Below are 451,080 nucleotides of genomic sequence, written 5' to 3' on the forward strand. Positions count from 1 at the left end.
CCGGCCTCGTCCTGGAAGACGGGGGCATCGACGTCGCGCACGTGGGTGTCGCCGAGGATCAGGGTGCCGTCGTCCTGGGGTGTCGTCATGAGGTTGAGGTCCCACCGCGCGCCCTCCGGGTCGGTCGCGGCGAGCTCGGCCGCGACGTCCGGCGCGGAGGGGCAGGCCGCGAGCGCCGCGTACCGGACCATCGACCACCCGGTGAGCAGCGGCGTCGCGAGGCGCAGCGGACGGTCCGGGCGGACGCGAAGCATGTGCAGGCGGCACCGGCGCAGGCCGGCGTCGGCGGCGACGTCGGGCAGGAGCCGGTCGAGGTCGTGGTGCGCGGCGACGACGACCGCGTCGGCGCCGAGCAGGCCGCGCGTCGTCTCGACCCGCCCGCTGCGCACGGCGCGGGCCGCGGTCCGCCAGGCGAACGTGACGCCCTGCGCCTCGAGCCAGCCCGCGAGCGCGGGCGCGGCGGCGCGGGGGTCGACCTGGAGGTCGAGCGGCAGGTGCGCGCCGCCGACGACCGGCCCGGGCCGGACTCCGGTCGCCTCCCGCGTCTCGTCCGCGGAGAGCAGCCGGACCTCGCCCGCGCCGCGCTCGGCGGCGAGCTCGGCGAGCAGCTGCAGCTCGGCGGCGGTCCGGGCGACGACGTGGGCTCCCGTCGTCGCGACCCGGAACCCCGCGGCGGCACCGAGGGCGAGCCAGCGCTCCCGGGCCGCGAGTGCGTAGGCGCGGGCGGTCCCGGCCTGGGCCGTGGCGCAGACGTGCCCGAAGTTCTGGACCGACGACCCCACGACCGACGCGGCCTGCTCGACGACGGTCACGCGGTAGCCGCGGCGGTGCGCCTCGGCGGCGGTACCGAGGCCGACGACGCCCGCGCCGACGACGACGACGTGTGGGCGTGAGGAGGTGCTCATGACGTTCCTTCCGTGTCCCGGGCGTCGTTCACCCGGGGGTCATGTGCGGGCTGTACGGTCCGCGGGTGAACAGGTCGACCGAGATCGTGGAGGTGCTCGCCGAGGAGCTGTCGCAGCTCGCGCCCGGGACGAGGGTCGCGTCGGAGGCGGACGTCGGGCGCCGGTTCGGCGTGGGGCGCGCCGCGGCACGCGCGGCGCTCGAGGAACTCGAGCGCCGCATGCTCGTGAGCCGCATCCAGGGCCTCGGCACGTTCACGCGACGCCGCGTCGACTACCTCGTGGCGCCCGGCAAGCCACCCTCGTGGAGCCGCACCCTTCGCGCGGCGGGCGCGACGACGCGTGCCGTCGTGCTCGCGTGCGACGAGGTCCCCCTGCCGCCCGAGGTCGCCGGTCCGCTCGAGGTGGACGTCGGTGAGCCTGGCTTCCGCCTCGTGCGCCGGTCGTTCATCGACGACATGCCCGCGGCATGGGGCGTCGAGTGGCTGACGACGGCGCTCGTGCCGGAGCTGGTGACGGCGCTGCGGCACGAGGAGTCCCTCGACGCGATCCTGCGCGCGACGGCCGGCGTCGTCCCGGAGCGGGCGTGGACGCGCGCCAGCATGGAGTCCGCCCCCGACGACGCGAGCTCCGGCCTCGGGTGCCGGACCGGGGACCCGGCCTGGCTCGTCGTCAGCCTCGCGCGCGCCGAGCAGGACGGGCGGCCGCTGCTCTTCACGGAGCGATGGATCCGCGCCGACGCGGTGCGGGTCGTCGTGGAGCTCGGCACGGCCTGAGCGGCGCGCGGCGCGGGTCGACACGGGCCGTCGCATCACGGGACGACCGCCGCTCGGGGCGCCGGGCCCGCCGGGCCGACGAGCACCCCGGGGAGGTCGTCGAGCGTGACCGGCGGGGTGACGAGCTCGTGCCAGGGCGCGACGTCGTGCGTGCGGGCGAGCAGGTCGAGCGCGGCGCGCAGGTGCCGCGGCTCGTAGTTGTGCACGCCTGTGACCGTGAGCCAGCCGCGCACGACGCGCTCGGCGTCGAGCGGGACCGGAGGTGCCGGGGCGACGGAGCCCGCGAGGACGAGGCGACCGCCGACGTCGAGCCTGTCGAGGCACCGGGACACCGCCGCACCGGCACCGGAGAGCTCGATCGCGACGTCCACGAGGCCGACCGGCTCGTCGGTCCCGCGCGCGGAGGTCGCGCCGAAGCGCAGCGCGAGCCCGCGCCGTCCGGCGTCGGGGTCCGTGACGACGACCTCGGCCGCGCCCGCGTCGCGCGCCGCCGCGACCGCCGTGATGCCGAGCATCCCGGCGCCGCTCACGAGGACGCGGCGGCCGGCGAGCGGTCCGGCGGCCTCGATCGTGGCCATCACGGTCGCGGTCGCGCACCCGGCGGGTGCGGCGACGACGTCGGGCAGCCCCGCGGGCACCCGTACGAGGGTCGCGCCGTCGGGCAGCACGACGTGGCGCGCGTACGTGCCGCTGAGTGGCCAGTCGGAGTCGAACGCCTCGTGCCCGACCTTGCGGACCGACCGGCACTTGGCGCTGCGGCCGGCGAGGCAGCGGTCGCACACGCCGCACGCGACGGTCACGCCCCAGACGACCCGGTCGCCCACGGCGACGGGCGCGCCGTCGTCGGCGAGCGGGGCGTCCGGACCGAGGCGGACGACCTCGCCCACGGCCTCGTGGCCGAGCACCGAGGGCGCGGGCGCTGAGCGCCTGCCCGACACGGTGTGCCGGTCGCTGCCGCACACGGTGGCGAGGCGGACGCGGACGAGCACCTGGCGGGGCTTGAGGTCGGGCAGCGGGACGTCGGTCAGGCGGACCACGTCGCCGCCCTCCCACAGTGCGACGGTGGTCAGGTCAGCTGTGCGCGGATCCACCCGGAGAGCCTCTCGATGAGCAGGACGACGACGAACACGAGGAGGACGATGCCGCCGGCCACCTCGAAGTGCAGGGTGCGGATCGCCTCGAAGAGCAGGAAGCCGACCCCGCCCGCGCCGACGATCCCGAGGATCGTCGACGTGCGGATGTTGACGTCCAGGAGGTAGAGCGACGACCCGACGATGGACGGCATGCCCTGGGGGAGGACCGCGGAGAACAGGACCTTCCACCACCCGCCGCCCACGGAGCGCACGGCCTCGGCGGCGTCGGTCGGGATCTCCTCCACGGCGTCGGCGACGAGCTTGCCGAGGAACCCGATCGAGCCGATGCCGAGCGCCATCGCGCCCGCGACCGGCCCCAGGCCGACCGCGGCGACGAACACGACCGCGAGGATGAGCTCGGGGATCGACCGGACGACGAGGATCGTCGTGCGGGCGGCGGCGTGGACCACGGGGTGCGGTGCCACGGTCCGGGCCGCGAGCAGCCCGAGGGGCAGCGAGAGCGCGATGCCGATCGCCGTGGCGACGAGGCCGATGGCGAGCGTCTGGAGCATCGCCTCCCAGAGTGCCGGTCCGAGCGTGGTGAGGTCGGGAGGGAACATCCGTCCGGCGACCTCGAGGAGGTCGGGCACGGACGTCACGAGCTCGCGCGGGTCGATGTCGAGCCGCACGAACGCGAGCACCGTGATGCCGATCGCCGCGGCGCCCGAGAGGAACCGCACGGCACGGTCGCGCCGGAAGCGCGGCCGGCGCGGGGCGAGCAGCGAGCGCCGGATCCCCATGGACACCAGCTCCATCGCGGCCACGAGCACGAGGATCACGGCGACGATCCCGAGCGCCTTGGGGTAGACGAGGCCGCGCAGCGCGTCCTGGAGCGCGAACCCGATGCCGCCCGCCCCGACGAAGCCCAGCACGACCGACGTACGCAGGTTGATGTCGACGCGGTAGACGAACGCGGAGATCCACGACGGCACCACCTGGGGCACGACGCCGTTGAGCAGCTCGCGCAGCCGACCGACGCCGACGCTGCGCACCGCCTCGCGCGGGCCCGGGTCGGCGTCCTCGATCGCGTCGGCGAAGAGCTTGCCGAGCATGCCGACCGAGTGCAGCGCGAGCGCGAGGACGCCCGGCAGGATGCCGAGCCCGAGCGCTCGCACGAAGAGCACGGCGAACACGAGGTCCGGCACGGCGCGGCAGAACGTGATGACACCCCGGGCGACGGTCGCGACGAGCGGGTGCGGCGTCGTCGTACGGGCGGCCAGGAACGCGAGCGGCACCGAGAGGATCGTGGCGAGCACGGTCCCGAGGAACGCCATGAGCACGGTGTCGAGCGCGAGCGTGGCGACGCGCGCGGGGTCGTCGAGGCGGGGCGGCAGCATCCGCTCGACGAGGTTCACGACGTCCTCGCCGCCCATGACGAGCGTCGGCAGGTCGAGGCCGATGGACGACGCGGCGACGAGGCTGAGCACCACGAAGCCGCCCGCGAGCCAGCGCAGCGTCCGCTGGCGGCGCGTCAGGCGCGGCCGGAGGGGGTACCGGCCGCCACCATCGCCGACCGTGTCCTGCGGCGGTCGTGATCCGGGCCGCGTCCGCTCCGGCGCCTGGCTCGGGGCGCTCACGCGAGCGCCCCGGCGGTCACGGGCTCGCTCGCCGTCCCCGGTGCGACGCGCCGGTAGATCGCCATGGCCTCGTCCTTGGTCAGGCCGGCCGCGGGGCGGTCGAGGACCTTCTCGCCGTTCCGCAGCCCGACGAGGCGGTCCGCCCAGCCGAGAGCCAGGTCGACCTGGTGCAGCGTGCACACCACGGTCAGGCCCTCTTCGGCGCACACCCGGACGAACAGGTCCATCACCGCGCCCGCGTTCTCGGGGTCGAGCGAGGCGACGGGCTCGTCCGCGAGGACGAGCTGCGGACGCTGCATGAGCGTGCGTGCGATGGCGACACGCTGCTGCTGGCCGCCCGACAGGGTGTCGGCGCGCTGGTACGCCTGGCCGGCGAGCCCGACGCGCTCGATGTGGGCGAGCGCCTCCTCACGCATGCGGCGCGAGTACGTGGAGATGCCGTACCGCGGCCCGCGGACCCGGCCCAGCCCGCCGACGAGGACGTTCTCGAGGCACGTGAGCCGGCCGACGAGGTTGAACTGCTGGAACACGAAGCCCACCTCGGTGCGCAGCCGGCGCAGCTCGCGCGACGACGCGCGGTCCACGCGTGTGCCGGCGACGGTCACCTCGCCCTCGCTCGGCCGGTGCAGCCCGTTGAGGCAGCGCAGCAGGGTGGACTTGCCCGAGCCGGACAGGCCGAGCAGGACGAGCAGCTCGCCGCGCGCGACGTCGAGGTCGACCCCCGCGAGGGCCGTGGTCCCGTCGAACTCCTTGACGAGACCACGGACCCGCACGAGAGGCTCGCCCGCCGTCGGACGTGCGGGAGAACCGGTGAGCTCGGGCACGGTCAGCCCTCGCACTTGTCCGACTTGGTGAGGGTGCAGACCTCGCGCGTGCCGTCGTAGTCCGAGTCCTGCGCAGGCGCGAAGCCCCACGCGTCCTCGTCCGTGAGCAGGCACTCGCCGTCGCAGAAGCCCTGCTCGAGGAGGTAGTCCGAGTTTGCCTTCTCCGTGATGAGCGCGGTCAGCGTGGCGATGTTCTCCTCGCCGAGCGCGTCGTTGCCGACGAACAGCGAGCCGGAGATCTTCGGGGACTTCCAGACCTCCTTGAGGTCGCCCTCGGCGAGGTCGCCCGCGGCGGGCAGCGTCTCCTCGACCATCGACTGCATGGCGAAGCCCGCCTCGCAGTCGCCGGCCGCGACGGCGAGCGCCGACGCGTCGTGGCCGCCCGCGAAGATGGGCTGCACGCCGGCCGCGAGGTCCTTCTCCGTGCCGGACTCGATGACGCCGGCGTCGATGAGCCCCGAGCTCGGGTAGAGGAAGCCCGACGTCGAGCCGGGGTCGACGAAGCACACGCTGCGACCCTCGAAGTCCTCGAGCCCGTCGATCTCGGCGTTGTCGCCCCGGGTGATGCCGAGGGAGTAGTAGCCCGGCTCGGCGCCCTCCTCCTCGATCACGGCGCCCAGCGGCGTGATCGCCGCGTCGTTGTGCGTCGCGATGACGTACGCGAAGGAGCCGAGGAACGCGATGTCGACCTTGTCGGCGATGAGGCCCTCGATCACACCGGCATAGTCGGAGGCCTGGCTCACCTCGACGGTCGCGCCCGTCTCCTCCTCGAGCATCGCGATGATCGGCTCGTAGCCCGCGGCGAGGTCGGTCGAGTTCTCCGCGGGGATCGCGCCCAGGCGGATGACCTCCGGAAAGCCGGACGCTGCCGCGGCGGCGGTGTCGCCCGCGCCGTCGGCAGCCTCGCTCGTCCCGCCGCACGCGGACAGCGTGAGGGCCGCGACGCCGGCGAGCGCCACGGCGGCGAAGGTGGTGGTGGTGGTCTTCATGTCGTCGTCTCCGGTGTGACGTCGTGGGAGGCGCCCAGGGGCGGGCGCCGTCGAGGAGTCTGGGAGGGTCGGGAGAACCGACGGTCCGAGAACGGTGAACGGGCGATGAACTGTCGTTCACCGTCTCGCCAGGTCGTCCGGACAACATGCGGTCATGCGCGTGACGACCACTTCTTCCACCGCTGCTGTGCCTGCGGGCGCGTCCGGACGGACCCGGGCCCCGGTGGCGCGCGACCCTCGGGACGTGACCCGCGCGCCCCGGGACTACACGCTGGGCGGCGTCGTCGCGGTGCTGCCCGGCAGCGTCGTCGAGGACGCGCGGGTCGTGGTCCGCGACGGACACGTGGTCGAGGTCGGCGAGCGTCCGCCGGGCAGCCGTGCCGACCTCGACGGCGGGGGAGCGCTGTGCCTGCCCGGCCTCGTCGACGTGCACACCGACGTGCTGGGCCACGAGGCACGCCCGCGCCCCGGTGCCACGCTCCCGCTCGGTCTCGCCGTGCGCACCGCGACCGACCGGCTCGCGACGGTCGGCGTCCTCACGGCGTTCCACGGGGTGGCCTACGGGGAGCGCACGCCCGTGGGCCTGCCCGCGGGGGAGCCCGAGCCCGGCGAGCTGCTCGAGGCGCTCGGGGACCCGGCCGCGCACGACGACGGCGCGCGCGTGCTGCACCGCCTGGACATCCGGTGCCCCGCGGCGGTCGAGACGCTGCGTGCGGTGCTCGACGCGCTGCCCGCCGACCAGGCGCCGGCGCTGGTGTCCCACGAGGACCACACGCCGGGCATCGGGCAGTACGCCCGCCCGGAGACGATGGAGCGCTGGCTCGTCGAGCGGGCGGGGATGTCCGCCGACGGCGCGCGCGGGCACGTGGCGCGCTGGCGGTCCGAGCGCGAGGAGCGTGCCGACGTGGCGTCGTCGACGCTCGAGTGGCTGGGTGGCCTGGCCCGGGCCGGGCGCGTGCGCCTCGCCGGGCACGACCCGGAGACGGTCGCCGACGTCGAGGCGCTCGTGGCCCGCGGGGGCGCGGTCGCGGAGTTCCCGACGACGCTCGTGGCGGCGCGTGCCGCGCGGGACCGCGGCGTGCTCGTCGTGGCCGGCGCGCCCAACGTGGTGCGCGGCGGCTCGCACGCGGCGAACGTCTCGGCGCGCGAGCTCGTCGCGCACGGGCTCGTCGACGCGCTCGCGTCCGACTACGTGCCGGCGACGATGCTCGCCGCGGTGGACGTGCTCGTGCGCGAGGGGCTGGCGTCGTTGCCGCGCGCCGTCGCGCTCGTGACGTCAGGCCCGGCCCGAGCCGCCGGGTCCACCGACCGCGGCGCTCTCGTCCCCGGCGCGCGGGCGGACCTCGTGCTGGTCCGCCCGCGCGGGGGGTGGCTGTCGGTCGCGGCGACGCTGCGCTCGCGGGTCTGACGCCCGGGTCGCGCATGTCTCAGCATGTGAACGGTCTCCCACCGGGCCGAGCGGGTGAAAATCGGGCCATCCCCGGGTGCAACCCCGCGCATAAAGGACATCCGTGGCGATCCACCTCGTCCTGGACATGCGTCCAGCCTGCAGGCGCGGGAGGAGGCGTGCACGCTGCCTGGAGGCACCAGGGGGCGACCGGACGGTCGGCGGCCGCCCGGTGGGGCCTCGCGCGGTCTCGCGCCGAGCGCGTCGGCCTTCCTCCCCGAGCAGGGGGCCGGGAGGAAGGCCGGCCTCAGCGCCGTAGTGCGGCGACGAGCCGGCCCGACTCGGTCCGGATGCGCCTGAGCACCCGCTCGTAGACCTCCTCGTCGCGGCCGTAGGGGTCCACGACGTCCAGGTCGGCCTGCGGGCCGTCGAGGTTCGCCCGCGCGCGCCCGGTGCCTGCCAGGACCGCCCGGAGTCGCGCCCCGTCGTCCTCGGCAGCCGGTGCCTGAGCGACCTGCTCGGCGATCGGGGCGACCTCGGAGAAGAGCAACGTCCGGCGGAGCGCGGCCGGGACGAGCGCGAGCACGTCGGCGCGGTGGGCGCGCGTCATCGCCAGGACGAGGTCCGCCGAGGAGACCATCTGAGCCGTGAGCGCGCGCGCCGCGAAGCCGGATGCATCGACGCGGTGGCGGGCGAGCAGGCGGGACATCGGGGCGGCGACCGGGGCACCGACGACCGCCGCGGTGCCGGCGCTCGTCACCTCGACGGAGTGGTCGAGAACCGAGGAGAGCACGAGCTGGGCAGCCGGCGAGCGACAGATGTTGCCGGTGCAGACGACGAGGACGGAGAGCACGCTCATCCTTCGTGGTGGCGGGTGATCTGGGTAATCTAGCGCGAGCGGCGGGCGTCCGGGAGGGCGCGTCGCCGGCCGGGGGAAACGGTCGCAGGGGGCGACATGGTGCACGACGGTTGGGGTACCCAGTGGTCGGCGACGACCATCAGCGCTCCGAGGCGGACGCAGGCTCGGGGTCTACCCGTCTCCGACCCTCGGCGACGTCGGGCCCCCACACCTCGTCGTCGCCGCGGAGCGTTGCTCGCGATCTCGCTCGGGCTGGTGCTCGTCGTGTGGACCGTCTGGATCACCGTGGACGTGCTGCGCGCGCGCGAGGCGCTGGCCGACGCCGCCGCGAGGCTCCCAGGTCTCCAGGAGCAGGTCCGCGACGGCCAGGACGCCGCCGCCGCCCTCGGCGACATCAGGCGCTCGGCGGACGTCGCCGCGTCGTCGACGCACGGGCCGCACTGGGCGCTGGCACGCGCCCTCCCGGTGATCGGTGACGACGCGAGGGCGCTGGGGGAGGTCTCCACCGCGGTCCAGGAGCTCGCGGACGACGCTCTGCCACGGCTCGCCGACGCCGCCGCGGTCGCCTCGCCGGCCCTCCTGGCCCCGCGCGAGGGTGCCGTCGACCTCGGCCCGGTCCAGGACGCCCGGGACGACGTGACGGGTGCCGACCGGTCGGTCGGCCATGCCCTCGCGACGGTCTCCGCCATCGACACGTCAGCCCTCGTCCCGCCCCTCGCGACCGCGGTCACCGAGCTGCGCACGCAGCTCGAGCAGGTCTCCGCGGAGACCGCGACGGCCGCGCGTGCCGTCGACCTCCTCCCGTCGATGCTCGGTGCCGCCGGCCCGCGCGACTACCTGGTCCTGGTGCAGAACAACGCCGAGCCGCGCGCCGTTGGGGGCATCGCCGGTTCGGTGCTCCACGTCCGCGCCGAGGAGGGTGCGGTCACGCTCCTCGAGGTCCGGCCGGGCAGCGAGCTGGGAGCGTCAGGGACGAGCGTGATCGGCCTCGACCGCGCGGAGGACGCCCTGTTCGGCGACGACCTCGGGCGCTTCATGCTGAACGCGACGTCCACGCCCGACTTCCCGCGGACGGCGGAGGTGGCGCGCGCCACGTGGAAGGACCGGACGGGGCAGGACGTCGACGGTGTCCTGGCCGTCGACCCCGTTGCACTCGGCCGCGTGCTCGCGGCGACAGGGCCCGTGACCGTCACACCCCCTGTCGGCGGTGAGGTGCGGCTGACCGGCGACGTCGCTCCCGAGTTCCTGCTCAACGGCGTCTACCGGCGCTACCAGGATCCTTCGGTCCAGGACGCCGTGCTCGCGTCCGTCGCAGAGGGTGTGTTCGCCGGGCTCGTGCGCGGGGGCGGCGACCCGGCGGCCGTCGTCGGAGCCCTCGCGGAGTCCGCTCGTGAGGGTCGGCTCCTCGTCTGGTCCGCGGACGGCGAGGAGCAGGACCGGATCTCGGGCACGGTGCTCTCGGGCGAGCTGCGGGGGCAGCGTCGGTCGGCCACGGGCGCGACGACGTCCCCGGTCGTCGGTGTGTACCTCAACGCGACGTCGGCCGCGAAGGTCGGGTACTACCTGGACACGACCGTGACGGTCGACGACGTCCGGTGCCGTCCGGACGGGTCCCAGTCCTTCACGATGACGGTCTCCCTCGTGTCGACGCTCTCGCCCGACGAGGCGGCGTCTCTCCCGTCGTACGTGACCGGCGTGGGTGACGACGGGACCGTCCGGACGAACCTGCTCGTCTACGCGCCGTCGTACGGCGGGATCATGGGCACGTCCGGTCCGGACGACGATCTCGGTCTGTACTCCCAGGTGCACGACGGCCTCGTCGTGGGAGCGCGCTCGGTCGTCGTCCCTCCGGGCGGGACGGCCACCTACACGTACGACGTCGTGAGCGGCAAGGACCAGACCGGCGACGTCGTCGTCCGGAAGACTCCCGGGGCCAGATCCCCCCGGGACACCGTCCCCGCTTCCGTGTGCGAGCAAGGTGTGTTCTTCTAGAGGAGCACGGCGGGGGCACGTGCACGCGTCGTTTGGACGCACCCTCGAGGCTCCCGCTCCGTCGAACACGAGGCAGGGGGCCTTCGACATGAACCTTCGACGTGCAGCGACCACGCTGCTCCTGGCCGCGGCGCTCGCCGCGGGACCGGCCGTCGCGCACGCCTACGAGGCGGACGACTACGAGGTCGGCATCTCCACCACCACGCCGGTCGCGGGCGAGTCGTTCACGGTCACCGTGGCCGGGCCGGCCGCGAACCCGACCGTCACCCTGACCATCTCCTCTCCGGACGTCCCGGACGGCGCTATCTCGATCGCCGGGACGAAGGCGTTGACGAAGGGTACGACCGACGGGTTCGCCTCGTTCGCGGTGACGCTGTCACAACCGGGCACGTACTCCCTCGTCGCGACCGACGCGGACGGGACCGTGCTCTCGAGCCAGGAGATCGTCGTGGTCTCCGCCTCGTCCGGGGAGGGGACCGACGGAGCGGACGGGGACGGGCAAGAGGCGACCGGAGCCTCGGGTCCCGGTCTTGCGGAGACCGGTGCGGACCAGGTGTTTCTCGTCGGTGGCGCCCTCCTCCTCGTGGCCGGCGGTGCGACGGCGGTCGCCGTCGCGCGGAATCGGCGGAGGACGAAGCCGCAGGCCTGAACCGGTGCGGGTCCGCCGGTGGGCGGCGGCCACCGCACTGCCGACCGCACGACGTCGCAGGGGGCACCATGACGTTGGAGAAGGACCACGAGATCGACCGGCTGGACGCCGCTGCGCTCTCGGACGACGAGGGGCGTCGGCGGTCTGCGCCGTCGTTCGACGCCGGGCAGCTCGCCCGGATCACGCTGGGCGCCGACCGGCGCCCGGGCTGGAAGGCTCGGCTGGTGCGGCGGACCGCGTTCGTCGACGCGATCGCGGTGGCGATCGCCGTCGGCACCGCGTACCTCGTACGCTTCGACGGGATCGGCGGGGCCACCCTTGACCTGGACTACCTCGCCATCTCCGTCGGGCTGCTCGTCGCCTGGACGACCGCGGTCAGGGTCGCCTTCTCGCGCGAGGGCCGCATGATCGGGACGGGCGCGCCCGAGTACGCACGCGTCGTCAACGCGACGTTCGCCCTGTTCGGGGTGATCGCGATCGTCGCCTACCTCGTGAGGTTCGACCTCGCGCGGGGATACGTCGCGATCGCGCTCCCGGTGGGCCTCGTTCTGCTCGTTCTCGGGCGGTACGCCGTACGCCGACGGCTGGTCGACCTCCGCTCTCGCGGCCGGTGCCGTTCGCGGACCGTGGTCGTCGGCGGTCGGGACGGCGCGGCGCACCTCGTCCACGAGCTGCGCCAGGCGAGCCACACGGGTTATGAGGTAGTCGGGGTGTGCGTGCCCGGAGGCTGCGTCGAACCCGACGAGCAGGTCGCGGGGATCCCGGTCGTCGGCGAGGTCGGTGACGCGGCGGCGCTCGTCGAGCCGCTGGGCGCCGACACCGTCATGGTCACGGGCTCCGACCTCGTCACACCTCGAACGGTCAAGCGCCTCGCGTGGGACCTCGAGCCCTGGGGGGCGGACCTCGTCCTCGCCCCGGCGCTCACCGACGTCGCCGGCCCCCGCATCAGGACCCGGCCCGTCGCGGGACTGCCGCTGCTGCACGTCGAAGCCCCGGGATACTCGGGGCCGGAGCACGTCCTCAAGCGGACGTTCGACGTCGTCGGCGCGCTCGTCCTGATCGCCGTGCTCACCGTGCCACTGGTCGCCACCGCGATCGCGATCCGGACGACGAGCCGGGGCCCGGTGCTGTTCAGGCAGGAACGTGTCGGGCTGTGCGGCGAGCCGTTCACCGTCCTGAAGTTCCGGTCGATGGTCGTGGGTGCAGAGTCGCGGCTCGAGGAGGTGCTCGGCGAGGGCAACGTCGGGGTCTTCTACAAGGCTAGGTCCGATCCGCGCGTCACGAAGGTCGGGGCGTTCCTCCGCCGGTACTCGATCGACGAGCTCCCGCAGCTCTTCAACGTTCTCGGAGGATCGATGAGCCTGGTGGGGCCGCGGCCGCAGGTCGCTCTCGAGGTGGACCAGTACGACGCCGAGATCGGCAGGCGGCTGCTCGTGAAGCCGGGTCTCACCGGGCTCTGGCAGGTGTCGGGCCGGAACGACCTCACGCTCGAGGAGAGCGTACGGCTCGACCTCTTCTACGTCGAGAACTGGACGATGGCGGGTGACCTGCTCATCCTCCTGCGCACGCTGCGAGCGGTGGTGGGGCGTGCCGGTGCCTACTAGACCTCGGGTGGCCATTACCCAGCCCTACGTGCCGGCGTACCGAGCGCGGTTGCTCGGGCTGGTGGTCGAGTCGCTCGGTGACCTCGGGATCGACGCGCACGTCTTCTTCGGAGGCGGCGCCGAGCAGATGCGTCGTCGACGTCGTCGGGGCGACATGGTCGACGTGCCGTGGGCGAGCGAGGTCGTCGCACGCGTCGTGCCCCTCGGGCGCGCCGGTCGGCACCTGCTCCGTCGCGAGCTCCCCGACGGATGGCGGGACGCTCTGCTGGTCACGGAGATGCAGGCGGGCAACCTCGACGCCGTCCTCGCGGGCCTTCGGCGCCGGCCCTACGTCACCTGGGGCCACGGCGCGTCGTACACCGCCGACGAGGTGCGGGTGGCGGCTCGTCTGGAGACATGGGTCAACCGGCATGCGTCGCACGTGCTGACGTACACGGAGGCCGGACGGCGGTCCGTGCTGGGGGCGACGGGGCTGCCGGCCGACCGGGTGACGTCGTTCCACAACTCCACGGACACCACGGCGCTGCGGAAGGAGCTGGACTCCCTGGACACCGCGACGCTGGACCGGTATCGCACGTCGATCGGCCTACCGGACGACGCGACAGCGGCGCTCGTGCTCGGTGCGCTCGACGAGCACAAGCTGCCCCTGCTCGTCCGGGACGCCGCGCTCCTGGCCCTCGACCGGGACCCGGATGCCTGGCTGCTCGTCGCGGGCGACGGCCCAGCCGCCCCGGTCTTCCGGGAGCTCGCCGACCGGACCGGCCGGGTGATCCTCCTCGGGCAGCTCGACGGCCCGGACGTCGCGCGTGCCGGGGCGGTGTCCCGGCTCCTGCTGAACCCGGGACGGGTCGGGCTGGTCGCGGTCGACGCGCTGGCGCTCGGACTTCCGGTCCTCACGACCGACGCGGGCCGGCACGCCCCGGAGATCGAGTACCTGAGCGAGGGGACCGACCTCCTCACGGTGCCCGGCACCGCCGAGCAGCTAGCCGGTGCGTGGCTCGCCCTGGCCTCGAGAAGGCGAGGGAGCCGGGCCACGATCCCCGAGGTGCCCTCGGTCGAGTCCGCGGCCGACCGCATCGTGCGGACCCTGCACCGCGTCGTCAAGGACGCCGTATGAGGGTGGTCCACTACTACGCGCGCTACCTGGAGCATCCGTCGGGGGTGACGGATTCGATCGAGAACTGGGTGCGGCAGGCGCGGCGCGCGGGTCACGACGCTGCGGTGCTCTGCGCCCCGGTTCCCGCCCCTCGTGAGGTCGCGTCGGACCTGAGCGACGTCGTGCGAACCGTCCCGCACGCCGGTCACGGACGCACGTCGTGGGTCCCGAGGGGCCTCACGCGGTACGTCTCCCGGGATGACGTCCTCTACCTGCACGAGGGCTGGGTGGTGAGCAACGTCGTCGCCGCGCGACGCGGCCGGCGCGCCGGGGCGGTCGTCGTCCTCATGCCCCACGGCGTCTACGAGACGGGCGTCACCTCACGCCTGCGCGACGTGGCCGGGATCCGGCGCACCGCTGAGGGCTTCGTGCTGCGGCGGGCAGACTGGGTCCACGTCTTCTACCCGTCGGAGGCAGGACTCGTCGACGCCGTATCCCGGCGCACCGGACGGAGTGGCCGGGCCGCACGGACCCTGGCCCTGCCGAACGGAGCACCCGCCGCGGGAGCGGCACCGCGGTGGGTCGGCGGGGGCGGCTACTTCCTGTGGATGGGTCGTTACGACCCCGAGCACAAGGGGATCGACAACCTGCTGCACCGGTGGGCCGAGCTCCCGGGCCCCCGGCCGCGGCTCGTCCTCGCCGGTCCCGACTTCCGCGGCGGGCGTGGACGGACCCTCGACCTCGTCGCCGATCTCGGTCTCGGGAGCGACGTCGACGTCCGGAGCAGTGCGCGCGGCATCGACAAGGAACGGCTGGTCCGCGGGTGCCGCGCGTACCTGCATCCCTCACGGTGGGAGTCCTGCAGCATCCTCCTGCTCGAGATGCTCGCCGCGGGCGTCCCGACGCTCCTCTCCTCGACGGTGCACGCGGCGGAGCCCTTCGCCGCCCACGGCGTCGCCCGCGCACACGACTTCGGCGTCCCGGGAGGCTTCGCCGCCGCCCTGGGCGCTGTCGACGAGGACCGTGAGCTGGGCGAGACCGCTCGCAGGTGGGTCGCCGAGACGGCGACCTGGGACCGCGTCGGGGACGCCTACGGCGACTGGCTCGCACGGCTCGACGAAAGGAACGCACGATGATCGTGGTCGCAGACCCCGGCGCCGCCTCGACGAACGTCGGCGACCGCATCATCTCCGAGTCGGTCGCCTCGGAGTTCGTGGAACCCCTGCGCGCAGCGGGCCGGACGGTCGAGCTCGTGCCCATGCACGGGTCGCTGTCCGAGGCGCACCGGGAGGCGCTCCGTCGCGCCGAGCAGGTGGTCGTGTGCGGCACCAACCTGCTCTCCGACCACATGCGCTTCCGACGCGCGTGGCACTGGCCGGTGGAGGACATCGACCTCTGCCGCGGCCGCCTGACGTTCCTTGGCGTGGGGTGGTGGCAGTACCAGCGCGCCGGGATCGACGTGGTTTCGGCGCGCTGGCTCCGGGCTCTCGCAGGAGACGCGCCGTGGGCGGTGCGGGACGAGTACACGCTCGCCAAGCTGCGCAGGGCACGGGTCGCAGCCGTCCACACCAGCTGTCCGACGCTCTGGGGCATCGAGAAGCAGGTGCTCCCGTCGGGTCAGCGGCGCGTCGTGGTGACCTTCACGGACTACAGCCAGGACCCGCTCGCCGACGGACGCCTCGTACGAGAGCTGGCCGAGCGTTTCGACGAGGTGCTCTTCTGGCCCCAGGGCCCGGGGGACCCGGACTACGTCGAGCACGTCCGTCGGGGCGTGGGCTCCCTCCTGGGTCCGACCCTGGAGGACTTCGACGCCGTCCTGGCGGAACCCTCGACGGCCTACGTCGGGCTGCGGCTGCACGGCGGGATCCGGGCGATGCAGCGGGGTGTGCCGTCGCTGGTCCTCTCGATCGACAACCGCGCCCGGGAGATCGCCAGGTCGGTGGGGCTGCGCGCCCCGTCGCGGTACGCGACGAGGGTCTACCGCGACGACCTGGGGTCGGGGGAGACGATCGGCATCGCGGTGCCGAGGACCGCCGTCGACCGGTGGCGTGCCGGCTGGGGAATCCACGGATGAGGGCCGAAAGGGACGGGGCGACGGCCGTGCTTCCGGCGACCGTCACGAGCGACGTGGTCCGACTCTCCCGGGCCGACTATGTCCTCGTCACGCGCGAGGCCGACTGGTGCGCCGTCGCGGGTGCGGGCCTCGACCCGGTGACTGCGCACCTGCGCTTCAGCGTGACCGACGCGCGGTCCGAGGCGGCGGCGCGGCTCGGGCCCGTCGTCATGCCGTGGCGGTGGCGGCGCACGATCCTCAACACGGGTATCCGAGAGGTGCACCGCGAACCTGGCGCACCTCTCGCGCCGGTCCTCGGCGCCCTCCTCGCCGGCGCCCGGGTGAGGCGGGCTCGTGTCCGTTGAGCAGACGGCCTACCGCCGCGCCGTGGCGACCCTGCGGCGCACCGGTGTCGTGGACGGGATCTGGACCGCCGCGGCATCCGCAGGCTCCAAGGCGCAGACGCTCACCGTGCTTGCGGTCGCCGGCGCGGCGCAGGGCGTCGACGGCGTGGGGCGCGTCGTGCTCGCGACCTCGACGGCGGTCCTCGCGACCGCCGTCGTCGACCTCGGGTTCTCCACCCAGATCATGCGGGTCTACGCGGCGGGCGGGCTCGTGTCCCGGCGGACGGTGCTCGCGCCGCTCGCGTGGCGTGCCGGCGTCCTCGTGCCGTTCGCGCTCGTCGCGGCCGCCGTCGTCGTCGCTCCCGCCGTCGTCGAGGGGCGGGCATGGAGCGTCTCGGTCGCCGTCTACGCGCTCGGCTACCTGGCGTCGAGCGTCGTCACGAGGCTCGCGTACGGCGTCGGCCGGTTCCGCGGCGGTGCGACGCTCAACGGCGCGGTGCGTGCGGCCACGGTCCCCGCCCTCCTGCTCGCACAGCACGTCGGTGCCCCGCTGTGGACCGCGCTCGTCGTCCTTGCTCTCGGGGAGCTCGTCATCGCCGCAGTCCAGTACGGGCTCGTGCCCGTCGCCCTGGGGGAGGACCGGGAGACGGGCGTGCTCCGCGTCCGGCACACCTGGCGGTTCGGTCTGGCACCCCTCGTCAACACGGTGATGAACCGGAGCGACGCCGTCCTGGTCTCGTTCTTCGCCGCGACCGCCGCGGTCGGGGTGTACGGGCTGGCGAGCCAGGTGGAGGGGGCGCTCACCACCGTGGCGCTCGTCCCCGCCGGAGCGGCGGTGGCCTACGCCGCGCGATCCCGGTCGCACGCCGACGTGGCGAGCCAGCGCAGGGTGGTCGCCGGAGTGGTCGCCGCGGCCTACGTCGTGCTGGCGGTGCCGGTGCTCCTGGCTCCTGAGGCGATCGTCGAGCTCGTCTTCTCGGTGACGCTCCAGGACGCCGACGCCCTGCGCATCTGCGTCGTCGCCGGCATCTTCTCGTGCCTCGGCGGCGTAGCGACCCAGCAGATCACCGGGCTCGGACGGCAGCACGCCCTCGTCGCCGTGTGGCTGTCGACCCTCGTCGTCGGCGTCCTCGGGCTCGCTCTCGGTGCCGCGACGGCGGGCGCGGTCGGTGCTGCGTGGGGTGCGCTGGCCCGGGACGTGGTCTTCTTCCTGCTCTCCTGGTCGCTCCTCGTGTCGCCCGGTGCCAGGTCGCGCAGGAGGGAGGCCGCATGACGACTCTCGTCCTTCCACGGCTCGGACGGGCGGGCCTCGGGAACGAGCTCTTTCCCGCGCTGCGCGCCGCCGAGTTGGCCGCCGACATGTCCGCGACGCTCCTCTCGCCCCGATGGTTCCAGCTTCGTGTCGGACCGACCCTGCGCGGTGAGCGCGACAAGCGGCAGTACTGGCGCCTGTTCCGCCCTCCGACGCTCGAGCAGCGGCTGCTGCGCCGTGCGGCGGAGAGGGCCGTTCGCCCGCCGCACGACCCTGACGGGTCGGAGGTCGTGGTCGTGGCCGGGATGCAGGACTACTACGAGCCGCTGACGAGACCGGGCGAGTGGCACCGCGCGACCCTCCTCGGCTGGGCACGCGACGGGGTGGTGGGTCCTCCTCGCCATGAGGCGTACGTCAGCGTCCACGTCCGGCTGGGAGACTTCCGTCGCCCCGAGGAGGGCGCTCCCTCCGTGGACGCGAACAACACGAGCACGCCCGTGCGGTGGTACGTGGACGCGGTCCGGGCTCTGCGCGCAGGTGGGATCGACCACCCGGTCGTCGTCTCGTCGGACGGCGAGGACCGTGAGCTCGCCGACCTGCTCCGGCTGCCGGGCGTCGCACGGTCGGACGCCCGCAACGCCCTCGACGAGATCGTCCTGCTGTCGCGCTCGGCGGGGATCCTGGGCAGTCGCTCGACGTTCACCTCGTGGGGTGCGTTCCTCGGCTCGGTGCCACTCCTCGTGGCTCCGGGTGCGAACGCGTACCGGCCCCACCGGTACGTCTGGGAGAGCATCGGCGAGGACGTTCCCGCCGCGTGGCTCGACCGGCTGTCGAGGTCGTCGACATGATCACGCCGGTCCGGAGGGACCCCGAGCGCGATGCCATGGTCCGTGGCGCCCGGTCGCTCTTCCTCGTCGCCGCGTTCTTCGTCCCCCTGACAGCGGTCCGTTCCGTGGCCGGCTTCACCGTCGGCGACGGGGCGCTGGTCGCGGCCACGGCACTGTGCCTGCTCAGCCTCGCGAGACCCCCCGGCCGGGTCCCCGCCGGGGTCGCCACCGCCTCGGGTCTCGCCGTGCTGGCGGCCCTCGCGCTCGCGATCCCGTCGTCCGCCCCCGTCGCCGAGCTCGCGGTGGGCGCACGGCTGTGCGTCGTCTGGCTCGTCTGGGTCTGGGTCGCCTCGGTCGTGCTCCGACGACGGGAGCACGTCATTGCCGCGGCGACGGCCTTCGTGCTCGGGGCCTGCCTGTCGTCCGCGGTCGCCGTCGGACAGCTCGCAGGGGTCGACCTGCGACCCGCCTTCTTCGCCGCACCGGACGAAGGTGTCACGGCGCGGTTCATCGGCCTGGGCGGCCACGCCAACGGACAGGGCGGTTGCCTGGCGGTCGCGTTGGTCCTGTCTCTCGCGGCGGCGCTCGCGGGCCACCGGCGTGGACGGGCGCTGGCCGCGAGCTCGTTGCTCGCAGTCGGGCTGCTGCTCACCGCGAGCATCACCGGGCTGCTCACCGTGGTCGTCGGGCTGGTCGTTCTGCTGTGGCGGGCACGAAGCGTGCGGGTGGCACTCCTGGGAATTGTCGGGGTCGTGGCGGCGGCCCTCGCTCTCGGCATTCTCCGGCGCGCATTCCCGGCGGTCGTCACGCCTTTCGACCGTTTCGAGTCGGCGACCGGCGTGGGCGGGATCAGCACCGTCGGGCAGCGGCTGGCGACGATTCACTTCGCGGGGGAGCGGATTCGTGAGGAACCGCTCCTCGGAATAGGCTTTGCGGACGGCGGAGGGACATACAACGGCGTGACGCAGGCGCACAACATGGTGGTGCTCTCCTGGTACCAGGGCGGGATTCTTCTGCTCCTTGCGGTTCTCGTCATGTCGGCGACCGCCCTCCTCGCAGGGCGTCGCGCGAGGGACGCGCTCGGCACCGCATTCTTCGCCGCGACCGTGGCTGCACTTTTCTTTGCGCAGACAGGGCCGTCGCTTTACGACAGGTTCGTCTGGTTCCCGGCGGTCCTGCTCCTGGCGGTGTCCGTCCTGTCCCGATGCGACGAGCCGGTGCCGCTGCCTTCGGTGGTGGTCACCCCGGACCGTCGCTCGAGGTCGACCTCGCGCCCCGCCGTGACGATGCGGGCATAGTGCTCCTCGAGGAGCGCGGCGACCGAGCCGACCGAGAAGGTCTGCTCGACGAGCGCTCGTCCGTTCTGCCCGAGTGCGGCGCGCAGCGGTGCGTCCTCCAGGAGTCGTCCCAGAGCCACCGGGAGGTCGTTCCCGTCCTCCTCCACGACCACGCCCGCGCGAGCAGCGGCCACGGCCGGCGCGAGCCCGCAGGTGCGCGTCACGACCACCGGAGTACCGGCCGACATCGCCTCGAGGACGCTCATGGGGAACGGTTCGTCCACCGAGGGGAGCACGTAGACGTCGGCCGCACCGAGACGCGCCAGCGTCTCCTCGGGGGGCAGCGCCCCCTCCCACGCGACGCGGCACCGGATCTCCGGCGGGAGCCGCGACACGGCGTCGGCGACCCCGCGCCCCTCGCCCTCGTCAGGGCCGACGAGGGTGAACCTCACCCCGGGGAAGCGCGGCGCGAGGACGGCGGCCGCGCGGACGAACGCGAGGGGCCGCTTGCGTGCGTGGAGTCGGGCAAGGAAGAGGACCTCCGGGAGGCTGTCGCCCTGCTCGTCCGTCCGGACGGCTGGCGTCGACGGGACCCCGTTGACGAGGCGCTCGAGCGACACGGTCCCGGGGAACTGCGCGCGGAGTCCCGCCTCCTCGGCGGCCGTCAGGGCGAAGCTCGCGGACGCGTCGGCGACCAACCGGCGCGTGAGCAGGCGGTCCACGAGCGGGGCGAGGGGGTTCCTGCTCGGCATGAGCATGCCGTGGGTCTGCGTCACGAACGGCTTGCGCGCAGAGCACCACGCACGCGCAGCAAGGAGGGTCACGAGGTCGCGCGCCAGGTGCACGTGCGCGAGGTCGAAGCGGCCCGCGCTCGCACGGACCCACCGGAGCATCGCCGGGGAGGCGATCCCGGCAAACCCGGTCCCGGGCACCACGCGCACTGCGGGGAAGGTCCTGACCGGCACTCCGTCGTACTCCGTCGGGAGGCGCTCGAAACCCGAGGCGGCGGCGACCAGCACCGCGTCGTGGCCACGTTCGCGCAACGCGCGGACCTGGTTCGTCGCCACGCGCACGGGACCTCCGTAGGAACCCTCGGGAGTGATGAGCGTGACGACGTGCAGGACTCTCAGGCGTCGGCTCGTCATCTCAGAACCTCGTCCTGGCGGAGATCGCACGGCCGTCCCAGACTGCCCCGTCCGGGACCGTCCCGCGCACGACGGAGCCGGGGGTGACGAGAGACGACCGCCCGAGACGGGTGCCGCCGAGCACCACGCACCGGCTGGTGATCCATGCGCCGGGACCGACGTGGACCGGCGAGGTGACGAGCCCCATGTCGGAGCGGTGCCGGTGGCTCCCGGTCGTGACGAGGGTCTCTTGGGATATCACGACGTCATGGGCGATCCAGACGTGATCCTGGTTGTGGATCCAGACACCCTCGCCGATCCAGCAGTTGGCACCGACATGGAGTTTCCATGGAAATCGCACTCGCGTCCGAGGCCGGAAGACGACGCCCTCGCCGATCTCCGCCCCGAACGCCCGGAGTACCGCCACCCGCATTTTGGAGCTGATCTGCCACGGGTTCGAGACCAGGAGGAGCTCGGCGATTCCCCAGAGGTAGACGACGACCGCCGGCCGGTCCCACGTCGCGCGTTCGCCAGGCGCCTGCGCGAGCGGGACGACAGGAATTCTCGCGTGCGTCGGATCGGAATTCATGTGCCCCCCAGCATGGTCGTCCTCGCGCGGCTATGGTACTCAGGTGAATGGTCGAGGTCTTCGGGTGCTCGTGCTCGGCGCGAACTACTCTCCGGAACCTACCGGAAATGCGCCCTATACGTCGGCGCTGAGCCGTGCGCTCGTCGATCGCGGTGCCGAGGTCCGTGTCATCACGACCTTTCCGCACTATCCGGGCTGGCGCGTGCACGACGGGTACCGCGGCTGGAGACGACGCGAGACGGTCGACGGGGTCGACGTCCTGCGGCTGCGCCACTACGTGCCCGCCACGCCGTCACCCGTCCGCCGGCTGGTCGCCGAGCTGAGCTTCGGTCTGCGCTCAGTCGGTGTGCGCTGGCCCGAGGTCGACGTCGTGCTGCTCGTCTCACCGTCCTTGTTCTCGGCCGCCGTCGCGTCGGCGCGACTCGCGGCACGTCGCCGCCTCCGCGGGGCGTCGTCGCCTGCCGTCGTGCTGTGGACGCAGGACCTCTACTCCCTGGGCGTCGCGGAGACCGGTACCGCGAAGGGCTGCCGGGCGCGCGCGGTCGAGCGGGTGGAGAGCTGGGTGGTCCGCGGCGCGGACGGCGTCGTGGTGATCCACGACCGGTTCGCGCGTCACCTCTGCGAGGTCCTGGGCGCCGACCCCGACGCCTTGCGGACGGTGCGCAACTGGACCCACCTCCGACCGAGGGGTGCGGTCGACCCGTCGACCGTCCGGTCGCAGCTGGGCTGGGGCGACGAGCTCGTCGTGCTGCACGCGGGGAATCAGGGGGCGAAGCAAGGTCTGCAGAACGTCGTCGAAGCGGCGCGGCTCGCCGACAACCGGGACGCGGGTGTCCGGTTCGTGCTGCTCGGCGACGGGAGCCAGCGCCGGCGCCTGGAGGCCTCGGCCGCCGGGATCGGATCGATCCAGTTCGTCGACCCTCTGCCCGACGACCGCTTCTCCGCCGCTCTGGCCGCGGCAGACGTCCTGCTCGTCAACGAGGTCGCCGGTCTCACGGAGATGTCGGTGCCGAGCAAGCTCACGTCCTACTTCGACGCCGGGCGCCCGATCCTCGCGGCGACGTCGGAGAGGTCCACGACCGCCCACGAGATCCGGGTCTCCGGAGCGGGCGCACGAGTGGACGCCGAGGACCCGAGGGCACTCCTCGAGGCTGCCCTCGACCTCGCGTCCGACCCGTCGCGCCGGCACGCGCTGGGCGAGGCCGGACGACGGTACCGGCGTGACGTCCTCTCCGAGCCGGCGGCGGTCGACAGATTCGAGGAGTGGTTGACCCGATGCGCCGTCCGACGGCGTCCGGACCGCGGCCGGTACGGCGCCGCCCGCGCAGCGATGGAGGGGGCGCGCACGGAGTTCTGATCACGATCGCGCAGCACGGCTGCCGACCACAGGGGGCACACATGAAGAAGGCACTGATCTCTGGCATCACCGGACAGGACGGCTCGTACCTCGCCGAGCTCCTGCTCCGCAAGGGCTACGAGGTGCACGGGCTGATCCGCCGTGCGTCGACGTTCAACACGGCGCGCATCGAGCACCTCTACCAGGACCCGCACGAGGCGGACACCCGCCTCTTCCTGCACTACGCGGACCTCTCCGACGGGGCCCGCCTCGTCACGCTGCTGTCGCAGATCGGCCCGGACGAGGTATACAACCTCGCGGCTCAGTCGCACGTCCGCGTGTCGTTCGACGAGCCCGAGCACACGGCGGACACGACCGGTACGGGCGCGATCCGGCTCCTCGAGGCCGTGCGCCTCGCCGGCATCGAGACGCGGTACTACCAGGCGTCGTCGTCCGAGCTCTACGGGTCAACACCGCCGCCACAGGACGAGACGACGCCGTTCCACCCACGTTCGCCGTATGCGGCGGCGAAGCTCTACGCCTACTGGATCACGAAGAACTACCGGGAGGCGTACGACCTGTTCGCCGTCAACGGGATCCTCTTCAACCACGAGTCACCGCGTCGGGGCGAGACGTTCGTGACCCGCAAGATCACGCGCGCCGCAGCCGCGATCCAGGCCGGCAGGCAGGAGCACCTCTACCTGGGGAACCTCGACGCGGTCCGCGACTGGGGCTACGCCGCCGAGTACGTCGAGGGCATGTGGCGCATGCTGCAGGCCGACACGCCGGACGACTACGTCCTCGCGACCGGCACCGGCATGACGGTGCGGGACTTTCTCGCGGAGGCCTTCTCCCACGTCGGGCTCGACTGGGAGGACCATGTGCGCTTCGACGAGCGCTACCTGCGCCCCACCGAGGTCGACGCCCTCGTCGGCGACCCGAGCAAGGCGCACGCCGAGCTCGGCTGGAAGCCGAGCGTCGACGGGCGGGAGCTGGCAAGGATCATGGTCGAGGCCGACGTCGAGGCTCTGCGGCACGCGGGATCGCCGTGGATCGACAGGGTCGCGCTGGCGACATGGGCGGCTGAGTGAGCACGGAGGACGCGCGCGACCGGGTCGGCTACTCGCCGGCGCCGCTCGACCGCGATGCCACGTTCTACGTCGCCGGCCACCGCGGGCTCGTCGGCTCGGCCATCTGGCGACGGCTACGGTCGGCGGGCTTCCGCCGGCTCGTCGGCCGATCGTCGACGGAGCTGGACCTGACCGACCGCGAGGCCGTCTTCGAGCACTTCCGGGTCCACCGACCGCGGTACGTGGCGCTCGCGGCAGCCAAGGTGGGCGGGATCCTCGCGAACGACACGACGCCGGTGGACTTCCTCAGCGTGAACCTGCGCATCCAGGTGAACGTGCTCGACGCGGCCCGTGCGTACGAGGTCGAGCGTCTGCTGTTCCTCGGATCCTCGTGCATCTACCCACGGCTCGCGGCGCAGCCGATCGCCGAGGAGGCCCTGCTCACGGGACATCTCGAGCCGACCAACGACGCGTACGCGATCGCGAAGATCGCGGGCATCCTGCAGGTGCAGGCGGTGCGCAGGCAGGACGGACTCCCGTGGATCTCGGCCATGCCGACCAACCTCTACGGGCCGGGGGACAACTTCTCGACCTCGGGTTCGCACGTCCTCCCGGCCCTGGTCCGCCGCTATGACGAGGCGACGCGGTCAGGTGCCCAGAGCGTCACGAACTGGGGCACGGGATCGCCCCGACGGGAGTTCTTGCACAGCGACGACATGGCGGACGCCTGCCTCCACCTCCTCGAGCACTACGACGGGCCGACGCACGTCAACGTGGGGACCGGGACTGATGCGACGATCGAGGAGGTCGCCCGGCTGGTCGCTGACGTCGTCGGGTACGACGGCAGGACGGAGTGGGACCGGAGCAAGCCCGACGGGACGCCGCAGAAGCTGCTGGACGTGTCCCGGCTCGCCGCCACGGGATGGCGCCCCAGGATCGGTCTCCGGGACGGCCTGGAGCAGGTCGTCGAGTGGTATCGCCGCCACGCCGAGGACGTCCGACGGTGACCGGAGCGGGGCTCGCGTGCTCCAGCGGGGTGTGCGACATTGAGGCGATCGTGGGGCGGCGCTCAGGGGGAGCGGCACACGTCAGGGGGCGACGATGGAGCTGAGGGAGTACATCACGCTGCTGCGCAAGCGGTGGGTGACCGTGGCCGTGCTCGCGGTCGCGGGCCTGGCGGTCGCGGGCGCTCTCTCGCTCGCGGCGACGCCCACCTACTCGGCCCGGTCGCAGGTGTACGTGTCCGTGCAGGGGTCCGACACGACGACCGACCTGCTGCAGGGGTCGAACTTCACCGTGCGCCAGGTGAAGTCCTACATCGAGCTCGTCTCGACCCCGCGAGTGCTCGAACCGGTCATCGAGAAGCTCGGGCTCGCCGACGGGCCCGGGTCTCTGGCGGGAAAGGTCAGCGCCGAGTCGCCGCTCGACACCTCGCTCATCGAGGTCACCGCGACGGACGAGTCTCCGCAGGTCGCCGCGGAGATCGCGAACGCGGTCGCCGGATCGCTGGCCGACGTCGTCTCCGAGCTCGAGACCCCGGCGGCAGGCGGGGAGTCGCCTGTGCAGATCAGCACGGTCCGAACCGCGACGGTCCCCACCAGCCCCTCGTCACCGAACGTCAGGCTCAATCTCGTGCTCGGCCTCGTCGTCGGGCTGGCAGCGGGTGTCGCGCTCGCCGTGGCACGCGAGCTGCTCGACACCCGGGTCCGGACGGCGTCGGACGTGGAGGCGGTCAGCGACGCGGCCGTGCTGGGTGTCATCGGGTACGAGGAGGACGCCCCGGAGCACCCGCTCATCGTCCAGGAGTCGCCGCAGGCGTTGCGGGCCGAGGCCTTCCGGCGACTCCGGACCAACCTGCAGTTCCTCGAGCTCGACGGAGGCTCGCGCACCTTCGTCATGACGTCGGCACTGTCCGGTGAGGGCAAGACGACGACGTGCATCAACCTTGCCATCACCCTCGCCGACGCCGGGCAGAAGGTCGTCCTCGTCGACGCCGACCTCCGAAGGCCGTCCGTCGCGACCTACATGGGTCTCGAGGGGTCCGTGGGACTCACGACCGTGCTCATCGGCAGGGTGACGGTGGAGGACGCCCTGCAGCCGTGGGGCAACGGCAACCTCGACGTCGTCGCTGCCGGCCAGGTGCCGCCGAACCCCAGCGAGCTCCTCGGCACCGACGCGATGGCGGCGCTCGTCGAGCAGCTCGGCGCGCAGTACGACGTCGTCGTGATCGACACGCCGCCCCTGCTCCCGGTCACGGACGCGGCGATCCTGGCCAAGGTCGTGGGCGGAGCGATCGTCGTCGTCGGTGCCGGTGAGGTCCACAGGCACCAGCTCGAGGGCGCGCTCTCGTCGCTCGGCACGGTCGGCGCCCGACTGCTCGGCCTCGTCCTCAACAGAGTCCCGGTCAAGGGGCCGGGGGCAGGGATCTACGGGTACGGCTACTACGAGTACACGAGCGAGGAGCCGGCGTCGTCCGGCTCCGGGCGCGGCGAGGGTCGCACGGTCTCGCTCCGGCCGCGGAGGCACGAACGCAGCGGCGACGTCGGAACGCCTCGGGAGGGCCCGGCGAGCGTCCGGCGGCGGACGGCCGAGTCGGCGGCCAGCCCGCCGGGCGGGCGGCGCGGTCGCCGCCACGAGGTGCCCGACGGCGTCGCAGCCGGGACGTCGCCGTTCTCGCGGGTCGAGGCGTTCGACGACGTCGTGGCCCGTCGCGACCCGCCGTGACCGCCGCGCTCGCCAGCGACATGGGACGACCGGCACGAGGCGCGCGGGTCGTGGGCTCGCGACCGGACGGCAGGGGGAGAGCATGAGGATCTCGGTCATCGGGTGCGGATATCTGGGGGCGGTCCACGCCGCGTGCCTGGCGACGCTCGGCCACGAGGTCGTCGGCGTGGACACCGACGCCAGGAAGGTGTCCGAGCTCGCCTCCGGGAGGGCGCCGTTCCACGAACCGGGGCTCCCCGGGCTGCTCGCCGCGGCGGTCGTCGACGGTCGCCTCACGTTCACGACGGAGCCGGAAGCCGTCGCGCGAGCGGACGTGCACTTCCTCTGCGTCGGCACGCCCCAGCGCGCCGACTCCTACGCGGCCGACCTCACGTTCGTCGACGCCGCCTTTCGCTCGCTCCTGCCGCACCTGCGGAGCGGCGCCGTCGTGGTGGGGAAGTCGACGGTCCCGGTGGGGACGGCGGCCCGGCTGGCGGGCGAGCTCGACGCCGCGGAGCCGGCCGCCACGCTCGTGTGGAACCCGGAGTTCCTGCGCGAGGGTCACGCGGTGCGGGACACCTTGCACCCCGACCGGCTCGTCTACGGTGTCGTCGACGGGGCTGCGGGCGACCGAGCCGTGAACGTCCTCGACGACGTGTACTCCCGGTTGATCGCGGAGGGGACGCCGCGGCTGGTCACCGACCTCCCCACGGCGGAGCTCGTCAAGGTGGCCGCGAACTCGTTCCTCGCGACGAAGATCTCGTTCATCAACGCGATGGCCGAGCTGTGCGAGGTCGCCGGCGGCGACGTGACGCGGTTGGCCGATGCGATCGGGATGGACGAGCGCATCGGACGGAGGTTCCTCGACGCCGGGCTGGGGTTCGGCGGCGGGTGCCTGCCCAAGGACATCCGTGCGTTCATGGCGCGGGCGGAGGAGCTGCACGCCGACCCGGCCGTGAGCTTCCTGCGCGAGGTCGACTCGATCAACACCCGACGTCGCGAACGCATGGTCGACCTCACCGTCGGGGTGCTCGAGGGGAGACCGCTCGCCGGGGCGCGTGTCGCGGTGCTCGGTGCCGCGTTCAAGCCGGACAGCGACGACGTGCGCGACTCGCCCGCGCTCGACGTCGCGGCACGCCTGCACGCTCGCAGTGCCCGCGTCGTCGTGACGGATCCCCAGGCACTGCGCAACGCGCGGGCGAAGGCGCCGCAGCTGCGGTACGCGGCGACGGTCGAGGAGGCGGTCGACGGGGCCGACGCGGTCCTCGTCCTCACCGAGTGGCCCGAGTACCGCGAGCTCGATCCGGGCAAGCTGTCGGGCCTGGTCGCGGCCCCGCGGATCGTCGACGGGCGCAACGCGCTCGACGCCGACACGTGGCGGGGCGCGGGGTGGACGTACCGGGCCCTCGGGCGTCCGTGACGGTGTCTCGCGTGTCGACGAGGGCGCTCGCCTCGACTGCTGCGCTGGCGGTGCTCGTCGTCGGTGCCTGCTCGCCAGGAGAGCCGGCCCCCGACGGCGCGGTGGCCCACGACGCCCACCGCTCCGCCGGCTCGCCACCGGGTCTCGATCCACGTGGCTACGCCGACGCGTTGGTCACCGCGACGAACGCCGTCCGTGACGAGCACGGTCAACCGGCGCTCGAGGCGAGTCCGTGCGCGACGGACGAGGCGCTGCGCCGGGCCGAGGCGCTCGTCGGCGCCTCCCTCGAGCACGCCCCGCTGGATGCGGTGATCGAGGCGTGCGCGCCCGCAGGGGGCACGGCTGCGGAGAACCTGAGTCGCGCCGCCGCGCAGCCCACCGAGGTCGTCGGCGCCTGGATGGACTCGCACGGGCACCGGGCCAACCTCCTGGACCCGGCTCTGACCGCCGTCGGTGCCGGATGCGTCGCCGACCCGTCGCAGGGCGAGGGCGTCCTCGTCTGCGCCGAGGTGTTCCTCGGTTGAGCCGCCGCGGCGCCGTGGCGGTGCGCGACCCGCGCGACTAGCGTTCTCGGCGGGGACGCAGCCGTCCGTCCCCCGGCACGGGCACGTGCCGAACGTCGAACGAGGAGTCGTCATGAGCGAGCAGGCACCGAAGAACGAGGGTGGTCTCGGAGACCTCGTGGGCAAGGCGAAGGAGTTCCTCACGGACGAGAACATCGACCAGGTCGCGGGTGCGATCAAGGGCGTGGCGCCGGACTCCGTGGACAAGCACGTCGACACGCTCGCGGAGAAGGCCAAGCAGGCCAACGACCAGTAGTCCGGGACACGCGGCGGGCGGTCGGAGGTGTCCGGTCCGTCCCGCGTGCTCGGGTCGGTACGATCGAGGGGCGCCGTCGTCGACGGCGCCCCTTCGAGCGCCCGGGACCGCCCGGACGTTCGACGACCGCTCATCGAGGACGCCGCCGGCGTCCTCCCACCTGCAAGGAGCAGCACGTGTCGGACGTCGTCCAGCCACCAGTCACCACCGCCCCCGAGCACGGGACCGTCACGGTGGAGACGGCGACGACGGGCACGGAGCTCTTCGCCGCCCGCCGCGACGTCGTCGTCGTCCGCGTGAACGGCGTGCTCAAGGACCTCGACACCGCGCTCGCCCCCGGCGACGAGGTCGAGGGCGTGACGATCGACTCCCCCGAGGGGCTGTCCGTGCTGCGCCACTCCGCGGCCCACGTGCTCGCCCAGGCGGTCCAGCAGGTCAACCCGGACGCGAAGCTCGGCATCGGCCCGCCCATCACGGACGGCTTCTACTACGACTTCGACGTCGAGACCCCGTTCACGCCCGAGGACCTCAAGGCGCTCGACAAGGCCATGGCACGCATCGTGCGCGAGGGCCAGACGTTCCGCCGCCGGGTCGTGACCGAGGACGAGGCACGGGCCGAGCTCGCGGCCGAGCCGTACAAGCTCGAGCTCATCGGGCTCAAGGGCGGCGCGGCGGACGACACCGAGGGCGCGAGCGTCGAGGTCGGCGGCGGCGAGCTGACGATCTACGACAACGTGCGCGGCGCCGGGCGCGAGAGCGAGACCGTGGTCTGGAAGGACCTGTGCCGCGGCCCGCACCTGCCCTCGACGAAGCTCGTCGGCAACGGGTTCCAGCTCATGCGCTCGGCCGCGGCCTACTGGCGCGGCAGCGAGAAGAACCCGCAGCTCCAGCGGATCTACGGCACCGCATGGCCGACGAAGGACGAGCTCAAGGCGTACCTCGACCGTCTCGCCGAGGCCGAGCGCCGCGACCACCGCCGCCTCGGTAACGAGCTCGACCTGTTCTCCTTCCCGGAGGAGATCGGCTCCGGCCTGCCCGTGTTCCACCCGAACGGCGCGACGGTCCGCATGGAGATGGAGGAGTACTCGCGCAAGCGGCACGTGGAGGCCGGCTACTCGTTCGTCAGCACGCCCCACATCACCAAGGCGAACCTGTTCCACACGTCGCGCCACCTCGACTGGTACGCGGACGGGATGTACCCGCCCATGCACCTCGACGAGGAGCTCGACGACGACGGCAACGTCCGGCGCGCGGGGCAGGACTACTACCTCAAGCCGATGAACTGCCCCATGCACAACCTCGTGTTCAACTCGAGGGGCCGCTCGTACCGCGAGCTGCCGCTGCGGCTCTTCGAGTTCGGGACGGTGTACCGGTACGAGAAGTCGGGCGTCGTGCACGGCCTGACGCGCGCCCGCGGGTTCACGCAGGACGACGCGCACATCTACTGCACGCGCGAGCAGATGAAGGACGAGCTGTCCTCGACGCTGACCTTCGTGCTCGACCTCCTGCGCGACTACGGCCTCGAGGACTTCTACCTCGAGCTGTCCACGCGCGACCCCGAGAAGTCGGTCGGCGACGACGCGACGTGGGAGGAGGCGACCGAGATCCTGCGGCAGGTCGCGACGGAGTCGGGCCTGGAGCTCGTGGCCGACCCGGGTGGCGCCGCGTTCTACGGCCCGAAGATCTCGGTCCAGGCGAAGGACGCGATCGGGCGCACGTGGCAGCTCTCCACCATCCAGCTCGACTTCTTCGAGCCTGAGCTCTTCGAGCTCGAGTACACCGCCTCGGACGGCACGCGCCAGCGCCCGGTCATGATCCACCGCGCGCTGTTCGGCTCGATCGAGCGCTTCTTCGGCATCCTCGTCGAGCACTACGCGGGCGCGTTCCCCGCGTGGCTCGCGCCCGTCCAGGTGGTCGCCGTGCCGGTCGCCGAGCCGTTCAACGACTACGTGGCCGAGGTCGTCGCGCAGCTCAAGGCGCAGGGGATCCGCGCGGAGGTCGACTACTCCGACGACCGCTTCGGCAAGAAGATCCGCAACGCGAGCACCCGGAAGGTGCCGTTCGTCCTCATCGCGGGCGGGGAGGACGCAGAGGCCGGTGCCGTGTCCTTCCGCTACCGCGACGGCCGTCAGGACAACGGCGTGCCCGTCGCCGAGGCGGTCGAGCGCATCGTCACCGCCGTCCGCGACCGCGTGCAGGTGTGACGCCGCGGTGAGCGACGAGCGCACGAACGACACGGTCGAGCCCCCGGACGGACACCCGCGGTTCGACGACGGGCTCGAGCGCCTGTGGACCCCGCACCGCATGGTGTACATCGGGGGGAAGGACAAGCCCGCCGACGACTCGCGGGGCGAGTGCCCGTTCTGCCGCGTCCCGGAGCGCTCCGACGAGGACGGTCTGGTCGTCGCCCGCGGCGAGGAGGCGTACGTCGTGCTCAACCTCTACCCGTACAACCCGGGCCACCTCATGGTCGTGCCGTACCGCCACGTCTCCGACTACACGGAGCTCACGGAGGCGGAGACGGTCGAGGTCGCCCACCTGACGCAGACCGCGATGCGCGTCGTCCGCGACGTGTCCGGCCCGGACGGGTTCAACCTCGGCATGAACCAGGGTGCGGTCGCGGGTGCGGGCATCGCCGCGCACCTGCACCAGCACGTCGTGCCACGGTGGACGGGTGACGCGAACTTCCTGCCGGTCGTCGCGCACACCAAGGCCGTGCCCGAGCTGCTCGCCGACACGCGCGCGAAGCTCGCCGCGGCCTGGCCCGGGGCCGGTCGGAGCCCGTCCGCCGGCACGCGCACGGGAGGGGACGCCTGATGTTCGGTCGCCTGCGCGCGCTCACCACGCGCCTCTTCACGCCCCTCGCCGCCCTCCTGCTGCGCCTCGGCGTGAGCCCCGACGCGGTGACGGTCGTCGGGACACTCGGCGTCGTCGCGGGCGCTCTGTGGCTCTTCCCGACCGGCCACCTGTTCGCCGGCGTCATGGTCGTGATGGTCTTCGCGTTCTCCGACGTGCTCGACGGCGTCATGGCCCGCCGAGCGGGCCGGTCCGGGCCCTGGGGCGCGTTCCTCGACTCGACGCTCGACCGGCTCGCGGACGCCGCGGTGTTCGTCGGCCTGGTCCTGTGGTTCGTGCGCGCCGACGACCCGCGGCTCACGCCCGACCTCGCGGCCTGGGGGACCGTCGTCGGGCTCGCGTGCCTCGCGCTGGGCGCCGTCGTGCCGTACGCGCGGGCCCGGGCCGAGAGCGTCGGCATGACGGCGCAGGTCGGCATCGCCGAGCGGGCCGACCGGCTGGTCGCCGCGCTCGTCGCCGCGGGGATCGTCGGCCTCGGGGTCCCCCCGGTCGTCCTCGTCGTCGTGCTGGGGCTGCTCGCCCTCGCGAGCGCGGTGACGATCGTGCAGCGCGTCGCGACGGTCCGGCAGCAGTCGCTCGCGCTCGCGGGCGCGGCAACCACTACCACGCCCCCTACGGACGAGACGGAGGACGGTCGCTGATGGCACTCGACGCCGGAAGGGCGTTCACGTTCGCCTGGCGCAACGCGCGCAAGGTCCCCGAGCCGGTCCTGCGCGGCCTGTTCACCGCCGTCGCGGACGTGACGTGGCTCCTGCGGGGCGAGGGCGTGCGCCAGCTCGAACGCAACCTCGCGCGCGTGCGGCCAGGGCTCGCGCCGCGCGCGCTGCGCCGCCTGTCACGCGCGGGGATGCGCTCGTACATGCGCTACTACCGCGAGGCGTTCACCGTGCCCGCGTGGACGCCGGAGCAGGTGAAGGCCCGTGTCCGCCTCGTCGGGTACGAGAACCTCACCGTGCACCTCGACGGCGACCGCAGCCCCGTCATGGCACTGTCGCACCAGGGCAACTGGGACCTGGCGGGCGCGTACGCGACCCAGCACATCGCGCCGGTCCTCACGGTCGCGGAGCGCCTCGAGCCGGACGAGCTGTTCCAGGAGTTCCTCGCCTTCCGCAACTCGATCGGGCTCGAGATCCTCGCGCTCGGCGACGGAGACGTCTTCCGCGAGCTGGTGCGCGGCGCCGGCCGCCCGGGCAAGATCATCCCCCTCCTCGCCGACCGCGACCTCACCGCGCGCGGGATCGAGGTCGACCTCTTCGGCCACCGCGCGCGCGTCGCCGCCGGGCCGGCGGCGCTCGCCGTGAGCACCGGGACGCCCCTGATCCCCACCAGCATCTACTACGAGCGCCTGCGCGGCGCGCGACGACGTGCAGCCGGTTCCCCCTGGGGGATCGTCATCCACTTCTTCCCGCGCGTCGAGATCCCGCAGGACGTCCCGCGCGCTCAGCGCGTGGCCGCTGCGACGCAGGGCTGGGTCGACGCGCTGAGCGGCGCTCTCCGCGAGCACCCCGAGGACTGGCACATGCTCCAGAAGGTGTTCGTCGACGACCTCGACCCGGAGCGCTACGCGCGGACCCGGTCCGCGGGCGGGGGCGACGCGCGCCCGCCCGCCGGGGCCGAGCCCGACGGCGTCGACCCGGCGGGGCGTGCCGCATGAGCCTGCGTGTCGGGATCGTCTGCCCGTACTCGTTCGACGCGCCCGGGGGCGTCCAGTTCCACGTGCGCGACCTCGCCGAGGCGCTCATCGCCCAGGGGCACGAGGTCTCGGTCCTCGCGCCCGCGGACGACGACACCCCCGTCCCGGACTACCTCACCCGGGTCGGCGGAGCGATCCCCGTCCGCTACAACGGCTCGGTCGCGCGCGTGACCTTCGGGCCCCGGACGGCCGGCCGCGTGCGCCGGTGGCTCGAGGCAGGGCGGTTCGACGTGCTGCACATCCACGAGCCCGTGAACCCCTCGCTGAGCATGGTTGCGCTCTGGATCGCGCAGGGACCGATCGTCGCGACGTTCCACACGTCGCTCGTGCGGTCCCGTGCGCTCCAGATCGCCTACCCCCTCGTGCGCCAGGGCCTCGAGAAGATCGACGCGCGCATCGCGGTCTCCGAGGACGCCCGGCGCACGCTCGTGGACCACCTGGGAGGCGACGCCGTCGTGATCCCCAACGGCGTCTACGTGGACACGTTCGCGTCCGCCGCGCCGACCAGCCGCTGGCAGGGGACGGCCGACGCCCCGACGATCGCGTTCCTCGGCCGCCTCGACGAGCCGCGCAAGGGTCTCCCGGTCCTCACCGCGGCGATCCCGCGGATCCTCGCGGAGGTGCCCGGGGCCCGCTTCCTCGTCGCCGGGCGCGGCGACGACGGTCGCGACGCCGCGACCGAGGCCCTCGGGCCGCACGCGGCGTCGGTCGAGTTCCTCGGGGGCGTGAGCGACGAGGACAAGGCGAGCCTGCTCGCGTCCGTGGACCTGTACATCGCGCCCCAGACGGGCGGCGAGAGCTTCGGCATCGTGCTCGTCGAGGCCATGAGCGCAGGAGCGTGCGTCGTCGCGAGCAACATCGGGGCGTTCCGCCGCGTGCTCGACGACGGTGCGGCGGGCGCGCTGTTCGCGGTCGGGGACGGCGAGGCGCTCGCGACGACCGTGATCGACGTGCTCGGGGATCCCGCCCGCCGCGACGTCTACCGCGCTCGCGCGCGCGAGTTCGTCCGCCGGTTCGACTGGTCCGCCGTGACCGACCAGGTGCACGCGGTGTACGACATGGTGCTGGCGGCGTCGGAGGCCGTGATCCCGGTCCACGAGGATCCGCGGTCGCGCCGTGGAGGTCGCCTGATCGGGCGCTCGCGCGTCGAGCCGGAGGAGGCGGGCCGACCATGAGCTGGTCCGAGGTCACCGTCCTCGTCCTCGTCCTCGCCGTGCTCGTCGGCTGGCTCCTCTGGGTCGCCGCGTCACGGCTCGACCGCCTGCACCGCAAGGTCATGGCGTCGCGCCTCGCGCTCGATGCGCAGCTCGTGCGCCGTGCGTCGGCCGCGGTCGACCTCGCCGCCTCGGGCGAGCTCGACCCCGCCTCGGCGCTCCTCGTGGTGGAGGCGGCGCACGCGGTGCTCGACGACGACGCCGACGCGCGCCGGCTCGCCGCGACCGTGCCCGGCCTGGTCAGCGAGGGCGGGTCCCGGCCGCGTCGCCTGCTCGGCGGGATGGCCGAGTCGCGCGCGCTGGCCGAGAGCGACCTGTCCGCCACGCTGCGCTCCGCGCTCGAGGACCCCGACGAGCCCGGCGCTGCCGAGGGTGCCGCGCAGGGGCGGGCCGAGCCGTCCGGCGACGAGCTGCTCGGGTCGCTCTCCGCCGCCTGGTACCGGGCGCAGCTCGCGCGCCGGTTCCACAACGAGGCCGTCGCCCAGGCGCAACGCGTCCGGAGCAAGTGGTGGGTCCGGCTCTTCCACCTCGCCGGCCACGCGCCCATGCCCGCCACGGTCGAGCTCGACGACGCGTGGCCCGCGACGCTCTCGCGCCCCGCCGAGCAGGCCGGACGAGCCTGACGAGGCCGCGGGGCGGTGGACGGCGCGGCGATAGGATGAGAGCGGCGTGCGAGCATGTGCCGTCGAGCCTGTTCGACGGCGCCCGCGCGGTGAGCGCGGCGCACCCCTGACCCTGAAGGTGTGAGGTACCGGTGACCAACGTGTCCGACCAGAACGTCCCTGTCGAGAGCGCCCCGGGCGCCGCGGAGGGGGCCGCTGCCGTGGCCTCCGTCGGCACCGCGAAGGTCAAGCGCGGCATGGCCGAGATGCTCAAGGGCGGCGTCATCATGGACGTCGTCACGCCCGACCAGGCGAAGATCGCCGAGGACGCGGGCGCCGTCGCCGTCATGGCGCTCGAGCGCGTGCCCGCGGACATCCGCGCGCAGGGCGGCGTCTCGCGCATGTCCGACCCCGACATGATCGACGGCATCATCGCGGCCGTCTCGATCCCCGTCATGGCCAAGGCGCGCATCGGCCACTTCGTCGAGGCGCAGGTGCTCCAGTCGCTCGGCGTCGACTACGTCGACGAGTCCGAGGTGCTCACGCCAGCGGACTACGCCAACCACATCGACAAGTGGCAGTTCACCGTGCCGTTCGTCTGCGGGGCGACCAACCTCGGCGAGGCGCTGCGCCGCATCACCGAGGGCGCGGCCATGATCCGCTCCAAGGGCGAGGCCGGCACGGGCGACGTGTCGAACGCGACGACGCACATGCGCACGATCCGCGGCGAGATCCGCCGGCTCACCTCGCTGCCCGAGGACGAGCTGTTCGTCGCGGCCAAGGAGCTGCAGGCGCCGTACGAGCTCGTCAAGGAGGTCGCCGCGACCGGCAAGCTGCCCGTCGTGACGTTCACTGCGGGCGGCATCGCGACGCCCGCCGATGCGGCGATGATGATGCAGCTCGGCGCCGAGGGCGTGTTCGTCGGTTCCGGCATCTTCAAGTCCGGCAACCCGGCCCAGCGCGCCGCCGCGATCGTGAAGGCGACGACGTTCTACGACGACCCCGACGTGATCGCCAAGGTCTCGCGCGGGCTCGGCGAGGCCATGGTCGGCATCAACGTCGACGACATCCCGGTCCCGCACCGCCTCGCCGAGCGCGGCTGGTGACTCTCCGCGTCGTGCGCCGGCGAGCACGGGGATGACCGAGGCCGCCGACGCGCCGTCGTCCCTGGGCACCGACTGGGTGCTCGGGGACGACGGGCTGTACTTCCGGCGCGGGGCACGCGTCCTGCTGCTCGACGCCGCCGACCGCATCCTGCTGGCGCGCGGCCACGACGTCGACCAGCCCGAGCGCTCGTGGTGGTTCACGATCGGCGGGGGAGTCGACCTCGGCGAGAGCGACCGCGACGCGGCGCTGCGCGAGGTGCGCGAGGAGACGGGCATCGCGCTCGACCCGGCGACACTCGTCGGGCCCGTGTACACGCGCAGCGCGATCTTCGACTTCTACCGGCAGCACTGCCGTCAGGACGAGGTCCTGTTCCTCGCCCGCGTCACAGGGACCGACGGGCTCGTGGACGGTCTCAGCCGTGACGGCTGGACCGACGTCGAGCTCGACGTCGTGGACGAGATGCGCTGGTGGGCGCTCGACGACCTGCGCGACGTCGAGATCGAGGTCTTCCCCGAGGGGCTGCCCGACCTCGTCGCGCCGCTGCTGCGTGGCTGGGACGGCGTGACGCGGCACCTGGGCATCGCCCGCGAGACGTGAGAGCCGTGCCGGCTACGGACGCCGTGCCAGCGCGCGCCAGACGATGCCGCCGATCAGCAGACCGGCGCCGACCAGCCCGCCCCCGATCGCGACGAACCACAGCAGGATCGTGCCGCCGACGGTCGCGAAGAACTCGCCGAACCGCCAGCCGTCGGTGACGACGAACGTCGTGCCGGTGGTCGCCGAGCCCTGCGCGACGGTGACCGTGCAGGCCTGCGTCGACGGGACGGTCGCCTCCGCCACCGTGGTCGCCACGTGGGACCCCGTGCCGGAGCTGCCCGAGACCGACGGGAACCGCACGGTCGCCTCGCCGTCCGCGCACGCGACCGTGACCTCGTCGACGTCGAACCCCTCGCCACCGGCCGGCACGACCGCCCACACGCTGTACGGCTCGCCCCCGACGAGCTCGAGCTCGGCCGTGCCGGGGACGTCGCCCGAGGCGAGGGCCGCCGAGCCGGGCCCACCTGAGCCGTCGACCACGCCGGTGGGGAGGGCGCGCAGGAAGGTCGTCACGCCGAAGACCCCCGCGGTGAGGGCCAGCGCGAGCAGGACCGCGCCGACCACGATCAGGACGGTCGCCCCGCGCGTGCTGCGCGGTGGCCGCGGCGGCCGTGGTCCGGGGTACGCGGCCGGTCCCGGGTACGGCACGGACGGTCCGGGGGCAGGCGCGTAGGTCACGGCGGCGAGGGTAGCAAGGCGCGCCGACGTATCATCACCCCTCGTGACGATCACGATCGGTGTCCTCGCCCTCCAGGGCGACGTTCGCGAGCACCGCGCCGCGCTCGAGCACGCGGGCGCCCGCACCGTCGGGGTACGGCGACCCGAGGAGCTCGCCGCGGTCGACGGGCTCGTGCTCCCGGGCGGTGAGTCGACCACCATCGACAAGCTCCTGCGCATCTTCGAGCTCGACGAGCCGCTGCGCGCGCGCATCGCCGAGGGCCTGCCCATCTACGGGTCGTGCGCGGGCATGATCCTGCTCGCCGACCGGATCCTCGGCGGCACCGCCGACCAGCGCACGATCGGCGGGCTCGACGTCACCGTGCGACGCAACGCGTTCGGGCGACAGGTCGACTCGTTCGAGACCGACCTCGCGTTCGACGGCGTCCCGGCGGCACCGGTGCACGCCGTCTTCATCCGTGCCCCGTGGGTCGAGGAGGTCGGACCAGGCGTCGACGTGCTCGCCCGCATCCCGCAGCGCGAGGCGCCCGGCATCCCCGCAGCCGCCGCCGGTAGGATCGTCGCAGTCCAGCAGGGATCGCTGCTCGCCACCTCGTTCCACCCGGAGATCTCCGGGGACGCGCGCGTGCACGAGCTGTTCGTCAGAATCGCGAAGGGGTAGGAACGCATGTCAGGGCACTCCAAGTGGGCCACGACCAAGCACAAGAAGGCGGCCATCGACGCCAAGCGCGGCAAGCTCTTCGCGAAGCTCATCAAGAACATCGAGGTCGCCGCGCGCACCGGCGGAGGTGACCTCGCGGGCAACCCGACGCTGTTCGACGCCGTCCAGAAGGCCAAGAAGTCATCGGTCCCCAACGACAACATCGACCGTGCCGTCAAGCGCGGGTCGGGCGAGGGCGCCGACGCCGTCGACTACCAGACGATCATGTACGAGGGCTACGGAACCAACGGGATCGCCGTCCTCGTCGAGTGCCTCACGGACAACAAGAACCGTGCGGCCTCCGAGGTACGACTCGCGTTCAGCCGCAACGGCGGCAACCTCGCCGACCCCGGCTCCGTCTCGTACCTGTTCTCCCGCAAGGGACTCGTCGTCGTGCCCAAGGCCGGTGGCGTGACCGAGGACGACGTCATGCTCGCCGCGCTGGACGCCGGCGCCGAGGAGGTCAGCGACGAGGGCGATGTCATCGAGGTGCTGTGCGAGGCCACCGACCTCGTCGCCGTGCGCACCGCGATCCAGGAGGCGGGCATCGAGTACGACTCCGCCGACTCGATCTGGCACCCGTCGATGGAGGTCGAGGTCGACGCCGACGGCGCGCGCAAGATCCTGCGCCTCATCGACGCGCTCGAGGACAGCGACGACGTGCAGAACGTCTACGCGAACTTCTCCGCGTCGGACGAGGTCATGGCGGAGCTCGAGAACGACGACTGATCCTCGTTGGTCCGGGCTGACCTGCAGGGGTGCGGACGCGGGTCGGCCGGGAGGTCGGTGCGCGGTCCACCATCCGCGCCGCTCGTTCCTCGCGGCGCTCCCGCCGGGCCCGTCCACGACCGCGCACCGACCTCCCGGCCGTCCCGCTGGCGAGTCCGTCGCCGGTCCGCGTGGCGCGACGGGTCGCTGTCGTTCACGTGAAAGGGTCGGGGCGTGCGCGTTCTCGGAGTGGATCCTGGGCTGACCCGGTGCGGGGTCGGGGTGGTGGACTCCCGGCCCGGGCGCCGGGCCGAGATGGTCGCCGTCGGCGTGCTGCGCTCGGACCCCGAGCTCAGCGTCGACCTGCGGCTGCTGCGGATCGCGGACCGGCTGGACGCGTGGCTCGACGAGCACGTGCCCGACGTCGTGGCCGTGGAGCGCGTGTTCGCGCAGCACAACGTCGGGACGGTCATGGGCACCGCGCAGGTGGCGGGGCTCGCGATGCTCGCCGCCGCGCGACGCGGTGTCCCCGTGGCGCTGCACACGCCGTCCGAGGTGAAGGCCGCGGTGACCGGCAGCGGTCGCGCGGGCAAGGAGCAGGTGCAGCGCATGGTGGCCGGGATCCTCGGGCTCGCCGAGCTGCCCAGGCCGGCCGACGCCGCGGACGCCCTCGCGCTCGCGATCTGCCACCTCTGGCGGCCCGCCGGGGCGCTGCAGGGCGGGGAGCGTCACGAGCTCACCCCTGCCCAGCGGGCGTGGGCCGCAGCCGAGCGGGCGTCCCGGACGAAGCCTCGCGCCGCGCGGTGAGGCGACGTGAGAGGTCGGCCGTGTCGGGTCGTCGCGGCGTCGGTCGCGCTTGCTAGAGTGGCGCCGGTCGTACGGGTGTTCGACGCCCCGTCCCGCGCCAGAATCCTGACCTGAACCCGGCTCGTCGAGCCGGACCGAGAGGAGCCCCGGTGATCGCGTCCCTCGCGGGAGTCGTGGCGAGCGTCCGGCTCGACCGCGCCGTGCTCGAGGTCGGGGGAGTGGGATACCTCGTCCACGCGACACCGGCCACGCTCTCCGCGCTGCGGGTCGGCGAGGCCGCGCGCCTCGCGACGAGCCTCGTCGTCCGGGAGGACTCCTTCACGCTCTTCGGGTTCGCCGACGACGACGAACGGTCGGTCTTCGAGACCGTCCAGACCGTCAGCGGCGTGGGTCCGCGGCTCGCGCTCGCGATGCTCGCGGTGCACACTCCCGACGCGCTGCGGCGCGCCGTGGCCGGCGGGGACATCGCGGCCCTCGTCCGGGTCCCGGGCATCGGCACCAAGGGGGCGCACCGCATCGCCCTCGAGCTCGGCGACAAGCTCGGACCCCCCACGGACGGCGACGCGCCGGGCGCCACGTCCGGAACGGTCGCCGCGCGCGCGGTCGACGACCGCCGCGACCAGGTGGTCGAGGCGCTCGTCGGGCTGGGCTGGAACCTCAAGGCCGCGGACGACGCGGTGTCGACCGTGCTCGCCGAGGCGGGAGTCGACGTCGTCGAGGCCACCGACGTGGCGGGGGCGCTGCGCGCGGCCCTGCGCGTCCTCGGCGGACCGCGGGGCTGACCATGGCGAACTTCGACAGGGTAGGAGTCGGCGCCGCCGACTTCGACGGGGACGGCGGGTCGTTCTCCTCCGAGCGCATCGTCGCCGCGGGCGCCGACGACCTCGAGCGCGCCGCCGAGGCCGCGCTGCGCCCGCGACGGCTCGAGGAGTTCGTGGGGCAGGCCGTCGTACGCGACCAGCTCTCGCTCGTCCTGCAGGCGGCGCTCGCCCGGGGCAGCTCGCCCGACCACGTCCTGCTCTCGGGCCCGCCCGGACTGGGCAAGACCACGCTCGCGATGATCATCGCCGCGGAGCTCGGTGCGTCGCTGCGCGTCACGTCCGGTCCGGCGATCCAGCACGCCGGTGACCTCGCGGCCGTGCTCTCCTCGCTCGAGGAGGGCGAGGTGCTCTTCATCGACGAGATCCACCGGCTGGCACGGCCGGCCGAGGAGCTCCTCTACATGGCGATGGAGGACTTCCGCGTCGACGTCGTCGTCGGCAAGGGTGCGGGCGCGAGCGCGATCCCGCTGAGCCTGCCGCCCTTCACGGCGGTCGGTGCGACCACGCGCGCCGGGCTGCTGCCCGCGCCGCTGCGCGACCGCTTCGGGTTCACCGGCCACCTCGACTTCTACTCCAGCGAGGAGCTCGAGCGGGTCCTCGCACGGTCCGCCGGGCTCCTCGGCGTCTCGCTCGACGCCGACGCCGCGCAGGAGATCGCCGGGCGGTCGCGCGGCACACCGCGCATCGCGAACCGGCTCCTGCGCCGGGTGCGCGACTGGGCGCAGGTCCGCGGGGACGGGGCGATGGACCTGCGCGCCGCCCGCGCCGCCCTCGAGGTCTACGAGGTGGACCCGATCGGCCTCGACCGGTTGGACCGCGCCGTCCTCACGGCGCTGTGCACCCGGTTCAACGGCGGACCCGTCGGGCTCGCCACGCTCGCCGTCACGGTCGGCGAGGAGGCCGAGACGGTGGAGACCGTCGCGGAGCCGTACCTGGTGCGCGAGGGGCTCATCGGCCGGACGCCCCGGGGGCGGGTCGCCACCCCTGCGGCCTGGGCGCACCTCGGTCTCACCCCGCCGCGCGACGGCGGGACCCTGTTCGACACCTGACCGCGGTCCGCGCGGCCCCGGGCCCTCGACGGCCCCGGAGGCCCCGGTCCTCGTGACGCCGGTCACAGGGGTCCGGCCCGAGGCACTAGGATGGTCGGGATCCGACCGGGCGGAACTCCGCGACGAGACGGCTCGTTGGTGATCAGTGCGCGCACACCTAGACTGCGCGCAGATCCCGCACAGAACAGGACACGTGAGACCCCGTCATGGATATCAGCTTCATCCTCATCCTCGCCCTCGCGGCGGGTGCGATGTTCCTCATGACCAGCCGCACCCGCAAGCAGCAGCGCGAGGCCCAGAACTTCCGGGCGAACCTGGCCCCCGGGCAGGAGGTGATGACGGGCTCCGGCATGTTCGGCACCATCGTCGAGGTCGACGAGGAGGCGGACGTGATCGTCATCGAGTCCACGCCGGGCAACCAGTCGCGCTGGCTGCGCGCCGCGATCGCCAAGCTCGTCGAGCCGCCGGTCGAGGCCGAGGAGGAGCTGGCCGACGTCGAGACGTCGGACTCCGTCTACGGCAGCGCCGCGAGCGACACCACGGGTCCGGCGAAGGACGGCGACGACCTCGTCGTCCCCGACGACCTGTCCGGCCTCACCGACGAGCGACCGGAGCGCGACCGCCGCGACGACGGCTCCGAGAGCAAGTGACCGTGCGCCGGTCGCGTCGAGCGACCGGCGCCTGACCTGGTCGGCCGCTCGGCCGACCGCACGAGAAAGACAGACAGTTGGCCAACTCCAGCACGCGCCGTTCCAGGCCCGTCCGGACGATCGTCCTGTTCCTGATCCTGTTCATCGTCGTCCCGTTCGGTGCGCTCGTGGCAGGAACCCAGCTCGACGGCAAGTCCACGGACAACCCCGGCGGCGCCTCGTTCGCCCCCGCGCTCGCGCTCGACCTCGAGGGCGGGACGCAGATCGTCCTCAAGCCCGTGACGGAGGACGACTCCGAGGTCACGCCCGAGACGATCAGCCAGGCGATCAACGTCATCCGCCAGCGCATCGACTCCTCCGGCGTCTCCGAGGCCGAGATCACGAGCCAGGGACGCAGCAACATCGTCGTCGGCATCCCGGGCCAGCCCTCGCAGGAGACGATCGACCTCGTCAGCACGTCCGCGCAGATGCGGTTCCGGCCGGTGCTCTCCGTGGGAGCCCCGACGGCCACCGTCACCGAGGACGAGGCGGCGACCGAGGACGGCGCTGCTCAGGAGCCGTCGGCCGAGGACGCTCCCGAGGCGACGGAGTCGGCGGAGGCCCCCACGGACACGGCGACGGAGCCGGCCGGCGAGGGCGCGGACACCGCGACCGAGGCCCCGGCCGACGACGCGACGACGGGCACCGAGGACGAGGCGGCCACCCGCCCGGAGAACCCGAGCGACCTGACGCAGATCACGCCTGAGCTGCAGGCGCAGTTCGACGCGCTCGACTGCACGCTGCCGGAGAACCAGGTCGGCGGCGACAGCGGGCCCACGGACTCGGCCTTCGTCTCGTGCGCCGACGACGGCTCGGCCAAGTACATCCTCGGCCCGGTCGAGATCGAGGGGACCGACATCGCGAACGCGAACTCGGGCCTGCGTGTCGGCCCGAGCGGTGCGGTCACGAACGTCTGGGTCGTCAACATCGAGTTCGACTCCGAGGGCACGACCGAGTTCCGCGAGGTCACGACGCGTCTCACGTCGCTGCCGGCACCGCAGAACCAGTTCGCGATGGTGCTCGACGGGCTCGTCATCTCGGCGCCCGTGTCGCAGGTCGTCATCCCCGACGGCAAGGCCGAGATCTCGGGCAGCTTCGACCGCGAGAGCGCGGCGACGCTCGCCAACCAGCTCAACTTCGGTGCGCTGCCCCTGACGTTCGAGGTGCAGAGCCAGGAGCAGATCTCCGCGACCCTCGGCAGCGAGCAGCTCCAGAAGGGGCTCATCGCCGGCGTCATCGGCCTGCTGCTCGTGTTCGTCTACTCGCTCTTCCAGTACCGGACGCTCGGCTTCCTCACGATCGCCTCGCTCCTGGTCGCCGGCGTCATCACGTACGTCGCGATCGTGCTGCTCTCGTGGGGCATCGGCTACCGGCTGTCCCTCGCGGGCGTCGCCGGTCTGATCGTGGCCATCGGTTTCACCGCCGACTCGTTCATCGTGTACTTCGAACGCATCAGGGACGAGCTCCGCGACGGCCGCACGCTCCAGCAGGCGGTCGCCAAGGGCTGGCTGCGCGCGCGGCGCACGATCCTCGCGGCCAAGGCCGTGAACCTGCTCTCCGCGATCGTCCTGTACTTCCTGGCGGTCGGCGGCGTGCAGGGCTTCGCCGTGACGCTCGGTCTGACGACGATCATCGACGTCGCCGTCGTCTTCTGGTTCACGCACCCGGTGATGGAGCTCCTCGCGCGCGTGCCGTTCTTCCGCGACGGCCACAAGTGGTCCGGCCTGTCGCCCGACCGGCTCCAGACCCGCGGACCGCGCTACGTCGGTGCCGGACGCGTGGTCACGGGGACGTCCGGTGCGTCGCGCGACGCACAGGACGCGCCCGTGGACGAGCCGGTCCCGGCGACGTCCCCGGAGTCCGAGGACGAGCTCGTCCTCGCCGGATCCCGCTCGAGACCGCCGGCGACGACGGACGACGGCCGTCGACTGACGATCGCCGAGCGACGCGCCGCCGAGCGGCGTGCCGCCGACCAGCCGACCGGCTCCGACGCGTCGCAGGAGCCCGAGCCGGCCGAGGGACGCTCCGCGACCCCCGGTGAGAACGAGGAGAACCGCTGATGGCCGGCCCGAGCTTTGCCCAGTGGGGCAACGACCTCTACACGGGACGCAGGTCGTACCCGATCGTCCAGCGGCGCAAGCGCTGGTTCACAGTGGCGGGGATCCTCAGCCTGCTGTCCGTCCTCGTGCTCGTGATCCAGGGCCTCAATCTCGGCATCGACTTCCGCGGCGGCTCGGAGTTCACCGTCTCCGGTGTGACGACGAAGCAGCAGGACCTCGCGGTCGACGCGGTCCACTCGATCGCGCCCGAGAGCGAGCCGCGCGTCTCGAGCGTCGGCGAGAGCGCCTTGCGGGTGCAGACCGCCGAGCTCGAGGACGAGAACCAGGTCGACCAGGTGGCGGCCGCGCTCGCCGACGCGTACGGCGTCGACGTCGCCGACGTCACCAGCAACTTCGTCGGGCCCACGTGGGGCAGCGACGTCTCGTCGCGCGCCCTGTGGGGTGTCGTCGTGTTCATCGGCCTCGTCGCCGTGTTCATGGCGATCTACTTCCGCGCGTGGCGCATGTCGCTCGCCGCGATCATCGCGCTGCTGGCCGACCTGCTCATCTCGGCGGGGGTCTACGCCGCGGTCGGCTGGGAGGTCACGCCGTCGACGATCATCGGCTTCCTCACGATCCTCGGGTACTCGCTGTACGACAAGGTCGTGGTGTTCGACAAGGTGCGTGAGAACACCGCGGGGGTGCTCGACCAGACCCGCAGCACGTACGCGGAGCGCGCGAACCTCGGTGTCAACCAGACGTTCGTCCGCTCGATCAACACCGGCGTCGTCGCGCTCCTCCCGGTGGCCGGCATCCTCTTCATCGGCGCGTTCGCGCTCGGTGCGGGGACGCTGCGGGACATCTCCCTGTCGCTGTTCGTGGGTATCGCGGTCGGCACGGCGTCCTCGATCTACCTCGCCACGCCGCTCGAGGTGTGGCTGCGCGAGAAGGAGCCGGCGATCGCCGAGCACACGCGCAAGGTCGAGGCGCTGCGTGCCGAGCGTCTCGCCGCGGCCTCGACCGGCGACGGTGACGACGCGGCGGACGACGCCCAGCTCGCCGCGGCGGGTGTCGCAGCGGGCCACCGTCAGCTGCAGCCCGGCGCGCACCAGGGCAACAAGGCGCAGCCGCGCCGTCGTCGTCCGTGAGCGACTCTCACCACGGCTCGGGCGGCGAGGTCGACGGCCTGCGGGCGGTCGGCCTCGCCGCTCTCGGCCCGCAGCGCGCGGCCCGGGTGCTCGAGCTCGTGCGCGCAGTGCCCGACTATCCCGGTCCCGGCATCACGTTCCGCGACATCACGGGCCTCCTTGCCGACGGCGACGCCTTCGGCCACGTCGTCGAGGCGCTCGGGGCGGTCGCGCATGCCGCGGGCGGCGTCGACCTCGTCGCGGGCATGGAGGCGCGGGGGTTCCTCCTCGGTGCCCCGCTCGCGACGCACCTCGGCGTCGGGTTCGTGCCCCTGCGCAAGGCGGGCAAGCTCCCGCCCCCGACCGACGCGGTCACCTACGACCTGGAGTACGGCACGGCGACCATCGAGCTGCGCACGGGAACACTTCCCCCGGGTGCGCGTGTTCTCGTGGTGGACGACGTGCTCGCCACCGGCGGAACGGCGGCGGCCGGAGCCGAGCTCGTGGAGCGCGGCGGCGGTGTCGTGGTGGGGCTCGCGTTCCTCATGGAGCTCGACGGCCTCGGCGGCCGCGGACGGCTCGCGGGTCGCGACGTGACCACCCTGGTGCACGTCGGGTCGTAGGATTGCCTCTCCGGTCGCTCGTCGTCCGGTGGTCGACGACGGTCGGCGGCACGTGGAAGGAGGCGCGCATGAGCGAGAACACGCGGACGTCGCGCGCGCCGGGGAACCAGGTGCCGGGCGGGCAGCCCGCCTCAGGGCAGGGTGGCTCCGGGAGCCGGGGAGTGCGGTCACGCCTGGTCAGGTTCGGCGCGCGGCCCAACGCCGGGAGCCCGGCGCTCGAGCCCGTGCTCCAGGCGGTGCGGACGAACCACCCGCGGACCGACCTCTCCGCCCTCGAGCGGGCGTACGAGACGGCCGAGCGTGCCCATCGCGGCCAGCTCCGCAAGAGCGGCGACCCCTACATCACGCACCCCGTCGCGGTCGCGACGATCCTCGCGGAGCTCGGGTTCGACGGGGCGACCCTCGCGGCGGCACTCCTGCACGACACGGTCGAGGACACGGAGTACTCGCTCGACCAGCTGCGCGAGGAGTACGGCGACGAGATCGCGATGCTCGTCGACGGCGTGACGAAGCTCGACAAGGTGACCTACGGCGACGCGGCGCAGGCCGAGACCGTGCGCAAGATGGTCGTGGCCATGGCGCGGGACATCCGCGTGCTCGTCATCAAGCTCGCCGACCGGCTGCACAACGCCCGCACCTGGAAGTACGTGTCGTCGTCGTCGGCCGGGCGCAAGGCGCGCGAGACGCTCGAGATCTACGCCCCGCTCGCGCACCGGCTGGGCATGAACACCATCAAGTGGGAGCTCGAGGACCTGTCGTTCCAGGCCCTGTACCCCAAGGTGTACGACGAGATCGTGCACCTGGTGGCCGAGCGGGCGCCCGCGCGCGAGGAGTACCTCGCCGTCGTGCGCGAGCAGGTGACGGCGGACCTGCGCAGCGCGAAGATCAAGGCGACGGTGACGGGCCGCCCCAAGCACTACTACTCGATCTACCAGAAGATGATCGTCCGCGGCCACGACTTCGCGGAGATCTACGACCTGGTCGGCACGCGTGTCCTCGTGGACACCGTCCGGGACTGCTACGCGGCGCTCGGCGCGCTGCACGCGCGGTGGAACCCCGTCCCGGGGCGGTTCAAGGACTACATCGCGATGCCGAAGTTCAACATGTACCAGTCGCTGCACACGACGGTCATCGGCCCGGGCGGCAAGCCCGTCGAGATCCAGATCCGCACGCACGAGATGCACCGGCGCGCGGAGTACGGCGTCGCGGCGCACTGGAAGTACAAGGAGACCGCGAAGTCCGCCGCGAAGTCGGACAAGAGCGACACCACGAGCAACGACATGACGTGGCTGCGCCAGCTCGTCGACTGGCAGCGCGAGACGGCAGACCCGGCGGAGTTCCTCGACTCGCTCCGCTTCGAGATCGGCGGCGCCGAGGTCTACGTCTTCACGCCCAAGGGTGACGTCATGGCGCTGCCCGCCGGGTCGACGCCGGTCGACTTCGCCTACGCGGTGCACACCGAGGTCGGGCACCGCACGATGGGCGCGCGCGTGAACGGCCGCCTCGTGCCGCTGGACTCGACGCTCGAGAACGGCGACGCCGTCGACGTCCTCACCTCGAAGTCCGAGAACGCGGGGCCGAGCCGCGACTGGCTCGCGTTCGTCAAGAGCCCGCGTGCGCGGAACAAGATCCGCCAGTGGTTCTCCAAGGAGCGCCGCGAGGAGGCCGTCGAGCACGGCAAGGACGCGATCGCCAAGGCGATGCGCAAGCAGAACCTGCCCATCCAGCGCCTGCTGTCCCACGAGTCGCTCGTCGCGCTCGCGAACGAGCTGCGCTTCGCGGACGTCACCGCGCTGTACGCCGCGATCGGCGAGGGCCAGGTCTCGGCGGCGAACGTCGTCTCGAAGCTCGTGCAGGCGATGGGGGGCGAGGAGGGCACGGTCGAGGACGTCGCGGAGACGGCACGGCCGGGTCACACCGCGCGCCGCGTGCGCACGGGCGACCCGGGCGTCATGGTCAAGGGTGTCGACGACATCTGGGTCAAGCTCGCCAAGTGCTGCACGCCCGTACCCGGCGACGAGATCATCGGCTTCATCACGCGTGGCCAGGGCGTGAGCGTGCACCGGGCCGACTGCGGCAACGTCGTCGGGCTGCGCAACCAGCCCGAGCGGATCGTCGACGTGTCGTGGACGACGGGCAGCAACGCGATGTTCCTCGTGCAGATCCAGGTCGAGGCGCTCGACCGTTCGCGGCTGCTCTCCGACGTCACCCGTGTCCTGTCGGACAACCACGTGAACATCCTCTCGGCGACCGTCTCGACGTCGAACGACCGCGTCGCGATGTCGCGGTTCGTGTTCGAGATGGCCGAGCCGGGCCACCTCGCGCAGGTGCTCAGCGCCGTGCGCAAGGTCGACGGCGTGTTCGACGTCTACCGCATCACCGGGTCGAAGGCCGCCGAGGCGCCGCAGCTCCCGGTCTGACGGCAGGTCGGCGCGCAGCGGGGCTGCGCCGGTGGCAGCATCGGCACATGGACCTGCCCGTCTCGCCGCCCGTCCTGCCCATGCTCGCGAAGTCGGTCCCCGACGTCCCGGAGCCCGACGCGACGCCCGGCGGGTACGTGTACGAGCCGAAGTGGGACGGCTTCCGCACCATCGTCTACCGCGACGGCGACGAGGTGCGTCTCGACTCGCGCAACGCGCGACCGATGGAGCGCTACTTCCCCGAGGTCGTCGAGGCCGTGCGGGCGGCGCTCCCGCCGCGCTGCGTGGTCGACGGCGAGATCGTCGTCGCGCAGGGCGGCCGGCTCGAGTTCGAGGTGCTGCAGCAGCGCATCCACCCGGCCGCGTCGCGCGTGCGGCTCCTCGCGGAGCAGACTCCCGCGAGCCTCGTCGTGTTCGACGTCCTGGCGCTCGGCGACGAGGACCTCACGGGACAGCCCCTCGAGCGCCGTCAGGAGGCCCTCGACTCGCTCGGGCTCGACGGGCCGAGCGTGCACGCGACCCCCCGTACCCGTGACGTCGCCGTCGCGCGGGACTGGTTCGAGACGTTCGAGGGGGCCGGTCTCGACGGGGTCGTCGCGAAGCCGCTCGACGGGACCTACCAGCCGAACAAGCGCGCGATGCTGAAGATCAAGCACGGGCGCGAGGCCGACGTCGTGCTCGCGGGCTACCGGCTGCACAAGACGTCGACGCCCGCGAAGCCGCTCCTCGGCTCGCTCCTCCTCGGACTGTACGACGACGCGGCGCAGCTCCAGTTCGTGGGCGTCGCCGCGTCGTTCCCCGCCGCACGGCGTGCCGCTCTCGTGACCGAGCTCGCCCCCCTCGTCGTGGAGCCCGGCACACCCGCCGCGGACGAGCACCCGTGGTCGGGGTGGGAGAACCCGGCCGGCGAACGGATGCCCGGCGCGGTCTCCCGCTGGAGCACCGGGAAGGACCTGTCGTTCACGCCGCTGCGGCCCGAGCGGGTGCTCGAGGTCGCGTACGACCACATGGAGGGCACGCGTTTCCGGCACACCGCGCAGTTCCGGCGCTGGCGCGAGGACCGCGACCCGGGGTCGTGCACGTACGAGCAGCTGGAAGAGCCGGTGCGGTACGACCTCACGGGCATCCTCCCCGGTGCGCCCGGGGTGGGCTGAGTCCAGGCGGGCACTCCTGGCGAGCGCGGCTCCTCGCGGGCTAGTCGCGCGAGCGGTCCTTGTCCTTGCTGGGCTGCACGCGTTTCGGTTCGCCCGGCATCTTCGGGTACTCCGGCGGGTAGGGCAGGTCGCCCAGGCCGTGCTCGGCCTCGTCCCGCCTCGACAGCTCGAGGGCGGGTTCCAGCGAGGCCCCGGGGTCGGCACGGTCCGCGCGCAGCGGCGCGAAGAGGTCGCCGACCTCGGCGAACCGTCCCGGCATGGACAGGACGTCGAAGTCGTCGGGGTGGACGTCGCCGAGCTCGTCCCAGCGCAGCGGAGCGGAGACGGTGGCCCGCTGGTTGGAGCGGATCGAGTACGCGGACGCGATGGTGCGGTCGCGCGCCATCTGGTTGTAGTCCACGAAGATCTTCGCGCCGCGCTCCTCCTTCCACCACTTCGTCGTGACCTGCTCGGGCAGGCGGCGCTCGAGCTCGCGGCCGATCGCGATCGTGGCACGGCGGGCGGCCACGAAGTCCCACTCGGGGGAGATCGGCACGAAGACGTGGATCCCGCGCCCGCCCGACGTCTTCGGGTACCCCGGCAGCCCGAGCTCGTCGAGCACCTCGCGCAGCTGTGGTGCGACCCGGACGGCGTCGTCGAAGTCGGTGCCCGGCTGGGGGTCGAGGTCGATGCGCAGCTGGTCCACTGCCTCGACGTCCTCCCCGCGCACCGGCCACGGGTGGAACGTCAGCGTCCCGAGGTTCGCGGCCCACGCGACGACGGCCAGCTCGCTGGGGCACACCTCGTCGGCGGTGCGGCCGCTGGGGAACGCGATGCGCGCGGTGCGCACGTAGTCGGGCGCGCCCTTGGGGATGCGCTTCTGGTAGAAGGCGTCGCCGCTGTTGTCGGTGCGCGTGCTCATGCGCGCACCCTCGAAGACGCCCTTGGGCCACCGCTCGAGCGTGGTCGGCCGGTCGACGAGCGCACCGAGGATCCCGTCCCCGACGCTCAGGAAGTACTGCACGACGTCGAGCTTCGTCAGCCCTCGTGCGGGAAAGACGACACGGTCCGGGCTGGTGACCCGGACGGTGCGGCCCTCCACCTCGAGCTCCACCGGCGGTGTCGTCGCTGCGGCCATGCGGTCCAACCTAGACCGGCTCGCGGTCCGCGGCGAGCAGGAGCCCGAAGGTCTGCCGGGCGGCGTCGCGACCCGGCCAGCGGTACCGCAGCTCCAGGGACCGGGCGGCGGCCGCCACGTCGAGCGCGCCCACGTCCCGGAGCCGGCGCAGGGTCTCGAGCGCCTCCGCGCGTGGGCGGCGGGTCGCGACGTCGAGCGCGGTCCGCGTCACGCTCGTGACGAGCACCCCGGCGACGAGCTGGGTCTCGTCCCGCAGCACGTGCGCCTGGCGCGGTGCGCGGCCGACGAGCGGGGCCGGACGGTGCCGCCCTGGCGCGAAGACGATGTCGAGGAGGCGAGGGCGAGCCGAGCCGCACAGGATCCAGGCGGCCGCCGCCCCGGCGACGACGGTCTGCACCGGCACCAGGTCGCGTACCGCCAGCGCACGGAGCGTCGGGGTGACCGGCACGCGGGCGGGCGCCCCGACGTCGTCCCAGAGCCGGACCAGCGCGCCACGACGCACGAGGTCCTGGAACGCCGCCGGCCCGCCGACCTCGGCGGGTCGGACGAGGAGACCAGGTTCCGGGTCGAGAGGCGGCACCAGGTACCCCGGCGTCGACCGCGCGTCGAGGTGGTGCGCAGGAGCGGGCAGGGAGCGGAGGGCGGGGCACATCCCGACACCGTGCCGTACGACGCGCCCACGCGAAAGGGGCCGACGCCCGTCTGTGGACGAGCGTCGGCCCCTTCGCTGCTCCGGTGGCTGTCAGCCGCGCGAGTCCTCCGCGGCGCGCACGACCTGCTCGAGCCACGCCCGGCGGGCCGCGAGGGAGCTCTCGAGGTCCGCGACGGCTCGCTTGTCGCCCTTCGCCTGGGCCGCGGCGAGCTCCGCCTCGAGCGCCTCGATCGCCGACTCGAGCTGGGCCGCGGCACCCTCGGCGCGTGCCCGCGTCTCGGGGTTGGTGCGCGTCCACTGCGCCTGGTCCGCGTCGCGGATCGCGTTCTCGACGGCCCGCAGACGCCCCTCGACCCGCTGCAGGTCGCCGCGCGGCACGCGCCCGGCCTCCTCCCAGCGTTCCTGGAGGTCACGCAGCGCGGCCTTGGCCGCCCCGAGGTCCTTGACCGGAAGCAGCGCCTCGGCCTCGGTGAGCAGCGCCTCCTTGACCTCGAGGTTCGCCGCGTACTCCGCGTCGGTCGCCGAGCTCGCCGCGTCGCGCGCCTGGAAGAACGTGTCCTGCGCGGCGCGGAACCGAGCCCACAGCGCATCGTCGTCCTTGCGGCTCGCACGGCCGGCCGCCTTCCACCGGGCCATGAGATCGCGGTAGGCCCCCGCGGTCGGGCCCCAGTCGGTGCTGGAGGAGAGCGCCTCGGCCTCGGCGACGAGCTTCTGCTTCGCTTCCTTCGCGGCGCTGTTGCGCTGCTCGAGCTCCGCGAAGTAGTGCCGGCGCTCACGGTCGAACGCGGTGCGCGCGTGGCTGAAGCGCTTCCACAGCGCCTCCTCGCTCGTGCGGTCGATGCGCGGACCCGAGCGCTGCGCCTCCTTCCAGCGGTCGAGGAGGCTGCGCAGCTCCTCGCCGGCGGGGCGCCACTGCATGCGGCTCGGGTCGGTCGCCGCGATCCGCTCGGCCGCCTCGATGATCTCGGTCCGCGCGGCGAGCGCGCTCGCCTTGGCTGCGGCGCGCTCCGCCTCGAGCTGGGACCGTCGCTCCGCGGCGACCGTCCGCAGCGCCTCGACCTGGGCACGCAGGGTGTCGAGGTCGCCGACGGCGGACGGCTCGGCCGTCTCCTCGGCGAGGCGCGCCAGCGTCTGGTCGATCTCCTTGACGGACAGGTCCGTCCCGGAGAGCCGCGCCTCGAAGAGCGCGACCTTCGCCTGGAGGTCGAGGTAGCGGCGGACGTAGAGCGTGAGCGCCTCGTCGGTCTCGACGCCGGGGAACTGCCCCACCGCGCGCTCTCCGGCGCTCTCGCGGACGTAGACCGTGCCGTCCTCGTCGACGCGCCCGAACTCGGCCGCGGCCTTGGCCGCCGCGGAGTCGTCGGCGAGCGCGGGGACGGCCGGGACGACCGGTGCCTCGGCGGCAGCCGGCGCAGCGGTCGGCGTGACCGCTGCGGGCTTGCGGGGCGGGTGCGGGATCGCCGACGGCTTCGGGCGCGGGCCGGGTCGCGGTGCCGGGCCCGGTGAGGGAGCCGCCTCGGCCTCCGGTGCGGTCGGCGGGGCCTCCGGTGCGGTCGGCTCGGCCTCGGGCTCGGCCTCCGGTGCGGTCGGCTCGGGCTCTGCCTCGGCGGTCGCGTCTGCCTCTGCCTCCGGAGCGGCCTCGCTGGTCGGCTTGAGCTCCGCCGCCGCGTCTGCCGCCGGTGGCGTCTCGGTGACGGCCTCGACCTCGCGGGCGGTGTCGCCCTCGTCCTTCGTCGCGGCAGGTGCGTCGTCGGGCGCGGCGGTGGCCGGCTCGGGTGCGCTCTCGTCGGAGGACGGAGCGTCGGTCGTCGCCGGCTCCACCTCGGTCGCCTCGACCCGTTCGGTCTCGCCCGCTCCCACGGGCTCCGCTGCCGGCGTGCTCGCCTGGTTCTCGGCGGATTCGCTCACTGGGTCTCAACTCCTTCGATGGTGACCGGGGTGGCGGGGGATCCGTCGCCGGACCCGTCCGCGGTTCCCGCGTCAGCGACTGCCTGGACGACGTCCAGGCCGGACGTGATGGTGCCGAACACCGTGTAACCACCCGCCACGTCGGACGGGATGGTCGAGTCCTCGTACACGAGGAAGAACTGGGAGCCCATCGACTCGGCGTTCCCGCCCTGGCGCGCCATGGCGACGGTTCCCGCCGGGTAGACGTCGTCGGCCGGGGCGTTCTCGATCGGGCCGAAGCTGTACCCGGGGCCGCCGGTCCCGGTCCCCGTCGGGTCGCCGCACTGGAGCACGTGGATGCCCTCGGTCGTGAGGCGGTGGCAGTCGGTGTCGTCGAAGTACCCGGACTCGGCGAGGGAGAGGAAGCTGGCGACCGCCTGCGGTGCGGCGGCCCCGTCGAGGGTGAGCGTGACGTCGCCGGCGCTCGTGCTGAGCGTCGTGGTCCAGTCCCGGCCCTCCGCGGCGGACGCGGGCGGAAGCGTGTGCTCGCCCGGCTCCGCGCTCGAGCCGGGGTCGCCACCCGGGTCGGTGCCCGGGTCCTGCGCGGCGGACAGTGCCCACCACACGGCGACGCCGATGACGACGAGGGCCAGGACGACGCCGACGATCGACCACCTGCGCTGGCGCTTCGCGCGGAGCTGGGCCACGTGACGCTCCCACTTCTCCTCGCGGCGGCGCGCCTTCGCCCGCTCCTGACTCTTCGTCGACACCCCAGCTCCTTCGTCGAGCGCCGCGACGGCGCGCACGGTCGACCCCGGTGCGGCCGCGGTCGGTACGGCACAGTCTAGGCATCGAGAGCCCAGGCGACGGGTGGTTTCTCGCCGGGCAGGTCACGGTCCGGTATCGGTGCCGTGGGTCGCGGGGCGGGGCACCGGCCCGTCGGCCGGGCCCGCGGAGCTAGGCTCGGGCCCGTGGACGGACTCACCGGCGCGGGACCGGCAGCACCCGACGAGCGCGACGCAGCCCGACCCGACGTGGCGGTGCACGTGGTCGTCGCCCCGGTCTTCGGGACCAACTGCACGGTCGTGAGCGCCCCGGGCGGCGACTGCGTCGTCGTCGACGCGGGCGCCGGCGTGGCGGCCGACGTCGTCACCCACGTCGAGCGGAACGGGCTCCTGCCGCGCGCGGTGCTCGCCACGCACGGGCACGTCGATCACACGTGGGACGCCGCGGAGCTCGCGGAGCGGTTCGGCGTCGAGGTCGTGCTGCACGCCGCGGACGCCTACCGCCTCGCCGACCCGTTCGGCACGATCGAGCACGGGTCCCGCCCCGCGGGCGACGACGCACACCGGGCCCTCGTCTCGGGACCGCTCGGCGCTGCGCTGCGCGACGCCGGTGCCCACCCCGAGCACTACCGCGAGCCCGCGTCCGTGCGCACGTTCCATGGCGACGCCGGGCAGACGACGACGCTCGCGTTCGGCGCGCTCCGGCTGCGCGCGCTGCCGGCGCCCGGGCACACGGAGGGGTCGACCCTCTACCTCGTCGGTGCGCCGGGGTCCGGGCTGGTGCTCAGCGGTGACGTGCTGTTCGCGGGATCGATCGGCCGCACCGACCTGCCCGGGGGCGACGGGGCGACGATGGCCCGGACCCTGCGCGACGTCGTCGGGCACCTGGACCCGGACTGGGACGTGCTGCCCGGGCACGGGCCCGCGACGACCGTGGCCCGCGAGCTCGCGACCAACCCGTTCCTCGCCCGCACCTGACGATTCGGACCCGCGCCGCCCGTCTGGAAGGATCGTGAGCCATGGCCAGGCCCACACCCCTCTCAGGTTTCCCCGAATGGCTCCCCGACGGCCGGATCGTCGAGCAGCACGTCCTCGACACCCTGCGCCGGGTGTTCGAGCTGCACGGGTTCGGCGGGATCGAGACGCGCGCGGTCGAGCCGCTCGACCAGCTCCTGCGCAAGGGGGAGACCTCCAAGGAGGTGTACGTCCTTCGCCGTCTGCAGGAGGACGCCGAGGAGGCGGAGCCGCGCGCGGGCCGGGGCGACAAGCAGCTCGGCCTGCACTTCGACCTCACGGTCCCGTTCGCGCGGTACGTCCTCGAGAACGCGGGGCACCTCGCGTTCCCGTTCAAGCGCTACCAGATCCAGAAGGTGTGGCGCGGCGAGCGCCCCCAGGACGGCCGGTTCCGCGAGTTCGCCCAGGCGGACATCGACGTCGTCGGTGCCGGCGAGCTGCCGTACCACTACGAGGTCGAGCTCCCGCTCGTCATGGCCGAGGCGCTCGGCGCGCTGCGCGACATCGGTGTGCCCGAGGTGCGCGTGCTCGTCAACAACCGCCGCGTCGCCGAGGGCTTCTACCGCGGGCTCGGGATCGACGCCGTGGACGAGGTCCTGCGCCAGATCGACAAGCTCGACAAGATCGGGCCCGAGAAGGTCGCCGCGCTGCTCGTCGCCGAGGCCGGCGTGACGCCCGAGCAGGCGCAGGCGTGCCTCGCCCTCGCCGCGATCAGCGGGAGCGACAACGCGGTGATCGACCGCGTGCGGGCGCTCGCGGCCGAGCACGGTGTGGTGCACGACCTGCTCGAGACGGGGCTCGGCGAGCTCGGCGCCCTGATCGAGGCCGCGGGCACGCGTGCGCCCGGAGTCGTCGTGGCCGACCTGAAGATCGCGCGGGGCCTCGACTACTACACCGGCTCGGTCTACGAGACCGTGCTCGTCGGGCACGAGCAGCTCGGCTCCATCTGCTCGGGTGGCCGCTACGACACGCTCGCGTCCGACGGCGCGAACACCTACCCGGGCGTCGGCCTGTCGATCGGCGTGTCGCGGCTGGTGTCGCGCCTGCTCTCCGCCGGGCTCGTGCGCGCCACGCGGTCGGTGCCGAGCGCCGTCGTCGTCGCGGTGACGAGCGAGGAGTCGCGTCCGGCGTCCGACGCGGTCGCCACCGCGCTGCGCGCCCGGGGCATCCCCGTCGAGGTCGCGCCCGCGGCGGCGAAGTTCGGCAAGCAGATCCGCTACGCCGACCGTCGCGGCATCCCCTTCGTGTGGTTCCCCGGGGCGGTCGTGGACGGGGAGGCGCGACCGGACCAGGTCAAGGACATCCGCTCGGGGGAGCAGGTGGACGCCGACGCCGCGTCGTGGGCTCCGCCCGCCGAGGACCTGTGGCCCCGGGTGGTCCCGGCGTCCGAGTGACGCGCACCTGACACGCACCTGACACCCATCTGACACGCACCTGACAGGCGCTGCCGTCGGCGGCGCACGATCGAGGAGGGGCATGGTCGACGCCGTCGAGCTGGCACTGCCCTTCACGGGCACGTGGCGGGTCGAGAACAGCCCGGCCCGCCGCGTGCCGAGCCACGGCACGCACCTGTTCGCCACGACGTACGCCATCGACTTCGTCGCGGTCGGCGGGCGCCGCACCGCGCGTGTCCGGGACTGGCGGACGGCGTTCGGCACGGAGCCGCCCGAACGGTTCCACGCGTTCGGGCTGCCGGTCCTCGCGCCCGCGTCCGGCACCGTCGTCGCGGTGCACGACGGCGAGCCCGACCACGAGGCCCGGCGCTCGCCGCTGACGCTCCTCGGGTACGCGCTCACGCAGGCGTCGCGGGCGCGAGGCGGCGCGGCGGCGCTTGCGGGCAACCACGTGGTGCTCGCGCTCGACGTCCCCGGCGCGTTCGTCGTCCTCGCGCACCTGCGGGCCCGTTCGGTCGTGGTGCGTCCCGGACAGCGCGTCGTGACGGGATCCGAGCTGGGCCGGTGCGGGAACTCGGGCAACTCGACGCAGCCGCACGTGCACGTCCAGGTCATGGACGGGCCCGACGGTACGGCGGCGCGCGGTGTGCCCCTGCTCTTCCGGGGGTACCGGGAGCATGCGCGCGGCGAGCGCGCGGCCGACGTCGCGCTCGGCGTCCCCGCGGAGGGCGCGGTGGTCGAGCCCGTCCGGTGACGCTCACGCGGTGAGGGTCCCGAGGCCGGTCACCCACCCGCCGAGCACGCCGGCCGCGACCACCGCCGCTGCGACGGCGAGAACCGCCCCGGCGGCGACCACGTCGACCGGCCCGAGCGGCACCGGTCGCGACGTCGTGCGCGGCCCCGAGCCGAGCCCGCGGGACTCGAGCGCGACCGTGATGCGCTCCGACCGCCGCACCGCTCCGACGAGGAGCGCGAACGCCGCCGCGCCGAGCGCTCGCGGCGAGCGGGGCAGGCGACCGGGCGTGCGTCGCGGGTCGCGCACCGCCTGCGCGCACCGGACCGTGTGCCATACGCCCGGCAGCTCGACGAGGAGCCGGTGCGCCGCGAGGACGGCGAACGTCCACGTCGCCGGCAGCCGTGCGTGCTGGTGGAGGCTCGTCATGAGCCGCACCGGGTCGGTCGCCAGGACGAGCGTCAGGGACAGGGCTCCGACGAACAGCGTGCGCAGCGCGAGCGCCGCGCCGATCATCAGGCCGTCGGAGCCCACGACGAGGGGACCGAGGCTCACGGGGTCGCCGCCGGGGCGCGTCACCACGTTCACGACGAGCAGGCTCACGCCGAACATGACGAACGGGACGTGCGCGAGCGCGAGGGTGCGGACCGGCACCCGGCCGAGCGCGCGCAGCGCGACGAGCGTGAGCACCCAGCCGACCGCAGGCGTGACCGGGTCGGTCACGAGCAGCGCCGCCGTGGACAGGAGGAGGACGGTCGCGAGCTTCACGGTCGGGTTCCACCGCTCGAGGACCGTCGGCGGCGCGCTCACGACGCCGCTTCGACGACAGCGCGGGTCTCCGCGGCGCCGAGCGCCCGCACGAGGTCGCCCGGGTCCACGTCGAGGTGCCGCCCCGTCGTCGCCCACCACTCGAGCAGGGGCGGACGGCGGAGCCGGGCGCGTGCGCACAGCGCGTCGTCACCGAGCACGGCGGTCGGCGTACCGGTCGCGGCGATCGTCCCGTCGACGACGACGGCCACGCGGTCGGCGATCTCGGCGACCAGGGACAGGTCGTGCGTGACGAGGACGACCGCGCCGCCCGCGTCGGCCCGCACGCGCAGCACGCGCGCCGTCGCGTCGGCCTGGGCGCGGTCGAGGCCGAACGTGGGCTCGTCCGCGAGGAGCACGGCCGGGTCGAGGACGACGGCCGTCGCGAGGGAGAGCCGACGCTGCTCGCCGCCGGAGAGCCGGTAGGGGTTCGCGTCGGCGAGCGCGGTCAGGCCGAGCGTGTCGAGCACGCGCGCGACGCGCCCGTCGAGGTCGTCGAGGCGCGCGAGCCGTGCCGACCACGCGACCTCCTCGCGCACGGTGCGCGCGAGGAACTGGTGCTCCGGGTCCTGGAACACCATCGCGGTCGGGGCTCCGGGGGCCGTCGTGAGGTCGCCGCCCGTCGCTTCGAGCCCGGCGAGCCCGCGCAGCAGCGTCGACTTGCCGCCGCCGTTGGGGCCGACGACGGCGAGCACCTCGCCGGCGCGGACGTCGAGGTCGACGCCGCGCACCACCGGGGTCCCGCGGCGACGCCCGCGCCGGAGGGCGCCGCCGCGGTGGACCTCGAGGCCACGGGCCCGGAGCGCGACCGGTCTGACCCGGCCGTCCGCGGCGGGGCGCCCGCTCGCGGCGTCGGCGCGACGGGAGCGCGCGAGGTCCGCCAGCCAGGCGTCGGTCTCGGGGGTACCCAGCGGGACGGGGGCTCCGGCCGCCGCGAGCCGGACGGCGAGCGGGAGCCAGCAGCCGAGCGCCGCGAGCTCGGCCGCGTGCTCGTGCAGGACGCGGTTTGTCGGGCCGTGCGCGACGGCACGGCCGTCCGGCCCGAGCACGAGCGTCGTCTCGGGGAGCGTCCCGAGCTCGTCGAGTCGGTGCTCGACGAGCACGACGGCGCGTGCCCGGGCGAGTGCGTCGTGGCCCGCCCCCGTGCGGTCGGCCGGCCCCGCGCCGTCGGGCACCGGGCGCGAGCGGGTGAGCCCGGAGACGAGGGCCCCGACGTCGTGCGCCGCGGCGGGGTCGAGGAGCGCGGTGGGCTCGTCGAGCACGACGAGACCGGGGTCGGCGACGAGAGTCGCGGCGAGCGCGACACGCTGCGCCTCGCCGCCGGAGAGCGTGTGGGTCGCCCGGTCGTGCAGGTGGGCCGCGCCGACGGCCGCGAGCGCCGAGGCGCCCCGGGCGTCCATGGTCCCAGGGTCGGCGCCGCGGTTCTCGAGCGCGAACCGCAGCTCCTCGTCGACGCGCGCGAGGCAGAGCTGGTCGCCGGGGCGTTGCTGGACGAGCCCGACGCGTGCCGCGAGCACGGCGGGCGTCACGTCGCGCGGGTCGTGCCCCGCGACGTGCAGGACCCCGGTCACGGTGCCGGGCAGCGTGTGCGGGACGATGCCGACCAGCGCGCGCAGGAGAGTCGACTTGCCGCAGCCCGACGGGCCGAGGACGAGCAGCGCGGCCCCCGCGGGGAGGGCGAGGTGCACGTCGTCGAGCACGGGGACGGCGTCGTGCCCCAGGGCGACGGACAGGCCCTGCGCTCGGACGACGTCGGGCGTCGTGGACGCTCGGGGCTCAGCCATGCCGCGCCGACCCGATCGCGAAGGCGTCCAGAGCGCCGGTGCGGGTGAGGGCGTCGCCGAGGAGGCGGGCCGCGATCCCGCACAGCACGACGCACGAGACGACCTGGATCCCGAGGCGGAGCGTCGCGTAGTCCTGCCCGAGCCAGCCGAAGCGCACGGCGTTGAACGCGAAGGTCACGAGCGCGGCGCTCACGCCCGAGGCGACGAACACCCACCAGCCGAAGCGCCGGTAGCGCGTGAGCGCGAACGGCAGCTCGGCGCCGACGCCCTGGACGAGCCCGACGAGGAGCAGCAGCGGCCCGGCCGGGGAGGCAAGGAAGACGACCTCGACGAGCGCGGCGAGCGTCTCGGCGAGGATCCCGACGCCCGGCTTGCGCACGATGTACGTCGCGAGCGGCCCGACGACGATCCACGCTCCCGCGAGCACGTTCGCCGCAAGGTCTGCGAGGGGACCCATCGCGAGCTGCAGCGGCGCCCAGAGCTGCACGAACGCCCAGTAGACGAACCCGAAGACGACGCCCAGGACCGCGACGAGGACCGTCTCGTGCAGGCTGAGGCCCCGTCGCCGTGGCCGGGTCGCGGGTGCACTGGGGGACGCCGTCTCGTGGCCGGCCCGCGCCTCGGCGGCCTGCTGCGCGGTGGTGTGCTCGGTCATGCTGTTCCCTCCGTCGGGCCCCGGGCGAGGGGTGCACGACGGCGAGCCGCCGGTCTCCCGCGCGGCCGGCCAGGCGCACGGGGCGCACGGGCGCGAGCGCGCAGGGGACCGTGACGTCGGCCCTGCTCCCTTCGCTGGTACGAACCAGATCAGGTTCCACGGGTCTGCAGGGGGGACGGGTGCCCGGCCTGCACTCTCAGCGCTCGTGCGCTCCCCGGGGGCGTTCGGCCCGACCCTAGGCCTTCGTCGGTCTGCGGACAATCACGGCGTCTCACCATCCGAGAAGTGCGGTCACGCGCGTGAGAGTGTGACGCCATGACGACGGACGACGACGCCGCGGTGGTCGCGGAGCTGGACCGCCTCGACGAGGTGGTCAGAGCAGCCCCGGCGGGAGACACGACGGCGCAGGTCGCGCTGTGGCGGCAGGCGACCCGGCTGCGGACCTGGTTCTTCATCGCACGCGGCGAGCCCGACCAGCCCCGCCCGTACGCCGTGGGTGCCGCGCAGGGTCCGATGATCTGCCTCTACAGCAGCGCGGGCCGGGCGGCCGAGGCTGCGCGTGCGCTGGGGCTCGTCGCCGCGGCGGACGACGCGGTGCCGCTGTTCGGCGTGCCCATGCCGACGGCGATCGACTACGTCGCCTCGTTCGCCCGGGCCGGCGTCGTCGGTGTGACGCTGGACCACCCGCGGATCGGTCACCACATCCCCCTGGCGAACCTCGGTCTGCTCAAGGGATGGGTCGACGGGGCGGCGCAGTGACCGGCGCGGACCCGGTGGAGCAGAGCCTGGACCTGGCGTGGGAGCTCTTCGCGGCGCGGCCCACGCATCCCCGGGTCGCCGAGCTGGCGCTGCAGGTGCTCGCGGCCCAGCCGGAGCGGAGCAGCGCGTCGCTGCTCCTCGGCAACCACCGGGAGATCTGCGGCGAGCACGCCGAGGCGCGGCGCCTGTACCTCCAGGTGGCCGCTCGCCGCGACGGCCAGTTCGTCAACGCGGCCCGTGCGCTCCGGCACCTGGCGTTCGCCGACCACGACCACGCCGAGGCGCTGCAGTGGGCGCGCACCGTCCTGCGCGAGGAACACGAGGGGTGGGACGACTGGATGGAGCTGGGGTCCGCCCAGGCGCTCGGCGGGGACCACGAGACGGGCTGGGCCCAGCTCGACGACGCGGTCGCGCGCTGCGCCCGGACCGCACCGGACGAGCTCCCGCAGGCGTTCGGGAAGCGCGCGGCGTACCTGCTGGGGACCTTCGCGCCGCTCGACCGGTTCGTCCCGGCGGCCGAGGAGGCCATGCGGGCCGACGCGGCGAGCCCCTGGGTCGCGTCGATGCTCGGGTGGGCCTACCTGCTGCAGTACCGCCTGGACGACGCCGAGCGGCTCGCGCTCCGCCTCCTGCGCGAGGACCCGACGGAGGGCGTGTTCCAGAACCTGGTGTCAACGGCCCGGACGCTGCAGGGGGTCGTCGAGAACGCCGAGTCCCTGGGCTACACCCTCGAGGACATCCGTCGCACCGGCGTCCTCGAGCTGTCGTGGCAGCAGCTGCGCGACCAGGAGCTCGGCATCGACCTGCGTTCCGCGCTCGCCGCGCTCGAGGGCGTGCTGCCGCAGGCCCTGCGCGCCACGCTGCGGCCCGGGGCGTCGTTCGCCGACGAGGCGGAGCTCGAGCACATCGGGGCCATGGTGGGGGAGGACCTGCTGACCTGGCACGACGGCCAGGAGCCCGGCACCGGGTCGCTGTGGGGTCAGGACGAGCCGTTCCGCCTGATGTCGGCGGCCGAGGTCCGCGCCATGGGTGCCGAGATCGAGGCGGACCCGGCGGCGCACCCCGACTGGCCCGACGGCGAGGCGGCGGAGCCGGTCATGACCGACGACGCCGGCGCCTTCCTGGTCGTCGTCGCGTTCGGGGCGCTCGTCAGGCGACGCCTCGGGCGGCCCGACGAGCCCGTCGCCGCGTCGATGGCCGACTGGGTCTGGGACCGGGTGGTCGAGCTCGGCGGTCGGGACCCGCGGCCGGCGCCACGGACGACCGCGGATCCCCGGAGCGCCGTCCCGGCCGCCCCGACGTCCGGGGGCTCGCCGACCGCCTGAGCGACCTTGACACACCTTCGAACACCTGTTCGAATGGCGCCGTGCGATGGGACGGACAGGCGCTCGGCGCGGACGACGGCGCGCTCCCGGGGCTGGAGCGCGCGGGCCTCGTGCGCAGCGTCCGCACGCCCGAGTTCGCGGGGATCACGTTCCACGAGGTGACGGCGAAGAGCGCGCTGTCGAAGGTGCCCGCGATGTCCCGCATGCCGTTCCGGTGGACGATCAACCCGTACCGCGGCTGCAGCCACGCGTGCTCCTACTGCCTGGACCCCGCGACGCCGGTGCTGCTCGCGGACGGCACGCAGCGCCCGATCGGGGAGCTGCGCGTCGGCGACGAGATCGTCGGGACCGCGCCGCACGGGGCGTACCGCCGGTACGTGCGCACGCGCGTCCTCGACCGCTGGACCACGCGCAAGCGCGCGTACCGCGTGACGCTCGCCGACGGGACCCGGCTCGTGGCGAGCGGCGACCACCGGTTCCTCACCCAGCGCGGCTGGCGGCACGTCGTCGGCGGCGCGGGCCACCGGGCGCACCTGGCCCTCGGGGACGTCCTCGTCGGCCCCGGCGCCGCGGCGCTCGCGGACAGCGGCGTCGCGCTCGACGGGCGCGACGTGACCGGGGACGACGCGCTCCGCGTGGAGTCGCTGGAGGCGCTCGGCAGCCCGGGGGAGGAGGCCGAGCTCGTCGACATCACCACCGGGACGCGGGACTTCGTCGCCGCGGGCGTCGTCAGCCACAACTGCTTCGCGCGGCCCACGCACCAGTACCTCGACCTCGACGCGGGCGACGACTTCGACCGCGAGGTGGTCGTCAAGGTCAACGTCGACGAGGTGCTGCGTGCCGAGCTCGCCCGCGCGTCGTGGGCGCGCGAGGCCGTCGCGCTGGGCACGAACACGGACCCGTACCAGCGCGCCGAGGGCCGTTACCGCCTCATGCCCGGCATCATCGACGCGCTCGCCGGCTCCGGCACGCCGCTGTCGGTCCTCACCAAGGGCACGCTCCTGCGCCGGGACCTCCCGCTCCTCGCGGACGCCGCGTCACGGGTCGAGGTCGGGATCGGGGTCTCGCTCGCGCTGCTCGACCCGGCGCTGCAGGCGAGCGTCGAGCCGGGCACGCCCTCGCCGCGGGCACGCCTCGACCTCATCCGAGCGATCCGCGACGCCGGGCTGCCGTGCGGCGTCATGGTCGCCCCGGTGCTGCCCTGGCTCACCGACTCCACGCGCGCGCTGACCGACCTGCTCGACGCCGTCAAGGACGCCGGCGCGACGGGCGTCACGGTGCTGCCCCTGCACCTCAAGCCCGGCACGCGCGAGTGGTACATGGGGTGGCTCGCACGCGAGCACCCGAACCTCGTCCCGGGCTATGAGCGCGTCTACGCACGGGGCACGTACGCGTCGAAGCAGTACCGAGCGTGGCTGTGGGACCGAGTGCGGCCCATGCTCGAGGTACGCGGGTTCGCCGTCTCCGGCCACCGCGGGCCCGCCGGCGTCGAGGGTCGGTACCGTCGGGGCGAGGTCGGGGGCCTCGGCGACGGGACCCGTGACCCCGGCCCGCCGGTCGACGGCGCGTACCCGGCCGGGAGTCTGGCGCGGGGCGCTCACGAGCCGGAGGCGCACCGGGGGCACGACGGGGCGCTCGCGGGCATGCCGGTCGACGGCGGCGGTCTGGACGTCGTCGGCGGGGGAGTCGAGCAGGTCCTGTTCTGACCCGTGCACCCGGCGACCGCCCTCACGGCACGCCGCACGGGCGTCGTCAGGCGTGCCCGGCGGGGTCTGGCACCGGGCCGACGCGGACGACGTCCGTCCGTGCCACGGCCTGGTCACGGACGTCGGCGAGCGTCACCCGCGCCGGGTCGTCCATGTACGCACCGAGCGCGTCGTCGTCGGGCATCTCGATGATCTGCACCTCGGTCGGCAGGGTCACGTCCTGACCGGGCAGCGCGCGCACCCTCGACAGCACGCGGCCGCCGTGAGCGGGCACCAGGGCGAGGACGTCGTCCTCGTACCGGTGCAGCAGGTCGACGTTGCCCTCGGTGGGCCACAGCAGGACGCACAGCGTGATCGGCATGGGCGCACGCTACGCCGTTCGTCCCCTGGCCGGGCGAACTGGCCGAAGCCTGCTCAGACGTCGGCGAGGCGCGCGGGGAAACCGCCCGTCGCCACCGGACCCCAGCGCGTGATCGTCAGGCGCACGAGCGACTTGCCCTGCGCCACCATGGCCGCGCGGTACTCGTCCCAGTCCGGGTGCTCGCCGCTGATGGAACGGTAGTAGTCGACCAGCGGCTCGACGGCGTCGGGCAGGTCGATCACCTCCGCCTCGCCGTCTACCTGCACCCACGGGTCGGAGAACCGCTCGCCCAGGGACAACAGCGAAGCCCGCGGGTCCCGACGCAGGTTGGCCGCCTTCGCGCGCTCCGGGTACGTCGACACGACGACCCGGCCCGTGCCGTCGACGCCGTAGGTCACCGGGCTGAGCTGGGGCCGGCCGTCCGCGCGGGTCGTGACGAGCACGCCGTCGTGCCGGTAACGCAGGAACGCCTCGAGCTCGTCGCGCTCGACGCGCCGGTTCGTCGCGATGGTGCGTGCCACGGGTCATCCTTCCTCGTCCGGGCGGCGGGCCGGTCGGCGAGCCGCTGCCGACGGCAGGCACGCGACGCGATGGTCCGCGACTGGTCGGCGGCATCGCCACGGTATCCGGTCGAGCCGCGACGCCCGTCCGCACTAGACTCGTCCGGACGTGCTCCCGCCCCCGGGAGCGCAACCCCCACCGCCCCCTCCTGGAAGGAACCCTCCGTGCTGCGCACCCGAACGGCCGGCTCACTGCGGGCCGAGCACTCCGGTCAGACCGTCACCCTCACGGGCTGGGTCGACCGTCGGCGCGATCACGGCGGTGTCGCCTTCATCGACCTGCGCGACGCGTCGGGCATCGCCCAGGTCGTCATCCGCGACGAGGCCGTCGCGCACCCGCTCCGCAACGAGTTCGTCCTCCAGGTCACGGGCGAGGTCTCGCGTCGCCCCGAGGGCAACGAGAACCTGTCCCTGCCGACCGGCGAGATCGAGGTCGTGGCGAGCGACGTCGTCGTGCTCAACACGTCGGACCCGCTGCCGTTCCAGGTCTCGACGGCGCTCGCCGACACCGAGACGATCGGCGAGGAGGCGCGCCTCAAGCACCGCTACCTCGACCTGCGTCGCCCCGCGCCGGCGCACGCGCTGCGCCTGCGCGCCAAGGTCAACCAGGCCGCGCGCCGCGTGCTCGACGCCGAGGACTTCGTCGAGATCGAGACCCCGACCCTCACGCGCTCCACCCCCGAGGGTGCGCGCGACTTCGTCGTGCCCGCACGCCTCGCGCCCGGCTCCTGGTACGCGCTGCCGCAGTCGCCGCAGCTGTTCAAGCAGCTGCTCATGGTCGCGGGCATGGAGCGCTACTACCAGATCGCGCGCTGCTACCGCGACGAGGACTTCCGCGCCGACCGCCAGCCCGAGTTCACGCAGCTCGACGTCGAGATGAGCTTCGTCGAGCAGGACGACGTCATCGCGCTCGCGGAGAAGATCCTCGTCTCGCTCTGGGAGCTGATCGGGTACACCGTCCCGACGCCGATCCCGCGCATGACGTTCCACGACGCCATGCGCCTGTACGGCTCGGACAAGCCCGACCTGCGCTTCGGCAACCCGCTCGTCGAGCTCACGGACTACTTCAAGGACACGCCGTTCCGCGTGTTCCAGGCGGAGTACGTGGGCGCGGTCGTCATGGCCGGCGGGGCCTCCCAGCCGCGCCGCCAGTTCGACGCGTGGCAGGAGTGGGCCAAGCAGCGCGGCGCTCGCGGGCTCGCCTACGTCACGTTCCAGGAGGACGGGACGCTCGCCGGTCCGGTCGCGAAGAACCTGTCCGACGCCGAGCGCGAGGGTCTGCGCGAGGCGACCGGCGCGCAGCCGGGCGACGCGGTGTTCTTCGCCGCGGGCAAGACGTCGGACTCACGTGCTCTGCTCGGCGCCGCGCGCCAGGAGATCGCGAAGCGCACCGGACAGATCGACGAGGACGCCTGGGCGTTCGTCTGGATCGTCGACGCGCCCCTGTTCAAGCCGACCGGCGAGGACGGGGACGTCGACCTGGGTCACTCGGCCTGGACCGCCGTGCACCACGCGTTCACGTCGCCGACGCCGGACTGGATCGACACGTTCGAGCAGAACCCGGGCGAGGCGCTCGCGTACGCGTACGACATCGTGTGCAACGGCAACGAGATCGGCGGTGGCTCGATCCGTATCCACCGCCGCGACGTCCAGGAGCGCGTGTTCGACGTCATGGGCATCGGGCCCGAGGAGGCGCAGGAGAAGTTCGGGTTCCTCCTCGACGCGTTCGCGTTCGGCGCGCCGCCGCACGGCGGCATCGCGTTCGGCTGGGACCGCATCGTGGCGCTGCTGACGAAGTCGGAGTCGATCCGCGACGTCATCGCCTTCCCGAAGTCCGGTGGCGGCTACGACCCGCTGACGCAGGCCCCCGCGCCGATCACCGCCGAGCAGCGCAAGGAGGCGGGGGTCGACGCGAAGCCCGCCGCGCCGAAGGGCGACCCGGCCGAGCCGGAGGCTCCGGCCGAAGCCTGACCGCGGCAGAGCGCGGCCGGAACGGACGCCAGGGCGCGCCACCCGTCACGGGTGGCGCGTCCTGTCGCGTGTCACGACGCGGACGGGCCGGAGCGAGGGGCCGGCGACTCAGTGGGCGATCGCGAGCCTGCGGTGCACCCACCGCAGCGGCTTCGGCGCCCACCAGTTGAAGCGTCCGAGCAGCGTCATCGTCGCGGGGACGAGCAGCAGGCGCACGATCGTCGCGTCGATGAGCACCGCGACGGCGAGGGCGAACCCGACCTCCTTGATGACGAGGAGGTCGCCGAAGACGAACCCGGCGAACACGACGATGATGATCGCCGCGGCCGAGGTGATGATGCGCCCGGAGCGCTGCAGCCCCAGCCGCACGGCCTCGTCGTTGGAGTGCCCTGCGTCGTAGAGCTCCTTGACGCGCGCGAGCAGGAACACCTCGTAGTCCATCGCGAGCCCGAACGCGAAGGCCATGACGAGCGCGACGACGTACGTCTCGATCCCGCCCACCGACGTGAAGTCGAGCAGACCCTCGAGGTGGCCCTCCTGGAAGACCCACACGAGGACGCCGAGGGACGCCGCGAGGGACAGGGCGTTGGTGAGGAGCGCCTTGACCGGCACGACGACGGAGCCCGTCATGAGGAAGAGCAGGACGAGCGTCGCGCCCGCGACGATCCCGACGGCCCACCACACGCGCTCCCCGAGCGCCTCGAGGAAGTCGACCTGCCCGGCCGCCTGGCCGGTGACCCACACGTCGAATCCCGGGTCGGTCGCGCGCACCTCGCGCACGACGGAGACCGCCTCGGGGCCGCCCGCGTCGTCGGTGTCGACGTGGACGCCCACGAGCGCGTACGAGGTGCCGAGCAGCGCGGCGGGGTCGACGCTGTCCACGCCGTCGAGCCCCGCGAGCTCGTCCGCCCAGGCCTGTGCGTCGTCGACGCTCGCGTCGACGACCGCGACGACCTGCGCGCTGCGGCTCGACGGGTACTGCGCCGCCAGCTCGTCGACGAACTCGCGCTGCGGGGAGCTGACCGGGAGGAGCTCGATCCCGGAGTTGCGCATCTGCAGGCCCAGGACCGGCAGCGCGAGGACGACGAGCACCACCACGGTCGTGAGCAGGACCCACACGGGATGACGCTGCACGCGCGCCGCGAGACGCGAGAACACGCCCTCGTCGGACTGCACGTCCGCCGTGCGGGCGAGGACGCGGCGCAGGCCGGGGACCCGGCCGAGCAGGCCGGGCTTCGCGAGCCGCCGCCCCGAGAAGGCGAGCAGCGCGGGGACGAGGGTGAGCGCCGTCGCGACCGCGACGAGCACGACCCCGAGGCCACCCGCGCCGACCGAGCGCAGGATGTCCGGCCGGAACACCATGAGCCCGGCGATCGAGATCGCGACGACGAGCGCCGAGAACGCGACCGTGCGGCCCGCCGTCTCCATCGTGCGCACGAGCGCGGCGTGCACCACCCCGTCGCCGCGCCGCCGTCGCAGCGCCGGGTCGTCGCCCGCGTCGATGAGACGGTGCAGCTCCTCCCGGAACCGCGACACGATCAGCAGCCCGTAGTCGATGGACAGGCCCAGCCCGAGCAGGGTGACGACGTTGACCACGGACGCGTCGACGTCGAGCAGGTACGTCAGGCCCAGCAGGACCCCGAGCCCCGTCCCGACGGAGGCGATCGCTCCGGCCATCGGCATCGCCGCGGCGAGGAACCCGCCGAACACGAGCACCATGATGAGCAGCGCGACCGGCAGGGCGAACTTCTCGCCCGTCGTCAGGTCCTCCTCGACCTGGCCGGTGATCGCCTCGACGATGAGCTCGTTCGACCCGACGAGGCCCGTCGCGTCCGAAGCGGCCTCGGGGGCGGCGTCCGCGAGCACCCCCGGTACGGCGTCGAGCTGCTCGACGACGCGTGCGGCCACCGCCTCCGAGCGCTCCGCGGTGAGGTCCGTGCGCAGCGTGACGACCGTGAGGAACCCGTCGCCGTCGGCAGCGACGAGCGACTGCGCCGCCGGGTCCTCGACACCGCCCGGGACCACGTACGGGTCGATCACCGTGTCGACGCCCTCGATCGCGACCAGGTCCGCGTTGACCCCGGCCATCGCCTCGACGACCTGCGGGTCGGCGGGGTCGACGGAGCTCACCAGCAGCGTGATCTCGGGCCCGCCCTCGTCGTTCTCGGCGAGGATCTCGTTCGCGCGCTCGCTGTCGGAGCCGGGGATCGCGGGCGCGCCCGTCGTCACCCGGTCGAACACGCTCTCGCCGTGCAGCCCGAACAGGGCGAGCGCGAAGCCCAGCCCGGTGATGACGACCCACGCGACGACCGTGAGGCGCGGATGACGGGCGACGCGACGACCGAGGCTCGAGAACACGAGCGACAGCATCCCATCCGGCCTCGCCGCGTGTCAGATCGTCCACGCGGCTGTGGACGGCGCACCCCTCGAACGGTGCGGCACCGTCGCGTGGGCGGCGGTGCGTAGGCTCGGGCCCATGTCCACCGGTGATCTCTTCGGCGGCGACCTCTTCGGCGCCGCCACGTCCGGCGCGCAGGGCACGCCGCGTCCCGGGCCGGGGGCTCCGCTCGCCGTCCGCATGCGCCCCGCCTCCCTCGACGAGGTCGCGGGCCAGGCCCACCTGCTCGTCCCGGGCTCGCCCCTGCGGCGCCTCATCGAGCCCGACGCGTCCGGCGGACGCGCCGCGCCCGGGTCCGTGATCCTCTGGGGCCCACCCGGCACGGGCAAGACGACGCTCGCCTACCTCATCGCCACCGCCTCGGGACGCCGCTTCGTCGAGCTGTCCGCCGTCACCGCGGGCGTCAAGGACGTGCGCACCGTCGTCGAGGACGCGCGCCGGCGCCTCGCGACCGGTGGCGAGGAGACCGTCCTGTTCATCGACGAGGTGCACCGCTTCTCCAAGTCCCAGCAGGACGCGCTCCTGCCCAGCGTCGAGAACCGCTGGGTCACGCTCGTCGCGGCGACCACGGAGAACCCCAGCTTCTCCGTCAACTCCCCGCTGCTCTCCCGCTCGCTCCTCCTCACCCTGCAACCCCTCGGGGACGACGACGTCCGCGCGCTCGTGCGCCGCGCCGTCCTCGACGACCGCGGCCTGGGAGGCGTCGTCGCGCTCACCGACGAGGCCGAGGGTCACCTCGTGCGCCTCGCCGGCGGCGACGCGCGCAAGGCGCTCACCGTCCTCGAGGCCGCGGCAGGCGCCGCGCTGTCCGACGCCGCGCCGACCGACCCGAGGCCCGTCCCCGTCGACCTCGACACCGTCGAGCGCGCCGTCGACGTCGCCGCGGTGCGCTACGACCGCGACGGCGACCAGCACTACGACGTCGTCTCCGCGTTCATCAAGTCCATGCGCGGCTCCGACGTCGACGCCGCCCTGCACTACCTCGCGCGCATGATCGCCGCGGGGGAGGACCCGCGGTTCATCGCCCGGCGCATCGTCATCGCCGCCGCGGAGGACGTGGGCCTCGCCGACCCCTCGGCGCTGCAGACCGCCGTCGCCGCGGCGCAGGCCGTCCAGCTCATCGGCATGCCCGAAGGGCGGATCGTGCTCGCCGAGGCCGTCGTGCACCTCGCGACCGCGCCCAAGTCGAACGCCGCCTACCTTGGGATCGACGCGGCGCTCGCGGACGTGCGCGCAGGACGGGCCGGGTCGGTCCCGCCGCACCTGCGGGACGCCCACTACCCGGGCGCGAAGCAGCTCGGGCACGGCACGGGGTACCGCTACGCGCACGACGCCCCGCACGCCGTCGCCGCGCAGCAGTACCTCCCGGACACGCTCGTGGGCGCGCGCTACTACACGCCGAGCGACCGTGGGTTCGAGCGCCAGGTGTCCGAGCGGCTCCAACGGATCCGGGACATCCTCGGTCGCGAGGACGCGACACCGGCGCGATGACGCCCCTCCCGGTGCGGTAGACTTCTCAGGTTGCCTTCACGGCGACCACCTGGGACCTCGGCCCCGACCCGTCGTCTCTCCACCGGAGAGGCACGCGGTCCATCGGCTGGTCCCGCACCCGGACCCGATCGCTCGGGAACCAGGTGTGACGTCAGTACACACACGACAGGAATGAGATACCGCTGTGACGTCTGTCAAGCGTTCGCGCCGCCAGGTCCGCCTGAGCCGCGCCCTGGGCATCGCCCTCACCCCGAAGGCCGTCAAGCACTTCGAGAAGCGCCCGTACCCCCCGGGTGAGCACGGCCGTGCCCGTCGCCGCACCGAGTCGGACTACGCGGTGCGTCTGCGTGAGAAGCAGCGTCTGCGCGCCCAGTACATGCTCCGCGAGAAGCAGCTCGCCCGCGCGTACGAGGACGCCCGCAAGGACAAGGGCCTGACCGGTGAGGCGCTCGTCGAGAACCTCGAGACCCGTCTCGACGCGCTCGTGCTGCGCGCCGGCTTCGCCCGCACCATCCTGCAGGCGCGCCAGGCAGTCACGCACCGCCACATCCTCGTCGACGGCAAGATCGTGGACCGTCCGTCGTTCCGCGTGAAGCCGGGCCAGACCCTCCAGGTCAAGCCGAAGAGCCAGGCGACCACGCCGTTCCAGGTCGCCGCCGCCGGTGCGCACCGCGACGTGCTCCCCGCAGTCCCGGGTTACCTGGACGTCCAGCTCGAGAAGCTGAGCGCGATCCTCACGCGTCGCCCGAAGCGCGCCGAGGTCCCCGTGCAGTGCGAGGTCCAGCTCGTCGTCGAGTACTACGCTCGCTGAGTCCCGCTCCGGACGCCTCGCTCACCGCTTCGTCGGCGAGCGGGGCGTTCGTGCGTCCGGGCAGGTCCGCCCCGGGTCGGGTCCGCGACGCAGCGGCCAGACCGGTCGTGTCGTGCCCGACCACGGGCCTCGGCCTGGTGCGGGTAGTGTTTCGCGGAGTCGCGGCAGCGTGACAGGCACCTGAAAGCACAGGAGGAAGAATGTCCTTGGGAGACGTGGCCGGGCTCATCGCAGCCATCGCGTTCGTGCTGCTCGTCGGACTGCTCGCGGTGCCGCTCCTCAAGCTCGGCCGGGTGCTCGACGAGGCGCGCGCGAGCATCAAGGAGGTCACGGACCACTCCGTGCCGATCCTCGACGAGGCCGCCACCACCGTGGCGACGACCAACAGCCAGCTCGTCAAGGTCGACACGATCACGACGTCGGCCGCCCAGGTGAGCGAGAACGTCTCCGCGCTCACGGGCCTGTACGCCGCGACCTTCGGCGCCCCGCTCGTCAAGGTCGCCGCGTTCACGTACGGCGTGCGCCAGGCGGCCGCACGGTCGTTCGGTCGGGGCCGGTCGACGGGCCGGTCGACGAGCACTGCCGGTCGTGACGAGGGGCCGCGCTGATGCGCCGGGTGTTCTGGGTCGGCGTCGGGGTCGCGATCACGGTCGTGGTCGTGGTCCGTGGCAGGAAGATCCTCGCGCGCTACGCGCCGGCGTCGCTCGTCGACCAGGCGACCGCGCAGGTCAACGACCTCGGCGAGAGGGTCGTGCACCTCGCGCGCGACTTCCGCACCGAGTTCACCGCCGCGCGCGACGCGCGTGAGCGCGAGCTCATGGCCGCGCTGCTCGCCGAGGGCCAGGAGGACCCCGACGCCGTCCGCGCACGCCGTGCGTCGGGACGCCACGCGGCCGGCACCGACCCGTTCGACGACACGGACGACGTCGAGGACCTCCTCGGGTACTCCTTCTAGGACGCGGGGCGGCCGCAGCGGCCGCCGCACGACACCCCAGCACGACACCCCGCACGACACACCGACTGCCTCCGAAGGACATCATGCGCACCGCCGAGATCCGCAAGCGCTGGCTCGACTACTTCGCCGACCGCGACCACTCCGTCGTGCCCTCGGCGTCGCTCGTCTCCCCGGACCCCTCCACGCTGTTCACCATCGCGGGCATGGTCCCCTTCATCCCGTACATGACGGGCGAGCAGACGCCGCCGTGGGACCGTGCGACGAGCGTCCAGAAGTGCGTGCGCACGCTCGACATCGACGAGGTCGGCAAGACGACGCGCCACGGCACGTTCTTCCAGATGAACGGCAACTTCTCGTTCGGGGACTACTTCAAGGAAGGCGCGATCACCTACGCGTGGGACCTCATCACGGGGTCGCGCGACGAGGGGAAGTACGGCTTCGACCCCGAGACCGTCTGGGTGACCGTCTACCACGACGACGACGAGGCGCGGCAGCTGTGGAAGCGCATCGCCGGCCTGCCGGACGAGCGCATCCAGGCGCGCGGCAAGAAGGACAACTACTGGTCGACCGGGCAGCCAGGACCGGCCGGTCCGTGCTCGGAGATCTACATCGACCGCGGCCCCGCGTACGGCAAGGAGGGCGGGCCCGTCGTCGACGAGGACCGCTACCTCGAGATCTGGAACCTCGTGTTCATGCAGTACGCGATCGACGACGTGCGCTCCAAGGAGGAGTTCCGCATCGTCTCCGAGCTCGCGCGCAAGAACATCGACACCGGCATGGGCCTCGAGCGCGTGGCGTACCTCCTCCAGGGCAAGGACAACCTCTACGAGATCGACGAGGTGTTCCCCGTCATCACCGCGGCGGAGGAGCTCTCGGGCAAGCGCTACGGCGCGAACCACGAGGACGACGTCCGCATGCGCGTCGTGGCCGACCACGTGCGCTCGGCCCTCATGATCATCAGCGACGGCGTGCGACCTTCCAACGAGGGTCGTGGGTACGTCCTGCGCCGCCTGCTGCGCCGCTCCGTGCGCGCGATGCGCCTGCTCGGGGTCGAGGACCAGGCGATGCCCGCGCTGCTGCCCGTGAGCCGTGACGCCATGTCCGCGTCGTACCCGGAGGTCGCGACGGACTTCGCGCGCATCTCGTCCGTCGCGTACGCCGAGGAGGAGGCTTTCCGCCGCACGCTGACCTCGGGGACGACGATCCTCGACACGGCCGTGTCGAAGGCCAAGGCGGCGGCGGGTGCGTCCGGCACGCCGCTGCTCGGTGGCGAGCAGGCATTCGCCCTGCACGACACCTACGGCTTCCCGATCGACCTCACGCTCGAGATGGCCGCAGAGCAGGGCGTCCAGGTCGACGAGAAGGCGTTCCGCGCCCTCATGACCGAGCAGCGGCAGCGGGCGCGCGCCGACGCGCTCGCCAAGCGGTCGGGCGGCGTGGACACCGCCGCCTACGAGTCGCTCGCGGGAGAGCTCGCCGCGCCCGTCGAGTTCCTCGGGTACACGGAGTCGTCCGCGGCTGTGCGCGTCGCGGGCCTGCTCGTCGACGGCGTGCCGGCGCCCGCCGCGACGGCCCCCGCCGACGTCGAGGTCGTGCTCGACCGCACGCCGTTCTACGCCGAGGCCGGCGGCCAGCTCGCCGACCACGGCACGATCGTGCTCGACGGCGGCGCGACCATCGAGGTCGACGACGTGCAGCGCCCGATCAAGGGCCTGTCCGTGCACCGCGGCCGCCTCGTCGAGGGGACCGCGGCGCTGGGCGACCCCGGGACCGCGACGATCGACCGCGACCGCCGCAAGGCGATCAGCCGCGCCCACTCGGCCACGCACATGATCCACAAGGCCCTGCAGGAGTCGCTCGGCAAGGACGCGACCCAGGCCGGGTCGGAGAACGCGCCGAGCCGCATCCGCTTCGACTTCCGCCGGTCCTCGGCGGTGCCGGGCGGCGCGCTCGCGGAGATCGAGGAGCGGGTCAACACCCAGCTCCAGGAGAACCTCGAGGTCACGGACCAGCTCATGCCGATCACCGAGGCCCGCGCATTGGGCGCGATGGCACTGTTCGGCGAGAAGTACGGCGACGTCGTGCGCGTGGTCTCGATCGGCGGCGACTGGTCGCGCGAGCTGTGCGCGGGGACCCACGTGAGCCAGACGGGCCAGCTCGGGCTCGTGACGCTGCTCGGCGAGTCGTCGATCGGCTCGGGCGTGCGCCGCGTGGACGCGCTCGTCGGCGACGGCGCGTACGGCTTCCAGGCGAAGGAGCACGCGCTCGTCGGCCAGCTCACCGGCCTGCTCAACGTGCGCACCGAGGAGCTCCCGGACCGTGTGGGCTCGCTCGTGTCGCGGCTGCGCGACGCCGAGAAGGAGCTCGCTCAGCTCCGCCAGGCGCAGCTCCTCGCGGCCGCGGGCACGCTCGCGGCGGGCGCCGAGCTCGTGGGCGGCACGCGCGTCGTCGTGCACGACGCCGGCGAGGTCGCCTCCGCGGACGACCTGCGCGCCCTCGCGCTCGACGTCCGCGGTCGCCTCGGCGAGGCGGAGCCGACGGTCGTCGCCGTGGGCGGCGTCGCGAAGGACCGCCCGCAGGTCGTCGTCGTGACCAACGCCTCGGCGCGCGCCACGGGCCTGCGTGCGGGCGTGCTCGCCAAGGCCGCGGCGCAGACCCTCGGCGGCGGTGGCGGCGGCAAGGACGACATGGCGCAGGGCGGCGGCACGGACGTCTCGGCGCTGCCGACGGCGCTCCAGGGCGTGCGCGACGGCGCCGCGGCCGCGTGACGGGCGCCCCCTCGCTGCCCGGTGACGCCGGGCACGTCCCCCTCCCTCGGGGGGCGCGCCTCGGCGTCGACGTCGGCAGCGTGCGCGTGGGCCTCGCGGCGAGCGACCCCGACGGCCTCGTCGCCACGCCCGTGGAGACCCTGGCGCGTGACACGCGGACGGGCGCGGGGGTGCCCGCCGACGTGGCCCGGATCGCCGCCGAGGTCTCCGAGCGCGGAGCGCAGGTCGTCTACGTCGGCCTGCCCCGACACCTCTCGGGCAGCGAGGGCGCCGCCGCGCAGGGGGTGCGGGCGTACGCTGGACTGATGGCACGCGTCGTCGCACCCGTGCCCGTGCATCTCGTCGACGAGCGGATGACGACCGTGAGCGCCCACCAGGCGCTGCACGCATCGGGACGCGCCGGGCGCAAGCACCGCAGCGTCGTCGACCAGGCCGCGGCCGTTATCATTCTGCAATCTGCTCTCGACGCCGAGCGGGGCGCGGGGGCGCGCGCCGGAGAACCTGTAGACCCGACAGGAGACCACCGACCGTGACCGACCTCTTCGATCGGCCCACCGTCCAGGGGGCTGCCGAGCCCGCACGCAGCTCGCGCGCGGACCAGCGAGCGCGCCGTGCGGCGAAGAAGCGACGCCAGCGCCGGCGCCGCCGCGCCCTCGCGGTGGTGCTCGTCTCGCTGCTCGTGGTGGGAGGTGCCGGGTACCTGATCTACACGAACGCCCCGGACCTCCTCGGGTTCGAGAACCCGCTCGAGGCGAAGGACTTCGAGGGCCCTGGCACGGAACCGGTGGACGTGACGATCGAGCCCGGCTCATCCGGACGCGAGATGGGCGCGGTGCTCACCGAGGCGGGCGTCGTCGCGAGCTCGGCCGCCTTCGTCAGGGCATTCGAGGAGAACCCCAGCTCGGGCACCATCCAGGCGGGCACGCACTCGCTGCTACTCGGCATGCCGGCGAAGGACGCCGTCGCGCGCCTCGTGGCGAACGACTCGCGCGTCGAGACGAAGATCACGATCCCCGAGGGCAACACGGTTGCGCAGATCCTCGAGAAGGCGGCATCCGTGACCGACATCCCCGTCGCGGACTTCCAGGCGGCGATGGCGGACACGGCCGCGACCGGCTTGCCGGCAGAGGCGAACGGCAACTACGAGGGTTGGCTGTTCCCCACGACGTACGTCCTCGAGCCCGCGGACAAGAACGCGACGGCGATCATCCAACGGATGGTCGGCCAGACCGTGATGAAGCTCGACGAGCTCGGTGTGGCTCCCGCCGACCGGCAGACGGTGCTCATCAAGGCCTCGCTCATCGAGCGCGAGGCCGGACGTGACGAGGACCGGCCCAAGATGGCGCGCGCGATCGAGAACCGGCTCGAGACGGGGATGCCGTTGCAGATCGACGCAGCCGTCGCGTACGGCACGGGCAACCCGCCGGGGTACCAGGTGACGCCTGAGGACACGCGGAACTCCGAGAACCCGTACAACACGTACGCGCACAACGGTCTCCCGCCGGGGCCCATCGCGTCCCCGGGCGTCCCGGCGATGCAGGCGGTGCTGAGCCCCGAACCCGGGGACTGGGTCTTCTGGACGACGGTGAACTACGACACCAAGGAGACGCGGTTCGCCGTCACGCTCGCCGAGCACAACCAGAACGTCGAGGAGCTCAAGCGGTGGCTCGCGGAGAACGGCGGGTGAGCGCGGCCTCTCCGCGCCGCGCCGCGGTGCTCGGGCACCCCGTCGCGCACTCGCTGTCCCCGGCGCTGCACCGTGCCGCGTACGCGGCGCTCGGGCTCGACGGCTGGACGTACAAGGCGATCGACACGACCGAGGAGCAGCTCCCGGCGCTCGTCAACGGGCTCGACGCGTCGTGGGCCGGGCTGAGCCTGACGATGCCGCTCAAGCACGCCGTCATCCCGCTGCTCGACCACGTCGACCCGCTCGCGAACGTCGTCGGCGCGGTGAACACCCTCATCGTGCAGCCCATGGGCGGCAAGCGGCCGACGTTCGTCGGCACGAACACCGACGTGCACGGCCTCGTCGCGGCGCTGCGTGAGGGTCTGGGCGATCGTCGGGTCTCGACCGCCGTCGTGCTCGGCGCGGGCGCGACCGCGGCCTCGACGCTCGCCGCGCTCGCCCAGCTGGGCTGCTCGACGCCCACGGTCCTCGTGCGCTCGCTCGGCCGCACCGGCGAGCTCCAGCGCGCGGCACACCGGATGGGCGTCGAGCCCCGGTTCGCGGTGCTGGACCTCGAACAGCCGGCGGTCGTGGGGAGCCTCGCCACGGCGGACGTCGTGGTGGCCACCCTCCCGTCGCGCGCCGCCGACCTGATCGCCGCGGCCCTGGCGAGCGCGAGGTCCGTGCCGGCGGGCGTCCTCCTCGACGTCGTCTACGACCCTCGGCCCACCGCGCTGTCCGCGGCGTGGGCGCGTTCGGGCGGAACCGTCGTCGGCGGTGAGCGGATGCTCCTGCACCAGGCGGCCGAGCAGGTGCGCCTCATGACCGGTCGCCCGGCGCCGCTCGAGGCGATGGACACGGCCCTCGGGACGGCGCTCGCCGTCACGGTCTAGGTCAGGGACTGCGAGCCGCGGGGTGGCTCGGTGGCCCCGCGGACGCAACTCTTCGTCAGCCGAGGAGGAGCGCGGTTCCCAGGGCGCCACCGCCGACGGCGGCGAGCGCTGCTCCGAGCACCATGAACGGGCCGAAGGGCACCGCCGTCGAGCGCGACGCGCGGCGCAGCACCACCAAGGCCACGGCCCAGACACCGCCGAGTAGGAACGGCAGCACGAGCCCGGCGGCGACCTCGCCCCACCCGAGCCAGCCGAGCGTCGTCGCGAGCAGTCCGGCGAGCTTGACGTCCCCGAAGCCGAGGCCCGGCGGATACGCGAGGCGCAGAGCGGCGTACGCGCCGAACCCGACCGCGCCACCGGCGAGCGCGCGCACGAGTGCCGCGCCGTCGCCCGTGCTCAGCGTGGCCACCGAGAGCAGGCCGACGGCACCGAGCCAGGAGGGCAGGACGATCGCGTCGGGCAGGCGGTGCGTTCGGGCGTCGATCACCGCCAGCAGCGCACCGGCTGCCGCGACCAGCACGAGTGCCGGCGTCGCCCACGACGGACCCGACCACCACGCGGTGCATCCCGCGGCGACCAGCGCGAGCGTCGCGCCGAGCCTTCCGCCGACGCGTGCCTCGGTGTGCAGGCGACGCGTCCACGGTCGCTGCCTCGTCCGTCGCCGCGTCGTCGTCGTGCCGTCCCCGGACACGTCGAACGGGCCCTGTTCGGCGACGACGTCTTCCCCCTGCTGTGCCACGCGCGGCACGGTAGCGCGATCGCTGCCCGGGCCGCCGTCGTCGTCCACAGCCACGTCCGGTCAGGTGCCCAACCCTGGGTCGTGCGTCGTTCGCGGCCGTGAACGACGCACAAACCCGGGTTCGGCGCGTGCCGGTCCGCAGTGCGGGCGCGCGACCGGGGCGTCGTGCGTGCGTGGGAGGATGGCGCCCATGCTGCGTTGGTTGACATCGGGTGAGTCGCACGGTGAGGCGCTGGTCGGGATCCTCGACGGGCTGCCGGCGGGGGTGGAGCTCACGACGGCCGACGTGCAGGCGGCGCTCGCGCGTCGACGCCTCGGCTACGGGCGCGGCTCGCGCCAGAAGTTCGAGCAGGACGCGCTGCGCATCCTCGGCGGGCTCCGCCACGGACGCACCCAGGGCGGACCCCTCGCGATGGAGATCGCCAACTCCGAGTGGCCCAAGTGGGTCGACGTCATGTCGTCCGACCCCGTCCCGCCCGAGGCGCTGCTCGTCGACGCCGGCACGGGGGACCAGCGCGAGATCGCCCGCAACCGCCCGCTCACGCGCCCGCGCCCGGGCCACGCCGACCTCGTCGGCATGCGCAAGTACGGCTTCGAGGACGCGCGCCCCGTGCTCGAGCGCGCCTCGGCGCGCGAGACCGCGGCGCGAGTCGCGCTCGGCACCGCGGCGGCGAAGTTCCTCGAGCAGGCGCTCGGCGTCCGGCTCGTGTCGCACGTCGTGGCGATCGGTCCCGTCGAGGCGCCCGAGGACGCGCCCGTGCCCGGTCCCGACGACGTCGCGGCGCTCGACGCCGACCCGGTGCGCTGCTTCGACGCCGCGACGTCCGCGGCGATGGTGGCCGAGATCGACGACTGCCAGAAGGCGGGCGACACGCTCGGAGGCGTCGTCGAGGTCCTCGCCTACGGGGTGCCGTCGGGCCTCGGCACGTACGCGCAGAGCGACCGCCGTCTCGACGCGCGCCTCGCCGCGGTCCTCATGGGGATCCAGGCGATCAAGGGCGTCGAGGTCGGCGACGGCTTCCGCACCGCGCGGCGTCGCGGGTCCGCCGCGCACGACGAGATCGAGCGCGGTGACGACGGCCGCATCCACCGCCTGAGCAACCGTGCGGGCGGTGTCGAGGGCGGCATGTCGAACGGCGAGGTCGTGCGCGTGCGTGCGGCGATGAAGCCCATCTCGACCGTGCCGCGCGCGCTCGCGACGGTCGACGTCGTGACGGGCGACGTCGCGAAGGCCCAGCACCAGCGCTCCGACGTGTGCGCCGTCCCGCCCGCGGCCGTCGTCGCCGAGGCGATGGTCGCGCTCGTCCTCGCCGAGCAGGCGATCGAGAAGTTCGGCGGCGACTCCGTGGCCGAGGTCCGCCGCAACGCCGAGGCCTACCTCGCGGCGATCCCGGAGCTGCAGCGCTGATGACGCCCGTCCCTCCTGGCACGCGACCGGTCGTCGTCCTCGTCGGGCCTCCCGGCAGCGGCAAGTCGACCGTCTCGCGCCACCTCGCCGAGCTCCTGAACCTCGCCCAGCGCGACACCGACACCGACGTCGAGACCGCCGCGGGCAAGCCCGTGGCCGACATCTTCGTCGAGGACGGCGAGCCGCACTTCCGCGAGCTCGAGCGCGAGGCCGTCACGACGGCGCTCGCCACGCACGACGGCGTGCTCGCCCTGGGAGGGGGCGCCGTCCTCGACGAGCACACGCAGGCCGCGCTCGCCGCGTACGTGGCGGCCGGCGGGACCGTCGTCTTCCTCGACGTCAGCCTCGCGCACGCCGCCCCCCGCGTCGGGTTCAACCAGTCGCGCCCGTTGCTCCTGGGCAACCCGCGCGCCCGGTGGGCCGCCCTCATGGAGGCGCGCCGACCGGTGTACGAGCGGGTCGCGACCCTGCACGTCCTGACCGACGCCTGCACGCCCGCGCAGGTGGCGCGCGAGGTCCGCGACCACCTCGGGCAGCCCGACGCCGCCCCGTCCGCCCCGCACCCGAACGACACCGCCGAGCAGGAGCACGCGTGAGCGACACGACCCCCGCCCCCGACACGACCTCCGGGCCGGCCCCTCGGTCGACCCGGACGCCCGACGCCGGCGCCCCCACGGCTCCGACCCGGGTGCGGGTCGCCGGGGAGCAGCCGTACGACGTCGTCGTCGGCCGGCACCTGCTCGGTGAGCTGCCGGCACTGCTGGGCGAGCGCGTGCGCCGCGTGCTCGTCGTGCACCCGGCCGCGCTCGCCGCGACCGCGGAGGTCGTCCACGAGGACCTCAAGGCGTCGGGCTACGAGGCCTACGTCGCGGAGGTCCCTGACGCGGAGGAGGCCAAGACCGCGCAGGTTGCCGCCTTCCTGTGGGGCGTGCTCGGGCAGGCCGACTTCACGCGCACCGACGCGATCGTCACGGTCGGCGGCGGCGCGACCACCGACCTCGGCGGGTTCGTCGCCGCGACGTGGCTGCGCGGGATCCGCGTGGTGCACGTCCCGACGACGCTGCTCGCGATGGTCGACGCGGCCGTCGGCGGCAAGACGGGCATCAACACCGCGGAGGGCAAGAACCTCGTCGGGTCGTTCCACCCGCCGGCGGGCGTGCTGTGCGACCTCGCGGCGCTCGAGTCGCTCGGGCGCTGGGACTTCGTCGCCGGCATGGCCGAGGTCGTCAAGACCGGGTTCATCGCCGACGAGCGCATCCTCGAGCTCGTCGAGGAGCACGCCGAGGCCCTGAGCGCGTGGGGCACCCGCCCGACGACGGACGAGACGTGGTCGGTCGTCGCCGAGCTCGTCGAGCGGTCCGTCGCGGTCAAGGCTCGGGTCGTGGGGGAGGACCTCAGGGAGGCCGGCCTGCGCGAGATCCTCAACTACGGCCACACGCTCGGCCACGCGGTCGAGCTCACGGAGCGCTACCAGTGGCGCCACGGCGCGGCGGTGTCCGTCGGCATGGTGTTCGCCGCCGAGCTCGCGCGCCTCGCGGGCAGGCTCGACGACGACGTGGTCGAGCGCCACCGCGCCATCCTCGGATCGCTCGGCCTGCCGCTCACGTACCGGGGCGACCGCTGGGAGCAGCTCCTGTCCGCGATGCGCCGCGACAAGAAGACGCGCGGCGACCTGCTGCGCTTCGTCGTGCTCGACGGCGTCGCGCGCCCCACGCGGCTCGAGGGACCGGACCCGACCCTGCTCGCTGCCGCGTACGCCGAGATCAGCGCCGACGCCCCCACGGGCCGCGGCCCGATCGCGCTCTGAGGTCAGGTTCGGCACCTGGCCGGTCCCGGCTTCCGGTCGTCCCGCCCTCGCGCCCGGCCGCGGTCGCTAGGCTCCGCCCATGGAACGCGTGCTCGTCCTCAACGGACCCAACCTCGGCCGGCTCGGCGTGCGTGAGCCGGAGATCTACGGCTCGGCGTCGATGGCCGACCTGCAGGAGTCGGCGCTCGCGTGGGGGAGCGCGCTCGAGCTCGAGGTCGACGTCCGCCAGACCGACGACGAGTCCGAGCTGGTCGGCTGGCTCCACGAGGCGGTCGACGCGCGGGCGCACGTGGTGCTCAACCCGGCGGCGTTCACCCACTACTCGTACGCGGTGCGCGACGCCGCGGCGCAGGTGACGACGTCGGGGCTCCTGCTCGTCGAGGTGCACCTGAGCAACCCGGCGGCGCGCGAGGCGTTCCGCGCCCACTCGGTCGTCGGCGCGGTGGCGACGGGCACCGTCGCAGGGTTCGGCTTCGACTCCTACCGCCTGGCTCTGGAGGCCGTCGCCGCGCGCCTCGCCGCATGAGGCTCGGCGATCGCTAGGGCCTTGATCGCGGAGGATCAAGTCTTTGGTATTGATACTGCTGAATCAATGCTCTAGGCTTGAGGCATGTTCGTGCTGACCGTGGACCAGCGCTCGAGCACGGGGCGTCCCGACCTCGTGCCGGATCTGCTGCGGCACCTGCGCGACGTGCTCACGGGCCGGCCCGGTGTCGTGGTGCCCTTCGACCGCACGGTGGGCGACGAGGTCCAGGGCGTCCTCGACGACCCGGGCACGGTCGTCGACGTCGTGCTCGACCTGCTGCGGGACGGGGGATGGAGCGTGGGGCTGGGCGTCGGGGCGGTCGACGCGCCGCTGCCCGCGGTCTCGCGCGAGGCGTCGGGGGAGGCGTTCGTCCGTGCCCGCGACGCCGTCGAGCAGGCCAAGTCGCGCGCTGCCACCGCGCCGGTCGCCGTCCGGGGAGGGGCACCGGGGCGCGCCGAGGAGGTCGAGGCGCTGCTACGGCTGCTCGCCCGGGTCGCCGACCGCCGGACCGCCCGCGGGTGGGAGGCCGTGGACGAGCTCGCGCGTGTGGGTGGCACGCAGAAGGATGTGGCCCGTGCGCTCGGGGTGACCGAGCAGGCGGTGAGCCAGCGGCTGCGGTCGGCGCTGTGGCCGGAGGAGGCCGCGGTGCGGCCGCTCGTCGTGCGGCTGCTCGGAGAGCTCGAGGAAGAGGTGGACGGATGACGGACCCGGTGACGGTCGTCCTGGTCGTGCTCGTGTGGCTCGTCGCGCTCGTCGCGAGCGTGCTGGGGGGCGGCGTGGTGACGCAGTGGGTGCTGCGCGCGGCCGCGCGCTCGGGAGGCCCGACGGCGCGGCCCGTCCCCGGGCGTGGACGTCGCCCCGGGCGTGGGGGCGGGGCGGCAGACCCGTCCGCGGTGCCCGTCCCGCCGCCACCGCCGCCAACGACCGGACCCATCGGGACGGAGGCCGTCAAGGCGCTGCGCGGGGGGACATGGATCGGCATCCTGGAGCGCTTCGCGATCACGGGCTGCCTGCTCGCCGGACAGCCGGGCGGTATCGCGTTCGTCGTGGCGGTCAAGGGCCTGGGGCGCTACCCGGAGCTGCGCGAGCACCCCGTCGCCTCCGAGCGCTTCGTCATCGGGACGCTCGCGTCGATGTGCTGGGCAGCCACCGTCGGGGTCGCGGCGAACGCGGTGCTCGTCGCGCTCCGGTAAGATCGGCAAGGCCCATTTCCCGCTCCGCCCTCCGGGCGTCCCGTCGTGCCTCTACCGGCGCGGGTCGTCGGGTGCCGCGGGGCTCGTAGACCCTCCGACAGGAAGACGAACGTGGCGACCACCAACGACATCAAGAACGGCACCGTGCTTCGACTCGACGGCCAGCTGTGGACCGTGATCGAGTTCCAGCACGTCAAGCCCGGCAAGGGTGGCGCGTTCGTCCGCACGAAGATCAAGAACGTGCTGTCCGGCAAGACGATCGACAAGACCTTCAACGCGGGGCTCAAGATCGAGACCGCCAACGTCGACCGTCGGGACTACCAGTACCTGTACATGGACGGCGCCGACTACGTGTTCATGGACACGTCGACGTACGACCAGATCACCATCGCGCCCGAGGTCGTCGGCGGCGCGAAGGACTACCTGCTCGAGAGCCAGAACGTGCTCGTCGCGACGAACGACGGCCAGCCGCTCTACATCGAGCTGCCGCCGTCGGTCGTCCTCGAGATCACCTACACCGAGCCGGGCCTGCAGGGCGACCGCTCGACGGGTGGCACCAAGCCGGCGACGCTCGAGACGGGTGCCCAGATCCAGGTCCCGCTCTTCCTCGAGCAGGGCACCCGGGTCAAGGTCGACACGCGCGACGGGTCGTACCTCGGCCGCGTGAACGACTGACCCGCCGGCAGCCGACGGACTGACGACATGGCCGCACGCACCAAGGCGCGCAAGCGCGCGCTCGACGTCCTCTTCGAGGCGGAGCAGCGTCACGTGGACCCGACGACCCTCCTGGCGGAGCGCGTCGCCGACCCGGGCACCGCGCAGACCGCCCTGCCGCAGTACGCGGTCGACATCGTCGAGGGCGTCCTCGCGCACCGGGACCGCATCGACGAGCTGCTCGAGACCTACTCGCACGGCTGGACGCTCGAGCGGATGCCGGCCGTGGACCGGGCGCTGTTGCGCATCGGTGGCTGGGAGATCCTCTTCAACGACGACGTGCCCGACGTCGTCGCGATCGACGAGGCCGTCGACCTCGCGCGCTCGCTGTCGACCGACGACTCGCCGTCGTTCGTCAACGGGCTGCTCGCCCGCATCGTCGAGATGAAGCCGACGATCACGGCCTGAGCCGGTCGCCGCCCGCGCGTGCCGGCAGCTCCGCGCGGCGCCGGTCACCGGCGTGTGACCGACGCCGCGTCCCACCCGGCGGGACGCGACGCCTGCCCCGCGCCGGGCGGCGGTAGGGTGGGTGACCGTCAGACATCCTTTAAGGCCCGTCCTGTGAGGCGGGGAAGGAGGTCGCCGAGCATGAGCTCTGGCGCCGCTGTGCCCACACCACCACCGACCGCACCGTCGTCCGCAGGGACCGTCGTCCTGACGGCCGCAGACATCGCGCGCGCACTGACGCGCATCGCCCACGAGATCGTGGAGCGCAACAAGGGTGCTCACGACCTGGTCCTGCTCGGGATCCCGACGCGCGGCGTCCCGCTCGCGACGCGGCTCGCCGAGCGGTTGGTCGCCATCGAGGGACCGCCCACCGACGGCGAGGCCCCGCTCGACCCGCACGAGATCGTCGGCGAGCTCGACGTGACGATGTACCGGGACGACCTGCACCGGCACCCGACGCGCACGATCGGTGCGACGCGCCTGCCCGCGTCAGGCATCGACGGCAAGGTCGTCGTCCTCGTGGACGACGTCCTGTACTCGGGGCGCACGATCCGCGCGGCCCTCGACGCGATCAGCGACCTGGGGCGCCCGCGCGCCGTGCAGCTCGCCGCGCTCGTCGACCGCGGCCACCGCGAGCTGCCGATCCGCCCCGACTTCGTCGGCAAGAACCTGCCGACCTCCACGTCGGAGCGCGTGAGCGTGCGACTCGTCGAGGTCGACGGCGAGCGGGACGGCTCGACGGGCGAGCCCGTGTCCGACGCCGTCGTCATCCGGTCCGCGACCCGCGCGCAGGACACCCCGGGCGAGGGCGAGGCGGGCGCATGAGGCACCTGCTGTCCACCCAGGAGCTGACGCGCGCCGAGACGGTGCGCATCCTCGACACCGCAGCGCAGATGGCCGCGACGCAGTCGCGCGAGATCAAGAAGCTCCCGACGCTGCGGGGTCGCACGGTCGTCAACCTCTTCTACGAGGACTCGACGCGCACGCGCATCTCCTTCGAGACGGCGGCCAAGCGCCTCTCGGCCGACGTCATCAACTTCTCCGCCAAGGGATCGAGCGTGTCCAAGGGCGAGTCCCTCAAGGACACCGCGCTCACGCTCCAGGCGATGGGCGCCGACGCGGTCGTCGTGCGGCACCAGGCGTCAGGCGCGCCGCACCTGCTCGCCCACGCGGGCTGGCTCGACGCCGCGGTCGTCAACGCGGGGGACGGCACGCACCAGCACCCGACGCAGGCGCTGCTCGACGCGTACACGCTGCGCCGGCACCTGTCGGGCTCCGGCCTGACCGCGCCCGGCGCGAGCGGGCCGGACGACGCCGCGGCGCGCGGCGCGGGTCTCGACGGGCGGCACGTGACGATCGTCGGCGACGTGCTGCACTCCCGCGTCGCGCGCTCCAACGTGCACCTGCTGCACACGCTCGGGGCGCGGGTGACGCTCGTCGCGCCGCCCACGCTGCTGCCGGTCGGGGTCGAGACGTGGCCGTGCGCCGTGTCCTACGACCTGGACGCGACGCTCGCGGGCCACGGCCCGCACGAAGGCCCTGACGCCGTCATGATGCTGCGCGTGCAGCGTGAGCGCATGAGCGGATCGGGCACGGGCGGCGGGGCGTTCTTCCCCAACCCCCTCGAGTACACGCGCAAGTACGGCCTCGACGGCCGCCGCCTGGGCCTGCTGGCCGACCACGCGGTCGTCATGCACCCGGGCCCGATGAACCGGGGCCTGGAGATCTCCGCGCAGGCCGCGGACTCCCCGCGCGCCGTCATCGTCGAGCAGGTCGCGAACGGCGTCGCCGTGCGCATGGCCGTGCTCTACCTCCTCCTCGCGGGCAGCGACGGACCCGACGGCGCGGACGCGCCCGAGGCCGTCGCACCGCAGCCCGTCCCCACCGCCGAAAGGGTCGCCACCTCGTGAGCAGCGCCGCAACCACCACGTACGTCCTGCGCGGCGCCCGCCCGCTCGGCGGCGACCCGGTCGACCTCGTCCTCGCGGACGGCGTGATCGCCGAGATCGCGGCGCCCGGTGCGGCGCGCGCCGGGTCATCCACCGACGGAGCCGACGACGTAGTCGTGCTGGACGCGACCGGCCTCGTCGCCCTGCCCGGCCTCGTCGACCTCCACACGCACCTGCGCGAGCCGGGCCGCGAGGACGCCGAGACCATCACCTCCGGCACGCGCGCCGCCGCGGCGGGCGGCTTCACCGCCGTGCACGCCATGGCGAACACGACGCCGGTCGCCGACACGGCGGGCGTCGTCGAGCAGGTGTGGCGCATCGGGCGCGACGCCGGCTGGGTCGACGTGCACCCCGTCGGTGCGGTCTCCGTCGGGCTCGCGGGGAAGCAGCTCGCCGAGCTCGGCGCGATGGCCGACTCGGCCGCACGCGTACGGGTCTTCTCCGACGACGGCAAGTGCGTCGACGACCCGATCCTCATGCGCCGAGCGCTGGAGTACGTCAAGGCGTTCGACGGCGTCGTGGCCCAGCACGCGCAGGAGCCGCGCCTCACGGAGGGCGCCCAGATGAACGAGGGCGTCGTCTCCGCCGAGCTCGGCCTCGCGGGCTGGCCCGCGGTGGCCGAGGAGGCGATCATCGCGCGCGACGTCCTGCTCGCCGAGCACGTGGGCTCGCGCCTGCACGTGTGCCACCTGTCCACGGCCGGCTCGGTGGAGATCGTGCGCTGGGCGAAGGGCCGCGGCATCGACGTCACCGCCGAGGTCACGCCCCACCACCTCGTCCTCACCGACGACCTCGCGCGCGGGTACGACCCGACGTTCAAGGTCAACCCGCCCCTGCGCACCGCGGCCGACGTCGAGGCGGTGCGCGAGGGCCTCGCGGACGGCACGATCGACATCGTCGCGACCGACCACGCGCCCCACACGCGCGAGGACAAGGACTGCGAGTGGGCCGCGGCCGCGTTCGGCATGACCGGCCTCGAGACCGCGCTCAGCGTCGTGCAGGAGACCATGGTCGACACCGGCCGGCTCACGTGGGCGGACGTGGCGCGCGTGCTGTCCGCGAACCCCGCGCGCATCGGGCGCATCGACACCGGCGACCGCGCGCAGGGCCGGCCCCTGGCGGTCGGCGAGCCGGCGAACGTCACCCTCGTCGACCCGGCCGCCCGCCGCGTCGTCGACGGTGCCGACCAGGCGACGAGCAGCACCAACACGCCCTTCCAGGGCCGCGAGCTGCCCGGGCGCGTCGTCGCGACGTTCCTGCGGGGACGCGCCACCGTGCTCGACGGCGCGCCCGTCGACGCGGTGCGGGACGGCCGGGAGGGGATCTCCGCGTGAACCTGCCCCAGCCCGTCGCAGTCGGCATCTGGGTCGTCCTCGGCGTCGTCCTGCTGACGCTCGTGCTCGTCGGGCGCCGCCGCCTCGCCGGCCGCTCCGTCGGTGTCGTGCCGACGCCGCCTGCCGTGCCCGCCGAGCCCGCGCGCGGTCCCGTGACGCTCGGGCCGCTCGACGCGCTCTACGTCTCCAGCACGCTGGCGGGCGACTGGCTCGCGCGCGTCGGGGCCCACGGCCTGGGGGACCGCTCGCAGGGCCAGGTCACCGTGCACGACGGCGGCGTGCACGTCGCGCGCCGCGGGGCACCCGACCTGTGGGTCCCCGCCGCAGCCGTGCAGGGGGTCGCCCTCTCGCCCGGGATGGCGGGCAAGTTCGTGGGCAAGGAGGCCATCGTCGTGGTGACGTGGGCCGTGCCCGCGGCGCCGGTGCCGCCCGCCGACGCGGCCGCTGCGGGAGAGGTCGTCGAGCCGCCCGCACCGGTGCTCCCGCGGGTCGAGCTCGACACCGGCCTCCTGCCCCGCCACGACCACGACGTCGCGCGTCTCCTGGACGCGGTGCGCGCGCTCGTCGCCGAGGACCCCGAGCGACGAACCGGGGCGCCGACCAGCGCCACCGACGCCCCCGCAGACCAGGACGGCACGGGGAGCACGCGCGACGGCGCGGCCCCCGGCACCGACCCGAACGACAAGGAAGCGCAGTGATCGCCTCAGTGACCACCACCACCCACACTCCCGACCGGGCCCTGCTCGTCCTCGAGGACGGCACCGTGCAGACCGGGCGTGCCTACGGCGCGCGCGGCACGACCGTCGGCGAGATCGTCTTCAACACCGGCATGACCGGCTACCAGGAGACGCTCACCGACCCCTCCTACCACCGCCAGATCGTCGTCATGACGGCCCCCCACATCGGGAACACCGGCGTCAACGACGAGGACCCCGAGTCCGGCAAGATCTGGGTCGCCGGCTACGTCGTGCGCGACGCGGCCCGGCGTCCGTCGAACTGGCGCTCGGTGCGCTCCCTCGACGACGAGCTGGCCGAGCAGGGGATCGTCGGCATCAGCGACGTCGACACGCGCGCCCTCACGCGCCACCTGCGCGAGCTCGGCGTCATGCGCGCGGGCATCTTCTCGGGCGACGCGCTCGTGCGCGACGGCTACCCCCGCACGACGGAGGACCTCGTCGCCGAGGTGAAGGCCGCCCCCGCGATGGCCGGTGCCGACCTGGCGCGCGAGGTGAGCACGGACGAGGCGTACGTCGTCGAGCCCTTCGAGGGCACGACCCGGGACGGCGAACCGGTCGCCACCGTGGTGGCCGTCGACCTCGGCATCAAGTCCATGACGCCCGAGCGCCTCGCGCAGCGCGGCGTGCGCGTGCACGTGGTCCCCGCCGCCTCGACGATCGAGGACATCGAGGCGCTCACGCCCGACGGCGTGTTCTTCTCCAACGGCCCGGGCGACCCCGGGGCGGCGACGCACGAGGTCGAGCTCCTGCGCGGCGTGCTCGACCGCCGCACGCCGTTCTTCGGCATCTGCTTCGGCAACCAGATCCTCGGGCGCGCGCTCGGGTACGGCACCTACAAGCTCGCCTACGGGCACCGCGGCATCAACCAGCCCGTCATGGACCGCCGCACGCGCAAGGTCGAGGTCACCGCGCACAACCACGGGTTCGCGGTCGATGCGCCGCTCGACGGTGAGTCCGTCGCCCCGCACGACGGCGGCCGGTACGGGCGCGTCGTCGTGTCCCACGTCGGGCTCAACGACCAGGTCGTCGAGGGCCTCGAGTGCCTCGACCTGCCCGCCTTCTCCGTCCAGTACCACCCCGAGGCCGCGGCCGGCCCGCACGACGCGGCCTACCTCTTCGACCGCTTCGTCGAGCTCATGACGGCGAGCCGCACCGCGGCCGTGGCCGGCTCCGAGGCAGCCCCGCAGACCAGCAAGGAGAACTGACCGTGCCTCGCAGAACCGACATCTCCAGCGTCCTGGTCATCGGGTCCGGCCCCATCGTCATCGGCCAGGCCTGCGAGTTCGACTACTCGGGCACCCAGGCGTGCCGCGTGCTCAAGGAGGAGGGCCTGCGGGTCGTCCTCGTGAACTCCAACCCGGCCACGATCATGACCGACCCGGAGTTCGCCGACGCCACGTACGTCGAGCCCATCACGACCGAGGTCCTCACGTCGATCATCGCCAAGGAGCGGCCCGACGCGCTCCTGCCCACCCTCGGTGGGCAGACCGCGCTCAACGCGGCGATCGCGCTCGACGCGGCCGGCGTGCTGGAGGAGTACGGCGTCGAGCTCATCGGGGCGAACATCGCCGCGATCGAGAAGGGTGAGGACCGCCAGCAGTTCAAGGACGTCGTCGAGAAGTGCGGCGGCGAGTCCGCGCGCTCCGCGATCATCCACACCGTCGAGGAGGCGCTCGCCGCGGCGGACGACCTCGGGTACCCGATGGTCGTGCGCCCGTCCTTCACGATGGGCGGCCTCGGCTCGGGCATCGCCTACGACGAGACGGACCTGCGCCGCATCGTCGGCCAGGGCCTGCACTACTCGCCGACCACCGAGGTGCTCCTGGAGGAGTCCATCCTCGGCTGGAAGGAGTACGAGCTCGAGCTCATGCGCGACAAGCACGACAACGTCGTCGTCGTGTGCTCGATCGAGAACGTCGACCCGGTCGGCGTGCACACGGGCGACTCGATCACGGTCGCTCCGGCGCTCACCCTCACCGACCGCGAGTACCAGAAGCTGCGCGACATCGGCATCGCCGTCATCCGCGAGGTCGGCGTCGACACGGGCGGCTGCAACATCCAGTACGCCGTGCACCCCGACACGGGCCGCGTCATCGTCATCGAGATGAACCCGCGCGTGTCGCGCTCGTCGGCGCTCGCGTCGAAGGCCACCGGGTTCCCGATCGCGAAGATCGCCGCGAAGCTCGCCGTGGGCTACACGCTCGACGAGATCCCCAACGACATCACGCAGGTCACCCCGGCGTCCTTCGAGCCGACGCTCGACTACGTCGTGGTCAAGGTCCCACGGTTCGCGTTCGAGAAGTTCCCGGCCGCGGACCCGACGCTGTCGACGACCATGAAGTCGGTCGGCGAGGCGATGGCGCTCGGGCGCAACTTCACCGAGGCGCTCGGCAAGGCGCTGCGCTCGATCGACAAGGGCGGCTCGGTGTTCCACTGGGACGGCGAGCCGGTCTCCGGCGCCGCGCTCGACGACCTCCTCGTGAAGATCGCCCGCCCGACGGAGAACCGGATCATCGGCGTCCAGCAGGCGCTGCGCGCCGGGGCGAGCGTCGAGCAGGTGTTCGAGGCGACCAAGATCGACCCTTGGTACCTCGACCAGATCCAGCTCGTCAACGAGGTCGCGGCCGCCGTCACGGACGCGCCCGCGCTCACCGAGGACGTGCTGCGCGAGGCGAAGAAGCACGGCCTGTCCGACGCGCAGGTGGCGCGCCTGCGGGGCATGGGCCCGGCGGGCGAGGCCACGGTGCGTGAGGTGCGGTACGCCCTCGGCGTGCGCCCCGTGTACAAGACGGTCGACACGTGCGCCGCCGAGTTCGCGGCGCGCACGCCGTACCACTACTCGTCGTACGACCTCGAGACGGAGGTCGCGCCGCGCGAGCGCGAGGCCGTGATCATCCTCGGCTCGGGCCCGAACCGCATCGGCCAGGGCATCGAGTTCGACTACTCGTGCGTGCACGCCGCGCTCACGCTGCGCGAGCGGTACGAGACGGTCATGGTGAACTGCAACCCGGAGACGGTCTCGACCGACTACGACACGTCGGACCGCCTGTACTTCGAGCCGCTGACGTTCGAGGACGTCCTCGAGGTCTACCACGCCGAGCTCGCCGCCGGGCCGGTCAAGGGCATCATCGTCCAGCTCGGCGGCCAGACGCCCCTCGCGCTCGCCCAGCGCCTCGCGGACGCGGGCCTGCCGATCCTCGGCACGAGCCCCGAGGCGATCGACGCCGCGGAGGACCGCGGCGAGTTCGGCCGGGTCCTCGTCGAGGCGGGGCTGCCGGCGCCGGCGTTCGGCACGGCGCGCTCGCTCGAGGAGGCGACGGGCGTCGCGGCGGGGATCGGCTACCCGGTGCTCGTGCGGCCGTCGTACGTGCTCGGTGGGCGCGGCATGGAGATCGTCTACTCCCAGGAGCAGCTCACGGGCTACGTGGAGCGCGCGCTGGAGGCCGCCGCGGCGGAGGACCGGACGGCCGGCACGCTGCCCGCGCCGCTGCTCATCGACCGGTTCCTCGACGACGCGATGGAGATCGACGTCGACGCGCTGTACGACGGCATCGAGATGTTCCTCGGCGGCGTGATGGAGCACATCGAGGAGGCGGGCATCCACTCGGGCGACTCGGCGTGCGTCCTGCCCCCGGTGTCGCTTTCGGACACCGAGATCGAGCGCATCCGCCGCTCGACCGAGGCGATCGCGAAGGGCGTCGGCGTCCGCGGGCTGCTCAACGTGCAGTACGCGCTCGTGTCCGACGTGCTCTACGTGCTCGAGGCCAACCCGCGCGCGTCGCGCACGGTGCCGTTCGTCTCCAAGGCGACGGGCACGTCGCTCGCCAAGGCCGCAGCGCGCGTCATGGTGGGCGACTCGATCGCCGACCTGCGGGCCGCGGGGATCCTGCCCGCCACGGGCGACGGCGGCACGCTGCCCCTGGACGCCCCGATCGCCGTCAAGGAGGCCGTCCTGCCGTTCAAGCGGTTCCGCACGGCCGACGGCACGGTCGTCGACACGGTCCTCGGCCCGGAGATGCGCTCGACGGGCGAGGTCATGGGCTTCGACCGTGACTTCCCGCACGCGTTCGCGAAGTCGCAGGCGGCGGCGTTCGGCGGGCTGCCGACGTCGGGCCGCGTGTTCGTCTCGGTCGCGGACCGCGACAAGCGCTCGATCGTGTTCCCGGTCAAGCGGCTCGCCGAGCTCGGGTTCGAGATCCTGGCGACCGCGGGCACCTCGAGCGTGCTGCGTCGCAACGGCATCGCGTCGCGTGTGGTGCGCAAGTTCTCCTCGGGGCGCGGCGCGGACGGCGAGCCGACGATCGTCGACCTCATCACCGCGGGCGAGGTGGACATGGTCATCAACACCCCGTCCGGGCAGGGCGCGCGCGCCGACGGCTACGAGATCCGCGCCGCGACGACCGCGGCGGACAAGCCCATCGCGACGACGGTCGACCAGCTCGCCGCCGCCGTGCAGGGCATCGAGGCGGTCCTCGCGGGCCCGTTCGAGGTCGCGAGCCTGCAGGAGCACATGAGCGGCGACGGCCTCGGTGCCGCCACCGCGCGGGGCCTGACGGCCGCCGGCGCCGCGTCGACCGGTGCCACGACCGAGCGGGTCGGCGCGTGAGCGCGTTCGGCGCGCGCCTCGCGGCGGCGATGGACGACCACGGGCCGCTGTGCGTCGGCATCGACCCGCACCCCGAGCTGCTCGCCGACTGGGGCCTGCCCGACGACGCGAGCGGGCTGCGCGACTTCGGCCTGCGCGTCGTGGAGGCGGTCGGCGGGCGCGTCGCGGCCGTCAAGCCGCAGTCCGCGTTCTTCGAGCGCCACGGGTCGCGCGGGGTCGCGGCGCTCGAGGACGTCCTGGCCGCCGCGCGCGCCGCGGGCACGCTCGTCGTCATGGACGCCAAGCGCGGCGACATCGGCTCGACGATGTCCGCGTACGCGGAGGCGTACCTGCGCGACGGCTCGCCGCTCGCGGCGGACGCGCTCACCGTGTCTCCGTACCTCGGGTTCGGCTCGCTGCGTCCGGCCGTCGACCTCGCCCTGGGCACGGGGCGCGGGCTGTTCGTGCTGTGCCTGACCTCGAACAAGGAGGGTCAGGAGGTGCAGCACGCGCGGCGCGGCGCGGGGGCGGGCACCGAGACGGTGGCCGCGCAGGTCGCGCGCGAGGCGGCGCTGCTCAACGCGCCCGCCGTCGAGGCCGGTGACGCGCTCGGGTCCGTCGGGCTCGTCGTCGGCGCGACGATCGGCGACGCGGCGGCCCGCACCGGGACGGACCTCACCGCGGTGCGGGGCCCGCTCCTCGCGCCCGGCGTGGGCGCCCAGGGCGCGGGTGCGGCCGAGCTCGCCGCCGTGTTCGGTGCCGCGCGTCGCCAGGTGCTCGCGTCCTCCTCGCGCGGGGTGCTGCGCGCCGGACCGGACGTCGCCGCGCTCCGGGACGCCGCACGTGCGGCGACCGACGACGCGGCCCACGCCCTGCGGGGCTGACCCGCTACCGACGGGCCGGTGCGCCTCTGCGCACCGGCCCGTCGTGCGCGCTCGGTCCGGCATCCGTGCGCTGACCTGCGCCGACCCGCGCTGACCTGCGAGACTGCCTCCATGAGCTCCCCCGATGCGACCTCGCCGGCCCCGTCCGCACCCGCTCGGATCGACGCGGCGACGGCGGTCCCCGGCGCGCTCGACGTGCCCGGCACGTGGAACGCGCGGGACGTCGGTGGCCGCGCCGTGCCCGTCGGGCACTCCGACCCCCTGCGCACGGGCGTCCTGCTGCGCACGGCGAGCCTGTCGCGGCTGACGCCGCAGGGGCAGTCGGCGCTCGCCGACCTGGGCGTGACGACAGTGCTGGACCTGCGCGGGCAGGACGAGCTCGAGCGCGACGGCGCGGACGTCGTCCCGGGCACCGCACGCGTCCTGCGGCGCGGTATGGACCCGGCGCGGGGCCTGAGCGACGGCGGTGGCTCGGCGGACCCCGCCGCCCTGGTGGCCGGGCTCCTCACCGCGGACGACCCGGCCGCGGTCGCGCGCCGCATGATGCTCGGGGTGTACTCGACGTTCGTCACCGACCCGGGCATCCGTGCGACGGTCGGGCGGGTCCTGGCCGACGTCGCGTCGTCGGACGGTGCCGCCGTCGTGCACTGCTCGGCCGGCAAGGACCGCACGGGCTGGGTGGTAGCCCTCGTCCAGCACGTGGCGGGCGTCTCCGACGACGACCGCACGGCCGAGTACCTCGCGAGCGCGGCGGCCGCGGACGGGCTGGCGGCGGTGATCCCGCCCGTCCCGGGTCTGTCCCCGGAGGCGCTGGCACCGCTCCTCACGGTCGAGCCCGACTACCTTGCGAGCGCGTGGGAGCTGGCGGCGCGCGAGCACGGGAGCGTGGACGGGTACCTCGCGGCGTGCGGGGTCACGGCCGAGGTGCGCGACGCGCTCGTCGCGCGCCTCGTCGGCCGGTGACCTGGACCCTTGCCGGGCCCACCCACCGTCCTCCGTGCGGGCGCCGTCGCGGGCGGGCGCGTGCGACGCGCCCTGCCTTGTCGTTGCCGGAACGGGTGAGGCTCGCTACGTTCGAGGGGTCGGCTGCGCGCGTCGGCGCAGGTCGCCCGGGGGTTTCGTCCCGTTCGGGTCACCTGTGCGGGTGCTCGGGCCGGCTGCATGGGCCCATCCGCCTGACGAGGAGTAGGTGACTTGCGTGGCACTTCCACCCCTGACCCCAGAACAGCGCGCGGCGGCGCTCGAGAAGGCCGCGGAGGCGCGCCGGGTGCGCGCCGAGGTGAAGAACCGCCTCAAGTACTCCCAGGGCTCGTTGAAGGAGGTCATCGAGCGCGGGCAGACGGACGACATGATCGGCAAGCTCAAGGTCGTCGCGTTGCTCGAGTCCCTCCCCGGCGTGGGTAAGGTGAAGGCTCGGGCGATCATGGAGGAGATCGGGATCGCCGAGACACGTCGTGTCCGCGGCCTCGGTCCCCACCAGTCCGCGGCGCTCATCGAGAGGTTTGGCTGACATTTCCACGCACCCGTCCGTCGTCCCCAGCCCCGCCCGCCTGACCGTCCTGGCGGGTCCGACCGCCGTCGGGAAGGGCACCGTGTCCGCCGACATCCGGGCCCGGTACCCGGAGGTCTGGCTGTCCGTCTCCGCGACGACGCGGGACCCGCGACCGGGGGAGGAGGACGGCGTCCACTACCTGTTCGTCGGGACGGACGAGTTCGCCCGCATGGTCGCGGACCGCGAGCTGCTCGAGTGGGCCGTGGTGCACGGGCGCAACAGCTACGGCACGCCCCGCCGGGCGGTGGAGGAGAAGCTCGCGGCGGGCGTGCCGGCGCTCCTGGAGATCGACCTGCAGGGCGCGCGCCAGGTGCGCGCGTCGATGCCCGAGGCGCGGTTCGTGTTCCTCGCGCCGCCGAGCTGGGACGAGCTCGTGCGTCGTCTGGTGGGGCGTGGCACGGAGGACGAGGAGGAGCGCGAGCGTCGGCTCACGACGGCGCGCGTCGAGCTCGCGGCCGAGGCGGAGTTCGACCACGTCATCGTCAACGACGAGGTGCACCGCGCGACGGACGAGCTCGTGCGCGTCATGGGGCTCGAGCCGCGACCGGTCCCGACGGGTCTCACCCCGGACCCCGCGGCTGCCGGCCGCAGCGAGTAGACTGTCCTGCGGTGCCCGCGCGCGGGCGCGCTCGCGCCGGGTCCACTCGCCCGGCCCGCGGTCCTCGTACCGCCCGGAGCTCGGCCCGCACCGCCACCGCCACCGACCAGCTGCAGCGGCCCGCTGCAGACCCTTGAACCCACGGAGCGAACTGTGTCCGGAACCGTCGCCGCCCCCGAGGGCATCACCGACCCGCCGATCGACGAGCTGCTCGGCCACGTCGACTCGAAGTACGCGCTCGTCATCTACTCGGCGAAGCGTGCGCGGCAGATCAACGCGTACTACTCGCAGCTCAGCGAGGGCCTGCTCGAGAACGTCGGCCCGCTGCTGGAGACGCGCAACCAGGAGAAGCCGCTGTCGATCGCGATGCGCGAGATCAGCGCGGGCCTCCTCACGATCGAGTCGGTGGAGCCGCCCGAGGGCACCGAGGCCTGAGCCCGTACGCCGCGCGCCTCCGCCACGGAGGGCGCGGCGTTCGTGCGTCCGGAGCGTTCGCGGGTCGTTCGACGAGAGGACAGGGTGAGCGCATGAGGATCGTGCTCGGGGTGAGCGGCGGCGTCGCGGCGTACAAGGCGGTGCTGCTGCTGCGTCTGCTGCGCGAGCAGGGGCACCGGGTGCGCGTCGTGCCCACGGCCTCTGCGCTGCGGTTCGTCGGCGCGCCGACCTGGGAGGCGCTGTCAGGCGAGCCTGCGACCGACCAGGTGTTCGAGGACGTCGAGCACGTCCCGCACGTGGCGCTCGGCCAGGGCGCGGACCTCGTGGTCGTCGCACCGGCGACGGCGGACCTGCTGTCGCGCGCGGCGACCGGCCGCGCGGACGACCTGCTCACCTCCACGCTGCTCACGGCGCGGTGCCCGGTCGTCATGGCGCCTGCGATGCACACGGAGATGTGGGAGCACCCGGCGACGGTCGCGAACGTCGCGACGCTGCGCGCGCGTGGCGTGCACGTCATCGAGCCGGCCTCGGGTCGGCTCACGGGGGCGGACACCGGGCCCGGCCGTCTGCCGGAGCCGGACGAGATCGCGCGCGTCGCGCTCGAGGTCGTGTCCGGCGCGACGGCGGAGGTCGGCCAGGATCTCGCGGGACGCCGGGTCGTCGTGTCGGCGGGCGGGACGCGCGAGCCGATCGACCCCGTGCGGTTCATCGGGAACCGGTCGAGCGGGCGCCAGGGCGTGGCCCTCGCCCAGGCGGCGCGGGCGCGCGGCGCGCACGTCACCCTCGTGGCGGCGAACCTCGCGGCGGACGTCGTCCCGGGTGACGTCGACGAGGTGGTCGCCGTCGAGTCGACCGCCCAGCTGCGCGACGCGGTGCGCGCGGCCGCGGCGACGGCCGACGTCGTCGTGATGGCGGCCGCGGTCGCGGACTTCCGCCCCGTGCACGCGCCCGACGCGAAGATCAAGAAGGTGCCCGGTCGCGCGCCCGAGCCGATCGCGCTCGTGGAGAACCCGGACGTGCTCGCCGAGCTCGCGCACGACAGGCTGCGCCCGGGCCAGGTCGTCGTCGGGTTCGCCGCCGAGACGGGAGACGCGACGGGCGGCGTGCTCGAGCACGGGCGCGCGAAGGCGCGTCGCAAGGGCGCCGACCTGCTCGTGGTCAACGCGGTGGGCGAGGGCCGGGGCTTCGGGGCCGAGGTCAACGAGGTGACCGTCGTCGACGGCGCGGGCGACGTCGTCGCGAGCGCGAGCGGGACCAAGCGTGAGGTCGCCGACGCGGTGTGGGACGTCGTGGTGAAGCTGGGCGCCCCTGCCGGCGGCGCCACCTCGTGACGTCGGCCTCGTCTCGCTGGACGGATGGTCGCGACCACGCTTCGGGACAGTAGGCTGTCGGCCATGGCCGAGCTGCGACTGTTCACGTCCGAGTCCGTCACCGAGGGGCACCCGGACAAGGTCTGCGACCAGATCTCCGACTCCATCCTCGACGCGCTCCTGGCCCAGGACCCGACGTCGCGCGTCGCCGTGGAGACCATGGTCACCACGGGCCTCGTGCACGTCGCGGGCGAGGTGACGACCGACGCGTACGTCGAGATCCCGCAGATCGTGCGCGACGTCGTGCGGCGCATCGGCTACACGTCCTCGGCGATCGGCTTCGACGCCGACTCGTGCGGCGTGTCGGTCTCCATCGGCCAGCAGTCGCCGGACATCGCCCAGGGCGTCGACAAGAGCCTCGAGGAGCGCGACGACGCCGACGCCCCCGGCGCGGCGCACGACCCGCTCGACGCCCAGGGCGCGGGCGACCAGGGCCTGATGTTCGGCTACGCGAGCGACGACACGCCCAGCCTCATGCCGCTGCCGGTGTGGCTCGCGCACCGGCTCGCGGAGCGACTCGCACTGGTCCGGAAGGACGGGAGCGTCCCGGGCCTGCGCCCGGACGGCAAGACGCAGGTGACCATCGGGTACGACGGCGATCGCGCCGTGAGCCTGGACACGGTGGTGCTCTCGACGCAGCACGACCCGGACGTGCTGCAGGAGAAGCTGCAGCGGCTGGTCGCGGACGACGTGGTGTCCCCGGTGCTCGAGGCCGCGGGTCTGGATCTCGACACGAGCGCGACACGTCTGTTCGTCAACCCGACGGGAACGTTCGTCATCGGCGGCCCGCGCGGCGACGCCGGCCTGACGGGCCGCAAGATCATCGTCGACACGTACGGCGGCATGGCCCGTCACGGCGGTGGCGCCTTCTCGGGCAAGGACCCGTCGAAGGTGGACCGCTCCGCGGCGTACGCGACGCGCTGGGTCGCGAAGAACGTCGTCGCGGCGGGGCTCGCGCGCCGGTGCGAGGTCCAGGTCGCGTACGCGATCGGCAAGGCGCACCCCGTGGGCCTGTACGTCGAGACGTTCGGCACCGAGACGGTCCCGGTGGAGCGCATCACCGTCGCGATCCGCGAGGTGTTCGACCTGCGCCCTGCGGCGATCATCCGGGACCTCGACCTGCTGCGTCCCATCTACGCACCGACCGCCGCCTACGGGCACTTCGGCCGCGAGCACGAGGGCTTCACGTGGGAGCGCACCGACCGCGTCGCCGACCTGCAGTCGCAGGTGTGACCCGGGCGCTGCCGAGACCGTCGAGAGCGCCCCACCCGGACCATGGCGCGAGGGTCGTCGTGAGGGCGGCGCGTGGTTCGATAGCGCCGTGAGCGAGCAGGACGACACGACGGTGGCGGTGCAGGACACCCTGCCCGGCGTCGTGCCCGCACGGCGTGAGCGGCGCCCCGCACCGCCCGCGTCGCTCCAGGTCGCGACCGACCAGCCGGTGGCCCGGCTCGTCCTCGACCTCTCGCCGCCGCACCTGGACCGGGCGTTCGACTACCTCGTGCCCGCACCGATGTCCGACGACGCGCGCCCCGGCGCGCGCGTCAAGGTGCGGTTCGCCGGGCGCGACGTCGACGGGTACGTGCTGGAGCGGCTCGACCGCTCCGACCACGACGGGCGCCTCCTGCCGCTGCGCCGCGTTGTCTCGCCAGAGCCGGTGCTGTCGCCCGCGGTGGCGCGCCTCGCGCGCGCCGTCGCCGACCACTACGCCGGCACCCTGTCGGACGTGCTGCGCCTCGCCGTCCCGCCGCGGCACGCGCGCGTCGAGCAGTCCCTCGCCGCGGCGGTCGCCGACCGGGGCGTGCCGGGCGACGCGGTGCCCGACGTGGTGCCCGACGGGGGCGCCGAGGCTGCCACCGACGACGTCGGGGAGCCGGCGGCCGTCGGAGCACCCCCGGTGGCCCGTCGTCCCTCGGCCTGGGCGCCGTACCGGGCGGGTGCCGCGTTCCTGTCGCACGTCGCGGGCGGCGGTGCGCCGCGCGCCGTGTGGACCGCGCTGCCCGGTCTCGTGGACGACCCCGCGGGCCCCGGCCCGGGCCACCGCACGGACTCCCGCGATACCGGAGCAGAGGCGTCGACCCGCTCGGGGACGGACGGGCGCTCGTCCGCCCGCAGACCCCGGCGTGGCGCGGAACCGCCACCGGTCACGCACTGGGCGGCGGCGGTCGCGGAGGCGGTGCGGGCGGCGCGCTCGGGCGGGCGGGGCGCGCTCGTCGTCGTGCCCGACGCCCGGGACGTGGAGCAGGTCTGCGCGGCGCTCGCGGACGCGGGCCTGGAGGCGTGGGACCAGGTGACCGGCGGCGACGTCGTGCGCCTGACCGCGGACGAGGGTCCCACCCCCCGGTACCGCGCGTTCCTCGCGGTGCTGCACGGGAGCGCGCGCGTCGTCGTCGGGACGCGGGCCGCGGCCTTCGCCCCGGTCGTCGACCTGGGCCTCGTCGTGTGCTGGAACGACGGTGAGGGCACGCTCGCCGAGCCGCGCGCGCCCTACCCGCACGCGCGGGAGGTCCTGGCGCTGCGCAGCGAGCACGAGGAGGCGGCGTTCCTGGTGGGGTCGCACGGACGCACGGTCGCGGCGCAGGCCCTCGTCGCGCGCGGCTGGGCGCACGAGCTCGCCGCTCCCCGCGACGTGGTGCGCGCACGTGCTCCGCGCGTGCGCGCCCTGACCTCGGTCGAGCTGGCGGCCGAGGGTCCCGGCGCAGCGGCGCGCATCCCGACGGCGGCGTGGCGAGCGGCGCGCGCCGCGCTCGAGCACGGCCCCGTCCTGGTCCAGGTCCCGCGCTCGGGTTACGTGCCCGTCGTGGCGTGCGGACGCTGCCGCACGCCGGCGCGCTGCACCGCGTGCCACGGCCCGCTGTCCCTGACCGGTCCCGGGGCGACCCCGCAGTGCGCGTGGTGCGGGGCGCTCGCGGGCGGCTGGTCGTGCCCGGAGTGCCACTGGACCGGCCTGCGCTCGGTGCGGGTCGGGTCGCAGCGCACGGCGGAGGAGCTGGGGCGTGCGTTCCCCGGTGTCCCGGTGCTCGTCTCCGGGGCGGCCGCCGCCGGGGGCGTGCTCGCGGCGGTGTCGTCGCGGCCCGCGCTCGTGGTGGCGACGCCGGGCGCCGAGCCGGTCGCTGGCGGCGGGTACGTCGCGGCGCTGCTGCTCGACGCGGCGGTCAGCACCGCGCACGTGGGGCTCGACGTCGCGCAGGACGCCCTCGCGCGCTGGCTCGCCGCGGCCGCGCTCGTGCGGTCCGCGACCGCCGGTGGACAGGTCCTTCTCGTCGGCGACGCGGCACCGGCGCCGACGAATGCGCTCGTGCGCTGGGACCCCGCGGGGCTCGCGAGCCGGGAGCTCGACGAGCGCGCCGAGCTCGCGCTCCCGCCGGCGGTCCGCGTGGCGGCGGTGACGGGGGAGCGGGCCGCGGTCGCCGCGGTGCTCGACCGTGTCGCGCTCGCAGGTCCCGACACCGTGCTGGGTCCCGTCGAGGTCCCGGCCGCGCCGTCGTCGCGGGCGGGGCGTGGATCGTCGGGGGCGCCGCCGTCGCCGGGCGACACGCCACCGGTGCGCGCCGTGGTGCGCGTCCCGGTGCGCGACGGCCGCCGCCTCGCCCGTGAGCTCGCCGCGTCCGTGGCCGTCCGCTCGGCACGCCGCGAGCCGGGAGCCGTCCGTGTCGAGCTCGACCCCAAGGAGATCCTGTGACGTACCACCCGCCCGCGAACCTCACCGGCGACCCTTCCACCGGCGGTGAGGCCGAACGCCTGATCGACGCCGTGCTGTACGACTTCGGGAACGTGCTGGTCGGGTGGGACCCCTACGGCGCGTACGCGGGGCTCGACCGCGGCGTCGTCGACGCGTTCTTCGCCGACGTGGACTTCCGCGCCCTCAACCACGAGCGCGACGCCGGCGGCACGTGGGCGCAGGCGCGCGAGCTCGTCAGCGCGTCGCACCCGCACCACGTCGAGCTCCTCGAGCGGTACGTCGAGCACTTCGCGTCGACCCTGACCGGGCCGGTGGAGGGTTCCGCAGAGCTCGTGCAGGAGCTGCGCGACCTCGGCCTGCGCCTGTACGGGCTCACGAACTGGTCCGCCGAGCTGTACCCGCACGCGGCCCACGCCGCGCCGGCGACGACCCTCATGGACGACGTCCTCGTCTCCGGACGGGAGGGCCTCGCCAAGCCGGACCCCGCGATCTTCGCGCTCGCGATCGACCGGTTCGGCCTCGACCCTGCCCGCACGCTGTTCACCGACGACAGCCCGGCGAACGTCGATGCCGCCGCGAGGCTCGGCCTGCGCACGCACCTGTTCGACGGAACACCCGGTCTGCGCGCGGCGCTGCGGGACCTGGGCGTGCCCGTCCCGTCGTCCTGACGCCTCCGAGCACTTCGCCGCCCCGGGTCCGCGGACGCACCCGCACTCCCGTCGTGCGGCCGTGGCGGGTGGTCTTGGTTGACTGGCGGGATGAAGCGGGCGTGGCTCGTCGGTACCGTCCGCCTCGTGGCGGCCGCGGTCTGCGTCGTGGCACTCGCCGGGTGTGGTGACGGCTCCTCGTCGCGGACCGGCACCTGGTACGTCGCGTCGGGCGCCGACCCCTCGAGCCACGTGCTGCCGATCGTGGTGGAGTACGGACCCTCCTGCGAGGAGTACGCCGGCGTCGACGTGACGGAGAGCGACGAGTCGGTGGAGATCACGGTGCGGCTGGTGGTCCACGAGATCGACGACGGGTCGGCCTGCCCGGAGTCCCGGGTGATGCGCACGATCGACGTCCGGCTCGACGACCCGCTCGGTGGCCGAGCCGTGGGCGGACCGGGGCACGCGGGGACCCCTGCCCAGGGGTAGCACCACGACCCGGTCGACCGGGACCGGGCGCGGGGCGGACCGACGTCGCCGCCTAGACTCGGGCCCATGCGCCTGCTGTTCGCCGGGACCCCGGATACCGCGGTCCCGTCCCTCGACGCCCTCATCGCCTCCCGTCACGACGTCGTCGCCGTCCTCACACGCGCGGACGCCCCGGCGGGCCGGGGACGGCGCCTGACCCCCAGCCCGGTGCGCGTGCGCGCCGAGGAGGCGGGCATACCCGTCGTGACCGACCGGCCCCGCGGCGAGGAGTTCCTCGCGCGCCTCGCCGCGCTGGACGTCGACGCCGCGCCCGTCGTCGCGTACGGGGAGATCCTGCGCCCCGACGTGCTCGCGGTGCCGCGGCACGGCTGGGTCAACCTGCACTTCTCCGTCCTGCCCGCCTGGCGCGGGGCCGCACCCGTGCAGCGCGCGATCATCGCCGGGGACGAGGTCACCGGTGCCACGACGTTCCTCATCGAGCAGGGCCTGGACTCGGGCCCGACCCTGGGAACCACGACCGAGACCATCCGCCCGCGCGACACCGCCGGTGACCTCCTCGGCCGGCTCGCCGTCTCCGGGGCGGACCTCCTCGTCGCGACGCTCGACGCGCTCGAGGACGGCACGCTGCGCCCGCAGCCCCAGCCCGCGGACGGCGTCTCGCACGCCGCGAAGCTCACTCCTGCCGACGCCGAGGTGCGCTGGGACCACCCGGCGCTCGCGGTCGACCGGCTGGTGCGGGGCTGCACGCCAGCCCCCGGGGCCTGGACCGTCGTGACCGGACCCGACGGCGGCCCTGCTCGCCTCGGGCTCGGACCCGTCGTCCCGCGCCCCGACGTCGTCGACCTCGCCCCCGGCCAGGTCCGTGCCGGAAAGAAGGAGGTCCTCGTCGGCACCGCGACGCACGCCGTGCAGCTCGGGGACGTCGCGCCCGTCGGCAAGAAGCACATGCCCGCGGCCGACTGGGCGCGCGGCGCCCGGCTCGCCGAGGACCTCGTGCTCGGGACGGGAGCGGCAGCATGAGCGACGACCGCCCCACGGGAGGCCGCTCGGACCGGGGTTCGAACGGACGTTCGAACCCCGACCGGCGCGACGCCCGCGGGCGCCAGCGCGGCGCCGCCCGGTCGCGCGGGGAGGCCACCCGCAGCTCCGTCGCCCCCTCCCAGCGTCGCAAGGGCACCGACCCCGCCCGCACCGTCGCGTTCGACGTCCTGCGCCAGGTCGACGGCTCCGACGCCTACGCGAACCTCGTCCTGCCACCCCTCCTGCGCGAACGCGGCATCCGCGGCCGCGACGCCGGGTTCGCGACCGAGCTCGCCTACGGCACCCTGCGCCTGCGCGGACGCTACGACGCGATCCTCGCGCGCTGCCTCGACCGACCCCTCGACCGCCTCGACGCCCCCGTGCTCGACCTCCTGCGCCTCGGGGCCCACCAGCTCCTCGGCATGCGCGTCCCGCAGCACGCCGCCGTCTCCGAGACCGTCGGCCTCGCCCGCGAACGCACCGGCGCCGGCAGCGCCCAGCTCGTCAACGCGGTCCTGCGCCGCGTCGGCCGCACCCCCCTCGACGAGTGGCTCACCACCCTCACCCACGACGCCCCGGACCCCCTCGCGGCGCTCGCGGCCACCCAGAGCCACCCCGTGTGGATCGCGCGAGCGCTCCGTGACGCCCTCGCCGGCAACGGACGCCCCGTCACCGAGCTCGACGCGCTCCTCGCCGCCGACAACGACGCCCCGCGCGTCACGCTCGTCGCCCGTCCCGGCCTGGCCGACCCGGCCGAGCTGTCGGGCGGTGACGACCGCCTCGAGCCCACCCGCTGGGCGCCCACCGCGCTGCGCCTCGAGGGCGGCGACCCCGCCTCCTTCGGAGCCGTGCGCGACGGCCGGGCCGGAGTCCAGGACGAGGGCAGCCAGCTCGTCGCCCTCGCCCTCGCCGCCGCGCCCCTCGCGCCCTCGTCCGACGACGCACCGGACGTCTCGGACGCGCGCTGGCTCGACCTGTGCGCCGGCCCCGGCGGGAAGGCCGCGCTCCTCGGGGCGCTCGCGGCCGAGCGCGGCGCGCGGCTGGTCGCGAACGAGGTGCAGCCCCACCGCGCGCGCCTCGTCGAGAAGGCGCTCGCCGCCGTCCCGGCCGGCGCTGTGGAGGCGGTCCGCACGGGCGACGGGCGCGCCGTCGGGCAGGACGAGCCTGGCGCGTACGACCGCGTGCTCCTCGACGCGCCGTGCACCGGGCTCGGTGCGCTCCGCCGCCGGCCCGAGTCGCGCTGGCGGCGCACGCCCGCGGACCTCGCGACCCTCACCGGGCTCCAGCGCGAGCTCCTGGACTCGGCGCTCGACGCCGTCCGGCCCGGGGGAGTGGTCGGCTACGTCACGTGCTCGCCACACCTCGCCGAGACCCAGGTCGTCGTCTCCGACGTCCTGCGCCGGCGAGACGACGTCGAGGTGCTCGACGCGCCGGCCGTCGTGCGCGACGTCGTGCGACCGGATGCGCGCGACTCGATCGAGCTCGGTGACCGCCACGACGTGCAGCTGTGGCCTCACGTCCACGGCACCGACGCGATGCACCTCACGCTCCTCCGGCGCGTCTGACCAGGCAAACCGGAGTTTGTCAGAATATCCGGCAACGATCTGTGTCATGATAGTCGGGCATCTGCTGACATCAGATCGGGGGAGACGCCGTGGCCGGGCAGTGGATGGGGGCGCGTAGCGCACGTGATCTCGGCGCCTACGTGCGAAGGGTCCGACGTGCACGAGGCATCACGCAGACCGAGCTCGCAGACGAGCTCGGCATCACGCGGCAGTACCTCTCAGAGCTCGAGAACGGCGTCGAGAACCTCTACATCACCAGACTCTTCGAGGTCCTCGATCACCTCGACGTGAACCTCAGGCTCGAGGAGCGACGGTGACGAGGGCCGACGAGCTCGACCTCTGGCTCTACGGGACGCGCACCGGGCGATTCGCCCGCCGTCGAGACGACCGCGTCGACCTCACGTGGACCGACGACGCCTTCGAACGATGGGGAGTCGGAGCGCGAACGTTGTCCCATCTCCTCCCGATGGAACCCGACGAGCCGCCGCACCCAGCGCGAGCGACAGCGTGGCTCGACGGACTCATGCCAGAGGGGCGCGCCCGCGACCAGATGGCCATGGAAGCCGCCGTCGACCCGGAGGATCATCTCTCCTTCTTCACGGCCTACGCCGGCGACACCATCGGTGCCGTCGAGCTGCGCCCCCCAGGGCAACCCGCACCGCGCTCCGTCCCAGCCGAACGTCTCGACGACGCCGGTGTCGCCAAGCTTCTTCGCGAAGGCGTCGCACGCTTCGGCGGAGTCGGACGCAGCAAGCACCTCACCAGCTCCCTGCCCGGCATGGAACCCAAGATCACCCTCCTCCACGACGAGCACGGCTGGGCCCGCCCCCACGGATCCGCGCCCACCACCCACATCCTCAAGGTCGCCCGCCCCTCCGACTCACCCACCGCCGACCTCGTCAACACCGAAGCAGCCGCCCTCGACCTCGCCCGCCGCGTCGGCCTCACCACCGTCGACGCCCACGTCACCGAGTTCGACGGCGAACGCGCCATCGTCGTGACCCGCTACGACCGCGTCCCCGACCCCGCCGAACCCACCGGCACCGCACGCCTCCACCAGGAGGACGCCGCCCAGGCCCTCGGCATCAACACCCGCGACCCCGAACGCAAGTTCCAGCACGGCCGCCGCTTCCCCTCCCTCGCCGCCGTCGCCCGCACCCTCCGCGACGACGGCACCCGCCCCGACCCCCTCCTCGCCCTCACCACCCTCAACCTCGCCCTCGGCAACACCGACGCCCACGCCAAGAACATCTCCGTCCTGCGCCACGCCGACGGCACCGTCCGCCTCGCCCCCGCCTACGACGTCTCCATGCACCTCCACCACGACCATGCCTCCCGCGTCTTCGCCATGGACGTCGCCGGTGAACGCGACATGGACCGCCTCACCGCCGACCACCTCGTCACCGAGGGCACCACCTGGGGCCTCCCGCGACGCCGCGCCCAGCGCGCCGTCGCCCAGACCCTCGACGCCCTCCTCACGGCGCTCGCGGACGTCGACCGCGACGCCCACCCGGGCGTGAGCCGCCACGCCTGGCGGACGGTCGAACAGCGCACGACGGACCTGCGCCGAGGTCTCCTCGCCTGAGGCCGGACCCCGCTGGCACGAGGTAGAACCGTGGTCACGCGAGGTAGAACCGTGGTCGTGTCGGACGTCGCGTGGTCGGGTTGGGTGTCGGGGTGGGTGGGGGCGCCGCGTCTTCCATCCGCCGCTCGTTCCTCGCGGCTCCCGCCAGGCCCTCCACGACGCGGCGCCCCCACCCACCCCTCCCGGTGTCGTCCCGCCCTGGTCTCGGGTCACCCGGGCGACCGCCCCCCGGGTGCTGCGCCGAGCATGTCGTTGTGGCTCGTCCTGAGCGCCTTTCGGGCCACAAGGGTCTGCTCGACCGGCCGGGACCGTATGGCTGCCACGAGCACGAGCACGAGCACGAGCCGGACCGCCTAGCCCGGGCACGACCCGCGCCAGCCCCCGTGGTCGCCGGACCACGGTTCTACCTCGGCCGACCAGGGTTCTACCTCGGCGGGCCTGCGACGGGACGTCGCCTGGGGTGAGGCGATGGCGGAGCGGGTGGGGCGGCGTCGGATGCGAAGGGCGTCAAGGCCGCGCTCCCAAGACCCACACCCGTGACGGCGCGGACAGCCCGAGCACCGGCGCCGCCCCGCACGCGAACCCGACCACAGCACGCGGACCCGACCACGAGACCGGCGCCGAGGCGCGCCGGATCGGTCAGAGGGAGCGTTGGAGCAGGATCGTGTCGACCCAGCGGCCGTGCTTGAACCCGACGGCGGTGAGGCGGCCGGTCTCGAGGAAACCGAAGCGACGGTGGAGCGGGGCCGACCCGGCGGACTCGGGCACGTCGGCGACGACCGACACCACCTGCCGCACGCCGGCGCTCATGCAGTCGTCCAGGAGCGCTGAGAGGAGCGCCGTGCCGAGCCCGCGGCCGGCGTACGCGGGGTCGAGGTAGATCGTGTCCTCGGCGGTGTGCCGGTAGGCCGGCTTGGGGCGCCACGGGGACGCGTACGCGTATCCGGCGACCGTCGGGCGTGAGGTCCCCGGCGGCTGGGCGGCGTTCCCGTCGTCCGTGACCTCCGCGACGAGGAACGGCAGCCCGCGCGCCGTCACGTCGTCGAGCTTGCGCTGCCAGGTGGGAAGGTCCCAGACGTCCTCCTCGAACGTCACGCACGTCTCGCGGACGAAGTGCGCGGCGATCTCGGCGACGCGGCCGAGATCGGCGTACGTCGCGGGGCGTACCCAGGTGCTCGTGCGGCCGGGGCTGGTGGACGTCGGCACGCGTGCGTCGGGGGAGGGGGGAGTGCTCACGGGAGGAGCATACGAGGGCAGGTCAGCGGTGTGTGCGCCCTAGGCTGGGCCCATGGCAGCCCTCATCGCCCCGAGCATCCTGTCCGCCGACTTCGCGAACCTCGAGCGCGACCTGAACGCGATCTCGACGGCGGACTACGCGCACGTCGACGTCATGGACAACCACTTCGTGCCGAACCTCACGCTCGGGCTGCCGGTCTTCGAGCGGCTCGCCCAGGTGTCGCCCGTCCCGATCGACGCGCACCTCATGATCGACGACCCCGACCGCTGGGCGCCCGCGTACGCGGAGGCCGGCGCGGCGTCCGTCACCTTCCACGCCGAGGCCGCTGGTGCTCCTGTACGGCTCGCACGCGAGCTGCGGCGGCTCGGGGCGCGCGCGGGGGTCGCGCTGCGTCCTGCGACGCCTGTGGAGCCCTTCCTGGACCTCCTGACGGAGGTCGACATGATCCTCGTCATGACCGTGGAGCCCGGGTTCGGGGGCCAGTCGTTCATCGAGGGGACGCTGCCCAAGATCCGCAGGGCCCGCGAGGCGGTCAGCGAGTCGGGGCTCGACGTGTGGATCCAGGTCGATGGGGGAGTGTCGCGCTCGACGATCGAGCGCGCGGCGGACGCCGGGGCGAACGTCTTCGTGGCGGGCTCGGCGGTGTACGGGGCGGAGAACGTCCCGGGGGAGATCCAGGCTCTGAGAGAGCTCGCGGACGCCGCGCACGCACACTGACCCGCCGCACCGGCTGTCCACGGCCGGGCGAGGACCGTCCCGACGTGATCGCGCACCGTGCCATGACATGTCCCTCGTAAAATAGTGTGCCAAGCGCACACTCGATTCCCCACCGGCCACAAGGGCCGCTCACCCCATCCGCCCAGACCACAGGGGGCAGGGGAGCCGGTTCACGTTCGCCCAAGTGCTGGACGAGCTCGAGCACGAGGTCGCACGAGTAGCATGCTCGGTGAAGCAGTACGCACGAACGTGCTCCGGGGTCGGTGCAATTCCGAGCCGGCGGTGACAGTCCGCGACCCGCGCCCTACGCGCGGTTGACCTGGTGGAACTCCAGGACCGACGGTGAAAGTCCGGATGGGAGGAAGCACGTGCGGCAAGGCCACGCCAGAGCGCGTGGTGCGTCGGCGACCCGCCGGGGCACCCGTCCGCGACGGTGACGGCCTCGCCGTGGTGAGCGACGACGTCGGGCCGCCCAGGCCACCCGACCCGCCGCCCGCCCTCACCCCGGAGCGCAAGTGCCCGGGAGGAGGACGATGGACGAGCACCCACGAACCTTGACGATCGACGCGGCCATGGCGCGCGCGCTCGAGCTCGCGGCGCGGGGGCCGGCGTACGGCCCCAACCCGCGCGTCGGCTGCGTCCTCCTCGCCCCGTCGCCCGGTGGAGGCCCGGCGCCCGACGGCGCAGCGCAGGACTCCGTGGACGCGCACCCGCGACGGGTCCTCGCCGAGGGCTACCACCGCGGCGCGGGGACGCCGCACGCGGAAGCAGCCGCCCTGACCGACGCCCGGGAGCGTGAGGTCGACGTGCGGGGCGCGACCGCCGTCGTCACGCTCGAGCCGTGCGCGCACACCGGGCGTACCGGTCCGTGCGCCGACGCGCTCGTCGCGGCGGGCGTCGCGGAGGTGGTCTACGCCGTCGCGGACCCGAATCCGCTCGCGATCGGCGGTGCGCGGCGCCTCCAGGGCGCCGGCGTGCGGGTGGTGAGGGGCCTGCGTACGGCGGAGGGCGAGGAGCTGCTGCGAGTGTGGCTCACGTCGGTGCGCCGCGGGACCCCGTACGTCACGCTCAAGACCGCGACGACGCTCGACGGGTACGTCGCGGCCCAGGACGGGACGAGCCGGTGGATCACCGGACGGGCGGCCCGGGAGCACGCCCACCGGGTGCGTGCTGACGTGGACGCCATCCTCGTGGGCACGGGGACCCTCCTCACCGACGACCCCGCGCTCACCGCGCGCGTGCACGCCGGCGCCGCGAGCGCCGAGGGCGGCTCTTTCGAGGTTCTGGCCGCGCACCAGCCGCTGCGGGTCGTCGTCGGGCGGCGGGGGATACCGCCGGCGGCGCGGGTGCGCGGCGAGGGCGGCGAGCTGGTCCATCTCGTGACGCGAGACGTCGGGGAGGTGCTCGCGCGGCTCGCGGAGCGCGAGGTGCGCCACGTGCTCGTGGAGGGCGGCCCGACGCTCGCGACGGCGTTCCTCGCGGCCGGGGCGGTCGACGAGCTGCACTCGTACGTCGCGCCGGTGCTGCTGGGCGACGGGCGTCGCATGGTCGGTGGGCTGGGGGTGTCGTCGATCGCGGAGGCCCACCGGTTCCGCACGGTCGAGGTGAGGCGTGTCGGTGACGACGTGCTGATGGTGTCGAGGAAGGGAAGCTGATGTTCACGGGGATCGTCGAGGAGATCGGGAAGGTTCGGGAGATCGCGTACCCGGGAGGTACGACGGACGTCGGGGCGGCGGCCGGTGCCGGTGGGGACGCCGTCCTCACGATCGAGGGCCTGCTGGTCACGTCGGACGCGGGGCTCGGGGACTCGATCGCGGTGAACGGCGTGTGCCTCACGGTGACGAGCCTGGGCGGGGACGGGTCCTTCACGGCGGACGTCATGCCGGAGTCGTTGCGTCGTACGTCGCTGGGGGACCTGGTCGCCGGTTCTCCGGTGAATCTCGAGCGGGCGGTGCGGGCGGACGCGCGGCTGGGCGGGCACGTCGTGCAGGGTCACGTCGACGGCGTCGGGACGCTCGTGAGCCGGGCTCCTGGTGAGCGCTGGGACGACCTCGTGTTCTCGGCACCGGCCGGGCTCACGCGCTACGTCGCGGAGAAGGGTTCGATCGCGGTGAGCGGGGTCTCACTCACGGTGACGCACGTGGACGCCGGGTCGTTCGGCGTCTCGCTCATCCCGACGACGCTCGAGGCGACGATCCTCGGCGGCCTCGTCCCCGGGGACCGCGTGAACCTGGAGGTCGACGTGCTGGCGAAGTACGTCGAGCGGCTGCTCCGGGCCGGCGGCACGGTCGGGAGCGCGTCGTGACGCGGGAGGACGTGCCGGCTGCGAGCGCCGCGCTGACCGGGGGCGGGTCGGCGGGGGTGCGGCTGGGGTCGGTCGAGGATGCGCTGGTGGAGATCCGGGCGGGGCGTCCGGTGCTGGTGGCGGACTCCCCGGACCGGGAGAACGAGGCGGACGTGGTGTTCGCGGCGCAGGGGGTGTCGGCGGAGTGGGTGGCGTGGACGATCCGGCACTCGTCGGGGTACCTGTGCGCGCCGATGCCGTCGGCTCGGGCGGACGCTCTGGAGCTGCCGTTGATGGTGCCGCACAGCCAGGACCCGCGGCGCACGGCGTACACGGTGACGGTGGACGCGGCGACGGGGGTGACGACGGGGATCTCGGCGGAGGACCGGGCGAGGACGTTGCGGGTGCTGGCCGACCCGGCGTCGGGTCCGGTGGACCTGATCCGGCCGGGGCACGTGCTGCCGTTGCGGGCGGTGCCGGGAGGCGTGCTGCACCGTGCGGGGCACACGGAGGCTGCGGTGGACCTGGTGCGTCTGGCGGGCATGGGGGAGGTCGGGGGGATCGCGGAGCTCGTGCACGACGACGGGACGATGATGCGGCTGGAGGACGCGGCGGCTCTCGCGGAGCGGGACGGGCTCGTGCTCCTGACGATCGCGGACCTGGTGGCGTGGCGGCTGGAGCACGACCCGGCGCCGACCGCTACGGGGGACGGCGTGCCGGACCGTGAGCAGCTGGCGCGGCGGGTGCACCGCACGGCGGAGGCGGACCTCCCGACGGCGCACGGCCGGTTCCGCGTGATCGGGTACCGGGACCTGCGGACGGGTGCGGAGCACGTGGCTCTGGTACCTCCGGCCGCGAGCGCCGTCGGGGCGGGTCGTGTCCCCGTGGTGCGGGTGCACTCGGAGTGCTTGACGGGTGACGCGTTCGGGTCGTTGCGGTGCGACTGCGGTCCGCAGCTGCAGGCGGCGATGGAGCGGGTCGCGGCGGAGGGCGGTGCGGTGGTGTACCTGCGGGGGCACGAGGGTCGGGGCATCGGGCTGCTGGCGAAGATCGGGGCGTACGAGCTGCAGGACGCGGGTCTGGACACGGTGCAGGCGAACCTGGAGCTGGGGTGGCCGGTGGACCGGCGGGAGTACGGGGCTGCTGCGGCGATCCTGGAGGACCTGGGGCTGTCGCGGGTGCGGCTGCTGACGAACAACCCGGCGAAGGTGACGGGTCTGGTGGCGTCGGGCATCGACGTGGTGGGGACGGAGCGGATCGAGGTGGGCCACGGTGAGCACAACCGGGCGTACCTGGTGACGAAGAAGGTGGCGATGGGTCACCTGCTGGACACGGTGGAGGCCCCGGACGGGGTCGACGCGGGCATCGAGGCGAAGGAGGACCAGGGATGAGCGGGGCAGGAGCGCCGACGATCAGCGTGGACGGTTCGGGGCTGCGGGTGGTCGTGGTCGCGGCGAGCTGGCACACGCAGGTCATGGACGGGTTGCTGGCGGGGGCGCGGCGGGCGTTGGCCGCGGCGAACGTGTCGCACGTGACGGAGGTCCGCGTGCCGGGGTCGTTCGAGCTGCCGGTGGCGGCGGCGCGTGCGGTGGAGCACGGCGCGGACGCGGTGGTGGCGCTGGGTGTCGTGATCCGTGGTGGGACGCCGCACTTCGAGTACGTGTGCCAGGCGGCGACGTCGGGACTGACGGAGGTGAGCGTGCGGACGGGCGTGCCGGTGGGGTTCGGGCTGCTCACGTGCGACGACGAGCAGCAGGCGCTGGACCGTGCGGGCCTGGAGGGGTCGCGCGAGGACAAGGGTGCGGAGGCGGCCGAGGCAGCGGTGGCGACCGTGGTGGCGCTGCGGAACCTGTAGCGGTGCTCGACGGCGGTCGGCGCCGGCGGACGGGTGCCCGCTGGGCGGACCCGTCCCCGGTCGCCGGCGACGGCCGGATACCCTGGGGCGCGTGAAGACGTTCGAGTCCCTGTTCGCGGAGCTCTCCGAGAAGGCCACGACGCGACCTGCCGGTTCCGGCACGGTCGCGGAGCTGGACGCCGGGGTGCACGCGATCGGGAAGAAGGTGGTCGAGGAGGCCGCCGAGGTCTGGATGGCCGCCGAGTACGAGGGCGACGTGAAGACGGCGGAGGAGATCTCCCAGCTCCTCTACCACCTGCAGGTCCTCATGCTGGCGAAGGGTCTGAGCCTGCAGGACGTGTACGAGCATCTGTGAGCGGCCGCGCCGGTGAGCCCTCGCTCCCGTCCGCGAGCGCCGCTCGCCCCGTGCTCGTCCCTGCCCGTCCTCCTGCTGCCGTCTCCCTGAAACGAAGGTCCTGCCATGCTGCGTATCGCCGTCCCCAACAAGGGGTCCCTGTCCGAGCCCGCCGTCGAGATGCTGCGCGAGGCGGGGTACCGCCAGCGCCGTGACTCGCGCGAGCTCGTGCTCGCGGACCCGGACAACGACGTCGAGTTCTTCTTCCTGCGTCCGCGTGACATCGCGGTGTACGTCGGCTCGGGCACGGTCGACGTCGGGATCACCGGCCGTGACCTGCTCCTGGACTCGGGGGCGGACGCCGTGGAGCACATGCAGCTCGGCTTCGGCGGGTCGACGTTCCGGTACGCGGCCCCGGCCGGTGCGGTCACGTCCCTCGAGCAGGTGCAGGGGCTGCGGGTCGCGACGTCGTACGAGGTGCTCGTCGAGGGCCACCTGCGCTCGCACGGCGTGGAGGCGACGGTCGTGCACCTCGACGGCGCGGTCGAGTCGGCCGTGCAGCTCGGGGTGGCGGACGTCGTCGCGGACGTCGTGTCGACGGGCACGACGCTGCGCGGTGCGGGCCTGGAGGTGTTCGGCGACCCGATCCTCGTGTCGGAGGCGGTGCTCATCCGTCCGCGCGCGGTCGCGGAGGCGGACGTCCCGGCGGGCGTGGAGGTGCTGAGCCGGCGCCTGCAGGGCGTGCTCACCGCACGCCAGTACGTCCTCATGGACTACGACGTCCCGGTGTCTCTCGTCGAGCAGGCGGTCGCGATCACGCCGGGGCTCGAGTCGCCCACGGTGTCGCCGCTGCACGACCGGGACTGGGCGGCCGTGCGCGCGATGGTGCGCCGCGACCAGACGAACCAGGTCATGGACGCGCTGTACGACGTGGGGGCGCGCGCCATCCTCGTCACGAGGATCCACGCGTCGCGGCTCTGACGCCCGGTCCGTCCCTTCGGCCCGTCTCGCGGTCGAGCGCCTGTGAGGGTCGAGCCGTTGTGAGACGGTGGCGCCATGAGCGGTGAGACGTTCCCCGACCCCGGCCTGCCCGGCGAGCGCGTCGACGACCCGTACCGCCCGTTCCGGCCGCGTTTCGGCCTGGTGTCCGCGTGGGCGACGGGCGTCGTGGTCGTCGGCGGGTGCGTCGTCGTGGGCGTGCTCGCGACGGGGCCTCTGGGCACGGCGTGGGTGAACCGGCTCTCCCTGGCGGCGTTCGCCCTGTTCGCGACCTGGTTGCTGTGGCGCCTCGGCGGCGTCCACGCCGTGCCGTCGCGCACCGGCCTGCGGGTGCGCAACGTCATCTACACGCGCGAGCTCGAGTGGGCGCAGATCGTGTCCGTGCGGTTCGGCAGCGGGGACGCGTGGGTGCGGCTCGACCTTGCGGACGGGTCCACGATCGCCGTGATGGGCATCCAGCGGGCCGACGGCGCCCGTGGGGACACCGAGGCGCGGCGGCTCGCGGCGCTCGTCCAGGCGCACGGCGAGGCCCGGGAGGAGCCGCCGCGGTGAGTCCGCCCGACGTCGACATGGACGCCGAGACGTGAGAAGCGGCCCCCGGATCATCCGATCCAGGGGCCGCTTCTCACGTCTCGGCGGACGAACGGTCCGTCAGAGGGCGGTCAGTACGCCGTGCGGTGGCGCGGCTTGCGCTCGCCCCGGTCGTCCGAGCGGTCAGGACGCTCGCGACGCTCGTCGCGGCGGCCGGACGGGCCGTGCGCGGCACGCGGGCCGCGGGCCGCGGGCGCGCCCTCGTCGAGACGGATCCGCAGGGCCTTCCCGGCGACTCGTGCCCGGGAGATGCGGTCCATGGTCGCGTCGTCGAGCGGCGCGCTGATGTCGACCAGCGAGAACGACGGGAAGATGTCGATCTTGCCGACGTCCGAGCCGGTGAGACCGGCCTCGTTCGTCAGGGCGCCGACGATCCCGCCGGGCATCACGCCGTCCTTGTGCCCGACGGCGAGACGGTAGCGGGTACCGACGGCGTCGCGGCGGATGCCGCGCCCACCGGTCTCGCGGCCGGGCCGGTCACCGCGCGGGCCACGGTCGCCCGTGCGCTCGGGGCGACGGGCCTGCTCGCGCGCCTGGGCGCGCTCGGCCTCGAACCGCTCCTGCTCCTCGCGGGCCTGCGGGCCGTCGTCCCCGACGGCGAGCGCCACCATCGCGGCGGCGAGCTCGACCGGGTCGACGTCGTGCTCGGCGACGAACGCACGGACCAGGTCCGTGTACAGGGACAGGCGCCCGGCCTCGCGACGCGCGGGGACCTGACCGAGGAGCTTGCGCGCCCGGTGCGCGGAGACGTCCGCGGGGGAGGGGATCTCGATCTCCTGCAGCGGCGTGCGGGTCGTGCGCTCGATCGCCCGCAGGCGGCCCCGCTCGTGCGGGGTGACGAAGCTCAGCGCCTCGCCCGTCCGCCCGGCACGGCCGGTGCGGCCGATGCGGTGCACGTACGCCTCGGGCTCGCCCGGGAGGTCGAAGTTCACGACGAGGCCGATGCGGTCGACGTCGAGACCGCGGGCCGCGACGTCCGTCGCGACGAGCACGTCCAGGGCGCCGGAGCGCAGGCGCTCGACGATCTTCTCGCGGTCCTTCTGCGCGACGTCGCCCGAGATGGTCGCGGCGGAGATGCCGCGCTCGACCAGTGCCGACCCGACCTCCTCGGCCGCACCGCGCGTGCGGGTGAACACGATCGCGGCGTCCGCGTCCGACACGGCGAGCACGCGGGCGAGCGCGCCGGTCTTGTGGCGGAACGGCACGACGGCGTACGTCTGGCGCACGCTCGTCACCGTGGACGACTGGCGCGCGACCGCGATCTCGACCGGGTCGGTGAGGTGCTCGTTCGCGACCCGGCGGATCGGGGCGGGCATCGTCGCGGAGAACAGCGCGACCTGACGCTCGCGCGGGGCGCGGGAGAAGATCGTGTCGACGTCCTCCGCGAAGCCCATGCGCAGCATCTCGTCCGCCTCGTCCAGCACGAGGAAGCGCACGTCGTCGAGCACCAGGGTGCCGCGCTCGATGTGGTCGATGACGCGCCCGGGCGTGCCGACGACGACCTGCGCGCCGGCCGCGAGCGCCCGCTGCTGGGGCTGGTAGGGCGAGCCGCCGTACACGGCGACGACGTCGACCCGGGGCAGGTGCGACGCGAACGACTCGATCGCGTCGGCGACCTGCATCGCGAGCTCTCGCGTCGGGGTCAGCACGACGGCCTGCACGTGCCGGTGGGTGGGGTCGATCGCAGCGAGCAGCGGGAGGCCGAACGCGGCGGTCTTGCCGGTGCCGGTCTGCGCGACGCCGGTGATGTCGCGGCCGGCGAGGAGCGCCGGGATGGCCTCGGCCTGGATCGCGGACGGGGTGACGAACCCCAGGTCGGCGACGGCGCGCTCGAGCGGAGCGGGCAGGCCGAGGTCGGCGAACACGGGGCCCGTGGGGGCGGCGGGCTCGGGGAGGGAGTCGGTGGAGTGGTCGAGGGCGTGCGCGGGCGCGACGACGTCAGCAGTCATGAAGGGGTGAGGACCGTTTCGTTCGGGGTGTGGAGTGGCGTGCGGTCGCCAGGTGGGCTCTCGCAGGTCGCACTCCCGAACACACCTGGCCGACCACCGAGAATCACGGGGGACTCACCGGGGGGCCGGCCGCTCTCACGGACACACGCGGGACGAGCGACGAACTCCAAAGGTCCTCCCATCCTACCGGAGCCCGGTGAAGGACGGGCTCGCGGCACCGGTGACGTCCCTCACCCACGCCGCCGGCACGGTGGGCGAGCGGAGGACCCGCGGTGGACGAAGCGGGTGATTTCCGGCGAGTCCGTGCGCCACGCCCCGCGAGGCAGCGACCTGGGCAGGGTCGCGTACGTAGGATGATCGGGCGCGGCGTCCTGCCGCGGGAGTCGGCGCGACGTGAGCACGGGGCGGTGGGTGTGGGAGCAGGGCAGCAGGTCAGCTCGCGCGTCCTGACCGTCCCGAACGTCATCAGCCTCCTCCGGCTGCTCCTGGTGCCGGTCTTCGCCGTCCTCATCGTCCAGGGCCACGACGTGTGGGCCCTCGTCGTGCTCGCCGTGTCCGGGGCGTCGGACTGGCTCGACGGCGTGCTCGCGCGCCGCCTGGACCAGGTGAGCCGCGTCGGGCAGATGCTCGACCCCGCGGCCGACCGCCTCTTCATCTTCGTGACCCTGCTCGGGCTCGCGTGGCGCGACGTCGTCCCGCTGTGGCTCGTCGTCGTCATCGTCGGGCGCGACGCGCTCCTCGCCTGCCTGCTGCCCGTGCTCGCGCGGCACGGCTACGGGACGCTGCCCGTGAGCTTCGCCGGCAAGGCGGGCACGTTCGCGCTGCTGTACGCGTTCCCGCTGCTCCTGCTCGCCGAGATGCCGGGGTGGTTCGGCGACGTCGCGGCCGTCACCGGCTGGGCGTTCACCTGGTGGGGCGTCGGGCTCTACTGGCTCGCCGGGGCGCAGTACGTCGCCCAGACGCGGGCGCTCGTCACCGCCGACCGGGCAGGGGACGACGGCACGACCACGACGGGAGACCCGCTGTGACCGGAAGCGGACCGGCGCCGCGACGGGGCCCCGTCGACGCGTCCATGACCTTGCTCAACGAGGTCATGCACCGGCCCCTGGACCCCGGGTACGCCGCCGCGGCGGAACGCCGCGCGGCAGGGCAGGCGCCCCGGCGAGGTCGGGCCGGCACCGTCGCGCTCGTCGCCCTGGCGGTCGGGCTCGGCGCCGTCACGACGGCCGCCGCCGTCGACCTGCGCGCACCGCAGCCGGCCGTCATCGCCGCACGCGAGACCCTCGAGCAGGAGATCCTCGACCGCCAGGGCGACGCCGAGGACCTCACCGCGCGCAGCGGTGAGCTCTCCAAGGAGATCGAGGAGCTCCAGGGCGCCGCGCTCGGGACCGCGAGCGCCGACGTCCTGGACCGCCTGCAGGAGGAGGGTGCCTGGACCGGGGCGCAGGCCGTCGAGGGTCCCGGCGTGATCGTCACGCTCGACGACACGAACGGGGGACTCTCGACCGACGACGCCGACGGAAGCTCGCTCGTGCACGACTCCGACCTGCAGCGTGTCGTCAACGCCCTGTGGGCCGGGGGCGCCGAGGCCGTCGCGATCAACGACCAGCGGCTCACCGGCCTGTCCGCGATCCGCAGCGCCGGGGACGCGGTCCTCGTCGACCTGCAGCCCCTCGTCGGCCCGTACCAGGTGGAGGCCATCGGCGACGCGGACGAGCTGCGCACGTCGCTCCTGCGGTCGGGCACCTCCGACTTCCTGCAGCTGCTCAGCACGCAGTACGGGATCCGGTCGAGCGTGACCGCGCAGAGCCGGCTCGACCTCCCCGGCCGCTCGACCCCGACGTTGTTCTTCGCCCAGGCCGCCGGCCCCGCCGTAGACTCCGACGCACCCGGGACGAGCGGCACCGACGGGGACGAGCAGGGCACCCCGGGACCGACCGTCGGGACCGGTGACGAGACCGGTGACGAGACCGGTGACGAGACCACGCAGGACACAGGGCAGGAGAGCGTCGAATGATCGCAGTCGTCGGACTGGTGGTGGGCATCGTCGCAGGCCTGGTCCTGCAGCCCACCGTGCCCGTGTCGCTGCAGCCCTACCTGCCCATCGCGGTCGTCGCGGCGCTGGACGCCCTCTTCGGAGGGCTGCGTGCCATGCTCGACGGGCTGTTCGACGACAAGGTCTTCCTCGTCTCGTTCCTGTCCAACGTCGTCGTGGCCGCGCTGATCGTGTTCCTCGGGGACCAGCTCGGTGTCGGGAGCCAGCTGTCGACCGCGGTCGTCGTCGTCCTCGGCATCCGCATCTTCTCCAACGCCGCCGCCATCCGGCGCCACATCTTCAAGGCGTGACCGTGGCGAGCACCCCCGGCCAGGAGCCCCGGCCCGAGACCACCCCCGACGACGCCGCGGACGAAGCGCCGGGCACCGCCGACGCGCACGAGCCCGACCAGGTCGGCGACGTCTCCTCCGGCACGCCGGACGAGAGCGCCCCCGAGGACGACGCCGCCGGCGCGGACACGTCCGACCAGGCTCCTGACGACACCGCCGAAGTCACCACCGGTACGGAGAGTGGTACAGAGAGCGGCGCGGAGCACGAGACCGACAGCGACGATGCCGTGACCGCGACGGACCCGGGCCCGGGCGCGCCCGACGACGAGCCCGCACCGACGTCGGGGCCGGCGCCGGAGCCCGACGTGATCACGACGGCGATCCGTCGTGTGCCGCCCGCGGGCGGGCGCCACGGTGCCCCCGCCACCCCGCCGCCCGGAGGCCTGCGCGCGCTCGGCAGGGCGCTCCGCCCTCGCGCCAACCGGTCCCAGGTGGTCGTGGGCGTCCTGTGCGCGCTGCTCGGGTTCGCGCTCGTCGCCCAGGTCAGCCAGACCCAGGAGGACCAGCTCTCCTCCTTGCGCCAGAGCGACCTCGTGCGCCTGCTCGACGACGTCACGCAGAGGTCGGGCGAGCTCGAGGACCAGGTCTCCTCCCTCGAGGCGACGCGCGACGAGCTCCAGTCGGGCACGGGACGCGAGCGCGCGGCCCTCGAGGTCGCCGAGCAGCAGGCCGAGACGCTCGGCATCCTGTCCGGCCGGCTCCCGGCGCAGGGGCCGGGCGTCGAGATCGAGGTGGTCGAGGGCACCGAGCCGCTGAAGGCGTTCTCCCTCTTCAACGTCCTGGAGGAGCTGCGCAACGCCGGCGCCGAGGCGATGGAGGTCAACGGGGTCCGGCTCGTGGCGAACAGCTACTTCGAGGACACGTCGGACGGTGTCGTCGTGGACGGTCAGGTCATCGCGTCGCCGTATCGCTGGGTCGTCATCGGCGACCCCTCGACGCTCGAGACGGCGCTCGAGATCCCGGGCGGAGCGATGGCGTCGTTGCGCGCCGAGGGAGCGCGCACGACGATCCGGCAGGAGGATCTCGTCGAGGTGACCGCCACGGTCGAGCCGGGCTCTCCGCAGTACGCCACCCCCGTCCCCGCCGACGACTGAGGCGGCTTCCCCAGGGCCGCCGGGCCGGGGTAGGTTGGTCGGACGAGGTGACGCGCGACCCGGCGTGCAACGCGTGACCTGCGGATGTAGTAGTTTTCCAGCACGGCGGGGCACACGTCCCGCCGGGTGGGATCCGAGGTCGAGCACGACGTGCCGTGAGCCCCGAGGAGGCGAGATGAGTGTCCCAGGCGGTCCCCAGGTGCCGAACCGGGCGGGTAGCGACACGACGATCAGCTTCGGCCGGATCGAGGCCCCCGTCGAGGAGGGCGTCCAGCCGGGTGGACTGAGCCCGGAGGAGCACGCCGCCGTCGCGGCCCTGCCCCGCCACTCCGCGCTGCTCATCATGCAGCGCGGCCCCGGCCAGGGGTCGCGGTTCCTGCTCGACGCCGAGCGCACCGTCGCCGGCCGCTCGGAGCACGCCGACATCTTCCTCGACGACGTCACCGTCTCCCGCAAGCACGCGGAGTTCGTCCGCGAGGGCGACCGGTTCGTCGTGCGCGACGTGGGCTCCCTCAACGGGACGTACGTGAACCGCAGCCGGATCGACGCCGTCGCGCTCGCGACGGGTGACGAGGTGCAGATCGGCAAGTACCGGCTCACCTTCCACGCCAGCCGTCACGCCGGCGCACCGTCGGACGGCCCGGCCCCGCGCCCGTGAGCGGGTCCACGGGCGCTGCTCGCGCCACCGCCTCCGATCCGGGCCCCGACGAGGGCCACGAGCCCTGGCCGCAGGGCATCTCGCGGCGCGCGACCATGCGCATCTCCGACGTGCTGCGCGCGCTGCGGGCGGAGTTCCCGAACGTCAGCCACTCGAAGCTGCGCTTCCTGGAGGAGCAGGGACTCATCGAACCCGTGCGCACCGCTTCCGGCTACCGGCAGTACAGCCCGGCCGACGTGGAGCGGCTGCGCTTCGTGCTCGTCGAGCAGCGTGACCGGTACCTGCCGCTCAAGGTCATCAAGGAGAACCTCGCCGCCCTCGACGCGGGCACCGCCGTCGAGGCGCTCGCCCCTCGCCTCGCGACGGCGGACGGCGATCCCGGTTCAGCGTCGGTGCGCCAGCGGTACACCGTCGACGCCCTCGTCTCGGCGGCCGGCGTCGACCGCGAGCTCGTCGAGGGGCTCATCGAGGCCGGTGTCCTGCGCCAGGCGCCGGGCGGTCAGCTCGACGCCCGCTCGCTCGACGTCGTCGTGCTGGCCGCGGGGCTCGCCGAGTACGGCATCGAGCCGCGGCACCTGCGGACGCTGCGCACCGCGGCGGACCGGCACGTGAGCCTCGTCCACCAGGTCGTCTCCCCGTGGCGTGGCCAGCAGAACGCCTCGGCGCGCGCGCACGCCGGCACGGTCGCGTCCGAGGTGGGGGAGATGTGCGCGCAGCTGCACACGGTGTTCGTCCGCCAGGGGGTCGACGACCTCACGCGCTGACGCCCTCAGGCGCAGCCCGGGCGTCGTGGATCCACCCCCGCCACCGACTGCCGGATGCGGGAGCGCGACGTACCGTGGACAGGTGAGCGACGACGTGCCGATGGTCCCCGTCGAGGTCCTCGGCGTGCGGCAGCAGCAGCGTGACCAGGAGATCGTGGTGCTGCTGCTCGACGACGCGTCCGAGCTTGTCGTCCCGATCGTCATCGGCCCGCGCGAGGCGAGCGCGATCGCCATGGCCCAGGCGGGCCTGCCCACCCCGCGACCCATGACGCACGACCTGCTGCGCGACCTGCTCGACGCGGTCGACGTGCGGCTGGAACGAGCGGAGATCGTGGCGCTCGACGGCGGGATTTTCTTCGCCGAGCTCGTCCTCAGCAACGGGGTCCGGCTCGACTCCCGCGCGTCGGACGCGATCGCCGTCGCGGTCCGCACCGGCAGCCCGGTCCTGTGCTCGGCGGAGGTCGTCGCGACGGCGGGGGTCGAGGTGGTCGACGTCGCGCAGCAGGAGGAGGTCGAGAAGTTCCGCGACTTCCTCGACCACGTCCAGCCGGAGGACTTCTCCGTGGACGAGTAGGGAGAGCGCCGTGCCAACCCTCGAGCGGCGGTCGAGACAGAGCGACATAACGGATATACCAGACCTTCAACCTCAGGTCGAGGGTCGGTGCGGGCGGAGCGCGTGACGAGCGCGCGCGACACGCCAGCACGCTCAGGTCGTCGGTCGTTGACGACCCCCGACCGCGCCCCTAGCGTGGACGAGGACATCACCCCAGGAGGCAACAGTGAACAGCAGCGGTGAGGCGAGCGTCGGTTCCGGCGCGACGGTTCCGCACGGCGCGCAGGGCCTCCTCTTCGGGGAGGACATCACCGAGCAGGACACGACGACGGGATACCGGGGCCCGACGGCCTGCCGCGCGGCGGGCATCACGTACCGCCAGCTCGACTACTGGGCGCGGACCGGGCTCGTGGAACCGACCGTCCGCCCGGCGTCCGGATCCGGCTCCCACCGTCTGTACAGCTTCCGCGACATCCTCGTGCTCAAGGTCGTCAAGCGCCTCCTCGACACCGGGGTGTCGCTCCAGCAGATCCGCAGCGCCGTCGAGCACCTGCGCGAGCGCGGCGTCGAGGACCTCGCCCAGATCACCCTCATGAGCGACGGCGCGAGCGTCTACGAGTGCACGTCGCCCGACGAGGTCGTCGACCTCGTCCAGGGTGGCCAAGGAGTGTTCGGCATCGCGGTCGGCCGCGTCTGGCGTGAGGTCGAGGGCACGCTCTCGGAGCTGCCGACCGAGTCCCTGGACGACGAGGCGGACGGTGCGGGCGACCCGCAGGACGAGCTCGCGCGACGCCGTCGGGCACGCTCCGCCGGCTGACGCACCGCCGCGCGGCGCTGTGGAGCACGTCACAGCGCCCGCGACGGCCCGCCCTGCGAGGGCGTGGGAGGATCGCCCGGTACGTGGCACGCCGCGCCCTCCGCCGGTCCGACGTCGCCGCACGGTCGACGGATGGAGTGCCGGTGTTCTCGAAGGTCCTGGTCGCCAACCGCGCGGAGATCGCCGTCAGGGCGTTCCGTGCCGCCTACGAGCTCGGGGCCCGCACCGTCGCGGTGTTCCCGCACGAGGACCGCGGCTCCGAGCACCGGCTCAAGGCCGACGAGGCCTACCTCATCGGTGCGCCCGGCCACCCGGTCCGCGCCTACCTCGACATCGACGAGATCGTGCGCGTCGCCCGCGACGCCGGCGCCGACGCCGTCTACCCCGGCTACGGCTTCCTCTCCGAGAACCCCGACCTCGCTCGAGCCTGCGCGGACGCCGGCCTGACGTTCGTCGGGCCGCCGCCCGAGGTCCTCGAGCTCGCGGGGAACAAGGTGCGCGCCCTCAAGGCCGCACGCGAGGCCGGGCTGCCGGTGCTCGCGTCGAGCGAGCCCTCGTCCGACGTCGACGAGCTCGTCGCGGCGGCCGACGTCGTCGGCTTTCCCGTGTTCGTCAAGGCCGTCGCCGGCGGCGGCGGCCGTGGCATGCGCCGGGTGGACACGCGCGACGAGCTGCCCGAGGCCCTCGCGGCCGCGATGCGCGAGGCCGACGGCGCGTTCGGCGACCCCACCGTGTTCCTCGAGCGAGCCGTCCTGCGCCCGCGCCACATCGAGGTGCAGATCCTCGCCGACGGCGCAGGGAACGTCGTGCACCTCTACGAGCGCGACTGCTCGCTGCAGCGCCGGCACCAGAAGGTCGTCGAGATCGCGCCCGCACCGAACCTCGACCCCGCGGTCCGCGACGCGCTGTGCGCGGACGCCGTGCGGTTCGCCCGGCACATCGGCTACCAGAACGCCGGCACGGTCGAGTTCCTCGTCGACACCGTGGGGGAGCGCGCCGGGCAGCACGTGTTCATCGAGATGAACCCGCGCATCCAGGTCGAGCACACCGTCACCGAGGAGGTGACCGACGTCGACCTGGTGTCCGCGCAGATGCGCATCGCCTCGGGCGAGACGCTGGAGGACCTCGGGATCCGCCAGGAGGACGTGCGCGTCAACGGCGCCGCCCTGCAGACCCGCATCACGACCGAGGACCCGGCGAACGGGTTCCGCCCCGACACAGGCCGGATCATCGCCTACCGCTCACCGGGGGGCGCGGGCGTGCGGCTCGACGGCGCGACGGCGACCGCCGGTTCGGTGGTGTCCGGCCACTTCGACTCCATGCTCGTCAAGCTCACGTGCCGCGGCCGCGACTTCCCGACGGCGGTGCGCCGCGCCCGGCGCGCGCTCGCCGAGTTCCGCATCCGCGGCGTCCGGACGAACATCCCGTTCCTGCAGGCCGTGCTCGCCGACCCGGAGTTCGTCGCGGGCAACGTCGCCACGTCGTTCATCGACGAGCGACCCGAGCTGCTCTCCGCGCGCGAGAGCGCGGACCGCGGCACGCGCCTGCTCGCGTACGTCGGTGACGTCACCGTGAACCGGCCGCACGGCGATCCGGTGCGCACCACCGACCCGGCGACCAAGCTGCCCGCGCTCGACCTGTCCGTCGCGCCGCCGCCCGGGACCCGGCAGCAGCTCCTCGAGCTCGGCCCCGAGGGCTTCGCGCGCGCCCTGCGCGGCGAGCGGCGCCTGCGGGTCACCGACACGACGTTCCGCGACGCGCACCAGTCGCTGCTCGCGACGCGCGTGCGCACGCACGACCTGGCCGCCGTCGCGCCGTACGTCGCGCGCGCCACGCCGCAGCTGTGGTCGGTCGAGGCGTGGGGCGGGGCGACGTACGACGTCGCGCTGCGGTTCCTCGGCGAGGACCCCTGGGAGCGGCTCGCGACGCTGCGCGACGCCATGCCCAACCTCGCGATCCAGATGCTGCTGCGCGGACGCAACACGGTCGGGTACACGCCGTACCCGACGCGCGTCACGAGCGCGTTCGTCGAGGAGGCGGCGCAGACCGGGATCGACGTCTTCCGGATCTTCGACGCGCTCAACGACGTCGGCCAGATGCGCCCGGCGATCGAGGCCGTGCGCGCCACCGGCACGACCGTCGCCGAGGTCGCCCTGTGCTACACGGGCAACCTGCTCGACCCCGCCGAGGACCTCTACACGCTCGACTACTACCTGCACCTCGCGGACCGCATCGTCGACGCGGGGGCGCACGTGCTCGCGATCAAGGACATGGCGGGGCTCCTGCGACCGGCGGCCGCGTCGCGCCTGGTCACCGCGCTGCGCGACCGCTTCGACCTGCCCGTGCACCTGCACACGCACGACACCTCGGGCGGGCAGATGGCCACCCTGCTCGCCGCAGCCGCCGCAGGCGTCGACGCCGTGGACGCCGCGAGCGCCGCGATGGCGGGCACGACGAGCCAGCCGTCCCTGTCCGCGCTCGTCGCAGGCCTCGAGCACACGGAGCGCGACACCGGGCTCTCGCTCGCCGCGGTCGCCGACCTCGAGCCGTACTGGGAGGCGGTGCGCCGCACGTACGCGCCGTTCGAGTCGGGCCTGCCCGGACCGACGGGCCGCGTGTACGAGCACGAGATCCCGGGCGGTCAGCTGTCGAACCTGCGTCAGCAGGCAATCGCGCTGGGCCTGGGGGAGAAGTTCGAGCAGATCGAGGCGATGTACGCCGCGGCGGACCGGATCCTCGGGCGCCTGGTGAAGGTCACGCCCTCGTCGAAGGTGGTGGGCGACCTGGCGCTGCACCTCGTGGCCGCGGGCGCGGACCCGGGGGAGTTCGCGGCGAACCCGGAGTCGTTCGACATCCCGGACTCGGTGGTCGGGTTCCTCGGCGGCGAGCTGGGCGACCCGCCCGGGGGCTGGCCGGAGCCGTTCCGCTCGCGCGCCCTCGCGGGCCGTGCGGCGCGGGCCGGGGTCACCCCCCTGACGGGGGACGACGAGGCGGAGCTCGCCCAGCCGGGCCCCGTGCGTCGTGCGCGGCTCAACCGGTTGCTGTTCGCGGGTCCCACCAAGGACTTCGAGCACGTCCGTTCGACGTTCGGCGACGTGTCCGTGCTCGACACCCCGACCTACCTGTACGGGCTCGAGCCGGGCGAGGAGATCGCGGTCGGCCTGGGCAAGGGCGTGCGGTTGCTCGTGGGGCTGGAGGCGATCGGTACGCCGGACGAGCGCGGGATGCGGACGGTCATGTTCTCCCTCAACGGTCAGCTGCGCCCGATCCAGGTGCGCGACCGGGCGGTGGACGTGGACGTGCGTGCCGCGGAGAAGGCGGACCCGACGCAGCCGGGCCAGGTCGCGGCGCCCTTCGCCGGCGCCGTGACACCGGTGGTCGTCGCGGGTGACGTCGTCGAGGCGGGGCAGACCGTCGCGACGGTCGAGGCGATGAAGATGGAGGCCGCGATCACGACGGCGGTCGCCGGCACGGTCCAGCGCGTCGCGATCGGCGCGGTGCAGCAGCTCGAGGGCGGGGACCTCGTCCTGGTCGTCGGCTGACGTCGGCGCGACGGCGCGGGTCCCCGGAAGGAGGAACCATGCGGGTCACGTTCCACGGTCACGCGTGCGTCGCGGTGGACCACGCTGGCGCCGTCGTCGTGCTGGACCCCGGGTCGTTCAGCGACGCGGCCGGCGCGCTGGCGGACGCCGACGCGGTGCTCCTCACGCACGAGCACCCCGACCACGTCGACTCGGAGGTGCTCGGTGCCGCGCTGGCCGCGCGGCCGGAGCTCGCCGTGTGGGCGCCCGAGGCGGTCGCCGAGTCGTTGCGCTCGTCGCTGCCCGACGGTGGTGGGCGCGTGCACGTCGTCGCACCGGGGGACGGGCTCGACCTGGGCGGCCTGGAGGTCGTGGTCGGCGGCGGCCTGCACGCCGTGATCCACCCGGACGTGCCGCGCATCTCGAACGTCACCTACCTGCTGCGGTCCGGTGCGGGGAGCGTCTTCCACCCGGGGGACTCGTTCGACCTGCCGCCCGGCACCGACGCCGGCACCCGAGACGCCGAGCCGGGCGGGCAGCACCGTCTCGACGTGCTCCTCGCGCCCGTGTCGGCGCCGTGGCTCAAGCTCGCGGAGACGATCGACTTCGTGCGCGCCGTCGACCCGACGATGGTCGTGCCCGTCCACGACGCGCTGCTGTCCGCGGTGGGGCGCGGCGCGGTCGACCGGCTGCTCGGCGAGCACCGCACGGGTGGGACGTACGAGTACCGGCCGCTCGCGGTGGGCGAGTCCGTGGACGTGCCGGGCCGTGACGACACCGCGCGCACGGTCGCGGCGCAGCTCCTGCACGAGCACCCCGAGTTCGCGGAGGTGCACCTGCTCGAGGACGACGAGACGGTGCCGCCACGCCCCGAGGAGGAGGTCGCTGCTGCAGCGCGCGAGCGGGGCGACCGTCCGGAGGCCGCGGGCCGACGATGACGGGCGCCGCGCCGGGGTGGTACCCCGACCCGTGGGACGCGCGCGCGGTGCGCTGGTACGACGGCCGGGGGTGGACCGGGCACGCGCGGGCACGCGCCGTGGTGCCGGCGTCGCGGCCCCGGGCAGACCCGCTCGTCGTGGCGGCGGTCGTGGTCTCCGTGCTGCTCGTGCTCGACGACCGCGGTCGGTGCAGCGGCGTCAGAGCAGCGGGCGGAGCGGGGTGAGGACGATCTCGCTGAGCTTGGCCGCGAGGGAACGCGTCTCCCACTCGGCGAGCGTGAGCTCGCGGGTGTTCGACAGGTCGACCTCGAACACCTTCTCCATCTGCTCGGCGACGCCCCGGTCCGTGATCTCGAGGTTCACCTCGTAGTTGCCGGTGAGCGAGAGCCGGTCGATGTTCGCGGTGCCGATCGTCGTCCAGGCGCCGTCGATGGTCGCCGTCTTGGCGTGGACCATCGCGTTCCGGTAGAGGTGGATGCGCACCCCGCCCTTGAGGAGCGCGGTGTACAGCCCGCGCGCGAGCCAGTCGGCGAGCACGTGGTTGGAGCGCTCGGGCACGAGGACACGCACGTCGACGCCGCGAGCGGCTGCCGCGAGGAGCGCGGCGAGGATCTCCCGGTCGGGGATGAAGTACGCCTGCGTGATGTAGATGTGCGAGCTCGCGCGGTCGATCGCGTCGAGATAGATGCCGCGGATGGGAAAGACGAGATGCGCGGGCGCGTTGCGCGCCGCGCGCAGCCGGGGCTCCCAGTGCTGGGAGCCGGGGTCGGCGAGCAGCGTCTGGTCGGGTGCGCGGTTCGCGTTCCAGAAGTCGACGAACGCGTTGCGCAGCTCCCAGGCGCTCGGGCCCTCGAGCCGGACGTGCGTGTCGCGCCACTGCGTCGCGTACAGGCTGCCGATGTTGTACCCACCGACGAACGCGGTCTCGTCGTCGACGACGAGGATCTTGCGGTGGTCGCGCCCCGACTTGCGGATGTTGAGCATGAGGACGCCCGGGCGGAACACGGGGTACCGGATCACCTGGACGGGCGCGGGCAGGTCGAAGAACGCCCGCGGCACCACGAGGTTCGCGAAACCGTCGTAGACGACCAGCACCTCCACCCCGCGCTCGCTCGCCTCGATGAGCGCCGCCTTGAACTCCTCGCCCAGCGCGTCGCCCTTCCAGATGTACGTCTCGAGCAAGACCCGGCGCCGGGCGCCACGGATCGCTCCGAGCATCTCGCGGTAGACGTCCTCGCCGTACGTGAAGACGGTGGTCGTGGTGCCTGCGACCTCCACCTGGGCGGGGGCGGAGCGGGGGAACGACGCCTCGACGGTGTTGCGACGCTTGCGGATCGCGTCGGCGGTGACGAGCACGCCGGCGACCGTCACGGGGGCCGCGACGGCGACCACGAGGGCGCGTGCGAGCACACGCCGCGCCGTGCGCAGGGAGTCAGGGGAGAGCAGGTGCACGCCCTCACCGTAGCCGTCGGGGCGCGCCGCGCTACCGGAATTGCCGCCGATCCCCGGTGGCGGCACTCACCTGCGCCGGAAGCGACGCGATCTCACCGGATCGCATTTCACCCGCACTCAGACCCCACCGAGCCCGCACCGAGACCTCGGTAGGACCTCAGTGCGATCTCAGGGCGTCGATCAGCTCGGCCTTGCGCATCGACGAACGGCCCTCGATGCCGATCTCGGCGGCCCGTTTGCGCAGCCGCTCGACCGTCCAGTCGTCGTAGTCCCCGGCCTTGCCACCCTTGCGCCCGACGGACTTGCGCGACGACCCCGCGGCCGCGTTCGCGATGCGCGCCGCCTTCTCCTTGGAGCTTCCCTCGTCGCGCAGCTTCTCGTACAGGTCGGGGTCCTTGACGCTCGGTCCCGGATCACGCTTCGGCACGGCTCCTCCTCGTCCTGGCTCGTCTCGTCCTGCACGGCCTGCGTGCTGGTTCCAGACTCGCCCCGCGGACGAGGGCTCGCACCTGGTGCCGGTCACGTGCCTGGTCGGGACGACGCCGGCGCGCCCGGCCGACGGGAGCGGCGTCAGGAGTCGACGGGCGCGAGCGCGGCGGAGAGCGGGTGCGCCCGGATCGCCGCGGCGAGCTCGCCCTCGATGCGGTCGAGGTACACGCCCGTCGTGGCGATGGAGGCGTGCCCGAGGAGCTCGGCGACGACCTTCACGTCCCACCCGTCGGCGGCCAGCAGGGTCGCGGTCGTGTGCCGCAGAGCGTGCGGGGTGGCCTCACGGCGGTACTGGGCCGGCATGCGGTCCACGCAACGCCGCAGCAGGCCCCGGATCGCCTGCGCGTCGATGCGTCGCCCGCGCCACGAGAGCAGCAGCGCGCGCTGGGAGTCCGGGTCGTCGGACCGGCGCGCGAGCAGCGCGGGGCGCAGCACGGTCAGGTAGTCGTCGAGCGCGTCGGCGAGCGGTGGCGACAGCGCGACCGTGCGCATGTGCCCGCCCTTGCCCTGGATCCGCCAGCGGGTCTGACCGGGCTCGCGGGAGAAGTCGTCGAGGTCGGCCCGCTCGAGCTCGGACACCCGCGGTCCGAGGACCAGCAGGAGCGCGACGACGAGCCGGTCACGCACCCTCAGGTCCTGGTCCCGGCGGGGCCCCGCGTCGGGCGCCGTCGTGGCGGAGACCTCGAGCAGCGACGCCGCGGAGCCCGCCGACAGCGCCGTACGCGCCACGCGCAGGCCGTCGCGCAGGCGGGCCGGGGGAGCGGCCCACTGCATCGGGTCTGCCTGCACCCACCCCTCGCGCGCCGCGTGCGAGAAGAACCGTGTGACGGACTGGCGGAAGCGGTTCACGGTCGCCGTCGACCGCCCCTTGCCGCCCACCTTGCGGGTCGCGTCCGCGTACCGCCCGTCCGGCGTCGTCTGGTACCGCAGGAGGACGTCGTCGACGTCCTCGCCCGTCACGTCGTCGAGGACGCGCGCGGTCCCGGCCAGGAGCGCGAACTCGCGGACGTCGCGCTCGTAGCTGCGGCGCGTCGTCGTCGACAGCACACCGCGCAGGGTCTGCGCCGCGACGGACGCGAGGTAGCGGTCGGCAGCCTCCGCGACGGTGATGCGATCGAGTCGGGGCGGGGCGACCATGCGCAGGGCTCCTCTCGACGGCGTGGGCTCGTGGTGCCCGGGTGCCGCCAGCGTAGGGGCCGCCACCGACACGGACGAACCTCGTGCGATCGCGTGACCTGCACGGACGCGGACGCCGGTGTCACGGCCGGGGGGCGTGTGCGTCGGTCAGGTGGTCGACGTCGCCGACCCGCAGCACGGCCCGGTTGTGGAAGTACCCGTCCTCGCGCAGGGTCGTGATGCTCCCGGACGGTACGGGGAACGCCACGTGCCCCGCCGCCTCGAGCGGCATCCCGATCCAGGCGGCGACGACGAACGTCGCGGCGAACCCGTGCGTGACGACCACCTGGTGGTCGGCCGGACGGGCGAGCACGTCGGTCATCGCGGCGTACACGCGCCGCGCGACGTCGAGCCGCGTCTCGGCGCCGGCGACGCCCACGTCGTGGCGCAGGCGGTCACCGACCGCGGGCGGCGGGACGAACCGTGCGTCGAGCCACGCCTGCGGTCGCCCGCCCGCCTCGCCGTAGGACGCCTCCCGCAACTGGGGCTCGAGCCGGGGGAGTACGTCCAGCGCGCGGCCGATCGCGTCGGCCGTGCGGCGTGTGCGCAGCAGGTCGGACGTGACGACATCGACCAGGGCGTCCTGGGGGAGGCGGGCGCGGAGCGCAGCCGCGACGAGATCCGCCTGCCGGAAGCCGAGCGGCGTCAGGTCGGAGTCGAAGTCACCCCCGACGAGGTGGTCCACGTGGTGGGTCGCCTCGGGATGGGTGACGACGTGCACGGTGCGCTCGGCGGCGCCCACGCGGTCGGGGAGAGGCGGCGGGAGGTCGGAGGCGTCCTGAGGCACAAGCAAGGGTCGCACGAGATCCGCTCCGCGCTGCTCATCACGCTGTTGACCTAAACACAATGGTTTGTTCTGTATGTCCGATTCTAGGAATCGTAGCCGAGCGTGCGGTCGCGCACCACCCGCCGGGGTTGCGCCGGGACCTGCGCCACAGGGCCGGTGTCGGACGTCGTCCCGTCGGCCTCGTCGCACGGCCCGGCCGAGCGTCGCTGCGTGGGGGACAGCGAGCGCGAGATCCACACGGAGGTCGTCGCGACAGCCGCCACGGTGCCGACCATGACGAACGCGACGACCGTGAGCACGAGCACCGGGATCCAGCCGAGCGTCGCCAGCGTCCTCAGGACGAGGCGTCGCGGCTGTCGACGACCGTCCGGTGCAGAGTTCTCGAACGGCGAGTCCGTGGCGAACGTGCCGTGCAGAGACGTCCGTGTGGATGCGACGACCCGACGAGCGCTCCGGCGGTCGAGCGTGAGCGGCGCGTGAGCGATGCCGGGACCCGGTGCGTACGTCGTCGTGCTCATGACGAAGGGGAGCGCCGGCGTCGCGTCGTGATGCACGCGAACGGTCTTCGGCAGGCACGAAATGACATAATGTACATTATCGGCGCCGAACTGTGCGAGTTGCATCTGAGCAAAAGCTCGCACCTCGCGGCGAAGTCCGCGTCTGTGCCCGGTGCGACGCGACGCGACTTCAGGTCGCGTGGTTCCTCACCTGGACGCGCACAGCGCAGGTCACCGACCCCGCACTGACCGTCCCGCGGCATCGTCGCGGGACCGTCGCCCGACTGCCCACGACGACCAGGCCGGAGCGCTCGAACGGCGGCCGCCTTCAGCCGTGGGCAGGAAGTGAAGCTCGATCCCGAGCGCGATGGTGCTGACCGGATCCATGACCGCAGCCTAGAAGTGCATCAGGCCTACTCGCCGATTCTGCGGTGCGATCCGGCCCCCAACGCCAGGGCGATCTCGTCGGGCAGCTTGTGGGCATGCCTCGGAGTGTGCACGGCTGCCCAGGTGGCTACCCGGTCACAGAACTGATCAAGTCCGGCCTCGGCGCGGGCGAGCGCTGTGCGGACCTGGCCAGTGGAGAACCGAAGGACTGGCTTGGTCGAGTCCGCGGAGTCCTGTGTGATCTCGACGAGCCCATCTCGAACCGTGAGACCAGCGGCCGGATCGTGCCCAAGCCAGCAGCCACGCAGCCGGCCGTCCAAGACTTCGAGGATCTCGGACCGCTCGTCGATCGAGTAGCAACAGCCGGGCAGGACCATCGCGCCGGTGAGGGAATCGGTGAACCGCAACCCGCCCATCGCCATCGGCTGAGCGTCGTCGGGGCCGTGCGAGGCCAGCGCGCGGGCGAGGTAGTCCTCGACAGTTGGCGCCGGGTTGCCATCGTCATCGGAGTGAAACCACCGCAGGATCTGGTGCACCGCGGTCCCCACCTGGCGCTCGGTCAGGTCACCGTTCAGGGCCTGGTACCAGAAACCTTCGCGACCCACGACGGGCCAGAGGTGAAATTCGGCGTCACCGAAGACCTCCACCACCGGCTCCACCCGCAACGCTGTCACATGAGGAACCGTTCCAGTGGCGTCACTGGACGGTCAATCTGAAAGGCGACGCACCCAAACGCACGCCATCGCGGCCAACGCGAGGTACGAGAACTACCTCGCAGGTCTCTGCGCGCCCGCGGCTCCGTGGCCGAGTACGAGACAGCGCACGCTCGAGGTGAACCATGCTCACCGGAGGAATCGCTCCATCGCCTTTGGCGAGCACAAGTCACCGGACGGCAGGCCCGTCGCGATGTCCTGTCGAGACGTGACGCGCGGGTATGCCGGCCAATGGCGACGGCCACGACTCGTGAGCCGAAGGCGAGCGAGCCGTTGCTATCGCCGCCACCGTCGATGCTCCGATCGTGTCCGTGTCCGTGCCCGTGGCTGTGGAGGCACTGCCCTCGGCAGCTGTGACCGCGGAGGCAACCGGAACGGATGAACCTGGACGTCGTCGTGGTGTTGTGTGCCCTCGTCGACCGCTCCCCCGCTGGCGTCGTCGAGCAGGAAGACGGATCGACGTTCCGGAAAGCCCGCGGAACGCGAGGGCGACTCCCCCGCGACGATGTCGACGCCGCCGTCGTGGCGCCTTGGTCGGGCTCGCACAGCAGCCGACTCGGACGACCGTCCTAGTCCGCGACGACCGCATGCACGACCAGGTTCTCCTCCGCCGGGCCGGTGTGGCCGGGGCGCTGCAGGCACGTGATGACCACCAGGCGCTGGTCCCCGTCTGGATGCAGACCCCAGATGTCCGGTGACCGTGCGGCGTCTGCCTTGGCGAGAACATCGGTCCGGACGACCGAGTACACGGTGCCGTCGACCCGGAGCTCGTGCCCGGGGCTCACGGTCACGGCTGCGTCGGAGACCCCGGAGTCGACGAAGGCGTTTCCCGGCGCCCGGCCGTCACGCACCGCGTGCAGGGCTACGACCAGAGGGCGCGTGCCGTCGCCCGTCGTGCGGTCGGGGTCGCGGACCACGAACGCGTCGGTGAGGGACGGCGGGTTCAGTACTCCGCCGGACGCCGACATCTCCATCAAGGGGACGTCGAGCTCCAGGCTCGGCACCTGGAACCGTCCGCCGGTGGCGCGCGGGTCCGCGCCCGCAAGGTCCGGTGCCTGGTCGAGGACGACCGGGCGGCCGTCGAGGTCCGTCAGGACGGCGTCAGTGGAGCCGTCCTGCCACGCGAGCGACATGAGTCCCGCCGCTCCCCCGAGCGCCGCCACGATGACGGCGCTCAGGGCGCGACGGACCCACGCTCTCACGACTCCTCGTCCCGCAGGCGTCGGCGGACCGCCGCAGCAAGAGCGGCGAGGACGCCCAACCCGGCTGCGAGGATGATCCAGGGGTCGTTGCCCAGCCCCGTCCCACCCGTCGTGGAGAGGTTGCCGTCCCACTCCCCTGCGCCGCCGGTCCCTGAGCCGCCGGCCCGGGGTGCCTCGGCGTCGAGGGCGTCCGGGGCAGGCGGCACGGGCCCGTCGGGCGTGTCGCCCGACAGGACCAGCCGGATGTCGAAGCTGAACGACTGCTCGCCCACCACCCCGCGGTTGCCGCTGGTGCGTGTGGTGTCGAACGCGATGCTGACGGGTACCTCGACGGACTCGCCGGAGGCGAGCGGAACGGTCTTGAACGGTGTCTCTCGGTCGTCCGCGAGCCGGTTCGCGGAGCGCTCGTTGATCATCAGCTCGTCGTAGAACGCGTCAGCCGAGGACTGGTGCCGCTGTGCGTTCACGATCGAGGCTGTCAGCGTCCCTGGCATCTCGCCGTCGTTGGTCACTACGAGCGTGTGCGACTGCTCGTGGCCCGGCACCACGACCACCTTGCCGAACAGGGAGCCGTCCACCGTCGTCGTGTCGCCGACCTCGGCCTCCCAGATCAGGACCGGTTGGTCAGCAGCTCCGTCGACGTTCGGTGCGGCAGCGGCTGTGGGGGCGCCCACGGCGGCGAGTGCGAGGCCGAGCGCTGTGGCGATCGTGAGTCGTCGAGCGGTCATGTCCGCTCCTCCTTGTCTTTCGTGTTGTCCTTGCGGAAGGCGAGCAGGACGGTCGCCACGCCGTATCCCAACAGTCCGGTGCCGGCGACGGCGGACACCTGCGGGCCCAGGCCCGCACCGGTGACATGGCCGATCCGCGGCACCGAGTACACGACCCGGCCCATGACCTGGTCGGCGGCGATCTGGTCGTCCGGCGCACCGTTCGCGTCGCCCTGGGTGGTGAACCCGGTGACGCCGCCGCCCGATTCGACCGTCAGCCCGATCACCCGATGGGTGACGAGAGCCGGGTCGTCCGAGACCGGTTGGAACGTGATGACGTCACCGACACGGATGTCGTCGGCCGGCGCGGGCCTGACGACAACCAGGTCGCCGGGCGCCAGCTCCGGCTCCATCGAGCCGGTGAGGACCGTGAGCGGGACGGCACCCATCGCCCGGGGGATCACGGTGACGACGGCCGCCAGGGCGACCAGGCCGATCACCAGAGCGGTGAGCGCTCCGGAGGCGACAGTCGACCAGAACCCGCGCCTGGACAGAGGCGGCTCGCCTGCCATGTTCGGCACCGCGGCCTCAGCCGTGTGCGACTCCAGCGTGGTCATCGACCCACCTCCCGAGCGGCCTCCTCGGCCGCGTTCCGCGCAGCCTCGAGGTCCGCGTCCGTACCGGCAGCCTCGGCCTCGGCGAGGAGACGCGCAGCCTCGTCGGCTGCGGTACGAGCTTCGGCGGCCTCGTCGGCTCCCTGCGCCGCCTCGACCTCCGCCACCTTCAGGTCGACCTCGGCCTCCGCGGCCCGTCCAGCGGCCTGCTCAGCGGCTTCCCGAGCAGCCTCCTGCTCGGCCTGCTCGTGGTCCGGGTCTGGGCCCGGCTCGGTGGCTGGCTGACCCGGGTCTGACTCGACCTCGGTCTCGGAGTCCTGCGACTGCGCCCCGGGCGCCGGGTCCGAGCCGCCAGCCGGGGGCTCGCTCGAGCCCGGCACGGTCTCGTCGTCGTCGTCCGGCTCCGGTCCGGCACCCGCGACGCCGGTGCGGTCTGGCTCCGGTGCGACGACCGGGCCGGTTGCGGGTGCGAGAGCGGTAGGACGAACGATCCACGGAATCTGGAGCGTCGACGAGGCCAGAAGTACGTCGTTGCCGTCGAACAACGCCACATCGAGGAACACGGATGCCTCGTTCATCGAGTTCTTGTGCAGGAGCAGGTCGATGCCGGACTCGAGCAGCTCCGGTGTGATGGGGATGCGTGTGTCGTCGAGGTTCGCCTCGGTGCCGTTGAGCCACACCCAGACCTGACCCGACGACGCGTGGAGGTGGAACGCGAGATAGCCGCCGACCGCGCGGGGATCGAAGAGTCGGAAGTTCACCGTCGAGTACGCGTTGGCGTTGGACGGCCAGCCGTCCGGCTTGCCCCCGGGGTGGTTCTCCGAGGGTGCCCAGCCCTCGACCATCACGACCTCACCGGGCACCTCGCGCGGGTCTCCGGCCGTGACGGCCGGGAAAGGCAGGGTGAGGGTGTCGCGCCACAGGGCGGACGTCGATCCCACTCCGCCCATCAACGGGGCTCCCGCGAGGACTGCGGCGACGGCCGCCGCCGTCAGTGCATGGGTTCGCCTGCGTGTCATGTCGTCTCCTCGGGTTGCGCCGATCCCCGGCCCGCTGGAGCGAGCGGGGGATCGGCGAAGGGAAGGGGTCTGCAGCGGCACGTCAGCGGAAGGTCGGCGTGATCTGCTGGAGGGTGATCGTCATGTCGCCGGGCGCCCAGGTGTTGCCGGCGACGTCGGAGCCCTGGTCCACCGCCTCGTAACCGTCCTGGTTCTTCAGGCGCACGGTCACCGTGAGCTCGTCCTCCGCGTCGCTGTCGAGCGTGTCGTCGAACGTCGCGGTCGGCCCTTCGGCCGTGTTCTCACCGAACGCCCACTGGATGTCCAGCCAGCTCTTGACGTCCTCGGGGTCAGCCGCGCCGCCGATCGCCGCGACCTGGAGCGCGGCCTGGAGGAGGTCGCCCTCCAGTGCCACGTCGATCGGCACCGACCCGCGCAGCTCCACGCCCGGAACGAGCGTCACTCCCCCGGTCGGCACGGGTGCCGTGCCCTCACCGTCGAGCGGACGCAGTTCCCACCGGACATCCTCCGCGGTGAGCTCGAACGTACCGCCGGTGACGTCGGCGCCGCCGACGGTCTCGCTGTCGGACCACAGCGCGAACGTGCCGGCCGTGCCGAGGAGCAGTGCGCCGCCGGCGACGCCGGCGACGAGGCCCTTGGTCTTCTTGTTCATCGTGGTCTTCCTCCGTGTCGATGTGGTCGCAGGCGTGGCCTGCCCGCGGACGGCGTCGGACCCGCCCGGCGCCTCTGGCGGAGGCGTGACACGAGACTGCGGGGTCGGCGAGGACGTCGACCCCGCAGGGTGAGGGAACCGCGGAGGGACGTGCGTGCTAACACGCACGTCCGGGCGAGGGACGGGGCTCAGTGCCCGGGACGCTCCGACTGCCGCACGTCGTCGTCCCGCCGGAACGGCAGGGTGAAGTGCAGCCGGCCGCCACCCTCGGGGTTGGTCGCGAGCTCCAGGACGCCGCCGCGGGACTCGATGCGGGAGCGGTGTCGCTCCAGGCCGTGGAAGGGCGGGACCGGGTCGGGCGGGCCGGACCCGTCGTCGTCGACGGTGACCTCGAAGACCCAGCGGGCCGGCTCCGGCCCGGGGTAGGCCTCCGCCCGCACGCGCACGGACCGCGCGGCACCGTGCTTGAGCGCGTTCGTGACGGCCTCCTCGACCGTGTAGACGGCGATCAGGCGCTCGGTCACCGGCAGGAGCGTCGATCCCTGCTCGTCGGCCAGGTGGCGACGGTACTGCGGGCCGAGCTCCACCGACGTCGCGATCGCCGTCGGCAGCCGCCGGAGCATGAGCTCGATCGCTTCCACGGCCCCGATCTCGAGCCCGGCGGGGAAGACGGCGTGGCTGAGCGAGCGGACCTCGGTCTCGCGGATCTCCTCGAGCGTCTCGGCCCAGCGGCGTATGTCCGCCACGGCCGACTCCTTGCCTCCGGCGAGATCGGCGGCGAGCTGGTCGAGCGCGGCGGTGACGGTCACGAGACGGTACTGCAGGGTGCCGTGCAGCTGGTCGGACACCATGCGGCGGATCCGCATCTCCTCCTGCTGCAGCTCGTCCACCGCGCGGGCGGCACGCACCTGTTCCTGCTCCCGCCGTTGCGCCTCGCTCCGGGCGCGTTCGATCAGGTCGGCGGCGAACAGTGCGGCGCACACGGCGACCGCACCGGCGGCGACGCCGACCAGCCACTCGACGACGGCGAAGGTCGGCCCGGACGGCGTCGTCGTGATCGCGAGCAGCGCCACGACGCGCGGCACCGCGAAGACGGCGGAGAGGGCCGTGGTGACGAGGATGCGGGCCCGCCAGGTGCGTTGCGGCGACCGCAGCGCGAGGGCTCCGGCGGTGACGAGCAGGCCGAAGACGATGTTCACCGAGGTGAGCACCAGGCCCTCGGACACGACTCCCACGAAGCCCTTGGTCTTCGCCGCTGCGAGGCCACCCCACCCCACCCACTGCGCGAGGTCGAGGATCGCGAACAGCGCCACGTTCAGGAGCGCGAACAGGAGCGCGGCCCGGGTGCGGTCCTCCAGCAGGTGCGGTCTCGTCATGCCCGCCACGACCGCCCCGTCTGCTCGAGGAACGCGAGAACGGCTGCGACACGGCGGTTGTGCTCCTCCCCGCCGATGCCCAGACGCTGGTAGATCGCCTGGAGGTGGCTCTCCACCGAGCGTTCGCTGACACCGAGGCGCTCGGCGACACCCTGGTTGGACCAGCCCTCGGCGACGAGCCGCAGCACCTGGAACTGGGCGGGCGTCAGCTCGGCGACCGCCGTCCGTGCGCGTGGGGTGGAGCGTTGGACGAGGTACGGGTCGAGGACCACCTGGCCCTGCGCGGTCGCCGTGACGGCGCGCACGAGCACGTCGCGCGCGAAGCTCGACCGCTTCGACAGGTAGCTCCACGGCGTGGCCGCCTGGTCCTGCACCGTGGTGAACAGTCCCATGACGTCCTCGCTCGACAGGAGCATGATCGCCAGGTCCGGGTCCGCGCGCTGGAGCTGCAGCCCGAGCGAGACGCCGTTGCCGTCGGGCAGGTTCACGTCCAGCACGGCCACGTCGCTCGAGCCGGGCGTGATGACGAGCCGGGCCTCCTGGACCCCGGGGACCGAGTGCACGACGCGGATGCCCTCCTGCGCGGCCAGCACCTCCTCGAGCATGCCGCGTATCAGGGCCTCGTCCTCGACGATGCTCACGCGTGTCATGGGTGCCCGCTCAGAGCTCTACCGGGTCGCGGAGATCGGGCACGTCATGCATTCCCCGCCGCCTCGACCCCGACCGAGCGCTGCGCCCACGATCGTGACGACCTCGACGCCGGCCGGCGAGGCAGCGCGTCGGTGTGGGTGTTCTGGTCGTAGGCGAGGACGAGCGCGGGAAGAGTGAGCTTGGTGACTCGAGCTTCTTCCGCGGTGGATGTCACTGGGGCCCCCAGGATTCGCGTCCCACACAGTCGGTGCATTCCGCCAGGACCGACGCATGTCGCCGTGCCGTCTGACCAGACCTACCACATGGCAGTGCGAACCGCAGGGCGACGTCGTCGTCGCCGCTCGGCACCCAGGCCTCGTCTGGCCGTCCCGGCGCACCCTCGCTCGATCAGTCCCGGGGACGGCCGGTTGCGGCGGTAGTGCCGCGGTTTCCTCGCGGGCGCCCTCGGCTGACCTGGTCGGGGCGCCGGCGGCCGTCAGGTGCGATGAGTTCGTGGCGGCGCCGGCGTCTCTACCTGCGGCAGGGGACGTGCTCGCACGGAAGGGAACCCATGGGAAAGCTGATCTACTCGATGATCACCTCGCTCGACGGCTACGCGAAGGCGGCGGAGGGCGACCTCGGCACCGGCGCCGAGGTGCCGGAGGTGCACACCTTCATCGGCGACGTCTTCCGTGACGTCCGCACGTTCCTCTACGGCCGGCGGATGTACGAGACGATGGTCTTCTGGGAGACCGCGCACACGGATCCGGACGCGCCGCCGCACATCGTCGAGTACGCCCGCGACTGGCAGGCGGCGGAGAAGGTCGTGTACTCCACGACGCTCGAGTCGGTGTCCAGCGAGCGGACCAGGATCGAGCGGTCCTTCGACCCGGACGCGGTGCGCCGGCTCAAGGACGAGTCGGACCACGACCTCTCCGTCGACGGGCCGACGCTCGCGGCCCAGGCGATCGCCGCGGGCCTGGTGGACGAGTACCACCTGTTCGTCACCACGAGCGTCGTCGGCGGCGGCACGAGGTTCTTCCCCGACGGCGTGCGCCTCGACCTCGACCTGGTCGATCAGCGCGCGTTCGACAGCGGGCTGATCTACGCGCGCTACCGGACCCGCTGACTCGCCGGCCGTCTACCGAGGCGCGGGTGCGCTACTCTCCCGGTCCGTCGGTCTCCCACCGCGGCGCACGGGTGTCTACTGTCTCCATGGCAACAGTCGCCCTCGAGCCCACGACCCGGTGCGCGATCGACGCCGTCACGGCGCTGCGCCTCGTGACCGACGACGTCCGCCTCGGCGCCCGACGGCCGCTCGTCGGCCCCTCGGTGCTGCGCAGCCACGCGCTGTCGATCCTCTACCGCGACGTGCGCCGTGGGGTGTTGGACGAGAAGTCGGCGCGAGAGCACCTCGAGGGCCTTGCGACGCTGAAGGTCCGGCTCCTCGCGGACCGGGTCTCGCGGTCCGTGGCGTGGCGGATCGCGCGCGACCTGGACCAGGACGACACCCCGGTCGCGGAGTACCTGGCCGTCGCCACGCTCCAGGCGGACGTCCTCGTCGCCGGTGACGAGCGGATCGCGGCGGCCGCACAGGGGCTGGTCCCCCTCGCCGCGTACGACGACCTCCTGCGCTGACCGACCGGGTGGCGTCAGTCGTCGAAGACGTCCCAGCAGATCGCGCTGCGCCGCCGCTGGTCGTCCAGCACGAGCTCGCGCAGCTCGGCGGGGATGCGCTCGCGCTGCCGGTCGCGCTCCGCGACGCGTGCCGCCTCCGGGTCGTCACCGCGCTCGACGGCGTCGGCGACCACCGCCCGGATCGCGTACGCGGCGGCGCCCAGGTCGTGCGCCGCGACGTGGGCCACCGCCACGGCCTGCCCGGCCGCGAGCGCCGCGTACTTCACGGGTGCGGGCTGGTCGCGACCGGCGGCGTTCGCGGTGAAGGCGGTGGTGTGGGCGGTCTTCATGGGAACCTCGCCGCGGATCCAGGCGTGCGCGACGTCGAGGGCGTGGCGGGGTCGGTCGTCGTCGGGGTGGGCGTCTTCGAAGAGGGGTAGGACGTGCTCGGCGCAGTCGACGGCCCAGCGGGCGAGCTGGCGGTGGTGCGCGTCGGTGAGGGTGCCGCCGCGGCGGACGGTGACGAGTCGGGGGTCGCGGTCGGCGGGCAGGATCGGCATGGTCCGATACTCCCCCGGTTCGAGGGCGGTCCACCATCCTCGGGGCTGCGCCACGGTGCGGATCGGTGGCGACCTCTGGTGGGGTGTGGGCGGGGCGGCGTACGGTGCGCTCGTCGTCCCGTTCTCCGTGCTCGCGCGCTCGGCGGTCCGGACACCGCGACCTTTCTCGAGGAGGAGCTCATGGCCAGTTTCACCGGGTCCGACGACCTGCGGGGGGCGACGTTCGTGGGGGCGGACCTGCGCTCTGCGCGGTTCGTCGAGTCGGACCTCTCGGGTGTCGTGATGCGGGGGGTCGAGGTGCGGGCGATGGACGTCGATGCGCCGTGGCTGTCCGACGGCGACACGTTCTTCCGGGTGAACGGTGTGGACGTGACGGCCTTCGTGGAGTCGGAGCTCGACCGTCGTTTCCCGGGGCGTTCGCAGCGGCGTGCGGTGGATCCGGAGGGTCTGCGAGACGCCTGGGCCGCGTTGGAGCGCACGTGGGCGGGCACTCTCGAGCGGGTCGCGTCGATGCCACCGGGCACGGTCGACGTCTGCGTCGACGGCGAGTGGTCGTTCGCGCAGACGTTGCGGCACCTGGTCCTCGCCACGGACATGTGGCTGCGCCGTGCGGTCCTGGGGGTCGAGCAGCCTTTCCATCCTCTGGGTCTGGCGGGTCCCGGCGCCGAGGAGGCCGGTCTGGACCTGTCGGTCTTCACGACGCGGGTGCCGGACTTCGCCGAGGTGCTCGAGGTTCGCGCGGGCCGGGTCGCGATGGTGCGAGAGCTCCTCGCTGGTGTGACGCCGGCCGAGCTGGCGACGGTGCGCCGGAACCCGTGGTCCCCTGGGCGTCCGGAGACGACGTTGTCGTGCCTGCACGTCATCCTCGAGGAGGAGTGGGAGCACCATCGTTTCGCCGTGCGGGACCTCGACGCGATCGAGTCGGGGGCGGGCCCGGTCGGCGAGGAGGGAACCGCCGGGGCGCAGTAGCGGTTCGTTCCGCTCCCCCGCCGTGTGCGCGCCGGACGCCGCCGTCGTCGGTGCGCGGCGTCAGGGTCGGGCGAGCTCGCGCTCCATCTCGTCGAACTCGGCGTCGATCTCGGGGTCGGGGCGGGCGGTGGCGCGGCTGACGAGCACGGCGACGAGAAGGTTGAGCAGGAACCCGGGCACGATCTCGTACATGGCGCCGCTGAGCGCGTCGATGTTGCCCCACACGGCGACGGTGAGCGCCCCGGTGGCGAGGCCGGCGAGCGCGCCGGTGGCGGTGAGCCGGCGCCAGTACAGGGACAGCAGCACGATGGGTCCGAAGGCGGCGCCGAACCCGGCCCAGGCGAAGGCGACGAGGTCGAGGATGGCGGAGTCGTCGTCGAGCGCGAGGAGCACCGCGACCACGGCGACGACGAGGACGCCGACCCTGCCGAGGACGAGCTCGACCTTCTCCGTGGAGCGGCGTCCGGCGATGTTGTACAGGTCCTCGACGAGCGCGGACGAGCAGACGACGAGCTGGCTGGACATCGTCGACATGATCGCCGCGAGCACGGCGGCGAGGACGAGGCCTGCGACGAAGGGGTGGAAGAAGATCTGGCTCAGGAGCAGGAAGACGGTCTCGGGGTCGTCGAGCGGGCGTTCGGGGTCGCCGGCGAAGTAGGCGATCCCGATGAGTGCGGTGGCGACCGCGCCGCCGGCGGTGAGGATCATCCAGCCGAGGCTGATGCGGCGTGCGACGGTGGCCTCGCGCGGTGAGCGCAGGGCCATGAACCGCACGATGATGTGCGGCTGGCCGAAGTACCCGAGGCCCCACGCGGCGGTGGAGACGAGGGCGACGACGCCGAGGAGGACGCCCTGGTCGGAGATACCGGAGAACAGGTCGAACGCGTCGGGGTTCACCGCGCGGGCCTCCTCGGCGACGGTGCCGAGGCCGCCCATCGAGGTCACGGCCACGACCGGGACGGCGACGAGCGCGGCGAGCATGAGCAGGCCCTGCGCGACGTCGGTGAGCGTGGCGCCGAGGAACCCGCCGAAGAGCGTGTACCCGAGGGTGATGACCGCGACGAGGAGCAGCCCGCTGAGGTAGGGCCAGCCGAAGGAGGACTCGAAGAACTTGCCGGCGGCGACCATGCCGCTGGAGACGTAGAAGGTGAAGAACCCGAGGATGACGACGGCGGCGGCGATGCGCAGCGGTCGGGCGTTGCCCTTGAGCCGCTTGGCGAAGAAGCTGGGGATGGTGATGGCGTTCTCGGAGATCTCTGAGTAGGCGCGCAGCCGGGGCGCGACGAACCGCCAGTTGAGCCATGCGCCGACGATGAGCCCGATCGCGATCCACGCCTCGACGAGCCCTGCGGCGTAGATCGCGCCGGGCAGGCCGAGCAGCAGCCAGCCGGACATGTCGGACGCGTTCGCGGACAGGGCGGCCACGCTCGGGCGCAGCCCGCGGTTCGCGAGCATGTAACCGTCGAGGTTCTGCGTGCGGCGGTAGGCGTAGTACCCGATGGCGAGCATCGCGAGGAGGTAGACGGCGATGGCGGCGAGCTGGAATCCCCGGTCCGACATGGTGTCCTCCTGCGGGCGTCGTCGGCTGCAGTCGTCCTTGCACCGTACGGGACGACGACGGCCCGCGCAGGGACTGCTGGAGCGCGCCGCCAGGTGGTCGCGGCACCGCGCCGGACGCGCGACCGGACTAGGGTGCGGCGCGTGGACCGCGAAGCTCTCGTCAGCCATGTCCGTTCGCAGCGGTGGGGGGTCGTCGCGACCCTGGGCCCCGCCGGGGGCCCGCAGGCCGCCTACCTCCCGATCACCGCGACGGACGCGGGCGAGCTGGTCTTCGACGCGCGCGCGACCTCGCGCAAGGTCGCGAACGTGCGCCGCGACGCCCGCGTCGCGGTGGTGGTCGGCGGGACCGACGGGACGACCCTGCAGTGCGAGGGCGTGGCCGACCTGCCCGTGGGCGAGGACCGCGAACGCTGCGCCGCCGCCTACCTTGCGTCGTTCCCCGAGTTCGCCGCCTCGCTCGCGAGCGAGCAGATCGTGCTCGTCCGGGTCGTGGTCGCCTGGGCCCGGTTCGGGGACTTCCGCACGGACCCTCCCAGGGTGCGCGAGTTCGTCGGCGACGTCGCGGGCGACGGCGGGGCCTGACGCCCGCCCGATCGTGCCCCCTCAGCCGAGGAGCGCCTGCTTCGCACGCGCGAACTCGGCGTCGGTGAGGTCGCCGGCACGGTGCAGCGCGGCGAGCCGTTCGAGCCGGGCCACGAGGGCCGCTCCCCCGTCCTCGCTCGCGGCGCTCGCTGCGGCGGCACCGCGGGCGACGACGACGCGCCACACGGCCCGGGCGAACACTCCCGGGCGCCGGGCGGTGCCCGCGCGGTCGGGGCGCAGCCGGGGCACGCGCGGGGAGGGTTCGGTCCGGTCGTCGACCTCGATGCTGCCCGGGCGTGTGGCTGCGAGCGAGCGGGCGAAGCGCGCGAAGCGTGCGGAGGAGCCGTCGAGGAGGACGGCGCGCGTGGCGCGGGCGGTCGGGTGGCGGTCGTCGCGCCAGGTCACGACGACGGTGGACCCGTCCCCGGTGACGGTCACCACGGGTCGCCCGACGGGTTCGTGGACCGTCCCGTCGCCCCGCACGAGGCGCAGCCGTGCGCCGTCCCAGACGAGCCGGCCGCCGGCGACGTGGAACATGGCCGGGTAGCGGGGTGCGGCGGCGAAGCGTGCGGCGTCGGGCGCGGGCTGCGGTGCCCGCACCACGCCGACTGGCCGCCGCTCGGGCGGGGCCGCGCCGTCGGTACCCGGGCCGGGCGCGTGCTCGGCAAGGGCCTCCACGACGGGTACCGCGACGGTGTCGGGGGCGGTACCGGCAGGCGGTGCGGTGAGGTCTTCGGTCGCGCTGCTGCTCATGCTGCTCCCTCGTCGTCGCCGGTCCCCCCGATCGTGCCGGGTACGGCGCTCGTGGGCAAGACCGATGGCCTGCGACGACGCAGGTCAGGTCGCGGAAGCGCGCCCCGGCCGGGAGCACCAGGGCCGGGGCGCGCAGGGTCGGACGGTCGTGCCGCCCTGTCAGAGCCCGCCGAGGAGCGCCGTGAAGTCGGGCGTGCCGGCGAACGGGTCGGCGGGCCCGGCGTTCTTGCGCAGGGCGACCTTCTCCGCGAGCTCGCGGCCGGCCCGGGCGATGCGGGCGGGCAGGCCGCCGCCGGAGTCCGCCTCGCCGGCCGCCCAGTCGTCGGTGGCGGCGAACACGGACGTCGTGGCGACGTCGGCCCGCAGGTACGTGAACAGGGGGCGCACCGAGTACTCGAGCGCGAGCGAGTGCCGCGCCGTGCCGCCCGTCGCGCCGAGCAGCACCGGCGTGCCCGTCAGCGAGTCCTTGTCGAGGACGTCGACGAACGACTTGAGCAGCCCGGAGTACGTGGTGGTGAACAGCGGGGTCGCGACGACGATCCCGTCGGCGGCGGCGAGCCGCTCAAGGAGGCCCGCGAGCTCGCCGGTGGCGAACCCGGTGAGCATCGCGTCCACGACCGCGTGCGCGTGGTCGCGCAGCTCGACGGTCTCGACGTCCGCCGTCACGCCGAGGCCCTGGAGCTCGCGCACGCTCGCCTCGGCGAGGCGGTCGGCGAGCAGCCGGGTCGACGACGGCTTGGACAGCCCGGCGGACACGACGACGAGGCGGCGGTCCGGGGCGGTGGTGTTCTGGGTCATGCGGTGCTCCTGGCGTGCTCGGGTCTGCTCGCGGTGAGTGGACAGGGTGTCAGAGGCCGAAGGCGGCGCCGGCCTTCGCCGGCTCCTCGTCGTCCTCGGCGGTGCGGCCGGTCCAGCGGTCCTCGGTTCCGCCGACGTGTGCGGCGCCCTCGGTCCCGGCAGCCCGGGCGGCGGCGACGCGCTCGGCGTGGCTCGGCGGGTTCGCCGGCACGTGCGCGGGGCGCGCGGCCTCCATCTCGCGGCGCAGCACGGGCACGACCTCGCCCGCGAGGAGGTCGATCTGCTCGAGCACCGTCTTGAGCGGCAGACCCGCGTGGTCCATGAGGAACAGCTGGCGCTGGTAGTCGCCCACGTGCTCGCGCATCGCGGCGTACCGGTCGATGACCTGCTGCGGCGAGCCCACGGTCAGCGGCGTCTCGCGCGTGAAGTCCTCCATCGACGGGCCGTGCCCGTACACGGGCGCGTTGTCGAAGTAGGGCCGGAACTCGTCCCACGCCTTCTGGGAGTCCTTGCGCATGAACACCTGACCGCCGAGGCCGACGATCGCGGTGTCCGCGGGGCCGTGGCCGTGGTGCTCCCAGCGCTGGCGGTAGAACTGCACCATCTGCTTCGTGTGGCTGATGGGCCAGAAGATGTTGTTGTGGAAGAAGCCGTCGCCGTAGTAGGCGGCCTGCTCGGCGATCTCGGGGCTGCGGATCGACCCGTGCCACACGAACGGGGGCACACCGTCGAGCGGGCGCGGGGTGGACGTGAAGCCCTGCAGCGGGGTGCGGAACTTGCCCTCCCAGTCCACGACGTCCTCGGTCCACAGGCGGCGCAGGAGCGCGTAGTTCTCGATGGCGAGGGGGATGCCGTTGCGGATGTCCTGCCCGAACCACGGGTACACCGGGCCGGTGTTGCCGCGGCCCATCATGAGGTCCATGCGCCCGTCCGAGATGACCTGGAGCATCGCGTACTCCTCGGCGAGACGCACGGGGTCGTTGGTCGTGATGAGCGTCGTGGACGTGGACAGCAGGATGTTCTTCGTCACACCGCTGAGATAGCCGAGCATGGTCGTCGGCGACGACGGGACGAACGGCGGGTTGTGGTGCTCGCCCGTCGCGAAGACGTCCAGGCCCGCCTCGTCGGCGTGCTTCGCGATGGTGAGCATCGCGCGCACGCGCTCGGTGTCGTCGGGGGTCCGGCCCGTCGTGGGGTCGGTCGTGACGTCGCCGACGGTGAAGATGCCGAACTGCATGGTGTGCTCCCGTGAGTCCTCGGTCGATGCGTTTGCATGTACATGCGGCTCAACCCGTGACCCTCCCCTATTGTTCCCGCCGTCCTGCGACGACGGTGTGAGGGTGCGCACGCACGCCTCCCGGGGTGGGGGACGAGTTGCGCGGGGCACCGAAACCGGGGAGCCTGGGACCGCGACGCGCCGTGGCGGACCGGCTCGACGCCGTGGGGGGCCGACAGGCCGCACGCCCCGCGACGTTCACCGGACCTTCACGCTGCCTCGGAACACCGACCGACGACGAGGCGTTGCCTCTCGTAGACCGGGCCGCCGCCCGCACCCCACCGGGCGCGCCCACACCCCCGAAGAACCCCTCAGGAGGACACCATGGCCGACCGTTCGCTGCGCGGGATGAGCATCGGTGCGAAGAGCATGGAGTCGGACGAGGGCGTCGACTTCGCCCCCCGCTTCCAGGCGCACTACGACTGCCCCAACGGGCACACGATCATCCTGCCCTTCTCGACCGACGCCGAGGTCCCCCCGGTGTGGGAGTGCCGCTGCGGCGCCGAGGCGCTGCTGCGTGACGCGGAGCGCCCCGAGCCGAAGGCGGGCAAGCCCGCCCGCACCCACTGGGACATGCTGCTCGAGCGTCGCACGATCTCCGAGCTCGAGGAGCTCCTCGACGAGCGCCTCGGCCTGCTGCGCGCCGGCAAGCTGCGCCGCAGCGCCTGAGCCCACGGCTCCCGCGGTGGCCTGACGCCACGCCACGACCCGTCGACAAGGCCCGGACCCCTCAGGGGTCCGGGCCTTCTCGCGTGGTCAGCGGGCGCGCCGCCCGCCCAGCACCGACCGGAACGCCCCCGCGAACTGGTCCGCGCGCCGTCGGGCGCCCCAGAGCGTGACCTTCCACAACGCCTCGGCCACGATCGCGCGGCTCATCTTCGACCGGCCCGCGGTGCGCTCGACGAACGTGATCGGCACCTCGACGACGCGCCCGCCCGTGCGCTGCACGCGCCACGCCATGTCGACCTGGAAGCAGTACCCGTGCGACTCGACGCTCGCCAGGTCGATGCGCCGCAGCGCGCCGGCGCGGTAGGCGCGGAAGCCCGCCGTCGCGTCCCCGAGCCGCAGCCCGAGGGCGAGGCGCACGTACGCGTTCCCGGCGCGCGAGAGCACCTCCCGGTGCCACGGCCAGTTCTCCACCTCGCCACCGGGGACCCACCGCGACCCGATGACGAGGTCCGGCGCGCCGTGGGGGCCGCCGACCCCGGCGTTGCCGCTCAGTGCGCCCAGGAGGAGCGGGAGCTGCTCCGGCTGGTGGGACCCGTCGGCGTCCATCTCCACGACGACGTCGTACCCGGCGTCGAGCGCCCAGCCGAACCCCGCGACGTACGCGGCACCCAGCCCCTGCTTGCCCGCCCGGTGCAGGACGTGCACGGCCGGGTCCGTCGCGGCCGCGGCATCCGCGAGATCGCCCGTCCCGTCGGGGCTCGCGTCGTCGACCACGAGCACGTCGGCGTCCGGGACCGCGGAGCGCAAGCGCGCGAGCGTGCCCCCCAGGGTCTTCGCCTCGTCGTAGGTGGGCACGACGACCAGCACCCGCCCGGCGACCGCTGTCATCGCGCGTCGGTCCTCGACGGCCCGGCGGCGACCTGCACGCCGTCCTCGGTCCGCGCCGTCCGTGACCCGCGGCGCTCGCGGACCACCGTCACGACCCCGGCGGCGAGCAGCCCGAGGGCGAGGGCCTCGAGGACGATCCCGGGCACCACGCCGGCCCGCACGGCCGGGGTGAGGCTCGTGCGCAGCGGCAGGTCGGCGACCATCTGGTCGGCCGTGAAGAGCTCCGTGCTCTGCAGGAGCGTGCCGTCGGGGGCGATCACGCCGCTCACGCCGACCGTGGAGACCTGGACCGTCGCACGACCCGCGGAGATCGCGCGCAGCCGCGACATCGCGAGCTGCTGGGTCGACTCGGCGGTGTACCCGAACGAGGCGTTGTTCGTCTGCACGACGAGCACCTCGGCTCCTGCGGTGACGGCGTCGCGCACGAGCGAGTCGTAGGCGATCTCGAAGCAGATGACGACTCCGAGCGGCACGGTGCGTCCCAGCCGGGGCGAGTCGAGCTCCATCACGCCGGTCTCGGTCCCGGCGATCATGTCGATGCTCACACGGTCGACCTGGTCGGAGAACACGCGCAGGAGGGAGCGCAGCGGGATGTACTCCCCGAAGGGCGCCGGGTGCTGCTTGGCGTACCGGTCGACGACGCCCTCCCCCGGCTCCCACAGCAGCGACACGTTGTAGCGGCCGCCGGTGTCCGGGTACTCCTGGGCTCCGACGAGGATCGGGGCGTCCACCTCGCGCGCCGCGCGGTCGATCGCGCGGGCGACGTCGGGCGCGGTCTGCGGGTCGAGGTCGGAGCCGTTCTCGGGCCACAGGACGACGTCGAGCTCGCCCGGGTCGACCTGGTCGAGGAGCGCCACGGTCCCCTCCAGGTGGTTGCCCAGCACCTCGGCCCGGTTCGCGAACGACCCGAGGCCGGGCTCGCCGACGTTGCCCTGCACCGCGCCGACGGCGAGCGTGCCGGACTGGGCGGACGCGTCGAGCGGCACGAGGAGCGGGACCGCGACGAGCCCCGCCGCGACGACGAGCGGCACGACGACGCCCCGCACGAGGGCACGCCGACGCCAGAGCGCGAGCACCGCGACGGCGAGCAGCGACCCGGCCAGCGCGACGAGCATGGACACGAGGACCTCGCCCCCGAGCCAGGCCGCGCGGCCCAGCGCGGAGTCGACCTGGGAGAACGCGAGCCGCCCCCAGGGGAAGCCGCCGAACGGCACCTCGGTGCGCGTCTGCTCGACCCCGACGAACAGCACCGCGAACGCGACCGCCTGGCGCGCCGGGCGCTCCCGCAGCCACGACCAGCGTCGCGCCCACACCCACGCCGCGCCCAGGACGGCGACGAAGCACGCCTCCATGACGGACAGCGCGACCCACGGCACGGTCTCGGTGGCGTAGTTCGCCCACCACAGGTGCGGGAGGAAGAACGCGAGGCCCCAGACGAGCCCGACCAGGAAGGCCCACCGGGCGCCGTCGCGGCGCAGCGCCCAGAACAGGGCTGCGACGCCGACGAACGCCGCGGGCCACCACCCGCGGTCGGGGAAGGCGGCGTCGGTGAGCAGGCCGCCGGCCACGGCGAGCAGGAGCGTCAGCACGCGCGACGGTCCGCGCTGAGGGCGGGGGCCGCCGGTGACGGTCGGTCCGAGGTCCGGCTGCGGTGCTGGTCCGGACAGGGGCTTCGGGTCGTGCACGGGGTGCAGACTACGCCACCGACCTGCGCAGGAGCGGTGCGTGTGCGGGCTCGCGCGCCCTTCGGCCCGTACCGCGCTGCCACCAGCGAGGCACGTTTTCTACTGAGCGCGCGAGCCCGGCCAGGTACCCGTCACAGCATGCCGGGGGATCGTCGTCGGTGGCTGATCCCCCCGGCGGCCGCGGGGGCCGGAACACCCTGTCGAACCTACTCCGGCTCCTCGCGGTGTCAAGCGGTAGCGCTCACACGAACGTGTCGAACAGCACGACGCCGTCGCGCACGGTCTGCAGGCAGCGGGGCCGCGGCACGTCGGGGCCCAGCTCGGGCAGCAGCGGCTGACCCGCACGGGCGTCGGTGCTCCACGACGACGTCGTGCGGCCCAGCGCGCCCTGCACCACGAGGTGCTCGCCCTGCCACACCGCGAGGTGCGCGGGCGCCCCGACGCGCAGCTGGCCGGCGCCCGTGTGGTCGAGCCCGGCGATGCGCCACCCGCCGCGCGTGTGCGCCCGGAACGCCGCCCGGGCGGAGATCTGCTGGTCGGGGTCCACGTGCGACATCGCAGCGAGCACGGCAGCCCACGGGTCGAGACGCGTCACCGGGGCGTCCGACCCGAACGCGAGCGGCACGCCCGCCCCCGCGAGGTCCGCGAACGGGCTCAGCCCCTCCGCGCGCGTCGCGCCGACACGGGCCGCGTACATGCCGCCCGGCCCGCCCCACGCGGCGTCGAAGCCGGGCTGGATGCTCAGGCTGACCCCGAACAGCAGGAGCGTCGCGAGCGCGTTCGCATCGACGAACAGCGCGTGCTCGACGCGGTGCCGCGCGGCCCGCACGGAGCTGGTGCCGTGCACCTGCGCGGCGACCTCGAGCCCCAGGACGAGCTCGTCCATCGCCCGGTCCCCGATGACGTGGAAGCCGCCCTGCGTGCCCGCCGCGGCGACGGCCGACAGGTGGTTCGCGATCTGCTCCGCGGTGAGGTAGAGGGTGCCGCGGTCGGTGCGGTCGGGACCGTCCTGGTACGGCAGGCGCATCGCCGCGGTCCGCGACCCGATCGACCCGTCGACGTTGAGGTCCCCCGCGATCCCGACGAGCCCCGGCACGTCCGCGAGCAGCTCGCGCGCCTCGTCGACCGTCGCGCACAGCTCGCCCCGGTACCCGGCGACGTGCGCCAGGCCCGACGACGCGTCCCGCGTGAGCTCGAGCAGCTCGCGCAGGCCGGCACGCGTGTCGATGTGCGGGGCGCTCATTTCGTGGACCGACACGATGCCCTGCTCCGCCGCCGCGCGCAGCGCCGTCCGGTACAGCTGTGTGCGCCGCCCCGGCGTCACGTCGCGGGCGACGTCGCGCGCGACGTGGTGCGCCTCCCTCGTCACCCACCCGGACTCGTCCCAGCCCGGACGGTCCTCCAGCGCGCAGCGCCGCGCGAGCGTCGTCGACACGACCGCCGAGTGCACGTCCACGCGCGCCGCGTACACCGCCCGCCCGCCGGCCGCGGCGTCCAGCTCGTCGCGCGTCGGGGGACGCCCCTCGGGCCAGGACCGTTCGTCCCACCCGAACGCCAGCACGACATCGTCGTCCCCGACGCCCGCGGACGCCTTCGCGATCGCCTCGAGCGCGGCGACGAGGCTCGTCACACCGGCGCTCGCGGACAGGTCGACGCCGGCGAGGGCGAGCCCGACCTCGAACAGGTGGACGTGCGCGTCGACGAACCCGGGTGCGACGAGGGCGCCGTCGAGATCGACCACACGGTCGGCGCGGGCGGCGAGCCCGTCGGCCGTGTCGTCGGCTCCGATCCAGGCGATGACGCCGTCGTCGACGAGGAGCGCTTCGGCGAACGGGTCGGTCTGGGAGTGGATCACGCCACCGCGATACAGGGTTGAGGCCACAATCCTTCACCATACCGCCACAACCGGGGTCCTTGGAGGCGTCCGCGCAGGTGGTGGTCGCCTCGCGGTGTCGCGCGCGTCACGCCCAGGGTGCGGCGACCGCCGTCACACGCTCGAGTAGGCGACGACGCCGCGGCGCAGCCGGTCGATCGCCTGGATCGCGGTGCGCCGGAGCTCCGGGGTGGGGGCGGCGCCGGCGATCTGGTCGAGGACGTCGATGACCTGCTTGCACCAGCGCACGAAGTCGCCCGCGGCGATCTCGGAGCCACGCAGGACCGCGTCGAGGTTGCGGCCGACGGCCCACCGGTGCACGGCGCCGACGAGGCCCTCGTCGAGCTGAGCGGTCGCGTGGATGTCGTGGGCGTCCTCGAGGTCGTCGACCTCGGACCACACGCGCACCGTGGCCTCGATCGCCTTCGCGAGCCTGCCGTGGGGGCCGCCGGGCACGTCGGGCTCGCCGTGCTCCTCGCGGCGCCCCGCGTACACGCACGTCGAGACGACGGCGGCCAGCCCTGGTGCGTCGAGGTCGTCCCACACGCCGCGGCGCAGGCACTCGGCGAGGAGCAGGTCGTTCTCCGCGTACAGCCGGCGCAGCCACTGCCCGTCGGGCGTGACCTGCAGGCCCGCGCGCGCCGATCGCGCTCCGGCGGCCCCGGGTGCACGCTCGGCGCGGGGGTCCTCCGCGTCGAGGACGTCGTCGAGAGGGGCGGTGGGGTCGTCCTCGGGCGTACCCGGCGCGAGGTAACCCAGGGTCACGAGCACGTCGCAGATCCGGTCGAACACGCGCGCGATGGAGCCCGTGCGGCCCTCGACGCGGCGCACGAGCTGGTCGTGCTCCTTCTTCAGCCGTGCCCAGCGCTCCGCCCAGCGCGCGTGGTCCTCGCGGTCGGGGCAGTCGTGGCACGGGTGGGCGCGCAGCTGGGCGCGCAGGCGCGACAGCTCGGCGTCGTCGGCCGCGGCGGAGCGCGCACGTTCGCGGCGCCCGGGGCGCGATCCCGGCTCGTCGAGCGCGCCGAGCGCGTTGCGCAGGCTGGCGGCGAGGTCGCGACGCTGCGCGGGCACGCGGGAGTTGAACGCCTTGGGGATCCGGACCCTCGCCACGGTGGTGATCCCGCCGGGGGCGTCCGCTACCGTGAGCTTCTTCACCTGCCGGTCCTGCGTGAGGACCGTGGGGCGCGGTCCGTCGAAGCCGGCCCCCTCCCCCGGGTCCAGCACGACGACGTACCCCGCGCGGCGCCCGGATGGCACCTCGACCACGTCCCCGGGGCGCAGCCGCTCGAACGCCGCGACGACCTCGGCGCGCCGGGACCGGCTCGCCGCCCGCGACAGGTCCGTCTCGCGTGCGGCGATGCGACGCCGCAGGGCGGCGTACTGCGGGAAGTCGCCGCGGTCGCACGTCATGGCCTGCGCGTACCCCTCGAGCGCCTCCGCGTGCGCCTGCGCCTGCTTCGCCAGACCGACGACGCCGCGGTCGGCCTGGAACTGCGCGAACGACGTCTCGAGCACCTCCCGGGCGCGGTCGCGCCCGACCTGCGAGACGAGGTTCACCGCCATGTTGTACGTCGGTCGGAAGCTCGACCGCAGGGGGTACAGGCGCTTGGACGCCAGCCCTGCGAGGTGCACCGGGTCCAGGCCGGCGTGGTCGACGACGACGGCGTGCCCCTCCACGTCGATGCCGCGCCGCCCCGCCCGCCCGGTGAGCTGGGTGTACTCGCCGGGCGTGACGTCGACGTGCGCCGTCCCGTCCCACTTGACGAGCTTCTCCAGGGCGACGGACCGGGCGGGCATGTTGATGCCGAGGGCGAGCGTCTCGGTGGCGAACACGACCTTGATGAGCCCGCGGCTGAACAGCTCCTCCACCGTCTCCTTGAAGACCGGCAGCATGCCCGCGTGGTGCGCCGCGATCCCCCGCGCGAGGGACTCGGTCCACGTCCAGTACCCGAGGACCTCGAGGTCCTCGGCGGGGATGGTCGCGGTGCGCTCCTCCGCGACCCGCCGGATCTCCGCCTCCTCCGCGGGCGACGTGAGCCGCAGCCCGGCGGTCAGGCACTGCTGCACCGCGCCCTCGCAGCCGGCGCGCGAGAAGACGAAGTAGATCGCGGGCAGCAGGCCGTCCGCGTCGAGCGCGTCGACCACCGCGAACCGTGCCGGGGTGCGCCGCACCCCGAACGCGCGGTCCGTCCGGTCACCGCCCGGGCGCCGCCCGCCCCGCCCGCGGTACCCGCGGTCCCCGTTGCGTCGCCCGCCCGGACCGCCCGCCCCCGTGCGGGGCGCCGCCCGGAACGCGGCGAGCAGGTCCGGGTTGATGGGCGGGTTCACGCCCGGGTCGGTCGGGTCCACGTGCCCCGCGTACAGGTCGAGCAGGTCCGCGCCGAACGCGCGACCCCCCGCGTGCGCCACGCCCGCGGCCGGGTTCCCCGCAGGGTTGGCCGACGCCACCAGCACGTGCTGCCACAACGGCACCGGGCGGCGCTCGCTGACGACCACCGTGGTGTCGCCACGCACCATCTCGAGCCAGTCGCCGAACTCCTCGGCGTTCGACACGGTCGCGGACAGGGAGACGAGCTGCACGTCGTCGGGCAGGTGGATGATGACCTCCTCCCACACCGGGCCGCGGAACCGGTCCGCGAGGTAGTGCACCTCGTCCATGACGACGAACGCGAGCCCCTCGAGGGTGCGCGAGCCCGCGTAGAGCATGTTGCGCAGCACCTCGGTCGTCATGACGACGACGGGCGCCTCGCCGTTGATCGTCGTGTCGCCCGTGAGGAGCCCCACCTGGTCCGGGCCGTACCGGCGCACCAGGTCCGCGTACTTCTGGTTCGACAGCGCCTTGATGGGCGTCGTGTAGAACGCCTTGCGCCCGCCCGTGAGCGCGAGGTGCACGGCGAACTCGCCCACGACGGTCTTTCCTGCCCCCGTGGGCGCCGCCACGAGGGCGCCGCGCCCCTCCTCGAGCGCCTCGCACGAGCGCACCTGGAAGTCGTCGAGCGGGAAGTCGAGGATCTGCCGGAACTCCGCGAGGCGGGTCCGGGACGCGGCCTGGCGGGCTTGAGCGGCGGCGTAGCGGGCGGCGGGAGATTCGGCGGCCGTCATGCCGTCAGCCTACGGTCCGTGGGCCGCCTCGCCGCGTGCGGCGCGACCGGCGCCGGGGCCCCGTCCCGGGCTCAGGCGCTCGCGGGCGGCGCGGTGAGGAGCCGCAGCGCGCCCGGGACGACGTCGACGCGGACCGGGAGGGGCCCGAGGTGCTCGCCGTCGGCGAACGCGTGCGGCGGCGCCGCGCCCGCCTCGGTGGGGGCGACCGTCACCGACCGGGCGCGCAGGGTGCCGACGCCGGGGTTCGCGAGGTGCCGGCCCGCGTACATGCCGGGGAAGATCCGGGCCGCTCCCCAGCGCCCGAAGGGGCCGGCGAGGACGACGTCGAGCAGTCCGTCGTCGAGCGCGGCGTCGGGGGCGATGCGGATGCCGCCGCCGATGCGGGGGCCGTTCGCGACGGAGACGAGCGCACCGGGCGACTCCCAGACGACGGCGCCGTCGTCGGCGGTGGTCTCGTGGACCAGCGGCGCCCCGGCGAGCACGTCGGGCAGGGCGTCGCGGTCGGGGACGCCGCGCAGGGTGACGCGGAACCCGTAGGGGCGGTACCGCGTGATCTCGGTGAGCGCGGAGCGCGCGTACCGGGACCGGCCGCGCGGCCAGGTCGCGGCGTTGGCGTGCGCGTTGACCGCCGCGTCGACGCCCGCAGACAGCACACCGGCGTACCAGCGTGGCGTCGGCAGGTGGTCACCCGTGACGTGCGCGGCGTCCACCGCGCGCGTCGCCCAGCCGGACCCCGTGGCGGGGTCGGGCGGGTCGAGCGCGGCGAGCAGCGCGGCGACGCACCGGTCGGTGCGGCCCGTGGGGAGGTCGAGCGCGTGCGCGAAGTCGTTGCCCGTGCCGACGGCGACGATCCCCAGCGGCACGCCGGTCCCCGCGACGGCGTTGACGCCGAGGTGGACCATGCCGTCCCCGCCGACGACGACGAGCGCGTCCACGCCTGCCGTCGCTCGGACCGCCGCGTCGGCGGACTCCTGCGCGAGCGGCAGGCTGGGTGCGCTGAGGTCGAGCACGTCGTACCCGGCGGCGCGCAGCGCGTCCGCCGTGCGGACCCCCGCCGTGCGCCCCCGCCCCCGACCTGCCGTCGGGTTCACCACGAGCGCGATCGTGCTCACGTGCGGCTCACGCGCCCGGACGGGCGCGTGCGGGGCACGACGGTCACAGGGCGAGCCGCGCGGCGTCGCGCTTGTCGACGCGACGGTCGTGGAGGTAGCTGATGCCGAGCGCGGCGAAGTACAGGCCGCAGATGGGCAGCGCGACGAAGATCATCGTCAGGGCGTCCGGCGTAGGCGTCATCACGGCGGCGAACACGAACGCGATGAGCACCGCCCACCGCCATCCCTTGCCCATGGCGGACGCACGCAGCATCCCGGTGAAGTTCAGGGCGACGAGCACGACCGGCAGCACGAACGCGATGCCGAACGCGAGGACGAGCCGCATGACGAAGCTCAGGTACCCCTGCGCGTCGGCGAGGTTGGTGGCGTCGTCCGGGACGAAGCCCGCGAGGATGTCGACCGCGTGCGGCAGGACCCACCACGCGAGCAGCGCACCGCCCACGAACAGCGGGACCGACGCGCCGAGGAACGCGAACGCGTACCGGCGCTCGCGCCGCGTGAGCCCGGGCGTGATGAACGCCCACAGCTGGTAGAGCCACCACGGACACGTGACGATCACGCCGAGGAAGAGGGAGACCTTGACCTTCATGTCGAGCGCAGAGGCCAGGCCGGAGAAGTTCAGGCTGATGACCTTGCCCTGCTCCTCGGCCGCGGTCTTCAGCGGCTCCTGCAGCGCCGCCAGGAGCGGCTCGTACAGGAACCACCCGACGGCCGCACCGACGACGAGACCGCACGCAGCGAGGAAGAGACGCTTGCGCAGCTCCAGGAGGTGCTCGCGGAGCGGCATCCGCCCCTCGGCGTCACGGGAAGAACGTGACACCGACTATCCCTTCGAGGTGTCGTCCTGGACGGGCGACGTCGTCCCTCCGGTCGCGGACGTTCCGGTCACGGTCGGCGCGGCGGACCCGGTGGCGGTGTCGCCGGTCGTCGTGGACCTCGGCTCGTCGTCGTCGCGCAGGTCCTTGACCTCGCTCTTGAAGATCTTCAGGGACTGCCCGACGCTCTTGGCGAGGTCCGGCAGCCGGCGCGCCCCGAACAGGAGCAGGATGACGACGACCAGCACGATGATGTGCCAGGGCTTGAGCATGCCCATGGGCTAACTCCTCCTCGAGGGGACAGCGCTACGCGGCCGAGTCTACGCGTTGAACCGGCGCCAGCGGGACCACACCTGCTCGTCCCGGCGGCGCCGTTCCTCCCGGCGCTCGACCCTCTCCGCACGGAGCACGTCGACCCGCTCCTGCAGCACGACCGGGTCGTCGAACAGCGTCGGGGCGGTGGACGGCTGCGCCTGCGCGAGCTGCCGCGACAGCTCGTCGGCACGCGCGCTCATCTCGGCCGCCGCACGCGAGGCACGCGAGAGCTCGCGTCCCAGCGCCTTCGCCGACCGCCACAGGTGACGCGCCAGGAAGAGCGCGCCCACGAGCGTGCCCACGACGAGCGCCGTCCAGATCCAGAACCACATGCCGCTCACCCTAACCACCCGGCGACCGGCAGCGGGGTCAGGACGGCGGCAGGGAGTCGTACGCGGCGAGCGCGGCGGCCGCCGCCTCGCGCACGTCCTGCGCGACCGAAGCCGGCTCGACGGCCAGCACGTGCCGGGCCCGCTCGGTGAGGAGCTGGCGCAGCCACACCGGGTTGGTGACCCGCAGGCGCACCTCGAACGCGCCGTCGGGCAGGTTGCGCACCGACTCGACCGGCACCTGCTCGGCGACGGCGCGCGCCGGGCTCGCGAACGTGATGGTCGCGAGCGGCGCGTCGCCCGTGGGCGTGAAGTCGACGTCGGGGTCGACGTCGTGCTCCTCGACGGGCACGTCGAGCTCCGTGGCCGCGAGGATGCGGTCCACGCGGAACGTGCGGCGCCCCCGTGACCGGTGGCACCACGCGAGGAGGTACGCGTGCTCGTCCTGCGTGTGCAGCGTGACGGGGTCGATCTCGCGCTCCGACTCCTCGTCGGCCGCGGTCACGTACCGGATGCGCAGGCGGTGGCCGGCGACGAGCGAGCTCGTGATCGCCGCGACGACCCGCGGGTCGCCCTCGGGCGCGAGCCGCACGTCGAGCGCGGCCGCCGCCTCCCCCGTCGCGTCGGTGAGCTTGCGCAGGACCGACTCCACGACGCCCGCACGCTCCGGGTCCGCCTGCACCGCCGCCGTCTCCCGCATGGCCCGCAGCGCCGCGACGAGCGCGACCGCCTCGCGCGTGCCCAGCCGCAGCGGACGCGTCATCCCCCGCGCCTCCGTCAGCCGCACCACGCCCCGCTCGATCGAGTCCGCGTCGAAGTCGATGAGGTCGTCCGGCCAGTACCCCGGCGTGCCCGACACCCACAGCGCGTCGACGTCGTCGAGCACCTGCCGCTCGCTCACCCCGAAGTGCCGGGCCAGCTCACCCACCGGGACCGGGCCCGCACCGTCCAGGTACGCGACGATCCCCAGCAGGCGCACCAGCCGGTCGTCCGCACGCTCAGCCACGCTCCCCCACCTCCGTCGCCCCGTCGGCGCTCGCGGCCTCTGTCGAACCCGGCCCCTGCAGGCCCAGCCCCGCCGCGGCCCGCAGCCGCCGCACGACGGCGTCCCGCAGGTCGGGCGGACCCAGCACCAGGACAGCGTCGCCGTACCCCACCACCTCGTCCGCGAGGGCGTACCGCACGTCGTACGGAACCTCCAGCACGTCCCGGCCTGCGCCGTCACCCGCTCGCCGGTCCGGGAGGGAGCCCACGACCGAGCCGCGCGCACGCAGCGCCCCCGCACGCTCCGGCACGACCGCGAGCCGCGCGACACCACCGGCATCCCGCGCGCCGAGCAGCGCGTCGACGTCCACGTCGTCGGGAACCTCGAACGCGTCGCGCGGCCCGGACGCCCGCACCTTGCCCTCCACCCGGCTCAGCCGGTACGACCGCGGCGCCTCTCGGTCCAGGTCCAGGCCCACCAGGTACCAGCCGCCGCGACGCGCCGCGATGCGCCACGGCTGCACGCGCCGCGCCCGCACCTCGCCCGTGCTCGCCGCCCGGTACGTGAACGACACCGCACGCCGAGCCGAGATCGCGTCGATGAGGGTCGCGTAGGCGTCCCCCACCGGACGAACCCGCGGCGCGAGACCCGCCACCGCGTCCATCGCCGTCTCCCCCGCGCCCGCCGCACGCAGCTTCGTCAGCGCGCGCGAGATGTCCGTCCGCAACGTCTTGTCCTGCCAGAACTGTGCCGCCAGGGCCAGCACCCCCAGCTCCGCCGGTGTCAGGTCCACCGTGGGCAGCGCGTACGCGTCCTGGTCGATCCGGTACCCCACCTCGTCCGCGTGCCCGCCCGCGTCGACCGTCACGATCGGGATGCCCAGCTCGCGCAACGTGTCCTTGTCGCGCTCGAACATCCGTTCGAAGGCGTCGGGAGAGGGCGCGTCGGCATATCCCGCGACACTCGTGCGGATCTGCTGCTTCGTCATCGACGCGTTCGTGTTCACGAGCGCGATCACGAGGTTGAGCAGACGGGTCGCAGGATTGGTCGCGGAGGACGACGCGGACGGGAGCGAGGACTCGGACATCGGGCACCACGCTAGACGGTCGATAGGGTGTGCCGCGTGATCACCTGGCGAACGGCGACCGTGGTGTCGCACGCAGCGGCCTGGCCCGGAGCGCAGGAGCTGCGCGTCCGCCTCCACGACCCGCTCCCCGGACCGCGCGCCACCGGCGCCGAGACTGCCGACACCGTGCGCGCCCTCGCGTACACCGACCTCGTCGGCACCCCCGCCCCCGGCGACTCCGTTCTGCTCAACGTCTCCGCCCTCGCGCGCGGGCTCGGCACCGGCGGGTACGCCCTCGTCGTCGGGCCCGCCCTCCCCGGAACCCCGCTGCCCCCCGACCCCGCGCCCGGCCCCGGACATCTCGTCAAGGCCCGCTACACCCCCCTGCAAGCCCTCGTCCTCGGCGTCGACGAGCAGGAGTCCCCCCACCACGACACCCTGCGCGACGCCGACGACCTCGCCGGCACCCCCGTCGTCGTCGCCGACCTGCACTCCGCGCTCCCCGCCGTCGTCGCCGGCGCCCGGCACGCCGCGGCGCTCGCGGACCGCCCCGCCCCCCGCATCGCGTACGTCATGACCGACGGCGGCGCACTGCCCGCCACCTTCTCGCGCACCGTCGCGACCCTGCGCGACACCGGGTGGATCGACACCTGCCTCACCGTCGGACAGGCCTTCGGCGGCGACCTCGAGGCCGTCACCGTCCACACCGGCCTCCTCGCCGCCCGCCACGTCGCCGGCGCCGACCTCGTCGTCGTCGCCCAAGGACCCGGCAACCTCGGCACCGGCACCCGATGGGGGTTCTCCGGCGTCGCCGCAGGCGAGGCGCTCAACGCCGTCGCCACGCTAGGCGGAACCCCCGTCGCGTCGCTCCGCGTCTCCGGCGCCGACGCCCGCGACCGCCACCTCGGCGTCTCCCACCACTCCCTCACCGCGTACGGCCGTGTGGCGCTCGCGGCGAGCGACGTCCCCGTCCCGGTACCGACGCCCGAGGTCGAGGACCTGGACGGGTGGGGAGCCGACCTCACGCGCCGCGTCGCCGAGCAGGCCGCGACGCTCGCCGGTCCGGTCGGCCGCCACCGCCTCGTCGACGTGCCCGCCGGCCTCGATCTTCTCGCCGCGCTGCGCCAGGCGCCGGTGCGTCTGTCCACGATGGGCCGCGGCCTCGACCAGGACCCGGCCGCGTTCGTCGCGGCCGCGGTCGCCGGGGTCCACGCCGAGAGCCTGCGCACGGTCTGACGCCCGCCGACGTGGTCCGCTCGGCCCCCGCAGCCGGAATACGACGCTCGCACCTGCGTTGACGCGACCATGACGACACTCGGAATCATCGGCGCAGGCAACATCGGCTCCCAGATCGCGCGCGCTGCGGTCGCGCGCGGCTACGACGTGGTCATCGCGAACTCGCGAGGACCCGAGACCCTCACCGCTCTCGTCGAGGAGCTCGGCCCCCGCGCCCGCGCCGCGACCGCCCACGACGCCGCGCTCGCGGCCGACGTCGCCGTCGTGACGGTACCGTTCCACGCCTACCGCGAGATCCCGGTCGAGCCCCTGGCCGACAAGATCGTGCTCGACACGAACAACTACTACTGGGAGCGGGACGGGCACGTCGAGGCGATCGACCGTGGCGAGGCCACGTCGTCCGGGCTTCTGCAGGATCACCTGGCGACCTCGAAGGTCGTCAAGGCGTTCAACCACATCACCGCCGCGGACATCACCACGACCGGGACGCCGTCGGGCACCCCGCGACGCCGCGCCCTCGCCACGGCGAGCGACCACGCCCACGCCGTGGCCTGGGTGACCGCGTTCTACGACGAGCTCGGCTTCGACACGGTCGACACCAGCCCCCTCGACGAGTCGTGGCGCGTGGAGCGCGACCGACCCGCGTACGTCGCCGTGCAGGATGCCGACGAGCTGCGTGCCAACCTCGCGCGGGCGCCCCGGACGATCTGACGACCGGCTGCTCGTCCTGCGAACACGTGACGAGCGGACGACGATGGCGGGGACGGGGCCGACGGCCCCGTCCGCCGCCGTCGCGGCGTGCGCACCGACCCGAGGAGGCCCCACATGGCTGCTCGCCCGAAACTGCCGAAGTACACCGTCCCGTCGCTCACGCCCGAGGAGGGGGCGAAGCTCGCCGGGATCCTCCAGGAGCGTCTCCACGCGCTGAACGACCTCCAGCTCACGCTCAAGCACATCCACTGGAACGTCGTCGGACCGCACTTCATCGCCGTGCACGAGATGATCGACCCCCAGGTCGACGCCGTGCGGGACATGGTCGACGCGGTCGCGGAGCGCATCGCGACCCTCGGTGTCTCGCCTCAAGGCACGCCGGGCGCGCTCGTCGCCGGGCGCACCTGGGAGGACTACTCGCTCGGCCGCGCGTCGACGATCGCGCACCTGGGAGCGCTCGACGAGGTGTACGTCGGGGTCATCACCGCCCACCGCGAGGCGGCGACCGCGACCGAGGAGCTCGACGACGTCACGAACGACCTCCTCATCGGGCACCTGCACGACCTCGAGCTCTTCCACTGGTTCGTGCGCGCCCACCTCGAGTCGACCGGCGGGGACCTCTCCACCGCCGGCGCCAGCACCGAGACGGGCGCGGCGAAGAAGGCCGAGGACGCGGCCGCCGGGCAGCCGTAGCACGGCCGCTCCCCCCGCACCGGGAGGCCCGACGCGATCGCCGCGCCGGGCCTCCTGTGTGTCTGGGCTGGTGGTGAGCTCTTCGCGGTGGTGATATTGGTAGCATGCGCTTGGCACACTATTAATTTCGGGTGTCCGACGACGTCCTGCACCGTCCGCGGCGCGGCTCGGCCGGTCGGGTCACCCCTCGGCGCCTTCGACCGCTCTCGCCGTTCCCTGATCGATGAGCTCGGCGGCGAGGACGGCGTCCCGCGCGGCGTCGGCCCCGAGCCCTGGACCGACCGCTCCCCCACCGGCAGGGAGCCCCTCCGGCGCCGACGCCTCGACCCACGCGCGTCGCACCTGCTCGAACCTCGTGGGCAACGGCGACCGAACTCCCCCGTAGCGTGCGTTGGTGCGGTGCACGAACCGCCTCCAGGACAGGACCAGGCCCTGCCGCGTGATCGGCAGCCCGCTGGAGACCGTGACCCCGTTGTCGTGCGTGTGGTGCACCGTGAGCAGGAGCGCACGCGGCACCGAACCCTCGAGGCCGGCAGCGAGCTCCTCGCGCTCCGCCATCCAGCGCCGCAGCACGACGACGACGCTCGCGCTGAGCACGTGCTCCCGGACCGTGCGGTGCTTGCCGTGCGTGAGCACGACGCTCCCCTCCCCCGCTCGCGCCGTCGCCGGCCCGAGGTCGATCGCGTCGACCGTGCACCGCAGCAGGTCGCCGTAGCGCGCCCCGGTCGCGCGCGTGAGACCCGCGATCACGGCAAGGCGAACCGTCTCCGGTTTCGCCGCCGCAGCCATCGCCTCCGTCGCCAGCAGCCGCCACACCCACTCCGCCTCGTCGAGCGACACCGTAGGGCGCGGGTACCGGGGTGCAGGTGCCTGCTCGTGGCCCGGTGTGTCCTGGTTCGGCGTCGAGGCTGTCTCCGCGGTGACCATGGGGAGAAGGTACGCGCTTGGCACACTTTTAGTGCGACGACGCGCCGAGTGTGGACGGTCGGGACCGAGCGCCGGCCGAGGATCCACCAGCGAAATTGAATACCTATGCGCGATGACGCATACTTCATCTATGTCCAAGGTCCTCACCTCCCTCCCCGCCGGCGAGCGCGTCGGTATCGCGTTCTCCGGCGGCCTCGACACCTCCGTCGCCGTCGCCTGGATGCGCGACAAGGGCGCCGTGCCGTGCACCTACACCGCCGACATCGGCCAGTACGACGAGCCCGACATCGCCTCGGTCCCCGGCCGCGCGACGGCCTACGGCGCCGAGATCGCACGGCTCGTGGACTGCCGTGCCGCCCTCGTCGAGGAGGGTCTCGCCGCCCTCGCGTGCGGCGCGTTCCACATCCGCTCCGGCGGGCGCGCCTACTTCAACACCACTCCCCTGGGCCGGGCCGTCACCGGGACGCTGCTCGTCCGGGCGATGCACGAGGACGACGTGCAGATCTGGGGCGACGGCTCGACGTTCAAGGGCAACGACATCGAGCGGTTCTACCGCTACGGCCTGCTCGCCAACCCGCACCTGCGCATCTACAAGCCGTGGCTCGACGCCGACTTCGTCGCCGAGCTCGGCGGCCGCAAGGAGATGTCGGAGTGGCTGCTCGCCCACGACCTCCCCTACCGCGACAGCACCGAGAAGGCGTACTCGACCGACGCCAACATCTGGGGCGCGACCCACGAGGCGAAGACGCTCGAGCACCTCGACACCGGCGTCGAGACCGTCGAGCCGATCATGGGCGTGCGGTTCTGGGACCCCGAGATCGAGATCGCGACCGAGGACGTCACCATCGGCTTCGTCCAGGGTCGTCCGGCGACGATCAACGGGCGCGAGTTCGAGTCGGCCGTCGCGCTGGTCCAGGAGGCGAACGCGATCGGCGGCCGCCACGGCCTGGGCATGTCGGACCAGATCGAGAACCGCATCATCGAGGCCAAGAGCCGCGGCATCTACGAGGCGCCCGGCATGGCACTGCTGCACGCCGCGTACGAGCGCCTCGTCAACGCGATCCACAACGAGGACACCCTCGCCCAGTACCACGTCGAGGGCCGACGCCTCGGCCGCCTCATGTACGAGGGCCGCTGGCTCGACCCGCAGGCGCTCATGATCCGCGAGTCGCTCCAGCGCTGGGTCAGCACCGCGGTCACCGGCGAGGTGACGCTGCGCCTGCGCCGCGGCGAGGACTACTCGATCCTCGACACGACCGGCCCCGCGTTCAGCTACCACCCCGACAAGCTCTCGATGGAGCGCACCGAGGACTCCGCCTTCGGCCCCATGGACCGGATCGGTCAGCTCACGATGCGCAACCTCGACATCGCCGACTCGCGCGCGAAGCTCGAGCAGTACGCCGGCATCGGGATCGTCGGGACGGACCACGCGGCCCTCATCGGTGCGATGCCCGCCGGCGGCGCTGAGGTCATCGCCTCGCGCGGCAAGGCGGAGGGCGACGACGAAGAGCTGCTCGACCGTGCGGCGATGGAGTCCGGCACGGACTGACCGGGGACACCCAGAGAGCGACGTACCGCACGGAACCCCGGTTCCGCGACGCGGTACGTCGCTCTCTCGCGAGGGCGGGAGGCTGCCGTCTCGCGGCTAGGCTCGACGGGATGAGCACGAGCGCAGGCACCGGCGAGCTGCACGGCACGATCGCCGCGCCCGTCGACCACGAGCTCGTCGTCAAGAAGTCCCGGTTCCTCGCCCACCTCGCACCTGTCGCGTCCGTGGCCGAGGCGGACGCCGTCGTCGCGCGAGTGCGCAAGGCACACTGGGACGCGAGGCACCACTGCGTCGCGCTCGTCGTCGGCACGTATGCCGAGCAGCAGCGCTCCACCGACGACGGCGAGCCCTCCGGCACCGCGGGCATCCCCATGCTCGAGGTGCTCCGGCACCGGCACGTCACGGACGTCGTCGCCGTCGTGACGCGCTACTTCGGCGGCGTGCTCCTCGGTGCCGGAGGCCTCGTGCGCGCCTACTCGTCGGCCGTCAGCGAGGCGCTCGACGTCGCGCGCCTCGTACGCCGCGACGCGCGCACGGTCGTCACGGTCACCGTCCCGCACGCCGACGCCGGCCGCCTGCACGGCGTCCTCGCCGACTGGTGCGCCCGGCACGATGCCGCGCTCGAGGGCGTCGCGTATGGCCTCGAGGCGACGTTCACCGTCCTCGTGCCGCCGGACGAGCTCGACCGGCTCGACGCCGACCTCGCCGCCGCGACCTCGGGCACCCTGATCGCACACCGCGGCGACAGCCGCATCGTCGACCTCCCATCCTGACTGGTCTCTCGCCCCGAGGTAGAACCGTGGCCGGCCGAGGTAGAACCGTGGTCGCGCGAGGTAGAACTCTGGTCGGCCGAGGTAGAACCGTGGTTCCTGGGGCCGATGGCGGTCGGTCGCCTGGGGTGTCGGGGTGGGTGGGGGCGCCGCGTCTACCATCCGCCGCTCGTTCCTCGCGGCTCCCGCCAGGCCCGACCACGACGTGGCGCCCCCACCCACCCCTCCCGGCATCGTCGCGCCCTGGCCATCGCGCACCCGGGCGACCGCCACCGGGTGCTGCGCCGAGCATGTCGTAGTGGCTCGTCCTTGGCGCCTGACGGGCGACAACCGCATGCTCGACCGGCCGGGGCCGCATGGTCGGCCGAGCGCAGCTAGCACCGCCTCGCCCGGCTCGGCACTGCCCGCTCCCGCCATCGCCATCGCCATCGCTGGACCACGGTTCTACCTCGGCAGACCACAGTTCACCTTCGGCAGACCACGGTTCTACTTCGCGCGACCACGGTTCTACTTCGGCGGGCCCGGCCCGGGCACCCGCCGGGGTGAGGTGGTGGCTGAGCGGGCGGGGCGGCGTCGGATGCGAAGGGCGTCAAGGCCGCGCTCCCCAGCCCCACGCCCGACAGACCACGGTGACGGCGCGGACAGCCCGAGCACCGACGCCGCCCCGCACGCGGCCCGACCACGGACCGCCCAACCCAGCCCGAGCACCGACGCCGCCCCGCACGCGGCCCGACCACGGACCGCCCAACCCAGCCCGAGCACCGACGCCGCCCCACCCGCGGACCCGACCACAAGCAGCCCGACCCGACCCGAGCATCGATGGGAACGCGGGCGCAACCTGACGAACTGCAGACTCCGTCGGCGTCAGTCGCTCACTCCGTCGGGGCCGACGACGGCGCCGTCGGGCACACGGGACGCGCCGCCCGGGTCGGCGAGCTCGGCGTCGCCGGTCACGGTGACGCCCGACCCGAACGTCCAGTCGCCACGCACCGTCAGGGAACGCGCAGAGCGCAGGGACGGGGTGCCGTCGTCGAAGCGCACGTCGAAGCCGGCGATCGTCTTGTAGAACGCGGGGTCCAGGTCCACGAGCGGCGCGTCGGTGCGCGCGACGAACCGGTAGGCGTCGTCGAGGTCGTAGACGTCGGAGCGGAGCACGAGGAGGTCGTTCGTCGTCTTGACCGGCAGGAAGCGGGAGCGGTCGACCTCGATCGCGACGGCGTCGTCGAACACCTCGACCGCGGCGCCCATCGCGGACTCGATCTGGACGACCTCCGGCGATCCCGCGTCGGTCGGGTCGACGGTCTTCGTGTTGCGGATCAGCGGGAGCTCGAGCACGCCCCCGGTCCGCTCCAGCTCGGCCGCGAGCGCCTCGAGGTCGAACCAGAGGTTGTTGGTGTTGAAGTACCGGTGACGGGTGATGTCGCTCGCGGCGTCCTCGTCAGCCTTCGGGGTCTGGGCGGTCTCGCGCAGGACGATGCGGCCGTCGCTGCGGCGGACGACGAGGTGCCCGCCCTTGCGGTCGGCGGGGGTGCGGCGGGCGACCTCGGCGGCGAAGGGGGCGCCTGTGGAGGCGAACCAGCCGGCCATCTGGGCGTCGGGGGCGGCCCCGAGGTTGTCGGAGTTGGAGACGCTGGCGTAGCGGTAGCCGGAATCGAGGAGGGCGCGGAGGGCGCCGGATGCGTAGAGGGCGGTGTAGAGGTCGCCGTGGCCCGGGGGGCACCACTCGAGCTCGGGGTCGGCGGGCCAGTCGACGGGCGTGAGGTCGGTCGCGAGGAGCTTGGGCTCGCGGTTCTGGAGGAAGTCGAGGGGAAGGTCGGCGACGGGCAGGTCGTCGTAGGGGGCGAGGGCGGCGAGGGTGTCGGCCTGGGTGCGGAAGCTGTTCATGAGGAGCAGCGGGAGGCGGGCGCCGGTGCGGCGGCGGGCGGCGCGGACCTGGCCGACGATGACGTCGAGGAAGGTGAGGGGGTGGTCGCCCTCGGCGGAGCGCTGGGGGTCGGTGTCGCGGACGGTGAGGAGGGACTTGGCGCGGTCCATGCCCATGGAGGTGCCGAGGCCGCCGTTGAGCTTGATGACGGCGGTGCGTTCGAGGGCGGCGCGGGCGTCGTCGTCGGGGACGGAGAGGTCGGCGTGGCGGGTGACGTCGGTGAGGGGTTCGACGTCGGCCTCGGGGATCATCCCGGTCTCGCCGGACTCGAGGAGCCGGTAGAAGCGGGTGAAGACGTCGATCGCGGCGGTTGCCACGCCGGCGTCGCGCATGCGGTCCTGTGACTCGGTGAGGCCCTGGCTGCTCATGCGACCGATGCTAGGTGGGTGGCCGCGTGGGCGCCCTCGTGCGTGGGGTGTAACGCCGGTCACACGCCTACGGTGGTGGGGTGGGCTGGCCGGGGTCCTGGTTCTGGGCGGGCGACTACGACGTCGCGCGCGAGGTGCTGCAGCGGGGCGTCGCGGCGGTGCTCGTGGTGGCGTTCCTCGTGGTGGTGCGTCAGTGGCGGCCGTTGCTGGGCGAGCGGGGGCTGCTGCCGGTGGCGCCGTACGTGGCGCGGACGTCGTGGCGCGAGGGCCCGAGCGTGCTGCGGTGGCGGTGCTCGGACCGGTTCGTCGTGGGCCTCGGGTGGTGCGGGGTCGTGCTGTCGGCGCTGCTCGTGGTGGGGCTGCCGCAGCGCGGGCCGTGGTGGGTGGTGATGCTCGCGTTCCTCGCCCTGTGGGCGGTGTACCTGTCGGTGGTGAACGTGGGGCAGCGGTTCTACGGGTTCGGGTGGGAGTCGTTGCTGTGCGAGGTGACGTTCCTCGTGGCGTTCCTGGGTTCGTCGGGAGACGGCGCCGCTCCCCCGCTGCTCGTGCTGCTGCTCGCGCGGTGGTGCCTGTTCCGCGTGGAGCTCGGCGCGGGGCTCATCAAGATCCGTGGTGACCGCGTGTGGCGCGACCTCACGGCGCTGTACTACCACCACGAGACGCAGCCTCTGCCGGGGCCGTTCTCGTGGCACGCGCACCACCTGCCGCGGTGGTGGCACCGGGTCGAGGTTGCGGGGAACCACGTGACGCAGCTCGTGCTGCCGTTCGCGGTGTTTCTCCCGCAGCCGTTCGCGAGCGTCGCGGGCGGCGTCGTCGTGCTGACGCAGGCGTGGCTCGTGGTCACGGGGAACTTCGCGTGGCTGAACTGGCTGACGATCGTGCTGGGGCTCGCCGTGGTGAGCGACGGGTCGTGGGCGGCGCTGGGGTCGTGGCTGCTCCCGGCGCTCGGCAGCGGTTCGGTGCCCGACGGCGCGGGCGGGGCGGGAGGTCCTCCGGCCCTGGCGGTGGTCGTCCTGGCGGTGACGGCGTTGCTGCTCGTGCTGAGCGTGCGCCCCGCGCTCAACCTGGTCGCGCGGCGCCAGCTGATGAACGCGAGCTTCGAGCCGTTCCGGCTGGTCAACGCGTACGGCGCGTTCGGGTCGGTGTCGCGGCGGCGCGACGAGGTCGTGCTGGAGGGCTCGACGGCGCGTTCGCCCGGCCCGGACGACTGGGTGGAGTACGCGTTCCCCGGGAAGCCGGGTGACGTGTCGCGCCGGCCCCCGCAGGTTGCGCCGTACCACCTGCGCCTGGACTGGCAGATGTGGTTCCTCGCGCTCGGGTCGCCGGGGGTGCGCTGGTTCGAGGTGCTGCTCCTGCGCCTCCTGGAGGCCGATCCCGCGACCCTGCGGCTCCTGCGTGCCGACCCGTTCGCGGACGACCCCGCCGGCCCGGCACCGCGCTGGGTGCGGGCGAGGTTGTTCCGCTACCGGTACACGACGCGCGACGAGCGGCGGCGCACGGGCGACTGGTGGGTGCGCCGCGAGCTGGCCGTCCTCGTCGAGCCGGTCGACCTCGCGCGGCTCCGATCCCTGCTCGGACGCGGCGTCTGACCCACCGCGGGTCGGGGCCTACTCGAAGCGGGACGGGTCGCCGGCCCCCACGCGCACGACCTCGGGGACGCTGTCGGACCAGTCGACGACAGTCGTCGGCTCGCTGCCTCGTTCGCCGCCGTCCACGACGGCGTCGATCACGTGGTCGAGCTCCTCCTTGATCGCCCACCCGTCGGTGAGCGCCTCGCTCGAGCCGGGCAGGATGAGCGAGCTCGACAGGATCGGCTCGCCGAGGGCGGCGACGATCGCCTGGGCGACGGTGTCGTCGGGGATGCGGACGCCGACGGTCTTCTTCTTCGGGTGCGCGAGGCGGCGCGGCACCTCGGACGTGGCCCGCAGGATGAACGTGTACGGGCCGGGCGTGGCGAACTTGATCGCCCGGAACGCCGAGTTGTCGACCATGACGAAGTGGCCGAGCTGCGCGAAGTCGGCGCACACGAGCGTGAAGTGGTGCCGGTCGTCGAGGTGGCGGATGCGGCGGATGCGGTCGGCGCCCTCCCGGTCGTCCATGCGGCACCCGAGCGCGTACCCGGAGTCGGTCGGGTAGGCGACGAGACCGCCGTCCTCGAGGAGCGCGACGACCTGGGAGATCGCGCGCGGCTGCGGGTTGTCGGGGTGCACGTCGAGGTAGCGGGCCATGGCCCGAGCCTAGGACGCCACGCGCCCCATGACGCGCCGCAGCTCGGTCGGGCTCGCGTTGCCGCCCGAGCACACGACGCCGACTCGGCGGCCGGCGAACCGCTCGGGGTCGGCGAGCACGGCCGCGAGCGCCGCGGCTCCCGCGCCCTCGGCGACGGTGTGCGCGGCGGTGAGGTAGAGGGCGGCGGCGTGGTCGATGGCGTCGTCGTCGACGAGGACGAAGTCGGTGAGGTGCTCGCGCAGGATCGCCTGGGTGAGGGCGAAGCCGGTCCCGGTGGCGAGGCCCTCGGCGCGCGAGGTGTTCGGGCGTGCCAGCAGCTCCCCGGCCCGCCAGGAGTCGTGCGCGGCGGGCGAGTCTGTGGCCTGGACGGCGATCACGTCGAGGTCGGGCGCGAGGGCGTGGGCGACGAGGCACGCGGCGGCGGCGCCGCTGCCGCCGCCGACGGGTACGACGAGCGCTTCGAGGTCCGGGGCGTCGGCGAGGAGCTCGAGGTAGGCCGTGGCGACGCCCGCGACGAGCAGGGGCTCGTTGGCGGCGCTGACGAGGCGTGCCCCGCCGTCGGCAGCGAGCGTCGCGGCGTGGGTGCGGGCGTCGTCGAAGGTCGCGCCGGCGAGGACGAGGCGGGCGCCGAGGTCGCGGACGGCGGCGGCCTTGGTGGGGTTGGGGTCGGTGGGCATGACGATCGTGCACGGCGTGCCGGTGGTGCGTGCGGCGTAGGCGATCGCCTGGGCGTGGTTGCCGGTGGAGAACGCGGCGACGCCGCGCTCACGCTCCGCGGGTGTCTGGCGAAGCAGCAGGTTGAGCGCACCCCGGACCTTGAACGCACCGGTCGGCGCGAGGTTCTCGTGCTTGACGACGACGCGCGCCCCGGTGGCGCGGTCGAGCGCGGCGTAGGTGCGCGCGGGCGTCGGGTCGAGGTGTGCGGCGAGGAGGCGGCGGGCGTCGAGGACGTCACGCATCGTGGGCGGTTCGAGCCCGGCGGCGGGAGGGGGGACGGCGGGTGCGGGAGCCATGCGTCCACGGTGCCCCGCTCCGACTCATAGGTCCAATGCCTGTCTTCAGTGGACGCATCGAGGCTGTCTATGATCGGTCGTCATGGATCTGACACGGCTGCGCGTGCTGGCCGCGGTCGCGCGCGAGGGATCGGTGACGGCGGCGGCCCGGTCGCTGCACTACGCGCAGCCGTCGGTGAGCCATCACCTGGCACGCCTGGAGGCGGAGGTGGGGGTGCCGCTCCTGGAGCGGCAGGGGCGCGGGGTGCGGCTCACGGACGCGGGGCGCCTGCTCGCGGCGCGCGCGGAGGAGATCCTCGGCCGCGTGGGTGCGGCGCGCGACGAGCTCGACGCGTTGGTCTCGCTCTCCGCGGGGCGGGTGCGCCTCGCGGCGTTCCCCTCCGCCCTGGCGACGTTGGTGCCCGACGTCGTGGCGCGGCTCGCGGCCGACCACCCGGGCCTGGGCGTGGGCCTGGTGGAGGCGGAACCGCCCGAGGCGCTGGAGGCGCTGCGGCGTGGGACGGTCGACGTGGCGCTCGTGTTCGAGCACGATCGCTCGCCCGTGGACGTCGACGGCCTGCGCGCGGTGCCCGTGCTCGCGGAGGAGCTGTTCCTCGTGCGCCGGGCACCGGGCTCGCCCGAAGGACCGGACGTCGCCCACGACGTCGTGCGGGACGGAGCAGGGACGCACGACGGGCAGCGGACGGACGACGGGCAGCGGACGGACGACGTCCGCTCGCCTGAGGACCTGGGCGGGCTCGCGGACGCGGCGTGGATCGCCGGCTGCGAGCGGTGTCGCGCGGACCTCGTGGGGCGTTGCGAGCGGGCCGGGTTCACGCCGCGGATCGCGTTCGAGACCGACGACTACGTCGCCGTGCAGGCGCTCGTCGCGGCGGGCGCCGGTGTCTCGTTGCTGCCCGCCCTGGCTCTGCGCGCCCACCGTGACCCCCGCGTGGTGACGCACGCTCTGCCGGGTGCGGCACGCCGCGTGCTCGCCGTGACCTACGGGGACCGCCCCGCGCCGGGAGCGGTCGCCGTCGTCGACGGGCTCGTGCGCGCGGCCCGTTGATCGCGCGCGGGTCGCTCAGCCGGGGAGGACGACGGCGGGCGCCGCGAGCACGAGCAGGACGACGCACAGGCCGGCAACGGCCATCGAGAGCGCGAACGGCGCGCGGCTGCGAGGACGAGAGAGCCCGACCGCCCCGGCTGTGACGGCGAGCACGACGGCGACGGCACCCAGCACCCAGTGGGCCGCGCCCGGGGACCCCGGCGGAGCCAGCACGACGAGGACCGAGGCACTGCCGAGCAGCACGGGCGCGACCACGGAGCTCGTGCGCCGTCCGAGCCGGTGCGGCAGCCCGCGCACCCCGGTCGCCGCGTCGTCCTCGAGGTCCGGCAGCGTGTTCGCGACGTGCGCGCCGACCCCGAGCAGCGCCGCAGCCCCCACCGCCCAGGGCGCGGGCCGGCCGCCCCCGGGGGCGGCGAGCACGACGAACACCGCGAGCAGGCCGAACGACACCGCGTACGGGGCCCAGGACCACCACGTCGCCTTGAGCACGACGTTGTACGACCATGCGCTCGCGACGGCGACGACGTGCACGAGACCGGGCACGAGCCCCGTCGCGAACGACAGCACCGCGCACACGACGAGGGCCGCGAGCGCCGCGCCGCGCAGGGTCGCGGGCGTGACCAGACCCGTGACGACGGGCTTGTCGGCGCGGCCCACGGCGAGGTCGCGGCGCGCGTCGAGCCAGTCGTTGCACCACCCGACGGAGAGCTGGCCGACGAGCACCGCGAGGGTGACGAGCGTCGTCGTGCGGGGACCGGCGCCGATCCCGGCGGACAGCGCGCCGGCAAACGCGGTGACCATGACGGTGGGCGGGAAGTGGCTGGCGACCACGAGGCCGCGCACGAGCCTGCGCGCGCGACCGGTCACCATGGCGGCAACCTAGCCCCCCGCGCGCGCGTCCGCCCGGGAGGCCCGCCCCCGCGCGGACGGACCGAGCCGGTGGGACGATGCGGGCATGTCACGCGTCGTCGCCGTCGGGACCGCTCTGCCCGACCACGCGTATCCGCAGGAAGAGATCTCCCGGGTCACCAGCGAGCTCCTCACCGGTGACCCGGTGCGGCGTGCGCTCACCCGGCGCCTGCACGCGAACGCGGGCGTCGAGCACCGGCACCTCGCGCTCGACCTCGACGCCTACGCGGGGCTGACGTTCGGCGCGGCCAACGACGCGTTCCTCGCGATCGGCACGGACCTCGCCGAGCGCGTGTGCCGCAGTGCCCTGGCGGACGCCGGACTGCGTCCCGAGGAGGTCGACCACGTGGTCCTCACGACGGTCACCGGGGTCGGTGCGCCGACCCTCGACGTGCTGGTCGCCGCGCGGCTGGGGCTGCGGCCCGACGTGCGGCGGACGCCGTCGTTCGGGTGGGGCTGTGCCGGGGGCGCCGCCGGGCTCGCGCGGACCGACGACCTGCTGCGCGGGCGGCCGCGCGACGTGGCGCTGCTCGTCGCGGTCGAGCTGTGCTCCCTGACGCTGCAGCGCGGCGACCCCTCGACCGCGAACCTCGTCGCGTCCGGGCTCTTCGGCGACGGCGCCGCGGCCGTCGTGGTGGTGGGCGACGAGCACCCGCTCGCCCGGCGGCGCGGACGCCACGGCGAGGCACCGCGCACGGCACGCGTCGTCGACTCCCGCTCGCACCTGCACCCCGGCACCACCGGTGACCTCGGGTGGCACGTCGGCGACACCGGGTTCGAGATCGTGCTGTCCGCGCGCCTGCCCGAGCTCATCGGCGCGCACCTGCTCGGCGACGTCAAGACCCTCCTCGTCGAGCACGACCTCACGCCGGACGGCGTCGGCGCATGGGTCGTGCACGCGGGCGGTCCGCGGGTCCTCGACGCCGTGCGCGACGCGCTCGGGCTCGCCGAGGACGACCTCGCGGCGAGCCGGGCGTCGCTGCGCGGCGTGGGCAACCTGTCGTCCGCGTCCGTTCTGCACGTGCTCGCGGACACCCTCGCCCACGCCGACGCACCACCGGGCGCCCCGGCAGTCCTCATGGCCTTCGGCCCCGGGGTGAGCACCGAGCTCGTGCTGCTGCGGCTCGACGGCGGCACCCGCTCCTCCCCCGGGTTCGCTCGCGGTCCCGTGCCCGGTCTGGCGAGAGGAGCGGCCTCGTGAGCCTCGTGTGGTACGTCGCGCTCGTGGGCGCGACGGCGATCGAGCGGCTCGCGGAGCTCGTCGTCTCGGCGCGCAACGCGCGATGGTCGTTCGCGCGCGGCGGCGTCGAGTCGGGCCGCGGTCACTTCCCCGCGATGGTCGCGCTGCACACGGGTCTGCTGATCGCGTGCGTCGCCGAGGCGTGGCTCGCGGACCGGCCGTTCCTGCCATGGCTGGGCTGGCCCATGCTCGCGCTCGTCCTCGCGAGCCAGGGGCTGCGGTGGTGGTGCATCGCGACGCTCGGGCCGCGGTGGAACACGCGCGTCATCGTCGTGCCCGGACTGCCGCTCGTCGCCCGCGGGCCCTACCGGTGGCTGCGCCACCCCAACTACGTCGCGGTCGTCGTCGAGGGCTTCGCGCTGCCGCTCGTGCACTCGTGCTGGGTCACCGCGATCGCGTTCACGCTCGTCAACGCCGTGCTGCTCGCGCGCTTCCGCATCCCCGCCGAGGAACGCGCCCTCGCCCTCGCCACGTCCGGGGCCTCACCCGGCGACCGGCCGCGACCCGTCGCTTCATGACGGTCGCGTGAGGCGGCTCCCGTGAGCGTGCGGGGCGCGGACGTCGTCGTCGTGGGCGGCGGCCCCGTCGGCCTCGCCGCGGCCCTGCACGCCCGGCGGGCCGGGCACGACGTCGTCGTCGTCGACCGCCGCGCGGGCGTCATCGACAAGGCGTGCGGCGAGGGGCTGCTGCCGGGTGCGCTCGCCGCGGTGCTCGCCCTCGGCGTCGACCCGCCCGGGCACGCCCTCGCGGGGATCAGCTACCGGGACGCGGCACGGCACGCGGACCACGCATTCACCGGCGGTCCGGGACGCGGGGTGCGGCGCACGGCCCTGCACGCCGCCCTGCGCGAGCGCGCCCTCGCGGAGGGCGTCGCGATCGAGCACGCGACCCTGCGCGCGCTGCACCAGGACGCGCGATCCGTCGACGTCGTGCTCGAACGCCCGGGTGCAGCGGACCCGAGCACCCTGCGCGCGCGCTGGGTGCTCGGGTGCGACGGGCTGCACTCCACCGTGCGCCGCCTCGCGGGCCTCGAGGCTCCCTCGCGCGGGCAGGCCCGGTTCGGGCTGCGCACCCACTACCGCGTCGCCCCGTGGTCCGACCTCGTCGAGGTCCACTGGGCACCCCACGCCGAGGCGTACGTCACCCCCGTCGCGCCGGACGTCGTCGGCGTCGCCCTCCTCGCGGCACGCGGCACGGCGCGGCAGACGCCCGGTCGGACGAGCGGCGCCGCGCCGCTCGCCGGGTTCGGGGAGCTCGCCGAGCACTTGGGCGACGCCCCCGTCCTCGGCAAGGTCCGCGGTGCGGGGCCGCTGCGCCAGCGTGCCCGACGGCGGACCGCGGGCCGGGTGCGCCTCGTCGGGGACGCCTCGGGGTACGTCGACGCGCTCACCGGCGAGGGGGTGCGCGTCGGGCTCGCCCAGGCCGAGGCGGCGGTGCTCCACCTCGACGACGCGGACGCGTACGAGCGGGCGTGGACGCGCGTCACGCGCGATTACCGCGTCCTGACGACCGGCCTGCTCTCCTGGGCGGCGAGCCCAGCGCGCGGGGCCATCGTCCCCGCCGCGAGCGCCGCGCCGTGGCTGTACGGCGCGGTCGTGGAGCGTCTCGCCCGCTGACGTCCGCCCGGGCGCCCGGACCCCGGCGGGACGTGTGGGCGCGGGCGGCTAACCTGCCCCGCATGAGCCTCGACCTGCACGTCGTCCCCGACCGGTTCCTCCTCGCGCACCTGCCCGGCGCGACGTTCCCGGAGGACGACGAGTGGGTCGCGCTCGTGCGCGCGCCGGAGGGCCTGTCGGTCGTGCGGCACGCGTCGCCGTTCGACGACGCCGAGCGCTGGGCCGGGTTCTACGGTTCGGCGCACGGCCTGGAGCAGACCGGCGTGCTGGCGTCCGTCGTCGGCCCGCTCGCCTCCGCGCAGATCCCCGTGTTCGTGGCCTCGACCTTCCACGCCGACCTCGTGCTCGTGCCCGAGGACCGGCTCGAGGCCGCGAGCGCGGCGCTGCGTGACGCGGGCCACGCGGTCGCCGTCCGGCGCTGACGGCGCGCGCGCCGGTGCTCAGGCCGGGGCGTCGCCCGGTCCCAGCAGCGTGAGCGCGCGCTGCCGCGTGAGGAAGGCCAGGAGCGCGTCCTTGTCTCCCACGCGCACGCGCTCGCCCGTCTCGAACCCGAGCGCCCGCATGCGCGCGTGCGCGCGCTCGTTCGCGACGTCCGGCTCCACGACGATCCGTCGCGCGCCCGGGTCTGAGAAGCAGAACGCGACGAGGACGGGCGCGACCACCGCCCACAGGTCCGTCCCGCGGGGCCCGCGGCCCCCGAGCAGGAAGTGCACGCCGACGTCGCCGGGCTGCACGGGATAGGTCTCGCCGACGGGGTCGTGCTCCGGCTCGTAGGTCTGGAGCAGCGCGACCGGGGCGTCGTCCCACCGCACGAGGAACGCGTGGTGCGTGGGCAGCGAGCCGACGTACGCGTACAGGTCGCGCAGCTCGGTGCGCGTGAGGCCGCCGAGCCCCCAGAAGCCCGTCCCGCGTCGCGTCACCCAGTCGTGCACGACGTCGAGGTCGGCGTCCGGGTCGAGCACGCGGACGGTGAGGCGACCCGCTCCGGGGACGTCGTGCTCGAGCAGCACCTCGCCGGGAGCCCCCGTCGCGAGCCGGTGTCCCTCGGTGCTCCGTTCCGTCAGGGGGGTGGTCATCGGGTCTCCTCGTGGTGCAGCTGGGTCCAGTCGGTCACGACGCGCACGGTCCCGGCGTCCGCCCACGTGGCGAGCTGGTCGGCGAAGTGGGGTGAGCGCGGGTCCCCGCTCGCGCCGAACGGCACGCCCCACCGGCTCGCGTCCCGGTCGGCGAGGTCCCACACCCAGCGCGCGACCGACCCCCGCGCGCACACGTCGGTGAGACCCGGTGCGCTCGCCGTGCAGCGGACCGTGTCGGTGTCGCCCGCGAGCGCCACCGGTTCGACGCGCGGGGCGTCCGCCCCGGGGACGTCGAGCAGCACGTGCAGGCCGAGCACCCGGTGCGTGTCCCCCCACTCCGGCGCGGCGTGGTCGTCGGGCGTCCCGTCGCGTGCGGCGCCTCCGGCGTCGCCACCGGTCACGACCTCCGCGAGCGCGGCCCAGGCCTCGATCCGGCCGTCGATCCCGAGCCGTGGCGACCCGAGCAGCGCGGGCAGCGCGTCGGCCACGCGTGCCGTGACGGACAGCCACGGGGCGAAGACCGGGTCGAGGCCGTGCGGCGTGTGCAGGGCCGCGAGGGCCGGGTGACCGGCGACGCGCCGGGTCAGCGCCGTGCGCCAGGCCGCGAACAGTGCGGCGTCCGTGCTGTCGGCGTCCATCCGGCGGTCCCAGCGCCGCAGCCGGCGGGCTGCGTGCACGACGGCGTCCGGCGAGCGGCCCGCCTCGCCCGGGATGTCGAGGAGCGCAAGGAGCGCGTCGGCGCTGCCGAGGACCGTGTCGCCGTGGATGCGGTGCTGATCGCTCGGTCCGACGTCGTCGCCCGCTGAGTCGAGCAGCGCGCGGATGCGGCGCGCCCGGTGCGGCGGGGCGTAGGTGTGCCCGAGGTCGACGCCAGCCCGGTGGGGACGCTCGTTGGCGTCGACCGCGACGTCGTCGACGACGACCGGCGCGGGCAGCTCGACCCACGGGCGCGACCGGGCGGCGTCCGACCACGCGGGGACCGGCAGCGCCCGCTCGGACGCCTCGCGCCGAGGCACGCGCCCGGCGGTCAGGCTGAGCACCGTGCGGCGGTCCGCGGCGAGCACCCGGTTCACCGGGTCGACCCAGCCCGCGAACGACTCCGCAACGTCCGACGCCGTGCGCGACCGCAGCAGCCGCCGCCAGCTCGCGACGCCCAGGTCGGCGTCGACCCGGGCAGGCAGGCGCACGGAGTACGCCCCGCCCTGCCCGGCGTCGTCCCCCTGACCGTGTCCGGCGGCCGGCTCGCCGCTGACCACGACGCCGCGCGCGGTCTCCCAGGTCTCCACCCGGTGCTCCACCGGGCCGCCTGCGGCGCGGACGAGCACGGTCGCCTCGACGGTGTCGACCGGCTCGGGCCCGTCGGGGCCGAGCGCCTCGACCGCCCCCACGTCGGTGCGCCGCAGCCGCTCGGCGAAGACCTCGACGTGGTGCGCCATCGCGTTCGTGATGCCCCACGCCGCGTCGCCGGCGTGCCCGAAGTGCGGTACGCCGGGTACGCCGGGGAACGCGAGGCCCACCACGTCGTAGGCGTCGCACGCCAGGCGGACCTGCTGGTACACGCCGGGCAGCTCCAGCAGCCGGTGCGGGTCGCCCGCGAGCAGCGGCGCCCCGCTCCGGGTGCGCCCGCCCGCGAGCACCCACGAGTTGGACCCGGACGACGGGCCGCCGTCCACGGCGAGCAGGTCCAGGACGTGCTCGAGCGGTACGTCGGGCCCGGACCGCGCGACGGCGGCACCCAGGGTACGGGTCACGTGGTCCCGCCACAGCACGTGCGGGAAGCCGGAGAACAGCACGTGCGCGACGAGGAAGACGCCGAGGGGCGCCCAGGCGGGCCACGGCTCGTGCGGCGGCAGGTCTCCGCCGCCGGGCCACGCGGCGGCGACGAGCGCGTGCAGCTCGGGCACGCCCCGGCCGCGGACGAGGCCCTCGTTCACGCCCGCCGTGTACGCGTCGACCCACGCGAGGTCGTCGTCCGCGAGCGCCGCGTAGGCGCGCCGGGCGGTGTCGGCGAGGCGGACGCGGTGCGCGAACCGGTCCCAGACGAGCCCGGGCTCGCCGATCCGCTCCGCGAGGCGCCCCTCGGCGCGCCACCGGTCGACCTCGATCTGCCACCCCCGGTCGAGGGCCGTGACGTAGCCCTGCCCGCGCGCGAGGTCGAGCTCGTCTGCGGCGCGCACGTGCGGCACGCCCCACGCGTCGCGGTGGACCTCGAACCCGCTCACGTCACGCGCCCCGCGCCGCGGGGTTGGCGAGCGTGCCCGCGTAGAGCAGCGACGCGGACTGGTCGGCGAGGTCGACCATCTGGAGCGTGTTGCGCAGCTGGAGCCGGTTGAGGCACGAGTGCGCGAACCGCGCCGCGCGCAGGTCGACGCCGGTCCGCAGGTCGGGGTGGTCGGCGCGGTGGGCGTCGAGGCACTCCGCGACGAGTGCCCAGAAGCGGTCCTCGGCCAGCACGCCGTCGCCCGCGAGGATGGCTGCGAGGTGGCGCAGGACGCCGTCGAACACGTCGGTGAAGACGGCGAGCGCCTTCTCCTCGTCGTCGACGACGGCACGCACGCGCTCGACGCCGGGCGGCAGCGCGCGCTCGCCGAGGACGGCGATCTCCTCGCCCACGTCCTTCATGACCGCGCGGACCACGACGTGGTCGCGCAGGACGAGGATGAGGTTCTCGCCGTGCGGCATGAACGCGAGGTCGTGCGCGAGCAGGGCGTGCGCGAGCGGGCGCAGGTACGCGCGCAGGTAGGACCGCACCCAGTCCGCGGGGTGGAGGCCGGAGGCGCGCACGAGCGCCGTGGCGTGCGCGGACCCGTCCGGGTCGCGGTGCAGGAGCGAGGCCATGGTCGCGAGCCGCTCCCCCGGCGCGGTGCGCGGCACGGGGCTCTCGCGCCACAGCGCGGCGATCATCTTGCGGTGCGCCGACGGGGTCGCCGTGCGGTGGTAGACGTCGCCGGTGTAGCCGATCGAGGCGAGCTCGCGCAGCACGGTGAACCCGGTCCCGCCGAGCTCGGGGTCAGCGGCGACGAGGTCGGCGACCCAGTCGTTGATCGCGGGAGTGTCGCGCATGTACGCGGGCGACAGGCCGCGCAGGAACCCCATGTTCTGGATCGCGAGCGCCACCTTGACGTAGTGCCGCGCGGGGCGCGTGAGGTTGAACAGGGTGCGGATCGACTGCTGCGGCTGGTACTCGTCGGCACCCGGGCCGAGCGGCACGAGGTCGCCCCTCGCGACGTCCGCCGCGAACGTGATGGGCACGCGGTGCTCCCACTGCCACGGGTGCACCGGCAGGTAGAGGTAGTCGGCCGGGTCGAGGCCGCGGGCGGCGAGGCGGTCCGCGAAGGCGGCGCGCTCGTCGTCGGACAGCTCGCCCGCGTAGTGCGACGACTCGTCGAGGCCCGCGCCGAGCGCGAGGTGGGTGTGCTCGCGGCGCGCCGCGAGCCACAGCAGGCGCACGCGGCCGCCGTTCTCGGGCGCGTACGCGCGGTACTCCGCGAGGCCGAACCCGATGCGCCCGTTGTTCGCGACGAAGCCCGGGTGGCCCTCCGTCATCGCCGCCTCGACCTGCTGGAACGACGCACCCAGCAGGTCGGCGGAGCTCGGCCCGCCCGTGCGCTCGTAGCGCTCGAGCTTGGCTGTCGCGCTCGCGAGCGTGGACGACACCTCCTCGAGGTACGTCGCGAGCAGGTCGTCGGGGATACGCAGGTCAGGCTGGAGCTCGACGACGAGGTCGAGCACGTCCACCGGCAGCGCGCGCGCCGTGCCCGACGCCCCGGCGGTGGCGGTCCGGCGGATCGACGCCTCGTCGAGCACCCAGTGCTCGAGCGCGTACCGCCGCGCGGCGAACCGGTACTCGACGGCGCCGTCCGCGACCGGCAGCACGTACTCGCCGGGACCGTTCACCTCGTCCGCCTCGACGAGCGTGCGGGGCGCGAGCAGGCGCTCGTGCGTGAGCTCGGCGATCGTCTTCGCGACGAGGTGCCCGTGGGCGCGCTCCGCGAGGTCGGGACGCAGGTGCGGGGCGAGGTCGACGCCGTCGCCGAGCGGGCTCGCGTCGAGGTCGGCGCGCGCGGCGACCGCGAGGTGCGCCGTCTTGCCGGGCAGCTCGAGCTCGCGCAGCACGCGGAACCCGGCCGCGGCGTTCTTCGCGGCGACCGCCGTGTTGCGCACGTCCGGCTCCACGACGACGCGGCGCCCGCCGCGGCCGGCCGGGTCCAGGCAGAAGCGCACGACGGCGCCCATCACCGCGGACGTCAGGCCGTGCCGCGGTGCGCCCACGGGCGGGGCGACGAGCAGGTGCATCCCGACGTCGCCGGGCTCGAGCAGCGCCACGGCCTCGGGGACGCCGGCGAGGGTCACGTGCGCCGGGTCGTAGGTCTCGACGAGGAACGTCGGCTCACCGTCGACGCGTCCGAGCCAGGCGTCCTGGCGCGGGCCTGCGGCGACGCCCTGGAGGTAGGAGCGCGTGCCCGCCACGTCGAGGTGCCCGAGCTGCCAGAACGCCGAGCGCGGGTGCGCGAACCAGCCCTGGACGAGCGCGGCGTCACGCGCGGGGTCGACGCGCTCGATCGTGACGTCGGCGGGCGTCGCGCCGAGCCGCACGCGCACCGCGAACGCGCCGTCGGCCGCGCGGCGCGTCGTCGCGTCCGACGGCGGTGCCGTGGTCGTGGTGGGGGCGGTCACCGGGTCTCCTCCCCCGCGCGCACCGACGCCCGCGGGGCGTCGACCGGGCGGGTGTGCTCGTCGTCGGGCAGGCCGAAGTCCTGGAACGCGATGCGCTCCTCGACCGGGTACACCTCGCGCCCCGTGATCGTGCGCAGCACGACCGAGTTCCGCCACGCGGCGAACCCGAGGTCCGGCGCGGTGAGGCCGTGCGTGTGCTCCTCGCCGTTGAGCACGTGCACGCGGCGCGCGCCGTCGACCGTGTAGTCGCGCGCGACGTCGAGGCGGCCCAGCTCGTCGAACCGCAGCAGGTGGCGCACGGGGTCGAGGAACGACGGCACGGACGCGGCGTACCCGGTCGCGACGACCAGCGCGCGCGTGCGGCGCTCGACCTCCCGGCCGAGCTGCGCGTGGCGCAGCCGCAGCACGTACTCGCCGTCGGGCGACCCGTCAGGCGCCGGCTCGTAGCGCGCGGCGACCACCTCGGTGTCGGTGAGCAGCGTCGTCGGGACGGGGCGGTCCAGGCTCAGTCGGTAGAGCGTGTCGTAGATGTCGTCGACGAGCTCCCCGCTGATCCCCTTGTACAGGCCGCGCTGCTCGCGCCCGAGGAGCTGGCGCAGCTCGAGCGGCAGGGCGTGGAAGTGGTCGGTGTACTCGGGCGACGTCATCTCGAGCGTGAGCTTCGTGTACTCCATGGGGAAGAAGCGCGGCGAGCGCGTCACCCAGTCGAGCCGGTACCCGGCCGACCCCGCCTCACCGCCTCGGGCGACGCCGTGCACGCCGTCGAGCAGGTCGCGGTAGATCTCCGCGGCGGACTGGCCGCTGCCCACCACCGTCACGGACCCGCTCGCGGCGAGCGCGTCGCGGTGGGGAACGTACTGAGCGCTGTGCACGATCGGGCCCGCGCCCGGGTGCGCGCCCGCCGCGACGTCGTCGGCGAGCGCCCGCAGCGCGGGCGGCAGGACCGGTGAGGTCCCGACGCCGAGCACGAGGTGACGGCCGCGGTGCTCCTCGGTCCCCACCACTGCGCCGTCCGCGCCGAGCACCTCGGCCCGGACCACGAACGCGTCCGCCGCGGCGTCGTGCTCCACCGCGACGACGCGCCGCGACCAGCGCAGGGACGCGAGCCGGCCTGCGACCCACCGGCAGTACGCGTCGTACTCGGCGCGCAGCGGGTAGAACGACTCGCGGATGTAGAACGGGTAGAGCCGGCCCGTCGCCTTGAGGAACGCGAGGAAGGAGTAGGGCGACGTCGGGTCGGCCATCGTCACGAGGTCGGCGAGGAACGGGACCTGGATCGTCGCTCCCTCGATCATCATGCCCGGGTGCCAGCGGAACTCGGGCGCGGCGTCGAGGAACACCGCGTCGACGTCGCCCAGCGGCGCGGACAGCGCGGCGAGCCCGAGGTTGAACGGCCCGATCCCGACGCCGACGACGTCGCGCACCGGGGTCAGCGCGGCGCTCATCGGGCCACCGCCCCGGCCGTCGCGAGCGTGGCCGGGAGCGAGGCGGCGTGCACGTCGTCCTCCAGCATCTCGTCGCGCTCGACGAGCGCCTGGGCCGTGGTGCGCACGAGCTCCAGGACCCGGCGCACGTCCGCGAGCGTGACGTCGGGGTTGAGCAGCGTCAGCTTGAGGCAGGGCACGCCGTCGAGCACCGTCTTGGCGACCGCCGCGCGGCCGGACTCGAACAGCACGCGCCGCACGAGCGGCACGAGGCGGTCCGCGTGCTCCGGCTCCAGCCCCGCCGGCTCATAGCGGAACAGCACGGTGGACAGGTCGGTGCGGGCGACGACGCGCAGGTCGGGGTCGTCCGCGAGGTCGGCGTGCACGGCGGCCGCGAGGTCGCACACGGCGTCGACCATCGCCCCGACGCCGTCGGCCCCGAGCGCGCGCAGCGTCGCCCACAGCTTGAGCGCGTCGAAGCGGCGCGTCGTCTGCAGCGACTTGTCGACCTGGTTCGGCTCGGCGTTCTCCAGCGGGTTGAGGTAGTCCGCGTGGTGCGCGACCCGCGCCAGGTCGGCCGGGTCGCGCACGAGCAGCGCGCTCGCGGACACCGGCTGGAAGAACGCCTTGTGGTAGTCGACCGTCACCGAGCGCGACCGCTCGATCCCGTCCAGGAGGTGGCGGCGCGTCGGGGAGACGAGCAGCCCGCAGCCGTACGCGGCGTCGACGTGCAGCCACGCGTCCGCCGCGTCGCACGCGTCGGCGACCGCCGCGAGCGGGTCGATGCAGCCCCGGTCGGTGGTCCCCGCCGTCGCGACGACCGCCATGACGACGTCGCCCGCGGCACGGACCGCCGCGACCGCGTCCGCGAGCGCCGCGGGAGCCATGCGCCCCTCCGCGTCGGCGCCCACGGTCACCACGGCGTCGTCCGCGAGGCCCAGCAGGAACGCGGACCGCGCGACGCTGAAGTGGCTCGACGCCGTCGCCAGGACGCGCAGCCGTGGCAGCACTGCGGCGCGCCCGCCGGGCGCGCCGCCGTCGCGCCGGGACTCCCGCTCGAGGGCGTGCTCGCGGGCGAGGAACATCGCCTGGAGGTTGGACTGCGTGCCGCCCGACGTGAAGACGCCGTCCCCGCCGGCGTACCCGACGCGCTGCGCGGTCCACTCGACGAGCCGCCGCTCCATGAGAGTCGCGACGGTCGACTGGTCGTACGTGTCCACGGACGTGTTGACCGCCGCGAGCATCGCCTCGGCGCCCACCGCGGGCAGCGCGACCGGGCAGTTGAGGTGGGCCGCGTACGCGGGGTCGTGGAACCAGACCGCGTGCGTTGCGTACAGGTCGGCGGTCTCGCGCAGGGCAGCGTCGGTCCCGACGCCGGGCGCGTCGAGGTCGACGGCGTCGACGAGCGTCGCGAGCTGGGCGCGGCTCGCGCCCGACCACGGCTGGGTGACGCCGGCGACACGAGCCGCGACGTCGTCCACCACGGCGTGCAACGTGGTCGCGTACGCGCCGGCGCTCGAGTTCGTGAGCAGCGCCGGTGCGTCGGACGGGCGGGTCGCGGGCGCGACGGGTCGTGCTGGGAGCATGACGAGTCTCCGGGTACGGGGAGAGGACCGGGCACTGACCGCGCCCGGGCAACCTGAGGTTTGCCTTGCCTAACCTAGCGCAGCGGCCGTGGCCGTCAAGTGTGTCCTGCGCCACGCCACGGCCCGTCGTCGCGCTCCCGTGGACGCGGGGGGCAGGACGGGGAGAGGATGGCAAGCGCCCGTCCGGGACGCTGCCGAGGAGGCCGTGTGGAACCGACCGTCGCGACGACCCGCCCCGCCATCGTCACCGTGGACGACGACCCCGGGGTCTCGCGCGCCGTCGCGCGCGACCTGCGCCGGCGCTACGGCGACCGGTACCGGATCGTGCGGGCCGAGTCGGGCGAGGAGACGCTCGCCGCGCTCCGCGAGCTCGCCCTGCGCGGCGAGGAGGTCGCCGTCGTCCTGGCCGACCACCGGATGCCCGGCATGACGGGCGTCGAGCTCCTCGAGCAGGCCATGGACCTGTTCCCGGCGGCACGCCGCGTCCTGCTCACCGCCTATGCGGACACCGAGGCGGCGATCGAGGCGATCAACGTCGTCGACCTCGACTACTACCTGCTCAAGCCGTGGGACCCGCCCGAGGAGAAGCTCTACCCCGTCGTCGACGCCCAGCTCGAGGCGTGGACCGCGACGGACCGGCGCCGACCCGCGGAGACGGTCGTCGTCGGGCACCGGTGGTCCGCGCGCTCCTCGCAGGTGCGCGAGTTCCTCGCGCGCAACCGCGTGCCCTACCGCTGGTACCCCTCGGAGTCGGCGGAGGGCGCGCGCCTGCTCAGCGCCGCCGAGACCGACGCGCAGACCCTCCCGCTCGTCGTCACCCCCGAGGGCGAGGCGCTCGTCGCGCCCGACGACGCGACCCTCGCCGAGCGCGTCGGGCTGGCGACGCGCCCCGCGGCCGACTTCTACGACGTCGTCGTCGTGGGCGGCGGGCCGGCCGGGCTGAGCGCGGCCCTGTACGGGGCGTCGGAGGGCCTGCGGACCGTGCTCGTCGAGCGCACGGCGACCGGCGGGCAGGCGGGGCAGAGCTCGCGCATCGACAACTACCTCGGGTTCCCCGACGGGATCTCCGGTGCCCAGCTCGCCGACCGGGCCCGGCGCCAGGCCGTGCGGTTCGGCGCGGAGATCGTCACGACCCGCGACGCGGTCGAGCTCGACGTCGCGGGCCCCGCGCGCAGCGTGCGCTTCCCCGACGGCACGTCGATCGACGCGCACACCGTGATCCTCGCCTCCGGCGTGTCCTACCGGCTGCTCGACGGTCCCGGGCTGGGCGACCTCGTCGGGCGCGGGGTCTTCTACGGGTCCGCGCTCACGGAGGCCGCCGCGTGCCACGACCAGGAGGTGTACGTCGTCGGCGGCGCGAACTCGGCGGGCCAGGCGGCGCTCCACCTGGCGCGCGAGGCGAAGCAGGTCACGCTCGTCGTGCGGGGCGACGCGCTCGCGCGGTCGATGTCCTCCTACCTCGTCGAGCAGGTCGAGGCCCACCCCCGGGTGCGTGTGCTCACGCGCACCGAGGTGGCCGCCGCGTCCGGCGAGGACCACCTGGAGCACCTCGAGCTCCGCGACCTCGACACGGGGACGACGACGCGCGTCGAGTGCGGGTGGGCGTTCGTCTTCATCGGCGCCGCGCCGCGCACCGACTGGCTCGACGGCGTCGTCGCGCGCGACCCGCGCGGGTTCGTCCTCGCCGGCCCCGACCTCCTGCACGACGGCGCACCCCCGGCCGGCTGGACACTTGACCGCCCGCCCTACCACCTCGAGACGTCCGTTCCCGGCGTGTTCGCCGCGGGTGACGTGCGCTCCGAGTCCGCCAAGCGCGTCGCATCCGCCGTGGGCGAGGGCGCCATGGCGGTCATGCTCGTGCACCGCTACCTCGAACAGCTCTGACGCACCCGCCGGACCGACCGGTCCGCCGCCCGCACCATCGCTCCCGTCACCGGAGGTGACACCATGACCGGCACCGACGACCCGACCCAGGCGCCGAGCGGCTGGCTGCCGTGCGACGTCGAGGAGCTGCGCAGGACGTTCCTCTTCGAGCACCTCACCGACGACCAGCTCGCGTGGCTGTGCGCGACCGGGCACGTCGAGCACCGCGAGCCCGGGTGGCTGTTCCGCGAGGGCGGACCGGCCGAGTTCTTCTACGTCATGCTCGACGGCGGCGTCGCGCTGTACCGGCGGGTCGGCGAGGACGAGGTCGAGGTGTCGCGCACGCACCAGGTCGGGGTGTACATGGGCGCGTGGAACGCCTACCTCGGCGACCGGCTGCCCCAGACGTACCTGCACTCGGCCCGCGCGCTCGAGCCGTCGCGCTTCTTCGTGCTCGCCGCGCAGGACTTCGCCAAGCTCATGACCGAGTGGTTCCCCATGGCGGTGCACCTGCTGGAGGGCGTGTTCTGGGGCACGCGCGACGCGCAGCAGCTCGTCGGGCAGCGCGAGCGGCTGCTCGCCCTGGGATCGCTCTCGGCGGGCCTGACGCACGAGCTGAACAACCCCGCCGCTGCCGCCGTGCGCGCCACGGGGACCCTGCGCGAGCGCGTCGCCGCCATGCGGCACAAGCTCGCGCTCATCGCCGACGGTCCCTACGACCGCGCGACGCTCGCCGTCCTCATCCGGCTCCAGGAGGAGGCGCTCGAACGCTACGCGGACACCCGCACCGCGGACGCGGTCGGTGCCCTGGAGACGTCCGACCTGGAGGACCGGCTCACCGACTGGCTCGACGACCACGGAGTGCGCGAGGGGTGGCGGGTCTCCCCCGCCTTCGTCCAGGCCGGCATCGACGAGCCGTGGCTCGACCGCGTCGCCGAGCGCGTCGACGACGGCGCGCTCCCCGGGGCCGTGAGCTGGCTCGCGTACACGATCGAGACCGAGCAGCTCATGGCGGAGATCGAGGACGCCACCGTGCGCATCTCGACGCTCGTCGGGGCGGCCCGCCAGTACTCCCAGCTCGACCGAGCGCCCTACCGTCCCGTCGACCTGCACGAGCTCCTCGACTCGACGCTCACGATGCTCGACCACTCGCTCGACGGGGTCGACGTGGTGCGCCGCTACGACACGACCCTGCCGCTCGTCCCCGTGTACGCCGCCGAGCTCAACCAGGTCTGGACGAACCTCGTCGAGAACGCTGCGCAGGCGATGGCCGGCTCCGGCACCCTCACCGTGACCACCCGCCGCGCCGACGACCACGCCGAGGTCGAGATCGCCGACACGGGGCCCGGGATCCCGGACGACGTGCGCCCCCGCATCTTCGAGCCCTTCTTCACGACGAAACCCGTGGGCCAGGGCACCGGGCTCGGCCTCGACATCTCGTGGCGCATCGTCGTGAACAAGCACCACGGCGACCTCGCGGTGACCTCCGTGCCCGGGGACACGCGGTTCGTCGTGCGGCTCCCGCTCACGCCCGCCGGGCCCGCGAGCGGCACCGCCTGACCGGCCCTGACCCGACCTGCCGCCCGTAAACCGTGGACGTGGCGCCGTCGCGGGCATAGCCTCGTGGCGTCCGGTCGAACCCGCCCGGACGCTCGACCATGACGACCGGTGAAGGGAAGGTGGACGCACGTGACGCAGCTGCGGTCCACCGACCTGTCCCGAAGGGCGCTCTCCAGGTAGACGACGCACGTCGTCGACCTGCCGAGCCGTCCTGGGACACCGTTCTGGGGCGGCTCTCGTCGTCCCACCCCGGCACGACGACAGGAGGCGCGACGATGAGCGAGGTGGTCATCTACAACCTCGGCGGCAGCCAGGTGCTGGGCCGCGTCACGTTGCGCCACGCCATCCGCATGCTGCACCGGCGCGTCGCGGAGGTGCGCGAGGCCGTCGAGGGCGAGACGTTCGGGCCGTACCAGCGGCCGCTGTCCGTCGAGCTGGTGCGCTACGTCCACACGAAGTGGGTGTACGAGCGCCAGGGCCGGGTGCCCTACTCCCGGGCGGCTCTCCTGCGGCGCGACCGCTACCGCTGCGCGTACTGCGGAGGGGCGGCCACGACGATGGACCACGTGGTACCGCGCTGCCAGGGCGGCACGACGACGTGGCTCAACGCCGTCGCGGCGTGCGAGCCGTGCAACGCGACGAAGGGCGGGCGGACGCCGGACGAGGCGGGCATGCGGCTGCGCAGTCGCCCGTTCGAGCCCGTGTTCCGCGACATCTACCCCTCGGCGCCGGTTGCGCGCCGGCGCTGACGGGCGCGCCACGGCGCATCGAGGGGTGCTGAGCGGCCCGGTCGGCGGCGGTGACGCCGGCCGGGCCCGTGTCGGTGCCGTGCCCGGACACCGGACGTCCGGCGGGGCGCGCACTGCCCTCCCTCCCCGTAGAGCCGGTCCGCGTCACGTACCCCTTCGGGTCCCGGGCCGCGCGAGGGAGCCTGCGATGGCGACGGTGCGGATCGGGACGTTCAACGTCGAGAACCTGTTCGAGCGGCCACGCGCGATGGCCGGGCCCCTCACTAACGGCAACGCGGCGCTCGACGCCCACGCGCGCGTCAACGCCCTGCTGGACGAGGAGACCTACACCCCGGACGTGCGCGCCGAGATCCTGCGCCACCTGACGACCCTGGAGCTCCTGCGCTCGGACGCCGCGGAACTCGCCGTGCTGCGCCAGGTGCGGGGCCGGCTGCTGCGGCGCACCGGGTCGCTCGCCGCGGGCACCGCCCGCACCGAGGTGGTCGCCACGGGGCGCGGCGACTGGATCGGGTGGGTCGACCTGGTCAAGGACCGCGTCGACGAGGTCGCGACGACCCACACCGCGCGCGTCGTCGCCGACGTCGACGCCGACGTGCTCGCCGTCGTCGAGGCGGAGAGCCGGGTCGCGCTCAAGCACTTCACCGACGCGGGCGTCGTGACGCGCACGGGCGGGCCCCTCTACCCGCACGTCATGGTCGTCGACGGCAACGACGACCGCGGCATCGACGTGGGCCTGCTCACCACGCGCGGGCACCGGATCGGCGGGATCCGCTCGCACGTCGACGACCGCGACTCGCGCGGTCGCGTCGTCTTCGGGCGGGACTGCCCCGAGTACGTCGTCGAGCTCGCGTCCGGGCAGAGCGTCACCGTCCTCGTCAACCACTTCAAGTCGAAGGGCTACGGGACGCAGGCCGAGAGCGACGCGACACGCCGGCGCCAGGCCACCCGGGTCGCCGCGATCTACGCCGGGCTGCGGGCCCAGGGCCGGGAGAACGTCGTCGTGGCGGGCGACCTCAACGACACGCCCGACTCCGTCCCGCTGCGGCCGCTGCTCGAGCGCACCGACCTGCGCGACGTCACCGAGCACCCGGCGTTCGCGGGCGACGGACGGCCGGGCACGTACGGCAACGGGACGGCGAGCCAGAAGATCGACTACGTGCTGCTCTCCCCTGCGCTCTTCGCGCGCACCGTCGGCGGCTCGGTGTTCCGCAAGGGTGTGTGGGGCGGGGCGAACGGCACGCTCTTCCCCCACTACGACACGATGACGTCGCCCGCGCACGCGGCGTCGGACCACGCCGCGCTCTACGCCGACCTCGACCTGGCCTGACCCGGGCGCCGCCCCACGGGGCTCGCCGGCGTGCGGCCGGTCGACCCCGGGGGTGCCCCCCGGGTGACCTACGGGCGCGACGGAGCCGGGCGCGAGCGCACGGTGGAGGAGACGCCGGGACCCCGGCCTCGCCGACCTCGCCCCCGGGAGCGCGCATGCACCTCGGACTTCTCCTCGGACCGCAGTCCTTCGCGCGGCGGCGCCGCGAGCTCGACCGCGCCGCCGTCGCCCTCTACGAGACGACGACGCGCAGCGCCACCGCCCGCACCCTGGCGCGCGTGCACGAGCGCGAGTGGTCGCGCCTCAGCGAGTCTCAGCGCGACCTGCTCCTCGAGCACCTCGTCGCGAGCATCCTCGACGAGGCCGCACCCGTCGACGCGCCGGGCACGCCCGCGACGACGGCCGCGGAGGGCCCTTCCCGCCGCCCCGGGCGTCGCGACAGACGGCGGCGCGGGTCTCGCCGACAGCCCACCGACGGCGCGACGCTCGCCGCCCTCGCGGCGAGCGCGTTCGGGCCGTTCTCGGTGATCGCCCTGCCGTGGGGGTTCCTGGCGCTGCCGCAGGTGCGCGACGAGGCCGACGCCCGCTGACCGGGACGGTCGGTGGGGCCTCAGGCCGGGCAGGGCTCCGCGTCGCGGGCAGCGAGCGCCGCGACGGGGTCGTGCGCGAGGTCCGCGACCGGCAGGCCGGTCTCCCGGCTCAGGGCGCGCAGGAGCCCGGCCCGGGACGCATAACCGGCGGCGTGGGCCGCCGCATCGAGGTGCGACCCGCCGCGCAGGCGGGCGATCGCGACGTTGAGGTGCGCGCGCGTGCGCCAGCGCCCGAACGCGAGGCCGGTCTCCTCGACGAAGAGCCGCTGGACGTGGCGCGCGCTGGCGCGGCGGCGGTCGGCGAGCTCGTCGAGCGTCCCGCTCCCGCGTCGGGCGTCGGCCGCGACGGCGCGGGCGACCGGGTGGGCCGGCATCGTCAGGGGGAAGTAGTCGCGTGCGACGCCGCGCAGGACGGCCTCGAGCGCGGCCCGGAAGGGTGCGACCTGCTCGGGCGTCGTGGGGGCCGCGCACATCGTCGCCGTCAGCAGGGACGTGACGGCGGGGACGACCCCGAGCCGGTGGACACGGCTCGGCGGCTCGACACCGGGCGAGAGCAGGGGGCCGAGGGCCATCGAGTCCCCGGGCAGGCGCAGCGCGTGCGGGACGCGGGGCGCGAGCCACACGCTCTCGTGCGTGCGCAGCGTCATCGCGTGCCCGTCCGCGACGAGCTCCCCGGTGCCCGTGACGACGTGGACGAGGTGCGGCTCGTCGTGCACGTGGGTGTCGTGGCCGAGGAACCGGATCGAGTTCTCGGGGACGACGGCGCCGAGCGCTGCCGGTGTCATGCGTGGGGTTCCTCTCCCCCGGGCGCCGGGAGATCGTGTCCGGTCCGGGACGGGTCGTGTCGCGTCCGGCGCGGTTCGCGCCGCAAGGTGTGGTTAGCCTAACCTCGCGGGGCGTGCCCGGTGCGCCGTGAGGCCCCCGCGTCCCGACTCCCGAGTGTGAGGTTCCATGCTGTCGTCACGCCGTCCCACCCGCCGTCCCCTCGCCCCCGTCGCCGCGCTCGCGGCGGCCGCGCTGCTCGCCCTCTCCGCCTGCTCGGCCGACACCGGCACGACCGCGGGCGGTGACGAGCCCCAGGCCGGGGCGCCCGCGACGCAGGCCGCCACCGAGCACGTCGTCACCACCGACCAGGGCGACGTCACGGTCCCCGCGGACCCGCAGCGCGTCGTCGTGCTCAACCACGCCCTGGCCGGGTACCTGTACGCGCTGGACGTACCCGTGCTCGCGACCGTGCCCGAGGTGACCGACGACCCGGACCCGGCGTTCTCCGAGTTCTGGGCCGAGGACGCCGAGGCCGACGGCACCGAGCTCATCGAGTGGAGCGCCGACGGGTACAACCTCGAGGCCATCCTCGCGCTCGAGCCCGACCTCATCGTCGGCGGCGGCTGGGGCTTCCCGCTCAAGCAGGCCACGGACGTGTACGACGGCCTGAGCCAGATCGCGCCCACCGTCCTGGTGAGCGGGACGTACACCACGTGGCAGGAGCAGTTCGCGTTCCTGGCGCACGACGTGTTCGGCGAGGGCGACACGTTCGACGAGCTCGTCGCCGGGTACGACGCGCGCGTCGCCGAGGTCCGTGAGGCGATCACCGTCCCCGAGGGCGAGACGGCGTTCCTCGCGCTGACGTCCGAGGGCAAGAACTTCGCGCTCATCGAGGGCGAGGCCCTGCCCGCGACGTTCGAGGAGCTCGGCTTCGCGATCCAGCCGGTCCAGGAGCAGACGGGCGCCGAGCCGTACACCGCGGGTGGGGACATGTTCGAGGTGTCGGCCGAGCAGGTGACCTCGGTGCTCACCGCGCCGAACCTGTTCGTCATCGGGTTCAACGGCGCCGAGATCGACTTCGACGGCCTCGCCGCCGACCCCGTGTACGCGGGCCTGCCGTCGTTCGCCGCCGGCACCGCGGTCGAGCTGCCGACGTGGACGATCCGCGGCGACTACCACGAGGCGATGGCGCTGCTGGACGTCGTCGAGGAGCAGTTCGCCTGATGGCTCAGCACCGGCTGCGCACCCACCCGCTGGTCCTGCGCCGCGTCGAGGTCGGGCGCGTCGTCGACGTCACGCCGCGCATGCGGCGCGTGACCCTCGTCGGGCCCGAGCTCGCGGCGTTCCAGCGCGACGGCATGCCCATGCCCGCGTTCGCGGCGCCCGGGTTCGACGACCACGTCAAGCTCGTCCTCGCGTCCGACGGCGACGTCGCGTCCGCGCTGCCCGTGCAGCGCGCGCACGGCATCGACTGGGCGCCCGCGCCGAACCGGCAGGGGCGCGACTACACGCCCCGCCGGTTCGACCCGGCGACGGGCGAGCTGGACCTGGACCTCGTGCTCCACGGCGACGGGCCCGCCGCGGCCTGGGCGCAGGGCGCGCGGCCGGGCGACGCGCTGTGGTTCGTCGGACCCAAGGCGTCCACGCTCTGGCCCGACGACGTCGACTGGGCGCTGCTCGCCGGGGACGAGACGGCGCTGCCCGCGATCGGGCGCTTCCTCGACGAGCGACCCGTCGACGTCCCCGTCCAGGTCGTCGTGACGGTCGCGCACGAGTCCGCCGTCCAGGACCTCGCGCTGGGTGAGCACGACACGATCGCGTGGGTCGTGGCGCCCGAGGGCGACCGCGGCGCGCTCGACGACGCCGTGCGCTCGCTCGAGTGGTGGCCGGGCCAGGTGTACGCGTGGGCCGCGAGCGAGAGCCGCGCGCTCCTGCCCGTGCGCCGCTACCTCACGCGCGATCGGGCCGTGCCACGCACGCACGTCGACGTCACGGGCTACTGGCACCTCGAGCCGTCAGGCACCGGTCACGCCGCCACGGCCGACGCGACGGCCGGCACCACGGCGGGAGCGGCGCACGCCACGACCCCCGCGCCGCAGGGTGTCGCGTCGCCGGTGCCGTGGTTCGCCACGCGCGCGGCGCTGCAGCTCGGGCTGCTCGACGAGCTGGGGTCGGGGCCGCGCGACGTCGCGACCCTCGCCGAGGTCGCCGGCATCGCCCCGGGGGCGGTGCGCACGCTCGTGGACGTCCTCGCGAGCGTCGGGGTCGTCACGGTCGACGGCGAGAAGGTCGCCCTCGACGACGCCGGCGAGGACCTCCTCGACGACGACCACGAGCGTGAGGAGTACGAGGGCCTCGAGGCCGACACGGTGCTGGCGCTCGGCGCGCTCGCCGACGCGCTGCGCGACGGCGTGCCCGCCTGGTCCCGCGCGCGGGGCCCGTCGGTGCGGACCGAGGTCGAGACCGACCCGGCGCGCGCCGCCGAGGTCGTGGAGGGCGCCGACGTCCTGCCCTTCGTGCTCACGGGGATCGGCACCTGGCCCGTGTGGTCCGGCGCCCGGTCCGTCGCGCTCGGCGGACCCGGGGCGCTCGTCGTCGCGGACCTGCTCGCCGTGGCACCCGGCGAGCGCACCACGACCCTCGTCGAGGCAGAGGTGCCGCTCGCCGTCCTGCGCGAGCAGGCCGGCGCCGGCACCGCGCACACCCTGGCCGAGCCGGCCGGGCACTGGCCGGTGGCCGACGTCGCGGTGAGCGCGCTCGGTGCGGGTCACCGCACCGACGACGAGGTCGTCGACCTGCTCGTCGCGATGCGCGCGGCCGCGCCGCGGGCCGTCCTCGTCGAGGACTTCACGCCCGACGGGCTGAGCCCGCACGCCCACGAGCACGCCCTGCTCGCACTCGCCACGACCGGGTCCGCACCCCGCACACCCGACGACGTCGCCCGGCTCGCCGCGCGCGCCGGGTGGCACGTCGAGCGCCACGAGGCGCTCGGGTGGGGCGTCGAGTACGTCGAGCTCGCGCGACGCGACGAGGCACCGGGGCCGGGCTGACGTCGAGACGTCCTGGTCCCCGACGCCAGTGGCCGGTCGTCGTGACGCCCCCAGCGCGTCGCGACGACCGGCCTCTGCCGTCCCAGGGGACCCGGCCGTCCGGGCAGGGTCGCTAGCCCACGCGGCGGAACGGACCCCAGGCGTCGGCACCGGGCTCCTGGCCCCGGGTCCACCACTGCGCAACCCACACCGCGCCGTCGTGCACGACCGCGTCCCCGCCGCGGAAGACCCGCGAGGACGTCCACACGGGCAGGCCGCGCTCGTCGACGGCGAGCTCCTCCCAGGGGCCCCAGGTCGAGCCCGGGGCCGTGCCGCGGGCGTACCACTGCGCGCGGACGAGCGCGCCGTCGTGCACGACCAGATCGCCGGCACCGTACGTCGTTCCCGCGTCGTACGCAGGCGCGTCGACCGGTCCGAGCCGGCCCGCACCGGCGGACGAGCGCACGATCGCCGGCACGGCCCACGTCGGGTCGATCGTCCCGTGCAGGGTCGGGGTCCAGCGGGCCGCGTCCTCGAGGCGCTCGGACTCGGCGACCGAGGCGTTGTACGTGGCGACGAGGTCGACCGGCTCGCCGTTCACCGTCGAGCCCGTCTCGAACAGCCGCTCGCCCTTGTACCGGCCGACGATGCGCGCCGGGTCCACGCCCGCGGCGAGCTCGAACGCGTTGTTCTCCGCGTAGATGCTCGAGTCGATGCCGGCTCCCCAGTAGTACTGGAAGATCCCGGCGCGCGTCTGCTCGTACAGCTCGTTGTAGACGTGCACGTCCCCGAACCGCACGCGCGGAGCGCGCTGCCCGACGTCGGTCCACCGGTTGTGGTGGTAGGTCACCTTGTGCTTGCCCGCGTCCTGGGTCCTGCTGTCGGACGAGCCGAGGATCGCCGTCTTGTCGTGGTCCGAGAAGTGGTTGTACGACACGGTCACGTGGTCGGAGCCGTGCGTGACGTCGAGCAGCCCGTCGTGGATCTCGAACGGGCGCCCGAAGACGACCGGCAGGGACGACGGCGGGTGCTCGCCGTCGTCGAACGTGCTGTGGTCGACCCAGACGTTCTCCGACGTCCACACCGAGACGTTGTCGTAGGCCGAGTTCCAGTTCCCCGCGTCCCCGTCGCCCGGGTCCCACTCCGGGAAGCAGTCGCGCGCGTCGGAGAACGTGAGGTTGCGCAGGATGACGTTGCGCGCGTCGCGGATGCGCAGGCTCGCGCCGACGATCCGGGCGTCGTCGCCCAGCCCGACGACCGTGACGTTCGACCCGACGTGCTGGAGCGTGACCTTCGCCTGCTCGGCCGCGGCCGCCACGCGCGCGTCCTCGAGCGGACCCGCCAGGTCGCCCCACCCGTACGTCGCCGGGTCGTAGGCCTCGACGTAGTCCTGCATCGAGAAGGCCTCGCCGCTGCCCGCGACAGGGACGGTGGCCGCGATCGCCTCGCAGCTCGTCCCTGCGAACGCGTCGATCACGCCGTCGACGTAGACGATCCGCGGGGTCGTGTCCGTGCGGGCGCTCGTCCCGCCGAGCGCGGCGCGCAGCTCCTCCCAGGTGTCGACGACGAAGACGTGGTCCTCGTCGGCCGTGCTGCCGCCGGTGGTCCCGTCGTTCGCGGCGCCCCAGCCGTCGTTCTCCCCGAGCACCTGCCTGCCCAGGTCGGCCGCCCCCGGGCCGCCGTGCGACGCGTCTGCCGCCGACGCGGCGCCGAGACCCACCCCCGTCGCCGCCATCACGGTCGCGGTCGCCGCTGCGAGCGGGACCGCCCATCGCCGTCGTGCCATCACCCAACTCCTTCGTCGTGGTGGGGCGGGAAACCGGTTTCTCGCCGCCTGGGGCGAGTGTGCCACGATGCAGGCGGAAAGCGCTAGCCGTCGGTGCGGCGAGCCCAGCGCTCCTGATCGGCCCTCCTCCAACCAGACGACCGTGGTGGGAGGCCTGCGCCCGGACCTAGCCCCCCGACGCCACCCGGTCCAGAGCCTCGATGCTGGCGTCGACGATCTGCGCCTGCGCGGCGGCGCGGGTCGTCGTCGGCCGCCCGTCGCCCGGCTGCTCGCCGTAGTCCGCGAAGAAGGCGTGCACGCCGCCCGGGATCTCGACGAACCGGGTCCCGGCGGGCAGGTTCGCTCGCGACGCCTCGACGTCGGAGGGGGTGGTGAGCCCGTCGTTCGTGGCCCACACCGACGTCGCCGCGACGTCCGCGGCGCTCATGTCCTCGCTCGGGTAGGACGCGTGCAGGAGCAGCCCGTCCACGCTGGCGTCGTGGCTCGCGGCGAAGGACGCCGCGACGACCCCGCCCAACGAGTGCCCGCCGACGACCCACCGGTCCACAGCGTCGAAGGCGGTCATCGCGGCCGCGGACTGGTCCGGAGCCGTGAACGCGATCCCGAGCGGCTCCTTGAGGGCCACGACCACGTGCCCCGCCTCGGCGACGGGGCGCAGCACCGCGGCCGTGGCCCGCACGTCCACGCGCGCGCCGGGCGAGTACACGAGACCTGTGGTGACCTCCGCCTCGCGCGGGACGAAGGCGATCCACCCGGACTCCTCCCGGACCTCCACGACCTCGTCGCTCCCCAGCGCCGACAGCGCAGGGCTCGTCGCCGGGAACGGTCGCAGCCAGACGACGGCCGCGGCCAGCGCGAGGAGCGCGACCAGTCCGGCGCCCGCCAGGAGCCGGCGCGCGAGCCCGCGCGCCGGCCGCGGGGCGCTCGCGCGCCGGCGCTCGTCGAGGACGGCCGTCAGCGCGACGGCGAGGCCGGCGAGCAGGCTCGCGGCCAGCACCGCCGCGAGCGCCCAGTGCTGGTGCCGGACGGTGTCCCCGGTCGTCGCCACGACCCAGACGGGGGCGGCCACGAGCGCCAGGGCCACGACGGCGCGTACCGCGCGCCGGGCGACGTCGCTGCCTCGTACGGGTGCCGTGCTCATACGTCTCCTCGGGTCGTGCGGCGCGGCCGATGCCCGGCCGCAGGTCGCCCGCACCGGTGGAGGCGCTGACACGCTAGCAGGGTCTGAGCACGCTGCTAGCGCCTCCCGCGCGGCGGGCTCAGGCGCGGTTCCACCCCTGGAGCTTCGCGGGGCTGAGGACCATCCACACCGCGGTGATCCGGTCCGACCGCACGGCGACGCTGAGCACGCCGGTCACCACGCCGTCGTGGCGGAGGACGAGACCGGCCCTCCCGTTGACCGAGCCCACCGCGACGTCCACGCCCGGTCCGGCCCGCAGGACGCGGCACAGCGCGCGGGCGGTGTCGTCGACGCCCTCGACGACGCCGGGCGTCGCCTCGGCGCTCCCCGCGGCGTCGACCCACAGGGTGACGTCCGGGTCCAGCAGCGCACGCACACCGTCCTGGCCGGGCTCGAGGCACGCGCGGTGCAGCGCACCGACGAGACGGTCGTGCCCTTCCCGATCGGAGTCGCGCCGTCCCGTCCCTCCGCCCGGTCGCGATCTCACGCCGCGCCTACGCGGACAGGGCCGCGAGCTTCTGCGGATTCATCATCCACAGCACCCGGTCGATGCCGTCGTGCGTGGCGCGGACCGTGAGCACCGCGAAGAACTCCCCGTCCCGCCGCAGCTTCATCGCCGGGTACCCGTTGACCTCGACGGGCTCGACCTCCACGCCGACCCAGAAGTGGCCGGCGAACGCGTGGTGGTACTTCGCGACGCGCGGGCGGCCCACCACCGGGAACTTCGAGGCGCGGACCGCTCCGCCGCCGTCGGAGTACGAGATGACGTCCTGGGCGAACAGGCTCTCCAGCACGGCGACGTCGCCCGACTTCGCCGCGGCCACGAACGCGGTGAGCAGGCGGCGCTGCGCCTCCGGCGCGACGGGAGCACGCCGCTCGCCCTCGCCGAGGTGACGGCGTGCGCGGCTCACGAGCTGGCGCACGCTCGCCTGCGAGTGCCCGATGATCTCGGCGATCTGCTCGTAGGGGTAGTCGAAGGCCTCGCGCAGCACGTAGGCAGCGCGCTCCGTCGGGGTGAGCTTCTCGAGGAGCATGAGGAGCGCGACCTCGAGCGCCTCCCCGCGCTCGGCGCCGAGCGTGGGGTCGGCGCTCGTGTCGACGGGCTCGGGGAGCCACGGCCCGATGTAGGTCTCGCGCCGCACGCGCGCCGACTGCGCGACGTTGATCGCGAGGCGCGTCGTCGTCGTCGTGAGGAACGCGTCGGGGTTGCGCACGGTCGACCGGTCGTAGGTCTGCCACCGCACCCACGCGTCCTGCAGCACGTCGTCCGCCTCGGCGGCGCTGCCCAGGATCCGGTAGGCGATGCCGAACAGCCGGCGACGCGCGGCGCTGAACTGCTGCTCAGCCGCACCCAGGTCCACCGCCCCGGCTGTCGCACCGGTCTCGCTCGTCGCACCCGTCGCCGCGTCGCTCACGTCCGCCATGGTCGTCCGCTCCCGTCCCCACGTCCACCCTGCCGGACGGCAGCGCGCTCCACCCCACCGACCGGGCACGCACCCGATCTGTGACAGGGCACGGCAGCAGGGCCCGAGCGACGGGTCCGGTGGCGGGTGGGACCAGCCGCGATCTGCTTGGCGCCTACCCCTCAGGGCCGCCTGAAACCCGGTGCTCCCGCTCTTGCCTCGCGACTCGACCGGACCCGTCCGGCTCGTGCCGTCGTGCTTCGTCCCCTACGACCGGGGAGACCCGCGGCGTGTGACGCGGGCCGCCCGACGGCTGCCGGGTCCGCCGTACGCAGAAGCCGCGGACGCCCGAGTCCTGCGTGACTTCTTCGTGGTGCTCGCCGGTGCCGCTCCGCACGCTGGAGGAGCACGGGGCAACCAGACCGCAGAAGCAACGCACGAAGGAGAAGACACCATGAACGAACCTGTCCTGGAACCGGAGGCGCAGGCCTTCGCCGACGCCGTCGCCAACCCCCCGTTCGTCTACGAGCTGGGCCCCGAGCGCGCCCGCCAGGTCCTGGCCGACGTCCAGGCCCAGCCCGTCGACAAGGAGGCCGTCGACGAGACATGGGTGACCGTGCCCGCGGACGACGGCACCGTCCGGGTGCGCGTCCTCACACCGCGCGGCACCACCGGACCGTTCCCCGTCGTCCTGTACATGCACGGGGGTGGCTGGGTGCTCGGCGACGCCGGCACCCACGACCGGCTCGTGCGCGAGCTCGCGGTCGGCGCCCGCGCCGCGGTCGTGTTCGTCGAGTACGACCGCTCGCCCGAGGTCCGCTACCCCGTCGCGCTCGAGCAGGGCTACGCCGTGGCGCGCTGGGTCACGACCGAGGGCGCCACGCTCCGGCTCGACGCGTCCCGCATGGCCGTCGCGGGCGACTCCGTGGGCGGCAACCTCACCGCCGCCCTCGCGCTGCTCGCCAAGCAGCGCGGCGACGTGACGTTCGTGCACCAGTCGATGTACTACCCGGTCACCGACGCCGCGCAGGACACCGCGAGCTACCGCGAGTTCAAGGACGGCCCGCACCTCACCGCGGCAGCGATGGCCTGGTTCTGGGACAGCTACCTGCCCGACGTCGACAAGCGCGAGGAGATCACCGCCTCACCCCTGCGCGCCTCGCTCGACGACCTGGCCGGGCTGCCGCCCGCGTTCGTCGTCGTCGACGAGAACGACGTGCTGCGCGACGAGGGCGAGGCGTACGCGCGCCGCCTCCTCCAGGCCGGCGTGCCCACCACGAGCCTGCGCTACAACGGCACCATCCACGACTTCATGATGCTCAACCCGCTGCGCCCGACACAGGCCACCACAGCCGCCGTCGAGCAGGCCGTCCACGTGCTGCGCACCGCGCTCGGCACCCTCTGACCGGCCGCCGGCCCGTCCCCACCGCAGCACCCGTCCCGGGAGGACCCGGGACTCACGAAGAGAGATGAGGAAGCACCATGTCCAGCACCCAGCCCATCGTCCTCCTGGTCCACGGCGCGTTCGCCGGCTCCGACAGCTGGGACGGCGTCGTCGAGCGCCTCCTCGCGCGCTCGGTCGACGTCGTCGCCCTCGCCAACCCCCTGCGCTCCGTCACGGGCGACGCCCAGTACGTCCGCGACGTGATCGCCGCGATCGGCCGTCCCGTGGTCCTCGTCGGGCACTCGTACGGCGGCATCGTCGTGACGGACGCCGCCGCGGGCAACGACGCGGTCAAGGCGCTCGTGTACGTCGGAGGGTTCGCGCCCGACGCCGGCGAGTCGGCGCTGCAGCTGTCCGACAAGTTCCCCGGCAGCACGCTCGGCGAGACCCTCATCGGCTACCCGCTCGCGAGCGGCGGCAACGAGCTGCGCATCCGCACCGACGCGTTCCCCTCCCAGTTCGCGCACGACGTCCCCGCCGACCGCGCGGTCCTCATGGCCGCCGAGCAGCGCCCGGTCACCGAGCTCGCCCTGACCGAGGGCCTGCCCGGGGCGGAGCCGGCGTGGCGCAGCGTCCCGTCGTGGTTCGTCTACGGCGAGAAGGACAAGAACATCCCGGCCGAGCTCCAGCGCTTCATGGCAGAGCGGGCGTCGGCGCGCGGCGCGCGGGAGATCGCGGGCGCGTCGCACGCGCTGTCCGTCTCGCAGCCGGCGGAGGTCGCCGCGACGATCCTCGAGGCGTTCGACTCCGTCGCCTGACCGTCGTCACCCGTCGGTCCCCGTCGCCGCGGCGACGGGGGCCGACGTCGTCCGTACGCCGGGGGCACGGCTGGTCGCGCGACGCTGCCGCCGGTACGGCGCGTGAAGGCCGGGATGCCCGGGGAGCAGGTCGAGCGGGCGCAGCGCCTCGGAGACACGGAGGACGGTCGCGTGATCGCCCCGCTCGGCCGCGCGGCGGAAAGCGGCGATCCAGTTGGGCGCCTCGTCGGCGAGCCAGACGTGCACCGCCCCACCCGGGTCGCCGGTCGCCAGCCGGAGACCTGCCCGCACCGCGGCGTCCAGGAGCCACGCGTCCGCGCGACGGCGCACGGCACCGCGGGCCTCGACGGGCTCCGCGGACTCCAGAGCCCTGCACGCGTAGAGGCGGAGCAGGTCGTGCAGCGCGTACCGGTCGTGCTCCGTGGGCCGGACGAGGCTCAGCGACACGAGCTCGTCGAGCAGCTCCTCCGTCGTCCAGAGGGACTCCTGGGCGAGCGCCGCGACGAGGCCCGTGCCGGCGTCGCGCCCGTCGACCAGCGCGAGGCGGCGGAAGAGCCGTCGCGCCGCCGGCCTGAGCTGGTCGATGGAGAGGTCGATCGCCGCGCGCACCGACAGGTCGCCCGCCTCCAGCGCGTCCAGGCGGCGGTCCGCGACGGCGAGGCGGGCGGCGAGCGCGTCGACGGTCCAGGTCGGCCGGCTCGCGAGCCGGTTGGCGGCGATGCGCAGGGCCAGGGGGACGTCGTCGCACAGCCGGGCGAGGCGCGCGAGGTCGCCGTCCGACGCCTGGGCCTGCGGGATGATGCGTGCGAGGAGCGCACGCGAGTCCTCGGGCCGCAACCGGTCGAGGTCGACGCGGACCACGCCCTCGAGCCCCGCGAGGTGCCGGCGGCTCGTGACGAGCACGGCCGCCGGGCCCTCCGACGGCAGGGCTGCGCGCACCTGCGCCTCGTCGCGCGCGTCGTCGAGCACGACCAGGACGTGGCGCCCCGCCAGGAGCTCGCGCAGGTACGCCGGGTCGTCGCCGCGCGACGCGCTCGTGCCGGCGAGCGCCCGCACGAGCCGGGACACGACGGCGCCGGGTGCTGCGGAGTCGGACACCACGGTGTCCGACGCCGTCCCGTCGAGCTCGACGAAGAGCACGTCGTCGAACTCGGCCTGGAGCCGCTGCGCCGCGCGGACGGCGAGGCTCGTCTTGCCGTACCCGGGAGGACCCGTCACGAGCACCACGGGCGGGGCGCCACGCGTCGTCACCCGCAGCGCCCGCGAGACGCGGTCCAGCTCCTCGGCCCGCCCCGTGAAGTCGGTCGCTCCGCGGGGCAGCGGGAGCCGCCAGCCGGGCTCGGGCCGGGAACGGCGGCGCCCCTCGCGCGCGGCACGCAGCACGAGCGCGCGGTCGTCGTCCGAGAGACCCAGCGCGTCCACCACCGACAGCATCGTCCGGTGCTGGGGACCGCGCGCGGCGCCGCGCTCGATGTCGCTCAGCGCGCGGTCGCTGACCCCGGACAGCTCGGACAGCCGCTCGAGCGTGAGATCGGCGGCGAGCCGGAGCCGGCGCACCGTCGGTCCGAGCGGCTCGGTGTCCATGCTCACCTCGCAGTCGTCTCGCCCGCCCGGTCTCCGTCACCCGTTCGACCGCCCGACGGCGCGTGGTGTGACACGCTCGTCCCCGCGCCTGTGCGGCCGCGACCGATGAGTTCCGGCCGCGCCCACGGTCGACCCCGCGCCCGCACCGTTCCCACCCCGAGGAGTCCACGTGCCGTTCGACCCCGTACCGCTCGACGTACCGCTCGACCACACGTTCACGGCGCCGATCGGCGTGGACGTCAAGGGCGAGACCTGGTCCTGCGTCGAGGTGCCCGGCTCGGCCGAGCTCTTCGGCACCGGCCGCGCCGTCCGCGTCGACGCCCACGTCGACGGCGTCGCGCTGAGCAACGTCGGCCTCATGGTCACGGGACGCGGCGGGCACATGCTGTCGCTCAGCGCCAAGGTCCGCAAGCAGCTCGGCAAGGACGTCGGGGACACGGTCGAGGTGCACCTCGACCGTCGCCTCTCCTGACGCCCGGGAACCCTCGCGACGTGGCGGGCCCGGGCACCGTTCCCGGAAAGCGTTCGAGACCGGGGCCTGCTCCGTGCCAGGGTGCTCCCATGACCGAGACGACCGACGTGCGCCCCGACACCCTCGAGAGGGTCGGCTGGCCCGTGGTGACCCCGCGCCTGACGGTGCGCCGCGCTCGGGTCGAGGACGCCGACGCGCTCTATGCCTACCGGTCCCTGCCCGAGGTGGACCGCTGGCTCACGCAGCGCTTCGACGACGTCGAGGTGTGGCGCGCGCACCACGCGGAGCCCGAGCGGCTGGCGAGGACGCTCGTCGTCGAGGCGGACGGCGAGGTCGTCGGCGACCTGTACCTCGCGGTGCGCGACGGGTGGGTCCAGCGCGACATCCCCGACCACCCGCACGACGACGAGGCGGAGATCGGGTGGGCGCTCGCGCCGCAGCACCAGGGCCACGGGTACGCCACCGAGGCGGTGCGCGCCCTGCTGCGCGTGTGCTTCGAGGACCTGGGTCTGCGGCGCGTCGTCGCCAACGCGTTCGCGGCGAACGAGCCGTCGTGGCGCCTCATGGAGCGCCTCGGCATGCGGCGCGAGGGAGTCGGTGTGCGCGACTCGCTGCACCGCGACCTCGGGTGGGTCGACGGCGTGGTCTACGCGCTGCTGGCCGAGGAGTGGCGCACGGGCGCTTGACCCTCACGCGACGTGAGGGCCCACGCTGGCCGCATGACCGACACGTACTCCGCCTTCGACCACTCCCCCGTCCCCCCGCCCGGCCCCGACGCCGTCGCCCCCGAGCCGTTCCGCGGCATCTACGGCATGCCGCAGTTCGTCACGATCCCGACGGCGGACCTCGCCGCCTCCACCGACCTCTGGACCCGGGGCCTCGGGTTCATCGACCTGTTCTCCCTGCCGGGCGGCGTCGTCCACCTGCGGCGCTGGGCGTTCCAGGACGTGCTGCTCGTCCCGGGCACGCCCGCGCCGGAGCTGACGGCGCTGACGGCGCTGACCGTGAGCTTCTCGTGCGTGCTCTCGCAGGTCGACGCGATCGTCACCGCGTGCGAAGAGGTCTCGCCCGGGTGCACGACCGGCCCCCGGGACATGCCGTGGGGCTCGGTCGAGGTCGAGGTCCGGACGCCCGAGAACACGCGCGTCGTCATGACCGCCGCGCGGCCGTACGACCCCGGCAGCGACGCCGCGCGCTTCATCGAGGGCATGGGGATCGGGGCGCCCGCCACGTGACCGCCGGCCCGACCTGGGCGAGACTGGAGCGCGTGACCCCACGTCCCGCGCCCCCTCGCGTCGCCGACGCGCTCACCGTCGGCGACGCGGCCGCCGCCGTCGGCGCGACGGTCCGCGCGCTGCACCACTGGGACGCCGTCGGGCTCGTGCACCCCTCGGAGCGCACCGCCGCGGGCTACCGGCTCTACTCGGCGTCCGACGTCGCGCGGCTGCGGCGCGTGATCGCCTACCGCGACCTCGGGGTCGCGCTCGAGGACATCCCGGAGCTGCTCGACGCGCGCGGGGAGGACGCGCTCGGCGCGCTGCGCCGCCAGCGCGAGCTCCTCGGCGAGAAGATCGCCCGCCTGGAGCGCACCGCGGCGGCGCTCGACCGGCTGGTCGAGGCGCGCGAGCGTGGTGTGCTGCTGACGGAGACGGAGCAGGTCGCCCTCCTCGGCGACGGGTGGGACCCCTCGTGGCCCGCGGAGGCCCGCGCGCGGTGGGGAGACACGGCGCAGTGGGCCCAGTTCGCGGAGCGCTCCGCCGAGCGCACGCCTGAAGACTGGCAGCGGGTGGCCGAGGACGTGCGGGCGTTCGAGGCCGACCTCGCGGCCGCGTGCCGCGACCGGGTCGACCCGGCCTCGCCGCGGGCCGCGGCGCTGGCCGAGCGGCACCGTGCCTCGGTCGGGGCCTACTTCGACTGCGGCCACGAGCGACAGGTGTGCCTCGGCCGGCTGTTGGTCGAGGACGACGGCTTCCGCGCGCACTACGACGGGCTGGCGCCCGGTCTCGCGCACTGGCTCCTGGCGGCGATCGAGGAGAACGCGCGCGCGCACGGCGTCGACCCGGCGACCGCCGTCTGGCAGTGAACGGCCCCGTCGCTACGTCGCGCTCGACCGCGCGGCGCGCCACAGGGCGACGAGATCGCGGGGCGGGTAGCGCAGGTACGACCGCTGGGGCCGGGTGCCGCGCACGAGCGCATCCGTCCCGCCGTCGCAGTACACGACCTGGCCGGTCGTCGAGCGGTTCTCCGCCGAGACGAGGTGAGCGATCAGGTGGGCCACCGGCGCGACGGGGCCGGGCGCCCCGAGCGGCTGCGGGAGCGCCGTCTCGAGGAGCGCCCGGTCACGCTCCCAGGTCCGCAGGACGGTCTCGGTGGCGATGATGCCGGGAGCGACGGCGTTGAGGACGACGCCTCGGCCCGCCCACTCGGGCCGCACGGCGACCGTGCGCACCCAGTGGTTCAGGGCGATCTTGCTCGACCGGTAGATCTGGCTGCCTCGCCACGTGCGGGTCAGGTGCCGGGCCGTCGCGAGCGCCCGGGCCTCGTCCCCGCGCCGGCACGCACGCACGAGCGCGCCGCTCCCGCGGTTCAGCGTCGAGGACGACGAGACGACGACCACGGCCCCGGCGGGGGACGCGGCCAGCTCTTCACGCAGGCCGTCGAGCACGTCGACGGTGCCGAAGTAGTTGAGCGCGACCGTCTCGGGCCGCGGGGCGCCCGTGCCCGCGACGGCCACCACGGCGTCGAGCCGTCCCTGGCTCCAGGTCCGCACCCGCTCCACCAGCGCGCTCCGGCCCTCCGCTGCCGCGAGGTCCGCGCGCACGTCGACGTCGTCCCCGACGCCGCACGTGATCACCTGTCCCCGCCGGGCGAGCAGGCGGGCGACCTCACGACCCAGGCCGGAGTCCGCTCCCGTGACGACGTAGCGGCGGCGTTCCGTCGAGTGCTCCATCGCCTCACCCTCTCACAAAATGCAGATCTGCATAATCCCTGCTGGCGCACTAGGCTCCTCGTATGGCGACGGAGAACGGGCAGGACGCACGACGCCGTCGCACGCACGCGGCGATCCTTGCGAGCGCGACCCGGCTGTTCGAGGAGCGGGGCTATGCGCGGACGACGGTCGCGCAGGTCGCACGCGCCGCCGACGTCTCGGACCGCACGTTCTACCTGCACTTCCCCACCAAGGAGGACCTCCTCTTCGACCACGTGCAGGCGTTCGCCGAGCTGGCCTGGCGGGCCGCGGAGGACTCGCCGTCCGCCGTCGCCGCCGACGGGGTCGCCGCCGCGGTGGGCGCGCTCGTCGACGCCGCGACGTCGGACGCCGCGCTCGTCGCCCAGGCGCGAGCCCGCGCGGCCCTCGGAAGCAGGGGCGCGCTGCCCACGTCTCTCGCGACGCGCCTGGCCGCTCTCGCCGCCGGGATCGTGGACCGCGTCAGCGGAAAGACCCGGACGCCGACTTCCGAGGTCGCGCCGATGGTGGGTGCGGCGGTCGGCGCGGTCGGGGCGGCGGGCCTCGTCCTGGCGCACGAGACCGACGACCCCGTCGCCCTCCGCAGGGGGATGCGCACCGCACTCGACGCCGCGCTCGCGGGGTTCCGCGGCTGACGCCGCGGCGAGGCCGGGCCGGCGCTCAGCCCGCGCCGGTCCGCCGCGCTCCAGGGGCGGACGCCGGGTTGCCCTCCTCGCGGTCGAGCCGGGCGAGGAGGGCCGCGAGCGCCGCCGCGATCGGCTGGCCGGTCGCGTACTCGACGAACAGCCACTGCCCGGCGGGGTTGATCTCGAGGAACACGTAGTCGCCCTCAGGCGTGCGGCGCAGGTCCACCGCCCCGTACCAGAGGCCGAGCACCTCCATCAGGCGCAGCAGCCCCGCGGTGACCTGCTCCGGCAGGTCGTGGGCCGCCGTCGGGCAGTGCTGCGTGTCGATCCGGAAGTCGTAGGCGTACCCCGACTCCTCGGTGCGCAGCTCGGCGGCGAAGACCTCGGCCCCGACGACCGTCGCCCGCACGTCCGACCCTGCGATGGCCTCCTGGAAGATGACGGGTGCGTACCGCACGCTCTCGACGAGCTCGAGGTCCGCCTCGCGCACCGGGCGTGTCTCGCGCCACGTCGCGGGCGTGCCGCTGAACGGCTTGAAGACCACGCGCCCCGGCTCGCGCCGGAGGAAGTCCCGGACCCGGTCCGGGTCGTTGGTCATGCACGTGCGCGGCACGCGCAGGCCGAGCCGCGCGGCGACCTGGAGCTGCCACATCTTGCGCGAGCCGGCCTCGTCGCGGTCGGGGTCGTTGACCCAGGTGGCGCCGAGGCACGACCACAGTCCCGACACGGCCGCGGCGATCTCCCCGTGGGCGAACCCGCGGTCCTGGGGCGAGCGGACGTCGTCGTGCAGGGCGAAGGGCTGCGGGCGGCGCCACCACATCGCGCGCAGCTCGGTGGCGTCCACGGCGCTCACGCCGTCGCCGTCGGTGTCGACCCAGTCCGCGCGCCAGCCGGCGTCGTCCTGCGTGGACGTGAGGGACACCGAGCGCGGGGCGTGCCCGGTGTCGAGGAGGACGTGGGGTGCGTCGAGCTCGTCCAGGTGGCGGACGACCTCCGTGGTGTGGAGGTCGTCCGCGTGCGACACGATGCCGATCATCGCCGGGCTCCCGGTGCGATCCGTGCGCGCGTCATCTCCGGGTCACTGCCCGGGTCCCGGCGCGGCCTGGAGCTCGGCGAGGGTCGCCTCGACGGCCTCGAGCGTCGCCCGCGCCTCGGCGACGGCCTCGACGAGCGCGCCGACGACGTCGACCCCGCCTGCGTCCGCCGCGTCCATGTCCTCCACGAGCGACTCCGCGCCCTGCACGAACGGGCGTGCTCCGGCGAGCGCCCGGGCCTGGGCGAGGCGACCGATCGCCGGGTTGACGACGGGGTCGAAGAGGTCGCCCGGGTCGAAGATCCCTTCCTGCAAGGTGTCCCCGGGTCCAGTACCGACGTCGTTCGCGAAGCCGGTCCCGACGGGGTTGTCGGCGGCGAACCGGGTGTCGGCCTGGAAGATCGAGTCCAGCGCCCGCGGCGTCCCGCCCTGGTCCCGCAGGAACGACGTGGCGACCTGGTCGGCGACCGTGTGGGAGTCGGCCTGCCGGACGGTGAGCGCGTCGACCGCACGGGCGGTGTCCGCCGCGCGGAGCGTGCCGACCTGGTCGGACGCGTTGAAGGTCTGCACGACGTCGGCCGCGAGGTTCGTGAAGATGTCGTCGCCGACGGCGGTGCGCGACCCGTGCGGCAGGGCCTGGAGCGTCGGCGAGACCGCGCGGATCCCCGCGATCGCCACGCCGAAGTTCGAGCCTGTCCCGGACGTGGTGCAGCCGCCGTTGGTGTGCACGCCGACGAGCTCGCCCGTCGGGCCGAGGATCCCCGACCCGGAGTTGCCGCCGAGCGTGTCGATGTCGTTGTAGCGGACCTGGTCGGTGGTCACGGTGGTCGCGGGACCGGCCTCGACGCGCTTCGGCATCCCGGCCGGGTGGCCGATGATCGCGAGCATGTCCCCCACCGCGGGGTTGGTGCTCGAGACGGCGGTGAACCCGTAGGTGTTGCCCGGGCTCCCGCCGACGCGCACGACCGCCATGTCGAGGCCGCCGAGCCGGTACTCCACGAGCGCCACGATCGGGAAGCTCACCTCGGTGCGCAGCATGCCGCCCGGGTCGACCTGGTAGAGCACGTTGATGTGCATGCTCGTCGCGATCTGCTGCGGCGTGACGACCTGCATCGAGCCGTTCTGCCGGGGCAGGACCCAGCCGTCGGCGCTCTGGTCGAACAGGTGCCCGCACGTGAGCACGAGGTCGGGGGCGATGAGCGTGCCGGTGCCCCACCGCACGCCGTCGACGGTGCCGGGGTTCGTGAAGACGCCGCCCAGCCCGCTGTTCCACTGGACCTGCACGGCCTGCTTCTGGTGGGTGTTCACGAACGCCTGGGTGACGCCCAGCGTGCCGTCGTACTGCTCGACGGGCTGGGAGTCGTCGGTCGCCCCGCAGATGGACTCGAGCATCTCCCCGTACGTGGGCTCGTCGCCCGCGATGGACTCGAGCGTCAGCGGGATGCGCTCCGGGAGCGGCGGGAAGAGCGCGTCGACCGTGTCGGGCGTCTCGGGCACCGGGCGGCGCACCGTTCTCGATGTCGTCTTCCTCGGCGTCGACTTCTTCGTTGCGGCCATGGGTCCCCCTCAGGTTCGGTCCCCTGCACCGGGAGGGAGGCCACGCGGCGCGCTCCCGTGGCACGCGGGCTCGGGTGAAGTGTCCGCGATCGCGTGCCCGCTCGACGGGCGGGACGCGCCGTCCGGCGGGTGCGAGACCCGGCGCCCGGTGTCACCCTGTGAGCCCGTCGTCGGTCACCGTCCCGAGGAGGCGTCCTATGCCCCGCCGCCCTGCCCCGGCCCCGCCCGCGTGTGCGGGCGGTCAGCTGTCGTGAGCCCGCGGTCCGTCGTCGCCGCGCTCGTGCCCGGTGACGTGGTGCGCGCCGCGGCGGCCGTGAGCGTCGTGGTCGCGGCCGTCCGGCTGGAGGTCGTCGCCGTCGCGCTGTTCCTGCTCGTCCTGGGCGGGGTCATGGTGCCGCGGGCGCTCGGGGTCGCGGCCCCGCTCGACGTGGCGTACTGCGGCGCTCTCCTGGTCGCCGCGTGGGCGGCCCAGCTCGAGTGGTACCGCGCGGTGCCCTGGCTGGACCTGCCCGTGCACGCCGCCTGCACGGGGCTGATCGCCGCCGTGGCCTTCGTGGCCCTCGCCCGGGTGCACGCGGTGCCGGAGCCGGGCCCGGCAGGCTCCGGTGGTTCTCCGCTCGGCGTCGTCGTCACGACGACGGGGCTCGGGGCGCTCGTCGCGGTCCTCTGGGAGGTGGGCGAGTGGGCGGGCCACACCTACCTCGACGACCGCATCGGCGTCGGGTACACCGACACGGTGGTCGACCTTGCCGCGGGCGTGGCCGGGTCGGCCGTCGCCGGACTCGCCCTGGCCCGCGCGGCCGCTCGTCCGGGAGGTCGTCCGTGACGGGCGCCGAGCCCCTGCGCGTCTCCGTGGTCGTCCCGGTGCGCGACGACGCCGAGGCGCTCGACCGCTGTCTCGCGCTGCTGGCGTGCCAGAGCGTCGCCCCGCTGGAGGTCGTGGTCGTCGACAACGCCTCGACCGACGCGTCGGCCCAGGTCGCGCGCCGGTGGGGCGCCGTCGTCGTGCACGAGGACCGTGTCGGCATCCCCGCAGCGGCCGCCGCGGGGTACGACGCGGCCCGGGGCGACGTCGTCGCGCGGCTCGACGCCGACTCTCGGCCGGGGCCCGACTGGGTGCGGACGGTCGTCGAGCGGATGGGGTCCGACCCGGCCCTGGACGCCATGACCGGGACCGGCGTGTTCCACGACCTTCCCCGCGGGACGCGGACCGTGGCCTCGGTCCTCTACCTGGGCGCGTACTACGTGCTCGGGCACCTCGCGCTCGGCCACACCCCGCTGTGGGGTTCGTGCATGGCGCTGCGCGGTTCCGTGTGGGCCGAGGTCCGGGGCGACGCCGTGCGCGACGACGCCGAGGTGCACGACGACCTCGACCTCGCGTTCCGGCTCGGTCCCCGTCGTCGCACCGTGCTCGTACGGTCGTGGCGCGTGGGCGTCTCCGCGCGCTCGCTGCGCGGTCGGCGGCAGCGCCGACGACGCATGGACCGGGCGTGGCGCACCCTGCACCTCAACTGGGCGGTCTCGCCACCGTGGGAACGGTGGCGAGACCGGTGGGTCTGACGCGTACGGGCGTGCGAGCGGCCGTCAGGCCGCGGTGACGTCCAGGACCCACGTGACGCCGAACCGGTCGGTCAGCATCCCGTAGACCGGCGCCCACGCGGACGACGCGAGCGGTGCGACGACGGTCGCGCCGTCGACGAGCGCGTCCCAGTACCCGCGGACCTCCTCGACGTCGTCGCCGCGCACGGACACGAAGAACGGGTCGTCGCCTCGGCTCCACGGCCGCGCGGCCGGGACGTCGTAGGCCATGACGCGGAACCCGTTCGGGGCGCTGACCTGGCCCCAGACGACGAGGTCGGCCTCGGCGGGGTCGGGCGCCTGGCCCAGGTCGCCGTACGTCGTCACGACGAGCTCGCCGCCGAACACGGAGCGGTAGAGCTCGAGCGCGGCGCGGGCGTCGCCGCGGAAGTTGAGGTGCGGGGTGGTCTGGACGGTCATGTCGTGCTCCTTCTGGCTGCGCTCTCTCACGCGCGGGCGGTGGACCGTGCCGCGGGGAGGCCCCGCGCGGCACACCACGACTCTCGTCCACCATCAGGACGGATAGCGCCCGCTTTGCGCGGCACCATGGACCCATGACCGAGACGTCGCAGCGCACGCTCCTCCTGCTCTCGCTGCTCCAGGCGCGCCAGGACTGGACCGGCCCCGAGCTCTCGCGCCGCCTCGGCGTGGACCCGCGGACGGTGCGGCGCGACGTCGAGCGCCTGCGCGAGCTCGGCTACCGTGTGGCCGCCACCCGCGGCCGGGACGGCGGGTACCGCCTGGACGCGGGCGCCGAGCTCCCTCCCCTGCTGTTCGACGACGAGCAGGTCGTCGCGCTCACCGTGGCGCTGCAGACCGCCGTGAGCGGCGCCGGACAGGAGATCGAGGAGGCCGCGGCCCGCGCGCTGACCACCGTGCGCCAGGTGCTGCCGGCACGGCTGCGGCACCGGGTCGACGCCGTCGACGTCACCCCGGTCCCGCGCGACCCGGAGCGCCGGGCCCCGCAGCTCGACCTCGACGTCCTGCTCGACGTGAGCGCCGCGGTCCGGCGGCGCGAGGTGCTCCTGTTCGACTATGCCGCGGTCGCGACGTCCTCCGCGTCCGGCCCTGCCGAACCGGCCGTAGCCGGCCAGGGCACGTCCCTCGCGCCTCCACGGCGGGTCGAGCCGCACCACGTCGTCGCGAGCGACCGCCGGTGGTACCTCGTCGCGTGGGACCTCGACCGCGCGGACTGGCGCACGTTCCGCCTCGACCGGATGTCCCCGCGCGTCCCCACCGGTCCCCGCTTCGCGCCGCGAGACCTCCCCGGGGGCGACGTGCGGGCGTTCGTCGCAGCGCGCTTCGCCGGGTCCGCCCACCCAGGATCCGGCGACCCTGCGGCCGGCAGCACCGGACCCGACGCCTTGCCGTCCGACGGGTCCGCGGCGTGGCCGTGCCGCGGGTGGGTGGAGCTCGCGGCTCCGGCCGCCGCCGTCGCGCCGTTCGTCGAGGACGGCGTGGTCGAGGACCTGGGCGAGGGTCGATGCCGGCTCGAGCTCGGCTCGTGGTCGTGGGTGGCGCTCGCGGCACGCGTCGCGGCGTTCGACGCGGACGTGGTCACCGCCGGTCCGCGCGAGCTCGTCGAGGCGTGCGACGTCGTCGCCGGCCGGCTCGCCGCCGTCGCAGGGCCGCTCAGTCCACGAGCGCGCCGGCCGTGAGGTTGACGACCGTCCCGGTCATGGCACGAGCCCGGTCCGAGGCGAGGAAGGCGGCCGTCTCGGCGACCTCGTCGAGCGTGGGCAGCCGCTTGAGGAGCGTCATCTCGGCCATGGCTCCCGCGTCGAGGAGCTCCTGCACGGTCTGACCGGCCGCGGCGGCGGCGGGCTCGAAGAGCTCGCGGGTGTAGGAGCCCGCGGCGGGCGCGTCGACGACGGCGTGCGGACGGAGGTCGACGACGCGGACGTCACGCGGGGCCAGCTCCGCGGCCAGCAGGCGCGCGAACGCCTCCTTGCCCGCCGCGCTCACGCCGTGCCCCAGGATCCCCGGGACGGCCAGCCTCGCTCCGGGCTCGGACAGGACGAGCACGACGCCGGGACGCTCGCCTCCCATGTGCCGCGCCACGGCCCTGCTCGTGAGGAACAGCGACCGCAGGAACCCGTCGACCGGCCGCAGGAACTCCTCCAGCGACAGGTCCGCCAGCACGGTGCCCTGGTCGTGCGGGACGCTCACGGCGTCGAGCGCGACGTCGATCCCCCCGGCGGCCGCTGCGACCGCGGCGGCGTGGGCGTCGACGGCCCGCTCGTCGAAGACGTCGACCTGCGCGGTCTCGACGGCGCCGCCCGCGGCGACGATGTCGCGCGCTACGACGTCGAGCCGCGCCTGCGTCCGCCCGGCGAGGAAGACCTGCGCTCCCTCGCGGGCGAACACCCGGGCGACGGCCCCGCCGATCGCGCCCCCGCCGCCGTAGATCACGGCGCTCTTGTCCTTCAGCAGCTGGTCCATCGCTCTCCTCCTCGGTCCTGGTTCGTCGATGGTGGGTGCGTCGGTGGGTGTGTCGGTGGGTGTCCGTGCCCCCTCACGCGCGCGCCGGGGCGTCCTCGTCGACGACCGTCGGGGCGACGGGTGCGGGCCTGAGCACGCTCGTGGCCGCCGCGACGGCGACGGCGACCGCGGCCACCGCTGCGCCCGCGAGCGCGACGACCGAGACGCCTGCGCCGGCGACGACGAGCCCGCCCGCGAACGACCCGCCCGCGATCCCGGCGTTGACCGCGGACGCGGGCAACGATGCGGCGAGCGGCGCGCCGGGGCCGGCGAGGGCCACCACGCGGTGCTGCAGGGAGGGCGCCATGCCCATGCCGAACAGGCCGGTCCCGACCACGGCGAGCGCCACGGCGACCGGGCTTCCCCCGAGCAGGAACATCGCCGCGAGCGAGACCGCGACCCCGATGCTCCCGACGACGAGCGTGCGCGACGCGTTGCTGTCGGCGAAGCGCCCTCCTGCCGCCGACCCGACGGCGGTCGCCGCGCCGTAGGCGAGCAGGTACGCGCTCACCACCGGCCCGGTGACGCCGGTGACCTCGTCGAGGAAGGGCACCAGGTACGTCACGGCCGACAGCATGGCCACGAAGACCAACGCGCACAGGGCCAGCAGGGCGAGGACGCGTGGTGCGAACGCCGCACGCGCCTGGCGGAGCGCGCGGGACTCCCCCGCGCTCGGCACCGACGGCAGGACGACGACGGCGACGGCCAGCACCGCGGCGGCGACCACCACGACGGCGGTGAACGACCCGCGCCAGCCCACCGCCTGGCCGAGCAGCGTCCCCAGCGGCAGGCCGACGGCGCTCGCCGTCGCGAAGCCGGAGATCACCAGCGCCATCGCGCGCCCGGCCCGCTCCGGAGCGACGATCGACGTCGCCGTCGTCATCGCCGCGGCGATGAACAGGCCCTGCACCGCGCCGATGCCGACGCGCGCGACGAGGAAGAGCGAGTAGCCGGCGCCGAGCGCGGGCAGCACGTTGGCGAGCACGAACGCGACGAGCGAGCCGAGCAGCACGAGGCGGCGGTCGAGCCGCGTCGTCGCGAACGTCAGCAGCGGGCCGCCGACCGCCAGGCCAAGCGCGTTGGCGGTCACCAGGGCGCCCGCGTCGGGGACCGTGACGGTCAGGTCGACGGCGATCAGGTCGAGCAGGCCGACGACGAGCATCTCGGCGCATCCCATCGTGAACGCGCCGGCGAAGAGCGTGGCGAGCACGACGTTCGGGGGAACGGTGCGCGTGGTCATCGCGACTCCTTCCGGTGATGTGCAACTCCATAGTTGCACCACAGACCCGAAAGGAGCAACCCCTTGGTTGCAGATATGTCCAGGCGCGAGCGGGGACCGCCTGGCGGGACCGCTAGAGCATCCGCCGGAGGAGCCGGTCCCGGTCGACGAGCTGGTGCTTGAGCACGAGCCCGACGTGCAGCGCGAGGGCGCCGAAGAAGACGACGTGGCTCGTCACGTGCAGCCACAGCAGGTCGTCGTCGACAAGCAGGAGGGTGAGGCCGGTCGCGGGCATGACGAGCAGCGACGCGTACAGCGCGACCTCCGTGTCGTGGGCGAGCCTGCGCTCACCGGCGGACAGGCCCGGGGCCCAGGGCGGCAGCGGGGTGAGCCTGCGCCAGGCCAGGCGCGCGAGGGTGAGCAGGAGGATCGTCAGGCCGAGCGCGACGTGCACGCCCAGCAGCGTGTCCGGCTCGCCGTCGAGCAGGGCGACGATGCCGCCGTCGTCCGCGTCGTCCTCGTCGTCGCCACCGCGACCGCGCCCTCGTCCCGGGCCCTCGCCCCGACCACGCCCTCGGCCACGCCCCTGGCCACCGCCACCGCCGTCGTCGTCGAGGAGGTAGCCGACGACGAGCTGGGCGACGAGCGCGACGACCGTGGCCCAGTGCAGCACCTTCGTCACCAGCCCGTAGCCGCTCTCGTCGTTGCGCAGCCTCACGTTCGCATGATGACGGGTCGCTCCGAGGCCGTCCAGCACCGCGACGGGTGCGCCGTCCGGGCGTCATGCCGACCGTTCGACCGGTGGTGCCGCACGGAGGGCGTGGCCCGGTGAGGCGCCGTAGCGTGGAGCGACCCTGGTCCCCGGCAGAACGGTTCGCTCATGAGGCCACCCGTGCACCACGACGTGCTCGTCCTCGGCGGCGGCAACGCCGGTCTCTCCCTCGCGGGGCGCCTGCGTCGTGACGGCTGCCGCGACGTCGCCGTCGTCGAGCCCAAGCCGGTGCACGAGTACCGCCCGCTGCTCTCGTACGTGGCCTCGGGCATGGCGACGCTCGACGACCTCACGCGGCCGCAGGACGACGTCGTGCCCGACGGCGTCCACCGCTACCCGGAGCACGTCGTCGCGGTCGAGCCCGAGCGGTCGCTCGTGCACCTGGGCGACGGGCGTGCGCTCGGCTACGCAGACCTCGCGGTGTGCCCGGGGTCGCAGGTCGACTGGGACGCGGTGCCGGGCGCCGAGCAGTCCGTGCGCACGCCGTACGCGTCCACGAGCTACCTGCCCGAGCTCGCTCCGAAGACCTGGGAGCTGCTGTCGTCGGTCACCTCGGGCACGGTCGTGTTCGCCGTCTCCGCACGGCACGTGCCGTGCTTCCCCGTGGGGCTCAAGCCGTTGTTCGTGGCCGCCGACCACTGGCGACGCACCGGCGTCCTCGACGCGGTCCGCATCGAGCTCGCCGTCGAGTCGCCGCGCCTCGTGGACGACCCGCGCGCCGAGCCCGCGCTGCGGGCCGCCGCCGAGCGCTACGGCGTGCACGTGCGCACGAGCACCACGCTCGTCTCGGTCGACGCCACCCACCGCACGCTGAGACTGCGCGGCCCGCACGGTATCGACGAGGTCGCCTACGACGCCCTGTACCTCGCGCCGCCGCACCGAGCGCCCGCGTGGATCGCCGAGAGCGGCCTCGCGACGCCGGAGAGCGACGGGTTCGTCGCCGTCGACCCGCGGACGCTGCAGCACGTCGCCCACCCACGCGTCTGGGGCCTGGGCGATGCTGCCGCCGTCGACGCCATGCCGTCGGGCGGCGCGCTGCGCCGCCAGGTGCCCGTCGTGGCCCGCAACATCCGGGCCCGCCGCACCGGTGCGGCGATGCGGCACTACGACGGCTACTCCGTCGCGCCCGTCACGACGTCGCGCCGGCGCCTGCTGCTCGCGGAGTTCGACCGGGACCGCCGGCCCGACCCGGGGTTCCGCTTCGTCGACCTCGCCCGGCCGCGGCGGAGCCTGCTGCTGTTCGACCGGTACCTGCAGCCGCCGATCTACTGGCGCCGGCTGCTCCAGGGCAAGGTGTCCTGACCGTCGTCCCGGACGGTTCGTCGCAGCACGAAGAAGAAGGGGCGGCCCATCCCCCGGGCCTCCATGAGCCCGACCAGGGTGTCGTCGTCGACGGCCCGGAAGACGTCGTCGACGGGCAGCGCGTCGTAGGTCATGGTGGCCGTCGTGACGCCGCGGTGGACGACGGCGCGCAGCCGCGCCCGCGGGCGTCGGGTCCGCGCGAGCGGCAGCAGGGCCCGGACGGCCCAGGCGACTCGCGGGCTGCGCAGGAGGCGCGCGCACCGCAGGACGAGCGGGAGGGGGACGAACGCCGGGTTGACGTCGATCGTGCCGCCGCGGCCGTCGACGAACAGCAGCGGGTGCGCGTCGTGGCCGGGGCCGAACCGCTTGCCGGACCAGCCCAGCGCCTCCAGCACGCCGTCGAGCGGGTGGCCGGTGGGCAGTCCCGACCCGTGCCACGCTCCGGCGACCGCGTCGACCGGCACCGCCGCGAGCGCGTCGAAGAACGCGAGCGCCGCGGCCGTCGTCGTGCCGCGCTGCAGCTCGTCGAGGGTGGGGCGGGGCTGTCGGGCGGTGTCCTGCGGTGCGGCCATGCGTCCTCCCTGCGTCGCGGCGTGCTCTCCCGATCCTCGCCCGGAGCCGCCGAGCCCGCCTGCAGGCGGGCGCCATCGGCTGTCGGTCCTGTCGGCAGCGCCGCCGATTGCCGGTGCCACGCCCCCGCCGCACCCTGGGACGATGACCGCGCCCCGCATGACAAGCCTGCGACGGAACCAGCTCACCTTCGACCTGCACGACGACGGCCCGGCCGGCGGTGAGACCGTCGTCCTGCTGCACGGCTTCCCCGAGGACTCGTCGAGCTGGTCGCGGGTCACGCCGCTCCTGCACGAGGCCGGGCTGCGCACCGTCGCGCTCGACCAGCGGGGCTACTCCCCCACCGCGCGCCCGCTGGGGCGCGCGGCGTACCGGCTCGACTTCCTCGTCGGGGACGTGCTGGCGCTGCTGCGCGAGACCGGCCCGGCGCACGTCGTCGGGCACGACTGGGGCGGGAACGTGGCCTGGGCGCTCGCCGCGTGGGCGCCGGAGCACGTGCGCAGCCTCACGGTGCTCTCGACCCCGCACCCGCGCGCCCTGGCGCGCTCGCTCGTGCGGTCGGACCAGGCGCTGCGGTCGCTGTACGTCGGGGCCTTCCAGGTGCCCAAGCTCCCGGAGAGGCTGCTGGCCCGATCGATGCCGGCGCTGCTCGAGCGGTCCGGGGTACCGCCCGAGGACGCCGAGCGCTACACGGCCCGCATGCGCGAGCCGAACGCCCTGCGCGCCGCGCTCAACTGGTACCGCGCCCTGCCCCTCTCCCGGCGGGCCGTGGGCGCCGTGACCGTCCCGACGACGTACGTGTGGGGCGCGGGCGACCCCGCCCTGGGCAGGTGGGCGGCCGAGGACACCGAGCGCCACGTGGAGGCGCCCTACCGCTTCGTCGAGCTCGACGCCGGGCACTGGCTCCCGGAGAACACGCCGGGCGACGTCGCGGCGGCGGTCGTCGACCGTGCGGCGTCGACGGCGGCCGCCAAGACCGCCTGAGCCCGGCGCCTACCGGTTCGGGACCGCACTCTCCGGGGGCTCCACGGCCTCGTGCCGCTTCTGCCGCGCGAACCGTGCAGGCAGGTCCGGGCCGTCCCACACCTGGATCGCCCGCCAGATCGACGCCGCGATCGGGACGGCCAGGACGGCGCCGGTGAGGCCCGCGAGCACGGTCCCGGCGGTCAGGGCGACGAGGATCACGAGCGGGTGCAGGCGCAGCGTGCGGCCCATGACGACCGGCTGCAGCAGGTCGCCCTCGAGCTGGTTCACCGCGATGACGATCGCCACCACGATGAGCGCCTCGACCGGCCCGACGGCGACGAGGGCGACCAGTGCGCACAGGACGCCGGCGAGCGTCGCCCCGACCAGCGGGATGAAGGCCAGCAGGAACACGAGCACCGACAGCGGGAGCGCGAGCGGGACCCCGACGATCACGAGGCCGATGCCGATGGCGATCGCGTCGACCGCCGCGACGATCGCCGTGCCGCGCACGTAGCCACCGAGCGTGCGGACCGTCGTCTCGCCGATCCGCTGACCGCGCTCGTACCGCTTGCCCTCGAACGGACGCAGCAGGAACTCCCAGATCGCCGGGCCGTCCTTGAGGAAGAAGAACAGCACGACGATCATGACGAAGAACCCGGCGACGAAGTCGACGGTCTGCGAGACGCCGGCCAGCGCCCCGGAGCCGACCGCGTCGGACTGGAGGAGCCCGACGACCGAGTCGCGGAACGACTGGAGCTGCTCGTCGGTGATCTGGAACGGCAGGTTCTGCACGTACGCCTGGAGCTCGTCGAACCCCTCGATCGCCTGGTCGCGCAGCTCGGGCCACTGGTTGACGACCGCCGCGGCGACCAGCCAGACGACCCCCGCCAGCAGGGCGACGAGCGTGAGCAGCGCGATCAGCGTCGCCAGGAAGGACGGCACCCCCTTGCGCCGCAGGAGGCTCACGAGCGGCGAGATCGCCGCCGCGAGCACGAGCGCGATGAGCACGGGGATCACGATGAGCGTCAGCCGCGTCACCGCGAAGACGGCGACCGCGACGAGGGCGACGATCGCGAGGACCTGCACCGAGCGCGTACCGGCGCGACCGACGCCGTCGGACCAGAGCGCGGAGACGTCCTTGTGCGGCGTCGCGTCGTCGGGCACCGGCCCGGCCGGGGTCGTGGCGACCGCCTGCGTGCCTTCGGGCTCCGACTCCTCGGCGCGCTGCGGCGCGCGTCCCCTCGACCGGCTCCTGCCCAGACCCATCGCCACTCCCTCTCGCCGCACGTGTGACGGCCAGGGTGACACGATCGCGACTCACCCGCCGCGTGCCGTCGCACCGGACACTTCGTAGAGTGCGTCTCATGGCATCCCGCATCAGCGAGCTGGTCCTCGACTGCGCCGACCCGGAGCTGCTCGCGCGGTTCTGGAGCGACGTGCTCGGCTACGTCGAGCTCGGACGGGAGGACGGCGCCATCGAGATCGGCCCGCCCGACGCCGGGTTCGGCGGCCTGCAGCCCACGCTGATCCTGAGCCCGAGCAGCGACCCGCGGCGGGGGAAGCTCCCCCTGCACATCGACGTCAACCCGACCGACCGCGACCAGGACGCCGAGCTCGAACGGCTCCTCGCCCTCGGCGCCCGTCCGGCCGACGTGGGGCAGACCGGCGAGGAGCCCTGGCACGTCCTCGCCGACCCCGAGGGGAACGAGTTCTGCCTCCTGCGCAGGCGCCTCGACCCCTGACCCACGCGAACGACGACCGTGTGCGGCTGTCAGCCGGCCGCGCCTCCGGCTATGTTCAGTAGATGCCGAATCTAGATGGAGACCTGCGGATCGACGGGTGCACGCTGCACTTCGAGGACGGCGGGGGAAGCGGTGCCCCCGTCGTCCTGCTCCACGGCGCCGGGACCGACCGCACGACCTTCGCTGCGCAGGCCGCCACGCTCGCATCCGCCGGGTACCGGCCGGTGCTCCTCGACCTGCGCGGCCACGGGGCCTCGCGGCCGAGCGGTGCGCCGCTCACCGCGGACCGGCTCGTCGCGGACGTCGAGGCTCTCGTCGACCACCTCGGCCTCGTGCTGCCCGTGGTCGTGGGTCACTCGCTCGGCGGCAACCTCGCCCAGCGCCTGGTGCGCCGCTCACCGGAGCGGTACTCGGCGCTCGCCGTCCTGGACGCCACGTGGAGCACGGGGCCGCTCACGCGCGGCGAGCGCCTCGCGCTGCGCTCGGCGGCGCCGCTCCTGCGACTCGTGCCGGCCCGCTCGCTCCCCCGCCTCATGGCGGACGCGTCGGCCGTCACCCCCGCCGCCCGCGCGGCGCTGCGCGCGCTCTTCGCGGTCCAGTCCCACGCCGAGTTCCTCGCGGCGTGGCGGGCGACGACGCAGCTCGTCGCGCCTGATCCGGGCTACCGCACGCCCGTCCCGCTCCTGCTGCTGCGCGGGGCGGCGGACCGCACCGGGAACATCGCGACGGCGATGCCCCGATGGGCCGCCGCGGAGGGCGTCCAAGAGGTCGTGGTACCCGACGCCGGCCATGTCGTCATGCTCGACGCGCCGGACGCGGTCGACACCGCGCTGCTCGCGTTCCTCGCGACGGTGGTGGGACGCCGTGGATGACCGGCGCGAGCGCTTCGCGGACGGGCTCGCGGACCTCCTCGCCTCGTGGAACCTGCCGCGCGCGACCGGCCGGGTCTACGCGGCCCTCCTCCTCAGCGACGCCCCCGTCACGCTCGACGCGCTGCAGGACGAGACGGGCCTCAGCAAGGGCCAGACGAGCACGTCCGTCCGCGAGCTCGCGAGCTGGGGGCTGGCCCGGACCACGACGCGCCAGGGCGGACGGCGGCTCTACGTCGAGGCCGAGGCCGGGCTCGACACCCTGCTGGACGCGTCGCACCGCCGAGCACGCCTCTTCATCGCGGCACTGCGGGGCGGCGAGGAGCTCGTCCCGGCCGACTCCACGGCACGGGACCGGCTCCAGGACGTCGTGGCGCTCTTCGACGGTTACGTCTCGGCGGGCGAGCAGATCCTCTCGCGTCGCCGGGACGTCGGCTCCCCGCGCGGCACGCCCCCGCCCAGCCATCCCGAGGCGTAGACTCTGGCTGCGCCGTCAAGGTCGGCGCGTCGACGCCCGCGCCGAGCTCGACCTCGCGTACGACCTGCTCGGTGCCATGGGTGCCGATGCCTTCGCGGAACGCGCTCGACGTGAGCTGGCGGCGACCGGCGCGAACCCGCGCCGGCGCTCGGTCGAGACCGTGGCCGAGCTGACCGAGCAGGAAGAACAGATCGCACGCCTTGCCGCCGACGGGAGCACCAACCCACAGATCGCCGAACGGCTGTTCATCAGCCCTCGTACCGTCGAATGGCATCTACGGAAGGTCTACTCGAAACTCGGCATCTCGAAGCGTTCGGAGATCAACGGTGCGCTAGGGCTGCGAGGTCGCAGCCCTGCCGGACCGTGAGATGCACGCGGCCCGGCCCGAGATCGGCGCCGCACTCGCCTCACGCTCCCCAGGGCTGCCGTTCAGGCGGTCCGCCAAGGAGGGAGTTCGGCGTCGACCCCTGTGGTGCCGCAAGCCAGCTCCGTGCGGGACCGATTCGACCCGCGGGCTCGCCGGTCACCGTCCACTGTCACCCATCGAGCGGGCACCAGACAGGACGTCTCGCACGAGCAGACTGCAAGCCGTCAGCATCGTGCAGGTCAACGAGATGACGGATCGGTCGAACGAGGCTTCATCTCGACAGGTCGGTTCACGTCGCCCCCCGCCGGCGCCCGACCGGGCAGGGTCCGGCGCCTAGACTCGTGCGATGAGCCTTCTTGCTGCAGAGCACGCGCTCCAAGCCGCCCAGCGCGCCGGTGACGTCGACGCTCTGGAGGCACTGCTGCATCCTCGGTGCGTCGGCGCCGGGCCCGACGGGTCCGTCTTCTCCAAGGAGGACGACCTGCAGAGCTACCGCTCGGGCTTCCTGCGGATCACCGGCCTGGAGGAGGAGTCGCTCGACGTCCAGGAGGACGGAGCGAGCGGCGTGACCAGGCTGGTCGCCGCCGTGGAGGCGGTCCAGGGCGGTACCGCAGTGTCCGCGCGGCTGACCTACACCCGCCTCTGGGTGCAGGGTGAAGAAGGTTGGCAGGTTCTGGCTGCCACGCTGGCACCAGCTGCTGAGCCTGCCTAGTCGTCCCCGTCGAAGAGCCCGCCGTCGAGCAGCCAGTGGTAGCGCAGGCGCAGGGCGCGCTCGGTGCTGGCCACCAGGGTCGCGACGACGAGCGCGACGTTGAGCGTCGTCGAGAGGTGGAACGGCGACGTGAAGGTGCCGACGTTCTCCGCGACGGGCGGGATCTGCGAGACCTGCTCCACGATCTGCGGGACCCCGAGGACCAGGGCGACGACGAGCACCGCCCAGGACACGAACCCGATCGCCCGGCTCGCGCCCGGGTGCTCGCGGTCGAGGCGTGCGCGCCTGCCCTCCGCGGACGCCGGGTCGGGCACGAGCTGGCGTTCGGGTCCGCCGTCGTCCGGCACGTAGTGGCACCGCTTGAGCCCGTAGCCGCTCTTGGCCACCTCGATCGTGCCGCCCGTGACCGGGAACGCCGCCGGGAACTTGGACCTCGCGTGGTGCCGCCCGTCCCGGTAGAGGTCCGCCCACTCGTCGCCGTTCGAGTCGCCCCAGAGCCGGACGTCGACGGACCACGTCTCGGGGTAGCCGTCCGCGCCGGCCAGTCGGAGGTGGAACAGGGAGCGCGAGAGGGGCTGCCACCACCGGAAGCGCTGCAGGGAACGCCCGTCGCCGGGCTTGAGGCGCCGTGCAGCGCGCTTCCGCTTCCAGTTCGACGCCATCCTCGGCACGCTATCAAGCCGCGGCAAGATGTGCCGTTCGTCCCCTCGGCTTGCCGACGCCGCAGCCCGGGGAGAGGGTGAGGCGCATGGCGGGCGATCACCTGGCACGACCCGGACAGCAACCTCCCGAGAAGACGGCAAGAGGGACGGGCGCGGCGCTGCGCCGCGCATGGGGAGAGTTCGTCGGCCCGGAGGCCACTCCCGTGAACCACGTGGAGACGGCGGCGGCCACGGCGGTCGGAGGGGTGGCGGCGACGCTGGTGGCGCGGGCACGCGGCGGGAGCGCCGCGCGCGCGGGCGTGGCGTGCCTGCTGGCCGTCGACCTCGCCGGCGGCGCCTACGTCAACAACACGCGGGCGTGCGCCCGCTGGTACGAGCGCCCGGGGCAGGGGTTCGGCGCGCACGTCGCGTTCGCCGCGCTGCACGTGCATCCGGCGGCGGTCGCGTGGCTGGACGCGGGATCGGCAGGGCGCCGCGTCCACCCCGCCGGCTGGGCCGCGGCCCACTACGCCTACCTGATGGCCGCGACCGTGGTCGTCCGCCGCTACCCCGCCCGACGGCGAGCCCTGGGCGTGGCGCTCACCGTCGGGGGGCTCGCGCTCGACGGCGCGCTCGGCCCGTCGCGTCTCGCGCCGTGGTTCGCCTGGACGTACTACCCCAAGCTGTTGCTCGGGCACGCCTCGGCGGCCCTGTGGTCGGACGACGACCTGGCCGACGCGCCGCCGCGGTCCGGGTAGTCGTCGGCCTCGAGCGGGATTCGGGCCAGCGTCAGGCCGTCGCTCGCGCGGGCCGGTAGCGCGCGGCGACCGCCCCCGACCGGAACTCGTCGCGGCCTACCTGCTCGAGCGGGACGGGCTCGCGCAGACCGGAGAGCAACGTCGGCCCGTGCCCGGCGAGGACCGGCTGCACGACGAACTCGTACTCGTCGATCAGACCCAGGTCTGCCAAGGCCACCGGGAGCTTCACGCCGCCCACCCACAGGCCCGCGCCCGACTCCTGCTTGAGCTTCTGAACCGCTGAGCCCAGGTCGCCTCGTATCAGCTCGGCGTTCCAGTCGACCGAGCTCAGCGTGCTCGACGCGACGTACTTCTTCGCCCCGTCGATGGCCTCCGCGAAGGGGATCTGCCACGCCTCCATCCAGTCCGGCCACGTGCCCGTGGCGGGCTTGCGCCACGCCGCCTCCATCATCTCGTAGGTGACACGGCCGAAGATCAGGGCGTCGGCCCGCTCCATCTCGGCGGTCCAGTAGCGCATCGAGTCCTCGTCCGGGGGGAGCCCGGCCTCGTGGTGGCAGCAGCCGTCGAGCGTGACGTTGATCGAGTAGCGAAGCGGTCTCATGCCAGTGATCTCCTTTGATGGGCGTGCTGTCACCTGAGGCTTGCGAGGTCCTGCGTCCCGACGACGCCGAGGAGGCGGATCTTCTCCTCCGCCTCGCTTCCGGGCGCGGCCGTCAGCACGAGCAGCGCCTGGAGCTGGTCCTCGGTCGCCAGCGCCTGGCAGTCGACCTCGATCTCGCCCACGACCGGGTGGACGAGCGTCTTGTGGTCGACGAACCGCCGCGCGACCTCCTGCCGGTCCCACAGCACCGCGAACTCGGGGCTCGTGCGCTGCAGCACCCGCACGAGCTCCCCGGCGCGCGAGCCCCGACCGAGGACGGCGACGGCGGAGCGCAGGCTCGCGACGAGCGCTCGGCCCTGCCGGTCGCGGTCGTCCGCCGGGTAGATCGCGCGCGCCGTCTCCGGGTGGGCGAACCACCGGTAGATCTCGCTGCGGTCCCAGCCGGTGTACGCGGTGGCGTCGCCGTAGAGGGCGCGGGCGAGCTCGTTCTGCGCGAGCGTCTCGCCGAGCGGGTCGATGATCAGCGCCGGGGTGTCGGCGAGGCGGTCGAGGACGCGCTGGAGCGCCGGCGCGACGTGGCCGGGGTCCGTCGCCCGGTCGGGGACGCCGTGCCCCGCGACGCGGTAGAGGTAGTCGCGCTCGTCGTCGGACAGGCGCAGCGCCCGGGCGATCGACGCGAGGATCTGCGTGCTCGGCTGCGGCCCGCGCTGCTGCTCCAGGCGCGTGTAGTAGTCCGTGGACATGAGGGCGAGCTGCGCCACCTCCTCGCGCCGCAGGCCCGGTGCCCGACGGCGCAGCCCGGCCGGCAGCCCGACGTCGTCCGGCTGCAGCGCCTCCCGATGACGGCGGAGGAATTCGGCGAGCGCGGCACGGTCCATGCGCCCATCGTCCGGGGTCGTCGCGGCGCGTGCCAGGGATCGCCGGTCCCCCGTTCGACGGACTCTGCCACGGCGCTCGCCGGACGCTCAGGATCGAGGCATGGACATCACGAACAGCACCGTCTTCATCCCCGGCGCGACGAGCGGCATCGGGCTGGCGCTCGCGGTCGCGCTCCACGAGCAGGGCAGCACCGTCGTCGTCGGCGGGCGCCGCACCGAGCTGCTGGAGCAGATCGCCGCCGAGCACCCCGGCCTCGACACCGTGCGCATCGACACCACCGACCCCGAGAGCATCGCCACGGCCGCCAAGGAGGTGCTCGACCGCCACCCCGCCCTCGACACCCTCGTCACCATGGCCGGCATCATGCGCGCCGAGGACTGGCACCACCCCGAGGGGTTCCTCGACACCGCCGAGGAGACCGTCACGACCAACGTGCTCGGCCCGATCCGCCTGGTCGGCGCGTTCGTCGAGCACCTGCAGACCCGCCCGCACGCGACCATCGTCACCGTGTCGTCCGGCCTCGCGTTCGCGCCGCTGAAGGTCACCCCGACCTACGACGCGTCCAAGGCCGCGATCCACATGCTCAGCGAGGCGCTGCGGCTCCAGCTCGCCGACACGACCGTCGACGTCGTCGAGCTCGTCCCGCCGTCCGTCGCGACCGACCTCATGCCCGGGCAGCGCGAGAGCTCGTTCGCCATGCCGCTCGACGAGTTCGTCACCGAGGTCGTCGACCTGCTGCGCACCCGGCCCGACGCGCACGAGATCCTCGTCGAGCGCGTGAAGTTCCTCCGGTACGGCGAGGCGCGCGGCGACTACGACGAGGTCGTGCGCGTACTCAACGCCTCCGACCCGCACGGGCGCTGACGACGGAAGCTCGCCGCCCGCCGCACCCCGCGGACTTGACGATCCCCCCGCTGGAGCGTGGACGATCGGGGCATGACGAGCACCGAGGCCGGCAGCGCGCGTCCCGCGGCGGACGGGTTCGTGACGTTCGCGAGCCCGGTCGGGACGTGCGCCGTCGCGTGGCGCGGCGACGCCCTCGTCGCGACGCAGCTGCCCGAGGGCACGGCGGCCTCCACCCGCGCCCGGATGCGGGTGCGGGTGGGCGTCCCCGAGGTCGCCGCGGCGGACGCGCCGCCCGCGGTGACCGACGCCGCCCGACGGATCGTCGCGGTCCTCGACGGCGCGGACGACGACCTGCGCTCGGTCGCGGTCGACCTCGACGCCGCGTCGGAGCTGGAGCGCACGGTGTACCGCGCCGCGCGCGACATCCCGCCCGGCAGCACCACCACCTACGGCGACATCGCCCGGCTCGCGGGCGGCCTGGGCCTGGCGCGCGCGGTCGGCCGGGCGCTGGGGAACAACCCGCTGCCGCTCGTCGTGCCGTGCCACCGGGTCGTCGGCGCCGGCGGGACGCTCGGCGGCTTCTCCGCCGCGACCGGTCCGGTGCTCAAGCTCCGCCTCCTCGCCCTCGAGGGGCACGGCGCCGACCTGGCGGCGACGCCGCGGTCGCGCACCTGCGCTCCGCCGACCCCGTGCTGGCGAGCGTCGTCGACCGGGTCGGGCCGCCCGCGCTGCGGCGTGAGCCGCACGCCAGCACGTTCGCCGCGCTCGCGGAGGCCGTGGTGCACGAGCACACCGGCGCGTCGTCGGGGAACGTCTTCGCGCGCCTGTGCGTCGCGCTCCCCCGCCCGCTCGACGGGCCGACCCCCGACTCGCTGCTCGGGCTCGCCGACGCGCAGTACGCGCGGGCCGGCGTCCCGCGTGCCGCCACGCGCGCCCTGCGCGAGCTGTCCGCGCACGCGCTCTTCGGCGGGGTTCCCGACGACGACGAGCTGGCCGCGCTGCCGGACGACGCGGTGGTCGACCTGCTGACGGCGGTGCCCGGCGTCGGGCGCGGCGCCGTGGAGCGGGTGCTCGTCTCCCGGCTCGGGCGCCCGGACGTGCTCCTGGCCGACGACGCCGAGGTCCGGCGAGGCTTCGAGCTCGCCTCCGGGACGCCACTCTCCGACCCTGACGCGCTGCGCACGGCGGCGGAACGGTGGCGGCCCTACCGGTCGCTCGCGACCTGGTACCTGCGAAGACTCGCGTCCGGTGCCGACAGCGCGCTCAGCACGGAGGGCTGAGGCGCGGTGACCTCCGCGATCCTCGGCGCCCAGGAGCCGCGTCATCGGACCAGGGAGATGACGATCAGGGCCACGCCGAGGACCGCGTCGAGCGCGGCGCAGAACTGCGCGAGGGTCGAGGCGACGACGCGCCGGGTGCGCAGGTGGTGGACGTCCCAGGCGGCGTGGCCCAGGAGGCCGACGCCGACGAGCAGCCCGGCCCAGGGCTGGCCGAGTGCGGCGACCGCGAGGGCCAGGGCGACCACGACGACCAGGGCCGCCGCCTGCAGCGGCAGCCCCCAGGCGGGGCGGATCTCGCCGCGGGCCAGCCCGTACACCGCGAGGACCACCACGACCGCGAGCATCACCCAGAGCGGGTCGAAGCCGGGGAGGGCGAACCCGACCCCGATGAGCACGAACGTCAGGGCGAACAGGGGCCAGGCCGCCGAGCGTCGGCCGAGCGCGGCGGAACCGAGGTAGACGAACGCCGCCGCCACGAGCACCTGCGCGGACTGGGCCGTGTCGGCGAAGCCGACCCAGGTCGCGACGGCCAGCGCTGCGGCGAACAGGACCCCGGCGACGAGCGGCCAGCGCTGCACGTGGTCGCTCGCGGGACCAGCGTCGGCGGGGGTGCCGCGGCCGGTGTCGCCGGCCGGGGTGCGGCCTGGCGCCGGGTGGTCCGCGTGGCCGGCGGTGGTCACGACGCCTCCTCCGGCGCGACCGGCCGCACCGGTGCCACCGGCGGGACGGCCGGCACCGGTTGCCCCGGTGGGGTGAAAGCGGCCAACGCGGTCGCGGCGATGGTCCGGGCCGCGTCGTCCGGCGCGAGCCGCCCCGCCTCGATCTCCGCCGCGGCGCCGTTCATCACCCGGTGGAGGGTGCCGACCAGCCACGAGGCGGGCAGGTCGGTGCGGAAGACCCCGTCCCGGCGCCCCCGCTCGACGAGGCGTTCGACGCGCGTCACCGGCCGCTCGTGCAGCTCGAGCATCCGCTCCGGCGAGAGGTCCTGGAGCGCGGCGGTCATGAGCGAGCCGATCTGCACGATCGTCAGCCAGCTCTGCGCGACGAGACGAACGAGCGCGTCGCGCGGGTCGCCCGAGAGGTCGAGCGCGTCGAGCGCCTCGTCGCCCTCCTCGATCGCCCGGGCCACCACGGCGTCGACGAGCTCCGCCCGGCTCGCGAAGTGCCCGTAGAGCGTGACCCTGCCCACGCCCGCGGTCCTCGCGATCTCGGCGACGCTCGCGTCGGGGTCCCTGCTCAGGCAGAGGGCGGCGGCGTCCAGGATCGCCTGGACGTTCCGTCGGGCGTCCGCCCGCTTGGCCTGGTGCTGGGTGGCGTTACTCGGCATGCCGACCTCCCTTGTCGAACACCACTGTACGAGTTAGCGTGAGCGGGATCAACCCGAACACCCATGTTCGACTTGGAGGCCGCCATGACCGACCACGACCTGGACGCCGCCGTCCCGCGCACGGCGCCCGACCCGAGGCGGTGGCGGATCCTCGCGCTGCTCGGCACCGCCCAGCTCATGCTGATCCTCGACGTCACGGTCGTGACGGTCGCCCTCCCGGTGATCGGCACGGACCTGGGGATGGAGCGCGGGACCCTCACGTGGGTCGTCAGCGCCTACACGCTCGTCTTCGGCGGGCTCATGCTGCTCGGCGGGCGGCTGGCGGACCGCTTCGGCTCCCGGCGCCTCGTGCTCACCGGGCTCACGGTCTTCACCCTCGCCTCGCTCGTCGCCGGGCTCGCAGGCACCCCGGAGATGCTGCTGGCCGGCCGGGTGGCACAGGGCGTCGGCGCCGCGCTGCTCTCACCCGCAGCGCTCTCCGCGGTCGTCACGACGTTCGACGGCGACGAGCGCAACCGCGCCCTGGGCGTCTGGTCCGCTCTCAGCGGGGGCGGCGCGGCCCTGGGCGTGCTGCTCGGTGGGCTGCTGACCGGCGGCCCGGGGTGGCCGTGGATCTTCGTCATCAACGTGCCGATCGGGCTCGCGCTCCTGGTCGCGCTGCTCCGCCTCCTCCCCGCCGGGGTGGCGGGCGACCCGCGCCGGCTCGACCTGCTCGGCGCGGCCCTCGTCACGGCCGCGACCGGCGCGGTGATCTACGCGCTCATCGGCGCGGGCGACCGCGGCTGGGCGGACGTCACGACCGCCGTCTGGCTCGGGGTCGGCGTGCTGCTCTACGTCGCGTTCGTGCTGCGGCAGCGCACGGTCGCGGAGCCGCTCATGGACCTGCGGCTCCTCGCTCGTCGTCCCGTCCGCGCGGGCACGTTCCTCATCCTCGTCGCGACCGCGCTCATGATCGCCGTGTTCTTCCTCGGCTCGTTCCTGCTGCAGCGCGTCCACGGCCTCGGCCCGATCGCCACCGGCCTGCTCTTCCTGCCGGTCGCCCTCGCGACCATGGCGGGGTCCCAGCTCGCCGGCACCCTCCTCGGCCGGACGGGCGGGCGGCCGATGACGCTCGTCGGCGCGGTCGTCGTCGCCGGCGGCCTCGCGCTCCCGGCGACCGTGGACGGCACGCCCGCCGCCGTCGCGGGCATGGCGGTCGCCGCCGCGGGGATCGGTGCGCTGTTCGTCGTCGCGTCGGCCACCGCGCTCGGCCGGGTCGCGCCGCACGAGGCCGGCATCGCGTCCGGCATCGTGAGCACGTTCCACGAGTTCGGTGCGGCGCTGGGCGCGGCCGTCGTCTCGAGCGTCGCGGCGGCGGGGATCGCCGACGGCGCGGCGAGCGGGATCCAGGCCGGCTTCGGGTTCGCGGCCCTCACCGCGCTCGTGGGTGGTGCCGTCGCCCTGGTCATGCTCCCGCGCCGGTGAGCGCCTTCTCGTAGCGGCGGCAGGGAACCACCACGGTTCCCTCCGCGGTCTCTGCCGCGTAGTCGAGCGGACCGACGTCGACCCACCCCGACCGCTCGTAGAACCGACGTGCCCGGGCGTTGCCCGCCACGACGGCGAGCCAGGCGCGGTCGTGGCCGGCGGTCGCGACGACGTCCTCGGCGCAGGCCAGGAGCGTCGCCGCGACGCCGCTCCCCCGCGCCGTGGCGTCCACGTAGACCTGCTCGACCTCGTCGCCGACGACGACCACGAAGCCCCGCACGACGCCGTCGACCTCCGCCACCCACGTGGCGCCCAGGCGCTCGCGCACGCGCGGCGGGTAGGTCTCCTCGGCCCGGTGCTGGTAGAGCGCGTCGGGGACGTGCCCCGCGTGCCCGTCCGCCCAGCCGCGGTGCCAGATGCGCGCGATCGCGCCCGCGTCGTCCGACGACGCGCGCCGCACCGACGGCCGGCCGGCGGCGCCTTCCCGGTCCCCAGGCCCGACGACGCTCACGCGCGGCGCGTGAAGGTCACGTGGGTGACGCCGCTCGGGGCTGAGGTCGCCTCGACGGCGTACCCCTGCTCGAGGCCCTCGAGCCCGTCCCAGAGGCTGACGCCCCGGCCCAGGAGGATCGGCACCACCGCGACGTGCAGGTAGTCCACGAGCCCGGCGGCGAGGAACTCGCGGAGCATGGTCGGCCCACCGCCCAGGCGCACGTCCTTGCCGCCCGCGGCCGCCCGGGCCGTCTCGACCGCCTCGGCGGGCGACGCGTCGAGGAAGTGGAACGTCGTGCCGCCCTCCATCTCGATCGGCGGGCGGACGTGGTGGGTCAGGACGAAGACGGGCGTGTGGAACGGCGGGTTCGCGCCCCACGCACCCTTCCAGTCGGGGTCCTCGTGCCAGCCCGGGTGCCCGAACTTTCCGGCGCCCATGATCTCGGCCCCGATCCCGTCGTCGTGCCGCTGGACGAACGCGTCGTCGACCCCGCCGCTCCCGCCCGGCTCCCACCACTGCGTGGCGAACATCCACTGGTGCAGCCGGTCTCCGGCGTGACCGAAGTGGTGCTCCGCGTCCTGGCCCTCGCCGGTGCCGAACCCGTCCAGCGAGACGGAGAAGTTGTGGACGCGGACGAGTGACATGTCGATGCTCCGTCTCGGTGGGCGCCGGCTCTGGAGGCCCCGGGTCGCTCTGGCGAACACGCTCGTCCCAGCACGCTAACTCGGACGGGCGTGTTCGACAAGAGCCCCGTTGCCTCCCGCTATGGCTGCAGCAGAACCTTGATCGCGCGCCGCTCGTCCATCGCGCGGTACGCCTCCGCCGCCTCGTCGAGCGGCAGGGTGAGGTCGAAGACGAGGCCCGGGTCGATCTGGCGGGTCAGCACGAGGTCCATGAGGTGCGGCAGGTACGCGCGCACGGGCGCCACCCCGCCGTGCACGCCCTTGTTCTCCCAGAACATCTGCTCGACGGGCAGGCCTCCGTGCGGCAGGCCGACGATGCCGATCATGGCGCCGGGACGTGCCACTGCGACGGCCTGCTGCCGCGCGTCGTCGGTGCCGACGCACTCGAGCACCGCGTCCGCGCCGATGCCCTCGGTGAGCTCCTTGACCCGGGCCGCTCCCTCGTCGCCGCGCTCCTCGACGACGTGCGTGGCCCCGAACGTCGTCGCGACCCTCTGCCGCGCATCGTGCCGGCTCATCGCGATGACGGTGGTCGCACCAAGCTGGGCCGCCGCGAGCACCGCGCTGAGCCCGACGGCGCCGTCCCCCACCACGGCGACGCTCATCCCGGGCCGCACGCCGGCGCTGACGGCGGCGTGCCAGCCGGTGGACATCACGTCCGACAGCGCGAGCAGGCTCGGGACGAGGTCGGCGTCGGGCTGTCCGGGCGTGGCGACGAGCGTGCCGTCGGCGTTGGGGATGCGGATCCTCTCCGCCTGGCAGCCGTCGTAGCCGCCGCCGTGCAGGCAGTTGGCCTGCATGCCCTTGCGGCACACGGCGCACGTGTTGTCGCTGTGCTTGAACCCGCCGACGACGAAGTCGCCCGCCCGCACCGTCGTGACCGCCGAACCGGTCTCCTCGACGACGCCGACGTACTCGTGCCCGATCGGGACCGGCCGCGGTACCGGCGCAAGGCCGCGGTAGCGCCACAGGTCCGAGCCGCACACGCACGCCGCGACCGTGCGGATCACCGCGTCGGTCGGTTCCTCGATGACGGGGTCCGGTCGCTCCTCGACCCGCACGTCGCCCGGTCCATAGATGATTGCTCCACGCATGAGCCCATCGCACACCATCGAGCGGGCCGAGGCGACGCGAGGGCCCGTGCGGCTCCGCGCAGGTTCAGAAGAGCGGCCAGGGCACGGCCTGCATGTCCCCTGCCGGGTGCGGGAAGCGCGCCGCGAAGAGCAGCCGGTCGCACCGCTGTGCGAGCTGGGTGACCTCGTCGGGCGTCAGCAGCTCGGCCAGGCGTCGCCCCAGGTCGCCGTCGAGCTGAGGTCCGAGGTCAGCCCGAACCTGTGCGACGCCCGCCAGCTCGTCGTCGCTCAGGCTCGTTCCGAGCCAGCCCCAGAGCACCGTCCGCAGCTTGGGCTCGACGTGAAAGGTGACGCCGTGGTCGACGCCGAGGCGCCGCCCGTCGGACAGGGGCAGCACGTGCCCGCCCTTGCGGTCGGCGTTGTTCACCACCGCGTCGAACACCGCCATGCGCCGCAGCGCCGGCGAGTCCTCGTGGATCACGCTCACCGGACGGTCCTCCTCGTCGACGCCCTCCAGCACCGTCCGCACGCCGTCGGGCGGCACCTCGTCCGTCGGCACGACGTCGACCGGCGACTGCGCGTCGTCCACCTCCTGCCAGAGCTGCACCATGCCGGGACCCAGTGGTCCGTCGCGCAGCCACGTGCGCGGCACGATCCCCCAGCCGAGCGACTCCGAGACGAGGTACGCGGCGACCTCCCGCGCCGCCAGGGTGCCGTCCGGGAAGTCCCACAACGGCTTCTCGCCGGCCACCGGCTTGTACACGACCTCGACGTCCCCGATCCGCGCGAGGAACGTCGCGTTGGACGCGACGCGGATGCGTCCGACGACGTCGAGCGGCGCCGCGTCGAGGTCGCCGTCCGGCGACGTCACGCCTCGTCGGGCAGCACGCACTCGTGCCCGTCGGGGTCCATCGGTGCACCGCAGCGCGGGCAGGCCGGGCGGCCCGCGAGCACGACGGCGCGCGTGCGCTGCGCGAAGGCGCGAGCCGTCCCGACGGGCATCTTGACGCGCAGCGCCTCCTGGGGCTCCGGCTCGTCCGCGTCGGGGTCCAGCTCGTCGTCGTCCACGAACGGGAACGCCTCGACGATCACCTGCGCCGTGCGGGGGTCCCAGGCCAGCCGCATCGACCCCGTGCGGAACTCCTCCTCGACCGGGAGGTCCAGCGGGTCGTCGTCGATCAGCTCGGCGGGCACCTCGGCGGGGACGCTGTACCGGTTGTCAGGCGCCTCCATCAGCTCGTCGAGCAGGCGCTGGACGGTCTCGGCGAGGACGGCGGACTGCTCCTTCTCGAGGGCGACGCTCGTCGTCCGGTTGCCGGAGCGAGCCTGCAGGTAGAACGTGCGGGAACCGGGCATCCCGACGGTCCCGACGACGACGCGGTCGGGCCAGTCGTACTCATGGACGAGGGTGGGCATGCCCTCACTCTACGAGCGCTCGCACCCTCCGCGCCGGGCAGCCATGGGCCGGACGTCAGGAGGGCTGGAGATCGCTCGGGTCGTCGGGCGCGACCGGCCCGGCACCGCCCCCGACCGGCGCATCGCCGACGGGCGGCGCCGTGCGCAGCCACGAGAGGTCGCCGGCGTCGGTGTTGACGGCCACCACCTCCGGGCGGTGCGTGCCGTACCTGACGATCGAGATCGACGCCGGGCCGACGACGATGCGCTGGAACAGGTCCAGGTGCATCCCCAGCGCATCTGCCAGCACGGACTTGATCACGTCCCCGTGCGAGACGGCCGCCCACACCGCGTCGTCCCCGTGGCGCGCGGCGACCTCCGCGTCATGCCGCCGGATCGCTTCGACGCTCCGGGCCTGCATCGCCGCGAGCGACTCACCGCCAGGGAACGCTGCCGCCGAGGGCTGCGTCTGCACGACGGACCACAACGGCTCCTGGGCGAGGTCCTTCAACGCACGCCCCTGCCACTGCCCGTAGTCGCACTCGGTGAGGCCGTGCTCGGTGACAGACTCCGGCGCGCCCGCCTGATGGTCGAGCAGCGCCCGCGCGGTCTGTCGACACCGCTCCAACGGGCTCGTCACGATGCGCGCCAGCGGCACGCCCATAATACGCTCGGCCGCCCGGACCGCCTGATCGCGCCCGACAGCGTCCAACCGGACGCCGCCCGCGCGACCGGCGAGGATGCCCCCAGAATTAGCGGTCGTGCGGCCATGGCGGACGAGGAGGAGGATCGGCATGGCCTGAGCCTAGGCGGGTCCTTCGACGCAGGGGATCGACGCGACGCGCCCACGAACTCACGTCGGGGTCATCGGCAAAGACGCTCCGCGTGCGATGCGCGCAGCGGGACTCACTTCCGCGCCGTGGGATACCCCGGGACGCGGAAGCGTTCGTACGCACTCAGGTGAACGGCGTGCACACCCCGGACGGCACCGAGCGGGATCACGTAGTACGAGAAGTCACCGTCGACGACGAAGAACTCGTCTATGTCGTCCGTGCCGTAGAGCGTCCGCCCCTGACGCGACGTCGAGAGGTACACCTTCCAGGAGCCGCCCTCCCGCGTCGTCGTCGTCTTGACCTGGACCCGACGGATGTCCGCTCCTGCGCCGACGAGCAGGTCGTATCGGGCGGGCTCAAGGGGCCAGGAGACGTTCACCCCGCACAGGGCGTACCAGCCGGCCGCGAGCAGGGCTCCCGCCCGGCCTAGATGGGCGGTATCCGGGACAAGCCCGGGAGCCTGCGCGGGCGCTGGCGTCTTGTCCAGGTGGTCGACCTCCAACCCGAGCCGGGCAGCGTGACCCTTCACCGTGGTTGTCGCGGAACCACCCTTGAGCCCCAACGCGCCAGTCACGTCAGGCCAGGACGCCGCCCCTGCCACCGCGGCGCGCAACTCGGCCTCGCTCCACCGCCGCTGTCCGGTGAAATGGCCGTAGTCGACCTCCAACCGCTCGGCGTGCGACCGAACTGACCGCAGCGCTGCGGAGGACGTTCCGAGGAGACCGAGCGCACGGAGCACCCCGCGCCAGGACGTCGACGCCGCGACGGCAGCCACCAGTTCGGCGTCCGTGTACGTCCGCTTCGTCCCCATGATCCTCGAACCTAGGACGAGGCACCGACACCCTGGCATTTCGCCCAAGTCACTTCTATCGCGCGAGCGATCGAGTTGCATGGCAAGTCCGGGAGCCAGTGCGGAGGTTTGTCTGCGGCCACAGGTCGCTCCTGTCGACTCTTTGTACCTGTCACCGTAGCGGTCGGTCACGGTTTGGCGTTCTTCTCCGAACGCAACGGCGACCCGCTCCGCCACACCTCGGCCTGATCAACACCGGACCACGGTCACCGTCCACGCCCCGACGTTCCCGGGATCAATCTCTCCGACGGAGACACCAAGGTCGTGCCACGGGCCAACGACGACGTCGTGCGCAGCATTAAGGGACAGTTCCCGCGCTGGAAGGGCGCAGATCGGCAAGAGCGACCTCTACCACACGTTGGCCCGTAGGCGATCTCGCGCTTCCATCAGCGCGAATCCGAGGAGGTTCTGACCGCGCCACCGCACTGGGGTTCTCGGCATCGGGATCCTGAGCGCTCAATCCGATGGCCAACACCCGGTCATGTGGGGCTCGCCTTGACCAGCACACGGTCGACAGTGCGGAGCAGAAAGCCACGCAGAGCATCGTCGGATCCGAGCGTGTGCATGGTGCCCTCAACGACGTTCCCGAAGCGCTCACGCATCCAGACGTCCTCGTCGAACCTGGACACGATGCGTCCCTGCAGCCTTCGCCAGGGCAGGACTGGGCGCATCGAGCGCGGCCTGCTCTGCCTCTGGATCCGCGAACTGCCTCGCCTTCGCCGCCATCATCCAGTGCTCGGCGATCGCATATGTCCGCCCGTCAACGGTAAAGGGGGACGGCCACCACTGGCTCAGGCAGCTCCGCCCGAGGCGGCCACCTGACTCGGGCGTGTGTGACCCCAGCAATGCAGGTACTTCACGAGAGCGCCGCTGGACGGCGTGCATGAGCTGCTCAACCGAGCGGAGGTCGTTCGACACGAGCGCCAGCATGCCAGCTAGCGCAGCACGCATCGAACTCATTCGGCAGTTCCACGCCGAGACGCGATCCAGCCATTTCGACGCTCCACGGAGCCGATACCTAGGGAGTGTCTCCTTAGTACCGCGGCCACGATGTTGCAGAGTGCGCTCGTGGATCGTGGTCGCGAGTTGTCGGACGAGCAGTGGGCGGCGATCGGCCCGTTGATGCCGCAGGTATCTGGGCGGTCGCGTCCGTGGCGTGATCATCGTCAGGTCGTGGAGGGGATCGTTCACCGGTATCGGACCGGGGTCGCGTGGCGTGATCTTCCCGAGGGGTTCGGGCCTTGGCAGACCGCGTGGAAGAGGCATGCGCGGTTCTCCCGGGACGGGACCTGGGACGAGATCCTGACGGCCTTGCAGGCTCGCGCGGACGCGAACGGCGGTATCGACTGGCGGGTGAGCGTGGACTCCACGATCAACCGGGCGCACCAGCACGCCGCGACCTTGCCCCGAACCACAGGGGGCACTGGCGAATCACAAGAATCCGGAACGGCGCGAACCGGCTGACCACGCGTTGGGTCGCTCTCGGGGCGGGTTGTCGACGAAGATCCACGCCGCGGTCGACGGCAACGGGCGACCGCTCGCGGTGCTCGTGGGACCGGGCCAGGGCGGTGACGCCCCGATGTGCCTGCCGCTGCTCGGCACGATCCGAGTCCCTCGAGCAGGGGCGGGACGCCCGCGCACCACACCTGACGCCGTGCTGGGCGACAAGGCGTACTCCTCGCGCGCGATCCGGTCCGAGCTGCGCCGGCGCGGCATCGTCGCGGTCATCCCCGAACCCCGCGACCAGCAGGCCCACCGTCGCCGACGCGGATCACGAGGCGGACGGCCCGTGACCTACGACGCCGTCACCTACCGGGGTCGCAACACGGTCGAGCGGTTCTTCAACCGCATCAAGCAATGGAGAGCACTCGCGACCCGCTACGACAAGCACGCGCTCGTCTACCGCGGTGGCGCCGTTCTCGCAGCGATCCTGCTCTGGCTCCCCTGACCAACTCGTACCTGGGCCCAGTCTCGACGTTCGTCACAGTCCAACGGCACCGGAAACGCCCATCGAGTCGCCGCCGAGTTCACGGTCGTCGCTCTGTAGGAGCAACGCCATCGTGGCGCCAGCCTCCGCCGCGCCGCGCGCCTGGGTGACAAGGATGTCCACCAAGGCGGGAGCGAGGTCAGGCAGCGCCGTGGCGAAGCGGTCGAACCCGAGGAACGCCAGCGCCAGGCCCGCGGCCGTCGGCTGCCAGCCGTACTCCCGTGCGACAACGTCTGACATGCAGTCGTTAAGCGCATCGAGATTCCGGCCGTAGTAGGCGGGAAAGTCCAACGCCACGGCGAGATCGCGATGCACTTCCGCGCCCGTCGACCAGGAACCAGCATCAAGAACCACGACCTGAAACCCTCGGGCAGCGAGCTCCTCCACGGCCCCATCGAGTTCCGAGCGTCGAGAGAATACCGTCACCGAGAGACCCGTCAAGGGTTCACGAGCATGACCTGCCGAAGGGACCGCTCCTGACGAGGACGTGCTCACCCACGAGATGCTACGCAACTGGCGTCTTAGGAGACACGCCCTAGGACCCGCGCTGGTCTCCAACTCCACGCCCATCACGGCGTGGTGCCTGTCGCCGTAATGCCACCCTCGCGGCTCATCACCGAAGTAGTGAAGGTCCCAGGACGCGACGTCATCGACACGGATCCCGACCAGCTCCGTCGTCTTCCGGTCGAAATCGTCCCGCATGCTCACGAAAGCGAACGATGCCTCATCCCCGCACTCGAACTGGGAAGCACGCCCTAACTGGCTGCGCGAGACCCGATCCAGAACCTGGGGCGACGGATCGGCTGTGTGGGTACCCACTGGCACGCTGGCGGCGGACCGGGACCTGGGCGATCGACCGCATGCCGCTCACGGCCAGAACGGATAGGTGACGCTGTGATCAAGAAGAAGGCCCCAAACCTCCGGATACAGGGGGCCTCGTTTGAGTCGATGGAGTTCCAGATTGCGAGGGGGCTTGAGTTCCTGGAGACGCTCGGCCCCGGCGCGAGCCTGCCGTCTCTGCCAGGGCGGCTTCCGGGCCTGGTCGCTGAACGTGTCGCCAACATGGTCTCGCTCCTTGACAGGGTCGACTCCCTGGACCTTCTCGGCAACATGAAGCAGGTGGATCTCGCCAACATCATGGCGTCGCCCGGGGAGAGCTGGAGAGATGTTGGCGAGTCCCACGCCGTCACCGAGGTGGTGGCGCTCGTCCTTCTGGGTCTCGGCCTGCCTCGCGTCAAAGGAGAGGGAGCCAGAAACGCAGCTGAAGTCGTTGAGGCACTTCGGGCCGACGCTCAGTGGATCGTAGAAGCGTCCCAGATGTCTGCGACGGTAGAGGCGGAGACCACCGACGACTCGATGACCAAGGTCGCGCTGCGTTCACGCATGGACCGAATCTCCGTGCGTAACTCCCACTACACAAACATCGGCCGTCAGCTGAACACGTCGTTCTTCAGCCGCCCGAAAGTCCGCGAGATCATGGAAGCTCGTGTGGGCTTCACCGGGGACGACGTCGATGCAGTCACGAAGACGCTTGGAGAGGTCCAGCAGAAGCGGATCTGGGAAGCGTTCGAGAAGGTTCGTGAACTCATGGGGCGAGTGAACCCGCCTCCCGACCAGGCCCGGGCAGCGCTCGAGCGGTTGTTCACGACACCGGCCGACTTGTTCGCTATCACGCCGACATCTCTGGCTGCGGAAGCGGGGCTCGACGAAATCCGGGTGCGCGCCGCACTGGACACGTTCGTCGTGGCACCATTGCAGGCGACACCGGTTGATCTTGTACAGGCGTTCACGCGCGGTGACAACCCGTTCGCGTCATCCGGCCTTCTCAAGGTCGACGAGGACGTCTACTTCCCGCTCACGACGGCGCTGCTGTCGGAGCACGTCCGTAGCCGGGTCGAGGACGCGTTCAAGCAGGGCCGGCACTGGGCTACGTTCGACGAGCAGCGCAAGAAGTGGTCAGAGAGCCGGGCCAAAGGGCTCCTAGCAGCCTTGCTTGGCGGCGCGCGCCCCCGGCTGGAGAACTTCAACTATCTGATTCCTGACACCGGTGCCGACGTGCACCTCTTGGCGGCAGACGCGGCACCTGCGGCCAAGGGCGTGCATCAGGTCGAGGGTGACATCCTCTTCGTCGTTGACAACGTGGCCTTCTGTGTCGAGGTCAAGGCTGGGGCGCTGAATGAGCGAGCGAGGGCTGGGGACACGCGCGCGGTCATGAGGGGCCTGACCGGAATCATCACCAAGGCCGACGAGCAGGCGGAGCGTCTCAGGTCGCTCATTCTCGCCAACCAGGGGATTTGGACTGCCCGACGAGAGTGGGTGGACCTGCCCGGCGTGCAGGAGGTCCACAACATCGTGGTCGTGCTCGACGACCTTGGACCAGTCATCTTGTCCACCGGGGCACTCGTAGACGCCAAACTGATCGTGAGCGAGCGCGTCCCATGGATCGTCTCGATGCACGACTTGACCGTCTTCCGCGACGTGATCGAGCACCCTGCACAGTTCCTCACATTCCTTCGGCGCCGCACTCAAGCCGAGGCGGCGCGCTGGCTTGATGCCGTCGACGAGCTTGACGTGATGATGTTCTTCCTCAATGGCGGCCTCTACTTCGAGTCGGACCCCGACCAAGGCGAGAACGGTGAACGCCCTAGGCATGTTGACGTCGCCAAGAGACGACGGCACAGACAGCAAGGGCCCGTCTTCGTCGGGACGCTGACCGACCCGCTCGACGCTTGGTACGAACCTCGCACCAAGTCATCGAAGCCGTCACGTGACGAGGGTCCCTTCGTCCTCAGGTTCCTTGAGTGGAGCAGAGAGCGGCAAGTGCCGGGCTGGCTGCGCGTAGGAGCAGACCTTGTCGGCCTGGGATCGTCGACACGGAGCCGGTTCATCACCGAACACGCCCGCGTCGTTGACCGGGCGCGTTATGGCAGCCAGGCGAGCATGACCATCGGCGGTGACGACGGCGAGGGCAGATGGCTGTTCCTCTTGGGTGGGGACAGCCCAGGGCACCGCATCGACATCGGCCCTTATCTGCGGCTGAAGAAGTACCAGCACCGCGCGGCTCGTGTTACCGCGTGGGTCGTTGACGCCAACGGTGAGCCCTCTCGGTATGCACACCTCGAAGGGGCGTGGAAGGCAGACCCGGCGGTCGAGGCCGAAGTCCACGAGGCTGAGCGACAAGGCAAGCTCGTCGTGGTGGACAGGACACCAGCGTCCGTTCCTCCGTCCGCGAAACGGGCGACACGGCGGCTTCGCGGAACGAGACGGAGCCGCAAGTGAACCCTCGGGCGACGCGTACACCTTTGATGGCCCGCCCGCTTGCGCCCAACGCGCCCGTAGACTCCGAGCGCCCCTCCCTCCCTTCCGTCCTGCCCTTCAGTTATGTTGGTGCCGCGGCCGGCGATGCGCACGCGGCGGCGGCCCCCGTAGTCGAAATCAAGGGGACTGCTGCAGGATCCCTTTGGCGGCGTCCGATACTGAGACGCTAGGGTTTTATCTCACGCACCGACCCGCAACTTCTTGGACAAGCAACCCTTGACCACGGACGCGTTGACGTAACTGGGACCCATTCCGTGCCCGACAGACCGGCCTGCTCTTCGATGAAAGCGCGGCGCCAGAAATAATCGCGAATCTTCCGACATCGCGCGGGAATGGCAGTCGTGTGCTGATCGGCTGGAGGTCCGGCGTTTCGGTGACGACGATGACACGTCGCGCCGCTACTTCCGAGGCACCAGCCTCGTCACCCAGCGACGGGTTGGTCGCCAGGAGACCAGATTGATTGTCTGAAGCGCGGTTGGGCGCCGCCCGACATTAGCGGCTTCCACGACCTACACACCGAGAGGCTCGTCCCCAGCGCCGATGATGATGCGCGGGTGAGCGTCGACGCGGATCTGGGCACGGTCGGCCCCCGGTAGGGCGGCACGGTAGGGAGAGTTAGTTTGGCACCCCCTCGAGATACGCCTTGCTCCGGTGGAGCAGTTCTGCCGTGAGTTCCTTGTGCTCCTCGCGGATGCGACACTTGCGGTCTAGCAGCCCGAGCTTTTCCTCACGAGGCGGCTGGGCCGCTTTGGTCCGAATGTCTGCTGCTGGGATGCACTCGAAGCGGTACTCGGGGAAGCGGGCCTCAAGCGTGTCACGCTCATCCTCCTTGTCGTCGTCCAAGATGCCGACGACGTACTCGTAGCCAAGGTCGTGCAGCAGTTGCGCGAACGCGCCCATCTTCCCCGCCCCGCCAACACCCCAGCCGAAGAACGAACCAGGCAGTTCGATACCCAGTTCCTTCATCACGATGTCGAAGAAGACCACGTCCTCCTGTCCCTCGACGAGGATCACCCTGTCGTGCAGGAAGAACACCTCGTTCGCCTGGAGACCGAGGGTGTGCGGGTTGTTGCGGTCGCGCACCGATCTCGCAACCGACTCGAGCGAGTCGCGCGAAGCGGCGTGCACCTGGCAGCAGTCTTGTGAGCGGCGCATCCGAACGACGCAGGCACCGTTGCTGATCGCCTGCCACGAGATGAAGTACGGGGAGTGCGTTGCACAGACGATCTGCCTGTCGCGTGCCAGGTCGACAAGGAGGGCGGCAAGTCGACGCTGGTACTCCGGGTGCAAAGACAGCTCGGGCTCGTCGATCACGACCATGGTCGAGGGCTCCGAGTCGTACAGGGCGTCGATGATCGACAGGAGGCTCGTCAGTCCGTCCCCGAGCCCCTCGCTCGAATGGTCGCTGTCGAGCCCGCCAGGGCTGGGCCACCGGTACTTGAGGAAATATTGCCCGTTGTCTGACCGGTCGATCGTCCACTCCGGGGGCGGGTCGATGACTCTGGACATCATCTCTTGGAACGTCGATCTGCGATCGTTGTCACGGTCGATAGTGAACAACCGCAGCGCGAAAGTGTCGAGGGTCGGCAAGCGAGGGTCTGCAGCCTGGTACCCGTAGAGGTAGGAGCCGCGATCTCCGGGGGTGCCCGTGTAGCCGCTGAACAGGTGCGCGAAGCTCCGGCGTGACTGCACCACGAAGAGACTGCCGCGCTCGATCGTCCCTTCAGCCGTGACTTCACTGCCACCCGGCCGGACGGACTCCAGCCTCAAGGCGGGCTCCCCGTCTGCGCAGTCCAGCCGTATCGTCACCCGATCTCCGAAGGTGCGGTTGCGTCGACCTTGGGAGAACGACGGGGGTGGAGACTGGCTGAACCCACGCAGGCTCTCGATGATCGTCGACTTGCCGGAGTTGTTGGCACCGACCAGCAGGGTCAGCCCGCTTCCCGGGGAGCCGTTGGGCTGAGCGAACTCGAGGCTCTGCTCCTGCGCAAATCCTCTGAGGCCACCAACAGTCAGTCGTACGTAGTTCGCCACTTGGCCTCCCATGGAGTCGATCAAGGGTCCGAATGGTGGGGCCCGTTTGACAGGAAGGTCCGCGCGCACCCGCCATGCCGTGAGGATGCCATCGAAGGGGCGGATCAGGGCTCGTCGAGGTGGGTGAACTGTGGGGTGCACTGTGGAAGACGCGCAGGGTAGCTGCGGGCTTGCCGTGAACCGCCCATCGACCGCGCGACCGGCGAGATCCTGCGCGAGCTCACCCTCGACCCCACACGCGACTACCAGCCCACCGGCCACCAACACCGCCCAGACCCCGAACAACGAAAAGCCGGACCTACGAAAACGTAGGTCCGGCTCTCCTCGATGTCGTGAGACATCACACGGTCGGGCTGACAGGATTTGAACCTGCGACCCCCTGACCCCCAGTCAGGTGCGCTACCAAGCTGCGCCACAGCCCGTGGCTGGATCACATGGCCTAACACTCGACGCAACACCGCGTGTTCTGGCCCCGTGAAGCCTCGGATACTCTACCCCATCCGCGACGCCTCCAGCGCACCGTTTGCCCCGGTCGCGGCTGTGCTGCGGGTCTCGTCCGCGTCCTGAGCAGCAGCGTCGCCCTCCCCCGTCGGCAGGTGTGCGCGCCACGCGCTCGCGACGATCACCAGGCACACGGCCGCGATGACGAGCCCGCCGAGGAACATCTGCGCGTACGTCCACCGCACGGACAGCGCCGCGAGCGCCACGGGCACGCAGAACCCGACGTACGTGAGCGAGTAGTACACGGCCGTCAGCCCGGCGAGGTCGTCGGGCGTCGCGATGCGCTGGACCTCGCTGAGCCCGGCGACGAGCGCGAGCCCGTAGCCGGCGCCGAGCACCATCGCGGCGACGAGCGCCGTCGGGAGGTCGAGCCGCGCCGACGCGAGCGCGCCGAGCCCCATGCCGACGACGACGATCGACATCGCGACGACGGACGCTCGCGCGCTGTGCCGGGTGTCGATGAGGCGGCCGAGCACCTGGATCCCGACGCCGCAGCCGAGGCCTAGCACGGTCATGAGCCCGGAGAACGCGATGGGCGCACTCCCCGCGCTCGTGGACACGAGCCCGGGCAGCACGGCGTACGCGCTGCCCGCGCACCCGAACACCCAGGGCGCCACGGGCACGACGACGCGCAGGAACCGCCGGTGCGCGACAGCCGGCACGCGCAGGTCGTCGCGCAGCCGACCGCGGGCGGCGCCGTCGGCCGCGACGCGCGTCTCCGGCACGCCGAGCACCCACACGCCCGCCGCGACGGCGAGCGCCGCGTGCAGCAGGTACGCGGTGTGCGTCGGCCACGGCGCCCACTGCGCGAGCACCGCCGCGACGCCCGCCCCGACGAGGAACCCCAGCGTGAGGGCGAGGCCGGCGCGCCGGGCGCCGGAGCCGCCGTCAGGCACCCCGGACGCGCGGGCCGCCTCGTCGCTGAGCTCCTTGACCCACGTGGTGCCGACGGCCATGACGAGGCCGAGCGCGATCCCGCACAGCACCCGCCCGGTCGCGAGCAGCGCGGCCGACGACTCCCCCGCCGCGAGCACGAGCGACCCGGCGAGCCCGATCGGCGCCGCGGGCAGCAGCAGCGGACGCCGCCCGTACCGGTCGGACAGCGGTCCACCGAGCAGCAGCGCGGGCACGATCCCGAGCACGTACGCGGCGAGCAGCGCGTCGACGGTCACCGCCGAGAAGTGCCCCACCTCCCGGTACATGACGAGCAGGGGCGTGAACTCGTTGCCACCCCACGCGACCGCGAACATCACCGCCGCGACGGCGACCCACGCCCGCGGCCCGACGGCGGCACTCGCCCCGTGCGCGGACGCCGCGGTCTCGCCCTCGGTCGCCGACGTCGACACCGCGCTCACAGGCCCGACCTCGCGTCCTCGAGGTGGCGCTGGATGCGGCGCTTGTAGGTGCGGGTGTCCCGTACCTCGAGCGCGTCGATCAGCGCGCGGTGCCCGGCGACGAACGTCGCCGCGCGGCTCGGGTCCCACCGGACGCTGTGCGCGACCATGCGTTGCTGACGCTCGCGCAGGCTCACGGAGAACGTCGTGAGCAGGGCGTTGCCGCCTGCGGCGACGATCTCCTGGTGGAAGCGCGCGTCGAGGGTCGCGTACTCCGCGACGTCACCGTCGGCGACCGCCGCCTCCTGCGCCGTGACGAGGTCACGCAGGAGCGCGACGAGCGTCCCGAGCTCGGCGTCGGGCAGGCGCACGACCGTCTGCGCGGCATGGGTCTCGACGAGCAGGCGCGCGTCGAGGACGGCGTCCGCCTCCCCCGGCGCGACGGGCACGACGAGCGCGCCACGCTTCGGGTACAGGCGCAGCAGCCCCTCGGTCTCCAGGCGGAGGAACGCCTCGCGCACCGGCGTGCGGCTCACGCCGAGCTGCTCGGCGATCTCGCCCTCGCTCGTCATCGACCCGCCGGGCAGGCTTCCGTCGAGGACGAGGGACTTCACGTGTCGGTAGGCCTGCTCCGTGGCAGAACCGCTGGTTGTGCGAGGCATAGATACATGATGCATCTATCTGGTGCACGACTTCGACCGGAGTCGCACCGTGCGCACGTGGCCCTCGCCACACAGAGCTGTCGACCTCAAGTGATCCTTGAACGTGCGTCATGACGAACGGCGGCTCGGCCCCGCACCGCCCGGGCCGCTGCGGCGCAGCGGCTCGTGCACGCGCCACACGCTCCGGTAGCCGCGGTACCCGACGAGCATCCACACCACGAACGACGCGATCGCCCCGACCACCCCGACGGCGATCCCCCACGCGACCGATCCCGTGAGCAGCTGGACCGTGGCCCCGCAGAGCATCCCGACGAGCGAGGACTCCACGACGAGGATGACGAGCATCGAGCTCGCGAGCACCTGCGTCCGGTCGCGCGCCGCGAACGGGTAGTACGTGCGCCCGGAACCGGCCTGGTCGTCGGCCGCCGACATGACGAGGTACCGCTCGACACCCGGGTCCAGGTCCACGTACGCGCCGCGCAGCCGGTTCATCGCGAGCACGTACGCGAGGTCCTCCTCCGCGGTGTTGAGGACGCGCATCATCGTGACCGCGCCGATCAGCGCGAGGAGCAGCAGCACCCCCACGGCGACGGCGCCGAACCCGCCACGAAAGCCCGTCGCGTTCCCGAGCACCCCCAGGCTGAAGACCCCGGCGGACACGAGGGTGAGGAAGATCGCGATGCGCGTGAGGACCTCGCTCTGCGTGGTCGAGCGCGACGCGAGCAGGCTCCAGTGCTCGGTCGCGAGGATCTGGGCGCGCAGCGCCCGCTGCGCGTCGGTCAGACGCGCGGCCTCGTCGCCCGACGACGCGGGCACGGCCGTCGTCATCCCGTCATTGTCCTCCCGCACCCCCGCCACGGACCTGCGGGCCGTCGCGACGCCGTCGCGACACGCCACAGCACCGTCGCCCAGGGCGCGCCGCGGCCCACGCCGGGGCAGCCTGGACGGATGAGCACCTGGGAGGAACCGTCCCGCGTCTCGACCGTCGTCACCGGCGGCGCGCAGGGCGTCGGCCGTGCCGTCGCGGAGCACCTGGCGCGGCACGGACCGGTCGTCGTCCTCGACCCGGGCGGGGCCGAGCACGCCGACGAGCTCCGCGCCGCGGGCATCGAGGTCGTCACTGGCGACGCGGCCGACGCATCGGTCGCCGAGGAGGCGGCCCGACGCGCCGAGTCGCTCGCGCCCCTCACCGGGTGGGTCAACAACGCCGCCGTCTTCCGCGACGCCTCGCTGTCGTCCGCGAGCGCCGCGGACGTCACCGCGCTCGTCACCGCGAACCTCGCCCTCGCGGTCACGGGCTGCCGGACGGCGGTCGCGCACCTGCTCGCGCACCGCCGCTCGGGGGCGATCGTCAACGTCTCGTCGCACCAGGCGCAGCGCCCCGTGCGCGGCGCCCTCCCCTACGCCACCGCCAAGGCGGCGGTCGAGGGACTGACGCGCGCGGTCGCCGTCGACCACGGGCCGCAGGGCATCCGCGCGAACGCGGTGGCGCTCGGGTCGATCGCGACGCACCGCTACACGGCCTATCGGGACGCGCACCCGGAGGTCGACGCCCAGATGGCCGCGCTGCACCCCCTCGGGCGGGTGGGGACGCCGGAGGAGGTCGCGCACGTCGTCGCGTTCCTGCTCTCGCCGGCGGCGGGCTTCGTCACGGGTGCGGTCCTCCCGGTCGACGGCGGGCGGTCGGCCCTCGGCCCCGACCCGGAGGCCACCTGACCCTCTCCGCCGACGGCGCGGGTGCGTTCATCCATGCCTGCACGCGGCCTTCATGACGGCACGCAAGTTTGCCGATGACCCTGGCCGACCGCCGACACGCACCATGGGCGCATGGCACGCATCCTCATGATCGTCACCGCAGCAGACTCCTTGACACTGGCCGACGGCTCGGCCCACCCCACCGGCTTCTGGGCGGAAGAGCTGGTCGTCGCGCACCGGGCGCTGGCTTCCGCCGGGCACGAGGTCGTCGTCGCGACGCCGGGCGGTCGCCCGGCGCCCGTCGATCCCGGTTCTCTCGACGCGGCCGTCGTCGGCGACGACGACAAGGTCGGGGAGCTCGCCGCCTACCTCGACACCGTCGCGGCGGTGCTGGAGGATCCCGCAGACCTTTCCGCGCTCGACGCGACGCAGTTCGACGCCGTGGTGCTGCCGGGCGGGCACGGGCCTATGGCCGACCTCGCCCACGACCCGGCGGTCGGTGCCGCGCTCGTCGCGGCCGACGCGGCCGGACGCGTCGTCGCGCCGTTCTGCCACGGCCCGGCAGCGCTCCTGAGCGCCGTCCGCCCGGACGGGTCGTTCGCGTTCGCGGGCCGCCGGCTGACGGTGTTCACCAACGAGGAGGAGACCACGGGCGGCCTGGGCGCCAACACCCCCTGGTTCGTCGCGGACGCGCTGGCCGAGCGCGGTGCCGTCGTGGAGTCCGCCGCCCCCTGGAGCGGCCACGTCGTCGTCGACGGCAACCTCGTCAGCGGGCAGAACCCGCAGTCGAGCGACGAGGTCGCAGCCGCCGTCCTCGCGCTCCTCGCCGACTGAGCCTCATACCCCGGCCGCCGTGATCCGAGCGATCACGGCGGCCAGGTCGCGCAGGCTCCGGCTCGCCTCGAGCCGCCCCGACCGCGTGACCAGGTACAGGGTGTTGAGCGGCGCGACCTCCGGCCGGTGCAGCTCGACGAGCGAACCTGCTGCGAGCTGCTCCCTCACCAGGTAGCACGGGAGCACGGACATCCCGGCGCCCCCGACGACCGCCGCGCGCACGGCACGCAGGTCCGGCACGACGGCGGTCGTCGTCGCGATGTCGGGCCGGCGGCCGAACACCGACCGCCAGTACCGGCGGACGATCGGCAGGTTCTCGGCGTACGCCACGACCGGGATGCGCTCCAGCTCCTCGACGGTCACCTGATCGCCCTGCAGCTCCTGAGCCCACCTCGGCGCGCCGACGAGGACGAACTCCTCGTCGGCGACGGGCGAGCCGCTCAGGCCGTGGTCGCGCGGTCGCACCGAGCTCAGGACGACGTCGAGGTCGCCGTGCCGCAGGTCCTCGAGCAGCCCGTCGGCCACGCCGAGGTGCAGGCGCACCGGCGCACCGGCTGCCGCGACGAGCTCGGGCACGTGCCGCGCCAGCACCTCCCCGACGACCTCGGCCGCGCCTCCCACGTGCACGACGCTGCCGTCCGCACCCGAGAGCTCGACGAGGTCCTCCAGCGCGTCGAGATGCCGGGCGGCCTGCTGGGCGAGCAGCGTTGCTCGCCCCGTGGCGACCAGACCGGTGGGCGTCCGCTCGAACAGCGCATAGCCGAGCCGGTGCTCGAGCGCGCGCACGTGGCCCGACGCGGTGGGCTGCGAGATGCCCAGCAGCCTCGCGGCGTCGCTGACCGAGCCCGTCCGGTAGGCCGTCAGGAACGTCCGGAGATGGTCGAGGTGATGGTCCGCCACGGTCGCATGCTCGCACAGGGTCGCGCGTCCGGATCACCCGGTCAGCACGAGACGCAGGTCCCGGTCCAGCAGACCGCCCAGCCACGTGGCCGCCGCAGCGAGAGCGTCATGAGGTGCCGAAGTGCCGCCGAACCACGACACCCGGAGCTCGTCGGGCGTGGCCGTCCACGTCCCCGCGACGACGCCGCCCACGGTGACGACGGCCGCCCCGCGGCTCACGCTGGCGCGGCGCGCGGGCGGCACGACGTGCTCGTCGGACGTCCCCGGGCCGAGCAGCCACTGGTCGAACGGGGGCAGCAGGAGCACCGCCGTCGACGCGGGCGTCGCGTCCAGCTCGTCCGCGTCCTCCCGGAGCACGAGCGCGGTCTCGCCCTCGACGTCGACCTCGGTGAGCACGTCGCCCCGCAGGTCCGCCAGCCAGCGGTTCAGGCGCCCGCGCCCGGCGCCCAGCCCCTGTCCCAGCCAGTAGTGGACCCGGCCCTGCGTCGCGGGCCCGTACGTGCGCACGTACGCGACGACCGCGTGCCGGCCCGCCGCGTCGAGGTCGGGCCAGTCCACCCAGCGCGGGTTCGTGTCGAGGCGCTGGAAGGCCGTGCGCCCGTCGCCGGACGGGGCGAAGCTCATGTCGCCGAACCACGCGAGCGGCTTGAGCAGCGTGTCCGTACCGTCGCCGAACGACGGGCGCAGGTGGGCGAACCGGCCGTGCGACGCCACTGCGTCACCGAGCTCAGAGCGCGTGAGCGGGCCGCCCGCGAGCGCGTCACGCACGACGGCGCGGAGGTCCGGCCAGTCCGCAGGCGTCAGCCGGTAGTACTCCTGCCAGCTCGAGCGCTCCCACATGCGGCCGGCCCGGCGCAGCGCGAGGTAGGCGCCGCCGTCCTCGGGCGTCAGGAAGTGCGTCGCGCCTCGGAACGCGTACGTCCGCACGAGCCGCCCGTCCGCGAGCGCCCGTGCGACCTCGCCCGGCTCTGACACGCGCTGCCGCACCCGCACGGCGAGCTCGGCCGCGTCGTCGGACGCGGCGGGCACGGCGCCGAGCCGCGCGACGATCCCCTCGGCCGGGTCGTCGCCGACCGGGTCGAGCAGGTGCCGCCGCGCCCGCCATGCGAGTGCCTGGGCCCAGGTGATCGCCACGCCTCGCAGGCTAGCGCCGGGCTCCCACACGCGCCGTCGGCGTCAGACCACCGGCCCCGCGCCGCGCGCGACCTGGAGCACGCGCGCCACGCCCGGCTCGTCGGGGTCGTCGGTGATGTCCCGCCCGTCGATCCACCGCCCGATGACGTGGGCGAGCTCGCCGGGGTGGCTGAAGTTCATGGCGTGAGCGGCGCCTTCGATGGCGACGACCGTCACGTGCGGCGGCGCGAGCGCCGCGACCTCCCGCACGCGCCACGGCGGCGGCATCAAGGGGTCGCGCGTGCCGATGACGGCGAGCGTCGGCACGGGTACCCGGACCATGCGCTCGAGCGACGGGAAGCGGGTCAGCTCGGCGAAGACCTGCAGCGCGTTCAGCGGGCCGAACCGTGCGTAGTCCGGCACGGCGATACGCGCCATCCGCGGGCTCTCCCGTCCGGCGTCGCGCGCGAGCTGGGACAGGGCGCGCACGAACGGCTGGTTGTGCACACCACCGGCAGGCGACGCGAGCACGATGCCGGCCACCCGCTCCGGCGCGGCGTGCGCGACCTCGAGGCCGACCGGACAACCCATCGAGTTACCGACGAGGACGACGCGCTCGAGCTCGAGCGCGTCCAGCAGGTCGAGCAGGGACCACGCGAGGGCCGGGATGCCGAGCGCGTGCGCCGGCGCCTCGCTGCGCCCGTAGCCGGGGAGGTCCGGGACGACGTTGGTCGCCCGCTGCGCGAGCCGTTCCGCCGTCGGCACGAGGCTCCTCCCCGAGACCGCGAACCCGTGCACGTGCACGAACGGCACGCTCCCCGGGACTTCCGGGCTGAGGCGGACGAAGACGTCGCGCCCCTCGACCTTGACGCGTCGTGTGCTCCATCCTTCGTCGGACATGGGTCGATCCTGGCAGAACCCGTGCTGCCGCGCCCTGGCGGCGACGACCGGTGAGTGGTCAGCCCGGCCGGGTGACGTCGAGCAGCGCGTCGATCGAGCCCGCCGCCTCGACGAGGCCGGACCAGCCACGCTCCGACGCGGTCTGCGCCTCGGCGTCCGTGAGCAGCCGCAGCGTGCGGACGTGCCCGACCACGGCGCCGTCGGGGTCGCGCACGTCGTCGAAGTCGGTTCCCCACCGCGAGCCCGTCGCCATGATCGCGGCGATCCCCGTCCCCGACAGGAACGGCTCGCCGTTGCGCCACGGCGTCTCCAGGGGTGGCGTCCGGCGGTTGAGGGCGACGTCGTCGCACACGATCCGCAGCGCGACCATCGCGGCGCCCTCTTGGCCGTCGGCCACCTCGACCGCGAGCTCGACGGGTGGGCCGCCGTCGACGGGGAGCCGCGAGACGCCCGCCGTGACGAGCGTGAGCGGACCACCCTCCGGTCGCTTGGCGACGACCATGACCGAGCCGCCTATCCGCTCGTCGAGGAGGGCCGGGGCGGTGCCGAACGCGTCGAAGACGTGGTTCGGGAACGCGTCGCGGCTGGAGGCGAGGGGGACGTCGGTCATGGCCGGAGCCTAGCCTCGCCGCGAGGTCCGGAGGCGGCCCGTCCCGACGCGTCGGGGGCGACGAGCCCGTGCTCGTATGCGGCGATGACGAGCTGTGCCCGGTCGCGTGCGCCGAGCTTGGCGAGGAGGTTGCCTACGTGGGTCTTCACGGTGCCCATCGAGATCGTCAGGTGCGCGGTGATCTCCTGGTTGGACAGCCCTTGCCCGACCAGGGCGAGGACCTGCGCCTCGCGCGGCGTGAGCGCGGCAGGTGCCGTCGGCGGCCGTGACGAGGGCCGGTCGACGTAGTGGGCGACGATGCGCGTGAGGATCGAGGGCGCGAAGAGCGACTCCCCGGCGTGCGTGCGCCGGACGGCGTCGACGAGCGTCTGCGGCTCGGCGTCCTTGAGGAGGAACCCGCTCGCCCCCGCGCGCAGGGAGCCGTGCACGAGCTCGTCGAGCTCGAACATGCTGAGCACGAGCACCCGCGTGGTGGCGAGGTGGGGGTCCGCGACGATCCGGCGGGTCGCGGCGATCCCGTCGCCGCGGGGCATGCGGACGTCCATGAGCACGACGTCGGGGCGCGTGGCGCGCGCGAGTGCCACCGCCTCGTCTCCCGACCCGGCCTCGCCGACGACCTGGACGCCCGCCGCGCCGTCGAGCACGAGGCGCAGCGAGTGCCGGATGAGCGGCTGGTCGTCCGCGACGAGGACCCGCACCGGCTCGTTCATCGGCCGCTCATCCGTGCTCCCCCGGCCAGGTCGCCACGAGCCGGTACCCGCGGACGCCGGGCCCGGCGGTGATCGAGCCGCCCAGCGCCGTCACGCGCTCGCGCAGGCCCAGCAGTCCCGTGCCCGCGCCCGGGTGCGCGCGCCAGCCGGGCGCGGGGCCGTCGTCGTCCACGACCAGCCGCAGGGTGGCACGGTCCTGCGAGAGGACGACGCGCGCGTGCGTCGGCCCGGCGTGCCGCAGCACGTTCGCGAGCGCCTCGCGGGCCACGGTGCACACGGCCTGGGCGGTGCTCCCGGACACCGCCGGCAGGTTGGCGCCCTCGAGCTCCACGTGGAGCCCCGCGGAGCGCGCCTCCGCGACCACGCGCGGCAGGTCGTCCAGGGTCTCGGCGGGTCGCAGCGCGGACTCGTGGTCGGGACGCTCGCCCGGGGAGCGCAGGAGCGCGAGCATCCGGCGCAGCTCGCTCGTCGCGGCGCGGCCGGCGCGCTCGACGTCGGCCAGCGCACGAACGCGCTCGGCGTCCGCGTCCGGCCCGCTGACGGACCGGGCGGAAGCCGCGCGGACGGTGATGAGGCCGAGCCCATGCGACGCGAGGTCGTGCAGGTCGCGCGCGATGCGCAGCCGCTCCGCCTGGGTCGCGCGCTCGGCGGCCCACGCCGTGAGCTCGTCCTCGTAGCGGCGCCGCTCGCGCCGCGAGCGCACGAGCGCCCATGCGAGCACCGCCACAGCCGTCGCCGCCAGCGCGAGGAGGGCCACGAGGGCCGCGACCGGGGAGTCGATGCCGACGCTCGCCGCGACGAGCGCGAGCGCGACGAGCGCTCCACCGGCGACCGGCCACGCCCGCGAGCGCAGCACGGGCCGGGTACGGGTCTGCACACCCGCGAGTCTAGGGACGCACCGCCCGCGGCACATCGGACCACGGTCCGACGGCCCAGGGACCGAGCGTCCGCCAACAGGTCCCGACCGCGGTCCGATGACCCGTGCCCGGGGCGCCGCTGGGATGGGGGCATGCTCACGATCGACTCGCTCGTCAAGCGTCACGGGCCACGCACCGTGCTCGACCACGTCTCCTTCCAGGCGGCCCCCGGGAGGATCACCGCCTTCCTCGGGCCGAACGGCGCCGGCAAGTCCTCCACGCTCCGCGTCCTGCTGGGCCTCGACCGCGCGGACGAGGGCCGCGCGCTCGTCGACGGCCGCCCGTACCGGTCCCTGCGGGACCCGCTCCGGGTGGTCGGGTCGATGCTCGACGGGTCCGGCGCCCACCGTTCGCGGCGGGCGCGCGACCACCTGGCGTGGGTCGCGCGGAGCAACGGCCTGCCGCGCGGCCGGGTCGACGCCGTCCTCGACCAGGTCGGCCTGGCCGAGGCGGCGCGCGTGCGGGTCGGGCGGTTCTCCCTCGGCATGGGCCAGCGGCTCGGCCTCGCGTGCGCGCTCCTCGGGGAGCCGACGACGCTCGTGCTCGACGAGCCCGTCAACGGGCTGGACCCCGAGGGGATCCGCTGGATCCGCGGCCTCCTGCGCGCCCACGCGGACGCCGGCGGGACCGTCCTGCTGTCCAGCCACCTCATGGGCGAGGTCGCGGGCACGGCCGACGATCTCGTCGTGATCTCCGCGGGTCGGGTCGTGGCGAGCGGGACGCTCGACGCCGTGACGGCCGGGTACGACGATCTCGAGCAGGCGTTCTTCGCGCTCACCGCGACGCCGGAGAGCGCCCGATGAGGGTCTGGCGCGCCCTCGTCGCCGAGCTGCGCAAGGCGCTCACGCTCCCGGCGGTGTGGGCCGGGGTCGGGGTGGCCGTCGTCGGGTCGGTGGCCCTGACGTGGCTCAACGCGACCGGGGTGCGCGACGCGCTCCTCGCGGGTCGTCCGCAGGACACCGCGTTCGGCTCGGCGTTCGACACCGCGTTCGCGGCCATGCCGCTCGGCACGGTCGGGGCCGTGGTCCTCGGCGTCGTCGTCATGGGCAGCGAGTACACCGCGAACAGCACGGACGCCGGCGGCGGCCGCCAGATCACCACGGCCCTCGTCGCGGTCCCCGGCCGCACGACGCTCCTCTTGGCGAAGACCGCCACCGTCGTGCTCCTCGTGCTCACGACGGCTGCCCTCGCGATCCCGTCGTCCCTCGTCGTGGCGGAGGCCGTGATCGGTGACGCCGCGACGAGCACCGTCCCGGTCGCCGACGCGGTCGTGCGATGCCTCGGCGGCGCGCTGTACTGGACGCTCACCGCCCTCATCGCGCTCGCCGTGACCGTCCTGACGCGCAGCGGCGTCGTCCCGCTGATCGTCCTCGTCGTCAACAGCTCGCTCGTGTCGTTCTCGCTCCTGCTGACGTTCCTCACGCCGCTCGCGCACTGGCTCCCGGACATGGCGGGCCGGCGGCTGTTCGGCGGCGTCGCGACCGTCGACGGCGGGCTCGCCGCGGGCCCGGGCGCGCTCGTCATGACCGCGTGGGCGCTCGCGCTGCTCGCCGTCGCAGGGGTCGTGCTGCGCCGGAGGGACGCATGAGGGCCGAGCTCGACAAGCTCCGCACCCTGCCCCTGGCGGTCCTCGCGGCGGTCGCCGCGCCCGTCCTCGGGTCGCTCGTGGCGGCGGCGCTCGCGGCGTCGGCGGCGGAGGCGGACGTCGCGGTCGCGCCCGTGGACCTGGCGCTGCGCGTCGTGCCGTTCGTCGTCGCGGTCCTCGCCCTGCTCGGCGTCGTCCCGGTCGGGCACGAGTACGCGGGGCGTCAGGTCCTGACGTCGCTGGCCGCCGTGCCGCACCGGGGCCGGCTGGTCGCAGCCAAGACCCTCGCGACGGCCGTCGTGCTCACCGCCACGTCGGCCCTCACCCTCGCGGCGGGCTTCACGACGGCGCTGGTCGTCCAGCGCGTCGTCGAGGCGCCGGATGCTGCCGACACGCCCGACGCGACGCGGCTGCTCGGCGCCACGGCGTACCTCGTGCTCGTCGGCCTGCTCGCGCACACCCTGGCGCTGCTGGTCCGCCAGCTCGTGCCCGCGCTCGTGGCGGTGCTCGTGCTCGTGGTCGTCGTGCCTCCCGTCGCGGCGCAGGCCACGGACCTCGCCCGGTGGCTGCCCGACCGCGCCGCGACGACCTGGTACGACCCGGCCCCCGGGCTCCTCGACGCGCCCACGGGGACCGTCGTGGCGATCGCCTGGCTCGGTCTCCTGGGTGCGGCGGCGTGCGCGCGCTTCCTCCGGAGCGACGCGTGAGGTCGAGGGACCACCACGCGTAAGCCCGGCTCGAGAACTGGGCTCCAGGACGTCCGCGACGAGACGGTATCTTCGGGCCGTGCGCGACTGGAATCACCTTCTCGACGAGGTACTCGCGAAGCCCGGCATGTTCGTCGGCACGCCGGCATTCGCACCCGTGGCAGCCTTCGTGGAGGGCTTCGGCACCGCGCTCGACGACGGCACGCTGGAGCGGTTCCGCACCTGGCTCGCCGGACGTTGCCACCAGCCACAGAGCCCCCTCGCGTGGTCGGAGCTGGTCCTCGACGACGCGAGGGTACAGACCGATGCAGGGACGCACGTCGACGATGACACCGGCTCGATCGCGCACCTCAGGTCGCGACTCTCCGAGCTTCTTGCGAGCGAGAAGGATCATGCGAGATGAGCTTCGACGTCTTTCTCCAGCGCTTCGTGGACGGCGAGACGGCGGATCTCGACGCTCGTGCTCTGCGGGCGGTGATCGACTCGTACGCCGTGCGCGACGACCGCTCGGGGAAGGTCCGGAGTCTCTCGTTCGACGACGGGAGCGCGGAGATCTACGGCGCCGACGACCTCTCGCGCGGCCTGATGCTCACTCACGTCGGGGGCCTGCACGGTTGGGACGTGATCGTCGAACTCGCGAAGGTCGGATCTCTGGCCGTCCTCGCGGTCGGTTGCCCAACGGCCGTACACGACGCGCGCCTCCTGCCGCACCTCCCGGAGGAGCTACGCGACGACGCGGTGGTCGTGGCGGACGGCGCCGATCTGCGGGCCAAGCTGGCACTGAGCTAGGACTCGCTGACACGACGTGTCCCGCCCTGGTGCCACTGCCTACGAGAGGTCGCCCACCTCGGCGACGACGCGCTCGGCCAGCGCCCTGAGGGCGGTGAGCTCCTCGGGCGTCGCGAGGTCGACGAGGTGCCGGCGCACGGACTCGACGTGCGCGGGCGCCGCGTCCCGGAGCGTCGCGAACCCGCGGTCGGTGAGCACGACGACGGCGTTGCGGCCGTCGTCGGCGTCCGGCTCGCGCGTGACGAGACCGCGCTTCTCCATGCGCGCGAGGTGATGGGAGAGCCTGCTGCGCGACCAGAGCATGCGGGCCGCGAGGTCGCGCAGCTGCCATCGGTGCCCCGGCTGCTCGGAGAGCGTCGACAGGACGTCGTAGTCGGGGTCCGACAGGCCCGAGTCGCGGGCGAGGTCGCGTGCGAGCGCGACGGGCAGGACGGTCTGCATGCGGCGGTAGGCGCGCCACGCGCGCTCCTCGTCGGACGTCAGCCAGCGGGTCTCGGTCTCGTCTGGGGTGGTCACGGGACCAGCATCGCACACTCGTTGACATGTCATCGAGACCCGTGATTGTATCGATGACATGTCAACGACACGTCGCCTGACCCAGCTCGTGGTCGGTCTCGCTCTCTTCGGAGCGAGCATCGCGCTGCTCGTCCGGGCCGAGCTCGGCCTGTTCCCGTGGGACGTCCTGCACCAGGGCGTCGCGCGCGCCGTCGGCCTGCCGCTGGGCGTCGTCGTCATCCTCGCGAGCGTCGTCGTGCTCCTGCTGTGGGTCCCGCTGCGCCAGCGCCCCGGGCTCGGGACGGTCGCCAACGTCGTGCTCGTCGGCCTGTTCGTCGACCTCACGCTCGCCGTCCTGCCGACCGTCGAGGGCCTGCCCTGGCGCGTGACGCTCCTCGTCGCGGGCGTCGTGCTCAACGCCGCCGCAACAGGGCTCTACATCGGGGCCGGCTACGGACCCGGACCGCGCGACGGCCTCATGACCGGTCTCGCGGCCCGCGGCTCGTCCCTGCGCTGGTCCCGGCTCGCGATCGAGCTCGTCGTCCTCGCGGCGGGGTTCGCGCTCGGCGGCACCGTCGGCGTCGGCACCGTCGTCTACGCGCTGGCCGTCGGGCCGCTCGTCCAGCCCTTCCTCACCCTGTTCACCGTCCCGCTCACCCCGCCCGCGCACCACCCGTCCGCGAGCGCCGTCCCCACCACCTCAGGAGACCCCTCGTGAAGCTGCTCGTCGTCGTCGCCAGCACCCGCCCCACCCGGACCGGCCCCGCCGTCGCGGACTGGTTCCTCGCCCAGGTGCCGGCCGACCCGGAGCTCGAGGTCGACGTCGCCGACCTCGCCGAGATCGCGCTGCCGTTCCTCGACGAGCCCGTCGACGCACACTCCGGCAGCTACGTGCACGCCCACACGCTCGCCTGGAGCGCGCGCGTCGACGCCGCGGACGCCGTCGTGCTCGTCATGCCCGAGTACAACCGCGGGTACACCGCCCCGCTGAAGAACGCGCTCGACTACCTCGCCGACGAGTGGCGGGACAAGCCCGTCGGGTTCGTGTCCTACGGGATGTCGTCGGGCGGGATGCGCGCGGTCGAGGCGATCACGCCCGTCGTCGTCGCGCTCGGGATGGTGCCGGTCGCGAGCGCGGTCACGGTGCACCTGCGCCAGCGCCTCGGCGACGACGGCCGCCTCCACGACGACGGCACCCTCGCCGCCGCCGCGCGACGCATGCTCGGCGAGGTCCGACGCCTCACGGCCCTCCTCCGCCCGGTGGGTGCCGTCGCCTGACCGCAGCAACGGGCTCCGCTCAGTCGGTGCGGGCGGCACGCCGCGGCGTCCGACGGCGCTCGTCGTCACCGCCCAGCGCGACGCCGAGCGCCGCGAGCACGAGCAGGTCCACGACCAGCCCCGCGACGCCGACCCACTGCAGCGCCCGGAACACGAGCAGCTGCGTGAGCAGCAGCGACACGAGCACGCCGCGGCGCACCCAGACGGCGCCCGCGCGACGGTCCGCGCTCTGCCCGCCGCGCGGCCGCAGCACCCCAGTGACGACGCACGCGACGGTCGCCGCGACCCCGACGGCGATCCCGGCGCCGACCCACGACGGCACGTCGATGTCGCGCACGAGCACGCGGACGCCCGCGATCAGCGACCCCGCCGCCGTCCCGAGCACGAGCACCACGACGAGCACCCGGGCCCACCGCCGCTCGAGCGCGGCGGAGAACCAGTCCGACGACCGACGCACGAGCGCGCGGACCGGGTCGGGGAGGTCGACGTCGTCGCGCGGCACGGCCTCGACGAGCGCCGCCACCTCGTCGGCCCCCGGCTCACCGCGGCCGAGCTCCGCGAGCGCCCTGGCCTCGTCGCGCGCCGCGTCGGTGAACCCGCCCGCGACCCCGGCGACCGCCCGGTCGGTGGCCACTGCGAGGTACTCCGCCGCGTGGTGCCGACGGCGCCCGTGCAGCGCCTCGACCACGAGCACGAGGGCCACGACGGTCGCGTAGATGAGCGCCGCCGTCGGTTGGTAGAAGTAGTCGTTGTCCGCGGTGACGAACTTGCCGATCTCGTCGACGAACAGCCCGAACCCGACGCCACCGAGCACCGCTCCGAGGGAGCGCAGCACCGGGCCGACGAAGGACAGCAGCACCACGATCCCGAGCGCCATCCCGAGCCCGCCCCACAGCACGTGCGCGACGTGCAAGTCTCCCCCGCCGACCTGCGGGTAGCCGGAGGCGGCGAGGAGGAACCGCGTGACGAGCACGGTGGCGACCGTCACGACGAGGAACGTCACGAGGTGGCGCACCGCGGCGGTGTCACGGGCCACGCCGAGCCGCAGCGCGCGCCCGCGCCGGTCCATGCCGCTGCGGGGGGCGCGCGTCCCGCGCGGGGCACGGTCCGCCGTCGGGCGCCCGGACCGGTCCGGACCGCCCGAGGGCGGGACGCTCCCCGCGCGCAGGCTCACCGCTTGCGCTTCTCCCGCACTCGCACGCTGATCTCGATGGGCGTGCCCTCGAACCCGAACGTCTCGCGCAGACGGCGCTCGATGAAGCGGCGGTAGCCCGCCTCGAGGAAGCCCGTGGCGAAGACGACGAACCGCGGCGGGCGCGTGGACGCCTGCGTCGCGAAGAGGATGCGGGGCTGCTTGCCGCCGCGCAGGGGGTGCGGGTGCGCGGCGACGAGCTCACCGAGGAACGCGTTGAGGCGACCCGTGGGGATGCGCATGTCCCACGACTCGAGCGAGCGCTGGATCGCCGGCACGAGGCGGTCCGTGTGCCAGCCGGTGCGCGCCGAGACGTTGACGCGCGGCGCCCAGGTGACCTGCACGAGGTCCTTCTCGATCTCGCGCTCGAGGAACGGGCGACGGTCCTCGTCCATGAGGTCCCACTTGTTGTACGCGATGACGAGCGCGCGCCCGGCGTCCACGACCTGCGAGATGACACGCGTGTCCTGCTCGGTGAGCGGAACCGAGGCGTCGACCAGGACGACGGCGATCTCCGCCTTCTCGATCGCGGCCTGCGTGCGCAGCGACGCGTAGAAGTCGGCGCCCTTGGTCTGGTGCACACGGCGGCGGATGCCCGCCGTGTCGACGAGGACGTACGGGACGCCCTTGATCGACACGAGCTCGTCGACCGGGTCGCGCGTGGTGCCCGCGGTCTCGTCGACGACGACGCGGTCCGCACCCGCGATCTTGTTGAGCAGCGACGACTTGCCGACGTTCGGGCGACCGATGAGCGCGACGCGACGCGGCCCGGTCGGCCGCACCTCGCCGTGCTCCGACTCGGTCGGCAGGGCCTTCATCGCGGCGTCGAGCAGGTCGCCCGTGCCGCGGCCGTGCAGGGCCGAGACGGGGTGCGGCTCGCCGAGGCCGAGGGCCCACAGGTACGCGGCGTCCGCCTCGCCCGACTGCCCGTCGACCTTGTTGGCGCACAGCACGACGGGCTTGCCCGACTCGCGCAGGAGGCGCACGACGCGCTCGTCGGTCGCGGTGGCGCCGACCGTCGCGTCCACGACGAACAGCACCGCGTCCGCGAGCGAGATCGCGACCTCGGCCTGCTCGGCGACCTTGTGCTCGAGCCCGGCGACGTCGACCTCCCAGCCGCCCGTGTCGACGAGCGTGAAGCGGCGCCCGGCCCACTCGGCGGGGTAGCTCACGCGGTCGCGCGTGACGCCCGGCTTGTCCTCGACGACGGCCTCGCGGCGCCCGATGATGCGGTTGACGAGGGTCGACTTGCCGACGTTGGGCCGTCCGACGACGGCGAGGACGGGCAGCGGGGCCTCGGGCTCGTAGCCCTCGATCTCCTCGCCGTCGGCGTCGAGCAGGACGAGGTCGGTCTCCTCGAGCTCGTAGTCCTCCAGGCCGGCGCGCAGCGCGCGCTCGCGCGCCGCGTCGTCTGCGACCTCCGCGGACGGCGTGACGGGCTGGGCGTGGTCGGGTGTGGTCATGGCATCCATTCTCCCAGGCCGCGGGCAGGACGGAGAACGCGACGTCGCGAGACCCCTGTCACGGCCGGCGGATCAGCCCGCGGCGCCCGCGTGACGCTCCGCGAGCAGCGCCACCACAGCCCGCACGACGTCGTCCGGCACGGGCTCGGCGAGCGGGAACCGCAGCGTGCCCTTGCCGTCCTGGTAGCGCGCGAGGCTGCGGGCCAGGTCGTCGTCCGCGACGTCCGGGACCGGGTAGAGCGAGACGTGGTGGGCCCATCCCGCGAGGTAGACGACGTAGCGGTCGTCGAGCGTGAACGTCGGGATCCCGTAGCTGATCCGCTCACCGAGGCCGGGGACCGTGTCGTGCACCACGTCACGCAGGTGCGCGACGACGTCACGCGTGTCCGGGGCGAGCGTCACCAGGTACTCGTCCACGGTCGTGGGCTTGGCCGGGCTGTCGGTCATGCGTCCTCCCCCTCCGCCTGGCGCGAACCTACCGCGCGGTGGGCGAGCCCGCGAGGCGCACGAGCACGACGCCCGCCACGACCAGCACGCCGCCGACGCCCTGCACGACGCTCGGCACCTCGGCCAGCAGGAGCCACGCGATGAGGACGGCGAACAGCACCTCGGACAGCCCGACGAACGAGGCGAGCCGCTCCCCCATGCGCACGGTCGCGGCGACGCCCGACACGTACGCGAACGCCGTCGCGACGAGCACGACGACGGCGAGCGGCACGTACCAGGGCGTCGTCGTCCCGAGCACGGCGACGTCGACGAACGGCGCGGCGAACGGCAGGACGCCCACGAGACCGGCCAGCCCGAGCGCGAGCGCACCCACCCCGAGGCCGGACGCCGCGAGCGCGACGGCCGGCAGCCGCGTGGGCCGGGCGGACAGCACGAAGTACGCGCCGAGCCCGACGGCCGCCCCGAGCGCGAACAGCACCCCGACGAGGTCAGGGCGCGCGCCTGCGGGGTCCACGACGAGCACGAGGCCCGCGATCGCGACGACGCACCCGGCGAGCGTGAGCCGCGGCGGCACGTGCCGGGTGCGGGCCCAGGCGAGCCCGACGAGCAGGACCGGCGCGAGGTACTCCACGAGCAGCGCGATGCCGACGGGCATGCGTGCCACGGCCGCGAAGTAGCACAGCTGGGTCCCGGCCACGGCGACGAGGCCGAAGCCGAGCACGAGCCGCCACTCCTCGCGCAGCAGGCGGTGGCTCCCACGCAGCGCGAGCACGGCGATCGGGACGAGCACCAGGGCCGAGCACAGCGCGCGGGCGAAGACGGCGGCACCCGGCGTCCACCCCGCCTCCAGCAGCGGCTTGACGAACGGGCCGCTCGCTCCGAACGCGAGCGCCGACGCGAGCCCGAAGAGCACTCCCGTCCCCGGGCGGTCGCCGACGGCACGCGGTGCGTCGAGCGTGCCGGGCGTGGCGGTCACCGCGGTGGTTCCGGGGAGGCCGGGGGCCGTGGCGGTGCCGGCGGCGGCGTCGGCGGCGTCGATAGTGACGCGCGCTCTCGGTTCGGGTCGTCGGTGGGCAGGACCACGCCGGTTCGGGCGACGGTGTCGGCGACGAGCTCGGCGAGCGTCGTGCGGATGCGCTCGTTGGCGTCGACGAGCGCCTGCCGGCCGCTCACGCCGGGCGCGCGCTCGACGTCGAACGGCTCGCCGAAGCGCACGACGAGCCGGCGCCGCAGGCCCGGGAGGTGGTTGACGCCCTCCCCGGTGCGGCGCGTCCCGAGGACGGCGACGGGCACGACGCGCGCGTGCCCGTTGAGCGCGAGCCACGCGACCCCCGCACGCGCGGAGGTGGCGTCGCCCCGCCCGCGGTTGCCCTCGGGGAACACCCCGACGGCGCCGCCGCGCCGCAGCACCGCGAGACCGGCCGCCAGCGCGCGACGCCCGCCGTGCCGGTCGACCGGGATCTGGCCGGCCGCGTGCAGCACCCAGCCGATCGGGCCGACGAACATCTCCTCCTTGACGAGGACGTGCAGGGGACGCGGCGCGACCCCGAGCACGATCGGCCCGTCGACGAAGCCGGTGTGGTTGGCCGCGAGCACGACGGGCCCGTCGGTCGGCACGAGGTGCGCCCCCTCGACCTGCGTGGCCCACACGACGCGCGCGAGGAACCGGCCCACCCAGCGCGACCACGCCGGCCCGGCCGGGGACGGCACGCGCTCACGCCCCCGCTCGCGCGCGACGACCTCGGGGCGGCTCACGGCGTCGCGCGGGGGCCGACCACCCGCCCGGTGACCCGCTCGACGACCTGCAGCACGGCGTCGATCGTCTGCTCGAGGTCCAGCTCGGACGAGTCGACCGTGACGACGCCGTCCGCCGCGACGTGGAACTGCGACACGGTCGCGTCGTCGCGGTCCCGCCGCAGGACCTGGTCCTTGGTCGCCTCGACGGCGGCGGCGTCGGCGGTGCCGTGCACGTCGAGCGAGCGCCGCGCGAGACGCGCCTCCTCGCTCGCGGTGAGGAGCACGCGCGCGTCGGCGTCCGGCGCGACCACGGTCGTGATGTCACGACCCTCGGCGACGACGCCGCGCCCGCCCGCGAACCCGTCGGGCGTGCGCTCGGCCTCGATCACGGCGCGCTGCAGGCGCCGCAGCTCGGCGCGCACGCCGAGGTTGGTCGCGACGGCGCTCACGGCGGTCGATATCTCGGTCGTGCGGATCGCCTCGCCGACGTCGGTCCCCTCGACGTGGACGGTCGGTGCCGAGGGGTCGAGCCCCATGGCGAGGGGCATGACGCGCACGGCGTGCGCGACCGCGTCCTGGTCCGTGAGGTCCTCGCCGCGGTGCAGGCACCACCACGTCGCGGCGCGGTACATCGCGCCCGTGTCGAGGTAGGCGAGGCCGAGCCGGCGGGCGACGCCCCGGGACACGCTCGACTTGCCCGAGCCCGAGGGCCCGTCGATCGCGACGGTCAGCGGACCCGTGTGCAGAGACGAGCCGCCGTCGGCCGCGCTCACTGCGCGAGGTCCTTGCGCAGCGAGGTCGCCCCGTGCAGGTACACGTGCTGCACGGCCGACCGCTCGACGTCGAGCTCCGCGTGGGCCATGAGCCGCACCACGCGCGGGAGAGCGCCGGGGACGGCGATCTCCGTCGCGCACATGAGCGGCACGTCGCCGAGCCCCATCTCGCGCGCCGCCGCCGCCGGGAAGTCGGAGACCAGGTCCGGCGTGCACGTGAAGAAGATCGAGATCAGGGACGAGGTGTCCGCGGCGTTCGCGTCGAGGACGGCCTGGACCAGCTCGCGCGTGCGGGCGAACAGGTGCTCGCGGTCGTCGGCGTCGAGCTGGGTCGCGCCCCGGATGGCCCGGACGGGCATGGGTCGTGCTCCTTCGTGCGGTCCGGTGCGCCCGGCGGCGCCCCGGTCGGTGGTGACGGCGGGCCCGGGTCGGCTCACAGCCCGACGGCGGACATGAGGGTCCCGAGCTCGGTGCGGCCGAGGACGCGCGTGGTGCCCGGTCGCAGGTTGCCGAGCGCGATCGGGCCGATGCGCGTGCGCACGAGGCGCGTGACGGGGTGGCCGACCTCCTCGAACATGCGACGCACGACGCGGTTGCGGCCCGAGTGCAGGACGATCTCGATCATCGTGGCGTCGGGGACCTGGTCGACGACGCGGTACGCGTCGGCGCGCGCGAGGCCGTCCTCGAGCTCGATGCCGTGCAGGAACTTGTTGGCGACGCCGCCCGACACCTTGCCCTGCACCGTGACGAGGTAGGTCTTGGCGACCTCGTGCGCGGGGTGCGCGAGCCGGTTCGCGAGCTCGCCGTCGTTCGTGAGCAGCAGCAGGCCCTCGCTGTCCGCGTCGAGGCGCCCGACGTGGAACAGGCGCTCGGACCGGTTCGCGACGAGCTCGGTGAGCGACGGGCGTCCCTCCGGGTCGTGCATCGTCGAGACGACGCCGCGCGGCTTGTTGAGCGCGAGCGTCACGCGCGACGTGTCGAGCTGCAGGCGCATGCCGTCGACGTGCACGACGGCCGTCGTGGGGTCGATCCGCACGCCGAGCTCGCGCACGCGCACGCCGTCGACCTCCACGCGTCCGGTCGAGATGAGCTCCTCGCACGCCCGGCGCGAGCCGAGGCCGGCCGAGGCCAGCACCTTCTGCAGGCGCACGCCGTCCTCGACGTGGACGTCGCGCTGCGGCTCCTCGGGCGCCGTGCGGCGCGGGCGGCGCGGCGGCTGCTGCTGGCCGCCCCTTGCAGTCTTGCCGCCCTGCGCGCCACCGCGACCGGGCGCGCCGCGGCGGGCACCGCCCGTCCCGCCTGCAGCACCTCGCGGCGCGCGCCTGGGCGCACCGGGCGACCCGTCCCCGCTCTGCCGGCGATCTCCTTGGCTCATTCCCGTCCTTCGTCCGTCTCCACGGGCGTCGCCGGCTCGGCGAGACCCTTCGTGTCAGCCACGTCGCCGCGGGTCCCGTCGGGAACCTCGGCGGCCAGGGCCGACGGCGCGGCGCGCAGGTCGGCGAGCCCGTCGAGTCCCTCGAGGTCGTCCATCTCCGGCAGGTGCGGCGCGAGCGGCGGCAGCTCGTCGAGCGACGTGTAGCCCATGCGCTCGAGGAAGTACCCCGTCGTGCCGAACAGGCCGGCGCCGGTGTGGGGGTCCTGAGCGACCTCCGCCACGAGACCGCGCGCGACGAGCGTGCGCACCACGCCGTCGACGTTGACCCCTCGAACCGCCGACACCTGGCCGCGGCTGACCGGTTGACGGTACGCGATGACGGCCAGAGTCTCCAACGCGGCCTGCGTCAGCCGGGCCGTCTGCCCGCCCTGGACGAACCGTCCCACGGCCTCCGCGTGCGCGGGAGCGGAGTACACACGCCACCCGCCGCCCGCCTCGCGCAGCTCGAACCCGCGCGGCCGGCCGCCGTGCTCGCCGCGGTACTCGGCCGCGAGCTCGTGCAGGGCGGCGACGACCTCGTCGACCGGCACCCCGAGCGCCGTCGCGAGCTCGACGACGGGGATCGGCTCGTCGGCGACCATGAGCACGGCCTCGAGCGCGGCGGGCAGGCCACCGGGGAGCTCGTGGACCTCGGGCAGGAGCAGCACGTCGGGCTCGCTCACGCGGGCACCTCCTCGACGTCGGACCGGTCGGCGGTCAGGTCGGCCTCGTCGAACTCGCTCCCGACGCCGGACAGCGCGGGCTCCGGGGCGTCGTCGTCCCCGGTCCAGCGCACGGTGAGCTCGCCGAGCGGGGTGACCTGGTCGAACCCGACGAGGCCCTCGCGGAACAGCTCGAGCAGCGCGAGGAAGCGCGCCACGACCACGGCTGCCTCGTCCTCTCCCGCGACGAGGGCGCGGAACGTCGTCGTGCCGTGGCGGCGCACCCGGTCGACGACGACACCCGCCTGCTCGCGCACGCTCACGGCGGGCGCGTGGAGGTGGTCGAGGGAGACGCCCGGCGGCGGCGCCTTGGGGGCGAGCGCGCGCGCCGCGAGCGCGGCGAGCTGGTCGGGCCCCATCGTCCACACGAGCTCGGGCAGCAGGGCGGCGAGGTGCGGCTCGAGCTGGACGACGCGCGGGAAGCGGCGGCCCTCGGACGCGAGCCGCTCCGCGAGGACGCCACCGACCTGCTTGTACGCCCGGTACTGCAGGAGCCGCGCGAACAGCAGGTCCCGGGCCTCGAGCAGCGCGAGGTCCTCGTCGTCCTCGACGCTGCCCGTGGGCAGCAGGCGCGCGGCCTTGAGGTCGAGGAGCGTCGCGGCGACGACGAGGAACTCGCTCGCGGTGCCCAGGTCCCAGCCGGGGTGCTCCTCGCCCGCCGCGCGCGCGGCGGTGGCCGCCCGCTCGGCGTCACGGATGTACGCGATGAAGTCGTCCGTCACGCGCGCGAGCGCGACCTCGGTGATGTCGAGCTTGTGCTTCGTGATGAGGGACAGGAGCAGGTCGAACGGCCCGCTGAAGTTGTCGAGACGGACCTCGAACGCTCCCCCGGTGGCCCGGGCGCCCGGCGCGACGGGCTCCGCGGTGAGCGTGTCAGGCGGCGTCGCCACGGGCGACCAGCTCCCGGGCGAGCTGCCGGTACGCGAGTGCGCCGGGGTGGGTCGGCGCGTAGACGGTGATGGGCTCGGCCGCGACGGACGCGTCCGGGAACTTCACCGTCCGGCCGATGACGGTGTGGAGCAGCTTGTCCCCGAACGCCTCGTGCACGCGCGCCACGACCTCCCGCGAGTGGAGCGTGCGTGAGTCGAACATCGTCGCGAGGATGCCGTCGACGTCGAGGCGCGGGTTGAGGCGGTCGCGCACCTTCTCGATCGTCTCCACGAGCAGCGCGACGCCGCGGAGCGCGAAGAACTCGCACTCGAGCGGGATGAGCACGCCGTGCGCCGCGGTGAGCGCGTTGACGGTGAGCAGGCCGAGGGACGGCTGGCAGTCGACGAGGATCACGTCGTAGTCGTCGACCACCGGGCGCAGGACGCGGGAGAGGACGGACTCGCGTGCGACCTCGCCGACGAGCTGGACCTCCGCGGCCGACAGGTCGATGTTCGCGGGCAGCAGGTCGAGGTTCTCCACGTCCGTGCCGACGAGGACGTCGTGGATGTCCGCGCCGCGCTCCATGAGCAGGTTGTAGACCGTGCGGTCGAGCTCGTGCGGGTTGACCCCGAGGCCCACCGACGCCGCACCCTGCGGGTCGAAGTCGACGAGCAGGACCTTGCGCCCGTACTCGGCGAGCGTCGCGCCGAGGTTGATCGTGGTCGTCGTCTTGCCGACGCCACCCTTCTGGTTGCACATCGCGATGATGCGGCCGGGGCCGTGCGACGCGAGCGGCGCGGGGTCCGGGAAGTGGGGCATCGGGCGCCCGACGACGTCCGTGCGGGGCGGCTCGGCGACGAGGGCCGCGCCGGCGTCGGCACCGGCGGGATCACCGGCGCCGTTCGGTCGCACGTCGGCGGCGGGACGGGCGGCGTCGTCGTGAGAGCTGCGCGCGCCGTGCGTCTCGGGCTGGGTCTCGGCCTGGCTGCTCACGTCCGCCACGGTATCGCAGGACCCTGCCGACGCTCGTGCGCACGCGCCCGCGCGCCGCGTTCCGGTCAGCCGAGCGCGCGCGGGTGCGCGGAGGCGTAGACCTCGCGCAGCGTGTCCGGCGTGACGAGCGTGTAGATCTGGGTCGTCGTCACCGACGCGTGGCCCAGGAGCTCCTGGACCACGCGCACGTCCGCTCCCCCCGCGAGCAGGTGGGTCGCGAAGGAGTGCCGCAGGGTGTGCGGTGAGATGCGCTCGGGGTGCGCGATGCCCGCGCGCTCGGCCGCCGTGCGCAGCACGGCCCACGCGCTCTGGCGCGAGAGGCGCGCGCCGCGCGTGTTGAGGAAGACCGCGGGCGTGCCGCGGCCGTTCGCCGCGAGGGCCGCGCGGCCACGGACGAGGTAGGCGTCGAGCGCGCGCCGCGCGAACGACCCCACGGGCACGACGCGCTCCTTGCCGCCCTTGCCCAGCAGCCGCACCGCTCCCGAGCCGAGGTCCAGGTCGTCGACGTCGAGGCTCACCGCCTCGGTGATCCGCGCCCCGGTCGAGTACACGAGCTCCAGCAGCGCGCGGTCGCGCAGCGGACCGGCGCCCTCGCCCAGTCCGGCGGCCTCGAGGATGCGCTCGACCTCGTCGGTCGAGATCGCCTTCGGCAGCCGCTTGCCCTGCGCCGGGGGCCGGACGTCCGCCGACGCGTCGGCGTCCGCGAGCCCCTCCGCCGTGCAGAAGCGGTGCCACCCGCGCACGGCGGCCACGGACCGGGCCGTCGAGGAGGGCGAGAGGCACGCGCCGCCGTCGGACCCGGTGCGCAGGGCGGTGACGTACGCGGTGACGTCGCCGGGCTCCACGTCCCGGACGGCGTGGTTGCCGCGCGCCGCGAGGAAGGCGACGTAGCGCGCCAGGTCACGCCGGTAGGCGGCGACGGTGTTCGCCGACAGGCCTCGCTCGACGGCGAGGTGCGCGAGGTACTCGCGCGCGGCCCGGTCGAGGGCGTCGGGCACGCGCGGCGCGGGACCCGGTCCGCTCACGCCGACCTCGACACCGCGGTGCTCACGCGGGGCTCACAGGGGCAGGAAGACGTCGACCGCCACGGCGACGAAGAGCAGCGTGAGATAGGTGATCGAGGCGTGGAAGACCTTCATCTCCCCGACCTTGCCGCCCTTGCCGTCCGCCTTGTCCCGGGCGCGACGCAGCATCGTCAGGCACGACGAGAGGAACCACGCGCCGAGCGCCGTCGCGACGACCCCATAGACCCAGGTCATCCCCGCGAGGGGCCACAGGGCGAGCGACGACGCGACCATCGCGACGCCGTAGAGGATCATCTCGCGCGCGACCCTGCGGTCGTCCGCGACGACCGGGAGCATCGGCACGCCGGCGTTCGCGTAGTCGCGCTTGAACTTCATCGACAGCGGCCAGTAGTGCGGCGGCGTCCAGAAGAAGATCACGAGGAAGAGCGCGAGCGCGGCCCAGCTCAGCGAGCCGGTGACCGCGGACCAGCCGATGAAGACCGGCATGCAGCCGGCGATCCCGCCCCACACGATGTTCTGCGGCGTCCGGCGCTTGAGGATCATCGTGTAGCCGACGACGTAGATGAGGATCGCCGCGAACGTCAACCACGCCGAGACCACGTTGACGAGCAGCGCGAACCACACGAGCGACACGACGCCGAGGACCGTCGCGAAGACCAGCGCGGCGCGCGGCGTCACCTCGCCCGTGACGAGCGGACGCCGCTTCGTGCGGTTCATGACCTCGTCGATGTCGCGGTCGAGGTAGCAGTTGTAGACGTTCGCGGACGCCGCGGCGAGCGTGCCGCCGACGAGCGTCGCGACGATGAGGCCGAGGCTCGGCAGACCGCCCTGCGCCAGGAACATCGTGGGGACCGTGGTCACGAGCAGGAGCTCGATGATGCGCGGCTTCGTCAGGGCGACGTACGCGCCGAGACGCTCGCGCGCGGAGCGGGTCGCGCGTGCGGCCTGTTCCGTCGGGGCGACGGAGCTGCCGCGCGTGGGCCGCGGGGTCGACGCGGCGCTCGACGGGCTTCCGGTCCCGTCGATCGGTGCCTGGCTCGTGGTGTGCACGCGCTTCGGTGTTCCGTTCTGAGGTGGGGGGCGAGCTGGGACGGACCGCCGGTCGTCCTCGCTCATCGTACGTCGCCGCCTGCGTCGGGACCGACCGGACCGGCCGGGCGATTGTGTGACTTCCGACCGAAATCCAGCACGTGGGCACCACAGGGCGAGTTCCCGCCGCGCGTATAGGCTGGGTGTCGCAACCGTCCCACGGCGTTCCCACGACGTACCGACCGTCACGACCAGTGACTCCGGTCGGCGCGGCAGGCACCCGGGCAGCCCCGCCGTCCGAGGCGCGAGGCCGGGAAATGTTCAACGGTTGCTTCGAGATGTCGCGAGGATCCGGGGCGCGCGCTCCGGACGGGAATGAGGTTCGGTGAACGCGTTGTCCCCTGCTCACACGCCCCTGGACTGGACGGACCTGGACGACCGGGCCGTCAAGGCGATCAAGGCGCTGGCCGCCGACGCCGTGGAGAAGGTCGGGAACGGCCACCCGGGCACCGCGATCTCGCTCGCGCCCGCCGCCTACCTCCTGTTCCAGAAGGCCATGCACCACGACCCGGCCGACTCCCACTGGGTGGGTCGCGACCGGTTCGTGCTCTCGGCGGGCCACTCGTCGCTCACGCTGTACCTGCAGCTCTTCCTCGCGGGCTACGGCCTCGAGATGGACGACATCGCAGCCCTGCGCACGTGGGGCTCCAAGACCCCGGGCCACCCCGAGTACAAGCACACGAACGGCGTCGAGATCACGACCGGCCCGCTCGGCCAGGGCCTCGCGTCCGCGATCGGCATGGCGTTCGCCGCGCGTCGCGAGCGGGGTCTGCTCGACCCGTCGACGGCGCCGGGCGAGTCGCCCTTCGACCACCACATCTACGTCATCGCGTCCGACGGTGACCTGCAGGAGGGCGTGACCAGCGAGGCGTCGTCGCTCGCCGGCCACCAGCAGCTCGGCAACCTCGTGGTCATCTGGGACGACAACAAGATCTCCATCGAGGACGACACGGACATCGCCTTCACGGAGGACGTCCTCGCGCGCTACGAGGCGTACGGCTGGCACACCCAGCGCGTCGACTGGACCAACGGCGGCACGGGGTACGCGGAGGACGTCGACGTCCTCGCCGCCGCGGTCGAGGCCGCCAAGGCCGAGACGGGCAAGCCCTCGATCATCGCGCTGCGCACGATCATCGGCTGGCCGTCGCCCACGAAGCAGAACACCGGTGGCATCCACGGCTCGGCGATGGGCGCCGACGAGGTGCGCGGCCTGAAGATCGAGCTCGGCCTCGACCCCGAGGCGACGTTCGCCATCGACGACGAGGTGCTCGCGTACACGCGCGCCGTCGGCGAGCGCCAGGGCGAGCGCCGGGCCGCCTGGGACACCGCGTTCGAGGCGTGGAAGACGGCCAACCCCTCCGGCGCCGCGCTGCTCGAGCGCCTCTCTCGCCGAGAGCTGCCCGCCGGCTGGGAGGACTCCCTGCCGACGTTCGAGCCGGGCAAGGCCGTCGCGACGCGCGCCGCGTCGGGCAAGGTCCTCACCGCGCTCAAGGACGTGCTCCCCGAGCTCTGGGGCGGCTCGGCCGACCTCGCGGGCTCGAACAACACGACGATGGACGGCGAGCCGTCGTTCGTCCCCGTCGAGCACGCCACGAAGAAGTTCCCCGGCCACGAGTACGGCCGCACGCTGCACTTCGGCATCCGTGAGCACGCCATGGGCTCGATCCTCAACGGGATCGTGCTCCACGGCGGCACGCGCGCCTACGGCGGCACGTTCCTCACGTTCAGCGACTACATGCGCCCGGCCGTGCGCCTCGCCGCGCTCATGCAGATCCCGACGACGTTCGTCTGGACGCACGACTCCATCGGCCTCGGCGAGGACGGCCCCACGCACCAGCCGATCGAGCACCTGGCGGCGCTGCGCGCCATCCCGGGCCTCGACGTCGTGCGGCCCGCCGACGCCAACGAGGTCGCGTGGGCGTGGCGCACGGTCCTCGAGACGACGGAGCGCCCCGCGGGCCTGATCCTCACGCGCCAGAACGTCCCGACGTTCCCGCGCGGCACCGACGGCTTCGCCGACGCGTCGGGCACGGCGCGCGGCGGCTACGTGCTCGTCGACGCCGAGGGCACGCCCGACGTGATCCTCCTCGGCACCGGGTCCGAGGTCCAGCTCGCGGTCGAGGCACGCGAGCTCCTCGCCGCCGAGGGCGTCCAGGCGCGCGTCGTGTCCCTGCCGAGCCGTGAGTGGTTCGACGCCCAGGACGACGCCTACCGCGAGTCGGTGCTGCCGGCCGCGGTGCGCGCGCGCGTCTCCGTCGAGGCGGGCGTCGCCCAGGGCTGGCGCGAGCTGGTCGGCGACGCCGGGCGCATCGTGAGCATCGAGCACTACGGCGCGTCGGCCGACTACCAGGTGCTGTACCGCGAGTTCGGCATCACGGCCGAGGCCGTGGCCGCCGCCGCTCGCGAGTCGCTCGCCGCGGCGCAGGCCGACGCCGCTCCCGGCGGACCCGCCAAGCCCGTCGAGGGCGGCACTGGCGACCTCGCCTGACCGACCGTAGATTCCGAGGTGGGGCCCGGTCCCGGCGCCCCACCTCGGATCCGCGCCGCGGGTCGTGCACCCGCGGTACCCCGGCCGGGACGGATCACCGGCGTGCCCGTCGAGGGCGCCGGCGAGGTACCAGAGAGGACTCCTGATGACGCAGAGCACCGTCCCCGGACCGATCGAACAGCTCACCCGGGCGGGGGTGTCGATCTGGCTCGACGACCTGTCCCGCGAACGGCTGCGGTCAGGCAACCTCGCCGAGCTCGTCGCGTCGCGCGGCGTCGTCGGCGTGACCACGAACCCCACGATCTTCGCCGCCGCGCTCTCGAAGGGCGACGCCTACGACGCCCAGCTCGCAGAGCTCGCGGCGGGCGGCACCGACGACGCAGCGGTCGAGGCCGCCGTCGAGCGCATCACCACGGACGACGTACGCGACGCCGCAGACCTCCTGCGCCCCGTGTACGACGCGACCGACGGGGTCGACGGCCGCGTGTCGATCGAGGTGGACCCGCGCCTGGCGAACCAGGACGCCGGGGCCACCGTCGAGGTCGCCGAGCGGCTGTGGCACACGATCGACCGCCCCAACGTCTTCATCAAGATCCCCGCCACCCTGCCGGGTCTCGAGGCGATCACGCGCACCCTCGCATTGGGCATCAGCGTCAACGTCACGCTCATCTTCTCGCTCGAGCGCTACCGCGCCGTCATGGACGCGTTCGCGACGGGGCTCGAGCGGGCGCGCGACGCGGGGATCGACCTCGCCCCCATCGGGTCGGTCGCCTCCTTCTTCGTCTCGCGCGTCGACACGGCCGTCGACGCGGCGCTGGAGAAGGTCGGCACGCCCGAGGCGCTCGACCTGCGCGGGCAGGCCGCGGTCGCCAACGCACGCGCCGCGTTCGAGGCCTTCGAGGAGTTCCGCCAGACCGACCGGTGGCGCTCGCTCGCCGCGTCCGGTGCCCACGCCCAGCGCCCGCTGTGGGCCTCCACGGGGGTGAAGAACCCCGAGTACAAGGACACCCTGTACGTCGAGGAGCTCGTCACCGACGGCGTCGTCAACACGATGCCCGAGGCCACGCTCCAGGCGTTCGCCGACCACGGCGTCGTCTCCGGCGACACCGTGACGGGGACGGCCGCCGCCGCACGCCGCACCCTCGAGACCGTCGAGTCCTTCGGCGTCTCCCTCGTCGAGGTGACCGCGAAGCTCGAGGAGGAGGGCGTGCGCAAGTTCGAGGACAGCTGGACCGAGCTCCTCGAGACGACCCGCGACAACCTGCGGCGCGCCGCCGACGCGGCCTCCTGACCGCCTGCGCCCGCTCGCCGCTCGCGGCGGGCGGGCGTCCGACCTGCGGGAACGCCTCCGGCCGCGTCGCGACCACCCGTATCATCCGCTACGCCCAGCACTCCCCCGCACTCCCTCTGAACGCGACTAGTCCTCCGACCACCCTCGAACGGAACGGTGCCACCAGGTGAGACCGGCCAAGATCACGGCAGAGAACAACCCTCTGCGCGACCCCCTCGACCTGCGCCTGCCGCGGATCGCGGGCCCCTGCGGGCTCGTCATCTTCGGCGTGACGGGCGACCTCGCCCGCAAGAAGCTCATGCCCGCGGTCTACGACCTCGCCAACCGCGGCCTCCTGCCGCCCGGCTTCGCGCTCACGGGGTTCGCCCGGCGCGACTGGGAGGACCAGGACTTCGCCCAGGTCGTGCACGACGCCGTCAAGGAGCACGCGCGGACGCCGTTCCGCGAGGCGACGTGGCGACAGCTCGCCGAGGGCATCCGGTTCGTGCAGGGGTCGTTCGACGACGACGACGCGTTCGAGCGCCTGCGCCAGACCGTCGAGACGCTCGACGCCGAGCGCGGCACGGGCGGCAACCACGCGTTCTACCTCTCGGTCCCGCCGAGCGCCTTCCCGCTCGTGTGCCGCCAGCTCGCCGAGTCCGGGCTCTCCAAGTCCCAGGAGGACGCGTGGCGGCGCGTGGTCATCGAGAAGCCGTTCGGCCACGACCTGGCCAGCGCGCGCGAGCTCGACGCCGTCGTGTCGGAGGTCTTCCCGCCCGACTCGGTGTTCCGCATCGACCACTACCTGGGCAAGGAGACGGTCCAGAACCTCCTCGCGCTGCGGTTCGCGAACCAGATGTTCGAGCCCATCTGGAACGCCAACTACGTGGACCACGTGCAGATCACGATGGCCGAGGACATCGGCATCGGCGGGCGCGCCGGGTACTACGACGGCATCGGCGCCGCACGCGACGTCATCCAGAACCACCTCCTCCAGCTCCTCGCGCTCGTCGCGATGGAGGAGCCCGTCTCGTTCGACGCCCCGTCGCTGCGCGCCGAGAAGATCAAGGCGCTCTCCGCCGTGCGGCTGCCGCGCGAGCTGTCCAAGCACACCGCCCGCGGGCAGTACGCCACCGGCTGGCAGGGCGGCGAGCAGGTCATCGGCTTCCTCGAGGAGGACGGCATCCCGGACACCTCCACGACGGAGACCTACGCAGCGGTCCGCGTCGACATCGACAACCGTCGCTGGGCGGGCGTGCCGTTCTACCTGCGCACGGGCAAGCGTCTCGGCCGCCGCGTGACCGAGGTCGCCGTCGTGTTCAAGAAGGCGCCGCACCTGCCGTTCGAGACGTCGCAGGCGTCCGATCTCGGCAACAACGCGCTCGTCATCCGCGTGCAGCCCGACGAGGGCGTGACCATGCGCTTCGGCGCCAAGGTCCCGGGCACCGCGATGGAGGTGCGCGACGTGACGATGGACTTCGGCTACGGCCACGCGTTCACCGAGTCCTCCCCCGAGGCGTACGAGCGGCTCATCCTCGACGTCCTGCTGGGCGACCCGCCGCTGTTCCCCACGCGCGAGGAGGTCGAGCTCTCGTGGAAGATCCTCGACCCGATCACCGCGCACTGGGCGGCACGGGGCAAGCCGGAGCCGTACCGGTCCGGCACGTGGGGACCGGCGACGGCCGACGCGATGCTCGAGCGCGACGGCCGCGCCTGGCGGCGCCCGTGAGCGCCCCCACGGCGCCGACGGCCGTCGTCGCCGCCCGCCGTTCCCGCCCTGCGCGCTCGGCCCAGAGCGCCGTGACCCCGCGACCGGGGAGGACCCCGCGATGATCATCGACCTGCCCGACACGACGACGAACGCGGTCAACAAGCGCCTGGTGCGCCTGCGCGACGAGGGTGGTGCGATCGCCCTGGGGCGCGTGCTGACGCTCGTGGTCGTCGCGCGCGAGTCCGACGTCGAGACGTCGATCGAGGCGGCCAACGACGCGAGCCGCGAGCACCCGTGCCGCGTCATCGTCGTCGCGCCGTCCGGCCGGCGCGACGATCCGCACCTCGACGCCCAGATCCGCGTCGGCGGAGACGCGGGCGCGTCCGAGGTCGTGGTCCTGCGGACCGCCGGCCCGATGCTCGAGCACACCGACACGCTCGTCATGCCGCTCCTGCTTCCGGACGCGCCGATCGTCGTGTGGTGGCCCGGCCAGCCGCCGGAGTCGCCCGACGACGACCCCGTGGGCGCGATGGCCCAGCGGCGCATCACCGACTCCATCACGTCCAAGGACCCGGAGGCGGTGCTCGGCCAGCTCGCGACGACGTACGGCCCCGGCGACTCCGACCTCGCCTGGGCGCGCGTCACGCTCTGGCGCGGGCTCATCGCCGCGGCCCTCGACCAGCCGCCGTTCGAGCCGGTGACGAACGTCGTCGTCGAGGGCCAGGCCAAGCACACGTCGCTCGACCTGCTCGCGGCCTGGCTCGGGTCCCGCCTCCGCTGCCCGGCGCAGGTCGTGCGGCGCCGCGGGGCCGAGGCGATCACCAAGGTCACGCTCGAGCGCAAGAGCGGCCCCATCGTCCTCGACCGGCCCGACGGGCGCACCGTGACGATCAGCCAGCCCGGCAAGCCGGACCGCCGGGTCGCACTGCCGATCCGGACGCTCAGCGAGGCACTCATCGAGGAGCTGCGGCGCCTCGACCCGGACGAGGTCTACGGCGAGGTGCTCACCAAGGGCCTGCAGAAGGTCGGCGCATGAGCACGCAGCCGGCGGGCCACGCGTCGCACTCGCGTCTCGTCGTCGTCCACCCCGATGCCGTCGTGCTCGCCGAGGCGGTCGCGTCCCGGCTCGTCACCCGCATCCTCGACGTGCAGTCGGTGCGCCGGCCGGGCCACGTCGTGCTCACCGGAGGGACCGTCGGCATCGCGAGCCTCGCTGCCCTCGCCCGCCACCCCGTCCGGGACGCCGTCGACTGGACCGGGGTGCACGTGTGGTGGGGCGACGAGCGGTTCCTGCCTGCCGGGGACCCGGAGCGCAACGAGACGCAGGCCCGGGAGGCGCTGCTCGACCACCTCCCCCAGCTCCCCGCCGAGAACGTGCACCCGATGCCCGCGGCGGACGCCGCCGCGAGCCCGGAGGACGCGGCGACGGCCTACGCGGTCACGCTCGCCGCGCACGCTGCCGAGGGCGAGGCCGTCCCGGCCTTCGACGTGCTCCTGCTCGGCATGGGCCCCGACGGGCACGTGGCGTCCCTCTTCCCGGGGCACCCGGGCCTGGACGTCACCGGCGTCCCGACGGCCGGGGTCCACGGGTCGCCCAAGCCGCCGCCCGAGCGCGTCACCCTGACCTTCGAGGCGATCGCCGCAGCTCACCAGGTGTGGGTCGTGGCAGCCGGTGCCGAGAAGGCCTCTCCCGTGGCTGCCGCGCTCGCCGGGGCTCCGGTACGGGAGACGCCCGCCGCCGGCGTCGCCGGGACCGAGCGCACGCTCTGGCTCCTGGACGCCGCCGCAGCGGGCACGTCCGCCTGACCCGCGACCGCCCGCCACGCACCACGACGACGAGCGCCCCACCGGAGATCCGGTGGGGCGCTCGTCGTTTCTCGTGCTGCCGGGTTTCAGACCCCGCGACGGGCTCGCAGCGCCGCGAGCGCCTCGTCGAGGATCGCCACGCCGTCGGCGTCGGAACGACGCTCCTTCACGTAGGCGAGGTGCGTCTTGTACGGCTCGTTGCGTGACGGCGACGGGGGGTTCTCCCGGTCCTGGCCGGCGGGGAAGCCGCACCGCGGGCAGTCCCACGTCTCTGGCGCCTGGATGTCGGCCTCCGAGGAGAAGCTCGGTCGCGTCTCGTGCCCGTTCGCGCACCAGTACGAGACCCAGAAGCGCGGCGCGATCTCGCCGCGCTCGGACTCCCCGAGCGGGCCCGCTCCTACCCGCGACCCACGGATCGCGCTACCACCTGCCACGTGCTCTCCCCCGTCCGTGCCGTCGCCGGCACTCGATCCTGCCCGGCCGCGCCGTCGCGGCCACGGCTCGCCCCTGTGACGAGCCGGCGCCCCCGTGGGCGCCCGGGTCAGCTCACCTTCTGGATCAGGCCCAGGAGCACGATGACGACCGCCCAGACGAGCGCGAACGACACGGTGATCCGGTTGAGGTTGCGCTCGGCGACGCCGGAGCTGCCCACCGAGCTCGAGATCCCGCCGCCGAACATGTCGGAGAGGCCGCCGCCCTTGCCCTTGTGCAGGAGCACGAGCAGGGTGAGGAAGGCGCTGGTGAGCACCAGGAGGATCAGGAGGATGATGCGCAGCACGTCCACGAGTACGTCCTTGAGGTTCAGGGCCGGACCGACCATCGTCGGGACGACCGCACGGTTGTCGTGAGCAGGCGTGACCTGCCGCACAGGGGACAAGAGTAGGTGACGCGGGGCCGTCGGGGCCAACCCCGGCCCGCGTCGTCTCACGGCCGGTCTCACGGGTGCTCCCGCGGTCCGGTGCGTCCGGACCGCGGGAGCGGGAGTCGTCCGGAGGTCAGGCGCCGGTCGCGTGCGACTGGTAGCGCGCGATCTTGGCGAACTCCTCCGGGTCCAGGCTCGCGCCGCCGACGAGCGCGCCGTCGACGTCGGGCTGCGCCATGATCGCCGCGACGTTGGACGACTTCACCGAGCCGCCGTACAGGACGCGCGTCGCGTCCGCGAGCTCGGCGTCGTACAGGTCGCCGAGCGCGCCACGGATCGCGCCGCAGACCTCCTGGGCGTCCTCCGGCGTCGCGACCTCGCCCGTGCCGATGGCCCAGACGGGCTCGTAGGCGATGACGAGAGTAGCGAGCTGCGCGGCGGGGATGCCCGCGAGCGCACCCTCGACCTGGGCGAGCGTGTAGGAGATCTGCTCGCCGGCCTTGCGCACGTCCAGGCCCTCGCCGACGCACAGGATCGGGGCGATGCCCTGCCCGACGGCGGCGACGATCTTCGCGTTCACCAAGGCGTCGGACTCGGCGTGGTACTGGCGGCGCTCCGAGTGGCCGATCGCCACGTAGCTCGTGCCGAGCTTCGCCAGCATCGACGCCGAGATCTCTCCGGTGTACGCACCCTCGGCGTGCGCGGAGACGTCCTGCGCGCCGTACTTGAGCTCGAGCTTGTCGGCGTCCACGAGCGTCTGCACCGAGCGCAGGTCGGTGAACGGCGGGAGCACGGCCACCTCGACGGCCGCGTAGTCGTGCTTCGCGTCCTTGAGGGTCCACGCGAGCTTCTGCACGGTGTGGGTCGCCTGGTGGTGGTCCAGGTTCATCTTCCAGTTGCCCGCCATGAGCGGGGTGCGGGTGTTCGCCACGGTCGTTCTTCTCTCTGTGGGGGTACGCGCCGCCCCGTGCGGCGGAGCGGCGCGTGAGGGTGGTACGGGGAGGGCGCTCAGCCCTCGAGGACGGAGATGCCCGGCAGGTCCTTGCCCTCGAGGAACTCGAGGCTCGCGCCGCCGCCCGTCGAGATGTGGCTGAAGCCCGCCTCGTCGAAGCCGAGGATGCGGACGGCGGCGGCGGAGTCGCCGCCTCCCACGATCGTGAACGCGCCGTTCGCGGTCGCGTCGACGAGCGCCTGCGCGACCGCGCGCGTCCCGCCCGAGAACGCGTCGAACTCGAAGACGCCCGCGGGGCCGTTCCACACGACGGTCTTCGCGTCCGCGATCTTGCTCGCGAAGAGCCGCGCGGAGTCGGGGCCGATGTCGAGGCCGATCTTGTCCGCGGGGATCGCGTCCGCGGCGACGACCGCGTGCGGGGCGTCGGCGGCGAACGAGTCGGCCGCGACGATGTCGGTCGGCAGGACGATCTCCACGCCGTTCTTCTCGGCGTCCGCGAGGTAGCCCTTCACCGTGTCGATCTGGTCCTCCTCGAGGAGGGACTTGCCGACGCCGTAGCCCTTGGCCGCGAGGAACGTGAAGACCATGCCGCCGCCGATGAGCAGGCGGTCCGCCTTGGTGAGCAGGTTCGCGATGACGCCGAGCTTGTCGGAGACCTTCGAGCCGCCGAGGACGACGACGTAGGGGCGCGCCGGGTCCTCCGTCGCCTTGCGCAGCGAGTCGACCTCCTTGAGCACGAGCTCGCCGACCGCGGACGGGAGCACCTTCGCCACGTCGTACACCGACGCCTGCTTGCGGTGCACGACGCCGAACCCGTCGGACACGAACGCGTCGGCCAGGCCCGCGAGGTCGTTCGCGAGCGACTGCCGCTCGGCCTCGTCCTTCGACGTCTCGCGCGCGTCGAAGCGGATGTTCTCGAGCAGGGCGACCTCGCCCTCGCCGAGCGCCTCGACGGTCTCGCGCGCCGACGGGCCGACGACGTCCTTCGCCAGGTGCACGGGAACCCCGAGCAGCTCGCCCAGGCGGGCGGCGACGGGCGCCAGGGAGTACTTCGCGTCGGGCTCGCCCTTGGGGCGGCCGAGGTGCGCGGTGACGATGACCTTGGCGCCGGCGTCGGTGAGCCTCTTGAGCGTCGGCAGGGCGGCGCGGATGCGGCCGTCGTCCGTGATGGTCGTCCCGTCGAGCGGGACGTTGAAGTCGGAGCGGACGAGGACGCGCTTGCCGCGCAGGTCGCCCAGGGAGTCGATGGTCTTCATGCGGTCTCCTACGGTTCGGTCGCCGTCGTGCGTCGGTCCGGTCGTCGACCGGACCGGCCCGCACATGAGGACGTCCGCGTGCGCGTCACCGGCCGTGGCCGGGACGCGCACGCGGACGCATGGTGATGCTCAGGGCTGACGCTGCAGCAGCGGCAGGGTCAGAGCTTGTCGCCGACCAGCTGCGTCAGCGCGACGAGGCTGTTGGAGTAGCCCCACTCGTTGTCGTACCAGGAGACGACCTTGACCTGGTCGCCGATCACCTTGGTGAGCTTCGAGTCGAAGATGCTCTGGTGCGGGTTCGTGACGATGTCGCTCGACACGATCTCGTCCTCGACGTACTCGAGCACGCCCTTGAGGGGGCCCTCGGCCGCAGCCTTGAGCGCCGCGTTGACCTCGTCCACGGTGACCTCGCGCGAGGCCGTGAACGTGAGGTCCGTGGCCGAGCCCGTGATGACCGGCACGCGCAGGGCGTAGCCGTCGAGCTTGCCCTTGAGCTCCGGGAGCACCAGCGAGACGGCCTTGGCCGCACCCGTGGAGGTCGGGACGATGTTCTGCGCGGCGGCGCGGGCACGACGCAGGTCGCGGTGCGGGCCGTCCTGCAGGTTCTGGTCACCGGTGTACGCGTGGATCGTGGTCATGAGACCACGCTCGATGCCGATCGAGTCGTTGAGCGCCTTCGCGAGCGGGGCGAGGCAGTTCGTGGTGCACGACGCGTTCGAGATGATGTGGTGCGCGGCCGGGTCGTACTGGTCCGAGTTCACGCCGACGACGAACGTCGCGTCCTCGTTCTTCGCCGGGGCGGAGATGATGACCTTCTTGGCGCCGCCGTCGATGTGCGCCTTCGCCTTCGTGGCGTCCGTGAAGAAGCCGGTCGACTCGATGACGATGTCGGCACCCAGCTCGCCCCAGGGGAGGTTCGCGGGCTCACGCTCGGCGAGGGCACGGATCTTCTTGCCGTCGACGATGATGTTCTCGTCGTCGAAGTCCACGCTCAGGGGGAAACGGCCCAGGACCGTGTCGTACTTGAGCAGGTGCGCAAGCGTCTTGTTGTCCGTGAGGTCGTTGACGCCCACGATCTCGATGTCGGCGCCCGACGCCACGATGGCGCGGTAGAAGTTCCGTCCGATACGACCGAAGCCGTTGATACCGACGCGGATGGTCACAATGCCCTCCTCAGGGCGCGCCGGTTTGGTCCCGACGCACACGGTTGATGCCGAACGATCACGTACACCGTCGTACGCAGGTGGTGATGGCGCCCGCGCCCCGCTGCCCGATCTCGGCACAGCACCCTCCGTGCCCGCGGGCCGCCACGGCGACAGCCGGGACCACCCACGCCCACGAGGGGTGTCAGCGAAGGAGCACGTCGTTGTCACCTGACGCGTCCGAGCCTATACCAACACCACGCCGACATGTGACCTGGATCCCACGCTTCGGGACCATCGTCCCACCCCTGCGTGACGACCGCGCCCGTCGCGCCGGCCGCGCGTCAGAGGTCCAGGAGCTCCGGGCTCAGGCCCGCCTCGGTGTCGGGGATGCCGAGCTCGGCCGCGCGCTTGTCGGCCGTCGACAGCAGGCGTCGGATCCGCCCGGCGACGGCGTCCTTGGTCAGGGGCGGGTCCGCGAGCTGCCCGAGCTCCTCCAGCGACGCCTGCTTGTGCGCGAGCCGCAGCTCGCCGGCCTCGCGCAGGTGGTCGGGCAGGTCCGGGCCGAGGATCTCGAACGCGCGCTCCACGCGGGCGCCCGCGGCGACCGCCGCACGCGCGGACCGGCGCAGGTTCGCGTCGTCGAAGTTCGCGAGGCGGTTGGCAGTCCCCCGCACCTCGCGCCGGGCACGCCGCTCCTCCCACACCAGGACGGCCTCGTGCGCGCCCAGTCGCGTCAGGAGCGCGCTGATCGCGTCGCCGTCGCGGATAACCACGCGGTCGACGCCGCGCACCTCGCGCGACTTGGCGGAGACGCCCAGCCGGCGCGCCGCGCCGACGAGCGCGAGCGCCGCCTCCGGCCCGGGGCAGGTGACCTCGAGCGCCGACGAGCGCCCCGGCTCGGTCAGCGACCCGTGCGCGAGGAACGCGCCGCGCCACGCGGCCTCCGCCTCCTCGATCCCGCCGGACACCACCTGCGGGGGCAGCCCGCGCACCGGGCGGCCGCGCCCGTCGAGCAGACCCGTCTGCCGGGCGAGCGACTCGCCGTCGCGCACGACCCGCACGACGTAGCGGCTGCTCTTGCGCAGCCCCCCGGCAGAGACGACGATCAGCTCGCTCGTGTGCCCGTAGACGTCCGCGATCGTCTCCCGTAGGCGACGTGCCGCGATCGCGGTGTCGAGCTCCGCCTCGATGACGACGCGGCCCGAGATGAGGTGCAGGCCGCCCGAGAAGCGGAGCATCGCCGAGACCTCCGCCTTGCGGCACGACGTCTTGTCCACCCGCAGCCGAGCCAGCTCGTCCTTCACCTGTGCCGTGAGCGCCATGCGGGACATCCTGCCATCGATGCCGGGACCGGGCGGGCCGCACGACGAGCCGGGACGGTGTCAGGGGGCGGGCGTGCCGACGTCCCCCAGGAAGTCGTCGAACACGTCGCGGTACGCCGCGGCGAGCCGCAGCGGGTCGTGCGTCGGCGTACCGTCGCCCCGCCGCACCTGGCGCAGCAGGAGCCGGGCACCCATGCGCGCCGCCGCGTCGGCGAGCTGCTCCGTGTCCTCGACGGCCGACGGGTCGGCCACGACGGCGTCGACCCGCAGCCCGGGGTCGTGCTTGTGGAGCGCCTCGAGGTGCTCGGTCGCCGACAGCCCGTACGTCTCGCCCGCCTCGCTCGAGAGGTTGAGGGTGATGCACCGGCGCGCCTGGGTCTCGTGCAGCGCCCGGGCGAGCTCGGGCACGAGCAGGTGGGGCATCACCGACGAGAACCACGACCCGGGTCCCAGCACGACCCAGTCGGCGTCTCGCACCGCCTGCACCGCCTCGGGGCACGCCGGCGGGTCCGCCGGGACGAGCCGCAGCTGCTCGATGCGGCCGTGCGTGACCGCGACACGGCTCTGCCCGACGACGGTCTCGAGCTGGTCGCCCGTCCGGACGTCGGCCTCGATCCCGAGCGGCACGGCGGCCATGGGGAGCACGCGCCCCCGCGCCCCGAGGAGCTTGCCGACCCAGTCGAGACCCGCGACCGGGTCGTCGAGCAGCTCCCACAGCGCGACGATGAGCAGGTTGCCGACGGCGTGGTTGTCGAGGTCGCCCTCGGACGTGAACCGGTGCTGCAGGAGCGCGCTCCACGTGCGCCCCCACTCCGAGTCGTCGCACAGCGCCGCGAGCGCCATGCGCAGGTCGCCCGGGGGCAGGACGCCGAGCTCGGTGCGCAGGCGCCCGGACGAACCGCCGTCGTCGGCGACGGTGACGACGGCGGTGAGCCGGTCGGACATGAGGCGCAGCGCGGAGAGGCTCGCGGACAGGCCGTGCCCGCCGCCCAGGGCGACGACGGCGGGGTTGCGCAGGGCGACCACGGGACGCTACTCCTTGCCCAGGTCGCGCGCGGTCACGGTGACGCGCTGGCCCTGCGCCCGCAGGCGCGTGGCGATGGCCTCGCTGATCGCGACCGAACGGTGCTTGCCACCGGTGCAGCCGACGGCGATCGTCACGTAGCGCTTCTCCTCGCCGAGGTAGCCGGCGAGCACGGGCTCGAGCGCGTTCACGTACCGGTCGATGAACTCGAGGGCGCCGGGCCGCTCGAGCACGTAGTCGCGCACGGGCGCGTCGCGGCCCGTGAGGTGGCGCAGCTCGGTGATCCAGTACGGGTTGGCGAGGAATCGCACGTCCACGACGTGGTCCGCGTCGAGCGGCAGCCCGTACTTGAAGCCGAACGAGACGATGTTGATCCGCAGCGTGTCCGGCGTGCCGTCCGCGACGGCGGCACGCACCTCGCGGGCGAGGTCGTGCACGTTGAGCTCGGAGGTGTCGATGACGACGTCGGCCCGTTCCTCGAGGCTCGCGAGCAGTCGCCGCTCCTCCGCGAGCCCTTCGAGGATGCGCCCGCCGCCCTGCAGCGGGTGCGGGCGGCGCACCTGCTCGTAGCGGCGCACGAGCACCTCGTCCGAGGCGTCGAGGAAGAGGATGCGGTAGAAGACGCCGTTCTGGCGCAGGTGGTCGAGCACCTCGACCAGGTCGGTGAAGAACTCGCGTCCGCGCACGTCCACGACGGCGGCGATGCGCTCGAGCGTGGATCCGGACCGGGTCATGAGGTCGACGAGCGGGACGATCATGCGCGGCGGCAGGTTGTCGACGACGTACCAGTCGAGGTCCTCGAGCACGGCCGCGGCGCGCGAGCGACCCGCGCCGGACATGCCGGTGATGATCAGCACCTCGGCCTCGCGGCGCTCGGGCGGGTGCGTGGCGGCCTCGATCGCCGGGATGCCGCTCGGGACCGTGATCGGGGAGGGTTCCGGTCTCATGGGACCAGCATGCCAGCCGGTCAGGCGCGGGCGGTGGCGCCGTCGTCCGCCGGAGTGTCCGCGGACACCTCCCCGGTACCGAGAGCCGCGACGACCGCCTGCGCCGTCCGCTCCCCCATGCCCCGCACGGTCGCGATCTCCTCGACGCTCGCGGCACGCAGCCGCTTGAGCGAGCCGAAGTGCCGGAGCAGCGCGGACTTGCGCGCCGGCCCGAGCCCGGGCACGTCGTCCAGAACCGACGCCGTCATCCCCTTGCTGCGCTTCTTGCGGTGCTGCGTGATCGCGAAGCGGTGGGCCTCGTCGCGCACGCGCTGCAGCAGGTACATGCCCTCCGACGATCGCTGGAGGATCACCGGGTAGTCCTCGCCCGGGAGCCAGACCTCCTCGAGCCGCTTGGCGAGACCGCACAGCGCGACGTCGTCGACGCCCAGGTCCGCGAGGGCGCGTGCCGCAGCGGCGACCTGCGGCGGGCCGCCGTCGACCACGACGAGGTTGGGCGGGTAGGCGAACCGGGCGCGCCGGTCCACGGGGGCCTCGGCGTCGACCTCGCCGCTGCGCGGGACGTAGCCCGCGGCCTCGGCGGCGCGCTCGGCCCGCTGCCCCGCGGCGTCGGTCGCGTCCGTCACGTCGTCCGCCTCGAGGTCCATCTCCACCTCGCCGGAGACCGAGCGGTCGGCGAGGTAGCGCTTGAACCGGCGCGAGATCACCTCGTACATCGCCGCGGTGTCGTCCGCCGCGCCGTCGCCGTCCGGGCCGCGCACCGTGAAGTGGCGGTACTCGCTCTTGCGCGCCAGCCCGTCCTCGAAGACGACCATCGACGCGACCTGGTAGGTGCCCTGGTTGTGGGACACGTCGTAGCACTCGATGCGCAGCGGCGCGGTGTCGAGCTCGAGCGCCTCCTGGATCTCGCGCAGCGCCTGGCTGCGGGTCGTGAGGTCGCCCGCGCGGCGCGTGCGGTGGAGCGCGAGCGCGTGCTCGGCGTTCGCGCGGACCGTCGCCGCGAGCTCCTTCTTGTCGCCGCGCTGCGGCACGCGCACGTCCACGCGAGCGCCCCGCAGCCCCGACAGCCAGGTGGTCACCTGGTCCTGGTCGGGCGGCAGGACGGGGACGAGGACCTCGCGCGGCACGACGTCGCGCGCGCCGGCGCCACCGGCCTTGCCGGCGTCCGCCGCAGCGGCCTCCTCCGCCGCCCCGTACACCTGCTGCAGGAGGTGCTCGACGAGCTCGGCGTCCGTCACGTCCTCGACCTTCTCCACGATCCAGCCGCGCTGACCGCGGATGCGCCCGCCGCGCACGTGGAACACCTGGACGGCGGCCTCGAGCTCGTCGCCCACGAGCGCGAACACGTCCGCATCGGTGCCGTCGCCGAGGACGACCGCGTTCTTCTCCGTCGCGCGCTGCAGCGCGGCGATGTCGTCGCGCAGCCGGGCCGCGGCCTCGTACTCCATCGCCGCCGCGGCCTCGCCCATCTTGCGCTCGAGGCGGCGCACGAAGCGCTGCGTGTCCCCCGCCATGAAGTCGCAGAAGTCCTCCGCGAGAGCACGGTGGTCCTCGGGCGTGATGCGCCCGACGCAGGGCGCCGAGCACTTGTCGATGTAGCCGAGCAGGCACGGACGGCCCGTCTGGTGCGCGCGCTTGAAGACCCCCGCGGAGCACGTGCGCACCGGGAAGACCCGCAGGAGGAGGTCGAGCGTCTCGCGGATCGCCCAGGCGTGGCCGTACGGGCCGAAGTAGCGCGTGCCGGGTCGCTTGGCGCCGCGCATGACCTGCGCGCGGGGGAAATCCTCCCCCATCGTCACCGCGAGGTACGGGTAGGACTTGTCGTCGCGGTACTTGACGTTGAACCGCGGGTCGAACTCCTTGATCCACGTGTACTCGAGCGCGAGCGCCTCGACCTCGGTGCCGACGACGGTCCACTCCACGGACGCGGCGGTGGTCACCATCGTCTGGGTGCGGTGGTGCAGGTTGGCGACGTCCTGGAAGTAGCTCGACAGCCGCGCGCGCAGGTTCTTCGCCTTGCCGACGTAGATGACGCGGCCGTGCTCGTCGCGGAACCGGTAGACGCCCGGCGACGTGGGGATCTCCCCCGGCGCAGGGCGGTACGTCGCGGGGTCAGCCATGTGCTCCAGCCTAGGTCAGGCCACCGACGGTCCGGTGGCGTCGTGGGTGCGCCGGGCGAGGTCTGCCCGGGCCGTGCAGTCGTGGTGTGGCCCTCATCACGGGCCGCTAGGGTGACGGCCATGAGCGCACAGCACGGGTACACCACGACCGTCCGCTGGACGGGCGCGGGCGACGCAGGAACGGCCTCCTACACGTCGTACAGCCGCGACCACGACGTCCTCCTCGCCGGGCGACCCCCGCTGCCCGGGTCGTCCGACCCCGCGTTCCGCGGCGACCCGTCGCGCTACAGCCCCGAGGAGCTGTTCGTGGTGAGCCTGTCGCAGTGCCACATGCTGTGGTTCCTCCACCTCGCGGCGGCGTCCGGCGTCGTCGTGCGCGAGTACGTCGACGAGGCGACGGGCACGATGCGTGTCGAGTCGGGTGGCGAGGGGCAGTTCACGGACGTGACGCTGCACCCGCGGGTCGTGGTCGACGACGGAGCGGGCAGCGACGACGCGTCGCTCGCCACGCTGCACCACCGGGCGCACGACCACTGCTTCATCGCGCGCTCGGTGAACTTCCGCGTGCTCGTCGACCCGGCACCGGCGCGCCGCGCGGCCGCCTGACGGCGCGCCGTCGGCGGCCCCGCGCCCGCGTCCTGCTAGGCCGCCGACGCCTTGCGGCGCGCGCCCGTCCGCGGGGACTCGTCGGTCGCCCGGCGAGCCTTGGCGGACCGGCCCTTGGCGCCCTTCGCCGCCGGCGCCGCGGCACCCGAGGACTTCTCGGCCGCGGCCCCGACCGGGACCGGGTCGTGCTGGTCCAGGATCTCGGCGAGGAAGCGACCGGTGTGGCTCGCCCCCACGCGCGCGACCTGCTCCGGCGTCCCCTGCGCGACGACCTTGCCGCCGCCCGAGCCGCCCTCGGGACCCATGTCGACGACCCAGTCCGCGCTCTTGATGACGTCGAGGTTGTGCTCGATGACGAGCACCGAGTTGCCCTTGTCGACGAGCGACTGCAGCACCCCGAGCAGCTTGCGGATGTCCTCGAAGTGCAGGCCCGTCGTCGGCTCGTCGAGCACGTAGATCGTGCGCCCGGTCGAGCGCTTCTGCAGCTCGCTCGCGAGCTTGACGCGCTGCGCCTCACCGCCCGAGAGCGTCGGGGCAGGCTGCCCGAGGCGGACGTACCCGAGGCCGACCTCGACGAGCGTCTTGAGGTGGCGCGAGATCGCGGGGACGGCGGCGAAGAACTCCGCCGCCTCCTCGATCGGCATGTCGAGCACGTCCGCGACGGTCTTGCCCTTGAAGTGCACCTCGAGCGTCTCGCGGTTGTACCGCGCCCCGTGGCAGACCTCGCACGGCACGTAGACGTCGGGCAGGAAGTTCATCTCGATCTTCAGCGTGCCGTCGCCCGAGCAGGCCTCGCAGCGACCGCCCTTGACGTTGAAGGAGAAGCGCCCCGGCGTGTACCCGCGAACCTTCGCCTCGGTGGTCTCCGCGAAGAGCTTGCGCACGTGGTCCCAGACACCCGTGTACGTCGCCGGGTTCGAGCGTGGCGTGCGGCCGATGGGCCCCTGGTCGACGTGCACGACCTTGTCGAGGTGGTCGAGTCCCGTGACGCGCGTGTGGCGACCGGCGACCTGACGCGCGCCGTTGAGCTCGTTCGCGAGCACGGTGTAGAGGATGGAGTTGACGAGCGTCGACTTGCCCGAGCCCGAGACACCGGTCACCGCGGTGAGCGTGCCGAGCGGGAAGCTCACGTCGATGCCCGTGAGGTTGTGCTCGCGCGCGCCGACGACCGTCACCTGACGGTCGGGGTCCGTGGGACGACGCTCGGCGGGCAGCGGGATGCTGCGCCGACCGGACAGGTAGGCGCCCGTGACCGACTCCGGTGCCTCGAGCAGCCCGGCGTAGTCCCCCGAGTGCACGACGCGGCCACCGTGCTCCCCCGCGCCCGGGCCGATGTCGACGACCCAGTCCGCCGTGCGGATGGTGTCCTCGTCGTGCTCGACGACGATGAGCGTGTTCCCCAGGTCGCGCAGCCGGGTGAGCGTCTCGATGAGGCGGCGGTTGTCGCGCTGGTGCAGGCCGATGCTCGGCTCGTCGAGCACGTAGAGGACTCCCACGAGCCCGGAGCCGATCTGGGTCGCGAGGCGGATGCGCTGCGCCTCGCCGCCCGAGAGCGTCGCGGCGGGCCGCTCGAGCGACAGGTAGTCGAGGCCCACGTCGAGCAGGAAGCCGAGTCGCGCGTCGATCTCCTTGAGCACCTCGGTCGCGATGGCGCGCTCGCGGACGCCCAGCTCGAGCGACCCGAGGAACGCGGCCGCCTCGCGCAGCGGCAGACGGCACACGTCCCAGATCGACCGGCCGCCCACCTTGACGGCGAGGACCTCGGGCTTGAGCCGGGCACCCTTGCAGACCGGGCACGGGACCTCGCGCATGAAGGCCTCGTACTTCTCCTTCGACCAGTCGGACTCGGTCTCGGTGTGCCGGCGCTCGAGGAACGTGATGACGCCCTCGAACCCCGTCGAGTACTGGCGCTCTCGCCCCCACCGGTTCTTGTACCGGACGTGCACCTGGTGGTTCTGCCCGTGCAGCACCGCCTTCTTCGCGCGCTCGGGCAGCGCCCGCCACGGCGTGTCCATCGAGAAGCCCAGGTCGTCCGCGAGCGCCGTGAGGACCCGCTCGAAGTACTCCGAGGAGATCTGCGCCCACGGCGCGATCGCTCCCTGCGCGAGGGACTTCTCCTCGTCGGGGATCACGAGGTCCGGGTCGACCTCGAGCCGGAAGCCGATGCCGGTGCACTCGGGGCACGCGCCGTACGGCGCGTTGAAGGAGAACGTGCGCGGCTCGATCTCGTCGAGCGCGAGCTCGTGGTCGTTGGGGCACGCGCGCTTCTCGGAGAACCGCCGCTCGCGCGCCGGGTCGTCCGCGTCGGCGTCGACGAGCTCGACGACGACCAGGCCGCCCGCGAGGCCCAGCGCGGTCTCGACCGAGTCCGTGAGCCGACGCTGCACGCCCTCGCGGGCGACGAGGCGGTCGATGACGACCTCGATGTCGTGCTTGAGCTTCTTCTCGAGCACGGGCGGGTCGGTCAGCGTGCGTACCTCGCCGTCGACGCGGGCGCGCGCGAAGCCCTTCGCCTGGAGCTCCTTGAACAGCTCGGAGTACTCGCCCTTGCGACCGCGGACGACGGGGGCGAGCACCTGGTAGCGCGTCCCCTCCGGCAGCTCGAGCAGGCGGTCGACGATCTGCTGCGGCGTCTGCGCGGTGACGCGCTCGCCGCACACCGGGCAGTGCTGCGTCCCCGCGCGCGAGAACAGCAGGCGCAGGTAGTCGTAGACCTCGGTGATGGTCCCCACGGTCGAGCGCGGGTTGCGGTTCGTGGACTTCTGGTCGATCGAGACCGCGGGCGACAGGCCCTCGATGAAGTCGACGTCGGGCTTGTCCATCTGCCCGAGGAACTGGCGGGCGTACGCCGACAGGGACTCGACGTACCGTCGCTGCCCCTCGGCGAAGATCGTGTCGAACGCGAGCGAGGACTTGCCCGAGCCCGAGAGCCCCGTGAAGACGATGAGCTGGTCGCGCGGAAGGTCGAGGTCGACGTTGCGCAGGTTGTGCTCGCGGGCACCGGAGATGACGAGGCGATTGCTCACCGCAGCATCGTACGTCCGCCCACCGACACTCGCACAGGTGTTCGACGCACCTTCGCCGTTCCCTCACCGGAGCCCGACGACCGGCACGCGACTCCTGCCCGACGTATCGGCGCAGACTAGGACCATGGCGTACTCGGGCGAGGTGATCGTGGGCGGGCCGAGCGACGTGCGGCGGCTCGACGAGGTCGAGATCCGCAAGCTCGCCGTCGGCCCGCTCGCGAACAACGCCTACCTGCTCACGTGCCGTCGCAGCGGGGCGCAGGTGCTCGTCGACGCCGCCGACTCGCCCGACGAGGTCCTCGGGCTCGTCCGCGAGGGGTCGCCGTCCGCGCGGCTGGACCTGGTCGTCACGACGCACCGGCACCTCGACCACCTGCGCGCCCTCGCGTCCGTCGTCGCCGTCACCGGTGCCGCCACGGCTGCGGGCGCCGACGACGCCGACGCGATCTCGCACGCCACGGACACGCACGTCACGCGGCGCCTGCACCACGGCGACGTCCTCGCGGTCGGCCACCTGCGGCTCGAGGTCGTCGCGCTGCGTGGCCACACACCGGGTTCGGTCGGGCTCGCGTACCGCGAGCCGGACCACGCCACCGAGCCCGACGCCGTCGCGCGCCGGGTCCATCTCTTCACCGGCGACTCGCTCTTCCCGGGCGGTGTGGGGAGCACCGACCACGACCCGGACCGGTTCGCGCGGCTCCTCGACGACGTCGTCAAACGCGTCTTCGCGCGGTACGACGACGCGACCTGGGTCTACCCGGGTCATGGCGCCGACACGACCCTCGGGGCGGAGCGACCGCAGCTCGACGAGTGGCGACGACGCGGCTGGTGAGGCGACAGCGCTGCGACCTTGGTCGGCTGCTCGGGTGACCGGCTCACGGAACGCGGCACGCGACGTCGGGCACGGCTGGTTCACTGTGGCCATGCCGATCCACGCCGTGACCTACGTCTACGCCGACCGACCGACCGACCTCGACGCGCTGCGTCCCGAGCACCGGGCCTTCCTGCACGGGCTGCGCGCCGACGGCGTGCTCCTCGCCTCGGGCCCGCTGCCCGCGCACGACGGCGCACCCGCCGGCGCGCTGCTCGTGCTCGACGGCGCGTCGCCGGAGGCCGTCGCGCGCACGCTCGACGCGGACCCCTTCGCCACGGCCGGCTTGATCGACCAGCGCACGGTCCGCCCCTGGTCGCCGATCATCGGGGACTGGGCCGACAGGGTCTAGCGGCACGAGAGCCGGTGGCTCCTGCCGGGTGCGGTACGGCTCAGTCGTACGCCGTCCAGGGGTCCGACCGGACACGCTCGTCGACCGCCTCAGCGTCGTCGCCGATGACCACACGCCACTCGCCGCGGGCGACGGCGTCCAGGATGGTCACCGCGGCCGAGGCGCTCGACACTGGCTGGTAGTCGGCGAAGAGCGAACCGAGGGCGCGTCGCCACGTGCGAGGCGGGGCAGGCATGCCCGTCCGGACGTGCCCGGGCAGGACCAGGACCGCGGAGAGGTGCGGGGCGTTCGCGCGGAAGTCGGCGATCAGCGACTCGGTGAATCCGCGCACGGCGAACTTCGCCGAGGAGTAGGCGCTGTGCGGCACGCGCGTGCCGAGGCTCGCCCAGAGGGCGTTCACCGAGGCGATGTTGACGACGGCGCCCCGGTCTGCGGCCATGAGCATCGGAAGGAGCTCGCGCGTGCAGCGATAGGTGCCGTCCCACGCGACGGAGAAGGTGCGTTCCCACTCGTCGGGCGGCGACGTGACGAAGGAGGTCCCCCCGACGACGGCGGCGTTGTTGAACAGCAGATGGACGGCGTCGCAGTCGTGCGTCTCGGCCACGTCCTGCGGGAGCCGGCGTACGGCGTCCCCGTCGGCGACGTCGAGCACGTGCGCCGTCACCGTGACGCCGGTGTCGATCGCCTGGGCTCGCCGGACCGCGGTACGGAGCGCGGCGGCGTCCACGTCGCAGGCGGCGACGTGGGCTCCCCGGCGGACGAGCTCGAGGACGAGGTCTCGACCGATCCCGGACGCGGCGCCCGTGACCACGGCGCGTCGACCTCGCAGGTCGGAGAGTCCAGCCACGTGGCCACCCTGCCACACGCGGGCCGCCGCACGCGTGTCACGGCGACCTGACCCGCCGGCACCGCGGACCGTGCCTCGCTCGTCGTCCAGGAGGCACGGTGCGGCGCCGTGCTAGCGAGGCGGGGTGCCGTCCTGGCCGGACGTGCCCCAGGAGGGCTCCTCACGGCCGACGAGCGCACCGTCCGCGAGCTCGTCCGTGACCGTGTCGACCGGCGTCGGCTCGACGTCCGCCGTCGAGCCGGCAGACTCCGACGGCGCGACGCGCGACCCGTCCGCGGACCGCGACGCGCGCGTCCGCAGGAGGCTGGCCACCGTGGTGATCGCGAGTGCGCCCACGATGACGACGAGCGAGAGCCAGATCGGCACGGTCGGCACGGCCTCGATGTGCTCGCCGCCGTTGATGAACGGCAGCGTGTTCTCGTGCAGCGCCTCGAGGATCAGCTTCACGCCGATGAACCCGAGGATCACCGCGAGGCCGATGGGCAGGTAGACCAGACGCTCGAGCAGGCCGCCCAGCAGGAAGTAGAGCTGGCGCAGACCCATCAGCGCGAAGACGTTCGTCGTGAAGACGATGAACGGGTCCTGCGTGAGCCCGAAGATCGCCGGGATCGAGTCGAACGCGAACAGCAGGTCGGTGCTGCCGATCGCGAGGAACACGATCAGCAGGGGCGTGAACACCCGCTTGCCGTCCTCGACCGTGCGCAGGCGGCCGCCGTCGTACTGCGTGCCGAGCGGCAGGACGCGACGCAGGGCGCGAACGGCCCGGTTCTCCTTGTACTCCTCGGGCTCGTCACCGCCCGCGACCAGCTTGATCGCGGTGTAGACGAGGAAGGCGCCGAACAGGTAGAACACCCAGACGAACTGCGAGATGATCGCGGCGCCCGCGAGGATGAAGGCGCCGCGCAGGACGAGCGCGACGATGATGCCCACCATGAGCACGCGCTGCTGCTGCTCCCGCGGGACCGCGAACCTCGCCATGATGATGACGAACACGAAGAGGTTGTCGACACTCAGGCTGTACTCGGTGAGCCACCCGGCGTAGAACTCCCCCGCGGGCGCCGCGCCACCGATCGCCCCGACGATCGCCCCGAAGACCAGGGCGAGGGCGACGTAGAAACCCACCCACAGCGCGCTCTCGCGCATGGAGGGCACGTGCGGGCGGCGGCCGACGACGAACAGGTCGACGATCAGCAGGACCGCGAGCGCCGAGAGCGACGCCCACTCGAACCAGAGCGGGAGCTCGTGGACCATCAAGAACCTTCTTCGATGCGGGCGTCCTCACGCCGCTGGTCCGCCCGCGAGCGCGCGAGGCTCGCGACCGTGGTGACGGTGAGGACGACGAGGATGAAGCCCAGGGAGACGGGCGTGGAGATCTCGGGGATCGCCGTGATGTGCTCGCCACCGTTGATGAACGGCACCTCGTTGGTGTGCATCGCGTGGATGACGAGCTTGATGCCGATGAACCCGAGGATCGCGGCGAGGCCGTAGTTGAGGTAGACGAGCCGGTCGAGCAGCCCGTCGATGAGGAAGTAGAGCTGACGCAGGCCGAGCAGCGAGAACGCGTTGGCGGCGAAGACCAGGTACGTCTCCTGCGTGAGGCCGAAGATCGCCGGGATCGAGTCGACGGCGAAGAGCAGGTCGGCACTGCCGATCGCGATCATGACGATGAGCATCGGCGTGATGTAGCGCTTGCCGTCGATCTTCGTCGTCATGTGGTCCTCGACGTACGAGTCGGTCGTCGGGAACAGCCGGCGCGTGAGGCGCAGCACGGCGTTCTCGTTGTACTCCTCGTCGTGGTCGGTGCCGGAGCGAGCCTGTGCGATCGCGGTCCAGATGAGGAAGGCACCGAAGATGTAGAAGACCCAGGCCCAGTTCTCGATGACCGCCGCGCCCAGGAGGATGAAGATCGTGCGCAGCACGAGCGCGATGGTGATGCCGATGAGCAGCACCTTCTGCTGGTAGAGCCGCGGCACCCGGAAGCTCGTCATGATGAGGACGAACACGAAGAGGTTGTCGACGGACAGGCTCTTCTCGGTGATGTACCCGGCGAAGTACTCCCCGCCGTACGTGCCGCCCCACACGATCCACACGATGACGCCGAAGACGAGGGCGATCGCGACGTAGGCGATGGACCAGCGGGTGGCCTCGCGCAGGCTCGGGGCGTGCGGCGTGCGCACGTGCCCGACGTAGTCGACGGCGAGCATCGCGAGGATCACGCCGACGGTGACGATCCAGACCCAGACGGGGACGTCCATGCACAAACCTCCGGTACGTAGCACTGAGTACCGAAGGTCTCTTCCGCCACGCACCGCCACGCGCACCCGCACGGGACGCGGGCTGGTGGTTGCGGGACCGGTGACACCGGGCCGACGACTGCGCCGGCCGTGATGACGACATCACCGCTTGGGAATACTCCCCCTCGCTGAGGTGCCAGCATAGGCCACGCCGGAACCGACCGTCACAACGTCCAGGGGGCGCCGCGCATTCCGTCCCGACCGGCCGCGTGGGCCACCGGGCTCGGCCTACGCCGTCGCGGCCTGCATCTGCCGCAGCTCCTTCTTCAGGCCCGAGATCTCGTCGCGCAGGCGCGCGGCGAGCTCAAACTGCAGCTCGCCGGCGGCCGCGTGCATCTGGTCGCTGAGCTCCTGGATGAGGTCCGCGAGGTCGCTCGCGGCGGCTCCCGCGAGCCGGTTGCCCGCCGTCACGCCCTCCTTGGGCCCGCCGGGGACCGGCGCCCTGCCCTTCTGCCCCTTGCCCGGCTGCCGGTAGCCGCCGGCGAGGAGCTCGGCCGTGTCGACGTCCTCGCGCGCGAGCATGTCGGTCACGTCGGAGATGCGCTTGCGCAGCGGCGTCGGGTCGATCCCGTGCTCGAGGTTGTACGCGACCTGCTTCTCCCGGCGTCGCTCCGTCTCCTCGATCGCTGCCGCCATCGCGGCGGTGATCCGGTCCGCGTACATGTGGACCTCGCCCGAGACGTTGCGGGCCGCGCGGCCGATGGTCTGGATGAGCGACGTCGGCGACCGGAGGAAGCCCTCCTTGTCGGCGTCGAGGATCGCGACCAGCGAGACCTCCGGGAGGTCGAGGCCCTCGCGCAGGAGGTTGATGCCGACGAGCACGTCGTACTGCCCGAGCCGCAGCTCGCGCAGGAGCTCCACGCGACGCAGGGTGTCGACCTCCGAGTGGAGGTAGCGGACGCGCACGTCCTTCTCGAGCAGGTAGTCGGTGAGGTCCTCGGCCATCTTCTTGGTGAGGGTCGTGACGAGCACCCTCTCGTTGCGCTCGGCGCGCTCACGGATCTCGTGCAGCAGGTCGTCGATCTGCCCGGTCGTCGGCTTGACGACGACCTCCGGGTCCACGAGCCCGGTCGGACGGATGATCTGCTCGACCACGCCGTCGGACATCGAGAGCTCGTAGGAGCCGGGGGTCGCAGACAGGTAGACGGTCTGGCCGATGCGCTCGACGAACTCCTCCCAGCGCAGCGGGCGGTTGTCCATCGCGCTCGGGAGCCGGAAGCCGTGGTCGACGAGGCTCCGCTTGCGCGACATGTCGCCCTCGAACATCGCGCCGATCTGCGGCACGGTGACGTGCGACTCGTCGATGACGAGCAGGAAGTCCTCGGGGAAGTAGTCGAGGAGCGTGTTCGGCGCCGTCCCGGCCTCGCGGCCGTCGATGTGCCGCGAGTAGTTCTCGATGCCGGAGCAGGTCCCGATCTGGCGCATCATCTCGATGTCGTACGTCGTGCGCATGCGCAGGCGCTGGGCCTCGAGCAGCTTGTTCTGCGTCTCGAGCTCGTCGAGCCGCTCCGTGAGCTCCGCCTCGATCGAGGAGATCGCCCGCTCCATGCGCTCCGGGCCGGCGACGTAGTGCGTGGCCGGGAAGACGTGGATGCTCGGCTCCGAGCGGACGACGTCGCCCGTGAGCGGGTGCAGGGTCTGGATGCTCTCGATCTCGTCGCCGAAGAACTCGATGCGGATCGCGAGCTCCTCGTACACCGGGATGATCTCGACCGTGTCCCCCCGCACGCGGAACGTCCCGCGCGTGAACGCCATGTCGTTGCGCGTGTACTGCATCGTCACGAACTGGCGCAGCAGGTCGTCGCGCTCGACCTGCATGCCGACGTCGAGGCGGACCATGCGGTCGACGTACTCCTGCGGCGTGCCGAGGCCGTAGATGCACGAGACCGACGCGACGACGATGACGTCGCGACGTGTGAGCAGCGAGCTCGTCGCCGAGTGGCGCAGGCGTTCGACCTCGTCGTTGATCGACGAGTCCTTCTCGATGTAGGTGTCCGTCTGCGCGATGTACGCCTCGGGCTGGTAGTAGTCGTAGTAGGAGACGAAGTACTCGACGGCGTTGTTCGGCAGCAGCTCCCGGAACTCCGTGGCGAGCTGGGCGGCGAGGGTCTTGTTGGGTGCCATGACGAGGGTGGGCCGCTGGAGCTCCTCGACGAGCCACGCCGTCGTCGCCGACTTGCCCGTGCCCGTCGCGCCGAGGAGCACGACGTCCTTCTCCCCCGCGCGGACGCGCCGGGACAGGTCCGCGATCGCCGTGGGCTGGTCGCCGGACGGCTGGTACTCGGAGATCACCTCGAAGGGTGCCGCGGCTCGCTGGAGATCGGTCACAGGACGCATGGACCCACCGTACGTCGGCCCGCCCACACGCCGCCCTCGCCCGGCTCGTGAGACGCCTCGACGGTAATTTGGTAGGCGTGGTTCCCAACCCCTAGGGTCCGGGTAGCGACGACGCCTCCGGCCTGTCCAGCGGCGTCGCGGAGGGGCCTCGAGGTCGAGCCCGCTCCGTCCCGTCGGCATTGCACCCATCCCCCTGACCTGGAGAGATCATGCCCCTCGCCCCGGCGCACCGTCGCCGACTCGCGCTCACCGCCTCGGCGGCCCTCGTCCTCGTCCCTGCCGTCGGCACCACGGCGACGGCGGCCCGGACGGCGGCGCCGATGCCGGCCGCCCCCGCCGCGAGCTCGTGCCCCGCGATCGGCGACCTCCCCGGGATCTCGACGAGCGACCCGCTCTTCACCGACGACGGCATCGCGGTCTTCGTGGGCGGGGACTACACCGCGCTCGGCGGTGCCGCCGAGTCGGAGGGCGTCCTGGCCGCCGTCGGCGACGTCCGCGTGCAGACCGGAGGGCTGCTGAACATCGGGCGTGCCGGCGGCGGGTCGCAGATCGTCCCGCCGGCGGGGAGCGACATGCTCCTCGCGGGAGGCGGCGTCGACGTGACGGGTGGGCGTCTCGACGTCGGGCACAAGATCTACGGCCCGGACGGCACGTCGGGCGGCAACGTCGTCGCGGGCTCGACCGTCGCCCCGCGGACCGGCATCGAGACCAACGGCGGGCGCGTCCTCGCCGACCAGGGCCCGGACGTCGCCGCCGGGCTCGTGCCCTTCGGCGACGCGCTCGCCGCCCTCTCCGGAGACCTCGGCGCGCTGCCCGTCACGGGCTCCACCACCCTCGAGGGCTCCGCCCTGCGGCTCGTGGGCGACGGCACGGCGAGCACCCAGGCGTTCCGCGTCGACGCCGGCGACCTGGCCGCCGCGAGGGAGCTCCACTACTCGGGTGTCAGCGCCACGGCGCCGGTCGTCGTCACGGTCGAGGGCACGGACGTCACGCTCGCCCCGCACTACCAGGCGGTCGACGGCACCCGGGTCGACGACCCGGCGGGAGGCCTCATCGGCAACGCCTCCGGGCGCGTCCTGTGGAACCTCGTCGACGCCACCACCGTGACGCTCGGCACGAACGACCAGCTCGTCGGCAGCGTGCTCGTCCCGTCGGCGGACAGCGACGTCGTCGTGCGCACCAGCACCAACGGCCGCCTGTACGTCGGGGGCGACCTCACCGTGGGTGGGGCGGGCACCCACGGTCTCGAGCACCACTCCTACCCGTGGATCGGCTCCGAGCTCACCGGGTGCGAGCCCGGGACGGTCCCGGTGCCCCCGGACGGGACCGAGGAGATGCCGACCCCGGGTGGCCCGGCCGCGCCGGAGACGCCGGTCGGACCGGCCGGTCCCGCGGAGCCCGTCGGGACGCCGACGACGCCGGCCCCCGCGTCGCCCGTCGTCGACGAGGCGGTGGCCGATCCCGTGGCGACGCCTGACGCGGCCGGGCCCTCCCCTACCGCGACGACCGCAGCACCCGGCCTCGCCACGACCGGTGCGTCGGTCGGGCTGCTCGCGACCCTCGCCGCCCTCCTGCTGGGCGCCGGGGCGACGCTCCTCGTGCTCGTCGCGCGCCGGCGCGCGACGCGCTGACCCCCGTCCCTGCGGCGGGGACGGAGCGCGAGCCCGCGACGAGCGGCGTCAGCTCTCCGTCCCGGCCGCGAGCACGGGCTCGGGCACGTCGGCGAGCGCGGTGCGCAGCACCTCGGCCACGGCGCGCACCTGGTCGTCGAGGGACAACCGGTCCGCCCCGGGGACGTGCACGAACCCGGCGCGGAGTCCCGGCGTCCCGCTCGCGTGGTGCATGAGGGCGTAGAACGTCGCGTTGCACACGTACGTCCCGGCCGTGCTCGACACCTCGGCGGGCAGCACGAGGTCGCGCAGGGCGGCGAGCGACGCCTTGAGGGGGAGCCCGCTCCAATATGCGGCGGGTCCGCCGTCGACCACCGGGTCGTCGACCGGCGCAGCGCCGGCGTTGTCGGGGATGCGGGCGTCGACGACGTTGATCGCGACGCGCTCCAGGCGGACGCGGTCGCTGCCCCCGGCCAGGCCCAGCGCGACCACGACGCTCGGGTCGTGCGCGCGGATCGCCGCCTCGAGCGCCGGCCACGCGCCGGCGAAGGTCACGGGCAGCCGGGCGGCGACGACGTGCGCGCCGACAAGGTCGGCACCCGACGAGGCGAGGCGTGCGGCGACCTCCCACGACGGGTTGGTCGCCGCTCCGTCGAACGGCTCGAACCCGCTGACGAGCACCGTCACGCCTGGTGCTCCTCGATCTCCGCCGTCGCCTCGGCGTCGACCTCGGCGCGCACCCGCTCCCAGAACTCGTCGACCTGGGCTCGCAGGGCGTCTCGCGAGCCGCTGCCGTCGAGGGTGACGTCCGCGGCCGCGAGGCGGGTCGCGTCGTCGGCCTGGGCGGCGACCCGGTCGCGGGCCTCGTCCTCGCCCAGCCCTCGCCCGTCCACGAGCCGGCGCAGCCGGACCTCGAGCGGCGCGTCGACGACGACCACGCAGTGGAAGTGCGACGGGTCGCCGGTCTCGACGAGGAGCGGGATGTCGTGCACGATGACCGCCCTCGGGTCGCCCGCCCCCGCCGCGGCCTCGCGCTCTGCGGCGAGCCGCCGGACCTCGGGGTGCACGACGGCGTTGAGGCGCTCGCGCGCCGCGTCGTCCGCGAACACGAGCCGGCCGAGCGCCGCCCGGTCGAGAGAGCCGTCCGCGGCGAGCACGCCCGGGCCGAACGCGTCGACGACCTCGTCGAGGCCGACCGTGCCGGGGGCGACCGCCTCCCGCGAGAGGCCGTCGTAGTCGATCACGACGGCGCCCAGCTCGGCGAAGCGCTCGAGCGCGACGGACTTCCCCGCCGCGATACCTCCGGTCAAGCCGATGCGGAACATGGGCCCCATCCTGCCAGTGACGGCTTCCGCGCGCCGTCGCACGGGCCGGCGCACGGCGTGCCCGCGGCGGACGCGGCCGGCACAGGTTCAGGGCGCGGCACCCCCACCGGCCACCGCACGCAGGAGGCGCAGCAGCTCGTGGCGCTCCGCGTCGTCGAGGCGTGCGAGCAGCGTGCCGGCGCTCGACGAGCGTTCGGCCCCGACCTGCTCGACGAGCTCCCGCCCGCGTGCCGTGAGCTCGACCAGGGTCGCCCGGCGGTCGTGCGGGTCGGGGGTGCGGCGCACGAGCCCCGCCTCCTCGGCGTCGTCCACCTTGGACGTCACCGAGCGGGGCGCGACGTCGAGCGCCGACGCCACCGCACCGAGACGGCACGGGCCCTCGCACCGAGCGAGGAACCGCAGCATGCGGAACTGGCCGGGCGTCGTCCCGGCGGGCTCCAGGCGCTCGCTCGCCTCGCGCCGCACGGAACGCAGCGCGGCGTGCAGGAGCGACAGGAACTCGCCCGCCTCGTCGACCGAGGGGGTCGGCCCCGTCGTCGTCGCGCCGCCCGTGGGGCGCGCGCTCGCATCGCTGGTCACGCCGCCGAGCGTACCCGCGATCGCCGCACTTGTGCACCCGGCTCATTGTGAGTTAGACTCACCAATGCTTCGCGCGAGCGGTCCACGAGACCCGCGCCCGCCGGCCGGCCCGACACTCCGCCGCGGACGACCGCGCCCCTCCCCCATCCAGGAGGCCCTATGTCGTTCACCTCATCCCTTCCCGGCTCCGGCGGCGGGCGCGGTATGCGCTCGTTCCGCCAGGACTCCTCCGTCACCTCCCGGCGGTTGCACCGCGGCACGCTCCGCCGTGTCCTCGCGTTCGCGCGACCCTACCGACGCCAGCTCGCCGCGTTCCTCGTCGTCATCTCGATCGACGCGGCCGCCGGTGCCGTCACGCCGCTGCTGTTCCGGCGGATCATCGACGACGGCATCGTGGCCGGCGACGTCGGCGTCGTCGTCTCGCTCGCCCTCGTCGCCGCCGGGATCGCGATCCTCTCGGGCGGCCTCGGCGTCGTGCAGCGCTGGTTCTCCTCGCGCATCGGCGAGGGCCTGATCGTCGACCTCCGCACCGCCGTCTTCGACCACGTCCAGCGGATGCCCCTCGCGTTCTTCAGCCGCACCCGCACCGGAGCGCTCGTCCAGCGCCTCAACGGCGACGTGCTGGGCGCGCAGCAGGCGTTCACGTCCACGCTCTCGAACGTCTTCTCGAACCTCCTCACCGTGGTCTTCGTGCTCGCGGCGATGCTCTCCATGTCGTGGCAGCTCACGCTCCTCGCGCTGACCCTCCTGCCCGTGTTCGTCCTGCCCGCGCGCTGGGTCGGCAAGCGTCTCGCGGCGATCACGCGCGAGAGCTACGAGCTCAACGCCGAGGCCGCGCAGACGATGAACGAGCGGTTCAACGTCGCCGGAGCGCACCTCGTCAAGGTCTTCGGCGACCCGGCCCGGGAGTCCTCCCGCTTCGCGGCGCAGGCAGGCCGCGTCCGCGACATCGGGGTCAAGCAGGCCATGTACGGCACCGTGTTCCGCGTCGGCCTCACCGTCGTCGCGTCGGTCGCCGTCGCGATCGTCTACGGCCTCGGCGGCGTCATGGCGATCTCGGGCTCCCTCACGGTCGGCACCGTCGTCGCGCTCACCGCCTACCTCGGGCGCCTCTACGGCCCCCTGACGGCGATGTCGAACGTCCAGGTCGACGTCATGACGGCGCTCGTGAGCTTCGAGCGCGTCCTCGAGGTCCTCGACCTCGAGCCGACCGTGACCGACGCGGACGACGCCGACGACCTGGGCGAGGACATCGCCCGGCAGGGCGCGAGCCTCGAGCTCGACGAGGTCACCTTCCGCTACCCGAGCGCGTCCGAGGTCTCGCTCGCGTCCCTCGAGTCGGTCGCGATCGAGGGGGCCGACGCGACCTCCGACACGCTGCGCGGCGTCTCCTTCTCCGTCCCCGCAGGGGCGATGGTCGCGCTCGTCGGCTCGTCCGGCGCCGGCAAGACGACCGTCTCGCAGCTCGTGACGCGCATGTACGACCCCACCGCCGGCCATGTCCGCATCGCGGGCCGCGACCTCCGCGACGTGACGCAGGCGAGCCTGCACGACGCCGTCGGCGTCGTCACGCAGGAGGCGCACCTCTTCCACGACACGATCGCCGAGAACCTGCGGTACGCCAAGCCCGACGCGACCGACGCCGAGCTCGAGGCGGCGCTGCGGCGCGCGCACGTCTGGGACGTCGTGGCCGCCCTGCCGTCCGGGACGAGGACCGTCGTCGGCGACCGCGGCTACCGGATGTCCGGCGGCGAGCGCCAGCGGCTCGCCATCGCACGGGTCTTCCTCAAGGCACCGCACCTCGTCGTGCTCGACGAGGCGACGGCGCACCTCGACTCGGGCTCGGAGGCCGCGGTCCAGGCCGCGCTCGCGGAGGCGCTGCGCGGGCGCACGTCCCTCGTCATCGCGCACCGTCTCTCGACGGTGCGCGAGGCCGACCTCATCGTGGTGCTCGACGCAGGCCAGGTCGTGGAGACGGGGACGCACGACGAGCTGCTCGCGCGTGGCGGCCGGTACGCCGAGCTCTACCGCACGCAGTTCGCGGACTCGCCCGCGCAGCCGGGGGCCGTCCTCCCGAGCGAACGGGAGGCCGCCGCCGTCTGACCCCCGACCGCTCGCCGTCCGTCCCTCGCGGAGCGGATCGCGGGAGCGGCACGGCGAAGGCCCGCCACCCCGAGGGGTGGCGGGCCTTCGTCGACTCGTCGACGTCCCGCCCGAGGGCGGGTCGTCACGGGATCAGTTGCCGGTGAGCTTCTCGCGGAGCGCGGCGAGCGCCTCGTCCGAGGCGAGCGTGCCCGTGGCCTCGGCGGCCGGGGCCGACGAGTAGGACGTGCTGCTCGACGAGGACGACGACGAGGACGAGGACGACGAGGCACCCGAGTCGCCCGACGCGGCGTCGATGTCGGCCTTGACGGCCTCGGCGACCTGCTTGCGGTGCGCCTCCCAGCGCTCGTGCGCCTTGGCGTACTCCGCCTCCCAGGCCTCACGCTGCGTCTCGAAGCCCTCGAGCCACTCGTTGGTCTCCGGGTCGAAGCCCTCGGGGTACTTGTAGTTCCCCTGCTCGTCGTACTCGGCGGCCATGCCGTACAGCGCGGGGTCGAAGTCGTCCGACTCCGGGTCCACGCCCTCGTTGGCCTGCTTGAGCGACAGCGAGATGCGGCGACGCTCGAGGTCGATGTCGATGACCTTGACGAACACCTCGTCACCGACGTTGACGACCTGCTCCGGCAGCTCGACGTGACGCACCGCGAGCTCGGAGATGTGCACGAGGCCCTCGATGCCGTCCTCGACGCGCACGAACGCACCGAACGGGACGAGCTTGGTGACCTTGCCCGGCACGACCTGGCCGATCGCGTGGGTCCGGGCGAACGTCTGCCACGGGTCCTCCTGCGTCGCCTTGAGCGACAGCGAGACGCGCTCGCGGTCGAAGTCGACGTCGAGAACCTCGACCGTGACCTCCTGGCCGACCTCGACGACCTCGGAGGGGTGGTCGATGTGCTTCCAGGAGAGCTCGGAGACGTGCACGAGACCGTCGACGCCGCCGAGGTCCACGAACGCACCGAAGTTGACGATCGAGGAGACGACACCCGGGCGCACCTGGCCCTTCTGCAGCGTCTGCAGGAAGGTGGAGCGGACCTCGGACTGCGTCTGCTCGAGCCACGCACGGCGCGAGAGGACGACGTTGTTGCGGTTCTTGTCGAGCTCGATGATCTTCGCCTCGATCTCCTTGCCGACGTACGGCTGGAGGTCGCGGACACGACGCATCTCCACGAGGGACGCCGGGAGGAAGCCGCGCAGACCGATGTCGAGGATGAGGCCACCCTTGACGACCTCGATGACGGTGCCGGTGACGACGCCGTCCTCCTCCTTGATCTTCTCGATCGTGCCCCAGGCGCGCTCGTACTGCGCGCGCTTCTTGGACAGGATCAGACGGCCTTCCTTGTCCTCCTTCTGGAGGACGAGGGCCTCGACCGCGTCGCCGACGTTGACGACCTCACCGGGGTCCACGTCGTGCTTGATGGACAGCTCGCGGGAGGGGATGACGCCCTCGGTCTTGTAGCCGATGTCGAGAAGGACCTCGTCGCGGTCCACCTTGACGATCGTGCCTTCGACGATGTCGCCGTCGTTGAAGTACTTGATGGTCGCGTCAACGGCGGCGAGGAAGTCCTCCTCGGTGCCGATGTCGTTGACGGCAACCTGGGGTGCGGACTTCGCGGGGGTAGAGATGGTCATTGAGTTCGATGCTCCGATGCGGACAGGTGAAGTTGAGCGGGTAGGGTTTCGCGGTGCGCGACCCCCCGCCGGGCCGGAGGACGCTGTGGCAGTCCAGATGGCGTCGAGCTCGGCGTGACGGCAGGCGCAATGCACCGCCGTCCACCTTATCCGGGTCCAGCCCTCGTGGTCAACGCGGGATCGGGCCTCACGCGAGGACGCGCGCGACCCGCAGCAGCTCGTCCGGGACGCGCTTCGGCCGGCCCGCGACCTCGGCGAGCGGCACGAGCTCGACCCGCTCCCCGCGCAGCGCGGTCATCACCCCGGACGTCCCGGCGCTGACCGCGTCGACCGCCGCCACCCCGAAGCGGCTCCCCAGGATGCGGTCGGTCGGCGTCGGCTCCCCGCCGCGCTGCACGTGCCCGAGCACGGTCAGGCGCGTGTCGAACCCGGTGCGCTGCGCGATCTCGGCGCTCACGCGCTCGCCGATCGACCCTGCGACGATCTCGCCGAAACGGCCGAGCTGCTGCGTGAACTCCATCGCCGAGCCCTCGCGCGGGACGGCACCCTCCGCGACGACGACGATCGAGAAGTTCGCGTGCGCGCGGTGCCGGTGGCGCAGGAACTTCACGACCTGCTCGATGTCGAACGGCTGCTCGGGCGCGAGCACGACCTCGGCGCCGCCGGCGATGCCGGCGTTCACGGCGATCCAGCCGGCATGGCGCCCCATGACCTCGACGACCATGACGCGGTTGTGGCTCTCCGCCGTCGTGTGCACACGGTCGAGCGCTTCCGTCGCGATGTTCACCGCGGTGTGGAACCCGATCGACAGGTCCGTGCCCTCGACGTCGTTGTCGATCGTCTTGGGGATCGCGACGATCGGGACGCCGGCCTCGGCGACCTTGCTCGCGGCGTGCAGCGTGCCGTCGCCGCCGATGCAGATGACCGCGTCGAGCCGCTCCGCCTCCACGGTCGCCAGGACGGCGTCCATGCTGCCGTCCTCGGTGCTCGGATGGAAGCGCGCGGTGCCCAGCAGGGTCCCGCCCACCGGCAGCACGTTGCGGATGTCCTGGCGACCGAGGGGGAACACGTCCCCGTCGACGACGCCACGCCACCCGTTCCGGAAGCCGATGATGGTGTGCCCGTACTCCCCCGTCCCCTGCTTGACCACGGCTCGGATCGCCGCGTTCAGGCCGGGGCAGTCGCCTCCGCCGGTGAGAAGTCCGATGCGCACCTGGTCCTCCGTCTCGTCGTCGTGTCGCGCGTCCTCGCGCGCGCCGGCGGCGTCGACGGAGGTGCCGACCTCCGCGGCACCGCGTCGCGTCCAGCCTAGTCATCCCCGGCCCGTGGGTCTTCGCCCGTCCCGGTCCGCGGGCACGTGGAGGATCTTGGTCCCGGTGATCCGGGACCCTCCGACCGTCGTCCGCGAGCCGCCCCGGAGCCGTCCGCCACAATGGCGCCATGAGCAGCCCGTCCTCGCCCGCGCCGTCCGCCCCCGATCCGGTCGGCCCGACGGCGCACGCGGGCTACCGCGACGTACCTCCCCGCGACGGCGGGCGCGCCGGGCGCGGCTGGTGGGACGCGAACGCGGAGGAGTACCTGGACGAGCACGGGGACTTCCTCGGCGCCGTCGACTTCTGCTGGTGCCCCGAGGGGATGCGGGAGAAGGACGCCCGGCTGCTCGGCGACGTCGTCGCGCGGCGCGTGCTCGAGGTCGGGGCGGGGGCTGCGCAGTGCTCCCGGTGGCTCGCGTCCCGCGGGGCGTCGGTCGTGGCGACGGACGTCTCGGGCGGGATGCTCGCGGCCGGCGCTCGCCTCGACCGGGAGACGGGCGTGCGCGTCCCGATGGTCCAGGCCGACGCTCGTCGGCTGCCGTTCGCCGACGCGAGCTTCGACGTCGCCTTCACGTCGTTCGGCGCGATCCCCTTCGTGCCCGACGCCGACGCGGTCCACCGCGAGGTCGCGCGCGTCCTGCGTCCCGGCGGCACCTGGACGTTCTCGGTGACGCACCCGCTGCGCTGGGCGTTCCCCGACGACCCGAGCGAGCGCGGCCTGACGGCGCACCGCTCCTACTTCGACCGTCGACCGTACGTCGAGACCGACGACGCCGGTCGCGTCGTGTACGCGGAGTACCACCGCACGCTGGGCGACCACGTGCGTGAGGTGGTCGCCGCCGGGTTCGAGCTGCGCGACGTCGTCGAGCCCGAGTGGCCGGCGGACAACCCGGACGTGTGGGGCGGGTGGGGCCCCGAGCGCGGGGCCTACCTGCCGGGCACGGCGATCTTCCGCACCCGGCTGGCCGGCTGACGCCTGCGGGTCAGTGACCCGCCTCGTGCCACGTCGCGCCCACGCCCACGGAGACGTCGAGCGGGACGTCGAGAGCCGCCGCGGCCCCCATCTCGGATCGCAGCACCTCCTCGACCACGTCGCGCTCCCCCGGCGCGACCTCCACGACGAGCTCGTCGTGCACCTGCAGGAGAAGGCGCGAGCGCAGGGCGCGCTCGTCGAGCGCGCGCTGCACACCGAGCATCGCGACCTTGATGAGGTCGGCAGCACTGCCCTGGATCGGGGCGTTGAGCGCCATGCGCTCGGCCATCTGCCGGCGCTGCCTGTTGTCGCTCGTGAGGTCGGGCAGGTAGCGACGGCGTCCGAGGATCGTCGCCGTGTACCCGGTCGCACGCGCCTCGTCGACGACGCCCGTGAGGTAGTCGCGCACGCCGCCGAAGCGCTCGAAGTAGTCGTCCATGAGCTTCTGCGCCTCGCCGACCTCGATCGTCAGCTGCTGCGAGAGCCCGAACGCGGACAGCCCGTACGCCAGGCCGTAGGACATCGCCTTGATCTTCGACCGCATGGCGGGCGTGACCTCGGCCGCGGGCACCTCGAACACGCGCGACCCCACGTAGGAGTGCAGGTCCTCGCCCGACCGGAACGCGTCGATGAGCCCCTCGTCGCCCGACAGGTGCGCCATGATGCGCATCTCGATCTGGCTGTAGTCGGCGGTCATGAGCGTCTCGTAGCCCTCGCCGACGACGAACGCGCGCCGGATCCGGCGCCCCGCCTCCGTGCGGATCGGGATGTTCTGGAGGTTCGGGTCGGTCGAGCTCAGCCGGCCCGTGGCGGCGATCGTCTGCTGGAACGTCGTGTGGATGCGGCCGTCGTCGGCGACCGACTTGAGCAGTCCCTCGACCGTCTGGCGCAGGCGCGACGCGTCCCGGTGCGCGAGCAGGTGCTCGAGGAACGGGTGCTGCGTCTTGACGAACAGGTCCGCGAGCGCCGACGCGTCGGTCGTGTAGCCCGTCTTGATCTTCTTCGTCTTCGGCATCCCGAGCTGGTCGAAGAGGACCTCCTGGAGCTGCTTGGGCGAGCCGAGGTTCACCTCGCGCCCGATCACGGCGTACGCCTCCGCCGCCGCCGTCGCGACGAGGTCGCCGAAGTGCTGCTCGAGCTCGCGGAGGTACTCGAGGTCCGCCGCGATCCCCTGCCGCTCCATGCGCGCGAGGATCCCCGAGAGCGGGAGCTCGAGGTCGGTGAGCAGGGCCGTCGCGCCGCGGTCCTCGAGCTCGCCCGTGAGCACGTCGGCGAGCTGGGCGACGGCGAGCGCCCGCACGGCGTCCCGCTCCTGCTCGCCGCTCCCGTCGAGCGACAGGTCGAGCGCCCCCTGGGCGTCGTTGCCCGCCTCGGTGTCGGGACGCAGCTCGCGGTGCAGGTGCCGCACGACGAGGTCGCCGAGGTCGTAGCCGCGCTGGTCGGGGTGGCAGAGGTACGCGGCGAGCTCGGTGTCGAACGTCACGCCGGCGAGCTCGTAACCGCGCGCCGCGAGCTGGTGCCACGCGGCCTTCGCGCCGTGCACGACCTTCGGGCGCGCCGGGTCCGCGAGCCAGGCCGCGAGCGCCTCCTCGTCGGCGCCCGCGACGTCGGCGAGCTCGAGCACGACGGCCGCGCCCGCGTCGTCGGACACCGCGAGACCCCACGCGTCCCCGCCGCCGGGGACCGCCTTGCCCGCCACCTCGAGACCCAGACGGCGCTCGCCGTGCTCGGCCAGCCACGCACCGAGGCCGCCGGGCAGCACGTCGGCGAGCTCGACGTCGAACCCTGCCTCGGTCTCGACCTCGCCCTCGGGCGCGATGGCGAAGAGCCGGTCGCGCAGCACGCGGAACTCGAGCACGTCGAGGACGCGGTGGACGGCCTCGCGGTCCCACGGGCGTGCGATCAGGTCGTCGGGGCCGATCGGCAGCTCGAGGTCGCGCAGGAGCGCGTTGAGCTGCCGGTTGAGGCGGACCTGGTCGAGGTGCGCGCGCAGGTTCTCGCCCGCCTTGCCCTTCACCTCGTCCGCGTGGTCGAGCAGGCCGTCGAGGCCGTCGTACGCCGTGATCCACTTCGCGGCCGTCTTCGGCCCGACGCCGGGGATGCCCGGCAGGTTGTCGGAGGTCTCGCCGACGAGCGCGGCCAGGTCGGGGTAGCGCTCGGGCGGCACGCCGTACTTCTCGACGACCGCGGCGCCGTCCATGCGCGCGAGCTCGGAGACGCCCTTCTTCGGGTAGAGCACGGTGACGTCCGGCCCGACGAGCTGGAACGAGTCCCGGTCGCCAGAGCACACGAGGACCTCCATCCCGGCCGCCGCGCCCTGCGTGGCGAGCGTCGCGAAGATGTCGTCCGCCTCGTAGCCCTCCCGCTCGAGGGTGGGGATGTTGAGGGTCTCGAGGATCTCCTTGATGAGCGGCACCTGGCCGCGGAAGGGTTCGGGCGTGGACTCGCGCGTGCCCTTGTAGCTGGGCAGGATCTCGGTGCGGAACGACTGGCGGCCGGCGTCGAAGGCGACCGCGACGTGCGTCGGCTCCTCGTCGCGCAGCAGGTTGATGAGCATCGACGTGAACCCGTACACCGCGTTGGTGTGCTGACCGGTCGTCGTCGAGAAGTTCTCCGCCGGGAGCGCGAAGAACGCCCGGTAGGCCATGGAGTGTCCGTCGATGAGCAGCAGGCGAGGTCGCGCAGAGGTCGTCACGGGTGCCAACCTACAGTCCATGACCGACACCCACGGCCCTGCCGACACCGCCGTCCCCGTCCCTGCCGGCTCCCCCGCCGCGAAGGCGCCGAGCCACGCCTACGAGGCGATGGGGCTGCGCACCGAGGGGACCCTCATCGAACGCATGGGCATCGAGCTGGAGGACGTGAGCGCGGCCCGCGTCACGGCCCGGATGCCCGTCGAGGGCAACACGCAGCCCGCCGGGCTGCTCCACGGGGGTGCGTCGGTCGTGCTCGCCGAGACCCTCGGCTCGATCGCCGCGCAGCTCCACGGCGGGCCGGGCAGGGCGGCCGTGGGCATCGAGGTCAACGCCACCCACCACCGCGGCGTGCGCGAGGGCTGGGTACGCGGCGAGGCCGTCGCCGTGCACCTGGGGCGCACGACCGCGAGCTACGAGATCGTCGTGTCCGACGACGCCGGTCGGCGCGTGTGCACGGCCCGCCTCACGTGCATGATCCTCGCCCAGGGCTGAGCGCCGGGGCGTGACCGCGGCTCAGCCGGGGAGCGTCTCGCGCGTCTCGGTCGTCGTCACGACGCCGGAACGACGGTGGTACTCCGCCTGGAACTCGCGCAGGTCGACCGGACCGGACATGGTCTCGGTGCGGGCCCGGCGTCGGCGGGCGATGAGGTCCTCGAGGGACCGTGTCCCGCGGCGGGCCGGCGCGAGGTCGGCGGCGAGCCGGCGCTGGAGCACCGCGGTCGAGACGACGCGGTGGCCGGCCACCGGCCCGAAGCCGAGCCGCGCCAGAAAGCGCTGCACCCCGCGCGAGCCGGGGATGGGCACCGAGTAGACGTGGGACGCGCCCGCGGCGGCGGCGAGGTCGGCCGTCGCGCTGAGCAGCGCGTGCCCGACGCCCCGGCGGCGCGAGTCCTCGCCGACGTACACGGCCTCGACGTACAGGCTCGGCTCGTCCGCGAACAGGTGGGGCTCGAGCACCCGCGCCAGCACGAAGCCCACGGGACGGCCGTCCTGCAGGGCGACGAGCACGTTGCCCCCGGGCAGGGTCAGCAGCACCGAGAGGTGCCGGACCAGACGTTCCGCGTCGGGGGCGCAGATCTGGGCTCCGGACGCGGACTCCGTGCGAGCCTCCGAGCACAGCTCGGCGACGCCGCGCAGGTCGTCACCGACCGCGGGCCTGACCTCGACTGCTGGGCGCACCGGACTCCTCCTCGTTCGCACCGTGTGGCCGGCGGCACCGAGGGACGTGGGGCGGGTGAAGGTCCACGTCGCTCGGACGGCGCCGTCGGCCGTCGACTGAGCACTACGTGGCGACCGCGTGTCCACCGCCCCGGGAACTACTGGACGCCAGTCCAAGACGATAGCCCGCCCGGGGCGCCGTGACAAAGGACCAGTTCAGGACCTCGCACGGCCGGAGCGGCCGCCGACGGCTCAGGCGTTGCCGACCTGCTCGATGACGGCGTCGGCCACCTCGCGCATCGTCAGACGGCGGTCCATCGACGTCTTCTGGATCCACCGGAAGGACTCGGGCTCGCTCAGACCCATCTTGGTCATGAGCAGGCCCTTCGCGCGGTCGACGCGCTTGCGCGTCTCGAACCGCTCCGCCAGGTCCGCGACCTCGGACTCGAGCGCCGTGATCTGCGAGTAGCGCGAGATCGCGATCTCGACCGCCGGGAGGAGGTCCGCCGGGGTGAACGGCTTGACGACGTACGCCATCGCGCCGGCGTCACGCGCGCGCTCGACGAGCTCGGCCTGCGAGAACGCCGTGAGCAGGACGACCGGCGCGGCGTGCGCCTTGCCGATCTGCTCCGCCGCGGAGATGCCGTCGAGCTCGGGCATCTTCACGTCCATGACGACGACGTCGGGCTTGAGCTCGAGCGCCAGCTTCACCGCCGTCGCGCCGTCACCGGCCTCACCGACCACCTCGAACCCTGCGTCGCGCAGCGTCTCGACGACGTCGAGGCGGATGAGCGCCTCGTCCTCGGCGACGACGGCGCGGCGCGCGGCGCGACCTGTCGGTGCGGGCGTCGCCGCGGGCTCGGGCTCGATCATGGGGGGCAGGTCGAGCGGCTGCTTGTCCTCGGGCTGCGCTGTCTGGTCACTCACGGGGTTCATCGTAGTGCGCCGCACCCCGTGCCGCCCCCGGGTTTCGCCCTCGGAGGAGTGTGATTCTCGAACGTGGTCGCGCGTGTGGTTCGATGGTGCACGCGCGACGTGCCCTCCCCCGTTGAGCGGCACCGCGCGCGGCCCCGGTAGCCCAACCGGCAGAGGCGTTCGGCTCAAACCCGATCCAGTGTGGGTTCGAATCCCACCCGGGGCACCCTCACCGCCTGCGCAGGGATCCGTGCGCACGCGAGACGCAGTCCGCCCCTGCCGACGAGCGAGCACGCGACAATGACGGCGTGATCCGCGTCGTCGCCCGGCCGCTCCTCCCGTCGACCGCTGCCCCGCGCGCCGACGCACGCGCGCGCAGCGCGGCCGTGTGGCGGCTGGCCGCCGCCCTGGCCGGCGACGTGGCCGGCGTCCCGATCCTCGCCTCTCCCCGGCGGCGCTGCAGGAGCTGCGGCGCGACCGGGCACGGCAAGCCCGAGCTTCCCGCAGCGCTGGCGGTCGGCCTCCACGTCTCGGTGAGCGCGACCGACGGGGTGCTGGCGGCCGCGGTGTCCGACGAGGGCCCCGTGGGCCTCGACGTCGAGTCCGTGCGTGCCGTCGCCGCCGCTCCCGTCGCGGCCGTGCTCCTCCATCCGCGCGAGGCGGCACGGGGCGGCACGGGTCCTCGTGCGCTGGCCATGACCTGGGTACGCAAGGAGGCTCTGCTCAAGGCGACGGGCCACGGGCTCCGCATCCCGCCGTCGTCCCTCGAGCTCACGGCCGCGCACGCGGTCCCGGCACTCCTGGCCGCGCCCGCCGAGCTCGGCGTCGGGCCGCTCGACGTGCGCCTCGCGGACCTCACCGACGTCGAGCTCGCGGAGGTCGAGGACCACGTCGGAGCCGTCGCCGTGCTCGTGCGCCGGTAGGGACGACCGCGGTCGGTCAGCCGGCTGCGGGCGCGGGGAGCGCGGGCAGTCGCGGGTCCAGCAGCCACCTGTCCAGCAACCCGTCGGCGCCGTCGAGGTCCGCGCGCACGGCCCGCACCGCCGCACGGAAGTCGTCCGTCGTCACGGACCCGTACCGGTGCGTCGACGTCCAGGCCCGCAGGAGCGTGAAGAACACGTCGTCCCCCAGCGTCGAGCGCAGGGCGTGCAACGTCAGCGCACCCCGCTTGTACAGCCGGTCGTCGAACATCCGCCCCGGTCCGGGATCCGCGAGGACGAGGTCCTGGGGCAGCGCGGACAGGCGGGCGTGGGTCGCTCGCGCGAGCCCCTCGGCGCGCTCCCCGCCCGCCGCCTCGGACCACAGCCACTCGGCGTAGCAGGCGAAGCCCTCGTTGAGCCAGATGTCCTGCCAGCGGGCGACGGACACGCTGTTGCCGAACCACTGGTGGGCGAGCTCGTGGGCGATCAGCCGGTCCCAGGTGCCCGCGCCGTCGAGGTGGTTCGCCCCGAAGATCGCGAGCCCCTGGGCCTCGAGGGGGATCTCGAGCTCGTCCTCGGTGACGACGAGCCGGTATCCCTCGGGGAACGGGTAGGGACCGAAGAGGGACTCGAAGACGCTCATCGTCTCGCTGTGCCGGGCGAGGTCGCGCTGCGCGGCGTCCCGCTGCGCGGCGTGCACCAGCACGGTCTGTGCCACCGGGTGCCGCGCCGCGTCGAGGAGGCCGGGCAGCCCGGGCCGGCGACCGACGTCGAGCTCGTCGAACCGGCCGACGACGACGGTGGCGAGGTACGTGCACATCGGCGCGGTCGGGCCGAAGCGCCACGTCCGCGTCGACGCCCTGCGGGCGACGTCGAGCAGCGGGCCGTTGGCCGCCACCGCGTACCCCGAGTCGGTGGTGACCGAGATCTCGAAGGTCGCCTTGTGCGCGGGGCTGTCGTTGCACGGGAACCAGGTGGGTGCGCCGTCCGGCTGTCCGGCGACGAGCGACCCCTCCGTGAGCTCCTCCCAGCCCACGTCGCCCCACGGGCCGATCCACGGCCGCGGTCGACCGCCGTAGACGATCACCAGGCGCGTCGCCGTGCCACGCGACGCCTCGCGGCCCAGGCGGACGTGGAGCCTCCCCCCGGTGTGCGTGAACCGCACCGGACGACCGTCGGCCGTGACGCGCGTCGCCTTGAGGTGGACGAGGTCCAGCTCGACGACGTCGACGTCCGCGTCCAGCACGACGTCGAGCGTCGCGACGCCGTCGAGCCGGTTGGTGCGGACCCGGTAGGTGAGCTCGAGGCCGTACCGGTTCACGTGGTGATCGGTCGAGCCGCGGTGGGGGGCGTAGGGATCGGGTGCGCCGAGGGCGCGATGACGGCGGGCCACGGTCGGGCGTCCTCCAGTGTCAGGTTCGCCGCATCGTACGCGACGACGACGCGGCCGACGCCCGGCCGCGCACGGGCCCGGGGCCGGTCCACGGCACGATCGGGTTGCCGTGCCAGCGCGACCCGGGCGGCACGACCTCGCCGCGCATGACGAGCGAGGCCGGTCCCACGCGCGCACCCGCGGCGATCACGGCGGCCGGCAGGATCACGCCGTGCGGGCCGATCGAGGCCCCGGCGCCGATCTCGACCGTGTCCAGGCTCATGACGCGGTCGTGGAACAGGTGGGTCTGGAGCACGCAGCCGCGACCCACGACGGTGCCGTCCCCGAGGCGTACGAGGTCCGGCTCGGGGAGCCAGTAGGTCTCGCACCAGACGCCCCGGCCGACGCGGGCGCCCAGGGTGCGCAGCCACGCCGACAGCAGCGCTGTCCCGGCGACGTGGTCGGAGAACCACGGTGCGGCGACCGTCTCCACGAACGTGTCCTGGAGCTCGTTGCGCCACACGAACGAGCTCCACAGCGGGTGGTCCCCGGCGTGGAAGCGTCCGACGAGCGCCCACTTGACCGCCGTCGTCAGGAGCGCCCCGAAGAGGCCCGCGCCGAGCAGCACCACGCCCGCGAGGAGCGAGGCGGTGCCGTACCCCGAGACCGACACGAGGACCTGCAGGGCGACGACGACGGCCACCGCCACGTAGGCCGAGCACACGGGCCCGGCCCAGCGGAGCAGCTCGAACGCCCCGCGCGCGACGAGCAGGCGGCGCGGGGGCTCGAACGTCCGCGACTCGTCGGTGTCGGCCTGGGCGACGCGCCGCAGCCGGGTCGGGGGGTTGCCGAGCCACGACGAGCCGGCCTTGGCCTTCGCGGGCGCTGCCGAGAGGACCGCGACGAGGCCGTTCTTGGGGACCGAGCGGCCCGGCGCGGTGATCCCCGAGTTCCCGAGGAACGCGCGCTTGCCCACGCGGGCGCGCGCCACCCGGACCCATCCGCCGCCCAGCTCGTACGGCGCGACCATCGTGTCGTCGGCGAGGAAGGCACCGCGCGAGACGTCCATCATCGACGGGATACCGAGGACGGTCGACGCCTCGACGTCGCGTCCGACACGCGCGCCGAGCAGGCGCAGCCACGTGGGCGTGAAGACGCTCGAGTAGAGCGGGAAGAGGACCGTGCGCGCGGAGTCCATGAGGCGCTGCGTGACCCATGCCTGCCAGCCCTGGCGGCTGTGCGTGGCATGGAACCCCTCGCGCAGGCCGAGGGCGAGCAGGCGCACGCTCGCGAGCACGAGCAGCGCGTACGTCGCCGCGGCCGCGAGGGTCGCGAGCGGCACCCGGAGCGCGAGCGCCCCGAGGAGAGCCGACGTCGCGGGCACCGTCGGGCCCCAGCCCGCGGCGAGCACGAGCACGCCGACGCCCGCCGCCACGACCGGCACGAGGCTCAACGCCGCCCCGCTCACGCCGTACACCGCGGCCCACGCGCGGCGCTGCGGCGGTCGAGCGTCCGGCCACGGGTGCTTGACCTCGCTGCGCACGCGGACCGCGGGCGACCCCGCCCAGTACTCGCGCGCCCCCACCTTGCCGGCCACGCACGATCCCGCTGCGACGTCCGCCTCCTTGCCCACCCGTGCGCCGGGCAGCAGGGTGGACCGGGCGCCCACGGTCGCGCCCGCGCCGACCCGCACTCGGCCGACGACGAGGGTGCCGCCGTCGATCCAGTGTCCCGACAGGTCGACCTCGGGCTCGACGGCGCACCCCTTGCCGAGCGTTAGCATCCCCGTGACGGGGGGCAGCGAGTGGAGCTCGACTCCCGCGCCGACCTTCGCGCCGAGGAGCCGTGCGTAGACGCCGACGAGGGGCGCGCCTGCGACGGTCACTCCCCCGGTCGCGCCGACGAGGGACTCGGCGGCCCACAGGCGCAGGTGCACGCTCCCGCCCCGCGGGTACCGTCCCGGGCGCACGCCCCGGAGCAGGAGCCGCGCCCCGGCTGCGGCCACCAGGAGCCGCCCGGGCGGGCTCACCAGGAGCAGCCATCCCGCGACCACCCACCACCACGAGACCGGACGGGCGAACGGCAGGGACGTCGTCGCCGCGAGCACGTTGTTCAGCGCCGCGACGGCGACGATCCAGCGCAGCCCCGCGAACGTGCGCAACGGGACGAGCGCGAGGAGCTGGACGACCTGGGACCGCAGCGGCACGGGGGCCGCGGGCGCCGCGGCCTCCGCACCCGACTTCGTGCCCGGCCCGGACGACGACCCGGCCCGGTCGCCGTCGTGCGCCTGGTCGACGAACGCCGCGAGCTCGCCCACGGACGGGTTGTCGTAGAGGTCGGCCACGGTGATCGTCGGCACGCGCTCGCGCAGCGCCGAGATGACCTGCGCGGCCGTGAGGCTGCCCCCGCCGAGCTCGAAGAAGTCGTCGTCCGCGCCCTGGGGCGCCGCACCGAGGACGCGTCCCCACACGGCGGCGAGCCACTCCTGGGTGGCGGTCAGCGGTGGCGCGTCGTCCGTCGGTCGCGACTCGGCCACGAGCCGCACGCCGTCCGGCAGGGGCCAGGGCAGCGCGTCGCGGTCGACCTTCCCTGACGTCCGGGTCGGCACGGCGTCGACCACGGCCAGCAGGGGGACGAGCGCCGCAGGCAGCGTGTGACGCAACGCGTCGACGCACGTGCGCGCGTCGAGCGGCTCGGTGCGAGCGGGGTCGCGGACGAGGTACCCCACGAGCACCTGGTTGCCCGCCTCCGAGCGGCGGACCGCGCTCGCCGCCGCGGACACGCCCTCGAGCGCGAGCAGCGCGGCGTCGATCTCGCCGAGCTCGATCCGCCGTCCGCCGACCTTGACCTGGTCGTCGGCGCGGCCCACGAACAGCAGGCCGGCGTCGTCGCGCACCACGAGGTCCCCGCTGCGGTACGCGCGCTCCCATCCGAGCCCGGCGTGCGGCGCGTACTTCTCCGCGTCCTTCGCGGCGTCGAGGTACCGCGCGAGACCGACACCGCCGATCACCAGCTCGCCGGTCGCGCCGGGGACCACCGGGAGCCCGTCCCCACCGACGACGGCGAGGTCCCACCCGTCGAGCGGGAGCCCGATGCGGACGGGGCCCGCACCGCGGAGCAGCGCCGCGCAGGCCACGACCGTCGCCTCGGTGGGACCGTACGTGTTCCAGACCTCCCGTCCGGGCACCGCGAGCCGGTCGACGAGGTCCTGCGGGCACGCCTCGCCGCCGAAGATCAGCAGCCGGACCCCCGCGAGCGAGTCCGGGGGCAGGAGGCCCGCGAGGGTCGGGACGGTCGAGACAACCGTGATGCCCCGTTCGGCGATCCACGGTCCGAGCTCGGCCCCCGTGCGCACCAGGGCCCGGGGTGCGGGCACGAGGCACGCCCCGTGCCGCCACGCGAGCCACATCTCCTCGCACGACGCGTCGAACGCCACGGACAGTCCCGCGAGGACACGGTCCTTCGGGCCGAGCGGATCACCCGGGAGGAACAGCCGCGCCTCCGCGTCGACGAACGCCGAGGCGTTGCGGTGCGTCACCGCGACACCCTTGGGCGTGCCCGTCGACCCCGAGGTGAAGATCACCCACGCGTCGTCCCCGGGCCCGGGCAGCTCGCCCGCGCGCGGGTTCGGCTCGGTGTCCGGGCGCACGGCGAGGTGGGCGTCGTCGCCGACGACCGCGCGGACCCCGGCCTCCGTGAAGACCAGCTCGGCCCGCTCCTCGGGGTCGTCGCGGTCCACCGGGACGTACGCCGCGCCCGCGCGCAGGACCGCGAGCACCGAGAGGTACAGGTCCGCGCGGCCCGACGTCGCCCGGACCCCGACGCGGTCCCCCGGCCCCACGCCGATCGCCGTCAGCCGTGCCGCCCGCGCCTCGACCTCGCGCACCGTCTCGGCGTACGTGAGGACCGTGCCGTCGTCGAGGGCCGCGGCGTCGGGGTGGGCCACCGCCGTCGCCTCGAGGACGTCGAGGAGCGTCCTCGGGGCTGGAGCGCGGCTCCCGGCGAGGAGCGGGTCGGTCGACGTCGTCATGGGGGACATGCTGCTCCTGGTCGGGAAAGGGGTCCTGGCGGAGGCTACAGACCGGTGGTGGACGCGGGGCGAACGCCCGATGACCGGACGGCCGGCGCCTCGTCGTCACGTCACCGAAACCCTCCGGACACAGTGCGCTCGTAGCGTCCTGCGGACCGGCGCGTACAGGTTCAGCCACGGACCGACCTGTGCAGGAGGGAGGCTCTCGTGATCGACCACGTGGACCCGTTCGTCGGTACGGCCGCGGTGGCCCTGCCCGAGCCGTCGGGCCTCGCGGCGACGTGGTGGTCGCCCAAGCCGCAGGTCGGCAACACGCACCCGGGCGCGTGCCACCCGCTGGGGATGGTCTCGGTGTGCGCGTACTCGGGCGCCTACCCCACCGGGTACGGCCGGTACGACCTCAGCACCGAAGGGGTCCCGACGCCGCTGCTCGACCGCCAGGCGGCGTCCGGGTTCACCCACTTCCAGCAGTCCGGCACCGGTGCGATCCGCAAGTACTACAACTACGTCCGGGTCACCCCCATGCTCGAGCCGCTCGACGCGCTCGGCCGGCGCTGGGACCTCCTCGACGAGGAGGCGTCGCCCGGCCACTACGCCGCGACCCTCGGCAGCGGGATCCGGTGCGAGGTGACGGTCGGGCCGAAGAGCGCCGTGCACCGGTACACGTTCCCCGAGCACCACGACGCCCGGCTCGTCGTCGACCTTTCGCTCGGCGGCCTCGCGATCCCCTACGGCGCGACCGTGCCGCTGCGCGCCCACCTCGGGACGCTCGGCCCCGGGGCCGCGGCCGGCGAGATCGTCGTCGAGGGGGCGCCCCTCGCGGTGCACCTCGAGTGCGACGCACGCCGCTGGCGGCAGATGCTCTGGTACGACCGCCGCCTCATGCCGGGCAGCACGCGGCTCGACTTCGGGGACATCCGGCCGACGACGCTGCGCCCGTTCGGCCTCCTGTGGGCAGGCCCGACGACGGCCGGCCAGGTCGTCGAGCTCCACGTCGGCTTCTCGCTGCGCGGGCCCGAGCGTGCCCGGGAGAACCTCGCCCGGGACCGCGGCCCGGGGCCGTCGGGCTTCGACGCCCGGCACGAGCGCACCGCCGCGACGTGGAGCGCACACCTCGACCGGATCGAGGTCGACTGCCCCGACCCGGAGCGTCGCACGGTGTTCGCGACGGCGCTGTACCACTCGCTCCTCAAGCCGTGCCTCGCGCCCGGCGAGAGCCCGTTCTGGCCCGGTGACACGCCGTTCGCCTTCGACCTCTCGACGATGTGGGACATCTACCGCACGCAGCTCCCGCTGCTCGCGACGTTCTGGCCGGACCGCGCGGTCGAGCTCGCCACTGCCCTGCTGCACATCTGCGAGGAGGAGGGGAACTTCCCCATCGGGTACCGCATGGCCCGCGGCGCGGACCGGTTCTCGCGCCAGGCGAGCGCGCTCGCGCAGACCTTCCTCGCCGACCTGTGCGCGCTCGACGTGCCCGGCGTCGACTGGGACTGGGCGCTCGTGCACATGCACAACGACCTGCGCCGCACCTACGGCGAGGACTACCTCCTCCAGGGCGTCGCCCACCCGATCAGCCACACCCTCGACCTCGCGGCGGGCTACTGGTGCACCGCCCGCGTGGCTCGCCGCGTCGGTGACGAGGCGCTCGCGGACGAGCTCGCCCTGCACGCGCGGGGCTGGATGAACGCGTTCGACCCCTCCACCGGGCTCCTGCGCGACTCGACCTTCTACGAGGGCGGGCGCTGGAACTACTCGTTCCGCCTCGTGCACGACATGGCCGCCCGGATCGCGCTCGCCGGCGGCGACGACGCGTTCGTCGCGCTCCTCGACCGCTTCTTCGGGTTCGGCGCGCGGCCCGTGACGCAGCCCGGCGAACGACCGCCCGCCGCGGAGATGGCCGCCGGTTACGCGCTCGACCGCTTCGAGGGCCTCAACAACGAGCCCGACATGGAGGCCCCGTGGGCCTACCACTACGCGGGCAGACCGGACCGCACGGCCGAGATCGTGCACGCCGCCGTCCACCAGCGGTTCGGGACCGGGCCCGGCGGGCTGCCCGGCAACGACGACTCCGGCGGCCTGAGCTCGTGGTACGTGTGGGCGTCGCTCGGCCTCTTCCCCGTCGCGGGCCACGCGCTGTTCCTGGTCAACGCCCCCGCCTTCGCGGAGTCCCGGCTCCGGCTGCCTGGCGGGGTGCTGACGATCGAGACCACCGGCTTCGTCGAGCCCGGCCCGCGCACGCCACCGCAGCACGTGCGCGCCGCGTGGCTCGACGGCCGCCCGCTGAGGCGCACCTGGCTCCCCGCTGCCCACGCGCGCAGGGGTGGGCGTCTCCTCCTGGAGCTCGGCCCCGAGCCGTCCGGCTGGGGCACCGCGCCCGGTGACCGTCCGCCGTCGTACCCCGGCACCGCGACCCGAACCCGCCCCGACGACACGACCCCGGAGACGCCATGACCACCACCCCGCCCCGGACGCCAGCCCGTCGCCTCGTGATCGTGGTGCGCGCCGATCCTGTGATCTGCGGCCACTCCGGCGAGGCGCGCAACCTCGCCGAGGCCGCGCTCCACCGTGGCTTCACCGACGTCCGCATCGTCACGTGGCCGGTCGAGCGGCTCGAGGCGGCCGGGCTGCCCCTCAAGCCGCTCGACTCGGTCCTGCCCTACAGCCCCGGGATCACGGTCGAGCGCCCCGCTCCCGTCGGCGACTACAAGGTGCCCGACGGGCGCTACCTCGCCGGGCTCACGGGACGCCTCGTCGAGCTCTTCACCGACGGTGTACCCACCGTGTGCCTCTCGCTCTACCTCAGCCCGCACACGACCGCCGTGACCGACGCCGTGCGGGTCGCGCGCAGCACCGGGCTCCCGGTCGAGGTCGCGACGATCGCGGAGGCCGTCGGCTCCGACGTCACCAACGTCGTGCGCACGTGCGTCGAGGAGGGCCGCTTCGGCGCCGCCGCACACGTGCTGACCGACTACCTCGCGAGCGACCTCTGCGTCGCCGTCTCGCGCTACACGCGCGACCTCGTGGTCGCGTGCGCGCAGGAGATCGACGACCGGCACGGCACGTTCTTCGCCGACCAGTGCCGGTCCCGCATCCAGGTCTCCTACCCGGCGATCGACACCTGCGCCTACACCGAGCTCGACCCGGCGACCACCGCGGACGTCCTCGCCGCACGCGGCCTCGAGCGTGGCGGGTACGTGCTGTACCTCTCCCGCCTCGCGGCCGCCAAGGGCGTGGACGACCTCATCGACGGCTACGCGCGCTCGCAGACCGCCGCGACCACGCGGCTCGTCGTCGCGGGCCGCGGCCCGGCGGAGGCGGACCTGCGAGCCCGTGCCGCCGCAAGCGCGGTCGCCGACCGGATCCTGTTCCTCGACGACGTCGACGACGCCACGAAGCCCCACCTCATGGCGGGCAGCTCCGCCTTCGTCCTGCCGAGCAAGCCGCGACCCGAGTTCGTCGAGACGTTCGGCATCGCGCTCGTCGAGTCGATGCTCGCCGGCGGTGGACCGGTCGTCACGACCGACACCGGCGGCATCGGGGAGGCGGTCGGCCGGCACGCGACGATCGTGCCGACCCATGCCCCGGACGCGATCGCCGCGGCGCTCGACGACGTCCTCGCTCTCGACGAGGGCACCCGCCGCACACGCTCCGACGCCGCGCGGGAGCACGCGCTGCAGTTCGACCGCGCGGCCGTGCTCGACGCGATGCTCGCCGGCCTCGCGACCTCCCCCACCGCCCCGCGCTGGGTCAGCGACCTGCTGCGACCGGTGCGGGTATGACGCGGCCCGCCCGGGCGTCGTCGGACCGGTCCGCCGGCCCGAACCGGGCGACCGCGGACCGGAAGTACGCGGCGGTCTCGGTCCGTACCGTCGGTCGCGCGTCGGCGCGCGACCGTGCGTCCGCCGCGCGGCGGAGCTCATCCGCGACGAAACGCCCGAGCGGCTCCGGCACCGTCCCCGAGCCCATCTCGCGCGACACCGCCTTGAGCTCGACCAGGTCGCGTGCCGCCCGTACGACGGCGTCCGGTGCCTCGCCCTCGTCGAGCAGGCGCGCGAGGTCCATCGGCGGGACGACGGCGTCCGGCCGGACGCGTAGCCAGCGCAGCGTCGCCGCCGGTCGCACCGCGTAGAAGACCTTCTTCAACGGCGCTTGGGCACCCGACCACCGGTCGCGCTGTCCCCGCCCGACGTGCAGGTAGTGCCGGCGCAGCGCGTCCCGGTCGACCACGCGCTCCGCCAGCTGCAGCAGCTCCGACCGGAATACGTCGTCCGCGCGGTACACGATCGGCGAGCGCAGCCACTCGAGCAAGGTCGCGTTCCCCTTCACGAGCAGCCGGACGGCCTTGAGCAGGTCCCACCCGTTCACGTCGAGCACCGCGTCGAGCGGCGTCTCGACGACGTCGCGACGCGGCCAGGGATCGAGGTAGTCCGTGGCCGACCGCACGTACACGAACCGGCAGTCGTAGTCCGAGTCCGGCGACGGGAACCCCCACGCACGGCTCCCGCTCTCGACGGCCAGCGGGATCGCCACCCGCTCGTCGCGCACGACGCCGTCCAGCCGCGCGTCGATCCGACGCACGACCGCAGGGTCCAGGGAGTCCGGCACGGCACGCATCCCGCGAGGGTAGGGGCGGTGCCGGTGCGGTGTCCCGGCATTTCGGCACTGGTGCGGTTCGAGCGGCCTGACGACGCGTGGTCGGGCTGGGAGGCCGGGGCGTCGTCGGCCCAGCCGACCGCTGCACGAGGTGACGGGACCGGGAGCGGGGCCGGAGAGGAGGAGGGCCCCGCGGAAGGTGACCAAGAGCGACGCACTCAGGAACGACGAACAGCGACGCCCCCAGCGAGGGGGCGTCGCCGTCAGACCGCGCGACGAGACCGCGCCCTCAGGGGCGCGGCCGGGTCACTTGCGCGTGTCGGAGTGGTCGCCGATCTTGTGCACGAGGATCGAGTTCGTCGTGCCGGGCTGGCCGACGGGCGCACCGGAGACGACGACGACGAGGTCGCCGACCTCGGCGAGGCCGTTCGCCTGCAGGGTCGTGTCGACCTGGCCCACCATCGCGTCGGTGTTCTCCACCTCGGGCACCTGGTAGGTCTGCGTGCCCCACGTGAGCGACAGGACGTTGCGCACGTGCTCGCGCGGCGTGAAGGCGAGCAGCGGGATGTGCGAGCGCAGGCGGGACATGCGCTTCGCGGAGTCGCCCGACTGCGTGAACGTCACGAGGTACTTCACGCCGAGGATCTCGCCGATCTCGGCGGCCGCACGCGTGATCGCGCCACCGCGGGTGTGCGGGGTCGAGCCGAGGGGGGCGATCCGCTCGCGGCCCGCCTCCTCGGTCGCCTCGATGATGCGCGCCATGGTCTCGACCGTGAGGATCGGGTACTCGCCGACGCTCGTCTCGCCCGAGAGCATGACCGCGTCGGCGCCGTCGAGGACGGCGTTGGCGCAGTCGGACGCCTCGGCGCGCGTCGGGCGCGGCGAGTTCGTCATGGACTCGAGCACCTGCGTCGCCACGATGACGGGCTTGGCGTTGCGGCGTGCGAGCTCGACGATGCGCTTCTGGACGAGCGGCACCTGCTCGAGCGGCAGCTCGACGGCGAGGTCGCCACGCGCGACCATGACGCCGTCGAAGGCGTCGATGATCTCGGCGAGGTTCTCGACAGCCTGCGGCTTCTCGATCTTGGCGACGACGGGGACCGTGCGGCCCTCCTCGTCCATGATCTGCTTGACGTCGTCGAAGTCCTTGGCGGAGCGCACGAACGACAGCGCGATGATGTCGGCGCCGAGTCGCAGCGCCCAGCGCAGGTCGTCGCGGTCCTTCTCGGACAGCGCGGGCACGGAGACCGCGACGCCCGGGAGGTTCAGGCCCTTGTTGTTCGACACGGGGCCGGCGACCTCGACGCGCGTCACGACGCGCGGGCCCTCGACGGCGGTGACGCGGACGAGCACCTTGCCGTCGTCGATGAGGATCGGGTCACCGACGCGGGCGTCGCCCGGCAGGCCCTTGTGCGTCGTGGAGACGAGCTCCTTGGTGCCGACGACGTCGTCCGTCGTGATGGTGAAGGTGTCACCCTCCTCCAGCCAGTGCTTCTGGTCCTCCGCGAAGCGCCCGAGGCGGATCTTCGGCCCCTGGAGGTCGACGAGCACGGCGACGGACCGGCCCGAGGCCTTCGCGGCCTCGCGCACGCCGTGGTAGACGGCCTCATGCTCCTGCGCGCTGCCGTGGCTGCGGTTGATCCGCGCGACGTCCATCCCCGCGTCGACGAGCGCCCGGAGCTGCTCCTTCGACTCGGTCGCAGGTCCGATGGTGCAGACGATCTTTGCTCTGCGCATATCTCCAGCCTCTAGTCCTCCGTCCGGCTGCGAGCCGGACGTCGCGGGGTGCCCCTCCCAAGGATGCCCCGCTCATCGTCCCGACGCCGGACACCCGGCGTCGGGGTGCACGTCAAGCGCGCAGTGACACGGTGCTCGCGCGCACGGGCGCGGGCAGCTCGGTCCCTCCCTGAAGGTAGGCGTCGACGGAAGCCGCCGCAGCCCGACCCTCGGCGATCGCCCACACGATCAGCGACTGCCCGCGTCCGGCGTCGCCGGCCACGAACACGCCCGGCAGCGACGTCGCGAAGTCGTCGTCACGCCCGACCAGGCCGCGGGCCGTGAGGTCCACGGCGGACTGAGACGTGAGGGTCTCGGTCTCCGGGCCCGTGAAGCCCATCGCCACGAGCACGAGGTCCGCGGGGATCTCGCGCTCGGTGCCGGCCTTCGGGACGCGCCGGCCTTCGGGCAGGTACTCGGTCTCGGCCACGCGCAGCGCGCGGACCGTGCCGTTCTCGTCCCCGAGGAACTCGACAGTCGACGCGAGGTACTCGCGCTCGCCGCCCTCCTCGTGGGACGAGGACACCTCGAACACGATCGGGTCGGTCGGCCAAGGCTGGCTCGCCGCACGTTCGAGCGGCGGCTGCTTGCCGATTGCCAGCGTCGTGACGCTCGCCGCGCCCTGGCGCAGCGACGTCCCGAGGCAGTCGGAGCCGGTGTCGCCACCGCCGATGACGATGACGTGCTTGCCCTCGGCCGTGATCTGGTCGGGCACGACGCGTCCCGCCACGACGGCGTTCGCCTGGTGCAGGAACTCCATCGCGTAGTGGATCCCGCCGAGCTCGCGGCCCGGGATCGACAGGTCGCGCGGGACGGTCGCGCCGGTGGCGACGACGACGGCGTCGTACCGCGCGCGCAGGTCGTCCCACGTGATGTCGACGCCGATCTCGACGCCGGGCCGGAAGCGCGTGCCCTCGGCCTCCATCTGGGCGATGCGCCGGTCGATGTGGAGCTTCTCGAGCTTGAAGTCCGGGATGCCGTACCGCAGGAGCCCGCCGATCGCGTCGTCCCGCTCGTACACGGCGACCGTGTGGCCGGCGCGCGTGAGCTGCTGCGCCGCGGCGAGCCCGGCGGGGCCGGAGCCCACGACGGCGACGGTCGAGCCCGTGAGCCGCTGCGGCACCCGGGGCGTGACGTACCCGCGCGCGAACGCCTCGTCGATGATCGAGACCTCGACGTTCTTGATCGTCACCGCGGGCTGGTTGATGCCCAGCACGCAGCTCGACTCGCACGGCGCCGGGCACACCCGGCCGGTGAACTCGGGGAAGTTGTTCGTCTCGTGCAGGCGGTCGATCGCGTCGGCCCACTGCTCGCGGTAGACGAGGTCGTTCCACTCGGGGATGAGGTTCCCGAGGGGGCAGCCCTGGTGGCAGAACGGGATGCCGCAGTCCATGCAGCGCCCGGCCTGCTCCTTGAGGAAGACCTGCCCGTCCTCGAGGTGGGCGTGCACGTCCTTCCAGTCTCGCAGGCGGACGGCGACCGGCCGGTTCGGCGGGAGCTCACGCTCCCGCACCTTCAGGAATCCGCGAGGGTCAGCCACGGGCCACCTCCAAGATCTGGTCCCACACGCCTGGCGCGGCCGGGTCGAGCCCTGCGGACTCGGCCTTGTCGAGCGCGGAGCGCATGCGCGCGAAGTCGGTCGGCAGCACGCGCGTGAAGCGCTGCGCGGCCGCGGGGAAGTCGTCGAGCAGCTCGGCCGCCAGCAGCGAGCCCGTCTCGTCGTGGTGGCGACGCACGAGCGCCTCCACGAGCGTCACCTCGTCGTCCTCGAGCGGGCTCAGGCCCAGCTCGCCGGTCGCCAGGGCGCTCGTGTTGACGGCGCTCTCGCGCAGGTCGAGGACGTACGCCGTGCCGCCGGACATGCCTGCGCCGAAGTTGCGGCCGGTCGGGCCGAGGACCAGGACGGTCCCGCCCGTCATGTACTCGCAGCCGTGGTCGCCCACACCCTCGACGACGAGCGTCGCACCGGAGTTGCGGACGCCGAACCGCTCGCCCACGCGCCCGCGCAGGAAGATCTCCCCGGACGTCGCGCCGTAGCCGATGACGTTGCCCGCGACGACGTTGCTCGACCCCGTGAGGACCGCGTTGCGGTCGGGGCGCACGACGATCCGCCCGCCCGACAGGCCCTTGCCCACGTAGTCGTTCGCGTCGCCGAACAGGCGCAGGGTGACGCCGCGGGGCAGGAACGCACCGAGCGACTGGCCGGCGGACCCCGTGAGGGTCACGTCGATCGTGTCGTCGGGCAGCCCCTCGCCGCGGTACCGCTTGGTGACCTCGTGCCCCAGCATGGTCCCGACGGTCCGGTTGACGTTGCGCACCGAGAGCGAGATCCGTACCGGCTCCCGACGCTCGAGCGCGTCCGCCGCGAGGGCGACGAGCTGGTTGTCGAGCGCCTTGTCGAGGCCGTGGTCCTGGGTCGTGGTGTTGCGCAGCGACGACCCCTCGACGGGCACGGGCTTCTCGAGCACCGGGCCGAGGTCGAGCCCCTGGGCCTTCCAGTGGTCGACGGCCTTGCGCGTGTCGAGGTACTCGACGTGGCCGATCGCCTCCTCGATGCTGCGGAAGCCCAGGCGCGCGAGGTACTCGCGCACCTCCTGGGCGATGAACTCGAAGAAGTTCACGACGAACTCCGGCTTGCCCGTGAAGCGCGAGCGCAGCTCGGGGTTCTGGGTGGCCACACCGACGGGACAGGTGTCCAGGTGGCACACGCGCATCATGACGCAGCCCGAGACGACCATCGGGGCGGTCGCGAAGCCGAACTCCTCGGCACCGAGCAGCGCCGCCACGACGACGTCGCGCCCGGTCTTCATCTGCCCGTCGACCTGGACGACGATGCGGTCGCGCAGGTTGTTGAGCACGAGCGTCTGCTGGGTCTCGGCGAGGCCGATCTCCCACGGCGTGCCCGCGTGCTTGAGCGACGTCAGCGGGCTCGCGCCCGTGCCGCCGTCGTGGCCCGAGATCAGCACGACGTCGGCGTGCGCCTTGGAGACGCCCGTCGCGACGGTACCGACGCCGAACTCGGAGACGAGCTTGACGTGGATCCGCGCGGCCGGGTTCGCGTTCTTGGCGTCGTGGATGAGCTGCGCCAGGTCCTCGATCGAGTAGATGTCGTGGTGCGGCGGCGGCGAGATGAGCCCGACGCCCGGCGTCGAGTGCCGGGTCTTCGCGACCCACGGGTACACCTTGTGGCCGGGGAGCTGACCGCCCTCGCCGGGCTTGGCGCCCTGGGCGAGCTTGATCTGGATGTCGTCCGCGTTGGTCAGGTACTCGCTCGTCACGCCGAACCGTCCGGACGCGATCTGCTTGACCTTCGAGCGCCGCTCCGGGTCGTACAGGCGCTCCGGGTCCTCGCCGCCCTCGCCCGTGTTCGAACGACCGCCGAGGCGGTTCATCGCGATCGCGAGCGTCTCGTGCGCCTCGGCGGAGATGGAGCCGTACGACATCGCGCCGGTGTTGAACCGCTTGACGATCTCGCTCACCGGCTCGACCTCGTCGAGCGGGACGGCGGGGCGCTCGCCCTCGCGGAGCTCCAGCAGGCCGCGCAGCGTCATGAGCCGCGACGACTGCTCGTCGACGCGGTGCGTGTACTGGCGGAAGATGTCGAACCGGCGCTCCCGGGTCGAGTGCTGCAGGCGGAACACCGTCTCCGGGTCGAAGAGGTGCTCCTCGCCGTCGCGGCGCCACTGGTACTCGCCGCCCGTCGTCAGCCGCACGTGCGCCTGGTGGTTGCCCGACGCCGGGTAGGCCTCGGCGTGGCGCGCCGCGACCTCGGCCGCGATGACGTCGAGGCCGATGCCGCCGAGCCGGGACGTGGTGCCGGCGAAGTAGTCGCGCACGAGGTCGTGCGAGAGCCCGACGGCCTCGAAGACCTGCGCGCCCCGGTAGGACGAGATGGTCGAGATGCCCATCTTGCTCATGACCTTGAGCACGCCCTTGCCGAGCGCCTTGATGAGGTTCGCGACCGCCTTCTCCGGGTCGACGCCGAGGTAGCCGCGCAGAGCGAGGTCCTCGACGGTCTCCATGGCGAGGTACGGGTTGACCGCGGCGGCGCCGTAGCCGATGAGGAGCGCGACGTGGTGCACCTCGCGCACGTCGCCCGCCTCGACGACGAGCGAGACCTGGGTGCGTGTGTGCCGGCGCAGCAGGTGGTGGTGCACGGCGCTCGACAGCAGGAGCGAGGGGATCGGCGCGAGGTCGGAGTCCGAGTCGCGGTCGGACAGCACGATGAAGCTCGCGCCGGCCGCCACGTGCTCGTCCACCTCGGCGAAGATCTCCTCGAGGCGCGCGAGGAGTGCCTCTCCCCCGCCGGCGACGCGGTACAGGCCCTTGATCGTCACCGCGCGGAAGATGCCCGCGAGGCTCGGGTCCTTGTCGACCCGGATGATCTTGGCGAGCTGGTCGTTGTCGAGCACCGGGAACGGGAGCATGAGCTTGCGCGCGTGCTCCGGGGTGTCGACGAGCAGGTTCGGCTCGGGGCCGATCGCCCCGCCGATCGACGTGACGAGCTCCTCGCGGATCGCGTCGAGCGGCGGGTTCGTCACCTGGGCGAACATCTGCGTGAAGTAGTCGAACAGCAGCCGCGGGCGCTGCGAGAGCACCGCGATCGGCGTGTCCGTACCCATCGCGCCGAGCGGCTCGGCTCCCGCGTTCGCCATGGGGGTGAGCAGGATCTTGAGCTCTTCCTCGGTGTAGCCGAACGCGCGCTGGCGGCGCTGCACTGAGGCCGGGCTGTGCGCCACGTGCTCGCGCTCGGGAAGCTGGTCGAGGTAGACGGAGTTCTCCTCCACCCACCGCGCGTAGGGGCGCTGCGCGGCGAGCTGGGACTTGATCTCCTCGTCCTCGATGATCCGGCCCTGCCCGGTGTCCACGAGGAACATGCGACCGGGCTCGAGCCGGCCCTTGCGCACGATCGTCGCCGGGTCGAGGTCGAGCACGCCGGCCTCGCTGGCGAGCACGACGAGACCGTCCTCGGTCACCCAGTAGCGACCCGGACGCAGGCCGTTCCGGTCGAGCACGGCGCCGATGAGCGTCCCGTCGGTGAAGTTCAGGCACGCCGGACCGTCCCACGGCTCCATGAGCGTGGAGTGGTACTCGTAGAACGCGCGCAGGTCCGGGTCCATCTCGGCGTGGTTCTCCCACGCCTCGGGGATCATCATGAGCACCGCGTGCGGCAGCGGGCGCCCGGCGAGGTGCAGGAGCTCGAGCACCTCGTCGAAGCTGGCCGAGTCGCTCGACCCCTCCGAGCACACCGGCAGGAGCGGAGCGAGGTCGCCGACGGCGTCGCTCGCGAGGGTGCCCTCGCGCGCCGCCATCCAGTTGCGGTTGCCCCGCACCGTGTTGATCTCGCCGTTGTGCGCGATCATGCGGAACGGCTGCGCGAGCGGCCACGACGGGAACGTGTTCGTCGAGAAGCGCGAGTGCACGAGCGCGATCTCGCTCGCGTAGCGCGGGTCGGACAGGTCCGGGAAGAACGGCTCGAGCTGCGCCGTCGTGAGCATGCCCTTGTACGTGAGGGTGCGCGCCGAGAGCGACGCGAAGAACAGGCCGAGCTCGTTCTCCGCGCGCTTGCGCAGACGGTACGTGCGGCGGTCGAGCTCGACGCCCGACAGCTCGCGCGCGGGGTCCGCGACGACGACCTGGCGGAACAGCGGCATGGAGGCGCGCGCGCTCGGGCCGACGAGGTCGGCCGTCACGGGCACGTCGCGCCACGCGAGGACGTCGAGCTTCTCCTCGGCGGCGATGGCCTCGACGCCGCGGACCGCCGCGGCAGCCTCGCCGTCGTCCTGCGGCAGGAACGCCATGCCGATCGCGTAGTGGCCGGCGGGCGGGAGCTCGGCGTCGACCACGTCGCGCACGAACGCGTCCGGGATCTGCGTGAGGATCCCGGCGCCGTCGCCGCTGTTCTCCTCGGCGCCGACGGCGCCGCGGTGGTCGAGGTTGAGCAGGGCCGTCAGCCCTGCGTCAACGATGTCGCGTCCGGGCGTGCCACGGAGCGTCGCCACGAAGGCGACGCCGCAGGCGTCGTGCTCGGCGGCGGGGTCGTACAGACCGTGAGCCGTGGGAGGGGCGGACAGGGCGGGTGCCCGGTGCGCGTCCCGATACTGCGGCGTGGTCATCAACACCGTCCTCACAGGCGCCCGACCGAGACGGCCGGGCTGGTTCCAGCTGGGGGGTTCGGGACGTCATCGGCCCTTCGGACATGACAGAACCCACCGGGCGGTCGCCCGGCGGATTCGCCTATGAATGACGGACGCTCAACGACCGGGGTCTGGTCGCGCGGCATCTGCCGGTTCGGACTCCTCCGAGTCGTCGGAGTCCTCGGTCTGCTCGGCGTCCTCGTCGTCGGTCGACTGCTCGACCGGCTCCTCGGACTCCGTGGCGGGCGCGTCGTCCGGTGCGTCGAGGGACACCGTCTCCTCACGCCCGGGATGCCGGCGCCCGATCACGACAAACGCTATCAACGCACCGATGCCGACCAAGATCGAGGTCCAGACGTTCAGCCTGAGACCGAGGACGAGCTCGGCCTCGTCGATGCGCAGCATCTCGATCCACACCCGACCGAGCGTGTAGACGAAGACGTAGAGCCAGAATACCCGACCGTGACCGAGCCGGAACCGGCGGTCCAGATAGATCAGGAGCAGGGCAGCACCGATGTTCCAGACCATCTCGTACAGGAACGTCGGATGGAAGAGCGTGCCCGGTGGGTAGCCCGCTGCCGCGGCCACCGAGTCGTCCACCCGCAGGCCCCACGGGAGGGTCGTCGGAGCGCCGAACAGCTCCTGGTTGAACCAGTTGCCCAGCCGCCCCACCGCCTGCGCGAGCAGGAGCCCGGGGGCGAGCGCGTCGGCGAACGCGGCGAACCGCACGCGCTGCCGGCGGCACCCGATGTAGGCACCGACCGCGCCGAGCGCGACGGCGCCCCAGATGCCCAGGCCGCCCTCCCACACGTAGAGCGCGCGCACGGGGTCGCCGCCGGGGCCCCAGTACGGGTCCGGCGTCGAGAAGACGTGGTAGATGCGACCGCCGACGATGCCGAACGGCACCGCCCAGAAGGCGATCTCCAGGACGTCGTCGGCCTCTCCCCCGCGCTCGACCCAGCGTCGACGCGTGAGCCACAGCGCGACGCCGATGCCGGCGAGGATCGCGAGCGCGTAGGCGCGGATCGGGAACGGGCCGAGGTACCACGTGTGCTGGGGCGGGCTCGGGATCGCCGCGGGCAGTGCGCCCGCGGCCTCCGCGAGCTGCCCGACGGCGACCGCGGCGCTCACGCGACCACCTCGCCGGGCGCCGTCACACCGGCCGCACCGGCGCCGTCGGGCACGGCCCTCCCGGACCGGACGCCCGCGGCGATCGACCCGGCGACGGACCGCAGGGCCGCGAGGCGCTCGTCCCACGGCGCGTCGCCGAGCAGCGGACGGACGAACGCGGAGCCGACGATGACGCCGTCGGCGTAGCGCCCGATCTGCGCGCCCTGCTCCCCGGTGGAGACGCCCAGGCCGACGCACACCAGGTCGGCGCCCGCGGCCCGCGTGTCCGCGACCAGCCGCTCGGCCTGTGGCCCGACCTCCGAGCGAACGCCCGTGACGCCCATCGTCGAGGCGGCGTAGACGAAGCCGCGCGAGGCGCGGGCGGTGAGCTGCAGCCGCTCGGGGGTCGAGCTCGGCGCGACGAGGAACACGCGGTCGAGCCCGTGGGCGTCCGCGGCCTCGATCCAGGCTCGCCCCTCGTCCGGGATGAGGTCGGGCGTGATGAGCCCTGCTCCCCCGGCGGCGGCGAGGTCGCGCGCGAACGCGTCCACGCCGTAGCGCAGCACGGGGTTCCAGTACGTCATGACGAGGACGGGCACGCGCCCGCCCGTCCGCTCCGTGACCGCGGCGACGACGCGGAACACGTCCGCGACGCGCGCCCCTCCGTCGAGCGCGGCCTGTGCGGCCGCCTGGACGACCGGGCCGTCCATCACCGGGTCCGTGTACGGGATGCCGAGCTCGAGCACGTCCACGCCGGACTCGACGAGCGCGAGCGCCGCCTCGATCGAGCGGTCGACGCTCGGGAACCCGACCGGGAGGTACCCGACGAGCGCGGCACGCCCCTCCGCGCGGAGCTCGAGCAGGCGGCGCGCGGTGACCGACGACGTCCCTGCGGTCGGCGCCTCGAGGGCGTCCTTGGTCTGGGCCCCGCTCACAGCTGTCCCTCCGTGCCCGTCGCCGTCTCGGCGATCGCGTCGTCGTCCACGAGGTCGAACCACCGGGCGGCGGTCGCGACGTCCTTGTCCCCGCGCCCCGAGAGGTTGACGAGGATGACGTGGTCGGTCCGGCCCGCCGCGGCCGCCTCGCGCCCGATGCGCAGCGCACCGGCGAGCGCGTGCGCCGACTCGATGGCCGGGATGATGCCCTCGGTGCGGCACAGCAGCCGGAACGCGTCCATCGCCTCCGAGTCCGTCACCGGCTGGTAGGTCGCGCGTCCCAGGTCGTGGAGCCACGAGTGCGCCGGGCCGACGCTCGGGTAGTCCAGCCCGGCCGAGACCGAGTGGCTGGGGAGAGTCTGGCCGTCGTCGTCCTGGAGCAGGTACGAGCGCGCCCCGTGGAGGACGCCCGGGGCGCCGCCGCTGAACCGCGCCGCGTGCCGGCCGCTCTCGATCCCCTCGCCGCCCGCCTCGAAGCCGTAGAGCTCGACGCCCTCGTCGTCGAGGAACGCGTTGAAGAGGCCGAGCGCGTTGGAACCGCCGCCGACGCACGCCGCGAGCGCGTCCGGCAGCCGCCCGATGCGGTCGAGGATCTGCGTGCGCGCCTCCTCCCCGATGATGCGGTGGAACTCGCGCACCATCTCGGGGAACGGGTGCGGCCCCGTCACGGTGCCGAGCAGGTAGTGCGTGGTGTCGACGTTGGCGACCCAGTCACGCAGGGCCTCGTTGATCGCGTCCTTGAGCGTGCGCTGCCCGATCGTCACGGGGACGACCTCGGCGCCCAGCAAGCGCATCCGGGCGACGTTGAGCGCCTGGCGCCTCGTGTCCTCCTCGCCCATGTACACGACGCACTCGAGGTCGAGGAGCGCAGCGGCGGTCGCCGTCGCGACACCGTGCTGACCGGCACCGGTCTCGGCGATCACGCGCGTCTTGCCCATGCGCTTGACCAGCAGCGCCTGGCCGAGCACGTTGTTGATCTTGTGCGAGCCCGTGTGGTTGAGGTCCTCCCGCTTGAGGAACACGCGCGAGCCACCCGTGTGCTGCGCGAACCGCGGCACCTCGGTGAGCGGGCTCGGGCGGCCGGTGTACTCGCGGTGCAACCGCGCGAGCTCGTTGACGAAGGCCGGGTCGTCGAGCGCCTTGCGGTAGTCGGTCTCGAGCTCGTCGAGCGCGGCGATCAGGGCCTCGGGGACGAAGCGTCCGCCGAACTCGCCGAAGTACGGGCCCTCCTGGGTGGCGAGGGAGCGCGTCAGGTCGGCGCGCACGGAGTCGGCGCTCCGGGGGTCGGTCGTGGGTGTCGAGTCGGGCACGGGGCCGGTCCTCCTGCGTGGTGGGGTCTGCTGGGCCGGGGCGCGGCGCCTGTGACGTGACGGACGGAGCCGTCGTGCCTCAGGGCCGCACGGACCACAGAGACGGGTGCGCCCCGGCGGCGACGAGGTCCGCGACGGACGACCGCGGGGCGTCGTCCGTCACGAGCGCCTCGCCGACGAGCACCGCGTGCGCACCCGATCGGGCGTAGTCCATGACGTCGTGAGGGCCGCGCACGCCGGACTCGGCGACGCGGACGACCTCGTCCGGGATCGCGGGCGCGAGGCGCGCGAAGGTGGTCCGGTCGACGTCGAGCGTCTTGAGGTCGCGGGAGTTCACGCCGATGACGCGCGCACCGGCGTCGAGCGCGCGCGACACCTCGTCGACCGTGTGGACCTCCACGAGCGCGGTCATGCCGAGCGAGTGCACGCGTTCCACGAGCGACGTGAGCACCGTCTGCTCGAGCGCGGCGACGATGAGGAGCACGATGTCGGCGCCGTGCGCCCGTGCCTCCCACACCTGGTACGGCGTCACGACGAAGTCCTTGCGCAGCACGGGGACGTCGACCCTCGCGCGGACCGCGTCGAGGTCGGCGAGGCTGCCGTTGAACCGTCGCTGCTCGGTGAGCACGGAGATCGCGGACGCGCCGCCCTTCTCGTACTCGCCGGCGAGCTCGGCGGGGTCGGAGATCGTCGCGAGAGCGCCCTTGCTGGGGCTCGACCGCTTGACCTCCGCGATGATCGCGACGGCGTCGTCCGCCTTGAGCCGGCTCACGCACTCGAGTGCCCCGGGCACACGGTGGGCACGTTCCTTCAGCTCGTCCAGCGAGGTCGACGCCTGGCGCACCGCGAGATCCTCGCGCACACCGGCGACGATGTCGTCCAGAACAGTCATCGTCCCACCACTCCCCGTGCTCGTCCTCGTCCCTGCCGGGCCGGTCGGCCGCCGCGCACCCACAGGTTCAGGCCGACCCATTGACAGGGAGATACCAGCCATCGTAGGGCCGCCCCCGCGTGACGATGACCACGGTTCAGCCCACGAGACGCGAACCCCCAGGGGTCTGCACTGGTCAGGCGCTGGTCAGGCGCCCGCCGGGCCGAGCCACGGGACGAAGGCGGGAACGTTGCGCAGCACGCCGAAGGCGACGAGCACCACGAGGAAGCCCCATGCCACGACCGCCGGGACCCGCGGCGCCGCTCGGCCGCGCAGCGCGCGCACGAGCCACACCGCCCACAGCACGACGAGCACGGGCGCCACGAGCACCCACAGCGGGTTCATGGCCCAGGCTGCGGCAAGGTCGAGGTGGGCGAGGTCGTGCGTGGCCCGGAGCCCACCGCATCCCGGGCACGCGAGGCCCGTGAGCGCGAGCAGCGGGCACGTGACGTAGTGGCCGGGCCGGTTCGGGTCGACGACGCCCACGTACGTGGTCGCGGCGGCGACGAGGGCTCCGATCGCGATCGGCGCGTGGGCGGCGCGGGGAACGCGGCGACGGCGCAGCGCCTCGGACGTCACGGCCGCACCCGGTCAGTACGCGGTCTGGTCGGGGATCGTCTCGACCCAGGCGAGGAACGCCGGGAGGAAGGCGATGAGGAGGACGAGACCCAGCACCGACAGGCCGATCGCTACCCAGCCGAGGATGATGCCCGCTGTCGCCATGCCGTCGTTGTTCGCCTGGCCCTCCGCCACGGCGCGCTTGGCGGCGTTGCCCACGATGACCGCGGGGATACCGGTGAAGAACCCACAGCTCAGGACGAAGGCCGCGATGCCGAGCACCAGCGACCACACGGCGAGGTTGTTCTTCGGGTAGTACGCCGGTGCACCGTAGGCGGCGCCGGGAGCGGGCTGGCCGCCCGGGTAGGGCTGCCCGGTCGGGTAGGGCTGCCCGGTCGGGAAGGGCTGCCCGGTCGGGAAGGGCGGAGGGCCGCCGGGCGCCGGTGAGCCGTACTGCCCCTGCGACCCGTCCTGCGGGGTCGAGGGGTCGTGCGGCCCGGGGCCCGGCGGCACGGTCACCGCGAGACCTGCTTCTGGCCGTAGCCCATGTTGCGGAGCACGAGACCGCCGACGAGGGCCGCCAGGACGACACCCATGCCCACCCAGAACAGCCACACCGCGGGGATCACGACGCCGATGGCGGCCACCAGGGCACCGACGATGATGCCGATCATCGTGAACCAGGCCGCGACCGTGTGGCCGTGGTTCGTGGGCGGCGCCGCGGGGGGCAGGTAGGCGATCTCGGTGGTCTGCTGGTTCTCGGCCATGAGGGTCGTGCCTTTCGTCATGATGTGTTCGAAGCCTATCGGACCGCTCGGGAGGTCGTCCCCTCGACCGCCCGGTGCGGTGGCTCAGCGGTCGGTGGGGTCCTCGCCGCGGGACAGGGCGTCCCACGCGTCGTGGTCCGTGAGTTCGTCCGGGGACGTCGGGTCCGGGGTATCCGTCGTCGGGCCCGGCTCGACGGCGCCCCCGTCCTCGCCCGTCCCGGCGGCGCCCGGCGCGACGGCGCGCTCGTGCCGCGTGCCGGCACGCGACCACGATCGCGAGCCGACGGCGACCCACACGACGGCGAGCACGGTGAGCACCCCCAGCACGGCCGCGACCCACGGCGCCGCCGTCAGCTCGACCGGTGCGGTGAGCTCGGTGACACCCGTCGCGTCCGCCACCGCCGAGCGCGCGCTCGGCTCCGGGTCTAGCGCGACGCCGAGCGCCGCGACCGTCGTCACGACGCCGCTGGCTGCCGCGACGACGAGCACGACCCAGCGCCCCACGCGACCGACGAGACCGAGCGCGAGCGCGGCCGCGACGAGGACGAGCGCCGCGGCGCTCACTCCCGGCGCCGCGTCGGTGCCGGAGACCACGACCTCGACCTGCGGGTCGAGCGCCGTCGCGCCCGTGGTGCGCGACCAGGTCGGGGCCGCCGCGGCGAGGGTGGCCGCACCCAGGAGCAGCAGGAGCCAGATCGACGTCCGGCGGGTCGGGGCGCTCACGCGAGCCCTCGCAGCCGCGACGCGACCTGGACGGCGCGCACGGCGGCCGCGGCCTTGTTGCGCGACTCGGCGTACTCGAGCGCGGGGACCGAGTCGGCGACGATCCCGCCGCCCGCCTGCACGCTCGCGCGGCCGTCCCGCAGGAGCGCCGTGCGGATCGCGATGGCCATGTCCATGTTGCCGTCGAAGTCGAAGTACCCCGCGGTGCCCCCGTAGATGCCCCGCGACGCCGGCTCCAGCTCGTCGATGAGGGCGATGGCCCGCGGCTTGGGCGCCCCCGAGAGCGTGCCGGCCGGGAAGGTCGCCCGGAAGGCGTCGAGCGCCGTCGCCCCCTCGCGCAGCGTCCCGACGACGGTCGAGCACAGGTGCATGATGTGGCTGAAACGCTTGGTCGCCATGAACTCCACGACCTCGACCGACGTCGGCTCGCACACCTTGACGAGGTCGTTGCGCGAGAGGTCGACGAGCATGATGTGCTCGGCGAGCTCCTTGGGGTCCTGGAGCAGCTCCTCGCCGAGCGCCACGTCCTCCTCCGGCGTCGCGCCGCGCGGGCGCGAGCCCGCGATCGGGAAGGTCGTCACGCGGCCGTCCTCGACCTTGACGAGCGTCTCCGGGCTCGACCCGACGACCGCGAAGTCGCGACCGTCCGCGTCGGTGAGCTGGAAGTAATACATGTAGGGGCTCGGGTTGATCGTGCGCAGCGCCCGGTAGACGTCGAGCGGCTCGGCCGGGCAGTCGAGATCGAGACGCTGGGACAGCACGACCTGGAACACCTCGCCCTCACGGATCGCGTCCTTGCCCGCGACGACCGAGGCCTCGAACTCCTCGCGCGTCGAGCGGAACTCCAGCTCCGGCTCGGCCCCGTCGACGACGACCGACGCGACGTGCGCGCCGCCCGCGACGAGCCGCGCCTGCATCGCGTCCAGGCGCGAGACCGCGTCCGCGTACGCCTCGTCGACCCGTGCGTCCGTGTCGTCGAAGTTGATCGCGTTCGCGACCAGCCAGACGCTGCCCTCGGCGTGGTCGACCACCGCGAGGTCCGTCGCGAGGCAGAGCGTGAGCTCCGGCACCCCGAGCTCGTCCGGCGCGTCCGACGGCAGCGTCGGCTCCCAGTGCCGGATGACGTCCCACCCGATCGCGCCCGCGAGCCCGCCCGTGAACGGCGGCAGGCCGCTGACAGCGGGCGTGCGCAGCGCTTCGAGCGTCGCCTCCAGCACGTCCACGACGTCGCCCTGAGTCGGCACGCCCGCGGGAACGTCCCCCGACCAGACCGCCTGCCCGCCGCGCGACGTGAGCGTCGCACGCGACGCGACGCCGACGAACGAGTACCGCGCCCAGCGCCCGTCCGACTCCGCGGACTCGAGCACGAACGTGCCCGGTCGGCCCTGCGCGAGCGCGCGGTACAGGCCGACGGGCGTGACGTCGTCGGCGAGGAGCCGACGCACGACCGGCACGACGCGGCGCGACGTCGCGAGCGCCCGGAACCCGTCCGCGCCCGGCCACGTCTCGCCCCACGCGGGCCCGCCCGGCGGGACGGTGGTGGGCTCGGCCTGGGCGGCGGTCGCGTTCACTGGTTCTCCTCCTCGGGATCGGTCTGCGCAAGGTCTTCCGTCGTGGGCGCCGACGCCGTGGCGTGGACGGGTGCGGCAGGCTCACCGGCCAGGGCGCCGACGACCGCGCCCAGGTCTCCCCCGGCCTCGAAGCACGTGCGCGTCCCGGTGTGGCACGCGGCACCGACCTGGTGCACCCGCACGAGCAGCGCGTCGCCGTCGCAGTCGAGCGCGACCGACCGCACGACCTGCACGTGCCCGGACGTGTCGCCCTTGCGCCAGTACTCCTGCCGCGACCGGCTCCAGAACGTCACGCGCCCGGTCGTCAGCGTGCGGTGCAGCGCCTCGTCGTCCATCCACCCGAGCATGAGCACGTCACCCGTGTCGTGCTGCTGCACGATCGCCGCGACGAGCCCCGCGTCGTCGCGCTTGAGGCGCGCCGCGATCTCAGGAGCGAGCGCGGAGTCGGTCGAGTTCTGCTGGCCGGTCGTGGAGTCGGGCACCCGAGAATCCTGCCAGACGCCGGACCACCTCCGGTCCGCCGTCTCGCCTCATCGGCTGGGCCGGGTACTCGTGGGCGGGTCCGCGGGCGCCGCGTCGTCGGTGCTCGGGCTGGCCGGGCGCTCGTGGTCGGGTCCGCGGGCGCCGCCCGCTCTGCGTCCGGACCGGTGCCGGCGGGGCGACGTGCCTACGCGGGTGAGCCCGGGCGTGGGCGGAGGGGCGGCCGTGCCGGGTCGTGGCGGGTCTGGCGGGAGCGACGCGAGGAACGAGCGGCGCGGATGGTAGACCCGGCACGGCCGCCCCTCCGAGCACGCCCCGGCGACCCACCAACGAACCGCACGGCGCTCAGCGCGTCTGGGAGACCCAGGCGTCGTGCATGTGCGCGTAGACCCCGTCGGCGGCCACGAGCTCGGCGTGGTGGCCGACCTCGACGACGTGGCCCGAGTCGACGACGACGACGAGGTCCGCGGCCTCGGCGGTCGACAGGCGGTGCGCGATGGTCAGCGTCGAGCGGCCGGCGGTGAGCGACGCGAGGGCGCGTGCGATGCGCACCTCGGTCGCCGGGTCGACGGCTGACGTCGCCTCGTCGAGGACGAGCAGGTCGGCCTCGGCGAGGTACGCCCGCACGAGCGCGACGAGCTGGCGTTCGCCCGCGGACAGGGACTCGCCGCGCTGTCCCACCGACGTGTCGAGCCCGTCCGGCAGATCGGCCACCCAGTCGGTCAGCCCGAGCCGGTCGACGGCTGCCTCGATCCGCGCGCGTCGCGCGTCCTCGGGCTCCGTCTCGGCCGCGCCGCGCAGGCCGTAGGCGACGTTGTCGGCGAGCGTGCCGTCGAACAGGAAGCCCTCCTGCGGGACGAGCACCACGCGCTCGCGCAGGGACTCGACGGCGAGGTCGCGCAGGTCGACGCCGTCGAGCAGGACGCGTCCCGCCGTCGGGTCCATGAGGCGCGTGACGAGCTTGGCGATCGTCGTCTTGCCCGAGCCGGTCGCTCCGACGACGGCGACGGACGCGCGAGCGGGCAGGTCGAGGTCGACGCCGTGGAGCACCTCGGGGCCGTCGGGGTACGCGAAGCGCACTCCCTCGAGGCGCACGTGCGCGGGTCCGCGCGGGCTGCGCGCCCCGTCCTCGCCGGCGTCGACGACCTCGACGGGCGTCTCGAGCACCGCGAGCACGCGGCGCCAGCCGGCGACGGCGTTCTGCAGCTCGTTGAGGATCTCCGTCGCCATCTGCACCGGGCCGGTGAAGAGCTGGACGAGGAAGAGGAAGGCGAGGAGCTGGCCGACCGTGATCTCGCCGGCGACGCCCAGCAGCGACCCCACGACCACGACGACGGAGAGCACGAGGTTCGCGACGAGCACACCGCTGGAGAACACGACGGCGACGAGCTTCTGCGCGCGGATCATCGCGCGTCGCGTCGCGTCGATCGCGACGTCGGTGCGCCGCGCGGTGCGGGCACCGACGCCGTAGGCGCGGATCGTCTCGGCGCCCACGACGGACTCCGAGATCGCGCCGAGCATCGCGCCCACCCGGGCGCGGACCTGGGTGTACGCGTCGTTGACCTTGGCCTGCGCGGGCCGCAGCACGAGGAAGAGCGGCACGAAGCACGCCCACACCACGAGGGTGAGCTGCCATGAGTAGACGGCCATGAGCACCGTCGCGACGCCGATCTGCAGCACCGAGACGAGCAGCATGATGCCGCCCCACTGGACGAACAGGGAGATCGTGTCGACGTCGCTCGTCACGCGCGAGACGAGCGAGCCGCGCCGCTCGGTGTTCTGGGTGAGTACCGAGAGGTCGTGCACGTGCCGGAACGCGCGCACGCGCAGGTTCGCCAGGCCGGCCTCGGTCGAGCGGAAGAGCCGGACGTTGACGAGCGCGGAGCACAGCCCGGCGAGCACGAGCACGCCGGCGGCCACGGAGGCGAGCAGCGCCACGCGACCGGTGTCCGGGCCGCCGTCCGCGAGCAGGCCCGTGTCCACGGTCTGCTGGACGGTGACCGGCACGACGACGCGGCCCAGCGCGGCGGCGACCGCGAGGGCGAGCGTGATCCAGATGCCGTCGAGGATCTGCGGCGAGACCTGCACGCCCCGGCGCAGGGTGGCGAGCACGCCGAGCGAGCTCGCGGACGCGATGCGTTCCCCCGCGGCACCACGCTCGGCCGCGTCGGGCGTCGTGGAGATCGGGGCCTTCTGCGCCGTCTCGCCCTCACGACGGTCCGTCGTCGTCTTCGTCATTCCTCCAGCGCCCCCTTCTCGGCGTTGCGGACGACGTCGGCCGTCTCCTCGTCCTCGCGGCGCACCAGGTCGTCCGCCGCGTCCTCGCGCTCGTGCTCGCGGCGCTCGGCCTCGCGCGCGTAGGCCGTCGCGAGGTCGCGGTAGCCGTCGTCGCGCGCGAGCAGCTCGTCGTGCGTCCCGACGTCGACCACCCGCCCCGACTCGACGTGCACGACGACGTCCGCGAGCGCGACGCTCGACATGCGGTACGCGACCATGACGACGGTGGGCCGGTCGGCGCCGCCGCGCGCGAGGCCTGTGAGGATCTGCTGCTCGACGCGCGGGTCGACGGCGGACGTCGCGTCGTCGAGGACGAGCAGGCGCGGGCGACGGACCAGGGCGCGAGCGATCGCGAGCCGCTGACGCTGGCCGCCGGACAGGTTCGCGCCACGCTCGCCGAGCGGCGCGTCGAGCCCTTCGGGGAGGCGCGCGACGACGTCGTCCACGCGCGCGAGGCGCAGCGCCTCCCAGACCTGGGAGTCGTCGGGGCCCGCTGCACCGGCGTCGGCGAGCGTGACGTTGGAGCGCACGGTGTCCTCGAACACGAACGCCTGTTGGGCGACGAGCGCAACCTGTCCGGTGAGGTCGGCCTCGCGCACGTCGCGCACGTCGACGCCGTCGAGCAGCACCCGGCCGCGGGTCGGGTCGGAGAGCCGCGCGAGGAGCGAGACGAGGGTCGTCTTGCCGGCACCGGTCGGGCCGACGACGGCGACCGTGGTCCCGGGCGCGACGTCGAGGTGCACGCCGTCGAGGAGCGTCGCGTCGCGGCCACCGGCGCGCACGTCGACACCGACGTCCTCGAGCCGGACCCCGAGGCCGGAGCCCGTGGACGGGAGCGCCCTCGTGCCGGGACGCAGGACGCCCCCGCTGTCGATGACGCGGCTGATGCGCTCGTAGCCGACGAGCGCGCGGGGGAGCTCGCCGAGCACCCACCCGAACGCGCGCACAGGTACCGCCATGATGGTGAGGAGGTACGCGGCGGTGACGATGTCCCCGGCGGCCACGTCGCCGTCGACCAGCCGCAGCGTCCCCACGCCGAGGACGAGGAGCGTACCCAGGGAGGGCAGGAGCTCGATCACCGGGTCAAAGAAGGCCCGCACGACCCCGACCCGCACGTTCGCGGCCCGCAGCTCGTCGGTGCGCGCGGCGAAGCGGCGCTCCTCGCGGTCCGCCGTGCCGAGCGAGGTCACGAGGAGCGCCGCCTCGAAGCTCTCGTGCGCGACGTCGGCCACCTCGGCGCGCAGCTGCTGCGCGCGCGTGATCGCGGGCGACATGTAGCGCTGGAAGACGACGTTCACGGCGACGGCCACCGGGATGACGACGAGCGCCGCGCACGCGAGCCACACGTCGACCCGGAAGAGCATGACGGCGGCGACGCCGATCATGACGACGACGCCGAGCGCGAACGGCAGCGGGTTGAAGACGCCCGTCGCCGCCTCGACGTCGGAGCTCGCGTTGGACAGGAGCTGGCCCGCGGGGTGCGAGCGGTGCCACGACATGGGCAGGCGCAGGTACTGGCGCGTCACCGCGGTGCGGTGCCGCGCCTGGAGGGCCGCGTACCCGTTGCCCGCGAAGATCCGGCGAGCGGCGACGCTCGCGGCGAGCGAGACCGCGATGCCCGCGAGGACGAGGCCTGCGAGCCAGATGCGGCCTCGCGCCGTCTCGTCGCCCGCGATCGCCGGGACGACGACCTCGTCCGTCACGGTGCCGATCGCGCTGCTCACCGCGACGGTGAGCGCACCGAAGAGCGCCGAGGAGCCGATGGCGAGGACGTAGGTGCGCGGCTCGTCACGCAGCCCGCGGCCCATGAGGGCGAGCGAGCGTCGCGTGCGGGAACCGCCGAGCCCGTGCGGGCGTCGGACGCGCGGCTCGTCGGGGAGGCCGTCGTCGGGTCGGGACGCGGCCGTCGTCGGGTCGGGGTCGGCCGGCGGGCCGGGGGTCGGGGCGGGCGGGGCGTCAGCGCCTGTGTGGCGCGTCCTGCTGCCGGGCACGGGACGGTCCTCGTCTTTCGTTCAGGGGGTTGCCCGATCCTCTCACGCGCCCCCGACACGGCCGACGGAGATCCGACCGGAGCCGGCAGAGCACGAACCGCCGGCTCAGCGCACGTCGACACCCGCCGCGCGCATCGCGTCCTTCACCTGGCCGACCGTGAGAGCGCCGAAGTGAAAGACGCTCGCGGCGAGCACCGCGTCGGCACCGGCGCGCGCCGCCGCGACGAAGTGCTCGGGCGTGCCGGCGCCCCCGCTCGCGATGAGGGGCACCCGCACCTCGGACCGGACCGCCGCGAGCATCTCGAGGTCGAACCCCGCCGTCGTCCCGTCCGCGTCCATGGAGTTGAGCAGGATCTCCCCCGCCCCCAGGCTCGCGGCGCGCGCGGCCCACTCGACCGCGTCGATGCCGGTGCCGCGACGGCCGCCGTGGGTCGTGACCTCGTAGCCGGACGCCGTGCTCACGTCCCCGGTCGTCCGTCGCGCGTCGACGGACAGGACGAGCACCTGGCTCCCGAAGCGGTCCGCGATCTCGGCGATGAGCTCCGGGCGCGCGATCGCCGCCGTGTTGACCCCGACCTTGTCTGCGCCCGCACGAAGGAGCCGGTCCACGTCGTCCGCCGACCGCACCCCGCCGCCGACCGTGAGCGGGACGAACACCTGCTCGGCCGTGCGGCGCACGACGTCGTACGTCGTCTCGCGGTTGCCGGACGACGCCGACACGTCGAGGAAGGTGACCTCGTCGGCGCCCTCGCCGTCGTAGCGCGACGCCAGCTCGACGGGGTCTCCGGCGTCGCGCAGGTTCTCGAAGTTCACGCCCTTGACGACGCGCCCGGCGTCGACGTCGAGGCAGGGGATGACGCGGATCGCGACGGTCATGACTCTCCTTGGTCGGCCGGCTCCCCGCCGGTCGTGTCGGGTGCTGCACCGGTCTCCGAGCCGTCGGGGACGGCCTCCTCGGTGACCGGGAAGTGCGCGTCGAGGATGTCCACGACGTAGACGAGCGTCTCGCCCGCGAGCGGGTTGGCGGTCGACCCGTAGGCGAGGTCCGGCGGGACGACGAGCAGGACCTGGCTGCCCACGGCCTGCTCGAGGAGTCCCTGCTCCCAGCCCTCGATGACCTCGCCGATCCCGATCATGACGGACAGCGGCGCGGTGCCCTCGGTCCACGTCGAGTCGAAGACCTCGCCGTCCGACCACCGCACCCCCGTGTACCTGACGGTGACGACCTGGCCGAGCTCGACCTGCACCCCGTCCCCGCGGACGAGGGGCTGGACGACCAGCCCGGCGGGGGGCGCGGCGTCGGGCGGGACCGTCACGGTCGGTGCGCCGTCGTCGGCGAGGGCCACGGTCGGCAGGCCCTCGACGGGCGCGACGGGTTCGCCGGTCGCGCGCGTCGGCAGGACGTCGACGACGAGCGCGACGGGGACGCCGTCGTCCTCCTCCACGCGCAGGAGGCGCGCGCCCGCGCGCTGCCCGCGGAGCAGGTCCCTCAGGTCGCGCCCGATCGACTCGTCGGTCAGCGTGCTCCAGCGCGGGGCGTCGGTGTACGTGTTCTGCAGGACCGTGCCGTCGCGCACGTCCTGCGCGTAGAGGTTGAGCAGCAGCGGACCGCCGTCGACGAGCTCGGCCTCGGCACCCGGCCACACGACCTCCGACCGGGGCTCGGGCACGTCGAGCGGCGGTGTGTACTCGAGCGTCGGCGGCGCGCCGGAGGACCCGACGACGGTCAGCTCGGTGTTGAGCGGGGTCGGCGTCGCGTCCTCGGGCTCCTGGCACGCGCCCAGGACCAGCGCGCAGACCAGCGCACCGAGCGCGGCGAGCGCGGGCGCCTGGCGGCGCGCACGACGACGGTCGGACCGCGTGCCCACGAGGGGCGGCACGGCCGCGGAGAGCGGAGTCCTCACATCACGTCCTGCACGGTCACATCGACTCGATGAGTCGTTCCACGCGCTCGTCGACGCTGCGGAACGGGTCCTTGCACAGCACGGTGCGCTGGGCCTGGTCGTTGAGCTTGAGGTGCACCCAGTCCACCGTGTAGTCCCGGCGCGCCTCCTGGGCGGCGCGCACGAAGTCGCCGCGGAGCTTCGCGCGCGTCGTCTGGGGCGGCACGGCGGTCGACTCGAACACCTCGAGCTCCGTCGTGACGCGCTCCACCATGCCGCGCGCGGCCAGCAGGTTGTACAGGCCCTCGGTGCGCGAGATGTCGTGGTAGGCGAGGTCGAGGCGCGCGATGCGCGGGTCGTCGAGCTCGAGCCCGTGCTTCGCCTGGTACCGCTGGATGAGGCGGTACTTGATGACCCAGTCGAGCTCGCGGTCGACGAGCGACAGGTCGCCCGACTCGAGCGCACGCAGCCCGCGCTCCCACAGGTCGAGGACCTGCTTGACGACCGGCGTCGGCGAGACGCCCGACTCGACGAACTCCTTGACGCGCTGCAGGTACTCGCCCTGCAGGTCGATCGCGGTGACCGTGCGCCCGCTCGCGAGCTGCACCGGCTGCTTGCCCGTCATGTCGTGGCTGATCTCGCGGATCGAGCGGATCGGGTTCTCGAGCGCGAGGTCGCGCATCGGCAGCCCGGCCTCGATCATGCGCAGGATGAGGTCGGTCGTGCCGACCTTGAGCATCGTCGTCGTCTCCGCCATCGACGAGTCGCCGACGATGACGTGCAGGCGCCGGTAGCTCTCGGCGTCCGCGTGCGGCTCGTCGCGCGTGTTGATGATGGGCCGCGAGCGGGTCGTCGCGCTCGAGACCGCCTCCCAGATGTGGTCGGCACGCTGCGACAGGCAGTACACCGCGCCGCGCGGCGTGGACAGCACCTTGCCCGCCCCCGTGAGGACCTGCCGGGTGATGAGGAAGGGCACGAGCACGTCCGACAGCCGCGAGAAGTCGCCCTGGCGCCGCACGAGGTAGTTCTCGTGGCACCCGTACGAGTTGCCGGCCGAGTCGGTGTTGTTCTTGAACAGGTGGATGCGCCCGGGCAGACCCTCGTGCTCGAGGCGCTGCTGCGCGTCCGCCACGAGGCCCTCGAGGATCCGCTCTCCCCCGCGGTCGTAGGCGACGAGCTGGCGCACGTCGTCGCACTCGGCGGTCGCGTACTCCGGGTGGGAGCCCACGTCGAGGTACAGGCGCGAGCCGTTGCGCAGGAACACGTTCGACGAGCGGCCCCACGCGACGACCTTGCGGAACAGGTAGCGCGCCACCTCGTCCGCGGACAACCCACGCCCGTCGTCGGACGCGCACGTGACGCCGTACTCGGTCTCGAGCCCGAAGATCCTGCGGTCCATGGCCCTACCCCTCGTCCGCCGCGACGGTCGTCGGCGGCGCCTCGCCGCCGCCGACCAGCAGTGCCTCGAGCGCCGTCCCCGTCAGGCGGCGGAACGCCCGGCGCGGGCGCGTGCGGTCGAGCACGGCCACCTCGAGCTGGCTCGCCGGGATCGCCCGGGGCTCGTCGGCGTCGTCGCCCGAGCCGAGCGCGCGGACGGCGAGCCGCAGGACCTCGCCGAGCGCCATCCCGGACTCCCACGCGCCGTCGAGCACCCGGCCGAGCTGGTCGGCCTGACCGCCCATGACGACGAAGCCCTGCTCGTCGGCGACCGACCCGTCGTACGAGATGCGGTAGATCTGGTCCTCCGCGGACGTCGTCCCGACCTCGGCGACGACGAGCTCGACCTCGAGCGGCTTGGACTCCGTGGTGAAGACGGTGCCCAGCGTCTGCGCGTACGCGTTCGCGAGGCCGCGCGCGTTGACGTCGGTGCGGTCGTAGGAGTACCCGCGCAGGTCCGCGTAGCGAACGCCCGCCACCCGCAGGTTCTCGAACTCGTTGTACTTGCCGACGGCGGCGAACGCGATGCGGTCGTAGATCTCCGAGATCTTGTGCAGCGCGCGCGACGGGTTCTCCGTCGCGAACGCGATCCCGTCCTCGTAGGCGAGCACGACGACGGACCGGCCGCGCGCGATGCCCTTGCGCGCGAAGTCCGCGCGGTCCTTCATGAGCTGCTCGGGCGAGACGTAGAAGGGCATCGTCATGCGTCGTCACCTCCGGACGTCCGGGTCGCGTCGCCGTCGCGCGAGATGTCGTTCGGCACGTCGTGAGGCACGGACTCCGCGTTGGTCGCGGCGGAGCGACGGCGTGCCACCGGGTGGGCGGAGCGCTCGCCGACGATCGCGTCGACGACCGCCGCGAGCTCGTCGTCCGGAACCCGCACGTACCCCTCGGGCGTGACGACGGCCACCACCGGCCAGATGCGCCGCACCTGGTCCGGCCCGCCCGTCGCGGAGTCGTCGTCCGCGGCGTCGTACAGGGACTCGACGGCCACGCGCACCGCCGACTCCCGGTCGAGGTCCGCGTGCCACAGCTTCTTCAGCGCGCCGCGCGCGAACACCGATCCCGACCCCACCGAGTGGTAGGAGCGCTCCTCGTAGCGACCGCCCGTCACGTCGTAGGAGAAGATGCGGCCCTCGCCGCGGTCGAGGTCGTAGCCCGCGAAGAGCGGGACCACGGCGAGCCCCTGCATCGCCAGGCCGAGGTTCTGCCGGATCATCGTCGACAGGCGGTTCGCCTTGCCGTCGAGAGACAGCAGCGTGCCCTCGATCTTCTCGTAGTGCTCCAGCTCGAGCTGGAAGAGGCGCACGAGCTCGACCGCGATGCCCGCGGTCCCGGCGATCCCGACGGCCGAGTACTCGTCTGCCGGGAACACCTTCTCGATCTCACGGTGAGCGATCATCGAGCCCATCGTGGCGCGGCGGTCGCCCGCCACGACGACGCCGCCCGCGTCGTCCGCGCCGAACGTGCACGCGACGATCGTCGTGGCGTGCGGTGCGTCCGGGAGCACGCCGCCCGACGGCGCGTGCCGGGCCCGGTGGGCGGGCAGCAGGTCGGGCGCGTGGCCCGTGAGGAAGTCGAGGAACGAGGACGAACCCGGCGTCGTGAAGGCGTCGGGCAGTCGCCCCGGGAGGCGCTCAGGCCGGTGGGTGCTCATCAGCGGTCCGCCACGCTTCCTACTCGCCGCCCTTCTGGACGAAGCCCCGGACGAAGGACTCCGCGTTCGTCTCGAGCACCTCGTCGATCTCTTCGAGGAGGGCGTCGACCTCGGCGTCCCGCGACTGCGCCTGGGGCGCGACCGGGGCCTGCGGGCCGTCGGGCTCGTCGTCGGGGCGCCGGTCCTCGTGCGAGGCGTGCGTACGTTCGGCCATCGTTGCCTCCTCGTCCGTCGGCCCGTGCGGGCCGGCGTTCTCTCCAGTCCAACCCGGGCGGCGCTCGCGCGCTTCCCGGCCCTGCTCGCACGCGGCGCCCGGTCCGTGGAGGGTCGGGGCGCCGTCGTACGTCCAGCCTAGTCGCCGCGCGTCACCCCGTGCCCGCGAGACCCGCCAGGAGCGCTGCCGCGTCCGGGCTCGCGTCGAGCAGCGCGCCGATGTGCGCGCGCGTGCCCCGCAGCGGGTCCATCATCGGCACGCGCTGCAACGACGGGGAGCCCGGCACGTCGAAGATCACCGAGTCCCAGCTCGCGGCCGAGACCTGGTCGCCGTAGCGCGCCATGACCTCGCCGCGGAAGTACGCCCGCGTGTCCTCGGGCGCGTGGTGCACGGCGGCACCTACCTCTCGCTCGTCGACCAGGCGGTCGACGGCCCCCGCCGCGAGCAGCCGGTGGTAGATCCCGCGCTCCGGGCGCACGTCCGACCACTGCAGGTCCATCGCCGCGAGCCGCGAGTGGCCCCAGTCGAGTCCGTCACGCTCGCGCAGCCGGTCGAGCAGGCGCAGCTTGGCGACCCACTCCACGTCGCGCGCGCACGCGTCCCGGTCGGTGGCGAGGCGGTCCAGGACCGAGGCCCAGCGCTCCAGCACGTCCAGGGTCGGCGCGTCGACGCCATCGGGGCCCGCGAGCCGCTCGGTCGCTTCCGCCGCCACCTCGAGGTATGCGCGCTGGACCTCCAGCGCGGTGAGCTCACGCCCGTCGGCGAGCGTCAGCCTCCGCGTGAGGTCGAGGTCCCGGCTCACGCGCTGCACGTCCGCCACCGGGTCCGCGAGCCGCAGCGCCGCGAGGCGGGCACGCACCTGCGGCCCCAGCTCCTCCAGGTGCTCCACGACGAACAGCACGAGCGACGTGGAGCCCGTCTTCAGGTACGTCGCGGTCTCGAACATGTTCGCGTCGCCGATGATGAGGTGCAGGCGCCGCCACCTCTGGCGGTCCGCGTGCGGCTCGTCGCGCGTGTTGACGATCGGGCGACGCAGCGTCGTCTCGAGCCCCACCTCCGCCTCCACGTAGTCCGCGCGCTGCGAGACCTGGAAGCCGTGCTCCTCCCCCGTCTGCCCGAGCCCTACCCTGCCCGACCCCGTGAACACCTGACGCGTCACGAGGAACGGCGTGAGCATCTCCACGACGACCCCGAAGGGCACCGCACGGTCGACCAGGTAGTTCTCGTGCGTGCCGTAGCTCGCGCCCTTGCCGTCGACGTTGTTCTTGTAGAGCACGACCGACCCGCCCGGGACCTGGGCCAGCTCGCGCGACGCCGCCAGCATCACGCGCTCGCCCGCGACGTCCCAGCAGACCACGTCGTGCGGGACCGTGACCTCCGGCGAGGAGTACTCCGGGTGCGCGTGGTCCACGTACAGGCGCGCGCCGTTCGTGAGGATGACGTTCGCCGCGCTCGGGTCGTCGTAGTCCTCCGTCGTCGGACGCGCCACCTCCTGCGTCGAACCCGCGGCCGCGCCGTCCGCGGACGCCGTCGGACCCGACGGAGCCGGGTTCTCGGGGTCGTCCGTGAGCAACGACGGGTGCGCCGAGGCGCGCGGCACGTGGAACCCGCGCGCGTCCTGCAGCGGGTCCTCGTCGTCGTAGTCCCAGCGCGCCCGGCCCCGCGCCCCGTCGCTGCGCGCCGCGACCGCCCGGTACGTCGTGACGACCTGGCTCGACATGAGCATCGGGTTCGCCAACGGCTTCCCCGGCTGCAGCACGCCGTACTCGGTCTCGATCCCCATGACCCGTCGCACGCTCACGCCGACACCCTATGCCGGGGCCCCGACGCCGCGACCGGCGCGTCCACGGTCTGCGGTCCGGGTCGGGTCCGCGGGCGCTGCGCCGTCGGTGCTCGGGCTGGCCGCGCCGTCACCCTGGTTCGGTCCCTCCACGGTGCGTCGGCCGCACCAGCGGCCCCTCGGCTCGCCCCGGTCGGTCCGCGCGGGCGGGACGCCCGAGGTGACGGGCCTGCGCGGCTGAGCCGGGGCGTGGGCGGAGGGGCGGCCGTGCCGGGTCGTGGCGGGTCTGGCGGGAGCGACGCGAGGAACGAGCGGCGCGGATGGTAGATCCGGCACGGCCGCCCCTCCGACCACGACCCGGCGACCCACGACCCGGCCACCCACGAGCACGACGCGGCGGCGAGCTACAGGTACTGGCCGGTGTTCGTGACGGTGTCGATCGTGCGCGGGGAGCCGCCCTCGCCCTTCTTCTGGACGATCGTGCGGATGAAGACGATGCGCTCGCCCTTCTTGCCGCTGATGCGCGCCCAGTCGTCGGGGTTGGTGGTGTTGGGCAGGTCCTCGTTCTCCTTGAACTCGTCGACGCACGCCGAGAGCAGGTGGTCGACGCGGATGCCGCGCTGGCCGGTGGCGAGGAAGTCCTTGATCGCGGACTTCTTCGCGCGGTCGACGACGTTCTGGATCATGGCGCCGGAGTTGAAGTCCTTGAAGTACAGGATCTCCTTGTCGCCGCTCGCGTACGTGACCTCGAGGAACTGGTTCTCCTCGTCCTCGGAGTACATGCGCTCGACGACGGAGCGGATCATCTCGTCGACCGCCTCGCGGTGGCTGCCGCCGTGCTCGGCGAGGTCGGCCGCGTGGATCGGCAGGTCGTCGGTGAGGTACTTCGCGAAGATCTCCTTGGCGCCCTCGGCGTCGGGCCGCTCGATCTTGATCTTCACGTCGAGGCGGCCGGGCCGCAGGATCGCGGGGTCGATCATGTCCTCACGGTTCGAGGCGCCGATGACGATGACGTTGTCGAGGCGCTCGACGCCGTCGATCTCGGACAGGAGCTGCGGGACGATCGTCGTCTCGACGTCGGAGGAGAGGCCGGTGCCGCGTGTGCGGAACAGCGACTCCATCTCGTCGAAGAACACGACGACGGGGGTGCCCTGCGACGCCTTCTCACGGGCGCGGGCGAAGATCAGGCGGATGTGGCGCTCGGTCTCCCCCACGTACTTGTTGAGCAGCTCGGGGCCCTTCACGTTGAGGAAGTAGCTCTTCGCGGCGCCGGGCGTGACCTCCAGGTCCTCCCCGCGGGCCTTCGCGACCGTGTGCGCGAGGGAGTTCGCGACGGCCTTGGCGATGAGCGTCTTGCCGCACCCGGGCGGGCCGTACAGCAGCACGCCCTTGGGCGGGCGCAGGCCGTGCTCGCGGAACAGGTCGGGGTGCGTGAAGGGCAGCTCGACGGCGTCGCGGATCTGCTCGATCTGCGGCCCGAGCCCGCCGATGTCGGCGTAGTCGATGTCCGGGACCTCTTCGAGGACGAGCTCCTCGACCTCGGACTTCGGGATGACCTCGAACACGAAGCCGCTTCGCGTGTCGATCGTCAGCGAGTCTCCGACGCGCAGCGCCGTGTGCGCGACGGAGCCGGCGAGGCGGACGACGCGCTCCTCGTCCGCGCGCCCGACGACGAGCGCGCGGTCGGCGTCGAGGATCTCCTTGACGGTGACGATCTCGCCCGTGCGCTCGTAGCCGCCCGCAGCCACGACGGTCATCGCCTCGTTCAGCTTGACCTCCTGGCCGGGGCGCAGCCGCTGGACGTCGAGCGTCGGGCTGGCACCCACGTGCATCTTGCGTCCTGCGGCAGAGACGTCGACCGAGCCGTCGGGGTGCGCAGCGAGGAAGACCGCGTAGGTCCCCGGAGGCTTCGCGAGGTCGTCGATCTGCCGCTTGAGGTCCAGGATCTGGTCGCGTGCGGCGCGCAGCGCCTCGGCGAGCCTCTCGTTCTTCGCGGAGAGCAGCGCGACCTCGCGCGCGCCGCTCGGCACGCCCTCGTCGCTTCGGCCGAATGTCTCGCTCATCGGGTGTCCCCTCTCGCCGGCGGGTCGCCCGGCCGCACGGTGGACGGCGACGAGCAGACCCGCAGGGACCGCCCGTGTCGACCGCCGTCCGGCGGCCGGGTGTCGACCTTAGGCACAATTCTCGCGCGCGCACAGTGACGACACCCAGCGTGAGACGACCGGGTCCCGATCGTTACCGAGGCGTCACGCCTCCGACACGTCGAGGGCGCTGGGACCCGGGTCCGTCGCCTGCTCCGGTCCCTGGCCGACGTCGCGCCGCACGCGGCGGATCTTCTTCTCGGAGACCGGGCGCTCGCCGAGCTCCTCGGGCGACCACTGCTCGGCGTCGGTCGGGTAGGCGCCCTTGGCCGGGCGACGCTTCCGCTCGGGCGGGGCGACGCCGTCGGCCAGACGACGCGCCGTGAGGAGGAAGCCGGTGTGGCCGATCATGCGGTGCTGGGGACGCACCGCGAGGCCCTCGAGGTGCCAGCCGCGGACCATGGACTCCCACGCGACGGGCTCGGCGTAGCGGCCGTCGGCCCGCAGGTCCTCCGCGAGGCGCGAGAGCTGGGTCGTCGTCGCGACGTAGCAGACGAGGACACCGCCCGGGACGAGTGCGCGCGCCACGACGTCGAGGTTCTCCCAGGGAGCGAGCATGTCGAGCACGACGCGGTCGACCGTGCCGTCCTCGGCGACGGTCGGGAGCACGTCGGCGAGGTCGCCGATCGAGAGGGACCACGCGGGGTGGGGGGCGCCGAAGAACGTCTCGACGTTGCCGCGTGCGATCGCGGCGAAGTCCTCGCGACGCTCGATGGAGTGCAGGTCGCCCGTGTCGCCGACGGCGCGCAGCAGGGACATGGTGAGCGCACCCGACCCCACGCCCGCCTCGATGACGCGGGCGCCCGGGAAGACGTCGGCCATCGCGACGATCTGGGCGGCGTCCTTCGGGTAGACGACCGCGGCACCGCGCGGCATCGACAGCACGTAGTCCGACAGGAGGGGGCGCAGCGCGAGGTACTCGATCTCGGCGGTGTTGCGGACCACGCTCCCCTCGGGCTGCCCGATGAGGTCGTCGTGGCGCAGGTAGCCCTTGTGCGTGTGGAACGTCGCGCCCGGCGCGAGCGTGATGGTGTGCAGACGGCCGCGCGGGTCCGTGAGCTGGACCTTGTCCCCCACGCGCAGCGGGCCACGCCGCTGGTCGGCGCCCGTCGCCTCCGGGAGGTCCGTGGACCGCCCGACGTCGTCACCCGCCCCGCTCTGGAGGGCGGACGCGGCCGCGGGTCCGGGGACGGGCGGCTGCGGCTCGGGCGTGGAGGCGGAGGGCTCGGAGGTCACGGGCGACCATCCTACGGGCCCAGTCAGCGACGTCCTCGTGCGTCGCGCAGCGCCCCCACGACGCGGGCGACCTCGAGGACCCCGACGACCCGGCCGCCGTCGGTCACGACGACCACGGACGCCGCCCGACCGACGTCGGACAGCGCGGCGAGCATGTCGGCGCCCGCGAGGTGCGCGTCGACAGTCGCTCCGGCGGGCAGCGGGACGGCGACCGCGCCGACCGGGGTGGTCTCGGCGGCCTGGGGCGGGACGGCCGCGGCGGCCGTCGGGTCGACGTAGCCGACCGGCGCGCCCGAGGCGTCGACCAGCACGGCGAGCACGTGCGGGCCGCCCGAGAGGGCGACGGCACGGCCGACCGCGCCCACGGAGGCGGACGACGGCACCGGGACCGCGGGCTGCGCGAGCCCGCGCACCGAGAGCCCGGAGACGGCCTCGCGGGTGCGGCCGGCCGTGATCGCCTGCCCGGCCCCGCTCCACAGGAAGGCGCCGATGAGCGCCGACCACGCGACCGTCCAGAGGTCGGGATCCCGGCCGACCGCCAGCGGCCACAGCAGCGCCCACGCGACGACACCGACGGCGACGACGCGCCCGACCCAGCCGGCCGCGACCGTGCCCGTCGTGCGCGAGCCGGTCGCGGCCCACACGACCGACTCGAGGATCTGCCCGCCGTCGAGCGGCAGGCCGGGCAGCAGGTTGAAGAAGCCGACGAACGCGTTGGAGAACGCGCCCGCGTACAGCAGGAGCGCCGGGACGGAGAAGGTGTCCATCGCCTGGAAGGCGAGCCAGGACACGACCGCGAGCGCGAGGTTGGTCAGGGGGCCGACGACGGAGATGAGGAACCCGTCGAGCGGGCGCGCCGACGTGCCCGAGTACGCCGTGTGCCCGCCCCACAGCGTGACCGCGAGCTCGGTGACGTGCTGTCCGCGTGCCCGTGCGACGAGCGCGTGCGCGACCTCGTGGAGGAACACGGAGACGAACAGGAGCAGCACGAACGCCAACGAGACGAGGTACACCTCGCTGCCGAGGCGCGGCGCGAGCCGCTGCACGGTCGGGACGAACAGCACCGTGAGGACGACCGCGGCGACGAACCAGGACGGCGTGAGGATCACCGGCGCGCCGGCGACCCGGCCGATGACCCACCCCTTCGTGCGCGGGCCCGACGGCGCGGGCGTGCGGGGGGCTCGGGGCTCAGGTCCATCCACCGGGAAAGACTATGCGGTCGCGGGCTCCGAGCCCCGAAGGGCGGCGGCGAGCTCCTCGCGCGAGTGGATCCCGAGCCTCGTGTAGACCTTGCGCAGGTGGTACTCGACCGTCTTGGGGCTGAGGAACAGCGCGGCGGCGGCCCCGCGCGTCGTCCGTCCCTCGACGAGGAGCAGGCAGACCTGGAGCTCCTGGGGCGTGAGGGCGCCCGGGCCGACGCCCTCGCGCGGCGCGACCTTCTCGCCGGTCGCCTCGAGCTCGGTCCTGGCGTGGGCCGCCCAGAGAGCGGCGCCCAGGTCGTCGAAGGTGCCCAGCGCGTCCCGGAGGAGCGCCCGCGCGTCGACGCGCCGCCCGGAGCGGCGCAGCCGCATGCCGTACGCGAGCTGCGTCCTGGCACGCTCGAAGAGGTCGCGGGTCTGCGCGTGGTGCACCAGGGCGGACTCGAAGTGGGCCTCGAGCTCGTCCTCGGGCGCGACGAGCCCGAGAGCGCGCTCGGCGCGGCCCCGGGTCCAGGGGCGGCCGGTGGTGGCCGCCGACGCCGCGAACCGGGCCGCGACGTCCCGTGCCGCGGCACCTCGGCCGGTCCGCAGCAGGGCGTCGACCAGCTCCGGCCCGGGATGCAGGTCGGGGTCGCCGACCCCCAGCTCGTCGAGCCGCGCGACGAGCGCCGTGAACCGTTCCTCCGCCTCGCCCGACTTCCCCTCGGACAGCGCGAGGTCGCCGAGCGCTAGCTCGCACCAGATCTCGCCGAAGTGCATCGACCGCTCACGGCACAGCACCGACGCGGCCGCCACGTGCTCGCGGCACGCCTCGCCCCGCCCGGCCCGGGACTCGAGGTGGGCCAGGCCGGCGAGCGCCATGGCGAGCTCTCCTCCCTGACCGGTCTCACGAGCCAGCCGGGCGGCCTCGTCGTAGTTGGCGGCGGCCCGCTCCCACGCGTTCGAGGTCGCCTGGTCGCGGGCGACGTGGAACAGCACGTCCGGGAGCGCGCCGACGCCGACGCGCGTCCGGACCTGGTCGACCAGGGCACGCAGCGGCGAACCGCCGTCGGCGTCGCGCAGGAAAAGCGGGGCGAGCATGAGCCACGGCAGCGCGGCGGGCTGCGCGAGCGGGTCGACGTGCTCGGCGAGCTGCGCGACGGCGTCGCGCAGCCGGGAGGTGCTGTCCCGGCCGAGCAGGACTCCCGACGCCCCGGTGGCGGCCAGGCCGACCGCGCGCACCGCGGGGTCTGACACGTGGGGCAGGACGGCGGTCAGACGCAGCTCGACCCGGCGCAGGGCGTCCGTGTCGACCAGGTACATGCACGCCCGGCAGGCCTCGGCGAGGAGGAGCACCCGCTCGTGCACGGTGGCGAGGTCGGCCGCCCGCTCGAGCAGGTCGAGCCCGTCGCGGACGGAGCCCGACCGCAGGGCGATCGTCGCCCGCAGCTCCGCGCCGGACGCGGTGAGGTCCGCGGTCGGGGGTTCGGCCTCGTCGAGCAGCGCGAGGGCCCGCTCGGGCTGGCCCCCGGACCAGGCGGCACGTGCCGACGCGACGAGCCGTGAGCGCGCGAGGGCCGGCGCCCCGCTGAGCCGGGCCGCGCGCTCCAGCGCCGTCGAGGCGACGGTGAACGCCGTCCGGTCGGCCGCCCGCGCGGCGAGCTCCTCGAGGAGCACGGCCACGTCCTCGTCGAGTCCCGTCGTCGCGGCGGCGCGGTGCCACGCGTGCCGGTCCGCGTCCACGGCCGCGAGCTCGTCCGCGAGGGCCCTGTGCACGCGCCGGCGGAGCGCCTGGTCGGCCGCGCCGTAGACGACCGAGCGCAGGAGCGGGTGCCGGAACACGACCCGTCCGGCGTCGACCGTGAGCAGCCCGGCCCGCGCGGCGCCGTCCAGACCGGCCGGGTCGAGATCGAGCCGTCGGCAGGCGGCGCGGGTCAGGCGGAGGTCGCCGCCGGCCAGGGCGGCGGCGAGAGCGACGGCCCGCTCGGACGCCGTGAGAGCGTCCAGACGGCGTGCAAAGGCGCGCTGGAGGCGGGCGGGCAGAGCGTGCGGGAGCCCTGCGGCGACGTCTCCGGCGCCCGTGCCGTCCTCCGGCTCGGCCGCGAGCTCGAGCAGGGCGAGCGGGTTCCCGCGCGTCTCGCGGTACAGCTCGTCGAGCGGCCGCGCCGCGCCGGACGGGTAGGTCGCGTCGAGCAGCTGCGCCGCGGCAGCCGGAGCGAGGCCCCCGAGCTCGAGCCCCGGCAGCTCGCGCACCGGCTCCGGGAGCTCGCCGCTGCGGCCCGCGACCAGCACCGCGACGGGGTCGTCGCGCACGCGACGCGCGGCGAACGCGAGCGCGTCGACCGACGGCCGGTCCGCCCACTGCACGTCGTCCACGACGACGACGACCGGACCGTCCTCGGCGTACCGGCTCAGCAGGCTCAGGGTCGCGGCCCCCATCGCGAACCGGTCCCTCCCGCCCCCGTGCCGGAGGCTGAGCGCGGCACCGAGCTCCGCCGCCTGCGGGGCGGGGATGTCGTCGAGCAGGGGCAGTGCCGGCAGCAGCAGGGCGTGCAGGGCGGCGAACGGCAGGTCCTGCTCGACCTCCGCGGGAGTCACGTCGAGCACCCGCGCGGCGCCCGACCCCCCGGAGGCCTCGACGGCGTCGGTCAGGAGCGCCGTCTTGCCGACCCCCGGCTCGCCCGAGATCGTCAGCGCGCCACCGCGGCCGAGACGCGCCGAGGCCAGGAGGCGGGCGACCACCTCCTGCTCGGCGGCCCTGCCGACGAGTGCCACGACCATGAGTCTAGGGAGGGACCGCACCGCCCTGGCGGGACGATCCGCAGGGCGCCGGACGACCAGGGGGGCCACCTGACGCGAGCGGCGGGCGCCGCCACCTACGTTCGCCCGTACCGGCAAAGCCTGCCGGGCACCGACAGCACAGGAGCATCCGATGAGCACCCAGACGAGCCCGGGGACGACCAGCGGCCCGGGCACCGACGCTTCGTCCCCCACCCCCTCGACGGGAGAGGCTCCCGCCCTCGACATGGACGCCCTCATGGCGTTCGTGTTCCGCGCCGTCGACGAGGTCGGGGCGACGCTCAACGCGGCGCTCGTCGTCCTCGGCGACAAGCTCGGGTACTACCGCGACCTCGCGGCGCACGGCCCGACGACGCCGGCCGAGCTGGCCGAGCGCACCGGGACGGCGGAGCCGTACGCCCGCGAGTGGCTCAACGCCCAGGCCGCGGGCGACTACCTCACGTACGACCCGCCGTCGGGCCGGTACACGCTGCCGCCCGAGCAGGCGGTCTCACTCACCGTGGAGGACAGCCCGGCGTTCCTGCCCGGCTTCTTCCAGCTCGCGCTCGGCACGGTGCACGACCTCGACCACGTCCTCGACGCGGCGCGCAGCGGCGGCGGGTTCGGGTGGCACGAGCACGTCACGGACGTCCACGTGGGCTGCGAGCGGTTCTTCCGTCCGAGCTACCACGCGCACCTGGTCGCCGAGTGGCTGCCCGCGCTCGACGGCGTGGTCGACAAGCTCGAGCGCGGCGCGCTCGTCGCGGACGTCGGGTGCGGGCACGGCGCCTCGACGGTGCTCATGGCGCAGGCGTTCCCGCGGTCGCGGTTCGTCGGCTCCGACTACCACCCGGAGTCGATCGCCACGGCCCGGCAGCGGGCGGCGGACGCGGGGGTCGCCGACCGGGTGCGCTTCGAGGTGGCACCCGCGCAGTCGCTTCCCGGGACGGGCTTCGACCTCGTCACCATGTTCGACTGCCTGCACGACATGGGGGACCCCGTCGGGGCCGCCGAGCAGGTACGCGCCGCGCTGGCCCCGGACGGCACCTGGATGGTCGTCGAGCCGATGGCCGGCGACCACGTCGAGGACAACCTCAACCCGGTCGGCCGGGCGTACTACGGCTTCTCCACGCTGCTGTGCACGCCGGCGTCGCTGTCGCAGGACGTCGGGCTCGCGCTCGGCACGCAGGCGGGCCCGGCCCGGATCCGCGACGTCGCCACGGCGGCCGGTTTCGGCCGGTTCGCGTCGGTCGCCGAGACGCCGTTCAACCGCGTCCTGGAGATCCGGCCCTGACGGCGGGTGGGCACGAGCCGCGACCGGGAGGAGACTGCGGAGATGACGGGACGTCCCACGGCAGCGAGCGCCGGACCGGCGCCCGCACGTCCGCCCGACCGGACCGGCGTCGTCGTGCGCGACGGCGTGCCGCTCCCCTGGGCCGTGCACGGGACCGACGGTCCGACGGTCCTGCTCCTGCCCACCTGGTCACTCGTGCCCTCGCGCTTCTGGAAGGCCCAGGTCCCGTTCCTCTCGCGCTCCTCCCGCGTCCTCACCTTCGACGGCCGGGGCAGCGGGGCCGCAGGTCGGCCGCAGGGCGCGCCGGCCTACACCGACGAGCAGTACGCGGCGGACGCGGCCGCGGTGCTGGACGGCACGGGGACGGACCGGGCCGTCGTCGTCGGCTACTCCTGCGGGGCGGCGTGGGCGGTCCACCTGGCCGCGACGCACCCGGACCGCGTGCAGGGGCTGGTCGCGATCGCCCCGTCCTGCGGTCTGGCCGTCGCGGCGCCCGAGCGCGAGCAGTACGCGTGGGACGTCCCGCACGACACGACCGGGGGCTGGGCCAAGTACAACAGGGCGTACTGGCTGGACGGCGGCTACGACGACTACGTCGACTTCTTCGCCCGGAAGATGTTCGCCGAGCCCCACTCGACGAAGCAGGTCGAGGACGTCGTCCGGTGGGCGCACGAGGTGAGCCCGCAGACGCTCGCGGACACCACCGCCGGTCGGCTGGGACTGGAGGGCGCCACCCGGACGCCGCTCGAGCCCGTGTGCGAACGGGTGAGGTGCCCGGTGCTCGTCGTGCACGGGAAGCAGGACGCCGTGCGTCCGGCCGCGATCGGCGAGCGCCTCGCCGCGCTCACCGGGGGTGAGCTCGTCCTGGTCGACGGCGGCGGGCACGGCCTGCCGGCGCGGGACCCGGTGCGGACGAACCTCCTCCTCAGAGACTTCGTCGAGCGGGTCGCTCCGGCCGAGACCGCCCCGCGGCCGCGGCGTCGGACGTGGACCCGCGCACCGAGCCGAGTTCGTCGCGCGCTCTACCTGTCCTCCCCGATCGGCCTCGGCCACGCCCGGCGTGACCTCGCCGTCGCGCGCGGTCTGCGCGAGCACCACCCGGACCTCCAGATCGACTGGCTCACCCAGCACCCCGTGACCCGCGTGCTGGCCGACGCGGGCGAGCGCGTGCACCCAGCCTCGGCCTGGCTGGCCAGCGAGTCCGCGCACGTCGAAGCCGAGTCCGCCGACCACGACCTGCACGCCTTCCAGGCGATCCGCCGGATGGACGAGATCCTGGTCGGCAACTTCATGGTCTTCTCGGACGTCGTGGACGACGGCCGCTACGACCTCGTGGTCGGCGACGAGGCCTGGGACGTCGACCACTTCCTGCACGAGAACCCCGAGCTCAAGCGCTTCTCGTTCGCGTGGATGACCGACTTCGTCGGCTGGGTCCCGATGCCCGACGGCGGCGCCGCGGAGGCCGCCCTCACCGCGGACTACAACGCCGAGATGCTCGAGCAGCGGTCGCGCTTCCGGCGGGTCCGCGACCGCTCGATCTTCGTCGGGAACCCGGCCGACGTCGTCGACCTCGGGTTCGGTCCCGGCCTGCCGGGGATCCGGGAGTGGACCGAGGAGAACTTCGACTTCGCCGGCTACGTCACGGGCTTCGTGCCACCGACCGAGGCCGAGCGCGAGGCCTTGCGGCGGGGCCTCGGCTACGGACCCGACGACGTGCTCTGCGTCGTCACGGTCGGCGGGTCCGCGGTCGGCACGTCACTCCTGCGACGGGTGCTCGACGCCGTCCCGGTCGCGCGCCGGCAGGTCGACGACCTGCGCTTCCTCGTCGTCACCGGCCCCCGGATCGACCCGGCGAGCCTGCCGCGACGGCGGGGGGTCACCTATCGCGGGTACGTGCCCGACCTCTACCGGCACCTCGGCGCGTGCGACCTCGCCGTCGTCCAGGGCGGCCTCACGACGTGCATGGAGCTCGCCGCCGCGCGGCGACCGTTCCTCTACGTGCCGCTGCGCCACCACTTCGAGCAGAACGTGCACGTCCGTCACCGGCTCGAGCGTTACGGTGCCGGTACGTGCGTGGAGTACGGCGACGCGTGCGACCCGGACGCCCTCGCCGCGGCGATGGTCGCCGAGCTCGTACGAGGCGCCGACGGCGGGACCAGCCGCGTCGGGTCGGACGCCCACCGACGCCCCCTGCCGGTCGAGACCGACGGCGCCGCGCGGGCCGCCGCGATGCTCGCCGAGCTGCTCTGAGGCGGCGCGCACGCGGACGTACCGGCGGACGCCGGCTCGATGTCTCAGGCGGCCTCGGCCATGAGGTCGACGACCTCGCCCGCGACCAGCCGCGACAGGAGCGGGACGTCGACGAGCCTGAGCGAGGGCGTCCGGCTCAGCCCGGGCGCCGGCACGACCGGGACCACGGCCTCCACGCCGAGCGTCGCGGCACCGGACGCACGAGCCGACGCGATGCCGGCCGGGGAGTCCTCGATCGCGACGCAGCGCGTGATGTCGACGCCGAGTCGCTCGGCCGCGAGCAGGTACGGCTGGGGGTCGGGCTTGCCACGCTCGACCTCGTCCCCGCACACGAGCGTCTCGAACGCCCCCTCGGGTGCGAGCTCCGCGACGGGCTCCGCGAGCTCGCGGTAGGACATCGTGACGAGCGCGCACGGCACGCCGGCCTCGCGCAGCGCGACGAGCAGCTCGCGCGCGCCGGGCTGCCACGGGACCTCGACGCGCACCTGGTCGATGACGCGGCCCATGAGAAACGTGACGATCTCGTCGACCGGAAGGTCGACGCCGCCGCGTTCCCGGATGATCCGGGCGGACTCACGCAAGGGGTTCCCGACGAGGGACATCGCGTCCTCGTGCGTCCACGTGCCGCCGTGCGCGCCGACGAGCTCGTGCTCTGCGGCGATCCAGTACGGCTCGGTGTCGACCAGGGTCCCGTCCATGTCCCACAGGACGGCCTGCGGCAGGGCGGGTTCGGTGGCGGGGCGCGGGGACGTCACGGCGATGGCTCCAGGGAGGGGGTCGGGGGTGGCGCGCCGGAGCACGCCCTGCCCTCCAGCGTACGTGGGGGTACGCCACGCGCGAACCCGCTCCGCCGTCGTCGGGCCCGGCCGCATAGGGTGGGGCGATGAGCGAGAACGGACCCGAGGGCACCCGCCAGACCGTGATGATCGCGGCGTTCGAGGGCTGGAACGACGCGGGGAGCGCCGCCACGGCCGCCCTCCAGCACCTGCACGAGGTCTGGGATGCGCAGGACGTCGACGAGCTCGACCCCGAGGAGTACCACGACTTCCAGGTGAACCGCCCGATCGTCACGACCGACGACGACGGGCGTCGTGAGATCACGTGGCCGACCACGACGATCGCGACCGCGACGGTCGCGCCGGGCGGTCGCCGGGTCCTGCTCGTGCACGGGATCGAGCCGTCGATGCGGTGGCGCGGGTACTGCCGCGAGCTGCTGGACCTCGCGGAGGAGCACGGCGTGCGGACCGTCGTCACGCTCGGGGCCCTGCTCGCGGACGTGCCGCACACGCGGCCCATCCCCATGACGGCGACGTCGGAGAGCGTCGGGCTGCAGGCCGTGCTCGACGTCGAGCCGAGCACCTACGAGGGCCCGACCGGCATCGTCGGGGTGCTGCAGCACGCGGCCGCCGAACGGGGGCTGCAGTCCGTCTCCCTGTGGGCCGCGGTCCCCCACTACGTCGCCCACCCGCCGTCGCCCAAGGCGACGCTCGCGATCCTCGCGCGCATCGAGGAGCTGCTCTCCGAGCCCATCCCGCTGGGCGACCTCCCCGAGGATGCCGAGGCGTGGCAGCACGGCGTCGACGAGCTCGCGGCGGAGGACGCGGAGATCGCGGAGTACGTGCAGCAGCTCGAGGAGGCGAAGGACACGGCCGAGCTCCCCGAGGCCAGCGGCGAGGCCATCGCGCGCGAGTTCGAGCGGTACCTGCGCCGCCGCGACCGCGGCAACCCCGGAGACCGGGGCAAGGGCCCGGCGGTCTGACCTCGATCCGCGTCGGGCCGCCTCAGGCGCTGGTCAGAGCCGGACGCCCAGCAGGGCGTTGACCGCTCGCGCGAGCACGCCCGGTGCACCCTCGACGTCGTCGGACGTGTCGCGGCCGGGACGCAGGGACTCCGCGGCCCACGCGTCGACGGCCGCGAGCGCCGCGGGCGCGTCGAGGTCGTCCGCGAGCGCCGCGCGGACGGCCGCGAGCGTCCCGGTCGCGTCGGGACCGCCGTTGCCCGAGACGGCGTCGCGCCAGGTCTCGAGGCGTCGCGAGCCCGTGGGCAGGTCGTCGTCCGTCCACTCCCACTCGCCGCGGTAGTGGTGCGCGAGCAGCGCGAGGCGGATCGCCATCGGGTCGACCCCCGTCTCGCGCAGCTTCGAGACGAGCACGAGGTTGCCGCGCGACTTGCTCATCTTCTCGCCCTCGTACGCCACCAGCCCGGCGTGCACGTGCGCACCCGGTGCGGCGCCGCCGGAGAGCATCCGGTCGTGGGACGAGGACATCTCGTGGTGGGGGAACAGCAGGTCCGCTCCCCCGCCCTGGACGTCGAACGGGAGCCCGAGACCGTCGCGCGAGATGACGGCGCACTCGACGTGCCACCCGGGACGGCCCGTGCCGAGCTCTCCGCCGTCCCACGCGGGCTCGCCCGGCCGCTCGCGGCGCCACAGGAGCGGGTCGAGGACGTCCTTCTTGCCCTCGCGCTCCGGGTCGCCCCCGCGCTCGGCGAACAGGTGCTCCATGACATCGCGGGCCAGGCGTGAGACGGACCCGAAGCCCGCGTCGGCGGACAGGTCGGCGTAGACGTCGCCGAGGCCGGGGTCCGTGCCGCCCGCGCCGGGCTCGACGGGGACGCGGTAGGCGACGCCTGCGGCGAGGAGCTCGGTCACGGCCGCGACGACCGCCGGGATGGTCTCGACGGCGCCCTGGTACACGTCGGGAGGCACGACGCCGAGGGCGGTCATGTCCTCGGCGAACAGCGCGGTCTGCTCGACGGCGAGCGTGCGCCAGTCCACCCCGGTGGCGGCGGCACGCTCGAGCAGCGGGTCGTCCACGTCGGTCACGTTGGAGGCGTAGGTCACACGGTGCCCGGCGTCGAGCCAGGCGCGCACGAGGAGGTCGAACGTCACGTACGTGGCCGCGTGCCCGATGTGGGTCGCGTCGTAGGGGGTGATCCCGCAGACGTAGAGGGTCGCGGACTCGCCCGGGGCGGCGACGACGAGCTCGCGCGTGGACGAGTCGTGCACCCGGACCGGGAGGCCTCGTCCGGGGAGCTCGGGGATCTGCGGGGCGGGCCAGCTGTGCACGCGACCACCTTAACGGCCGGGCCACGGCCGGGCCGCCGCCGTCCGGGCCTGCTCTCGGGAGCGACACGCCCCGGGGCCGGACGCGCGCGGCAGCAGGCCACGCGGGAGAATGCGGACGTGACGAAGCCCACCGAGCACGGCCCGGACGTGGACCGCGCCTCGTCCGACCTGCGCGCCGTCGCGGCGTGGACGATCCACCCCGGCTCCGCCGACGTCCGTCCGCTCGACCCGGCCTCCGTCTCGCCGGTGCCAGGCACCGGCGCCGCCGCGTCGACCTCGGGTACGCCGGCCGGGGCGGACGGCGGGCGGGCGGACAACGCCAGGGTCACCTGGGCGCGCCTGGCCGACCTCGACGCGGTGCTCGACGCGGCCGCGCGCGTCACGACGGGTCTGTACCGCGCGCCCCGGGCGACCCTCCAGCACGGACGGCACCCCCTGGCGAACGTGCGTCGCGTCGCCCCGGACTGGCTCCTGCTCGTCACGCCGACGGCGTGGTTCACCGAGGCGGACCGTCAGGTTCACACCGGACAGTTCGCCTGCCTGCTCGGCCCGGGCACCGTCCTCACGGCCGAGGACGGCGACGCGGGGGTCCACGAGATCATGCTCGACAAGCTCGAGACGCCGGGCGCTCCGGACGGCCACGTCGTCCGCCGCGTCGTGTCCGCGGCCGTCCTGGCCATCGTGGGTGGCGCCTCGGAGGTCGAGCTCGGGCTCGGGGACGCGGTGGCCGAGACCGAGCGGCTCGTGTTCGACCGGCAGCGCGACGACCCCGTCGAGCGCATCTACGAGCTCAAGCGCGAGATCACCGAGGCCCGGCGCGCGCTCATGCCGGTGACGGCCGAGCTGCCCGAGCTCCTCGACCCCGACGTCTCCGACCACCTCGGCGTGAACCGGCGCCTGGTCGAGCGCGTCTCGGCGACCGTCGAGCGCATCGACCGCCACCTCGACGCGCACGACGACCTGCTCTCCGACATGCTCCAGGTGCACATGTCACAGGTGTCGGTCCGCCAGAACGAGGACATGCGCAAGATCTCCGCCTGGGCGGCGATCCTCGTGTACCCGACGATCGTCGCGGGCGTCTACGGCATGAACTTCGACCAGATGCCCGAGCTGCACTGGGCGCTCGGCTACCCGTTCGCGCTCGCGCTCATGGGGGTGGGATGCGTCGCCCTCTACCGCGTGTTCAAGCGCGCCGGCTGGCTCTGACCCGTCCCGCCCGTCCCGTCAGGGGGTCGAGGCCGCCGTCCCGCCCGGCTCGAGCACGCCGAACAGCAGGAGCAGGACGACGACGGCCGCGAGCGCGAGCCGGTAGATCACGAACGGCGCGTAGCTGAAGGTCGAGACGATCTTGAGGAACGCGATGATGACGAAGTACCCCACGACGAACGCGACGACCGTCGCGATGAGGGTCGCACCGGCACCGGGCGCGCCCGGGACGGGATCGCCCGACGACTTGAACAGCTGGTAGAACCCGGAGCCCATCACCGCGGGGATCGCGAGGAGGAACGAGTACCGCGCCGCGGCCTCGCGCGTGAAGCCCATGAGCAGGCCGGCCGTGATCGTCCCGCCCGAGCGCGAGACCCCCGGCACGAGCGCGAGCGCCTGGGCGAACCCGAACAGGACCGCCTGCCGCGGGCTCAGCTCGCGCAGCGCCCGGCGCTTGGCGCCGATGCGGTCCGCCCAGCCCAGCAGGAGCGCGAACACCGCGAGCATGAGCGCCGTGAGGTACAGGTTGCGGAACGTGTTCTCGATCGCGTCCTGGAACAGCAGGCCGAGCACGACGATCGGGACCGAGCCGAGCGCGATGAACCACGCCATCGCGGCGTCGTGGTCGTGCTTGCCGAGGCGCGCGCGCCAGTCCGTGCCGTGGTCGCCGCGCACGGACCGCCACCAGGCCGCGCAGATCCGCGCGATGTCACGCCGGAAGTAGAGGAGGACCGCCGTCTCCGTGCCGATCTGCGTGATCGCCGTGAACGCGGCCCCCGGGTCCTGCGAGCCGATGAGCTCGCCCACGATGCGCAGATGGGCGCTCGAGGAGATCGGGAGGAACTCGGTCAGGCCCTGGACGAGGCCGAGGAGGACTGCTTCCCACGCGTTCACGAGCGGTCACGATACCCGCTGGCCGTCGCCCTCCCCGACGCCTTCCATCAGGCCCGGCGCTCGAGCCCGACCGACCGGGTGAACCTGCGTCGGCCGCGCCCGTGCGAGCGTGCCCCGACGGTCGCGATCGGCCGTGCGCCGGTACCCTCGGCTCCCATGGAACACCGCCACCTCGGTCGCACCGGCCTGCGCGTGTCCGCGCTCGGACTCGGGACCATGACGTGGGCCCGGGACACCGACGAGCTCGACGCCGCCGAGCAGCTGCGCGACTTCGTCGACGCGGGCGGGACGCTCGTCGACACCGCGGCGTCGTACGCCGACGGCGACGCCGAGTCGCTCGTGGGCTCGCTCCTCGGGACGAAGGTCGACCGGCGCGACGTGCTCCTGTGCACCAAGGCGGGCGTGCGGCACACGTCGGCAGGACCGGTCGTCGACGCGTCGCGCGGTGCGCTCCTCGACTCGCTCGACGACTCGCTCGCGCGCCTGCGCACGGACCACGTCGACCTGTTCCTCGTGCACGCTCCCGACCCGCGCACCCCGTTCACGGAGACGCTGTCCGCGCTGCGCCACGCGGTCGTCTCGGGCCGCGCCCGCTACGTGGGCCTGTCCAACCACCCCGCCTGGGCGACCGCGCGGGCGGCGGCGCTGCTCGGCGGCACCGACGACGTCGGCCTCGCCGCCGTCGAGCTCGAGTACTCGCTCCTGCAGCGCGGCGCGGAGCGCGAGGTCGTGCCCGCGGCCGAGGAGCTCGGGCTCGGGCTGCTCGCGTGGTCGCCGCTCGGCCGCGGTGTGCTCACGGGCAAGTACCGCCGGTCGCTGCCGGCGGACTCGCGGGGCGCGTCCCCGCACCTGGCCGCGTTCGTCGAGCCCTACCTCGACCAGGCGTCGTCCGGGGTCGTCGAGGCGGTCGTCACCGCCGCCGAGGGCTTGGGCCGGGCACCCCTCGACGTCGCGCTCTCGTGGCTGCTCGGCCGTCCCACCGTCGCGAGCGCGATCGTCGGGGCACGCACGCCCGCGCAGCTGCGGGCGTCGCTCGCGGCGACCGACCTCGAGCTGCCCGACGCGGTGCGTGCCGCGCTCGACGACGTGAGCGCGATCGACGAGGGCTACCCCGAGCGCTGGTGACGAGAGAGCGGGCTCAGCGGGCGCCGTCGGTCTCCAGCTCGCCCGACAGGACCTCGTCGTCGTCGAGCGCGTCGTCCAGGGCGTCGTCGAGCGACTCGTCCTCGTCCTCGTCGTCCTCGTCGTCCTCGTCGTCGTCCTCCTCCGCGAGGTAGAACGGCGTCGCCTCCCCGTGGACCTGTCCGAGGGCCTCGTCGTAGACCTCGAAGGCGTCCGCGAGCACGTAGTAGGCGTCGTCGACGGAGGGGTCTTCCTCCCCGCGGCGTGCGGCGACAGCGTTGTAGTGGGCCTCGAGCGCGGCGATGAACCGGTCGAGTGCGGCACGCGGGTCAGCGGTCATACCCTGACGGTAGCCCCGCGAGGGGCACAATGGCACTCGTAAACCGGACCGGTCCGACCGGCCCGGAGCACAGGACGTACGAGAGAGGACGGTGGCGCGTGGAGGAGAGGCCGACGTCACGCCAGGGGTCCGGGTGGGCCACGCACGGTGGGCAGTACGAGTACCGCGTCCTGACGATCGACCGCTCCACGAGCCGGTCCGACGCGAGCCGGTTGCTCACCGACGAGGCCGAGTACGGGCGCTGGGAGCTGGCACGCACCCGCCTGTACGTGGGGGGCGAGCGACGCGTCTGGCTGCGGCGCAAGATCATCCGGGTCAGATCGACGCTGTGAGCCCCGCGTGAGCGGACCCCCGGACGCCGTTCCGGAGACGGGGCCGGACGTCTTCACGAAGTCCCGCGCGGAGGCGCCGCCGGGGTTCTTCGCGTGCGAGGCCGCCGGGCTGGAGTGGCTGCGGGTGGCCGGCGGGCCGCGCGTCGTCGAGGTGCTGGGTGTCGCACGCACGCACCTCGACCTCGCGCGGGTGCAGCCCGCGCGGCCCACCGCCGCGGCGGCGTCGGCGTTCGGACGCGCGCTCGCCGTCCTGCACGACGCCGGGGCGCCCGCGTGGGGCGCGCCCGCCCCCGGATGGGAGGGCGACGCGTTCTTCGGCCCGCTCGACGACCCGCTCCCCCTGCCGACGGGCTCGTGGCCGGACTGGCCCACGTTCTACGCCGAGGCGCGGCTCGCGCCGGTCGCGCGGCAGGGCCGGGACCGTGGAGCCCTCGATCGCGACGACGTCCGGCTGCTCGAGCGCCTCGGCGACCGCCTCGCGCACCTGGCCGGCTCCTCGCTCGACGAGCCGCCCGCCCGGCTGCACGGCGACCTGTGGTCGGGCAACGTGCTGTGGACGGACGTCCGCGAGGGCGGTGCCTGGGGCGACACGGGCGACGGCACGGTGGAGGCCGTGCTCGTCGACCCTGCGGCGCACGGCGGCCACCGCGAGACCGACCTCGCCATGCTCGAGCTGTTCGGCGCCCCCCACCTCGACGAGATCCTCGCCGGGTACGACGACGCGCGCCCCCTCGCGCGCGGCTGGCGGCATCGCGTCGCGCTGCACCAGGTGTACCCCGTCGCGGTGCACGCGGTGCTGTTCGGCGGCGGCTACCGCCCGCGGCTGCGCGCGATGCTCACGGGGCTCCTCGACGACCCGGTGGCCTGAGCCGACGTCCCCCCGCCGGGCATGCGTCAGCAGGTGCGCAGGAGGCGGTCGAGGACACGGACACCGAACCGCAAGGCGTCGGCGGGCACGCGCTCGTCGACGCCGTGGAACATGCCCGAGAAGTCGAGGTCCCCGGGCAGGCGCAGCGGTGCGAAGCCGTAGCCGGTGATGCCGAGCCGGGCGAGCGACTTGTTGTCCGTGCCGCCCGAGAGCGTGTACGGCAGGACCGTCGCCTCCGGGTCCTCGGCGAGCAACGAGTCGACCATCGCGTCGACCAGCTCGCCCTCGAACGGGACCTCGAGCGCGATGTCGCGGTGGATCTCCTCGACGCGCACGTGCTCGCCCGCGAGGTCGCGCAACCGGGCGAAGCCGTCGTCCTCGTGGCCGGGCAGCAGGCGCGCGTCGATCGTCGCCTCGGCGCGGCCAGGGATGACGTTCGCCTTGTAGCCCGCGGAGAGCTGGGTGGGGTTCGACGTGTGCCGCACGGTCGCGCCGACGAACCGCGACGCCGGCCCCAGCGCCGCGACGAGGGCGTCGACGCTCCGGGAGTCGCCCGGGTCGTACGACAGCCCCGTGAGGTCGGCGACACCGCGCAGGAGCTTGTCGACCGTCGGCGTGAGCGTGTACGGCCAGTGGTGGGCGCCGATCCGCGCGACGGCCTCGGCGAGGTGCGTCACGGCGTTGTCGGGGTTGACCTGCGAGCCGTGGCCGGCACGGCCGTCGGCGACGAGCCGCAGCCACGCGATGCCCTTCTCCGCGGTCTGCAGCAGGTACGCGCGGCGGCCACCGACCTCGACGGAGAACCCGCCGACCTCGCTGATCGCCTCCGTCGCGCCCTCGAACAGCTCGGGCCGGTGGTCGACGGCGTAGCGCGCCCCGTACGTGCCGCCCGCCTCCTCGTCGGCGAAGAACGCGACGACGACGTCGCGCGCGGGCTTGCGCCCCTCACGCACCATCTGCCGCACGACCGCGAGAATCATCGCGTCCATGTCCTTCATGTCGACCGCCCCGCGTCCCCACAGCAGGCCGTCGATCTCCTCGCCCGCGAACGGGTCGACGGACCAGTCCGACGCCTGCGCGGGCACCACGTCGAGGTGCCCGTGCAGCACGAGCGCGGGCCGGCTCGGGTCCGCGCCCTCGAGTCGCACGACCACGCTCGCGCGGCCCGGCTCCGACTCGAACAGCTCCGGCTCCAGCCCGACCTCGTGCAGCAGCCCCATCACGTACTCCGCCGCGGCCCGCTCCCCCGGCCCCGACCCGTCGCCGAAGTTCGACGTGTCGATCCGCAACAGCTCCTGGCAGATCCGCACGACCTCGTCCTCCGCCGTCGGCAGGAGGACGCCGCCAGCCGTCGCGTCGGTTGCCGGGGTCGTGGTGCGGGCGCGGGAGTCAGGGTGCGGAGCGGTCATGGCGACACGCTACCCGCCGCCGCCACCCGGGCCGGGCGTTCTCGTGGTCGGGGCGGCGTCGGTGCCCGGGCTCGGTCGGGCGGGTCGTGGTCGGGGCGGCGTCGGTGCTCGGGCTCGGTCGGGCGGGTCGTGGTCGGGTCCGCGTGCGGGGCGGCGTCGGTGCTCGGGCTGTCCGCGCCGTCGCCCTGGTCCGTCGGGCGGGGGCTTCAGGAGCGCGGCCTTGACGCTCTTCGCATCCGACGCCGCCCCACCCGCTCAGCCGTCACGTCACCCTGGGCGGTGCCCCGGGTCTGCCGAGGTAGAGCCGAGGTCCCGCGAGGTAGAGCCGTGGTTACGCGAGGTAGAGCCCTGGTCGCGCGAGGTAGCGGCGTGGTCCACCTCGGTAGAGCCGTGGTCGGCCGGTCAGGGGGTGGTCACGCGCCGAACACGACATCAGTGTCGTTATCCGGGCCGTGGCGACACTCAGGCCGTGCTCGACCGCGAGCAACGTCGTGCTCGACGACGCGGGGCTCGGGCGTCAGCCGCACGGCGCGACGGCGAGACGGCGAGACGGCGAGACGGCGAGACGGCGGAATGCTGGCCCTGCGGGCCGTCGGCCCGCGTGAGCGAGGACCAGGGGTGGGACGAAGCCGGGAGGGGTGGGTGGGGGCGCCGCGTCGTGGTCGGGCCTGGCGGGAGCGCCGCGAGGAACGAGCGGCGCGGATGGTAGACGCGGCGCCCCCACCCACCCCGACACCCAAGCCGACCCACCGCCGTCCGACACGACCACAGTTCTACCTCGCGCGACCAGAGTTCTACTTCGGCGAACCACGGTTCTACCTCGTGCAACCACGGTTCTACCTCGGCGGTGGTCAGTGGTCGGTCCGGTGGGCTCCGGCTTCGGGGTGAGGGCGGCGGGGGCCGGTGCCGTCGCCCGGGGCGTCGGACGCGTCGCCGCGGTCGGCGTCGTGGTCCGAGTCGTGGTCGAGATGCGCACCGCCGTCGGGCACGTCGATGCGCGACGGCGCCTGCTCACCCGGGGCGACCACGACGAGCTGCCCCATCATGCCGCGGTCCTCGTGCGTGAGCAGGTGGCAGTGGAACATGTAGGGCGTGCTCGGGTCGGTCGTGCCCTCGGCGGCGTCGAACCGCACGAGCAGGCGCGTGACGTGCCCGGGCTCGACGTACACGGTGTCCTGCCAGCCCTGCAGGTCCGGGCCGGGGGGCGACCCGGCGACGTCGAGGACGCGGAACTGGACGTCGTGCACGTGGAAGTTGTGCGGGGTGTCGTCGAGCCCGGTCACCTCCCAGACCTCCGTCTCGCCGACGGTGACGACCTCGTCGATCCGGGACATGTCCATCGACTTCCCGTTGATCGACGTCCCGGCGAGCTGGAAGCGGCGTGTGCGCACGGCGTCGGACGCGTCCGGCTCGTCGGCCCCGGCGTCGACGAGCTCGGCGGGCACGGCCGGGCTCGGCGCGAGGTCGTGGGCGGCGCGCAGCTCGAGCAGGTCGAGGGTGTCGTCGCCGCCGGAGAACCGCTCGAACAGGGGGTTCACGCCGAGGTCGGGCGGGAAGCTGCGCAGGACCGCGCGCTGTCCGGGCGTCATGGTCACGACGACCTCGGCGCGGTCGCCCGGGGAGAGCCGGACCCGGTCGACGGTCTGCGGCTCGGCGAGCAGCCCGCCGTCGGTCCCGACGAGCTGGACCGTCCCGCCGTCGGCGAGGCCGACGTCGTAGACCCGCGAGTCGGAGCCGTTGAGCAGGCGCAGGCGCACGCGCTCGGTCGTCACGTCGAGGTACGGGCCGGGCGTGCCGTTGACGAGGACTCGGTCTCCGAGGGGCCCCACGGGCGAGAGGAAGCTCACCGTGTCCTTGAGCCGACCGTCGGCGTGGAAGCTCTTGTCCTGGATGATCAGCGGGACGTCGTCGACGCCGTACTCGTGCGGCAGGTCAGCGGCCGGGCCGTCGGCGCTGGCCGGGTCGTCGAGCAGGAACATCCCCGCGAGCCCGCGGTACACCTGGCCCGCCGTCCGGCCGTGCAGGTGCGGGTGGTACCAGAGCGTCGCCGCCGGCTGGTCGATCGTCCACGTGGGCGACCACGTCTCGCCGGGCTCCACCATCTGGTGGGGGCCGCCGTCCATCGCGGGCGGCAGGTGCATGCCGTGCCAGTGGATCGTCGTGGTCTCGTCGAGCGCGTTCGTCACGTCGACGCGGACCCGCTCGCCGCGCGTCGCGCGCAGCGTCGGGCCGAGGTAGTCACCGTTGAGCCCGAGCGTCGGCGTCGGCTCGGCCGCGCCGAGGTCGGCGACGCCGTCCCGTGCCTCGAGCTCGAAGACCCGGACGCCGTCCTCCACCCGGGACTCGGCGAGCGGCGGGACCACGAGAGGCCGGGTGAACTCGACGGCGCCGGCGGTGCTCGTCGCGGCGCGCGCCCACGCGACGCCCACCACGGCGACGATCGCGCCGACGAACAGGACGGCGACGAGCCCGAGGACGAGCAGGACGCGAGCGAGCGGGCTGCGGCGGCGGCGAGGCGGGACCGGGGGGGCGCCGGGCGGCATGGTCGGGACGGGGGCCGGGGGCACGGTGGGTGGCTGGTAGGTCATCGGGGTTCTCCAGGGTGGACGCCGGCGGCCGGCGTGGTGCGGGTCGACGGCGGTCCTCGAACGGAACGAGGCGATGCCGTCGACGCTAGGGACCGGTCGGTGCCGGGAGCGTCCGCACGGAAGCGTACGCGTCCCCGGAACCGACCCTGAGCGCGCCCGGGCACCGCTCGGGGTGGCGCCGAGAGCGGGCGGCAGAGGTCAGCGGCGGGCGGCGAGGAGGCCGTGGGCGACCAGCCCGGCGAGCGCACCCCACGCCGCGTTGGTGAGCAGCATCGGGACGACGGCCCAGGGACGGGCGACGGGTCCCTGGAGCTCCCCGGTGAGGATCGGTGACAGGACGGCGCTGATGACGAGCGCCAGGACGCCGTAGGCGAGCCCGACGGCGGTCCCGGTCGCGAGCGGGGCGGCCGGCCGCGCGACGACGATCGCGACGACCCACACGACCGTGAGGACGAGCGTGGTCAGGAGCGGGGCGGCGGGCCGCCCGATCGCCTCGTCGATCCCGGTGACGCTCAGGAGCGGACGCACGAGCGCGAGCGCCCCGAGCCCGAGGACGAGGGGCCAGCTCAGCGAGCGGACGGTCCCCGAGAACGTGCGCCGCTCGGGCGGGACCGACGGTGTGGGGCCCGGCTGCGGTGCGGGTGTCGGCGGCGTCGGGTGCAGGTGCTCGGGCTCGGGTGTCGAGTGCATGGCGTCGACGCTAGGGAGCGACGCGGGGCCGACGCGTCCGCCCCGACGCGTCACCTGGTGCGTCGGTCCTCGGCCCGCGCGTACGCGTCTCGACGTACACGACCCTGACCGGGCACCGTCCCTCGGCGGACGCGTGAGCGGCGGCGGGTTCCTAGACTCCGGAGGTGTGACGCCTCCCGACCACGTGCCGACCCGGCCGCCGACCGTCCGCACATCCCGCGCGGCGCCGCCGGCGTGGCTCGTCGACGCGCTCCTCGGCTTTGCGGTGTTCGACGTCCTCGCGTTCGCCATCGCGGCCGACGTCGGCGGCTCGTCCGCCGACCCGTGGGTCGCCTACCCGATCGCGCTCGTGCTCGGTCTGCTCGTGCTCGGCCGTCGGCGGTTCCCGGTCGGGGTCCTCGTGGCGACGGCGCTCGTCATCTGCGGGTACTACACGCTGGACCTGCCGGCGATCGGCCTCGCCCTGCCCGTCTCGGTCGCCCTCTACTCCGCCGCGGTCGCCGGACGGCTCGCCTGGGCCGTGGGCGTCGCCGCGGCGCTCGTCGTCGTCTCGACCTACTTCCGCCTCGCCGAGGGCGACGACGTCCGGTACGTCTTCGGGTACGAGCTCGCGACCACGGTCGCCCTCATGGCCGCGGCCGTCGCGCTCGGCCACGGGTCCTTCGTGCGGCGCCAGCGCGACGAGCAGCGCGGGCACGCCGACGCGCTGCGCGAGCAGACCCGGGAGCTCGAGGCCGCCGACCGTGTCGCGCGCGACCGGGAGGCCGTCGCGCGCGACCTGCACGACGTCGTCGGGCACCATCTGGCCGTCGTGTCCCTGCACGCGAACGTCGCGCGCGAGGCGCTCGACGACCTGGGTGCCGCGCGTCCCGACGAGCCCGGCGCCGCGCTCGCGACGGCGCGGGCGGAGCTCGACCTCGTCCGGACGGCGACGACGGCTGCCCTCGCCGACCTGCGCGCCACGGTGCGCGCGCTGCGGGGGTCGTCCGGGGCGGTCGGGATCGCGGACCAGGCCCGCCTCGACCGCCTCGACGACCTCGCCGGCACAGCCCGGGCGGCCGGGCTCGACGTCAGGCTCGACGTCGACCTCCCGGCCACGGTCGACGCCGGGAGCGCTGCGAGCGCCGCGGTGTACCGCGTGGTCCAGGAGGGTCTGACGAACGTGCTGCGGCACGCCGAGGCGCGTCGCGCCGTCGTGAACGTCGCGCTGGATCCGAGCCTCGGGGCGATCGAGGTGGAGGTGCGCGACGACGGTCGCGGTGCGTCGGGTCCGTCGGGCGACGACGGGTTCGGGCTGCGCGGGCTGCGGGAGCGCGTCGCGGTGCTCGGGGGCGTGGTCACGTCCCACGTGCCCGACGACGGCGGCTTCCTCCTGCGCGCCGTGGTGCCGGTCGGTGCGGCACCAGCGCCCGACGGCCCGACCGCGGTCGCCGCCCCACCCGCGCCGCCGGCGTCGGGCGACCGTCGGGGCGGCTCGTGATCCGCGTCGTGCTGGTCGACGACCAGCCCCTCGTCCGGACGGGGATCCGCGCGCTGCTGGAGCGCGCGGACGACATCGAGGTGGTCGGCGAGGCGGCGGACGGTCGCGACGGCGTCGCGCTCGTGCGCCGGGCGCGGCCCGACGTCGTCCTCATGGACCTGCAGATGCCCGTGCTCGACGGGATCGCGGCCACGCGTCAGGTCGTCGACGGTGCTGCGATCCCCGGCCCTGCGGTCCCGGACGCTGCGACGAGCGAGGACGACCGCCCGTCCGGTCCGCGCGTCGTCGTCCTCACGACGTTCGACGACGACGCCAACCTGTTCGCCGCGCTGCGCGCCGGGGCCAGCGGGTTCCTGCTCAAGGACGCGAGCCCCGAGGAGCTGCGCTCGGCCGTGCGGACCGCCGCCGCCGGAGATGCGCTGCTCTCCCCCTCGGTGACCTCGCGCGTCGTGGCGCAGGCGGTGAGCGCGGGCCGGCGCGACGACGCACTCACGGCGGAGGTGGCCGGGCGGCTCACGGACCGCGAGCGCGAGGTGCTCGCGCACGTCGGCCGCGGCCTGACGAACGACGAGATCGGGGCCACGCTGTTCATGAGCCCCGCCACGGCGCGAACGCACGTGGGCCGGATCCTCGCCAAGCTCGGGGTGCGGGACCGGGCCGGCCTCGTCGTCGTCGCGTACGAGACCGGCCTGGTCCGCCCGGGTGAGCCGCCGAGGTAGAGCCCGGTACCCAGGTTGTCCCTCGGCGGCCTCGGGTCAGGCGTCGAGGCCGCGGCGCGCGAGGAGCGGGGCGATGTCGGCGTCACGCCCGCGCAGCTCTCGGAACGACTGCAGCGGGTCCTGCGATCCGCCGCGCGCGAGCAGGACGCGACGGAAGCGCTCGCCGTTCTCGCGCGTGAGGCCGCCGTTCTCGCGGTACCACTCGACGGTGTCGGCGTCGAGCACCTCGGACCAGATGTACGAGTAGTAGCCGGCCGAGTAGCCGCCGCCGAACACGTGGTTGTAGTACGTCGTGCGGTAGCGCGGCGGGACGGGGGCGAACGCGACGCCAGCGGCGTCGAGCGCGGCGGCCTCGAACGGCACGACGTCCGCCTCGGACGACGGCACGCCGTCGGGGCCGACCTGGTGCCACGCCTGGTCGAGCAGCGCCGCAGCGAGGTACTCGGTGGTCCCGAAGCCCTCGTTGAACTGGCGCGACGCGAGCATCGTGTCGACCCACTCGGCGGGCATCGGCTCGCCCGTCTCGTGGTGCACGGCGTACGACCGCAGGACCGACGGCTCCCAGGCCCACATCTCGTTGACCTGCGACGGGTACTCGACGAAGTCGCGCGGCACCTCGGTGCCCGACTGCGACGGGTAGCGCACGTCGGAGAACAGTCCGTGCAGCGCGTGGCCGAACTCGTGGAACAGCGTGATGACCTCGTCCCAGACGAGCAGCGTGGGCTGGCCCGCCGGGGGCTTGACGATGTTGAGGTTGTTCACGACGACCGGCTTCTGGCCGAGGAGGTCGTTCTGGTCGACGAGGTTGTTCATCCATGCCCCGCCGCGCTTGGACTCGCGCGTGTACCAGTCGGAGAGGAACAGGCCCAGGCCCTTGCCCGGCTCGCCGGGGGTCTCGGCGTCGAAGACCTCGAAGACGCGCACGTCCGGGTGGTAGCCGACGAGGTCGTGGCGCTCGGCGAACGAGACGCCGAACAGCCGGTTCGCGGCCAGGAACACGCCGTCGTGGACGACGCGCTCGAGCTCGAGGTAGGGGCGCAGCAGCGCGTCGTCGAGCGCGTAGCGGTCCTTGCGGACGCGCTCGGCGTAGTACGACCAGTCCGACGCGCGCAGCGTCGCGCCCGGCTCGTCCGCCTGGAGCGCGGCCTCGAGGTCGGCCGCCTCGCGTCGCGCGTTCGCGACCGCCGCGGGGGCGAGGCGCGCGAGCATCGCGTTCACGGCCTCGGTCGTCTTCGCGGTCGCGTCCTCCGCGACGTACGCGGCGTGGTGCTCGTAGCCGAGCAGTCGCGCGCGCTCGGCGCGCAAGCGGACCGTCTCGAGGACGATCTCGCGCGTGTCGTGGTCGTCGCCGGACGCGCCGCGCGACTCCGAGGCCTGCTGCACGCGCTCGCGCACGTCACGACGCGCGAGCGACGCGAGGACGCCCTGCTGGGTCGGGAGCTGCATCTCGAGCAGCCACGCGCCGTCGTGCCCGCGCGAGGCCGCTGCCGCTGCGGCACCCGCGACGGCGTCCTCGGGCAGGCCATCGAGCTCGGCGCGGTCCGTGACGAGCACGCTCGCCGCGTTGGCCCCGGCGAGCAGCTTGCGACCGAACGCGGCCTCGAGGGTCGTGAGCCGGCCGTTGAGCTCGCGCAGGCGCTCCTGCTGGTCGCCGTCGAGCTCGACGCCCGAGCGGCGGAACCGGACGAGCAGCGTGTGCAGCAGCCACGCGGCGTCGGGCTCGAGAGCCTGCTCCCCCGCGTCCACGGCGTCCTGCAGCGCGCGGGCGCGCGCGTACAGGCGCGCGTCCATGTAGATGGCGTCGTGGTGCGCCGCGAGCTCGGGCGCGAACTCCTCCTCGATCTGCTCGAGCCCCGGCGTCGCGTCGGCGGAGAGCTGGTTGTAGAACGCGTTGAGGACGCGCGCGAGGTCGCGACCCGAGCGCTCGAGCGCGTCGAGCAGGTTCGCGGCCGTCACGGGCGCGGGATCGGCCGCGATCGCCTCGACCGATGCGCGCTGCGCCGCCGTCGCGGCGCGCAGGGCCGGGAGGTAGTGCTCCTCACGGATCGCGTCGTAGTCGGGCAGCTCGTACGGGAGCGCCGACGGCGCCGCGAACGGGTTGGCGGCGTCGAGGTCGAGGAAGGCCGGCACGGTGGTGGGCGCGGGCGCGTCGGTGCGCGTCGTGGGCTCGGAGGTCATGGTGCCCATCTTGACCCCGCGAGCGGGTGCGACGGAAACGCATTCGCCCGTGCCGGATACCGGGGCCGGCGACCCGGGCGGCGCCGCACGTCAGGCGGCGGTGCCCGACTGCGGCGCGTCACCCGCCCAGGGCTCGTTCGGCTCGCGCGGATCTCCGGGAAGGAGGGTGCCGAGCCACGCGTCGCGGCGCTCGCCGCGCTGGAGCGCGAAACCGCGCACCATGCCCTCGACGCGGAACCCGAGCCGCCAGGCGACGCGACGCGAGGGCCAGTTGCCGACGTACGCCTGCCAGAACAGGCGCGCGAGCCCACCGCCCTCGGGATCGAACGCCCAGTCGACGGCAAGCCGGCCGGCCGCCGTCATGAGGCCCCGGCCGCGTGCCTCCGGCGCGATCCAGTACCCGATCTCCGCCGACCGCTGCCCCTCGGGTGCGTTGTCGAGGCTCAGGCCGACCATGCCGACGAGTCGGCCGACGCCGTCGGCTCCGGGGATCCCCGCCGGACCGACGCTCTCGCGCACGCCCCACGTGAGCACGTCACCCCGATCCCAGCCGGGTCCGACGAACTCGGAGACGAACTGCTCCGCGTCGTCGCGCGCGTAGGGCGCGGGCACGACCGTCCACTCCGCGACCGCGGGGTCCTGGCACGCGGCCGTGATCGCGTCGACGTCGTCGGCGGTCGGGGTGGACAGGTGGACACGGCCGTCGTCGAGCGCGAAGGGGTGCACCCGCCGATCCTGCCACGTCAGGTGCGCAAGGCGTCGTCCGCGTGCGTCCACGGCAGGTCGAGCGCCGCGGCCACGGCCTCGTTGAGCAGCGCGCCGTCGTGCGTCGAGGCACCTGAGCGGAGGAGCGGGACGTCGCGCACGGCGTCGACGCCGCCGTCCGCGAGCGCGGCAAGGTGGGGCAGCGTCGCGCTCGTCAGGGCGAGCGTGCTCGTCACCGGCACGGCGCCCGGCATGTTCGCGACGCAGTAGAAGGTCGTGCCGTGCACGGCGAACGTCGGGTCGTCGTGCGTCGTCGGCCGCGACCCCTCGAAGCACCCGCCCTGGTCGACGGCGACGTCGACCAGCACCGCTCCGGGGCGCATGCGTGAGACGAGGTCGTCGGTCACGAGGCGCGGTGCGCGCGCCCCGGCGACCAGCACCGCCCCGACGACGAGGTCCGCCTCCAGCAGCTCGCGCTCGATCGCGTAGGCGCTCGACGCGACGGTCCGCACGTGGCCCGCGAACTCCTGGTCGACCGCGCGCAGCACCGGGAGCGAGAGGTCGACGATCGTCACCTCCGCGCGCATGCCGACGGCGATCTCGGCCGCGTGGCGCCCCACCGTCCCGCCACCCAGCACGACGACGCGCCCCGGGCGCGTGCCGGGCACCCCGCCGAGCAGGACGCCGCGACCGCCCGCGGGCCGCTGCAGGAGCCACGCGCCGACCTGGGTCGCCATGCGGCCGGCGACCTCGCTCATGGGTGCGAGCAGCGGGAGCGACCCGTCGGGGGCCTGCATGGTCTCGTACGCGACCGACGTCGTGCCCGCGTCCAGGAGCGCCTGGGTCCCCGCACGGTCCGCCGCGAGGTGGAGGTAGGCGAACAGCAGCAGGTCCTTGCGCAGGAACGAGTACTCGCTCGCGACAGGCTCCTTGACCTTGCACACGAGCTCCGCCTCGCCCCACACGTCCTCGGCGGTCGCGACGACCCGGGCGCCGGCGTCCTCGTACTCGGCGTCGGGGAGGTGGGAGCCGTCGCCGGCCCCCGACTGGACGAGCACGTCGTGCCCGGCCCGCACGAGGTGGTGGGCGCCGGCAGGGGTGAGCGCGACGCGGTCCTCGTGGTTCTTGACCTCGGTGGGTATGCCGATCCTCATGGTCCAGTGTGGGCGCAGCACACCGACCCGCGCAGGACGGCAGCGCGAGAATCCTCGTCGCGGAGCGTTCCCTGGGCCGCGGCCCTCCGCTACGGTCGACGGCATGCCCACGTGGACCGATCCCGGACCGCTGGAGTTCGACGCCGTCGTGACCGCGGCAGGCACGAGGTCCGGGGCGTTCGTCGCCCTGCCGTACGACGTGGCAGAGCTGTTCGGGACGCGGGGCCGGGTGCCTGTCGTGGCCGACGTCGACGGAGTGGCGTACCACGCGTCGCTCGTCGCGTACGACGGACCGCACCTCCTCGCGGTCCTGCGCTCCGTCCGCGACGCCACGGGCAAGGGCGTCGGCGACGCGGTGCACGTGTCGCTGCGCCTCGCCGCCGACGTGTCGGCCGTCCCCCGCTGAGCCGCCGCCTCGACGGGGCGGCTCGCGCGGGTCAGCCCGCGGCGTCCTCCGTGGCCCCGCCTCGCGGCGAGCCGACGCCGACGTCTCCGAGCGCGATCTCCTTCGCCGTCGGGATGTCCTCCTCCATGGGCGGGTCCTTGTGGCGCAGCTTGGAGAAGACGGCCCAGGCGACCGCGACGAGCGGCACGGAGACGACGGCGCCGAGGATGCCGGCGACGAGCGTGCCCGCGGTCACGGCGAGGGCGACGACGAGCGGGTGCAACGACACCTGCGCGCCCATGATCAGCGGCTGCAGGATGTGCCCCTCGAACTGCCCGATGAGCGCGATCCCGATGGTCACGATGAGCGCGGTGACGATGCCGTCGGCGGCGAGCGCGACCACCGCCGCGATGATCATGGCGAGCGGCGCGCCGATGATCGGGATGAACGCACCGATGAACACGAGGACGGCCAGCGGTGCGGCGAGCGGCACCCCGAGGATCGCGAGCAGGATGCCCGCGAGGATGCCGTCGACGAGCGCGATGATCACCGTGCCGCGCGCGTAGCCCGAGAACGTGTACCACCCGGCCCCACCGGCGATCTTCCAGCTGTCGCGCGACCGCGCGGGGAGCTGGTTGAGGAACCACGTCCACAGGTCCTTGCCACGCGCCAGGAAGAACACCGTGCAGAAGATCGCGAGCGCGATCGCGGCGAAGGCCTCGAACACGGAGCCGGCGCTCGCGGCGGCCTGGCTGGCGATGTCTCCCCCGTGCTCGCTGAGCCACTGCCGCCCGTTGTCGATCCAGCCGTTGACGTCGTCCGCGGTGATGGTCACGGGCAGCGGCCCGTTCTCGAGGAAGTCGAGGATCTCCTCGATCCCGTCGCTGAACTCCCCCGCGAGCTTCTCCCACTGCCCGGCGACGGAGGAGATGACGTAGGTGAGCAGGCCGGCGATGAAGAGCAACGCCGAGAGGATCGCGAGAGCGGTCGCGAGGCCGCGCGGCATGATCCGCGCGTAGAAGTCCGTGACGGGACGCAGCACGGACGAGATGACGAGCGCGAGGAACACCGCGACGAACACGAGCTGGATCTGCGCGGTCGCGTAGACGATGAGCGCGACCGCCGCGACGATGAGGAGCAGCCGCCAGGACCACCCGGCGGTGGTCCGCAGCCAGGACGGGACCGTGTCGTCGTAACCGACCACCGACGGGTTGCGCCTCGCCCCGGCGACCTTGCGCGCCGCGCTCGAGGCGCCTGCGAGGTGCTTGACCGACGCCGCCGAGCGGTCCGACCCGGAGCCCGGTCGGGGCGTGGGAGTCGTGCTTCCGGCGGGGCGCTGCTCGTCCGTCACGCGCGTCTCCGTCCGTTCGTGGCCATCATCCGCCCAGTGTGCCCCAGGACGTCCCTGTTCGCCGGGCACCCCTGGCCGGGAGCGGCCGCCCGTCACGCTCCGTTCGTCCGGCGGTCGCGATTCCTGGACACCGCCCGAAGCGTGCTATGTTTTTCCCCGCACCGGAACGGCGGAAACGCCGGGATGGTCCACTCGTCCGGGTGGCGGAATGGCAGACGCGCTAGCTTGAGGTGCTAGTGCCCTTTATCGGGCGTGGGGGTTCAAGTCCCCCTCCGGACACTCGTTGAGACAGCGACGACGAAGCGGGTCCAGGGAAACCTGGGCCCGCTTCGTCGTTCCTGCACCCCCGCGTTGCCGCCGGGCCGACCACCCGCACCGGTGCGGCCCGCGGCGCGTCGCGCCCCCATCCCTTGACAGTTGGAAAGCCCTTTCCTAGCCTGCAGGAGTCGTGCACGAGGACGTGCTCTCGACAGGACGGGAGAACCGCACCAGCGGCCGACGGCCGCGACGCCCTCGCACACCCCCACGCACCGTCCGACGAACAGTGGAGCAGACAATGACGTCTACGCAGTCGGGTCGCCGAGGGAGAGCGGTTCTCGCCCTCTCCCTCGCGACCGTCCTGGGAGGGACCCTCCTCGTCCCACCGGCCGCCGCCGAGGTGGCGGCCGAGGAGTTCACCGAGATCCTCAGCTTCGAGACCTACGAGCGGACCGCTCTCAACGGCCAGGACGGCTGGTCGACGTCCGCGGCGGCCACCGTCGTCGCCGACCCCCTCAACGCGAACAACCAGGTCCTCGAGATGGTCGGCGGCGGGCAGCGCGCCCACCGTGCGGTCCCGGGGATCGCCGACGGCGCCACAGGGACCGTGTTCTTCCGCTTCATGCGGACCGGGAGCGTCGACACGTCGTTCGGCATCACCGACGTGGACGCGCCGTCCGACTACGTGAACAGCCGCGCCTACGTGAACAACCAGAACAACGACGTCATGCTCGTGCGCGACGGCGGCGGTTTCAAGCCCGCCGGCGTCTGGTCCCGCGACACGTGGCAGTGCGTCTGGATCGTCGCCGACAACGCGGCCGACAAGGTCAGCGTCTACAGCCAGGGCGGCCCGTACGAGGCGATCACGCGCCTGCCCGAGGGCACGGAGCAGCAGTTCGGGTTCCGCCAGGGCGTCACGACCGCGCTCGACCGGTTCTTCTGGATCAACGGCGCGAGCAGCGCCGGGCGGCTCATGCTCGACGACGTCGCGGTCGACGCCTCGGGGCAGAACCTCGCCGTCCCGACCGGCAACCCGGCCGACTGCGCCGCAGGCGGGACGACGCCGAGCGAACCGCTGCTCAACCCGCTGCCCGACCCCACGCCCTCGACGCTGGGCATCGAGGTGACCGAGCTCGCCCAGCTGCCGGAGTCCCACACGACGCCGGCGACGCAGGACCAGCGCCTCGTCCGCCACAACCGCATCACGCACCTGGACGAGATCCCCGACGGCTCGGGCCGCCTCATGGTCCCCGACAACAACGAGGTGCTCTACACCGTCGACAAGGACACGGGCGCGTACGTGCCCTACCTCAACGTCCGGGACCAGTTCCTCGACAACTTCCACAACAGCGCCGGCCTCGGCACAGGTCTCGGCTCCGCCGAGTTCCACCCCGACTTCGCCGAGAACGGCCTGTTCTACACGGTGCACACCGAGGGCGGCACGGCGCTGACCGGGGACACCCCCGACTTCCCCGCCTATGGCAACACGCAGTTCCACAGCGTCGTCACCGAGTGGAAGGCGACCGACCCGTCGGCCGAGGTCTTCGAGGGCACGAGCCGCGAGGTCCTGCGCGTGCCGTTCGCCGGCCGCGTCCACACCGTGCAGCAGATCGCGTTCAACCCCACCGTCTCCGAGGGCGACGCCGACTACGGCAACCTCTACGTGCTGGTGGGCGACGGCGGCAACGGCGTCGGCAACGGCAACCCGCAGAACCTCGCGACCCCGCAGGGCAAGGTCCTCCGCATCGACCCGCTCGGCGACGACAGCGCCAACGGGCGGTACGGGATCCCCGCGGACAACCCGTTCCTCGGCACCGCGGGCGCGCTCCCCGAGATCTACGCCGTCGGCCTGCGCGACCCGCACCGGATCAGCTGGGACCCCGAGGGCGACCACACGATGTACCTCGGCCACATCGGCGAGTGGCAGGTCGAGTCGGTCTACGCCGTCGAGCCGGGTGACAACTTCGGCTGGTCCGTGCGCGAGGGCCCGTTCCTGGCGGACAACCGGCAGATCTTCCCCCTGCCGGCGGACGACGCCGACAACGGCTTCACCTACCCCGTGGCGGCGTACGACCACAACCGCGACCCCGGCCAGACCGGTGACGCGGGCGTCGCGCTCAACGGCGGCTTCGTCTACCGCGGCGACATCCCCGAGCTGCAGGGCCGCTACCTCTTCACCGACCTGGTGCGCGGCTGGGTCCTCGCCACCGAGCAGGACGAGATGGTCCGCAGCGACGGCGACCTCGCCGACCTCGCGGAGATCGAGCACCTGCGCGTCTTCGCCGACGGCGAGGAGACGACGTTCCAGGAGCTGGTCGGCGACCAGCGCGTCGACCTGCGCTTCGGCTCCGACGCCGACGGAGAGCTCTACCTGGTCGCCAAGGCGAACGGGAAGATCTGGAAGGTCACCGGCGCCCGGCGCGTCACCGCGTCGTCGCCGTTCGCCCTCCCGGAGCTCGCGCCGAACCTTGTGGCGCACTACGACTTCGACCACGCCGTCCCGGGAGCTCCGACCTTCGAGGCGGACCAGGGCTGGTCGGGGACGAACATCGAGCTCGTCAACGGCGGCGTCGAGATGCGCGTGGCGGACCGGGCCTACCCGGGCGCGCGCGAGGCGCTGCAGACCCAGCAGATGAGCCCGGCCACGTCGTCGAACGACGACTGGAAGGCCGGCGTCTACGATCCCGAGGGCGTCGACTCGCTCGGCGCCTTCGCGGGCGCCGAGGAGATCTCCGTCATGGGCTGGTTCAAGCCGACCGGCGAGCACCCGGCCCTCAACTCCGGTACCGCGAACCCCGACGACCGCTACAACGCGATCGGGCTCGCCGGCGTCCTCACGGGCACGTCGGACGGCCACGCGGTGCGCGCGCTCCTCGAGGTCATCACCGTGAACGGCGAGCTCAAGCTCGTCGCGCTCGGCCGCCGGGTCGACGGCGCGGGGTCCTGGACGTTCGCGGCCGACCTGCCGTGGGACCAGATCCTCGAGCGGAACCGCTGGGTCCACCTCGCGGCGACGTTCGACTTCGCGGGCGGCGAGATGAAGCTCTACATGAACGGCGAGGAGCTCGCGGGGCAGTACACGGCGTCCAACCCGTGGGGCGCCGGCGCCACGTCCCCGTCCGACCCGGCCGGGATCAAGATCGGCGGCAGCTTCCCGCAGGACACGCGCGAGGCGAACCCGTTCCACGGACGCATGGACGACCTCATGTTCCTCGACGTCGTCCCGACGCCCGAGCAGATCGCGGCCCAGTACGCGCTGTTCGGCGCCGAGCCCGTGGAGCCGCCCGCTCCGCCGTCGTGCGCTCCCGCGGGCGAGCCGATCACCGACGTCATGGCGGCCGAGCACTGGGCGCCGCGGACGCCGGCGAAGTGGCAGTTCCCGGGCGACGCCGTCGTCCTCGCCGAGGCCGGCGACAACCCGAACGACGGCATCCGTCGACCGTTCGAGTACGCCGTCCTCACCGAGGGGCCCGAGCTCGGCTCGTTCGCGCTCGATGCCGAGGTGAGGCTCGACGCCCCGGCGTCGGTGAACAACCGCGACGTCATCGTCGTGTTCGGCTGGCAGTCGGACACGCAGTACTACTACGCCCACCTCTCGCAGGACAACACGATCTACGCCCACAACGGCATCTTCAAGGTCGACGGCAAGGACCGGGAGCGGATCGACGACCAGTGGGACGGCGCGGTCGGCGCACCTCCCGCGGTCACCGACGAGGAGTGGCACGACGTGCGCGTCGTGCGGTGCGCGGACAGCGGCGACGTCGCGGTCTACGTCGACGGGCTCGACACCCCGCTGCTCACGGCGAACGACACGACGTTCGGCGAGGGCCGGGTGGGCTTCGGCTCGTTCGACAACACCGGCAGCCTGCGAAACCTCGTCGTCACGCCGGCGCAGGAGGCGGCCGCGATCGAACTCGACGTCGCGGTCTCCCCGCGCTGCCTCGCCGGCAAGGCGTACCTCGCCGTCGCGGCGACGAACGCGTCCGACGTCACCGCCGACGTGACGCTCACGACCGCGTACGGGACCCGGACGGTCACCGACGTCGCGCCCGGCGCCGCCGCGTACCAGTCGTTCGCGGCGCGGGCGCAGTCGTTCGAGGCGGGGTCCGTCACCGTCTCCGCGACGGCCACGGTCGACGGCGGGGAGGTGACCTCGGAAGTGGTCGTGGACCACGCGGCGCACGCCTGCGGCTAGCTGCCCGTGCACCCGGTGCGGTGACGCCCGGACGGGCCCGGCCTCCTTGGGGCCGGGCCCGTTCCCGTTGCGACGGACCGTCGAGCGACGAGGATGAGACGCACGTCCGAGTTGCACCCGTGGAATTTCGCGAGGGAGCGGTCGATGGATCTGCAGGGCAGGATGGCCAGGGCGCCGTGGAGACGCCGCCTCCCCGCGATGCCGTGGCTCGTCGCCGCGACGGTCGCCGTCGCCGGGTGCGCCGGCCCCGACGCCACGGACGCGACCGATGCCGTCACGGCCTTCACGCAGGCTCTCGACGAGGGTGACGGCAGCGCCGCGTGCGCGCTCCTGCTCCCGGACGCCGCGGACTCGCTCGAGCAGGACACGGGCGAGCCGTGCGCCCAGGCGGTGGTCGACCCGGACGGACCGTTCGGGGAGACGATCGGCGCACCGGGCGCCGCCGACGTCGCGGACGTGCACGTCGCCGGCCGCCAGGCCCAGGTCGTGACCGGCGCCGACACCTACTTCCTCGCGCTCTCCGGCGACGGCTGGGTGCTCACGGCCGCGGTGTGCGAGGCGCGGGCGGACCGTCCGTACGACTGCGAGGTGGAGGCATGAGGACACCACGACTGATGTTCTGGCTCACGCTCCTGCTCGTCGCTGCCGGCCTCGTCACGACCTTCGTCCTCGCGGCGGTGCACCGGTGAGCGCCGTGACCCGCGGGATGCGCGCCAGCTCGCTGAGCATCTTCTTCGGGCTCGCCTTCCTGGCGTCGCTCGTCGGACAGGCCGTCAGCGGCGTCGCCGTGTTCAACTCCGACCAGCGCGCGGCCGGGCTCGACCCGGTGACGATCGGCCAGTACGTCACGTCCTCGGCGTTCTGGGTCGACGTGACCGAGAACTGGCAGTCGGAGTACCTGCAGTTCCTCCTCTTCATCACCGCGACCGTGTGGTTCGTGCAGCGGGGGTCGCCGGAGTCGAAGAAGCTCGAGGACGCCGGCCGCGAGAGCGACGAGCAGCAGAAGGTGGGCGAGCACGCCGACGAGCGATCGCCCGCCTGGGCCAAGGCGCGGGGCTGGCGCCTGACCCTCTACTCCCGGTCCCTGTCCCTCGTGATGGGCGCGATCTTCCTCGCGTCGTGGGCGGCGCAGTCCGCGGCCGGCGCGGTGGCGTTCAGCGAGGAGCGGATGCGCGATCTGCAGGACCCCGCCCCGTGGACCGAGTACCTCACGATGCCCGACTTCTGGAGCCGCACGCTGCAGAACTGGCAGTCCGAGATGCTCGCCGTGCTCAGCATGGTGGTCCTGGCGATCTACCTGCGCGAGCGCGGGTCCCCGGAGTCCAAGCCGGTGGGTTCGGCCCACGAGACGACGGGCGTCGAGGGCTGAGCGCACGAAACCCTGTTGCGGGTGAACCGTCTCGCGCTATGGTCGAAGCACCCGAGTCTGGACCTGGCTCACGACCTCCAAGTGTCGATGGAGATGACCATGTCCGTAGATGACCACTCGACCGAGTCGGCACTCGCTCGCGGCACGAAGCAGTCGATCGGGCAGTACCGGTTCGAGATCGGCACAGGGGCGTGGTGGTGGTCGCCCCAGACCTTCCGCATGCACGGCTTCGAGCCGGGCGAGGTGGTCCCGACCACGGCGCTCGTGCTCGCGCACAAGCACCCTGACGACCGCGACGGGTTCCGGGCCGTCCTCGACCTGGCGCGGCAGTCCGGCGAGCCGTTCTCGAGCGTCCACCGGATCATGGACGCGCACGGCAAGGAGCGGTGCCTCGTCGTCATCGGCCAGGGCCGGCGCGACCGCGACTCCGGCGAGCTCGTCGAGCTCCTCGGCTACTTCGTCGACGTGACGCAGGCGGTCGCCGCCCAGGCCCAGAACCGCGCGCAGCGCGACATCGAGGCGGCGGCACAGAACCGTGGGGCGATCGAGCAGGCCAAGGGCATGGTCGCCATGATCTACGGCGTCGACCCGGACGACGCCTTCGCGCTGCTGCGGCGCGCGTCCAACGACCGCAACGTGCCGCTGCGCGAGCTGGCACGCCAGGTCGTGGCCGAGGGCATCGGTGACCGTGCGGACGGCGGCAGCGCCGTCGCGACGCTCCTGGGTCCGCTGGTCGAGCACCGCGGCGCCGCCGACCGTCACGCGCGCTGAGCGAGAGCCGTCACGCCGCGCCGCAGCGCGAGCACGATCGCCCCGGCCACGAAGTAGTCCTCGTCCACCTCGCGCCGGGCCTCGCGCACGGCCCGGCGCAGGTCCTCCGCCCTCCCGGACAGATCGTGCAGCGCCCCCGGGTCGGCGCCCTCGGTACCGACGGACCGCACCGCCGCGGAGTACGCGTGCAGCGCGCGCGCCGCGACGGGTCGCAGCCGCGAGCCGAGGGCGACGTCGTCCCGCCCCGCCTGCTCCCACTCCACGAGGAGGCGGACGAGCTCGCCCACGACCTCCGCCGACGTCTCCAGCGCGCCGGCGCGCTGCACCTGGGAGACCGCCCAGTCGCGGTGCCGCCGCAGCCGGACGTTGGCACGCGCGGCCTCACGCGTGCGGGCCACGGCGTCTCGTGCCCGGGTCAGCGTCGGGTCCACCTCGTGGCGCCGCTCGTCCCACTCCTCCGGCAGGGGTGGCCGGTCGCCCTCGAGGCCGTCGGCGAGCGCGTCGAGCTGCTCGACGAGCGTGTCGCGCAGCCCGTCGAGCGCCTCCTCCGTGGGCGTGAGCGGCAGCGGCGGTGCGACGAGGTTGACGCCGATGCCGATGAGCGCACCGACGACCAGGAGCCCGGCGTAGGCCCCGACGAACTCGACCTTCTCCGCGTTGCCGATGACCAGCACGAACAGCGCGGACGTCACCGCCCACGTCCCCATGTCGCCGAGCCGGTGCCACCCCGCGCACGCGAGAGCCAGCCCCACGACGAGCGCGACCGACACGGCGCTCGGCGCCAGCACGAGGTCGACGCCGCGCGCGATCGCGGCACCCAGCAGGAGCGCCACGACGGCCTGCGCGGACTCGCGGACCGAGCGAGCGAGCGTGCTCGTCGTGGCGACCACCGCGCCCAGCGGGGCGTAGTACGGGTACTCCGAGAACGGTGCCGGCGCGAGCACGCCCACGTACCAGGCGAGCGCCGCCGCGACCGCGCCCTTGACCGCGAGCGACCACCGCGGGTGGCGCACCCACTGCCGGTGCGCGGCGGCGACGGCCCGGCGCGCACGCAGCGCCGCTCGCCCGGTCCGGCCCCCGTCGTCGCCCAAGGGCGTGGTCCCGCTCGCTCCGTCGTGCCGTGTCACGGTCACGAGCGTCACCCGCCCGGCACTCTCGCGCACCCCCACCCGCCGCTGCCCACCTCGGGAACCGCTTCGACGTGTGAGCTCGCGGAGCCGGTGCTTCACTGACGGCGTCGGTGCAGAACCCCGCCGACGCCGTCGAGCACGCGGTGGCGTCGCCGACCCCGGCGACCGCCTCCACGATTCCCACGAGGAGGCCGAGAGATGGAACGACGACGCGGTACCGGTGCCGCACGGATCGGTGGCGCGGTCGCGCTCGCCCTCGGACTCGCCGCGTGCGCGCAGGGCACGGGGGACGACGCGGGGGACGTCGACTTCTCGGCGGACGAGTCGCCGTCGGGCGAGCTCGCGGTGATGGGCTTCGGCACGGGCGACGAGATCGGCGAGGTCCGGTACGACCGGGCCGTGGAGGAGCTCGGCGACGTCGACGTGCGGCTCTCCGAGGGCGAGCTCGACATCCAGGCCTTCCTGTCGGCGGTCGCGTCGGGCAACCCGCCCGACCTGGTGTACGCCAACCGCGACCAGATCGGCACCTTCGCGTCGCGCGACGCGATCCTCCCCCTCGACGAGTGCATCGAGGCCGAGGGCGTGGACATGGACGCGTTCGTCGACCCGGCGGTCGAGCAGGTGACGTTCGACGGGAGCGTCTACGGCATCCCCGAGTTCAACCAGGTCCAGGTGACGATGGCGAACGCCGACCTGCTCTCCGCGGCGGGCCTGAGCATCGAGGACGTGAACGGCTCCGACCGCGACGCGATCACCGCGGCGAACGAGGCGCTGATGCGCGCCGACGGCGGCACCCTGACCGTCATCGGGTTCGACGCGAAGCTGCCCGAGTTCCTGCCGCTGTGGGCCAAGTCGGTGGGGGCGGACCTGCTGTCCGAGGACGGGCGCACCGCGCAGCTCGGCAGCCCGGAGGTCGTCGAGTCCCTCGAGTGGGCCGTCGGCATCTACGACGCGCAGGGCGGTTTCCCGGCCGTCAAGACCTACCGCGACTCCGCCGACTTCTTCGGTGCCGGCAACCAGTTCGCGACGGGGGTGCTCGGCGCGATGCCCATGGAGCAGTGGTACATCAACGTGCTCAACGAGTCGTCGCCGGACGCGCCCATGGCGTTCGACGCCGTGCGCACCCCGGACGGCGACCCGATCGCCTTCGCCTCCGGCTCCGCGTGGGCCGTGCCGCGTGGCAGCGAGAACCCCGCGGCCGCCTGCCGGTTCGCGCGCCTCATGACGGAGACGGACGCGTGGGTGGCGGCGGCCCAGGCCCGCGCCGATGCGCGCGAGCAGGACGGCCTCGTGTTCACGGGCGTGCTCACCGGCAACGAGGAGGCCGACGAGCAGATCCGCGACGAGCTCGTGCCCGACGACGCCCCGCAGCCGTGGCAGGACGCGATCGACGCGATGTACGAGGCGAACGACGCGACGTTCGCGCTCCCGGCGAACCCTGCGGACAACGAGTTCGAGACCGCGTGGCAGGACGCGGTGAACCGCGTCCTCAACGGTCAGCAGGAACCGGCCGAGGCGATGGCACAGGCGCAGGAGGAGGCACAGAAAGCGCTCGACGACGCGTGGGCCCAGTGGGACGAGGAGGACTGACGGTGGCGGCCGCCGACGTCGCTCCCGCGCCGACCGGTCCACCCGCCGCGAGAGGCCACGGACGTCCGGGCCCGGACGGGCTCCGGCGGTCACGGCTCACGCCGAGCGCGCGCCGTGAGCGCAACGCCGCCCTGCGGTTCATCAGCCCGTGGATCATCGGGTTCGTCGTGTTCACCGCGTGGCCGATCGTCTACAGCGCCTACCTGTCGTTCACCGACTACGACGTGATCAACGACCCGACGTTCGTCGGCCTCGAGAACTACCGGGAGATGACCCAGGACCCCAAGGTCGCGCTCTCGTTGTGGAACACGCTCGTGTACACGGTCGTGCAGGTACCGCTCTACACGGTCGTCGCGCTCGCCCTCGCGCTCCTGCTCAACCAGGCCGGGCGCTCGGCCGGGTTCTTCCGTACCGCGTTCTTCATCCCCAAGATGACCCCGCCGGTGGCCGTAGGCGTGCTGCTGCTGCTCCTGTTCAACGGGCAGTACGGGATCGTCAACGAGGTGCTGTCGTGGTTCGGCATCCAGGGTCCGTCGTGGACGACCGACCAGGCGTGGATCAAGCCCGGGCTCGTGCTCATCAGCCTGTGGACCGTGGGGGCGGCGGTGATCATCCTTCTCGCGGCACTGCGCAACGTGCCGAACGACCTGTACGACGCCGCGCGCGTCGACGGCGCCGGCTTCTGGCGCCGTACCCGCGCCGTGACCGTCCCCATGATCAGCGGCGCGATCTTCTTCGTCGTCGTCGTCAACACGATCGCCGGGTTCCAGATGTTCACCGAGGCGTACTCGGCCTACTTCGGGGCGGGCAACTCCACGTACAGCAACGACGCCGCGCTCTTCTACGTCATCTACCTGTTCCAGGAGGGCTTCCAGGAGCTGCACATGGGCTACGCGTCCGCGCTCGCGTGGCTCCTGTTCGTCGTCATCATGCTCGTGACGCTCGTCCAGCTCGTCGTGTCCCGGCGCCTCGTCTACTACGAGGGGGAGCAGCGATGACCACGGCACCGTCCTTCCCCCGCCCAGCCGTGAGCGGTCCGGGCACGGCCCCCGATCCCGCGGTCGGGGTGCCCGACGCGCTCGGCCCTCCCCCGCCGTCGGGCCGGTCCTCGACCGGCCGCAGCCCGCGGCGCAGGGTCGCGCGCCTCGTGGTGCTCGTCGCGCTCGTCCTCGCGACGGTCGCGTTCGTCTACCCGCTGCTGTGGCTCCTGTCCGCGTCGTTCAAGCCGCGAGCCGAGGTGTTCGACAACCGGCTCGTCCCGCAGACGTTCACGCTCGACAACTACGTGACCGTCTGGCAGGAGGCGCCGCTCGCCCTCTGGCTCGGCAACACCGTCGTCGTCACGGTGCTCGCCGCGGGCCTCGTCACGCTCTCGAGCGCGCTCGTCGCGTGGGGGTTCGCCTACTTCCGCTTCCGCGGCCGTGGCCCGCTGTTCGGGCTCGTGCTCGCCACGATGATGCTCCCCGGCGCGGTGACGATGATCCCGACGTTCCTCATCTGGAACCAGCTCGGGTTCGTCGGGACCAACGTGCCCCTGTGGGCCGGGAACCTCTTCGGCAGCGCGTTCTACATCTTCCTCCTGCGGCAGTTCTTCCTCGGGCTGCCGCGCGAGCCGTTCGAGGCGGCCCGGCTCGACGGCGCGAACAACTGGCAGATGTTCTGGCGCATCGCCGTGCCGCTGTGCCGGCCCGCGCTCGTCCTGACGTTCCTCTTCGAGGCCCAGGCCTCGTGGACCGACCTCATGCGGCCGCTGATCTACCTGCAGGACTCCTCGACCTTCACCATCCCCCGGGGGCTCAAGGCGCTCATCGACCAGTTCGGGCCGGGGGGCGAGTCGCAGTGGGAGATCGTCGTGACCGCCTCGGTGATCACGACCGTCCCGATGATCCTGCTCTTCTTCCTCGGCCAGCGGCACTTCGTCGAGGGGGTGGCCACGACGGGCAGCAAGGGCTGAGCCCGATCGGAGACGCGGCGACCGGCACGGCAGCACGGCACGACCACCAGACGGAAGGACGGCAGCACCATGCGAGCACTGACCTGGCAGGGACGCGAGAAGGTGAGCGTCGAGGACGTCGCGGACCCGAGGATCGAGCACCCGACGGACGCCGTCGTGCGGGTCACCTCCACCGCGATCTGCGGCTCGGACCTGCACCTGTACGGCGTGCTCGGGATGTACCTCGACGCGGGCGACGTCCTCGGGCACGAGGCGATGGGCGTGGTCGAGGAGGTCGGTCCGGAGGCGGGCGACCTCAAGGTCGGCGACCGGGTGGTCGTGCCGTTCAACATCGCCTGCGGGCACTGCTGGATGTGCAGCCGCGGGCTGCAGACCCAGTGCGAGACGACGCAGGTGCGCACCCAGGACAAGGGCGCCGCGCTCTTCGGGTACACGAAGCTCTACGGGCAGGTGCCCGGCGGCCAGGCGCAGTACCTGCGCGTGCCGCAGGCGCAGTACGGCCCCGTCGTCGTCCCCGACGACGGGTCGCCGGACGAGCGGTACCTGTACCTGTCGGACGTCGTGCCCACGGCGTGGCAGGCGGTCGAGTACGCCGACGTCCCGCCCGGCGGGACGGTCGTCGTGCTCGGTCTCGGGCCCATCGGCCAGATGAGCGCGCGCATCGCCCTCCACCGCGGTGCGTCGCGCGTCGTCGGCATCGACCTGGTGCCCGAGCGGCGGGCCATGGCCGAGCGCCACGGGGTCGAGACCCTGGACCCGTCGGCGGTCGACGACGTCGCCGCCGCGGTCCGCGAGCTCACGGCAGGGCGTGGAGCGGACTCGGTGATCGACGCCGTCGGGATGGAGGCGCACGGGTCCCCCGTCGCCGAGGCCACCCAGAAGGTGGTCGGGCTGCTGCCCGACGCGGTCTCCGCGCCGCTCACGGAGCGCGCGGGGACCGACCGCCTCGCGGCCCTCTACACGGCGTTCGACCTCGTCCGGCGGGGCGGCACCGTGTCGATCTCCGGCGTCTACGGCGGTGCGAAGGACCCGCTGCCGATGATGCAGCTCTTCGACAAGCAGGTGACCCTGCGCATGGGCCAGGCCAACGTGCGGCGGTGGACCGACGCGCTCCTCCCCCTCGTCGCCGACGTCTCCGACCCGCTCGGCGTGCTCGACCTGCGCACCCACCGGCTGCCCCTCGAGCAGGCGCCCGAGGCGTACCGCACGTTCCAGCGCAAGGAGGACGGCTGCATCAAGGTCGTGCTCGACCCGTGGGCCTGACGACGGTCGACGCCGTCGTCGTCGGGGCCGGGCCCAACGGTCTCGTCGCGGCGAACGCGCTCGTCGACGCGGGGTGGGAGGTGCTCGTCCTGGAGGCGCAGGACACGTACGGCGGGGCCGTCCGGTCGGCCGAGGTCGCGGCGCCCGGCTTCTCCACGGACCTGTTCAGCGCCTTCTACCCTCTCGCGGCCGGTTCCCCCGTGATCCGGGGCCTGCACCTCGAGGAGCACGGGCTGTCGTGGTCGCGCGCGCCGTCCGTGCTCGCGCACGCGCTCGACGACGGGCGCGCGGCCGTCCTGCACGAGCGCCCCGAGGACACCGCGGCCGGGCTCGAGGACTTCGGTGCCGGGGACGGCGACGCGTGGCTCGAGCTGGTCGCGGGCTGGGACCGCGTCCGCGACCCGCTCCTCGACGCGCTCTTCAGCCCGCTGCCCGCCGCCGGACCGGTCCTGCGCGTGCTGCGACGCCTGGGAGCCGCCGGCACGCTCGACCTCGCCCGGCTCGCCGTGCTGCCCGTGCGCCGCCTCGCCGACGAGTCGTTCCGCGGGGAGGGCGGCGGGCTGCTGCTCACCGGCAACGCGATGCACGCCGACGTCCCGCCCGACGCGGCCGGCAGCGGGGTGTTCGGCTGGCTGCTCGCGATGCTGGGCCAGGACGTGGGCTTCCCGGTGCCGACGGGCGGTGCCGGGCGGCTGCCGGACGCGCTCGTCGCCCGGCTGCGCTCGCGGGGAGGCGATCTCGTGACCGGCGCGCGGGTGGACCGGGTGCACGTCGTGCGCGGTCGCGCCGTCGGCGTGAGCACCGCGGAGGGCCGCCACGTGCGGGCGCGACGGGCCGTGCTCGCCGACGTCAGCGCGCCCGCGCTCTACCGCGACCTCGTCGGGACCGGCCACCTGCCGCCGCGGATGGTCCGCGACCTCGACCGGTTCCAGTGGGACCACCCGACGGTCAAGGTGAGCTGGGCGCTCGACCGGCCGATCCCCTGGACGGCTCGCGGCGCGCACGGTGCGGGCACCGTGCACCTCGGCGTCGACCGCGCGGGCTTCGTCGACGTCGCGGCGGCGCTCTCGAACGGCCGGGTGCCCGACCGGCCGTTCCTCGTGCTGGGCCAGATGACGACGTCCGACGCGTCCCGCTCCCCGGCGGGCACCGAGTCCGCGTGGGCCTACACGCACGTGCCGCACGGCGCGCGGTGGACGGCCGACGCCGTGGCCGACGAGGTGCGGCGCGTCGAGGAGACCGTGGAGCGTGTGGCACCCGGGTTCGGCGACGCCGTCGTCGGTCGGTTCGTCCAGACTCCCGCCGACCTCGAGGCGGCGGACGCCAACCTCGCCGGCGGGGCGATCAACGGCGGGACCTCGGCCGTCCACCAGGAGCTGTTCCTGCGCCCGACACCCGGCCTCGGGCGGCCGGAGACCCCGATCACCGCCCTCTACCTCGCGAGCGCGTCGGCGCACCCGGGCGGCGGGGTGCACGGTGCGTGCGGGTGGAACGCGGCGCGTGCGGCGCTCGGCGCCGCGGGCCCGAGGGGGGCGGTCCGGCGCGCGCTCGTGCGCACCGCGTGGGCACGGTTGCTGCGCGACGCCGACGAGTGAGCGAGGATCGTGGCGACCGCGCCGACAGGAGTGAGGGACCGCCATGACGATCGCCGACCACGACGCCTACATCGCCGCGGCGCCCGAGGCCTTCCAGCCCGCGCTGCGACGGCTGCGCACGCTGCTGGCCCACACGCTCCCGGAGGCTGACGAGATCGTGGCCTACGACATGCCGGGGTTCAGCATCGGCGGCTCGGTCGTCGCGAGCTATGCGGCGTTCAGCAGGCAGTGCGGGCTGTACCTCCGTCCGGGCGCCGTCGCCGAGCACGCCGAGGAGATCGCGTCCGCCGGCCTCAAGGCCACCAAGACCGGCATCACCTTCTCGCCACGCCGACCGATCCCGGACGACCTCGTCGAACGGCTCGCCCGGGCGTCGCGGGAGGACGCCGGGGTCTGACGGCGCAGTGGTCGGACCTAGGGCGTGTCTCCTTGGTCGCACGGCCGTGATATTGCAGAGTGCGGTCGTGGATCGTGGTCGGGAGTTGTCGGACGAGCAGTGGGCGGTGATCGGCCCGTTGATGCCGCAGGCTTCTGGGCGGTTACGTCCGTGGCGTGATCACCGTCAGGTCGTGGAGGGAATCGTTCACCGGTATCGGACCGGGGCCGCGTGGCGTGATCTTCCCGAGCGGTTCGGCCCGTGGCAGACGGTGTGGAAGCGCCACGCGCGGTTCTCCCGGGACGGGACTTGGGACAAGATCTTGACGGCGTTGCAGGCTCGTGCGGACGCGAACGGCGGTATCGACTGGCAGGTGAGCGTGGACTCCACGATCAACCGGGCGCACCAGCACGCCGCGACATTGCCCCGCACCACAGGGGGCACCGACGAATCACAAGAATCCGGAACGGCGCGAACCGGCTGACCACGCATTGGGTCGCTCCCGGGGCGGGTTGTCGACGAAGATCCACGCCGCGGTCGACGGCAACGGGCGACCGCTCGCGGTGCTCGTGGGGCCAGGCCAGGGTGGTGACGCTCCGATGTGCCTGCCGCTGCTCGACACGATCCGAGTGCCTCGAGCAGGTGCCGGACGGCCGCGCACCACCCCCGATGCCGTGCTGGGCGACAAGGCGTACTCCTCGCGCGCGATCCGCACCGAACTGCGCCGGCGCGGCATCGTCGCGGTCATCCCCGAACCTCGCGACCAGCAGGCCCACCGTCGCCGACGCGGATCACGAGGCGGACGCCCCGTGACCTACGACTCCGTCACCTACCGAGGTCGCAACACGGTCGAGCGGTTCTTCAACCGGGTCAAGCAATGGAGAGCACTCGCGACCCGCTACGACAAGCACGCCGTGATCTACCGTGGCGCGGTGGTACTCGCCGCTCTCCTCCTCTGGGTTGAGAACTGACACGAGTACCTTTCCCTCATGGACTCGGTCGATGATCCGCTCGCGGCCTGGAGAGCGCTGGAGGCGCAGCGCGGAGCCCTATCGCTCGAGGACCAGGCAATCTTCATCCTCATCTGCGTCGAGAGCATCCTGTCGATGCGCCCGGCACGAGATGCCGCTGGCCAGGAGTACCTCCACGCTATCTGGGACGCGATCGGCGCAGACCGTTCGAAGCTGTCAACGATCGCCGAAGCCCTCGCCCAGCGCCCAGACATCGACAACCACGATGACCTTGCCGCCCTTCTCCATGCGGTCGAGACCCTTCGCGGATCCCACGACGCCGCGGCATGGGGCGCCCGCCGCCTTCTCGACGACGCCCATGAACGCATCCCCAGAGACGGCAGCGACGCCGTCTTCCCACCGCTTGCTCATGACACGGCGCACGAGGCCGTTCAGGACGAATTTCGCTGGCAGCGCACAGTTCTCGCATCACTAACCGCCCACGACCATCCTGTGCGAATCGCGCACCTGCGCGAGCAAGCACGAGTTCGCGGCGCGGCCAGTCACTATAAAGATGCGCCCTAACCCGCCCAGGGAAGGAACATTGCATTGTTGAATCACGACTTCGCCCGCGAAGCATACGCGCGCACCCGAAACACGCGAAGATTGGCCTGGATCGCCGCGTTCTGCCTCTCTATAGCCATGCTGGGAGTCGGGCTGGCAATGGGAGACTGGTTTCCCTTCGTCGTCGGCTTATGGTCAGGACTGCCGGGGGCTTTCGTGACGGCCTCGGCCATCGCGCGACGTCGCCAGCTCAACAGCGCGCGCCGCCTCACGCTTGTGGCCTGGCTGCTTTGCCTTGCGGTCGCATTAGCGCTCGCAACGACTATTGCTATCACCTTGACGCCTCTGGCGGCGGTGCCGATTACTTTGATTGCGTGGCTCCTGGTGTACGCATCCGTCTGCTCACGGATACTGTGAACGCATCCCAAAGCCGTCAGCGACTCCTTCTTCCCACCGCCTGCTCACGACACGGCGCACGAGGCCGTTCAGGACGAGCTTCGCTGGCAGCGCACAGTCCTCGCATCTAAGCGCCACGATCATGCTGTACGAATCGCGCAGTTGCGCGAGCATGCGCGGGTTCGCGGCGCGGCTAGTCACAAAGGAGACACGCCCTAGGGGGCCTGGCGCTCCGCGAGGAACGCGAGCCGACGGAGCGTCTCGACGTTCCGCGGACCGATGACGGCGCTCCGCACGGGCCGGGGCACGAGCGTCCCGGGTCCCTTCTCGGCGTCCTCGGTGATCCGCACGGTGCAGCCCGACGGCGTCGGCGTCACCTCGATCCGTGCCCGTGCCTCCCCGGCGGGCCAGCCCCTCGCCTGCAGCTCGATCCCGCGGGCCGGGTCCCAGCCCCGCACGACCGTCTCGTCGTCGAGGAGCGCGGGCCAGAGGCCGACCGAGTGCAGGATCCTCGACCCCGGGTCGGGCCACTCCGGGTCGACGGCGCGGATGCGTGCCGTCCCCACGACCCAGGTCGAGTAGGACCAGCCGTCCGCGAGCACGCCGAGCACCGCGTCCGGAGAGCATCGCACAGCGCGTGTGACGGTGACCATGACCCGAAGGTAGTCGCGCGCCCGGTACTGGCAACCGCTCGCGAGGAGTCGGCGAGTACGCGCGTGCACGGGCCTCCGGACGTAGCGTGAAGAGCCCGCGACGACGCGGGGACGACACCTCTGAGAGGGGACGGGGCGCCATGGTCATCGCCAGCTTTCCGCAGGAGTTCGCGGTCCGCGCCGCGACGATCCTCGGACACGGTCTCGAGGTCAGCGTCACCATGCGCCAGGCTGGCGTGAGCGTCCGTGCGGGCAGCAGCTCGGACGCCTCAGCACGCTGTGACCAGGCGGAGGCGCTCGACGGGGCCGGGCCATGCATCGACGCGATGCACCAGGGGTCCGCGCTGCTCGTGCCCGAGGTGGCCGAGGAGACGCGGTGGGACCGGTGGCGTCGGCAGAGCGTCCAGGAAGGCTTTGTGTCGGCGGCGGCCGTCCCGGCGATCGTCACGGACGACGTCGCCGTCGCCCTGAACCTGTACGCGCGCTCCCCCGACCCGTGGACGCCGGAGCTGCTCACCGCCGCGGACTCCTACGCCCAGCTCGTGGCCTCGGCCGTGCGCCTGCGCCTGCAGCTCGCCGCGCTCGAGGACTCCACGGCGGGGTTCTACCGCACGATGTCGGACGGCGTGGCCACCGAGCGCGCCGTCGGGGCGATCATGCAGACGAACCAGTGCACGGCGGACGAGGCGCACCGCATCATCGAGTCCGCCTCCCGGCACCGCAACGTGAGCCCCCGCGAGGTCGCCGAGACCCTCCTGCGGGCGCTCGTCGTGTCGGAGCCGTCCGACGAGGACGCCACGGACCGATGAGCGGGGCGACCCGAGCGCCGTCCCCGGCGGCCCAGGACCGGCGGACCGTCCTGTCCGGCGTCCTGTTCGGGTGCGGCGTCGCCGCCTCCGTCGTCGACCTCTTCGTCTTCCACCTCGGGCTGCAGTGGCACCACTTCTACGACCTGTCGACGACGCAGGTCGCGCTCGCCGCGGACGGCGTCTTCCACGCGGTCGGCTGGTTCGTCACCGTGTGGGGGCTGTTCCTCCTGGCGGACGTGCGCCGTCGCGCGGAGGTGTCGTGGTCCCGCTGGACGGGGGCCGTGGCCGTGGGGCTCGGCGGGTTCCAGCTCCTCGACGGTGTCGTCAACCACAAGATCCTCGGCATCCACCAGATCCGCTACGGCGTCGACCTCCTGGTCTACGACGTCGTCTGGATCGGTTCCGCGGTGGTCGTGCTCCTCGTCGGGCTCGTCGTCCTGCGCCGGGCGCGGCCCGGTCGCGCGGGTGCGGCCGGGACGGCGTGATGCACCCGCACGGGCACGTGCCGGACGTCGGCCCTCCGCTGCTCACCGTCGTCGCCCTCGTCGCTCTCGCGCTCGGCGGAGCCGCCTACGTGGTCGGGCTGCGAGCGGCACGCTCGCGGAGCCCGTGGCCCGTCCGGCGGACCCTGTGCTGGTACGCGGGTCTCGCGTGCGCGGGCGCGGCGACCGTCGGGCCGCTCGCCGAGGCGTCCCGCTCGAGCTTCACGGCGCACATGGCGGGGCACGTCCTCCTGGGCATGCTGGCACCGCTCCTGCTCGTGCTCGCCGCCCCGGTGTCGCTCCTCCTGCGGGCGCTGCCGCCCGTGCGTGCACGGCGCGTCACGACGGCGCTGCGCTCATCGGCGGCGCGGTGGGTCGCGCACCCGATGGTCGCGGGGATCCTCGACGCCGGCGGGCTCTGGCTCCTGTACACCACGGGGCTGTTCCACCTCGCCCACGCCTCGGCACCCGTGGGGCTCGCCGTGCACGCCCACGTGCTCCTGGCGGGCTGGCTGTTCACCGCGTCGCTCGTCGGGCCGGACCCGCACCCGCACCGGTCGTCGGTCCGCGTGCGCGCGACGGTGCTCGTCGTGTTCGTCGCCGCGCACTCCGTCCTGGCCAAGTGGCTCTCCGCGCACCCGCCCGCCGGTGTCGCCCCCGCCGACGCGCGTACCGGGGCACAGCTCATGTACTACGCGGGGGACGTCGTCGACGTCGCGCTCATGGTCCTGGTCGCCGCCGGGTGGTACGCAGCCTCCCGCCCGCGGGACCTCTCGACTGCGCGCGTGCGAGGGCGTCCGGGCCTAGCGTGAGGGTGAGGCTCGAGAGCGCGGGTCCCGGCACGGGTGACGGGAGAACGCGATGAGAGTCCTCACGACGGCAGGTGTGGCAGGAGCGGCGGTGGGTGCCGCCTGGTGGGTGCGGCGTCGGGGACGCGCGCAGGGCGGCACCGACCGCCCTCTCGCGCTGACGGTGCACCGGCCCTACGACGAGGTGGTCGAGGAGCTCGCTCGACCCGACGCCGCCGCGTTGCTCGCGGTCGGCGACGACGCCCAGCTCGAGCTCACGCCGGCACCGGGGTCGTTCGGCACGGAGGTGCGGCTGCGGCCCGGGACGCGCGGGCACGCCTCCCGGGCGGAGGCACGGCAGGCGCTGCGCGAGGCGAAGCAGCTCCTCGAGACCGGCGCGACCATGCCGCCGGACCACGCCGTGACACGGCGGCCGACGCTCACCTCGATCCCCCTCGAGGTCGCGATCCGCCGCGCGGGCTCAGGAGGCCGGCTGTGAGGGCGCTGCAGTGGGTCGGTGTGAACCGTCTCGAGGTGGGCACGGTGCCGGACCCGACGATCGAGCACCCGGAGGACGTCGTCGTGCGCGTGCGCCGGACGGTGACGTGCGGGTCCGACCTCCACCTGCTCGGCGGGTACGTCCCGTTCATGCGCTCGGGGGACGTGCTCGGGCACGAGTTCGTCGGCGAGGTGGTCGAGGTCGGACCGGAGGTGCGGCGTCACGCCGTGGGTGACCGCGTCGTCGTCTCGTCGTTCATCGCGTGCGGCCGCTGCTGGTACTGCTCGCGCGAGCTCTACTCGCTGTGCGACAACGGCAACCGCAACCCAGCGATCACCGAGCGCCTGTGGGGCTCCGCGCCGGGCGGGTGCTTCGGGTACTCCCACGCGATGGGCGGGTACGCCGGCTCGCACGCCGAGTACGTCCGGGTGCCGTTCGCCGACGTCGGAGCCTTCCCCGTGCCCGACGTCGTGGACGACGCCCGCGCGCTCTTCGCGTCCGACTCCGCGGCGACGGGGTGGATGGGCGCGGACCTCGGCGAGGTCGGGCCCGGCATGACGGTCGCCGTCTGGGGCGCGGGCGCCGTCGGCCAGATGGCCGCCGCCGCGGCGGTGCTGCGCGGCGCCGAGCGCGTCGTCGTCGTCGACCGGCTCGACGACCGCCTGGAGATGGTCCGCACCCACGTCGGGTGCGAGACCCTGCACGACCAGCGCGACGACGTCGGCCCAGCCCTGCTGGAGATGACGGCCGGACGCGGGCCGGACGTGTGCATCGAGGCGGTCGGGATGGAGGCGAGCGGCGGCCCGGTCGAGGACGCCGTCGACCGCGTCAAGCAGCAGCTGCGGCTCCAGACGGACCGGCCGTCGGCCGTGCGTCGCGCGATCTACCACTGCCGCAAGGGCGGGACCGTCGTCGTGCTCGGGGTGTTCGCGGCCCTGGCCGACGGCTTCCCGCTCGGGGCGCTCATGAACAAGGGGCTCACGCTGCGCTCGGCCCAGATGCACGGCCAGCGCTACATCCCGGGTCTGCTCGACCTCATGGCGCGCGACGAGCTCGTCACCGAGCATCTGGGCACGCACGTGATGCCGCTCGAGGACGGGCCGCTGGGCTACGACCTCTTCAAGCGCAAGGCCGACGGCTGCGTGCGCGCGGTGTTCGTGCCCGGCGACGCCCCTGCCGGGTGAGCGCGCGGAGTCACGTCCCGTCGTCGCCCGCGTCGAAGACCTCGCGGTAGAGGCGGCCCGCCTCGTCGACGACCGCCGGGTCGATCGACGCGGCGGGCGAGACGTCGACGAGGAGCGGCTCGCAGTCCGGGCCCCGCCCCGCGACCTCACCGGTGAGCAGCCACGGGAACCGCTCCGGCGTCATCAGGTGGGCGTACTGGCAGAGCTGGCGCGCGACCCAGTGCTCCACGGGCCGGTCCCACCACGGCTCGGGGTTCATCGGGTTGACGCTCAGACCGGGCAGGAGGCATCCGCTCTCGTGGTCCCGGCTCACCTGGGTGCGGTCCTGGTCCGGTCCCCCGCTGAACCGGACGTAGAGAGGCCGCACGACGGCGACGAGCTCGGTCACCTCGGCGAGGTTCCGCAGGCGGGGCAGGCCGTCGAGGGCGCTCGTGTCGTCGGGCATGGGGACCTCCTGGTCAGCGTCGCTGCGCGCCGGTCGGGCCCCTTCTCGACTCTCCGTGACGGCGTCGGTCCACGCCAGGCTACGAGGGCTCCCGGGCACAGGCATCCCGGGCCTGCGAGCGTCGCATGGCCGTGTCACGGTGGCTGGGCCGCGCCGGCGCAGCGCGGCCCAGCACCGAGCGCACGACCGAGGAGGCCGACATGACCGAGAACGACGAGCGCGGTTACGACCCCGCCGAGGACCCCGACGCCGACCCGCGGTCGATGAACCCCCGGGAGGGGGCGGAGGCCCAGGGGTCTTCGTCGGGTGCCGGGGACTCCGACGCCGAACCGGCGAACGTCAACCCGCGCACCGGCGAGCAGGCGTCCGGGGACGGCGACGCCTGACCCCGACGAGCAGCGAGGCCCGGGTGGGAGCACCACCCGGGCCTCGCCGTGTCCGCGCCCTCACGCCGCCGCGGTCGCGACCTCCCCGCGCCGCACGTCGGTCCGCAGCCCGAAGCGCAGACCGAGGTGGTCCATGGTGGGCGGGAGCGGGTCGTCGGCGAGGTAGCGCCCCCTGCCGACGGCCAGGTCGAGGTCCGCGAGCCGGGCGAGCGTGTGCGACGCGAGAAGGAGCACGAGGTTGCGGCCCGGGCACGACACGGGGCCGCCGCTGAACGGGACGAGGCCCCAGTCGGCGTCGGCACGCCCGTCGAGCCACGCCTCCGGTGCGAACGCGTCGGCGAACTCGACCCGGTCCGCGTCGCGGTGGAAGTAGGCGCTCAGCACAACGAAGCCGGTGCCGGCGGGGAACACCCGTGCACCCCACCGCACGGGCTCGGTCGCGTCCCGCAGGATCGCGAGGGTCGTGGGCCACAGCCGGACCGCCTCGAGCACGCATCCGCGGGCGTAGGGCAGCACGCTCGGGCCGCGCCCCGACGTCGCCAGCTCGGTGAGCAGACGCTCGCGCACGGCGGGCCGTGCGGAGGCCACCGCGAGCGCCCGGAACGTCGCGGCACCCGCGGCGTCGAACGCGAAGAGCCAGTGCGGTATCTGTCGGCGGACGGCGTCGGCACCGCCGGCGTCCCTCCCCCGCGCCGCGAGGGTGCCCGCCTCCGCGACGGCCACGTGCTCGGCGATGCGCCGCTCGAGCGCCACCCGCAGCCAGGGGCGGCGGGGGCGGAACCACGACCAGTTGCCGTCACGCCGCAGAGCGTCCAGCATCGCGACGAGCCGCTCGTCGTCCCGCGCCGCGCGGCCGAGGACGACGGTCCGCACGAGGCGCCACCACGCGGCGGCGAACGTGTCCCAGTCGAGGCGACCGGACGCGTCCACCGTCGCGACGAGCTTCCCCACCTCGCGCTCGACGGCCGCGACGAGCACCTCGCCGTCCGCGTGCACGGGCTCCCTCATGTCGAGGACGGCCTCGTTGAACGGTCGGCGCACGACGCGCTCGTCGGACGAGGAGACGAGCACGCCGTCGGGCTGGAAGTGGGCGAGCGCGCCGCGCTTCTCCCAGGACGCCGGGGTGTAGGGCTCGGGCGAGCCCGCGAGGACCCGCTCGACGTGCTCCGGCCGGACGGCGAGGACGAGCTGCCGGCCGCCGACCCGCACCACGAGCGGGGCGCCGTCGTAGCGGTCGCGCAGCCCGTCCAGGAGCCGCCGGGCCGTGCGGTCGACCTGGCGCCGTTCTGCCCACGCGGTCGCGCGTGGCCGCCGGACTATCGCGCCCTGCGCGACGAGCGGACCGAGCACGTCCCGCAGGACGCGCCCGGTCTCGCTCGCCGTGAGGTCGACCGGGGTGCTCCCCGTCATGCGGCCGGCCGGGTGGTGGGCGTCGTGGTCGACGTCGCGTCGCGGCGTGCGGGCCACAGCGCGATCGCCAGGCCGGCGGCCGCGCTCACGACGTGGAGCACGTTGTCCGCGCCGTTGATGTTGAGGAAGTTGGCCTCGGGGTCGTTCACGACGATCAGCCCGTACACGAACGCGGCGCCGTAGCCGATCGCGAGGATCCAGCCGTACGTGCGGGCGCTCGCGGAACGGTTCCACATCAGCACGCCGAGCAGGCCGATGACGAGGTGGACGACGTTGTGCAGCGGGTTGATCGCGAACCCGAGCAGGGTCTGCGAGTGGTCGTGCACCGTCCAGTCGTCGAACCCCGTGATCGCGAAGCCGACGGCTCCCACGAGCAGGTAGACGACGCCGATGACGAGCGCGAGGTACTGGTGCACGCCGCGGGTGCGGGCGGCCGGGTGCGCGGAGTCGCGCGGGACGGATGCGGCGGTCATGTCGGTCCTCCTCAGTCCTTGTGCAGGGCGTCCTTGACGGCGCCCTTCGCCTTGTCGAGCGTCGAGGGCTTGCCCGTGGTGCCGTGGAAGCGCTCGTCCGGCTGCGTGGGCGGGGGCATGGGGACGCCGGCCGGCGGCTCGGCGACGTACGTGAACTCGCCCTTGCCGTCCGGCGTCGGGCCACTGGCCCAGCGACCCTCCGACGCGTGCTCGCCGTCGGAGAAGTTGATGTACTGGTACGACACGCTGCGGTCCTCCTTCGAGATCGGGAACGTGCTCGGCACGGGCAGCTCCTCGACGCCCTCGTCCCGCAGCTCCTGCGCCGCGGCGAGCCACTGGTTCTGGTGCATCGTGTCGCGGGCGAGCAGGAAGGAGAGCAGGTCGCGCACGCCCGCGTCGTCCGTCATGTGGTAGAGCCGGGCGACCTGGAGCCGGCCCTGCATCTCCGCGTTGGCGTTGGCCGTGAAGTCGGCGAGCAGGTTGCCGCTCGCCGTGATGTAGCCGGCCGACCACGGGTTGCCGTTCGAGTCGACCGGGCGCGCGCCGGCCCCGGCGACGATCGCCTGCTGCGGGTCGGTGCCACCGACGATCGCGGCCACGGTCGGGTCGTCCTGCACCGCGCCCTCGACGAGGCCGACCGGCGCCTTCTCGAGGAGCTGCGCGATCATCGTCGCGAGCATCTCGACGTGTCCGAACTCCTCGGCACCGATGCCGTACAGCAGGTCGCGGTACTTGCCGGGGATGTGGGCGTTCCACGACTGGAAGCCGTACTGCATCGCCACGGTGATCTCGCCGTACTGGCCGCCCAGCACCTCCTGGAGCTTGCGCGCGTAGACGGCGTCCGGGCGGTCGGGCTTGGCCTGGTGCTGGAGCTCTTGACGGTGGAAGAACATGTTCTCTCCCTCGGGGAGTACGCCCTCCGGCGGCGTGCGCGGAGGACCACGGCACGCGCCTCGTTCTCGACGCGTCGAGCTTTCCCTCAGCCTCGGGCGGTGCGCTCCTGGTCGCATCTGGGGAGGCACACCGGCATCTCGTGGCGAGCCGCCCCGATCGTGCCTACGGTCGTCCTGCGGCTTCGAGCAGTGGGAGCAGCCACGACCGAGGAGCGTCCATGACCGACACCGGCCCCCGTCCCGTCACCGACGACACCGAGACCCCCGTCCTCCTCCGGCTCGCCCGGCGGCTCGAGGGCTCGTCGTCCCTCGACGACCTCTCGAGCGCCGTCCGGGGCGTCGCGCTCGCCGTCGTCCCCGCGCACGGCCGGCTCCGCGAGGAGCTGCACGGCCGCTCGCTCGGCCACGCCCTCCACGCGACGCTCACGGACGTCCCCGTCGGGCTCTGGACGAGCGCGGCCGTGCTCGACCTCGTCGGCGGCGAGCGCAGCGCACCCGCGGCGCAGCGCCTCGTGGGGCTCGGCGTCCTCGCGGTCCCGCCCACGGCCCTGACCGGGCTCGCGGACTATCTCGACGTCGACCGCCGTGCCCGGCGCGTCGGGGCGGTCCACGCAGCGCTCAACTCGGGCGTCACGGCGCTCTACGGGGTCTCCTGGCTCCTGCGTCGCAGGGGCCGGCGGCGGTCCGGCATCGCGGTGTCGATGCTGGGCTACGCCGTCGCGGGGGCGAGCGCCTACCTCGGGGGCCACCTCGCGCAGGCGCTGCGCGAGCCGCCGGCAGAGGTCGCGCTCGGCGACGACGACGCTCCGGACGTCCTGTGACCGCGCACCGGCCCGGCCGGCCCCCGGCCGACCGGTCGGCGGCTCTCGTGACGGGTGCCACGAGCGGCATCGGACGCGCGCTCGCCAGCGAGCTCGCCCGCCGGGGTCACGACGTCCTCGTGGTCGCGGACCGGGGCGTGGACGACACGGTCCGCGAGCTCGCCGTCGACGGCGGGGCGCACGACGGGCTGACGGTCGACCTCGCGAGGCCGGGCGGCGTCGAGGCGACCGCCCGGCGGGCGCGCGAGCTCGGTGTCTCGACCGTGGTCCTCAACGCGGGCGTGGGCGTCCACGGCGCCCTGGTCCGCACCCCTCTGGAGGACCAGCTGCGGCTCGTGGACCTCGACGTGCGCTCGGTGGTGCACCTGCTCCACCTCCTCCTGCCCGACCTGCTGGCCGAGGGGCGGGGCCGCGTGCTCGTGACCTCCTCGGTCGCCGGAGAGATGCCCGCCCCCCACTTCGCGACGTACGCCGCCTCGAAGGCGTTCCTGCGCTCGTTCGCGTGGTCGTTGCGCGGCGAGCTCGCCGGCACGGGAGTGACGGTGACCGCGCTGCTGCCCGGCCCGACCCGGACGCCGTTCTTCCGGGAGGCCGGGATGGAGCGGACCCACGTGGGCCGACTGCCCAAGCCGTCCGCACGGACCGTGGCGCGGCACGCCGTCGACGCCCTCGAGGCGGGACGTCCCGAGGCCGTGACGGGCATCGAGGGCAAGGCCATGCTCGCGATCGCGCGCGTGCTGCCCCAGCCGGCGCGCGCCGCGTTCCACGGGTGGTTCTACGCCCCGGTCCCGGAGTCGCTCGCCGTGCCCCGCACGCCGCCCCCCTCGCCGCTGCGGTAGCCGTTGACCTTGTGCGTGCCGTCGCACCACGGCGGGATCGCCGTGCCGCCGCACCGGCACAGGGCGACCGTGGCCCGGTGGCGCTCGATCTCGCGGCCCGCGTCGTCGACCAGGCGGGCCGGACCGCGCACGAGCAGCGGTCCGTCCGGGCACGCCGTCACGGTGACCTCGTCGCCGGGTGCCTCCCGCGGCACGCTCCCCGGGTCGGTCATCGGGCACCTCCCTCGCACGCGCGACGCAGCTCTCGCGGGGGGTGCGCGGCCCGCCGCAGGCGCGTGCCGCCGTACGGCACCCCGCCCCGCAGCCGCCACCCCAGCGCGACCCACACGCACAGCGCGCGCTCCACGACCCACGCCGGCGCCCAGAGCGCGGCGGTCGACGGGAACACCGCCGCTCCCCCGGCCCGACGGCGCCCGGCCTCCGCGAGCCCGACCGCGGCGAGCAGCAGCGCGGCGGTCGCCCCGCTCCACGCGGCCCGGGCCGGGCCTCGCGCCCGGGCGACCCCCGCCACGCACGAGAGCAGCGCGGGCGCGAGCGCGAGCTCGACGGCGAGCCGCGCCGGCTGCGCGAAGGAGTCGTACGCCTGGCGCACGCGCTGCTCGACGAACCGTCGCACGTCGGGCGGCCGCCGTGGGACGACGAGGTCGGCGCGATGGACCACGGTCCCGCCGCGCGCCCGGACCGTCCGCTCGAGCTCGAGGTTCTCGAAGAGCACCCGGGCGTCGTAGCCCTCGGGTCCCAGGGCGTCGCGCCGCAGCACGACGGTCCCCGCGTAGTCGTGGCCGAGCGCGCGGTTCACGAGCGTGCGGGCCGTGTCCCAGCGGGCGTGCCACGGCGCCGGGGCGAGCACGTTCTGCGGGACGACTGCGTCCGCGCCGTCGAGCGCCGCGAGCGCCCGGCCGAGGGTCGGGACGTCCCACCGGACGTCGTCGTCGGCGACCACGACACGGCGCTCGGCGGTCGCGGCGAGCGCCGCGAGCACACCGACGACCTTGCCGTTGTGCCCCGGCGGCGGCGGGGGGACCCGAACCGTCCGTGCGGCGTCTCCCCACGCCACGGCGTGCCGGGCCGCGACCGGTGCCGGGGAACCGTCGGCGACGACGACCGCGACGTGTGCGGAGAGCCCGCGCAGGTAGGCGGCGAGCTCGGGCGTCCCGCGTTCGTCGACCTGCTCGCGCCGCAGGGGCAGCACGTACACGACGTCATCCACGCGGCCGCTCGACCCCCTCGCCGTGGCGCGCCGCGTCGGACGCGCCGTCGTCGGCGGGCACGAGCGGGACCCGCAGCGCGGACTCCCCCCGCTGCCAGCGCTCGAGCGCGTACGCGGCCACGTCCCCCTCCACCGCGAGGCACGCCGCAGCGCCCAGGAGGACGTCGTCGCGCAGCCCGGGCTCCTGCTCGACGAGGCGACCGGCGAGGTCGCGCGCGGCGATCTGCTCGTGGACGGCGTCGGCCTCGACGTGCTCGTCGAAGTACCACGTGGTGCTCTCGTCGTGCCCGAGCCGGCGGAAGCCGTTCCCGTAGAGCCGGCTGGGGACGGACGACGTCATCTCGAAGGCCGCGAGGTGGCCGACGATCGCGCCGCGCAGGCGTCGGTGGAGCCCGAACAGCGACATGGTGTTGAGCGCGGCGAGCACGACCGCGGGCACGGCGTCGACGTAGTGCCCGTAGGTGTCGTCGAGCCCGACGCCGCGCATCGACCGGGCGAACAGCTCGGCGTGCATCCGTCCGGGGCGCCCGCCGCCGTACTCGTCCGCCTGGATCTCGACGAGCGCCGCCTTGGGGGCGCCCGCGAGGCGCGGGACGGCCCACGTGTGCGGGTCGGCCTCCTTGAGCTGGTACAGGGACTTGAGCACGAGCAGCTCGCGCGCCTGCTCCGCGTCGGCCCGCTTGGCGACGTAGCGGGACAGGCTCGGGCCGTCGTCTGCCGCGGCGAGGTCGAACAGCCGCCGGGCCACGCCGGCCGCGTCGGTCTCGTCGCCGCCGGGCTGCCCCGCCCGCTCGCGCACCGCGGCCTCGAACGGGCGCTCGAGCAGGGCGCGGACGACGAGCAGCGAGGGCTCCCACTCCCAGTCGTCGTCGACACCCTCGACGCCGCGGTAGTGCAGCTCGTAGAGCAGCGTGAGCGCGAGCTGGAGGTCCTCGTCCCGCAGGACGGCCGCACCCGCCGTGCCGGACGCGGCCGCCGTGGCCTCGCGGACGGGCCGCACGCGCTCGCCGGCGTCGCCTGCCGGCGGTCCGGACGTGAGCGCGGCGAGCAGGGCCTCGCTCACCGGACCACGTGGCGCGGGCCGCGGGAGGCGACTCGCGGCCGGTGGGGCTCCGTCGCCGGGAAGGCGTCGCTCGGCGGGCACGGCGGTGGACGTCATCGGCACTCCTGGGACTCGCGCTGCACGGCGCCCCTGCTCGACACCACCGCCATGCTGGCCACGGACCGCCCGACTCGCGAGCCGAACCGGCTCGTGAGCCGGACGGCTCGTGGTGCTCAGCCCTGCTGGGAACCCTGCGGTGACGTCGCCGACGTGCCGTGCTGCGTGAGGTCCGCGAGGAAGCGGTGGCACTGCTGCGCCCGCTCGGAGTCCTCCGCCATGACCTTCTCGAAGAAGGTGGCGATCTCCTCCTTGCCCGCGTTGCGGGCGTCGCGGACGTACTGGCCGTAGTCGTGCCCGGCCTTGAGCGAGTGGTACTGCACCGAGATGAGGTCGAACGTGACGTCGTCGAACCCGGTCTCTCCTGTGGCCATGATCTGCTCCTCCGGCGCACCGAGGTCGGTACGCGGTCGTGGTGCCGGGCCGCGCCCGGCGCGTGCGACGGCCTCCTGCTGGACCACCACCACCGTCGCAAGCCCCGCGTCGCTCGCAACCCGGATCACCGCGGAGACCCATGACGAGCCGCGCCTGCCCGCCCAGTTGTGAGCGCGTGCGACGGCTCTACCGTGTGAGGACAGGTCCAGCAAGAGGCCGTCACCGGTGGCGCACGAGCACCGCAGCGGTCTCGTGCTCCGCCGTCAGCGCCAGCGCCCGACCACGGGCGAGGACGACGACAGGAGTCCGACCATGAGCGAGACGCAGGTTCCCTACGGCAGCGGGCCCGGTTCTCCGGGATCCACGACGCCGGACGACGACAAGAGCACCGGGGGCAAGCACGCGACCGGGGTCAAGGACCGGGTGAGCGACGCGGCGTCGCACGCAGGCGACGCGGGACGCGAGGTCGCGGGCGACGCGAAGGAGAAGGCGCGCGACGTCGCGCACGAGGCGAAGGACCAGGCGCGCGGTCTCGTCGACCAGGCGCGCACCGGGTTGAGCTCGCAGGCGGGCACGCAGCAGCAGCGCCTCGCGGAGGGCCTGCGGACGCTCGGCGACGAGATGAAGCAGATGGCGAGCGGCACTCAGGACCCCGGTTACGCGAGCGACCTCGTGCAGCGGGCCGGCGACGCCACCGGGCAGGTGGCGCAGTGGTTCGAGGACCGCGAGCCCGCAGCGGTCCTGCGTGAGGTCGAGAACTTCGCCCGGCGCCGGCCCGGCACGTTCGTCCTGATCGCCGCGGGTGCGGGGCTGCTCGTCGGCCGCCTCCTGCGGGGCATGAAGGACGCAGGGTCCGACGACGACTCCGGTGCCACGTCCTCGACCGGCGGCGCGGCCGCCGGCTACGGCAGCACGGGCACGTCCACGCAGTACGGCACCACGGGGTACGGCACCACGGGGTACGGCACCACCGGGTACGGCACGACCGGCTCCGGCACCACGGGCTACTCCACGGCCGGGACCACCGGGACCGGCTACTCCTCGGGCGCGGGGGCCGGCGTCACGGGGACGACGGGCGGTGTGGCGAGCGGGGACCCGCTCGCCGGGCGCACGGGCGCGTACACCGGGGACGACCCGCTCGCGGACGACGCGAGCACGTACTCCACCGGGGGCACGACCCCGCCGACCTTCCCGCCCCCCACCCCGTCCGGCGGCACGGGTTCGAGCACCACCGGGGGTGAGGCCGATGTCGAGCGCACCTGACCCGTTCGCCGCGGCGAACACCTCGCGGCACGCCGCCGCGAGCGGGCCGGACCTCGGCACCGGGCCGGTGCCGGGCACGGAGCCCGTCCGCCCCGCCGAGCAGCAGAGCGTCGGCGAGCTCGTGGCGGAGGTGAGCCGCGACCTCTCGACGCTGATGCGCCAGGAGGTGGAGCTCGCCAAGGCCGAGGCCAAGCAGTCGGCGCAGCGCGCCGGGAAGGGCGCCGGCATGCTCGCCGGTGCGGGCGTCGCCGGGCACATGGTGCTGCTGTTCCTGTCCGTGGCCCTGTGGTGGGCGCTCGGCGCCGTCATGGGACGTGGCTGGTCGGCACTCGTCGTCGCGGTCCTGTGGGCCGTCGTGGCGGCGGTGCTGGCCGCGGTCGGTCGCAAGCAGCTGAAGACCGTCGAGGGGATGCCCGAGACGACCGACACGATCAAGAAGATCCCCAACGCCGTCCGAGGACACGAGGAGAAGAACTCATGAGCACGAGCGACCCCGAGGAGATCCGCGCCGACATCGAGCGCACGCGGACCGAGCTCAGCCGCGACGTCGACGCGCTCGGCGACAAGGTGAGCCCTGGCAACGTCGCGCGGCGTCAGGTGGACCGCGTGAAGTCGGGCGTCACCACCGTCAAGGACCGGGTGATGGGCACCGCCCACGACACGGCGGGATCGGCGCGCGACACCACGCACGACCTGGCCGACCGGAGCCGCGACGCCGCGTCGTCGGTCGCGGACTCGGCCCGCGGGGCCGCGTCGTCGGTCGCCGACACCGCACGCTCCGCGCCCCGCGCGGTCCGGGAGCAGACGCAGGGCAACCCGCTCGCCGTGGGCCTCGTGGCCTTCGGCCTCGGCCTCGTCGCCGCGTCGCTCATCCCGGCGAGCCGCACCGAGCAGCGCGCCGCCTCGACCGTCAAGGAGAAGGCGGCACCGCTCGTCGACGACGTCCGGTCGACGGCCACCGAGATGGTCGAGGACCTCAAGGAGCCGGCGAAGGAGAGCGCCCAGGCCGTCGCGGACTCCGCGAAGGACGCCGCGCAGTCCGTCGGGCAGCACGGCAAGGAGGCTGCGGCCGACGTCCGCGGCCAGGTCAAGGAGGGCTGAGGCCCGACCGCACGAGGGCCCGGGTGACGTGGTACGTCACCCGGGCCCTCGACTGTGCCGGCACCGGGTGAGGCGGCGTCGGACGTCCGCCTCACCCGGTGCGTCAGCGCGGTGTCAGCGCGGTGTCAGCACGGCCGGTCAGTCGCACGACAGTGCGTCGAACTCGGTCGTGACCGTGCCCGTCCCCCCTTCGGCGTCCGTCGCGGAGACGCTCGTCGTGCCGGCCTCGACCGCGTCGGCCCGCGCGTTGAACGACTGGTAGGCGTTCTTGCCCGGTGCGACGTTCTCGAACGTCCTGCTGCCGTAGGGCGTCTCGATCGTGATCGTGAGCGGGACGTCCTCGTCGTTGAGCGCCCGGACCGCGACGTAGGCGTTGCCCGCGAGGCACCTCGCCTGCGCGGTCACCGCGACCGTCCGCTCGTTGTCGCCGGCCGGGAGGCCGGTGAGGTACTCGAACCCGGTCGTCGCGAAGTCCTCGCCGTCGGGTGCCACGTCGTACTCCATGACGTAGTACACGACGCCGGCCTCCTGCGCGGCGCTCAGGATCTCCTGCAGCGGCACGTCGCCGTCGCCGAGGTTGGTGAACGTCGGGCGACCGCCGGCGTTGAGGCCGGTGGCGTCCTTGACGTGCAGCAGCTCGATCCGGTCGCCGTACTCCTCGATGAGCGCCGGGACGTCGACGCCCGCGTGCGCGGCCCACGCCACGTCGAGCTGGAACGTCACGTACTCGGGGTTCGTCTCGCGGACCAGGATCTCCCAGGCCGAGAGCGTCTCGCCCTCGTGCTCGTACGTCGTGCGGAACTCCTGGTCGTGGTTGTGACCGAAGAACTTCTCCAGCCCGGCCTCCACGGTGCGCTGACCGAGCCGGTTCATCGCCTCTGCCGTGGCCAGCGTGTTCTCGTAGGTGCCGATCCCCGGTGCGGGGAAGCCGCCCGAGCCCACGTACTCCTGGCCCACCGTCGTGACGAAGTCCAGCGTGTCGTCGAACGTGCCCTCGTCCACGTTGTAGTGGGACGACTTCACGCTCAGGCCGTACGAGTCGACCAGCGCACGGAACTCCTCGGCCGTGTAGCCCGCGAAGTTCCCGCCGAACGGCTCGATGTTCTTGAACCCGATCTCGGACAGGCGCTCGAGCACGGCCGGGAGGCCGACCTCGTTCACCCACGGGATGAGGGAGAACATCTGGATGGATACCTGGTCCACCGGGACGGTGACGGGCTCGCCCGTGCCGTCGCCGACGGCGAAGGTCACCTGGTCGACGTCGACCCCGCCCGTGCTCGTCACGACGATCGAGCCCGAGCCCTCCGGCACGCTGCTGAACGTCTGGGTGACGTCCTGCCAGCCCGCACCGGTGAAGGCGAGGTCGGCGAGAGGCTCGGTGCCCTCGGCCTCCTCGCCCGCCCAGCCCAGGGAGATCGTGCCCTCGCCGCTGCCGCGGACGGTGACCTCGGTGATGGCGTCACCGGTCGGGGCGTGGTGCAGGGCGATCGGCGCGTAGGTGAACGAGTCGCCCGCGTCGAGCGAGGTCACGTAGGCCCCCGCTCCGGCGGACGCGTCGTCCACGACCTCGACGCCCTCGGCCGCGTCGTACCACTCGGCCTGCTGCACCGAGGGCTTGAGGATGTGCGTGGCCTCGCCGGTGATGGCGGGCACCTCGCCCTGGGCCTGGTCGGTGTACGTCACGACGAGGGTGCCGTAGATCTTCTCGCCCTCCCCGTGCTCGACCGCGTCCGGGCTCGTCTGGATGGTGAACCCGCACCCGGCCTCGGTGGCCGCGGCACGGCCGCTGACCTCGGGGTGGGCGTGGGTGTTGTGCCCGAGCCCGAACGTGTACTGGATGTTGCGGCACGTCGGGGTGTTCCCGTCCTCGGCGTCCTGCACCGTGACGGTGTACGGGACGGCGTCGCCCCAGTCGAAGACGGCACCGTCCGGCTGGTCGAGCGTGATCACCGGGGCGGTGTTGCCGACGGTGATCGGCTCGATCGCGAGGCCGAAGTTGCCCTCGGGGTCGGTGACGCGCAGCTGGACGTTGTAGCGCCCCAGATCGGTGAACGTGTGCGTCACCGTCATGCCCTCGGCGTCGTACTCGCCGTCGGCGTCGAAGTCCCACTCGAACGTGAGCCCCTCGTTCGGCGTCTCGGCGTCGGTGGTCGCCGACGCGTCGAACGTCACCTCGAGCGGCGCGGTGCTGCTCGAGACCGGGTCGGCGGAGATCGCCGCGCGCGGGGTCTTGTTGTCCGACCCGTAGGTGATCTTGTACAGGCCTGCGTCAGGGTTCTGGCGGAAGAAGCCGTCGCCGTACTCCAGCACGTACAGGGCGCCGTCGGGACCGAACTCCATGTCCATGACGTTGTCCCAGATCGGCTGGTTGACCGTCTCGAGGTGGTCGTTCGGCAGGAAGTCCTCGACCTGGGTGACGACACCGTCGGACGAGAGCTCGTCCAGGGTGAACGCGACCACGTAGTCCTGAGAGAACTCCGCCATGAAGGGGTGCCCGTCCCAGTACTCGGGGAACTTGACGTCCGACTCGAGGGCCTCGTCGTAGCGGTAGATCGGCCCGCCCATCGGGGCCTGGCCGCCGCCGCCGAGCTCGACCAGCGGGTCGAGCAGCTCGGGCTGGTCGCCCGGGTTGTCGCCGTAGTAGACCTGCGGCGCGGTGACCGGCGGGACCTGGTCGAGGCCCGTGTTCCACGTCGAGTTGTTCTCGGGTCCGGCGTCGCAGTCGAAGAACTGGCCCCCCGGCGTCCCGGTCGCGTAGTCCCACTCGTTGTACGCGGCGTTGGGGCCGTGGCAGTAGGGCCAGCCGCCGTTCATCGGCTCGGTCGTGAGCTGCCACTCGACGTACCCCATCGGGCCACGGTCGGCCTGGGCGGCTCCCGCGTCGGGGCCGTAGTCGCCCCACGACAGCGACGCGGACTCGAGGTCGTAGTCGATGCGGAACGGGTTGCGCAGACCCATCACGTAGATCTCCTCGCGCACCAGGTCCGGCTGCGCCGCACCGTCGAAGAGGTTGCCCGCGGGGATCGTGTAGGTGCTCCCCGGTCCGACCTCGGTGTCGGCCGCGAGGTCCTCGATCGGGTTGATCCGCAGGATCTTGCCGCGCAGGTCGTTCGTGCTCCCGGCGCCGCGACGCGAGTCGAAGCCCGGGTTCATGCCTGGCGCGTTGTTGATCGGCGTGTAGCCGTTCGCGCCCGGGGTGCTCGCGGGGGTGTTGTCACCCGTGGACAGGAACAGGTTGCCCTCGGCGTCCCACGCCATGTCCGCGCCGACGTGGCAGCACTGGCCGCGCTGGGCGTCGACCTTGATGATCTCGCGCTCGCTCGCGAGGTCGAGCGTGCCGGCCTCCGGGTCGAACGTGAAGCGGGAGAGCTGGTTGTAGCCCAGCCACTGGTCCCAGTAGCTCTCGTCCTCGCCGGCGGGCAGCGAGTTCGGCGCGCTCCCCTGCGGCGTCGTCTCCGGGTACTCGACCCCGGTCGGCGACGTGCCCTCCATCACCCGGGGCGCGTAGACCAGGTAGACCCAGTTGTTCTCCTCGAAGTTCGGGTCGAGGGAGATGCCCTGCAGACCGTCCTCGGAGTTGGCGTAGACGTCGAGCTGCGCGACCTGGGTGGTCCGCCCGGTGGCGGAGTCCGTGAGGCGCACGACGCCGTTGCGCGCGGTGTGCAGGACCCGCGAGTCGGGCAGCACGGCCAGGTCGATCGGCTCGCCCGTGTTCTTGCTGAGCAGGACCTTCTCGTAGCTGTTCCAGTCGGTGGCCTCCTCCGCGGCGGCCGGTGGGTCGACGGTGTCGTCTCCGTGACCGGGGTGAGCGTTCGCCCCGCTGATCATCAGTGGTACCAGTACCGCAGCGGACAGTGCCGCGGCAGCACCTCGGGTCAGCCGGCGGCGGCCCGTGGATGGTCTGTGCACAACGTCCTCCTTGACGCGTATCGAGGAACCAGGAGCCCCCGTTCGGCAGCGCGGCACCGGTACGCGATACCGCTCACTCGACGATCACCACCGATCGGTCGACCCCGGATGGGCTGCGGGCCTCGGTGACGAGGCCCTCGTGCGGCGGTCGGCACCGTCGCCGGCGCCGCACTGTTCCGACCATACGGTCGCCTTTCGGCGATGCCAAGTCATAAGTTGATCCGAGTTCGCGATCATTGCTACGACGTCGAGCCCGAAGTGGCGGCAGACCTGGACCTCGCCCGCAGGCCGGCTCAGTCGACGCGCAGGTCGACCGTCGCCCCCCGCGCGACGGGACGCAGCTCGACCCCGGGCAGCTCGGGCGAGCGCGCCAGGAAGTCGCGCAGCGGGCTGCGGAACACCCCGTAGTCGTCGTGGTGGATCGGCACGACGAGCGGCACCCCGACGCGACGCACGAGGTCCGCGCCCTGGACGTCGTCCATCGTCACGGTCCGCCCGAGGATCCGCGTCCCGCCGAGGTGCGCGACCACCGAGTCCAGGTGCGGGAACGCCCGCGCGACGACGTCGACGTGGTCGCCGGTGAGCGTGTCGCCCGTGACGTAGACCTGGGTCTGCCGCACGCCTCCGACCCTGTGCGTGTAGACGGTCCCCATGACCTCGGGCAGGAGCGTGCGCATCAGGCCGCGCGCGTGGATCGCGGGCACCGACTCGACCTCGAGCGTCTCCCTGCCGGACCGGAACGTCTCCACGGTCCCGGTCGGCATCCCCCGGGTGGCGAAGTGGTGCCGCGCGAGGCGCCGCGCCGCCGACGGGGTCGTGAGCAGCGGCACCTGGCGCGTGAGGTCGCGCCGCGCCACGCGGTCGAAGTGGTCGCCGTGCAGGTGCGAGAGGACGACGGCGTCGAGCGGCGGCAGGTCGGTCGCACTCAGCGCGGGCTCGGTGCGCCGCCGGGAGGCGAGGCCCTTGCCGAGGTACGCCCACTGTCCCTTGTGCAGGAAGTTCGGGTCCGTGAGCACGGTGAACCGCCCGAACCGCAGGAGGGTCGTGGCCGTCCCACCGAACGTGAGCGTCGCGCTCGCGCCGCCGTTCACGACGTCCCCAGCCCTTCGAGGTGGATCGCCTTGCGCACGGTCATCTCGTCGAGCAGGTCGGGCCCGTAGCCCGCGCCCCCGCCGCTGCCGCGCCGCGGGTCCGCCGAGCCGCCGGGGGCACCGCCGAACACCGCGTTGACCTTGACCGTCCCGACGTCGAGCACGTCCGCCGCGCGCAGCGCGCGGTCCAGCGACGGCGTCAGCACGGTCGCCGCGAGCCCGTAGGCCGACGCCGAGGCACGCCGGAGCCCGTCCTCGAAGTCTGGCACGCGCACCACGGGCACGACAGGCCCGAACGTCTCCTCGGTGAGGAGCGGGACGTCGTCCGGGCAGTGGTCGAGCACCGTCGGCGCGTAGAACGAGCCAGGCCGGTCGAGCCGCTGCGCGCCGGTCGCCACGCGAGCGCCTGCCGCCACGGCAGCGCGCACGTGCTCGTCGACGACGGCGAGCTGGTCCTCGTCGACGAGCGGCCCCATCGTGGTCGCGTCGTCGGCCGGGTCGCCGACGACGAGCTCGTCCGCGAGGCGCGCGAGCTCCGCGACGACGGCGTCCGCGACCTCCTCGACCACGTAGGCACGCTCGACCGCGGTGCACAGCTGCCCGCCGTTGGTGAACGCGCCGGTCGCGATCTGGCGCGCGGCCAGGGCCGGGTCCACGCCTGCGTCCACGACGAGCGGGTCCTTGCCGCCGTTCTCGAGCAGCACCTTCGCGCCGCGCGCCCCGGCGACCGCGGCGATCCGGCGCCCGGCGGTCGTCGAGCCGACGTGCGCGACGAGCGCGACGTCCTCGTGCGCGACGACCGCCTCGCCCGTGGCCCCGTCGCCGCTCACGACCCTCAGCACGTCCGGCGGCAGGGCGCTCGCGACGAGCTCGGCGAGGCGCACGCCGGGCGCGTCGCTGCGCTCGGACGGCTTGTGCACCACGACGTTGCCCGTCACGAGCGCCGCGGCGAGGAGCCCCGCCGCGGCCGGGTAGGGGTCGTTCCAGGGCGTGATCACCGCGACGACCCCGCGCGGCTCGCGGCGCACGACGTCGAGCGCGGAGGGAGCTCCGGCGAGCACCCGGCCCGCCCGGCCGAGGCCCGCGACCGCCGCCTCCTCGAGCAGCTCGGCGGCCACCTCCGCGGAGGCACGCGCCTCGCGCTCGAGGCGTCCGGTGGTCGAGCACAGCAGCGTGCCGAGCTCGTCCGCGGCCTCGCGCACGGCGCGCGCGGCGTCGCGCAGGGCCCCCGCACGCTCCGACGGCGAGGTGGCGCGCCACGCCGGCCAGGCCGCCGCGGCGGCACGCACCGCGACGTCGACCTCGGAGGCACTCGCGCACTCCACCGCCGTCCCGGGGCCGCCCGTCGTGGGGTCGGACCGTTCGAGGCGCCGGGTCTGGTCTCCCGTGGACGGGACGCTCGCTGACGGGTCGGGGCGGCGGGTCGTGGGTGCGGTGGACGTGGTCATGCGGACCTCCCGGGAATCACATGAAGAGAACTACCCATAGGTGCGGCGTCGGCGTGCGAGAAGCGCTTCTCCGGGTGAGGGTGAAGTCGGGTTGCAGCAGAGCCGACCCGCACGCGTCAGGCACCGGCCCACGCTTCTCGGGGCCGCACCACGAGCCTGACCCGAACGAGGAAGGCTCGCAGCCCATGCGCGTCCTCGGCGTCAACGCCCTGTTCCACGACCCCTCCGCTGCGCTCGTCGTCGACGGCCGCGTGGTCGCCGCCGCGGAGGAGGAACGCTTCTCCCGGCGCAAGCACGGCAAGCGTCCCGTGCCGTTCGCCGCGTGGGAGCTGCCCGAGAAGGCGATGGCCTGGTGCCTCGAGGAGGGCGGCCTGCGCCCGCAGGACCTCGACGCGGTGGCCTACTCGTTCGACCCCGCGCTCGCCAAGCCCGCCGAGGAGATGGGCCTGCCGGACCCGTGGGACTGGCTGCGCGTGCAGTACGCGGAGCGCGCCCCGCAGTTCCTCGCCGCGTCGCTCCCGGGCCTGTCCCCCGCGACGGTCCGGTTCGTCCCCCACGAGGTCGCGCACGCGGCCTCGGCCGCGCTCGCCTCGCCGTTCCCCGTCGCGAGCGTGCTCTCGCTGGACGGCCGCGGCGAGCGCTCGTCGCACCTGGCCGGGCGCTACGACCACGGCCGGCTCGAGGTGCTCGCGAGCCAGGAGCTGCCGCACTCGCTGGGTCTCGTCTACGAGTCGCTCACCGAGCACCTCGGGTTCCTGCGTTCGAGCGACGAGTACAAGGTCATGGCCCTCGCGTCCTACGGCGAGCCGCGGTTCCTCGACGACCTGCGGGAGGTCCTGCACGCGACCGACGACGGCGGGTTCGTCGCCGAGGTCCCCGACTGGACCCGCTGGGCGCCGCCCCGCACCGACGACGGCACGTGGGGCACCGAGCACGGCGGCCTCGCCGAGCACGCCGACCTCGCGGCGTCGGTCCAGGCGCGCCTCGAGGAGGTGCTCGTGGACCTCGCCACGTGGCTGCACGGGCAGACCGGGGACCGCGTGCTCGCGATGGCCGGCGGGACGGCGCTCAACTGCGTCGCGAACTCGCGCATCTGGCGCGAGTCGCCGTTCGAGGAGGTGTGGGTCCAGCCCGCGGCGGGCGACGCCGGGACGGCGCTCGGGGCGGCGCTGCAGCTCGCCGCCGAGGCGGGCGACACCGTCGAGCCGATGGGCTCGGCCGCGCTCGGTCGAGAGTGGGGCGACGACGCGCTCGCGCGCTGGCTCACGGCGGCCAAGGTCCCGTTCACGACGCCCGCGGACCTGCCCGGCGAGGTCGGCCGGATCCTCGCCGACGACGGCGTCGTGGCGTGGTTCGACGGCCGCTCCGAGTTCGGCCCGCGCGCGCTCGGCCACCGCTCGCTCCTGGCACATCCCGGGCCGGTCGAGAACCTCGAGCGGCTCAACGACGTCAAGGGGCGCGAGCAGTTCCGGCCGGTCGCCCCGATGGTGCTCCTGGAGGACGCCGCCGAGATCTTCTCCAGCGGGCCGATCCCCAGCCCGTACATGCTCTTCGTCCACGACGTCGCCCCCGCGTGGCGCGAGCGCATCGCCGCCGTCGTGCACGTCGACGGCACGGCGCGGATCCAGACCGTCGACTACTCGACGCCACGGCTCCAGGCCACGATCCGCGCGTTCAAGGACCTCACCGGGCTGCCCGTCGTGGTGAACACGAGCCTCAACACGGCGGGGCGCCCGATGGTCGACGACCCCCGCGACGCGCTCGAGCTGTTCGGCTCGGCGCCCGTCGACGCCCTCGTCCTCGGGCCGCACCTCGTCCAGCGGCCGGACGCGTTCGCCCGCCTGCAGGAGGAGAGCGCATGAGCCCCGCCCGCACCGCCGGACCGCCCGGCGCCACCGCGTTCGCCGTCGTCGTGCCGTCGATCGGCCGTCCGTCGCTGCACCGCCTGCTCGAGACGCTCGCGGCGCAGGCGGCGCGCTCGCCCCGGGCACCCGGTCCCGTGGAGGTCGTCGTCGCCGACGACCGTCGCCTCCCGGACCGGGAGGCGGGCCGCGGTCGCACGACCCCCGGCGAGAGCGAGCTGACGCCCCCCGCGCTCGACCTCGGCCCTCTCGGGGCGCGCCTCGCCGCCCGCGTCGTCCGGACCGGCGGTCGAGGGCCCGCGGCGGCCCGCAACGCGGGGTGGCACTCGACGTCCGCGCCCTGGGTGGTCTTCCTCGACGACGACGTCGAGCTCCCCGACGGCTGGGCGGACCTGCTCGCCGACGACCTGACGTCGGCAGCCCCGCGGACCGGGGGCGTGCAGGGCCGGCTCCACGTGCCGCTGCCGGCGCACCGTCGGCCGACCGACTGGGAGCGTGGGACGGCCGGTCTCGAGGACGCCGCATGGGCGACCGCCGACATGGCGTACCGGCGCGCCGCGCTCGAGCAGGTCGGCGGGTTCGACGAGCGGTTCCCGCGCGCGTACCGGGAGGACGCCGACCTCGCGCTGCGCGTGCGGGACGCCGGGTGGGACCTGGTGCGCGGCACGCGCACCACGACGCACCCGGTCCGTCCGGCCGACGACGCGGTGAGCCTGCGCGTGCAGGCCGGCACCCGGGACGACGCCACGATGCGGGCCCTGCACGGGCCGCGCTGGCGCGAGCGCGCCGAGACCGGCCGAGGGCGCCTGGCGTGGCACGTCGCGACGGTGGGGGCCGCGGCGGTCGGCGCCGCCGGGCTGCTCGCGCGCCGGCCGCGCGTCGCCGCGCTCGGCGCCGCCGCGTGGGCCGCGCTCACCACGGACTTCCTCCGGCGGCGCCTGACCCCGGGCCCGCGGCCGGGCGACGACGAGTTCGGGCCCGAGCTGCGCCGCATGGCGTGGACGAGCGCCGCGATCCCCTTCGCGGCCGTGCGCCACCGCGTCGCGGGCACCCTCGCCGTGCGCGAGGGCCTCGAGCCGTGGCCGCCCACGCTCGCCGCGGTGCTGTTCGACCGCGACGGGACGCTCGTCCACGACGTGCCGTACAACGGCGACCCGGACGCGGTGCGGCCGGTCGACGGCGCGCGTGACGTGCTCGACGGCCTGCGGGCCCGCGGCGTGCGCGTCGGCGTCGTGTCCAACCAGTCGGGCGTCGGGCGCGGCCTGCTCACCTCCGTCCAGGTCGACGCGGTGAACGCGCGCGTCGAGGAGCTCCTCGGCCCGTTCGACACGTGGCAGGTGTGCCCGCACTCCCCCGACGACGCGTGCGCGTGCCGCAAGCCCGGCCCGGGCCTCGTGCTCGCCGCGGCCGACGCGCTCGGCGTGGAACCGTGGCGGTGCGCGGTCGTCGGCGACATCGGGGCCGACGTGGGCGCGGCGCTCGCGGCGGGCGCGACCCCCGTCCTCGTCCCGACCTCCGTCACGCGCGCCGAGGAGGTCGCCGCCGCGCCATGCGTCGCGAGCGATCTCGCCGCGGCCGTGCGCGCCCTCGACGACCGGCTGCCGTCCCGCGGCGCCCGGCCCGGACGCACGCGCCCTGCGGAGCCCGCGCCCACCGGTGCCGAGGAGCGTGCGGCATGAGCGCCGACCTCCTCGCCGTGCGCCTCGACAGCGACGGCGACGTGCTGCTCACCGGGCCGGCGATCCGCGCGCTGGCTCACGGTGCCGCGGCTCGGGGCGGCGGGGTCGACGTGCTCGCCTCCCCCGCGGGGCGCGCCGCCGCCGCGCTGCTGCCCGGGGTGCGCGACGTGCTCACCTTCGACGCGCCCTGGTCGGGCTACCGCCCGCCCGCGGTCGACCGCACCGACGTGCTCGGCCTCGTCGAGACGCTCACGGAGCGCCGCTACGCCGCCGCCGTCGTCTTCACCTCGTTCCACCAGAGCCCGCTGCCCGCGGCGCTGCTGCTGCGGATGGCCGGCGTCGAGCGCGTCGCCGCCGTCAGCGAGGACTACCCGGGCTCCCTGCTCGACGTGCGCCACACCCGGCCCGACGGGCTCCACGAGGTGGAGGCCGCGCTCGACCTCGTCCGGGCCGCCGGGTGCGGCGCGCCGCCCGACGGCGAGCGCCTGCGCGTGCGCGGGCCGCTCCCCGACGTCTCGGCGATCGTGCCCGCCGGGCCGTACGTCGTCGTGCACCCCGGCGCGTCGGTGCCCGCGCGGGCCCCCGCGCCCGACCACGCACGCGCCCTCGTCGCGGCGCTCGCGGACCGCGGGTGGGAGGTCGTCGTCACGGGCGGACCGGGCGAGACCGCTCTCGCGGCGCACGTCGCGGACGGTCGCGCGCGGGACGTGTCCGGGCGCACGGACCTCGCCGGGCTCGCCGCCGTGCTCGACGGCGCGCGCTGCGTCGTCGTGGGCAACACCGGCCCGGCGCACCTCGCCGCGGCCGTCGGCACGCCCGTCGTCTCGCTGTTCGCGCCCGTCGTGCCGGCGGAGCGCTGGGCGCCGTGGGGCGTGCCGAACGTCGTGCTCGGTGACCAGGGCGCGGCGTGCCGGGGCACCCGCGCGCGGACCTGTCCGGTCCCGGGCCACCCCTGCCTCGGCGGTGTGGCCCCCGACGACGTCGCCGACGCCGTCGCCCGGCTCGCCGGTCCGCCGCCCGCCGGCGCTGCGCACGCGGCGCGCGCCATGGCCAGCACCCTGGAGGTGACACCGTGAGGATCCTCGTCTGGCACGTGCACGGTTCGTGGGCGACGACGTTCGTCGCCGGCGACCACGAGTACCTCGTCCCGGTCGTCCCCGACCGCGGGCCCGACGGCCGCGGTCGCGCCCGGACGTGGGACTGGCCGCCGTCGGCCCGCGAGGTCGCCCCGGCGGAGCTGGCCGACCTGGCGACGGGCGACGAGATCGACGTCGTGGTGCTGCAGCGCCCCGAGGAGGTCGAGCTGCTGCGCCGCTGGACGGGGCTGGTCGCCGGTCGCGACGTCCCCGCCGTGTACGTCGAGCACAACGCCCCCACCGGGCACGCGGCCTCGACCCGGCACCCGCTCGCCGACCTCGACGTCGTCGAGGAGGGGCTCGTGCCGATCGTCCACGTCACCGCGTTCAACGCGCTCATGTGGGACGCGGGCGACGCGCGGACGGTCGTCGTCGACCACGGCGTCCCCGACCCCGGGCACCTGTACACCGGCGAGCGCGCGAGCGTGGGCGTCGTGGTCAACGAGCCGGTGCGACGCTGGCGCGTCGCGGGGACGGACGTGCTCGTCGCGGTGGGCCGGCACGTCCCGCTCGACGTCTACGGCATGGGCGTCGGCAAGCTGGTCGAGCACCTGGCGGGGCCCTCCGGGCCGGACGCCCTCGCGCACCGCCTGCCGCACGGCCTGCACGACGACGTCCCGCAGGCCGCGATGCACGCGCGCCTCGCGGCGTCGCGCGCCTACCTGCACCCCTACCGATGGACGAGCCTCGGGCTGTCCCTGCTGGAGGCGATGGCCCTCGGCATGCCGGTCCTCGCGCTCCCCACCACGGAGGCACCCGTCGCCGTGCCCCCGGCCGCGGGGACGCTCAGCTCCCGCCCCGACGAGCTCGTCGCCACCGCGCGACGCTGGCTCGCCGAACCCGACGAGGCGCGCGAGCGCGGCCGCGCCGCGCGCGCCCACGTCCTCGAGCACTACTCCCACGCCGCGTTCCTGCGGCGCTGGGACTCGGTCCTGACGGAGGTGACCTCATGAAGATCGCGATGATCTCCGAGCACGCCAGCCCTCTCGCCGCGCTCGGCGGCGTCGACGCCGGCGGGCAGAACGTGCACGTCGCGTCGCTCGCGACCCGGCTCGGCGCCCAGGGCCACCGGGTGGAGGTGTTCACGCGGCGCGACGACGCCTCCCTGCCCGAACGGGTCCCGCTCGCGCGCGGGGTCACCGTCGTGCACGTCGACGCGGGACCGCCGGTCCCGGTGCCGAAGGACGACCTGCTCCCGCACATGGACGCGTTCGGTGCGGACCTGCTGCGCCGGTGGGTCGAGCCCGGCCCGCGCCCCGACGTCGTGCACGCGCACTTCTGGATGTCCGGCATCGCCGGTCTCCTCTCGGCGCCGCTGGTCGGCGTCCCGCTCGTGCAGACGTTCCACGCGCTGGGTTCGGTCAAGCGGCGCCACCAGGGCGCGCACGACACGAGCCCCGCCGAGCGCGTGGCCCGCGAGCGCCTGCTGTGCCGCGCCGTCGACCGGATCGTCGCGACGTGCGCGGACGAGGTCGACGAGCTCGTCGCGCTCGGCGCGGACCGCGACCGGATCGACGTCGTGCCGTGCGGCGTGGACATCGGCAGGTTCCTGCCCGACCAGGACCGCTCCGCGCACCTCCACCGCGAGCCGGGCGCGCTGCGCCTGCTCTCGGTCGGTCGCCTCGTGGAGCGCAAGGGCGTGGACACGGTCATCGAGGCGCTGGCGGAGCTGCCGGGCGCCGAGCTCGTGGTCGCCGGGGGCCCGGCCGTCGCCCGGCTCGACGACGACCCGGAGGTGCGACGCCTGCGCGACGTCGCCGACGCCGCCGGCGTGTCCGACCGAGTGCGGTTCGTCGGCAGCGTCACCCAGGACGAGGTGCGCGACCTCATGCACGCCGCCGACGCGGTCGTGTGCGACCCGTGGTACGAGCCGTTCGGGATCGTGCCGCTCGAGGCCGCGGCGTGCGGGCGCCCGGTCGTCGGAGCCGCCGTCGGCGGGCTGCTGGACTCGGTCGTCGACGGGCGGACCGGGCTGCTCGTGCCGCCGCGCGACCCGGCGGCGCTCGCGGCGGCGCTGCGCCGCCTGGCCGACGACCCCGCGCTCGGCGAGCGCCTCGGGTCCGCGGCCCGCGTCCGGGCCGAGCACCTCTACGGCTGGTCGACGGTCGCGGCGCGGACGGTCGAGTCGTACGAGCGCGTCGTCGCCGCGCACCGGCGCGGGGACCGGGCCGCTCGTCGCGTGCCCGTCCCGGCGGCGGCGCACGCCTCGCTGCGGGCGGTGAGCGCCCCGTGAGCGCTGCACCGCGGGACGCGGCCCGGCGCTGGCTCACCGCGCACGCCGACGACCTCCACCAGGGGCTGGACCTCCTGGTCGCGGAGGCCGCTCGCCTCGACACCTGGGGCGAGCGCCTCGCCGACACGGTCCTCGCCGGCGGGCGCCTGCTGGTGGCGGGGAACGGGGGCAGCGCCGCCGAGGCGCAGCACCTCACCGCCGAGCTCGTGGGCCGGTTCGACGGCGAGCGCACGCCGTTGTCCGCGATCAGCCTCCACGCGGAGACGTCGAGCCTCACCGCGATCGTCAACGACTACGGGATCGGCGAGATGTACGCGCGGCAGGTGAGCGCGCACGGGCGGCCCGGCGACGTGCTCGTGCTGCTGTCGACGTCGGGCGAGAGCGAGAACGTCGTCGCCGCGGCGCGGCGGGCGCGAGAGCTCGGGATCACGACGTGGGCGCTCACCGGCCCGCGGGACAGCTCGCTCGCCGCGGCGTGCGACGACGTGCTCGCCCTGCGCGGCGCGTCGACCTCGTCCGTCCAGGAGCTGCACCTCGTGGTCGTGCACGCCCTGTGCGCCGTGCTCGACGCGCACGTCCGCCACCGGGAGGCCGCGGACCGCGCGGCCGCGCCGGGCACCGAGCCGGGCACCGAACCGACTGTCGCCGCGGCGGACGGCCGGCCGAGCGTCGTCGTCGTCGGCGACGTCCTGCTCGACCGCGACGTCGACGGCCAGGTGACACGCTTCTCCCCCGACGGTCCCGTGCCGGTCGTCGACACCCTCGGCGTGCGGCGCAGTCCCGGCGGGGCGGGGCTCACGGCGCTCCTCGCGGCGGACGCGGCGCGCGTCCGCCTCGTCGCGCCCTTCGGGGACGACGACGCGGGCGCCGAGCTGCGGACGCTGCTGCGGGCCCACGTCGACGTCGTCGCCCTGCCCCAGGTCGGCACGACGCGTCGCAAGACGCGCGTCCGCTCGGGCGGCCAGACCGTGGTGCGCGTGGACGACGGCGGTCCGGCCCGGCCCGGCGAGGTCCCGGGGCGTGCCGTCGACGCGGCGCTCGCCGGCGCGGACGTCGTGCTCGTGTCCGACTACGGGGCCGGCACGACCCACGCCGGACCGGTGCGCGACGCCCTCGCGCGCGCGGCGCGGGCCGGCGTCGTGGTGTGGGACCCGCACCCGCGCGGCGGGGCTCCGGTACCCGGCACGACGCTCGTCACGCCCAACCTCGCCGAGGCGCTCGACGCCGCCGAGGCCCTCGGGCTGGACGTTCCGCCGGACGACCCGGGCGGCCTCGCCCAGGCGCTCGCGCGCGCGTGGGACGTCGAGGCCGTGTGCGTCACGGCGGGCGACCGCGGGGCGTTCGTGGCGCGCGCCACCGGCGAGCCGGCGTACGTGCCGGCCACCGCCGTGCCCGGCGACCCGTGCGGCGCGGGCGACCGGTTCGCGTCGTCCGTCGCGGCCGGGCTCGCGCGCGGTGCGGACCTGCTCGATGCGGTCGTGCGCGCCGTGCGGGCGGCGTCGGAGTGGGTCGCGACCGGCGGCGCCGAGGGCTACCGCCGGCGGGCCGGCACGGCGACGGCGGGCTCGTCGAGGGATGCCTCGCGGTCCGTCGACGCGCCCCGCTCGGCCACGCCCGAGGAGGTGGGTGCGCGGCTGCGCGCGGTCGGCGGCACGGTCGTCGCGACGGGCGGCTGCTTCGACATCCTGCACGCGGGCCACGTGTCGACGCTCGAGGCGGCAGCACGGCTTGGCGACCACCTGGTCGTCCTGCTGAACGGCGACGCGTCCGTGCGCCGCCTCAAGGGCCCCGAGCGGCCCGTCGTCGGGCAGGCCGACCGCGCCCGCGTCCTGGCGGCGCTCGACTGCGTGTCCGCCGTCGTCGTCTTCGACGAGGACGACCCGCGAGAGGCCCTGGACCGGCTCCGGCCGGACGTCTGGGCGAAGGGCGGCGACTACACGGAGGAGTCGCTGCCCGAGGCGGAGCTCGTGCGCCGCCACGGTGGCCGCGTCGTCGTGCTGCCCTACGTCGACGGACGCTCCACCACCTCGATCCTCGAACGCTCCGGACGGTTCGCGCCCGGCGCTCCCACACTGACGGAGGAGACCACCCCATGACCTCGACGACCCCGGCCGTCCCGTCCATCGCCCCCGACGCCTCGTCGGAGCTCCGCCCGCGGGAGCTGGGCACCGTCTACGTCACCGGCGGCGCGAGCGGGCTGGGCGCCGCGCTCGTCGACGCCGTGACCGCGGCGGGCGGCAAGCCCGTCGTCCTCGACCGGGTCGCCCCGGCGGACGGCGTCCCGCACGCCGTCGTCGACCTGTCCGACTCGGCGGCGGCCGCGGCGGCCGTCGAGCGCCTCGCGCTGGAGGTCGGCCCGCCCGACGCGGTCGTCACGGCCGCGGGCACGGACGCGTGCGGGCGTCTCGACGAGATCGACGTCGAGACGTGGGAGCGCGTCGTGCGGGTCAACCTCTTCGGCACGGTCGCGGTCGTGCGCGCCGCGCTGCCGCACCTCGAGGAGCGCCGCGGGACGGTCGTGACCGTCGCGTCGACCCTCGGCCTCAAGGGCGTGTCCGACGCCACCGCCTACTGCGCGTCGAAGTTCGCGGTGCGCGGGTTCTCCCAGGCGCTGGCCGCCGAGCTCGCCGGGCGCGTGGGCGTGACGTGCCTCGTCCCCGGCGGCATGCGCACGGCGTTCTTCGACGGCCGGACCGAGCAGTACCGTCCCGGTCCGGACGCCGACCTCAACGACCCGCGTGCGACCGCGGCCGCGGTGGTCACCGCGCTGCGTCAGCCCGTGGGCTGCGAGATCCGCGAGATGCTCGTCATGTCCTCCGGCGAGACGTCGTGGCCGTGACGGGTGGCGCGACGGACCCCGCTGCCGACCTCCCCGGTGTCGCCGGTCAGGACGAGGGCACCGTCCTCGTCCTGCGGGCCCTCGGCCTCGGCGACGCGCTGACGGCCGTCCCGGCGCTGCGCGGCGTGCGCCGGGCGTGGCCGGGTCGACGGGTCGTGCTCGCGGCGCCCGAGGAGGTGGGCGGCTGGCTCCGGGACCTCGGCCTCGTGGACGGCGTCCTGCCGACGAACGGGCTGGCGCCGCTGTCGTGGGCCGAGGAGGCGCGGGTCGTCACGGGCGGCCCGCCCGCCGGGCACGTCGCCGTGAACCTGCACGGCAGCGGACCCGAGAGCCACCGGCTGCTCCTCGACACCGCGCCCGAGCGGATCGTCGCGTTCGCGTCGCCCGCCGCAGGCGTCGACGGGCCGGCGTGGGACGCCGACGAGCACGAGGTCGACCGGTGGTGCCGGCTCGTGACGGCTGCGGGCGGTCCGTGCTCACGGGAAGACCTCCGGATGGACCCGCCGTCGTCACGCGGCCGGCACGTCGTCGTCCACCCCGGCGCGGCCTCCGGGTCCCGCCGCTGGCCTCGCGAGCGCTTCGCGGCCGTCGTGCGCTCGCTCGTCGGCGCCGGGCACGACGTCGTCCTCACCGGCGGGCCGGACGAGACGGACCTGTGCGCGCGGGTGGCCGCGGACGCCGCCGCGACGCCTGCCGCAGCCGACCACGGAAAGCTCGCCGACCCGCCGACAGCGGGGTCCGTGACCGACGCCTCGGGCACGCTCGACCTGCCGGCGCTCGCCGACGTCGTCGCCACCGCTCGGCTCCTCGTGTGCGGGGACACGGGCGTCGCACACCTCGCCACCGCGTTCACGACGCCGTCCGTCGTGCTGTTCGGCCCGACGCCGCCCGCGCTGTGGGGCCCCGCGCTCGACCCGGAGCTGCACGTCGCGCTCTGGCGCGGCGCCCACCTGGGCGGCCGTCACCAGGGCGACCCCCACGCCACGGAGGTGGACCCGGCGCTGGCCCGGCTCACGGTCGACGAGGTCGTCGAGGCCGCGACCGCACTCCTCGCCCGGGAGGCGGCTCACGCCAGTCCTTCTCCGTGAGCCGGCCCGTCGTACGCGTCCGGCGACGCCCCGAACGCGTCCGCCTCGTCGTGCGCGGTCGCCGCCCAGGAGGCGAGCAGCTTGAGGCCGTCGTCCGACGGCGACCCGGGGACGGCGGTGTAGACGTTGAGCTGCAGCCCCGGGTCCGCGGGCAGCGCGAGCGCCTCGTAGTCGAGCTCGAGCGTGCCGACGACCGGGTGGTGGAAGACCTTGGTGCCGGTGCGGTGGTAGCGCACGTCGTGGGAGGCCCACATGCGGCGGAAGTCCTCGCTGCGGGTCGACAGCTCGCCGACGAGGGCCGTGAGCGCCTTGTCGTACGGGTTCCTGCCGGCCTCGGCCCGCAGGATCGCGACGGCGTCGTGCGCCATGCGGGGCGCCTTGTCCCCCCAGAACGCCCGCGCGGCGTCGGGGTCGAGGAACTGGAACCGGGCGGAGTTGACCGGCTTGTTCGCGACCCGCTCGGGCGAGTCGTAGAGCGGGGAGTACAGGGCCCGGCCGAGCACGTTCGCGCCGAGCACGTCGAGACGGCCGTTGCGCACGAACGCGGGCGCACCCTCCAGGGAGTCGAGGACCCGTTGGATCACCGGGCGCAGGACCGGAGCCGGGGTGCGCCGGGCGCGGGAGCGCGCCGCCCCGGACTGGTTCGCCGCTCGCGCGAGGTCGAACAGGTGCCCCCGCTCGGCCTCGTCGAGCTGCAGCGCGTCGGACAGCGCCTCGAGGATCTCCTCCGAGACGCCCCCGAGGTTCCCCCGCTCGAGGCGCGTGTAGTAGTCGACGCTCACGCCGGCGAGCATCGCGACCTCCTCGCGCCGCAGCCCGGGCACGCGCCGGTTGCCCCCGTACGCAGGCAGCCCGGCCTTGTCCGGGGTGATGCGGGCGCGGCGCGACGCGAGGAACTCGCGGGTCTCCACCTTCAGGTCCATGCCCTCGACGGTACGACGGCGGCACGCGCCGTGGGAGGTACCGGCGAACGGGGTACCAGCAGGACCTGCCTCATCCGGGCGGCCCCTCCTAGCGTGGACGGCATGACGATCAACCCGGTCCCCACCCTGACGCTGAACAACGGCGTGACGATGCCCGCCCTCGGGTACGGCGTCTTCCAGACCCCGCCGCAGGAGACCGTCGACGCGGTCGCCGAGGCGCTGCGCACCGGCTACCGCCACATCGACACCGCCGCCGCCTACGGCAACGAGCGCGAGGTCGGCCGCGCGATCGCCGAGTCCGGTCTCGACCGCGACGAGATCTTCGTCGAGACGAAGGTCTGGATCAGCGACTACGGCGACGACTCCACCCTGCACGCGTTCGAAAAGTCCGCCGGCAAGCTCGGCGTCGAGACGATCGACCTCCTGATCCTGCACCAGGCGCTGCCGTCCCGCTTCGACCTCACCGTCGAGGCCTACCAGGCCCTGGAGACGCTGCTCGCCGACGGCAAGGTCCGCGCGATCGGCGTGAGCAACTTCATGCCCGAGCACCTGACCGCGCTGCTCGACGCGACCAGCGTGGTGCCCGCCGTGAACCAGATCGAGGTGCACCCCTACTTCCGCCAGCCCGAGCTCCTGGCCGCGGGCGCGCAGCACGGCATCGTGTCGCAGGCGTGGTCGCCGATCGGGGGCATCACGTTCTACCCGGGCTACGGGGAGGAGGACCGCCGCAGCACGCTCGACGACCCGACGATCGGCCAGATCGCGACCTCGCACGGCAGGACGCCGGCGCAGGTGATGCTCCGCTGGCACCTGCAGCAGGGCCGCTCCGCGATCCCGAAGTCCGTGACCCCGTCGCGCATCGCCGAGAACTTCGCCGTCACCGACTTCGAGCTCACCGCCGCCGAGCTCGCCACGATCGACGCCCTGGACACCGGCGTGCGCGGAGGGCCGGACCCGGCCGACATCACCCTCGAGAGCTTCGGCCTGGACATCCCCGAAGCCTGAGCACCCCACACCGCACCCCACACCGCGTCGACCCCTTTCGAGGAGACATCTCATGGCTGCCTGGACCCCGGCCGACCTGGCCGCGATCGACCGCGACGGCGAGCTGCGCGTCGCCGCCCACCGCCCCGACGGCACGCTCCGCACGCCCCGCATCGTGTGGCACGTCGTCGTCGACGACGCCCTGTACATCCGCTCGGTCCGCGGGCAGGACGGCGCCTGGTACCGCGGTGTGCAGAAGACCTCCACCGGGGCCGTCGACTCCGGTGGCGTGCTGGCCGAGGTCACCTTCACGCCCGACGACTCCCGCGACGGCGCGATCGACGCCGCCTACCGCGCCAAGTACGGCAACGGTTCGGCCGTCGACCACATCACCGCGCCCACCGCGCGCGCCACGACCCTGCGCGTCGACCCCCGCTGACGCCGCCCCGCCCCCAACCCCCCGGAGAGACACCATGCACAACCGCACGCTCGGACAGGGACTGCAGGTCTCGGCGATCGGACTCGGCGCCATGGGCATGTCCATGTCCTACGGACCCAACCCCGGCACGCGCGACGACATGATCGCCGTCCTGCGCGGCGCCGTCGAGCACGGCGTCACGTTCGTCGACACCGCCGAGGTCTACGGCCCCTACGTCAACGAGGAGCTCGTCGGCGAGGCGCTCGCCCCGCTGCGCGACCGGGTCGTCGTCGCCACCAAGTTCGGCTGGGACATCCAGGACGGGCGGATGGCGGGCCTCGACAGCCGCCCCGAGCAGATCCGCCGGGTCGCCGACGCCTCCTTGCAGCGTCTGCGCACCGACAGGATCGACCTGTTCTACCAGCACCGCGTCGACCCGGACGTCCCGATCGAGGAGGTGGCCGGCGCCGTCGGCGAGCTCGTCCAGGCGGGCAAGGTCGCACACTTCGGCCTCTCCGAGGCGGGCGCCGCGACCATCCGGCGCGCGCACGCCGTCTTCCCCGTGACCGCGGTGCAGAGCGAGTACTCGCTGTGGACGCGCGACCCCGAGCCCGAGGTGCTGCCCACGCTCGCCGAGCTCGGCATCGGGTTCGTCCCGTTCAGCCCGCTCGGCAAGGGCTTCCTCACCGGGACGGTCTCGCCGGCCACGACGTTCGCCGAGGGCGACATCCGCACCACGATCCCCCGCTTCAGCGAGGAGAACCGTGCCGTGAACCAGCGTCTGGTCGACGAGGTCCGGGCGCTGGCGCAGGCCAAGGGCGTCACGTCCGGGCAGGTCGCGCTCGCCTGGCTGCTCGCCCAGCAGCCCTGGATCGTCCCGATCCCCGGCACCCGCCGGATCGAGCGCGTCGCCGAGAACGCCGGCGCCGCCACGGTGCCGCTGTCCGCCGACGAGGTAGCAGGGCTGAACGCGCTCACCACCACCGTGCCCGTCCACGGCGACCGGTACGACGGCGCCGGCATGCGCATGGTCGGGCGCTAGGACCGACGGCACGGGAGCCGCCCGGGATGCGTGGGAGGGCGACCGCTCCGAGGGTGGGAGCATGTCCGCAACCGACCTCGACCCGCGCTCGGCGGAACCCGCCGATGCGCATCCTGCGGATGCTCCGGCGCGTCCGGTCGCCCTCGTGACCGGGTCGGAGTCCGGCATCGGGCGCGCGACCGCCGTCGCGCTCGCGGCGGGCGGCTTCGACCTCGGCCTGTGCTGGTACGCCGACGAGGACGACGCCGAGGAGACGGCGCGGCAGGTCCGCGACGAGGGCGCGACCGCCGTGACGCGCCGGGTCGACGTCACCGAGCTCGACGCCCTCGCGCCGGCCGTCGACGCCCTCGCCGCCGAGCTCGGCCGCGTGGACGCGCTCGTCAACGTCGCGGGGACGGGCACGGCGACGCCCTTCCTCGACCTCGACCTCGCGACGTGGCGCGAGGTCCTGACGACGGACCTCGACGGCCCGTTCGTGCTGACCCAGGCCGCGGCCCGGCACATGGTCGCGGGGGGCCGCGGCGGGCGCGTGGTCAACGTGACGAGCGTGCACGAGCACGCGCCGCGCGTGGGCGCCGCGCCGTACTGCGCGGCCAAGGGTGGCCTCGGTCTGCTGACGCAGGTCGCCGCGCTCGAGCTCGCAGAGCACGGCATCACCGTCAACGCGGTCGCACCCGGCGAGATCGCGACGGCGATGACGGGCCAGGAGGACGAGGACCCGCACTCCGAGCACCGCCCCGGCGTCCCGCTCGGACGGCCCGGCGACGCACGCGAGGTCGCCGCCGTGGTCGCGTTCCTCTGCGGCCCGAGCGCGACGTACGTCACCGGGGCGTCGTGGGCCGTCGACGGCGGGATGCTCCGCATGGGCCCGATGGCGGGCTCGCACCTGACCTCGGACGACTGGCGTCGTCCCTAGGAACCCACGATCCCGTACGACCTCGCACGACCGACGAGAGGAACAGCACCGTGACGGACCCGAGCTCGCCCGACCCCGACCCGCAGGCCAGCTCGGGACGTTCCCCCGCTGCCGACTTCTCGGCAAGCGGGAACGTCCAGCCCGGGGAGACGCCACCGGCCGAGGACCAGGTGAGCGCCCCCCAGGGGCACGACGAGCACGGTCCGCACCGCGCGGTGCCGTGGGTGTGGATCGGCGTCATCGGTGCGGTGGCCGTGCTCACCGCGCTGCTCTTCGTCGGCTACGCGGTCGGGCTGCTCGACTGAGGACGGGCGTCGCGGACGGCGGCGACGCCGAGCGAGCGCACGTCCCACCCGGCCGAGCGCCACCGCTCCGGGTCGACGCCGTTGCGCGCGTCCACCAGCCGGCGCGCGCCGACGACGCCCGCGAGAGCGTCCGGGTCGAGATCGCGGTACTCGTCCCACTCGGTCGCGAGCACGACGACGTCGGCGCCGGTCGCCGCCTCCCGTACGTCCGCCGCGTAGCCGAGCTCGGGCGCCACGGCCTGCGCCAGCGCGAGAGCCTGGGGGTCCGTGACCACGACGGCGGCCCCGTCGGCCGCGAGCGCCCGGGCGAGCGCGAGCGCCGGGGAGCTGCGGACGTCGTCGCTGTCGGGCTTGAACGCGGCGCCGAGGACCGCGACCCGGTGACCGACGAGAGCGCCGCCGCAGGCAGCCCGCACGAGCTCCACGGTCCGCTCCCGGCAGCGCTCGTTGATCGCGTCGACCTCGTCGAGGAACGACACGGCCCGGCCGACCCCGAGCTCGCGCGCCCGGGCCGAGAAGGCGCGGATGTCCTTGGGCAGGCACCCACCGCCGAACCCCAGCCCGACCCCGAGGTACTCCCCGCCGATCCGGCGGTCGAGCGCCATCGTGCCGACGAGCGCGACCGCGTCTCCCCCGGCCGCCTCGCACACCTCCGCCATGGCGTTGGCGAACGAGATCTTCGTCGCGAGGAACGCGTTGGCCGCCACCTTGGCGAGCTCCGCCGTCGCGAGGTCCGTCACGACGCGCGGCACGCCGTCGGCGAGGAGGCTCGCGTAGACGGCGTCGAGGCGGGCGACGAGGGCGTCGCCGTCGCCGGGCACGCCGTAGACGAGCCGGTCAGGGTGCAGGGTGTCGGCGACGGCGTGCCCCTCCCGCAGGAACTCGGGGTTCCACGCGAGCCCGACGCCGTCGGGCAGGTCGGCCGCGAGGCGTGCGGCCGTCCCCACCGGGACGGTCGACTTGCCCACCACCGCCGTGCCGGGCCGCAGGTGCGGGCGCAGCGCGGCGAGAGAGGCGTCGAGCTGCTGCAGGTCGGCCCCGCCGCTGCCCGCCGACTGCGGGGTCCCGACGCACAGGAAGTGGACCTCCGCCTCGGCGGCGGCCGCGGGGTCGGTCGAGAAGCGCAGCGAGCCGGCGGCGTCCCGGTCGCCCAGGAGGGCCGTGAGGCCGGGCTCGAAGAACGGCGCGCGCCCCTCCGCGAGCGCATCCACCCTGGCGCGGTCGACGTCGATGCCCACGACGTCGTGGCCGAGGTGCGCCATCGCCGCGGCGTGGACCGCGCCCAGGTAGCCGCAGCCGTGCACGGAGATCCTCATGGCCGCACCCCTGTCCCGGACGCGCCCGCCGCCGCCTCGGCTGCTCCGGCGCCGACGGGGACGGTCCCGGCGCGCCCGGCCTCCTCGCGGAACCACGCGACGGTGCGCGCGAGCCCCTCCGGCCACGGCGTGCGCGCGCGCCATCCCAGGGTCCGCTCGGCGAGGCCGGTGTCCGGCCTGCGGCGCCGCGGGTCGTCCTCGGGGAGGTCGACGTGCACGACGCCGGCGTCGCTCCCCGTGGCGGCCAGGACGTCCTCCGCGATCCGGGCGACGGTGAGCTCGGTCGCGTTGCCCAGGTTCACCGGGCCGGGCTCGGCCGACCGCGCGAAGGCCAGGATCCCGTCCACGAGGTCGTCGACGTAGCACACGGAGCGTGTCTGCGACCCGTCGCCCGCGATGGTGAGCGGCTCGCCCGCGAGCGCCTGCCGCACGAACGTGGGGACCATGCGCCCGTCGTGACCCCGCATGCGCGGTCCGTAGGTGTTGAAGATGCGGACGATCCCGGCGTCGACGCCGCGGCTGCGCCGGTACGCCGCCGTGGTGGCCTCCGCGAACCGCTTGGCCTCGTCGTAGACGCTGCGGGGCCCGACCGGGTTGACGTGGCCCCAGTAGTCCTCGCGCTGCGGGTGCACCTCGGGGTCGCCGTACACCTCGGACGTCGAGGCGAGGACGAACCGCGCCCCGGCCCCCGCGGCGAGCTCGAGGCCGTGCCGGGTGCCCGCGGAGCCGGCCAGCAGCGTCTCGAGCGGGAGCCGCAGGTAGTCGGCGGGCGAGGCGGGCGAGGCGAGGTGGAGGACGAGGTCCACGCGGTCGGCGTCGGGCACGTCGAGACCCGCCGAGACGTCAGCCTCGAGGAACCGGAACAGCGGTTCGTCGTCCAGGGCCGCGAGGTTGCGCGCGTCACCGGTCGAGAGGTCGTCGACGCACACCACCTCGGCGCCCGAGGCGACGAGTGCCTCGCACACGTGGCTGCCGACGAAGCCCGCTCCGCCCAGCACGACGGCGCGGCGCACCCAGCCCTTGGTCACCACGCCGCTCTCCGGCGCGCTCACCGGCGCACCAGCTTGAAGAAGGTGCTGCCGCCCCCTCCCGAGCGCTGGGCCTGGTACAGGAAGGCCAGGCCCTCGGCGTCGAACTTGTCGAACCACGTCTCCCACGAGACGTGCTCGAGCTCGTCCTCCCCGGCGCCGCCCGGGAAGTCGAGCCGCAGCACACCGGCCTCGTCGGCGCCGCTCTCGGTGCCGCGCACGCTCGCCGGCGTACCGCCGTTCTCCTCGACCCAGGAACGGATCTCGTCGTGGTCGGTCGTCGTCCTCGTCTCCGACGTGTCAGCCATGGTCGCCTCCGGAAGACCACGCGACGTCGACCCGGGGCGCGCAGCCCCGGCCGGTCGGTCGCGCTCGTGCGACGGGCTCGCTGCTGGACCCGGGATCTTCACGCTCGCACGGGTCCCGGACGCACGCATGCGGTGCTCCTGCGAGATGCTCCGGCGGGCGACCGGCCGCGACCGGACACCGGGCGAGCGAACCGGGTCGATGTCACCGTATGCCGATGAGCGCGAGCACCACGTCTGACCAGCGGTCCACCGAGCCCGACACGAAGCTGTCCCGGTCGGTCGGCGGCCGGCTCCTCTACCTGTTCATCCTCGGCGACGTCCTGGGCGCAGGCGTCTACGCCCTGGTCGGCGAGATGGCCGGCGAGGTCGGCGGCGCGGTCTGGCTGCCGCTGCTCGTCGCGCTCGGGCTGGCGCTCCTCACCGCCGGCTCCTACGCCGAGCTGGTCACCAAGTACCCGCGCGCCGGGGGCGCCGCGGTGTTCGCCGACCGCGCGTTCCGCTCGCCGCTCGTGTCGTTCCTCGTGGGCTTCTCCATGCTCGCCGCGGGCGTCACGAGCGCGGCAGGGCTCTCGCTCGCGTTCGCGGGCGACTACTTCGCGACGTTCGTCGACGCCCCCGACCGGCTCGTCGCGGTGATCTTCCTCGCGGCCGTCGCCGCACTCAACGCGCGGGGCATCAAGGAGTCGCTCCGCGCGAACGTCGCCATGACCGCCGTCGAGCTCTCCGGTCTGGTCCTCGTGGTCGTGCTGGCCGCGGTCGTCCTCGGCCGGGGTGACGGGTCCCCGGAGCGGGTCACGCAGTTCACCGAGGGCACGACGCCGGCGCTCGCCGTCCTGGCCGCCGCGATCCTCGCGTACTACTCGTTCGTCGGGTTCGAGACCTCGGCGAACCTCGCCGAGGAGGTGCGCGACGTCCGGCGGACGTACCCGCGCGCGCTGTTCGGCGCGCTCGTCACGGCCGGGGTCGTGTACGTGGCGGTCGGGGTGGCCGCGGTCGTCGTCGTGGACCCGGAGACGCTCGCCGGCTCGTCGGGCCCGCTCCTCGAGGTCGTCGACGCGGAGGGTTCCGTCCCTGCCTGGGTGTTCTCCCTCGTCGCTCTCGTCGCGGTGGCCAACGGTGCCCTGCTGACGATGATCATGGCGAGCCGGCTCGCGTACGGCATGGCGGAGCAGGGGCTCCTGCCGTCGACTCTCGGTCGGGTGCTGCCACGCCGCCGGACCCCGTGGGTCGCCATCGTCGTGACGACGGCGGTCGCGATGGGCCTCGTCTTCACCGGTGACGTCGCGGGCCTCGCCGAGACCGTCGTCCTGCTCCTCCTGCTGGTCTTCGCCTCGACGAACGTCGCGGTGCTCGTCCTGCGGCGCGACCAGGTGGACCAGCCGCACTTCCGCGTGGCGACCGTGGTGCCGGTGCTCGGCGTCGCGTCGTGCGTGCTCCTGCTGACCCAGCAGGACGGCGCCACGTGGCTGCGGGCCGGGGCGCTCCTCGCGGTCGGCGTCGTGCTCTACGTCGTGATGCGCTGGACCGGTGGCACCCGGCGGGATCGGGCCTCTGCCGGGGCATGACGGCCGGTCCGGCGTCGCCGACCGGGTCAGGTCCGCAGGGCGTCAGGGGGCCGCGACCCGCGACACCGACCCCCGGACGACGAGATGGAGCGGGAGCACGGTGCGCGCGGGCGCACCCGTGCGGGGACCGAGGCCCGACATCGAGCGCTCGATCGCATCGGTCGCGGCGAGCGCGAGCGCCGCGACGGGCTGCTCGAGGGTCGTGAGCTTGGGCCGGAGCCACTGGCCGACGCGGATGCCGTCGCACCCCACGACCGAGAGGTCGTCAGGGATGGAGATCCCGTGCAGCTCCGCTGCCCCGAGCATGCCGACGGCGACGATGTCGCTGCCGACGAACACGGCCGTCGGGGCGCTGCCGGGCCGCGTGAGGTAGGGGAACGTCGAGGCGCCGAACTGCTCGGTGTAGGGGCCGTGGCGCACGAGGTCGGGGTCCACGTCGAGCCCGGCGTCGTGCATCGCGTCGACGTACCCGCGCAGCCGGTCCTGCGTCGTGGAGAGCTCGGCGGGACCAGCGACGTGCGCGATGCGGCGGTGCCCCTGCTGCACGAGGTAGCTCGTCGCCTGGTAGGCGCCGCCGTAGTTGTCCACGGTGATCGTCTCGACCGGCAGGTCGAGGTCGATCTCCTCGTCGATGACGACGACGGGCAGCCCGTCCGCGACGGCGCGTGCGAGCCGGTCGTCGGTCCGGGACATCCCCACGTAGACGACGCCCCCGAGCGACCCGTCGCTCGCGAGGAGCTGCCCGAGGCCTGACTCCGCGTCGCCGTGCCGCGTCGACAGGGCGACGACGAGCGGGATCCTCCGGTCGCCCGCGAGGCGCGCCATCTCCTCGGCGAGGGCGGTGAAGAACGGGTTGACGAAGTCCGGGACGACGAGAGCGACGACCCCGGCGCGGCGCTCGCCCTCGCGCGCGGCCGGCGCGGGGACGACGTACCCCACCTCACGCACGGCGGCATCGATGCGCGCCGCCGTCTCCGGCTGCACGTTGAGCTGCCCGCGCAGGTAGCGCGAGGCGGTCGAGGCCGACACGCCGGCACGTTGCGCAACACGCGTGAGCGTCATGGCTCTCCTCCAGCGGTTCGCGTCCCAGATCCCCTGCACCCTACCGGCTGTTCGCTGGGCAGGCGGTGTTGACAGGCCGAACATCTCCACCCTACGGTCTTGCGCAACAACACACAACGTTGCGCAAAGTCGTCGCGCGACCTGATTCGCAAGGAGGCCGGGATGAGCCGGGTTCTGCTCGCCGGGGAGTCGTGGATCAACGCGACCACCGACTACAAGGGGTACGACGCGTTCCCCCACGCCCAGCTCGAGATCGGGTGCGCGCGCCTGCTCGAGGCGCTGGCCGCCGAGGGCCACGAGGTCACGCACCTGCCCTCGCACCTCGTCGCCGAGGAGTTCCCCTCCACGCTCGACGAGCTCGACGCCTACGACGTCGTGATCCTGTCCGACATCGGCGCGAACTCGCTCCTGCTGCCGCCCGTCGTCTTCTCCCAGGGCCGCCCGTTCCCGAACCGGCTCAAGCTCCTCGCCGAGTGGGTGCGCCGCGGCGGCGGCCTCATGATGGCCGGCGGCTACCTCAGCTTCCAGGGATTCCAGGCCAAGGCGAACTACCACGGCACCGCTGTCGAGGCCGTCCTGCCCGTCGAGATCCTCCCGTACGACGACCGCGAGGAGACGCCCGAGGGCATCGGCGGGACACGCACCGACGTCGAGCACCCCGTCACCGCGGGTCTCGACCACGAGTGGCCGATCCTGCTCGGCTACCAGCGCCTCACCGCCAAGCCCGACGCGACCGTGCTCGCGACCATCGAGGGCCGCCCGCTCGTCGCCGTCCGCACCGAGGGCAAGGGCCGCACGCTCGCGTTCGCCTCCGACATCTCCCCCCACTGGGCCCCGCGCGAGTTCATGGACTGGGCCGGGTACGGCCCGCTGTTCGGCCAGGCCGTCACGTGGCTCGCGGGCTGATGACGCCCGAGGTGGTGGTCGTCGGCAGCCTGAACATGGATCTCCGGCTGACCGTCGACCGCCTGCCCCGCTCGGGCGAGACCGTCAGCGCGACCGGTCTCGTCCGCTCCCCCGGCGGCAAGGGCGCCAACCAGGCCGTCGCGGCCGCCCGGCTCGGGCGGCGCGTCGCCATGGTCGGCGCCGTCGGTGACGACGACGACGGCCGCGCGATCCGCCGCCGCCTCGCCGTCGAGGGCCTCGTCCTCGACGGTCTCGCGACCGTGGACCGGCCCACCGGCGTCGCCGTCGTGCTCTGGGAGCAGCCCGAGTCGACGATCGTCATCGAGCCCGGCGCGAACGCCGTCGTGGACGAGTCGTTCGTCGCCGAGCGCGCCGACCTCGTCACCGACGCGGCGGCGGTCCTGTGCCAGTACGAGACGCCGCTCGGCGCCCTGCGCGCCGTCGCGGCTACCGCGACGGGCACGACCGTCCTCAACCCCGCGCCCGCCGTCCCGCTGCCCGCCGACCTGCGAGCCCGGTTCCGCGTGCTCGTCCCCAACCGGTTCGAGCTCGCGACCCTCGTCGGCGCGGCAGCGGAGCCAGCCGGCGAGGACGAGGTGCGCGCCATGGTGCGAGCGCTCGAGCACCCCGGCGACGTCGTCGTCACCCTCGGGGCGGACGGCGCGCTCGTCGTCCCCGCGGGCCGCGCACCCGTCACCGTCCCGGCCCTGCGCGTCGACGCCGTCGACACGACCGCCGCCGGCGACTCGTTCTGCGCGGCCCTCACCGACGGCCTGCTCCACGGCGGCGACCTCGTCGAGTCCGCCCGCTGGGCGGCGCGCGTCGCCGCCTCCACCACCACCCGCCACGGCGCCGTCGACTCCCTGCCGCGCGCCACCGACCTGGCCCCCGAGGGCACCAGGATTCCGCTCCACAGCTAAGTCCGACGTACCGTCGGAGGAAGGCACGGTCACGCAATGAAGCACACCACGCCGGCACACACCGGTTCCCCGTCCGGCACTCAGGGAGGTGCTCTGAACTCGTCAGCCCGCCGCAGCAGGGTCAAGGACACGGCGACCGCCCTGCTCGTCGTCGCGACCGTCCTCGCGGGGGCCCTCGGCCCCATGCAGGCGGCCGTCAACGGCCAGCTCGGCAAGACGATCGGCGACGGGCACGCCGCCGCGCTCATCTCGTTCGGGACCGGCCTGGTCCTCATGTTCGTCGTCGTGTTCGCCCGTCCCGCCACGCGGCGCGAGGCGCTCGCGATCCCCGGCCTGATCCGCTCGCGCACCATCCCGTGGTGGAACTACCTCGCGGGCCTGTGCGGCGCCGTCATCGTCCTCTCGGAGGGCGTGACGGTCGGCGTGCTCGGCGTCGCGACGTTCCAGATCTCGCTCATCTCCGGTCTCGTGATCTCGGGCGTCATCTGCGACCGCCTCGGCGTCACGGCGTCGGTCAAGCAGCCGCTCACCACGACGCGCCTCCTCGGCGCCGCGCTCGCCATCGCCGCGACCGTCGTCGTCATCTCGCCGAGCTTCTCCGTGCCGCACACGATCGTCCTCGCGATCATGCCGTTCGTGGGCGGCCTGCTCGCGGGCTGGCAGCCCGCCGGGAACGCGGCCGTCGCCGACGTCACCGGGTCGATGCTCGTCTCGATCGGCTGGAACTTCCTCGTGGGCTTCACCGCCCTGCTGATCGCCTACCTCGTGCGCGCGGCCGTGGGCGGCGTCGACTTCCAGCTCCCGAGCGAGTGGTGGATGTACCTCGGCGGTCCCCTCGGGCTGCTGTCCATCGCGCTCATGGCCCTGCTCGTGCGTGGCCTGGGCCTGCTGCTCCTCGGCCTCGCCTCCGTCGCGGGCCAGCTCGTCGGCTCGCTCCTCCTCGACGCCGCGATCCCTGCGCTCGGGCACACCGTCCACGTCGCGACGGTGATCGGCACCGTCATCGCGCTCGTGGCCGCCGGGATCGGCATGATCCCCTCGGGCAAGGCGGCCCATCCCGACGAGCCGGACGCCGGGGAGTCCGAGGACGCCGTCGCCGCGGCGGTCGCGGGCGGCGAGGCGGGCGAGGCGAGCGGGCGATGAGCGTGACGCCCGCCGGGTACGTCCAGACCGTCACCGGCCGCGCCGCGGCCGGGGACCTCGGGCTGACGCTCCCGCACGAGCACCTGTTCAACGACCTGTCGGGCGTGCTCGACCCGCCGAGCTACCGCTTCTCGGAGGCGGTCGTGGCGGCGCCGGTGTCGGCGTCGGTCGCCTGGGCGCTGCGCCAGGACCCGTACTGCTGCGCGGACAACATCGCCGACAAGCCGGTCGCCGCGGTGGCGGCGGAGCTCGAGAGCTTCGCCGCGCTCGGCGGTCGCACGATCGTCGACGCGACGTCGAGCGCGGCGATCGGGCGCAACCCCGAGCGGCTCGCCGAGGTCGCGCGCCGCACGGGCCTGCACGTGGTCGCGGGCTGTGGCGCGTACCTCGAGAAGTTCGAGGGCGACCGCATCGCCGCCGCAGCCGTGGACGCCCAGGCGTCCGCGATCGTCGCCGAGCTCGTCGACGGCATCGGCGGGACCGGTGTGCGGCCCGGCATCATCGGGGAGATCGGCGTCTCGCCGTCGTTCACGCCCGGCGAGGCCGCGTCGCTGCGCGCGGCGGCCCTCGCGCAGCGCGAGCACCCGCAGGTCGCCCTCCAGGTGCACCTGCCCGGGTGGCAGCGCCGCGCGCACGAGGTGCTCGACGTCGTGCTCGACGAGGTGGGCGTACGACCCGAGAAGGTCGTGCTGTGCCACATGGACCCGTCGGCGGACGACGCGGACTACCAGCGCTCGGTGGCCGAGCGCGGCGTCTGGCTCGAGTTCGACATGGTCGGCATGGACATCACCTTCCCGAAGGAGGGCGTCTCCCCCGACCCGCACACGACCGCCGCCGCGGTGCACCGGCTCGTGGAGGAGGGCCACGCGAGCCAGGTGCTGCTCAGCCACGACGTGTTCCTCAAGCAGATGTGGGTCCAGCACGGCGGCAACGGCTTCGCGTACGTCCCGACGGTCTTCACGGAGATGCTCGCCGCACGCGGCGTCCCGCGCGACGTCCTCGCCCGCCTGACCCACGACAACCCGGTGGCCATGCTCACCGCGTGACGGGCAGCCGCCCGCGCCTGCCCCGGCCCGGTCCCGACGCTCGTCGTCGGGGCCGGGCCGTGCTACGTCCGGGGTGGGTGCAGGTGCCGCAGCGCGTCGGCGATCCCGCCGCGCCAGCACGCGTAGTCGTGCCCCCCGTCGAACTCGCGGTACCGCACGTCGCACCCGGCCGCCCGCAGACGGTCGACGGCGTCCGGGTGCGCCGGCTGCAGCACCCACTCGTGCCGGCCGACCTCGACCCATGCCCGCGTCCCGGCGAGCGCTCCCGGCGCGATGCCGGCGCTCGGGTCCGCCTGCCACAGCGACGCCGACTGACTGACGGCCGCACCGACCCGGTCGGGGTGCGCGACGAGCGTGCGCAGCGCCGTGAGGGCGCCCAACGACTGGCCGGCGACGCCGACCGCGTCGCGGCCAGGCTGCACCGCGTACTCGGCGCGCACCCAGTCCAGGAGGTCGTGCGCGAGGTAGGCGTCGACCGTGCCGGCGCCGTCGAGCTCGGCCCAGCGCTGCTCGCGCGAGCCGGCGTCCAGCAGGACCGCACGCAGCGGCCGCACGGCCTCCTCGTGATGGAGGTTGTCGAGCGTCGTCGCGAGGTCCTGCGGCCCGGACCACACGTCGCCGTCGAGCACGAGCAGCACGTCCGTGGCCGTCCCGCCCCTCGTCCCGGCGAAACCCGCGGGCTCGTACACCCACGCACGCCGGCCACCGGGCGCCGTCCGCTCGGTCACGGTGCCGCAGGCGACGCCCGCGCGCGGGGCCAGGTACGGCTGCGGCGGGGCGTCGGGCAGTTCCACGACGGACTGCGTCCTGCCGTCGTGGTTGCGGCACGTGCGCGGGTTGAGCGGGTCGGGCCGCCCGAGGACGTCGAGCGCCCGCCGCAGCGCCGCCTGGTCGGGCGCCTCCCACGGCGGTGCGCCGATCGCCCGGTGGGCGAGGACCGCGTACGAGGCGCGCCACGTCGTCGGCATCCGGTACGACAGGTGCCAGACGTCCGTGCCGGGCACGCGCTCCATGAGGCTGTCGGCGAGGTTCCGCTCGTCCGTGAGCCGGTTCGCGAACAGCAGGACCTCGCGGGCGTCCGCGTCACGCCAGACGAACGTCGCGACCACCTCGCCGGGGGCCACCCTCTCGACCACCGGCGAGGCGCTCGCGACGTCCGCCCAGAACCGCTCGAGCACCCCGGCCCGGCCGTGCGACGTCGTCGCGGCGAGCTCGGACCCGAGCCGCTCGATCACCGGTCCGACGACGCGCGGCGCCCGGGTGGGTCGCCGCACCTTGGGCGGGGTGCGGCGCGGCGGCTCGGGTTCGGGGGTCGAGGTCACGGGAAGACTCCTTCGGTGCGCAGGCAGGGTATCGCCCGCAGGGCGAGGCCCTGCCTGCGCACGTCCGGTCAGTCGGTCCCGGGATAGGCGACCACGACCTCCTCGGTGACCGTCCCGCCGTCGCGCTCGGCCGACACCGTGACGGTGACCTCGCCCGCCGGCACCTCGACGAGGCGCGTCGCGAACGACTGGTACGCGTTCGCGCCGCTCGCCACCGCCGCGTAGGACCGCTCTCCGAACGGCGTGGCGATCGTCACGTCGACCGCGGTGTCCTCGGCGTTGGTGACGCGGACCGCGAGGTACTGCTTGCCCGCGAGGGCACGCAGCTGCGCGTCCACGCTGACGTCGAGCTCGGGAGCGGACCCGGCGAGCGCGGACTGCCAGTCGACGAGGTCGTCGATCTTCGTCCCGAGGAACTCCTGGTCGCCCGCACCCTCGGTCAGGTCGCCGACCAGGTCGCGCGCGTCGCCCAGGGAGGCGACGGCGGCGGCGTGGTCACCGGCGTCGGCGAAGCCCTGCGCCTCGTCCAGCAGGCCGGAGATCGCCTCGACGGTGGCGAGGTCACCCGCGGCGGACGTGTCCAGACCGGCGACGATCCCGTCGACCTCGGGGAAGGTCACGCAGTTGCCGCCACCCTCGACGAGGCCCGCGGTCCACTCGACGCCCGCGAGGACGTGCTGCAGGAACAGGGGGTCGGTCCAGGACGCGTCGGTGTGCCCGGCGCCCTCGTACCAGGAGCGTCCACCCTCGAAGTTGTGGCACCACGAGATGGGGTGGTCCTCACCCATGGCGTTGTTCCCGGGCGAGTAGGTCGACTCGTCGAGCGTGATGAGCACGTGCACGTCCTCGCGCGGGTTGGTCGAGTAGTTGTACCACTCGTCGAACCGCTCCCAGACGGCCGGCAGGTGCGCCGTCGACGGGTGGGCCGGGCTCTCGACGCGCATCGTGGCGGTCTGCTGCGCCGGGTGGCTGACGAACCGCGCACCGCCGCCCGTGAGCTCGCTGTACCAGGGGACGGTGTGCATCGTGTCGGTCGCGGCGTGCAGGCCGACGAACCCTCCGCCACCGCGGATGTAGCCCTGGAACGCCGCCAGCTCGGCGTCGTCGAGGAGGCGCGGTGTCGCCGGGTTCAGCGAGTTCGTGTTGTCGACGGGCGAGGCGAAGACGATCGTCGCGTACTGCGACAGGTTCTCGGTGCTCGTGAACGGCGTCGAGTCCATCGTCAGGTCGGGCTGGCCCGGCGAGCCGCTCCCCCACCAGCCGCCCGACGTGTTCGGCGGGTCCCACACGTCGACGGTGAAGCCGTTCTGCTCACCGAGACCGATGAGCGCCCGCGTCGTGTCGTCGATGTGCGAGTGACGGAACCCGAGCGTCTCGCCCACCACGAGGATCTTGTAGTCGTCGGCAGCCAGGTCGTCGGCGACCGCTGCCGGGGCGGCCGCTCCGAGCGCGGCGACGGCCGCGACGGGCAGCGTGATGGCGGCGGCAGTCGCTCGCCTGATCGTCTTGCCGTTGAACAAATCCATGCCTGGTTCTCCCTCGTCGTCGAGAGCACGGGACCGGTCGTCCTGCTTCGGCTCCGACCGGAGCGGTGCGCACTCCTGCGTGCGTGACGTCGGCGGCTGCCGATGCTGCGAGTTTTGGCGGTCACCTACCAAAAGTCAAGTATTCAACGACATTTCCCAGAACCTACCTCCCTGCCCCGCCCGGCAGGGCCACGTGCGGCCGAGGTAGAACCGTGGTCGCGCGAGGTAGAACCCTGGTCTGCCGAGGTAGAACCCTGGTCGCGCGAGGTAGAACCGTGGTCGTGTCCGACGGCGCGTGGTCGGGTTAGGTGTCGGGGTGGGTGGGGGCGCCGCGTCTACCATCCGCCGCTCGTTCCTCGCGGCTCCCGCCAGGCCCGACCACGACGCGGCGCCCCCACCCACCCCTCCCGGCATCACCTCGCCCTGGTCATCGGTGGCCTGACCAGGGTTCTACCTCGGCGGACCACGGTTCTCTCTCCGAGGACCGGGTTCCGCTTCGGCGGTCGGCCCCAGGTCAGCCCTTGACGCAGAGGAGCGTCGTGAGCCGGGCGACGACCTCGACGAGGTCGGACTGCGCACGGATGACCTCGTCGAGGTCCTTGTACGCGCCCGGGATCTCGTCGAGCACCCCGGCATCCTTGCGGCACTCGACACCCGCCGTCTGGGCGGCGAGGTCGTCGAGCGTGAAGGTCTTCTTCGCCTTCGTGCGCGACATGCGACGCCCCGCGCCGTGCGACGCGGACCAGTACGACTCGGGGTTCCCCAGGCCGCGCACGATGTAGGAGCCCGTGCCCATCGACCCCGGGATGAGGCCGAGGTCGCCCTTGCCGGCCCGGATCGCGCCCTTGCGCGTGACGACGAGCTCCTGCCCGTCGACGTACTCGACCGCGACGTAGTTGTGGTGCACGTTCACGGCCTCGTCGAACACGATCTCGCGCCCGGGGAACGAGGCGCGCACGGCGTCGACCACGAGCGTCATCATGACCGCGCGCGAGCGCGCCGCGTACTCCTGCGCCCACCACAGGTCGGCGAGGTACGCGTCCATCTCCGGCGTGCCGCCGAGGAACACCGCGAGCTCGCGGTCGACGAGCCCCTGGTTGTGCTCGAGGCGCTTCGCGACGGCGACGTGCTGCTCGGCGAGGGTCTTGCCGATGTTGCGCGACCCCGAGTGCAGCTGGAGCCACACAGAACCGGACCCGTCCACGCACAGCTCGACGAAGTGGTTTCCTCCGCCGAGCGTTCCGAGCTGGCGGCGGGCACGCCCCTCGATGTCCGACACGCGGCCGTGCAGGGCGCCGAAGCGCGACCAGAACGCGTCGGCGCCTCGCGCCACCTCGGCAGGGCCGTTCCCGGAGATCGAGCGCAGGCGGTGCGGGTCGACCGCGTCGTCGTGCGCGTGGAACCCGACGGGGATGGCGGCCTCGATGCGCGCACGGACCGGTCCGAGGTCGTCGGGCAGGTCCTCCGCCGTGAGCGACGTCCGGACGCCGATCATGCCGCAGCCGATGTCGACCCCGACCGCGTTCGGCGACACGGCGTCGCGCATGGCGATGACCGATCCGACCGTCGCGCCCTTGCCGAGGTGGACGTCGGGCATGACGCGCACGCCCTCGACCCACGGCAGCGCGGCGATGTTGCGCAGCTGCTGCAGGGCCGCCGGCTCGACGGCGTGCTCGTGCGCCCACATGAGGGTCGGCGCCTTGGCGCCGGACAGCGGGACGGGGAACGCGTGGGCCTCGGCGCTCACGGTGGTGACCTCCTCGGGTCGTTCTTCTGATCATGACGCCGCCCCGGGCGGGACGGCGACGGTGCGCGCGGGAGGACTCGAACCCCCGCCGCCCGGCTCCGGAAGCCGGCGCTCTGTCCGCTGAGCTACGCGCGCTGGTGCTCCTTAACGTCGAGCAGACGGGACGCGAACGCCCAGGTGCCTTCGGAGGGAGTCGAACCCCCGTCTCCGCTTCCGTAGAGCGGCGTCGTGTCCGTTGGACCACGAAGGCAGCACATTTCCGGACCGCACGCGAACAATGCACGCGGTCGGGCGGACGGCAGGAATGCGGCCGAGAATGCGCCTACGGCTCGGCGCACAAAAAAAGCCGCCCCGGCGCAATCCCGGGACGGCCTGTCGATCGACGCTGAGGTCAGACGACAAGACCGCCGGGGTCGCCGGCAAGGTAGAGGAACACGCTGAGATTCACCACGAACAGCACGTCATGCCGCTGCCCGCGGGGCAGCACGGGACGTCGCCGGTCCTGCGTGAAGGTCTCGCGCACAGCACTGCTCCTCTCGATCGCGTCACGGCCACGCACCGGAATGTCGTGGACCGAGGAAGACCGTACGCGCATTCCTGGACGCGCACAACCCCTTTTGTGAATTCGCCGGAAACAGGCTCGCAACTTCACCGCCACGCTCACCCGGACGACGCACGTCCGCGCCTCGCAGCACGCCACCGTTCGTACCGGCACAAGCGGTGGGCGGCCGGCCGCCCGGCGTCGTCAAGGCCACTGCTTGGCACACTATTCGCCCACGGACGTCCCGAGCTGCCCGGCCGAGCGCGGCGAGAGCATGCTGTCGGCGGCACCCGGTAAGGTTCCGGACGTTCCGGACACACCTCCCGACGTCGACTCACCGTGCGGCGGGCCGACGACAGGAGACCCCGCCGCCATGATGGGTGCCAACCACGCCGCGACCGGTGCGGCAGCCTGGATCGCGGTGACGTCGACCGCACCCTTCGCCCTGGGCTGGCACCCCCTCACGTCTGTCGGCGTGATGACGGGAGCCGTCGTGTGCGCCGGCGCCGCGCTGCTCCCCGACGCGGACCACCACAACGGCACGTTCGCGCACTCGCTGCCGCCCGTGAGCGAGTGGGTGTCCGACGCCGTCGAGGCGATCTCCGGAGGCCATCGCCAGGGCACGCACTCGTTCCTCGGGATCGCGGTGTTCACCGCGCTCGCCTGGGCGGCGGGGCTCGTCACGGTGGAGACCGAGTCGTTCGGCACGGTGTACGTCGGCGCCGGCGTGCTGGCGGTCCTCCTCGTCGCGCTCGCTCTCAAGGCGCTCAAGCTGACGCGTGGCGGCAAGCTCGCACCGTGGCTCACGTCGCTCACGATCGCCGCGCTCGTGGCGCTCTTCTCGCCCGAGGAGTGGAACTGGCTCCCCGTCGCCGTCGGCATCGGGGTGAGCGTGCACATCCTCGGTGACGTCCTCACGACGAACGGAGCGCCCCTGCTCTGGCCCGTCAAGCTCCGCTCGCCGCGCTGGGTGCGTCGGTCGTTCCTCGTCGACGACGTGTGGCGACCGGGTGGCAGCTTCGCCCTCCCGCTGCTCGGTGACACCGGGTCGGTGCGGGAGTGGATCCTCGCGACGGCCGTCGGTCTCTACGCGACGGTCGGGTTCGTGTGGGCGGCGCTCGACCAGATGGGATTCGACACGTACGGCACGTACGAGCGCGTCACGACGGCCGTCGGCGGGCTCCTCGCCGGCGCCTGAGCGCACCCGCTGCGACCGACCCGAGACCCGGCCCCCACTGCCCCGCCACGCCCGCCTGGTAATTCCCTTGCCCGGCCGGCGCGGCCACTGGCAGGGTCTGACCCGAAGCCGCCCGCGCCGTCGGGCACCGGAGGAGAGGAGGAACGCCGTGAGCTGGAGCATCCACGCCCGCGTGTCCACCACCCCCGGGAGCGCCGACCGCCGCTGAGCGGTCCGGCACCTTCGCCGCCGCCCGTCCTCGACGACGGGCGCCTGCGCGCTCCCCTCCCTGAGGAGCCGCCGTGCACGAGCACGACCTGTCCGATCCGTACCTTCCCCCGACCTCCGCGCGCGACCCGCGCACGCCCCCGCCCCGGCGTCTACGTCGCCGCGACCAGCGGCACGACGAGCGGTACGACGCGACGTCCGACCTCGCCTTCGACCTGACCATCTTCGAGCGCACCGCGGGCTCGCCCGTCGGGAAGCT

421 protein-coding genes, 5 tRNA genes, 2 pseudogenes and 2 riboswitches (2 of these 430 cut by a window edge) are annotated in these 451,080 nt (G+C 73.8%); of the genes and pseudogenes, 226 read left to right on the forward strand and 202 right to left on the reverse strand.

Annotation, left to right across the window (positions count from 1 at the left end):
• Positions 1-905: the 5' portion of a TIGR03364 family FAD-dependent oxidoreductase gene (locus ACMXGY_RS10010; RefSeq protein WP_483776674.1), read on the reverse strand. The gene continues 220 nt to the left of window position 1, outside the view; only the first 905 of its 1,125 coding nucleotides appear in the window; it begins with the start codon at positions 903-905; the stop codon falls past the left edge of the window.
• Positions 906-970: 65 nt separating this feature from the next.
• Here ACMXGY_RS10010 and ACMXGY_RS10015 point away from each other — a divergent pair, with 65 nt between their 5' ends.
• Positions 971-1,678: a GntR family transcriptional regulator gene (locus ACMXGY_RS10015; RefSeq protein WP_483776675.1), complete on the forward strand. Its 708-nt coding sequence runs from the start codon at positions 971-973 to the stop codon at positions 1,676-1,678.
• Between the two features lie 35 nt (positions 1,679-1,713).
• Here ACMXGY_RS10015 and ACMXGY_RS10020 read toward each other — a convergent pair whose 3' ends face one another.
• The 4 genes from ACMXGY_RS10020 to ACMXGY_RS10035 are packed head-to-tail and all read right to left on the reverse strand — an operon-like array spanning position 1,714 to position 6,201.
• A complete protein-coding gene (locus tag ACMXGY_RS10020) occupies positions 1,714-2,769 on the reverse strand; it encodes a zinc-binding dehydrogenase (RefSeq protein ID WP_483776676.1) in 1,056 nt (351 codons plus the stop codon).
• Positions 2,745-4,388: a phosphonate ABC transporter, permease protein PhnE gene (gene phnE, locus ACMXGY_RS10025; RefSeq protein ID WP_483776677.1), complete on the reverse strand. Its 1,644-nt coding sequence runs from the start codon at positions 4,386-4,388 to the stop codon at positions 2,745-2,747. Before phnE ends, ACMXGY_RS10020 begins: the two co-directional genes overlap by 25 nt.
• The gene (gene phnC / locus ACMXGY_RS10030; protein WP_483776678.1) at positions 4,385-5,212 is read right to left on the reverse strand and encodes a phosphonate ABC transporter ATP-binding protein; all 828 of its coding nucleotides are present in this window, start codon (positions 5,210-5,212) and stop codon (positions 4,385-4,387) included. Before phnC ends, phnE begins: the two co-directional genes overlap by 4 nt.
• A gap of 2 nt (positions 5,213-5,214) precedes the next feature.
• On the reverse strand, positions 5,215-6,201 hold the full coding sequence (locus ACMXGY_RS10035) for a phosphate/phosphite/phosphonate ABC transporter substrate-binding protein (RefSeq protein WP_483776679.1): 987 nt from the start codon (positions 6,199-6,201) through the stop codon (positions 5,215-5,217).
• A gap of 244 nt (positions 6,202-6,445) precedes the next feature.
• Here ACMXGY_RS10035 and ACMXGY_RS10040 point away from each other — a divergent pair, with 244 nt between their 5' ends.
• Entirely contained in the window at positions 6,446-7,609 is a 1,164-nt protein-coding gene (locus ACMXGY_RS10040; protein WP_483776680.1) for an alpha-D-ribose 1-methylphosphonate 5-triphosphate diphosphatase, read from the forward strand.
• Between the two features lie 286 nt (positions 7,610-7,895).
• On the opposite strand, the gene ACMXGY_RS10045 is transcribed toward ACMXGY_RS10040, so the two are convergent.
• Positions 7,896-8,447 carry an arsenate reductase/protein-tyrosine-phosphatase family protein gene (locus ACMXGY_RS10045; protein ID WP_483776681.1) on the reverse strand — a complete coding sequence of 184 codons (552 nt, stop codon included), beginning with the start codon at positions 8,445-8,447 and terminating at the stop codon, positions 7,896-7,898.
• Between the two features lie 231 nt (positions 8,448-8,678).
• Between ACMXGY_RS10045 and ACMXGY_RS10050 the strand changes: the two genes are divergently transcribed.
• From ACMXGY_RS10050 to ACMXGY_RS10090, 9 genes are all read left to right on the forward strand, one after another.
• Positions 8,679-10,439, forward strand: a complete 1,761-nt coding sequence (locus ACMXGY_RS10050) for a DUF4012 domain-containing protein (RefSeq protein ID WP_483776682.1) — start codon at positions 8,679-8,681, stop codon at positions 10,437-10,439.
• A gap of 88 nt (positions 10,440-10,527) precedes the next feature.
• Positions 10,528-11,088 carry a peptidase gene (locus ACMXGY_RS10055; RefSeq protein ID WP_483776683.1) on the forward strand — a complete coding sequence of 187 codons (561 nt, stop codon included), beginning with the start codon at positions 10,528-10,530 and terminating at the stop codon, positions 11,086-11,088.
• A 68-nt stretch (positions 11,089-11,156) separates the two neighbouring features.
• The gene (locus ACMXGY_RS10060; RefSeq protein ID WP_483776684.1) at positions 11,157-12,692 is read left to right on the forward strand and encodes a sugar transferase; all 1,536 of its coding nucleotides are present in this window, start codon (positions 11,157-11,159) and stop codon (positions 12,690-12,692) included.
• A gap of 28 nt (positions 12,693-12,720) precedes the next feature.
• On the forward strand, positions 12,721-13,809 hold the full coding sequence (locus ACMXGY_RS10065; protein WP_483776685.1) for a glycosyltransferase family 4 protein: 1,089 nt from the start codon (positions 12,721-12,723) through the stop codon (positions 13,807-13,809).
• Entirely contained in the window at positions 13,806-14,924 is a 1,119-nt protein-coding gene (locus ACMXGY_RS10070) for a glycosyltransferase family 4 protein (RefSeq protein WP_483776686.1), read from the forward strand. The genes ACMXGY_RS10065 and ACMXGY_RS10070 overlap by 4 nt, the downstream gene beginning before the upstream one ends.
• Positions 14,921-15,862, forward strand: a complete 942-nt coding sequence (locus ACMXGY_RS10075; protein WP_483776687.1) for a polysaccharide pyruvyl transferase family protein — start codon at positions 14,921-14,923, stop codon at positions 15,860-15,862. Before ACMXGY_RS10070 ends, ACMXGY_RS10075 begins: the two co-directional genes overlap by 4 nt.
• Positions 15,863-15,915: 53 nt before the next feature.
• On the forward strand, positions 15,916-16,206 hold the full coding sequence (locus tag ACMXGY_RS10080; protein ID WP_483776688.1) for a hypothetical protein: 291 nt from the start codon (positions 15,916-15,918) through the stop codon (positions 16,204-16,206).
• On the forward strand, positions 16,196-17,458 hold the full coding sequence (locus ACMXGY_RS10085) for a polysaccharide biosynthesis protein (RefSeq protein WP_483776689.1): 1,263 nt from the start codon (positions 16,196-16,198) through the stop codon (positions 17,456-17,458). The genes ACMXGY_RS10080 and ACMXGY_RS10085 overlap by 11 nt, the downstream gene beginning before the upstream one ends.
• Positions 17,455-18,285 (forward strand): O-fucosyltransferase family protein, encoded by an 831-nt coding sequence (locus tag ACMXGY_RS10090; RefSeq protein WP_483776690.1) that lies wholly within the window; start codon positions 17,455-17,457, stop codon positions 18,283-18,285. Before ACMXGY_RS10085 ends, ACMXGY_RS10090 begins: the two co-directional genes overlap by 4 nt.
• A gap of 1,123 nt (positions 18,286-19,408) precedes the next feature.
• Here the strand turns inward: ACMXGY_RS10090 and ACMXGY_RS10095 are convergent.
• Together ACMXGY_RS10095 and ACMXGY_RS10100 are read right to left on the reverse strand one after the other, a co-directional pair.
• The gene (locus ACMXGY_RS10095; RefSeq protein WP_483776691.1) at positions 19,409-20,686 is read right to left on the reverse strand and encodes a glycosyltransferase; all 1,278 of its coding nucleotides are present in this window, start codon (positions 20,684-20,686) and stop codon (positions 19,409-19,411) included.
• Position 20,687: 1 nt separating this feature from the next.
• Positions 20,688-21,254 carry an LbetaH domain-containing protein gene (locus ACMXGY_RS10100; protein ID WP_483776692.1) on the reverse strand — a complete coding sequence of 189 codons (567 nt, stop codon included), beginning with the start codon at positions 21,252-21,254 and terminating at the stop codon, positions 20,688-20,690.
• 64 nt (positions 21,255-21,318) lie between these two features.
• On the opposite strand from ACMXGY_RS10100, the gene ACMXGY_RS10105 reads away from it, so the two are divergent.
• The 15 genes from ACMXGY_RS10105 (at position 21,319) to ACMXGY_RS10175 (ending at position 36,671) form a co-directional block, all read left to right on the forward strand.
• A complete protein-coding gene (locus tag ACMXGY_RS10105; protein ID WP_483776693.1) occupies positions 21,319-22,611 on the forward strand; it encodes a glycosyltransferase in 1,293 nt (430 codons plus the stop codon).
• A gap of 41 nt (positions 22,612-22,652) precedes the next feature.
• Positions 22,653-23,681, forward strand: coding sequence for a GDP-mannose 4,6-dehydratase (gene gmd, locus ACMXGY_RS10110; RefSeq protein ID WP_483776694.1), 1,029 nt, complete (start codon positions 22,653-22,655; stop codon positions 23,679-23,681).
• On the forward strand, positions 23,678-24,667 hold the full coding sequence (locus ACMXGY_RS10115; protein ID WP_483776695.1) for a GDP-L-fucose synthase family protein: 990 nt from the start codon (positions 23,678-23,680) through the stop codon (positions 24,665-24,667). The genes gmd and ACMXGY_RS10115 overlap by 4 nt, the downstream gene beginning before the upstream one ends.
• Positions 24,668-24,761: 94 nt before the next feature.
• Positions 24,762-26,384 carry a tyrosine-protein kinase domain-containing protein gene (locus ACMXGY_RS10120; RefSeq protein WP_483776696.1) on the forward strand — a complete coding sequence of 541 codons (1,623 nt, stop codon included), beginning with the start codon at positions 24,762-24,764 and terminating at the stop codon, positions 26,382-26,384.
• Positions 26,385-26,466: 82 nt separating this feature from the next.
• Positions 26,467-27,783, forward strand: coding sequence for a UDP-glucose dehydrogenase family protein (locus tag ACMXGY_RS10125; protein ID WP_483776697.1), 1,317 nt, complete (start codon positions 26,467-26,469; stop codon positions 27,781-27,783).
• Positions 27,784-27,794: 11 nt separating this feature from the next.
• Positions 27,795-28,307 (forward strand): CAP domain-containing protein, encoded by a 513-nt coding sequence (locus tag ACMXGY_RS10130; protein WP_483776698.1) that lies wholly within the window; start codon positions 27,795-27,797, stop codon positions 28,305-28,307.
• A gap of 112 nt (positions 28,308-28,419) precedes the next feature.
• The gene (locus ACMXGY_RS10135) at positions 28,420-28,602 is read left to right on the forward strand and encodes a hypothetical protein (protein ID WP_483776699.1); all 183 of its coding nucleotides are present in this window, start codon (positions 28,420-28,422) and stop codon (positions 28,600-28,602) included.
• Positions 28,603-28,778: 176 nt separating this feature from the next.
• Positions 28,779-30,806 carry a threonine--tRNA ligase gene (thrS, locus tag ACMXGY_RS10140; protein WP_483776700.1) on the forward strand — a complete coding sequence of 676 codons (2,028 nt, stop codon included), beginning with the start codon at positions 28,779-28,781 and terminating at the stop codon, positions 30,804-30,806.
• Positions 30,807-30,813: 7 nt separating this feature from the next.
• Complete coding sequence (locus ACMXGY_RS10145) at positions 30,814-31,419, forward strand: HIT family protein (protein WP_483776701.1); 606 nt, start codon at positions 30,814-30,816, stop codon at positions 31,417-31,419.
• Complete coding sequence (gene pgsA / locus ACMXGY_RS10150) at positions 31,419-32,099, forward strand: phosphatidylinositol phosphate synthase (protein WP_483776702.1); 681 nt, start codon at positions 31,419-31,421, stop codon at positions 32,097-32,099. The genes ACMXGY_RS10145 and pgsA overlap by 1 nt, the downstream gene beginning before the upstream one ends.
• The gene (locus ACMXGY_RS10155) at positions 32,099-33,112 is read left to right on the forward strand and encodes a phosphatidylinositol mannoside acyltransferase (RefSeq protein ID WP_483776703.1); all 1,014 of its coding nucleotides are present in this window, start codon (positions 32,099-32,101) and stop codon (positions 33,110-33,112) included. The genes pgsA and ACMXGY_RS10155 overlap by 1 nt, the downstream gene beginning before the upstream one ends.
• 2 nt (positions 33,113-33,114) lie before the next feature.
• Complete coding sequence (locus tag ACMXGY_RS10160) at positions 33,115-34,326, forward strand: glycosyltransferase family 4 protein (protein ID WP_483776838.1); 1,212 nt, start codon at positions 33,115-33,117, stop codon at positions 34,324-34,326.
• Positions 34,323-34,988: a hypothetical protein gene (locus ACMXGY_RS10165; RefSeq protein ID WP_483776704.1), complete on the forward strand. Its 666-nt coding sequence runs from the start codon at positions 34,323-34,325 to the stop codon at positions 34,986-34,988. Before ACMXGY_RS10160 ends, ACMXGY_RS10165 begins: the two co-directional genes overlap by 4 nt.
• A 200-nt stretch (positions 34,989-35,188) precedes the next feature.
• Complete coding sequence (pdxS, locus tag ACMXGY_RS10170) at positions 35,189-36,073, forward strand: pyridoxal 5'-phosphate synthase lyase subunit PdxS (RefSeq protein WP_483776839.1); 885 nt, start codon at positions 35,189-35,191, stop codon at positions 36,071-36,073.
• A 31-nt stretch (positions 36,074-36,104) separates the two neighbouring features.
• Complete coding sequence (locus ACMXGY_RS10175; RefSeq protein ID WP_483776705.1) at positions 36,105-36,671, forward strand: NUDIX hydrolase; 567 nt, start codon at positions 36,105-36,107, stop codon at positions 36,669-36,671.
• Between the two features lie 12 nt (positions 36,672-36,683).
• Here the strand turns inward: ACMXGY_RS10175 and ACMXGY_RS10180 are convergent, their stop codons facing one another.
• Positions 36,684-37,349 (reverse strand): hypothetical protein, encoded by a 666-nt coding sequence (locus ACMXGY_RS10180; protein WP_483776706.1) that lies wholly within the window; start codon positions 37,347-37,349, stop codon positions 36,684-36,686.
• Between the two features lie 43 nt (positions 37,350-37,392).
• Here ACMXGY_RS10180 and pdxT point away from each other — a divergent pair, with 43 nt between their 5' ends.
• The 11 genes from pdxT to ACMXGY_RS10235 all read left to right on the forward strand — a co-directional run bounded on the left by pdxT (position 37,393) and on the right by ACMXGY_RS10235 (position 49,486).
• On the forward strand, positions 37,393-38,010 hold the full coding sequence (pdxT, locus tag ACMXGY_RS10185; RefSeq protein WP_483776707.1) for a pyridoxal 5'-phosphate synthase glutaminase subunit PdxT: 618 nt from the start codon (positions 37,393-37,395) through the stop codon (positions 38,008-38,010).
• Between the two features lie 6 nt (positions 38,011-38,016).
• Positions 38,017-38,778: a YebC/PmpR family DNA-binding transcriptional regulator gene (locus ACMXGY_RS10190; protein ID WP_483776708.1), complete on the forward strand. Its 762-nt coding sequence runs from the start codon at positions 38,017-38,019 to the stop codon at positions 38,776-38,778.
• A 213-nt stretch (positions 38,779-38,991) separates the two neighbouring features.
• Positions 38,992-39,564: a crossover junction endodeoxyribonuclease RuvC gene (gene ruvC, locus ACMXGY_RS10195; protein WP_483776709.1), complete on the forward strand. Its 573-nt coding sequence runs from the start codon at positions 38,992-38,994 to the stop codon at positions 39,562-39,564.
• 149 nt (positions 39,565-39,713) lie between these two features.
• A complete protein-coding gene (gene ruvA, locus ACMXGY_RS10200; protein WP_483776710.1) occupies positions 39,714-40,346 on the forward strand; it encodes a Holliday junction branch migration protein RuvA in 633 nt (210 codons plus the stop codon).
• Positions 40,347-40,348: 2 nt separating this feature from the next.
• On the forward strand, positions 40,349-41,434 hold the full coding sequence (gene ruvB / locus ACMXGY_RS10205) for a Holliday junction branch migration DNA helicase RuvB (protein ID WP_483776711.1): 1,086 nt from the start codon (positions 40,349-40,351) through the stop codon (positions 41,432-41,434).
• Positions 41,435-41,640: 206 nt separating this feature from the next.
• A complete protein-coding gene (gene yajC / locus ACMXGY_RS10210; protein ID WP_483776712.1) occupies positions 41,641-42,084 on the forward strand; it encodes a preprotein translocase subunit YajC in 444 nt (147 codons plus the stop codon).
• Between the two features lie 77 nt (positions 42,085-42,161).
• Positions 42,162-44,183, forward strand: a complete 2,022-nt coding sequence (gene secD / locus ACMXGY_RS10215) for a protein translocase subunit SecD (RefSeq protein ID WP_483776713.1) — start codon at positions 42,162-42,164, stop codon at positions 44,181-44,183.
• Positions 44,183-45,310 carry a protein translocase subunit SecF gene (secF, locus tag ACMXGY_RS10220; protein WP_483776714.1) on the forward strand — a complete coding sequence of 376 codons (1,128 nt, stop codon included), beginning with the start codon at positions 44,183-44,185 and terminating at the stop codon, positions 45,308-45,310. Before secD ends, secF begins: the two co-directional genes overlap by 1 nt.
• Before the next feature lie 38 nt (positions 45,311-45,348).
• Positions 45,349-45,912: an adenine phosphoribosyltransferase gene (locus tag ACMXGY_RS10225; protein WP_483776840.1), complete on the forward strand. Its 564-nt coding sequence runs from the start codon at positions 45,349-45,351 to the stop codon at positions 45,910-45,912.
• Positions 45,913-45,980: 68 nt separating this feature from the next.
• Positions 45,981-48,332 carry a RelA/SpoT family protein gene (locus ACMXGY_RS10230; protein ID WP_483776715.1) on the forward strand — a complete coding sequence of 784 codons (2,352 nt, stop codon included), beginning with the start codon at positions 45,981-45,983 and terminating at the stop codon, positions 48,330-48,332.
• Between the two features lie 47 nt (positions 48,333-48,379).
• Positions 48,380-49,486, forward strand: coding sequence for an ATP-dependent DNA ligase (locus ACMXGY_RS10235; RefSeq protein WP_483776716.1), 1,107 nt, complete (start codon positions 48,380-48,382; stop codon positions 49,484-49,486).
• Positions 49,487-49,526: 40 nt separating this feature from the next.
• On the opposite strand, the gene ligD is transcribed toward ACMXGY_RS10235, so the two are convergent.
• The 4 genes from ligD to ACMXGY_RS10255 form a co-directional block, all read right to left on the reverse strand.
• Complete coding sequence (gene ligD / locus ACMXGY_RS10240; protein ID WP_483776717.1) at positions 49,527-50,603, reverse strand: non-homologous end-joining DNA ligase; 1,077 nt, start codon at positions 50,601-50,603, stop codon at positions 49,527-49,529.
• 10 nt (positions 50,604-50,613) lie between these two features.
• Positions 50,614-51,255 carry a hypothetical protein gene (locus tag ACMXGY_RS10245; protein ID WP_483776718.1) on the reverse strand — a complete coding sequence of 214 codons (642 nt, stop codon included), beginning with the start codon at positions 51,253-51,255 and terminating at the stop codon, positions 50,614-50,616.
• A 90-nt stretch (positions 51,256-51,345) separates the two neighbouring features.
• On the reverse strand, positions 51,346-53,163 hold the full coding sequence (locus ACMXGY_RS10250) for a DUF349 domain-containing protein (protein WP_483776719.1): 1,818 nt from the start codon (positions 53,161-53,163) through the stop codon (positions 51,346-51,348).
• The gene (locus ACMXGY_RS10255) at positions 53,160-53,912 is read right to left on the reverse strand and encodes a peptidylprolyl isomerase (RefSeq protein WP_483776720.1); all 753 of its coding nucleotides are present in this window, start codon (positions 53,910-53,912) and stop codon (positions 53,160-53,162) included. Before ACMXGY_RS10255 ends, ACMXGY_RS10250 begins: the two co-directional genes overlap by 4 nt.
• A gap of 201 nt (positions 53,913-54,113) precedes the next feature.
• Here ACMXGY_RS10255 and ACMXGY_RS10260 point away from each other — a divergent pair, with 201 nt between their 5' ends.
• The 3 genes from ACMXGY_RS10260 (at position 54,114) to ACMXGY_RS10270 (ending at position 57,089) form a co-directional block, all read left to right on the forward strand.
• Positions 54,114-54,905, forward strand: coding sequence for an MBL fold metallo-hydrolase (locus ACMXGY_RS10260; RefSeq protein ID WP_483776721.1), 792 nt, complete (start codon positions 54,114-54,116; stop codon positions 54,903-54,905).
• A gap of 41 nt (positions 54,906-54,946) precedes the next feature.
• The gene (gene hisS, locus ACMXGY_RS10265; RefSeq protein WP_483776722.1) at positions 54,947-56,335 is read left to right on the forward strand and encodes a histidine--tRNA ligase; all 1,389 of its coding nucleotides are present in this window, start codon (positions 54,947-54,949) and stop codon (positions 56,333-56,335) included.
• A gap of 82 nt (positions 56,336-56,417) precedes the next feature.
• Positions 56,418-57,089: a M23 family metallopeptidase gene (locus ACMXGY_RS10270; protein ID WP_483776723.1), complete on the forward strand. Its 672-nt coding sequence runs from the start codon at positions 56,418-56,420 to the stop codon at positions 57,087-57,089.
• Positions 57,090-57,092: 3 nt separating this feature from the next.
• Here ACMXGY_RS10270 and ACMXGY_RS10275 read toward each other — a convergent pair whose 3' ends face one another.
• From ACMXGY_RS10275 to ACMXGY_RS10285, 3 genes are read right to left on the reverse strand one after another with little or no spacing between them, the layout of a single operon-like run.
• Entirely contained in the window at positions 57,093-57,878 is a 786-nt protein-coding gene (locus tag ACMXGY_RS10275) for an energy-coupling factor transporter transmembrane component T family protein (RefSeq protein ID WP_483776724.1), read from the reverse strand.
• Positions 57,875-59,659 (reverse strand): ABC transporter ATP-binding protein, encoded by a 1,785-nt coding sequence (locus tag ACMXGY_RS10280; RefSeq protein ID WP_483776725.1) that lies wholly within the window; start codon positions 59,657-59,659, stop codon positions 57,875-57,877. The genes ACMXGY_RS10275 and ACMXGY_RS10280 overlap by 4 nt, the downstream gene beginning before the upstream one ends.
• On the reverse strand, positions 59,652-60,314 hold the full coding sequence (locus tag ACMXGY_RS10285) for an ECF transporter S component (protein WP_483776726.1): 663 nt from the start codon (positions 60,312-60,314) through the stop codon (positions 59,652-59,654). The genes ACMXGY_RS10280 and ACMXGY_RS10285 overlap by 8 nt, the downstream gene beginning before the upstream one ends.
• Positions 60,315-60,421: 107 nt before the next feature.
• A riboswitch (TPP riboswitch) is annotated at positions 60,422-60,541 on the reverse strand.
• A gap of 88 nt (positions 60,542-60,629) precedes the next feature.
• On the opposite strand from ACMXGY_RS10285, the gene ACMXGY_RS10290 reads away from it, so the two are divergent.
• From ACMXGY_RS10290 to ACMXGY_RS10300, 3 genes are read left to right on the forward strand one after another with little or no spacing between them, the layout of a single operon-like run.
• Complete coding sequence (locus ACMXGY_RS10290; protein ID WP_483776727.1) at positions 60,630-61,073, forward strand: hypothetical protein; 444 nt, start codon at positions 60,630-60,632, stop codon at positions 61,071-61,073.
• Entirely contained in the window at positions 61,049-62,398 is a 1,350-nt protein-coding gene (locus ACMXGY_RS10295) for a hypothetical protein (protein WP_483776728.1), read from the forward strand. Before ACMXGY_RS10290 ends, ACMXGY_RS10295 begins: the two co-directional genes overlap by 25 nt.
• A 41-nt stretch (positions 62,399-62,439) precedes the next feature.
• Positions 62,440-64,104, forward strand: a complete 1,665-nt coding sequence (locus ACMXGY_RS10300; protein WP_483776729.1) for an Rv2578c family radical SAM protein — start codon at positions 62,440-62,442, stop codon at positions 64,102-64,104.
• A gap of 46 nt (positions 64,105-64,150) precedes the next feature.
• Here ACMXGY_RS10300 and ACMXGY_RS10305 read toward each other — a convergent pair whose 3' ends face one another.
• Entirely contained in the window at positions 64,151-64,465 is a 315-nt protein-coding gene (locus tag ACMXGY_RS10305; protein WP_483776730.1) for a DUF1330 domain-containing protein, read from the reverse strand.
• Between the two features lie 53 nt (positions 64,466-64,518).
• Entirely contained in the window at positions 64,519-64,986 is a 468-nt protein-coding gene (locus tag ACMXGY_RS10310) for a PPOX class F420-dependent oxidoreductase (protein WP_483776731.1), read from the reverse strand.
• A gap of 204 nt (positions 64,987-65,190) precedes the next feature.
• On the opposite strand from ACMXGY_RS10310, the gene aspS reads away from it, so the two are divergent.
• Positions 65,191-66,996 (forward strand): aspartate--tRNA ligase, encoded by a 1,806-nt coding sequence (aspS, locus tag ACMXGY_RS10315; RefSeq protein WP_483776732.1) that lies wholly within the window; start codon positions 65,191-65,193, stop codon positions 66,994-66,996.
• A gap of 108 nt (positions 66,997-67,104) precedes the next feature.
• Here the strand turns inward: aspS and ACMXGY_RS10320 are convergent, their stop codons facing one another.
• The gene (locus ACMXGY_RS10320; protein WP_483776733.1) at positions 67,105-69,366 is read right to left on the reverse strand and encodes an MMPL family transporter; all 2,262 of its coding nucleotides are present in this window, start codon (positions 69,364-69,366) and stop codon (positions 67,105-67,107) included.
• A 106-nt stretch (positions 69,367-69,472) separates the two neighbouring features.
• On the opposite strand from ACMXGY_RS10320, the gene ACMXGY_RS10325 reads away from it, so the two are divergent.
• From ACMXGY_RS10325 to ACMXGY_RS10360, 8 genes are all read left to right on the forward strand, one after another.
• On the forward strand, positions 69,473-70,885 hold the full coding sequence (locus ACMXGY_RS10325; protein WP_483776734.1) for a replication-associated recombination protein A: 1,413 nt from the start codon (positions 69,473-69,475) through the stop codon (positions 70,883-70,885).
• 184 nt (positions 70,886-71,069) lie between these two features.
• The gene (rpsD, locus tag ACMXGY_RS10330; RefSeq protein WP_483776735.1) at positions 71,070-71,696 is read left to right on the forward strand and encodes a 30S ribosomal protein S4; all 627 of its coding nucleotides are present in this window, start codon (positions 71,070-71,072) and stop codon (positions 71,694-71,696) included.
• Between the two features lie 200 nt (positions 71,697-71,896).
• A complete protein-coding gene (locus tag ACMXGY_RS10335) occupies positions 71,897-72,304 on the forward strand; it encodes a DUF948 domain-containing protein (RefSeq protein ID WP_483776736.1) in 408 nt (135 codons plus the stop codon).
• Complete coding sequence (locus ACMXGY_RS10340) at positions 72,304-72,651, forward strand: hypothetical protein (protein ID WP_483776737.1); 348 nt, start codon at positions 72,304-72,306, stop codon at positions 72,649-72,651. The genes ACMXGY_RS10335 and ACMXGY_RS10340 overlap by 1 nt, the downstream gene beginning before the upstream one ends.
• 83 nt (positions 72,652-72,734) lie before the next feature.
• Entirely contained in the window at positions 72,735-75,419 is a 2,685-nt protein-coding gene (alaS, locus tag ACMXGY_RS10345) for an alanine--tRNA ligase (RefSeq protein WP_483776738.1), read from the forward strand.
• Entirely contained in the window at positions 75,416-75,952 is a 537-nt protein-coding gene (ruvX, locus tag ACMXGY_RS10350) for a Holliday junction resolvase RuvX (protein ID WP_483776739.1), read from the forward strand. The genes alaS and ruvX overlap by 4 nt, the downstream gene beginning before the upstream one ends.
• The gene (mltG, locus tag ACMXGY_RS10355; protein WP_483776740.1) at positions 75,949-77,106 is read left to right on the forward strand and encodes an endolytic transglycosylase MltG; all 1,158 of its coding nucleotides are present in this window, start codon (positions 75,949-75,951) and stop codon (positions 77,104-77,106) included. Before ruvX ends, mltG begins: the two co-directional genes overlap by 4 nt.
• Positions 77,103-77,978, forward strand: coding sequence for a shikimate dehydrogenase (locus ACMXGY_RS10360; protein WP_483776741.1), 876 nt, complete (start codon positions 77,103-77,105; stop codon positions 77,976-77,978). Before mltG ends, ACMXGY_RS10360 begins: the two co-directional genes overlap by 4 nt.
• A gap of 55 nt (positions 77,979-78,033) precedes the next feature.
• Here ACMXGY_RS10360 and ACMXGY_RS10365 read toward each other — a convergent pair whose 3' ends face one another.
• A complete protein-coding gene (locus ACMXGY_RS10365; protein WP_483776742.1) occupies positions 78,034-78,717 on the reverse strand; it encodes a prepilin peptidase in 684 nt (227 codons plus the stop codon).
• Positions 78,718-78,907: 190 nt separating this feature from the next.
• Between ACMXGY_RS10365 and aroC the strand changes: the two genes are divergently transcribed.
• The 28 genes from aroC (at position 78,908) to ACMXGY_RS10505 (ending at position 107,244) form a co-directional block, all read left to right on the forward strand.
• Complete coding sequence (gene aroC, locus ACMXGY_RS10370) at positions 78,908-80,125, forward strand: chorismate synthase (RefSeq protein ID WP_483776743.1); 1,218 nt, start codon at positions 78,908-78,910, stop codon at positions 80,123-80,125.
• The gene (locus ACMXGY_RS10375; protein ID WP_483776744.1) at positions 80,125-80,721 is read left to right on the forward strand and encodes a shikimate kinase; all 597 of its coding nucleotides are present in this window, start codon (positions 80,125-80,127) and stop codon (positions 80,719-80,721) included. The genes aroC and ACMXGY_RS10375 overlap by 1 nt, the downstream gene beginning before the upstream one ends.
• Before the next feature lie 92 nt (positions 80,722-80,813).
• Positions 80,814-81,932, forward strand: coding sequence for a 3-dehydroquinate synthase (gene aroB / locus ACMXGY_RS10380; protein ID WP_483776841.1), 1,119 nt, complete (start codon positions 80,814-80,816; stop codon positions 81,930-81,932).
• A gap of 79 nt (positions 81,933-82,011) precedes the next feature.
• A complete protein-coding gene (locus ACMXGY_RS10385) occupies positions 82,012-82,458 on the forward strand; it encodes a type II 3-dehydroquinate dehydratase (protein WP_483776745.1) in 447 nt (148 codons plus the stop codon).
• Between the two features lie 84 nt (positions 82,459-82,542).
• The gene (locus ACMXGY_RS10390; RefSeq protein WP_483776746.1) at positions 82,543-83,160 is read left to right on the forward strand and encodes a hypothetical protein; all 618 of its coding nucleotides are present in this window, start codon (positions 82,543-82,545) and stop codon (positions 83,158-83,160) included.
• Positions 83,157-83,651, forward strand: coding sequence for a hypothetical protein (locus tag ACMXGY_RS10395; RefSeq protein WP_483776747.1), 495 nt, complete (start codon positions 83,157-83,159; stop codon positions 83,649-83,651). The genes ACMXGY_RS10390 and ACMXGY_RS10395 overlap by 4 nt, the downstream gene beginning before the upstream one ends.
• Positions 83,652-83,762: 111 nt before the next feature.
• The gene (gene efp, locus ACMXGY_RS10400) at positions 83,763-84,326 is read left to right on the forward strand and encodes an elongation factor P (RefSeq protein WP_483776748.1); all 564 of its coding nucleotides are present in this window, start codon (positions 83,763-83,765) and stop codon (positions 84,324-84,326) included.
• A 27-nt stretch (positions 84,327-84,353) separates the two neighbouring features.
• Positions 84,354-84,773, forward strand: coding sequence for a transcription antitermination factor NusB (gene nusB / locus ACMXGY_RS10405; protein WP_483776749.1), 420 nt, complete (start codon positions 84,354-84,356; stop codon positions 84,771-84,773).
• A gap of 180 nt (positions 84,774-84,953) precedes the next feature.
• Positions 84,954-85,637: a bifunctional pyr operon transcriptional regulator/uracil phosphoribosyltransferase PyrR gene (gene pyrR / locus ACMXGY_RS10410; protein ID WP_483776750.1), complete on the forward strand. Its 684-nt coding sequence runs from the start codon at positions 84,954-84,956 to the stop codon at positions 85,635-85,637.
• Positions 85,634-86,722: an aspartate carbamoyltransferase catalytic subunit gene (locus ACMXGY_RS10415; RefSeq protein WP_483776751.1), complete on the forward strand. Its 1,089-nt coding sequence runs from the start codon at positions 85,634-85,636 to the stop codon at positions 86,720-86,722. Before pyrR ends, ACMXGY_RS10415 begins: the two co-directional genes overlap by 4 nt.
• Positions 86,719-88,095: a dihydroorotase gene (locus ACMXGY_RS10420; RefSeq protein WP_483776752.1), complete on the forward strand. Its 1,377-nt coding sequence runs from the start codon at positions 86,719-86,721 to the stop codon at positions 88,093-88,095. Before ACMXGY_RS10415 ends, ACMXGY_RS10420 begins: the two co-directional genes overlap by 4 nt.
• Positions 88,092-88,793 carry a PH-like domain-containing protein gene (locus ACMXGY_RS10425; protein WP_483772931.1) on the forward strand — a complete coding sequence of 234 codons (702 nt, stop codon included), beginning with the start codon at positions 88,092-88,094 and terminating at the stop codon, positions 88,791-88,793. Before ACMXGY_RS10420 ends, ACMXGY_RS10425 begins: the two co-directional genes overlap by 4 nt.
• The gene (carA, locus tag ACMXGY_RS10430) at positions 88,790-90,037 is read left to right on the forward strand and encodes a glutamine-hydrolyzing carbamoyl-phosphate synthase small subunit (protein WP_483772932.1); all 1,248 of its coding nucleotides are present in this window, start codon (positions 88,790-88,792) and stop codon (positions 90,035-90,037) included. The genes ACMXGY_RS10425 and carA overlap by 4 nt, the downstream gene beginning before the upstream one ends.
• Before the next feature lie 2 nt (positions 90,038-90,039).
• Positions 90,040-93,438, forward strand: a complete 3,399-nt coding sequence (gene carB / locus ACMXGY_RS10435) for a carbamoyl-phosphate synthase large subunit (RefSeq protein ID WP_483772933.1) — start codon at positions 90,040-90,042, stop codon at positions 93,436-93,438.
• A gap of 29 nt (positions 93,439-93,467) precedes the next feature.
• The gene (pyrF, locus tag ACMXGY_RS10440; protein ID WP_483776842.1) at positions 93,468-94,301 is read left to right on the forward strand and encodes an orotidine-5'-phosphate decarboxylase; all 834 of its coding nucleotides are present in this window, start codon (positions 93,468-93,470) and stop codon (positions 94,299-94,301) included.
• A gap of 111 nt (positions 94,302-94,412) precedes the next feature.
• A complete protein-coding gene (locus ACMXGY_RS10445) occupies positions 94,413-95,264 on the forward strand; it encodes a tyrosine-protein phosphatase (protein WP_483772934.1) in 852 nt (283 codons plus the stop codon).
• A 235-nt stretch (positions 95,265-95,499) separates the two neighbouring features.
• On the forward strand, positions 95,500-95,811 hold the full coding sequence (mihF, locus tag ACMXGY_RS10450; RefSeq protein ID WP_454043961.1) for an integration host factor, actinobacterial type: 312 nt from the start codon (positions 95,500-95,502) through the stop codon (positions 95,809-95,811).
• Entirely contained in the window at positions 95,804-96,451 is a 648-nt protein-coding gene (gmk, locus tag ACMXGY_RS10455; RefSeq protein WP_483772935.1) for a guanylate kinase, read from the forward strand. The genes mihF and gmk overlap by 8 nt, the downstream gene beginning before the upstream one ends.
• Before the next feature lie 153 nt (positions 96,452-96,604).
• Positions 96,605-96,886 (forward strand): DNA-directed RNA polymerase subunit omega, encoded by a 282-nt coding sequence (gene rpoZ, locus ACMXGY_RS10460; protein ID WP_483772936.1) that lies wholly within the window; start codon positions 96,605-96,607, stop codon positions 96,884-96,886.
• 92 nt (positions 96,887-96,978) lie between these two features.
• Positions 96,979-98,217 carry a bifunctional phosphopantothenoylcysteine decarboxylase/phosphopantothenate--cysteine ligase CoaBC gene (gene coaBC, locus ACMXGY_RS10465; RefSeq protein ID WP_483772937.1) on the forward strand — a complete coding sequence of 413 codons (1,239 nt, stop codon included), beginning with the start codon at positions 96,979-96,981 and terminating at the stop codon, positions 98,215-98,217.
• A gap of 63 nt (positions 98,218-98,280) precedes the next feature.
• Positions 98,281-99,489: a methionine adenosyltransferase gene (gene metK / locus ACMXGY_RS10470; RefSeq protein ID WP_483772938.1), complete on the forward strand. Its 1,209-nt coding sequence runs from the start codon at positions 98,281-98,283 to the stop codon at positions 99,487-99,489.
• A gap of 88 nt (positions 99,490-99,577) precedes the next feature.
• On the forward strand, positions 99,578-101,938 hold the full coding sequence (locus tag ACMXGY_RS10475; RefSeq protein WP_483772939.1) for a primosomal protein N' family DNA-binding protein: 2,361 nt from the start codon (positions 99,578-99,580) through the stop codon (positions 101,936-101,938).
• Entirely contained in the window at positions 101,935-102,606 is a 672-nt protein-coding gene (locus tag ACMXGY_RS10480; RefSeq protein ID WP_483772940.1) for an HAD family hydrolase, read from the forward strand. Before ACMXGY_RS10475 ends, ACMXGY_RS10480 begins: the two co-directional genes overlap by 4 nt.
• 90 nt (positions 102,607-102,696) lie before the next feature.
• Positions 102,697-103,074: a hypothetical protein gene (locus ACMXGY_RS10485; protein ID WP_483772941.1), complete on the forward strand. Its 378-nt coding sequence runs from the start codon at positions 102,697-102,699 to the stop codon at positions 103,072-103,074.
• 66 nt (positions 103,075-103,140) lie between these two features.
• On the forward strand, positions 103,141-104,094 hold the full coding sequence (gene fmt, locus ACMXGY_RS10490) for a methionyl-tRNA formyltransferase (protein ID WP_483772942.1): 954 nt from the start codon (positions 103,141-103,143) through the stop codon (positions 104,092-104,094).
• On the forward strand, positions 104,091-105,659 hold the full coding sequence (locus ACMXGY_RS10495; RefSeq protein ID WP_483772943.1) for an RsmB/NOP family class I SAM-dependent RNA methyltransferase: 1,569 nt from the start codon (positions 104,091-104,093) through the stop codon (positions 105,657-105,659). Before fmt ends, ACMXGY_RS10495 begins: the two co-directional genes overlap by 4 nt.
• Before the next feature lie 89 nt (positions 105,660-105,748).
• Positions 105,749-105,976, forward strand: a complete 228-nt coding sequence (locus tag ACMXGY_RS10500) for a helix-turn-helix domain-containing protein (RefSeq protein ID WP_483772944.1) — start codon at positions 105,749-105,751, stop codon at positions 105,974-105,976.
• Positions 105,973-107,244: a type II toxin-antitoxin system HipA family toxin gene (locus tag ACMXGY_RS10505; protein ID WP_483772945.1), complete on the forward strand. Its 1,272-nt coding sequence runs from the start codon at positions 105,973-105,975 to the stop codon at positions 107,242-107,244. Before ACMXGY_RS10500 ends, ACMXGY_RS10505 begins: the two co-directional genes overlap by 4 nt.
• 639 nt (positions 107,245-107,883) lie before the next feature.
• Here the strand turns inward: ACMXGY_RS10505 and ACMXGY_RS10510 are convergent.
• Positions 107,884-108,480: an N-acetyltransferase family protein gene (locus ACMXGY_RS10510; RefSeq protein WP_483772946.1), complete on the reverse strand. Its 597-nt coding sequence runs from the start codon at positions 108,478-108,480 to the stop codon at positions 107,884-107,886.
• Between the two features lie 52 nt (positions 108,481-108,532).
• Here ACMXGY_RS10510 and rpe point away from each other — a divergent pair, with 52 nt between their 5' ends.
• The 8 genes from rpe (at position 108,533) to ACMXGY_RS10550 (ending at position 115,222) form a co-directional block, all read left to right on the forward strand.
• Positions 108,533-109,198: a ribulose-phosphate 3-epimerase gene (gene rpe / locus ACMXGY_RS10515; RefSeq protein ID WP_483772947.1), complete on the forward strand. Its 666-nt coding sequence runs from the start codon at positions 108,533-108,535 to the stop codon at positions 109,196-109,198.
• 245 nt (positions 109,199-109,443) lie between these two features.
• Positions 109,444-109,570: riboswitch (FMN riboswitch) on the forward strand.
• A gap of 161 nt (positions 109,571-109,731) precedes the next feature.
• A complete protein-coding gene (gene ribD, locus ACMXGY_RS10520) occupies positions 109,732-110,853 on the forward strand; it encodes a bifunctional diaminohydroxyphosphoribosylaminopyrimidine deaminase/5-amino-6-(5-phosphoribosylamino)uracil reductase RibD (protein WP_483772948.1) in 1,122 nt (373 codons plus the stop codon).
• Complete coding sequence (locus ACMXGY_RS10525) at positions 110,853-111,503, forward strand: riboflavin synthase (protein ID WP_483772949.1); 651 nt, start codon at positions 110,853-110,855, stop codon at positions 111,501-111,503. The genes ribD and ACMXGY_RS10525 overlap by 1 nt, the downstream gene beginning before the upstream one ends.
• A gap of 32 nt (positions 111,504-111,535) precedes the next feature.
• Complete coding sequence (ribA, locus tag ACMXGY_RS10530; RefSeq protein ID WP_483776843.1) at positions 111,536-112,873, forward strand: GTP cyclohydrolase II; 1,338 nt, start codon at positions 111,536-111,538, stop codon at positions 112,871-112,873.
• Positions 112,870-113,337 carry a 6,7-dimethyl-8-ribityllumazine synthase gene (gene ribH / locus ACMXGY_RS10535; RefSeq protein ID WP_483772950.1) on the forward strand — a complete coding sequence of 156 codons (468 nt, stop codon included), beginning with the start codon at positions 112,870-112,872 and terminating at the stop codon, positions 113,335-113,337. The genes ribA and ribH overlap by 4 nt, the downstream gene beginning before the upstream one ends.
• A gap of 91 nt (positions 113,338-113,428) precedes the next feature.
• Positions 113,429-113,692, forward strand: coding sequence for a phosphoribosyl-ATP diphosphatase (locus ACMXGY_RS10540; protein WP_024839663.1), 264 nt, complete (start codon positions 113,429-113,431; stop codon positions 113,690-113,692).
• A 105-nt stretch (positions 113,693-113,797) separates the two neighbouring features.
• Entirely contained in the window at positions 113,798-114,652 is an 855-nt protein-coding gene (gene hisG / locus ACMXGY_RS10545) for an ATP phosphoribosyltransferase (RefSeq protein ID WP_483772951.1), read from the forward strand.
• Between the two features lie 75 nt (positions 114,653-114,727).
• Positions 114,728-115,222 carry a PH domain-containing protein gene (locus ACMXGY_RS10550; protein WP_483772952.1) on the forward strand — a complete coding sequence of 165 codons (495 nt, stop codon included), beginning with the start codon at positions 114,728-114,730 and terminating at the stop codon, positions 115,220-115,222.
• Between the two features lie 110 nt (positions 115,223-115,332).
• Here ACMXGY_RS10550 and ACMXGY_RS10555 read toward each other — a convergent pair whose 3' ends face one another.
• Entirely contained in the window at positions 115,333-117,210 is a 1,878-nt protein-coding gene (locus tag ACMXGY_RS10555; protein ID WP_483772953.1) for a DEAD/DEAH box helicase, read from the reverse strand.
• A 413-nt stretch (positions 117,211-117,623) separates the two neighbouring features.
• On the opposite strand from ACMXGY_RS10555, the gene clsA reads away from it, so the two are divergent.
• The 11 genes from clsA to ACMXGY_RS10610 all read left to right on the forward strand — a co-directional run bounded on the left by clsA (position 117,624) and on the right by ACMXGY_RS10610 (position 128,164).
• The gene (gene clsA, locus ACMXGY_RS10560; RefSeq protein ID WP_483776844.1) at positions 117,624-118,238 is read left to right on the forward strand and encodes a cardiolipin synthase ClsA; all 615 of its coding nucleotides are present in this window, start codon (positions 117,624-117,626) and stop codon (positions 118,236-118,238) included.
• 44 nt (positions 118,239-118,282) lie between these two features.
• Complete coding sequence (locus ACMXGY_RS10565) at positions 118,283-119,227, forward strand: DUF881 domain-containing protein (RefSeq protein WP_483772954.1); 945 nt, start codon at positions 118,283-118,285, stop codon at positions 119,225-119,227.
• A complete protein-coding gene (locus ACMXGY_RS10570; protein WP_483772955.1) occupies positions 119,224-119,556 on the forward strand; it encodes a small basic family protein in 333 nt (110 codons plus the stop codon). Before ACMXGY_RS10565 ends, ACMXGY_RS10570 begins: the two co-directional genes overlap by 4 nt.
• Positions 119,553-120,689 carry a DUF881 domain-containing protein gene (locus ACMXGY_RS10575; RefSeq protein ID WP_483772956.1) on the forward strand — a complete coding sequence of 379 codons (1,137 nt, stop codon included), beginning with the start codon at positions 119,553-119,555 and terminating at the stop codon, positions 120,687-120,689. The genes ACMXGY_RS10570 and ACMXGY_RS10575 overlap by 4 nt, the downstream gene beginning before the upstream one ends.
• Positions 120,690-120,864: 175 nt before the next feature.
• Positions 120,865-121,347 carry an FHA domain-containing protein gene (locus ACMXGY_RS10580; protein ID WP_483772957.1) on the forward strand — a complete coding sequence of 161 codons (483 nt, stop codon included), beginning with the start codon at positions 120,865-120,867 and terminating at the stop codon, positions 121,345-121,347.
• The gene (gene ftsR, locus ACMXGY_RS10585) at positions 121,344-122,111 is read left to right on the forward strand and encodes a transcriptional regulator FtsR (protein WP_483772958.1); all 768 of its coding nucleotides are present in this window, start codon (positions 121,344-121,346) and stop codon (positions 122,109-122,111) included. The genes ACMXGY_RS10580 and ftsR overlap by 4 nt, the downstream gene beginning before the upstream one ends.
• Positions 122,112-122,211: 100 nt before the next feature.
• The gene (locus ACMXGY_RS10590) at positions 122,212-122,685 is read left to right on the forward strand and encodes a bifunctional nuclease family protein (protein ID WP_074807220.1); all 474 of its coding nucleotides are present in this window, start codon (positions 122,212-122,214) and stop codon (positions 122,683-122,685) included.
• A gap of 205 nt (positions 122,686-122,890) precedes the next feature.
• Entirely contained in the window at positions 122,891-123,481 is a 591-nt protein-coding gene (locus ACMXGY_RS10595) for a MerR family transcriptional regulator (RefSeq protein ID WP_483772959.1), read from the forward strand.
• 143 nt (positions 123,482-123,624) lie between these two features.
• Positions 123,625-127,023 carry a pyruvate carboxylase gene (locus tag ACMXGY_RS10600; protein WP_483772960.1) on the forward strand — a complete coding sequence of 1,133 codons (3,399 nt, stop codon included), beginning with the start codon at positions 123,625-123,627 and terminating at the stop codon, positions 127,021-127,023.
• 38 nt (positions 127,024-127,061) lie between these two features.
• Positions 127,062-127,940 (forward strand): MBL fold metallo-hydrolase, encoded by an 879-nt coding sequence (locus ACMXGY_RS10605; protein WP_483772961.1) that lies wholly within the window; start codon positions 127,062-127,064, stop codon positions 127,938-127,940.
• Positions 127,937-128,164 carry a DUF2510 domain-containing protein gene (locus ACMXGY_RS10610; RefSeq protein WP_483772962.1) on the forward strand — a complete coding sequence of 76 codons (228 nt, stop codon included), beginning with the start codon at positions 127,937-127,939 and terminating at the stop codon, positions 128,162-128,164. The genes ACMXGY_RS10605 and ACMXGY_RS10610 overlap by 4 nt, the downstream gene beginning before the upstream one ends.
• On the opposite strand, the gene ACMXGY_RS10615 is transcribed toward ACMXGY_RS10610, so the two are convergent.
• The 14 genes from ACMXGY_RS10615 to ACMXGY_RS10680 form a co-directional block, all read right to left on the reverse strand.
• Positions 128,139-129,392 (reverse strand): phospholipase D-like domain-containing protein, encoded by a 1,254-nt coding sequence (locus tag ACMXGY_RS10615; RefSeq protein WP_483772963.1) that lies wholly within the window; start codon positions 129,390-129,392, stop codon positions 128,139-128,141. The genes ACMXGY_RS10610 and ACMXGY_RS10615 overlap by 26 nt on opposite strands.
• Positions 129,393-129,549: 157 nt before the next feature.
• Positions 129,550-129,819, reverse strand: coding sequence for a DUF7218 family protein (locus tag ACMXGY_RS10620; RefSeq protein WP_483772964.1), 270 nt, complete (start codon positions 129,817-129,819; stop codon positions 129,550-129,552).
• 143 nt (positions 129,820-129,962) lie between these two features.
• Positions 129,963-131,018, reverse strand: a complete 1,056-nt coding sequence (locus ACMXGY_RS10625; RefSeq protein ID WP_483772965.1) for a tyrosine-type recombinase/integrase — start codon at positions 131,016-131,018, stop codon at positions 129,963-129,965.
• Positions 131,019-131,139: 121 nt separating this feature from the next.
• Positions 131,140-131,844, reverse strand: coding sequence for a histidine phosphatase family protein (locus ACMXGY_RS10630; RefSeq protein WP_483776845.1), 705 nt, complete (start codon positions 131,842-131,844; stop codon positions 131,140-131,142).
• Between the two features lie 83 nt (positions 131,845-131,927).
• The gene (locus tag ACMXGY_RS10635) at positions 131,928-132,467 is read right to left on the reverse strand and encodes a hypothetical protein (RefSeq protein WP_483772966.1); all 540 of its coding nucleotides are present in this window, start codon (positions 132,465-132,467) and stop codon (positions 131,928-131,930) included.
• A 287-nt stretch (positions 132,468-132,754) separates the two neighbouring features.
• Positions 132,755-133,402: a hypothetical protein gene (locus ACMXGY_RS10640; RefSeq protein ID WP_483772967.1), complete on the reverse strand. Its 648-nt coding sequence runs from the start codon at positions 133,400-133,402 to the stop codon at positions 132,755-132,757.
• A gap of 608 nt (positions 133,403-134,010) precedes the next feature.
• Positions 134,011-134,643, reverse strand: coding sequence for a sortase family protein (locus ACMXGY_RS10645; protein WP_483772968.1), 633 nt, complete (start codon positions 134,641-134,643; stop codon positions 134,011-134,013).
• Positions 134,640-135,371 (reverse strand): hypothetical protein, encoded by a 732-nt coding sequence (locus ACMXGY_RS10650; RefSeq protein ID WP_483772969.1) that lies wholly within the window; start codon positions 135,369-135,371, stop codon positions 134,640-134,642. Before ACMXGY_RS10650 ends, ACMXGY_RS10645 begins: the two co-directional genes overlap by 4 nt.
• The gene (locus ACMXGY_RS10655) at positions 135,368-135,967 is read right to left on the reverse strand and encodes a signal peptidase I (RefSeq protein WP_483772970.1); all 600 of its coding nucleotides are present in this window, start codon (positions 135,965-135,967) and stop codon (positions 135,368-135,370) included. Before ACMXGY_RS10655 ends, ACMXGY_RS10650 begins: the two co-directional genes overlap by 4 nt.
• Positions 135,964-136,983 carry a hypothetical protein gene (locus tag ACMXGY_RS10660; protein WP_483772971.1) on the reverse strand — a complete coding sequence of 340 codons (1,020 nt, stop codon included), beginning with the start codon at positions 136,981-136,983 and terminating at the stop codon, positions 135,964-135,966. The genes ACMXGY_RS10655 and ACMXGY_RS10660 overlap by 4 nt, the downstream gene beginning before the upstream one ends.
• Before the next feature lie 82 nt (positions 136,984-137,065).
• Complete coding sequence (locus ACMXGY_RS10665) at positions 137,066-137,635, reverse strand: alternate-type signal peptide domain-containing protein (protein ID WP_483772972.1); 570 nt, start codon at positions 137,633-137,635, stop codon at positions 137,066-137,068.
• Positions 137,636-137,823: 188 nt separating this feature from the next.
• The gene (locus ACMXGY_RS10670) at positions 137,824-139,011 is read right to left on the reverse strand and encodes a sensor histidine kinase (RefSeq protein ID WP_483772973.1); all 1,188 of its coding nucleotides are present in this window, start codon (positions 139,009-139,011) and stop codon (positions 137,824-137,826) included.
• Positions 139,008-139,661: a response regulator transcription factor gene (locus tag ACMXGY_RS10675; RefSeq protein ID WP_483772974.1), complete on the reverse strand. Its 654-nt coding sequence runs from the start codon at positions 139,659-139,661 to the stop codon at positions 139,008-139,010. The genes ACMXGY_RS10670 and ACMXGY_RS10675 overlap by 4 nt, the downstream gene beginning before the upstream one ends.
• A gap of 18 nt (positions 139,662-139,679) precedes the next feature.
• On the reverse strand, positions 139,680-139,934 hold the full coding sequence (locus ACMXGY_RS10680) for an arginine deiminase family protein (RefSeq protein WP_483772975.1): 255 nt from the start codon (positions 139,932-139,934) through the stop codon (positions 139,680-139,682).
• Between the two features lie 278 nt (positions 139,935-140,212).
• On the opposite strand from ACMXGY_RS10680, the gene ACMXGY_RS10685 reads away from it, so the two are divergent.
• Both ACMXGY_RS10685 and ACMXGY_RS10690 read left to right on the forward strand, forming a co-directional pair.
• Positions 140,213-140,770, forward strand: a complete 558-nt coding sequence (locus ACMXGY_RS10685) for a dihydrofolate reductase family protein (protein ID WP_483772976.1) — start codon at positions 140,213-140,215, stop codon at positions 140,768-140,770.
• Positions 140,771-140,856: 86 nt separating this feature from the next.
• Positions 140,857-141,279 (forward strand): hypothetical protein, encoded by a 423-nt coding sequence (locus ACMXGY_RS10690; protein ID WP_483772977.1) that lies wholly within the window; start codon positions 140,857-140,859, stop codon positions 141,277-141,279.
• A gap of 14 nt (positions 141,280-141,293) precedes the next feature.
• Here the strand turns inward: ACMXGY_RS10690 and ACMXGY_RS10695 are convergent, their stop codons facing one another.
• Positions 141,294-141,818 carry a putative immunity protein gene (locus tag ACMXGY_RS10695; protein ID WP_483772978.1) on the reverse strand — a complete coding sequence of 175 codons (525 nt, stop codon included), beginning with the start codon at positions 141,816-141,818 and terminating at the stop codon, positions 141,294-141,296.
• A gap of 180 nt (positions 141,819-141,998) precedes the next feature.
• On the opposite strand from ACMXGY_RS10695, the gene ACMXGY_RS10700 reads away from it, so the two are divergent.
• The gene (locus tag ACMXGY_RS10700) at positions 141,999-142,787 is read left to right on the forward strand and encodes a DinB family protein (protein ID WP_483772979.1); all 789 of its coding nucleotides are present in this window, start codon (positions 141,999-142,001) and stop codon (positions 142,785-142,787) included.
• Between the two features lie 60 nt (positions 142,788-142,847).
• On the opposite strand, the gene putP is transcribed toward ACMXGY_RS10700, so the two are convergent.
• Positions 142,848-144,347, reverse strand: a complete 1,500-nt coding sequence (putP, locus tag ACMXGY_RS10705; protein WP_483772980.1) for a sodium/proline symporter PutP — start codon at positions 144,345-144,347, stop codon at positions 142,848-142,850.
• 141 nt (positions 144,348-144,488) lie between these two features.
• Between putP and ACMXGY_RS10710 the strand changes: the two genes are divergently transcribed.
• Positions 144,489-144,929, forward strand: a complete 441-nt coding sequence (locus ACMXGY_RS10710; RefSeq protein ID WP_483772981.1) for a pyridoxamine 5'-phosphate oxidase family protein — start codon at positions 144,489-144,491, stop codon at positions 144,927-144,929.
• Positions 144,930-144,950: 21 nt separating this feature from the next.
• Here the strand turns inward: ACMXGY_RS10710 and ACMXGY_RS10715 are convergent, their stop codons facing one another.
• The 3 genes from ACMXGY_RS10715 to ACMXGY_RS10725 all read right to left on the reverse strand — a co-directional run bounded on the left by ACMXGY_RS10715 (position 144,951) and on the right by ACMXGY_RS10725 (position 147,717).
• Complete coding sequence (locus ACMXGY_RS10715) at positions 144,951-145,682, reverse strand: SHOCT domain-containing protein (protein WP_483772982.1); 732 nt, start codon at positions 145,680-145,682, stop codon at positions 144,951-144,953.
• A gap of 159 nt (positions 145,683-145,841) precedes the next feature.
• The gene (locus ACMXGY_RS10720) at positions 145,842-146,480 is read right to left on the reverse strand and encodes an FMN reductase (RefSeq protein ID WP_483772983.1); all 639 of its coding nucleotides are present in this window, start codon (positions 146,478-146,480) and stop codon (positions 145,842-145,844) included.
• A gap of 49 nt (positions 146,481-146,529) precedes the next feature.
• Entirely contained in the window at positions 146,530-147,717 is a 1,188-nt protein-coding gene (locus ACMXGY_RS10725; protein ID WP_483772984.1) for an LLM class flavin-dependent oxidoreductase, read from the reverse strand.
• A gap of 363 nt (positions 147,718-148,080) precedes the next feature.
• Between ACMXGY_RS10725 and ACMXGY_RS10730 the strand changes: the two genes are divergently transcribed.
• Positions 148,081-148,425 (forward strand): RNA polymerase-binding protein RbpA, encoded by a 345-nt coding sequence (locus ACMXGY_RS10730; protein ID WP_021483180.1) that lies wholly within the window; start codon positions 148,081-148,083, stop codon positions 148,423-148,425.
• 87 nt (positions 148,426-148,512) lie between these two features.
• Here the strand turns inward: ACMXGY_RS10730 and ACMXGY_RS10735 are convergent, their stop codons facing one another.
• From ACMXGY_RS10735 to ACMXGY_RS10780, 10 genes are all read right to left on the reverse strand, one after another.
• Complete coding sequence (locus ACMXGY_RS10735; protein ID WP_483772985.1) at positions 148,513-149,313, reverse strand: polyprenol monophosphomannose synthase; 801 nt, start codon at positions 149,311-149,313, stop codon at positions 148,513-148,515.
• On the reverse strand, positions 149,310-150,998 hold the full coding sequence (gene lnt, locus ACMXGY_RS10740; RefSeq protein ID WP_483772986.1) for an apolipoprotein N-acyltransferase: 1,689 nt from the start codon (positions 150,996-150,998) through the stop codon (positions 149,310-149,312). The genes ACMXGY_RS10735 and lnt overlap by 4 nt, the downstream gene beginning before the upstream one ends.
• A 241-nt stretch (positions 150,999-151,239) precedes the next feature.
• Positions 151,240-152,880: an amidohydrolase gene (locus ACMXGY_RS10745; protein WP_483772987.1), complete on the reverse strand. Its 1,641-nt coding sequence runs from the start codon at positions 152,878-152,880 to the stop codon at positions 151,240-151,242.
• A gap of 105 nt (positions 152,881-152,985) precedes the next feature.
• Complete coding sequence (locus ACMXGY_RS10750) at positions 152,986-155,973, reverse strand: DEAD/DEAH box helicase (protein WP_483772988.1); 2,988 nt, start codon at positions 155,971-155,973, stop codon at positions 152,986-152,988.
• 71 nt (positions 155,974-156,044) lie between these two features.
• A complete protein-coding gene (locus tag ACMXGY_RS10755; RefSeq protein WP_483772989.1) occupies positions 156,045-157,085 on the reverse strand; it encodes a diacylglycerol/lipid kinase family protein in 1,041 nt (346 codons plus the stop codon).
• A gap of 43 nt (positions 157,086-157,128) precedes the next feature.
• On the reverse strand, positions 157,129-157,872 hold the full coding sequence (gene tatC, locus ACMXGY_RS10760; RefSeq protein ID WP_483776846.1) for a twin-arginine translocase subunit TatC: 744 nt from the start codon (positions 157,870-157,872) through the stop codon (positions 157,129-157,131).
• 36 nt (positions 157,873-157,908) lie between these two features.
• A complete protein-coding gene (gene tatA, locus ACMXGY_RS10765) occupies positions 157,909-158,178 on the reverse strand; it encodes a Sec-independent protein translocase subunit TatA (protein ID WP_483772990.1) in 270 nt (89 codons plus the stop codon).
• A 42-nt stretch (positions 158,179-158,220) separates the two neighbouring features.
• Positions 158,221-158,547: a hypothetical protein gene (locus ACMXGY_RS10770; RefSeq protein WP_483776847.1), complete on the reverse strand. Its 327-nt coding sequence runs from the start codon at positions 158,545-158,547 to the stop codon at positions 158,221-158,223.
• 37 nt (positions 158,548-158,584) lie between these two features.
• Positions 158,585-159,550, reverse strand: a complete 966-nt coding sequence (locus ACMXGY_RS10775) for a helix-turn-helix transcriptional regulator (protein WP_483772991.1) — start codon at positions 159,548-159,550, stop codon at positions 158,585-158,587.
• Complete coding sequence (locus ACMXGY_RS10780) at positions 159,543-160,616, reverse strand: helix-turn-helix transcriptional regulator (RefSeq protein ID WP_483772992.1); 1,074 nt, start codon at positions 160,614-160,616, stop codon at positions 159,543-159,545. Before ACMXGY_RS10780 ends, ACMXGY_RS10775 begins: the two co-directional genes overlap by 8 nt.
• Positions 160,617-160,652: 36 nt before the next feature.
• Here ACMXGY_RS10780 and ACMXGY_RS10785 point away from each other — a divergent pair, with 36 nt between their 5' ends.
• The 3 genes and pseudogenes from ACMXGY_RS10785 to ACMXGY_RS10795 all read left to right on the forward strand — a co-directional run bounded on the left by ACMXGY_RS10785 (position 160,653) and on the right by ACMXGY_RS10795 (position 163,235).
• Complete coding sequence (locus ACMXGY_RS10785) at positions 160,653-161,831, forward strand: DUF3866 family protein (protein WP_483772993.1); 1,179 nt, start codon at positions 160,653-160,655, stop codon at positions 161,829-161,831.
• A 57-nt stretch (positions 161,832-161,888) separates the two neighbouring features.
• Positions 161,889-162,542: pseudogene (locus tag ACMXGY_RS10790) on the forward strand (NADPH-dependent F420 reductase); the annotation flags it as partial.
• A 114-nt stretch (positions 162,543-162,656) separates the two neighbouring features.
• A complete protein-coding gene (locus ACMXGY_RS10795) occupies positions 162,657-163,235 on the forward strand; it encodes a Dps family protein (protein WP_483772994.1) in 579 nt (192 codons plus the stop codon).
• Between the two features lie 180 nt (positions 163,236-163,415).
• Here ACMXGY_RS10795 and ACMXGY_RS10800 read toward each other — a convergent pair whose 3' ends face one another.
• Complete coding sequence (locus tag ACMXGY_RS10800) at positions 163,416-164,162, reverse strand: tyrosine-type recombinase/integrase (RefSeq protein WP_483772995.1); 747 nt, start codon at positions 164,160-164,162, stop codon at positions 163,416-163,418.
• 130 nt (positions 164,163-164,292) lie between these two features.
• Between ACMXGY_RS10800 and argG the strand changes: the two genes are divergently transcribed.
• Positions 164,293-165,711: an argininosuccinate synthase gene (gene argG / locus ACMXGY_RS10805; RefSeq protein WP_483772996.1), complete on the forward strand. Its 1,419-nt coding sequence runs from the start codon at positions 164,293-164,295 to the stop codon at positions 165,709-165,711.
• Between the two features lie 110 nt (positions 165,712-165,821).
• Positions 165,822-166,484: an IMPACT family protein gene (locus ACMXGY_RS10810; protein WP_483772997.1), complete on the forward strand. Its 663-nt coding sequence runs from the start codon at positions 165,822-165,824 to the stop codon at positions 166,482-166,484.
• An 861-nt stretch (positions 166,485-167,345) separates the two neighbouring features.
• Here the strand turns inward: ACMXGY_RS10810 and ACMXGY_RS10815 are convergent.
• Positions 167,346-168,773, reverse strand: coding sequence for a UTP--glucose-1-phosphate uridylyltransferase (locus ACMXGY_RS10815; protein WP_483772998.1), 1,428 nt, complete (start codon positions 168,771-168,773; stop codon positions 167,346-167,348).
• Positions 168,774-168,853: 80 nt separating this feature from the next.
• Here ACMXGY_RS10815 and ACMXGY_RS10820 point away from each other — a divergent pair, with 80 nt between their 5' ends.
• The gene (locus ACMXGY_RS10820) at positions 168,854-170,362 is read left to right on the forward strand and encodes a lipase maturation factor family protein (protein ID WP_483772999.1); all 1,509 of its coding nucleotides are present in this window, start codon (positions 168,854-168,856) and stop codon (positions 170,360-170,362) included.
• A gap of 18 nt (positions 170,363-170,380) precedes the next feature.
• Here ACMXGY_RS10820 and ACMXGY_RS10825 read toward each other — a convergent pair whose 3' ends face one another.
• Together ACMXGY_RS10825 and ACMXGY_RS10830 are read right to left on the reverse strand one after the other, a co-directional pair.
• Entirely contained in the window at positions 170,381-171,001 is a 621-nt protein-coding gene (locus ACMXGY_RS10825) for an L-threonylcarbamoyladenylate synthase (RefSeq protein WP_483773000.1), read from the reverse strand.
• 9 nt (positions 171,002-171,010) lie between these two features.
• Positions 171,011-172,015, reverse strand: a complete 1,005-nt coding sequence (locus ACMXGY_RS10830) for a threonine ammonia-lyase (RefSeq protein ID WP_483773001.1) — start codon at positions 172,013-172,015, stop codon at positions 171,011-171,013.
• An 82-nt stretch (positions 172,016-172,097) separates the two neighbouring features.
• Here ACMXGY_RS10830 and ACMXGY_RS10835 point away from each other — a divergent pair, with 82 nt between their 5' ends.
• Entirely contained in the window at positions 172,098-173,063 is a 966-nt protein-coding gene (locus tag ACMXGY_RS10835) for a LysR family transcriptional regulator (RefSeq protein WP_483773002.1), read from the forward strand.
• Between the two features lie 15 nt (positions 173,064-173,078).
• Here ACMXGY_RS10835 and ACMXGY_RS10840 read toward each other — a convergent pair whose 3' ends face one another.
• Positions 173,079-173,933 (reverse strand): UbiA family prenyltransferase, encoded by an 855-nt coding sequence (locus ACMXGY_RS10840; RefSeq protein WP_483773003.1) that lies wholly within the window; start codon positions 173,931-173,933, stop codon positions 173,079-173,081.
• An 85-nt stretch (positions 173,934-174,018) separates the two neighbouring features.
• Between ACMXGY_RS10840 and ACMXGY_RS10845 the strand changes: the two genes are divergently transcribed.
• The 4 genes from ACMXGY_RS10845 to ACMXGY_RS10860 all read left to right on the forward strand — a co-directional run bounded on the left by ACMXGY_RS10845 (position 174,019) and on the right by ACMXGY_RS10860 (position 177,250).
• Positions 174,019-175,173, forward strand: coding sequence for a type III polyketide synthase (locus ACMXGY_RS10845; RefSeq protein ID WP_483773004.1), 1,155 nt, complete (start codon positions 174,019-174,021; stop codon positions 175,171-175,173).
• Positions 175,170-175,730 carry an isoprenylcysteine carboxyl methyltransferase family protein gene (locus ACMXGY_RS10850; protein WP_483773005.1) on the forward strand — a complete coding sequence of 187 codons (561 nt, stop codon included), beginning with the start codon at positions 175,170-175,172 and terminating at the stop codon, positions 175,728-175,730. Before ACMXGY_RS10845 ends, ACMXGY_RS10850 begins: the two co-directional genes overlap by 4 nt.
• A 21-nt stretch (positions 175,731-175,751) precedes the next feature.
• On the forward strand, positions 175,752-176,828 hold the full coding sequence (locus ACMXGY_RS10855; protein WP_483773006.1) for an NAD(P)/FAD-dependent oxidoreductase: 1,077 nt from the start codon (positions 175,752-175,754) through the stop codon (positions 176,826-176,828).
• A 62-nt stretch (positions 176,829-176,890) separates the two neighbouring features.
• Entirely contained in the window at positions 176,891-177,250 is a 360-nt protein-coding gene (locus ACMXGY_RS10860) for an ACT domain-containing protein (protein WP_483773007.1), read from the forward strand.
• An 18-nt stretch (positions 177,251-177,268) separates the two neighbouring features.
• Here the strand turns inward: ACMXGY_RS10860 and ACMXGY_RS10865 are convergent, their stop codons facing one another.
• From ACMXGY_RS10865 to ACMXGY_RS10885, 5 genes are read right to left on the reverse strand one after another with little or no spacing between them, the layout of a single operon-like run.
• Positions 177,269-177,904, reverse strand: a complete 636-nt coding sequence (locus ACMXGY_RS10865; RefSeq protein ID WP_483773008.1) for a GNAT family N-acetyltransferase — start codon at positions 177,902-177,904, stop codon at positions 177,269-177,271.
• On the reverse strand, positions 177,901-180,126 hold the full coding sequence (locus ACMXGY_RS10870) for a penicillin acylase family protein (RefSeq protein WP_483773009.1): 2,226 nt from the start codon (positions 180,124-180,126) through the stop codon (positions 177,901-177,903). Before ACMXGY_RS10870 ends, ACMXGY_RS10865 begins: the two co-directional genes overlap by 4 nt.
• A gap of 1 nt (position 180,127) precedes the next feature.
• The gene (locus tag ACMXGY_RS10875; RefSeq protein ID WP_483773010.1) at positions 180,128-182,581 is read right to left on the reverse strand and encodes a GNAT family N-acetyltransferase; all 2,454 of its coding nucleotides are present in this window, start codon (positions 182,579-182,581) and stop codon (positions 180,128-180,130) included.
• Entirely contained in the window at positions 182,578-184,026 is a 1,449-nt protein-coding gene (locus ACMXGY_RS10880; protein ID WP_483773011.1) for a lysine N(6)-hydroxylase/L-ornithine N(5)-oxygenase family protein, read from the reverse strand. Before ACMXGY_RS10880 ends, ACMXGY_RS10875 begins: the two co-directional genes overlap by 4 nt.
• Positions 184,023-185,591 carry a pyridoxal phosphate-dependent decarboxylase family protein gene (locus tag ACMXGY_RS10885; RefSeq protein ID WP_483773012.1) on the reverse strand — a complete coding sequence of 523 codons (1,569 nt, stop codon included), beginning with the start codon at positions 185,589-185,591 and terminating at the stop codon, positions 184,023-184,025. The genes ACMXGY_RS10880 and ACMXGY_RS10885 overlap by 4 nt, the downstream gene beginning before the upstream one ends.
• A gap of 207 nt (positions 185,592-185,798) precedes the next feature.
• Between ACMXGY_RS10885 and ACMXGY_RS10890 the strand changes: the two genes are divergently transcribed.
• The 5 genes from ACMXGY_RS10890 to ACMXGY_RS10910 all read left to right on the forward strand — a co-directional run bounded on the left by ACMXGY_RS10890 (position 185,799) and on the right by ACMXGY_RS10910 (position 191,680).
• Positions 185,799-187,475, forward strand: a complete 1,677-nt coding sequence (locus tag ACMXGY_RS10890) for an NAD(P)/FAD-dependent oxidoreductase (protein ID WP_483773013.1) — start codon at positions 185,799-185,801, stop codon at positions 187,473-187,475.
• 63 nt (positions 187,476-187,538) lie between these two features.
• Positions 187,539-189,014 (forward strand): ATP-binding protein, encoded by a 1,476-nt coding sequence (locus tag ACMXGY_RS10895; RefSeq protein ID WP_483773014.1) that lies wholly within the window; start codon positions 187,539-187,541, stop codon positions 189,012-189,014.
• A gap of 275 nt (positions 189,015-189,289) precedes the next feature.
• Positions 189,290-189,763: an HNH endonuclease gene (locus tag ACMXGY_RS10900; RefSeq protein ID WP_483773015.1), complete on the forward strand. Its 474-nt coding sequence runs from the start codon at positions 189,290-189,292 to the stop codon at positions 189,761-189,763.
• Positions 189,764-189,950: 187 nt separating this feature from the next.
• Positions 189,951-191,090: an endonuclease/exonuclease/phosphatase family protein gene (locus ACMXGY_RS10905; RefSeq protein WP_483773016.1), complete on the forward strand. Its 1,140-nt coding sequence runs from the start codon at positions 189,951-189,953 to the stop codon at positions 191,088-191,090.
• 155 nt (positions 191,091-191,245) lie between these two features.
• Complete coding sequence (locus ACMXGY_RS10910; protein WP_483773017.1) at positions 191,246-191,680, forward strand: hypothetical protein; 435 nt, start codon at positions 191,246-191,248, stop codon at positions 191,678-191,680.
• A gap of 20 nt (positions 191,681-191,700) precedes the next feature.
• Here the strand turns inward: ACMXGY_RS10910 and ACMXGY_RS10915 are convergent, their stop codons facing one another.
• On the reverse strand, positions 191,701-192,465 hold the full coding sequence (locus ACMXGY_RS10915) for a helix-turn-helix domain-containing protein (RefSeq protein ID WP_483773018.1): 765 nt from the start codon (positions 192,463-192,465) through the stop codon (positions 191,701-191,703).
• A 166-nt stretch (positions 192,466-192,631) separates the two neighbouring features.
• Here ACMXGY_RS10915 and ACMXGY_RS10920 point away from each other — a divergent pair, with 166 nt between their 5' ends.
• Both ACMXGY_RS10920 and ACMXGY_RS10925 read left to right on the forward strand, forming a co-directional pair.
• The gene (locus ACMXGY_RS10920) at positions 192,632-193,669 is read left to right on the forward strand and encodes an ABC transporter substrate-binding protein (RefSeq protein ID WP_483773019.1); all 1,038 of its coding nucleotides are present in this window, start codon (positions 192,632-192,634) and stop codon (positions 193,667-193,669) included.
• Positions 193,669-195,495, forward strand: a complete 1,827-nt coding sequence (locus tag ACMXGY_RS10925) for an SIP domain-containing protein (protein WP_483773020.1) — start codon at positions 193,669-193,671, stop codon at positions 195,493-195,495. Before ACMXGY_RS10920 ends, ACMXGY_RS10925 begins: the two co-directional genes overlap by 1 nt.
• 112 nt (positions 195,496-195,607) lie before the next feature.
• On the opposite strand, the gene ACMXGY_RS10930 is transcribed toward ACMXGY_RS10925, so the two are convergent.
• The 4 genes from ACMXGY_RS10930 to ACMXGY_RS10945 all read right to left on the reverse strand — a co-directional run bounded on the left by ACMXGY_RS10930 (position 195,608) and on the right by ACMXGY_RS10945 (position 199,855).
• Positions 195,608-197,260: a pectate lyase family protein gene (locus ACMXGY_RS10930; protein ID WP_483773021.1), complete on the reverse strand. Its 1,653-nt coding sequence runs from the start codon at positions 197,258-197,260 to the stop codon at positions 195,608-195,610.
• Between the two features lie 166 nt (positions 197,261-197,426).
• Positions 197,427-198,401, reverse strand: a complete 975-nt coding sequence (locus ACMXGY_RS10935) for an alpha/beta hydrolase (RefSeq protein WP_483773022.1) — start codon at positions 198,399-198,401, stop codon at positions 197,427-197,429.
• Positions 198,402-198,519: 118 nt separating this feature from the next.
• The gene (locus ACMXGY_RS10940) at positions 198,520-198,927 is read right to left on the reverse strand and encodes a sigma-70 family RNA polymerase sigma factor family protein (protein ID WP_483773023.1); all 408 of its coding nucleotides are present in this window, start codon (positions 198,925-198,927) and stop codon (positions 198,520-198,522) included.
• Positions 198,928-198,934: 7 nt separating this feature from the next.
• On the reverse strand, positions 198,935-199,855 hold the full coding sequence (locus tag ACMXGY_RS10945; protein ID WP_483773024.1) for an RNA polymerase sigma-70 factor: 921 nt from the start codon (positions 199,853-199,855) through the stop codon (positions 198,935-198,937).
• A gap of 442 nt (positions 199,856-200,297) precedes the next feature.
• On the opposite strand from ACMXGY_RS10945, the gene ACMXGY_RS10950 reads away from it, so the two are divergent.
• Positions 200,298-201,248 (forward strand): alpha/beta hydrolase, encoded by a 951-nt coding sequence (locus tag ACMXGY_RS10950; protein ID WP_483773025.1) that lies wholly within the window; start codon positions 200,298-200,300, stop codon positions 201,246-201,248.
• A 77-nt stretch (positions 201,249-201,325) separates the two neighbouring features.
• The gene (locus ACMXGY_RS10955; protein ID WP_483773026.1) at positions 201,326-202,045 is read left to right on the forward strand and encodes an alpha/beta fold hydrolase; all 720 of its coding nucleotides are present in this window, start codon (positions 201,326-201,328) and stop codon (positions 202,043-202,045) included.
• Between the two features lie 6 nt (positions 202,046-202,051).
• Here the strand turns inward: ACMXGY_RS10955 and ACMXGY_RS10960 are convergent, their stop codons facing one another.
• Positions 202,052-203,629 carry an ATP-binding protein gene (locus ACMXGY_RS10960; RefSeq protein ID WP_483773027.1) on the reverse strand — a complete coding sequence of 526 codons (1,578 nt, stop codon included), beginning with the start codon at positions 203,627-203,629 and terminating at the stop codon, positions 202,052-202,054.
• 169 nt (positions 203,630-203,798) lie between these two features.
• On the opposite strand from ACMXGY_RS10960, the gene ACMXGY_RS10965 reads away from it, so the two are divergent.
• From ACMXGY_RS10965 to ACMXGY_RS10980, 4 genes are all read left to right on the forward strand, one after another.
• Positions 203,799-204,101 (forward strand): DUF1905 domain-containing protein, encoded by a 303-nt coding sequence (locus ACMXGY_RS10965; RefSeq protein WP_483773028.1) that lies wholly within the window; start codon positions 203,799-203,801, stop codon positions 204,099-204,101.
• An 89-nt stretch (positions 204,102-204,190) separates the two neighbouring features.
• The gene (locus ACMXGY_RS10970; RefSeq protein WP_483773029.1) at positions 204,191-204,787 is read left to right on the forward strand and encodes a GNAT family N-acetyltransferase; all 597 of its coding nucleotides are present in this window, start codon (positions 204,191-204,193) and stop codon (positions 204,785-204,787) included.
• Positions 204,788-204,820: 33 nt separating this feature from the next.
• Positions 204,821-205,336 carry a VOC family protein gene (locus ACMXGY_RS10975; protein ID WP_483773030.1) on the forward strand — a complete coding sequence of 172 codons (516 nt, stop codon included), beginning with the start codon at positions 204,821-204,823 and terminating at the stop codon, positions 205,334-205,336.
• A gap of 32 nt (positions 205,337-205,368) precedes the next feature.
• The gene (locus ACMXGY_RS10980) at positions 205,369-206,184 is read left to right on the forward strand and encodes a MerR family transcriptional regulator (protein ID WP_483773031.1); all 816 of its coding nucleotides are present in this window, start codon (positions 205,369-205,371) and stop codon (positions 206,182-206,184) included.
• Positions 206,185-206,196: 12 nt separating this feature from the next.
• Here the strand turns inward: ACMXGY_RS10980 and ACMXGY_RS10985 are convergent, their stop codons facing one another.
• Entirely contained in the window at positions 206,197-207,051 is an 855-nt protein-coding gene (locus ACMXGY_RS10985) for an SDR family oxidoreductase (RefSeq protein ID WP_483773032.1), read from the reverse strand.
• A gap of 62 nt (positions 207,052-207,113) precedes the next feature.
• Here ACMXGY_RS10985 and ACMXGY_RS10990 point away from each other — a divergent pair, with 62 nt between their 5' ends.
• Complete coding sequence (locus tag ACMXGY_RS10990; RefSeq protein WP_483773033.1) at positions 207,114-207,704, forward strand: helix-turn-helix domain-containing protein; 591 nt, start codon at positions 207,114-207,116, stop codon at positions 207,702-207,704.
• A gap of 25 nt (positions 207,705-207,729) precedes the next feature.
• On the opposite strand, the gene ACMXGY_RS10995 is transcribed toward ACMXGY_RS10990, so the two are convergent.
• Together ACMXGY_RS10995 and ACMXGY_RS11000 are read right to left on the reverse strand one after the other, a co-directional pair.
• Positions 207,730-208,731 carry an MvdC/MvdD family ATP grasp protein gene (locus tag ACMXGY_RS10995; protein WP_483773034.1) on the reverse strand — a complete coding sequence of 334 codons (1,002 nt, stop codon included), beginning with the start codon at positions 208,729-208,731 and terminating at the stop codon, positions 207,730-207,732.
• A gap of 42 nt (positions 208,732-208,773) precedes the next feature.
• Positions 208,774-210,285 carry a trypsin-like serine peptidase gene (locus tag ACMXGY_RS11000; RefSeq protein ID WP_483773035.1) on the reverse strand — a complete coding sequence of 504 codons (1,512 nt, stop codon included), beginning with the start codon at positions 210,283-210,285 and terminating at the stop codon, positions 208,774-208,776.
• 250 nt (positions 210,286-210,535) lie between these two features.
• Between ACMXGY_RS11000 and ACMXGY_RS11005 the strand changes: the two genes are divergently transcribed.
• Entirely contained in the window at positions 210,536-211,111 is a 576-nt protein-coding gene (locus ACMXGY_RS11005; RefSeq protein ID WP_483773036.1) for a DUF2238 domain-containing protein, read from the forward strand.
• Positions 211,108-211,845, forward strand: coding sequence for a glycosyltransferase family 2 protein (locus ACMXGY_RS11010; protein WP_483773037.1), 738 nt, complete (start codon positions 211,108-211,110; stop codon positions 211,843-211,845). The genes ACMXGY_RS11005 and ACMXGY_RS11010 overlap by 4 nt, the downstream gene beginning before the upstream one ends.
• A 24-nt stretch (positions 211,846-211,869) precedes the next feature.
• Here the strand turns inward: ACMXGY_RS11010 and ACMXGY_RS11015 are convergent, their stop codons facing one another.
• Complete coding sequence (locus tag ACMXGY_RS11015) at positions 211,870-212,283, reverse strand: VOC family protein (RefSeq protein WP_483773038.1); 414 nt, start codon at positions 212,281-212,283, stop codon at positions 211,870-211,872.
• A gap of 134 nt (positions 212,284-212,417) precedes the next feature.
• Here ACMXGY_RS11015 and ACMXGY_RS11020 point away from each other — a divergent pair, with 134 nt between their 5' ends.
• The gene (locus ACMXGY_RS11020; protein ID WP_483773039.1) at positions 212,418-213,521 is read left to right on the forward strand and encodes a helix-turn-helix transcriptional regulator; all 1,104 of its coding nucleotides are present in this window, start codon (positions 212,418-212,420) and stop codon (positions 213,519-213,521) included.
• Here ACMXGY_RS11020 and ACMXGY_RS11025 read toward each other — a convergent pair.
• The 3 genes from ACMXGY_RS11025 to ACMXGY_RS11035 all read right to left on the reverse strand — a co-directional run bounded on the left by ACMXGY_RS11025 (position 213,496) and on the right by ACMXGY_RS11035 (position 216,281).
• Entirely contained in the window at positions 213,496-214,305 is an 810-nt protein-coding gene (locus ACMXGY_RS11025; RefSeq protein WP_483773040.1) for an SDR family NAD(P)-dependent oxidoreductase, read from the reverse strand. The two genes, ACMXGY_RS11020 and ACMXGY_RS11025, sit on opposite strands and share 26 nt — an antisense overlap.
• Positions 214,306-214,378: 73 nt before the next feature.
• Positions 214,379-215,584: an MFS transporter gene (locus tag ACMXGY_RS11030; protein ID WP_483773041.1), complete on the reverse strand. Its 1,206-nt coding sequence runs from the start codon at positions 215,582-215,584 to the stop codon at positions 214,379-214,381.
• A gap of 112 nt (positions 215,585-215,696) precedes the next feature.
• Entirely contained in the window at positions 215,697-216,281 is a 585-nt protein-coding gene (locus ACMXGY_RS11035; protein WP_483773042.1) for a cytochrome b, read from the reverse strand.
• Positions 216,282-216,443: 162 nt separating this feature from the next.
• On the opposite strand from ACMXGY_RS11035, the gene ACMXGY_RS11040 reads away from it, so the two are divergent.
• A complete protein-coding gene (locus tag ACMXGY_RS11040; protein WP_483773043.1) occupies positions 216,444-217,637 on the forward strand; it encodes an NAD(P)/FAD-dependent oxidoreductase in 1,194 nt (397 codons plus the stop codon).
• Here ACMXGY_RS11040 and ACMXGY_RS11045 read toward each other — a convergent pair.
• Entirely contained in the window at positions 217,601-218,209 is a 609-nt protein-coding gene (locus ACMXGY_RS11045; RefSeq protein ID WP_483773044.1) for a DUF4334 domain-containing protein, read from the reverse strand. The two genes, ACMXGY_RS11040 and ACMXGY_RS11045, sit on opposite strands and share 37 nt — an antisense overlap.
• 157 nt (positions 218,210-218,366) lie before the next feature.
• Between ACMXGY_RS11045 and ACMXGY_RS11050 the strand changes: the two genes are divergently transcribed.
• On the forward strand, positions 218,367-219,191 hold the full coding sequence (locus tag ACMXGY_RS11050) for an alpha/beta fold hydrolase (protein ID WP_483773045.1): 825 nt from the start codon (positions 218,367-218,369) through the stop codon (positions 219,189-219,191).
• Between the two features lie 9 nt (positions 219,192-219,200).
• On the opposite strand, the gene ACMXGY_RS11055 is transcribed toward ACMXGY_RS11050, so the two are convergent.
• Positions 219,201-220,439 carry an AI-2E family transporter gene (locus ACMXGY_RS11055; RefSeq protein WP_483773046.1) on the reverse strand — a complete coding sequence of 413 codons (1,239 nt, stop codon included), beginning with the start codon at positions 220,437-220,439 and terminating at the stop codon, positions 219,201-219,203.
• 98 nt (positions 220,440-220,537) lie between these two features.
• Between ACMXGY_RS11055 and ACMXGY_RS11060 the strand changes: the two genes are divergently transcribed.
• The 5 genes from ACMXGY_RS11060 to ACMXGY_RS11080 all read left to right on the forward strand — a co-directional run bounded on the left by ACMXGY_RS11060 (position 220,538) and on the right by ACMXGY_RS11080 (position 223,341).
• Positions 220,538-220,915 (forward strand): VOC family protein, encoded by a 378-nt coding sequence (locus ACMXGY_RS11060; RefSeq protein ID WP_483773047.1) that lies wholly within the window; start codon positions 220,538-220,540, stop codon positions 220,913-220,915.
• 62 nt (positions 220,916-220,977) lie between these two features.
• A complete protein-coding gene (locus ACMXGY_RS11065; protein WP_483773048.1) occupies positions 220,978-221,787 on the forward strand; it encodes an alpha/beta fold hydrolase in 810 nt (269 codons plus the stop codon).
• A complete protein-coding gene (locus ACMXGY_RS11070; RefSeq protein ID WP_483773049.1) occupies positions 221,780-222,262 on the forward strand; it encodes a GbsR/MarR family transcriptional regulator in 483 nt (160 codons plus the stop codon). The genes ACMXGY_RS11065 and ACMXGY_RS11070 overlap by 8 nt, the downstream gene beginning before the upstream one ends.
• Before the next feature lie 76 nt (positions 222,263-222,338).
• Positions 222,339-222,629: a helix-turn-helix domain-containing protein gene (locus ACMXGY_RS11075; RefSeq protein WP_483773050.1), complete on the forward strand. Its 291-nt coding sequence runs from the start codon at positions 222,339-222,341 to the stop codon at positions 222,627-222,629.
• Between the two features lie 346 nt (positions 222,630-222,975).
• Positions 222,976-223,341: a nuclear transport factor 2 family protein gene (locus ACMXGY_RS11080; RefSeq protein WP_483773051.1), complete on the forward strand. Its 366-nt coding sequence runs from the start codon at positions 222,976-222,978 to the stop codon at positions 223,339-223,341.
• On the opposite strand, the gene ACMXGY_RS11085 is transcribed toward ACMXGY_RS11080, so the two are convergent.
• Positions 223,338-224,003 (reverse strand): hypothetical protein, encoded by a 666-nt coding sequence (locus tag ACMXGY_RS11085; protein ID WP_483773052.1) that lies wholly within the window; start codon positions 224,001-224,003, stop codon positions 223,338-223,340. The two genes, ACMXGY_RS11080 and ACMXGY_RS11085, sit on opposite strands and share 4 nt — an antisense overlap.
• A gap of 86 nt (positions 224,004-224,089) precedes the next feature.
• On the opposite strand from ACMXGY_RS11085, the gene ACMXGY_RS11090 reads away from it, so the two are divergent.
• A complete protein-coding gene (locus ACMXGY_RS11090; RefSeq protein ID WP_483773053.1) occupies positions 224,090-224,740 on the forward strand; it encodes a hypothetical protein in 651 nt (216 codons plus the stop codon).
• 31 nt (positions 224,741-224,771) lie between these two features.
• On the opposite strand, the gene ACMXGY_RS11095 is transcribed toward ACMXGY_RS11090, so the two are convergent.
• Both ACMXGY_RS11095 and ACMXGY_RS11100 read right to left on the reverse strand, forming a co-directional pair.
• Complete coding sequence (locus ACMXGY_RS11095) at positions 224,772-225,341, reverse strand: dihydrofolate reductase family protein (protein WP_483773054.1); 570 nt, start codon at positions 225,339-225,341, stop codon at positions 224,772-224,774.
• Positions 225,342-225,370: 29 nt separating this feature from the next.
• Complete coding sequence (locus tag ACMXGY_RS11100; protein WP_483773055.1) at positions 225,371-226,219, reverse strand: helix-turn-helix transcriptional regulator; 849 nt, start codon at positions 226,217-226,219, stop codon at positions 225,371-225,373.
• A 100-nt stretch (positions 226,220-226,319) separates the two neighbouring features.
• On the opposite strand from ACMXGY_RS11100, the gene ACMXGY_RS11105 reads away from it, so the two are divergent.
• The 3 genes and pseudogenes from ACMXGY_RS11105 to ACMXGY_RS11115 all read left to right on the forward strand — a co-directional run bounded on the left by ACMXGY_RS11105 (position 226,320) and on the right by ACMXGY_RS11115 (position 228,346).
• A complete protein-coding gene (locus ACMXGY_RS11105; RefSeq protein ID WP_483773056.1) occupies positions 226,320-227,084 on the forward strand; it encodes an SDR family oxidoreductase in 765 nt (254 codons plus the stop codon).
• Positions 227,085-227,309: 225 nt separating this feature from the next.
• Positions 227,310-227,687: pseudogene (locus ACMXGY_RS11110) on the forward strand (methylated-DNA--[protein]-cysteine S-methyltransferase); the annotation flags it as partial.
• A 68-nt stretch (positions 227,688-227,755) separates the two neighbouring features.
• The gene (locus ACMXGY_RS11115; RefSeq protein WP_483776917.1) at positions 227,756-228,346 is read left to right on the forward strand and encodes a DNA-3-methyladenine glycosylase family protein; all 591 of its coding nucleotides are present in this window, start codon (positions 227,756-227,758) and stop codon (positions 228,344-228,346) included.
• Positions 228,347-228,387: 41 nt separating this feature from the next.
• Here ACMXGY_RS11115 and ACMXGY_RS11120 read toward each other — a convergent pair whose 3' ends face one another.
• On the reverse strand, positions 228,388-229,026 hold the full coding sequence (locus ACMXGY_RS11120; protein ID WP_483773057.1) for a hypothetical protein: 639 nt from the start codon (positions 229,024-229,026) through the stop codon (positions 228,388-228,390).
• The gene (locus tag ACMXGY_RS11125) at positions 229,023-229,673 is read right to left on the reverse strand and encodes a TetR/AcrR family transcriptional regulator (protein WP_483773058.1); all 651 of its coding nucleotides are present in this window, start codon (positions 229,671-229,673) and stop codon (positions 229,023-229,025) included. The genes ACMXGY_RS11120 and ACMXGY_RS11125 overlap by 4 nt, the downstream gene beginning before the upstream one ends.
• Positions 229,674-229,757: 84 nt before the next feature.
• On the opposite strand from ACMXGY_RS11125, the gene ACMXGY_RS11130 reads away from it, so the two are divergent.
• Positions 229,758-231,137 carry an MFS transporter gene (locus tag ACMXGY_RS11130; RefSeq protein ID WP_483773059.1) on the forward strand — a complete coding sequence of 460 codons (1,380 nt, stop codon included), beginning with the start codon at positions 229,758-229,760 and terminating at the stop codon, positions 231,135-231,137.
• Here ACMXGY_RS11130 and ACMXGY_RS11135 read toward each other — a convergent pair.
• The 9 genes from ACMXGY_RS11135 to ACMXGY_RS11175 all read right to left on the reverse strand — a co-directional run bounded on the left by ACMXGY_RS11135 (position 231,118) and on the right by ACMXGY_RS11175 (position 237,628).
• On the reverse strand, positions 231,118-231,648 hold the full coding sequence (locus tag ACMXGY_RS11135; protein WP_483773060.1) for a GNAT family N-acetyltransferase: 531 nt from the start codon (positions 231,646-231,648) through the stop codon (positions 231,118-231,120). The genes ACMXGY_RS11130 and ACMXGY_RS11135 overlap by 20 nt on opposite strands.
• Positions 231,645-232,274: a dihydrofolate reductase family protein gene (locus ACMXGY_RS11140; protein WP_483773061.1), complete on the reverse strand. Its 630-nt coding sequence runs from the start codon at positions 232,272-232,274 to the stop codon at positions 231,645-231,647. Before ACMXGY_RS11140 ends, ACMXGY_RS11135 begins: the two co-directional genes overlap by 4 nt.
• Positions 232,275-232,393: 119 nt before the next feature.
• Entirely contained in the window at positions 232,394-233,407 is a 1,014-nt protein-coding gene (locus ACMXGY_RS11145; RefSeq protein WP_483773062.1) for a zinc-dependent alcohol dehydrogenase family protein, read from the reverse strand.
• Between the two features lie 64 nt (positions 233,408-233,471).
• Positions 233,472-234,257: an SCO1664 family protein gene (locus ACMXGY_RS11150; RefSeq protein ID WP_483773063.1), complete on the reverse strand. Its 786-nt coding sequence runs from the start codon at positions 234,255-234,257 to the stop codon at positions 233,472-233,474.
• Positions 234,254-234,802, reverse strand: a complete 549-nt coding sequence (locus ACMXGY_RS11155; RefSeq protein ID WP_483773064.1) for a DUF3090 domain-containing protein — start codon at positions 234,800-234,802, stop codon at positions 234,254-234,256. The genes ACMXGY_RS11150 and ACMXGY_RS11155 overlap by 4 nt, the downstream gene beginning before the upstream one ends.
• Before the next feature lie 55 nt (positions 234,803-234,857).
• Positions 234,858-235,577: a histidine phosphatase family protein gene (locus ACMXGY_RS11160; RefSeq protein ID WP_483773065.1), complete on the reverse strand. Its 720-nt coding sequence runs from the start codon at positions 235,575-235,577 to the stop codon at positions 234,858-234,860.
• Between the two features lie 110 nt (positions 235,578-235,687).
• On the reverse strand, positions 235,688-236,425 hold the full coding sequence (locus ACMXGY_RS11165) for a PDDEXK-like family protein (RefSeq protein ID WP_483773066.1): 738 nt from the start codon (positions 236,423-236,425) through the stop codon (positions 235,688-235,690).
• A gap of 518 nt (positions 236,426-236,943) precedes the next feature.
• Positions 236,944-237,093, reverse strand: coding sequence for a hypothetical protein (locus tag ACMXGY_RS11170; RefSeq protein ID WP_483776918.1), 150 nt, complete (start codon positions 237,091-237,093; stop codon positions 236,944-236,946).
• A complete protein-coding gene (locus ACMXGY_RS11175) occupies positions 237,059-237,628 on the reverse strand; it encodes an NADAR family protein (protein WP_483773067.1) in 570 nt (189 codons plus the stop codon). The genes ACMXGY_RS11170 and ACMXGY_RS11175 overlap by 35 nt, the downstream gene beginning before the upstream one ends.
• Here ACMXGY_RS11175 and ACMXGY_RS11180 point away from each other — a divergent pair.
• Positions 237,533-238,412, forward strand: a protein-coding gene (locus tag ACMXGY_RS11180; RefSeq protein WP_483773068.1) for an IS5 family transposase whose coding sequence is annotated in 2 segments (ribosomal slippage) — positions 237,533-237,880 and positions 237,882-238,412 — 879 coding nt in all. Because the reading frame shifts where the segments join, the coding sequence is not laid out codon by codon here. The two genes, ACMXGY_RS11175 and ACMXGY_RS11180, sit on opposite strands and share 96 nt — an antisense overlap.
• Before the next feature lie 33 nt (positions 238,413-238,445).
• Here the strand turns inward: ACMXGY_RS11180 and ACMXGY_RS11185 are convergent.
• A complete protein-coding gene (locus ACMXGY_RS11185) occupies positions 238,446-239,153 on the reverse strand; it encodes a barstar family protein (RefSeq protein ID WP_483776848.1) in 708 nt (235 codons plus the stop codon).
• A gap of 192 nt (positions 239,154-239,345) precedes the next feature.
• On the opposite strand from ACMXGY_RS11185, the gene ACMXGY_RS11190 reads away from it, so the two are divergent.
• Positions 239,346-241,730 carry a hypothetical protein gene (locus ACMXGY_RS11190; RefSeq protein ID WP_483773069.1) on the forward strand — a complete coding sequence of 795 codons (2,385 nt, stop codon included), beginning with the start codon at positions 239,346-239,348 and terminating at the stop codon, positions 241,728-241,730.
• A gap of 654 nt (positions 241,731-242,384) precedes the next feature.
• Here the strand turns inward: ACMXGY_RS11190 and ACMXGY_RS11195 are convergent.
• The 5 genes from ACMXGY_RS11195 to ACMXGY_RS11215 all read right to left on the reverse strand — a co-directional run bounded on the left by ACMXGY_RS11195 (position 242,385) and on the right by ACMXGY_RS11215 (position 247,128).
• On the reverse strand, positions 242,385-243,827 hold the full coding sequence (locus ACMXGY_RS11195) for an ATP-dependent nuclease (protein WP_483773070.1): 1,443 nt from the start codon (positions 243,825-243,827) through the stop codon (positions 242,385-242,387).
• Positions 243,828-244,151: 324 nt separating this feature from the next.
• Positions 244,152-244,225: transfer RNA gene (locus tag ACMXGY_RS11200), tRNA-Pro, on the reverse strand.
• 69 nt (positions 244,226-244,294) lie between these two features.
• Entirely contained in the window at positions 244,295-245,659 is a 1,365-nt protein-coding gene (locus ACMXGY_RS11205; protein WP_483773071.1) for an MFS transporter, read from the reverse strand.
• Complete coding sequence (locus tag ACMXGY_RS11210) at positions 245,656-246,300, reverse strand: GntR family transcriptional regulator (protein WP_483773072.1); 645 nt, start codon at positions 246,298-246,300, stop codon at positions 245,656-245,658. The genes ACMXGY_RS11205 and ACMXGY_RS11210 overlap by 4 nt, the downstream gene beginning before the upstream one ends.
• Before the next feature lie 108 nt (positions 246,301-246,408).
• The gene (locus ACMXGY_RS11215) at positions 246,409-247,128 is read right to left on the reverse strand and encodes a hypothetical protein (protein WP_483773073.1); all 720 of its coding nucleotides are present in this window, start codon (positions 247,126-247,128) and stop codon (positions 246,409-246,411) included.
• 120 nt (positions 247,129-247,248) lie between these two features.
• On the opposite strand from ACMXGY_RS11215, the gene ACMXGY_RS11220 reads away from it, so the two are divergent.
• Positions 247,249-248,016, forward strand: coding sequence for an SDR family NAD(P)-dependent oxidoreductase (locus ACMXGY_RS11220; RefSeq protein WP_483773074.1), 768 nt, complete (start codon positions 247,249-247,251; stop codon positions 248,014-248,016).
• Positions 248,017-248,127: 111 nt separating this feature from the next.
• Positions 248,128-248,829 carry a type 1 glutamine amidotransferase domain-containing protein gene (locus tag ACMXGY_RS11225; RefSeq protein WP_483773075.1) on the forward strand — a complete coding sequence of 234 codons (702 nt, stop codon included), beginning with the start codon at positions 248,128-248,130 and terminating at the stop codon, positions 248,827-248,829.
• Positions 248,830-248,832: 3 nt separating this feature from the next.
• Here the strand turns inward: ACMXGY_RS11225 and ACMXGY_RS11230 are convergent, their stop codons facing one another.
• The 6 genes from ACMXGY_RS11230 to ACMXGY_RS11255 are packed head-to-tail and all read right to left on the reverse strand — an operon-like array spanning position 248,833 to position 253,939.
• Positions 248,833-249,729: a LysR family transcriptional regulator gene (locus tag ACMXGY_RS11230; protein ID WP_483773076.1), complete on the reverse strand. Its 897-nt coding sequence runs from the start codon at positions 249,727-249,729 to the stop codon at positions 248,833-248,835.
• 33 nt (positions 249,730-249,762) lie between these two features.
• Positions 249,763-250,863: a DNA glycosylase AlkZ-like family protein gene (locus tag ACMXGY_RS11235; protein ID WP_483773077.1), complete on the reverse strand. Its 1,101-nt coding sequence runs from the start codon at positions 250,861-250,863 to the stop codon at positions 249,763-249,765.
• 42 nt (positions 250,864-250,905) lie between these two features.
• Entirely contained in the window at positions 250,906-251,742 is an 837-nt protein-coding gene (locus ACMXGY_RS11240; RefSeq protein WP_483773078.1) for an alpha/beta fold hydrolase, read from the reverse strand.
• A 58-nt stretch (positions 251,743-251,800) separates the two neighbouring features.
• Positions 251,801-252,352 carry a suppressor of fused domain protein gene (locus ACMXGY_RS11245; protein WP_483773079.1) on the reverse strand — a complete coding sequence of 184 codons (552 nt, stop codon included), beginning with the start codon at positions 252,350-252,352 and terminating at the stop codon, positions 251,801-251,803.
• Complete coding sequence (locus ACMXGY_RS11250) at positions 252,349-253,062, reverse strand: response regulator (RefSeq protein ID WP_483773080.1); 714 nt, start codon at positions 253,060-253,062, stop codon at positions 252,349-252,351. The genes ACMXGY_RS11245 and ACMXGY_RS11250 overlap by 4 nt, the downstream gene beginning before the upstream one ends.
• A 7-nt stretch (positions 253,063-253,069) precedes the next feature.
• Positions 253,070-253,939: a sensor histidine kinase gene (locus tag ACMXGY_RS11255; RefSeq protein ID WP_483773081.1), complete on the reverse strand. Its 870-nt coding sequence runs from the start codon at positions 253,937-253,939 to the stop codon at positions 253,070-253,072.
• Positions 253,940-254,071: 132 nt separating this feature from the next.
• Here ACMXGY_RS11255 and ACMXGY_RS11260 point away from each other — a divergent pair, with 132 nt between their 5' ends.
• The 5 genes from ACMXGY_RS11260 (at position 254,072) to ACMXGY_RS11280 (ending at position 257,060) form a co-directional block, all read left to right on the forward strand.
• Positions 254,072-254,782, forward strand: coding sequence for an ABC transporter ATP-binding protein (locus ACMXGY_RS11260; RefSeq protein WP_483773082.1), 711 nt, complete (start codon positions 254,072-254,074; stop codon positions 254,780-254,782).
• The gene (locus tag ACMXGY_RS11265) at positions 254,779-255,567 is read left to right on the forward strand and encodes an ABC transporter permease (protein ID WP_483773083.1); all 789 of its coding nucleotides are present in this window, start codon (positions 254,779-254,781) and stop codon (positions 255,565-255,567) included. The genes ACMXGY_RS11260 and ACMXGY_RS11265 overlap by 4 nt, the downstream gene beginning before the upstream one ends.
• On the forward strand, positions 255,564-256,271 hold the full coding sequence (locus ACMXGY_RS11270) for a hypothetical protein (RefSeq protein WP_483773084.1): 708 nt from the start codon (positions 255,564-255,566) through the stop codon (positions 256,269-256,271). Before ACMXGY_RS11265 ends, ACMXGY_RS11270 begins: the two co-directional genes overlap by 4 nt.
• Before the next feature lie 79 nt (positions 256,272-256,350).
• Positions 256,351-256,674 (forward strand): hypothetical protein, encoded by a 324-nt coding sequence (locus ACMXGY_RS11275; RefSeq protein WP_483773085.1) that lies wholly within the window; start codon positions 256,351-256,353, stop codon positions 256,672-256,674.
• The gene (locus tag ACMXGY_RS11280) at positions 256,671-257,060 is read left to right on the forward strand and encodes a hypothetical protein (RefSeq protein ID WP_483773086.1); all 390 of its coding nucleotides are present in this window, start codon (positions 256,671-256,673) and stop codon (positions 257,058-257,060) included. The genes ACMXGY_RS11275 and ACMXGY_RS11280 overlap by 4 nt, the downstream gene beginning before the upstream one ends.
• Before the next feature lie 39 nt (positions 257,061-257,099).
• Here the strand turns inward: ACMXGY_RS11280 and ACMXGY_RS11285 are convergent, their stop codons facing one another.
• Complete coding sequence (locus ACMXGY_RS11285) at positions 257,100-257,576, reverse strand: MarR family winged helix-turn-helix transcriptional regulator (protein WP_483773087.1); 477 nt, start codon at positions 257,574-257,576, stop codon at positions 257,100-257,102.
• Between the two features lie 58 nt (positions 257,577-257,634).
• Between ACMXGY_RS11285 and yczE the strand changes: the two genes are divergently transcribed.
• Positions 257,635-258,273, forward strand: a complete 639-nt coding sequence (yczE, locus tag ACMXGY_RS11290) for a membrane protein YczE (RefSeq protein WP_483773088.1) — start codon at positions 257,635-257,637, stop codon at positions 258,271-258,273.
• Entirely contained in the window at positions 258,270-258,833 is a 564-nt protein-coding gene (locus ACMXGY_RS11295) for an NADPH-dependent FMN reductase (protein WP_483773089.1), read from the forward strand. Before yczE ends, ACMXGY_RS11295 begins: the two co-directional genes overlap by 4 nt.
• Before the next feature lie 19 nt (positions 258,834-258,852).
• On the opposite strand, the gene ACMXGY_RS11300 is transcribed toward ACMXGY_RS11295, so the two are convergent.
• From ACMXGY_RS11300 to ACMXGY_RS11360, 13 genes are all read right to left on the reverse strand, one after another.
• Positions 258,853-260,007: a hypothetical protein gene (locus tag ACMXGY_RS11300; RefSeq protein WP_483773090.1), complete on the reverse strand. Its 1,155-nt coding sequence runs from the start codon at positions 260,005-260,007 to the stop codon at positions 258,853-258,855.
• A complete protein-coding gene (der, locus tag ACMXGY_RS11305; RefSeq protein WP_483773091.1) occupies positions 260,004-261,497 on the reverse strand; it encodes a ribosome biogenesis GTPase Der in 1,494 nt (497 codons plus the stop codon). Before der ends, ACMXGY_RS11300 begins: the two co-directional genes overlap by 4 nt.
• 63 nt (positions 261,498-261,560) lie before the next feature.
• Positions 261,561-261,935: an iron chaperone gene (locus ACMXGY_RS11310; RefSeq protein WP_483773092.1), complete on the reverse strand. Its 375-nt coding sequence runs from the start codon at positions 261,933-261,935 to the stop codon at positions 261,561-261,563.
• A gap of 28 nt (positions 261,936-261,963) precedes the next feature.
• Positions 261,964-262,911 (reverse strand): EamA family transporter, encoded by a 948-nt coding sequence (locus tag ACMXGY_RS11315; RefSeq protein ID WP_483773093.1) that lies wholly within the window; start codon positions 262,909-262,911, stop codon positions 261,964-261,966.
• Positions 262,908-263,690, reverse strand: coding sequence for a lysophospholipid acyltransferase family protein (locus ACMXGY_RS11320; RefSeq protein ID WP_483773094.1), 783 nt, complete (start codon positions 263,688-263,690; stop codon positions 262,908-262,910). The genes ACMXGY_RS11315 and ACMXGY_RS11320 overlap by 4 nt, the downstream gene beginning before the upstream one ends.
• Complete coding sequence (cmk, locus tag ACMXGY_RS11325) at positions 263,687-264,445, reverse strand: (d)CMP kinase (RefSeq protein WP_483773095.1); 759 nt, start codon at positions 264,443-264,445, stop codon at positions 263,687-263,689. The genes ACMXGY_RS11320 and cmk overlap by 4 nt, the downstream gene beginning before the upstream one ends.
• On the reverse strand, positions 264,442-264,804 hold the full coding sequence (gene aroH / locus ACMXGY_RS11330) for a chorismate mutase (RefSeq protein ID WP_483773096.1): 363 nt from the start codon (positions 264,802-264,804) through the stop codon (positions 264,442-264,444). Before aroH ends, cmk begins: the two co-directional genes overlap by 4 nt.
• 74 nt (positions 264,805-264,878) lie before the next feature.
• Positions 264,879-265,820: a pseudouridine synthase gene (locus ACMXGY_RS11335; RefSeq protein WP_483773097.1), complete on the reverse strand. Its 942-nt coding sequence runs from the start codon at positions 265,818-265,820 to the stop codon at positions 264,879-264,881.
• The gene (scpB, locus tag ACMXGY_RS11340) at positions 265,817-266,542 is read right to left on the reverse strand and encodes an SMC-Scp complex subunit ScpB (RefSeq protein WP_483773098.1); all 726 of its coding nucleotides are present in this window, start codon (positions 266,540-266,542) and stop codon (positions 265,817-265,819) included. The genes ACMXGY_RS11335 and scpB overlap by 4 nt, the downstream gene beginning before the upstream one ends.
• On the reverse strand, positions 266,539-267,471 hold the full coding sequence (locus ACMXGY_RS11345; protein ID WP_483773099.1) for a segregation and condensation protein A: 933 nt from the start codon (positions 267,469-267,471) through the stop codon (positions 266,539-266,541). Before ACMXGY_RS11345 ends, scpB begins: the two co-directional genes overlap by 4 nt.
• Positions 267,455-268,270 (reverse strand): ParA family protein, encoded by an 816-nt coding sequence (locus ACMXGY_RS11350; protein WP_483776849.1) that lies wholly within the window; start codon positions 268,268-268,270, stop codon positions 267,455-267,457. Before ACMXGY_RS11350 ends, ACMXGY_RS11345 begins: the two co-directional genes overlap by 17 nt.
• A 239-nt stretch (positions 268,271-268,509) precedes the next feature.
• Entirely contained in the window at positions 268,510-269,469 is a 960-nt protein-coding gene (xerD, locus tag ACMXGY_RS11355) for a site-specific tyrosine recombinase XerD (RefSeq protein WP_483773100.1), read from the reverse strand.
• Positions 269,470-269,502: 33 nt separating this feature from the next.
• Positions 269,503-270,519 carry a heme o synthase gene (locus ACMXGY_RS11360; RefSeq protein ID WP_483773101.1) on the reverse strand — a complete coding sequence of 339 codons (1,017 nt, stop codon included), beginning with the start codon at positions 270,517-270,519 and terminating at the stop codon, positions 269,503-269,505.
• A gap of 364 nt (positions 270,520-270,883) precedes the next feature.
• On the opposite strand from ACMXGY_RS11360, the gene tkt reads away from it, so the two are divergent.
• The 5 genes from tkt to pgl all read left to right on the forward strand — a co-directional run bounded on the left by tkt (position 270,884) and on the right by pgl (position 277,833).
• Positions 270,884-273,046, forward strand: coding sequence for a transketolase (gene tkt, locus ACMXGY_RS11365; protein WP_483773102.1), 2,163 nt, complete (start codon positions 270,884-270,886; stop codon positions 273,044-273,046).
• 145 nt (positions 273,047-273,191) lie between these two features.
• The gene (tal, locus tag ACMXGY_RS11370; RefSeq protein ID WP_483773103.1) at positions 273,192-274,337 is read left to right on the forward strand and encodes a transaldolase; all 1,146 of its coding nucleotides are present in this window, start codon (positions 273,192-273,194) and stop codon (positions 274,335-274,337) included.
• A gap of 166 nt (positions 274,338-274,503) precedes the next feature.
• Positions 274,504-276,045 (forward strand): glucose-6-phosphate dehydrogenase, encoded by a 1,542-nt coding sequence (zwf, locus tag ACMXGY_RS11375; protein ID WP_483773104.1) that lies wholly within the window; start codon positions 274,504-274,506, stop codon positions 276,043-276,045.
• Between the two features lie 100 nt (positions 276,046-276,145).
• Positions 276,146-277,063 carry a glucose-6-phosphate dehydrogenase assembly protein OpcA gene (gene opcA, locus ACMXGY_RS11380; RefSeq protein WP_483773105.1) on the forward strand — a complete coding sequence of 306 codons (918 nt, stop codon included), beginning with the start codon at positions 276,146-276,148 and terminating at the stop codon, positions 277,061-277,063.
• Positions 277,060-277,833: a 6-phosphogluconolactonase gene (gene pgl, locus ACMXGY_RS11385; protein ID WP_483773106.1), complete on the forward strand. Its 774-nt coding sequence runs from the start codon at positions 277,060-277,062 to the stop codon at positions 277,831-277,833. Before opcA ends, pgl begins: the two co-directional genes overlap by 4 nt.
• An 86-nt stretch (positions 277,834-277,919) precedes the next feature.
• On the opposite strand, the gene ACMXGY_RS11390 is transcribed toward pgl, so the two are convergent.
• The 9 genes from ACMXGY_RS11390 to uvrC all read right to left on the reverse strand — a co-directional run bounded on the left by ACMXGY_RS11390 (position 277,920) and on the right by uvrC (position 287,461).
• Entirely contained in the window at positions 277,920-278,267 is a 348-nt protein-coding gene (locus tag ACMXGY_RS11390) for an RNA polymerase-binding protein RbpA (RefSeq protein WP_483773107.1), read from the reverse strand.
• Positions 278,268-278,374: 107 nt separating this feature from the next.
• On the reverse strand, positions 278,375-278,617 hold the full coding sequence (secG, locus tag ACMXGY_RS11395) for a preprotein translocase subunit SecG (RefSeq protein ID WP_483776850.1): 243 nt from the start codon (positions 278,615-278,617) through the stop codon (positions 278,375-278,377).
• A gap of 211 nt (positions 278,618-278,828) precedes the next feature.
• Positions 278,829-279,626 (reverse strand): triose-phosphate isomerase, encoded by a 798-nt coding sequence (gene tpiA, locus ACMXGY_RS11400; RefSeq protein ID WP_483773108.1) that lies wholly within the window; start codon positions 279,624-279,626, stop codon positions 278,829-278,831.
• 77 nt (positions 279,627-279,703) lie between these two features.
• On the reverse strand, positions 279,704-280,903 hold the full coding sequence (locus ACMXGY_RS11405) for a phosphoglycerate kinase (RefSeq protein WP_483773109.1): 1,200 nt from the start codon (positions 280,901-280,903) through the stop codon (positions 279,704-279,706).
• A gap of 158 nt (positions 280,904-281,061) precedes the next feature.
• Positions 281,062-282,066: a type I glyceraldehyde-3-phosphate dehydrogenase gene (gene gap / locus ACMXGY_RS11410; RefSeq protein WP_483773110.1), complete on the reverse strand. Its 1,005-nt coding sequence runs from the start codon at positions 282,064-282,066 to the stop codon at positions 281,062-281,064.
• 323 nt (positions 282,067-282,389) lie between these two features.
• Positions 282,390-283,370, reverse strand: a complete 981-nt coding sequence (gene whiA / locus ACMXGY_RS11415) for a DNA-binding protein WhiA (protein WP_483773111.1) — start codon at positions 283,368-283,370, stop codon at positions 282,390-282,392.
• Positions 283,371-283,430: 60 nt separating this feature from the next.
• Complete coding sequence (locus ACMXGY_RS11420) at positions 283,431-284,396, reverse strand: gluconeogenesis factor YvcK family protein (RefSeq protein WP_483773112.1); 966 nt, start codon at positions 284,394-284,396, stop codon at positions 283,431-283,433.
• 6 nt (positions 284,397-284,402) lie between these two features.
• On the reverse strand, positions 284,403-285,341 hold the full coding sequence (rapZ, locus tag ACMXGY_RS11425; RefSeq protein ID WP_483773113.1) for an RNase adapter RapZ: 939 nt from the start codon (positions 285,339-285,341) through the stop codon (positions 284,403-284,405).
• A gap of 20 nt (positions 285,342-285,361) precedes the next feature.
• On the reverse strand, positions 285,362-287,461 hold the full coding sequence (gene uvrC, locus ACMXGY_RS11430) for an excinuclease ABC subunit UvrC (RefSeq protein ID WP_483773114.1): 2,100 nt from the start codon (positions 287,459-287,461) through the stop codon (positions 285,362-285,364).
• A 120-nt stretch (positions 287,462-287,581) separates the two neighbouring features.
• On the opposite strand from uvrC, the gene ACMXGY_RS11435 reads away from it, so the two are divergent.
• Positions 287,582-288,067: an OsmC family protein gene (locus tag ACMXGY_RS11435; protein ID WP_483773115.1), complete on the forward strand. Its 486-nt coding sequence runs from the start codon at positions 287,582-287,584 to the stop codon at positions 288,065-288,067.
• A gap of 35 nt (positions 288,068-288,102) precedes the next feature.
• Here the strand turns inward: ACMXGY_RS11435 and uvrA are convergent, their stop codons facing one another.
• Positions 288,103-291,093 (reverse strand): excinuclease ABC subunit UvrA, encoded by a 2,991-nt coding sequence (uvrA, locus tag ACMXGY_RS11440; RefSeq protein ID WP_483773116.1) that lies wholly within the window; start codon positions 291,091-291,093, stop codon positions 288,103-288,105.
• A 124-nt stretch (positions 291,094-291,217) separates the two neighbouring features.
• On the opposite strand from uvrA, the gene ACMXGY_RS11445 reads away from it, so the two are divergent.
• Together ACMXGY_RS11445 and ACMXGY_RS11450 are read left to right on the forward strand one after the other, a co-directional pair.
• Positions 291,218-291,925, forward strand: a complete 708-nt coding sequence (locus ACMXGY_RS11445) for an MBL fold metallo-hydrolase (RefSeq protein ID WP_483773117.1) — start codon at positions 291,218-291,220, stop codon at positions 291,923-291,925.
• Positions 291,926-292,016: 91 nt separating this feature from the next.
• Positions 292,017-292,316, forward strand: a complete 300-nt coding sequence (locus ACMXGY_RS11450; RefSeq protein WP_483773118.1) for a YciI family protein — start codon at positions 292,017-292,019, stop codon at positions 292,314-292,316.
• A gap of 40 nt (positions 292,317-292,356) precedes the next feature.
• Here ACMXGY_RS11450 and ACMXGY_RS11455 read toward each other — a convergent pair whose 3' ends face one another.
• From ACMXGY_RS11455 to uvrB, 4 genes are all read right to left on the reverse strand, one after another.
• Positions 292,357-293,163 (reverse strand): SDR family NAD(P)-dependent oxidoreductase, encoded by an 807-nt coding sequence (locus ACMXGY_RS11455; RefSeq protein WP_483773119.1) that lies wholly within the window; start codon positions 293,161-293,163, stop codon positions 292,357-292,359.
• Between the two features lie 111 nt (positions 293,164-293,274).
• Complete coding sequence (locus ACMXGY_RS11460; protein WP_483773120.1) at positions 293,275-294,414, reverse strand: TerC family protein; 1,140 nt, start codon at positions 294,412-294,414, stop codon at positions 293,275-293,277.
• Entirely contained in the window at positions 294,414-295,418 is a 1,005-nt protein-coding gene (locus ACMXGY_RS11465; RefSeq protein WP_483773121.1) for a TerC family protein, read from the reverse strand. The genes ACMXGY_RS11460 and ACMXGY_RS11465 overlap by 1 nt, the downstream gene beginning before the upstream one ends.
• A gap of 267 nt (positions 295,419-295,685) precedes the next feature.
• Entirely contained in the window at positions 295,686-297,794 is a 2,109-nt protein-coding gene (uvrB, locus tag ACMXGY_RS11470) for an excinuclease ABC subunit UvrB (protein WP_483773122.1), read from the reverse strand.
• Positions 297,795-298,003: 209 nt separating this feature from the next.
• On the opposite strand from uvrB, the gene ACMXGY_RS11475 reads away from it, so the two are divergent.
• Positions 298,004-299,425, forward strand: a complete 1,422-nt coding sequence (locus ACMXGY_RS11475) for a choice-of-anchor A family protein (protein ID WP_483773124.1) — start codon at positions 298,004-298,006, stop codon at positions 299,423-299,425.
• 48 nt (positions 299,426-299,473) lie between these two features.
• Here the strand turns inward: ACMXGY_RS11475 and ACMXGY_RS11480 are convergent, their stop codons facing one another.
• The 3 genes from ACMXGY_RS11480 to ACMXGY_RS11490 all read right to left on the reverse strand — a co-directional run bounded on the left by ACMXGY_RS11480 (position 299,474) and on the right by ACMXGY_RS11490 (position 301,308).
• Entirely contained in the window at positions 299,474-300,091 is a 618-nt protein-coding gene (locus ACMXGY_RS11480) for a pyroglutamyl-peptidase I (protein ID WP_483773125.1), read from the reverse strand.
• Positions 300,088-300,729, reverse strand: coding sequence for a dephospho-CoA kinase (gene coaE, locus ACMXGY_RS11485; RefSeq protein WP_483773127.1), 642 nt, complete (start codon positions 300,727-300,729; stop codon positions 300,088-300,090). The genes ACMXGY_RS11480 and coaE overlap by 4 nt, the downstream gene beginning before the upstream one ends.
• 87 nt (positions 300,730-300,816) lie before the next feature.
• On the reverse strand, positions 300,817-301,308 hold the full coding sequence (locus tag ACMXGY_RS11490) for a MarR family winged helix-turn-helix transcriptional regulator (RefSeq protein WP_483773129.1): 492 nt from the start codon (positions 301,306-301,308) through the stop codon (positions 300,817-300,819).
• Positions 301,309-301,467: 159 nt separating this feature from the next.
• Here ACMXGY_RS11490 and ACMXGY_RS11495 point away from each other — a divergent pair, with 159 nt between their 5' ends.
• A complete protein-coding gene (locus tag ACMXGY_RS11495; RefSeq protein WP_483773130.1) occupies positions 301,468-303,411 on the forward strand; it encodes an ABC transporter ATP-binding protein in 1,944 nt (647 codons plus the stop codon).
• Between the two features lie 132 nt (positions 303,412-303,543).
• Here ACMXGY_RS11495 and rpsA read toward each other — a convergent pair whose 3' ends face one another.
• Both rpsA and ACMXGY_RS11505 read right to left on the reverse strand, forming a co-directional pair.
• Positions 303,544-305,040: a 30S ribosomal protein S1 gene (gene rpsA / locus ACMXGY_RS11500; protein WP_483773131.1), complete on the reverse strand. Its 1,497-nt coding sequence runs from the start codon at positions 305,038-305,040 to the stop codon at positions 303,544-303,546.
• Positions 305,041-305,227: 187 nt separating this feature from the next.
• Complete coding sequence (locus tag ACMXGY_RS11505) at positions 305,228-306,253, reverse strand: 6-phosphofructokinase (protein WP_483773132.1); 1,026 nt, start codon at positions 306,251-306,253, stop codon at positions 305,228-305,230.
• 227 nt (positions 306,254-306,480) lie between these two features.
• On the opposite strand from ACMXGY_RS11505, the gene ACMXGY_RS11510 reads away from it, so the two are divergent.
• The gene (locus ACMXGY_RS11510) at positions 306,481-307,326 is read left to right on the forward strand and encodes a class I SAM-dependent methyltransferase (RefSeq protein ID WP_483773133.1); all 846 of its coding nucleotides are present in this window, start codon (positions 306,481-306,483) and stop codon (positions 307,324-307,326) included.
• A 10-nt stretch (positions 307,327-307,336) separates the two neighbouring features.
• Here the strand turns inward: ACMXGY_RS11510 and polA are convergent, their stop codons facing one another.
• Complete coding sequence (gene polA, locus ACMXGY_RS11515) at positions 307,337-310,042, reverse strand: DNA polymerase I (protein WP_483773134.1); 2,706 nt, start codon at positions 310,040-310,042, stop codon at positions 307,337-307,339.
• 88 nt (positions 310,043-310,130) lie between these two features.
• Here polA and ACMXGY_RS11520 point away from each other — a divergent pair, with 88 nt between their 5' ends.
• Positions 310,131-310,514 (forward strand): hotdog fold thioesterase, encoded by a 384-nt coding sequence (locus ACMXGY_RS11520; protein ID WP_483776851.1) that lies wholly within the window; start codon positions 310,131-310,133, stop codon positions 310,512-310,514.
• Positions 310,515-310,535: 21 nt separating this feature from the next.
• Here the strand turns inward: ACMXGY_RS11520 and ACMXGY_RS11525 are convergent, their stop codons facing one another.
• Entirely contained in the window at positions 310,536-311,201 is a 666-nt protein-coding gene (locus tag ACMXGY_RS11525; RefSeq protein ID WP_483773135.1) for an N-acetyltransferase family protein, read from the reverse strand.
• Positions 311,202-311,432: 231 nt separating this feature from the next.
• Positions 311,433-312,053: an ANTAR domain-containing response regulator gene (locus ACMXGY_RS11530; protein ID WP_483776852.1), complete on the reverse strand. Its 621-nt coding sequence runs from the start codon at positions 312,051-312,053 to the stop codon at positions 311,433-311,435.
• A 194-nt stretch (positions 312,054-312,247) separates the two neighbouring features.
• Here ACMXGY_RS11530 and ACMXGY_RS11535 point away from each other — a divergent pair.
• A tRNA-Leu gene (locus ACMXGY_RS11535) sits at positions 312,248-312,321 on the forward strand.
• Between the two features lie 82 nt (positions 312,322-312,403).
• Positions 312,404-313,018, forward strand: coding sequence for a 4'-phosphopantetheinyl transferase family protein (locus ACMXGY_RS11540; protein WP_483773136.1), 615 nt, complete (start codon positions 312,404-312,406; stop codon positions 313,016-313,018).
• A 16-nt stretch (positions 313,019-313,034) separates the two neighbouring features.
• On the opposite strand, the gene ACMXGY_RS11545 is transcribed toward ACMXGY_RS11540, so the two are convergent.
• Together ACMXGY_RS11545 and ACMXGY_RS11550 are read right to left on the reverse strand one after the other, a co-directional pair.
• The gene (locus ACMXGY_RS11545) at positions 313,035-314,336 is read right to left on the reverse strand and encodes a M1 family metallopeptidase (RefSeq protein ID WP_483773137.1); all 1,302 of its coding nucleotides are present in this window, start codon (positions 314,334-314,336) and stop codon (positions 313,035-313,037) included.
• Between the two features lie 91 nt (positions 314,337-314,427).
• Complete coding sequence (locus ACMXGY_RS11550) at positions 314,428-318,417, reverse strand: Pls/PosA family non-ribosomal peptide synthetase (protein WP_483773138.1); 3,990 nt, start codon at positions 318,415-318,417, stop codon at positions 314,428-314,430.
• A gap of 207 nt (positions 318,418-318,624) precedes the next feature.
• Here ACMXGY_RS11550 and ACMXGY_RS11555 point away from each other — a divergent pair, with 207 nt between their 5' ends.
• Entirely contained in the window at positions 318,625-320,868 is a 2,244-nt protein-coding gene (locus tag ACMXGY_RS11555) for a glycoside hydrolase domain-containing protein (protein ID WP_483773139.1), read from the forward strand.
• On the forward strand, positions 320,865-322,196 hold the full coding sequence (locus ACMXGY_RS11560) for a glycosyltransferase (RefSeq protein ID WP_483773140.1): 1,332 nt from the start codon (positions 320,865-320,867) through the stop codon (positions 322,194-322,196). The genes ACMXGY_RS11555 and ACMXGY_RS11560 overlap by 4 nt, the downstream gene beginning before the upstream one ends.
• On the opposite strand, the gene ACMXGY_RS11565 is transcribed toward ACMXGY_RS11560, so the two are convergent.
• The 27 genes from ACMXGY_RS11565 to ACMXGY_RS11695 form a co-directional block, all read right to left on the reverse strand.
• A complete protein-coding gene (locus tag ACMXGY_RS11565) occupies positions 322,165-323,031 on the reverse strand; it encodes a nucleotidyltransferase domain-containing protein (RefSeq protein ID WP_483773141.1) in 867 nt (288 codons plus the stop codon). The two genes, ACMXGY_RS11560 and ACMXGY_RS11565, sit on opposite strands and share 32 nt — an antisense overlap.
• A gap of 285 nt (positions 323,032-323,316) precedes the next feature.
• Complete coding sequence (pyk, locus tag ACMXGY_RS11570) at positions 323,317-324,747, reverse strand: pyruvate kinase (RefSeq protein ID WP_483773142.1); 1,431 nt, start codon at positions 324,745-324,747, stop codon at positions 323,317-323,319.
• A 112-nt stretch (positions 324,748-324,859) separates the two neighbouring features.
• A complete protein-coding gene (locus ACMXGY_RS11575) occupies positions 324,860-326,326 on the reverse strand; it encodes a glutamate synthase subunit beta (RefSeq protein ID WP_483773143.1) in 1,467 nt (488 codons plus the stop codon).
• A complete protein-coding gene (gltB, locus tag ACMXGY_RS11580; RefSeq protein WP_483773144.1) occupies positions 326,319-330,902 on the reverse strand; it encodes a glutamate synthase large subunit in 4,584 nt (1,527 codons plus the stop codon). The genes ACMXGY_RS11575 and gltB overlap by 8 nt, the downstream gene beginning before the upstream one ends.
• A 138-nt stretch (positions 330,903-331,040) precedes the next feature.
• Positions 331,041-332,054 (reverse strand): prolipoprotein diacylglyceryl transferase, encoded by a 1,014-nt coding sequence (gene lgt, locus ACMXGY_RS11585; RefSeq protein ID WP_483773145.1) that lies wholly within the window; start codon positions 332,052-332,054, stop codon positions 331,041-331,043.
• The gene (gene trpA, locus ACMXGY_RS11590) at positions 332,051-332,968 is read right to left on the reverse strand and encodes a tryptophan synthase subunit alpha (protein ID WP_483773146.1); all 918 of its coding nucleotides are present in this window, start codon (positions 332,966-332,968) and stop codon (positions 332,051-332,053) included. Before trpA ends, lgt begins: the two co-directional genes overlap by 4 nt.
• Positions 332,965-334,233 carry a tryptophan synthase subunit beta gene (gene trpB, locus ACMXGY_RS11595; protein WP_483776853.1) on the reverse strand — a complete coding sequence of 423 codons (1,269 nt, stop codon included), beginning with the start codon at positions 334,231-334,233 and terminating at the stop codon, positions 332,965-332,967. Before trpB ends, trpA begins: the two co-directional genes overlap by 4 nt.
• A 124-nt stretch (positions 334,234-334,357) precedes the next feature.
• Complete coding sequence (gene trpC, locus ACMXGY_RS11600) at positions 334,358-335,170, reverse strand: indole-3-glycerol phosphate synthase TrpC (RefSeq protein ID WP_483773147.1); 813 nt, start codon at positions 335,168-335,170, stop codon at positions 334,358-334,360.
• Positions 335,171-335,356: 186 nt separating this feature from the next.
• Positions 335,357-335,788: a DUF2752 domain-containing protein gene (locus ACMXGY_RS11605; RefSeq protein ID WP_483773148.1), complete on the reverse strand. Its 432-nt coding sequence runs from the start codon at positions 335,786-335,788 to the stop codon at positions 335,357-335,359.
• A gap of 12 nt (positions 335,789-335,800) precedes the next feature.
• Positions 335,801-336,286, reverse strand: a complete 486-nt coding sequence (locus ACMXGY_RS11610) for a DUF4190 domain-containing protein (protein WP_483773149.1) — start codon at positions 336,284-336,286, stop codon at positions 335,801-335,803.
• On the reverse strand, positions 336,283-336,555 hold the full coding sequence (locus tag ACMXGY_RS11615; protein WP_483773150.1) for an HGxxPAAW family protein: 273 nt from the start codon (positions 336,553-336,555) through the stop codon (positions 336,283-336,285). Before ACMXGY_RS11615 ends, ACMXGY_RS11610 begins: the two co-directional genes overlap by 4 nt.
• Positions 336,556-336,618: 63 nt before the next feature.
• A complete protein-coding gene (locus tag ACMXGY_RS11620; RefSeq protein ID WP_483773151.1) occupies positions 336,619-337,257 on the reverse strand; it encodes a Trp biosynthesis-associated membrane protein in 639 nt (212 codons plus the stop codon).
• Positions 337,254-338,828 (reverse strand): anthranilate synthase component I, encoded by a 1,575-nt coding sequence (locus tag ACMXGY_RS11625; protein ID WP_483773152.1) that lies wholly within the window; start codon positions 338,826-338,828, stop codon positions 337,254-337,256. The genes ACMXGY_RS11620 and ACMXGY_RS11625 overlap by 4 nt, the downstream gene beginning before the upstream one ends.
• Positions 338,825-339,310 (reverse strand): phosphoribosyl-AMP cyclohydrolase, encoded by a 486-nt coding sequence (hisI, locus tag ACMXGY_RS11630; protein WP_483773153.1) that lies wholly within the window; start codon positions 339,308-339,310, stop codon positions 338,825-338,827. The genes ACMXGY_RS11625 and hisI overlap by 4 nt, the downstream gene beginning before the upstream one ends.
• A 343-nt stretch (positions 339,311-339,653) precedes the next feature.
• Positions 339,654-341,546, reverse strand: a complete 1,893-nt coding sequence (locus ACMXGY_RS11635) for an ABC transporter ATP-binding protein (RefSeq protein ID WP_483773154.1) — start codon at positions 341,544-341,546, stop codon at positions 339,654-339,656.
• A complete protein-coding gene (locus tag ACMXGY_RS11640) occupies positions 341,543-343,393 on the reverse strand; it encodes an ABC transporter ATP-binding protein (protein ID WP_483776854.1) in 1,851 nt (616 codons plus the stop codon). Before ACMXGY_RS11640 ends, ACMXGY_RS11635 begins: the two co-directional genes overlap by 4 nt.
• A gap of 288 nt (positions 343,394-343,681) precedes the next feature.
• On the reverse strand, positions 343,682-344,452 hold the full coding sequence (hisF, locus tag ACMXGY_RS11645) for an imidazole glycerol phosphate synthase subunit HisF (RefSeq protein ID WP_483773155.1): 771 nt from the start codon (positions 344,450-344,452) through the stop codon (positions 343,682-343,684).
• Positions 344,449-345,480 (reverse strand): FKBP-type peptidyl-prolyl cis-trans isomerase, encoded by a 1,032-nt coding sequence (locus ACMXGY_RS11650; RefSeq protein ID WP_483773156.1) that lies wholly within the window; start codon positions 345,478-345,480, stop codon positions 344,449-344,451. The genes hisF and ACMXGY_RS11650 overlap by 4 nt, the downstream gene beginning before the upstream one ends.
• Before the next feature lie 16 nt (positions 345,481-345,496).
• Positions 345,497-346,858 carry a Pup--protein ligase gene (gene pafA, locus ACMXGY_RS11655; protein WP_483773157.1) on the reverse strand — a complete coding sequence of 454 codons (1,362 nt, stop codon included), beginning with the start codon at positions 346,856-346,858 and terminating at the stop codon, positions 345,497-345,499.
• Positions 346,859-346,862: 4 nt separating this feature from the next.
• Entirely contained in the window at positions 346,863-347,600 is a 738-nt protein-coding gene (gene prcA / locus ACMXGY_RS11660) for a proteasome subunit alpha (RefSeq protein WP_483773158.1), read from the reverse strand.
• The gene (gene prcB / locus ACMXGY_RS11665) at positions 347,597-348,553 is read right to left on the reverse strand and encodes a proteasome subunit beta (protein WP_483773159.1); all 957 of its coding nucleotides are present in this window, start codon (positions 348,551-348,553) and stop codon (positions 347,597-347,599) included. Before prcB ends, prcA begins: the two co-directional genes overlap by 4 nt.
• A gap of 19 nt (positions 348,554-348,572) precedes the next feature.
• Positions 348,573-348,767 (reverse strand): ubiquitin-like protein Pup, encoded by a 195-nt coding sequence (locus ACMXGY_RS11670; protein WP_483773160.1) that lies wholly within the window; start codon positions 348,765-348,767, stop codon positions 348,573-348,575.
• Positions 348,768-348,918: 151 nt separating this feature from the next.
• Positions 348,919-350,550 (reverse strand): depupylase/deamidase Dop, encoded by a 1,632-nt coding sequence (dop, locus tag ACMXGY_RS11675; RefSeq protein ID WP_483776855.1) that lies wholly within the window; start codon positions 350,548-350,550, stop codon positions 348,919-348,921.
• 401 nt (positions 350,551-350,951) lie between these two features.
• Positions 350,952-352,610 (reverse strand): proteasome ATPase, encoded by a 1,659-nt coding sequence (gene arc, locus ACMXGY_RS11680; RefSeq protein WP_483773161.1) that lies wholly within the window; start codon positions 352,608-352,610, stop codon positions 350,952-350,954.
• 183 nt (positions 352,611-352,793) lie between these two features.
• Positions 352,794-353,765, reverse strand: a complete 972-nt coding sequence (locus ACMXGY_RS11685; RefSeq protein WP_483776856.1) for a tRNA (adenine-N1)-methyltransferase — start codon at positions 353,763-353,765, stop codon at positions 352,794-352,796.
• A 182-nt stretch (positions 353,766-353,947) separates the two neighbouring features.
• Positions 353,948-355,126, reverse strand: coding sequence for a site-2 protease family protein (locus ACMXGY_RS11690; RefSeq protein ID WP_483773162.1), 1,179 nt, complete (start codon positions 355,124-355,126; stop codon positions 353,948-353,950).
• 9 nt (positions 355,127-355,135) lie between these two features.
• Positions 355,136-357,877: a helix-turn-helix transcriptional regulator gene (locus ACMXGY_RS11695; protein ID WP_483773163.1), complete on the reverse strand. Its 2,742-nt coding sequence runs from the start codon at positions 357,875-357,877 to the stop codon at positions 355,136-355,138.
• 157 nt (positions 357,878-358,034) lie between these two features.
• Here ACMXGY_RS11695 and ACMXGY_RS11700 point away from each other — a divergent pair, with 157 nt between their 5' ends.
• Positions 358,035-359,174 carry a class I SAM-dependent methyltransferase gene (locus ACMXGY_RS11700; protein WP_483773164.1) on the forward strand — a complete coding sequence of 380 codons (1,140 nt, stop codon included), beginning with the start codon at positions 358,035-358,037 and terminating at the stop codon, positions 359,172-359,174.
• Between the two features lie 42 nt (positions 359,175-359,216).
• A complete protein-coding gene (locus ACMXGY_RS11705; protein WP_483773165.1) occupies positions 359,217-361,424 on the forward strand; it encodes an alpha/beta fold hydrolase in 2,208 nt (735 codons plus the stop codon).
• Between the two features lie 44 nt (positions 361,425-361,468).
• On the opposite strand, the gene ACMXGY_RS11710 is transcribed toward ACMXGY_RS11705, so the two are convergent.
• Entirely contained in the window at positions 361,469-362,179 is a 711-nt protein-coding gene (locus ACMXGY_RS11710) for an HAD family hydrolase (protein ID WP_483773166.1), read from the reverse strand.
• Between the two features lie 128 nt (positions 362,180-362,307).
• On the opposite strand from ACMXGY_RS11710, the gene ACMXGY_RS11715 reads away from it, so the two are divergent.
• The gene (locus tag ACMXGY_RS11715; RefSeq protein WP_483773167.1) at positions 362,308-363,183 is read left to right on the forward strand and encodes a PAC2 family protein; all 876 of its coding nucleotides are present in this window, start codon (positions 362,308-362,310) and stop codon (positions 363,181-363,183) included.
• Between the two features lie 33 nt (positions 363,184-363,216).
• Here the strand turns inward: ACMXGY_RS11715 and mshC are convergent, their stop codons facing one another.
• Positions 363,217-364,491: a cysteine--1-D-myo-inosityl 2-amino-2-deoxy-alpha-D-glucopyranoside ligase gene (gene mshC / locus ACMXGY_RS11720; protein ID WP_483773168.1), complete on the reverse strand. Its 1,275-nt coding sequence runs from the start codon at positions 364,489-364,491 to the stop codon at positions 363,217-363,219.
• Positions 364,492-364,608: 117 nt separating this feature from the next.
• Here mshC and ACMXGY_RS11725 point away from each other — a divergent pair, with 117 nt between their 5' ends.
• Positions 364,609-365,697, forward strand: coding sequence for a CorA family divalent cation transporter (locus ACMXGY_RS11725; RefSeq protein ID WP_483773169.1), 1,089 nt, complete (start codon positions 364,609-364,611; stop codon positions 365,695-365,697).
• A gap of 18 nt (positions 365,698-365,715) precedes the next feature.
• Here the strand turns inward: ACMXGY_RS11725 and ACMXGY_RS11730 are convergent, their stop codons facing one another.
• Entirely contained in the window at positions 365,716-366,591 is an 876-nt protein-coding gene (locus ACMXGY_RS11730) for an undecaprenyl-diphosphate phosphatase (protein ID WP_483773170.1), read from the reverse strand.
• Positions 366,592-366,747: 156 nt separating this feature from the next.
• On the opposite strand from ACMXGY_RS11730, the gene ACMXGY_RS11735 reads away from it, so the two are divergent.
• A complete protein-coding gene (locus ACMXGY_RS11735) occupies positions 366,748-367,716 on the forward strand; it encodes an aldo/keto reductase (RefSeq protein ID WP_483773171.1) in 969 nt (322 codons plus the stop codon).
• Between the two features lie 13 nt (positions 367,717-367,729).
• On the opposite strand, the gene ACMXGY_RS11740 is transcribed toward ACMXGY_RS11735, so the two are convergent.
• Positions 367,730-368,053 carry a primosomal protein gene (locus ACMXGY_RS11740; RefSeq protein WP_483773172.1) on the reverse strand — a complete coding sequence of 108 codons (324 nt, stop codon included), beginning with the start codon at positions 368,051-368,053 and terminating at the stop codon, positions 367,730-367,732.
• A 98-nt stretch (positions 368,054-368,151) separates the two neighbouring features.
• Here ACMXGY_RS11740 and ACMXGY_RS11745 point away from each other — a divergent pair, with 98 nt between their 5' ends.
• Together ACMXGY_RS11745 and ACMXGY_RS11750 are read left to right on the forward strand one after the other, a co-directional pair.
• A complete protein-coding gene (locus tag ACMXGY_RS11745) occupies positions 368,152-368,385 on the forward strand; it encodes a DUF5703 family protein (protein WP_483773173.1) in 234 nt (77 codons plus the stop codon).
• A 7-nt stretch (positions 368,386-368,392) separates the two neighbouring features.
• The gene (locus ACMXGY_RS11750; RefSeq protein WP_483773174.1) at positions 368,393-369,253 is read left to right on the forward strand and encodes a fructosamine kinase family protein; all 861 of its coding nucleotides are present in this window, start codon (positions 368,393-368,395) and stop codon (positions 369,251-369,253) included.
• Positions 369,254-369,279: 26 nt separating this feature from the next.
• On the opposite strand, the gene ACMXGY_RS11755 is transcribed toward ACMXGY_RS11750, so the two are convergent.
• The 3 genes from ACMXGY_RS11755 to ACMXGY_RS11765 form a co-directional block, all read right to left on the reverse strand.
• Entirely contained in the window at positions 369,280-370,662 is a 1,383-nt protein-coding gene (locus ACMXGY_RS11755) for a M20/M25/M40 family metallo-hydrolase (protein ID WP_483773175.1), read from the reverse strand.
• A gap of 851 nt (positions 370,663-371,513) precedes the next feature.
• Complete coding sequence (locus ACMXGY_RS11760; protein WP_483773176.1) at positions 371,514-373,250, reverse strand: multicopper oxidase family protein; 1,737 nt, start codon at positions 373,248-373,250, stop codon at positions 371,514-371,516.
• Positions 373,251-373,448: 198 nt separating this feature from the next.
• Positions 373,449-373,940 (reverse strand): hypothetical protein, encoded by a 492-nt coding sequence (locus ACMXGY_RS11765; protein ID WP_483773177.1) that lies wholly within the window; start codon positions 373,938-373,940, stop codon positions 373,449-373,451.
• A gap of 166 nt (positions 373,941-374,106) precedes the next feature.
• On the opposite strand from ACMXGY_RS11765, the gene ACMXGY_RS11770 reads away from it, so the two are divergent.
• Both ACMXGY_RS11770 and ACMXGY_RS11775 read left to right on the forward strand, forming a co-directional pair.
• Positions 374,107-375,420: a sensor histidine kinase gene (locus ACMXGY_RS11770; RefSeq protein WP_483773178.1), complete on the forward strand. Its 1,314-nt coding sequence runs from the start codon at positions 374,107-374,109 to the stop codon at positions 375,418-375,420.
• Positions 375,417-376,139, forward strand: coding sequence for a response regulator (locus tag ACMXGY_RS11775; protein ID WP_483773179.1), 723 nt, complete (start codon positions 375,417-375,419; stop codon positions 376,137-376,139). The genes ACMXGY_RS11770 and ACMXGY_RS11775 overlap by 4 nt, the downstream gene beginning before the upstream one ends.
• A gap of 36 nt (positions 376,140-376,175) precedes the next feature.
• Here the strand turns inward: ACMXGY_RS11775 and ACMXGY_RS11780 are convergent, their stop codons facing one another.
• From ACMXGY_RS11780 to ald, 3 genes are all read right to left on the reverse strand, one after another.
• A complete protein-coding gene (locus tag ACMXGY_RS11780) occupies positions 376,176-378,317 on the reverse strand; it encodes a M3 family metallopeptidase (RefSeq protein WP_483773180.1) in 2,142 nt (713 codons plus the stop codon).
• 90 nt (positions 378,318-378,407) lie between these two features.
• The gene (locus tag ACMXGY_RS11785) at positions 378,408-379,043 is read right to left on the reverse strand and encodes a GNAT family N-acetyltransferase (RefSeq protein WP_483773181.1); all 636 of its coding nucleotides are present in this window, start codon (positions 379,041-379,043) and stop codon (positions 378,408-378,410) included.
• A gap of 17 nt (positions 379,044-379,060) precedes the next feature.
• Positions 379,061-380,176, reverse strand: coding sequence for an alanine dehydrogenase (gene ald, locus ACMXGY_RS11790; protein ID WP_483773182.1), 1,116 nt, complete (start codon positions 380,174-380,176; stop codon positions 379,061-379,063).
• A 103-nt stretch (positions 380,177-380,279) separates the two neighbouring features.
• On the opposite strand from ald, the gene ACMXGY_RS11795 reads away from it, so the two are divergent.
• Entirely contained in the window at positions 380,280-380,582 is a 303-nt protein-coding gene (locus ACMXGY_RS11795) for a DUF1905 domain-containing protein (protein WP_483773183.1), read from the forward strand.
• Positions 380,583-380,613: 31 nt separating this feature from the next.
• Here the strand turns inward: ACMXGY_RS11795 and ACMXGY_RS11800 are convergent, their stop codons facing one another.
• Positions 380,614-381,912: an AI-2E family transporter gene (locus ACMXGY_RS11800; RefSeq protein ID WP_483773184.1), complete on the reverse strand. Its 1,299-nt coding sequence runs from the start codon at positions 381,910-381,912 to the stop codon at positions 380,614-380,616.
• Between the two features lie 194 nt (positions 381,913-382,106).
• Between ACMXGY_RS11800 and ACMXGY_RS11805 the strand changes: the two genes are divergently transcribed.
• The 5 genes from ACMXGY_RS11805 to ACMXGY_RS11825 all read left to right on the forward strand — a co-directional run bounded on the left by ACMXGY_RS11805 (position 382,107) and on the right by ACMXGY_RS11825 (position 388,505).
• A tRNA-Leu gene (locus tag ACMXGY_RS11805) sits at positions 382,107-382,191 on the forward strand.
• A 277-nt stretch (positions 382,192-382,468) separates the two neighbouring features.
• Positions 382,469-386,365, forward strand: coding sequence for a PQQ-dependent sugar dehydrogenase (locus ACMXGY_RS11810; RefSeq protein WP_483773185.1), 3,897 nt, complete (start codon positions 382,469-382,471; stop codon positions 386,363-386,365).
• Between the two features lie 144 nt (positions 386,366-386,509).
• Positions 386,510-386,965, forward strand: a complete 456-nt coding sequence (locus tag ACMXGY_RS11815; RefSeq protein WP_483773186.1) for a hypothetical protein — start codon at positions 386,510-386,512, stop codon at positions 386,963-386,965.
• 106 nt (positions 386,966-387,071) lie between these two features.
• Entirely contained in the window at positions 387,072-387,734 is a 663-nt protein-coding gene (locus tag ACMXGY_RS11820) for a DUF6766 family protein (protein ID WP_483776857.1), read from the forward strand.
• 99 nt (positions 387,735-387,833) lie between these two features.
• On the forward strand, positions 387,834-388,505 hold the full coding sequence (locus ACMXGY_RS11825) for a PAS and ANTAR domain-containing protein (RefSeq protein ID WP_483773187.1): 672 nt from the start codon (positions 387,834-387,836) through the stop codon (positions 388,503-388,505).
• On the opposite strand, the gene ACMXGY_RS11830 is transcribed toward ACMXGY_RS11825, so the two are convergent.
• Positions 388,493-389,632: an FUSC family protein gene (locus ACMXGY_RS11830; RefSeq protein ID WP_483773188.1), complete on the reverse strand. Its 1,140-nt coding sequence runs from the start codon at positions 389,630-389,632 to the stop codon at positions 388,493-388,495. The two genes, ACMXGY_RS11825 and ACMXGY_RS11830, sit on opposite strands and share 13 nt — an antisense overlap.
• Positions 389,633-389,833: 201 nt before the next feature.
• Between ACMXGY_RS11830 and ACMXGY_RS11835 the strand changes: the two genes are divergently transcribed.
• The 9 genes from ACMXGY_RS11835 (at position 389,834) to ACMXGY_RS11875 (ending at position 398,344) form a co-directional block, all read left to right on the forward strand.
• A complete protein-coding gene (locus ACMXGY_RS11835; RefSeq protein WP_483773189.1) occupies positions 389,834-391,225 on the forward strand; it encodes an extracellular solute-binding protein in 1,392 nt (463 codons plus the stop codon).
• 2 nt (positions 391,226-391,227) lie between these two features.
• A complete protein-coding gene (locus ACMXGY_RS11840; protein ID WP_483773190.1) occupies positions 391,228-392,223 on the forward strand; it encodes a carbohydrate ABC transporter permease in 996 nt (331 codons plus the stop codon).
• Positions 392,220-393,179, forward strand: a complete 960-nt coding sequence (locus tag ACMXGY_RS11845; protein ID WP_483773191.1) for a carbohydrate ABC transporter permease — start codon at positions 392,220-392,222, stop codon at positions 393,177-393,179. The genes ACMXGY_RS11840 and ACMXGY_RS11845 overlap by 4 nt, the downstream gene beginning before the upstream one ends.
• Before the next feature lie 69 nt (positions 393,180-393,248).
• Positions 393,249-394,442 carry a zinc-dependent alcohol dehydrogenase gene (locus ACMXGY_RS11850; protein ID WP_483773192.1) on the forward strand — a complete coding sequence of 398 codons (1,194 nt, stop codon included), beginning with the start codon at positions 393,249-393,251 and terminating at the stop codon, positions 394,440-394,442.
• Positions 394,433-396,037 carry a phytoene desaturase family protein gene (locus ACMXGY_RS11855; protein ID WP_483773193.1) on the forward strand — a complete coding sequence of 535 codons (1,605 nt, stop codon included), beginning with the start codon at positions 394,433-394,435 and terminating at the stop codon, positions 396,035-396,037. The genes ACMXGY_RS11850 and ACMXGY_RS11855 overlap by 10 nt, the downstream gene beginning before the upstream one ends.
• Before the next feature lie 43 nt (positions 396,038-396,080).
• On the forward strand, positions 396,081-396,434 hold the full coding sequence (locus ACMXGY_RS11860) for an iron chaperone (RefSeq protein WP_483773194.1): 354 nt from the start codon (positions 396,081-396,083) through the stop codon (positions 396,432-396,434).
• A gap of 67 nt (positions 396,435-396,501) precedes the next feature.
• A protein-coding gene (locus ACMXGY_RS11865) for an IS5 family transposase (RefSeq protein ID WP_483773195.1) occupies positions 396,502-397,384 on the forward strand; the annotation gives its coding sequence in 2 pieces (ribosomal slippage) (positions 396,502-396,849 and positions 396,851-397,384; 882 coding nt in all).
• Between the two features lie 18 nt (positions 397,385-397,402).
• Complete coding sequence (locus ACMXGY_RS11870) at positions 397,403-397,948, forward strand: hypothetical protein (RefSeq protein WP_483773196.1); 546 nt, start codon at positions 397,403-397,405, stop codon at positions 397,946-397,948.
• Positions 397,949-398,029: 81 nt separating this feature from the next.
• Positions 398,030-398,344: a hypothetical protein gene (locus ACMXGY_RS11875; RefSeq protein ID WP_483773197.1), complete on the forward strand. Its 315-nt coding sequence runs from the start codon at positions 398,030-398,032 to the stop codon at positions 398,342-398,344.
• A 194-nt stretch (positions 398,345-398,538) separates the two neighbouring features.
• Here the strand turns inward: ACMXGY_RS11875 and ACMXGY_RS11880 are convergent, their stop codons facing one another.
• Positions 398,539-398,976 (reverse strand): SRPBCC family protein, encoded by a 438-nt coding sequence (locus ACMXGY_RS11880; protein WP_483773198.1) that lies wholly within the window; start codon positions 398,974-398,976, stop codon positions 398,539-398,541.
• A gap of 140 nt (positions 398,977-399,116) precedes the next feature.
• On the opposite strand from ACMXGY_RS11880, the gene ACMXGY_RS11885 reads away from it, so the two are divergent.
• From ACMXGY_RS11885 to ACMXGY_RS11905, 5 genes are read left to right on the forward strand one after another with little or no spacing between them, the layout of a single operon-like run.
• Entirely contained in the window at positions 399,117-399,785 is a 669-nt protein-coding gene (locus ACMXGY_RS11885) for an ANTAR domain-containing protein (RefSeq protein ID WP_483773199.1), read from the forward strand.
• A complete protein-coding gene (locus ACMXGY_RS11890) occupies positions 399,782-400,270 on the forward strand; it encodes a DUF2243 domain-containing protein (RefSeq protein WP_483773200.1) in 489 nt (162 codons plus the stop codon). The genes ACMXGY_RS11885 and ACMXGY_RS11890 overlap by 4 nt, the downstream gene beginning before the upstream one ends.
• Positions 400,270-401,079: a cytochrome c oxidase assembly protein gene (locus ACMXGY_RS11895; RefSeq protein ID WP_483773201.1), complete on the forward strand. Its 810-nt coding sequence runs from the start codon at positions 400,270-400,272 to the stop codon at positions 401,077-401,079. The genes ACMXGY_RS11890 and ACMXGY_RS11895 overlap by 1 nt, the downstream gene beginning before the upstream one ends.
• Before the next feature lie 49 nt (positions 401,080-401,128).
• Positions 401,129-401,554: a hypothetical protein gene (locus ACMXGY_RS11900; RefSeq protein ID WP_483773202.1), complete on the forward strand. Its 426-nt coding sequence runs from the start codon at positions 401,129-401,131 to the stop codon at positions 401,552-401,554.
• Positions 401,551-402,738, forward strand: coding sequence for a zinc-dependent alcohol dehydrogenase (locus tag ACMXGY_RS11905; RefSeq protein WP_483773203.1), 1,188 nt, complete (start codon positions 401,551-401,553; stop codon positions 402,736-402,738). The genes ACMXGY_RS11900 and ACMXGY_RS11905 overlap by 4 nt, the downstream gene beginning before the upstream one ends.
• A gap of 10 nt (positions 402,739-402,748) precedes the next feature.
• Here the strand turns inward: ACMXGY_RS11905 and ACMXGY_RS11910 are convergent, their stop codons facing one another.
• Positions 402,749-403,183 carry a DUF6098 family protein gene (locus tag ACMXGY_RS11910; RefSeq protein ID WP_483773204.1) on the reverse strand — a complete coding sequence of 145 codons (435 nt, stop codon included), beginning with the start codon at positions 403,181-403,183 and terminating at the stop codon, positions 402,749-402,751.
• Positions 403,184-403,383: 200 nt separating this feature from the next.
• Here ACMXGY_RS11910 and ACMXGY_RS11915 point away from each other — a divergent pair, with 200 nt between their 5' ends.
• A complete protein-coding gene (locus ACMXGY_RS11915) occupies positions 403,384-403,569 on the forward strand; it encodes a hypothetical protein (RefSeq protein ID WP_483773205.1) in 186 nt (61 codons plus the stop codon).
• A 60-nt stretch (positions 403,570-403,629) separates the two neighbouring features.
• Here ACMXGY_RS11915 and ACMXGY_RS11920 read toward each other — a convergent pair whose 3' ends face one another.
• The 3 genes from ACMXGY_RS11920 to ACMXGY_RS11930 are packed head-to-tail and all read right to left on the reverse strand — an operon-like array spanning position 403,630 to position 406,345.
• Positions 403,630-405,036 (reverse strand): cytochrome P450, encoded by a 1,407-nt coding sequence (locus tag ACMXGY_RS11920; RefSeq protein ID WP_483773206.1) that lies wholly within the window; start codon positions 405,034-405,036, stop codon positions 403,630-403,632.
• Complete coding sequence (locus tag ACMXGY_RS11925) at positions 404,976-405,452, reverse strand: DUF4383 domain-containing protein (RefSeq protein ID WP_483773207.1); 477 nt, start codon at positions 405,450-405,452, stop codon at positions 404,976-404,978. Before ACMXGY_RS11925 ends, ACMXGY_RS11920 begins: the two co-directional genes overlap by 61 nt.
• An 11-nt stretch (positions 405,453-405,463) precedes the next feature.
• Complete coding sequence (locus ACMXGY_RS11930) at positions 405,464-406,345, reverse strand: manganese catalase (RefSeq protein ID WP_483773208.1); 882 nt, start codon at positions 406,343-406,345, stop codon at positions 405,464-405,466.
• 218 nt (positions 406,346-406,563) lie between these two features.
• On the opposite strand from ACMXGY_RS11930, the gene ACMXGY_RS11935 reads away from it, so the two are divergent.
• Positions 406,564-407,166 (forward strand): DUF2231 domain-containing protein, encoded by a 603-nt coding sequence (locus ACMXGY_RS11935; protein ID WP_483773209.1) that lies wholly within the window; start codon positions 406,564-406,566, stop codon positions 407,164-407,166.
• Positions 407,163-408,005 carry an SDR family NAD(P)-dependent oxidoreductase gene (locus ACMXGY_RS11940; protein ID WP_483773210.1) on the forward strand — a complete coding sequence of 281 codons (843 nt, stop codon included), beginning with the start codon at positions 407,163-407,165 and terminating at the stop codon, positions 408,003-408,005. The genes ACMXGY_RS11935 and ACMXGY_RS11940 overlap by 4 nt, the downstream gene beginning before the upstream one ends.
• Here ACMXGY_RS11940 and ACMXGY_RS11945 read toward each other — a convergent pair.
• From ACMXGY_RS11945 to ACMXGY_RS11960, 4 genes are all read right to left on the reverse strand, one after another.
• Positions 407,942-408,217, reverse strand: coding sequence for a CDGSH iron-sulfur domain-containing protein (locus ACMXGY_RS11945; protein WP_483773211.1), 276 nt, complete (start codon positions 408,215-408,217; stop codon positions 407,942-407,944). The two genes, ACMXGY_RS11940 and ACMXGY_RS11945, sit on opposite strands and share 64 nt — an antisense overlap.
• Positions 408,214-409,215, reverse strand: a complete 1,002-nt coding sequence (locus tag ACMXGY_RS11950) for a glycosyltransferase family 2 protein (RefSeq protein WP_483773212.1) — start codon at positions 409,213-409,215, stop codon at positions 408,214-408,216. Before ACMXGY_RS11950 ends, ACMXGY_RS11945 begins: the two co-directional genes overlap by 4 nt.
• The gene (locus ACMXGY_RS11955; protein WP_483773213.1) at positions 409,208-410,374 is read right to left on the reverse strand and encodes an iron-containing redox enzyme family protein; all 1,167 of its coding nucleotides are present in this window, start codon (positions 410,372-410,374) and stop codon (positions 409,208-409,210) included. Before ACMXGY_RS11955 ends, ACMXGY_RS11950 begins: the two co-directional genes overlap by 8 nt.
• A gap of 116 nt (positions 410,375-410,490) precedes the next feature.
• Positions 410,491-410,748 (reverse strand): acyl carrier protein, encoded by a 258-nt coding sequence (locus ACMXGY_RS11960; RefSeq protein ID WP_483773214.1) that lies wholly within the window; start codon positions 410,746-410,748, stop codon positions 410,491-410,493.
• 313 nt (positions 410,749-411,061) lie between these two features.
• Between ACMXGY_RS11960 and ACMXGY_RS11965 the strand changes: the two genes are divergently transcribed.
• Genes ACMXGY_RS11965 through ACMXGY_RS11975 form a run of 3 tightly spaced genes read left to right on the forward strand, consistent with a single transcriptional unit; the run spans position 411,062 to position 413,113 of the window.
• Positions 411,062-412,012, forward strand: coding sequence for a hypothetical protein (locus tag ACMXGY_RS11965; RefSeq protein ID WP_483773215.1), 951 nt, complete (start codon positions 411,062-411,064; stop codon positions 412,010-412,012).
• On the forward strand, positions 411,996-412,493 hold the full coding sequence (locus tag ACMXGY_RS11970; RefSeq protein WP_483773216.1) for a phage holin family protein: 498 nt from the start codon (positions 411,996-411,998) through the stop codon (positions 412,491-412,493). The genes ACMXGY_RS11965 and ACMXGY_RS11970 overlap by 17 nt, the downstream gene beginning before the upstream one ends.
• Positions 412,490-413,113: a DUF3618 domain-containing protein gene (locus tag ACMXGY_RS11975; protein ID WP_483773217.1), complete on the forward strand. Its 624-nt coding sequence runs from the start codon at positions 412,490-412,492 to the stop codon at positions 413,111-413,113. The genes ACMXGY_RS11970 and ACMXGY_RS11975 overlap by 4 nt, the downstream gene beginning before the upstream one ends.
• A 138-nt stretch (positions 413,114-413,251) precedes the next feature.
• Here the strand turns inward: ACMXGY_RS11975 and ACMXGY_RS11980 are convergent, their stop codons facing one another.
• The 3 genes from ACMXGY_RS11980 to ACMXGY_RS11990 form a co-directional block, all read right to left on the reverse strand.
• Positions 413,252-416,941 carry a PQQ-dependent sugar dehydrogenase gene (locus ACMXGY_RS11980; protein WP_483773218.1) on the reverse strand — a complete coding sequence of 1,230 codons (3,690 nt, stop codon included), beginning with the start codon at positions 416,939-416,941 and terminating at the stop codon, positions 413,252-413,254.
• Positions 416,942-417,315: 374 nt separating this feature from the next.
• Positions 417,316-418,113 (reverse strand): MBL fold metallo-hydrolase, encoded by a 798-nt coding sequence (locus ACMXGY_RS11985; protein WP_483773219.1) that lies wholly within the window; start codon positions 418,111-418,113, stop codon positions 417,316-417,318.
• Positions 418,110-419,561 (reverse strand): aldehyde dehydrogenase family protein, encoded by a 1,452-nt coding sequence (locus ACMXGY_RS11990; RefSeq protein ID WP_483773220.1) that lies wholly within the window; start codon positions 419,559-419,561, stop codon positions 418,110-418,112. Before ACMXGY_RS11990 ends, ACMXGY_RS11985 begins: the two co-directional genes overlap by 4 nt.
• A gap of 185 nt (positions 419,562-419,746) precedes the next feature.
• Between ACMXGY_RS11990 and ACMXGY_RS11995 the strand changes: the two genes are divergently transcribed.
• From ACMXGY_RS11995 to ACMXGY_RS12030, 8 genes are read left to right on the forward strand one after another with little or no spacing between them, the layout of a single operon-like run.
• Positions 419,747-421,423: a carbamoyltransferase family protein gene (locus tag ACMXGY_RS11995; protein ID WP_483773221.1), complete on the forward strand. Its 1,677-nt coding sequence runs from the start codon at positions 419,747-419,749 to the stop codon at positions 421,421-421,423.
• The gene (locus tag ACMXGY_RS12000; protein ID WP_483773222.1) at positions 421,420-423,102 is read left to right on the forward strand and encodes an HAD-IIIA family hydrolase; all 1,683 of its coding nucleotides are present in this window, start codon (positions 421,420-421,422) and stop codon (positions 423,100-423,102) included. The genes ACMXGY_RS11995 and ACMXGY_RS12000 overlap by 4 nt, the downstream gene beginning before the upstream one ends.
• Entirely contained in the window at positions 423,099-424,178 is a 1,080-nt protein-coding gene (locus ACMXGY_RS12005; RefSeq protein ID WP_483773223.1) for a glycosyltransferase family 9 protein, read from the forward strand. The genes ACMXGY_RS12000 and ACMXGY_RS12005 overlap by 4 nt, the downstream gene beginning before the upstream one ends.
• Complete coding sequence (locus ACMXGY_RS12010; protein WP_483773224.1) at positions 424,175-425,191, forward strand: glycosyltransferase; 1,017 nt, start codon at positions 424,175-424,177, stop codon at positions 425,189-425,191. The genes ACMXGY_RS12005 and ACMXGY_RS12010 overlap by 4 nt, the downstream gene beginning before the upstream one ends.
• Positions 425,188-426,471: a glycosyltransferase gene (locus tag ACMXGY_RS12015; protein WP_483773225.1), complete on the forward strand. Its 1,284-nt coding sequence runs from the start codon at positions 425,188-425,190 to the stop codon at positions 426,469-426,471. Before ACMXGY_RS12010 ends, ACMXGY_RS12015 begins: the two co-directional genes overlap by 4 nt.
• The gene (locus ACMXGY_RS12020) at positions 426,468-428,567 is read left to right on the forward strand and encodes a PfkB family carbohydrate kinase (protein WP_483773226.1); all 2,100 of its coding nucleotides are present in this window, start codon (positions 426,468-426,470) and stop codon (positions 428,565-428,567) included. Before ACMXGY_RS12015 ends, ACMXGY_RS12020 begins: the two co-directional genes overlap by 4 nt.
• Complete coding sequence (locus ACMXGY_RS12025) at positions 428,564-429,310, forward strand: SDR family oxidoreductase (protein ID WP_483773227.1); 747 nt, start codon at positions 428,564-428,566, stop codon at positions 429,308-429,310. Before ACMXGY_RS12020 ends, ACMXGY_RS12025 begins: the two co-directional genes overlap by 4 nt.
• Positions 429,301-430,398, forward strand: coding sequence for a glycosyltransferase family 9 protein (locus ACMXGY_RS12030; protein WP_483773228.1), 1,098 nt, complete (start codon positions 429,301-429,303; stop codon positions 430,396-430,398). Before ACMXGY_RS12025 ends, ACMXGY_RS12030 begins: the two co-directional genes overlap by 10 nt.
• Here the strand turns inward: ACMXGY_RS12030 and ACMXGY_RS12035 are convergent.
• Positions 430,377-431,321 carry a helix-turn-helix transcriptional regulator gene (locus ACMXGY_RS12035; protein WP_483773229.1) on the reverse strand — a complete coding sequence of 315 codons (945 nt, stop codon included), beginning with the start codon at positions 431,319-431,321 and terminating at the stop codon, positions 430,377-430,379. The two genes, ACMXGY_RS12030 and ACMXGY_RS12035, sit on opposite strands and share 22 nt — an antisense overlap.
• 102 nt (positions 431,322-431,423) lie before the next feature.
• Here ACMXGY_RS12035 and ACMXGY_RS12040 point away from each other — a divergent pair, with 102 nt between their 5' ends.
• From ACMXGY_RS12040 to ACMXGY_RS12060, 5 genes are all read left to right on the forward strand, one after another.
• Complete coding sequence (locus tag ACMXGY_RS12040; protein ID WP_483773230.1) at positions 431,424-432,326, forward strand: aldo/keto reductase; 903 nt, start codon at positions 431,424-431,426, stop codon at positions 432,324-432,326.
• A gap of 52 nt (positions 432,327-432,378) precedes the next feature.
• Entirely contained in the window at positions 432,379-432,744 is a 366-nt protein-coding gene (locus ACMXGY_RS12045; RefSeq protein ID WP_483773231.1) for a DUF2255 family protein, read from the forward strand.
• 34 nt (positions 432,745-432,778) lie between these two features.
• Positions 432,779-433,765 carry an aldo/keto reductase gene (locus ACMXGY_RS12050; protein WP_483773232.1) on the forward strand — a complete coding sequence of 329 codons (987 nt, stop codon included), beginning with the start codon at positions 432,779-432,781 and terminating at the stop codon, positions 433,763-433,765.
• A gap of 61 nt (positions 433,766-433,826) precedes the next feature.
• The gene (locus tag ACMXGY_RS12055; protein WP_483773233.1) at positions 433,827-434,681 is read left to right on the forward strand and encodes an SDR family oxidoreductase; all 855 of its coding nucleotides are present in this window, start codon (positions 433,827-433,829) and stop codon (positions 434,679-434,681) included.
• A gap of 50 nt (positions 434,682-434,731) precedes the next feature.
• Positions 434,732-434,986 (forward strand): DUF6480 family protein, encoded by a 255-nt coding sequence (locus ACMXGY_RS12060; RefSeq protein WP_483773234.1) that lies wholly within the window; start codon positions 434,732-434,734, stop codon positions 434,984-434,986.
• On the opposite strand, the gene ACMXGY_RS12065 is transcribed toward ACMXGY_RS12060, so the two are convergent.
• The 3 genes from ACMXGY_RS12065 to ACMXGY_RS12075 are packed head-to-tail and all read right to left on the reverse strand — an operon-like array spanning position 434,962 to position 437,638.
• On the reverse strand, positions 434,962-436,302 hold the full coding sequence (locus ACMXGY_RS12065) for a UDP-glucose dehydrogenase family protein (protein ID WP_483773235.1): 1,341 nt from the start codon (positions 436,300-436,302) through the stop codon (positions 434,962-434,964). The two genes, ACMXGY_RS12060 and ACMXGY_RS12065, sit on opposite strands and share 25 nt — an antisense overlap.
• Positions 436,299-437,354 (reverse strand): NAD-dependent epimerase/dehydratase family protein, encoded by a 1,056-nt coding sequence (locus tag ACMXGY_RS12070; RefSeq protein ID WP_483773236.1) that lies wholly within the window; start codon positions 437,352-437,354, stop codon positions 436,299-436,301. Before ACMXGY_RS12070 ends, ACMXGY_RS12065 begins: the two co-directional genes overlap by 4 nt.
• Positions 437,351-437,638, reverse strand: coding sequence for a hypothetical protein (locus ACMXGY_RS12075; protein WP_483773237.1), 288 nt, complete (start codon positions 437,636-437,638; stop codon positions 437,351-437,353). Before ACMXGY_RS12075 ends, ACMXGY_RS12070 begins: the two co-directional genes overlap by 4 nt.
• Before the next feature lie 215 nt (positions 437,639-437,853).
• On the opposite strand from ACMXGY_RS12075, the gene ACMXGY_RS12080 reads away from it, so the two are divergent.
• Positions 437,854-439,203 carry an APC family permease gene (locus ACMXGY_RS12080; RefSeq protein ID WP_483773238.1) on the forward strand — a complete coding sequence of 450 codons (1,350 nt, stop codon included), beginning with the start codon at positions 437,854-437,856 and terminating at the stop codon, positions 439,201-439,203.
• 42 nt (positions 439,204-439,245) lie between these two features.
• On the opposite strand, the gene ACMXGY_RS12085 is transcribed toward ACMXGY_RS12080, so the two are convergent.
• Complete coding sequence (locus ACMXGY_RS12085) at positions 439,246-440,349, reverse strand: LacI family DNA-binding transcriptional regulator (RefSeq protein WP_483773239.1); 1,104 nt, start codon at positions 440,347-440,349, stop codon at positions 439,246-439,248.
• Positions 440,350-440,427: 78 nt separating this feature from the next.
• On the opposite strand from ACMXGY_RS12085, the gene ACMXGY_RS12090 reads away from it, so the two are divergent.
• Genes ACMXGY_RS12090 through ACMXGY_RS12105 form a run of 4 tightly spaced genes read left to right on the forward strand, consistent with a single transcriptional unit; the run spans position 440,428 to position 444,280 of the window.
• The gene (locus tag ACMXGY_RS12090) at positions 440,428-441,171 is read left to right on the forward strand and encodes a glutamine amidotransferase (RefSeq protein WP_483773240.1); all 744 of its coding nucleotides are present in this window, start codon (positions 440,428-440,430) and stop codon (positions 441,169-441,171) included.
• Complete coding sequence (locus ACMXGY_RS12095) at positions 441,171-442,091, forward strand: ribokinase (protein ID WP_483776858.1); 921 nt, start codon at positions 441,171-441,173, stop codon at positions 442,089-442,091. The genes ACMXGY_RS12090 and ACMXGY_RS12095 overlap by 1 nt, the downstream gene beginning before the upstream one ends.
• Before the next feature lie 36 nt (positions 442,092-442,127).
• A complete protein-coding gene (locus tag ACMXGY_RS12100; RefSeq protein ID WP_483773241.1) occupies positions 442,128-443,234 on the forward strand; it encodes a DMT family transporter in 1,107 nt (368 codons plus the stop codon).
• Positions 443,231-444,280 carry a phosphotriesterase family protein gene (locus ACMXGY_RS12105; RefSeq protein ID WP_483773242.1) on the forward strand — a complete coding sequence of 350 codons (1,050 nt, stop codon included), beginning with the start codon at positions 443,231-443,233 and terminating at the stop codon, positions 444,278-444,280. Before ACMXGY_RS12100 ends, ACMXGY_RS12105 begins: the two co-directional genes overlap by 4 nt.
• Before the next feature lie 62 nt (positions 444,281-444,342).
• Here the strand turns inward: ACMXGY_RS12105 and ACMXGY_RS12110 are convergent, their stop codons facing one another.
• From ACMXGY_RS12110 to ACMXGY_RS12135, 6 genes are all read right to left on the reverse strand, one after another.
• On the reverse strand, positions 444,343-445,602 hold the full coding sequence (locus ACMXGY_RS12110; RefSeq protein WP_483773243.1) for an enterochelin esterase domain-containing protein: 1,260 nt from the start codon (positions 445,600-445,602) through the stop codon (positions 444,343-444,345).
• Between the two features lie 68 nt (positions 445,603-445,670).
• Positions 445,671-447,128: a ThuA domain-containing protein gene (locus ACMXGY_RS12115; protein WP_483773244.1), complete on the reverse strand. Its 1,458-nt coding sequence runs from the start codon at positions 447,126-447,128 to the stop codon at positions 445,671-445,673.
• Between the two features lie 514 nt (positions 447,129-447,642).
• Entirely contained in the window at positions 447,643-448,815 is a 1,173-nt protein-coding gene (locus tag ACMXGY_RS12120; RefSeq protein ID WP_483776859.1) for an RtcB family protein, read from the reverse strand.
• Positions 448,816-448,937: 122 nt separating this feature from the next.
• Positions 448,938-449,010: transfer RNA gene (locus tag ACMXGY_RS12125), tRNA-Arg, on the reverse strand.
• 43 nt (positions 449,011-449,053) lie between these two features.
• Positions 449,054-449,125: transfer RNA gene (locus ACMXGY_RS12130), tRNA-Arg, on the reverse strand.
• Positions 449,126-449,266: 141 nt separating this feature from the next.
• Complete coding sequence (locus ACMXGY_RS12135; protein WP_483773245.1) at positions 449,267-449,398, reverse strand: hypothetical protein; 132 nt, start codon at positions 449,396-449,398, stop codon at positions 449,267-449,269.
• Positions 449,399-449,789: 391 nt separating this feature from the next.
• Here ACMXGY_RS12135 and ACMXGY_RS12140 point away from each other — a divergent pair, with 391 nt between their 5' ends.
• The gene (locus ACMXGY_RS12140; RefSeq protein WP_483773246.1) at positions 449,790-450,614 is read left to right on the forward strand and encodes a metal-dependent hydrolase; all 825 of its coding nucleotides are present in this window, start codon (positions 449,790-449,792) and stop codon (positions 450,612-450,614) included.
• A 281-nt stretch (positions 450,615-450,895) separates the two neighbouring features.
• Positions 450,896-451,080 carry the start of a serine protein kinase RIO gene (locus tag ACMXGY_RS12145; protein ID WP_483773247.1) on the forward strand. Its footprint extends 829 nt past the window's final position, so only the first 185 of its 1,014 coding nucleotides appear in the window; it begins with the start codon at positions 450,896-450,898; the stop codon falls past the right edge of the window.

Source organism: Cellulosimicrobium sp. G4 BAM 1002 (assembly GCF_057126935.1).

Excerpts from the sequence above, each read along its gene's own strand:
- ACMXGY_RS10835 (WP_483773002.1), top strand. The coding sequence starts at position 172,098 with ATGGATCTGACACGGCTGCGCGTGCTGGCCGCGGTCGCGCGCGAGGGA.
- ACMXGY_RS10235 (WP_483776716.1), top strand. The coding sequence starts at position 48,380 with ATGGACCTGCCCGTCTCGCCGCCCGTCCTGCCCATGCTCGCGAAGTCG.
- ACMXGY_RS11735 (WP_483773171.1), top strand. The coding sequence starts at position 366,748 with ATGGAACACCGCCACCTCGGTCGCACCGGCCTGCGCGTGTCCGCGCTC.
- ACMXGY_RS10320 (WP_483776733.1), bottom strand. The coding sequence starts at position 69,366 with ATGCTGTCGCTCGTGTTCTCGAGCCTCGGTCGTCGCGTCGCCCGTCAT.
- prcA (WP_483773158.1), bottom strand. The coding sequence starts at position 347,600 with ATGACGATGCCCTTCTACGTCTCGCCCGAGCAGCTCATGAAGGACCGC.
- ACMXGY_RS11065 (WP_483773048.1), top strand. The coding sequence starts at position 220,978 with ATGCCGAATCTAGATGGAGACCTGCGGATCGACGGGTGCACGCTGCAC.
- ACMXGY_RS10990 (WP_483773033.1), top strand. The coding sequence starts at position 207,114 with ATGGCGACGGAGAACGGGCAGGACGCACGACGCCGTCGCACGCACGCG.
- ACMXGY_RS11795 (WP_483773183.1), top strand. The coding sequence starts at position 380,280 with ATGCCCACGTGGACCGATCCCGGACCGCTGGAGTTCGACGCCGTCGTG.
- nusB (WP_483776749.1), top strand. The coding sequence starts at position 84,354 with ATGGCCGCACGCACCAAGGCGCGCAAGCGCGCGCTCGACGTCCTCTTC.
- ACMXGY_RS10655 (WP_483772970.1), bottom strand. The coding sequence starts at position 135,967 with ATGACCACGCTGGAGTCGCACACGGCTGAGGCCGCGGTGCCGAACATG.
- ACMXGY_RS11640 (WP_483776854.1), bottom strand. The coding sequence starts at position 343,393 with ATGGGCCGCGGGCTGCGTGACGAGCCGCGCACCTACGTCCTCGCCATC.
- ACMXGY_RS11960 (WP_483773214.1), bottom strand. The coding sequence starts at position 410,748 with ATGGCCACAGGAGAGACCGGGTTCGACGACGTCACGTTCGACCTCATC.
- ACMXGY_RS10830 (WP_483773001.1), bottom strand. The coding sequence starts at position 172,015 with ATGGCTCCCGCACCCGCCGTCCCCCCTCCCGCCGCCGGGCTCGAACCG.
- pyk (WP_483773142.1), bottom strand. The coding sequence starts at position 324,747 with ATGCGCAGAGCAAAGATCGTCTGCACCATCGGACCTGCGACCGAGTCG.
- pyrR (WP_483776750.1), top strand. The coding sequence starts at position 84,954 with ATGAGCTCTGGCGCCGCTGTGCCCACACCACCACCGACCGCACCGTCG.
- ACMXGY_RS11240 (WP_483773078.1), bottom strand. The coding sequence starts at position 251,742 with ATGTCCGACGAAGGATGGAGCACACGACGCGTCAAGGTCGAGGGGCGC.
- ACMXGY_RS11025 (WP_483773040.1), bottom strand. The coding sequence starts at position 214,305 with ATGGACCAGCTGCTGAAGGACAAGAGCGCCGTGATCTACGGCGGCGGG.
- ACMXGY_RS11085 (WP_483773052.1), bottom strand. The coding sequence starts at position 224,003 with ATGGCGTCGAACTGGAAGCGGAAGCGCGCTGCACGGCGCCTCAAGCCC.
- ACMXGY_RS10975 (WP_483773030.1), top strand. The coding sequence starts at position 204,821 with ATGACCGACACGTACTCCGCCTTCGACCACTCCCCCGTCCCCCCGCCC.
- ACMXGY_RS10880 (WP_483773011.1), bottom strand. The coding sequence starts at position 184,026 with ATGAGCGCCGCGCTGACCCCGGTGCGCGACGTCGTCGGCGTCGGGATC.
- ACMXGY_RS11970 (WP_483773216.1), top strand. The coding sequence starts at position 411,996 with ATGTCGAGCGCACCTGACCCGTTCGCCGCGGCGAACACCTCGCGGCAC.
- ACMXGY_RS10135 (WP_483776699.1), top strand. The coding sequence starts at position 28,420 with ATGAGCGAGCAGGCACCGAAGAACGAGGGTGGTCTCGGAGACCTCGTG.
- ACMXGY_RS12080 (WP_483773238.1), top strand. The coding sequence starts at position 437,854 with ATGAGCGCGAGCACCACGTCTGACCAGCGGTCCACCGAGCCCGACACG.
- tal (WP_483773103.1), top strand. The coding sequence starts at position 273,192 with ATGACGCAGAGCACCGTCCCCGGACCGATCGAACAGCTCACCCGGGCG.
- ACMXGY_RS10340 (WP_483776737.1), top strand. The coding sequence starts at position 72,304 with ATGCGCCGGGTGTTCTGGGTCGGCGTCGGGGTCGCGATCACGGTCGTG.
- ACMXGY_RS10045 (WP_483776681.1), bottom strand. The coding sequence starts at position 8,447 with ATGAGCGTGCTCTCCGTCCTCGTCGTCTGCACCGGCAACATCTGTCGC.
- ACMXGY_RS10610 (WP_483772962.1), top strand. The coding sequence starts at position 127,937 with ATGACGGGCGCCGCGCCGGGGTGGTACCCCGACCCGTGGGACGCGCGC.
- ACMXGY_RS11140 (WP_483773061.1), bottom strand. The coding sequence starts at position 232,274 with ATGTCACTCGTCCGCGTCCACAACTTCTCCGTCTCGCTGGACGGGTTC.
- ACMXGY_RS11465 (WP_483773121.1), bottom strand. The coding sequence starts at position 295,418 with ATGGACGTCCCCGTCTGGGTCTGGATCGTCACCGTCGGCGTGATCCTC.
- ACMXGY_RS10590 (WP_074807220.1), top strand. The coding sequence starts at position 122,212 with ATGGTCCCCGTCGAGGTCCTCGGCGTGCGGCAGCAGCAGCGTGACCAG.
- ACMXGY_RS10925 (WP_483773020.1), top strand. The coding sequence starts at position 193,669 with ATGGCTCAGCACCGGCTGCGCACCCACCCGCTGGTCCTGCGCCGCGTC.
- ACMXGY_RS11260 (WP_483773082.1), top strand. The coding sequence starts at position 254,072 with ATGCTCACGATCGACTCGCTCGTCAAGCGTCACGGGCCACGCACCGTG.
- ACMXGY_RS11095 (WP_483773054.1), bottom strand. The coding sequence starts at position 225,341 with ATGAGACCGCTTCGCTACTCGATCAACGTCACGCTCGACGGCTGCTGC.
- ACMXGY_RS11560 (WP_483773140.1), top strand. The coding sequence starts at position 320,865 with ATGACCACCACCCCGCCCCGGACGCCAGCCCGTCGCCTCGTGATCGTG.
- ACMXGY_RS10280 (WP_483776725.1), bottom strand. The coding sequence starts at position 59,659 with ATGGCTGAGCCCCGAGCGTCCACGACGCCCGACGTCGTCCGAGCGCAG.
- pgl (WP_483773106.1), top strand. The coding sequence starts at position 277,060 with ATGAGCACGCAGCCGGCGGGCCACGCGTCGCACTCGCGTCTCGTCGTC.
- metK (WP_483772938.1), top strand. The coding sequence starts at position 98,281 with ATGGCCGAGCTGCGACTGTTCACGTCCGAGTCCGTCACCGAGGGGCAC.
- ACMXGY_RS10270 (WP_483776723.1), top strand. The coding sequence starts at position 56,418 with ATGGTCGACGCCGTCGAGCTGGCACTGCCCTTCACGGGCACGTGGCGG.
- ACMXGY_RS12045 (WP_483773231.1), top strand. The coding sequence starts at position 432,379 with ATGGCTGCCTGGACCCCGGCCGACCTGGCCGCGATCGACCGCGACGGC.
- ACMXGY_RS10920 (WP_483773019.1), top strand. The coding sequence starts at position 192,632 with ATGCTGTCGTCACGCCGTCCCACCCGCCGTCCCCTCGCCCCCGTCGCC.
- ACMXGY_RS11965 (WP_483773215.1), top strand. The coding sequence starts at position 411,062 with ATGAGCGAGACGCAGGTTCCCTACGGCAGCGGGCCCGGTTCTCCGGGA.
- trpC (WP_483773147.1), bottom strand. The coding sequence starts at position 335,170 with ATGACTGTTCTGGACGACATCGTCGCCGGTGTGCGCGAGGATCTCGCG.
- ACMXGY_RS11900 (WP_483773202.1), top strand. The coding sequence starts at position 401,129 with ATGAGAGTCCTCACGACGGCAGGTGTGGCAGGAGCGGCGGTGGGTGCC.
- ACMXGY_RS11820 (WP_483776857.1), top strand. The coding sequence starts at position 387,072 with ATGCGCGCCAGCTCGCTGAGCATCTTCTTCGGGCTCGCCTTCCTGGCG.
- ACMXGY_RS11495 (WP_483773130.1), top strand. The coding sequence starts at position 301,468 with ATGTCGTTCACCTCATCCCTTCCCGGCTCCGGCGGCGGGCGCGGTATG.
- ACMXGY_RS10730 (WP_021483180.1), top strand. The coding sequence starts at position 148,081 with ATGGCCGACCGTTCGCTGCGCGGGATGAGCATCGGTGCGAAGAGCATG.
- ACMXGY_RS12055 (WP_483773233.1), top strand. The coding sequence starts at position 433,827 with ATGTCCGCAACCGACCTCGACCCGCGCTCGGCGGAACCCGCCGATGCG.
- whiA (WP_483773111.1), bottom strand. The coding sequence starts at position 283,370 with ATGGCGCTCACGGCACAGGTGAAGGACGAGCTGGCTCGGCTGCGGGTG.
- ACMXGY_RS10840 (WP_483773003.1), bottom strand. The coding sequence starts at position 173,933 with ATGGTGACCGGTCGCGCGCGCAGGCTCGTGCGCGGCCTCGTGGTCGCC.
- ACMXGY_RS10795 (WP_483772994.1), top strand. The coding sequence starts at position 162,657 with ATGGCTGCTCGCCCGAAACTGCCGAAGTACACCGTCCCGTCGCTCACG.
- rpsA (WP_483773131.1), bottom strand. The coding sequence starts at position 305,040 with ATGACCATCTCTACCCCCGCGAAGTCCGCACCCCAGGTTGCCGTCAAC.
- ACMXGY_RS10770 (WP_483776847.1), bottom strand. The coding sequence starts at position 158,547 with ATGTGGTTCTGGATCTGGACGGCGCTCGTCGTGGGCACGCTCGTGGGC.
- ACMXGY_RS10970 (WP_483773029.1), top strand. The coding sequence starts at position 204,191 with ATGACCGAGACGACCGACGTGCGCCCCGACACCCTCGAGAGGGTCGGC.
- ACMXGY_RS12105 (WP_483773242.1), top strand. The coding sequence starts at position 443,231 with ATGAGCGTGACGCCCGCCGGGTACGTCCAGACCGTCACCGGCCGCGCC.
- ACMXGY_RS11890 (WP_483773200.1), top strand. The coding sequence starts at position 399,782 with ATGAGCGGGGCGACCCGAGCGCCGTCCCCGGCGGCCCAGGACCGGCGG.
- ACMXGY_RS10960 (WP_483773027.1), bottom strand. The coding sequence starts at position 203,629 with ATGGACACCGAGCCGCTCGGACCGACGGTGCGCCGGCTCCGGCTCGCC.
- pyrF (WP_483776842.1), top strand. The coding sequence starts at position 93,468 with ATGGACGACCACGGGCCGCTGTGCGTCGGCATCGACCCGCACCCCGAG.
- rpe (WP_483772947.1), top strand. The coding sequence starts at position 108,533 with ATGGCAGCCCTCATCGCCCCGAGCATCCTGTCCGCCGACTTCGCGAAC.
- ACMXGY_RS11220 (WP_483773074.1), top strand. The coding sequence starts at position 247,249 with ATGAGCACCTGGGAGGAACCGTCCCGCGTCTCGACCGTCGTCACCGGC.
- opcA (WP_483773105.1), top strand. The coding sequence starts at position 276,146 with ATGATCATCGACCTGCCCGACACGACGACGAACGCGGTCAACAAGCGC.
- ACMXGY_RS11980 (WP_483773218.1), bottom strand. The coding sequence starts at position 416,941 with ATGATCAGCGGGGCGAACGCTCACCCCGGTCACGGAGACGACACCGTC.
- ACMXGY_RS11450 (WP_483773118.1), top strand. The coding sequence starts at position 292,017 with ATGCCGATCCACGCCGTGACCTACGTCTACGCCGACCGACCGACCGAC.
- ACMXGY_RS12095 (WP_483776858.1), top strand. The coding sequence starts at position 441,171 with ATGACGCCCGAGGTGGTGGTCGTCGGCAGCCTGAACATGGATCTCCGG.
- ACMXGY_RS10190 (WP_483776708.1), top strand. The coding sequence starts at position 38,017 with ATGTCAGGGCACTCCAAGTGGGCCACGACCAAGCACAAGAAGGCGGCC.
- ACMXGY_RS10695 (WP_483772978.1), bottom strand. The coding sequence starts at position 141,818 with ATGCCGATCCTGCCCGCCGACCGCGACCCCCGACTCGTCACCGTCCGC.
- ACMXGY_RS10930 (WP_483773021.1), bottom strand. The coding sequence starts at position 197,260 with ATGGCACGACGGCGATGGGCGGTCCCGCTCGCAGCGGCGACCGCGACC.
- ACMXGY_RS10715 (WP_483772982.1), bottom strand. The coding sequence starts at position 145,682 with ATGAGCAGCAGCGCGACCGAAGACCTCACCGCACCGCCTGCCGGTACC.
- ACMXGY_RS10120 (WP_483776696.1), top strand. The coding sequence starts at position 24,762 with ATGGAGCTGAGGGAGTACATCACGCTGCTGCGCAAGCGGTGGGTGACC.
- ACMXGY_RS11760 (WP_483773176.1), bottom strand. The coding sequence starts at position 373,250 with ATGACCTACCAGCCACCCACCGTGCCCCCGGCCCCCGTCCCGACCATG.
- tatA (WP_483772990.1), bottom strand. The coding sequence starts at position 158,178 with ATGGGCATGCTCAAGCCCTGGCACATCATCGTGCTGGTCGTCGTCATC.
- ACMXGY_RS10295 (WP_483776728.1), top strand. The coding sequence starts at position 61,049 with ATGGGTCGACGGGGCGGCGCAGTGACCGGCGCGGACCCGGTGGAGCAG.
- pafA (WP_483773157.1), bottom strand. The coding sequence starts at position 346,858 with ATGGACCGCAGGATCTTCGGGCTCGAGACCGAGTACGGCGTCACGTGC.
- ACMXGY_RS10230 (WP_483776715.1), top strand. The coding sequence starts at position 45,981 with ATGAGCGAGAACACGCGGACGTCGCGCGCGCCGGGGAACCAGGTGCCG.
- ACMXGY_RS10060 (WP_483776684.1), top strand. The coding sequence starts at position 11,157 with ATGACGTTGGAGAAGGACCACGAGATCGACCGGCTGGACGCCGCTGCG.
- polA (WP_483773134.1), bottom strand. The coding sequence starts at position 310,042 with ATGGACTGTAGGTTGGCACCCGTGACGACCTCTGCGCGACCTCGCCTG.
- ACMXGY_RS10390 (WP_483776746.1), top strand. The coding sequence starts at position 82,543 with ATGTTCGTGCTGACCGTGGACCAGCGCTCGAGCACGGGGCGTCCCGAC.
- ACMXGY_RS12050 (WP_483773232.1), top strand. The coding sequence starts at position 432,779 with ATGCACAACCGCACGCTCGGACAGGGACTGCAGGTCTCGGCGATCGGA.
- ACMXGY_RS10720 (WP_483772983.1), bottom strand. The coding sequence starts at position 146,480 with ATGACCCAGAACACCACCGCCCCGGACCGCCGCCTCGTCGTCGTGTCC.
- ACMXGY_RS10385 (WP_483776745.1), top strand. The coding sequence starts at position 82,012 with ATGGAACGCGTGCTCGTCCTCAACGGACCCAACCTCGGCCGGCTCGGC.
- ACMXGY_RS12000 (WP_483773222.1), top strand. The coding sequence starts at position 421,420 with ATGAGCCCCGCCCGCACCGCCGGACCGCCCGGCGCCACCGCGTTCGCC.
- ACMXGY_RS11350 (WP_483776849.1), bottom strand. The coding sequence starts at position 268,270 with ATGCCCCACTTCCCGGACCCCGCGCCGCTCGCGTCGCACGGCCCCGGC.
- ACMXGY_RS11000 (WP_483773035.1), bottom strand. The coding sequence starts at position 210,285 with ATGGCCGCAACGAAGAAGTCGACGCCGAGGAAGACGACATCGAGAACG.
- ACMXGY_RS11280 (WP_483773086.1), top strand. The coding sequence starts at position 256,671 with ATGAGCTTCGACGTCTTTCTCCAGCGCTTCGTGGACGGCGAGACGGCG.
- ACMXGY_RS11080 (WP_483773051.1), top strand. The coding sequence starts at position 222,976 with ATGAGCCTTCTTGCTGCAGAGCACGCGCTCCAAGCCGCCCAGCGCGCC.
- ACMXGY_RS12090 (WP_483773240.1), top strand. The coding sequence starts at position 440,428 with ATGAGCCGGGTTCTGCTCGCCGGGGAGTCGTGGATCAACGCGACCACC.
- ACMXGY_RS10690 (WP_483772977.1), top strand. The coding sequence starts at position 140,857 with ATGGCAACAGTCGCCCTCGAGCCCACGACCCGGTGCGCGATCGACGCC.
- ACMXGY_RS11880 (WP_483773198.1), bottom strand. The coding sequence starts at position 398,976 with ATGGTCACCGTCACACGCGCTGTGCGATGCTCTCCGGACGCGGTGCTC.
- coaE (WP_483773127.1), bottom strand. The coding sequence starts at position 300,729 with ATGTTCCGCATCGGCTTGACCGGAGGTATCGCGGCGGGGAAGTCCGTC.
- ACMXGY_RS11885 (WP_483773199.1), top strand. The coding sequence starts at position 399,117 with ATGGTCATCGCCAGCTTTCCGCAGGAGTTCGCGGTCCGCGCCGCGACG.
- ACMXGY_RS12025 (WP_483773227.1), top strand. The coding sequence starts at position 428,564 with ATGACCTCGACGACCCCGGCCGTCCCGTCCATCGCCCCCGACGCCTCG.
- ACMXGY_RS10055 (WP_483776683.1), top strand. The coding sequence starts at position 10,528 with ATGAACCTTCGACGTGCAGCGACCACGCTGCTCCTGGCCGCGGCGCTC.
- ACMXGY_RS11740 (WP_483773172.1), bottom strand. The coding sequence starts at position 368,053 with ATGACCGCTGACCCGCGTGCCGCACTCGACCGGTTCATCGCCGCGCTC.
- ACMXGY_RS11615 (WP_483773150.1), bottom strand. The coding sequence starts at position 336,555 with ATGACGAAAGGCACGACCCTCATGGCCGAGAACCAGCAGACCACCGAG.
- ACMXGY_RS11810 (WP_483773185.1), top strand. The coding sequence starts at position 382,469 with ATGACGTCTACGCAGTCGGGTCGCCGAGGGAGAGCGGTTCTCGCCCTC.
- ACMXGY_RS11445 (WP_483773117.1), top strand. The coding sequence starts at position 291,218 with ATGGCGTACTCGGGCGAGGTGATCGTGGGCGGGCCGAGCGACGTGCGG.
- ACMXGY_RS10555 (WP_483772953.1), bottom strand. The coding sequence starts at position 117,210 with ATGACTGCTGACGTCGTCGCGCCCGCGCACGCCCTCGACCACTCCACC.
- ACMXGY_RS11460 (WP_483773120.1), bottom strand. The coding sequence starts at position 294,414 with ATGGTCCACGAGCTCCCGCTCTGGTTCGAGTGGGCGTCGCTCTCGGCG.
- hisS (WP_483776722.1), top strand. The coding sequence starts at position 54,947 with ATGGCCAGGCCCACACCCCTCTCAGGTTTCCCCGAATGGCTCCCCGAC.
- ACMXGY_RS10680 (WP_483772975.1), bottom strand. The coding sequence starts at position 139,934 with ATGCGTCGGTCCTGGCGGAATGCACCGACTGTGTGGGACGCGAATCCT.
- ACMXGY_RS11155 (WP_483773064.1), bottom strand. The coding sequence starts at position 234,802 with ATGCCCACCCTCGTCCATGAGTACGACTGGCCCGACCGCGTCGTCGTC.
- ACMXGY_RS11055 (WP_483773046.1), bottom strand. The coding sequence starts at position 220,439 with ATGGGTCTGGGCAGGAGCCGGTCGAGGGGACGCGCGCCGCAGCGCGCC.
- ACMXGY_RS10800 (WP_483772995.1), bottom strand. The coding sequence starts at position 164,162 with ATGGTCACCGCGGAGACAGCCTCGACGCCGAACCAGGACACACCGGGC.
- ACMXGY_RS12005 (WP_483773223.1), top strand. The coding sequence starts at position 423,099 with ATGAGCGCCGACCTCCTCGCCGTGCGCCTCGACAGCGACGGCGACGTG.
- ACMXGY_RS10905 (WP_483773016.1), top strand. The coding sequence starts at position 189,951 with ATGGCGACGGTGCGGATCGGGACGTTCAACGTCGAGAACCTGTTCGAG.
- ACMXGY_RS10910 (WP_483773017.1), top strand. The coding sequence starts at position 191,246 with ATGCACCTCGGACTTCTCCTCGGACCGCAGTCCTTCGCGCGGCGGCGC.
- ACMXGY_RS11130 (WP_483773059.1), top strand. The coding sequence starts at position 229,758 with ATGACCGACCACGACCTGGACGCCGCCGTCCCGCGCACGGCGCCCGAC.
- ACMXGY_RS10750 (WP_483772988.1), bottom strand. The coding sequence starts at position 155,973 with ATGACGGCCGCCGAATCTCCCGCCGCCCGCTACGCCGCCGCTCAAGCC.
- ACMXGY_RS12040 (WP_483773230.1), top strand. The coding sequence starts at position 431,424 with ATGACGATCAACCCGGTCCCCACCCTGACGCTGAACAACGGCGTGACG.
- ACMXGY_RS11090 (WP_483773053.1), top strand. The coding sequence starts at position 224,090 with ATGGCGGGCGATCACCTGGCACGACCCGGACAGCAACCTCCCGAGAAG.
- ACMXGY_RS10845 (WP_483773004.1), top strand. The coding sequence starts at position 174,019 with ATGTCACGCGTCGTCGCCGTCGGGACCGCTCTGCCCGACCACGCGTAT.
- ACMXGY_RS11030 (WP_483773041.1), bottom strand. The coding sequence starts at position 215,584 with ATGACCACGCGCACCGTTCCCCCGAACGTCGTGCTCGCCACGCTCTTC.
- hisF (WP_483773155.1), bottom strand. The coding sequence starts at position 344,452 with ATGACCGTCGCGATCCGCGTCATCCCCTGCCTCGACGTCGACGCCGGG.
- ACMXGY_RS11550 (WP_483773138.1), bottom strand. The coding sequence starts at position 318,417 with ATGACGACGTCGACCGACCCGCTCCTCGCCGGGAGCCGCGCTCCAGCC.
- ACMXGY_RS10175 (WP_483776705.1), top strand. The coding sequence starts at position 36,105 with ATGACCGAGGCCGCCGACGCGCCGTCGTCCCTGGGCACCGACTGGGTG.
- ACMXGY_RS11105 (WP_483773056.1), top strand. The coding sequence starts at position 226,320 with ATGGACATCACGAACAGCACCGTCTTCATCCCCGGCGCGACGAGCGGC.
- ACMXGY_RS10325 (WP_483776734.1), top strand. The coding sequence starts at position 69,473 with ATGTCCACCGGTGATCTCTTCGGCGGCGACCTCTTCGGCGCCGCCACG.
- ACMXGY_RS11930 (WP_483773208.1), bottom strand. The coding sequence starts at position 406,345 with ATGTTCTTCCACCGTCAAGAGCTCCAGCACCAGGCCAAGCCCGACCGC.
- ACMXGY_RS10955 (WP_483773026.1), top strand. The coding sequence starts at position 201,326 with ATGTCCAGCACCCAGCCCATCGTCCTCCTGGTCCACGGCGCGTTCGCC.
- ACMXGY_RS11715 (WP_483773167.1), top strand. The coding sequence starts at position 362,308 with ATGAGCGAGAACGGACCCGAGGGCACCCGCCAGACCGTGATGATCGCG.
- ACMXGY_RS10825 (WP_483773000.1), bottom strand. The coding sequence starts at position 171,001 with ATGGCCCGCTACCTCGACGTGCACCCCGACAACCCGCAGCCGCGCGCG.
- ACMXGY_RS10865 (WP_483773008.1), bottom strand. The coding sequence starts at position 177,904 with ATGACCACCCCCCTGACGGAACGGAGCACCGAGGGACACCGGCTCGCG.
- alaS (WP_483776738.1), top strand. The coding sequence starts at position 72,735 with ATGCGCACCGCCGAGATCCGCAAGCGCTGGCTCGACTACTTCGCCGAC.
- ACMXGY_RS10245 (WP_483776718.1), bottom strand. The coding sequence starts at position 51,255 with ATGTGCCCCGCCCTCCGCTCCCTGCCCGCTCCTGCGCACCACCTCGAC.
- ACMXGY_RS11975 (WP_483773217.1), top strand. The coding sequence starts at position 412,490 with ATGAGCACGAGCGACCCCGAGGAGATCCGCGCCGACATCGAGCGCACG.
- ACMXGY_RS11245 (WP_483773079.1), bottom strand. The coding sequence starts at position 252,352 with ATGACCGACGTCCCCCTCGCCTCCAGCCGCGACGCGTTCCCGAACCAC.
- ACMXGY_RS11050 (WP_483773045.1), top strand. The coding sequence starts at position 218,367 with ATGACAAGCCTGCGACGGAACCAGCTCACCTTCGACCTGCACGACGAC.
- dop (WP_483776855.1), bottom strand. The coding sequence starts at position 350,550 with ATGGGGATCGAGACCGAGTACGGCGTGCTGCAGCCGGGGAAGCCGTTG.
- ACMXGY_RS12065 (WP_483773235.1), bottom strand. The coding sequence starts at position 436,302 with ATGAGGATCTCCGTGCACGGCTGCGGCTACCTGGGCGCGGTCCACGCC.
- ACMXGY_RS11160 (WP_483773065.1), bottom strand. The coding sequence starts at position 235,577 with ATGCCGATCCTCCTCCTCGTCCGCCATGGCCGCACGACCGCTAATTCT.
- ACMXGY_RS12115 (WP_483773244.1), bottom strand. The coding sequence starts at position 447,128 with ATGGATTTGTTCAACGGCAAGACGATCAGGCGAGCGACTGCCGCCGCC.
- ACMXGY_RS10495 (WP_483772943.1), top strand. The coding sequence starts at position 104,091 with ATGAGCGACGACCGCCCCACGGGAGGCCGCTCGGACCGGGGTTCGAAC.
- ACMXGY_RS10570 (WP_483772955.1), top strand. The coding sequence starts at position 119,224 with ATGATCGCAGTCGTCGGACTGGTGGTGGGCATCGTCGCAGGCCTGGTC.
- ACMXGY_RS10935 (WP_483773022.1), bottom strand. The coding sequence starts at position 198,401 with ATGAGCACGGCACCCGTACGAGGCAGCGACGTCGCCCGGCGCGCGGTA.
- ACMXGY_RS10995 (WP_483773034.1), bottom strand. The coding sequence starts at position 208,731 with ATGATCGGCATCGTGTCGCACGCGGACGACCTCCACACCACGGAGGTC.
- ACMXGY_RS11815 (WP_483773186.1), top strand. The coding sequence starts at position 386,510 with ATGGATCTGCAGGGCAGGATGGCCAGGGCGCCGTGGAGACGCCGCCTC.
- ACMXGY_RS10605 (WP_483772961.1), top strand. The coding sequence starts at position 127,062 with ATGCGGGTCACGTTCCACGGTCACGCGTGCGTCGCGGTGGACCACGCT.
- ACMXGY_RS10895 (WP_483773014.1), top strand. The coding sequence starts at position 187,539 with ATGACCGGCACCGACGACCCGACCCAGGCGCCGAGCGGCTGGCTGCCG.
- aroH (WP_483773096.1), bottom strand. The coding sequence starts at position 264,804 with ATGCCCGTCCGGGCCATCCGGGGCGCGACCCAGCTCGACGCCGACGAC.
- ACMXGY_RS10580 (WP_483772957.1), top strand. The coding sequence starts at position 120,865 with ATGAGTGTCCCAGGCGGTCCCCAGGTGCCGAACCGGGCGGGTAGCGAC.
- ACMXGY_RS10885 (WP_483773012.1), bottom strand. The coding sequence starts at position 185,591 with ATGCTCCCAGCACGACCCGTCGCGCCCGCGACCCGCCCGTCCGACGCA.
- ACMXGY_RS10290 (WP_483776727.1), top strand. The coding sequence starts at position 60,630 with ATGACGACGGACGACGACGCCGCGGTGGTCGCGGAGCTGGACCGCCTC.
- ACMXGY_RS11210 (WP_483773072.1), bottom strand. The coding sequence starts at position 246,300 with ATGCCTCGCACAACCAGCGGTTCTGCCACGGAGCAGGCCTACCGACAC.
- ACMXGY_RS10305 (WP_483776730.1), bottom strand. The coding sequence starts at position 64,465 with ATGCCGATCACGCTGTGCGTCCTGCTGTGGCCCACCGAGGGCAACGTC.
- der (WP_483773091.1), bottom strand. The coding sequence starts at position 261,497 with ATGGATGCCATGACCACACCCGACCACGCCCAGCCCGTCACGCCGTCC.
- ACMXGY_RS12100 (WP_483773241.1), top strand. The coding sequence starts at position 442,128 with ATGAAGCACACCACGCCGGCACACACCGGTTCCCCGTCCGGCACTCAG.
- ACMXGY_RS10415 (WP_483776751.1), top strand. The coding sequence starts at position 85,634 with ATGAGGCACCTGCTGTCCACCCAGGAGCTGACGCGCGCCGAGACGGTG.
- ACMXGY_RS10100 (WP_483776692.1), bottom strand. The coding sequence starts at position 21,254 with ATGAATTCCGATCCGACGCACGCGAGAATTCCTGTCGTCCCGCTCGCG.
- prcB (WP_483773159.1), bottom strand. The coding sequence starts at position 348,553 with ATGAGCACCCACCGGCCTGAGCGCCTCCCGGGGCGACTGCCCGACGCC.
- ACMXGY_RS11165 (WP_483773066.1), bottom strand. The coding sequence starts at position 236,425 with ATGGGGACGAAGCGGACGTACACGGACGCCGAACTGGTGGCTGCCGTC.
- ribH (WP_483772950.1), top strand. The coding sequence starts at position 112,870 with ATGAGCGGGGCAGGAGCGCCGACGATCAGCGTGGACGGTTCGGGGCTG.
- gmd (WP_483776694.1), top strand. The coding sequence starts at position 22,653 with ATGAAGAAGGCACTGATCTCTGGCATCACCGGACAGGACGGCTCGTAC.
- ACMXGY_RS12140 (WP_483773246.1), top strand. The coding sequence starts at position 449,790 with ATGATGGGTGCCAACCACGCCGCGACCGGTGCGGCAGCCTGGATCGCG.
- ACMXGY_RS10735 (WP_483772985.1), bottom strand. The coding sequence starts at position 149,313 with ATGACAGCGGTCGCCGGGCGGGTGCTGGTCGTCGTGCCCACCTACGAC.
- ACMXGY_RS10860 (WP_483773007.1), top strand. The coding sequence starts at position 176,891 with ATGAGCCTCGACCTGCACGTCGTCCCCGACCGGTTCCTCCTCGCGCAC.
- uvrB (WP_483773122.1), bottom strand. The coding sequence starts at position 297,794 with ATGCGTCCTGTGACCGATCTCCAGCGAGCCGCGGCACCCTTCGAGGTG.
- ACMXGY_RS11670 (WP_483773160.1), bottom strand. The coding sequence starts at position 348,767 with ATGGCCGAACGTACGCACGCCTCGCACGAGGACCGGCGCCCCGACGAC.
- ACMXGY_RS10485 (WP_483772941.1), top strand. The coding sequence starts at position 102,697 with ATGAAGCGGGCGTGGCTCGTCGGTACCGTCCGCCTCGTGGCGGCCGCG.
- ACMXGY_RS10565 (WP_483772954.1), top strand. The coding sequence starts at position 118,283 with ATGACCTTGCTCAACGAGGTCATGCACCGGCCCCTGGACCCCGGGTAC.
- ACMXGY_RS10985 (WP_483773032.1), bottom strand. The coding sequence starts at position 207,051 with ATGGAGCACTCGACGGAACGCCGCCGCTACGTCGTCACGGGAGCGGAC.
- ACMXGY_RS10550 (WP_483772952.1), top strand. The coding sequence starts at position 114,728 with ATGAGCGGTGAGACGTTCCCCGACCCCGGCCTGCCCGGCGAGCGCGTC.
- ACMXGY_RS11870 (WP_483773196.1), top strand. The coding sequence starts at position 397,403 with ATGGACTCGGTCGATGATCCGCTCGCGGCCTGGAGAGCGCTGGAGGCG.
- ACMXGY_RS11700 (WP_483773164.1), top strand. The coding sequence starts at position 358,035 with ATGAGCACCCAGACGAGCCCGGGGACGACCAGCGGCCCGGGCACCGAC.
- ACMXGY_RS10665 (WP_483772972.1), bottom strand. The coding sequence starts at position 137,635 with ATGAACAAGAAGACCAAGGGCCTCGTCGCCGGCGTCGCCGGCGGCGCA.
- ACMXGY_RS11175 (WP_483773067.1), bottom strand. The coding sequence starts at position 237,628 with ATGATCACGCCACGGACGCGACCGCCCAGATACCTGCGGCATCAACGG.
- ACMXGY_RS11520 (WP_483776851.1), top strand. The coding sequence starts at position 310,131 with ATGGGGCTGCGCACCGAGGGGACCCTCATCGAACGCATGGGCATCGAG.
- ACMXGY_RS11185 (WP_483776848.1), bottom strand. The coding sequence starts at position 239,153 with ATGCGGGACGATTTCGACCGGAAGACGACGGAGCTGGTCGGGATCCGT.
- hisG (WP_483772951.1), top strand. The coding sequence starts at position 113,798 with ATGCTGCGTATCGCCGTCCCCAACAAGGGGTCCCTGTCCGAGCCCGCC.
- ald (WP_483773182.1), bottom strand. The coding sequence starts at position 380,176 with ATGAGGATCGGCATACCCACCGAGGTCAAGAACCACGAGGACCGCGTC.
- ACMXGY_RS12015 (WP_483773225.1), top strand. The coding sequence starts at position 425,188 with ATGAAGATCGCGATGATCTCCGAGCACGCCAGCCCTCTCGCCGCGCTC.
- ACMXGY_RS10625 (WP_483772965.1), bottom strand. The coding sequence starts at position 131,018 with ATGGTCGCCCCGCCCCGACTCGATCGCATCACCGTCGCGGAGGCTGCC.
- ACMXGY_RS10070 (WP_483776686.1), top strand. The coding sequence starts at position 13,806 with ATGAGGGTGGTCCACTACTACGCGCGCTACCTGGAGCATCCGTCGGGG.
- ACMXGY_RS10815 (WP_483772998.1), bottom strand. The coding sequence starts at position 168,773 with ATGAGCAGCCAGGGCCTCACCGAGTCACAGGACCGCATGCGCGACGCC.
- secF (WP_483776714.1), top strand. The coding sequence starts at position 44,183 with ATGGCCGGCCCGAGCTTTGCCCAGTGGGGCAACGACCTCTACACGGGA.
- ACMXGY_RS11510 (WP_483773133.1), top strand. The coding sequence starts at position 306,481 with ATGAGCAGCCCGTCCTCGCCCGCGCCGTCCGCCCCCGATCCGGTCGGC.
- ACMXGY_RS11935 (WP_483773209.1), top strand. The coding sequence starts at position 406,564 with ATGACCGACACCGGCCCCCGTCCCGTCACCGACGACACCGAGACCCCC.
- gltB (WP_483773144.1), bottom strand. The coding sequence starts at position 330,902 with ATGACCACGCCGCAGTATCGGGACGCGCACCGGGCACCCGCCCTGTCC.
- yajC (WP_483776712.1), top strand. The coding sequence starts at position 41,641 with ATGGATATCAGCTTCATCCTCATCCTCGCCCTCGCGGCGGGTGCGATG.
- ACMXGY_RS11755 (WP_483773175.1), bottom strand. The coding sequence starts at position 370,662 with ATGACCGCTCCGCACCCTGACTCCCGCGCCCGCACCACGACCCCGGCA.
- ACMXGY_RS10035 (WP_483776679.1), bottom strand. The coding sequence starts at position 6,201 with ATGAAGACCACCACCACCACCTTCGCCGCCGTGGCGCTCGCCGGCGTC.
- ACMXGY_RS10075 (WP_483776687.1), top strand. The coding sequence starts at position 14,921 with ATGATCGTGGTCGCAGACCCCGGCGCCGCCTCGACGAACGTCGGCGAC.
- fmt (WP_483772942.1), top strand. The coding sequence starts at position 103,141 with ATGCGCCTGCTGTTCGCCGGGACCCCGGATACCGCGGTCCCGTCCCTC.
- arc (WP_483773161.1), bottom strand. The coding sequence starts at position 352,610 with ATGAGCGAGACATTCGGCCGAAGCGACGAGGGCGTGCCGAGCGGCGCG.
- ACMXGY_RS11310 (WP_483773092.1), bottom strand. The coding sequence starts at position 261,935 with ATGACCGACAGCCCGGCCAAGCCCACGACCGTGGACGAGTACCTGGTG.
- ACMXGY_RS11850 (WP_483773192.1), top strand. The coding sequence starts at position 393,249 with ATGCGAGCACTGACCTGGCAGGGACGCGAGAAGGTGAGCGTCGAGGAC.
- ACMXGY_RS11100 (WP_483773055.1), bottom strand. The coding sequence starts at position 226,219 with ATGGACCGTGCCGCGCTCGCCGAATTCCTCCGCCGTCATCGGGAGGCG.
- ACMXGY_RS12085 (WP_483773239.1), bottom strand. The coding sequence starts at position 440,349 with ATGTTCGGCCTGTCAACACCGCCTGCCCAGCGAACAGCCGGTAGGGTG.
- ACMXGY_RS11565 (WP_483773141.1), bottom strand. The coding sequence starts at position 323,031 with ATGCGTGCCGTGCCGGACTCCCTGGACCCTGCGGTCGTGCGTCGGATC.
- ACMXGY_RS12120 (WP_483776859.1), bottom strand. The coding sequence starts at position 448,815 with ATGTGGGCGCACGAGCACGCCGTCGAGCCGGCGGCCCTGCAGCAGCTG.
- ACMXGY_RS11860 (WP_483773194.1), top strand. The coding sequence starts at position 396,081 with ATGACGATCGCCGACCACGACGCCTACATCGCCGCGGCGCCCGAGGCC.
- uvrC (WP_483773114.1), bottom strand. The coding sequence starts at position 287,461 with ATGGCTGACCCCGCGACGTACCGCCCTGCGCCGGGGGAGATCCCCACG.
- ACMXGY_RS11780 (WP_483773180.1), bottom strand. The coding sequence starts at position 378,317 with ATGACCTCCGAGCCCACGACGCGCACCGACGCGCCCGCGCCCACCACC.
- ACMXGY_RS10375 (WP_483776744.1), top strand. The coding sequence starts at position 80,125 with ATGACGCCCGTCCCTCCTGGCACGCGACCGGTCGTCGTCCTCGTCGGG.
- ACMXGY_RS10090 (WP_483776690.1), top strand. The coding sequence starts at position 17,455 with ATGACGACTCTCGTCCTTCCACGGCTCGGACGGGCGGGCCTCGGGAAC.
- ACMXGY_RS10660 (WP_483772971.1), bottom strand. The coding sequence starts at position 136,983 with ATGACACGCAGGCGAACCCATGCACTGACGGCGGCGGCCGTCGCCGCA.
- ACMXGY_RS10700 (WP_483772979.1), top strand. The coding sequence starts at position 141,999 with ATGGCCAGTTTCACCGGGTCCGACGACCTGCGGGGGGCGACGTTCGTG.
- ACMXGY_RS10635 (WP_483772966.1), bottom strand. The coding sequence starts at position 132,467 with ATGCAACTCGCACAGTTCGGCGCCGATAATGTACATTATGTCATTTCG.
- aroC (WP_483776743.1), top strand. The coding sequence starts at position 78,908 with ATGCTGCGTTGGTTGACATCGGGTGAGTCGCACGGTGAGGCGCTGGTC.
- ACMXGY_RS11125 (WP_483773058.1), bottom strand. The coding sequence starts at position 229,673 with ATGCCGAGTAACGCCACCCAGCACCAGGCCAAGCGGGCGGACGCCCGA.
- ACMXGY_RS11835 (WP_483773189.1), top strand. The coding sequence starts at position 389,834 with ATGGAACGACGACGCGGTACCGGTGCCGCACGGATCGGTGGCGCGGTC.
- ACMXGY_RS10095 (WP_483776691.1), bottom strand. The coding sequence starts at position 20,686 with ATGACGAGCCGACGCCTGAGAGTCCTGCACGTCGTCACGCTCATCACT.
- ACMXGY_RS10285 (WP_483776726.1), bottom strand. The coding sequence starts at position 60,314 with ATGACCGAGCACACCACCGCGCAGCAGGCCGCCGAGGCGCGGGCCGGC.
- ACMXGY_RS11335 (WP_483773097.1), bottom strand. The coding sequence starts at position 265,820 with ATGAGCCAAGGAGATCGCCGGCAGAGCGGGGACGGGTCGCCCGGTGCG.
- tatC (WP_483776846.1), bottom strand. The coding sequence starts at position 157,872 with ATGCCGCTCCGCGAGCACCTCCTGGAGCTGCGCAAGCGTCTCTTCCTC.
- coaBC (WP_483772937.1), top strand. The coding sequence starts at position 96,979 with ATGAGGATCGTGCTCGGGGTGAGCGGCGGCGTCGCGGCGTACAAGGCG.
- ACMXGY_RS11075 (WP_483773050.1), top strand. The coding sequence starts at position 222,339 with ATGGGTGCCGATGCCTTCGCGGAACGCGCTCGACGTGAGCTGGCGGCG.
- ACMXGY_RS10725 (WP_483772984.1), bottom strand. The coding sequence starts at position 147,717 with ATGCAGTTCGGCATCTTCACCGTCGGCGACGTCACGACCGACCCCACG.
- ACMXGY_RS11955 (WP_483773213.1), bottom strand. The coding sequence starts at position 410,374 with ATGACGTCCACCGCCGTGCCCGCCGAGCGACGCCTTCCCGGCGACGGA.
- ACMXGY_RS11270 (WP_483773084.1), top strand. The coding sequence starts at position 255,564 with ATGAGGGCCGAGCTCGACAAGCTCCGCACCCTGCCCCTGGCGGTCCTC.
- ACMXGY_RS11020 (WP_483773039.1), top strand. The coding sequence starts at position 212,418 with ATGACCGAGACGTCGCAGCGCACGCTCCTCCTGCTCTCGCTGCTCCAG.
- pgsA (WP_483776702.1), top strand. The coding sequence starts at position 31,419 with ATGTTCGGTCGCCTGCGCGCGCTCACCACGCGCCTCTTCACGCCCCTC.
- ACMXGY_RS11895 (WP_483773201.1), top strand. The coding sequence starts at position 400,270 with ATGCACCCGCACGGGCACGTGCCGGACGTCGGCCCTCCGCTGCTCACC.
- ACMXGY_RS10670 (WP_483772973.1), bottom strand. The coding sequence starts at position 139,011 with ATGACGAGACCGCACCTGCTGGAGGACCGCACCCGGGCCGCGCTCCTG.
- ACMXGY_RS11530 (WP_483776852.1), bottom strand. The coding sequence starts at position 312,053 with ATGATCGAGCCCGAGCCCGCGGCGACGCCCGCACCGACAGGTCGCGCC.
- ACMXGY_RS10780 (WP_483772992.1), bottom strand. The coding sequence starts at position 160,616 with ATGTCCGAGTCCTCGCTCCCGTCCGCGTCGTCCTCCGCGACCAATCCT.
- yczE (WP_483773088.1), top strand. The coding sequence starts at position 257,635 with ATGTCAACGACACGTCGCCTGACCCAGCTCGTGGTCGGTCTCGCTCTC.
- ACMXGY_RS11265 (WP_483773083.1), top strand. The coding sequence starts at position 254,779 with ATGAGGGTCTGGCGCGCCCTCGTCGCCGAGCTGCGCAAGGCGCTCACG.
- ACMXGY_RS10685 (WP_483772976.1), top strand. The coding sequence starts at position 140,213 with ATGGGAAAGCTGATCTACTCGATGATCACCTCGCTCGACGGCTACGCG.
- ACMXGY_RS11765 (WP_483773177.1), bottom strand. The coding sequence starts at position 373,940 with ATGCACTCGACACCCGAGCCCGAGCACCTGCACCCGACGCCGCCGACA.
- ligD (WP_483776717.1), bottom strand. The coding sequence starts at position 50,603 with ATGGCCGCAGCGACGACACCGCCGGTGGAGCTCGAGGTGGAGGGCCGC.
- ACMXGY_RS11250 (WP_483773080.1), bottom strand. The coding sequence starts at position 253,062 with ATGAACGAGCCGGTGCGGGTCCTCGTCGCGGACGACCAGCCGCTCATC.
- ACMXGY_RS11405 (WP_483773109.1), bottom strand. The coding sequence starts at position 280,903 with ATGAAGACCATCGACTCCCTGGGCGACCTGCGCGGCAAGCGCGTCCTC.
- ACMXGY_RS11435 (WP_483773115.1), top strand. The coding sequence starts at position 287,582 with ATGAGCGCACAGCACGGGTACACCACGACCGTCCGCTGGACGGGCGCG.
- ACMXGY_RS10155 (WP_483776703.1), top strand. The coding sequence starts at position 32,099 with ATGGCACTCGACGCCGGAAGGGCGTTCACGTTCGCCTGGCGCAACGCG.
- rapZ (WP_483773113.1), bottom strand. The coding sequence starts at position 285,341 with ATGAGACCGGAACCCTCCCCGATCACGGTCCCGAGCGGCATCCCGGCG.
- ACMXGY_RS11845 (WP_483773191.1), top strand. The coding sequence starts at position 392,220 with ATGACCACGGCACCGTCCTTCCCCCGCCCAGCCGTGAGCGGTCCGGGC.
- ACMXGY_RS11635 (WP_483773154.1), bottom strand. The coding sequence starts at position 341,546 with ATGACGAAGACGACGACGGACCGTCGTGAGGGCGAGACGGCGCAGAAG.
- ACMXGY_RS11925 (WP_483773207.1), bottom strand. The coding sequence starts at position 405,452 with ATGACCGCCGCATCCGTCCCGCGCGACTCCGCGCACCCGGCCGCCCGC.
- ribD (WP_483772948.1), top strand. The coding sequence starts at position 109,732 with ATGGACGAGCACCCACGAACCTTGACGATCGACGCGGCCATGGCGCGC.
- ACMXGY_RS12075 (WP_483773237.1), bottom strand. The coding sequence starts at position 437,638 with ATGGCTGACACGTCGGAGACGAGGACGACGACCGACCACGACGAGATC.
- ACMXGY_RS11475 (WP_483773124.1), top strand. The coding sequence starts at position 298,004 with ATGCCCCTCGCCCCGGCGCACCGTCGCCGACTCGCGCTCACCGCCTCG.
- ACMXGY_RS10900 (WP_483773015.1), top strand. The coding sequence starts at position 189,290 with ATGAGCGAGGTGGTCATCTACAACCTCGGCGGCAGCCAGGTGCTGGGC.
- ACMXGY_RS11040 (WP_483773043.1), top strand. The coding sequence starts at position 216,444 with ATGAGGCCACCCGTGCACCACGACGTGCTCGTCCTCGGCGGCGGCAAC.
- ACMXGY_RS11145 (WP_483773062.1), bottom strand. The coding sequence starts at position 233,407 with ATGCGTGGAGCAATCATCTATGGACCGGGCGACGTGCGGGTCGAGGAG.
- ACMXGY_RS10675 (WP_483772974.1), bottom strand. The coding sequence starts at position 139,661 with ATGACACGCGTGAGCATCGTCGAGGACGAGGCCCTGATACGCGGCATG.
- ACMXGY_RS11215 (WP_483773073.1), bottom strand. The coding sequence starts at position 247,128 with ATGACGACGGCCGTGCCCGCGTCGTCGGGCGACGAGGCCGCGCGTCTG.
- ACMXGY_RS11225 (WP_483773075.1), top strand. The coding sequence starts at position 248,128 with ATGGCACGCATCCTCATGATCGTCACCGCAGCAGACTCCTTGACACTG.
- ACMXGY_RS11995 (WP_483773221.1), top strand. The coding sequence starts at position 419,747 with ATGCGCGTCCTCGGCGTCAACGCCCTGTTCCACGACCCCTCCGCTGCG.
- ACMXGY_RS11915 (WP_483773205.1), top strand. The coding sequence starts at position 403,384 with ATGACCGAGAACGACGAGCGCGGTTACGACCCCGCCGAGGACCCCGAC.
- ACMXGY_RS10950 (WP_483773025.1), top strand. The coding sequence starts at position 200,298 with ATGAACGAACCTGTCCTGGAACCGGAGGCGCAGGCCTTCGCCGACGCC.
- ACMXGY_RS10335 (WP_483776736.1), top strand. The coding sequence starts at position 71,897 with ATGTCCTTGGGAGACGTGGCCGGGCTCATCGCAGCCATCGCGTTCGTG.
- ACMXGY_RS11990 (WP_483773220.1), bottom strand. The coding sequence starts at position 419,561 with ATGACCACGTCCACCGCACCCACGACCCGCCGCCCCGACCCGTCAGCG.
- putP (WP_483772980.1), bottom strand. The coding sequence starts at position 144,347 with ATGTCGGACCGGGGATTCCAGCTCGCCGCCATCGCCGTCTACCTCCTC.
- ACMXGY_RS11060 (WP_483773047.1), top strand. The coding sequence starts at position 220,538 with ATGGCATCCCGCATCAGCGAGCTGGTCCTCGACTGCGCCGACCCGGAG.
- ACMXGY_RS11825 (WP_483773187.1), top strand. The coding sequence starts at position 387,834 with ATGTCCGTAGATGACCACTCGACCGAGTCGGCACTCGCTCGCGGCACG.
- ACMXGY_RS10445 (WP_483772934.1), top strand. The coding sequence starts at position 94,413 with ATGAGCTCCCCCGATGCGACCTCGCCGGCCCCGTCCGCACCCGCTCGG.
- ACMXGY_RS11015 (WP_483773038.1), bottom strand. The coding sequence starts at position 212,283 with ATGACCGTCCAGACCACCCCGCACCTCAACTTCCGCGGCGACGCCCGC.
- ACMXGY_RS10165 (WP_483776704.1), top strand. The coding sequence starts at position 34,323 with ATGAGCTGGTCCGAGGTCACCGTCCTCGTCCTCGTCCTCGCCGTGCTC.
- ACMXGY_RS10915 (WP_483773018.1), bottom strand. The coding sequence starts at position 192,465 with ATGACACCGGCAGCGCTCGGCGCCGTCGTCCCCGAGAACTCGATCCGG.
- ACMXGY_RS10650 (WP_483772969.1), bottom strand. The coding sequence starts at position 135,371 with ATGACCGCTCGACGACTCACGATCGCCACAGCGCTCGGCCTCGCACTC.
- ACMXGY_RS10810 (WP_483772997.1), top strand. The coding sequence starts at position 165,822 with ATGAGCACGAGCGCAGGCACCGGCGAGCTGCACGGCACGATCGCCGCG.
- ACMXGY_RS10395 (WP_483776747.1), top strand. The coding sequence starts at position 83,157 with ATGACGGACCCGGTGACGGTCGTCCTGGTCGTGCTCGTGTGGCTCGTC.
- ACMXGY_RS11705 (WP_483773165.1), top strand. The coding sequence starts at position 359,217 with ATGACGGGACGTCCCACGGCAGCGAGCGCCGGACCGGCGCCCGCACGT.
- ACMXGY_RS11945 (WP_483773211.1), bottom strand. The coding sequence starts at position 408,217 with ATGACCGACCCGGGGAGCGTGCCGCGGGAGGCACCCGGCGACGAGGTC.
- ACMXGY_RS12035 (WP_483773229.1), bottom strand. The coding sequence starts at position 431,321 with ATGGACCTGAAGGTGGAGACCCGCGAGTTCCTCGCGTCGCGCCGCGCC.
- ACMXGY_RS11045 (WP_483773044.1), bottom strand. The coding sequence starts at position 218,209 with ATGGCCGCACCGCAGGACACCGCCCGACAGCCCCGCCCCACCCTCGAC.
- ruvB (WP_483776711.1), top strand. The coding sequence starts at position 40,349 with ATGGCGAACTTCGACAGGGTAGGAGTCGGCGCCGCCGACTTCGACGGG.
- ACMXGY_RS10525 (WP_483772949.1), top strand. The coding sequence starts at position 110,853 with ATGTTCACGGGGATCGTCGAGGAGATCGGGAAGGTTCGGGAGATCGCG.
- ACMXGY_RS10125 (WP_483776697.1), top strand. The coding sequence starts at position 26,467 with ATGAGGATCTCGGTCATCGGGTGCGGATATCTGGGGGCGGTCCACGCC.
- argG (WP_483772996.1), top strand. The coding sequence starts at position 164,293 with ATGTCCAAGGTCCTCACCTCCCTCCCCGCCGGCGAGCGCGTCGGTATC.
- ACMXGY_RS11910 (WP_483773204.1), bottom strand. The coding sequence starts at position 403,183 with ATGCCCGACGACACGAGCGCCCTCGACGGCCTGCCCCGCCTGCGGAAC.